Below are 461373 nucleotides of genomic sequence, written 5' to 3'. Positions count from 1 at the left end.
CATCATAGCCTGTATCCTCTACAGAACCAAGCTGATGCAGCCAGTCTATCCTGTGCTGACTGTCTGCCAAGTAGCCATCCATGGTGATACAGCCGTAAAAATATACTGCCATTCTTGTAGTTACCTTTCTAGTTCTACACTTTTGCTTTCAAATAAATCACCTGTGTCTGTTTGACAAAGCCAATTTTTTCATACAAACGTTTGGCACCTACATTACTATCTTCCACGGCAATCTGAAATTCCTTATCATTTTGCTCAATTAGTTGGTTGACAAGGGATTTTGCTAAATAGCTTCCATAGCCTTTGCCACGTTCAAGTTCTGATATTGCTAAACCGTAGAAGTAATTCGTATTAGTCGATAAATCTACCGTGCAAGTCCCAATAACCTGACCGTCTTTTAATAAAATATATAGGCGACTTTCTGAATCCTTCAGAGCTTCAGCGACATATCTATCCACAACTTCTCTCGATTCATGTTCCTCTGAAAATGCCTGAAATTTTAACTGGCTAATTTGCTCCTGATACGAACTATCTGCTAACAAAACTTCAAGATTAGAAACAGTTACTAACTGATAAGGTCTTCTATTCTTACCTAACCAAGTTTCTGTCTCTTTATCCTCGATTAGTCCCCAGTTACTGGCAAATTCAGGATGATTCTCTAAAAAAATACGTTCTGTCTGAAAAGTAACTGAACGAATAGGGAAAGAAGCCGTTTCTTTCTCAAAACTCGTAAACAAAGCACGCGCAATTCCCTGACGGCGATGATTTGGATGAACCAGTATCGTCACTTCCACATCTTGGTCATCAGCATAGACAGTTAATAGACCAACAAGTTCGCCTTTTTCATAATAAAGGAAAAAGGCGGGCATGTTTGGGTCAAAATTAAGCATGTTAGAAAGATAGGGATCACGATAAGTTCCATCATAGGCTTGGCTACAGTTAATTAGTTTTTTCGCCTCAGATAACTCCTCTTGGCTTAACTTGTTTCTTGCTTGAATCATATAGCTATCCTCTACAAACCAGACGATCTGTGACTGGCTTCTCTAGCCTGCTCTAGTTTATTGACGTAATACTCACGTTTTTCTTCAACTTCGTGGATCGTTGGTTCATCCTTCTGTCCATGAACTCGGACGATCTTAGCTGGGATTCCGACAACCGTCACATCACTAGGTACATCTGCCACAACAACTGCTGCTGCACCGACTTTGGCATTTTCACCGATTTCTACCGGTCCAATGACTTGGGCATGAGCTGATATGAGAGCTCCTTTTCGCACAGTCGGATGGCGTTTGCCAACATCCTTACCAGTCCCGCCAAGAGTCACTCCGTGGTAGAGAAGAACGCCTTTTTCAACAATCGCCGTCTCTCCAATCACCAGGCCTGAACCATGGTCGATAAAAACACCTGAGTCAATCTGGGCACCCGGATGGATCTCAATCTGAGTCCAAAAGCGCCAAAACTGACTGTGCATACGAGCCAAGAGTTTAAAGCCATGCTTCCAGAGAAAATGCGAGAGACGGTGGGCAGCCAAGGCCTTGACACCTGGATAGGTCAGTAAAACCTCCAAAGTGGTGCGCGCCGCTGGATCATTTTCTTTTACAATATCAATGGTTTCGCGCCACCATCCCATACATTTCTCCTTTCTTATTCTGAGTCTTTTGGTTTGTGTGCAAATTCTTTCTTCGGTTTGTGGTCCTTGTGATGACGTGGACGGTGAGGTCGCTCAGACTTTTCGCCTTTTTCATCATGCTCAGGTTTTGGCGGACGAGGAAGAAGAACTTTCATAGAGGCATCGATACGGCCTTTTTCATCAATCTTGATAACCTTAACATCGACTTCATCACCGATAGCTACCAAGTCCTCAACACGGTTGGTACGAGTCCAAGCCATTTCAGAAATGTGCACAAGTGCATCTGTCTTATCAAAGAGGTTGACAAAGGCACCAAATTTCTCGATACGAACAACCTTAGCATGGTAAACTTCATCCACTTTCGCTTCACGAACCAAGCCAGCGATGATTTCTTTGGTTCGGTTAATGGCATCTTGGTCGCTAGAGTAGATAGAAACATTACCTTCTTCGTCGATATCAATCTTAACGCCTGTTTCAGCGATAATTTTGTCGATGGTTTCTCCACCTTTACCGATGACAATCTTGATCTTATCAACATCAATCTTGATGGTATCAATTTTCGGTGCAGTTGGAGCCAATTCTGGACGAACTTCTGGAATGGTTGCTTCAATCACATCAAGGATTTCAAAACGCGCTTTCTTGGCTTGAGCAAGAGCTTCTGTCAAGATTTCTGCAGTAATCCCTTGGATCTTAATATCCATTTGAAGGGCTGTAATCCCCTCACGAGTACCTGCTACCTTAAAGTCCATGTCTCCAAAGTGGTCTTCCAAACCTTGGATATCTGTCAATACAGTGTAGTTATTTCCATCAGAGATGAGACCCATGGCAATACCAGCTACTGGCGCCTTGATTGGCACACCACCAGCCATAAGGGCAAGAGTGCCCGCACAGATAGAAGCTTGAGAAGAAGAACCATTTGATTCTAAGACTTCTGCTACCAAGCGGATCGCGTATGGGAATTCTTCCAAACTAGGCAAGACTTGAGCAAGAGCACGCTCACCAAGAGCACCGTGACCAATTTCACGACGACCAGGCGCACCGTAACGACCAGTTTCCCCTACAGAGTATTGAGGGAAGTTATAGTGGTGCATAAAGCGTTTCTTGTACTCTGGATCCAAACCATCGATGATTTGCGTTTCGCCCATCGGAGCCAAGGTCAAGACTGAAAGGGCTTGAGTTTGGCCACGAGTAAAGAGACCTGAACCGTGCACACGAGGAAGAAAGTCAACAACCGCATCCAAAGGACGGATTTCATCAACCTTACGACCGTCAGGACGCACCTTGTCTTCCGTAATCAAACGGCGCACTTCAGCGTGTTCCATTTGTTCCAAGATTTCAGCCACATCACGCATGATACGGTCAAATTCTTCATGGTCTGCATATTTTTCTTCGTAAACCGCTGTTACTTGGTCTTTAACTGCTTGAGTTGCAGCTTCACGAGCTAATTTTTCTTCTACTTGGACCGCTTTTTGGAGGTCGCTGTTGTAAGCTGCAATGATTTCAGCTTGCAAGTCAGCGTCTACATGAAGCAATTCCACTTCTGCTTTTTCTTTACCGACTGCCGCAACGATTTCTTCTTGGAAGGCAATCAATTCTTTGACTGCTTCGTGCCCTTTCAGAAGGGCTTCCAACATGATTTCTTCTGACAATTCTTTGGCACCAGACTCAACCATGTTGATAGCGTGTTTGGTCCCAGCTACTGTCAATTCAAGAAGCGATTGCTCTGCCTGTTCTTGAGTAGGGTTGATGATGATTTGGCCATCGACATAACCCACTTGTACCCCAGCGATTGGACCGTCAAACGGAATGTCTGAGATAGAAAGTGCCAAGGATGAACCAAACATAGCTGCCATTGGAGCAGAGGCATTTTCATCGTAAGAAAGAACCGTATTGATGACTTGCACTTCGTTACGGAAACCTTCCGCAAACATAGGACGGATTGGACGGTCAATCAAACGCGCTGTCAAAGTTGCATCTGTCGAAGGACGCCCTTCACGTTTCATAAAACCACCAGGAAACTTCCCAGCCGCATACATTTTTTCTTCGTAGTTGACTTGAAGTGGGAAGAAATCCCCAGTTGCCATTTTCTTAGACATAACGGCAGCAGTCAAGACAGTTGACTCACCGTAACGGACGACAACAGAGCCATTTGCTTGCTTAGCAACCTGACCAGTCTCTACGATTAACTCACGACCCGCAAAAGTCGTTTGAAACACTTGTTTTGTCATTTTAATCCCCTTTGGATTGATGAAATTATACGCCTTGCCTACAAAGATCAAGATACCAAGGACGTCAAAAGCAAAGTAAAAATAGGAAACTGGCGAAGTCTTCGATGAAGACAAGACAGATTATCTTTTTTACACAGCTTTTCGGCCGAGTTCAATTACTCATGATAGCATAAATTGACGCAGTGTGCGATGCACACCAGGAAATCTATCTTTTTCACTAGGGATTTAGCCCGTGTTCAACTATCTAGCTACAAATCATTAGAAAGGTTTGATGCTAAAGCATCTAATCCTTTCACGCTAATTGCTATTAGACGATTAGCTAAATGCTTTACTAACTCTCTCGTCAAATAACATCGATTTGACTCGTTCGTGTCGCTCAAACTAAATACTGAAAAGAACAAATTATGAAAAAATTTCTATCATAAAATTGAGAATCGACAAAGCCTTTAAAACTTTTATACCCTCATCTTTGTATCAAGTACGTACAGAGTCTATTTTATCATATTTTTCTTAAAAAGTGCGGGCTTTTCTATTAAAAAGGAACCATTCCCCTCACCTGAGAAGAATGGTTTGCTTTTTATTATCCTAAAGACTGATGGTTAAACAAGGCATGGGTTGCTTGGTGGATGTATTTTGCTGTTTCAGCATTGTTCATGGTGTAAAGATGCACACCTGCGACATCCTGAGTGACCAAGTCCACGATCTGGTCCACTGCATAGGCAAGTCCTGCTGCTCTGAGCGACTCAGGGTCATGCTCATACTTGTCTAAGATAGCCTTAAATTTGCGTGGAAGATGGATATTCTCACAAGTCTTCAAGAGACGAAGCGCTTGATTACGGTTAAGAATAGGCATGATACCCGCATGAATAGGAACATCAATCCCTGCCAAGGTACACTTGTCTTGGAAATCGTAGAAGCGCTCATTGTCAAAGAAAAGTTGCGTTACAAGGCTTGAACAGCCTGCATCCACTTTCTTCTTGAGATTTTGAATATCTGAGATCTGGTTTGGCGAGTCAGGATGCCCTTCAGGATAACAAGCGCCAATAATATCAAAGTGAGAGGCTTGTTCCTTGATGAACTCGATCAAATCCGTTGCGTAGCGGAAATCCTTTTGTGGTTCCACATCAGGGATAATGTCCCCACGCAAGGCCAAGATTTTCTGTACCCCAACCTTATCCAAGTCTGCAATGGTTTCAGCAACCTTTTCCTTAGTCAGATAGATGGCTGGCAAGTGGGCAATGGTTGGAATCGCCAAGTCATTCTGGATAAAGTCAGCCAAACGAACCGTTGTTTCCTTGATATTAAATTTATTATTGCTGGCAGTCACACTGATAAAGTGCGGTGTTAGCTCCCGCATATCCTGCAAAGCTGAAATAATTTTATCATTACACACAGCTGGGTTTGGAGGGAACACTTCAAATGAAAGTGACGGTGTTTGGCGTGACATATATATTAACCTTTTCTAGTTGATTTCTTACTGATCAACCGTGTAGGGAGAAATGGGTTCTTACAATTTCTCACGCGCAGCTTTTGCTGCTTCGACAAGGCGGATCAAGCTTTCTTTTGTTTCTGGAATACCACGTGTTTTCAAACCACAGTCAGGGTTGATCCAAACTTTCTTGCTTGGTACTTTGGCAAGAATAGCATCAATTGTGTGGTCGATTTCGCCTTCATTTGGCACACGAGGAGAGTGGATATCGTAAACCCCAGGTCCCACTTCTGTTTGGAAGTTTTTTGCTTTGAGTTCGTCCAAGATTTCAAGATTTGAACGGCTTGCTTCAAAGGAAATAACGTCCGCATCCATGTTGTCGATGGCTGGGATGATATCTGTAAATTCTGAGTAACACATGTGAGTGTGGATTTGAGTATCTGGCGCTACTGTAGAGTGTACCAAGCGGAAGGCTGGAATAGCCCAGTCAAGGTAGTCTTCGTACCAGTCGCTACGACGGAGTGGCAATTTCTCACGAAGAGCAGCCTCGTCGATTTGGATGATTTTCACACCAGCAGCTTCAAGGTCAAGAACTTCATCCTTGATAGCAAGGGCGATTTGAAGAGTTGAGTCCTTGATAGAGATGTCTTCACGTGGGAATGACCAGTTGAGGATGGTAACCGGTCCAGTCAACATACCTTTGACAGGTTTGTCTGTACGGCTTTGAGCATAGCTAGACCATTTGACAGTGATTGGGTTAAGACGAGTGACGTCACCCCAGATGATTGGCGGTTTCACCCCACGCATACCGTAAGATTGTACCCAACCATTCTTAGAGAAGAGGTAACCTGACAAGTTTTGACCGAAGTACTCAACCATGTCGTTACGCTCGAACTCACCGTGTACAAGCACGTCAAATCCAACTTCTTCTTGCCATTTGATCCATTCGTCGATAGTTTCAGCAAGGAAGGCGTCGTACTCTTCTTGTGACAATTCACCCTTACGGAAGGCCAAACGTTTGGCACGAACTTCCTTAGTTTGAGGGAATGAACCGATGGTTGTTGTTGGAAGTGCTGGAAGTTTGAAAGCTTCTTCTTGGATAGCTTCACGTTCAGCAAAAGCTGGCAAACGAGTGTAGTCTGCGTCAGTCAATCCAGCGATACGCGCACGAAGTTCCGCATTTGCTCCGACACGTTCAGTCGCAAAGAGTTCTTTGTTAGCTGCAAGAGCTTCTGCACCTTGACCGTTGCGGATAGCATCCAAGTCACGGATTTCATCCAATTTTTCAACTGCAAAGGCAAAGTGGTTCAAGATAGCTGGTTCAAATTCTTCATTAGCAGTTGTAAATGGCACATGAAGAAGTGAGCATGAGCTTGTCAATACGATGTTTTCAGCTGGGATTTGCTCAAGAACAGCCAAGCTCTTTTCATAGTTGTTACGCCAAATGTTCTTACCATTGACAATACCTGCATAGAGAGTCTTGTCAGCTGGGAAGCCACCTTTAACAAGTTCAAGAGTTTTCTTACCTTCAACGAAGTCAAGACCGATCGCATCTACTGGCAATTTCACAAGGTCAGCATAAACGTCACGAACGTCTCCGAAGTAAGTTTGAAGCAAGACTTCAAGACCTTTCTTGTCAGCCAAGAGTTTGTTGTAGAGGTTCAAGAAGAGAGCTTTTTCTTCAGCTGTCAAGTCTTTGACAAGAGCCGCTTCGTCGAGTTGGATGCGAGTCGCACCAAGTTCAGCCAATTTAGCAAAAACTTCTTGGTAAGCAGCTACTAAGCTGTCTACGAAGTCTTCTGCTTTCACGCCTTCTTCAAAGTCTGACAATTGAAGGAAAGTGAATGGACCTACAAGAACAGGACGAGTGTTCAATCCAAGTTCTTTGGCTTCTTGAAACTCATCAAAGATCTTGTGACCTGCCAATTTTACTTGAGTATCTTTTTCAAATTTAGGCACGATGTAGTGGTAGTTGGTGTTGAACCATTTCTTCATCGGAAGGGCACGCACGTCCCCTTTTTCACCTTGGTAACCACGACCCAAAGCAAAGTAGCGCTCAAGGTCAGACAAGTCCAAGTTTTGAACTGAAGCAGGCACCACATTGAAAAGGAAAGCTGCATCTAGGAAGTTGTCATAGTGAGAAAAGTCATTTGATGGGATTTCAGTGATTCCTTTTTCTTTGACAATGTTCCAGTGTTTCGCACGCAATTCTTTAGCTGCTGCCAAGAGTTCTTCTTCTGAGATTTCTTTTCTAAAGTATTTTTCAGTTGTAAATTTCAATTCGCGGAATTCACCCAAACGAGGGAAACCGATGATCGTAGTTGACATGATGTGTCCTCCAAAATTTGTTGTTGAAACTATCTTAACAGAAAAGAAACTGTCTGTATAATTGTAAATAATTAGGCTTTGATATAGTTTGAAACTATATCGCTTTTTCGAACAAAAGAAAAAGACTTGAGACCAGTGTCTCAAATCCTTTGTATTGCTTGTTTTATTGCTGTATTTTAGTTGAAATGCTCAAACGAGCTATTGACGATTCTCATCAGTGACTATGGCTTGTTATTAGAAAAGACTATAGGTTGGTTTTCTTTTCTAATTCTGATATTTCCCTGAAAAAGTGCGGACGGGAGGTAAAATTATCCAGTGGATGATTTTAGCCAACCAAGTAATCTCATCTCTATCAATTTTTTTCCTGTTCAAGTGGGACGACTGCTAGTGTCTTTCCTAAACTGGCTAAGACTTTTAAGACCGTATCCAACTGAGGACTAGTCTTTCCTGTCTCCATCCTAGCTATGACAGGCTGGCTCACTCCACTGAGTTCCTCTAGCTTTTTCTGACTGATACCTTGCTCGTGTCTGGCTTCAATCAACTCACTCATGATAGCCACTCGCATATCACTTTCAAGGATTTCCTCCTTGGTGAAGAGTTCAGAGCGGACATCTTTCCAATTACTCCCAATAGCACTATTCTTCATCACTTAACCCTCTTTCTTTTAAGTCCTTCAGTTCACGCTTGGCTTTATCAATCTCTCTCCTAGGAGTTTTCTGAGTCTTTTTGACAAAATGATGTAAGAGAACAAAACTCCCATCAAGCCACGCTACAAATAAAATCCTATCCCTCAGAGGTCTTAGTTCCCAAATCTCATCTTCCAAATGTTTGATATAGAGTTCACCAGCTCTAGTCCCATGCTGACTAAGCAACTCGATATAGTCGTTTAGTTTATTGAGTTTGATGCGACTATCCTTACTCTTCTTTCTAGCCAATTCTCTCATATAATCTAAGACTGGCTCATTTCCATTTTTGTCCTTATAGAAGTAAATTGTATGCACCAAGCAACCTCTTTCTAATTCAATTATAACTTAAAAGTTATTAAAAGTAAATCCTAATACTCATAAAAAGAAGACCTTAGAATCATTCTAAAGGTCTCATTTTTATTATTCGAAAAAATTACGAGAAGAGTTATAATGTGGAGCTATTCCTGACTCTTACACCAACTCAATGCCTTTCTCTCGGAGATTAGCCAGACATTCCTCATAGTATCCTGCATCATGCTCACTATAGATGGGCTTGCCTAGCTTCTCCTCTGCTAAATCTTGATAAGGAGGGCAAGTCTTACCACGGTAGTTCTTGTCTAGCCATTCTGGACTGACATTATAGTCACGGTTAGCCATCTCCTCCATGATCAAGCGATGATAGGCATAGAGACGATAGGGCGAGTGAGTAAAGACATAATCAACCGTCGCATGCTTTTTGCCCCAGCCATTACCACGCAGGGCGCAACACTCTCTATGTTGCCCCAAAAGTTGCGGACGGGGAAGTTGTGAAATCAAAGCCTCATGCCAAAGTCTCATGGGTGTCTCCTTTCAGTAAAGTCGAATGTTGCAAGTAGGTATTGGGATAGCGATCAAGTAACTCTCGAGTCTTAGCAATCAAATCTTGCTTAGAAGCTTGACCAAAGCGGTAGCGATCCAGCAAGAGCATATAGTCTTTGCGCTCAACATCTGTCGCTTTCTTTTTGAAATAACCCCAAATATGCTGAAAGGCATTGCAAACCTGACCCCTATGCTCAGGGATTTGACAGGCACGGTCGATCAGTTCCTGAACATGACTTACCTCCACCTGTTCATTCTTGAGATATTGGCGAATTTCATTATAAATATTGCTGGAATGGCTCAAAACGAGGTATTTGTTCCTAGCCCAGAGTTGCTGACACTGGGATTTTTGGTTAATTTGTTCCATGTTTCTCCTTGTTATCTATCAGTTTCCAGGAAATATGGAAACAAAGTTGTATCTAAAAAATGAGCGAATTATGAGCTTCACATGACTGACTGTATGAATCTTTTTTCTTCTTCTAAAGTTTCCTGACACTTAGGAAACAAAGTAATAATTTTCTTTTAGTTCTCTGAAACGGTCAAAACCTAGAATACCCTCATTTTGTAATCTGCCTAAAACAACGCTCGGATGAATATCTATCTCCTCAGAAAAGCGAAGAATATCAGACTTCGCAAAGTTTCCTTTTTTGACAAAAGCTTGATAGTCTCCTGGTCTAATCAATAGATCTTTTGCAAACTGGTCTGCCTGTTCCTCAGAACGAAGATAGGACTCACTGTTTCCTTCATCAGATGAAAAATCATTCTCCAGAATGTGTCCAATCTCATGAAATAGTGAGAACCAGAAAATGTCTGACGCTTTGTTTCGATCCGTGAGTAAAAGCAAGGCACTACCATTACTGAATTTTTTAGTCGCTCCATTCAGATTAGCATTTGGTAACGCAGGTAGACCAACTAAAACAATACCACAGTCTAACAAGATATCGTACAAGCGTTGAGGAAAGGCTTCTGGGTCCTGTCTGGTCAACTCTCTCAAGGCAGGCAAGCTTCTCTCTAGCTTTCTACGATTGAGCTTGGTAGTTGTTGTATCACGTGCTTTTTTAGATGCCAACTCCAGCATGATATTAGAGTTTACTATACTTTTAGTTGTAAACTCACGCGTATTCCGATAGCTGACTAAATGGTTAAAAGTTATAAGGTTTTCTAAACTTGCCACACCTAAAATCTTGCGAAGCTCAATAATCTTTTCCTTCAAGCTATAGCGTTTGTCTGGAACGTAGCCTTCTTCCTTAAAATACTTGAAATCTATCATCTCACAGATTTCTTTCTCGCTACCTTCTTCTAGCTCTTTCTGTTCTACAATCTCTGCAACTTTTACATCATAAGCATTTTGAAGATTGAGCCAAGTCTGCATAGAAACTCCGCTTAGCTTGGCTAACTTATGAGCCGTTTCCTTACTAATGGACTCCTCTGCATTGACCAGCTTGCTGATAGTCTTTGCGGAAACTCCTAGACGCTCCGCAAATTCTTTCTGCGTTACGTTATAATCTTCAATCAACTCTTCAACATACTGACCTGGATGAAAAGCAATCAGGTCTTTGTATTCAATAATTTTATTACTCATAGTGATTGCTGACCTCCTCTATTTTTAGGATTTCGATTTCAACAGAACTAGGAAATACCTTTTCTAGATCCTCTTCCCGAAAACCCACAATCAACCGATAGGAACTCCTTCGACCATCTATATCTAAAGCAAACTGTCCCTGTCTCTTTCCCTTAAGTTGGTGAAAGTGATATTTAGGAAAAGCTGTCACACTAGCCAAAGAATTCGCCGCTTCCAAAAAGTTGATCAACCGATGCAACTTTACAGCAATCTTATCCGAAAAATCCTTCTTCGCCTGCCTCAGCTCTGTGCACTGCTTTTTAACAGTTTTGTTTGTATAGATAAGCTTCATATGTCCCTTTCCGTTATATTAAATTACCTTTTAGGTAATTTAATTATACCATATTTAGAAAATAAAAACCAGCCAAAAGTTGATTTGGCTGGGATATATGCTAGTATTTAGTAAATATAAACATCATGTTTTTTTAACAACTTACAAATATTCAGAATTTAAATAGGCTTATTGATTCAAAAACGTTGAATAAAGAAATCAACTATATTCTTATAAAATTCACAATGAGTGTACAAACATGGATGTAAATAAACAAATAATATAGAAAAAGCAACTAAAACTGTGATTAAGTTTACAATTTTATGGCTCCATTTTTCGACCTGTATTAAATCATCCATTTTTTCTTTATAATCTTGCTTTAACTTATTAAAATAATCTTCTTCAACATTATAAAAAATACTATACATGTTATCTATTTTCTTATATTCTAATTCAATAGATTTGGATTCAAAATGCCATCCTTTTAAACAGTTAATTCTTATAATAAGAATCAAATACAATAATCCAACAATAAGGGTTAATAGCATCGCTATTCTAGTAGAAAAATTTTTAAGAATAAAAGTTGTTAAAACTGTTGCTATCAAAACTAAAATTTGTTGCAATAATGAATTTGATACAATTTTTATACTATCAGAAGTTTTCCTTTGCAGATTTGTAAAGTCTTCTGTAATTTTTTTCTTATCATCAATATATTTTTTTAACTTATCTTTTATAAATAAATTGTAATTAATTTTTAATTTTTTCCAGGTTATCCCTATGTCTTTATCATCTATTTTTAATTTATTATTTACTAAATCTGAAAAGAGTCCTCTAAAAATAATTAACTTCTCATAGTAGGTTTTATCATCACTAAAAATAAAGTCAAAAATATTTTCAAAATTTTTAAAAAATTTTTCTGTTACACTAACATCATCTAATTTTAAGATTGCATTTTTTTCAAAACTAATTACAAATTCAGTATTTTCTCCGTTATCAGAAATCATTCGTTCAGATAGCAAATCCAATAAATTAATTAATGATACTTTTTTACAATCTTCGTAGTTAATATTAGTAATTACATTTGGTAAAGCACATATTTTAACATGATTAAATTCTGATTTAGAAAGAAGAATTTTAGGAATCAGTAATTCTTCGTTTTTTTGAGAGAATATCGGAGAAATAATTTCGATACCTTTTTCAAAAACATCCACTTTAATTTTACTTTCTCTATTTTTAAAATCTTTAATTGCAATTTTTTTTAAAAACTCTTTTTCGAATTCAAGAAAATCTTTTTCTGAATAAAAAAATAACTTTTTATTTTTTTCAGGAACTAAGTTTTGTTCGATAGTAAGAATAATATTATTTTCACTTTCAGGGTCTTGAAATTGATCTAGAGTATAAGAGTTACATCCAACAAATATATTCTGCGGTAAGGATAATGAAAAATCATGTTTAAATTTTTCAACTTCTTCTTGATAAACTATAAACTTGATATTATATTTAAATGTATTCTTCTTTTCAAAAATATTAAACCAACTCTCTTGCTCATGATAATTTTGAATCCAAGAGAAAATTTGACTATACATAACAATCACCTCTTTGCTATAGTGATCCTATTTGTATTTATCTTCATTATTGAAAAATTACCTTCCTGATCCCACACAACATCTCCCTGTTCCAATAAACTATCGAAAACTCTAATCTCTAATTCTTTATTATTATTCTTAGAAACATACACTGTTCTTGGTGGGGTCTTTAGCTCGGCTGTAAAAGTAAATACAACTGTATTATTTCTTTTTTTAGCATTTTGATATGCTTCTTTAGCTAGTTTTTCAGAATCCATATTGATTCCTGTTTTCGTAAAATCAAGTAAAGTACTGATTTCTCCAATTAAGCCATCAAAAGATGTATCACGTTTTTGAGACAAAAAGCTTTGCAATCTTTCTTTGACATCATTTGATGATTTATCGTCCTTTAAATATGGCTTTGAAACAATTTCTACTGCTTCTATAGCTGCTTTAGCTGCTGAATCGGGATCATCAATGACATTTGTACTTTCCAAAAACTCTTTAAAGAAGTAACGAGAAATATTATCATCAGTCCTATCTAATACCCTTGAATGAATATTCTCTCTTTCTGTGTTGCTTGCTTCTCTTCCTTCTTTAAACGAAATAGTTCTATCTTTGAATATTACAGTAGCTTTCTGAAGCCTAGATTTTTTATCAGGTAAAATTCTATCAAGTGTTTTTAAAGTATTTTCGTTCGTAACTTGTATAGCAGTTCCTGTCTCCATTTTTACTATAAAAAGCACCTCACTATTATTTAGCATAGTGGTTAGTACTACTAGATAGAAATCATTCTGGAATTGTTTACCTATTGCATCCTTAAACTTACTTGCAATATCATCTGAATTTGACTTAAATTTATCACGACTATCAAACATCTCAGAAATATTTGTAACCATTTGAGATGTTCTTCGATTAAATCTAAAATTTTTTGCAAATTTATCATCCATACATTTTTCAACTCGTGTGTCTAAATCAGCAATAATTTTATCGAATTCTTCTTTAAAATCAATTAAGCTTGATTCGAAGATTCTCCCTGATACTACATTAACATTTTCATTTTCTCTTGAAAAATGAAACAATCTTAATCTTTTTTCCATCTCATTATCTCCTGAATTTTATACCTTCACCTGCCCATTCATCAGCATTGGCAAGAGCCAATCACGAAGTTGGGTGAGTTCTTGGTTTTGTCCTTGTAAACATTTGATTTGTGCAAAATAAAGCTCTGTTATTTTGTGAAAATTATTTTTGATTTCATTTCTTGGTAGAATGATTCTAATTCCTGAAAAATCTTCTTTATTCATATTAGCAAAAGTATTTCCAGTCTTTGCACTCGCATTAGCATTTTCAAAATAATTTTTCAACGCAAAATAAAGATAATATCTATTCGTTTCATCCTCAAAAACAATTGAATTTATTTGTTGATTTGTATGAGACCATTCAGTAGTAAATCCAATTTCACCCACTGTCGCAATACAAGAAACACATAAGCTACCCTCAGGTAAATACTTATTCTGTTGTACGCTTGCTCCTAAATCAGTCAATGTTTCTGAAGTGCTATAAATAAAAGTATTTCCTCGTATATCTCCAATTGTTATAAAAGGAACTTCACCTCCAAAATTATCACTATTTGCTCTAGAAGGTGTTTTTCCAGTAATAATTTTCGACTCAAAGTCTTTAAGAGTCTCCACTTCCCATCCCTCTGGGATTTCGCGTTTAAGTTCTGGGTTATAGACCATTTTTCCGCCTGATGATTTGTAGGGTTTTCCATTCTGGTCTGGGAAATCAAACTGCACAAACCAGTAGTCATAGAGGGTTTTAGCCATGGCTTCCAACTCTTGGTTGATTTGGTTGTTGGTTTGGATTTTTTTATCTAAAGTACCCAAAATATCTGTTATTTGATTTTGTTGTTGGATTGAAGGAACATTTGATATCTTAGTATCTCTTAAATTATCGTTATATAATCTTTTTATGGTACTTCCATTTGTGGTAATAAAAGGATTTGTTTGTAAAAAATAATACAGAAACTGATTTGTTACCTTTGATTCATCATTTTCTATCCATACTATATTGGAATCCTGAAAATAAGAATCTTCTCCATCAAATATTACTGTTTTTCCAATTGTTCCTGCAGCAGAAATTAAAATATCACCTTTTTTAGGATATGAATATTTTTCTTTGTATTCACGATAAACCTTTTCATCAATATATACTGTCGGAGTACCACCAAACGTTGAGATTTTATAAAAAGGGATACCTGAAAATTCATTTGTCTGAGATTTCAATATTCTCTTACACATTGAGATTTTTCCAATCTCCCCTAGTCTTATACTACTCATACTTAACCCTCTTCATCTGCTCTTCAATCTCCTGCTCCAATGCATGCGATTGCTGGAAAAGGTCTGAGAGCTTGTTTTGAAAGGCGGTCATCTTGGCTTCAAACTCTTCTGCTGTGATATCCACATAGTCTATCTTGATGTCAAAGTATTGTCCTGCGCTGAGAGAGTAGTTTTTCTCCTTGATATCCTCATAAGAGACAGTGACTGAAAAGTCCTCGACGGCTTCTTTCTTGATAAAGGTCTCGACGATCTTCTGCTCTTCTTCAGGAGAGAGCACGGTCTTTTGGTTCTTGCCTTCCTTGACCTTGGTTCCGAGATTTGAGGCATCGATGAGGACGACATCACCCTTATTTTTCTTATCGATAAAGAGGATAGAGACGTTGGTACCTGTCGTCGCAAAGATATTAGACGGCATGGAAACGACACCAGCCAGCATTTGATTGTCCACCAAGTGTTGACGGATGGCCTTATCAATCCCTGACTGGGCAGTGATAAATCCTGTCGGCAAGACAACGGCTGCTTGACCGTCTGACTTCAAGGAGTAGATGATATGCTGTACAAAGAGCTCGTAAATCGCCATCTTGTCCTTAGACTTGGCTGGAACCTTTGGCACTCCTGCAAAGAAACGCTCACTGGCTTCTGGCAATGTCTCTACTTGGTCACGCCACTCTGAAAAGTCCAGCTTAAAAGGAGGGTTGGAAACGATATAGTCCATTTTTTCAGGATGACGGTTGGCGATGATGGTATTTCCCTGTACGATATTATGGATGGAATGTTGCAGTCCATTCAAAATTAGATTAAGACGGAGAAGATTAGATGATTTTTGCGAGATATCCTGACTATAGACAGTGGTCTTGTCCACACCGATACGACTAGCCAGATTCATTAGCAAGGTTCCCGAACCAGCTGACGGGTCATAGATCCGCACGTTTGATGGTTGGTCGTTTCCCACAAGGATATCAGCGATAATCTTTGCCACAGAGTGAGGTGTGTAGTACTCAGCGTACTTACCACCGCCATCTTTGTTGTAGTCCTTGATCATGTACTCAAAGAGGGTAGAGAAAAAGTCGAAACCTTGTGAAAAGATAGTCTCATCGAACTTCACTCGAGTAAGGAGATTAATGATGGCTTTTGCGACTTCATTACGCTTACTGCTATCTGATATGTTATCGGTAATCAGACGCTCGTCAAAGAGACGAATAGCCGTATCTCCGTCTGTATGAACAGAGAAGATATCGTTATTATCAATGGCGATCTGGTTGAGGGTATTTTCAAAAGTCTCGTAGAAAGTCGCTTCATTTTGCTGACGGTGAAGCGTTTCAATCAACTGGTCTGGCTTGAGCCAAGCCGTGCTGGTACCGATAAATTTTAGAAGCCAAGAATAATCTTCTTCACTCATATCAATTAGTTTTTCATAACTATTAGAAGCATCAATAGCTTTTGCCTGATATAAAAATTTGTCGTTTAAAAACTTATAGAGGAAAGATTGGGTAAGAAGTTTATATTCAGCTGCTTCTCCACCTAATCCAACATGCGTAAAAACAGCCTTCAAATCATCTACTAAGTCTTTAATTTGAGATTTAAATGTTTCACTCATAAAAGTTAATACTCCCGTTCATATTCTTCAAACAATGATTCAACCACACGATCAACATCTTGCATTGATAATCTTTTATCAGGTTGACTATCCAAGACTCCATGTGTGATTTCTTCTTCAATCAATCTTTTTAAATATCCTTCATTTTCTAATATTCCTTGGTTTTGACCTATTTTATGATCTAGTCTGACTTTAGAATCTTTGATGACATAGTAAATTGCAAGAAACTCACTGACCGTCGTTGAGTTGGTCACGTGCTTGTAGGAACGAGCTGCCATTTCATCTCCGTTAAAGTTCATGGTCAAGCGTCTCATACGAGTATGATAGTTTTCCACGGACTTAAAGAGTTCCTCATAGTCTTTTTGTGTTTCCTTGATATTTTCCATCGTATAACCTTCTTGGCTATAGATAAAATGTTTTTGCATGATACGTTGGAATTCTTCGTAGAGAGAAACCCACTCAGGATCCTTTTCATCACGCTGTTTTTTAATCTTACCAGCTACCCGACGTCTCCAATCCTCCAGGTCATTAGCTGCTAGACGAAGTTCTTCCTCTGCAATCTTGACAAAACTAAAACTGGTCTCAGACATCGCTAAATTTAAGAGCGTTTGACTAGAAAAGTCAGCTGGTTTATCAATCAAGGACAGTGTCAGCATCCGTCTTGAGAGGATATTGAGCAAGATTGCGACCTGAGCAATGTCAATCTGCTCGATCAATTGATGGTAACCAAGGAGACGAGCAATATTGTAATACTGCTTGATAGACTCCAAAGCTTTTCGTAGATCGATTAACTGCTTTCTATCCTTGATATCATTGATAGCTTGGGAAAAGTATTCCAGATTATCTGTTGGATAGTCAAGCAAGATTAGCTCAGTCTTGCTTAATTCATGAGAAATCTCGTCTGCAGGGACAAAGAGCGAGCCAAAAACATCCTCTCCATTTTCCCCTGTCAAGGCTGTATCATACTCTTGATTGAGTTCTTCCAGATAGGCACGATTGGTCCTGTCAAACTCTTTCGAAATATCCGCAAAGTCGATGACATAGCCAAAGAGATAGTCCTTGTATGGACGATTGACACGGGTTAGAGTCTGTAAAAGGTTATGAGCCTTGATTTTACGCCCTAGGTAGAGACGTTTGAGACGCGGGGCATCAAAACCTGTCAAGAGCATGGAGTAGACGATGATAAGGTCAATTTTGCCTTCTTTGTAAGCATCTACCTTGTCTTTCTTTTCTTCCTTATCTCCCTCATCATGGAGAATCAATGCGGATGTCAAGTTGATTGTTCCAGCTTTACGACGTTTTTCCAATTGCTTTTCAAGCTCACGCGCCTGCTTTGACGAGTCACAGACGATCATGCCACCAATCGTCTGATCATCAAAAATTACATCACGTGCACGATTAAAGTCCTCGATGATAAAGTCTAACATAGGTTCTACATAACGAGGGTGAGCAAAGATATCCTCCTTGGATAAGCCTCCACGTTGGATCTCTTCATTGATGGATCTGAGATTGTCTTTATAAGAAGTCTCGATATCTTCTCGCATCAAACGTAGGGTAAAGCCATCATCGATAGACTGGTTGTAGTAGTATTTGTGGATATAGTCCCCAAAAATATCACGTGTGGTCGCATGATTTTCCTTGGTCTTGCCATCTTTCTTATAGGTGATCAATGGGGTCCCAGTCAAAGCAATCTTGATTGCATTGGTATCTGCCTGATAGAGATTTGGTAGGTAGGAACCGCGTTCATTATAAGAGCGATGGGCTTCATCGATAAAATAGATATTTTGACGATGGAGGTCATAACCAGAGCGGTCAGTCAAGTCTGAATTATCCTTGAACTTCTGGATATTGACCACAGCAACATCATAGCCATCTTGTTTTTGATTGAGCTCTTGAGGGCTGTTGATTCGCTTAACTTTGAGCCCTCGTTTGGTAAATTCTTTAAAGGCTTGGTCTGCCAGATCCAAACGATCCACAACAAAGTAAAACTGAGGGACGATTCCCTGTTTTGAGAAATAATTGGTTAGATAGCGGATATTGAAGAAAGCCAAGGCTGTCTTCCCTGAACCTTGTGTATGCCAGATAATGCCCTTCTTAACACCTCTTGCAATTGTTTCTTCAATGGCACGCGTCGCAAAATACTGAGGGTAGCGCATGACGTGCTTCTGCAGTTGCATCTGACCATCCTTGCTCTCTTCCTCTACATAGACAAGTCCAAAACGAAGCATAAAGAGCAGGCGTTCTTTATGATACAAGGAGGACAGAAAGGCATTACAAGGTGTGTCAGGATTTAGGTTTGTTTTGAATTCTGGCTGGGACTTGAGGGCAAAGTGGTTCATGTCATCTAAAACGAAGTCGATTTGATCCTCTGTTAAGGTTGCCAAGGAATGAAGAAAATCTTCTTCTCTTTCTTCCTTGAAAGCATTAAACTTAGTTTTTGAATAGGCATTTGAACCGTAGTAAGAGCCCTGTTTCTGTTGACCTTGCCCACTGATATAGGGCAAGTTATCAGACAGAGCTATCAACTGGGTGATATTGTTAAAGCGGCGGAACTTGCGATTTTCAAAGCGTTGTCTAGTTCGGTCTTGCTCCGACTGAATTCCTGTTTTCCCATCTCGAATCGCATTTGGCTGTTTCACTTCGATATAAGAAAGAGGCAGACCATTGATAAATACGACAATGTCAGGACGGAATTCATCCTGGCCATTTTTACAAGTGACTTCAAGCGCTAGATGAAAAGTATTGGCTTCAGGGTTTTCCCAGTCAATATAAACGGTATCTTCTTGACCTTGCAGGCGTCTAAAGAAAGAACGTCCCAAGTCATTTTGATCTAGTTCCAACTTGATATTGGCCAATTCTCTCTCAAAGTCTTCCTCTGTCAGGTAGTTGTTAAATTTTAAAAATTGCTCCTTAAAAACAGATACGAGGATATTGGTATCTGGATCTCGTTCTGCAATCTCCTTCCCATTACGGGGAAGATAGGTATAGCCCAGTCTCATAAGGTGTAGAGCTGCTGGAATTTGTACCCTGGTTAATTCAGAAAAATCTTTTTTCTTTGCCATCAAAAAACCTTTCTTATGCTTTTAAAGAATAGTTTATTCTAAAACCTTCATTCTATTCAACTGTTTCAACTATTAAAAATTTATTTTCTCTATTATTATATCATGTTTCAGATGGATTTTCCCATACGCTCCTACTCCAACTGACTTTTAACCTTCTTCTTAGTCAAGGTACGGTCATTTTTATTGGAGAGAGCTTTGATACGAGCTTCGAGAAGAATTTTCCGCCCGGCCTCTGTTCGTGTATAGACGAGGTGATAACGTCCAATAGTTGGCCTCAGAAAGTCGAGGAATTTCTGTGCTTCTTCCTTGCGCTTGTCAAAAAGACTAGGCACGGCATAGTAAGGTGACTGACCTTGTCGGACTTTCTCTGCCTTCAAGAGATAGCGCTGGTTATCCACTGGAGCAAAGAACTCTCCCACAGTCTGCGCAAACAGCTCCTTGTCCCTCATGCTTCCTCCCTTGAGATAGGCAAAGACCATGTAGTTTTCCTTGTCCTCCTCTACCTGAACACGGGATTGATCGTCCGTTAGATGCCCCGAATCTAGCAGAGCCTTTCGGATCTGCTCACCCAGAGACTGCAAACGTTTATAAGGACTCTTATAGCGGAGGTAGCGCCAAGATGCAAAGGCCAAAAATAGGAGACAGGCTGTCGTAAGCCACCAAACACCGATTAGTCTCAGTCTAAATAGCAAAACCAACAAATCCACTGCCAACAAGAGCAATGACATGCGAACCCATTTTAATGCATCAAGCAAGAGCATGACTGGGATCTTCTGTTTTTGGGTTGCGACTTCTGTAACTATCTCAAATTGATCCGCTACAACAAGAGCTTCCTGCCATTTTTTTCTCAAGCCTGCTCGATCCTTGGAGAGACTCTTAACTCGCTCATTGTACTCACTAATTTGCTTTTTCTTAAAAGGGGGCTTTGGAAAATCCAAACGATCTAAACCGGTCTCAATACTCTCCTGATTATAAGCCAATCCAAGAAAATGCTCCATCCGTCGCGACAAGGTCTGCAGATCCTGATTGCTCTCTGGTCTAGGCTCCTCACCAGGAAGAGTGATAAGTGCTTGCGCTTGAACGGCTACCAGATGCCAGATGTTGCTGGTCTTTTCTGGATGCCCCGGCCAGATACGAATGGCACGCCCGCGCATCTGGTTACTTAGCATAAAGCTCCCCACAAAGCTTCCGAGTATTAGGGAATTAATACAAGGAGCATCCCAACCCTCTCCGAGGAGGGATTTGGTTCCGACTAGGACTTGAATCTGCCCTCGTTGAAAAAGCTCCGTCACTGCCGCTACGATTCCCTTAGCTGAGCTAGGAAAACCAACCTGCACATAATCTTTTGGATCCAAGTGACCAATAGATGAGAAACTAAGAGGAACCTGAGGCAAGAGTTCCTTCAACTCTGCTACCACATCGGTAGGCAAAATAACGACACTACCTGACAAGACAGCCAAAGATATAGGGATCTCTTGCTCCTGAGCTTTTCGACGAATGCTTTCAAAATAAGGGAGAACCCCCAACTGAGAAATGGTTGCCTGATTATCTCCCAGATAGGTAGCAAAATCCTTGCGAATATAGTCAGCTAGTACTAACTGTCTCAGTTCCTGACCTAGACTCTCATACTCCGTCAAAAAGATATCGACAATGGCAGACAACTTCCCCAGAGATTGGGTTAAAAGCTGGTCAGAAGCCTTGGACTTAAGTAGATAAACCTGACGTTTTTCCACCAAGCCACGCGCCTTCAAGTCAGCCTCTAACTTTTTCCTATATCCATCTGGATCCTCATACCAATCTGGTGTCTGATAGAGTATGCTCTGCAACAGCGTCTCCAGCCAGTAGGAGGTCAATGCTGGAAGCTTATGGGTTCCCAGTAAATTTTGCAAAGAGGGAGGAATCGTTAACCCCTGAGAATGCATATAAATCAATATAGCGGACAAGTACTTGGGATCTTCTAAGAGCAAATCAGATGAAATATCCCCTTTGAGAACCTTAGACCCTGCTACAAATGTTTGAAAATCAGAATCGACTATAAGGTGATGAATATAGTCCCACTTAGTCTCCTCAAACCGTTTGAGACGTTCCGCCTCTTCAGCTGTTGGTGAACACATATAGACAAAATCCTGATGAGGGCAAAGAGTGTCTTCCTTTACTAGTTCAGGTACTGTTATTTCTTGATCGATCTCCCCACACATACGGATATAGCGTTCCCAGAGTTCAGGCTCGCTGTCATAAGGTGGTGTCGCTGTCAGGGAGATGAGTTTCAGCGGTTCATACTGCTTGCGAAAGGCTTCCAGACTTTTCCACCATTCATTGCGCAGGTGGTGGCATTCGTCCAAGCAAAGAGTCGCAACTTTCTGAGTTCTTAGACTTGCAAGCAAATCAAATCCCACAAAATCCTCTGCTTCACCATCTTCTTGTGATTGCAGTTGGTTCATGGCACTATGAAAAGCCTGATAGGTCACAATCGTTAATGCTTTCATCTCCTTTAAGTTTTGGGAAACGAGATCTGAAATCTTCTGTTCGTTCTCTAAAAAGGCTGTTTGAATCCTGTCCACCCATTGTTCACGAATGGTGACAGTTGGAACCAAGACAAGGGCTGGATTGCCAAAACGAGCGATTAGCTCGATACCAATGGTTGTCTTTCCAGACCCTGGAGCAGCCACTAGATGAACATGACCGTCTGCTTGATAGTCCTGAAAACGATCCAAGACCTGTTTTTGATATTGGCGCCAGCTTCCTTTAAAGTTTAAACCTAACATGATACCCCTCATTCTATACCGTCATTTTCTTATTCTCATTTTACCACACTTATTTCTCCAGTCAGATAATCTAGATAGTTTTTCTCTATAAAATATGGTATAGTAGAATCATACTATCTATGAGGAGTTTACATGTCAAAGGATAAGCAAATGAAAGCTGTTTCTCCCCTTCTACAGCAAGTCATCAATATCTCATCTATCGTCGGGGGAGTCGGCACCTTGATTTTCTGTATTTGGGCCTATCAGGCAGGAGTGTTACAGTCCAAGGAAACCCTATCGGCCTTTATCCAGCAAGCTGGGGTTTGGGGGCCACCACTCTTTATCTTTTTACAGATCCTACAAACCGTTGTTCCGATCATTCCGGGAGCTTTGACCTCAGTGGCTGGGGTATTTATTTACGGCCACATCATCGGAACCATCTATAACTATATCGGCATCGTGATTGGTTGTGCCATTATCTTTTACCTCGTCCGTCTCTATGGAGCTGCCTTTGTCCAGTCCGTCGTCAGCAAGCGCACCTATGACAAGTACATCGGTTGGCTAGATAAGGGCAATCGTTTCGAGCGTTTCTTTATCTTTATGATGATCTGGCCAGTTAGCCCAGCTGACTTTCTCTGTATGCTGGCTGCCCTTACCAAGATGACCTTTAAGCGCTATATGATTATCATCGTTTTGACCAAGCCCTTTACCCTAGTGGTTTATACTTATGGTTTGACCTATATTATTGATTTCTTCTGGCAGATGTTTTGAGAATAGAAAAATCCGTTTGGTTTCCCAAGCGGATGTTTTCTTTGTTTTATTTTGCGACACTCTTAGCGAGGACAAAGTTCCCAAGTGTGGCAGAACCATTGCCTGCAACTGCTGGAGTGACAATGTAGTCACGCACGTCTGGTACTGGTAGGTAACCATTTAGAAGAGCTGTGAATTTCTCACGTACACGGTCCAGCATGTGTTGTTGGGCCATAACCCCGCCACCAAAGACGATCACATCTGGACGGAACGTCACGGTAGCATTGACCGCAGCTTGAGCGATATAGTAGGCTTGGACGTCCCAAACAGAACTGTTGAGTTCGATGTTTTCACCACGAACACCTGTACGAGCTTCGAGACTTGGACCAGCCGCAAATCCTTCCAAACAGCCCTTGTGGAAAGGACAAACGCCGTTAAATTCTTTTTCTACATCCATTGGGTGTTTAGCCACATAGTAGTGCCCCATCTCAGGGTGACCGACACCACCGATAAACTCACCACGTTGGATAACACCTGCACCGATCCCTGTACCGATCGTGTAGTAAACCAAGTTTTCGATACGGCCACCAGCATTGTTACGAGCAACTACTTCACCATAGGCAGAGCTATTTACGTCTGTTGTGAAATACATGGGTACGTTGAGGGCACGACGAAGGGCACCAAGTAGGTCTACATTTGCCCAGTGAGGTTTTGGAGTCGTTGTGATAAAGCCATAGGTTTTTGAGTTTTTATCGATATCGATAGGACCAAAGGATCCGATGGCAAGACCTGCAAGATTATCGAATTTTGAAAAGAATTCGATGGTTTTATCGATAGTTTCGATTGGAGTTGTTGTAGGAAATTGTGTTTTTTCTACAATATTAAAATTTTCATCTCCGACAGCACAGACAAACTTTGTACCGCCCGCTTCTAAGCTTCCATATAATTTTGTCATGATAAACCTCTTATCTTTGTTTTCTCTATTATAGCACATTTTAAAGGGCTAGATTTCTCAATATTTTAGATTTTCCTCTGTAAATCTTACCATCCAAGTAAAAACGAACAAACATAATATTTGTTCGTTTTGTTTTTAGATTTGATTTTCGAAGAGGATTAGGCTTTCACTTCGATGATCACGTCACCCTTGACAACAGAACCACTTGCGACTGGTGTCACAGAAGCGTAGTCTGCTGTATTAGTCACGATAACCATTGTTGTGTCGTCAAGACCTGCAGCAGTGATTTTGTTTGAGTCAAAGGTTCCGAGAACGTCACCAGCTTTGACCTTGTCGCCTTGAGAAACTTTTTGTTCAAAGCCTTCACCGTTCATAGTCACCGTATCGATACCAACGTGGATCAAAATTTCAGCTCCATTTGCTGTCTTCAAACCGTAAGCATGTCCTGTAGCAAAAGCAATCGATACTTCTGCATCAGCTGGTGCGTAAACCACGCCTTGGCTTGGTTTTACAGCGATCCCTTGTCCCATTGCACCACTTGAAAAGACTGGGTCATTCACATCAGCAAGCGCTACGACATCACCAACGATAGGAGTTTGGATTGTTTCGTTTTGAGGAGCTACTGGAATGTTACCAGTTGTTTCTTCTTGGACCAAACGTTCTGTCGCTACTTCAGAAGCAACTTCTTTTTCATCCTCGTAACCAAACATGTAAGTAAGGGCAAAACCAAGAACGAATGATACAGCTACCATAAGAAGGTATTGGAACAATTGACCATTCCCAAGGTACAACATTGTACCAGGGATGATGGTGATACCATTACCAGTACCAGCGAGTCCAAGGATAGAAGCCAATCCACCACCGATAGCACCAGCGATCAATGAAAGGAAGAATGGTTTACGGAAGCGCAAGTTTACCCCGAAGATAGCAGGCTCTGTAATACCGAGGAAGGCAGAAAGAGCAGCTGGGAAAGCAAGTGTTTTCAGTTTAGGATTCTTCGTTTTAACACCAACGGCAACAGTTGCAGCCCCTTGAGCTGTCATCGCTGCAGTAATGATAGCGTTGAATGGGTTGGCATGGTCCGCAGCAAGCAATTGTACTTCAAGCAAGTTGAAGATGTGGTGCACACCTGATACAACAATCAATTGGTGAACCCCACCGATGACCAAACCACCAAGACCAAATGGCAAGGCAAGAATTGCTTTTGTTCCGAGAAGGATGTAGTTTTCAACAACGTGGAAGACTGGTCCGATGACAAAGAGTCCAAGGATAGACATGACCAAAAGTGTCACGAACGGTGTCACCAAGAGATCCAAGACATCTGGAACCACCTTGCGGAGAGCTTTTTCAAACTTGGCTCCGACCACCCCAATGATGAAGGCTGGAAGAACAGAACCTTGCAAACCAACAACAGGAATGAAGCCAAAGAAGTTCATAGCTGTTACTTCACCACCTGAAGCTACAGCCCAAGCGTTTGGAAGCGAACCAGAAACCAGCATCATACCAAGGACGATACCAACAGCTGGGTTACCACCGAATACGCGGAAGGTTGACCATACAACCAAACCTGGCAAGATGATGAAGGCTGTATCTGTAAGGATTTCTGAGTAAATCTTCACATCATCTGGAAGTGTCATTCCAAGAGCGTTCATGAGTCCACGAAGACCCATGAAGAGACCAGTCGCTACGATAACTGGGATGATTGGCACAAAAACGTCACCGAAAGTACGGATAGCACGTTGGAACCAGTTTCCTTGTTTAGCAGCTTCTGCTTTCATGTCTTCTTTTGAAGATGTTGGCAAACCAAGTGCAACGACTTCGTCGTACATCTTGTTTACTGTACCAGTACCAAAGATGATTTGGTATTGACCTGAGTTAAAGAAAGCTCCTTGAACTTTATCCAAGTTCTCAATCACTTCCTTATTGATTTTCCCTTCATCTTTGACCATGACACGTAGACGAGTCGCACAGTGGGCTACACTGTTGACATTTTCACGTCCGCCAAGGGCTTCGATGACCTTTTTTGCAATATCCTGATTGTTCATTTGCAAAAATCTCCTTATAAAATTTTGTTCTTGTTTGAAAGCGATTTTATTCGCCCTACGACTATTATTTTATCATGTTTCTAAAATATGTCAAGCGTTTTGCAGAAATTTTTATTCCCTTTCTTTTTTCTCTGATTATTTCTGCGCGTTTTTGAGGGATATTCTCTTTTTCCTCAAAAAAATATCTTTATACTTGAGGAATCAAGGCTTTTATTTACATTTTCTTTCATTTTTTCGTGAAAATTTGCCAGATTTCCTTTACTCGATTTCTGGCAATCGTTTGACATATTTTTCTCTTTTTTAACATAAAAGACTTGCTTTTTTTGTCGAAAACGTTTACTATTAATAATAGAATAGAACTTATGGAGGAAAGATAAAATGGAATGGACAACCGAGCGCCGTTACAGACGCTATGAAGACTGGTCTAATGATGAAATCAAACAAATCAAGGAAACGATGGCACAATCTCCTTGGCATACTCGTTACCATGTCGAGCCTAAAATGGGGCTTCTCAATGACCCAAATGGCTTTTCTTATTTCGATGGCAAATGGATTCTCTTTTACCAAAACTTCCCCTTCGGTGCAGCCCATGGGTTGAAGTCTTGGGTGCAGCTTGAAAGTGATGATTTAGTGCACTTTACAGAAACTGGAGTCAAAATTTTGCCAGATACTCCATTGGATAGCCACGGTGCCTACTCTGGTTCTGCCATGCAGTTCGGCAATCAGTTGTTCCTATTTTATACTGGAAATGTCCGTGATGAAAATTGGATCCGTCACCCTTACCAGATTGGCGCTTTGATGGATAAGGATGGCAAGATTACAAAGATTGACAAGGTCTTGATTGACCAGCCATCAGACTCTACTGACCACTTCCGTGACCCACAAATTTTCAACTTTAAGGGGCAATATTATGCCATCGTGGGTGGTCAAGACTTGGAGAAAAAAGGCTTCGTCCGTCTCTACAAGGCTATAGATAATGACTACACCAACTGGCAAGAGGTTGGTGACCTAGACTTCGCTAACAATCGCACTGCCTACATGATGGAATGTCCAAATCTGGTCTTTGTAGGGGAGCAACCTGTCCTTCTCTACTGTCCACAAGGATTGGATAAGGCTGTTCTAGACTATGACAATATCTATCCAAACATGTACAAAATCGGGGCTTCCTTTGATCCTGAAAATGCCAAAATGGTAGATGTCTCTCCATTGCAAAATCTAGACTATGGTTTTGAAGCCTATGCAACGCAAGCTTTCAACGCTCCAGATGGACGTGCTCTAGCAGTTAGCTGGCTTGGATTACCAGATGTTTCTTACCCATCTGACCGCTTTGACCACCAAGGAACCTTCTCATTGGTCAAAGAACTCACTATCAAAGATGGCAAACTCTACCAATATCCGGTCGCAGCCGTCAAAGAACTTCGTGCTTCTGAAGAGGTCTTCTCAAATCGTACTCAAACCAATAACACCTATGAACTGGAGCTCAACTTGGAGGCCAATAGCCAAAGCGAGATTGTCTTGCTTGCTGACAAAGAAGGCAAGGGGCTTTCCATCAACTTTGACCTTGTCAATGGACGGGTGACAGTGGATCGTAGTCAGGCTGGTGAACAGTACGCCCAAGAATTTGGTACGATACGTTCTTGCCCTATCTATAACCAAGCTACTACTGCCACTATCTTCATCGACAAGTCAGTCTTTGAAATTTTCATCAATAAAGGAGAAAAAGTATTTTCTGGTCGTGTTTTCCCACATGCAGACCAAAATGGTATCCTGATCAAGTCTGGAAACCCAACTGGAACTTACTATGAATTAGATTATGGTCGCAAAACTAACTGATGTCGCAAAACTTGCAGGCGTCAGCCCTACTACCGTCTCAAGGGTCATCAATAAAAAGGGTTATCTATCTGAGAAAACCATTCAAAAGGTTAATGAAGCCATGCGAGAATTGGGCTATAAACCCAATAATCTGGCTCGAAGTCTCCAAGGAAAATCTGCCAAGTTGATTGGACTTATTTTTCCAAACATCAGTCATGTCTTTTATGCGGAGTTGATTGACAAGTTGGAACACCAACTCTTCAAGAATGGCTACAAGACCATCATCTGTAACAGCGAACATGACTCTGAAAAAGAACGGGAGTACATTGAAATGCTGGAGGCCAACCAGGTCGATGGTATCATTTCTGGAAGTCACAACTTGGGAATCGAAGACTACAATCGTGTGACGGCACCGATCATTTCCTTTGACCGAAATCTATCACCTGACATCCCTGTCGTCTCCTCTGATAACTACGGTGGCGGAGTCCTCGCCGCTCAAACTTTGGTCAAGACTGGCGCCCAGTCTATCATCATGATTACAGGAAATGATAACTCGAATTCACCGACTGGACTGCGCCATGCTGGATTTGCCTCTGTTCTCCCAAAAGCGCCTATTATCAATGTTTCGAGTGACTTTTCTCCCGTCAGAAAAGAAATGGAAATCAAGAATATCTTGACCCATCAGAAACCAGATGCGATTTTTGCTTCGGATGATTTGACAGCTATCCTGGTGATCAAAATCGCTCAAGAGCTGGGAATTTCTGTTCCTGAAGAGCTCAAGGTCATCGGCTATGATGGGACTTACTTTATCGAGAACTACTATCCTCATTTGACAACGATTAAGCAACCTATGAAAGAGATTGCCCACCTCACTGTCGATCTTCTCTTGCAGAAGATTGAAGGCAAGGAAGTCGCGACAACTGGTTACTTCTTACCAGTCACCCTATTACCAGGAAAAAGTATCTAAGTACTAAGAATCTGGGACAAAAGTCTAACCTTGAATATAAAAAGCGAACAAAACGAGCTATCTGACACTCAGAATTCTGTTTTGTTCGCTTTTTTCTAATCTATCGATTTTAAAAATTTAGAATAAAGAATTTCTAAAATCTAAATCTTTTTATCCCAATCTCTTTATAGTCAATGTGAATGATATTACATCTCGTTCCGTATGATACAGTTCACAGATGAGGAGTTTTACCCTAAAATCTTCACTGAATTATTTTCTCTCACAGTTTTCATCAAAAGCACCTGATTTTTGTTTATTCCTTATATACTTAAATAATTCAGTACCACTTTCGTTCAAACCTCTCCATAAAGTAGCCTCTAAAGAATTAATCCCAAGCACTTCTTCCTCATCACGAATTAAATCATCTAACTCTATCTTTAACCTTTCGTTGTATAAGCTACTGTTTTTTACACAGCGACAGAAACTTCTCTCCTTCCTAGAAAATTCTATTTTAGCTTGCTCTGCATAAAATTTTAATAGATTTGTATCTTTAAATTGATTTTTCAATCTATTAAATTTATCTTCATCCCAAGAAGGTGGTTTTACTAATTCAAAGCGAAAATTAATATCCTCATTATCAAAGTCAGCATAGCACTTCATATAATGGACATCATCAATTTCTTCAAAATAATAATTAATATAAAGTTTAGTTGAATTTAATTTATCATGATTACAATCACTACAGGATGGTATTAAATTTGCATCTGATATAGAAAGAGATGGATATTTCGTTTTAGGTAAAAAATGGTCTAAATTTCTTACCTCACGCTTTAAACAATATGGACAAATATTGTTAGGAGAAATTAACTTAATTTCATCATAGTATTCTCGAACTTTATATTTCTTATTACTAAATTTATCGTTGTATAATTTAACCATTTTTTGTTTAAATATTTCAAATTCATCCTTTTCTTTTATGGATTCTTGGAATAAATTATATTTTTGATCGCTAGCACAGGAAATAAATTCATTATTTTGTAACAGACAGTATTCTTTTTTTTGCCTTAAATATTTTGCAGTATCTTCCTGGTAACTTTCTATAGCCACATCAAAAACCTGAGAATAATCAAAGTCTTTTCTTTCTAATCTCTTATTCATCATTATTCCTTTGCTTATCATACATCATCTGTCTAGCTAAAGCCCTAGCTTCATATCCAAGTTGACCGCGAAAATAACTAAATACATCTGCTATATTTTCATTAGCTTGCACTTGCTCTTCGATATCATGTACAAAACTTGATTTTTCATATTCTAGTCTAAATATTTCATGTGTCAACTTTCCTATGTTTTCTCCATAAGTCTCTATAATCGGATTCTCTATCTTAATCGATTTTCCTGCTCTAAACATCAGATGAACCGCTGATTTTGGAGATTCCTGAACAAATACTGGTGAATGAGTCGAGATAATTGAAACTCCATTTCTATTTTGCATTAAATATCCTAACGCTTTATTAAAAGCAGCCATCAAGGGTGGATGTAAATGTAATTCTGGTTCATCAAGGATAACCAAAGTCTTTTCTTCTACAACTTCAACCAGTTTTGTCAATGTTAGTAAAACAATTTTATTTCCCGAGCTAAGTCCTTGTTTATAAAATTTTTCAATGATTTCTTTTGCTTCCGGATTATTTCCTCCATCAATGCGTTTCCAATTTTCTTGCATTCTGGAAACTATTCTTACTTCTTTTTTAAAAATAGGATCAGAATCAAGATAAGAAATAACTTTTTCCCACCTCTCTATAATATTCTTAGCCTTTATAGTGCACAAACTAACATAAAAATCACTTGACAAATCGTCCAAAGTTTTTGTAATAATCCCAGCTTCTTCATCATAGGATTTCACTCCAACATAATTAAATAAAATATCATCATTTTTATTTAACTGCTTGTAATTAATAAAATCATCAAAAACACTAAAAGATACTAATGTAACTCCTGAAAAAGGAATATTATTTTCGCCCGATTCATTTTGAAATTGGTAAAATTTATAATCTTCTTTATCATCATCTAAAATAACGCTTCTTATCATTCTATCTAAAATATAACTTTTTCCAACCCCATTACGTCCAATCAAAACATGTGAATTTGTTTGTGGTTTCTCATATGGTTTTACTTCAAAAGCTATTTTACCAATTTCATCCAGTCCTTCCTGCTTTGACTTTTTATACGTAAAATAGAAATTATATGGAGTTATTTCAACTCCTCCACGAGAAATTCGATTAAACTGATTTTTAACAGTAGAAGCAGATACTTCTCTCAGCAAAGAATGAATCATAATGTTTTCATTTCGATGTTCGCTAAGAAGATCTAAATCAAAAGCTATATCTCTAACTTTTGAAAAATATTCATTTGCTATTGTTTCACCTAAGGAAAATATATTTTGGTAGTATTCCGGCGATTGTCCCAGAGAAAAAATTTTTTGTCCTAGTTCCCGATACTATCCATTATTAACAATCGTTCTAAAATCACCTTCATCTACAGAACCAATCCCAGAATATCCAAATTTTACTTGCCCTAGATATGTAACTTCTTTTCCTTTACAAAAATTTACATTATATAATGTTTTATATCTAAATTTATCATTCCAACTAATTCTTTCAAATCGAAAGTACTCTTCTGGCTTTTCTTCTAACTCAATCGGATTAGGTAGAGTAGGATTATTGGGCGCATCATATGCATAAAAGAAAAAATACATTATTATCTCCTTTTAAAAAAACTAAAATTACAAAATATAATATTTTTTGTAAACATAACAAAAGAAATTGAGTTATTACACAATCCTATATCTAATTAGAATAATACTAAATTCTCACATTCTAGAAATTCCTATATATAATTATATCAATTTTATAACACTCAAGCAAATCTTGTATAAAGGAACATAGCTCATTAGAATTTTCTATACAATTCTATGTTTTTTCAAATAAAATAGACAAACACTAAATGATATTTGTCTACATTTCTATTCTTTCTAATTTTTGAGATTGATATCTATATAGTTTGTTTAAATTCCCCATCACTCTAAAAATAGATCGTCTGAGTTTTTTATGATCTTAAGTTTTCGAGATAGCGCTGGGCTGTCTCTAGGTTAAAGGTTTTATCTGCGATGAGGCGCTCAACTAGTGGAGCTACCTCGGATTCACTAGCACCTGCTAGAAGAGCTAAGGATTTAGCCTGCAATTTCATGTGGCCTTGCTGAATGCCTGTGCTGACCAATGCTTTGAGGGCCGCAAAGTTTTGGGCAAGCCCGATAGACACGATAATCTGGGCTAATTCTTTGGCAGAAGGATTTCCCAGTAGTTCATGACTAAGGGCTACACGAGGGTTGAGGCCGATAGAGCCACCCTTGGTCGCCACAGGCATGGGCAGGGTCATCTCACCAACCAATTCTTCCCTTTCAAGGTCCAGCGTCCATCGACTAAGACCTTGATAGTGTCCATCTCGACTAGCAAAGGCATGCGCCCCTGCCTCAATAGCACGCCAGTCATTACCAGTGGCAATTAAAATGGCATCTATACCATTAAAAATCCCTTTATTATGAGTAGCAGCTCGGTAAGGATCAGCTTGTGCAAACTGACTAGCCAAAGCGATTTTCTCTGCAATTTCTCGTCCTTGCTCCTTTTGACGGTTCAAGTAACGAAAGGCAATGCGACAGCTTGCAGTCACCAGAGAATCGGTCGCGTAGTTAGACAGGATTCCCATGAGACTTTGTCCCTGACTAAGTTCTTCCAAGACTGGTTTCAAAGCTTCTAGCATGGTGTTGAGCATATTAGCACCCATAGCTTCTTGGGTATCGACATGGAGATAAACAACGAGAAAGTCTGTTTCACCTTTGATCTGATCTACATGCAAATCACGCGCCCCACCTCCACGTTTAACGATAGAAGGATAGGCTTGATTGGCAAGTTCCAAGAGTTCAGTCTTTTTGTTTGCAATCTTCTCTTTCGCTTGTTCAGGATTAGCAACTTGATAAAGGGCTACCTGTCCAATCATCTGACGCTCATGCACTTGAGCAGTAAAGCCGCCTGCTCGCTTGATGATTTTACTGGCATAGCTGGCCGCAGCAACCACTGAGGGTTCTTCTGTCACATAGGGAACTGTGTATTCCTGACCATTGACAAGAACCTCTGGAACCAGCGAATAAGGCAGAGAAAAAGTTCCTACCACGTTTTCACTCAGCTGATCTGCAACTGCCAAGCTGACTTGTTCATCCTGCTCGAGACTCGTTTGCTTTTCAGGACTAAGGAGTGCCTGAGCTTTCAGCAACTCCAGGCGCTCATGGTATGTTTTTTTAGAAAATCCATTCCAACTTATCTTCATTATTTTTCAACCTTGCTATAACGGCGTTGGTGGTCGACAATCTCCACCAAGGCATAGTCTTGATGTTCATAGCCTGCAAATTGGGCTGAACCAGATTCATCCAACTGTACCTCTTCGAAGAAGACTTTTTCATAGTCTGTAACAGATAAGACTGTACGCTGCTGGAGTTTGCTCAAGCGATCCTTATCAAGGTAAGCCTCATAACCTTCGATCAATTCACCACTAAAGAACTCTGAAACCGCTCCGCTTCCGTAACTGTAGAGGGCAATTTTATCGCCAGCCTTCAAAGTCTCTGCATTTTCCAAAAGGGAGAGGAGTCCGAGGAAGAGGGAACCTGTATAGATATTCCCAATCATCTGACTGTAGAGAATGGATTTTTCAAAGTTTTCTTGCAAACTATCCTGCTTCTCCTGAGATAGAGTCTTGTCCATCATCTTGAGCAAGCCTTTTAGGGCCAGCTTAGGATAAGGCAAGTGGAAACAGATGGCCGCAAAATCACCCATGGTCCAATCGTAGCGCTTCTTGTATTCATCCCAAGTTGTCATGAGACTGTCCAGATATTGCTGGGTTGAATAAACACCATTGACATAAGGAGTCGTTGAATAGTTTGGACGCCAGAAATCCATGATGTCACGAGTTTGAGCAACATTATCATTGTTAAAGGTCATGATGCGTGGATTTTGCGTGATTAGCATGGCCACACTTCCAGCACCCTGGGTTGGCTCACCCGGAGTTGCCACACCATACTTGGCAATATCACTGGCAATGACCAAGACCTTGGATTCTGGAGAATTTTCCACATGTAACTTGGCATAATGAAGGGCAGCTGTCGCTCCATAGCAGGCTTCTTTGATTTCAAAGCTACGGGCGAAAGGCTGAATGCCTAACAGACCATGAACAAAGACTGCTGCCGCCTTACTCTGGTCAATTCCTGACTCGGTCGCCACGATGACCATGTCGATTTCTTCTTTTTCTTTATCTGTGAGGATAGAGTTGCTTGCACTAGCTGCCAAGGTAACAATGTCCTCAGTCAGTGACGCAATACTAATTTCATTTAACAAGAGGCCCTTGCTAAATTTTTCGGGGTCAACTCCCCTCGCTTCTGCTAAGTCTTGTAATTTCAAGACATATTGACTGGTCGCAAAACCAATCTTATCAATACCGATTGTCATATTTACCTCTGTTTTTTCATTCATTGTAAAAAATCGTTTCATTCTATTTTATCACAAATAGGGACAAAAGAGAGAAAAAAGACTTGATTCAACAAATCAAGTCTTTGCTTTGATTGTATTAGGAAGAGATTCCTCGTTGTTTTCGGATGTAGTAATAAAGCTTTAGAATTACCGTTCCACTTGCCATTCCAATAGAAATAACAAGAGCTAACATAACCACCAAAGTCGCACTGGCAATAGCATGGCTGTAATCGCCTGTCACAAAGAAAGCTGTCGTTCGATAGGATAAATAACCTGGCACCAAGGGGGCAAGAATGGCCAAGACAAAGACCACTGCTGGCGTCTTATAGAGAATACTTAAAATCTGACTGATGCAAGAGCCAATTACTGCTGCGATAAAGGTCGCAATAATAACATTGGTTGGTTCTTTGAGCACGAGATAGAGGAGCCAAACGCCCATCCCCAATACCCCACCAGGTAGGAGCATGGAGCGTTGGACATTCAATACGATCAAAAAGGTGATAATGGCGAGTAAACTCGCCACCGCTTGGAGTAAAATACTTGTTAGAGTCATCTTATGTCATCAAAACCAGGGCGACCGAAGTGCCGGCCCCTAAAGCGAGGGTAATGAGCAGAGATTCAAACATCTTGCTCATACCAGAGTTGATATGGTTGGTCATGATATCCCGAACCGCATTTGTCAGAGCGATTCCTGGAACAAAGGGCATGACTGCTCCTGCTATGATCAGGTCTGCTGTCGAAGGAAATCCAGTGTAGCGAGCCCAGAACTGGGCAATCAAGCCAAAAACAAAGGCTCCCGCAAAGGCTGTTACAAAAGGAATTCGGATAAACTTCTCGACATAGAGAGAGAAGGCAAACCCAAACAAGGTCGCAATGGCAGCACCAAATGCGTCATAGACATTTCCCCCAAACATAATCGAGAAGAAGGGGGCACTAAGGGTCGCTGCGATGGTCACTTGGAACTTGCTATAAGGAAGGAGTTGATTACCGATCTCTTTGAGCTTTGTAAAGGCTGTAGAAAGATCAATCTGTCCACCCACAAGTTCACGAGATACTTGGTTGACATCACAAACTTTTTCGATGTTATAGGAGGATGATGTCACCCGCTTCATTCGAGAAATATTAGTGTTTTCAATAGAAAAGAAAATAGCAGCGGGCATGGCGAGCACATTGCAATCCATAATCCCTTGTGAATGGGCAATACGAATCATGGTATCCTCAACCCGATGAATCTCCGAACCACTTTTCAAGAGAATGGTTCCAGCTAACATAATGACATCAATGACGGCATTCAACTCTCTCGATTCGTCCATTTTCTCCTCCTTTTTTCTACTCCCTATATTTTATCACAAAATCTTGTTAAAAAAAATCTTTGTCATGATTTCATGACAAAGATTCGTTTAATCTCGAGAACTTTCGCGGTTTCCTTCATTGTTTGGTTGATTCGTTGGAGGATTATTCCCTTGTTGATTTCCTTGCTGGTTCCCTTGATTTGGTGTTGTTGTAGAACCCTGGTTCCCTCGTTGAGCAGGGTTAGAGGATGAAGTTGACGGTGGTGTTTTCGGTTTGTAAATCGAAATCTTGATACGTGTGCTAGCAAGATCAACCTTTTCACCAGCTTTTGGTGTTTGATCTACAACCGTACCCTCTGCTGTTCCTTCAGAAGCAGTCGATACTTCAATAACCTCAATATTAGCCTCTTTTACTCCGACAATCTGAGTCAGATTATTCTTAGTAAATTCGAGACTTGAGCCGATGTAGCTAGGCATGCTGACACTGGTCACCTTCTTGGCAACTGTTAAGGTAATCGTGGTGGCTTTTGAAAGGTCATAAGTCGAACCCGAAGCGGGGGTTTGTCTGAGGATAGTTCCTGGTTCGCTTTCGCTGGATTCTTCCTCTTCCATCTTGATTAGATTTTCAGGAACCTTCTTCTCCTTGAGTTCAGCTACAACATCCGTATACTTGCGTCCGACGTAATTGCTCAATTGGAAGGATTGCTTACCAGAAGAAACAATCAAATTGACCTTGGTTCCTTCTTTTCGGCCGCTACCAGCTTCTGGATCCGTTCGAATAACACGTCCTTCTGCTACGGTATCGCTGGCTTCTGACTTTTCTTCACCAGCTTCAAACTTGGATTTTTTAAGAGCTTCCTTAGCCTCTGCAACGGTTTGTCCAGCTACGTTAGGAATAGCAATCGTTGCTGGTGTTCTTGACAAAATCCAGACCAGAGAGGCTGCAACCAATAGAAGACTGGCCAAAAGAATCATATAGCGAGCCTTAAACTTCCGTTTCTTAGCTGGCTTTGGCGCTGGAGCCGGCTCTGCGACCGGTTGAGTTGGTTTCTTTGGCTGAGGGCGTTCTTCTTGCGCCGGAGCTTTAGGAATAGATGTCAGTGTACTTTGTGGAACTTTAGGCAAAGTCTTCGTGTCTGCCTTACTCGCATCGTCAAAGACCAGTTTCGGTTCATTGCGACGATTATAAGACAAACTAGTTGACAAGTCCACATACATTTCTGAAACAGACTGATAACGATCTGACAGCTTCTTAGCAGTTGCCTTAATGACAACATTTTCTAAAGCCTGAGGGACAGATGGATTTTCAGCTATGACGGACGGAAGTGGTTTCTGGAAATGCTGGAGGGCAATCGTAACCGCACTATCCCCATCATAAGGGATATGTCCCGTAAGCATTTCATAGAAGATAATCCCCATTGCATAGATATCACTCTGGAAGGTCGCTTTAGAACCACGCGCTTGCTCAGGTGACAAATAATGAACAGAGCCTAACATTGAGTTTGTCTGGGTCAGACTAGTCTCCGCAAAGGCTACAGCAATCCCAAAGTCCGTGACCTTAGCTGTGCCGTCAGGTGTCAAGAGGATATTTTGAGGTTTCAAATCGCGGTGAACAATGCCTCGAGTATGGGCTAAGCGCATGGCCAAGAGGATTTGCCCCATGATCCGAACTGCTTCTTCGTTTGAAAGAGGATAGTGTTCTTTAATATAACGCTTGAGGTCAAGACCTGCTACGTATTCCATAGCTAGGTACTGTTGACCGTCTTCCTCACCAATATCTGTTATCCGAACGATATGAGGATGGTCCAGATCCGCCATGGCCCTCGCTTCGCGCTGGAAACGTGCCACAGCAATCGGGTCCGTCTGGTAGTTGGTCCTCAGGACCTTCACTGCCACTTCTTCCCCGTCTAGGATCAAATCCTTGGCCAAGTAAACATCTGCCATGCCTCCTCGACCAATCTGCTTGACAATCCGATACCGCCCGGCAAAAATCTTGCCGATTTGGATCATTCTGCCGCCTCCTCATTCATGTAAACAAGGGCAACCGTAATGTTGTCTAAACCTCCTGCATTGTTAGCAAAACGAATGAGGGTTGCCGCCTTGTCTGCTAGGGAAATATCACTGGTTACGATATCATAAATCTCGCTTGCCGAAATCATATTGGTCAAACCATCACTATTGAGCAAGAGATAATCTCCTGACTCCAGTGTAATCATCCCAAAATCTGGCTGGATTTCATCTTTTTGTCCGATAGACTGGGTGATGATATTCTTTTGAGGGTGAGTTTCTGCTTCTTCTGGAGTCAATTGACCAGCCTTGAGCAATTCATTGACCAAAGAATGGTCACTTGTCAACTGGTGGTATTCTTCTCCACGAATCAAACCGATACGAGAATCTCCAATATGAGCATAGATGGCTTGGTTGTCAATAAACGCAACAGCTTCTAGCGTTGTTCCCATGCCTCTGTAGGCTTCGTCCTGACCTAGTTGATGAATTTTTTGATTTTCAATCTCCAGGTAGTGGGCAAACCACTCACGAACTTCATTGACTGAGTCAATTTGGGTATCCACCCAAGCCACACCGAGGTCTGTTACCGCCATCTCACTAGCGATATTTCCTGCACGGTGTCCTCCCATCCCGTCAGCCAAGATGATCATAGTGCGTCCTGCTCGGTTGACAAAGTGATTGACATAGTCCTGATTATTTGTCCGTTTCTGACCAACATCTGTTAATAATGCTATTTCCATTGTGTCAGTTCCTTCCTATTCTGATATCTTGCGAAATTGGCTGATAAAGAATCCATCACTTCCATACAATTCAGGAGTGATCAGGATGCAGCCATCTTTCAGGATATCTTTACATTCGTGTTCTAGTTTAACCTGCTCGAACTCGGGATGACTTTCTAAAAACGCCTCAACGACTTGAAAGTTCTCCTCAGAGACAATAGTACAGGTACTATAAGTTATTATACCACCTTTTCGTAGCGTTTGACAAACACTACCTAATATTTCCAGCTGAATTTCCTGTAAGGATGTGAAATCCGCTGTTTCTTTATTGTATTTGATGTCTGGTTTGCGACGTAAAAGTCCAATCCCAGAACAGGGAGCATCTACCAAAATCTTATCAAAAGAGTCCCGACCGAAAAACTCATGCACCTTTCTGGCATCCAATTTTTGTGTTTGCACTCGATCTGCCACACCTAAACGCTCCGCATTTTCTTGGATCAAGTCCAACTTATGGTCATACAAGTCCAGAGCAGTAATCTGACCTGTCCTGAGATACGAAGCCATATGAGCTGTTTTCCCACCTGGAGCGGCACAGGCATCCAGGACCTGTTCATCACCTTGTAGATCAAGAGTCGGAGCAACCAGTTGACTGGACTCGTCTTGGATGGTTATAGCCCCTTCTGCGAACAAATCATGTCCTGCAAAGTGGCCTTGCTCCTTGACCAGACCAGTGGCAGCCAAAGGGGAATCGGTCGCATCTAACACAGCTTTGATTTCCTCTTTTCGGCTCAAATCAGCTACACGGATACTGGCTTTGTTGCGCACCAAGAGACTTTTAAAGATGGCTTGGGCTCGCTCTTCCCCGTACTCTTCCTTAAGTTTAGACACTAGCCAAACTGGGAGAGAATAGGCAATGGAATCACGCTTATTTTTTCGCTTAATGCTGTCAATATCTGGCCAGCCTTCTCGTAAGATACGACGCAGGACGGCGTTGACCAATTTCTCACTGCCTTTTTTACGGGCTTTGGCTAGTTCCACTGCTTCATTAACAACAGCGTGATTAGGAATCTTATCCAGATACCGAAGTTGGTAAGCGCTCAGAAGGAGCAGGATATAGAGCCAGTTATCTAGCTTATCCCGGTCTTGAATAAAGTGGGACAGATACCATTCCAGAGTCAGTTTTCGGGCTACCGTACCGTAGACAATCTCTGTCACCAAGCCCTTATCTGCTACTGAGAGTTGACTCCCCTTAAGGTGTTTGTTTAAGGCAATATTGGAGTATGCTTGGTTGATAAAGACATCCTCTAGCACTGCCAAAGCTAGACTTCTAGCCGTTTCTACTTTAGTCACCAAATCGTTCTCCTACAGTCAATGTACGTCCCACTCCGTTGAGGAAGGAAGAAATGTCCATCTTAGGCTTTCCAGCTGGCTGGACTTGCTTAAGAGACAGAGCTCCTTCAGCCGCTGCCACGATTAATTCCTTTTTACCAATAGAGAGGATCTCCCCTGGATTTCCCTGACCTTCTACTGGTAGGGCTTCATAGATTTTAAAGCGGTCGCCTTTGAGAAAAGTATGGGCAACAGGCCATGGATTCATCCCTCTGATTTGGTTGAAGAGTTGACGGTTAGTCTTATTCCAGTCCAACTTTTCTTCCTCTGGTTTGATATTTGGCGAGAAAGTGACCTGGCTAGGATCTTGTGGTTCAGGTTGGATTTCTCCTGCTAGGTAGCCAGGTAGCGTATCCAAAAGCAAATCGCGACCAACGATTGCCAATTTTTCAAACAAGGTTCCGACATTGTCCTCATCTGTGATGGGAATGCTACGACGAGAAATCATATCTCCTGCATCCATTTCCTTAACCATCTCCATAATGGTCACACCAGCTTCCTCATCCCCTTGAATCAAGGCATAATGAATGGGTGCACCACCACGGTGTTTTGGAAGGAGGGAAGCGTGAACGTTGACCGCAAAGTTCATGCTATCAAGAAGTTTACTTGGGAGGAACTGCCCAAAAGCAGCGGTCACAATCCCATCCGCCCCTAGCTTCATAATGGCTTCCATCTCTGGGCTTCCAGATAATTTTTCAGGTTGGTAGATGGGAAGGCCTGCTTCTTTGGCAGCCTGCTTGACTGGGGTTTCTTGGATTACTTTTTTACGACCGACAGCGCGATCTGGCTGGGTCACAACAGCTAGAATCTCGTAACGGTCATCTGATAACAACCCCTTCAAAACTGTCGCTGAAAATTCAGGTGTCCCCATAAAGATTAGTTTTGTCATTTCTTCTCCTTCTTATAAAAATTGCTGCGGCTCATGGTCAATACTGAGACGAAGCTCGCTATTTTCCCGTTCTTGAGTCAAAGACAAGACCTGGTTGAGAGTCTGCCCCAGCTCATCTTCTAAACGGTATTTAATCAAAATCTGGTAATGATAAAGGTTGTGGGTACGGGCGATGGGTTTTGGCGTTGGCCCAAGGATTTTACTAGTTTCCGATAAACCTGAGCGCAAAATTCCCATGACTTCATAGGCACGTTTGACAACCTCTTCTTCTTTCTTGTGAGAGAGGGTAATCCCAATCGTGAAATAATAAGGCGGATAGCCGAGTTGGCGTCTGATACTCATTTCATAAGTGTAAAAGCCTTCGTAGTCTTGGTCTTTGGCAAATCGAATGGCATAGTGTTCCGGATTGTATGACTGGATCAAGACCTGCCCAGCCTTTTCCGCTCGACCTGCACGGCCTGCCACCTGGGTTAAGAGCTGGAAGGTTCTCTCAGAAGAACGGAAATCAGGCAGATTCAAGGCCGTATCCGCATTGAGAACTCCGACCAAAGTCACATTTGGAAAATCCAAGCCCTTGGCAATCATCTGAGTTCCCAACAAGATATCTGCTTCCCCTCGGCCAAACTGGTCAAGAAGAGCTTGGTGACTGCCTTTCTTACGGGTCGTATCCACATCCATCCGCAGAATGCGAGCCTGAGGAAAGAGCTCTGCCAGCTCATCGTAAGCTTTCTGAGTCCCTGTACCGTAGTAGCGAATGCTGCGACTCTGACAGTTGGGACAGACATGAGGAATTCCCTTCGAAAAGCCACAGTAATGGCAGTTCATGGTCTTGGTATCCATATGGAGAGTCAGAGAAATGTCACAGTTGGGGCAGCTATCTACCGTCCCACACTCCCGACACATAACAAAGCTAGAATAACCCCGACGGTTGAGCATGAGGACTACCTGCTCTTTTTTATCCAAACGGTCTTGGATGGCCTCTAGCAAAGGAGGCGTAAAGTTTGATGTCTCATTCTGCCCGATATAGTCCCGAAAGTCAATCACTTGAACCTCAGGAATGGTGGCTAAAGGATTGGCTCGTTGGGTCAGGCGTAAGTGTTGATAGACACCTTTGCCAGCCCGCGCACGGCTTTCTAAGCTCGGTGTCGCCGAACCAAGGACCAGGGCTGCTTGATTGTACTGGGCCCGTAAAATGGCGACCTCTCTGGCATGATATCGAGGATTGCTGTCTTGTTTGTAGCTAGCTTCATGCTCTTCGTCGATAATCATGACACCTAGATTTTTCAGAGGAGCAAAGATGGCTGATCTGGCACCAACAACAACTTGAGCATCTCCACGCTCAACCTTGCGCCATTCATCGTACTTTTCACCATTGGACAGGCCTGAGTGAAGAATGGCCACTTTCTCGCCGAAACGAGCAATGAACCGCTCCGTCATCTGTTGCGTCAGAGAAATCTCAGGTACCAGTAAAATAGCTGTCTTACCCTTATCCAAGGCCCCTTGGATAATCTGCAAGTAAACCTCTGTTTTCCCACTCCCTGTAATTCCTTGAAGGAGGAAAGGAGGCTGTTGACTGCCAATAGCACTGACAACGGCATCACGCGCCTGTCTTTGTTCAGGATTCAATTCCAAAGGTTGGCTGGCTTCAATACCATCGAAATAAGCAGCTGAGCGTTGTACTTCCTTTTGGACTATGGACACAGCACCTTGTTCCACAAAGAAGTTGACTTGCTCGCGTGAGTAGGATTCTAACAAGCTAGCCAGAGGAGCACTCTCAGGATGAGACAGCAAATAGTCTCTCAGCTCTGACTTTTTCTTGGCACGCGCAGAAATCTCAATCTGCTCTAGTCGAGTAGCATCAACCTCATACCAAGACTGGGTCTTGACCTTCTTTTGATCGACTGCCTGGTATTCTAAGCGGAGCAGTCCTTTTCTCGTCAAACGCATCATTTCTGCCTGCTTGGCTAAATCTAGAGAAGAAAAGGCTAGCGATTCTTCTGAACCAAACAAGCGCTCTTTGTCTGCCTGACTTAGGCCTTCTAAAGGATAGAGAATCTTGTCATAGCTAGAGTTTAAAAATCCCGGCAACATGGCTTTTAGGATGGAGATTTTGTAAGAAAAGACTGACTTGCGTAGCTCCTCAGCCAGCCAGAGTTGCTCTTGAGTCAAGACTGGAGAAAAGTCCAGCACCTCCGCAATCTCTTTCAAGTCCTGATCAGCCACCTCTTCATCCGACTGGGACTCCAGGCCAAGCACAATACCTTGGATCAAACGATTGCCCTTACCGAAGGGGACATGGACCCGCATACCGACCTCCAGCATGTCTACAAATTCCTCAGGGACCTTGTAACTGTATGGCTGGTCCGTCTGCATTAGGGGAACATCCACGATTATCTTTGCAATAGCCATCTTCTCACCTCCTTCTTGTCAGTACATTCTTGCAATAGAAAAAATAAGATTGAGTCCCCCCAACCTTAAATTTTTTCACCATCTTCTTTTTCTTTAGCAATTTGCTCTTTGATTTTCTTTTCTTCTTCTTCTCTGCGGCGTTTTTCTTCTTCGATACGGAGACGAACCGCTTCACGTTTTCCTTCTGGATCTGGGTGAATCGTAACGTTTCCAGACTCGATTTCTTCTAAAGCACGAAGAGTTGATTTTTCAGACTTAAACTCTTGAGTTGCTGGCGCGCCTGCTTCTAGTTCGTGGGCACGTTTTGCTTCCAAGATTACGAGTGAATATTTTGATGGTACCTTGTCCAGCAAGGTATCAATAGAGGGTTTTAACATCATTTGCTTGTACCTGTTTCCTATAGTTTATCGAGTAGTTGGAGATTTTGGCAACATCTCCTGATAGTGACCAATGACACGGTCCACACGGAAGTGTTCTGCTTCGATCACACGCTTGACACGTTCAGCAGCGAGGGGCACCTGATCGTTGACAATGGCATAATCATACTCACGCATGAGAGCAATTTCTTCCTTGGCTTTTTCGATTCGTTGGGCAATCACTTCTGCACTATCTGTTCCACGACCCACCAAACGATCTTGCAATTCATCCAAATCTGGTGGTGTTAGAAAGATAAAGACAGCGTCTGGAACCTTTTTCTTAACCTGAAGAGCTCCCTGGACTTCAATCTCAAGAAAGACATCAATTCCCTTGTCCAGAGTTTCGTTGACATAGGTCAGAGGAGTTCCATAATAGTTACCGACATATTCTGCATATTCCAACATCTGACCTTGACGAATCAGCTCTTCAAACTCTTCACGAGTACGGAAGAAATAGTCCACTCCGTCCACTTCACCAGGACGTTGCGCACGCGTCGTCATCGATACAGAGTATTGAAATTGATTCTCAGAACTCTCAAAAATCTCTCTTCTAACCGTCCCTTTCCCAACTCCTGAAGGACCAGAAAAAACGATTAGCAAGCCTCGGTCTGCCATTATGTCTCCTTTAGTTAGTCTGTGAAATAAAGTAAAATTTCTCTCGGATACTGATGATAGCGTCAGTTATCCTTCTACAGTCTTTCTATCTAGTGTAACAAAAAAGCAGTAATTTTTCAACTGCTCTTTCTTATTTATTTAGCATAATCTACTGCACGAAGTTCGCGAATCACGGTTACCTTGATATTTCCTGGGTAATCGAGATTATTTTCAATTTTCTCACGAACTTTGTGAGCTAAGATTGTGACTTTGTCGTCCTTGATTTGTCCTGGATTAACCATGATACGGATTTCACGTCCTGCTTGAAGAGCAAAGCTATTTTGCACTCCTTCAAAGCCATTGGCAATTTCTTCCAAATCATGGAGACGCTTGATATAGCTTTCAAGAGACTCGCTACGAGCACCTGGACGCGCTGCACTCAAGGCATCTGCTGCAGCAACAATCACTGCAATGACGCTTTCAGCTTCGACATCACCGTGGTGGCTAGCAATGGTATTCACCACAACTGGGTGTTCCTTGTACTTACGAGCCAACTCCGTACCAATCTCAACGTGGCTACCTTCAACCTCGCGGTCAATAGCTTTCCCGATGTCATGAAGGAATCCAGCACGACGGGCAAGAGCTGCATTTTCACCAAGTTCACTGGCGATGATACCAGATAACTTAGCAACCTCAATCGAATGACGCAAGACATTTTGTCCATAAGAAGTACGGAACTGCAAACGTCCCATAATCTTCATCAAGTCTGGATGAAGGTTTGGCGCACCAATCTCATAGGCAGCAGCCTCACCATATTCACGGATTTTATTGTCAATCTCTTGACGGTTTTTCTCCACCAACTCCTCGATACGAGCTGGGTGGATACGGCCATCCTTGAGCAACATTTCCATGGTCATACGAGCAATTTCACGACGAATCGGATCAAATCCTGACAAGGTTACCACTTCTGGCGTGTCGTCGATGATGACATCTACCCCTGTCAAACTTTCAAAGGTACGAATATTGCGTCCTTCACGACCGATAATGCGTCCCTTCATGGTATCGTCTGGTAGGTGAACTGTCGAGTTTGTTGACTCTGCTACATACTCACCAGCGATACGCTGCATAGCCTGAACCAAGATATCTTTCGCAATCTTGTCTGAACGTTCCTTGACTTCTTGCTCAGCCTCACGAATGCGGCTAGCAATTTCCTTGGTCAAGTTTTCCTCTGTCTGAGCCAAGATAATATCTCGAGCCTCAGTTTGGGAAAGGGAACTGATACGTTCAAGTTCAGCTTCTTTTTGTCTTTCGACTTCCTCTAATTGCTCTTCACGTGCATCAAGGTTTTTTGCTCTATCAGAAATACTTTGTTCTTTTTGTTCAAGTGTTTTTTCTTTGTTCGTCAAATTGTCGTCCTTACGGTCAAGGCTCGTAGCTCTCTCCGTCAAACGACTTTCAATTTGCTTGAGCTCCTGACGTTCTGACTTAAATTCAGCGTCCACTTCTTCACGGTATTTTCTGGCTTCCTCTTTGGCCTCCAATAGTGCTTCTTTTTTAAGAGACTTGCTTTCGCTCTTGGCTTCATTTAGCAATAAATCCGCTTCGCGCTCAGCTTGTCCTCGTAAATTAGTTGCTTCTTGTTCAGCATTTAGAAGCATCAACTCTGCAGCCTCTTGAGATGATTTCATCTTAGCTGAGATGCTGACATATCCAATGACTAAACCAATGATGACGGCAAAAACAGCAATCGCAAGTGTCATGATTTCCATGTTTTTACCTCATAAAATTTGTTTATCGAATGACATACATTCCTTAATATTCTATCACAAAAAACCGATTTTCACAAACCCAAATTGAAGAGTTTTGTGTGAATTTTAGAAGAAAGTTCTAAAATCCCCAAACAAACTTTCTAACACTTAAAAATGACATTTTCATTAAAACATACAATAAAAAGCCTACCTTTCAGTAGACTTAGTTTGATTCTATTCTAATGGGCACTCTGCCGAAATTCTGCTCTGCGATGCTTGGGTATCCTAGTTGGTAAATCTGGTCTGCCTTTTGAGTCATAGCATCCCAAGGTTCTTTGCCAATTCGGCTGACTAGATGGACCTGCTCTTTTAGAGACTTGAGATGTTGTCTGCCTTTTTCTGTAAATCCAAGGACATGGATGCCCTCTGGCAAGTCACTTTCTCTTGTCTGCACCAGGATATAGGTCAAGAGGCGTCTGACACGAGCCTTGGTGTAGCGCTTAGTAGCAACAACTTCCACCAAGTCTTCTACAGACTGGACTTTTTTGATAGCATCCTTGATACGCACAGCCATTTCTTGATTGACCTGATAGATGGTCGTTAGGTCTGGATTTGACAAAATTTGATAGCGGAGCAAGGGAAAATAATCATCCCAGCTCACCTTACTGGCCTGCTCAAAGAGGGCAAGAGAAGGCATAAAGCGTTCTAAGAAATCTTGGTCTGATTGATGCTGACGCAGAGCTGTCGCCGAGGCAAAGTCCACTTCCTTGTCTACAGAATGATAACCCGCTCCCTGACGCTGAATCGGATGCAGTTTGATGTTGCGTCCTGCAACTGCCTTGACATAGGCGAGAGCAAGGACATGATTAGGCGTCTTGCCTGAAAAATCAAGACCAGCAAATTCCTGCCACATGGCTTGGGTTTTCTGAGGATAAGAGAGGGAATCAGGCAGATTTTCCACAAATTTCTCCATCTCAGCACCTCGTTCTGTGTATAAGTCAGCAACTTTCTGATAATCCAGAACTTCCTCTGTCCCGAAAGCTAGAGTATCAATCCCCAAGCGAGCCAAGATATCCACAGCTCCTTGGCCAAAGAAATCTGCCGCCTGAACACTGACTAAAAAGGGCAATTCCACTACCAGATCCGCTCCATTTTCCAGCGCCATCTGGGTCCGTGTCCACTTGTCCACGATAGCCGGCTCTCCTCGTTGCATGAAATTTCCAGACATGGCAACGATTTTCAGTCCCTCCGCCTGCTCAAGTAAGTATTTGTGCCCATTATGAAAAGGATTAAACTCCGCGATAATACCTGTGATGGTCATGGTAATCTCCTACTACTAGACTTTACTTCTTATTATATTTATTAGATTCAACTATTTTAAAATCTCTATCTAATCGAGAAATTGTATTAAACAATTCCATAACATTAGTAATATATTGATCTGAACAATTTATCTCTTTAATAATAAACCTCAATTTTTTTATTTTATCCTTTTCTTTTGAACTAACAGCCAAATCTTGAAGTTGTTTCACAAGAATACTAACGCTATCAATATCATCAATGGAATCATTTTGAGCAATATTTCTTGTTTTTGTTCTCAAAATATTTTCTATAATTCTGATAAATTTAGGCCGTTCAAAATCTTCTAGTACCAAAATTGCAAGTGACAAATAAAGTAACTCTATATTTCCTTTCAAAGAATATATTACTTTGTATTCTCGTAGATACTTCTGAATCTTCTCTCTAATAAAACGCGTACGTTTCAAATTGTAATTTTCACTTTCATATATCACCTGAACAATCGAAATTAAAGATAACCCTATAGCTAAATAGAATTGAAATGCCGTATTACTGGAATCAGGCGAAATATCATTTACATTTCCTGTAAAAGCTATTCGAGCAATATACCAATTTAAAACAATTGAAGCTATCGCTATTATTAAAATAAATAAGTGATTCACTAATTTTCGACGACCTAATATCAAAATTATCAGATAGATAACTATCCAAAAAACTAAACTTATCGTCCATAAATAGTTATATGAAACATGACATGTTTTAAAAGCAGAATTCAAAAACAAAGAACAAACATAGCCTAGGATAGAAAAAAATGGCGAAATAAATATCCAAAAGATTATGCTGTTCGTACTTATTTTACCACCACTAGAAGAAGAAAAAAATCTCGTACTAAATCCTTGATATTCTTTCAAATTCATTGAAAAAAAGCTCTTAAGCATAATACACTCTAATATGACCACAACAACAATCAAAAAGAATTCTAACATTATTACCTCAATTTATTTTGCCAAATCATTCAGCCATCCTACTTCTGCGCGACAAAAAACCAACGGGTGCTGGTTTCTGTCGGCTCCTTGTCCTCAAAGTCCGCAAAGAGTTTGAAGGACTTGAAACCAGCCTGCTCCAGCAAAATATCATAGGTCAAAACCTCATAAGTCCGCTCCTCATGCACTTCATCGTGACGACTAAAGGAACCGTCAGCCTCCTTGATAAAGAAAGTCAACTCATGCACGATGGAGTGAGGAGCTTCGTCCTCATAGGTGTCCCAAAGCATGGCAAAATCTTCCGCATTTTCATGGTAGGAATAGCCTGGAAAAACTTCATCTGTCTGGTAGGTCGAATGCACATCAAAGATAAAAACGCCGTCTTCATTGAGGGCATTATACACTTCCTTAAAGACAGCTCCTACCTCAACCTCATCCTGCATGTAGCAGATAGAGTCCGAATAACACGTGACAAAATCATATTTACCTGCTTTGGATAAATCCAGCATATTGCCTTCAATAAAATCAATCTTTTGCTTGGCTGAAGTAGCTCTTTTCTCCGCAATCTTCAGCATATCAGCACTCAAGTCAAGCCCCGTCACATCAAAGCCAGCTTGAGAAAAGCGCACAGACTGGATACCTGTTCCACAAGCCAATTCTAAGAGTTTCTTTCTCTCCTTGGTCTTAGGCAAATGACGCAGAGAAAAATCCGTCCATTTATCATATAAACTATCATCCATCACAGCATCGTAAACAGCCGCAAAGGTTTCATAAGTCGCCATATTCATGATACCAAGTCCGCCCGTAATCGGAATGAAAATTAGGAGCTTGACGATGGAGTCGAGCTCCAAGGAAGGCTATCTATTTTCCGACGATTACAGGACGGGTTCAAATCCTTTCTAAGATACAAAGAGCGTTAAAAGCAAGGAGAAAATAGGAAACTTTCTGCTGTATCGTCAGATACAAAGGAAGTTACTCTTTTTCTCGCAGCTTTTAGCTCGTGTTCAGTTTCAAGATGAACAAAACACGACGCCCTTTACCTTTCTATCAATTTTTCTAAAATAAGCAAATAAACCCAGTTGACTGCAACTGAGTTCATCTACTAGGCCAAGACTTCTGAAATATCTACAGAATCCGCCTCATGCCATAGCTTCTCTAGGTTATAGTGGGCACGTATTTCTTCTGAGAAGATATGCACAACGACACCACCGAGGTCTAGCAAAACCCAGCCTCCCGCTGCATCGCCTTCAACATGGCTACCTTTAAAGCCAGCTTCAGCTACTTTTTCACGGATATTGTCAGCGATAGCGTCCAACTGACGGCTATTCATCGAGCTCGTGATAACAAAGTAGTCTGTCACGCTGGTCAAATTCTGTACATCAAGTGCGAGAATATCCTCCGCACGTTTCTCATCAGCCGCTTTCACGACTAGTTCTAATAATTCTTTTTCGTTCATTTAGTCCTCTTTCTAGAAAATATGTTTGTAATCCAGGACATCTGCAAAGCGCCCCTCCCAAATGTCCTCATAAAATTCATTTATCGTTTCTGCTGGAATGTCATTCCCATCAAACGTTGTGCAAGTTCCTTCTGGAATAATAAGCTGATAGCCATATTCAAAGGCAACCTTGACAGAGGTATCCACACAATATTCTGTCTGCATACCACATAAAACTAATTTTTCAATTCCCTGTTTATCCAAGTATTCTTTTAAACCAGTTTCTTTGAAAATACTGTTATACTTCTTCTGAAAGACCTTTTCATTAGGTTTTCGATTTAAAAACTCAGATAACTGCCAATCTTCTGATGTTTGAGCTTCAGGGTCCTCAATATGTTGAACATAGATAATTTCGATATTCTTGCTTCTAGCCTGGTTTTGTAAATAAGAAATTTTTTCCAATAGACTATTTGTCTGAAAACCGGTTTCCACTAAAATATTCTGAACATCAATGATTATAAAAGCCGTCCTCATTTAGTCCTCTTTCAAATAGTGCACAAATGCGTTATAGGTGTCAAGGGTTTGGGGATAGATGGGGAATCCCTGATGAGCTAGATGCTCCACGGTACGAGCTGTTTCGTAGGCCACTGCCTTATTGAGAGATAGCTCAGCAATTTCACGTGCCTCGTCCACTCCAGGAAAGGCACGATTGTGCTCGATATAATCTGCGACGTAGATGACTTTATCTAGATCGGTCATCTGACCAGCACCGACTGTATGGATTTCAATAGCTCGCAGGATTTCTGGATCATGCAAATCCAAGTCTTCCTGAATCTTGTAGATGCCAACCATCCCATGCCAGACATTATTGCCCCAGTTTTTGAGGTCAGGGTCTAGCTGATGACGGTCAATCAAGTCTAGAAATTCCTGATCTGACAGCTTTTTAGCATAATCATGAAGAAGGCCTGCTAGACCAGCTTTCTCAACATCGACTCCAAATCTCTCAGCTAATTCTATGGCTGCACGCTCCACACCCAAGCAATGAGTTAAGCGTTTTGCAGGTAGAAGCTCTGCCATTTTTTCCAACAAAGCCTCACGGGAACAGTTGATATAGTCTTGATAGACCATTAGTAGAGCCCCTCCTTCTCGATGTAGTCTAGCACTGGCTGAGGTAGGAGAAAGTTGGGTTTCCGACCTTGGGCAATGAAGTCACGCACCATGCTGGACGAGATGTCCATGAGAGGCACATCCACCCAGATAACTGGATAGGAAGTCCCTGCCTTGTAGCGCGGGCGCTGAACTCCAACAAACTGAACCATGTCGACCAGCTCATCAATTCGATACCATTTAGGCAGATAGTCCACCATATCAGCCCCGATAATGAAGTAATAATCCGTATCTGGATGTTGCTCTGTCAAAATCTTCATAGTGTCGTAGGTGTAGGAAATTCCCTTGCGCTCTAACTCAATGGTTTCAATGTCCAGGCCTTCAATCCCCTCAATAGCCAACTCAAGCATCTTGAGACGATGGTGCTCAGGGATGGTTTCTTTTTTGTCCACATGAGGTGGTTGGTATTCGGGCATAAGCAGGACCTGGTCCAGTCCTAACTGTTGTCGTACTTGGTCTGCCACAACAAGATGAGCATTGTGAACAGGGTTAAAATTTCCCCCTAAAATCCCGACTTGTTTGCGTTTTTTCTCCTTGATTTCTGGCTCCAACTCTACCTTGGTAAAGGGAGTCAATAATTCGATTGCCATAGGCTCGTCTTCCTTTAATTCTCTGTAAAAACAGTTGTTTGGAGTAGGTGTTTAGATTTCTCTGACTTTTTTGGAAATCTTGCGATTTTCTTTCTTGCTGGATTGTTTAAACAAGATCAAGATGCGTCCGATTTTTTGGACAGTATCCACACCGATTTCTTCTTCCAAGATTTCAGCTACTTCGTGGATGTTTTCATCTGTATTTTGCAAGAGCGTAACTTTAATCAATTCGCGGGCGTCAAGGGCTTGACGGACGCTGGTTTTGATTTGGTCGTTGAGTCCATTTTTCCCGATTTGGATGATGGGTTTGAGGGTGTGTGCCTGGCTGTTGAGGAAGGCACGTTGTTTTGATGTTAATGACATAATTTCTTTAAAAGAGTTTCTTTTTATACTTTTCTGAAGTGGTGACGGACGTCAGCAAAGTCCTTCGGACTTTCATGACTAAAATTTGAGCCTAAGGTCTCAAATTTTCCGCAGTTGGTACAACTCCTTGTACCAACTGACACCACGGCGAAAAGTATTCGTTATGGGCTCGCAGAGCTCGCCCGAATCCAGACAACTCTTTCCTTTCTGTGTTTAAATGATTGCTTTTCGTGTGACGACGGCGACGCCTTCTGGTGCCCAGACGGCGACTTTGGCAGTGCCTGTTACGCGGATCCAGCCTAGGCCTGAGATGACCAGGTCAGTCTTGTCCTTAATGGTAAAGACATGCTGGACTAGTTTTGGAAAATCTTCTTTTTCCTTGCTATTTGGTGGTGTCAGAAGGGTTCCGAGGTGCTTGCCGTAGAAAGCAATAGCCCCTTCACGTTTGGTACGGTGGAGTTTGAGTTCATTATCAAAGAAGGCTGTAAATCCTTGCTTTTCTCCTGCAATGAAGTCAAATCGGCCCAAACCACCTAAAAATAGAGTTTGCTCAGGGTTAAGCTGATAGGTTTTGGGCTTGATTTCCTTTTTAGGGCTGACATACTTGAGGTTTTTAGCCGTCAAGTAGTGGGCCATCTGGTGGCGGTGGATAATCCCTGGTGTATCGTAAATATAAGATCCGTCGTCAAGCGGAATCTCAATCTTGTCTAAGGTTGTCCCTGGAAAGCGTGAAGTCGTGATGACATTCTGGTCACCCGTGATTTCTTGGATAATAGCATTGATAAGGGTTGACTTTCCAACGTTGGTCACACCGACCACGTATACATCACGGCCCTTACGGTAGTGTTCAATCTTGTCAATGACTTCCTTAATGGCATGCTTGTTTTGGGCTGAAGTCAGAACGACATCTACTGGACGAAGTCCTTCTTCGTGGGCACGTTCCATGAGCCACTGGCTAATCTTGCTCGGTTTAACAGACTTGGGCAGAATATCTTTTTTATTTCCGACCAAGAGGACATCATTACCCGATACAAAGCGTGGCAAGCCTGGGATGACAGAACCATTAAAGTCAAAAATATCAATGACATTGACCACCAAGGCATCACTATCTCCCACTTCGTGCAAGAGTTTGAGGAAATCATCGTCTGTCAACTGGACATCTGTGATTTCATTGTAATGACGGAGACGGAAACAGCGTTGGCAATAAACTTCGCCTGTCTCCAAACCTTTTTCGAGTGCCGACTGGGGAGTAAATCCAAGACCAGCCTTGTCTGTCGTCTGAATGGTTGCTCCACAACCAATACAGAGAATTTCTTCCATAGTTAGATTCCTTTTTTATATGTAATCGGTCCGTACTTTTCAGTGATTTGCTTCATGACACGGCGCTCGCGAGCTCGGTTGATCTGCGTTTTGATAGAGTCATGTTGGACCAAGGGTTTGACCAAAATTGATCGAATTCCTGCACGATGGGCTGCCCGAATATCCGTCATGAGCTGGTCACCAACCATGACCACTTCATTTTTCTCATAGTGAAATTCCTTCATGGCACGGTCAATCCCAAATGTGAAAGGCTTCAAGGCCCAATAAACGTAATCAATTCCAAATTGCTCAACTGCTCGTTGAACCCGATTTTTGGTGTTATTTGAGACTACGATGATGCGAATGCCCGCGTCACGGAGATCATGTAGCCATTGCTTCATCTCTGGCGTCCCATCAGGGTTGTTCCAAGCAATGAGGGTATTATCCAAATCGACCAAAACAGCCTTGATCCCCTGCGCCTGCAGGCTTGGGACTGTCAGATCATAGACTGCTTCCACAGCAAAATCTGGCATATAGTTTTCAATTGCCATTCTGGCTCCTTTTCTTTTTAATTTCTAGCAATATTCTTTAAACATTGGGCTAAGACTACCCATAAAATGAGACTAGCTAGCAAAATATAAATCCAAGCATTTGGTTCATCTGCAAGCGGTAAAGGAACATTCATTCCGAAGAATCCTGTAATAACTGCAAGGATAGCTAGCAAGACTGAGATAATTGTCAAAGTTGTCAAATTATCATTTAGATTATTATTTAGGATGTTGTTGTAAGAGGCTGAGAGTTGTTGCAAAACTTGAGAAATCAAGTCTGTCATCGAAACCAACTGGTGCGCTTCAATCATGGCATCGTCAAACTGCTCTCTTTCTACCTCATTAAAATTGCGATAAAGAGCATGCCCTTGGATGTGTTCCAAGAGGAGACGATTTTGTTTGGCAGCAGCTGTCAGGTAAACCATACCAGTTTCCAAGTCAGAGAGGGCAAAAAGATTTTTTTTAGTTGTTTTTTGACGAAGAAGTGCACTGATTTCATCCTTACTTTTATCCATTTCTTCAATAACCGGATAGTAAGCATTGCTTATAATCTCTAAACTGGCAAAAAGAAATTTGTAGATTGAAACAACTTCATGGCTTTCAAGGTAGGTTGCCATACGTTTAATCACATAACTATTCTTGTGATTGCTAATTGTGATCAGCCGTTGTTTTTCAACAATAAAGGTCATCGGAATCGCTTCATAATATTCTTTGTCTTTTTCTAAGTCAAGAACATTATAAATGAAGGTGACCGTTCCCGTTTCACGGTGATAGTCCATGTGGGCACGCTCATTTCTATCCAGAGCATACTCGATAGTTTCCTTGTCCAATCCATAGACATCCGAAAGGTCTTCCATGTTTTTAATCTTGTCTACATCAAGATCTATCCATGTACAATCGTGACCTAATTTTTTCTCTACAAATAGCATACTCTCTCCTTTACCAAACTCCTTCTATTGTACCACAAATCTGCTAAAATAGCCGGCCTATTCAGTACGAGATAGATTGCTGACGACGGTGATATTACGATTGGGAACAAAGTGAAGGGCTTGATCGTCACCTCGCAGTTGCGTTGTACGGATCCCTACGCTAACGACCTTTCCAGAAACGGTAATCGGTCCATTTGTGAGAACCACTTCATCACCCACATCAAGTTGGCGTTCAAAAAGGATGAAGAAGCCGTTAATGACATCGGATAGAAAGCCTTGCGCCCCCATACCAATGGCCACCCCAGCAATCCCCGCACCGGCAAGGAGGCTCGAAACTGGCAAACCTAAAATAGACAGGATACAGTAGAGCAAAAAGAAATAAAGAATGTAGTTAAAGACATTCTCTAGCAAACGCGAGATGGTTTTTTGTCTTCCTGCATCTCGATTTGAAAATTTAAGTGAGGGTTTGACAATCTTTCGTACAGTCGCATGAAGCATCTTTTTAGCTATATAAAATAGTAAAAACAAAATCAAAAGAGAAATCACCTTGGTCAAGAGATTCTCTAACATGGTTGTTAAATCAAGTTTATCAAAATAGCGTTGAAAAAAATCTTGCATATAAAACTCCTTTTTCCTATTATACCATAAAATCTCCCTTCTCTTTTCTTTCATAATTATTCAATTATTGTTCCTATTTTCAAAATATCACTTGCCTCTATAGCATATTTATACTATAATTATAAACAATACATTTGAAGGAGACTGCTATGAAACGAATCATTAGAGCCTGGATCAAGGCAAGCCTCATCAAACGAATCCTCATTGGTATGCTTTTGGGCGCTTCATTAGGAATCTTCTTTCCTAGTTTGACAGGAATTGGTCTGCTTGGAGACCTCTTTGTAGGCGGACTGAAAGCCATCGCTCCTATTTTGGTTTTTGCCCTTGTTGCCAATGCCCTTTCCCAACACCAAAAGGGACAAAATACCAATATGAAGACGATTATTTTCCTATACTTGCTCGGAACCTTTGCTGCAGCGTTGGTAGCCGTTCTAGCTAGTTTCTTACTGCCTGTGCAAATCACCCTGACCAGTGCAAATACAGAAGTTGCTGCTCCTGACGGTATCGGTCAAGTCCTCAGCAACCTCTTGCTCAAACTGGTGGACAATCCTTTGAATGCCATTGTTGAAGCCAACTATATCGGGATTCTCTCTTGGGCAGTCATCTTTGGCTTGGCTATGAGAGAGGCAAGTAAACACAGTAAAGAATTACTGAGAACCATGGCGGATGTCACCTCTAAAATCGTGGAATGGATTATCAACCTAGCTCCCTTTGGGATTTTAGGCTTGGTGTTTAAGACCATCTCTGACAAGGGCATTGCCAGTCTGGCTAACTACGGTGTCCTCCTAGGACTTTTGATTGCTACCATGGCCTTTGTTGCTCTCATCGTCAACCCACTCATCGCTTTTCTCTTTATGAGGAAAAATCCCTATCCCCTTGTTTTGAAATGCCTACGTGTCAGTGGTATTACAGCCTTTTTCACTCGTAGCTCTGCCGCCAATATCCCTGTCAATATGAAACTCTGTCAAGACCTGGGACTGAATCCTGACACCTACTCTGTCTCCATCCCGCTTGGTTCAACCATCAATATGGCTGGCGCTGCTGTTACCATAAATGTCCTGACTCTAGCTGCCGTCAATACACTCGGAATCTCGGTAGACTTTGGGACAGCATTTGTGCTCAGTGTCGTGGCTGCCATTTCTGCCTGCGGGGCCTCTGGAATCGCTGGGGGATCCCTTCTCCTCATTCCTGTAGCTTGTAGCCTCTTTGGGATTTCCAACGACTTGGCTATGCAGGTTGTCGGAGTCGGTTTTGTGATCGGAGTCGTGCAAGACTCCTGCGAAACAGCCCTGAACTCTTCAACAGACGTCCTCTTTACAGCGGTTGCCGAGTATGCTACAAACCGAAAACTTCGTCCCTAGTCTCTAACTCCTCGTTAAACACTTGATTCTATTAGTTTAGGAAATTCTCATGTCCCTCACTCAACGTACGACCAAACTGGTCTTAGCGACCTGTCTCGCTTGTTTTCTCGCTTATTTTTTAGATTTATCATCAGCAGTTTCAGCTGGAATTATCGCCCTCTTAAGCCTCTCCGACACGCGCAGAAGCACGCTGAAATTAGCACGCAACCGCCTCTTTTCCATGCTCCTAGCGCTCGCTATCGGTGTTCTAGCCTTTCAGCTGACAGGCTTTCACATCTGGAGCCTGGGCCTCTATCTGGCTCTCTATGTGCCTCTTGCTTACAAAATGGGCTGGGAAATCGGCATCACCCCTAGCAGTGTCTTGGTCGGTCATCTCTTGGTACAGGAGTCTACTTCCCCAGAGCTCTTGCTTAATGAAGTACTCCTCTTTCTCATCGGGACAAGCTTTGCTCTATTGGTCAACCTTTATATGCCCTCTCGTGAGAAAGCCATCCAAAGCTACCACCTTCAGGTCGAGGAAAAGTTAAAAAACATCCTGCTTCGCTTTAAATACTATCTGTCAAGAGGAGACGGACGCAATCAAGCCCAACTCGTTGACCAATTAGATAAGCTCCTCGATGAAGCTCTCAAACTGGTTTATTTGGATCACTCGGACCATCTCTTTCACCAGACGGACTACCACATCCATTACTTTGAGATGAGACAGCGACAAAGTCGCATCCTGCGAAATATGGCCCAGCAGATCAATACCTGTCATCTGGCCGCAAGTGAGAGTTTGATCTTGGCCCAGCTCTTTTCTAAGATTGCTGCCCAGCTAAGTCAGACCAATCCTGCTCATGACTTACTTGATGACATCGAACGCTATCTGCAAGTCTTCCGCAATCGGAGTCTCCCGAAAACACGTGAGGAGTTTGAAACCCGTGCTACCCTCCTGCAGCTACTACGCGAAGCCGAAACCTTTATCCAGGTTAAGGTCGATTTTTACCAGAAATATGGAAACTAGAACGCAAAGAACCTCAGAGGACTTCCTCTGAGGTTCTTGTGTTTTGCATTTGGAAGGAAAGTTCATCCTCTCGTACTGTTCTCAAAAAAGAAATAGCAACTCCTAGTCGTCCATCACACCGCCTGTCAGCTGGTACATGAGGTAGATGTGCTCCAAGACTTTTACCTTATCCATGTGGTCTACATCTTTAAAGCCTCCTAATGCCAAAAGTGGAACGAAACCGAAACACTCATCGTAGGCTAATTGACCACGTTTGGCAACAGCTTTTTTATAGAGTGGGATATCAAAATAATCATCTTTGAAATCTTCATCATCAACATACTCTATGAAACGATCCATACGCTTAATCATAATATCTAAATCCTGAATATTATATTGGACAATTCCCACATAGGCACTCTCTTCCCAAGTAATAATATCTCCAAATGCTGTTACGAACATAGGAAAAGCGACATCTCCTCTAAAATAGCTATCTTGGAGAAGCTCTAGATAATCATCCGGATTAATTACCTTCAGATAACCATCAAGAAAAGTTCCTAGACCATCTTCCTGCCAAATTTGAACCAAGTCAGCTGGAACTTGATCCTGATACTTTTCAATCACTTCTTTGAGCATATCTGCCACTTTAACAAAATCTTTTAACATCTATTAATCCTCTGTCGCAATCTTCATAAAAGCCTGTTTAAAGTCTTCGTACATCTCAAAAGCAATTTTCATGACATTTTCAAAGTCATCATAATTAGCAATCACTGGATCCATGATTCTATAGTCCGGAGAGATGAGTCTCCTAGAAAACTCCATCAGTGGAGTCCCTAGTATAACTTTGTTTTGAGAGTCCCTAGTATAACTTTGTTTTGAGAGTCCCTAACACTCCATATCAATTCAACTAATCCTTTAAAGATACTAATATGGAATCCAAAAGTATAACCATTTTCTTTAATAGGTTCAATATAAAAGAATTTTTCACGCCCATCAAATTTAGCTCTATATCCTAAATCTTCGAAAACATCAAATATCAACTCGCCTGTAATAATATTTAAGTGTTTTTCTTTAGGCGTTCTATCTAAGCTAAATTTATCTGAAAGCTCCTTATAGCGCTCCACAAAATTTATAGCTTGCAAAGCCTGTTCAACTCTGCAGTCTAATTTCATCTGTCTACTCCTTTGTAAATCTTAGTTCAACTCCGTATTCTTTAGCAATTTCCTTATATTTTCAATCACTTCTTGTGGCTTATCTGCCACTTTGACAAAGTTTTCTAACATTTTATCCTCCAATTCGCATTAACAGCAATACTCAAAAATCGCATTCTTCAAAATGTAATCAAGCTTATACTACTTTTGATTATGTTCCTTCTGGAAGGCTTCCATAGCCTTGAACTGTTCTAGTTCTTTTTCATTAGCTGGTTGCTTGCCGAGGTATTTGTATTCAAATAAGTCCATTCGAGCACTTGGACCATAGCCACTTTCCAACCATGGAGCATAGTCATAGTCGACCGAAAACTTGTTGTTATCATCTAAATGGATGATACAAATGTACCAATCTGCCAAGTCATTCTCAACAAAGACTTTTTTCAATTCTTGTGACTTCTCAAATAATCGATCTGTTTGACTATAAAGTTCGAATTTATCTACACAAAAATCTCGAGGAATATATAAATAGTAGTGATACGCATTCTTATATTTGAAATAAAAATAAACTTCTCCGCTATAGGTCTTATCCATCTCGATTACAATATACAAATCATCCCACTCAACTGGAATCATATCGTTGGCTTAATGCACGATTTCGATAATTTTTTCATTAATCTGTTGTTCCATATTTTCCTCCGGTTGGTGTTTACAAATTTTATCTGTATCTCTAGTATACAATAAAGAACAGAAACCAACTTACTCTTATAAAATTTGCTCAAATAGGGCAAAATTGCCTCAATAAAACAGTAAAATAGACCAATCATATCGCTAGGTATAGCAACTTTCTAGCCTTCCCAACAAAAAAAACACGAATCGATAATATTCGTGGATTTTTCCTAGTGAAGCGTTTAGGTAAGCCGATTTTACACTACGACACGGAGTTTGGCAAATCGATTCTATTTGCCAAACGTAGTTAGTAAGGCAGTTAGCTAGTTCGCCAAATAGCGACTAGCGTCCAACAATTAGGAACTTTAGTTCCAATTGTTGGTGCTGAGTTACATCTTTTCCTCCAACTCTACGTCTGGATACTTGTCTGCAAACCAGCGGAGGGCAAAGTCATTTTCAAAGAGGAAGACTGGCTGGTCGAAGCGGTCCTTGGCCAAGATATTGCGGCTTGACGACATCCGTTCATCCAAGTCCTCAGGCTTGATCCAACGAACGGTCTTTTTACCCATTGGGCTCATGACTACTTCCGCATTGTATTCGCCTTCCATGCGGTGCTTAAAGACTTCAAACTGGAGTTGTCCGACAGCTCCTAGCATGTACTCACCAGTTTGGTAATTCTTGTAAAGCTGAATGGCTCCTTCTTGCACCAGTTGCTCAATCCCCTTATGGAAGGATTTTTGCTTCATGACGTTCTTAGCAGAAACTTTCATAAAAATCTCAGGTGTAAAGGTTGGCAGTGGTTCAAACTCAAACTTGTTTTTTCCAACCGTCAAGGTGTCTCCAACCTGATAGGTACCCGTATCGTAAACTCCGATGATATCTCCAGCCACGGCATTAGTCACATTCTCACGACTTTCCGCCATAAACTGGGTGACATTAGACAGTTTAGCCCCTTTACCAGTACGAGGCAGATTGACACTCATACCTCGCTCAAATTCACCCGATACGATACGGACAAAGGCGATACGGTCACGGTGACGAGGATCCATGTTGGCTTGAATTTTAAAGACAAATCCTGAGAAATCCTTGTCATAAGGATCCACAATTTCGCCATCTGTTTTCTTGTGTCCATGTGGTTCTGGAGCAAACTTAAGGAAGGTCTCAAGGAAGGTCTGCACTCCAAAGTTAGTCAGGGCTGAACCAAAGAAGACTGGCGTCAGTTCTCCTGCAAGAATAGCTTCTTCTGAAAATTCATTTCCTGCTTCTTGAAGGAGTTCGATATCGTCCTTAACCTGAGCGTAGAAAGGATTACTTCCAAAGAGCTTGTCCCCTTCTTCCAGACTGGCAAAACGCTCATCTCCTTTATAGAGTTCCAAGCGTTGGTTATAGAGGTCATACAAGCCTTCGAAGGCTTTCCCCATCCCGATTGGCCAGTTCATAGGATAGCTCGCAATACCTAGGACTTCTTCCAATTCTTGCAAGAGGTCCAGTGGCTCACGACCATCACGGTCCAGCTTGTTCATAAAGGTAAAGACTGGAATGCCACGGTGCTTCACAACCTCAAACAATTTCTTGGTTTGGGCCTCGATACCCTTGGCAGAGTCCACGACCATGACCGCAGCATCCACCGCCATCAAAGTACGATAGGTATCTTCTGAGAAGTCCTCGTGCCCTGGTGTGTCTAGGATATTGACGCGCTTGCCATCGTAGTCAAACTGCATAACAGATGAAGTGACCGAAATCCCACGTTGTTTCTCAATATCCATCCAGTCAGACTTGGCAAAAGTCCCTGTTTTCTTCCCTTTTACAGTACCAGCCTCACGAATCTCGCCCCCAAAGTAGAGCAACTGCTCAGTGATGGTTGTTTTCCCCGCGTCCGGGTGAGAAATAATGGCAAAAGTACGGCGTTTCTTAATTTCTTCTTGAATAGTCATAAGTTCTCTTTCTTTGATTTTCTATTTTTCTTGTTTCAATAGCTAAGAATGATTTTTACATTGGATTTTACCATTCCTTTCAACTCTCCATTATATCGGATTTTGGGGAGTTTTTCAATTGCTCATCCGATGAAAAGGCAAGCTAGAGCACAGATTGCGCCTGATTTCTCTTTTTCCACCGTTTTTTAAACAAGATATCAAAAAGAACCAGAGCCAGTGAGAGGATGACGGACACAAGAAGGTATTTTAACCACAGGGGTGCATCCGGAATAAAAGGTGTCTTGTTTAACAAACCATAATTTCCACCCGTCACCTGATTAACCCCAACTAGAAAGAGATTGAGAATAAAGGTATAGGCTACAATCATATATTTCTTGAGCAAGGTCTTGTCATAGTGATTCATCAAGTAGACCAAGGAATTCACTAGAAGGGCATAGTGCCCAATCAAAAATGAAAAACTGGTGATATGGGGGAAATCATAGGGATCAAAAACAGGGTAAACCAAAGCAAAGACCGCTCCACTAGCTCCTAAAAGAGCAAAATACTGCTTGCTCCGCCATTTATCTGGCAAGAAAACCACCGCAAACATAGCCAAACGGCAATGGTAAAATGGAAGGCTATTAGAAAATGGTATCCCAAAGCCAACATACCAGCTATATAGGGCTAGCAACTGGAGGATCTGAATCCCCTTAAACAAGCGGACAAATTTCGGATTTTTGTGATAAGCAAGTGCTCCATAAATACAAAGCACTAAAGTAAGCATCATGATCCCATACCAAAAGAGGGAAATGGGAGGAGGAACCGTCTGAGATCTGGTGATAAATTGATGGAACATATTTCTATCCTAACTTTTATTTTTTCTATTCTCTAGTTTAACCATTATAGCGAATTAAAAGCGATTTTTCAATTTCTATTTCTTTTCAGTTTGGCTCCCTTATTTATAGGAAAATATGGTAAAATAGAACAGACTAAAAATCATCATTTCACGAAAGGATGCAAGATGAAAATTACGCAAGAAGAGGTAACACACGTTGCCAATCTTTCAAAATTAAAATTCTCTGAAGAAGAAACTGCTGTCTTTGCGACAACCTTGTCTAAAATTGTTGACATGGTTGAATTGCTGGGCGAAGTCGACACAACTGGTGTCGCACCTACTACAACCATGGCTGACCGCAAGACTGTACTCCGCCCTGATGTGGCCGAAGAAGGAACAGACCGTGACCGCTTGTTTAAAAACGTACCTGAAAAAGAAAACTACTATATCAAGGTACCAGCTATCCTAGATGATGGAGGAGATGCCTAATGACTTTTAATAACAAAACGATTGAAGACTTGCACAACCTCCTTGTCTCTAAGGAAATTTCTGCAACTGAATTGACACAAGCAACGCTTGAAGATATCAAGTCTCGCGAGAAAGCTATCAATGCTTTTGTCACTATCGCTGGAGAACAAGCCCTTGCTCAAGCTAAAGCCATTGATGAAGCTGGAATTGACGCGGATAATGTCCTTTCAGGAATTCCACTGGCTGTTAAGGATAATATCTCTACTGACGGCATCCTCACAACTGCTGCCTCAAAAATGCTCTACAACTACGAACCTATCTTTGATGCAACAGCTGTTGCCAATGCCAAAGCTAAGGGCATGATTGTTGTCGGAAAAACCAACATGGACGAGTTTGCCATGGGTGGTTCAGGTGAAACTTCTTACTACGGTGCCACTAAAAATGCTTGGGACCACAGCAAGGTTCCTGGTGGTTCATCAAGCGGTTCTGCCGCAGCTGTAGCTTCTGGGCAAGTCCGCTTGTCACTTGGTTCTGATACGGGTGGTTCTATCCGCCAACCTGCTGCCTTCAACGGGATTGTTGGTCTCAAACCAACCTACGGAACGGTTTCTCGTTTCGGTCTCATTGCCTTCGGTAGCTCATTAGACCAGATTGGACCTTTTGCACCAACTGTTAAAGAAAATGCCCTCTTGCTCAATGCTATTGCCAGCGAAGATGCTAAAGACTCTACTTCTGCTCCTGTCCGCATTGCCGACTTTACTTCAAAAATTGGTCAAGACATCAAGGGAATGAAAATTGCTTTGCCTAAGGAATACCTTGGTGAAGGGATTGACCCAGAGGTTAAGGAAACCATTCTAAATGCAGCCAAACACTTTGAAAAACTTGGTGCTATCGTCGAAGAAGTCAGCCTTCCTCACTCTAAATACGGTGTTGCCGTTTACTACATTATCGCTTCATCAGAAGCCTCATCAAACTTGCAACGCTTTGACGGTATCCGTTACGGCTACCGCGCAGAGGATGCGACGAATCTTGATGAAATCTATGTAAACAGCCGTAGCCAAGGTTTCGGTGAAGAAGTAAAACGCCGTATCATGCTAGGTACTTTCAGTCTTTCATCAGGTTACTACGATGCCTACTACAAGAAGGCTGGTCAGGTCCGTACCCTCATCATCCAAGATTTCGAAAACGTCTTTGCGGATTACGATTTAATCCTAGGACCAACTGCTCCAAGCGTTGCTTATGACTTGGATTCCCTCAATCACGACCCAGTTGCCATGTACTTGGCTGACCTTTTGACCATCCCAGTTAACTTGGCTGGTCTTCCAGGAATTTCGATCCCTGCTGGATTCTCTCAAGGTCTACCTGTCGGTCTCCAATTGATCGGTCCTAAATACTCTGAGGAAACCATTTACCAAGCTGCTGCTGCCTTTGAAGCAACAACAGACTACCACAAACAACAACCCGTGATTTTTGGAGGTGACAACTAATGAACTTTGAAACAGTCATTGGACTTGAAGTCCACGTAGAGCTCAACACCAATTCAAAAATCTTCTCACCTACTTCTGCCCACTTTGGAAATGACCAAAATGCCAACACTAACGTGATTGACTGGTCCTTCCCAGGAGTTCTGCCAGTTCTCAATAAAGGGGTTGTCGATGCCGGTATCAAGGCAGCTCTTGCCCTCAATATGGATATCCACAAAAAGATGCACTTCGACCGCAAGAACTACTTCTACCCTGATAATCCAAAAGCCTATCAAATTTCTCAGTTTGATGAGCCAATCGGTTTCAACGGCTGGATTGAAGTGGAGCTAGAAGACGGTACGACTAAGAAAATCGGTATCGAACGTGCTCACCTAGAGGAAGATGCTGGTAAAAACACCCACGGTACAGATGGTTACTCTTATGTTGACCTCAACCGCCAAGGGGTGCCATTGATTGAGATTGTATCTGAGGCTGACATGCGCTCGCCAGAAGAAGCCTATGCTTATCTAACTGCCCTCAAGGAAGTCATCCAGTACGCTGGTATTTCTGACGTTAAGATGGAAGAAGGTTCGATGCGTGTGGATGCTAACATCTCCCTTCGCCCTTATGGTCAAGAAAAATTCGGTACCAAGACTGAGTTGAAAAACCTCAACTCCTTCTCTAACGTTCGCAAGGGTCTTGAATACGAAGTCCAACGCCAGGCTGAAATTCTTCGCTCAGGTGGTCAAATTCGCCAAGAAACACGGCGTTACGATGAAGCTAACAAAGCAACCATCCTCATGCGTGTCAAAGAAGGTGCTGCTGACTACCGCTACTTCCCAGAACCAGACCTACCACTCTTTGAAATCTCAGATGAGTGGATTGAGGAAATGCGAACAGAATTGCCAGAGTTTCCAAAAGAACGCCGTGCGCGCTACGTATCTGATCTTGGCTTGTCAGACTACGATGCTAGCCAGTTGACTGCCAACAAAGTCACTTCTGACTTCTTTGAAAAAGCTGTTGCCCTCGGTGGCGATGCCAAACAAGTTTCTAACTGGCTCCAAGGTGAAGTCGCTCAGTTCTTGAACGCCGAAGGCAAGACACTTGAACAAATCGAATTAACACCAGAAAACTTGGTAGAAATGATTGCCATCATCGAAGACGGCACGATCTCTTCTAAGATTGCCAAGAAAGTCTTTGTCCACCTGGCTAAAAATGGCGGTGGCGCGCGTGAATACGTGGAAAAAGCAGGCTTGGTGCAAATCTCTGATCCAGATGTTCTGATTCCAATCATCCACCAAGTCTTTGCGGATAACGAAGCTGCCGTTGCCGACTTCAAGTCAGGCAAACGCAACGCAGACAAAGCCTTCACAGGATTCCTTATGAAGGCAACCAAAGGGCAAGCCAATCCACAAGTTGCCCTTAAACTCCTTGCACAGGAATTGGCCGAGTTGAAAGAAAGTGAGTAATTTACTCTTTATACACTTTTTTCTACTTTTAAAACGAGAATGAGACAAGGAGAATAAATGAACAAATTTTTACGATTGCTATTTGTCTTAGTCATCATCGCTATGTTAGGCGCTTCTATACTACAAATTTTCTTTCCATCGTACATGGGAAGCCACTCCGGGTACGGAATATCTGCTGGTTGGCAACGAGAAATTGGAATATGGAATTTAGCTGTATTGATTATTATTCTCGCTATCAATATTAAATACGATTGGTTCTATCTACGAATCGCACTTCTTGCTCTCATTATTGGCGGAATTGGAATAGGAACAAATCACTTACTCAATTATATGGAGTATCACTCTCCTGTAAATGCTATCGGTGCTTTTGAAAATTACTTGCTAGCAATAGGATGGATTGTGGGATGGCTCATCGAACGCCATTCCATAAAGAAGCTAAATGCTAGTAAATAACGCCTAGTATATCTTAGATGATTTTTAAAGGTTATTAAATAGTTTAATAATCATTCGAATTCAGAATTCTACCTTTTCAATCATATAGTTAGGAGACACATGAAAAAGTTTTATGCTCTTTTAATGACCTGTTTATTACTTGTTTTTCTATCCGTGCCTCAAATCGTTGATGCAGGTGTCGGACATTCCAGAAGTGGAGGGAGCAGCCGCAGTAGCTCCAGAAGTAGCAGCCACTCAAGTGGAGGTGGAAGTCGTTCTGGTGGCTCATCCTACCACTACTACCGCTCTGGATACGGATCATCCTCTGACAGTTCTACTAGCTCTCCCTATCTAGGATTTATGTTCATATTAGTAGGAGGAATCATACTAGTTGTTATCGTCAAATCCTTGCAGAATAAGTCTGGAGATTCGAGTTCAACCTACACTAGTAATGATTATCAAACGCTCCATCGTCGAGTTGAACACAACACACTGGCCATTAGTCGTGTTAAAAATGGGGATCCAAACTTCGACGCTGAGGCCTTCACATCTTGGGTTAAGGAAGTCTACCTTAAATTGCAGGTTGCCTGGACTGAAAAAAATTGGAACTCTGTCCGCGCTTTGGAAAGTACCAGTCTCTACTCTCAACATAGCACCCAACTCGAAGACCATATTCGAGCTAAAACAACCAATGTTTTAGAGAAAGTTTGTATCGAAAATGTTCGCATCAAGGAGTTCATTGAAAATCCTGACGGAAACGACACCTTAGTGGTGATCCTGTCATCTACCTTGCGGGACTATGTCATTGACGATGAGACTCGCCGTGTCCTTGAAGGAGACCCTAAAAAAGATCTCTTCACCGTGTATCAATTGAACTTTATCCGTCAACACGGTAGCCAAACGCAAGCAGTCAATCCAGACGAAGTTGTGAGCGACCACTGTCCAAACTGTGGCGCACCATTGAAAATCTCCGCAGTTAGTGAGTGCGACTACTGTGGTGCCAATCTCTCTCGCAGTCCAAACCAATGGGTACTGGATACCTATGATGTTGTGGATGAAGACGAGCTTTATAATTAGGAGGAATTATGGGATTTATACGTGCAGCCTTATCAGCAGGCTTAAATAGTTTTAATGATAGTAAATTCAAGGAAGCCATTGTCCTTCCAGATAATGTCTCTGGCGACGCTTTGGCCGTCAAGGGTCAATTACTCACAAAAGACCCAGATGGACGTTCTCGTCACAGCAATCAAAATACTGGACTTTTGTCAGATGGCAGTGTGGTTATCGTTCCTCAAGGTTATACCGCTGTTTTGGTAAACAACGGTACCTTCCTTGGTGAAGTCCTCGAAGCTGGTAGCCACGAATGGCAAGCTGGTGATAACGCCTGGCTCCTTGAAAAAGGTGGTTTAAAAGGCACTTGGGAAAACTTTAAAAACCGTTTCTCTTTTGGTGGACAAGTCATCACCCAACAGGAAATTATCTTTATCCGCATGCAACCCATTGCAGGTAATAAGTTCGGCACACAAAATGCGGTCGAATACTTCAGCGAACGTTACCAACAACTGCTTAACATCCGTTTCTATGGCTTGTTTGATGTAAAAATAGCAGATCCAGTCCTCTTCTACGTGAGTTCTGTTAGCCGTCAAATTACTGACGGACAGCCATTTACTCTCCAAGATGTAGCTCAAGGAACGCTCCGTCAAAATATCGCACCGAAAATCGCGATTGCCATTGCCAAATATACCAACGAAAACAAGGTTGATATCTATAGCCTCAATGCCAACCAAGACACCTTTAACGAACTCGCTAAACAAGAGGTCAACAAGGTTTGGACAGGTCTCTACGGGATTGAAGCAACTAACATCTTGCTTGAAGACCTCAGCTACGACCAAGAAAGTCTTGATATCGTTCGTAAGCTTGATAGTGAGCTCGTTGCAATGAAGTACAACACGATTGAAATCGAAGAACGCCGTGCTCGCAACGAAGCGCTTATTGCTGCAGCTTCCAACGAAGGAAATGGCAATGGGATGAACATGTTTATGGGCATGAATCTTGGCCAAACTCTCGGTGGTCAACTAAGTCAACAAGTCCAAAATCAAGCACCGGCTCAAAATGCTGGGCAAGCTACTAGCAAGAATTTTTATATCGAAGTCGATGGAAAATACGTCCTCGTTACCAAAGACGAAGATGGAAATATCGTACCAGTCAACTAATTAAGCTCCTTTTGACATTTGAGTAATGTTGTCTTTTATGGTACAATAAAGAGTAAATTATTTTATTAAAGAGGTAAAAACATGATTGAAGCAAGTAAATTAAAGGCTGGTATGACCTTTGAAACAGCTGACGGAAAATTGATCCGCGTTTTGGAAGCTAGCCACCACAAACCAGGTAAAGGAAACACAATCATGCGTATGAAATTGCGTGATGTCCGTACTGGTTCTACATTTGACACAAGCTACCGTCCAGAGGAAAAATTTGAACAAGCTATCATCGAGACTGTCCCAGCTCAATACTTATACAAAATGGATGACACAGCCTACTTCATGAATACAGAAACTTACGACCAATACGAAATCCCTGTAGTCAACGTTGAAAACGAATTGCTTTACATCCTTGAAAACTCTGATGTGAAGATCCAATTCTACGGAACTGAAGTGATTGGTGTTACCGTTCCTACTACTGTCGAATTGACAGTTGCAGAAACTCAACCATCTATCAAAGGTGCTACTGTTACAGGTTCTGGTAAACCAGCAACGATGGAAACTGGACTTATCGTAAACGTTCCAGACTTCATCGAAGCAGGACAAAAACTCGTTATCAACACTGCAGAAGGAACTTACGTTTCTCGTGCCTAATCTCTAGAAAGAGGTCATTCTATGGGAATTGAAGAACAACTTGGCGAAATCGTTATCGCCCCACGTGTACTTGAAAAAATCATTGCTATTGCTACTGCAAAAGTAGAGGGTGTTCACTCTTTTTCAAACAAATCAGTATCTGACACCCTTTCAAAACTTTCTCTTGGCCGTGGTGTTTATCTTAAAAACGTGGACGAAGAGCTCACAGCTGATATCTATCTCTACCTTGAGTACGGAGTAAAAGTTCCTAAGGTAGCGGTTGCTATCCAGAAAGCTGTCAAAGATGCCGTTCGTAATATGGCTGATGTAGAACTCGCTGCTATCAATATTCACGTTGCAGGTATCGTTCCAGATAAAACACCAAAACCAGAATTGAAAGATCTATTTGACGAGGACTTCCTCAATGACTAGTCCACTATTAGAATCTAGACGCCAACTCCGTAAATGCGCTTTTCAAGCTCTCATGAGTCTTGAATTCGGTACGGATGTCGAAACTGCTTGTCGTTTCGCCTATACTCATGATCGTGAAGATACGGATGTGCAACTTCCAGCCTTTTTGACAGAGCTAGTTTCTGGTGTTCAGGCTAAAAAGGAAGAACTAGACAAGCAAATCACACAGCATTTAAAAGCAGGTTGGACCATCGAGCGTTTAACACTCGTGGAGAGAAACCTCCTTCGCTTGGGAGTCTTTGAAATCACTTCATTTGACACCCCTCAGTTGGTTGCTGTTAACGAAGCTATCGAGCTTGCAAAGGACTTCTCAGATCAAAAATCTGCCCGTTTTATCAACGGACTGCTCAGCCAGTTTGTAACAGAAGAACAGTAAATAGAAAAAGTGTTTGACAATTATCAAACACTTTTTTCTTTACCTACCACTATCTAAAAATCAAATAATAGATATAAAATAAGAGCGACGGAGCATAGGGAATAATATTATAGAAACTATGACAAAGAATGGTAAATCGAAGACTACCCGTAACTCGATAAGCAACTGCAAATAGAAGACCAAGAATACTATAAATTAGGAGACTGATGGGATCACGATGGGATAGAACCAAGTGACTGAGTCCAAAGATGAAAGAAGACAAGATCACATCCAAATAAAACTCCGACTTCGGAAAGAAGGTATTCATAAAATAACCCCTATAGATTGTCTCCTCGACAACAGGTACAATCGAAATGTTAAAGATTAAAAATATAAGACTTGATAGAGTCGTTTCTCTCCCGTTTAAGTAAAGTTCTGAAAGAAGGTCTTGGAAAATAAAGCTATGGTCAATCAATCGAATATTCAGCATTCTAAATCCATTTAGAAAAGAATAGATAAGAAAGCAAGCCACTAAGAAAGCGAGATAAGACCAGCGCCAACTCTTTTTCTCGAAGATAAAGAGCATCTTCTTCTTTTTCAACCACAAAACGAATAAAAAGAAAATAAGCAACACTTCTCCAACTAGGAAGATTATATAGCTGTCCATTCCTAAACCAAAGATCCTAGCTAGAGTTATAGCTCCTAATGGCGTTAAATAAATGTACAGGAACATTAAAATCATACAGATTCCTAAATGTATTGTCTTTTTCATTGTTTCTCTCCTAATGGTAAACTCTCTATTAGGGCAATATAGAGGATATACCATTGATTATTTCTTATTTATCTAGAGTATTCATATTTATCCATGCTCTATTATCAAAATAGCTAGAACAAATTGTTCTAGCTTTTAAATTTTCTTAGTATTTTCTAAAGCGTTGGTAACGTTCTTCGATAAGTTGGTCGAGTGGTAGTTCTTGCAACCTATCTAGTTCTGCACGCAATTCATTTTTAACGCAACCTAGCAGTTCTTTACTTGACAGCCCTGCTTCTGAGATTACCTTGTCTACGATTCCCATTTCTAGAAGTTCGTGTGAAGTGATTTTCATCAACTCCGCTGCTTCCATAGCACGACTTCCATCCTTCCAAAGGATAGAGGCAAATCCTTCAGGGCTAAGTACTGCGTAGATTGAGTTTTCTAACATCCAGACACGGTTAGCTACGGCTAGAGCTAGGGCCCCACCAGATCCTCCTTCACCGATAATAATCGCGATGATTGGAACCTTGAGATCACTCATTTCCATCAGGTTTCGGGCAATTGCTTCACCTTGTCCACGTTCCTCGGCACCAACACCTGGGTAAGCACCCGCCGTATTGATAAAGGTCACAACTGGACGGCCAAACTTTTCTGCCTGTTTCATCAGGCGCAAGGCCTTACGATAGCCTTCTGGATGTGGTTGCCCAAAATTTCGTTTGAGGTTATCATGAAGACTCTTCCCCTTTTGGATACCAACGACAGTTACTGCTTGGTCACCTAACCAACCAATTCCACCGATAACCGCACCATCATCACGGAAAGAGCGATCTCCATGCAATTCGATAAACTCGTCAAAAATTCCATTGGCAAAATCAAGTGCAGTCAAGCGACTCTGCTCGCGTGCCTCTCTGACTATTTTTGCTATACTCATCCGCGACTTCCTCCATGCAATCTTACTAATTTAGCAATTGTTTCAGGCAATTCTCTCCGTTTGACAATTGCATCAACAAATCCATGTTCAAGCAAAAATTCTGCCTTTTGGAAGTCATCCGGCAAGGTCTCACGAACTGTATTTTCGATAACACGACGTCCAGCAAAACCAACCAAACTCTGTGGCTCCGCTAGGATAATATCCCCTTCCATAGCAAAAGAAGCGGTCACCCCACCTGTTGTCGGATCGGTTAAAATAGTTAGGTAAAAAAGTCCTGCCTTGGAATGACGTTGAACTGCCGCAGAAATTTTAGCCATCTGCATCAAGCTCATGATTCCTTCTTGCATACGGGCTCCACCAGAAGCTGTGAAGAGAACGACTGGCAAGTTTTCTAGCGTTGCATACTCAAACAAGCACGTAATTTTTTCACCCACAACTGTTCCCATCGACGCCATGATAAAGTTGGAATCCATGATCCCAAGAGCAACTTTTTGCCCCTTGATGCTAGCTGTACCAGTCAGGACAGCTTCATCTAGTCCTGTTTTTTCACGCATGCTAGCCAGTTTTTTCTGATAACCAGGAAAGTTCAAGGGATCTTGAGTTTCAATTCCTGTAAACATCTCCACAAAGCTATCAGAATCAACTGTTAGAGCCAGGCGCTCTTGGGCTGAAATACGGAAAGTATAGCTACAATGGGGACAAATGCGCTCACTCCCAAGGTCCTTTTGATAAATGGTGTGTTTACATCCAGGACACTTTGAGAAGAGTTCATCAGGCACCTCCGGCTTGGCTTGTGGTGCCTGCCTTACGGATCGATTAGGATTGATCCGAATATACTTATCCTTTTTACTAAATAGAGCCATAAATCCCCCTTTTAGTTCTCATACTGTTTGAAAGTCTATTCTTTTTCTTGGTATTGTGGCAAGAAAGTTTCCATCAGGAAGGAAGTATCGTAGTCACCAGCGATAACCCGACGGTCTGAGATTAGATCCAGCTGGAAATCTGCATTGGTTTGTACTCCTTCAATATCAAGTTCATAAAGTGCCCGTTGCATCTTCATTAAGGCATCAAAACGATTCTCCCCATGAACAATGATTTTGGCAATCATACTATCATAGTAAGGGGGAATGGTATAACCTGGATAAACTGCCGAGTCCACGCGCAAGCCAACTCCACCACTTGGTAGATAGAGATTGGTAATTTTCCCTGGACTTGGGGCAAAGTTAAATGCTGGATTTTCTGCATTGATCCGGCACTCGATAGCATGACCTCGTAGGACAATATCTTCTTGTTTGAAAGGTAAAGGTTGCCCGGCAGCAATGCGAATCTGCTCTTTCACGATATCGACACCTGAAACAAACTCTGTGACTGGGTGTTCAACTTGCACACGAGTATTCATTTCCATGAAGTAGAAATTGCCGCTCGCTTCATCGAGAAGAAATTCAATCGTCCCTGCATTTTCATAGCCTACAGACTCTGCTGCACGAACGGCGGCAGCACCAATTTCATGACGAAGGGTTTTGCCAATTGCAATGGACGGGCTTTCTTCTAAGACCTTTTGGTTATTCCGTTGGAGTGAACAGTCCCGTTCACCAAGATGGACAACATGACCCTCTTGGTCCGCAAGAATCTGAACTTCGATATGGCGAGCTGGATAAATCACACGCTCAAGATACATAGCGCCATTTCCAAAATTAGCCTTGGCTTCACTGGATGCTGTCTCAAAGGCAGCGACCAAGTCTTCTGCCTTTTCAACCTTACGAATCCCTTTTCCACCACCACCTGCCGATGCCTTAAGCATGACTGGATAGCCAATTTTTTCTGCAACTGCAAGCGCCTCTTCAGCCGTGTGAACTTCACCATCAGATCCTGGGATAACTGGAACCCCAGCCTTGATCATTTGCTCACGCGCATTGATCTTATCTCCCATGGTATCCATTACAGCTCCAGAAGGGCCGATAAATTTAATCCCCACTTCATCACACATCGTGGCAAACTTAGAGTTTTCGCTAAGAAAACCAAAACCTGGGTGGATGGCTTCTGCTTCTGTCAAGACTGCAGCAGATAAAATAGCATTGATATTGAGATAAGATTCTGTCGCCTTACCAGGTCCGATACAGATAGCTTCATCCGCTAGGAGTGTGTGAAGAGCTTCCTTATCAGCAGTTGAATAGACTGCTACGGTTGCAATGCCCAATTCACGCGCAGCTCGAATAATGCGAACCGCAATCTCACCACGGTTGGCAATCAAAATTTTACGAAACATGGAGATCCTCCTTAGTTTCCAATTGCAAAGGTAAGAGTACCACTCGCTGCAAGCTTACCATCTACTTCAGCCTTCGCTTCAACCACAGCAATCGTACCACGACGTTTAACAAAAGTAGCCGTCATGACTAATTGGTCACCTGGTACAACTTGCTTCTTGAACTTAACCTTGTCCATGCCAGCATAGAAGACCAGTTTCCCTTTATTTTCAGGTTTGGACAATTCCAAGACACCAGCAGTCTGAGCCAAGGCCTCCATGATAAGAACACCTGGCATGACTGGGTATTGAGGAAAATGCCCATTGAAGAAAGGTTCGTTGATGGTCACATTTTTAATGGCAACAATGGTATCCTCGCTCACTTCCAAGACACGATCCACTAGGAGCATGGGGTAGCGATGGGGTAGAGCTTCTTTGATTCCTTGAATATCGATCATTTGATACGTACCAATCCTTTACCGAACTCAACCATTTCTTCATTTGAAACGAGAATTTCTGTCACCACACCATCCTTAGGTGCAGGAATTTCATTCATAACCTTCATGGCTTCGATAATCACCAAAGTCTGACCTTTTTTAACACTGTCTCCGACTGTGACAAAGGCAGGTTTATCTGGTCCAGCGGCCAGGTAAGCCACCCCTACAAGTGGACTTTCAACAACATCACCCTCTGGAGCAACCGTCGTTTTAGCTGGTGCTGGTGCTTCTTCTACTGGACTATCTACTGGAGTTGAAGGGGCAGAAACTACTGGACTTGCAGCTACTGCAGCTGGCGCTGGAACAACTTGAGTTGGTGCTTCAGAAGCCATTCTTGCTTCATTCTTACTGAACTGCAATTCGTCCGTTCCGTTTTTATAAGAAAATTCTCTCAAACTTGATTGGTCAAATTGAGCCATCAAGTCCTTGATCTCATTTAAATTCATAATTATTTATTCTCCCAACGTTTGAAAGCAAGAACCGCATTGTGTCCACCAAAACCAAAAGTGTTTGAAATAGCATAAGGGATTTCTTGCTCCAAGCCTTGTCCATAAACGACATTGGCTTCGATATAGTCTGATAACTCACTTGTTCCAGCCGTCATTGGTACATAGTTATGACGCATAGCTTCGATGGTAGCAATTGCTTCTACCGCTCCTGCAGCACCAAGTAAGTGTCCTGTAAAGGACTTGGTTGAAGATACAGGTACTTCTTTACCAAGAACAGCTACGATCGCACCACTTTCTCCTTTTTCATTTGCAGGAGTTGAAGTTCCGTGGGCATTGACGTAAGCCACTTGCGCTGGAGAAATTTCTGCTTCTTCCAAAGCCAACTTCATAGCCTTAATCGCACCTTGACCCTCTGGATGAGGTGAAGTCATATGGTAAGCATCACAGGTATTACCGTAGCCAACTACTTCAGCCAAGATAGTTGCGCCACGTTTTTCAGCATGTTCAAGACTTTCAAGAACCAACATCCCTGAACCTTCTCCCATCACAAAACCATTACGATCTTTGTCAAATGGGATAGAAGCACGAGTTGGATCCTCTGTAGTTGATAGGGCAGTCAATGCTTGGAAACCAGCGATAGCAAAAGGAGTGATAGATGATTCTGAACCACCAACTAACATGACATCTTGGAAACCAAACTTGATAGAGCGGAAGGCATCCCCAATGGCATCGTTTGATGAGGCACAGGCTGTATTGATTGATTTACAGATACCGTTTGCTCCGAAACGCATGGCAACATTTCCTGAAGCCATGTTTGGCAAAGCTTTTGGAAGTGTCATTGGTTTAACGCGTTTTGGACCTTTTTCATGAAGACGGATAACCTGATCTTCGATTTCTTTAATTCCCCCAATACCAGAAGCCACGATGACACCAAAGCGATCTTTATCAATTGCTTCTACATCAAGATTTGCATTTGTCACCGCTTCTTGAGCCGCATACAAGGCATACAAAGAATAGTTGTCAAAACGGTTGGTATCTTTTTTGACAAAGTATTTATCAAATGGAAAATCTTGAACTTCTGCCGCATTGTGCACAGCAAATTCACTGTGGTCAAACTTAGTGATTTCTCCAATTCCAATCTTCCCAGTTTGCAAACTGTTCCAAAATTCTTCTGGAGTATTTCCGATAGGAGAGGTCAATCCGTAACCTGTTACTACAACTCGATTTAGTTTCATCTGTCTTACCTATATCTTTCCTTATTTTTTACATGCTAAGTCCGCCATCAACAGCGAGAACTTGTCCAGTCAAATAATCCTGTCCAGCCAGGAACACTGTAGCATCTGCGATATGTTCTGCTTGTCCGAAATGTTTCATTGGGATTTGGGCCAATGTCGCTTCCTTGACCTTATCAGACAAAACAGCAGTCATATCAGACTCGATCATTCCTGGTGCAAGAGCATTTACGCGCACATTACGATTGGCAACTTCACGTGCAACTGACTTGGTAAAACCAATCAAACCTGCTTTAGAAGCTGCATAGTTGGCTTGTCCGATATTTCCCATCAAACCGACCACACTAGACATGTTGATGATCGCACCTTCACGTGCCTTGATCATCTGTTTCAAGACTGCTTGCGTCATGTTGAAAGCACCTGTCAAGTTGATCTTAATCACTTTTTCAAAGTCTTCTTCGGTCATCTTGAGCATAAGCGTATCTTGAGTGATCCCAGCATTGTTGACCAATACATCAACAGAACCGAGTTCTGCAATCGCTTGATCTACCATACGCTTGGCATCTGCAAAGTCTGAAACATCACCTGAAATCGGTACTACTTTGACACCATAGTTTGAAAGCTCAGCCAGCAATTCTTCTGAGATTGCTCCGCGACTATTCAAAACTACATTAGCGCCTAGTTGGGCAAATTTGTGAGCAATGGCAAGTCCGATACCACGACTTGAACCTGTTACAAAGACATTTTTGTTTGTAAGTTGCATTCTATTTCTCCTATTTCCTGTTGTATTTTGTGGGAGAAGGGATCATTAGTTTCCTAACAAAGCATCCAAGCTTGCTTGGTCTTCAACGTTAGCTAGCTGAGCTGTTTTATCGATTTTTTTGACAAAGCCTGATAGGATCTTACCAGGACCAATTTCAATAAAGTTGGTTACCCCAGCATCCTGCATCACAGCAATACTTTCATAAAAACGAACAGGTTCTTTGACCTGACGCGTCAAAAGCTCTTGGATTCGACCTTTTTCCATAACAGCAGCTTCCGTATTGCCAACTAGTGGGCAAGTGAAATCAGCGAAACTTACTCCCTCAAGAGCTCCAGCTAGTTGCTGACTGGCTGGCTCAAGTAGGGCTGTATGGAAAGGACCCGATACATTTAAAGGAATCAATCGTTTTGCTCCTGCTTCCTGCAAGAGTTCAACTGCGCGGTCAACTGCAGCCACCTCACCACCGATAACGATTTGGCTTGGGGTGTTGTAGTTGGCTGGAGTCACTACTCCAACTTTAGAGGCTGTTTCACAAGCTTCCTCAATCACTTCAACCGGAGTATTAAGAACGGCAACCATCTTCCCAGAGCCTGCAGGTGCAGCTTCTTCCATATAAGCACCACGTTTAGCAACCAAGGCAACTGCATCCTCAAAGTCCAAGGCACCACTTGCTACAAGAGCAGAATATTCCCCAAGAGACAATCCTGCTACCATATCTGGCTGGTAACCCTTTTCTTTCAATAGTCGGTAAATAGCAACCGAAGTCGCTAAAATAGCTGGCTGCGTATATCGAGTCTGGTTTAACTTGGTTTCTTCCTTATCAATCAAGTCACGAAGATCATAACCCAAAACCTGACTGGCTTGGTCAATTGTTTCCTTGACGATAGGATAGCGATCATAGAGATCACGACCCATTCCTAGATACTGAGCACCTTGACCCGCAAATAGAAAGGCTGTTTTAGTCATTTCTTACAACTCCTGCCCAACGAGAGGCTTCTTCTTGAATTTTTTTGGCTGCGCCATAGTATAGATCTTTTAGGATTTCTTCGACAGTTTCCTCTTTAGAAACCAAACCAGCGATCTGACCTGCCATGACAGATCCACCTTCTACATCTCCATGAACAACGGCTTTAGCAAGAGCACCAGCCCCCATTTGTTCAAAGATTTCTAAATCTGGATTTTCTTGTTTAAAGGCATCCTTTTCAGCCTGCTCAAAGTCACGTGTCAATTGGTTTTTAATGGCACGAACAGCATGTCCAAAGTGTTGAGCGGAAATAGTCGTATCAATATCACGCGCTTTTAAGATTTTTTCCTTGTATTTTGGATGGGCGTTAGATTCCTTAGCTACTACGAAACGCGTACCAACTTGAACGGCCTCAGCACCAAGCATAAAGCCTGCAGCGACACCTTCACCGTCCGCAATTCCTCCAGCTGCGATAACTGGAATTGAAACAGCTGCAGCAACTTGGCGAACCAAGGTCATCGTCGTTAATTTACCAATATGCCCACCGGCTTCCATTCCTTCTGCAATAACTGCATCTGCACCAATTTTTTCCATGCGTTTTGCCAAAGCAACACTTGGAACAACAGGAATAACAGTAATTCCTGCATCATGGAAACGAGTCATGTATTTACTTGGATTTCCTGCACCAGTTGTCACCACCTTGACCCCTTCTTCAATCACGAGATCAACGATGTCTTCTACAAAAGGTGACAAGAGCATGATGTTGACACCAAAAGGTTTGTCCGTAAGTGATTTGATTTTATCGATATTAGCCTTTACGACCTCTTTCGGTGCATTCCCACCACCGATGATCCCTAGACCACCAGCTTTTGATACTGCACCAGCCAAGTCACCATCAGCAACCCAGGCCATTCCTCCTTGAAAGATAGGATAATCAATGTTCAATAATTCTGTAATACGTGTTTTCATAGTGCCTCCATCATTCCTTGCTTACGTAATAGTTCGATGAGTTTATCATTTGAGTTTCAAACTATTACCTAAACAAGAGGGAGTGGGTTTCCCCTACTCCTTCTAGTAATATGTTAATTATTTTGTTTGCTCTTCAACGTAGGCAACCAAGTCACCAACTGTTTTCAAGTTATCTTCTGCTTCGATTTGGATATCGAAAGCATCTTCGATTTCAGAGATTACTTGGAACAAGTCCAATGAATCTGCATCCAAATCATCAAAAGTAGATTCAAGTGTTACTTCTGATGCGTCTTTCCCAAGTTCTTCAACGATAATTTCTTGTACTTTTTCAAATACTGCCATGATAGGACTCCTTTAAAATATAAAAAATTTATAACTATGTGTTTACCACATGATTACCTAGATTGTAAGAATGAGTGTGCCCCATGTCAAACCTCCACCGAAGCCTGATAGGAGAATCGTCTGGCTACCATCTAAACGAATCATGCCATTCTCCACACACTCTGATAGCAAAATCGGGATACTTGCTGCACTGGTATTTCCATACTCCATCATATTGGCAGGAAGCTTGTCTCGGTCTACGCCGATCTTCTTAGCCATCTTATCCAAAATGCGGATATTTGCCTGATGAAGCAAGAGATAATCCAATTCCGATGCTGCGATTGGACCATTTTCAATGGTTTCTTTGATCGACCTAGCAACATCACGATTTGCAAAATCAAAAACTGCTCGTCCATCCATCTTCAAAAAAGCAGGAACTGCTTCTTGATCTGAGAAAGGAGAAGCCAAAGCCGTTTGACCATAGGTCAAACACTCGCTCCGAGAGCCATCCGTATAGAGACTTTCCACAAGGAAGTGACGTGTTTCGCTCGCTTCCAAGAGAACCCCACCAGCACCATCCCCAAAGAGAACAGCTGTTGAACGATCTGACCAGTCAACTGCCTTGGATAAGGTCTCAGCCCCGATAACAATCCCTTTTTTGAACTGTCCAGAACTTAAAAATTTTTCTGCAGTTGAAAGAGCGAATACAAAGCCACTGCAAGCTGCTGTCAGATCAAAGGCGAAAGCTCTGTGCGCTCCGATATTTGCCTGAACTCGAGCTGCTGTGGAAGGCATCATCGAGTCTGGGGTAATCGTCGCTACAATGATAAAATCAATCTGATCCGCTGTTAAGCTCCCTTTAGCCAACAAGCTCTTAGCTACTTCTGTCGCCAAGTCACTTGTAGACTCTGTTTTTGAAATATGTCTCTGTTTAATTCCTGTCCGACTTGAAATCCACTCATCGCTTGTGTCCATGATTTGGGCTAAGTCATGATTAGTGACCACTTGCTCTGGAACATAATGAGCAACCTGGCTTATTTTTGCAAAAGCCATTATTTCAAATCCTCCAAAAATTGATAAAGATTGATTAATCCTCTACCCATAACTTCTATTTCCTCAGGACTCATGCCATCGATGATTTTTTCGACCATTGCCTTGTGAAAACGTCTATGAAGACGATGGACTAACCGACCTTTCTTGGTCAAATGCAGATAGACCACACGTCTATCCTGATCAGAACGAATACGCTCAATATAACCTTTTCTTTCCAGGTTATTCAAGCTAGTTGTAACCGTTCCAAGAGTTACCATCAGTTCCTTTGAAACCTTGCTTGGTGTTGCCTCCGGGAACTTCCCAATCACATCGATCGTGTGCATTTCTTTGATGGAGATGTCTTTGAATCGACTACCTCGTAAGCTAACCTCCTCGATCACAAGGACATTGTTAAAAATAGATGTTAGATAATCATTTACTTGTTGGTAGTCCAAATCGTTTCCCTCCTTCTAAAAAACTTTCACAATCAAAGCATTTGATAAAAGAAGTATATCAAACTTCAAAAAATTGTGCAAGTATTTTTTTACATTCCTGTAAATTTTGGTCTTCTTCTTTCAGAATGCGCTCGAACTCCTTCTTTAAAATCTTCAGTTAGAGATAACGATTCTTGTAGTTTCAATTCTAATTCAGCATAATTCTGCCAATCCTTAAATTGACTTTCCCAAACTAACTTTTTAATCGCTGCGTATGAGTTTGCTGAACCTCTTCTTAATTTTTTCAGAACTTGTTCTCTTGTTTTTTCTAATTTGTCAACTTCACAAACACGGTATACCACGCCCCATTCTAGCGCTTTTTCAGCAGTTAAGGCTTCACCTGTCATGGCAAGTTGTGCAGCTCGTGTTACCCCGATGCTACGACTCAAGAGATGAATCCCACCAGCGTCTGGCGCCAAGCCCACTCCGACAAAGGCTTGGATAAATTTTGCCTTGTCAGTCGCCAAACAAAAATCAACTGCTACCGCCATATTTGCTGCGGCACCAGCGACCGCTCCATCTACCTCCATCAAAATAGGTTTAGGAATTTGCTTGATTTTAAAAGAAATTGTATTGACTAATTCTGCAATCTTATTCAAAGATGGGATATCATCTTCGTCCACTGCGCGTTTCATCTCAACCAAGTCTCCTCCAACTGAAAAGACCTTCCCATTCGCATTAATCAAGATGAACTGCACAGCTTGATCCTGCTCCGCTAGAGTCAAAGCTTCTAAAATTTCCTCACACATTGGGATATGGAAACCATTTGCCACTTCGGGACGATTCAAAGTAATGATAGCAAGATCATCTACGATCTGATATAAGATATGATTCATAGCTTCTCCTTTTCTTTTATAAGGCAACAAAATTGTTTTATCATCAAAGTATACCTTTTTTTGGATAAAGAGGCAAGGAAAAACTAAAGGAAAGTGTCTCAGCTGATTATTAACCCATCATTTATGAGTCTGAGTAAAATTTGACACCCTTACTTTTAAACGGTTATCGCTTTTCAGAATAAGTTAGTGTTTTCTTCTATTATAATAGGAAGTTATTTTCTTCATTGAAAAATGCCCCTCTTTCTGCTATAATCGTATAAAATACTTACTTGAGGAGTCCTTATGAAGGTTGTAAAATTTGGTGGAAGCTCGCTTGCCTCTGCTGGTCAGTTAGAAAAAGTTTTAAATATCGTTAAAAGTGATAAAGAGCGCCGTTTTGTAGTCGTTTCTGCACCCGGGAAACGCAATGCTGAAGATACCAAGGTGACTGATGCCTTGATTAAATACTATCGCGACTATGTGGCTGGAAATGACATCAGTGCTAGCCAAAGCTGGATCATTGACCGTTATGCCGCTATGGTTAGTGAACTAGGGTTAAAACCTGCTGTTTTAGAAAAAATCTCTAAAAGTATTCGTGCCTTGGCAACTCTTCCTATAGAGGACAATGAATTTCTCTATGATACCTTCCTAGCGGCTGGAGAAAATAACAATGCCAAATTGATTGCAGCCTACTTTAACCAAAACGGTATCGATGCACGCTATGTTCACCCAAGAGAAGCTGGAATTGTTGTCACAAGTGAACCAGGAAACGCACGCATCATCCCATCTAGTTATGACAAGATTGAAGGCTTGGCTGATAGCAACGAAGTCCTTGTCATCCCTGGTTTCTTTGGTGTGACTAAAGAAAATCAAATCTGTACTTTTTCACGTGGAGGTTCAGATATCACAGGTTCTATCATTGCAGCAGGTGTTAAGGCTGATCTCTATGAGAACTTTACAGACGTAGATGGTATCTTTGCTGCCCATCCTGGTATTATCCACCAACCACACTCCATTCCTGAATTAACCTACCGTGAAATGCGTGAGTTGGCTTACGCTGGATTTTCAGTTCTTCATGACGAAGCCCTTCTTCCTGCCTACCGAGGAAAAATTCCTCTTGTCATCAAGAATACCAACAACCCTGACCACCCAGGAACACGCATTGTTTTAGAACACAGTAGTGATAAATTCCCAGTAGTAGGGATTGCAGGTGACTCAGGATTCGTCAGCATAAACATGTCTAAATACCTCATGAACCGCGAAGTCGGATTTGGTCGCAAGGTTCTGCAAATCCTTGAGGACCTCAATATCGGTTGGGAACACATGCCTACAGGTATCGACGATCTTTCAATCATCCTCCGATCCCGTGAATTAACTCCTATCAAAGAAGAAGAAATTCTACGTCAACTTGTTCAAAAAGCTGAAGTGGACCATGCTGAAATCGAACATGACCTCTCAATCATTATGATTGTCGGAGAAAAGATGAAGAGCCATATCGGGGTAACTGCTACTGCAACACGGGCTTTGTCTGAGAATAAAATCAACATCCAGATGATGTCCCAAGGTTCAAGTGAGGTTTCCATCATGTTTGTTGTCAATAAAGAGCAAGAAAAGGCCGCTATCAAGGCTCTCTACCATGCCTTTTTCGATGAAAGTAAGGAAGACTAATCATGGCCCAATCACTCAATCAAGTCATTGACCTCCAAACTACTGGGACATCTTACCTCTCTATCTCTGGAAAAGTTGGAAAATTTTTAGTTGGGGATCAAGCCTTAGAGTTTTATCCTGATGTCAATGTCGAACAATATATTCAAATCCCCTGGTCCAGCATTCAGCAAATCGGAGCCAACGTAAGTGGTCGCAAGATCAGCCGCCACTTTGAAGTCTTCACCGATCAAGGAAAATTCCTCTTTGCTTCAAAAGACTCTGGAGCTATCCTAAAAATCGCTCGGGAAAAATTAGGAAACGAAAAGGTTGTGAAACTTCCGACTCTACTCCAGACCATTGGAAAAAAACTTAAAAATCTATTTGCAAAAAAGTAGAAACTTTAGTATAATCATAGCAACGGATAAGTAGGTTATCTCCTTCTTTCAGAAAGTCTGCGGGTGCTGCGAGCAGATAGGAGGGATAGGTGAAATTCTACCGTTATTCACAATTAAATACAGAATCAAGTGCACACCTGTGAAGTTGGATGGAACCGTGGCCCTGCCACTCCAACACTTTGTCAGGTGTGCTTTTTTCATAAAGGAGTTCCTATGTTAGATATTAAACGTATTCGCACAGATTTTGATGCTGTCGCTGAAAAATTAGCTACACGTGGTGTAGATGCTGCTATCTTGAATGAGATGAAAAAAATCGATGCTAAACGTCGTGACATCTTGGTCAAGGTTGAAACTCTCAAAGCAGAACGTAACACTGTTTCTGCTGAGATTGCCCAAGCCAAGCGCAACAAGGAAAATGTCGATGACAAGATTGCTGCAATGCAAACCCTATCTGCTGAAGTCAAAGCCTTGGATGCTGAATTGGCAGACATCGATGCTAAATTGACAGAATTCACCACTACTCTTCCAAATATCCCTGCTGACAGTGTTCCTATCGGAGTGGATGAAGATGACAATGTGGAAGTTCGCCGTTGGGGTAGCCCACGCGAGTTTGACTTTGAACCAAAAGCTCACTGGGATCTTGGTGAAGACCTTGGTATCCTTGACTGGGAACGCGGTGGTAAGGTAACGGGCGCTCGCTTCCTCTTCTATAAAGGTCTTGGGGCTCGTTTGGAACGTGCTATCTACAACTTTATGTTGGATGAGCATGGTAAAGAGGGCTATACGGAAGTTATCACACCTTACATGGTTAACCATGATTCTATGTTTGGTACCGGAAATTATCCAAAATTTAAGGATGATACTTTTGAATTGAAAGACACTAGTTATGTCCTCATCCCTACAGCTGAAGTTCCTCTTACAAACTACTACCGTGATGAAATCCTTGACGGTAAAGACCTACCAATCTACTTTACCGCTATGAGTCCATCTTTCCGTTCTGAGGCTGGTTCAGCTGGTCGTGATACACGTGGCTTGATTCGTTTGCACCAATTCCACAAGGTTGAAATGGTCAAATTTGCCAAACCAGAAGAATCTTATGAAGAATTGGAAAAAATGACAGCCAACGCTGAAAATATTCTTCAAAAGCTCAACCTTCCATACCGTGTCGTTGCGCTCTCTACTGGAGACATGGGCTTCTCAGCTGCTAAGACTTATGACTTGGAAGTTTGGATTCCAGCCCAAAATACCTATCGTGAAATCTCAAGCTGTTCAAATACAGAAGATTTCCAAGCCCGTCGTGCCCAAATCCGTTACCGTGATGAAGCCGATGGCAAGGTTAAACTCCTTCACACCTTGAACGGTTCTGGACTTGCAGTTGGACGTACGGTTGCTGCTATTCTTGAGAACTATCAAAATGCAGATGGTTCTGTAACTATTCCAGAAGCACTTCGTCCATACATGGGTGGCGCTGAAGTTATCAAACCATAAAAATAAGGCCTAGCTATTTCTAGCTAGACCTTTTTTCGTAACCAAATCAGATAAGCACCCAAGACAAAGAATAAAATAGTGAGGCAAATAACGGTTTCAGCCAAGACCAGATAATCCAGAAATGGAAGTTTCAAAATTCCCTGAGCCATCTTGAGCGAAGTAGCTGTGATAATGGTTGGGAAGGTTAGGGCTGAGAAGGCTGGTTGAAATCCTTGTTTTAAAATATTGGGTAGGCGGGTTAAAACAAAGAAAAAGAAGGATTGAGATGCCAAAATCATGACAATCAAGAGCCAAGTCGGTAGGCTTGCTCCTCCAACTCGAACTAGAGAAGCCAAGAGTAGAGAAAAGGGAGCACAGTAGATTCCTTCCTGTCCAAGCAAGGCCACTGGGAGTGGATCTTTCTTTAAATCGCTATAAATAAGCGGATAGAGATAGAAGGTCAAGACAAAACCAAAACTCAAGGTCGCATAGGCAATCTCAATAATGCCTACCAGAGGATAGGTCAAGGCCGCTACTGCTATCCCCACATAGAGCACCGTCCAGCTTGGAGTCGCATTGACCCTCCGACCCGGACAGGTAAATTTGATGGTGAAAGTAGCAATCAACGCCAAATCCAAGAGAAAGGAAAACCACCAGATTCCTTGTGCTACTATAGGAAGAGCAGGGAATACGCGAAAGACATAGGTCGATAAAATCATCCCAGCCATGGGAAAGGTGGCCATCCCAGATAAAAGAGGGGGTCTGGTCAATTCTTGCTTGGTTTCTTCCCAATTAAAAAGATGAACAACAAGAAAGAAAATCCACAACACTAGACCAGTCAGACTCAATAAATGCGACAGAACAGGCAAAGTATCTGCAATCAGATTTCCTGCACCTGCTAAACCTAATAAACAGCCAGAGAATACTAAGGGGAGCTTTTTCATCCGAGCCTCCAATAATCATGTTATTATTAGTATAGCATAAAAGCGCTTAAAATAGCATAGAAAAATGAAGACTGGATTGCTCAGTCTTCATTTTTTCTTTCTGATTTGAACTAGGCATAAGGTTGCAATTCTGGATTAATTGGCGTATTGGCTAGGTTGTTTGCATAGTTACAAAGGCTAGCAAGACTAACACCGAGAACCACATCCAAGGCATTTTGTTGCGTGTAACCAGCTTGCAAAAATTCAGCCAAGGCTTCATCTCCTACACGCCCTTTGGTATTGATGACCGCCAAGGTAAACTTAGCTAGAGTATCTAGTTTTGGATCTGTTTCAATCGGAGTGCGGTTGCGAAGGGCTTGGAGAAGATCATCATTCATCTGGATTTGTTTGATTGAAAAGGCAGTATGTCCAGCCACGCAGAAAGCGCAACCATTGGTTACGGCTGCCGTGATTTGCACTACTTCACGCTCTACTGGTGTTAAGCTATTGCGACGGTTGATGGCTCCGACAGTTCGGTAGGCTTCAAGCGCGGTAGGAGCGTTAGCCAAGAGACCGATTAGGTTGGGAATATAGCCATTGTTATCTTTTTGTACTGTTTCAAGAACTTCTTTTACTTCTGCTGGTGCTGATTCTACTGTGTGGATGGTAAATGTTGTCATAAGAAACCTCTTTTCATTTTATTGTCATTTAGTCTATCATAGAATTTTCCACTTGGATAATATATATTTTCAATCGCCTTGATAGGAAATGTCTATGAAATGAAAAAATCACACTAAAAGTGTGATTGGGTTAGTATTTAAAATACTTTTTAGTCTCAGCAATGACGACTGGCGACAAGACCAAGAGGGCAATCAAGTTTGGCAGAGCCATCAAGGCGTTGACGATATCTGCGATAATCCAAACCATATCCAACTCGATAAATCCTCCCAACAAGACCATGACTACAAAGACTACACGGTAAAGCCAGATAAAACGAACACCAAAGAGAAACTCAAAACAGCGCTCTCCGTAGTAGTTCCATCCGAGGATCGTCGTAAAGGCAAAGAGCACAAGGAAGATGGTCAAAAGAGCAGGTCCAAAGTGTGAAAAAACTGTTGAAAAGGCTGACTGGGTCAAGGCAACTCCATTCAAATCACCACTCCAAACCCCAGTTACCAAGATTGTCAGACCTGTCAGAGTACAGATAATCAAAGTATCAATAAAGGTTCCTGTCATGGAAATCAAGCCTTGCTCGACAGGCTCATTAGTCTTAGCTGCAGCCGCTGCAATGGGAGCTGAACCAAGACCAGATTCGTTAGAAAAGACTCCTCGCGCCACACCATTCTGGATAGCCATCCGAATACTGGCACCTGCAAAACCACCTACCGCGGCTACTGGGCTAAAGGCTGAAGTAAAGATCAGTACAAGTGTGGCTGGGATTTTCTCGATATTAAAGAGAATAACTGTAAGAGTTCCTAAAATATAGACAATAGCCATAAAAGGAACCACTGCTGTCGAAACTTTTGATATGGATTTGAGGCCACCAAAGACGGCAATCCCTACAAAAACAGATAAAACGAGAGCTGTGATAGCTGGATTAATTTGAGCTGTATTTTGGATAGATTCTGTAATTGAATTGACTTGGGTAAAGGTACCAATCCCTAGAAGGGCTACCAATACACCCGCTAGGGCAAAGAAGATAGCAAGTGGACGCCACTTTTCTCCCATCCCCAAAAGGATGTAATGCATGGGTCCTCCAGCTACAGCTCCATTTGCATCCTTAGTACGGTATTTGATGGCCAGCAAGCCTTCGGCATATTTGGTCGCCATCCCAAAGAAGGCCGCCATCCACATCCAAAAGAGGGCCCCTGGTCCTCCAACCTTAATGGCTGTCGCTACCCCGATGATATTTCCCGTACCAACTGTGGCTGCTAGAGCCGTACAGAGAGCAGCAAAGCTCGACACATCGCCGTGCCCCTTGTCCTTGGTAAAGATCAACTGAAAGGCCTTTGGGAGACGAGCTATCTGCAAAAGGCCCAGTCGGATGGTCAAATAGATACCCGTTCCGACCAATAAGATCAAGAGGGGAGGCCCCCAAACGAAAGCATCAAGCGCTTTTAGCAATTCTAACATATCCTTCTCCTATCTTTCAACCCCAAAAGAAAGAGCACATGCAAGATACATGTACTCTGGAATGCTTAGATAAATGCCAAAAAGCGGTCTATCCTAGCTCTGTCCTTTTACCTGAGAGTTTGAGCAGTTGCCTGCCTTGCCCCTTCGGTGCCTTTACGGTCTCTCCAGAGTTCCGTCCATTTACAGTCATGGAAAACAAACCTTTCTCCACTTCTATTAAACTTCATTCGGTGTTGGTATTTAATTTTTTATTATTCTACAAGAAAAGTTAGCTTTTGTCAATATATTCTATGAAAATTTTTGACTTTTCACTTCTTTTTTCAGAAAGAGCGAATCCTTCTTCTCTCTATCCTTTAAAGGTCACAATAGTTGCACCACTGCCTCCAGCATTTTGTGGAGCATAGCCGAAACTCTTGACATGCTTGTTTCTTTGTAGGTATTTAGTGACGCCCTCACGGATGACTCCTGTTCCGATACCATGGATAATGTCTACCTGAGCCATATTATTAAGCAGGGCTTGGTCAATAAAGGCGTCCAGCTCATTCATGGCTTCTTCGTACCGTTTGCCTCGGAGATCCAGTCTGGCTTGTGGACCACGTCCAGATGTACGTTTGACGACATTGACTTGTTTTTTCTTGACTGGGGCTTCTTGCTGAGCCTGAACAAGGTCAAATTCTTTCTCTTCCAAGGTCATCTTGATCAAACCAACTTGGGCTTCCCAACGGCCGTCCTTGAGCTGCTTGGTCAAGGTTCCACGTTGTCCATAACTGAGAACCACTATATCATCTCCCACCTTCGGAGCTCGTTTTTTCTTAGCCTTTTGAAGGACCTTGTTTTTAGATAAGTCGACTTTTTCAGGAGCTAGTTTTTTCAGCTCTGCCTTGGCTTCAATGATTTCGTGGGGTTTGAGTTGAGACTTACTGTGGAGGTTCTTAAGAATCTGGTCACTCTCACTTAGAGCGAGTTCCACAATCTCGGCTGCTTGTTCACGCGCCTTGTTGAGCTCAGTTTCCTTTTCACGATTGAGTTCGTTGTAGAGTTTTTTGAGTGCTCGGTTCATCTTGAGGTTTTCTTGCTCGACCTCACGGATATTGTCCAAGCGTTTGCGACTTTCAAGCGTTTGCTCTTCCAATTGTTCAATGATGCGGTTGACATCATTGTCTTGGTTGACCTGCTGGCTGGCATCCCCGACAATGACATCTGACAAGCCTAGGCGTTTGGCAATTTCAAAGGCATTGCTTCGGCCAGGAACTCCCTGCATAAAGCGATAGGTCGGACGCAGACTGGCAGTATCAAACTCCATGCTGGCATTTTGCACAAAGGCTGTCTCGATACCGTAGGCCTTGAGTTCTGGATAGTGGGTTGTCGCCATGGTCTTAACCTGACGCAGACGAAGATCCTCCAAAATAGCCATAGCAAGGGCAGCACCTTCCTGCGGATCGGTACCTGCGCCAAGCTCATCTAGTAATAAAAGAGAGTCTTGGTTGACCTTGCCAAGAATATCTACGATATTGGTCATGTGGCTCGAGAAGGTAGACAAGCTTTGCTCGATAGACTGCTCATCCCCAATATCTGCGAAGATTTCTTCGAAAATACCAACACGGCTCCCCTTATCAGCTAAAATGGGCAAGCCTGACTGGGCCATGAGTTGAGTCAAACCCAAGGTTTTGAGCATGATGGTCTTCCCACCTGTATTGGGACCTGTAATGACAATGGCCGTTAATTCCTTACCAAAGTGTACATCGTTTGCCACTGCATTTTTGACCAAAGGATGGCGAACATGAAGGAGTTGAAGCTCTTGGTTCTCTGAAAGTTGAGGAACGACCGCTTGCATTTCTTGAATAAAACGCACCTTGGCACGAATCAAGTCTAGATGGCCGATAATCCAAGCGTCATTAGCAATCTCTGCAGCATGAGGACGAACGCGTTCTGAGAGTTCCTGCAGGATGCGAATCATCTCATAGCGTTCGTCAGCTCGCAGACTAGCGATTTCTTCGCTCAGCTTGACCACCTCACGTGGCTCGATGTAGACCGTGTTTCCACTGGCAGAGATGTCATGGACAACACCTGCAATCTTATTGCGATAGGTGTTCTTTACTGGTAAAACTTGACGGCCATTTCTGCTAGCGATTATTCCTTCCGTCAACATCTGCGCTTTTTGCTTGAGCAAGTCTTGCAAGACATCTCGAACTTGACTCTCGCTATCATGGATTTTCCGACGGATGCGTGCTAGCTCTTCACTGGCGAAATTTTCGATAAATCCTGCATCATTTAGAGCTTGGAGACTTCCTTGCAAGTGTGGAAACTCATGCAGTTTTTCAAACCATCTCGCCAACTGTTCCAAGCGTACATTTTCAAGATTGGCATAAAAACTTTGCAACTCTCTGCTAGCAAGCAAGACCCGTTTGAGGAGCAGGAACTCCTCAATATTGAGGTCCGCTCCCATCTCCAGACGCTTACAAACCGCTGATATCTCACGCGTCGCTAGGATGGTAAAGTGAGGTTGCTCCACAAATAGAGCTTGCATTTCCTCCATCTCTGTAAAGGCTTGATTGATCTTATCCACCTTGGCAGTTGGAGCCAAGCCTTTTAGCTCCTCTAATCCTTGCTCAGTCAGGAGATGAGGTTCAAACAAGGCCTTGATTTTATTAAATTCTAAGGTTTCTAGTATTTTTGTATTCATATTTTTTCCTTGTATGCTGGTTTACAAGATTATAGCAACTAGAGGTTTTGACCTAGTCGTCCAATCTGTAAACAAAGGGCTAGAAAAAATCCCGCCCTTTTTATCCGATTAAATTTGTCACCCAAAGTTGTTTGATAAGGTTTGTCGTAAAAGGGACACTTTGGATGATATGTTTGGCTACTATACTTTTTTCGAGTGAATTTTGAATGACTGCCAGAGGCACTGTTGCAAGGATGGTCAAAGCCATTTGCAAGACAAATAAGGTTACCAATAGAGACAAAAGGCCTGATCCGATACGCAACCATTTGACATCAAGCTTTTTAGTTGGAATCAAGTGCAGGAACAAACCGATAAAACGTCCGATAGTGTAGCAAATCCCAAAAACTAAAAGGTAGGCTAGGCCCGCATAAAAGACCTTGTCTAGGTGAAACAGCTGGTCTGAAGGGAAGAAAAAGGTGCCCTGTCCTTCCTGAGGATTGGCATAAGGGACAAGCAAGTGAAAGTGGTCACCCAGTGATTTATAAAACTGTCCCGCAACAAAGGCTGAAATCACTGCCACGAGGAAATAATAAACTTGCAGGACCAAACCTCTACGGTAGCCGATGTAAAAGCCCCAAGCCAGAACCAATAAGAGTAGGATTGAAATCATAGGGAATCCTCAATCTTGCTCTGTTCTTGTTTGACAGCAATTAACTTGTGGCGGAGTTCTAACAACTCTTGCTCCTTGTCATCAAATTCAATTTCACGATTGAGCTGTGTAGAAAGACAGTTGACCGCCAAAAGAAGCGCAATGGTCTCATCATCCGCCCCAGGCATTTGTTCTTTAATTGCTTGGTATTTTTCAGTCGCAACCTTGGCAATTTCCTCCATAAAGAGGTTGTCATGCTCGGTTGTCAAGGTTAATGTCTTTTTCCCGAATGTAAACTTATATCGATTTAGATTTGCCATAAAATTCACCTCACGATATTATACCAAATTTCGCTAACTTTGTCAGTTTTTACCAATTCTCCTACTTTTGTGGTACAATAGAGACTATGGCAAGTATCACACTCACACCAAGTGAACAGGAAATTCAGAGCTTTTTAAGTCAGTATCAGAAGGCTCTCAGTCCTAGTAAAAATCCCTATATCCGCTATTTTTTGCGCTTTCCTCAGGCAACGGTTTCCATCTATACTTCTGGAAAAGTCCTCCTGCAGGGCGAAGCTGCTGAGCAATACGCTAGTTTCTTTGGTTATCAAGTTCAACAAGAAAACAGTGGTCAAGATTTTCCTATGATTGGGACCGATGAGGTGGGAAATGGTTCCTACTTTGGTGGGTTGGCTGTCGTGGCTTCCTTCGTAACACCTGACCAGCATGACTTCTTGCGAAAACTGGGTGTGGGGGATTCTAAGACTCTGACAGACCAAAAGATTCGTCAGATTGCCCCAATCCTCAAGGAAAAAATCCAGCACCAAGCGCTCCTCCTTTCACCTAGCAAGTATAATGAAGTTATCGGTGAGCGTTACAATGCTGTTTCTGTAAAGGTTGCCCTTCACAATCAGGCTATCTTTCTTCTCCTTCAAAAAGGAGTCCAGCCAGAAAAAATCGTGATTGACGCTTTTACAAGTCCTAAAAACTATAACAAGTACTTGGCGCAAGAAGCTAACCGTTTTCCAAACAAAATTAGCTTAGAAGAAAAAGCCGAGGGAAAATACCTGGCTGTTGCAGTTAGCTCCATCATCGCTCGTGACCTCTTCCTCGAAAACTTGGAAAATCTTGGACGAGAACTAGGCTATCAACTGCCAAGCGGCGCTGGAACTGCATCTGATAAGGTTGCTAGCAAAATCCTTCAAGCCTATGGCATGAAAGGACTTCGTTTCTGTGCCAAACTGCATTTTAAAAACACTGAAAAAGCCAAAACACTTCTAGAAAGGTAAATTATGAATTCGTTTAAAACATTTCTAAAAGAATGGGGAGTTTTCTTCCTCATTATCGCACTGGTCGGTCTTAGCCGTATCTTTCTTTGGAGCAATGTCCGTGTAGAAGGACACTCTATGGACCCTACCCTAGCCGACGGAGAAGTTCTCTTCGTTGTTAAACATCTCCCAATTGACCGCTTCGACATCGTGGTTGCGCATGAGGAAGACGGAAATAAAGACATTGTCAAAAGGGTTATCGGCATGCCTGGTGATACCATCCGCTACGAAAATGACAAACTCTTTATCAACGGTGAAGAAACGAATGAACCTTACCTAGCTGAGTACCTCAACTTGTTCAAAACAGAAAAGTTGCAGAACACCTATACTGGCAAAGGATTTGAAGGCAATAAGGGAGTTTACTTTAGAGAACTTGCTCAAAAAGCACAAGCCTTTACGGTTGATGTCAATTCCAACACCAGCTTCAGCTTTACTGTCCCTCAAGGTGAGTACCTTCTCCTTGGTGACGATCGTCTAGTCTCTAGCGACAGCCGCCACGTTGGTACCTTCAAGGCCAGCGATATAAAAGGTGAAGCAAAATTCCGTTTCTGGCCACTTAACCGTATCGGAACTTTTTAAGATAAGGAAGAGGCCGAGAATGCTAAGTCTCAGTCTCTTTTTCTATTGTGAGAATAAACCTTTTAGTCATCTAGTTTTTTCAAAGTTGCTAAGAGACCAATTCTCACGAACTCATGTAAAGGAAACCTATGGAAGTTTATTTTTCAGGCACCATTGAACGGATTATTTTTGAAAATCCCAGTAATTTTTATCGCATTCTCCTCCTAGATATCGAAGATACCAATGCGGAGGACTTTGACGATTTTGAAATCATTGTTACAGGAACTATGGCGGACGTGATTGAGGGTGAAGACTACACTTTTTGGGGACAAATCGTTCAGCACTCCAAGTATGGGGAACAGCTACAGATCAGTCGTTATGAGCGGGCAAAACCCACTAGTAAGGGTCTAGTCAAGTACTTTTCTAGTAGCCATTTCAAGGGAATTGGTCTCAAAACGGCCCAAAAAATCGTTGATAGCTATGGTGACAATACCATTGATGAAATTCTGGAACATCCTGAAAAGCTAGAAGGTATCTCAGGACTCTCTGCCAAAAACCGTGAGGCTTTTGTTTCCACTCTTCGTCTTAACTACGGAACGGAGATGGTCTTAGCTAAACTAGCTAACTACGGCATTCCCAATAAACTAGCTTTTCAGATTCAAGACTTTTACAAGGAAGAAACGCTGGATATTGTCGAAAACTACCCCTACCAACTGGTCGAAGATATCAAGGGTTTGGGCTTTACCATTGCTGACCAATTGGCTGCAGAACTAGGCATCGAAAGTCAAGCTCCTGAACGCTTCCGTGCTGGTCTTGTTCATAGTCTTTTTCAGGGATGTATGGATACGGGCGATACCTATATGGAAGCCCGAGATTTGCTGGAACAAACCCTGACTCTTCTCGAATCTTCCCGTCCCGTGGAACTCGATCCCAGCCAAGTCGCTCAGGAATTATCTCATCTGATCGAAGAAGATAAGGTTCAGCAGATTGATACTAAAATCTTTGATAACAGCCTCTTTTTCGCTGAGGAAGGCATTCGCAGTCACTTGGTTAGTATCCTTGAAAAAGGAAAACAGAAGAGCCAAGATCTAGAAACCATTCACAAGCATATCGCTACTGTCGAGCAAGAACTGGGGATTCAGTACGATAGCATCCAAAAACAGGCTATCTGCGACGCTATCCAGAACAAGGTCTTTATCCTAACAGGTGGACCTGGTACTGGTAAGACGACTGTTATCAATGGGATTATCGCTGTTTATGCCCTTTTAGAAGGACTTGATCTCAGGAAAAAAAGCAATCTGCCGATCCTTCTAGCAGCTCCAACTGGTCGAGCGGCTCGGCGCATGAATGAATTAACAGGTTTGCCTAGCGCGACCATACACCGTCATTTGGGGATGACAGGAGACGATGATACCAGTCATCTGGAAGATTATCTGGATGCCGATTTTATCATTGTAGATGAGTTTTCCATGGTGGACACTTGGCTAGCCAACCAACTTTTCTCCAACATCTCTTCTAACAGTAAAATTCTCATCGTAGGTGATAGCGACCAGTTACCTTCTGTTAGTCCCGGACAAGTCCTGGCTGACCTGCTCCAGATACCCCTGATTCCTCAGACTCGCTTGGAACGAATTTACCGTCAGAGCGAAGAATCAACTATCGTTACCTTGGCGAGTCAGATTCGACAAGGCATCTTGCCAGCCGACTTTACCCAGAAAAAGGCAGACCGTTCCTACTTTGAAATCGCTAGTGGCCATATCCCAGCTACCATTGAGAAAATCCTCGGCGCTGCCCTCAGAAGTGGCATTCCGGCTCGTGATATTCAGGTGCTAGCGCCTATGTATCGAGGAACTGCTGGTATTGACGCCATCAACCAACTCATGCAAGACCTGCTCAATCCTCAGCAAAAGGGGCAAGTTAGCTTTGAAGCAACTCAGTGTCACTATCGAACAGGAGACAAGGTTATCCACCTAGTCAACGACGCTGAAGTCAATGTCTTTAACGGAGATCTAGGCTACATCACAGACCTGATTCCTGGAAAATATACCGAGTCCAAACAAGACGAGATTGTCATTGATTTTGATGGCAATGAAGTCGTCTACCCACGTAATGAATGGTACAAAATTCGACTAGCCTATGCCATGAGTATTCATAAGTCTCAGGGAAGCGAGTTTCCTGTTGTCATCCTGCCCATCACCAGTGCTAGCAAGCGCATGCTGGAGCGAAATCTCATCTACACAGCCATTACACGGGCCAAGAGCAAGCTCATCCTTCTTGGTGAATTACAGGCCTTTGACTATGCAGTCAAGCATATCGGGACTGCCCGCAAGACCTATCTGATTGAGCGTTTCAGTGATTTAATTGAAACTAATATTGAAGAAAGTAAACAAGCCTTCTCTGAAACTGCCACATCAAGTGACTCTGAACAATCCTACATCCTCACCGAGGAAAACTGGTCTAGCATCCCAGCCATGATCGGGATTACAGATGCAGACCTCAAAGAGATTTTTGGCAAATAGTGCAACAGAAAGCCCACCTAGTCAGGTGGGCTTTTTCTCTTTTAAGATTATTTTACTGTTGCAGTGCTTGTGATTAATTCAACAGCTTTTTTGATAGTGATATCGTGTTTCAACATGTCAGCTGAAAGCAAGTTTTGTACTTGTGCAACTTCCATATTGTAGTCTGCTGCCAATTGCTCGATTTCTTTTTGGATTTCTTCTTCTGAAGCGTCAAATCCTTCAGCTTTGGCAACTGCTTCGATAACAAGGTTAGTCTTCGTACGTGACTCAGCTTCTGCTTCGTATTGTTTGTGAAGGTCTTCTTGAGTAGTTCCTGTGATTTGGAAGTACATGTCAGGGTTGATCCCTTGACGTTGCAAGTTTCCGAGGAATTCATTTACTGAGCGGTGAACTTCTTCATGGATCATTTCTTCTGGAAGTTCTACGATTTCAGCGTTTTCTACAGCTTTATCGATTGCTGCGCCTTCAACGGCATCTTTGTATGCTTCTTCTTTCGCAGCAGTCAATTCTTTGCGGTATTTTTCTTTCAATTCGTCAAGAGTTTCCACTTCTTCGTCGATATCTTTTGCAAGTTCATCGTCAAGAGCTGGAACTTCTTTAGCTTTTACTTCGTGGATAGTTGTTACGAATTTAGCTTCTTTACCTGCAAGGTCTTCAGCTTGGTAGTCTTCTGGGAATGTTACGATAACATCAACAGTTTCACCAGCTGAGTGTCCAACCAATTGGTCTTCAAAACCAGGGATAAATTGACCTGATCCAAGTCCAAGTGAGAAGTTTTCACCTTTTCCACCGTCAAATTCAACACCGTCGATAGAACCAACGAAGTCAATAACAACAGTGTCGCCATTTTCAGCAGCGCCTTCTTTGATAACCAATTCAGCCAAGTTGTTGCGTTCGCGTTCGATACGTTCTTCAACGTCAGCGTCTGTCACTTCTTTTTCTACATCCACTGATACTTCAAGGTTTTTGTAGTCACCCAATTTTACTTCAGGTTTTGTCACGACTTCAGCTGTGATAACCCAGTCTTGACCTTTTTCCATTGAAGTCACGTCAATTTTTGGTTGCGCAACAACTTCAAGACCAGCTTCTTTTACTGCAGCTTCATAAGCGTTTGGCAAAAGTGCGTTCATTGCATCTTGATAAAGAGCTTCTTCACCAAATTTTTGGTCGAAGATAGGGCGTGGAAGGTGACCTTTACGGAAACCAGGAACGTTAAGAGTTTTCTTTACTGAGTTAAATACACGGTCCAATTCTGGTTTGATTTGGTCTTGAGAGATTGTGAAAGTCAAGACACCACGGTTTGTTTCTTTGTTTTCAAATGATACAGACATTCTGTCATTTCTCCTTAAAATTTTTAATACAGTCCATTATACCATATGATAGCGACTTTTTTCAAGTAATGAATGCGCTTTTCAATAGTGCTAGAGGTACTTGCTCGCTTCCTTGATACTAAGTTCAGCCATTCGTTTCTTATTTTTCTCAATATAAAGTGCTACCCATTCGGGATTGGTTTTAGAGTAGTCTCTTAGGGCCCAGCCGATAGCTTTGTTGATGAAAAATTCTGTCTGATCCAGATTGTTGACCAGGATCTTTTCCATCAGTTGGACATTTGTTTTTTCTTTTCTTAACAACTGGTGGTCAATAGCGACTCGCCTCAACCAGATATTGTCTGATAGGCTCCATTTTAAAATCACTTCTTCAAGTTCCGGATGGTTAGCCACTAAACTTCCTACTACTCGATCTAGGATATCTACCTTGTCCCACCAGGACTTGGTCACGACCAGACGCTCAAGTTTAGGCAAATCGTCCTTCGTTAGATAAGACTGCATGGCTTTCAAATAGTTGGCAGCCACATATTGGTATTCTCTAGGTTCCTTTTCCCAGCAAGTGTCTACAAAATCCCAATCGATCATCTTTGTTTTTTTCGCGCTTGGAAAATACTTTTTATAGAGGGCGTTTCTTTCAGGACCTGCAATACCTAAAAAGGGAAATTGATGGCGCATATAGGCTTCCATTGGGCCTGCTTTCTCAGGGTCTTTTGCTGCTTCTAGCTCCACAAGTAAATCTTCAAGACTCATCTAAAAGTCCTCCTGCCCGACCAAGTGGTGCTGAAAGGCATAGACCGCAGCCTGGGTGCGATCACTGACCTCAAGTTTGGCTAGGATGTTGGACACATGGGTCTTGACCGTCTTGAGAGAGATAAAGAGTTCATCTGCAATCCGCTGATTTTCGTAGCCCTTGGCGATGAGTTGAAGTACGTCTCGCTCACGCGCAGTCAGCTCCTCATGAAGCTCCATATGATTACGGTGGTATTCAACCTTCTTGCTGACCTCTTGTTCAATGGCCAGCTCGCCAGCAGCCACCTTGCGGACGGCATGAAGCAGTTCGTCTGCACTAGAAGTCTTGAGCATATAACCTTTGGCACCCGCATTCAAGACCGGCATAATTTTTTCATTGTCCAAGTAAGAAGTTATAATCAAAATCTTGGCTTCAGGCCATTCTTTCAGGATGGCTAAGGTCGCGTCAATCCCATTCATCTCAGGCATGACGATATCCATGACAATGACATCTGGACGCAATTCCAAGGCCAACTCAATACCTTGAGATCCGTTGGCAGCCTCGCCCACAACTTCCACATCGTCTTGGAGATCAAAATAGCTTTTCAAGCCCAATCGGACCATTTCATGGTCATCTACCAGTAAAATTTTCATCTCTACTCCTTTATGATTCCTTATCTAGCAGGGGAATACGGATATCAACCGCCAGTCCTTGCTTTGGAGCTGTCAAAAGTTGAACCGTTCCTGCCATATCTTCGACTCGCTCCTTGATATTTCGCAGTCCATAACTCAAGTCGTCTAAACTCCCCAACTGGAAACCAATCCCATTATCCACCACCTTCAGCTGCACTTCAACATCTGTCTGATAGAGGTAGACATCTAGACAAGAGGCCTGGGCATGGCGAAGGGTATTGCTGATCAACTCCTGCAAAATACGGAAGATATGTTCTTCAATCTTCTTGGGCAATTTAGACACATTTTGCTTGAGACTAACCTTGAGATCACTCTTGTCCTCAAGCTCTTTTAAGAGGATTTGAATCCCCTCAACCAAACTCTTCTCTTCCAACTCAACAGGTCGCAAATGTAGGAGCAAGACCCGCAAATCTTTCTGGGCTGTTTCAAGGATAGCTGCGACACTTTGCAACTGGGTCTGCATCTTTTCTCTATCCAGCTTCAAAGCCTGCTGGCTGACACCTGATAAAATCATATGGGCCGCAAACAACTCCTGACTAACTGTATCGTGAAGGTCACGTGCTATCCGCTTTCGTTCTTTCTCGATGATTGCTTCTTCCTTGACCAGGCTTTGATTTTCAGCCTTTTGAACAGCTTCTGTCAAGAGATTGAGCTTGCCAGACAAGGACTTAAAACTGGCGTCCAAGTCTGGATCTGCAAAGGCAACCACCTCTTTTCCTGCTAGCAGTCGCTTGAGATTGACTTGCATTTTTCTGCGAGAAATTTCTTCCATCACGCGCCAAAAGAGGACAAAAAAGAAGGTCATGGAAAGGCTAAAGACCAAGATCAAGAAGATGAGTTTCTCTGTTTTCTCGATATCCTGTAGCAAATAGGACCAGCCTAATTCAAAAATATCAAGTAAACTATTAGTCAAAAAGAGGATAAAGAGGAAAGAAGTCAGGCCGATTAACAGATAGGATTGCTTTTTCATCCTCTGACCACCTCCACATCACCAACCATAGTAGTTAGGAAAATCTTGACGCTCTTGTTACTCTTGAGATAGTCTCTGGTTTCCTGATGATAGTGTTCATTTCGAAGGGCTCGCTTAGGTTGATGGAGGAAAGTAAGATCTCCATAAAGACAGTTAACACTGAGGCTGATTTCCACATCTACAGGTACGATAATCCTAGTCGTTCCGATCATCTTTCTAAGGATAATGACATTGTCATGATTGGTTAGGATAACTCTTTCTAGATGAATGGTGTCCTTACCCATGAGGCGAAAGAGGTTGATATCGTCAAATTGACATGTCTGGTGACTAGAGAAATGATGGAGATTGCCAAACCAAGGATTGCGTTCATTTTTAACCGTTACCACCTCTTCAAAGACCAAATCCGTATCCTCTCTTTCTTGATTCATCATCGGATAGAGAAGAAAAAGACTATAGATAACTGCTACAAAGATGGCTAAAATCACAAAGGGATTGAGCATGACGATGAAAAAGAAAAGAATGGTCGCCACAAGGAGGAAAACGTTGTTGCCCTCTTTACCTGTATAATAACGAAGCAAAAGCAAAAAGAGGAATAGAATCAGCAAAAAACGCGAAAAATGCTCTGATACCATCAAAATCAGAGCTCCCGTCAACAGACAGGCTTCAATAAATAAAAAGATTTGAAATTTTTTCATAGATGCATCCTCTCCCTTCTATTTTATCACAATTCAAAAAAGTCACCTCGGTCTGAGGATGGAAAAAGGAGATAGGACAGAAATCGCTCCTATAAGCTAGGTTTCATCAACTCACTACAGTTGACAAAATGCTACAAAAAAGGGCGGGATTCTTGTCCCGACCTCTCTACATCTGATCTTTTGCTTCTTTTAGTTTGCCATAAAGAATATAGTCTACGTTTTGCAGATCCGCTATGGTAGCACAGTTAAGGGCACACATGATCAAACGCAGATCTTCTTTCCAGCCTTGGACAATGCCAATCACCTCTTCGACGGAGTAGGTTTCAATCAACTCTAGAACGGTACGTGACAGTCCTACAGCCTTGGCACCAAAGACCAAGCACTTAATCATATCCAGCGGATTTCGAACCCCTCCGCTAACCAAGAGTTCGACCTTGTCTTTCCAGGTTTGGGCATTGAGAAGGGCTTGTATGGTGGACTGACCCCATTGATTGAGGTAATCACGCTGGCCACTGCGACGATTTTCGATATAGGCAAAGCTAGTACCACCACGACCCGACAGGTCAACCGTTCGAACACCCAGTTCATAGGCTCTTTCGATAGTCTTCACATCCATCCCAAAGCCCACTTCCTTGAGAATAATAGGAACAGGTATTTGCTTGCTATAGTCTGCCAGATGCGATTGCCAGCTTCGAAACTTTCTTTCTCCCTCTGGCATGAGTAATTCCTGCATGACATTGACATGCACTTGCAGGAGAAGAGGATTCATCTCTTCTACAGTCTGAAGTCCTAACTCAACAGGCTTGTCCAAGCCAATATTGGTTCCAAGGAGGAGCTTTGGGTGGCTGGATTTTACAACAAAAGAGTCATCTGTTGGATCCTTGAGGGCTGCGCTATAAGATCCCGTCACAAACAAAATCCCACAGGCTTCTGCCACCTGAGCCAGCTTTTGATTGATTTCTCTCCCCTTATCGCTCCCACCTGTCATGGCATTGATATAAAAAGGAAAGTCCCATTTTCGACCTGCAAACTCTGTCGACAGATCAATCTCATCCAGGTCGTAAAGAGGCAGGGAAGAATGAATCAACTCAACCTCATCAAAGCTATTATAGGAGCTTTTTTGCTCAAGGGCATAGCGGATATGCTCATCCTTACGATTTGTCGTCATGTCCTATCCTTTCTTGGTATAAGAGCTCAATCCCCAGATCGGTCCAACGGTTTTTTAGGGTTTCAGTTGATTGCACATCAAAACTCAAGGCAATGCCACAGTCACCACCACCAGCCCCACTACTCTTGGCAACAGCCTGCAAATCTTGACTGGCTTCTTTCAGCTGTCTCAGCGAAGGTGTGTAAATATCTGGGCTCAAGCCTTCTAAGAGCTGACTGGCTGTTTCCACCTGCTCGATGATATTTTCTACTTTCCCCTGCTCCAAGGCTTCTACCAAAGTAACCACTGTTGCTTTTGAGGAACTTAAAAAGTTCTGGTCTATGTTTTGTTTGATTTGCTGAACCATGTCACTAGACACAGCTACTTCCTTGGTCCATCCCACTAGGAAATCACATTCTAGGGTTGGTTGTACGTGTGAGATAGAAAAGCCCCAGTCACGCTCCAAAACCGTCGCCAAGCTTTCTTCTTCCAACCACGCAGCTATCTTCTTTCGATCAAAAGACTGGTAGAGAACCAAATCTTCTGCCACAATACAGGCAAGGTCTCCCATAGAACCATTGTCTCCTCGCTTGAGCAAGACCGCGCTTGCCAGCTTGAACAAGAAATCCTGATCAACTGTAATATCATATAGAGCCAGCAGGGCCTTGATCACCAAGACAACGACGCTACCACTAGAACCCAGACCAAACTTTTTGCCTTCCCGTTCCATTTTGCCACGGATTTCCAAGGAAAAAGGTCTTAGCTCCTGACCTCGATAAGTCAGGAAATCTGCCACTAGAGCAATCGTTTCTTGAATCAAGCTGTAGTCAGGATTTGGTGTCAAGTCCACTGCGAAATCAAACATGTCTGAGTAGATACGATAGTTCTCAGAAAAAGCAATCTCAGCCTTCATATAGATGGGAATAGCCTTTATCAAAGCTAACTGCCCCGGTTCTAAAATAGCGTATTCCCCTGCCCAATAGAGTTTTCCGCAAGTTTTAACAGCAATCATCTTGGCTCAAATCCTTTGTTTTTGACACAATCAAGCGATAACGTTGACCGAAGATTTCTGACAAATGCTCCAAGTCTTTCTCCTGACAGAGAACCTTGACATTGGGACCAGCATCCATGGTAAAGTAGCAGGCTTCGCCTTGTTCACGAAGTTGACGGACAAAGTCCATGGCTTCATAAGTCGCATCCGTTAGATAAGAAAAGGCTGGGGATGCTGTTTTGGTCGTAGCGTGCATGGCTAGGGCATTTTTCTCCGTTAATTCCCCAACCTTGGCAAAATCATTCTCTTTGAGATAAACCAGCATATCCTGATAATCCTTCTCAGACTGGCGAACCCAATCATCAAAAGTCGTCGAGGTTTCCACACAAAGTTTCATCCCATCACGGCTAGAAATTGGTTTTTTCTTATCCTCTAGCACCAACATAATCATAGCTAGTTTCAAGTCTGTCTCTACAGGGTAGATTTCCCCGCTATCCTTATCCCAAGCACCGAGTGGTCCATAAAAACTACGAGAGGAAGAACCTGAGGCAAACTTAGCCTCCTGTGCCAACTGACTCCGATCTAAACCAAGCTGGAAATAAGCATTGCAAGCCTTGACCAAGGCGGACAAACCACTAGAACTGGATGATAAGCCAGCCGCAGTCGGCATGTTGTTTTGGGTATCGATACGGACAAATCCCTCACCTTTTGGACGGTAACGGTTGATGATTTTGCTCATCTTGGCATGCTCAGCCTCACTCTGAAGCTGACCATTGATATAAAAGGCATCAGCAGTCGCATCCGTCGGTAGAGGCGACAAAGTCGTCTCTGTGTACATATTTTCCAAAGTCAGAGAGATGCTACTAGTAGCAGGAACCATCTCTTTTTCTTTTTTCTTTCCCCAATATTTGATAATGGCAATATTTGCGTAGGAACGTACTGTTACAGGCTTTCGATCCATGTCTGAACAGCTCCTTTCTCTTCTAATCGTTTTGCTAGTTCTTGCGCTTGGTCCAGATTGGCTACCAAGGCGATAATACACCCTCCTAGTCCACCACCACTCATCTTGGCACCCAGAGCACCATGGTTAAGAGCCGTTTCAACCAGTGAGTCAGCCTCAGGGCTACTAACACCAATTTCTTTTAAATGTAAATGCGCTTGACTGAGGATTTGTCCCAGTCCCTCAGCATCCTTTTGTCTAATCGCATCTTCTGCTTGCTGGGTCAATTCTCCCAAGGCATGCAAAAACGGTAGGGCATCCTTGCCCTTGCTTTGAACCACTTGGATAGCTTCACGAGTGTGACCATACACGCCCGTATCAGCAATCACCAAATAAGCGGATAGGTTCATCTCAAGCTCTGTAAATCCAACGTTCTTGATAAAGCGAATGGGCTGGTCACTGAGACAGGTCTTGGCATCCAAACCGCTTGGATTCATATGGGCAATCATCTCAGCCCGATTGACCAAGATTTCTAGCACATCGTGAGGCAGGTCGGCTTGGTAGTAGTCAAATACCGCACGAATGGCCGCTATGCTGATAGCCGCTGACGAACCCATCCCCCGTTTTTCAGGGATAGCCGAGTCAATCACACATCGAATGCAGGCTTCTTTGATATCCAAATACTCCAGCGAGGCATACACCGCCATGGACAAGGTATCCTCCTCATAAAGACGCCACAGACTTTCAGCAGGGACCACCTTACAGGTCACCTCCACCTCTATGAGAGGCAGGGAAATGGCTGGATAACCGTAAACAACCGCATGCTCTCCTATTAAAATAATCTTACTATGTGCCTGACCGACACCAACTTTTTTTGTCATGTTTTCCTTTTGCTAGACGAAAAGACCGTCTCATTTCATACAGTAGTATTTTCTCCTATCTATTTTATTATATTTTCACAAAAAAAGCGATTGTTTCCTTCACAATCGCCTCTTTCATTATTGAACCCATTCGCCATTATAGTTGACAGAATAACCATCTACGGTTGTATTCACTGCCAAAGCACCTGAGCTGTAAGCGTAGTACCATTTGCCATTAACCTGGAACCAACCAGTCTTCATATCGCCATTACTTGTATGTAGATAATACCAAGTCGAACCTTCCTTATACCAGCCAGTCGCCATAGATCCTGATGAACGGAGGTAGTACCATTTGTTACCAAGGTATTGCCAGCCCGTTTTCATATCACCATTTTGAGCATCTAAATAATACCAAGTGGAGCCTTCCTGATACCAGCCAGTCGCCATAGATCCTGATGAACGGAGGTAGTACCATTTATTACCAAGATATTGCCAACCTGTTTGCATGATGCCAGTTGTTGGATCTAAGTAGTACCACGGAGCAGGTTTGCTTCTATCAATACCAAAAGTAACATGGAAATCTTGAGTCCAACCCTTAGCAACTTCACCAATTGGTAGTGGATTGTAAGAATCATCGCCAGAAATTCCTAGCTTATTTAAATAATACCAATTACCGTCTTCATAAGTCCAACCTGTCTTTACAGCATAATTATTATCAAAATAATAAGTTCTCTTTTCAGGAGATGGAGTATATTGTTCACCATATACTTTTCCTGTATTTTCAGACGTTTTTGCCTCTAGTACTTGTTTATCTGTTTGTTCTAGCAAAGCACCATCTGAGCTAAAATAATACCATTTTTGTTGGAGTCCGATTTCATTAACTGGTTGGTTATCTAATAAATTATCACGATAACCTGTTCCAGGAATTTCTAAGTATTGCCATCCAACTACCATTTCTCCTTTATCACCAAAATAGTAAGTTTTACCGTCTATTTTATGCCAATAGATTGCTTTATGATCATCTTTTACATAATATTTTCTATTATCCTTATCAACAAATTGGCCACCTGTTGTATCCGCAAATACAGTATTAGTAGCTAGCAAACCAAAGAAAAATGCTGTTAGTGCGACTTGCATCATTTTTTTCAAAAGCTTCATTTGTATCTCCTCCAACATTAAATCCACTCACCAGATGAAGCAAAGTTATAAACTTTACCATCGATAGTTTGGCTACCTGTAACCATTGCTCCAGAGGAATTGAGATAATACCAGTTTCCATTTACTTTTGTCCAACCTGTCTTCATATCGCCATTACTTGTTTGTAGATAATACCAAGTCGAACCTTCCTGATACCAGCCAGTTGCCATGGCTCCTGATGAACGAAGGTAGTACCACTTGTTACCAAGATATTGCCAGCCTGTTTTCATATCGCCATTTTCAGCATCTAAATAGTACCAAGTTGAGCCTTCCTGATACCAGCCAGTTGTCATAGCTCCTGATGAACGGAGGTAGTACCATTTATTGCCAATTTGCTTCCAACCAGTTTGCATGATACCAGTTTCTGGATCTAGATAGTACCAAGCTGAACCATCGTTTATCCAACCTGCACGTCTTTCACCACCAATATAGTTTTCTCCATTAATTTCCGTTTTAGCTAGATAATACCAATTAGACTGGTCATAAAGCCAACCTGTCTTTAAAGAATGATTTTGATTAAAGTAATAGTTCGTGTAAAAACTCTTCTCTTCTTTATCTTCCGGATTTGTACGTTTTTCACCATACTTTCTTCCAACACTGTCTTTAGTTTTAATCTCTAATGCTTTCCAACCAACAAACTCTTGTAGCACTCCATTTTTATCGAAGTAGTACCACTCTGGCATTGGGGAACCTTCTAATCTTATGCCATTAGGGTAAGGACCAATTGTATATCCTTTAACTGGCATTGGAATGTATTGCCAACCAACAACCATTTCACCATTATAATCAAAATAATAGGTCTTGCCATCAATCACTCGCCAGTCCGTTTCTTTGATGTCACCCTTCTTGTAGTAGGTTCTACCATTTTCTTGGACAAATTGCCAGCCTTCTGAATCAGCATCATCCGCAAAGACGGTGCTTGTCGCTAGCAAAGCAAAGAAAAAGACGGCTAGTCCAACTTGCATCATTATTTTAAATCTTTTCATTAGATCTTTCCTCCATAACTGATTGTAGCAAAGACTTTATTGTATGTCAATATATAGAAATTTCTCAAAAAAAGCAGTTACACAACTGCAACTGCTTTTCTATTCTTGCATGGTGTACCCAACACCACGCACGGTTTTAATGTAGCTTTTTTGACCTTTTACATCAAGCTTGCTACGTAGATAACGGATATAAACATCCACGATATTGGTTTCTGTTGCACTTTCGTACTTCCAAACACTTTCCAATAACTGCTCACGAGTCAAGACCTTCTTGCTTCCCATGAGAGTGGCCAAAAGGTCATACTCACGGCGCGTCAGAGCAATCATCTCCTCGCCACGATAAACGGTATGATGTTCTACATCCATACGTAGGTTGCGGTAAGACGTTGGAACCTTCATCTGACTACAGTGTTGGTCAATGAAGTCCCGACCTCGGAAAATCGCTGAAATACGAGCTACTAGATTATCAATAATCACTGGCTTATAGATGTAAGAAACGGCGAAGCGCTGGATTGTCTCAATCTGGTCTTGCAATTCTTCGCGATGGTCCAAGACCATGATCACTGAGGCCGGTTTTGTCCGACTCAGCCTCTCTGCAAAATCCTGGGCCGTCATATCCCCCAGACGAGCATTCAGTAAAATCAAGTCATAATCTGTCTGGAGAGCCATGGAGAGGGCTTTTTGCCCCTCCTCAACCAGATCAACACGGTATTGCTCTTTTTGGAGTTCCAGACTGAGAAAATGAGCGAGATTTCGTTCTTTCTCAAGTAATAAAATCCGTTTCCCCATGGCAGACCTACTTATTTTTCGTCATACCAAGAGTAGTGGAAGATTCCTTCTTTGTCTTTACGTTGGTAAGTGTGGGCACCAAAGTAGTCACGTTGCGCTTGGATCAAGTTAGCAGGAAGGTCAGCTGAACGGTAGCTATCAAAGTAAGTAATAGCTGCTGAGAAGGTTGGCACTGGTACACCAGCTTGAACAGCAAGAGCTACGATATCACGCACTGCTTGTTGGTACTTAGCAGTAACATCCAAGAAGTACTCATCCAAGAGAAGGTTTGCAAGGTCTGCATCACGGTTGTAAGCATCTGTAATCTTTTGCAAGAAACGAGAACGGATGATACAGCCATCACGCCAGATAGATGCGATGTCCGCAAACGGCAAGTTCCAGTTATTTTCTTTAGAAGCCACACGTAATTGTGCGAAACCTTGTGCGTAAGAGATAATTTTTGAGAAGTAAAGGGCTTGACGGATCTTTTCAATCAACTCAGCCTTGTCTCCTTCAAATTTGAAAGCAGCTGGTTTTGGAAGGACCTTGCTAGCATGTACACGCTCTTCTTTGTATGTAGAGATGTAACGCGCAAATACTGACTCCGTAATCAGTGACAATGGCACACCAAGGTCAAGTGCTGATTGGCTAGTCCATTTACCAGTTCCCTTGTTGCCTGCAGCATCAAGGATATAGTCTACGATTGGGCCATCTTGACCTTCATCATCTTTACGGCTCAAGATATCAGCTGTGATTTCGATCAAGTAGCTGTCCAACTCACCCTTGTTCCACTCAGTAAAGATTTCTGCCATGTCTTCTGCAGAAAGGTCAAGCAAGTGTTGCATCAAGTCATAGCTTTCTGCGATCAATTGCATGTCACCATACTCGATACCGTTGTGGACCATTTTCACATAGTGACCAGCTCCATCAGGACCGATGTAAGTCACACATGGTTTGCCATCTTCTGGTGCTTTAGCTGAGATTTCTTCGAGAACATCAGCAACCAATTCGTAGGCTTCTTTTTGTCCACCAGGCATGATAGAAGGACCTTCAAGGGCACCTTTTTCACCACCAGAAACCCCGGTACCGATAAAGTTGATACCTGAGTTTGCCAGTTCTTCATTACGACGGATGGTATCTTTGTAGAAAGTGTTTCCTCCATCGATCAAGATATCACCCTTATCAAGGTGGGGAAGAAGAGCTTGGATAGTTGCGTCTGTACCAGGTCCAGCTTGAACCATCAGCATGATACGACGAGGTTTTTCGATTGAGTTTACAAAGCTTTCCGCGTCATAGCTTGGCACAAAGTTCTTTTCAGGATGGCAAGCAATTACGTCTTCTGTTTTTTCTTTACTACGGTTGTAAATGGCAACTGTATAACCACGAGATTCGATATTTAGGGCAAGGTTACGACCCATTACGGCCATACCTACGACACCAAAGTTAGCTTTTGTCATGTGACACTCCTCTTGTTTAATATGTTTTATTTTATCATTTTTACCTATGAAAGGAAAGAATTTTGTAACGGAGTCCTAGTAGTCCAAGTCATCTGCATGACCAGAACCATTCCCTACAAAGTAACCCGTCTTACAGTTGAGGGTGAAGAGATAGGTTCCATCTGGTTTGTAGAGGTTGTAATAACCATTTCCGTTTACGATATTGACACGTTCTAGGATATATTGATTTCCAGTGATATAGCCACGAGCACGTGATGTTGCTAGGACTTGTTCCAATACACCATCCGCAAAGGTCCAAGCAGTGTTGTTGCTATCGTCTACAGCTGATTGGTTGTAAGGTACACGACTAGCACTTCTTTGAAGATTAACCCCATCGCCAGACAAACCACCATTCGTATCTCTAGCTGGTGCCGTAGTGCTGGTAGAAGGTGTCGTACTGCTTGCATTGCTTTCTGTAGCTGAACTTGAGCTTGCTTGACTCGTGCTAGAGCTTGAACTTGAGCTGGAAGCACTGGTTTGTTGGCTCTTGCCAAGACTAATGGCCTTATCCAAGAGTTTGTCTAGTTCTGTGTTCCCTGTCTTGATTTCTGTAAATTTAGCATCCGCTTTGGCTTTCGCATTGGTATCCAAGACACCGTCCGTAATAGCTGGACTTTCAAAGAGGGCATTAACATCTTGAATGGCCTTGATTTGAGTTGCTAGACTATCATATCTTGACTTAGCTAGTGTATAATCACGGCTACCTTCTAACTTATCTAGCAAGGTTTTCAGTTGGCTCAATTTATCAAACTGGCTGTTTTTCAGAGCTGTCTTATTAGCATCCGTATAGAAAGTATCATAGAGATCATTGAAGTCTTTCAAAACTGTTTGTGTTCCTTGATCATCCGAAGATGCTGCTTGAGAAGACTGGATTTCTTGGTTTGAACGAGATACTTGACGGTAGACATAATATGTTCCAGCAAGCACAAGGATTGCAGCTACTACAGAAGCAATGATGATGACAGCTTTCTTCTTAGAGCCTGTTTCAGGTTCTGTTTGAGCCGAACGTGATAGAGGTGTATAGGTCTCCTCTTCTTGTTCCTCATTTATTTGCTCGGGCTCTGTTTCTGTTAAAACGAGAGGCTCTATTTCAGCATTTTCTTCATCTTGAAGTGGTGGAACAAACTGAGTAGTCTCTTCTTCTATCTCTTCAATAGATCCCTCAGCAACCAGGTCTGAATCGTCTACCTGATCAGAAGATTCACTTGATTCACGAACTTCTTGGATCATTTCCTCTAGGTTTTGAGTAGAAGCCAGTTCTTCTTTTTTAAACTGACGAGTTTCAAACTTGTCGGCTTCGATCTCTTCACGGTGTTGTTTGATGTATTTGTCTAAGATACTGTCCTCAGGCAATACTCCTGCTTCAACCTCTTCATTCTTACGAATGACCTGACCAACAGTCAAGTCTTTTGCTTCGTCAAAGTCGAATTGTGGTTCTTGATGTCCTTTTTTATGACGATCACGTCTTTTCTTACTCATGAGTTCACCTTTCTATTTTACCTCTTGGCGTTTGACACGCTGACCAAAGTATTGATACAAATCCACTTTTAAGGTCCCGTTATAGAGTTTTCGTTTTTTATCAGCTGGACTTCCGTACTTGCTTTCAAAAGCTTCGTCACTCGTCAGGATAAACTTACTCCACGTTTTCAGTGGTGCAAAGACCTGTCCCATCTCAGCATAGAGCTTGGTAACTCCTGCATCATCAGACAAGCGTTCCCCATATGGTGGATTGGAAATGATAACGCCATTAATCTTGTCTGTGCGCAAGTCCTGTACCCGCATTTGCTTAAAGGTGATGTCACCTGCGACACCTGCTGCTTGAGCATTTGCCTTGGCAATTTCCACCATGCGAGCATCTATATCACAGCCCATAATGTCCAGCTCAAGTTCACGATCAATTTTCTTAGCCGCCTCTGTGCGAACTTCTTGGATTAACCGATCGCTGACCCAGTTCCATTCCTCAAAAGCAAAGGAACGGCGAAGTCCTGGAGCCATCTTTCTAGCAATCATAGCCGCCTCGATACAGAACGTTCCTGAACCACAGGTCGGATCAATCAAGGGCTTGTCTGGATACCAATTAGATAGTTGTAAAATGGCTGCTGCCATGTTTTCTTTGATCGGCGCTCCACCCTTTTCCGTACGATAACCACGCTTAAAGAGGCTAGAACCAGTCGTGTCAATCATGACAGTTGCCACATCTTTCAGGATAGATACCTCAATCTTAAACTCGGGACCCGTTTCCATCAAGGGAACTCCTTCTGGACGGGCATAGTGTTTTTGTAACTTCTTCACAACAGCCTTCTTAGAAATAGCCTGAACACTGGGCTCATTGTGGAGTTTAGACTTCACACATTTTGCCTTTGATATCGGGAAACGTGCTCCTAGAGGGAGATAGTTTTCCCAATCTAGAGCAAAAACTCCTTGAAAAAGCTCTTCAAAAGTCTTAGCTGGAAAACTTCCGACTACAATCTTGATGCGATCCGCCGCGCGAAGCCAAAGGTTGTTCTCAATGATTGCCTTCACATCTCCTTGGAAGCGGACACGCCCATTTTCAACCTGGCAATCATAACCAAGGTCTCGCACCTCACGTCCAACGACAGCCTCAAGACCCGCCGCAGCAGTTGCGATTAAATTAAATTGTTCTTTCATTTCTAGTCTTGCAAGACCTTTCTCTTGTTCACTTTAAAAAATGAGGTTGAGAAAGATTTCTCAGCCCCAACCTATATGCAATTTTCTATAAGCCATGTTTTGTTCCAGAAGTGACTAGGACCACTTCCTTCGATAATCATCTGTCTACCGCTAACAGCATAAATCTGCTAGCAGTCAGAGTACTACGTTCGTTTCCGTGCACTCCATGCCCCGACCAAAATTTGGGTTGCTAGCTTGAGGGGTTTACCGCGTTCCACTCTCTCTGTTTCCAGAAAGACTCCGTCACTGTGGCACTTTCAAGCCTATTCTGACCTATCCGAAGACTTAGTCATTTCGACTGCCGTAACGATTTCTCGTCCCTAGGCTTATGGATTCGCCTAGCACAAACACTACAGGCATCACAGCCTGTGCTAGCATGGACTTTCCTCATGAAAAGAGAACCTCTTCACGCGATTATCCAAAAATTGCACTCATTCCTTAGTCAATTATAAATCTTGGTTGTCTAAGATTTGCTTACCAAATACTTCTTTTTCGAGACGATTTAAGCGTTTCAAAATATCAAAGTTTGTCATTGAGGTAGAAGCTGTTACTTCAATAGAGTCTGGTTGAGTTGGCGCTACCTGTGGTTTATGAGATAATTCTTCCTTCAAATCAGCAATCTCTTGACGAAGGGATTTGACCAAAGCTGCGTAGGTTTCATAATCCTTAATCACATCATCTAGGAATTCATCTACCTCTGCTTTGCTGTATCCACGTACTTCACGTCCAAATTCTTGTTCAAAAATATCTTTCGCTGAAAATATAATACTTGCCATGTCTCTCTCCATTCTGGGTTACTAGTATTATTATATAAAAAAAGACAAGTAAAAATCAAGGTCAAAGGCTTACTTTTCAGAAAAATTTTCTACTATTTCATTCAAGTCCTCAAATGTTAATCTTCTTGTAACATAGTCCGCTTGATTTTTCATCATTTGGTAAAAATATCGTAACTTGGTTTCGTTTTCTTCGTCGTAAAAAAGGTAACAAGTATCTGTATTTTCCAGCAGAAATTTCTGATAATCGCGTAATTGTCCCTTGTGCTCATATTGTGGATAGGCGTATTTGACAAAATCAACCTGCTTGAACTCACTCAATTTAGCTTGATTTGCTTCATTCCAGTTATTACCATGGGTTTCAAAATCAAAAATGGTCGCCAACTGAAATCCATAGTCTGCTTTCATGTCTTTTGCCACCTGAAGCGCCCAGTACTCAAAGCCCAAGGTCCCTGTAAAGACAAGCCAGTTCACCCCATCCTCTGCTAGACGTTCCAGGTCTCTCCGAATGGCTGTTTTGATAATATCAACGCGAATATCCTTGTCATTAAAGAGACCAAGGTCAAAGGCTGAATAGCCTAAAATCAAGGCTGATGTCATTTTTAACCCTTTCTTTGTAAATTTATGATATAATAGAGTGATGTTATTGTACCAATAAGGAGAATTATGGTCAACTATCCACATAAAATTTCATCTCAAAAGAGACAAGCACCCCTGTCACAAACTAAAAATTTCGCAAATCGGGGAATGTCTTTTGAAAAGATGATCAATGCTACGAACGACTACTATTTGTCGCATGGGTTAGCTGTTATTCACAAGAAACCGACTCCCATCCAAATCGTACGTGTCGACTATCCCCAACGAAGTCGAGCCAAGATCGTTGAAGCCTACTTTAGACAAGCTTCAACTACTGACTATTCAGGGGTTTATGATGGATACTACATCGACTTTGAAGCAAAGGAAACCAGGCAAAAACATGCGATTCCGATGAAGAATTTTCATCTCCATCAGATCCAGCATATGGAACAAGTCCTTGCCCAGCAAGGAATCTGCTTTGTACTCCTTCACTTTTCTTCTCAGCAAGAAACCTACTTATTACCGGCTATTGATCTCATCCGTTTCTATCATCAAGATAAGGGACAGAAGTCAATGCCACTTGGATATATTCGAGAAAATGGATATAGGATTGAGCCTGGTGCTTTTCCTCAAATTCCCTACCTCGACATTATCAAAGAACATTTACTAGGTGGTAAAACAAGATGAACAAACAAACTTTTCTGCGAATAGCTAAGTATGTCAGCATCAGTCTCTTAACTGTATTTATCGCAGCTGTAATGCTTGGTGGAGGTCTCTTCCTCTACTATGTTAGCAAGGCTCCAGAACTTTCTGAAAGTAAACTAGTCGCTACAACGTCAAGTAAAATCTATGATAGCAATGACGAGCTTATCGCTGATCTTGGATCGGAACGTCGGGTCAATGCCCAAGCAAACGAAATACCGACCGATTTGGTCAACGCTATTGTTTCGATTGAGGACCATCGCTTCTTTAATCACCGAGGAATCGACACGATCCGTATCCTAGGTGCTACCCTCCGAAACCTTCGTGGTGGTGGAGGTCTGCAAGGAGCTTCAACCTTGACGCAGCAGTTGATCAAGTTAACCTATTTCTCTACGTCAACTTCTGATCAAACCCTTTCTCGTAAGGCCCAGGAAGCTTGGTTAGCCGTTCAGCTAGAACAAAAAGCGACTAAACAAGAGATCTTAACCTACTACATCAACAAGGTTTACATGTCAAACGGTAACTACGGAATGCAGACAGCTGCCCAAAGTTACTATGGCAAGGATCTCAAAGATCTAAGTATTCCTCAACTGGCTCTCCTTGCTGGTATGCCTCAGGCTCCAAACCAGTATGACCCTTACTCGCACCCAGAAGCCGCTCAAGAACGTCGTAATCTCGTCCTCTCTGAGATGAAGGGGCAAGGTTACATTTCAGCTGAGCAATATGAAAAAGCGATTAATACTCCGATTACAGATGGACTTCAAAGCCTAAAATCAGCTAACAGTTATCCTCCTTACATGGATAATTACCTCAAAGAGGTAATCGATCAAGTCGAACAAGAAACAGGCTACAATCTCTTAACGACGGGTATGGAAGTCTACACCAACGTTGATTCTAAGGTCCAACAACGACTCTGGGATGTTTATAACACCGACCAATATGTCACTTATCCTGATGATGACATGCAAGTAGCTTCGACTATTGTAGATGTATCTAATGGTAACGTTATTGCACAACTTGGTGCTCGTCATCAAGCAAGTAATGTTTCATTCGGTACCAACCAGGCCGTAGAAACCAATCGTGACTGGGGATCATCAATGAAACCCATCACTGATTATGCTCCCGCTTTAGAATATGGAGTCTATGACTCTACTGCTTCTATTGTACATGATGTTCCTTATAACTATCCTGGCACTGATACTCCACTCTACAACTGGGATAGAAGTTATTTTGGAAATATTACCATCCAATATGCGCTCCAACAATCACGGAACGTTACAGCTGTAGAAACCTTGAACAAAGTCGGTTTGGATAGAGCCAAGACCTTCCTAAATGGAATCGGCATTGACTATCCAGATATGCACTATGCCAACGCGATTTCAAGTAATACGACTGAGTCAAACAAAAAGTATGGAGCAAGTAGTGAGAAAATGGCTGCTGCTTACGCTGCTTTTGCTAACGGTGGTATCTACCATAAACCAATGTATATCAACAAAATCGTCTTTAGCGATGGTAGCTCAAAAGAATACGCTGATCCTGGTACTCGTGCCATGAAAGAGACGACCGCCTATATGATGACAGAAATGATGAAGACTGTCTTGGCATACGGAACTGGTCGTGGTGCTTATCTCCCTTGGCTACCTCAAGCTGGTAAGACTGGTACATCAAACTATACAGATGATGAAATTGAAAACTACATCAAAAATACTGGTTATGTAGCTCCAGACGAAATGTTTGTTGGTTATACTCGCAAATATTCAATGGCTGTGTGGACAGGTTACTCAAACCGCCTTACTCCTATCGTTGGTGATGGCTTCTATGTTGCAGCTAAGGTTTACCGTTCAATGATGACTTATCTGTCTGAGGATAACAACCCTGGCGACTGGACTATGCCAGAAGGCCTCTATCGAAGTGGTGAGTTCGTCTTTAAAAACGGTGCTCGTTCTGCATGGACTGCTCCTGCTCCGCAACAGGCCCCAACACCAGAAAGTTCGAGCTCGACATCAGAAAGTTCAACCTCACAGTCAAGCTCAACTACTCCAAGCACGAATAATAGTGCAAACAATAATACCAATAACCAGCAACCAAATACAACGCCTGGTCAACAAAACCAGAACCAAAATCAGAATCCTCAACCAGCACAACCATAAAATCTATTCAACCCTCTTTTGAACCTCACTCCAAAAGTTAAATTTTTCTACCTTTTGGGATGAGGTTTAAATCTAAACTTATTTAATATAACAACAGAGTAAAATATAGGCAAAAAAGTCATACCAAAATTGAATAAAACTTTTAAAAAAGGTAGGTAATAAATTTATATGTCTAGATTTGAAATCAAGAAAAAGCGATACAACAAAAAACTAATGGATAGAGTTTGAAAATTTACCTTTCACACGCTACTTATAATAGTTGCGAAAAAATACGGGACTCCTGAGAAGCCTTCTTATCTCCTCTTAAAGCAGAAATCCATTGCAAAAATCTAATAGCTGTTTAAGTAAAAAAATCAAATATAAATTATTTTTTATTCTATGTACATATTTAAAATAAGGAGAAAATATCTTGAAAAATAAGAAGAATAAACAAGATGATTTTAAGTTCTTCACTTGGCCACTTATATTATTTATTGTTTTTATATTCATTTTCCCGATTATAGTTAAGGCGGTTAGGTACTTCGTTTATTACGGTGCTACAATTCCTCCAGAGTCTTTGAAGTTAGCATTGAATGTTGTGGTTGAAAACTTTTCGTTTTATTCAACTGCACTGACTATTTCTTTCACAGTATTTGTGTTTGTCAGTAATGAAAAGAATAGATACCGTGATGATAGAAAAGAACGTGAAAAAGATAGAAAAGAACGTAAAAAAGAACGTGAAAAAGATAGAAAAGAAAAGGAAAAAGATAGAAAAGAACGTAAAAAAGAACGTGAAAAAGATAGAAAAGAAAAGGAAAAAGAATTAGAGCAATATAAAGATCATTATAGACCTAGTTTTGTGGTTGATGCTACTAAAGGTATAATCTTGATAATGCGAGAAGATACTTTATATATAGAGAATGTAAAGTATTATGATTCTAGTGATAATACGAAAAATTGTATTAGTAAAGTATCTTTAAAGTCGGGAGATATTGTTTCTAAAAAAATACCACGTTCATTTTATATTACAGCTACAACAATAATTGGTGAGGAAATTCTTTTTGGGTATCTCAATGGAGGCATAAAGATTTATAAATATTTAAAATCGAAGGGGAATGCATTACATCCTGGTATTGGAAATTATAGTGATAAATCGTCTTCTAAAGATTGGGGAGACTACAACAATATTAGTGTGCCGACTGATTCAACGTTTTCTGAAATTTTCTTTTATAACACATACGACATTAGAGAAAATGTTTTTCTGAATACAAATAAAGTTAAAGATATTGTAGAATCAAGGAATTTCAATAAACTTTTACATTCCTTATTCATGTTCTTTTCATATGAAATTGAAGCAAATACAGTGGAACTTTCCAGTGTGTATGCAGTATTGCAAGATGTGTTAGATATTTTAAAATACAACACAGATTGTTTTGATGAAATTAAAAAATTTGATTTTAATATAGAATATATATTGAATAAAGAATCCTATATAGTCTATAATTTACCTAGATCAATTGGTTATTTTGATTCATTGGATGATATTGATACTTTTTTCATGATGGATTTTATTGATTGTATGCGGAGAAATCTAAGTGTATTAAGAGATGAAAAAAATATTGACGATTCTACTGAAAAATTTGTTCTAAGGGATATTATAGCGATATTGTTAGAGGTTTTTGATAACACAAATATACCTAGTTTAGGTAATATACTTTTAATTAATTTAAAGGCAGAAATCTTTAATAATATTCACTTTAAAAACTACTGATAAAGTATTTTTGAGTAGTTGTCAGAATTTTTTGTAATAAAATAGACAGGAAGAAAAATCATGATTCAGAATACGGGGATAAAATTTGTAAGTTATCTTGAGTCTTAAAAAGTTAAATAATGTATATGTGAACATTTATTGAATTTAAAAAATTATTTTCTGTAAAAAGACTATTAAAATAAAATACTCTGGGTGATTTTTTCATAGCACTATTGCATTTATGTGCTTAACAAAAGCCTGAGAAGATGTCTTCTCAGGCTTTTTTTGTACTATAAACCTCATTGGGAAAGGTAGGAAACGGATTTCGTAATCTTGTTAAGAGGTTTTACTAAATACTAGTCTTTCTTTGTTTTTGCTACAAAGAGAGCAGATAGGGCTAGGCTAACACCTGCTAGGAAGAGGGCTGTGTCAGATTGACTCTCACCTGTTGCTGGCAAGCTTTGTTCAGCTGTTTCTCGCTTCGTCACTTCTTGTTTTAGTTCCGGTGCCTTACCTTCATCTGAAGCAAGTGAGCTAAGTTTAAACTCAGGTTTCTCTACTGTTGGAGCAGCTTGGTCTCCTACTGTCGATAATGGACCTGTGTATTCTGGCAATTCATGCACTAGAGCCATCACTGCATTGACACCGCCCTTGAACTCAGGTTTCTCTACTGTCGGAGCAGCTTGGTCTCCTACTGTCGCTACTGGGCCTGTGTACTCTGGAAGCTCATGTACCAAGGCTTCAACTGCATTGACACCGCCCTTGAACTCAGGTTTCTCTACTGTCGGAGCATCTTGGTCTCCTACTGTCGCTACTGGGCCTGTGTACTCTGGAAGTTCATGTACTAGGGCTTCAACTGCATTGACACCACCTGTGAATTCAGGAACCTCAAGAACGGGTGCTGGTTCTTCTCCCTTGCTTGATTGGAGCGGTTCTTCTGTTAATTCTTGATGGAAGCTTGCCAATTCATAAAATTCTGCCTTGCCACCTTCCCAGACTAATTTGACATCTAGAAGAGAGCCACCATTTCGGATAGCGAAGGTTTGGAGACTAGATGTAATGGCACCGAGGTCTGTCCAGCTGTCTTGACCATCCTTGAGTGTTCTAGCAAGAATACGTGCCTTAGCTCCTTCAGGAAGACTGGAAACGAGACGAAGGTGGTTGGCATTGGTTGGCTCAGATAAGTGATACACCAATTCGCCCTTGTCTTTTTCAGACTTGTAGCTGGTCAAGACTTTGCCGTCTACAAGATTATTATAAAGGTTGCCCTGACTTTCTCCACTGCTTCCTTCTACTGTTGGATCATTGATTGGTTTGACAAACTCACCATCGTTGATGACCAATTCTGTAAAGCCTACAAAACGGGCATCATAATCCGCTGTATAGAGGACACGGAGATAGTTGGCTTTGACTGGTGTCGTCAATTCACCCTCGATATAGCGATTTCCTGGCATCTTAGAATCATGTGTCCAACCATCTGTCAATGAATCATCGTGTGTGCTATTGGCCACACCATCTCCTACTGTCACGACATCAGTCCAAGTTTTACCGTCTTGGCTGACTTGAATCTTACCATCACGAAGATAGTTTTGAGTTCCGTCTTGGATGTAAGCTCTAATCTTCTTGATGGTGCGTTCGCTACCAAGTTTCAAGGTCACATGACCATCTTTACGAGCATAGTCTGAAAACTCAACGAAGTTGTTGTACACACCATCAAATAATTGATCTAGGTTGTTCAGTTTACGAACATCATTGCTTCCGTATGTTGGATGAATGCCCATAGTTGTAGATTCTAGTTTGGTTGGTTGTACTTCTTTGGTTGTCACAAGGAGAGAAGTGGCTGTCACAGCTTGTTCCTGATCTGTTTTATTGACCAGACGAACATAACGAACCAAGTGGGTTGCGACAGTTCTGTCTGTCAATTGGCTAGCTGGCATCCATTCTTGAGCATTTGCAGAGTACTCAAGGCTAAGAGCTGGGTTGGCTTGGCCTTGGAGCTGGATGCTCTTGACCTGATGGATACGGTCAAGTTTCATACCTAGATAGCTATTTGCAGGAAGTTTAGTTCCAGCTGGAATTTGAAGTTCATAATGTCCCAAGCTATCCACTACCGGCGTTTCCTTCAAGGCATCAACGTTGGTGTCCGTTAACTCACTGTTTCCAGAGCGTGTCTCAACAGAGAAATCTTGGATACGCCACCAGAGGTCGAGTGCCTTGGTATTGCGGACTCGGATATAGCGAGCATTTATAGCTCTGGTCACTTCCTTGGTTTGTTCTCCTGATAGGCGATCCAACTCTTGCCATGCAGTTCCATCTGTAGAGTACTCAAGTACACCTGTGGCAAGCTTATCACCCGTTCCTTGGCGAAGTCGTACTTTAGTGACTGACTTGACTTCACCGAGGTCAAGTTGTGCCCAAGCATCTACTGGTGTCGTATTGCTACCGTCAGCGTTTGCCATCATGGCTTCTGTATTGTCCTTGCCATCAGTGATTTGACGAGCTGAGGTATTTAGTTTGTAAACTAAGTTTGAGCTTAGACTAACTGTCGTTGCTTGTTGGCTACGAGCTTTTTCAACTGGACGGTTGACTGCAATTTCCTGAACTGCAAACCAAGTGTTCTCGCGGTCTGCTGTCGCAATCATGCGAACTGCTTTGGCCTTGATGTTGAGATTCTCAAACTTAAGCAGGGATTCATTTCCGACATAGCTTGGCTCTTTCAAGGTTACCCAGTTGTCATTTTCATCTAGATACTGCACTTCTGCCTTACTAAAGGTATCACGTGGATTTGCCTGCGTTCCCATAGCAAAGGTCAAGGTTTGAATCGCTACTGGCTTGTTAAACTTCATACCAATATAATCACCTGTCTTGATGCTATTTGGTGATTTAATAATCGCATGAGTTGCCAAATCGCCATCCGTTACTTCTGCTAAACCACCTTCTACACCTGTTCGATTGGTGATAAAGGTACTGATGATTTGGTCTGGATGCAAGACTTTTTGAACTTCAGATGCTAGAACTTCTTTCAAGGATAGGATAAATGGACGAATATGTTGAACACCCAATTCAGCCTTTTCCATATGGTCTACATAATGGAAGGTGTGAGTTTGAGACTGTTCGTACAATTTCAAACCTTTATAGTAGCTATCCCAAAGTTTGGCTGCATCGTTTGTAGCCATGGCTTCAGTTCCTGTAAGGAAGGCATCAAGGGCATTCATTTGATCGATTGCATTATCCAACCAATAGTGGATTTGCGCAACCATCTTTTGGTCGCCCGATGCTTTGTAAAGTTCGGCTGCTTCTTTAATCTTGGCAAATTCAGCTCGCAAGGCTGCACGTTCTGCAGTCACATCCTGACCTGCTTTGAGCTTGGTCATGAAGTCTGTCAATTTTGGAGCCAAGTCTACAGATTCTTCTAGTTTAACGACACGACCATCCATGTTTTGGTTGATCATGTGCTTACCAAGTTCACGGAAGGCTGCTGATACCTTGCTATCTTCAAAATGACCATTTTCTACAAAGTTGAAGGCAATGTCATTGATTTTCTTAGCTTCTTCTTCTGATTTCCACTGTTTCCATGAGTATTGAGCTCCTGAAAAGAGGGCAATCTTAGATGGCTCAGACTGTTGCATTGGGTTCAACATGATACCAGATAGCAAGCTTGGATCCACATTTGGATGAAGGAATTTCTCACCACCACCTAGAATCAAGTGTTGTTTAGAGTTATCTGTTACAGGCCAGTTAATCCAAAGTGAAACTGGGCGATAGGTCTTGCCACCTGCGGATAGATTGTTCTTGAGAGTTGAAAGGAAGCTTTCAGAGACTTCACCCCAAATCTTACCACCCGTCAAGGTCATGGATGTTGAACTTGGGAGATTTTCATTGAGGGATTTCAACTCATCCTCACGTCCATTACCCCAATACTGTCCAGGAACAAAGATCATTTCTTTGCGAAGACCGCTGTAAGTTCCCTGCATTTCAGTCAACCACCTGGTCATATCTTGCATCAAGCGGTTGTAGCTATTGTAGCCTCCGACTGGACTTGGAGCATCATCTGCTAGGATACCAAATTCGCGGACACCCACTTTCATCAACTGGGTAAATTTGGCTTTGATGGTAGCCAGGTCTTCTTGGTAGTCCGCTTCATTGCCAAAGCGGATGCGGTTGTTCATGAATGGATGGATGGTCCAGACATAGCGTGTTTTACTTTGATTTCCGACACGAGCAAGTTCACGGATTTCAGCTAGTTTTTCTTCCGGATAGAGTTCACGCCATTTCTTGTTGTGGTATGGATCATCTTTTGGTGCAAAGAAGTATTGGTTCAATTTCAAATCGCCACCAAAACGCATGAGTTCTGCACGATCTGCATTCGACCATGGGTTTCCATAGTAACCTTCGATAAAACCACGGTTCTTGAGCTCTGCGTAATCTTCTACTGTCACATTGCGAAGGACTGGTACTTGGCTTTCCTTGAGCATATGTTTCAAGGTTGTCAAACCATAGAAGACCGCATCTGTGTCTTTTCCGACGATGGAAATCGAGTTATCCTTGATGCTCAAGACATAGGCGTCAATCTTGTCAAAGAGACCTGCTGAAACATTGGACAAGTTTTGCTCTGCTTGTGAGCCTTGTCCATGCACCCCAAGATAGATATTGGTTGCGCCAGCGATTGCTGCCTTACCAGTTGTATAAGATACTTGATTGTCCTGCAAGACACTCTTCAAGCGATTGCGAGTATAGATATCGAGTTGATCGCCCATGACCAGATTGACTTGCTTACGAAGGGCTGTGACTCCTTCTCCATAAGTCACTTTTTGTGGAGTTGGGAAGACCTTGTACTCTTTCTTGAGATAGTCTGCGCTCTTGCTAGCAGCTGCAATGCTGTCTTCGCTAGCTGGTTTACTTGCAGTGAATTGATCTGCCAATTCAACTGTTCCATCACCGGTTTGGTCTACTTTTGGTTTTTCTGGTGTAGTTGGTTTTTCTGGTTGACTTGGTGCAGGCGTTTCTTGCTCTTCTTTGACAGGTTTCAATAGATGAACTTCAGCTGCACTTGCAAAACCACCAACGCCTTCCAATACTTTCAACTCAATCTTGTTGGTATCTACCGCCGCAAAGTTGACTGTTTTTTCTTGGGCGTTGTTGTCCCAGCTTCCTTCTGAAACCTTGACCATTTGGCCATCTTTTTGTGCGTAGACTTCGTAGCGTGTCACGACACCATTTCCACCACCTGGACGTGGGAGATAGGTCAAGCCATTGACTTTTTCTGCTTCTTTCAAGGTCATAGTAAGGGTGTATGGCGCAGTGTCACCAGTCCACTTAGTATGCCAGAAGGTATTTGGATCATTATCAAAGGCCTTTTCAACAGCGCCTTCAGTCGCGTTTCCTGGAAGTTGCTGACTACTTGCGGTTGCCGTAATCTTATCATTTGAAATCAAACGAGGATTTACAAATGGTTTGTCTGACAACTCTGCGCTATGCAAGATTCCTTTGAAACCACCGATGCTTTCAAGCGGTAGCACCAAGCTATTGTGGGCAAATCGAGGGTGAGCTGGATTTGCGATACGCTCAATCTTTTCACCATCTACATAGACTTCTGTAGATTGTGGTTTGGTCACAATAGAGATTTGATAACGTTTGTTCTTTTCAAGTTTTTTCTTGAATTGGATATGGAACTGTTCAAATTGATAAGCAAGATAGCCGTCTTTATCAGCTAGATAGATACGGTTGTCCCCACTTGTTGAGAAGGTTTGTTCCCCGTCTCCAGTGACAGTTACATCAAACTTCAAGACGTGACTTGGACCAACATCACCAGCCAAGCCTTCGATACTGCTGTCTTTCTCAAAAGCCAATCCCTGTTCGCTTGCCTTCACTTTCTTACTTGCATAGTTCTTGACTGTTTCAGAATTGATGGTAAACAAGTCGCTTTGATCAATCTCTTTAGCAGGATTTGACTGTGGCGCATAAGGGCTCGTTGGTAGGGTGCGTTCTGCAAAGGTCGCAGCTGCACGGTCAGATCCCCAGGTGCGTTCTGCAGTGGTTTGCATGCTCTTGAAGAAGCGTTTAAAGATATCATAAGAGGTCAAACCGGTCTCATGAAGGTCGATATTATCATTCCAAACTGCGTGACCACCACCAAGGATACTTGGATGAGAAGCTGGTAGAAGTGGACCTCCACCTGTTCTAAAATCATTCGGTGTCCAGCTATTGTACTGACGTTCGTAGTTAGCATAGTCCCCGTAAGCTGCTTGACTATTGCTTCCACTTGGCACACTATAGGTAGGCACATCCGTGATGTTGATAATCTTAGCACCCTGAGCAATGGCTTCATTTGGTCGTTGCCAATGAATGCTCCAAATATCAACTTCTACTCCGTTCCAATCAACAGGAGTGTTCCCACGTTTCGCACTGAGTGAGCCCCAGATACGAGGGGTGTAACCTTTTCCTTTAATGTATTTGATAAGGTCATTGACATAGCGACGATAGCTTTCTCTGCTACCATAGTATTCATCCGTTCCGATATGAACCGTTGATACCCCATGAAGTGGTGCATCTGGACCATCGAGGAGTTTGTCATAGACGGATTTGACAAATTTAAGAGTTTCCTCATACTTAGTATCCAAGTCTAGCATGGCAACTCGTTCGACATTGTGCTTGCCTGCATAATCGCTCAGACTACCTTGATACATGAGGTCTGGACGAACTTTAACAAATGAAAGTGCATGACCTGGTGTGTCAATTTCTGGTACTAGGTTTATATGCAAGGCCTTGGCAAGTTTGATCAGATTTTGCATTTCTTCCTTGGTATAATGCTCATCTGATGTCAATTTTTGACCATTCTTACCGACAATGTCTGTCTCCACACGGAAACCCGTCTTAGCATGTTCAAGGACATACTTGAGTTGTTCTTCTGGACTTAAATTCTTACCTGCCAAGTGTTCCTTAAGGAAGATATAGTTATCATTAAGGTGCAACTGCAAGTCGTTCATCTTGTAGTAAGCCATGTTGAGCATGATGTCTACAAGGGTGTCATAAGGGATAAATTTACGACCTGTATCTAGCATAAAGCCACGGTGGCTGAAACTTGGGAAGTCACGAATTTCGCCATTTTGTAGGTCTGTTTCTCCCATTTGAAGAAGAGTACGAGTTGCGTAAAAGGCTCCTGTATTTGTGGCAGCTTCGATGGTAATCACATCATCTTGGATAGTGATACCGTAGCCTTCCTTACCATAACCTTTGTTTTCAACCTTTTTAAATTCGATTCGTTTTTGAGCCTGTTTGTCACCTGTTGCAAGTTCCAATCCACGGCTTGCAAGGTCTGACTGGTAGAAGGTTGCAGCCTGATCAAATCCTGAATCTCCTGTCGCAAGAACTGTATCTGAAGTGATAGAAGATTGACCTTCTTTCCCATACCATTGTTGAACAGCTGGTGCTACTTTTGGTTTGACACCTACACCCTCGTCCTGATGTAGACCCTTGATGACTACTTCAAACTCCTTAGTGAAAGTATGGCTGTCTTTGATTTGTTGCACCATGACCTTGACGCGTTGGTCTGTCAAAGGCTTATAGATGTGATTTTGAAGATCAATCACACCTTGCTTGTTGCTTCCGATGAGGCTGACTTTTCCTGGTAAAGTTGGTAAGACAAGAGACTGTCCATCTTCTGCTACTGTTAGTTCGGTTACTTGGCGGATATCCGTTACCTTACTATGGTCCGGAACGTTTGAATAAGCTCGAATTTCTTGGATTCCAACATTTCTCCAGTTCATTGTTCCCGCTTGGTAATCATTGACCTCAAGTTTGAGGTACTTAGCTTTGATACTTTCAGCTAGATCTACTTTCTCATCTAAAACAGGATCTCCAGTCTTGGTATGAGCGAGTTTCCATTGTTTTTCTCCATTAGCTCCCACATCTTCTTGGCCTGCGTAATAGAGACTCCAAGATTTGATATTAGGGTCATTTTGCCCATTACGAAGACGACGATCCCAGTCAATTTCTACATGTTTGATCAAGGTAGTCTTTGGCAGAGTTAGTTCAAAAGTTGGTTTTGGTACATCTTTGTCTGTAGCCCAACGAGTATTGTCATCTCCATCGATAGCTTTATCCGCAGTAAAGTTGGTACCAGTCTCATGGTTGCTCGCCTGAGCAGTAGCACCTTCAAGATGGTTGACATCTTCTCTATCTTCAATTTGCTTTTCAGCTGGTTTTGGTGCGGGCGTAGCAGTTTCAGCTGGTTTAGCAGCAGGGGTGTTTGTTTCTGATGGTTTAGCTTCTTCTTTAGGCGTTTCTGCTGGCTTTGGAACTACAGGACTTGTCTCAGGTTTTGTCTCTTCACTTGATGGAGGATTGGTTCCCTTATCAGTCGCTGGAGCCTCCTCATGACTTGCTTCTGTTGCAGCTTCTGCATCTGCCTTTTCAAGCGCAGCGGCTAAATCATCTGGTAACTTATCCAGGGCTTGAACATGAGTGATACTTCCCTCTGTCTCTGAAGGCGCTGCTGTTTCTGCCGCCTGAACCATATTGGCTCCAAAGATACTAGCACCAATCATAACGGAGGCTGCACCGATTGCAAATTTTCTTATACTATAGTGACAGCGTTTCTCAAAAAAATGTCTATCCATCTTTCTCCTATTCCTTTCATCCGCATACATGAGTAAGCGGTATCATTTCTCCTTTGAAAAAGGAGAGAACCAAGAGGTCCTCTCCGGCTGTTTGTTCCTTTTTGATTCGAGTTGCTTTGAACTGCTAAAATCAAATCTCATTAATCTTCTTTACGTTTTGTCGCAAGAACCGCAGCAGATAAAGCGATGCTCACACTTGCTAAGAAGAGGGCTGCTTCTGAACCATGTTCTCCTGTAGCAGGAAGTTGCTCTTCTTTATCTTCCAGAGTTTTGGCATCAGCTACTGGGCTTGGAGTGAGCGGGTACTCAGGTTTTTCAACTGTTGGAGCTGCTTGATCTCCAGCAGTAGCCAATACACCTGTGTAGGCTGGTTTCTCGTTTACCAAGGCTTGGACCGCATTGACGCCACCCTTAAACTCAGGGACTTCATTTGCAGCCGCTAGGACCGCATTGGCTCCACCTTTGTATTCTGGTAATTCGTGAACCAAGGCTTCAACCGCATTAACGCCGCCCTTGAACTCAGGAACCTCATGTACAGCTGCTTCTGTTGCATTGACGCCGCCTTTGAACTCAGGTACATCAAGAACTGGTGGTTGCTCTTCACCCTTGCTACTTGTTGGAGCGTCTGGTTTCGTAGCAGAATCTTTTAATTGGTTGAGATAATCTGCGAAGTAGGCAACCATTCTTTCCGTCAAGAGGTGGTTATCCGTCGCATATTTCATGCTCGCCTGAACGCTAGCTACTTCCTCTTGATTGTCTTTGTCTGTTAATTTCTGCGCCTTAGCCAAAGCTGCTTCATAGCCTGACAAGTCAAGAGGTGTTTCTGCTACTTGTGGACGGGTAAAGATGAGTTCCGCTGCCGATTGGTATTTATCGCCACCATCTCCGTAAGTCTTGGTACCAGTAAGGACAATTTTCTTAGCCTTGATTGTCTTGCCAAAGTCAATGTCTTTTGGCTTGTTGTTATTTGGCCAATCTGTCACTGTGAAGGTATGTTCTTTACCAGACTCATCTGTGACAACCAGTTTCACATCTCGCAAGTTTCCATTTGAATCAGAGGCACGTGGAACATAACGAAGTCCTGTGATTTCAGTTGGTTCTTTCAAGACCATGGTGGCAGGCTTACCTACATCTCCACCACTCCAAGATGTATGCCATAGGCTAGATACATTGCCATCAAAGGCATTCTCTAGGCCTTCACCTGGTTGGGCAGGCGCATCCAAACTTTCAAAGTCTTCTGCTACCAAGGCTGTTTTCTTCTGAACCAAAGCATTCTTCAAGGCTTCAATCTTGGCAATCTCTGCACGCGCTTCTTCTACACTAATGTCATCATCTGCTTGGCTGAGGTTAAATACCGCCTCTTTCAAAGCATCCATAGACTCTTTCGTGTAGTTGGTCATGGCTACAGTTGGCAAGTAGTTCTTCAGAGCATTTTCTGTCAACATCTTACCTGTTAGGGTAATTTCCTCGATGTGGAGATTATCCATCATGAAATCATTGTAACCACGGAAGTTAGCATTCCCACCAGAATCACCACGAGTATTGCTTGCATTTCCAGTTGAGTAGATACCTACCCAAGTATCGCCTGTTTCTGCACCTGTCACGAGGAAGGTTGCCTTCTTGGCTTTCTTAGAATCCGTCCAAGTATTTGGCAATTCATGCATTTCCAAGTTGCTTGCTTGAGTACCACGACGACCTGACTGGAATTCTCCCTTACCGACTACAAAAGCATAGGTATTGTCTGATCCTGCTTCGTATTCAAAGGTTACACGGTAGGTCTTACCAGCTTCAAAGCGGAAGTTTTGTGGGATGGTTTGGTAAACCAAGTTACGACGGCTAACCAGTCCATTGGTCTTGAGTGACCAATTTCCATCGATAACATCATCAACTTTCTTACCGTTCCAACCACGTTGTGTATATGGATCATGCTTTTCAGACAAGTGAGTGCGGTTGTCTTCAACACCTTCGACACCACCCACTACGAATGGGAAGATACCCTGAGCAACATTTTCAAAGTCTTGTTTGAAGGTGCCTTTACCTGTATCATGGTTTTCTCCGTACATGCTTGAATTATTTTCAAAGGTACGAATTTCATCAAAGTAAGTTGCTTCATCACCAGCTTCGCGACTCAAAGTAAGAGTAACATTTGAGACATCTGATCCAGTTGTAAAGAAGGCATACATGTTTTGGAAGTAACTTGTATTGTCAACTGTAGCATTGTCACGACGATTGTTATGAGCATATGCTTTGATATAGTTGAGAGCAAGTGACTTATTGGTATAAGTAGTCACTTCTTTTTCACCAGTATTCACAGTGATACTTGCCTTAGCATTACTACGGTTATCGACACCTACATAAACAGCATACTTGGTATTTGGTTTCAAGCCAGTCAGTTTCTGAGTAAGACTGACTTTTTCTTTGTTTCCTTGAATACGAAGCATATCGTTTGCCCCTTGAGACTTAACGATTTCTGCCTTAGATGCATCTCCTGAAATAGTCCAGTGTTTCAAGGTTCCACTGTTAAATCCTTGGTCATAGATATGCATACCTTCGCTCCATGACATTTCAGGATTGGTTTGTTTTGAACGGTAGAGAACGTATGGTTGATTTGCGAGAAGGTCTAGGGTAATCTTGCCATCTTTTACAGTTAGTTCTTGCTCTTCTGTCTTACCTTGGTCAGTTAGCTTGTAAAGGTAAACCTTGCTATTTGCCCAATCGCTCGGAAGGGTCCAAGTTGTTGCACCAGCTTGCGTATTGAAGTAGTACATTTTTTCCTTATCAGTAGGAAGTTTCTTACCATTCGCATCCCAGTTCCAAGGAGTCAAGTAAGCTGAACCATCCTGGATCACACGTCCGTTGAGAGTTACTGTACGTTCACGGTATTGTGGGCTATTGACATCATTTGACTTACGAGTCACAACAACCTTGTTACCTGCTGCATCGACTAGCTCAACCTTCATTTCTGGAGTCCATTTATAGGTGCTACCGTTATCGGTCATGGTAACTGGTGTACCATTTTCCCACTTACTTACTGTGAAGTGTTGGAAGTACTTAGTCATGACGTCATGGGCAAAGAGGTTAGTCACGTAGCCATTGTAGTCGCTTCGTCCTTGCCAGCCTTCAAAGTCTTTCATGCTATAGCCACCTAGAAGTGGGTAGTTGGCTGCACCACCGTAACTTCTGTAGTCCCCAACCCATGAATCTTTTTGGTGGTTGCGGATAAAGCGCGTGATAGCACTGTTGATACCTTTATTAGTATAGCCACCATAGGTCAAATCAGCTGCCCAGTGTTGGAAGGTAGAATCGTATTCACCACCATGGCCCCACTCGATCGCAAAGCGCCAGCCTTGTTTGTTAATTTCTTTAGCAAGAACGTGGGTAGCCCAGGCACCGTTATCACCTGATTGGCCATTGCCCCAAACGTCCACATAGATAAAGTCGAGACCTTCACCAAGTTTTTTCTTCAAGTCTTCCCAGCGAGCCAAGCGTCCATGTGCTAGGTCATAAGCAGCATCAATGTTGATACCTTGATCTAGCCAGTTCCAACCATAGCTGTAGCTGCCATCTGGATTCTTACGAAGAATATTTTCATTAAAGTATTTAGACTCAGGATAAGTCTCAGAAGCGTTAACGTGGATACCTAGATGAGCTCCATATTTCTTCGCTTTTTCAATCAAAGCCTTGAAGTCTTCAACACCACCAATACGTTTACCAATATCAGCATAGTTCAAGTGACCAGAGTCGTGACCTTCACTACCATATCCTTTAAGGAGAACACCTTGTCCAAGACCATCTGTGTGGAGATTGATTTTCTTGATACCATCCAAGGTCATAAGGAATGGGTTTTGTGCTTGTGAACCAAAGTTCATCGCGATACGGTAAGCTGTGATATCCTTAACTTTTTCCCAACCTTGAGGGTTGTTCATAATGCTACGATAAGCAATGGCACCATCTTGCCAGTCGACTTTATTATCCGCATTAGCATCCTCAGTAATGACAACTTTAGCACTTGGAAGTTCCTTAGTGTACTCTGGATATACAATCCCTTTATAAGCTTTTTCCCATTGCCATTCAGAACTTTGGATTCCCACATAGTTTGTATTTCCTACAGTTTGTTTGAAGGCTGTCAAACGAGTCCAGTCATTCGAACCACCACCGTAGCTGTTTTGAGAGTTACTCCAAACACCTGCAGCAAGCTTATCTGTAGAAACAAAACCATACATGTAACCCTTAGCCAAATCTTTCATTGGATTGGTTACATCGATATGTTCATCTCCACTGATATGAGTGTTGTTTGACATGGTTGCCCCGTCAAACTTAGCTCCAGTTTGGTCGCTTGAAACTGACACAAGTGAGTTTCCTAAGAAATTGATAGAGGAGAGAAGTTTTCTTTCATCATCAATCTTCTGACCTGGAGTAACTTGATTGTGGTTGACAATCTTGGTCACATCAAAATGCAACTGATTGTCCACAACTTGCAAGCGTACTGTCATATCTGCATTGATGAAATTCTTCTCGTCGCGAAGTTTCATCAAGTACTCTGCAGTAGTATCATTAATCTTCTTATAAGTGACTTCAGGTGTAATTTCGCGATTGTTTACCAAGATTTTCTTAAGTTGTTGAATTTGTCCTGGCAAAGTATGCCCATTCAAAGTATATTCTTTCACGCGTGGAAAGGCTTGGTCAATCACTGCCTTGAGGACCTTAGACTGGATCGTATCATAAGTCACCTTGCTATCATCAACAGCCGGACCTGTTTCTTTCTGGGCAGGAGTATCATCCGCTTTTACGCCTTCTTGATTGTCTGTTTTAACGCTGACAACCGTACGGTCATTGCCATAAGTTCCTGCTTTAAGAAGGATCTTCTTCTCATTTTTAAGATTCTCATTGACCGCCCCCGGTAAAGTCACTGTGTCAAAGAGATTGACATCGTTATTGCTAGCATTAAGCTGGCCATCTGACTTAAGAGTGATAGAAAGACGGTTTACAGAACCCGTTTCTGGTGCTGCTACACGGTTGCCTTTATACCATGTGCTATTACCTGGAGTTTTGTATTCCCAGAACCAGCCACCTTGGTCATATCCAACAAAAACATTGTTCTTGGTATCTTTAAATTTCAAGAAGACACCAAAGCGTGATTTGCCCTTTTCAGAATCATCTTTGAAGGTTAAATCAACCGTCGCATTTCCGTTAGCATCGACAGTCAATCCTTGTTTTTCAAACAAGGCTGGTTTATCGCCATTGTCGTTCTGTGCAGTTGAAGACAATTGATTGTAGCGAACACCCTTTTCTTCGCGAATAGTGACGGTTCCTTGTTGCTCTTTATTCGCTACTGTTTGCCATTCAGGGGTTACTGTCTTAGGTGCTTCAGGTTTAGCAGCTACAGGTTTATCCTCTTTTGGTTTTTCTTCAGCCGGTTTCTCTTTCTCTTCCAAGTCGGCTGGTTTCACACTTGAAATTCCCTGTATGTGGTCTTGGATCCATTTTAGTTGAGCTGGTGAGAAGAGAATGCCTCCACTACGTTTTCCAACTACACCATTTTGGTGAACACCGACAAGTTTGCCTTCTGTATCAAAGATACCACCGCCACTAGCACCAGGTTTTCCTCCTTGGTAACCAATCCCTTGGACACCTTCTCCGTATGGTTCCGCAAAATCAACTGTAGTATTGACAATCGGATTCAATTTCCCTTCTGGATAACCAAAGACATGGAGCTTATCTCCGATTTTCTTAACTACTGGTTTTTTAGTTACTTCAACAGGCGTATTTTCCAGAACTGTACGCAATCTCACAAGGGCTAAATCATTTTTGAAGCCCTTTAGGTAGCCTTCACGATCCCAATGAATGATATCTTTCTTGCTAAACTTGACATCTGGCAATCCTGGATATGAGATGCTATAGATATCTCCATCCCCCTGATCATTGTCCACAACCTTACGGATATTGCCGTCTTGGCTATCCTTGATAAAGTTGTGAGAAACCGTCAAGACAAGGTCTTTAGCAACGACAATACCGCTACCTTCTCCTGATGGCGTCTTAATCTTAACAGTCGCGCCGTAGTTTAATTCCCCATTGGTAGTCTTAGCCACATCTTCTGGGACGAGCTTCCCAGTATCTTGGGCCAACTGATCCTTGTCAACTTCGCGCCCATTGTCTTCAGCTTTCTCCAACTTATCTTCTAATTCTTTTGGCAGATTGCTTGGCTTTTCAGACTTTTCTTTTTCTTGAGCCAACAACTCTTCTTCTGTTTGAGGCCCTTCAGTAGTCTCAGCTGAACCAGGATTCTGAGCGGCAGCTTCCTTGTCAAAATCGTGCCCCTCATCACTAGCCTTCTTATCCAAATCAGCTAGTTCACTCGGCAAATTATCTGTTGAACCAACTCTTGCTTGATCAGCCAATACTGGGCTAGCTACGAAGAAAGTCGCTCCAATCATCACCGAAGCTACTCCAAGCGTAAACTTACGAATACTGAACTTACAGCGTTTTTCAAAAAATCGTTTATCCATGAACTCCTAAATCCTTTCATTTTCCAGTAAGCGTTTACATTTCTTTTTTAAAAAATACTCCTTTCTCTGAAAGTGATATGCTTAACTGTTATAAATAAAAAATAATTGTACTTTTAATATAACAAATAAAAAGGCAGAAAGCAATAGAAAATAGCTAAAATTCACTAAAATTTTCTCTTTTCTGAACAGTTCTAACGCTCAGAATTTTAAGAATCGCTTTACAGCTATAAAAAGCTCTATCTCAAAGAATCTAATAAACAGTTTCATTTCAAAAACTGATTCTTATCGGATAGAAACCAGCAAAACAAGGACAGAAAATCAGATTTTTTATCATTTTTTTGCTATGATTAGATAGAAGAAAAGTTAAGGAGGATACAATGATATTAATTACAGGTTCAAATGGTCAACTCGGTACCGAACTACGTTATTTACTAGATGAACGAAATGTGGACTATGTTGCAGTGGATGTGGCCGAAATGGATATCACTAATGCTGAAATGGTTGAGAAAGTCTTTGCCGAGGTTAATCCAACTCTGGTCTATCATTGTGCAGCTTATACTGCTGTTGATGCGGCAGAAGATGAGGGAAAAGAACTGGATTTTGCCATCAACGTAACTGGAACTGAAAATGTAGCCAAGGCCTCTGAGAAATACGGAGCTACTCTGGTCTATATCTCAACAGACTACGTCTTTGATGGGAAGAAACCCGTCGGACAAGAATGGGAAGTCGATGACCTACCTGATCCGCAAACAGAGTACGGACGTACCAAGAGAATGGGTGAGGAACTTGTTGAAAACCTTACGTCACAGCATTATATCATCCGTACTGCTTGGGTCTTTGGAAATTATGGCAAAAACTTTGTCTTTACCATGCAAAATCTTGCCAAAACCCATAAAACTCTCACTGTTGTCAACGACCAACACGGCCGCCCAACTTGGACACATACCTTGGCTGAGTTTATGACCTACCTGACTGATAATCAAAAAGAGTATGGCTACTACCACTTATCAAATGACTCCACTGAAGATACCACTTGGTATGACTTCGCTGTCGAGATTCTTAAAGACAGTGATGTTGAAGTAGTTCCAGTAGACTCCAGCAAGTTTCCTGCCAAGGCTAAACGCCCCCTCAACTCAACCATGAGTTTAGCCAAAGCGAAGGCGACAGGTTTCGTTATTCCAACCTGGCAAGATGCCCTTAAAGAGTTTTATAAACAAGAAGTAAGAAAATAACAGATTACGACATACATAAAAAGCAAGAGAACTCAAAGTCTCTTGCTTTTTAGTATCTGATTAGTTAATTACTTGTTGCGTCTTGGCATAGTTAGCCTCGACTGCTTCTTTTTCAGATTTCCACCATTCTTGGTTGTCTGTATACCACTTAATGGTCTCTTTGAGACCTGCTTCAAAGTTGGTAAACTCAGGCTTCCACCCTAGTTCATCACGAAGCTTGCTAGCATCAATAGCATAGCGAAGGTCGTGACCCGCACGGTCTGTCACATGATCATAAGCATCAGCTGGCTGTCCCATTTCCTTGAGGATGAGTTCCAGGACTTCCTTATTGTTCTTTTCACCATCCGCACCAATCAAGTAAGTTTCACCAATTTGACCTTTGGTCAGAATCGTCCAAACACCTGATGAATGATCATTGGTGTGAATCCAGTCACGGACATTCTTACCTTCACTATAGAGTTTTGGCTTGATACCACTCAGGATATTGGTAATTTGGCGCGGAATGAACTTCTCGATATGTTGGTAAGGACCATAGTTGTTTGAACAGTTAGAAATAGTCGCTTTAACACCAAATGAGCGCACCCAAGCTTTGACAATCAAGTCTGAAGCCGCCTTGGTTGATGAGTAAGGCGAGCTGGGATTGTACTTGGTTTCAGCCGTAAATTTCTCACCTGGACCTTCTCCATGACCTGGCAAATCTTCACGCAGAGGTAGGTCCCCATAGACTTCGTCAGTTGACACATGGTGGAAACGAAGGTCGTATTTACGTGCTGCTTCCAAAAGAGTGTAGGTCCCGATGAAGTTGGTATGGATAAAGGGACTCGGATCATTGAGCGAGTTGTCATTGTGGCTTTCTGCCGCATAATGAACGATAGCATCCGCTTCAGCTGCCAGCTTGTCTACCAAGACTGCATCTGCAATATCTCCAACAACCAACTCAACACGGTCACCTAAAATTTCTTCAATATTGGCACGATTACCCGCATAAGTCAGCTTGTCCAGCACTGTCACATGGACATCTGGAAAGTTATTATAAACATAATGAACAAAGTTAGAACCGATAAAACCAGCCCCACCTGTCACGATGATATTTTTGTATTCAGTCATTTTTATTCCCTAATTTTTTACAAATCTTCTTTTCTTAGTGGTTTGACATCCTTTAGCAGTGGATGATGTTTATCTGCTTCCGAAACTTCTGCTTCTACTAGGTTTTCCCACTGGATTCCCAAAGCTGGGTCTGCATAGTTGACAAAGGCATATTTAGGCTTGAGCTCAAGTGCCCAGTAGTCATTGACCAGATAGCTATAAGCAACTGTATCCGAGAGTACTTGGAAACCATTGGCTACGCCACGAGGGACAAAGATTCCCTTACTTGCATCAATCTCTGTCTGATAAACATTTCCAAAAGTCTCACCTTCACGTAGGTCAACCCAAGAACCCAGAACTTTCCCATCATCTGCTACTGAGATATACTTGTCCCAAGGTTCGGCATGGAGACCTCGAAGAACATTTTTACGAGAAAAGCTGACATTGTTTTGCAGTTTCCCTTCAGCAAAGAAGCTTTCAGGAAAACCAAGCGGTATCATCTTTTCCTTCTGGAAATTTTCCTTAAACCAGCCACGATTGTCTCCATGAACTGGAATGTCAAACTCTAACATACCTGGAATGGCATCAATCTTACGCACTGCAAGTGTTTTGCCGAAAAAATTATCTGTCATCTAGATTTCTCCAATTAAACGAAGCAAGTATTGCCCGTATTCATTCTTCTTGAGAGGTTGCGCCAACTTCAGCACATCTTCGCGGCTGATATAACCCATTCGGTAGGCAATTTCTTCTAGGTTGGCAACCTGAACATTTTGCATCCTTTGAACCGTTTCGATATATTGGGAAGCCTCTAACAGACTCTCATGCGTCCCTGTATCCAACCAGGCAAAACCACGCCCCATAACTTCAACTGACAAATCCCCACGCTTCAAATAAGCATTGTTAACATCTGTGATTTCCAACTCGCCACGAGCACTCGGTTTGATCTGTTTGGCAATCTCCACAACGTCATTGTCATAGAAATAAAGACCTGTCACTGCATAGTTAGAGCGAGGATTCTCCGGTTTTTCTTCTATGGAAATAGCATTCATGTCTGTATCAAACTCGACCACACCAAAACGCTCTGGATCCTTCACTTGGTAGCCAAAAACAGTCGCGCCCTTCTCTTTCTTGGCTGCCTTTTGAAGCATTCTGCTCAAACCAGGTCCATGATAGATATTATCGCCTAAAATCAAGGCAACACTATCGTCACCGATAAATTCTTCACCAATAAGAAAAGCCTGAGCAAGTCCGTCGGGACTAGGCTGTTCCGCATAGGAAAGCTTGATCCCAAATTCGGAACCATCCAAGAGCAGATCCTTAAAACGGGGCAAATCCTGTGGTGTTGAGATGATCAAAATGTCCTTAATCCCTGCCAACATCAAGGTTGACAAAGGATAGTAAATCATGGGTTTATCATAAACCGGCATCAGCTGTTTTGACGCAGCTCGAGTAAGTGGGTACAAGCGCGTTCCCGAACCACCCGCAAGAATAATACCTTTCATAATAGATTTCCTTTCTGGCTAATTACCTATCCTATATTATATTTCATTTTGTCCCAAATTCTCTAAGGAATTTACTTCAATTTGGATAAGGCAGCTTTTAAATAGGCTCCATCTCGAAGAGCAGCTCCAACTTTCCTAGCTTGTTCTGAAAGTTCCTTGTAGTCTTGAAGTGTCAAATCATCTAGTACTTTTTGGAGGTCGTGTAGAGAATCAACTGCTAGACCACACTGTTTATCCAGAACAAAATGTGCGAGAGCCGACTCTTTCCAGACTATTAGGGGAAAACCTGAAGCTAAGTAGAGAGAGGCCTTGTGCGAGTTGTTAAAGCGTAGGTAGTTTCCGTAAGAACCTTGGCAGGTTTCTGAGCTGTCTCCGTCCCAGACCAAACCAAAACTACCTTCAAGAGCAACTGGGAGGTCATCCGGCATAAAGGAACCAAAGTAGGTGGTGTTTTTCAATGCACGACTTTCATCATAGCCCACTCCATACAAGTTATAGGCTGGTTGTTCTGGTAAATTATAAAGATAACCTGACTTTGCAGGGTTCAAATTTCCAGCTACGATAATAGGTTGGTCTTTTTGAGGAAGAGCTTGTACCTCAAAGTTTGGAATCAGATAGTCAAAAATCTCCAAGCTAACCATTTTATCTGCTGGCACTCCTTGACCTACCAGAACTTTCTTCATGATATCGTTATGAACGATAATGCCATCCACTGACATCAAAGCTTTCTTTTCCTGGAAGTAATTTCGCACTTTATGACGGAATTTCACTTCTGAACCTGCTGCATGACGCAAGGTTTCAATATCATGGATCAACAGATAGAATTTTGCTCCTCTTTTTTTCGCCTGCTTGATGAGTTGTGAGATGAAAAATGTATGGTGGATAATAGGGAACTGAATCACCAATTCATCTCCAGCTCCCAACTGATCAAACACAGACTTGGTCGCACGATATTTGTGTTGTTGAGCTTTAAAGAAATTCATCTTATACCAATTCTCAACCTTGAGCTCCAACCCCTCATAACCCTCTAAGACTAGAATAGCTTCCACGTCATTTCGCGCCTTACTCCCTGCATTCTTTTCATGTGCATTATGCAGAAATGAATCTTTCAGATAATATTTCACCTTTTCTCCCCTTTATCTGTGATGTTTTTAGATACTCCCTAGTTCTACTTCTACCACATCCAATGCGCGTTCAACAGTCACATGCATATCATAGTATTTATAATCTGCCAAGCGACCACAGAAGATAACGTGGCCATTTTTCTCAGCTTCTGCTAGATACTGCTCATAAATTGCATTGTTTTTAGCATCATTGATTGGATAGTAGGGTTCATCTCCTCTCTTCCAATCCGCTGGATATTCACGAGTAATAACGGTCTTGGCCTGAGTCCCAAACTCAAAATGTTTGTGCTCGATGATACGCGTATAAGGTATATCACGTTCAGTATAGTTGACTACAGCATTTCCTTGATAGTTTTCTTGCTCTAGAACCTCATGTTCAAAACGGAGACTGCGATACTCTAGCTCACCAAATTTATAGTCAAAGAACTGATCGATCATCCCTGTGAAGACAATCTTAATTGCTGAAGCCTCCAAGTTCTCCCGATCTGCAAAGAAATCTGTATTGAGCTCTACTTCGATTCCTTCCAACAACTTTTCAATGATGACGTTATAGCCACCGATTGGAATACCTTGGTAACGGTCGTTGAAATAATTGTTATCATAGGTCAACCGAACTGGCAAGCGCTTGATGATAAAGGGTGGCAGCTCAGTAGCAGAACGCCCCCATTGCTTTTCCGTGTAGCCCTTGATCAGCTTTTCATAGACATCCGTACCAATCAACTTAATGGCTTGTTCCTCTAGGTTTTTTGGTTCAATATCTTGCATGTGAGTCGTCTGCTCAGCAATCTTGTCCTTGACTTCTTGGGGTGTCTTTATTCCCCACAAGGCGTAGAAAGTGTTCATATTGAAAGGAAGATTATAAAGATGCCCTTGATAGTTGGCGATAGGGGAATTGATGTAATTGTTAAACTCTGCAAACTGATTGACATAGTCCCAGACCTTTTTATTGGATGTATGGAAGATATGAGCCCCATACTTGTGGACATTGATTCCTTCAACAGATTGGCAATAAATATTTCCACCGATGTGGTCACGTTTATCAATCACCTTCACCTTCTTGCCACGTTTGTTAGCTTCGTGGGCAAAGATTGCTCCTGACAAGCCAGCACCAACGATAAGATAATCGTACATAAAATCTCCTTATTTCTTTAAAACACTTTTTAGTTCTTGAAAATCCAAGACACGTAAGACCAAAACCAAGCCACCGTAGACTAGGAAGCCAAGGGCAGCATAAATCAAGACATTCACAACAGATGAGAAGTGCATGAAAGCTTGTGCAGAATACAGGGCGCCGTACATTAGTAGTGCTGCTAGAAGTATTTTTAGCATGGATGGTAGAATCTTGACCTCTTTTAGATACGAACGTGTAAAGTAGAGTTGGATCAGCCAGACCAAACCTTCAGTCGCAACAGATACAATTGAAGCTCCAATATAGCCCAGAGGTGGGATCAAGAGGAGATTCAAGCCTACACTGAAAATAGCTGGAATAGTTGTTGACAGCATAAATTCACGATTCTTATTGTGAGGAATCAAGATTTGAATTCCCATGATATTAGTCCAGCCAATAAAGAACATTCTAAAGACCATGATGGCAATCGCATAGCGAGCATCTTGGAAGTCTTGTCCTAAGAAAAAATTGACAAAATCTTTGTTAACAATCAAAATCCCCGCAATCATCGGGAAGATGACTAAATTATACACTAAGAAAGACATTTCATGTAACTTGTTAACCGCCTTTTGATTGCCTAATGAGAGAAGATTGGAGACCCGAGGCAACATAACACTACCAAGCGACGTTACCAAGGTTAACAAAATATTCAATAATTTCAAGGCTTGATCATAGATCCCAACATCCTTAGTCGAAGACAAGGCACCTAGCATCGTGCGATCTAGCGTGATGTAGAGTGAAATGGCAATCTGTGGCAGAAACAAGAGAATGACTGGTTTGATATGCTCTTTGGCATAGGCTATATCCAGATGCGGCTTGCGAATGTGTTCCCGAGCAGGAAGCCACATACTCAACTGACCTAGTAGATCATAGGCAACCAAGAGGATGATATACAAGTACAAGTCAGATGGTTTCTTAACAAATAGGAATATCGATACAACACCTAGAAGTTTGACCATTGTGTTACGAGCTGTGATTTTTTTGAAATCTTCTAACCCTTGAAAAAGCCAAGAAATATCAAAACCACGAGACAGCAAACTAAAGCCAAGTATATAGGCAATTGGATTGTTCATTGACGGTACAAGCAAACAAACACTTATATAAAGTATAACCGCTAAACAGGTTGAAAGGACTTGTAAACTGTAAATACCCCAGAAGGTCTTTTCAACTTCCTTACGATGGCCAGAAATTTCCTTGGTCCCATAATTGGCCACCCCAAGTGTCGCTAAGAGTATAAAGTAAGTTACTATTGAGTTGTAGTACCCATAGGAACCTAAGTCATTGGATGAGAAAACCCGAGTAATATAGGGTGTAGTAATGACTGGTAAAACGATTACTAACAGCTGATAAGAAAGATTATATAAATAATTTTTTAATACTTTCACAAGGAGTTCCTCGTTGTAGATTTCTTCGATTCAAATTCATTAACTGGCAAGGTTGCAAATAGAGTAAACATAAAAATATTATAAGACGGGCGAACCCAGAAGGCCTCAAACATACAGTTGACTGCTATTAAGGATAAGGCCGTCAATAGCAAATAATTCTTTTTGCGATAAAATGACCAAGACCTAACTATGTATAACACGACCAATAAGAGAACTGGAATCATCCCATAGGTAAAGAGCATCTGAACGTAGGAAGAGTCTACATAGTCGTAGCTCAAAACGGATTCTGTACGCCCCCCATAACCGACAAATGATATGCCCCGAATCCCAAACCACTGCACTGCATATTTTTTTAGTGCCTCATGTCCTAGGTGTAATCTCATACTAAAAAAATTGTTTAGAGCCACATACATTGGATGAGACCAGGTAAATTTAGAAGAGAGATAAATCATTACTGAAGACGCTATACCAGCCGATAAAGGAAGTAAAGCAAAAAGCCGTCGCTGTTTATCATTTCGGAAATAAAAGTATAGAAAAATGAGCGCCATTACAGTAATAGAAGCGGCATTAAGCCTCGCATCGCAATATCGAATAATGAAATAAGCCAGACCAAATCCTAAGGCAGTCCGTAAAATAATGAATTTCTTTCTAAAGATATACGATATAGCTGTATATAGATAAAAACAGTGAGAAGCAAAATCAGTTGGATAAATAAAGCCAAATGAATTTCGAACAACGACTCCCGCAGATCGTGATTGGACAAATTGCAAGTTTGGAATAGCACCAATCACGGCCAAGAACACTATCAATACAATAAAAAACAAGGCTACAACAGAGTATATTTTAAGTACACTTTCCATCTCAGCCTTGTAAAGAAAGACAAGCAGAAACATATACATCAATGCATTAATGTTCCCAGTCTTATAGTAAACCATGCCCCCAGCAAAAAGAAGAATTGGTGCAAAGATGAGATAGCTTATAGAGTAGTGATGAATATAAGCAAATCGCATAGCAAGTAACAGGACCGCAAAAAAAGGAACTACATTAGGAATATTAGGTAAAACAGGAGCTAACATAGACGTATTGATCATATCTATGGAGACAACCACTATTAAAACTGCTGCAATTAGCAATTTATCACGTTCTAACTTTAACATTTTCTTTTTCCTTTTCTTCTTTCATCCCTAACTCTTACTTAGGATTTTTTTAACTTTTTAAATTGATAATAGAACCGCGGATACTTAGTAATTAAAACATAGAGGATCCTACGTTTCTTGCTAACTCTAGCATTCTTCAAGACAAGAGGCAAATAGGGTCTCGTCTTCTCCTGAAGACGCTTAAACTCTGCTGGATTTCCATCCTGAATCATCGTAAAAATCAGAAGACTTCCTATAAAGAAGCGTGAAATGATAGCTTCTTGGAGTTCTGAACTCTCAGGATAGGTTGCATTCACAACCTCTTTTAAATGATCAATTGCTTCGTAAAACTCGTATTGTTTTGGCGTGAAAGCCGAGGCAGTAATGCTACCAGGTCTATGGTAATAATGGTAAATCGGAAGATGATACAAGGCCACGGATTGGGCTTGGTTGAGATGCTCACTGATAACATAGAGGTCTTCGTAGATGCGCCCTTTGGGGAAGGGAGCTTTCTCAAGAAGTTCTTTCCGATAGAGTTTCCCACAAGCAGAGACCGTCACAAGGTCTCCATAAAGCATCTCAGTCAGAGCCTTTGCCTTATCATAGACCTTAACTTGGTCTAAATCAAGCTGATCCAAGTGAAAATTTTGAAAACGATGATAGTGAGCTGTTGGCTCTACTTTGCCACTCACCATATCTGCTTGGGTACGACTTTGTAGCTCTGCTAGCAGTTCCAAGGCGCAGGGTTCCAGATAGTCGTCTGGATCTAGGAAAGTAATCCAGTCACCCTTGGCTTTCAAGACCCCATAGTTCCGAGCATCAGACAAGCCACCGTTGACCTTATGGTAGCTAGTCACCCAATCATATTGCTGGGCATACTGGTCACACAAGTGTCCTGAGCCATCACTCGAACCGTCATCAATCAAGAGGACTTCCATATACTTGTAAGTCTGATGTTCCAAACTCTCCATGGCATAATGAAGGTAGTCCTCCACATTATAAACAGGCACAATTACCGAAATCATATTTTCTTTTCTTTCTCTTACTTAGTTTTACAGTTTAAATCTCAAATGAACTTCTATCTGGAAGCAGTTGATCCATAGCCTTAATAAAGTCTGTCATCACCTGCTCCTCGTCTTGAATGTTAAATCCATCATTGATACACATAATTTGGTATTTGCCAGAATTTAGTATCTTCCAAAAATCTGGTCCGGCATTATCCAAAGAAAAGAGTCCTCCCAACTTAGGATTTCCGATAGCGTATTTACCACTGGCAATCTGCCAATACTTAAAGAGCCAAACATTGGTATCAGAAGGATTTCTAAAGCGACTAGCCGAGGTTCTTTCCAAGACAGCTTTTTCCTTTTCCCATACCAAGTTCATCGTTGATCTTAGTAGAGGATAGGGCAGATGACTCTCCCAGAAACCACAGATAAACTGACTATTTCTGTATAGTAGCGACTTAACGATACTTTTTAATCCCTGCTTTGGATCAAAGAATTGGCCATTCTTCAAAATTTCATTTCGACTGAAATAGCTAGTGACAATCTCCATGTCATTTATCTGAAAATTCCCCGTTCCATATCGCTCAGGAATAATCGGTGAAAGAGCCGTATTATATTTGGGTAAACCATCCTCTGAGAAAAAATCTGTCGGCTCGACTGGAGCTGTCAAATACATATCGTCATTAAAAAAAACAAAATGCTCTGAGAGACCAGGGATTCGATGGATGTTACTTTCGATAGGATTGGCAGAAAAAACTGGCAGGTAGTCATTACAGATAATCTCTGTATGATCTACCAACACCAATTTTTCACTATTTATATCTAACCAGCTTGGCTTTTGCTGGTCGGTCACGAGGTAGACCTTATTAACCCAAGGAGCAAATTTTTCAACTCCTCTAAACCAATATTTAAAGGTCCCCCATTCTCGGTAAGCCTTGACTGAATTCATACTCTGTTTAGAAGTATTAACCGAGCCATCATAGCTTGATTTTTTTTCTTGCCACACAGGATCATTCCCATCAACCCAAGTAACAACAAAATCTATTTTATTCATAACTAATCTTTCCTATCTGTTTTATACAGCTCCGAGAAGTTCTTAATGTAACTCTCCAAAGAAAACAGCTCTTTTTGTCTCTGATATCCTACTCGCCCAAATTTTTCTCTTTTTTCAGAACTATCTAGTAAGAGAGAAATGGCATTAGAAAGTTCTTGAGGACGATTTGGTTTGACTAAGCAACCACTTTTGTTATCTACTACCATTTCAGCTATTCCCCCATTGTTATAACCAACAACTGGTTTTGAACAAGCCATGGCTTCTAGGACTACTGTAGGTAGGGAATCAGGTTTTATACTTGGTAAGACAAAGATATCAAACATATTATAAAGTTCAGAAGTCTTATCGTAGTAATCAATACGATGAATTTGTGACACAACAGATGAAGAAGCTATTCTCTTATCTAGTTCTTCTAAGCGCCATTCTTCACCAGGAAAAACACCTCCAGCTAGGAAAGCCACCGCTTGCTCATTCTTTTCCAAAAGTGGCTCGACTGCTTCTATGAAATCATTTTGTCCTTTGATAGCATTGACCCGACCAATCATGCCAATCACAAGTGCATCTTGCGCAATGTCAAATTTTTCACGAATAGAAGACGCATCCATTGGATAATAGACAGCATTATCGACACCGTTATAAATCACTTCCACTTGGCTATCTTTGATAAAGGGAGATTGCTTGATATGATTAGCGACCGCTTGGGACACCGTCACAATCTTGTCTGCATATCGTCCCATGAGCATATTGATAAAGTCAGAAATAGCTTTGGGTTTGACGATAATCTCATGAACATGCCAAATCAAAGGCAGCTTGAGCTTGCGTTTCAAATAGATGCCCTCCAAAACAGCCGCTGTATTATTGTGAACCATATCTATACTGTGTTCTCGAGCATAGAGAGCGATTTGCTTAGCATAGAAATTATAAGAGCGAATATAGTCGGCAATGCCTTTAGGATTAAAATACTTCCTTCGTAAAATCGGATAATCCAACACACTGACCTGAGCCCCAACTTGGCGCAAGGCCTCGACTAAAACACCGTCATTTGGCAAGATGACATGAGCTTCAAATTCTTTGGAATCCAATCCTTTGATCAATTCCAATAAAACCTTATCTGCTCCATACATTTCTGCACCAGCATGCAAGTATAAAATCCGTTTCATTCCCTATCCTTTAAACACTTCTTCATAATCTGACACAATCTTTTCCCATGTGAAAGCCGAGAGGATTCTTTGACTTGACTTGAAATCCAAGTCAGTTATTGCTACCTGATCAAATCCTTCTACTTCCTCAATGACACGAGCCAACTCATCTTTTTTCCAATAAATGGCCCCGTCTTCACCAACCTCACGGTTAAAGCCAACATCTAGCAACAAATTTAGTTTTGTGGATGCTAAAGCTTCCAGTAGAGAAGGGTTGGTTCCTCCAACCTCATGCCCATGGAAATAGGCAAAGGCATTTTCACGGATGTACTTGAGCAACTCTTGGTCATAGACAGTACCGACAAATTTGACCCTAGGATCTTTGTCAAGACCAGTATCCCGTAACAACTGGTCGTAAAATTTATTCTGCTCCACATTTGTGATGAGAACAAAGTCCTTTTTGGACTTGGACTTTATAAATTCACGAATCATGGCTTCGTAGTTGTTTTCAGGAACGAATCGTCCCACTACTAGATAATAGCCATTTTCGCTAACTCCTTTTTCCTGATACCAGTTCCGAACTTTGGTATCTTCTGCCTTCAGGATTGAAGGGGCTGTATCTGTCCCATAGGAAATATAGGTGGTCTTTGGTTGATACTGCTTATAATCCTCTTGGATATATTGTTCGATATTTTTACTGTCACAGACCAGTAAATCTGCATGTTTGACCATGAGCTGCTCTGAAAATTTCCAGTACTTACGAACTGGCAGGCTCCACTTTGCTCGCAGCCATTCATGGCCATCAGGATTTACCAGCAAAGAGCCACCGATCGCACGAATTTTTTTCTTAAGTCCAGAAATAAAAGGACCGATGCGACAAGCTAGAATGTAAAAAATGGGAGCCTCGTCCTTGTTTTCCTTAGCCAATTCAATAGCCTTATTGACTGCTGCAATATCGTAAGCGATGGCGCGGGCCGGTCCGATATTGGGTACATCGATGTTGAAGCAAATGGCTCCATTGTGCTCAAACTGGTCTTCCGTAATACCAGACTTGGCTGAATTTTCACGCATACAAGCAACATAGTATTGTATGTTGCTGTCTTTTTGATATTCGGTTAATTTTTCAACAAAGGTTTCAAATCCTCCATACTTGGCAGGAATCCCCTTTGAACCAATGATATAAACTGACTTTTTCATCTCTCTCCTAACAGGACTGAAGGGCAGAAATTACTTTGCCCCATCTCTCATAAATACAACTTTAACGGTCTTTAACAATATTTCAATATCTTTCCAAATAGTCCAATCATCAATATAGGCCACATCTAATTTGACAACTTCATTGAAATCCTTGATCTCACTTCGCCCGCTGACTTGCCACAAGCCTGTTATCCCAGGTTTAAAACTCAATCGACGTTTTTGCTCAGGTGTATATTTTTCATACTCATCCACTGTTGGGGGACGGGTCCCAACCAGACTCATATCTCCCATGAGAACATTCCAAAACTGTGGCAACTCATCTAGGCTGGTCTTACGAATAAAGCGACCAATTGGTGTGATACGAGGATCATCATCAACCTTAAACATACCACCTTGCATGGTATTTTGAGCCAAAAGTTCTTGTTTCCTCTGCTCAGCATTCACGCACATGGATCTAAATTTATAGAAAGTGAAATGTCGACCATTTTTTCCAATACGCGTTTGAGAAAAAATCGCTGGCCCACCATCTTGTCGAATCATTGGAACCAAAACAATGCTCACCAAACCACAAATAATTAATCCAACAATCGAACCGACAATATCAATGATCCGTTTAGCGACCACATGACTCGTCTTATAAAATTTTGTTGAAAAAGTTACGACATTCAAACCTGCCATTTCACGAATTTTTTTATCACTACCTAAATTATCGTTAAAAGCATTGAGATTAACTGTCACGTCAATTCCCATTGTCTCAAAAAGTGAGATAAACTCCCCGATGTCGTACTCTTCACTTGGTAGATTGATAAAGACCTCATCAACAACTTCATGAGTAGCAAAGTCTAAGATGTTCTCAGCAGGTACAACTGTTAAGGATTGATGCTGAAAATCAGGCTGGTCTAAAACACTGACCGCCACCAAATTCCAAAAAATTTCTCCCGACTCTATCAACCTATCGATGACTTTTTCAACCCTAGAGGTAGCTGTTATCAAGAATATCTTCTTACTCCCCTTGAGACTTGGAAAGATGCGTTTTCTATAGCGTTTAATGCACAGATTCAACAAATACAACAGAATAGAGTGTATTGTCAAAAAATAAATCATCCCTCGTCTAGAGATACTAAAACGATCTTCTAAGAAAAAATTCGAAATACTGATAGCTAAAGCAAAGAACACGATATACTTTGTAGTGTTGATAAACTCTGCTAAATAGCCTCTTTTAAAAAAATCATGCCCATAATCACTGATATAAAACACAAAAAAATGAAGAATGAACAAGATAATAACAGAAGTATTTACAATCTCTGTTTCCTTTACAAAACTAAGTAAATATGCTAATAAAATGACAAGAAAACTCTGGATTGCCACCAAAGTAATCTTCAATCCCTTTTCTTCCATAATATCTTCCCTAAACTATTTATTATTTTTTGCCATAATTCCCATAGTTTCCATATGCTCCATAGGAGCCATATTTTTCAACTGAAGTATTGAGTTTATTAAGCACAATTCCTAAGAATGGTTTTCCTGTTTGTTCGAGTTGTTCTTTAGCTTTTTGGACATCACGACGATTTGTTTCACCAGTAGCAGTTACCAAAACAGAAGCATCACATTTTTGAGTGACGATAGCTGCATCGATGACAACTCCGATTGGCGCTGTATCCACAATGATGTAATCAAAGTACTTACGCAAGGTATCAAGCATGGTTGCAAAATTTTCACTTTGTAGCAAGGCTGTTGGGTTGGGTGATATAGAACCCGCTTGAATAACAAACAAGTTTTCAACATTGGTATCACATAGGCCTTGTGATAGGTCTGTCGTCCCAGATAAGAACTCTGTTAGTCCAGTAATCTTCTCGCGTGATTTAAAAACACCTGACATGACAGAATTACGAATATCGGCATCGATTAACAGCGTCTTATAGCCCGCACGCGCGAAAGCCCAAGCAATATTTGTAGAAGTAGTTGACTTCCCTTCACTCGGTTTCACAGACGTGATCGAAATAACTTTCAAGTTATTCCCACTCAACTGTATATTGGTACGAAGCGCATTATAATACTCTTCAGCTTTTCTTGCCAAATCTAATTTTTTTTGTACAATCTCTAATGTTGGCATCTCTCTCTCCTATTTCAATTTATCCAAATTTGGAACTACTCCCAATAGCGCAATTTGCATCACATCTTCGATATCTTCTGGACGTTTCACTCGTGTATCTAAGAGCTCAACTAGGAGAACCGTAACAACCATTACAACTGCGCCAGCAAGAAATCCAAGCATGGTATTGCGACGGACATTTGGAGACGATGGGGATGTTGCAGGACGAGCTTCTTCAAGCGTTGTCACATCTGAAACTCGCGTGACACTGATGATTTTTTGAGCAGCAACCTCTCTCAAAGAGTTAGCGATGCGGCTCGCTTCTTCAGGCAAACGATCTGTCACAGAGATAGAAACAATACGCGTATCCACTGGAACTGTTACCTTAATTTTACTAGCTAGACCTTTTGGAGGGAGATCTAGTTTCAAATCAGTCGCAACTTTTTCTAAAACGTCTTGCGAGAGAATGATTTCACGATAGTCTTTTACCAAGTAAGATCCAGCTTGCAAGTCTTGGTTGGTCAAACCTGGCTTATCTCCCTGATTACGGTTGACCACATAAATGCGAGTAGTACTGGTAAACTCTGGTTTCACAATAAAACTACTGTAAGCAAATGCTACTGCCCCTGTCACGAATGCTACCAAGACAATCAGCAATTTTCGTTTCCATAAAATTTTTAACAAGTGGAATACATCAATTTCCATCATATTTTGTTCTTTCATTTTTTCTCCTAAATTAGTTGATCCATTATGATTTTTCTTGGGTTCTCTTTAAAGAGTTCCTTGGCCTTGTTTTCACCGTATTTTTTGGCAATGATATCATAGGCTTCTTCCATATGAGGAGGTCTATGATCCAAGTTGTGCATATCACTAGCGATTACATGAACGAGGTCACGCTCTAAGAAATACTGAGCTCTCTTTTTCATGAATTTATAAGTTTCTCCGAAGAGTTTAGGTTTCAAGACATGAGAACTATTGACTTGAGTATAACATCCCATGTCAATCAGCTCTTGCACGCGCTTTTCATTATTTTCTAAAGCATCATAGCGTTCAATGTGGGCAATGACAGGCGTAATACCCAGCATTAGAATATTACTCAGCCCCTTATGCATGTCCCGATAGGCTGTATTCATGCTAAATTCAATCAAAGCATAGCGACTATCGTTGAGCGTGGGGATTAATTTCTTTTCCAACTTCTCAACGACATCCGGAGTATAGTAGATTTCAGCCCCATAGGCAATAATCAGGTCATCAGCAACTTCCTTAGCCATTTCTCGCACCTTCAAAAAGTTAGTTGCGATTTTTTCTTCAGGAGTTTCGAACATCCCTTTTCGTCTATGCGAAGTTGAAACGATTGTTCTCACTCCTTGACTATAGGCCTCTCTAAGAAGTTTTTTACTTTCCTCTATTGACTTTGGACCATCATCCACATCGAAAACGATGTGCGAATGGATATCTATCATGCTACTTCCCCTCCATCACATCATTGATAGCAGCTTTCGCAGCAGCCAAACTACTATCGTCGATTTCCATCATGTAGAGGTTACTATCTGGCATGGCATAAGAAGGAAGGTCCATACGACCAGTTCCCTTCAAGTCTTGAGAGTTGACTTTGTAATTTCCTCCACTCTCTAACTGAGTATTGACTAGATCCATCATGGTTTCCAAAGGCATATTGGTTTGAAGAGAATCTTGTAATCCTTGAATAATATTGTCATAGTTCTTCAAAGCTTCAGTTGATGTTAATTTCTGAATCACAGCTACAATAACCTTTTGTTGGTTTCGTCCACGGTCACGATCTCCATCTGCTAGAGAGTAGCGCTCACGAACAAATCCCAGAGCCTGCTCAGAATCTAAGTGGACATTCCCAACTGGGAAATGGAACTTCCCGTGTAAAGATGTGAAATCTTGGTCATTATAAACATCTACGCCACCTAAAAGGTCAATCAACTTCAAGAAAGAAGTGAAGTTCAAACGGACGTAGTAATTGATATCCACACCATATAGGTTTTCCAGGGTATGAATCGACGAGTCTACTCCATAAATCCCTGCATGGGTCAATTTGTCCTTTTGATTGTTTCCTCCATCCGCAATCGGAACATAGGAATCACGAGGAGTTGTAGTGAGAAGGATTTTTTTGGTATCACGGTTCACCGTCATCAAAATATTTACATCTGAACGCGAAACTGAGCTGATTGGACCGTAGGTATCAATACCACTCACATAAATATTGAAAGCTTTATTCTTCGATACCTTAGGCGCAGCAACTTCTTTAATCAAATTTTTAGTGTATATTTTCTTGATTTTAGAAGCATAGTCAGGATACTCTGCTTCAATAATATTTTCAAAGACACTATTTAAGACGATTGCTTTCGTTTCACCAGAAAGCAGACTCTTATAAGCTGCTAGGTAAGAAGTCGCTTTCTCAACTGTCAAGTCCTTACTTTGGCTGGTCTTAATATCTGCTAACAACTTTTGAATATTGTCATTGTCTGTCTCTGTTGGCCCCGTAACCGTATCCAGTTGAGTCACATTATTGATCTCACTATCTTTCAAAACGACCACACTAATCGAATACTCTGAGTAATTTGACGTCGAATTGATATGATTGGTAAAACCGACAAACTGTTGCAAAGCATAGAGAGAAACTGAACTAACTAAGATGGCAAGCGTCAAAAAGAAGACCGTAAACTTCTCAGCTTTTTTATAAACAATCAGCAGTAGTCCTACTAAAGCAGCTAATAAAACGAGAACTGCAGAAATAATATTCAGGTATCTAAAGGCTAAAATGTTGTGTCTAAAAATCAAGAACAGCAAAAAACCACCCAACAGTAGATAAATGGTTAATAAGACTATGTTAATATTTCGTTTCATGTTGCCAGAACGAGTTCTCTTTGAACGTCTATTCATGTTAATCCCCTATACGTTAATAATTAGGATTATTATATCACATTTATGAAAGAAATTCCATTTATTCCCGTCATTCTCAGCGTTTTCATTCACTTCTGTGTTCTTTATTTGCTTTAAAATTATACTAACTTCATTTTTCAATGACAAATTAAAAAGACAAGGGCAATTTATAGTGCCAGCTTGTCTTTCTTTTTTTATTTTACGTGGTTTTCAAACTCTTTTTGGCTCTTTTCGATAGCTTTTTTACTTTCTGCTTCCCACTTAGCCTTAGCTTCGTCAAATTGTTTCTTGGTAACAGGGTCTTTTTGTAATCTCATGTACTTATAATTATTTCCGTCACCCTTGATTCCCACTAGGGAGTAGGCACGTGTAAACGGAGTTACTTTGGTTACAGAGGCTGTACCACCATTTGACATAGCAGACATGACTAGAGAATTGTCAATCATCCAAGCTTGAGCTTCAGCGTATTTTTCATAACGCTTAGCAACATCTTCGTTCTCAACATCTGCTTCTTTTAGAAGTTTCGTATAGATATCGAGCCCCAAACTCTTAATGAGTTCTTGGTCTTCCTTGGCATCAAGACCAAAAATTTTGAGATAGAAACCAGTTTCAGCATTGAAGGGGTCTAGATAAGTTGATGGATCCTGGTAATCACCAACCCAACCATCAAAGTTTAGGTCGTAGTCACGAGCTGCTGGATTTGGTGCTAGGAAAGCAACATTTCCAAAGTCATCTGTTGAAAGCTGTTGAACATCAATGACGATATTGTCAGAACCTAGTACTGTTTCAAGGGTTTGTTTAACCGAGTTCATACCAGAAACCGCATTTTTATTCGTCTGATCAACAGGGACATCCAAATGGATTGGGAAAGTCACGCCTTGGGCTTCTAATTCCTTTTTAGCTTCCGCAAATTTTGCTTGGGCCTTTTCCTTGTTAAAGTATGCATCTTGAGCATCTGCCAAATTGATACCGGACCACTCAGTTCCGTAGTTCACAAGCTTAGAAGCTGTTACTTCTCCAAAGGTCTTATCTCCCACCTGGACAAATGTTGGAGGAACCAGAGTATTACGAAGGGTTTTGCTCGCTGCTTCTTCACCGTTAGATTGAGCAGAGTAGGCTGTTCGATCAATACCAAAGTTGATAGCTTGACGGAAATTTTTATTTAAGATAGCTGTTTGAGCTGATTTCTTTTGTTCGTCCGTTGTTTTAGCGGTATGATTATAGGTTTTACGGTTGACGTTAAAGCTAAAATACCAAGATGTCTTGTCTTGTAAGCTATAGACGATATTGTCCTGGTATTTTTCTTTTGTCTTAGCATAGTTCGAACTATTTGGATAGACTCCTGCAATCGAGTAAGCACCACTTTCAAAGTTTCGAATGGTCATCTCCTGATCTGACCCATCAAAGTAAGCTAACTTAACTTTTTCAATGGTTACTTTATCATGGTCATAATAGTGTGGATTCTTCACATATTCGATCGAAGATTTTGATGTGAAATCTTTTAACAGATATGGACCATTATAAAGGATACTGTCTGGTGTCAAGGTACCAAAATCTTTATCCTTTGATTTCAAGAACTCTTCGTTGACTGGGAAAAGAATACTATTGGTTGTCTTTGAATTCCAATATGGTTCTGGTCGAGTCAAAGTGTACTCGACTGTGTAATCATCCAAGGCTTTGACACCGACAGTTGAAAAGTCATTGGTCACACCCGTCACATAGTCATTCAATCCCTTGATTGAATTTTGGATCAGATCCATGGCTTGCCCCTTGTTGTCCGCGGCATATTTGATCCCAGTGACAAAATCCTGAGCTTTAACTGAAGCATATTCCTCACCGTCAGCTGTATACCACTTGGCATCTTTTCTAAGCTTGTAGGTATAGGTCAAACCATCTGATGAAACAGACCAATCCTCCGCAAGAGCAGGTACGAGGTTCCCATAGCTGTCATTTTCTAACAAACCATCTACGAGATTGGTAATAACGGCAGTGTTATCTGCATAATAATCTAGAAGATAGTTAAAAGTTGTTGGATTCGCACTAAATGTTGATGAATAAGTGCTAGTATCTGTGTTGGACTGTCCACATGCAGAGAGCAAAATCCCTGTCGCTAAGACAAGACCTGTCCCGATTAGTCTTTTTTTCATTTTGATCATCATTCACTCCTTTATGTCACTTTTTATAACATAACCATATTTTATCAAATTTATTCAAAAATGTAAAGTTACTGCTTTTATGACAACTGGTGTCTCAAAACACAAAAGGAAGCACAGTTTCCTGCAACTTCCTTTTCTATTTATAGATTACTTGACGTGTTTTTCAAGTTCTTTTTGGTATTTGGCATTTGTCTCGATTTTTTCTTGTTGCCATTTCTTGAAGGCTTCTTCGTATTCTTTTGCAGTCACAACATCATTTTGCAATTCCAAACCTTTGAACACAAATGGGTCTCCCTTGATTCCGACTTGAGAGTATGCTTTTGTGAATGGTACAGTACGGCTAACCGTTGGAGAACCACCTGAAGAAGCAACTGGGATCAAAAGCGAACTATCAGATACCCAAGCTTGCGCTTTAGCGTATTTTTCGTAACGCTTATTGAGGTCGCTTGTTTCAGCTGCGGCATCATCCAAGAGTTTCTTGTATTCGTCTAGACCGACTTGAGCCATCACTTCTGGATCTTTTCCACGAGTGATCCCCAAGTGTTTAAGGGCAGAACCCTTCTTAGCATCAAGGATGTTGAGGTAGGTAGCTGGGTCTTGATAGTCTGGTCCCCAACCAGTTCCGTTCAAGTCATAGTCTTTTTGGGATGGAACCTTGGCTTGAGACGTAATGCTTATTTTCTCATTATCGGTCATTTGAAGGACATCAACAATGACATTTTCAGTACCAAGTGATGATTCGATAGACTGCTTGAGTGAGTTAGTTTGTTGAACCGCGATTACATCTGTTTGTTCAACGGGGATATCCAAATGGATTGGGAAGGTAACACCCTTGGCTTGCAATTCTTCCTTGGCTTTAGCAAAGGCTGCCTTAGCTTTTTCAGGACTGTAAATCGTATCCTTGCCATCTGTAAGGGCTACATCTTTCCACTGGTCTCCATATGAAACGAGCTCTGCCTGTGCCAACTCTCCAAAGGTTTTTTCACCCACTTGAACGTAGTCATGCGGCACTAGGCTGTTACGGATAATCTTGTTCGCACCTTCTTCACCATTCAACTGAGCAGTATAAGAATGACGATCAAGGGCAAAGTTCAGCGCCTGACGGAAGTTCTTGTTGAGAAGAGCTTCTTTCGTTGATGTTTTTTGAGCTTCGTCTGTTTTAGCTGTTTTATTATAAGATTGGCGGTTTACGTTAACAGTGAGGTAGTAGCTTGTCGCTTCTTGTGGACTGTAAACAATCTTATCGCCGTACTCTTGTTTAGTCGACTCAAAGTTTGAGCTTGTTGGGAAGAGACGGGCTGTTGTATAAGCTCCTTGTGTAAAGCTACGAATCAAAGATTCTTGGTCTGATCCATCGTAGAAAGTTAGTTTAATATTGTCAATCTTGACATTGTCCTTATCCCAGTAGTTTGGATTCTTTTCATACTCGATGACTGATTTTGAAGTCAATGATTTCAAGAAATAAGGACCATTATATAGGATACCCGATGGAGTTGGTGCACCGTAGTCGCTCCCTTTAGAATTCAAAAATTCTTCATTAACCGGAAGCATGGTTGCCGTTGTGACCTTAGAGTTCCAGAAACTTTCTGGTTTGTTGAGCGTGTATTCTACCGTATAATCATCAACAGCCTTAACTCCTACGGTAGAGAAATCATTGCTCTCACCACTAATATACTCTGCCAAACCTTTGATAGAATCCTGAATCAAAGAAAGACCATCTGATTTTCCGTCAGCGGCATGTTTAAGCCCAGTAACAAAGTCTTTAGCTTTAACTTCAGCGTATTCTTCTCCATCAGAAGTATACCATTTTACACCCTTACGAAGTTTGTAGGTGTAAGTCAAACCATCCTTTGAAACAGACCAGTCTTCTGCAAGTGATGGAATTAAGTTCCCATACTTATCATTTTCCAAAAGACCATCAACAACGTTTGCTATAACGTCAGAAGTTGAGCTCTTGCTCGTCACACTATAGTCCAAAGAAGATGGATCCATAGCGTAGACATAAGAGAATGTCTTGGGAGCATCCGCTTTCTTTTCACTTTGCCCACAAGCAGTTAACAGTAGGGCTGCACTCAAAACAGCACCTGCTCCTAAGAGCCACTTTTTCGATTTCATAAGTAATCTCCTTAAAGATAGTGTTTTCACCATTATACCCTATTTTTTCATAAAAGCAAGAACTTTCGCCAGATTTTTTAGAAAATTCTAACAAATATTTTTTAAAGGGTTTTCTATATATTTTTTAGTAAAAGAACCCCAAGCATCAAAGGCTTGAGGTTCACTTATTTTAATCCGTTAGTTCCACACAGAAAGCATCCCAGGGCTCTAAGGTCTGTTTTTCAACTGCTTCTTTAGCAGTAGTGTTCTCAATCAAGACAGATTTGACTTTTCCTCCTACCGAAAAATCTTGTTTTTCATTGGACAAGTTAGCCACAACTAGGAAGCGGCGCTCACCGTCCTTACGGATATAAGCAAAAACCTTATCAGCCGTATCAAGCAATTCAAAGTCAGCGCGAATCAGCCAACTGTTTTCCTTACGGATTTGAACGAGTTTTTGATAAGTATAGAAAATAGAATCTGGATTTGCCAGTGCTTCTTGAACGTTGATTTTTTCGTAGTTTGGATTAACTGCCAACCAAGGTTGACCTGTTGAGAAACCAGCGTTTTTGCTCTCATCCCACTGCATCGGAGTACGGGCATTGTCACGACCAATGACACGGATACTGTCCATGATTTCTTCTATCGGAACGCCTTTTTCAAGAGCTTCACGCGCATAGTTGAGGGATTCAATATCTTCTACTTGATCCAGTGTTTCAAATGGATAGTTGGTCATCCCAATCTCCTCACCTTGGTAGATATAGGGTGTCCCTCTCATAAGATGAAGCAAGATTGCAAAGGCTTTGGCAGATTTCTCACGGTATTCTTGGTCATTACCCCAGATAGAGACGATACGAGGAAGGTCATGATTGTTCCAAAAGAGGGAATTCCAGCCGTCTTCAACTCCCAGCTCTGTCTGCCATTTGTTAAAAATCTCTTTTAATTTCCCTACATTTAACTCTTTTTGGTAATGCCACTTAGGTTGCCCTTCCTGATATTGAAGACAGATGTGTTCAAACTGGAAGACCATTGACAATTCTTGTCCCTTTGGATCCGAGTAGAGCTTGGCAATCTCTGGCGTTGCTCCCCAGGTCTCTCCTACTGTCAGGAGATTCTTATCTCCAAAGGTGGCTTGATTCATTTGCTTGAGATAGGGATGGAGCATAGGACCATTATTGACTACTTTCTCATCAGGAATTTTCCCAATCATGTCAATAACATCCATACGGAAACCACCAATACCTTTATCAATCCAGAAGTTCATCATCTCGTAAATTTTCTGGCGCAGTTTTTCATTCTCCCAGTTGAGATCAGGCTGTTTCTTACTGAAAAAGTGGAGATAATATTGACCTGACTTTTCATCGTATTCCCAAGCAGACCCACTAAAGATAGACTCCAAATCACTGGGCTCATCACGCCAGATATAGTAGTCACGCTCAGGGCTATCAGGATTTTCACAAGCCTCGACAAACCAGGCGTGTTCATCTGAGGTATGATTGACCACCAAGTCCATGATAATTCGAATATCACGCTTCTTAGCTTCTGCGATGAGTTGGTCCATATCCTCCATAGTCCCAAAAATAGCTGCAATCGCTTGGTAATCAGCAATATCATAACCATTATCGTCCATAGGGCTGTCATAAACAGGAGAAAGCCAAATAGCTGTGATTCCTAACTTAGCTAGATAGTCTAACTTACTGGTAATTCCTGGCAAATCACCAATGCCATCTCCATTGCTATCCATAAAACTCTTGGGATAGACTTGATAGACTACGGCATTGTGCCACCATTTTTCTTGCATCTTCTTACCTCATTATTTTAATAATCTATAGTCTATGATAGCGCTTTTTTAAACTTAGTGCAAGCGTTTGCCTAATCTTTTTGATTTCTTTTTTGACTCCGTAGTTTCCTAACTTCCAATTTTTTATTATAATAGAGGTCAGAGGTAAAAAAATGAAAAAACAAGCTTTTAGTTCTGAACAATATTTGAATCTACAGCGCGACCACATTTTGGAGCGCATTAACCAATTTGACGGCAAGCTCTACTTGGAGTTTGGTGGCAAAATGTTGGAAGATTTCCACGCTGCCCGAGTCCTTCCTGGTTATGAGCCTGACAATAAAATCAAGCTCTTGCAAGAATTGAAAGAGCAAGTTGAAGTTGTGATTGCCATTAACGCTAGCAATATCGAGCATTCCAAAGCGCGTGGTGACTTGGGCATTTCTTATGACCAAGAAGTTCTTCGTTTGATTGACAAATTCAATGAGCTGGGAATTTTTGTTGGCTCCGTTGTCATTACACAGTACGCTGGCCAACCCGCTGCAGATGCCTTCCGCAACCAGTTAGATAAAAACGGGATTGATTCTTATCTTCATTATCCGATCAAAGGGTATCCGACCGATATGGACCACATCATTTCTCCTGAAGGTATGGGGAAAAACGACTACATCAAAACCAGTCGCAACTTGATTGTCGTAACCGCTCCTGGACCTGGTTCTGGAAAATTGGCCACTTGTATGTCCAATATGTACCATGACCAACTCAATGGCATCAAGTCTGGTTACGCTAAGTTTGAAACCTTCCCAGTTTGGAACCTACCCCTTCATCATCCAGTCAACTTGGCCTACGAGGCTGCAACTGCGGACCTTGATGATGTCAATATGATTGACCCCTTCCATCTCCAAACCTACGGAGAAACCACTGTCAACTACAACCGTGATATCGAAATCTTCCCAGTGCTCAAACGTATGTTGGAACGTATCCTAGGTGAATCTCCATACGCTTCACCAACAGACATGGGTGTCAACATGGTTGGTTTCGCTATTACAGATGATGAAGCTGCTGTCGAAGCTTCTAAACAAGAAATCATCCGTCGCTACTATCAAACTGTTCTTGATTTTAAAGCTGAAAAAGTCGGAGAAACTGCTGTCAAGAAGATTGAACTTCTCATGAACGACCTCGGTATCACACCTGCAGACCGTAAGGTTGCTGTCGCTGCACGCCAAAAAGCAGAAGAAACTGGTGGCCCTGCCCTAGCCCTTGAATTGCCAAATGGGGAAATCGTGACTGGTAAAAACTCTGAACTCTTTGGTCCTACAGCTGCTGCCTTGATCAATGCCATCAAAAAATCAGCTAACATCGCTAAGGAAGTAAAATTAATCGAGCCTGAAGTCGTCAAACCAATTCAAGGTCTTAAAATCAATCATCTCGGTAGCCGCAATCCTCGCCTCCACTCAAATGAAATTTTGATTGCACTTGCAATCACAGCCATGGAAAATTCTGATGCTGCGCGTGCCATGGAAGAACTTGGGAATCTCAAAGGAAGCGAAGCCCACTCAACCATCATCCTGACCGATGAAGACAAGAATGTCCTACGAAAATTGGGTATCAACATAACCTTTGACCCATTCTACCAATACGATCGCTTGTATCGGAAATAAAAACTCAAACCTCTCCTTTCTTGGAGAGGTTTTCTCTCTGTTTCAAGAGCAGTCTTTATGATATAATGAAAGAAGAAAACTGAAAGGAACTACCATGTCAAAAGAAGTTATTGTTGAAAGTTTTGAACTTGACCACACCATTGTTAAAGCACCTTATGTTCGCTTGATTGGGGAAGAAACGGGGCCAAAGGGAGACATCATCTCCAACTTTGATATTCGCTTGGTACAGCCAAATGAAGACTCTATCCCTACTGCTGGGCTTCACACTATCGAACACCTCTTGGCCAAACTCATCCGTACCCGAATTGACGGCATGATTGACTGTTCACCATTTGGTTGCCGTACAGGCTTCCACATGATTATGTGGGGACGCCATACTAGCGCTGAAATCGCTACTGTCATCAAGGATTCACTAAAGGAAATCGCTGAAACTACTACTTGGGAAGATGTCCCAGGAACAACTATCGAATCTTGCGGAAACTACAAGGACCACAGCCTCTTTTCTGCTAAAGAATGGGCGAAACTCATCCTAGAACAAGGAATTTCAGATGATGCCTTTGAGCGCCATGTCATCTAAACACAAAAAGGAACCAGCTTTTAGCTAGTTCCTTCTTTTTTTATTCTCAAAATCTTAAGTTAGGCTTTTTCACGAATGACCAAAACGCCATCTTCCATATCTGCTTCCAGATGTTTGGCATCTAGATGATCCAAGTGGAAATCTGTTACCTTATCACGAATTTGTTGTTCAACCACACGACGGAGAGGACGAACACCCATGACTTCGTCATAGCCTTCTTCTGTGATAAAGTCCTTTGCCGCTTGGCTGACTTCCAAATCAATGTCTTTCTTAGCCAAGGTTTGGTTAACTTCAGACAACATCAAGTCCACAATCTTAGAAAGGTCTTCCTTATTCAAGTGTGAGAACTCGATAACTGCATTAAAGCGGTTAAGGAATTCTGGACGGAAGAATGGTTTCAAACGCTCCATCAATTCTGGTTTATCCGCATCTTCTGTCAAGTTGGCTTCATAGCCAAATCCAGCATTTGATGTCGCGATAATGACTGTGTTCTTGAAGTTCACTGTATTTCCTTGACCATCAGTCAAACGACCATCATCCAAGACTTGAAGGAGAAGGGTGATTACTTGAGGATCAGCCTTTTCAATTTCGTCCAAGAGAATGATAGAGTATGGATTGCGACGAACACGTTCTGTCAAGGTATTGCTATTGTCATCATAACCCACATAACCTGCTGTTGTACCGATCAATTTAGATACGGCTGTGCGGTCACTGTATTCAGACATATCTAAGCGGATGATCGCATCCTTAGTTCCAAACATATCCAGTGCCAATTGCTTAGCGAGCTCGGTCTTACCAACCCCAGTTGGACCTACAAAGAGGAAGCTACCGATTGGGCGATTGCCTTCATCAAAACCAGCACGGTTACGACGAATAGCACGAGCCACTGCTTCTACTGCCTTATCTTGGCCGATAACCTTGTGTTCCAAACGATGAGCCATATCTTTTAGGCGTTCGATATCAGATGCCCCCATTTGAGAAACTGGGATACCAGTCATACGCTCTACGGACTCGGCCACATCATTGACAGTGGCAGTCACTTTCATGTCTTCTGTGTGGTTTTCGACTTTTTTCTCTAATTCTGCAATGCGAGTTTTAGCATTGAGAGCTGCTTCAAAGTCTTCTGCTTCAACTGCTTTTTCTTGCTTGTCTTTTTCTGCCTCAATCTCCCGTTCAACAGCATGAACATCTGTTACAGGATGTTGAGCTGCCAAGTGAGCTGCCGTTACATCGACAAGGTCGATAGCCTTATCTGGCAAGCTGCGTTGAGGAATGTATTGGATAGAATAATCCACTGCTGCTTTCAAGACTTCGTCTGGCAAGATGACATTGTGGTGTTGTTGATAGAGGTCACGAATTCCTTGAAGAATTTTAAAGGTATCCTCTGCTGAAGGAGCATTGACCTTCACTTCGTTGAAACGACGAGCAAGAGCTGCATTCTTCAAGATAGTGTTACGGTATTCGTCTTGAGTCGTTGCCCCAATAACAGTCAACTCACCACGGGAGAGAGCTGGTTTGAGAATATCCGCAAGACCTTTAGAACCACTTTCACCTCCGATTGAGCCAGCGCCAAGGATTTGGTGAATTTCATCAAAGAAGAGGATAATATTTCCTGCTTCTTTCACCTCGTTGACTAGGTTTTGAACGTTTTCTTCAAAGCTACCACGGTATTGAGTACCAGCCTCAAGACCTGAGATATCAATAGAAATGATTTCCTTGTTCTTGATGGCAGCTGGAACACCTCCATTCACAATAGCTTGTGCCAAGCCTTCGACAACAGCTGTCTTACCAACACCTGCATCTCCGACCAGAACAGGATTATTTTTCGTACGACGTGAGAGGATTTCAGATGTTTCTTGAATTTCCTTGTTTCGTCCGATAACAGGATCCAACTTGCCCTCACGAGCTTCTGCGGTCAAGTTACGACCTAGTTTAGCAAGGACACCGTCTTGTTTCATACCTGAAGCCTGTTGTTGCATTTGCGCATCAGATTCTGCATTTCCTGGTAATTTCCCAGTTGCACGATAGTGAGCAAATTCCTCAGGTGTCACTTCACGTCCATTAATCAAGTAGCGACGGTTTTCAGAACTATATCCTCGCATACCACCCATCAATTGGTTAAATAAATCATCCATGTTGTTAAAGTTATTAAAGTTGTTGTTCATATTCTTTACCTCGTTTATTCTTAATTATATGCGATCTCTGATATTGACTATCTTTGACCTTTGTTTTAAAAATTTTAGACTAGCTAACTAGCTACCCTACGTATAATTTCTGGTTTTTCTTTCTTAAATAAGCCTTTTATCATCTTCTTTTCAAAATCTGTTAGATTTAACATAGGCCTCACCCCTTTCTAGGGTATCTATCATACATTTTCAAGAAATAGGATCATTGAAAATGAAGTTTTCTAAGGAATTCATTTTCCTTATGTTTCTACTATACCACTTTAGTCAGTAAAAGTCAATAACTTTTTGACCAAATTTGACTATTTTTTTAAAAAATTTTTTGAAGTACAAAAAAAGCCCCTAGAAAACGAATTTTCTAGAGACTTTCTCTATCAAGTTTAAGAGAGAAGTATAATTCTCACTTACCAAGTTTTATGTTTCTTCTACGAAAGCTTAAGCTTTACGTTTTACGAAGAATACCAATCCACTCAATGCCAATACTACAAATCCAATTGCTGAGAAGATAGATGTTGCTTCACCTGTGTTTGGAAGTTCAGCTTTACCTTTATTCTCAGTAGCTGGAGGTGCTGGTGTTGGATCTGGTGTTGGTGCTGGATCTGGCGTTGGCGCTGGATCTGGTGTTGGTGCTGGATCCGGTGTTGGTGCTGGATCTGGCGTTGGTGCTGGATCTGGCGTTGGTGCTGGATCTGGCGTTGGTGCTGGATCTGGCGTTGGGTTTGGATCCGGTGTTGGGTTTGGAACAGTGTATTTATTTGTAAATACAACTGCTTTACCATCTGCATATGAGACAGTCGCAGTCAAGAGACCTTGACCATCCGCAACTACAGTGACTGTTACAGTATGCTCAGTCTTATCGTATTCAATACCCTCTTCAGTACCAACTTTTTCAACCAAGGTATAAGTGTGAGTACCTGCTTCTTCGAATGAACGAACAAAGGCTACTTTCCCTTCGGCAGTGTTCTTAGCTTCCGCTACAACTGCACCATTTTCTTTCAATTCGAAAGTATAAGCATCAGTCGCAAGCTCTTTACCTTCAAGTTTCTTAGTTGCTTCAATCGTAGCTTCTACCGCTGGTGCTTTAAAGCTATTCGTGAAGACACTACCTGCTGGGTATTCAACAGTTGCCTTCAAGGCATTTGTTGCTGCATCTTTGGTTACTTTTACCACTGCAGTCTTTTCTGTATCGTAAGTAATACCAGTTGCTCCAGCATTCACTTCTTTTACAGTATAAGTATACTCACCTTCTGCATCATAGTTGATTGCATTAAATGTTACTTTTCCAGCTTGGTTTGTTTTTGTATCAAGTAGTTTTGTACCTTCATACAATTCAAATTGGAATTCACCATCAACCAAAGTACGACCAGTCAATTCTTTCGTAAACTCAAGTGTTGCTGATGTAGCTGTTGGAGCTGGTTCTTTATAAGTGTTAGTGAAGACACGTTCTGCATTCGGATTTTCTACAGTCGCAACCAATTGACCTTGACCGTTATCTGCTACAGTTACTTTAACTGTGTAAGATTCTGTTGAGTATGTCACACCTGCTTCTGTTCCTGATTTCTCAGTAATAGTGTAAGTGTGCTCTCCTGCTTCTGTGTAGTTGACGTTGAAGACAACTTCACCTGAAGCAGCGTTCTTAGCTTCTGCTACAACTGCATCTTTTTCTTTCAATTCGAAAGTATAAGCATCAGCCGCAAGCTCTTTACCATTCAAGACTTTCTTAGCTTTGATTGTCGCGCTTGTTGAAGCTGCTTTATAAGTGTTAGTGAAGACACGTTCTGCAGTCGGATTTTCCACAGTCGCAACCAATTGACCTTGACCGTTATCTGCTACAGTTACTTTAACTGTGTAAGATTCTGTTGAGTAGGTCACACCTGCTTCTGTTCCTGATTTCTCAGTAATAGTGTAAGTGTGCTCTCCTGCTTCTGTGTAGTTGACGTTGAAGACAACTTCGCCTGAAGCAGCGTTCTTAGCTTCTGCTACAACTGCGTCTTTTTCTTTCAATTCGAAAGTATAAGCATCAGCCGCAAGCTCTTTACCATTCAAGACTTTCTTAGCTTTGATTGTCGCGCTTGTTGAAGCTGCTTTATAAGTGTTAGTGAAGACACGTTCTGCATTCGGATTTTCTACAGTCGCAACCAATTGACCTTGACCGTTATCTGCTACAGTTACTTTAACTGTGTAAGATTCTGTTGAGTATGTCACACCTGCTTCTGTTCCTGATTTCTCAGTAATAGTGTAAGTGTGCTCTCCTGCTTCTGTGTAGTTGACGTTGAAGACAACTTCGCCTGAAGCAGCGTTCTTAGCTTCTGCTACAACTGCATCTTTTTCTTTCAATTCGAAAGTATAAGCATCAGCCACAAGCTCTTTACCATTCAAGACTTTCTTAGCTTTGATTGTCGCACTTGTTGAAGCTGCTTTATAAGTGTTAGTGAAGACACGTTCTGCATTCGGATTTTCTACAGTCGCAACCAATTGACCTTGACCGTTATCTGCTACAGTTACTTTAACTGTGTAAGATTCTGTTGAGTATGTCACACCTGCTTCTGTTCCTGATTTCTCAGTAATAGTGTAAGTGTGCTCTCCTGCTTCTGTGTAGTTGACGTTGAAGACAACTTCGCCTGAAGCAGCGTTCTTAGCTTCTGCTACAACTGCATCTTTTTCTTTCAATTCGAAAGTATAAGCATCAGCCACAAGCTCTTTACCATTCAAGACTTTCTTAGCTTTGATTGTCGCACTTGTTGAAGCTGCTTTATAAGTGTTAGTGAAGACACGTTCTGCAGTCGGATTTTCCACAGTCGCAACCAATTGACCTTGACCGTTATCTGCTACAGTTACTTTAACTGTGTAAGATTCTGTTGAGTATGTCACACCTGCTTCTGTTCCTGATTTCTCAGTAATAGTGTAAGTGTGCTCTCCTGCTTCTGTGTAGTTGACGTTGAAGACAACTTCACCTGAAGCAGCGTTCTTAGCTTCTGCTACAACTGCATCTTTTTCTTTCAATTCGAAAGTATAAGCATCAGCCACAAGCTCTTTACCATTCAAGACTTTCTTAGCCTTGATTGTCGCGCTTGTTGAAGCTGCTTTATAAGTGTTAGTGAAGACACGTTCTGCATTCGGATTTTCTACAGTCGCAACCAATTGACCTTGACCGTTATCTGCTACAGTTACTTTAACTGTGTAAGATTCTGTTGAGTATGTCACACCTGCTTCTGTTCCTGATTTCTCAGTAATAGTGTAAGTGTGCTCTCCTGCTTCTGTGTAGTTGACGTTGAAGACAACTTCGCCTGAAGCAGCGTTCTTAGCTTCTGCTACAACTGCATCTTTTTCTTTCAATTCGAAAGTATAAGCATCAGCCACAAGCTCTTTACCATTCAAGACTTTCTTAGCTTTGATTGTCGCACTTGTTGAAGCTGCTTTATAAGTGTTAGTGAAGACACGTTCTGCAGTCGGATTTTCCACAGTCGCAACCAATTGACCTTGACCGTTATCTGCTACAGTTACTTTAACTGTGTAAGATTCTGTTGAGTATGTCACACCTGCTTCTGTTCCTGATTTCTCAGTAATAGTGTAAGTGTGCTCTCCTGCTTCTGTGTAGTTGACGTTGAAGACAACTTCACCTGAAGCAGCGTTCTTAGCTTCTGCTACAACTGCATCTTTTTCTTTCAATTCGAAAGTATAAGCATCAGCCACAAGCTCTTTACCATTCAAGACTTTCTTAGCTTTGATTGTCGCACTTGTTGAAGCTGCTTTATAAGTGTTAGTGAAAGTTGGTTCTGCTGAAGTAACAGAAGCTGTCAATACTCCACCTTGGAATGTTGCTGTTACAGTAACTTCCTTACCTGCTTCATCAAAAGTGATACCATTGATTGCTGCTGAAGTATCTTCTTTGATGACGTAGTGGTAAGTTCCCGCACCTTTTACTTCAATGTTCTCGAAGGTAATCGTTCCATCAGCTTTTGATTTCGCTGTGGCTACTGGAGTCTTCAAGTTCTCTGCTGTATATAGGTTAAAGGTAAACTCATCCGCTTTTGGAAGTTTATCTGTACGACCTTCTACCACTTTCTTAGCTGTTACATTGAACACAGCTGGAACAGGCTCGTCCTTAAGGTTGATCGTAGAACCTGCTGCTCCGAGTTTGACTGTATACTCTTTTTCATCTAGCTTATAGCCAGCTGGAGCAGTCTTCTCTTTGATCTTGAACGTTTTACCTTCCCATTTCTGATCATAAGTTTTAGTAAGCGCTACTCCTTTTTCATTCGTAGTCACTTCTGTTGTTTCACTTGCATCATCTGCTGCTGTCACAGTATAAACTGCTCCTTGAACAGGTGTAAGAGTGAACGCGTCTGTCTTATTAATCTTAATTTGGTAAGCTGTAGATGCTACAATTGTACCAGAAATCAAAGATGTTGCTTCCGCTTTCATGCTAAGCGCACCTGGGCGACTTGTATTTTGTGCAAGTTTTGTTCCGTCCGCAAGAGACAAAGCTATGATATTTGCTACTTTCGTACCATCATTTGGAGTGGTAGTACTATATGTAACGAAGTAAGAAGTCGTTCCATCTTTGATTGTAACATCAAATGATGTATAGTTTGAGTTCCAAGCAACTGTATAGTCAGTGCCTTCTACCATGAGTTCTGCTCCTGGAGGAACAGCAGAAGTACCGCCGTTAATATCAGCCTTGTAAATCTTCAAGCTTTCTGGAATGTATTGAGCTGGTGTGTAGGATGTGTCATCATTTGGAATTGTGTCATGAAGCACAATGTTTTGTCCAAAATCTTGTTTTTCTGTGTTCACACGTACACGCCAGTTTGATTGCTCATTACCTGAGCTTACTGATCCGATAGCTGCTAGTTTTGGAGAGTTCCAGCTTTCACGGGAAGCTTGTCCACCAGCTTTCGCATAGTTCTCAGTACCAACTTTAGGACCTGTGATTGTCTTAGCAGTATACGTATGGTTTACTTCTTGCTTCATAGAAGAAGAATTAAAGCTAATTGGTGTCTTGTTCTGGTCTGTTAGGAAGCGGAATGAAGCCGCAAAGTTACCAGATACATCCTTAACTTTATCTCCACCGGTTGCAGCTAGGTACTTGTCCAAGTTTTTCAAGGTAATTTTTGCTTTACCACCCTTGTCATTACCACTTGATGTTACAACTGCTTCCCCAATCGTTACTTGCGTAGCTGGGTCAACCAACTGTTGAGTGCCGTTGTAGACTGTCATTGGTGCAGGAATGTCGAAAGTGAAATAATCACCATTGTTCAAGTTCTCATTGTATTGTTTGAGATCAAACGTTACACGAAGCTTGTAGGCATTCCCTGTACGAACTGCATAATCTCCCTCAGATGTTACATTCTGTTTCGTATCTGAAGCATCCAACAACTCAACACCTGTAATAACTTGCGTTAATTCCTTTGGCGTTGGGTCATCAGCTTTAACAGTATTTGTTGAAACAGATGTAAGTGTCAAGACAGAAAGAGCTGCAGCTGAAAGTTTTGAAAGCAATTTCAGCATTTTGCTTTTTGCCATGTTTCCCCTCTTTTCTATATTTTATTTTCAATGTTCTTAATCCCTCTCCTGAGAAACGAAGAAGAAATCACAGATTATTTGATATTTAGTAGTTAAAGTCCTCCAAACACTTTAAGTATTAAACATAAATAACCACATACATTCTAGCATTATACTTGTCATTCTGTCAAGTAAAACAAACTCAATTTTAACTATTTTACGAATAAAATAATTTGTGTTAAAAAATAATTTTAATTTTCTAGTTTGATTTCTTGACTCAAACTACTTGATTTGTTAAAATAAAAAGGTTGCAATATATTTTTATATATTATTATAGTTATTTGTAGGAGAAACTAAATATAAATTATTATGAATAATTGCGGCCAAACTACTTAATATATACATTATAAAGGGAATTATAATTTTATGAAAAAGTTACGTAAAGTAAAGAAGCACTGGGTTGCTGTTTCAATCGGAATTGTTACATCAGCCTTATTAGTCAATAACGTAGCCGCTAATGAAGTTGGGGGAGACACTTCAGAAATGCTACGACCGACTACAGTTACATCTTCAACGATTGAAAAAACCAATGAAGACGGAAATACTCCAAATTCTGCTGAGAATGCTAATAATCCTAGTTCAGTGACTGAACAGTCTACTACTCCTTCTTCCAATGTATCCGATAGTGCTAGCACTGTAGCTGAAACTCCTACGAAGCCAGCAGATAGTAAACAAATAGGACGAAGTGGCTTCCGAAGTGTAAGCGCATCCACATCTGCGGAAAAAAATAAAAGTCAGCCAAAAGACTCTATACCGACTGAGCCCGCTGAATCTATCGAATCCGCTCTAAAACCAGAAGTAAAAGCTGACGAGGAAGCAATCAAAGCAAAAGCCATTCCTGAAATACCAAAAGAAAACCAATCAAAGAAAATTCAAGATGCCATCACAGAAGATGTAAGAACCGTTGTTTCAAAACCAACTGTTGAAGGTATTGAGTATGATGTTCACTATGATCATAAAAACAAATGGTACTATGTCAATGCTACTGATTTTGGTTTGAATGTAGCTGATAACCAAGATGATACTCTCGCTGTTAATAAAGCACTAAAAGCAGCAAATGAAATTGTAATGGCTGATCCAGATGGTACACAACATACTGGTGTTGCCGTCAAACTTTCTGGAATTGTCAATGTGGCTCGTGATAAAGGCGAAATTGATCACTATAAAATTTTAACATACGGATCAGGTGTTCCTATGCCTATACAAAAAGGACGAATTGATGGTGTTCAGAATCTTTCGCATGTTACGAAAGAAGAATATGAAAATCTTCGTGTAGACTCGGATGGACTTGTTCGTTATGTTAGTTCTAACGGAGAAAACCTTACAGGAATAGCACTGCCTATCTATCGCAAAAGCGAAAGTGGCTCCTTTGATCAAATTAAAATCGGTTCAGAGCACTCAAATGTAACCGGTCTCTTTGGAGACGGTCCAGGAACAACCGTATTAAAAACAAATTTAGTTCAGCTAGGAAATCCTTGGGATAGCAACGAGAATGATACTGACAATCGCGACCATGCTGTTTTGCTAGTTGAAAATCAAAATGGATTCCTTGTGAAAGATTTATCTGTTTCTATCCAAAACTTAAAAGAAGCTTTTGGAGAACAACATGATGGCTTCTACGTCAAAGGAATGCCCTACTATGGAAAAGTCGATGGCGTCCTTATCAATGATTCTGATAATGTAACTGTTGAGAACGTTGAAGCGAGTGGAGCTAACAAAGCTGGTATCCGCTTCGGGTCGTCATATAACAGTGTCTCAAATATCTCTCTTCCTGGTTGGGGCCGTCCTCGCTCTGTGAGTAATTTGATTGCTGGAAAAGCTCCTGGTTATACTTTCAGTAGTCTAAACTTAGGTGAAAACAATAAAGTATTAAACAGTAATACTCACAATAACCGAGTGGCTGGAGTTCAATTCTCTTACCAAACCAATATCCTTATTGAAGGAACAACCACTTCTGAAAATGGACACAAATTAAACGGAAGTACAGGTTATGGTTTCGCTTCAGAGGCTGGATCCTACAATAATGGAATAGTTTTCCGAAACAATACGAGTACCTATAACTATCGTAAAGGTTTAGATATTCACGACGGTGACCGAATTTTAATCGAAAACAACATTTCATACGGAGATCGCTTGTTAGGTATCTCTGTATACAACCGAAACTTTAAAATGGAAAATGTTGTCATTCGAAACAACGTTGTCACACAAGATAAAACAAATCGTCTAGTACGAGATGACTTGAAAGTTGACGGAAAATTTACACATGGTCATGATTACCTCCAGTATGAAGCGATTCATTTGCAAACGAATGAAAAATCTCAGGACTTGAGTGCAGACGGAGCCGTAGGTTATTTTGAAATTAGTAATAACCGCATTCAAGATTTGGATTCATCAGGTAGAACCGCTACAAACCAAGACTACAATACAAATGCTATCTTGGTTCGTATGCAAGAGCCTTATCTAAACTATGTACTGAATATAAAAAACAATCAAATCACTGGACACTCAGCAAACGATTTGATTAAGATGATTAACTCTTCTAATGACAATATTAGGGGAACCGCTACATTATCTGATACAAGTAAATTTGCAAACGGATTGGGATATGGTTCTGGTTCCATCAACATTAGTAATAATAAAGTCGAGCTTGAAGAACTTTACGGTGATCCAAATAAAGATTTATCTGCTATTACAATCGCTGAATCGACTAGTAATTTTAATGTCGCAGATAAAACAATTCGATCTAACCAAGATAAGTTCCGTGGGTCTGTTGTTTTCCAAAACAATGACATTAAAGTCAAAAAAACTTTCATGAGTACTAGACCTGGCATCATCGGAAAACAAAAGACAATGCCTATCATTTCTATTACAACAAATGCAGAGGGCGTTCTTTTTAAAGACAATAATCTTGACTTTGGGGAAATCACACAATCTTTAGCTAAGAATGCTGCAACACAAACGCCGTTAATTAGTTTAAATGGAAATAATGGTACTTTGGTGCAACCTGGACTTGGCTTTGGTATTAATACAACTCGAACTCCAAGCAACCTTCCAAATACACTTAGTCGAACTCAACCATTAGCTTTTATTGGAAACGATATTAAAATTTCTAATATTAGTTATGCTAACAATGTTGATTTGCCAATCCGTGTATTAGAAACCAATCACCTAGTTCGATATACTGAAAACAATACCTTCACTTCCGAATCAGAAATCACAGCTTCTACTACCGATACGAAAACCGATCCACTTGGCAATGCGATCTATAAGCCTGCAACCGAACGCCTTATTCCTAACAAGGAAAAGAATAGCACTCAATTCAATATGGGAGTTAGTCGTTTTTCAACAAGTTCCCCTAGTTTAATCAACAGTTCAGAAGAGACTGTTCCATATGAGACAATCTACGTGAACGATAAAACTATTGCAGCTGGAACTAGCATTGAGAAAACTCCTGGTGTAGCTGGAACGAAAACTGTAAATACCTATGCGACTGGTGTCGATAACTCTGCTTATGAGAAATCAAGTGGAACCGATATCCTAAACTATGGTCTCAGATACTTCTATGCAACAACAAATATTCGAGAAGCTACTGATAATGATCGCATTCCTGGCTTGCTTCGAGCAGACTATACAACCACAGATGGCAAAATTATGACAGCCACTAAAACGTATAGTTACACTGACACTAAAAACCAAACTCAAACAACTGAGATGGCCTATCGCTATGAAAATCTTCCAATTGGTTTGAAGAACGATACGCAATATACATTTACTGATGAAAATGTAACTACGGCACCGCAAAATCGTATTGTCCATGTAGGTACACGAACTTCCAAAGCTATTGGAGCATTTGATCAGTTTGATGTCGATTTCGAAACAGAATATGTAAACGATGATACTATTCTAGTTGGTGATTCTGTCATCAAAACTCCTGGTGTCAAAGGAATCCGTACTGTTTCTTATCGAGAAATCCGTGATAATGATACAAATGATCTAATTTCAAGAGAACAAGTTTCTGATAGTATCACTACTAAACCTATTAAGCAAATCGTACTTGTGGGAACAAAACCACTTACTAGAACTGCTCAAAGAACTGAGAAACAGGATATTGACTTTGATATCGTTAAAGTGCCTTCTGACAAGCTATTTGTTGGAGAAGAAGAAATTCAGATTCCTGGTGTTAAAGGTACTAGAACTATTGTTCACGAAGATACTATTGACAACCGAAACAATACTGTGATCTCGTCTCGTGTTATCTCTGACGAACAAACCGAACCTGTCAAACAGATCGTACTTGTGGGAACAAAACCACTTACTGTAACTGCTCAAAGAACTGAGAAACAGGATATTGACTTTGATATCGTTAAAGTTCCTTCTGATAAGCTATTTGTTGGGGAAGAAGAGATTCAAACCCCTGGTGTTAAAGGTACTAGAACTATTGTTCACGAAGATACTATTGACAACCGAAACAATACTGTGATCTCGTCTCGCGTCATCTCTGATGAACAAACTGAGCCTGTCAAACAGATCGTACTTGTGGGAACAAAACCACTCACTGTAACCGCTCAAAGAACTGAGAAACAGGATATTGACTTTGATATCGTTAAAGTTCCTTCTGATAAGCTATTTGTTGGGGAAGAAGAGATTCAAACCCCTGGTGTTAAAGGTACTAGAACTATTGTTCACGAAGATACTATTGACAACCGAAACAATACTGTGATCTCGTCTCGCGTCATCTCTGATGAACAAACTGAGCCTGTCAAACAGATCGTACTTGTGGGAACAAAACCACTCACTGTAACCGCTCAAAGAACTGAGACACAAGATATTGACTTTGATATCGTTAAAGTGCCTTCTGACAAGCTATTCGTTGGAGAAGAAGAGATTCAAACCCCTGGTGTTAAAGGTACTAGAACTATTGTTCACGAAGATACTATTGACAACCGAAACAATACTGTGATCTCGTCTCGCGTCATCTCTGATGAACAAACTGAGCCTGTCAAACAGATCGTACTTGTGGGAACAAAACCACTCACTGTAACCGCTCAAAGAACTGAGAAACAGGATATTGACTTTGATATCGTTAAAGTTCCTTCTGATAAGCTATTTGTTGGGGAAGAAGAGATTCAAACCCCTGGTGTTAAAGGTACTAGAACTATTGTTCACGAAGATACTATTGACAACCGAAACAATACTGTGATCTCGTCTCGCGTCATCTCTGATGAACAAACTGAGCCTGTCAAACAGATCGTACTTGTGGGAACAAAACCACTCACTGTAACCGCTCAAAGAACTGAGACACAAGATATTGACTTTGATATCGTTAAAGTGCCTTCTGACAAGCTATTCGTTGGAGAAGAAGAGATTCAAACCCCTGGTGTTAAAGGTACTAGAACTATTGTTCACGAAGATACTATTGACAACCGAAACAATACTGTGATCTCGTCTCGTGTTGTCTCTGACAAACAAACTGAGCCTGTCAAACAGATTGTACTTGTGGGAACAAAACCACTTACTAGAACTGTTCAGAGAACTATTGAACTTTCTATTCCTTATGGTATTCAATCCATTTATGATGATAAATTGCCTAGTGGAACACAAATGATTGTTGCCCCAGGTAAAGCTGGCCTTCGTACAATCATTATCGAAGAAGTTTTTGATGATAAAGGGCAGATTATTTCTAGCAACATTCTGTCTTCTACAGTTACAATTACACCTACTGATGAAATTGTAAGAATAGGAACAGCTGCTACTACTGCAACCACTCCAAATAATACTGACCAATTAAGTCAAGATAGTCAACAAAACCATGCAAATACTGAGCAATCTACTGTTGATAATACCAAAGTATTACCAAATACAGGAACAGAAAACAATCACTCTGCAGCAGTGACTGGTGCTCTAGCTCTATTTGCAGCCTTAGGTCTTACACTATTCAAACGTAAAGAAGATAACGACTAAAGTATATGTCATTTACTCTTCAAGCTAGATAGTATATTTTAAAAAAGGATTGAAGTCTATATTTTGTAGAATTCAATCCTTTTTAGTCAATTCTATGACACCTGCAGTAAGGCAGAAAAAGCCATATTTTATATAGAAGTAATTTGTCTCTTCTCTCTGAGAGTATAAACTATAATATTCCTTGATTTAAAATTATCAAAACCTCAGTAACAAAAAAACTAGCCTTAAGGCTAGTTTTCTTTATATTATCTTAGCTCAATGCGTCATCCATTGAAAGAACTTCGTGGAAGACACGTTGTGTCAATTCAGTCTTTTGTTCTGGAGTGAGGTATTTAGTGTTTACACAGTATCCAGAGATACGTACGATAACGTCTTCACCTGACATGATCTTTTCGTAAACATCGTTCAAGTCCATAACGTTCAAGTTAACGTGTTGTCCACCGTTTTCGAAGTAACCATCAAGGATTGTTACCAAGTTATCCACTTGTTCGTCACGAGTCTTACCAAGAGCACGTGGAGAAACTTGAGTTGTCAATGAGATACCGTCAGCTGCGTAACCAAAGTCTAGGCTAGCAAGTGAGTTCAAGTTTTGCAACCATCCACCTTTAGCTTTGTTAGATGGGTTAGCACCTGGTGAGAAGAATTCAAGTTTAGACAAGTTCACAGAACCATCTTCGTTGAGGTATACACCTTTGTGGACTGGTGAGTTACCAGTTTGTTTAGAGTAAGCAACGTTAGATGTGATAGTCAAAAGTGATACAGTAGCTTCTGCGTCTTTGTAAAGTTTGTGGCTACGTAGACGAGTTGTGTAAGCTTCGATCAACCATTCTGCCAATTCGTTTGAACGTGGGTCATCTTCACCCCAACGTGGGTATTCACCGATTGTTTCGTAATCGTAGATGTAGCCATTTTCATCACGGATTGGTTTAACTGTAGCGTACTTGATAGCTGACAATGTATCAACAGTGTTAGCAAATCCACAGATACCGAATCCCATGTTGGCACGTTGTTTAGTTGGCAAGAATGCCATTTGAACAGCTTCGTAGTTGTATTTGTCAGTCATGTAGTGGATGATGTTCAAAGCATCTACGTAAGTGTCAGTCAACCAGTCAAGAGATTTTTCAAAGTTGGCTTTAACTGATTCGAATTCAAGAACTTCGTCACGGATAGGATCGATGTCAAATACTTTGTAGTCTTTGTGAACATCGTCGTAACCACCGTTCAAACCAGTAAGAAGGGCTTTAAGAACGTTTACACGAGCACCGAAGTACTGGATATTGTGGCGTTGATCTTCGTTTTCTGGGTCAAGTGGTGACACACAGCATGAGATACAGCTCATTTCTCCGTATCCGTCTTTAGCCATTGTTGTTACACCTTCGTATTGGATAGAAGAGTGTTTGTGGCTCATATGCATACAGTAGCGACGGAAGTTGTATGGCAATTTGTCAGTCCAAAGAACTGTCAAGTTTGGCTCTGGAGAGTTACCGATATTGTCAAGAGTGTTCAAGAAACGGTAGTCCATCTTAGTAACACGGTGACGACCGTCGTTACCCATACCAGCCATAGAAGTTGTGATGAAGGTTGGGTCACCTGAGTACAATTGGTCATAAGCTTTTGTGCGAGCAAATTTAACTGTACGAAGTTTCATAACGAAATCATCAACGAACTCTTGGATTTCTGATTCAGTAAATGTACCACGAGCAAGGTCACGTTCTGCAAAGATATCCAATACGATTGGCACACGTCCTAGAGATGTAGCAGCACCGTTGATAACACGGCAGACAGCCATGAAGGCGATGTTAACCCATTGGATGGCTTCTTTCGTGTTCATCGCTGGTTTGCGGACATCAACTCCGTAAAGGTCACCCAAGCGAACAACTTGTTGCAATGCTTGGTATTGAAGGTTTACTTCTTCACGAAGACGGATTGTTTCTTCATCGATTTCTTTAATCGCATTCCAGTCGTTTACTTTTTCTTGCATCAAGTAGTCAGCACCGTAAAGAGCAAGACGTGCGTAAACACCGATGATACGTCCACGTGAGTAGGCATCTGGAAGACCAGTTACAGTGTGAGCGTGACGAGCGCGACGGATATTTGAAGTATAGGCACGGAAGATACCGTCGTTAACTGTTGTTACGTATTTAGTGAAGATTTCGTGAACAGCTGGATCTGGTTCGTATCCATTTTCTTTCAAAGTAGTTTCAGCCATACGGATACCACCTTTTGGCATGAAGTTCAATTTGAAGAGTTCATCGTTTTGGATACCGAAGATAACTTCATTTTCTTTGTCGATAAATCCAGCAGGAATATCAGCAATAGATGTTGGACGAGTGTCCATTGGGAAACGAGTTTCTTCGTAGTGTGCTTTTGTTTCTTCTACGATTTTTTTGATGTGAAGTGAACGTTCTGTTGGTCCAGCAAGGAAACTTTCATCTCCATCGTAAGGTGTGTAGTTAGCTTGAACGAAGCGAGAAATACTTGCTTTTTCTTTCCAATCTACGCCTTTGAAGCCTTCCCAAGCTTTATCAAAAATATCTTGTGCTTCAACAACTGTCTTAACAACCATGTTAATGTCCTCTTTTTTCTAGTAACAGTCATCTGTTACATTCTTGAGTCAAGTATACCATACAGTAACCGATTTCAACAAGAGAAAATCGGCATTTTAGACGCTTTCTTTTCTAATACAGTCTGTTTTCAGATACAATCTGTATTATATTTTTGAAAGCAGGATTACTCTTTTCCATTTTTTCAGAAAAAAAGGTATAATGAATAGAAAATGACACTAGAAAGGAGCAGAAATGCTCATATTTCCATTGATTAATGATCTGTCAAGAAAAATCATCCACATCGACATGGATGCCTTTTTTGCTGCGGTGGAAATCAGAGATAATCCCAAGTTAAAGGGCAAACCTGTTATCATTGGGAGCGACCCTAGGCAAACAGGTGGGCGTGGTGTCGTTTCTACCTGTAGCTATGAGGCACGAGCTTTTGGTGTTCATTCAGCCATGAGTTCTAAAGAAGCTTATGAGCGCTGTCCCCAAGCTGTCTTTATCTCTGGAAATTATGAAAAGTATAAGACTGTGGGACTTGAGATTCGTGCTATTTTTAAACGCTACACTGATTTGATTGAACCTATGAGTATCGACGAGGCATACTTAGATGTGACGGAAAATAAACTCGGTATCAAGTCTGCAGTCAAAATAGCCCGCCTCATCCAACAAGATATCTGGCAGGAGCTACACCTGACTGCTTCTGCGGGTGTTTCCTATAACAAATTCTTAGCTAAAATGGCTAGTGACTATCAAAAACCGCATGGTTTAGCAGTTATCCTCCCAGATCAAGCCCAAGACTTCCTCAAACAAATGGACATTGCTAAATTTCATGGCGTGGGCAAAAAAACAGTTGAACGTCTTCATGAAATGGGCATTTATACTGGTGCAGACTTATTGGATGTCTCAGAAGTCACTTTAATCGATCGGTTCGGCAGACTCGGTTATGAACTTTATCGAAAGGCCAGGGGTATTCATAACTCACCGGTCAAACCCGACCGCATTCGTAAGTCCATTGGCAAGGAAAAAACCTATGGAAAGATTCTACAAGTAGAAGAAGACATTAAAAAAGAGCTGTCTCTTCTCTCCGAAAAGGTAGCTCACAATCTCAGCAAGCAGGACAAAGCTGGAAAAATCATTATCCTAAAAATACGATACGCTGACTTCTCCACTCTGACTAGACGAAAAAGCCTCCCACAAGCAACACAGGACGTTAGTCAGATTTCTCAAACTGCCCTTCAACTCTACGAAGAACTAGCTGACAAAGAAAAAGGTATCCGTTTACTAGGAATTACAGTGACAGGATTTTAAATCCTTGAGGGGACTCATTGGTTTAAATCAAATGAGGTTGGAACAAAAGTGTTTCAGCCTCATTCTGTTTAAAAATAATTCTTAGATCGTGATAGCTAACCACTAAAACAGTCTGAGGTACTATCTTAAATTGCTGACCAGCATTCGGCAGGCTGTATTAGTATGATTCCCCTTTTAGACTCTAATAATTCCTAATTCAAGAAAGCCTCTTCCTCTTATCCCCTCTCTCTTTTATTAGAGAACTGAATGCTTTTGAGAAATATAGTTTAGTTTGATGTCCTACTGCATTTGTACTAGGATATGTGCTATAATTTTCAAGGTACATTCCCACGCATATACTTGGACTACAATATTTTTTGACAGTTTATTGATGAAAAGGGGCAGTTGGTTTTAATTAAGTATTATTTCCAGCACTTAAAACTAAAAATGTGAGATAGATTTCAAATAGTTCCTAGTAAAAAACTTTTTCTCATAAGTGGTAGGTGTTGACACCTTCATTTTTATTTGTTAAACTAGAAAAAATAAAAATACCGTCTGGTCGGTTTTTAAAAGAAAGGACTTAACATAAAAAAAACTATGCTAGAAAAAACAATCGATTATATTGCAAAACAAAATCAACGAGTACGTCAACAACAAATACGCCATCACGAAGTCATTCAAAAGCAAAAAAAGCTACAAAAAGAACAGTTTTACCGATTAACACAAGGAGAGAGCGGTATCCGACATTCTCGTTTGGGAGTGAAATGTGGATATGCTACACTTACTGGTGGGCTCATCACTACTTTGTTTAGTCCTTGGAATGGTTTAGGAATAATGACCATTGGTGGGATTACAGTTCTCTCAAACTTGTATCACATCAAACGTATAGAAGCAAAATTAAAAAAGTAGAGTGGTTTTCTTAAGAAGGAGGCTTGTTAGACGCTCAAATATTACCTTTTCTTCTTTTTTTGATAAAATAAATCTATTATAACAGAGAGAAGGAACCCAATGGTAGCAAAAACAGAAAAATCTCAAGCAATGATTGAAAAAATTTTATCAACAGCTTCACAGCTTTTTATTCTCAACGGCTATGAAAAAACAAGTGTACAAAACATAGCGCAAACAGCTAGCATTTCAAAAGGAGCCATTTATCACCATTTTCAATCAAAAGATGAAATTTTTTTTGCAGTTTTAAAACAGCGTTATCAATTGATGGAAAAGGAATTGCTAGACTGGCTTGAATCCACCAGTCATTTAACTGGAAGAGAGCAGCTCAAAGAAACCTTTCAGTTTAGTTTAAAAAGTCAGAAAACTAACTACGAGATGTTTAATCACGCGCCTCTTGATGCGGAGTTCATGCTGACTATTATCCGTTACAATCTGCGTATAGGAACTCCCCTTATTGCTGATATTATAAAAAAAGGAATAGAAGATCAGTCCATCCAACCTATCCCCTTCCCTAATGAAGCAGCCGAGACAATCTTGCTTTTGACTAACTTTTGGGTAGAAGGGAGTATTTTTGAAAATTCTTCCGAAAAAATAGTTGATCGTATCTATTTTTTACAATTTATGCTTCAATCCATCGGACTAGATATTTTTGATGAATCTTTGATCCAAGAAATTTTAAATCAATCAAATTAAATACAATCTTTTCGTTTACTTTTAAAGCCGTGGATAAATGTAGGACAAGGCGATATAATGATGTAATAAAAAATAAACTAAACGATTATAAAAAAATAGGATAGTTCCCCAAATGTTTTTTTGGCGAACTATCCTATTTTATTTTTAACTTATACAAATAAACGCACAAAACTATAAAGCAACAAGACGCTACCGAGTACAATACGGTATTTACCAAAGAGTGTAAAGTCGTGCTTCTTCACATAGCTGGTCAAGAAACGAATGGCAACCATGCTGACCGCAAAGGCAACACCCATAGCAACCAAGAGTAAGAACAGTTGTCCAAAACTCAAGAGTTGACCTGCTTTGATAAATTTGAAAATCTTTAAAGCACTAGCTCCGAACATAACAGGAATTCCGAGATAGAAGGTAAACTCTGTTACGACTGAGCGGCTTGTTCCATTCAACAAACCACCAACGATAGTCGCACCTGAACGGCTTGTTCCTGGAAAGAGGGCGAGGACTTGGAAGAGTCCAATGTAAAGGGCTGTTTTATAAGGCAACTTGTCTAGCTCTGTTACTGTTGGTTCAATGGCTTGCGCCTTATTTCGTTTTTCAAGATAGATAAAGGCAACACCATAGATAATCAACATGATCGCAACTGAAACCATGTTATGGAAGTTAGCATCAAACCAATCATCTAGTTTAAAAACCAATAGCAAAGGCAAGGTCGCAACGAAGACTTTTGACCATAATTGCCAAGTTCTACGAACTTCGACCTTAGTTTTACCAGGTTTGAAAGGGTTAAGCTTGTTAAAGTAAATGACCATAACTGCTAAAATGGCACCAAGCTGGATGACAACATTAAACATGGACATGAAGGCTTCATTTTGGTCCTTGTATTGTACAAATTCTTCTACCAAGATCAAATGGCCAGTACTTGAAATGGGCAACCATTCTGTAATTCCTTCAACAATCCCAAAAAAGATTGACTTCAAAATTTCAATAAAATACATACATTACTCCTTTTTCTGTCCTCTATTATAGCATAATTTCGGATGTTGCGATAGGTTTTTTAGAAGGCGCCGATGCTACCACCGCCACCTCCTCCTGAGAATCCTCCACCTGAACTTCCACTTCCAGAAGATACAGAGTAATTGCTAGCTGTATTTGCGACAGCAGTATATTGCTTGATTTGTGCAGTTGAGGTGTAGAACTGTGAGTGCCAACCATAGGCTACATAAAGATTCAAATCTGGATTTTCAAGCTGAATATGGCGGACTTTCATTAACTTGCTCACCTTCTTGGCATAACCAAAGAGAGTCGCATAGACCAGTAGACGGTTCCAAAGGACGATGCTCTCTAGCTCGGCCTGATCCAGATGAGCGATATCCCGAAGCATATTTTCAAAACTCGTCCAGAGATAGAAGATCTCCGCTCCCTCCTCTGTTAGAACTCCATCGCGATAGGCTCCTCGCGTGGCAAGATAAACCCAGAAACTAGCCCCTAATCCTGTCAATCCTAAGAGTAGAAATGGGATTGAAAAGAAGCCATGTGTTTTCCAGCTATAGTAAAAGAAAAGCAGTCCACCTAGAGCTGTTATGGCTGAACAGACCCGCATCCCAAGAGCAAGGCGACGTTCCTCACTTGTCAAGGGACGATAGTAGCTTGGGATACGAAGTACATGGACCTTATCCTTGACACAAGACTGAATGCGTTGAAGTCTTCCTTCAAAGGAGCGTTTGAGACGCGAGCCTGTTTCTCGGATATGTTTTTCATCTGACTCTTTGGCACCACGGTAAAGGGAAGATGAAACTTGGTAATCAGGGAAGAGCTCTGAAATAGCCAATTCTTTCTTATTTGACAAAGTCATGCGCAGGCATTCCTTCTCAAAATTGGACAAACCCTTTTCACTGATAATGCGCACATAAGGTTCCTCATCCCTTTGAAAAATAGATAAATGACCTCGATCGACTAAATCCAACAAGGTTGCCTGAATCAAACGTTCAAAAGTAAATTTACCAAACCCTGATTTGTTTAGGGGATTGACTTCCTCTAAGGAAGTTGAATACACAGCTTCTGCTAAAACCATTGGAGGCAAATCCATCGGTGGTTCGTAGAGTCGATGATCTTTTGGAAAGACCTTTTTAATGCTTGTACTCTGACAAAACTTCCTATAGAAGAGAGGAACTAGAAGTAAGAGACTCATAAAAATGACGGGAAATACCCATTTCATCATTATCTCACTTTGCGCTTTTTCTGTCGCTATATTGCTTTCAATCCGGTTAAAATCCGTTAAACGTTCTTCCTCTAATCCTTGATCTGGAGCTCCTGCAAAAGCACTTCTCGGCCAGTATGCGTGTAATTCGATCTGTCGCTTTCTAGGAAGGTCTTTCATTTTGACATGATAGAGATTATTTGCTTTTTCAACACTAGAGTCCCTTAGGAGTTGGCCTGCATGAAAATAGAGTTTCTCTGCTGGAGTATCAGAGCTAACCTTAAACTCAATCTCTTTGATGTCTCCAGTACTATCGGTCAAGGGTTGCCAATTCAGCTCTGCGATATCCTTATATAAGAAGAGAAGGTTTGTTAGTTTCCAGGTAACCGTTACACGAACAGTATCTCCAGCATATCCAGCATTGTAAATTTTTACCTTGTAGCCGTCCTCTTCCTCCATAGTATAGAAGGAAGCATTTTGAACAATTCTTCCATTTTTAGAAACCTGAACGGTCGGATCGGGATCAATGTCAAATCCTTCTGGCATTTTCCCAGCTTTCCCGAGTCCAACTAACTGACCATTATAATCATCTCCAAAGCGGTAGGTAATTGTTTCCTTAAAAATTGCAGTATTATCTGCATGAATATTCAAATCACCCTGATAGGATAAGATATCAAAGTCTACTGCAAAAACCAGGTTCGGTATAAATAATAAATAAGTAAATACCAAAGCCAACAGCCATCTTTTTTTCATAATCGGTTCCCTTTCAATCTTTTTACCATTATATCATTTTTTATAAGTAAAGGCTTACTTGTATTGAAAATCTCACTATTTTTAGATACAATAGAGAGAGTCATTTTTAGACTAGAAATAGGAGAAAACATGAAAAAATTATGCTTATCTATCCTTGCTAGCCTAGCCCTTACCTTAGGACTAGTTAGCCAAGTCCAAGCCGACGAATATTTACGCATCGGGATGGAGGCAGCTTACGCTCCCTTCAACTGGACCCAAGACGACGATAGTAACGGCGCCGTCAAAATCGACGGTACCAACCAATATGCCAACGGCTACGATGTTCAAATCGCTAAAAAGATTGCCAAAGACCTTGGCAAGGAACCTTTGGTCGTGAAAACCAAATGGGAAGGACTTGTTCCAGCCCTTACTTCTGGCAAAATTGATATGATCATTGCCGGTATGAGCCCAACCGCTGAACGCAAACAAGAAATTGCTTTTTCAAGCAGTTACTATACTAGCGAACCGGTTCTATTGGTAAAAAAGGACTCTGCCTACGCGAATGCCAAATCTTTAGAGGATTTTAGCGGAGCAAAAATCACGTCTCAACAAGGTGTTTACCTCTATGATTTGATTTCCCAAATTCCAGGTTCCAAAAAAGAAACAGCTATGGGTGACTTCGCTCAGATGCGTCAAGCTCTGGAGGCCGGTGTTATTGATGCCTATGTTTCTGAACGACCTGAAGCAATGACCGCTGAGTCTGCTAACGCTAAGTTCAAAATGATCCAACCTCAACCAGGTTTCAAAACTGGCGAAGAAGATACAGCTATTGCTATTGGACTTCGTAAAGATGACAGCCGTATCAGCCAAATCAATGCGAGTATCGAAACCATCTCAAAGGATGAGCAAGTAGCCCTCATGGATCGTATGATCAAAGAGCAACCTGTGGAGTCTACAACAACGGAGGAAGAAAGTAGTTTCTTTAGCCAAGTCGCTAAGATCCTTTCTGAAAACTGGCAACAACTCTTGCGTGGTGCTGGTATCACACTCTTAATCTCCATTATCGGAACCATCACAGGTCTCCTTATCGGACTTGCGATTGGGGTCTTCCGTACCGCTCCACTATCTGAGAACAAGGCAATGTACGCCCTACAGAAACTAGTCGGTTGGATTCTCAATGTCTATATCGAGATCTTCCGTGGTACACCAATGATTGTTCAATCCATGGTTATCTACTATGGAACTGCCCAAGCTTTCGGTATTAACCTTGACCGCACACTAGCCGCTATCTTCATCGTCTCAATCAACACGGGTGCCTACATGACAGAGATCGTTCGTGGTGGTATTCTAGCAGTTGACAAGGGACAATTTGAAGCCGCAACTGCTCTTGGTATGACCCACAATCAAACCATGCGTAAGATTGTCCTACCTCAGGTTGTCCGTAATATTCTACCTGCTACTGGTAATGAGTTTGTCATCAATATCAAAGATACCTCTGTATTGAACGTTATTTCAGTTGTTGAGCTTTATTTCTCAGGAAATACTGTAGCAACACAAACCTATCAATACTTCCAGACCTTTACCATTATCGCCGTGATTTACTTTGTCCTCACCTTCACTGTGACCCGTATCCTACGCTTCATCGAGCGTCGTATGGACATGGATACTTACACTACAGGTGCTAACCAAATGCAAACGGAGGATTTGAAAAAATGACACAACCAATTCTTGAAATCAAACACCTCAAAAAATCATATGGGCAAAACGAAGTGCTAAAAGACATTTCTCTCACCGTCCATAAAGGAGAGGTTATTTCCATCATCGGTAGCTCAGGAAGTGGAAAATCAACCTTCCTTCGTTCAATTAATTTACTAGAAGCACCTACAGAAGGAGAGATTCTCTATCGAGGAGAAAATGTCTTAGAAAAAGGCTATAACCTCACCCATTATCGTGAAAAACTCGGTATGGTTTTCCAATCTTTCAATCTCTTTGAAAATCTAAATGTCCTTGAAAATACTATCGTTGCCCAAACGACTGTACTCAAACGTGACCACTCTGAAGCTGAAAAAATCGCCAAAGAGAATCTCGAAAAAGTTGGTATGGGAGAACGTTACTGGCAAGCCAAACCGAAGCAACTCTCAGGAGGTCAAAAACAACGCGTGGCTATCGCCCGCGCACTCTCCATGAATCCTGATGCCATTCTCTTCGACGAACCAACATCTGCCCTTGACCCTGAAATGGTCGGAGAAGTCCTCAAAATTATGCAGGATTTGGCTCAAGAAGGCTTGACCATGATCGTCGTAACCCACGAAATGGAATTCGCTCGTGATGTCTCTCACCGTGTCATCTTTATGGATAAGGGCGTCATTGCTGAAGAAGGCAAACCAGAAGAACTCTTCACGAACCCTAAAGAAGAACGGACAAAAGAGTTTCTTCAACGTTATCTCAGCTAATAAACAAAGACTGCATAAAGAATGCAGTCTTTTTAGTTTGTAATTGTAAAGAAAAGGCAGACTCTACTCAGGAATCTGCCTGTGACCACAGTTTAATCTTCAAATTTTTCATGATTTTTTTCATAGAAATCGATTAAACCAAGAGCTGTTTCAAATGAAATATTTTTAACTTTTGCGCGTCCTTGTGCTAGAGCAATGATAGACATTTCACGCGCATTCGTTTCTTTAGAGATACGGTAGCCTGTGATTTTCTTATCACGAACCCAGCCAACAACTGCTTCTACTTTTTCAAAGTTCGACTTAGCCATGTTCTTCTCCTAAATTATTCTTTACAATACTTAATTGTATACGTTTTTATTTCATTTGTCAATAAAAAAACATATATTCGTCGTAACTATATTATTCTGCATATTTTTATTTGGCTTTCAAAGCCGATAATATATGTGTTCTTATGTCTTCAACTCCATTAGGATTTGCTGGTAGGAAGATTGTATTATTACCCTCTTTATCTGCAAAATTATTCAACGTATCTAAATACTGGTTCGTTAATAGGATAGACATGATTTGTTCTTCAGTTAGCTCAACATTGGCTCCCTTTAACTCTTGGATAGAATCGGCTAGTCCGTCAACAATTGCTTTACGCTGCTCTGCAATCCCTACACCATGTAGGCGATCTTTTTCTGCTTCTGCTTCTGCTGCGGTCACGATTTTAATCTTATCTGCTTCAGCAAGCTCTTGCGCCGCAACTCTCTTACGTTGAGCCGCGTTAATTTCATTCATTGATTGTTTTACTTCAGCATCAGGTTCAACCTTAGTAATCAGCGTTTTGACAATGATATACCCATACGTAGACATTTCTTCAGCCACTTGTTTTTGAACTTCTAAGGCGATTTCATCCTTCTTCTCAAACAACTCATCTAGGGTTAGCTTTGGTACAGATGAACGCAAAGCATCTTCAATATAGGATTTAATTTGGGCTTCTGGACGCATCAATTTATAATAGGCATCTGTGACGTTGTTTTCATTTACTCGATACTGAGTTGCCACATTCATCGTTACAAATACATTATCTTGCGTCTTTGTCTCTACAACAATCTCACTTTGCAACAAGCGTAGTTGAACTCTTGCCGCAATCCTATCAATTCCAAAAGGAGCTCGTAAATGAATACCACTATTGCTCAACTTTTGGTATTTACCAAAGCGTTCTATGATAGCGACCGATTGTTGTCGAACCACATACACAGAACTAATCATAATCACTGATGCAATCACCACTAAAAACAATAAAATAAGTAAAATTTGTAAAACCATGGGAATCTCCCCCTTTCGTCACCCTCATTATAGCACCATCAACATCATTACGCAAATAATATGATAATAATTTTATTTTAGCTTAAACTAGCATATTATACAACGTTTCGTTCCCATTCAAATTAATATAAGATGGGTCAAACTTTTCCATTCGATGAATCAATCCAGCATAATCATGCTTATTGGCAAGAGCTACCCCAATCAATACAGGGCCTGTCCCCTTGCTTGCTCGTTTGATATATTCAAAACGAGTGATGTCATCATTTGGCCCCAAAATGTCATTTACAAACTCTCGGAGAGCTCCTGGACGCTGTGGGAAATTCACTACAAAGTAATGCTTGATTCCATCGTAAATCAAGGCACGTTCTTCCATCTCTGGCATGCGGTTGATATCGTTATTGCCCCCAGAAATAATACAACAAATCGTCTTGCCTTTGATATAGTCTGATAAAACTTCCAAGGCTGCAACGCTGGCAGCTCCGGCTGGTTCTGCTACAATTCCTTGTTTGGAATAAAGATCAATCAAGGTTTCAGAAATCAATCCCTCGTCCACCCCAATCAGCGTTTCAACATTCTTACGAGTCGCTTCATAGGTTAATTGTCCAACCTTTTGTACGGCTATCCCATCAGCAAACTTATCAATTTCTTTGAGCTTAACTGGTCCCCCAGCTTCAAAGGCTGCTTTCATAGAGCGAGCACCATTAGCTTCTACTCCGATCACTTCAATGGTCGGGTTGGTTTCCTTGATGTAAGTTGAAACACCGGCAATCAATCCGCCACCACCTACTGGTACAAGTACTGTATCAAAATCAATAGACTCTTTACGGGCTTCTTCAAGAATCTCATAGGCTACAGTCCCTTGACCAGCCTGAACATGCGCATCATCAAAAGGATCGATGAAGGTGCGGTTTTCTGTCAATGTAAATTCTTGTGCTGCCTTAGCAGAAGCATCAAATGTATCCCCAACCAACTTGATTGTCACGAACTCTCCACCGAAAAAGCGAACCTGCCCAATCTTTTGTTGCGGTGTTGTAATAGGCATAAAAATTGTTGCAGGAATCTTCATCTCATTACAAGTATAGGCGACACCTTGAGCGTGATTTCCCGCAGAGGCACAGACTACACCACGTTCACGTTCTTCTTTTGATAGTTGAGAAATGGCATAATAGGCTCCACGAATTTTAAAAGAGCGAACTCGTTGCGCATTCTCCTTTTTGAGATAAATCTTTGCTTGATATTTTTCTGATAAATAATGATCATATTCTAGTGGTGTATCAACTACTACACCACTCAAAACTTTGTGGGCTTTCACCACATCTTTTGCACTTAGCATTGTCTCCTCCTCAAGTACTTTTCAAGATAAAAAACGAGTTAGGTACCCCCAACTCGCCTTCTGTCTCTCTTTACAAGAATTAATTGTAGATTTTGAATGCGTCGTCGTCGTTTTTACCAACGAAAGGCATTGCTTTACGCAATTCTGCACCAACTTTTTCAATTTCAAGGTTAGCTGCTTGTTCACGGTAAGCAGTTAATTTTGGACGACCAGCCTTGTAGTCATTTACAAAGTCATTTGCAAATTTACCATTTTGGATATCAGCCAAAACAGCTTTCATGTTTTCTTTCACTTGCTCAGTAATCACACGTGGACCTGATACATAGTCACCGTATTCAGCAGTGTTTGAAATAGATTGACGCATTTTCTTGAATCCACCTTCATAGATCAAGTCAACGATCAATTTCATTTCATGAAGAACTTCAAAGTAAGCCAATTCTGGGGCATAGCCTGCTTCTGTCAAGACTTCAAAACCTGCTTCGATAAGGGCAGTCAAACCACCACAAAGTACGGCTTGTTCACCAAAGAGATCTTCTTCAGTTTCTTCTTTGTAAGTTGTTTCAAGCAAACCAACACGAGCTGAACCCACACCTTTACACCAGTCCATAGCAATGTTTTTAGCATTTCCTGTAGCGTCTTGGTAGACTGCATAAAGAGCTGGCACACCAAATCCTTCTTCGTAAGTACGACGTACCAAGTGTCCTGGTCCTTTAGGAGCACACATGAAGACATCTACATCTGCAGGAACTTTGATAAATTCAAAGTGGATATTGAAACCATGAGCAAATCCAACTGCATTTCCAGCTTCCAAGTTTGGAGCGATTTCTGCTTCGTACAATTCTTGTTGGATTTCGTCTGGTGCCAAGATCATGATAACGTCAGCCAATTTAGTTGCTTCTGCTACTGTGTAAGTGTCAAAACCATCTTCTTTTGCTTTGTCAAAAGATTTACCTGGACGCACACCGATGATGACATCACGACCTGAGTCACGCAAGTTTTGCGCATGCGCATGTCCTTGTGAACCATAACCGATTACGGCGATTTTTTTACCGTCAAGCGCTGCTACTTTAACATCTTTTTCGTATTCCATTTGAACTGCCATAGTTTTTCTCTCTTTTCTATTTTTATTGCCTTATAGGCTGGTTTAACAAATTTATGCTGGATTTTATACTCAATGAAAATCAAAGAGTATTAGTCACGGGTAAATCCAGTTGCACCCGTACGAGCGATATTTTTAATACCATATGGTCGAATCACTCGCAATAAAGCTTCACTCTTTTCAGCATTTCCCGTCATCTGGATGGTGATTGAGCTTGGAGCCACATCTACTACCGTTGCACGGAAAGGTTGGATAATGGCCAAGATTTCTGCACGCTTCTCAGCAGGAGCAGATACCTTCACCAAGATAACTTCTCTTTCCAAGTGTGGTTTATCTGTGATATCACGAATGCGAATCACATCAATTTGACGATTGAGCTGTTTAATGATTTGCTCTACTTCATCATGAGATGCTACATCAATAATGATGGTGATACGAGATACATTGGGGTTCTCTGTCGCACCAACTGAGATACTCTCAATATTGACTTGACGACGAGAAAGGACACCTGTAAAACGATTCAAAACTCCTGAACGGTTTTGCAATCTAGCTGTTAACATTCTACGCATGGAACTTCACCCCCAACATCTCATGATTGCTCTTACCAGCTGGTACCATCGGTAAGACCTGTTCCTTACGAGAAATATCCACCTCGATAAACATGGGCACATCCTCCAGAATGACTTCTAGATCCTTCTCTATCGTCTCTGGATTATCAAACTTATAGTTTTTAATGCCGTAGGCCTGTGCCATCAACTGGAAGTCAGGAAGGGTATCAAAGACTGACTCTGAAGTTCTACCCTCATAGAAGGATTCCTGCCACTGACGAACCATTCCTAGTGAGTGGTTATTCAACATGACAACCTTAATCGGCACCTTGTAGATGTTTAGGATTGCTAGCTCTTGGTTGGTCATTTGGAAACCACCATCACCGACAAAAAGGATGACTTCTTTTTCTGGATTGGCAATCTTGGCTCCAATAGCTGCAGGAACTCCGAAGCCCATGGTACCCAAACCACCAGAAGTGACTAACTGACGCTCATTTTGGTAAGGATAATACTGAGCTGTCCACATTTGGTGTTGCCCTACGTCTGTGACAACAATGGCATCCCCATTCGTCAACTCACCGATGCGTTCAATAACGGCCTGAGGCTGAACCACACGTTCTTTCTTATCATAAGAACGAACTCGATTCTTGTCCTTGGTGACTTTTTCAATCCACTTTTCAGTATTGTTATGAACAGTTGGTTCTGCCAGTAGCATCTGCAAGGCTTTCTTTGCGTCCCCAACCACTGGAATATCTGCACTGATAATCTTACCAATCTCAGCTGGATCTATATCGATATGAGCAACCTTGGCATTCTTAGCAAAGGTCTTAGGATTGCCAGTCAGGCGGTCATCGAAACGGCAACCAATACTAATCATAAAGTCTGCCTCGGTCATGGCAATATTAGCTGCGAAAGAACCGTGCATGCCTCCCATCCCTAGGAAGAGTGGATGGCTTGTTGCAATGGTTCCTTGCCCCAAAAGACTAGTGACTACTGGAATTTGGTAACGTTCAGCAAATTCATTGAGCTCCTTAGAAGCTTCCGCATAGCTGATACCACCGCCTGCTAACAAAACAGGTTTCTTGGCTTTTGACAATTGCTTCAAGATTTTCTTGATTTGCATGTCATTCGGATCAAGCGTCGGTTGGTAACTTGGTAAATTAACTTCTGGCGAATAGATGAAATCTGTCTCTAGAGCTGATACATCCTTGGGCAAGTCAATCACAACAGGACCTGGACGACCAGTCGTTGCGATATGGACAGCTTCCGTAATGATACGAGGAATATCTGCTGTCTCACGAACTTGGTAATTGTATTTGGTAATGGGCATGGTAATCCCCACGATGTCTGCTTCCTGAAAGGCATCTTTCCCAATCCCAGCTCGCGCAACCTGACCTGTAAAGACCAAAAGGGGAACGCTATCGCTCATGGCATCTGCAATCCCTGTAATGGCATTTGTTGCTCCCGGCCCACTCGTGACGACGGCAACGCCCAACTTTCCAGTTGATTTGGCATATCCTTCAGCTTCGTGCAAACAACCTTGCTCATGGCGTCCTAAGATGTGGCGAATACCTTTAAAATTGTATATCGCATCATACAAAGGTAAGACTGCACCACCAGGATAACCAAAAATGGTATCAATCCCTAAGTCCCGAAGTGTTTCCAAAACTAGGTCCGACCCCGTCTTAGGAGATTCTAAACTGATTTTCTCCATTGTTCCCCTTTCTCTTCTCTTAAAAAAATAGCTTGTTACTATCATACCATTTTTTCAAAAATTTTCAAGGCAAAAGAGTCAATTTTCTGAATTTTCTATCTAAAAGTGTATTTATGAATCTTGTCCTCATTTTTATTAACTTTTCTACGGAATTAGGAAGCTTTATTTACTTTAATTTATCAAATTAGTATATTTTCTTTCTGAATAAAATTAGTATTTTTCTCACTTAGCGATTAAATTCGTATACTATATTCAGCAAAAATGAATAGTTAAAGACGAAAAAAGGAAGCCACTAAGTGACTTCCTTCTAGAGTGAGGACTGATTAGTCTTCACCTTTGTTTTTCTTAATGATTTCTTCTTGTACTGACTTAGGTACATCTTCGTAGTGGTCAAATACCATCATGAACGTACCACGTCCTTGAGATGCAGAACGAAGAACTGTTGCGTAACCGAACATTTCAGCAAGTGGAACGTAAGCACGAACGATTTGGCTGTTACCGTGTGCTTCCATACCATCTACACGTCCACGACGAGCAGTTACGTGACCCATAACATCACCAAGGTTTTCTTCTGGAACAGTGATTGTTACAAGCATCATTGGCTCAAGGATAGCTGGTTGTGCTGACTTAGCAGCTTCTTTAAGGGCAAGTGAAGCCGCAATCTTGAAGGCAGTTTCAGATGAGTCGACATCGTGGTATGAACCATCGTAAAGCTTAGCTTTAACGTCAACCATTGGGTAACCTGCAAGAACACCGTTAGCCATAGATTCTACCAAACCTTTTTCAACCGCTGGGATAAATTCACGAGGAACCACACCACCGACGATTGCGTTTTCGAATTCGAATCCTTTACCTTCTTCGTTTGGAGTAAATTCAATCCATACATCACCGAATTGACCTTTACCACCAGACTGACGTTTGAAGAATCCACGTGCTTGAGTAGAAGCGCGGAATGTTTCACGGTAAGATACTTGAGGAGCACCTACGTTCGCTTCCACTTTGAACTCACGACGCATACGGTCAACAAGGACATCAAGGTGAAGCTCACCCATACCAGAGATAACTGTTTCACCAGTTTCAACGTTTGTTTCAACGCGGAATGTTGGATCTTCTTCAGCCAATTTTTGAAGGGCGATACCCATCTTGTCTTGGTCAGCTTTAGATTTTGGCTCAACCATCAATTGGATAACTGGTTCTGGAACGTTGATTGACTCAAGGATGATTTTAGCTTTTTCATCTGTCAATGAGTCACCAGTTGTAGTATCTTTCAAACCAACGGCAGCAGCGATATCACCTGAGTAAACAGTGTCAATTTCTTGACGGCTGTTAGCGTGCATTTGAAGGATACGTCCGATACGTTCACGTTTACCTTTAGATGTGTTCAATACGTAAGAACCTGATTGGAGAACACCTGAGTATACACGGAAGAATGTCAAACGACCTACGAATGGGTCAGTCATGATCTTGAAGGCAAGAGCTGCAAATGGCTCTTCGTCAGATGCTGGACGAGTTTCTTCTTCATCTGTATCTGGGTTGATACCTTTGATTGCTGGGATATCAAGTGGGCTTGGAAGGTAGTCAATAACCGCATCAAGCATCAATTGAACACCTTTGTTCTTGAAGGCAGAACCACACAATACTGGGAAGAATTCAACGTTGATAGTTGCTTTACGGATAGCAGCTTTCAATTCTTCGTTAGTGATTTCTTCACCTTCAAGGTATTTCATCATCAAGTCTTCATCAGTTTCAGCGACTGCTTCAACCAATTTTTCACGGTATTCTTGAGCTTGGTCAAGGTATTCAGCTGGAATATCTTCTTCAAGGATATCTGTACCAAGGTCGTTAGTATAGATTTCAGCTTTCATCTTGATCAAGTCGATGATACCGCGGAAGTCATCTTCAGCACCGATTGGCAATTGGATTGGGTGTGCGTTTGCTTGAAGACGGTCGTGAAGTGTGCTTACTGAGTAAAGGAAGTCAGCACCGATTTTGTCCATTTTGTTGGCAAATACGATACGTGGAACTCCGTACTCAGTTGCTTGACGCCAAACTGTTTCAGTTTGAGGCTCAACACCTGATTGTGAGTCAAGAACAGTAACCGCACCGTCCAATACACGAAGAGAACGTTGTACTTCGATTGTGAAGTCCACGTGTCCTGGTGTGTCGATGATGTTTACGCGGTGGTTGTTCCATTGAGCTGTTGTCGCAGCAGATGTGATAGTGATACCACGTTCTTGCTCTTGCTCCATCCAGTCCATTTGTGACGCACCTTCGTGAGTTTCACCGATTTTGTGGATTTTACCAGTGTAGTAAAGAATACGCTCAGTAGTTGTTGTTTTACCGGCATCGACGTGAGCCATGATACCGATATTACGAGTTTTTTCAAGTGAAAATTCGCGTGCCATGAGGTTTGTTTCTCCTATTTATTTTAATTTCTATTCTATTATAACACGATTTTAATAAAAACGGATAGGCAGGACCTACCCGTTCTCAATGTTTATCTTGTTTTTGTTGGTTTCAACTTGTAGACAAGTTGAATTGAACTCGGGCTAAAAGCTCAAGTTAACTGATTTGAACCCAATTGAACTCGGGCTAAAAGCTCGGAAAATAGATAAGCTTTCCTAGAATCTTTGATTCTACGTCAAGCTTCCTAATTTTCAGTCGCTTTTTTAACGCCCTTAGTATCTTATTCTTACCAACGGAAGTGTGCGAAGGCACGGTTAGCTTCAGCCATACGGTGAGTGTCTTCACGTTTCTTAACTGCTGCACCAGTGTTGTTAGCAGCATCCAAGATTTCTTTTGCAAGACGGTCTTGCATTGTGTGTTCACCACGAAGGCGAGCGATGGTTACCAACCAACGAAGTCCAAGTGTTGTACGGCGTTCTGGACGAACTTCAACTGGGACTTGGTAGTTAGATCCACCAACACGACGTGCACGTACTTCAAGTACAGGCATGATGTTTTCCATAGCTGTTTCAAATACTTCAAGTGCATCGTTACCAGTAGCTTCTTTGATTTGCTCAAAAGCACCGTAAACGATTGAAGCAGCTGTACCACGTTTACCGTCAAGCATAACGCGGTTGATAAGACGAGTAACTAGTTGTGAATTGTAAAGCGGATCTGGCAATACGTCACGTTTTGGAGCTCTATTTTTACGACTCATTTCTCTTTATCCCCTTTCCTTATGCTTTTGGACGTTTAGTACCGTATTTAGAACGGCCTTGTTTACGATCGTTAACACCTGCAGTATCAAGTGCACCACGGACGATATGGTAACGTACCCCTGGAAGGTCTTTTACACGTCCACCACGAAGAAGCACCACGCTGTGCTCTTGCAAGTTGTGTCCGATACCTGGGATGTAGGCAGTAACTTCGATAAGGTTGCTCAAACGTACACGAGCGAATTTACGAAGGGCAGAGTTAGGTTTTTTAGGTGTCATTGTTCCCACACGAGTTGCAACACCACGTTTTTGTGGTGAAGAAACGTTTGTTTGAACTTTTTTATGACTGTTGTAACCAACGTTCAAAGCTGGTGATTTAGATTTTTCTACTTTTGATTTACGCGGTTTGCGAACCAATTGGTTAATTGTAGGCATCTACATTCTCCTGTGTTTTTTTATTTTTGGTGATGATACACTTGGTGACAGCTACCATCTGTGTGTACTTTTGCAACATTTGTCAGCACGTCCCTGTACACTTTTGAGAGACCAAAAGTAAAAAGTACCGTCTATTATTGTAACACAATTTTTCCTTCATTGTCAAGATATTTTTCATTTTTATTCTGATCTTTTAACTCTTTGACACTAGCTTTCACCGCTTTTCTAAACCAGAAAAGGAGACAATTTGCCTCCTCCTTTCTAGTATGGATTTCCTTCGATTCAAGTTATCGTTTCGGAATTTTTTAACCCTTCTTATCAAAGCCAACCAGATTCTTTTGCAATGTTGGCTGCCTCTGTTCGATTACCAGCATCTAGTTTTGAAAGAATATTGGTGACATAGTTTCGGACGGTTCCATTTGATAGATAAAGCTGATCTGCGATTTCTTGATTAGACAAGCCCTGAGCAATTCCCTTTAAAACAGCGATTTCTTGCTCTGTTAACGGATTGGGGTGCGTCATCACCACTTCCATCAATTCAGGCGAATATTCCTTGCGTCCTTCGAGAACCGTGTGCAAGGTTTGCATGAGGTCTGCAATGCTTCTTTCTTTCAAGACATAAGCATCCACTCCAGCCTTGACCGCACGTTCAAAATAGCCAGGGCGCTTGAAGGTCGTCACCACAACCACCTTTGTTTCTAACTTTTCTGCTCGTATCCACTCCAAGACTTCGAGGCCTGTCTTAACAGGCATTTCTACGTCAAGAATGGCGATATCTACGGGCTCCTTTTCTAAGAGTTGGATTGCTTCTTGGCCATCCTTGGCTTGTAGGACAGACTCTACATCTGGTTGAAAGGTAAGCAACTGGCACATAGCATCTCGCAACATACTTTGATCTTCTGCAACAAGTAGTTTCATCTTAGTTTCTCTCCTTATAAGGTAGCCGAACCTGCACTTCAGTCGGCTGTTTCTGACTGATCACTGTTACTTCTCCTGAAAAAGGAAGGACACGGTCCCGAACGGTATGGAGTTCATCTCCTTTTAGTGAAGCAAAGCCACAGCCATCATCTCTCACTGTTAGGATGAGTTCTTTCTCAGTTCGTTCTAATTTCAAGTAAGCTTTCGATGCTTTAGCATGCTTGATGATGTTGGTCACTAACTCAAGCAAAATCATGGAGGCCGTTGATTCTAATTTCTGAGTTAGGCTAGCTGTATCTAGTTGGTGATTGATTTCCGTTTCAATTCCTGCAATTTCCAGCATTTTTTTAACAGTCGCAAACTCGGAAGCAAGGGTTCTTGTTTTAAGATTTTCGATAATTGTACGGACTTCATTCATGGATTCTTTACTGATTTGATGAATTTCTTTTAATTCTTTTTCCACTTGAGGATAGGCCTGCATTTGAAGAAGCTGGAGGGCAAGGTCCGTCTTCACACTCAACATGGCAAAGGTATGACCTAGGCTGTCATGGAGATCCTGACCGATACGACTGCGTTCGTTTTCAGCCAAGAAAAGATTGAGCTTGGCATTTTGTTTCATCTTTTCTTCTTTTATGTCCTCCGACAATCGAATTCGATAAAGACCAAAGGTCATTGCATCGGAAAAGATAAAGGTCACCAAGAAAAAGAGTAGCTGCCAGGGACTAACATGATTGACCATATAGATTCCGGTCAGAATAAATGGTTGCAGGACAATAAAACTGACAAAACGCCAAGAGTGAAAAGAAATCTCATCCAGCTCATAAATAAGGAGATTGGATAAATAAAAGATAAACCATGTGAAACCTGAACTTAGCCAAACAGATGTATAAAAAATGTAGACAAGCATGGACCACCATGCTAGCCACTGCACGGTGCGATTCTGACTGATTAAAACCGAATAGAAGGCAAGTACAAATAGTAGGGTCCATAGCAAGGTTAAAAGCGGGTAATCTCCAACGATGACACCCGCTATAGGAAAGATGATAAACACAATTGAAATATGAAACATATAATGAATGTTTTTAAATTTTTCCAACATAGATTTATTTTACCTCAATCCTTTTTTTCAGCTGGATTACCAGTACACCAAAGAAAACTGTATAGCCTAGCACAACCAAGGCAGAAAGAATATTAAATTCATGGTGTTCCAAATAAGTAGAGACGACCTGCATCAGTTGATAGGTTGGAGTCAGCTTTCCAATAGATTGGAGCCATTCTGGGAAGGAATCCAAGGGGAACCACAGTCCACCTAGAACAGCCAAAGCAATATAGGCAATATTTCCAACAACCGTCATCAGTTGAGCACTGGGTAGCAAGCTCACCAAGACCCCCATGCTGATAAAGACCACGCTTCCGATCAGCAACATAACTCCAATTACCATCCAGTCAAGCCAAGGCAGAGTCACTCCACGGACAAAATGACCAACTGAAAAGACAACTGTAATTGATAACAAGAAAGTCAGTAGGGTACTGAACAGTTTTGATACATAATATTCTACCATAGATACGGGAGAATGTTGAATCAATTTTTGCCAGTTGTTTGTCTTATCAGACTCGAGTGTGCTTGGGATACTGAAAAAAGCACTTGACATGATACTAAAGAGCGTCATGGCAAAAAGATAGGCTTGAAGAGCAATTTCTGGAATATCTGACCCTGACATCATACCAGAAAAGATAAGGTAAAACACACTTGGAAGTCCGATGGATAGTAAGTAGTAGACTGCTTGCCGTTTCATCAGAATGATTTCCACTTTCATGAGACTTGTCATATTTTTCATCGTCAATCTCCTTTAGTCTTGAGTCGTTTCGAAGATACTGTCTAAGAGAGTTCGATTGCGAACTTCAATTTCTTCGATCATGCAGCCCTGTTCTTGCAAGACTTTCCATACCTGGCTGGCTTCTTTGGTTGTGAAGGAAAGAGCATTTTGCTTGATTTCAATCTCTTGAACTTGGTCTAAAGTTCTGATAACTTCCTGATAAGTTAGAGGTACCGTAAAATGTTTTTCTTGTTCTTCACCACGCATGGCATAAGGTGTCGTATCCCGGATCAATTCACCCTTGTGGAGGACCAAAATGCGGTCAGCCGTATGTTCTACCTCTTCGATATAGTGAGAAGAGTAGACAATGGTGACACCATTTTTCTTTAACTGATTGACAATTTCCCAAAAATGCTGACGTGTCGAGGTATCCATGGCAGCAGTTGGTTCGTCCAAAAATAGAATTTTCGGACGACCTATTAGTGCCAACACGAAAGAGAACAAACGTTTTTGCCCACCAGACAACTTGCCCGCTAGCTGATTTTTCTGTTTGTCCGAAAATCTCAGCAAGTCATCAATTTCTTGATTGGAGAGACTGTTTGGATAGATTGATTGAAAGAAGGATAAGAGTTCTTTCACTTTCAAGTCTTGAACCACCGTATTTTCTTGAGGTAAGATAGAAATAAGCTGCTTTAATCGAGGATCTGTTGGTGCAAAGCCTTGAATAGCTATCTGACCTGAGCTCACGAACTTGTCGCCCAAGAGGCAATCAATCAAGGTTGTCTTCCCTGCTCCGTTAGGTCCGATCAAGGCGACACATTCACCATCGTTGATTTCAAAGGAGATGTTCCGCAAGATCTCCTTGTCTTTTATTTTCTTACTCAATTTCTCAACTTTAATCACAGTCATGAGATTCTCCTTTCAACCACTTCATTCCCATAGGGAAAACGACGAAAATCATAAACCCAAAACCCCAAGCACCACGAATAAATTGGCGAAGCACGGTTTGGTCAAACCAACCAGTAAACATTTCCACTAACCATACCAAGAGTGACAGGCCGATAAAGAGATAGATGATTGCTTTTTTCATTCCTCAAACTCCTTTTTCACATCTCTGACCAATTTCAAACCTTCTCTGACAAGCCAAGACATCATTCCAAAGCCAGCAAAGAGCTCCCAAGGGAAATGGTAGAAACCCTCGTCCAATCCTGAAAACATGAGATAGGTCATAACTCCTGCTGCTACTAAACTCACTGCGACAATCATTTTATTTTTCATTTCTTCTTCCTCCGTTTCATACTTCAATTATAGTCTTTTGAAGTTAGCGGAGCTAGATGCTTCTGTCACTAGGAAATATGACAAATGTCATAAAAAAAGAAAGTTGAACAATCAACTTTCTTTTTTTATTTATCTTTAAATCCTCCCATTTTCAAACCAGCAATTAGAGTGTTTGGCCTTTTAAAATCATCTGCATTCTCTGCTATAAATTTAAAAAAGTTCATATGTTTAACCCTATCAATATTTGCTTTCTCAAGATCAAGCTCCATAACCACTCTCATTTTCTTATCATTGGTGACAAAATATTCAACTGAGATTCCTGGTTCATTCTCGACTTCTAGGTAATCTGTATTAGTAGCCATATTTTCACGAATCATCGCTTGCAATTCTTCAGGGCTAACTTCATCAGGAACATCCTCTTCAATTTCGCCTAGCATCTCCATTGTAAAATGTTTGACAACATCTGTGTAAACTAAAGTCAGAGTAACATCGGAGTTATCAATTCTTCCTTTTAGAACTTTGGTCGTTTCAGCTACAGGCTCCTTTTCTTGACGACTGGATGTTTCTGTTACTTCCTCACTTGTTTGGCTAGTAGTTGCTTCACTAGCTGTACTACTTGATTCTGTTGTTGCAATGTTGGTTTGACCACAGCCAGAAAGAACAAGTAACGATGCAAAAACTAATCCTAAAACTTTCTTCATTCAAAGTCTCCTATTCCACACTGAAAAGATATGGATATACGGGCTGTTGACCTTGGTGAATCTCTACTTCAACATCTTCAAATTCTTCTGCGATTTCTTGGGCAATTTCATTGGCAAGTTCTTCGCTTCCGTCTTCACCAACATAGAAAGTCACGATTTCACTGTCTTCGTCCAACATATGTTTCAAAGTTTCAGTCAAGGTTTGGTGCATGTCAGGATTTGACACGAGAATTTTCCCATCTACCATACCAAGATTGTCATTTTCATGAATTGCTAATCCATCGATAGTTGTATCACGAACGGCTGTTGTTACACTACCGCTGATGACATCACCAAGGGCTGCAGTCATGCGTTCTTTGTTTTCTTCGATTGATTTACTTGGATCAAAGGCAAGAAGGCTGGTCAAACCTTGAGGAATTGTACGTGCTTCTACCACAACAGCAGGTTGTTCAAGCACTTCAGCCGCAGACTGAGCTGCCATAAAGATATTTTTGTTGTTTGGCAAGAAGATAATGTTGCGAGCATTGACCTGTTCAACAGCCTTGATAAAGTCTTCTGTTGAAGGGTTCATTGTCTGACCACCTTCGATGACATAATCCACACCTTGGGCACGGAAGATATCTGCTAAACCTTGACCAGCTACTACTGCGATAAGGGCATACTCTTTTGTTTCAGCAGGCTTGTTACCTTGAGTTGCTTCTTTTTCAACTTGCGCCTCGTGTTGGTTACGCATGTTGTCCACTTTTACCTTGATCAAGCTACCATATTTGAGACCTTCTTGCATGACAAGACCTGGATCTTCTGTATGGACGTGAACTTTGACGATTTCATCATCATTGACAACAAGTAGAGAGTCGCCTAAGTCATTCAAGTAGTTACGGAATTCATCGTAGTCAAAGTCCTTAGAATAAGTTGGACCTTGTTTGAGGGCTACCATGATCTCCGTACAGTAACCGAAGGTAATATCCTCAGTTGCCACATGCCCTGCTACAGACTTGTGGTGCTCTGCATTGATCATTTCACTCATGTTGGCAGGAGTCGCTACAAAGTCTTCAGAAGCACTGTATTCACCAGTAAGGGCAGATAGGAAGCCTTCATAGATGAAGACCAAACCTTGACCACCTGAGTCTACCACACCAACTTCCTTAAGGACTGGAAGCATTTCTGGTGTCTTAGCCAAAGCTGCTTTCGCACCTTCCAAGGCTGCACGCATGACCTCAACAGCATCATCTGTCTCCTCGGCTTTTTTCTTAGCCCCAATGGCTGCACCACGAGAAACAGTCAAAATTGTTCCTTCAACTGGTTTCATAACCGCTTTATAAGCTACTTCGACACCGGATTGGAAGGCAAGAGCCAAGTCTTGACCTGTTAATTCATCTTTTTCCTTGATAGCCTGAGAGAAGCCACGGAAGAGCTGAGAAGTGATAACCCCTGAGTTCCCACGCGCGCCCATCAAAAGACCTTTAGCAAGAATGCTCGCTACTTCTCCAACTGTAGAAGCAGGCTTGTCTGCTACTTCTTTGGCACCATTTTCAATGGTCATTCCCATGTTTGTCCCAGTATCTCCATCTGGAACTGGAAAGACGTTCAATGAATTGACATATTCTGCTTGCTTATTCAAACGAGTTGATGCAGCCTGCACCATCTCTTGGAATAAACTGGTAGTAATTTTTGACACGATTATTCTCCTACAACTTTGATATTTTGAATGTAGACATTCACAGTCTGAGCAGTAATTCCTAGTTGATTTTCTAAACTAAAACGAACACGCTCTTGAATGTTTTTTGACACTTCGCTTATCTTTACTCCGTAGCTCAATACGGTATAAACATCAACTGCTATGCTACCATCTTCGGCTGCTTTTATAACAACACCCTTAGAATAATTTTCCTTACCAAGAAGGGCTTGGAAATTGTCTTTGAGGGCATTTTTACTAGCCATACCGACCACACCAAAAATCTCAGTTGCGGCACCACCTACTACGGTTGCAATCACTTCATCTGTCAGCTCGATTTGACCATCTTTTGTATTAATTTTTACAGTCATTTTTTTTACCTCAACTAGTTGATACTCTATTTTATCATATTTCAGCCCAAGTGTAAAAGCAGAATGCTGTATCGGCGGATATTTATACTCAATGAAAATCAAAAAGCAAACTAGGAAGCTAGCCACAGACAGTACTTGAGTACGGCAAGGCGAAGCTGACGTAGTTTGAATTTGATTTTTGAAGAGTATTACTCTATTTTTCAAATGATTTTATCCTTAGAGCAAAAGAAAAAGACCTAAGCGGTCTTTTCATTTTTATTAAACGCGTTCAACTTTACCTGATTTCAAAGCACGAGCTGAAGCCCAAACTTTTTTAGGTTTACCATCGATAAGAACAGTAACTTTTTGAAGGTTTGGTTTTACGGCACGTTTTGTTTGGTTCATCGCGTGTGAACGGTTGTTTCCTGATACAGTCTTACGACCTGTAAAGTAACATACTTTAGCCATTGTGTTTTCCTCCTATTAGATCTAATATAGCGGATGTGCTAGCACCACATACCGTACTATGTTATCACACTTTCTCGAATTTATCAAGGGCCTAAACTATTTTTTTATTTAACGTAAACAACTCCAAGTTTACCAAAAGCGACTTCCCCACGGATAATCAAGGTTTTGTTTGTTGGCGCTACAGGAGCATCTGCCTTAGCTGCACCAAAGGAGGTTTCTACTTTCAAATCGACACGCCAGTGTTGTGGAACATAGACAATTGCATTCCCGAAGGCCACTTCAATATTTAAAGTCGCAAAATCACCTAACATCTCTGCATTATCATAGTAGATTTTAGCATCCCCAAAAGCGACTTCCACTTGGTCATCTACGAGATCTTGATCTTGCTTATAGAAGGTCCCGCTACCAAAAGCGACTTCCTTATCCGTGACGACTGTTTTTTTGCCATCGTACCACCATTTTTTTTCATTCCAGAACTTACTTGAATGCGTCAGATAACCAACACCTAGAACTGCTAAGATACTAGCCCAAAACAAAGACTGGTTTGGAATAGGAAAAATGTTATAAAAATGATTCGCAATCATTAAGGCTACTAGAGCGGTAAAAACTGCTGAAGTTAGATGGCGTCTGAGAATGGATTCAACTGACTTGTAGGCAAAAAAGACGATACCAATCAAAGGCCATATTTTGCCATCCAAAGAAGGAATTCCAAAATTCCCTTGCAGCAAGATCCAAGCTGCTAAAACCAATAAAACAATACCAAATGCTTTCTTTTTCATGTTTTTTACCTCATGTTTCTTAGATTTTCTTTTAGGAGGGATTGGTAATGCCGTGAGACATGAACCTCCTTGTGCGTCTGATAAAAGGAAATGGTGCCTGTTCCTGAAAAGGACTTGTCCACTGAGTAAATCTGACGGATGTTTGCGATCGTTGACTTGGACACTCGACTAAAATAGCGAGGTAAGATGGACTCCAACTCATAAAGTTTGAGACGAACTTCATAGGCTTCCTTCTGGTTATGAGCATAAATCTTGCTCCCTTCTGTTTCAAAGAAGAGAATTTCTGACAGGTCTAGATAATATTCACCTGTCCCCTTGTAAAAAGTCAACCTCGGAGCCTTTGACTCTTGCAAAAGTCGTTGCAAATCTGCAATTTCATCTGTCAAAGTGGGGGTCTTGATGACAATTTCAGTCTCATCTAAATTGCCGTCAATCTCAATTCGTAACTTCATCACATCTCCTTTCTGACTCTACTATATCAAAGCTAAGTTAGGAATACAAGGGCAAAAAAGCAAGTGGTCAATTTGAAGCAGTAAGTGGTTGTAGGACTAGCTTAACTTACATGTCAGAATAGGAAGAAAAGGAAGCCCCACACCATACCACAAGCATAGCCAGCGATGACATCCTTGGGATAATGAACACCCCCTAAAACCCTCACCAAGCCCAGCAAAGCTGAAAAGAGCAAGCATGCTAAGCCAACAGGTAGACTAGCATGCAGACAGGCCATGGAAATAATGGTTGCTGAAAAGACATGGCGACTGGGCATAGACTGTCCCGAGCTATCCTTGTCAAGCAGGGGACAGATATCCCAAGTTTCATAAGGTCGCGGGTGGTTGATTTTCTTACGAAAAAGAGACAAAATCACAAAACCTGATGCAGGAATAAGCACATAAACCCCAACTTGCTGAGCCAGTCCTAGTTTCAGGTAAGTGGTGACTAGCAAAATCAGATAGACCAAGGGCATGGCGACCGTCATCAAGCGATTAAAACTGCGTAACAGAAATAGAAGGGTGGGATGGCTGGTGAGCCTGGAGCTGATATTTCGATACCATTCTTGATAATTTTTCATTAAATTTCTCATTCATTACCTTGTTTTCGTCTACAGGTGAGACGTTTGTCTTCTAGTATAGTGCAGAAAAAGAAGGCCGTCAAGCCTTCTTTTGATTTATTCTTCTGCTTCGTCTTCTGTAAATTGACTATTGTACAAGTCAGCGTAGAAGCCACCTTGTGCCATCAGTTCCTCATGGTTTCCTTGTTCAATGATATTGCCATCTTTCATGACAAGAATCAAATCGGCATTACGAATAGTTGACAAGCGGTGGGCGATGACAAAGGATGTGCGTCCCTCCATCAAACGGTCCATGGCTTTCTGAATCAACTCCTCTGTACGTGTGTCGACTGAGGATGTCGCTTCATCCAGAATTAGGAGTGGCGCATCTTTTAGCAAAGCACGAGCAATGGTCAAGAGCTGTTTTTGTCCGACAGACAAGGTCAAGGTGTCGTCCAAAACAGTATCGTAGCCATCTGGCAAGGTCATGATAAAGTGGTGGATTCCCACAGCCTTGCTGGCTTCCATCATTCGTTCATCACTGATGTCTGTCTGATTATAGATCAGGTTCTCTCGAATCGTTCCTTCAAAGAGCCAAGTGTCCTGCAAGACTATTGAAAAGGCATCGTGTACTTCTGAGCGTTTCATGTCCTTGGTATCGACACCATCGATACGGATACTTCCCTTATCTATCTCATAGAACTTCATCAAAAGATTGACAATGGTTGTCTTCCCAGCCCCAGTCGGTCCAACGATAGCAACCTTCTGACCTGCATGAGCTGTCGCAGAAAAGTCATGGATAATGGTGCGCTCTGGTGTATATCCAAAGGACACATGATCAAAGACTACTTCCCCTTTCATGTTGCTCAATTTTCTGTCCTTATGAGATTCATCCTGCATCTCTGCTTCAGCTAGAAACTCTAATACACGAGTCATGGCTGCACTCGCTTGTTGCAAGCTCGTAATCCCTTGGGCAATCTGTGACAGAGGTTGAGAGAAGGTCCGTACGTAAACCATAAAGGCTACAATAATCCCTATCGTAATATGTCCTTCTAACGCCAGCGCGGCCCCAACGATGATGACTAAGACATAACTAAAGTTTCCAACAAAGAACATGGCTGGCATCATGATACCAGAGATAAATTGAGATTTCCAGATACTGTCATGCAAGTCTTGGTTTAAACCTGCAAATCTCGCTTTGGAGGTGTCCACTGCGTTGTAGCTGGTCACTACATTATGGCCAGAGTACATCTCTTCCACATAACCATTGACGGCTGCTAGATTATTTTGTTGGGCTTTGAAATACCCCTGTGACTTGGCCATGATTACGGAAACCGCCGCAAAACCAACAAGGGTTGATACAACTGTTACCAATGCCAAAATCCAGTTCATCCCAAACATGGTCACCAAGACAGCAATCAACAAGAAACTAGCTGAAAGAACTGTCCCTAGACTTTGGTTGAGAGATTGCGCTGCTATATCCACATCATTGGTCACGCGCGAAAGGGTATCTCCTTGTGAATGACGGTCAAAATAGCCAAGTGGCAAACGATTAATCTTTTCAGCGATAGCCGTCCGCAAGCGTTTTGAAAAATGTTGGATACTCGTTGAAAAGATATAGGCCTGTGTATAGTTAAGAATGGCGCCAAATACATAGAGAATCACTAAAAAGCTAGCAATGTTTGACACAGCTACCAGGTCGATTTCTGTAGCCAAACCATCTGAAATCAAGTTAGTAATTTCTTTAATCTTAGTTGGACCATAAACGGTAATGATACTTGAAATGACTGCAGCCACAACTGCTATTAGGAGAGGGAGTTGGAGGCCTGCCATATAAGGTTTGCACTGTTTCCAGACCGAAACTTTTTTATTTTCCATGTTCCAATTCCTCCTTCGATAGTTGTGAGTAGGCAATTTCTTGGTAGACTTCGTTGGTTGCAAGAAGTTCCTTGTGGGTGCCTTGTCCCACGACTTTTCCTTGATCCAAAACTAAGATCAGGTCGGCGTCCATAATAGTAGAAATCCGTTGCGCTACGATGAGCTTGGTCATGGATTTTGTTTTCTCAGCTAGTTCTTGGCGTAGGACACGATCTGTCTTGTAGTCCAAGGCTGAGAAGGAATCATCAAAGATAAGAATCTCTGGTTTACGAGCCAAGGCACGCGCAATGGCCAAACGCTGTCTTTGACCTCCTGAGAAGTTGGTTCCACCTTGGGCCACTTCTGATTCAAGTCCTGCTTCCTTTTCCTCGATAAAGCTTTTAGACTGGGCCAATTCCAAGGCTTGCCACATAGCAGCTTCGCTTAGAGGAGTTTCTTTGCTCTTACCAAAGTCCAAGTTCCCCTTGACATCTCCAGAAAAGAGTACAGCTTTTTGTGGAATATAACCGACCTTATTGCGCAAATCTTCCAAGTCATAATCTTGCACATTGACACCATCCACTAGGATTTCTCCATCAGAAACGTCGTAAAAACGTGGCAAGAGGTTGACAAGCGTGGACTTACCTGATCCAGTCGATCCGATGAAGGCTACGGTTTGACCCGCTTCTGCTTTGAAAGTGACCTGTTCCACGACTGCTTCTGAGTTTTTAGAGTAGCGGAAAGTCACATCACGAAATTCCACTTGTCCTTGAACTGAAGGATCCGCTGTCTGTGCATGATTAGGATTTTCAATAGAAGAATGCAAATCCAATACTTGATTGATACGTCCTGCCGAAACCAAGGTACGGGGAAGAACGATAAAGAGTGCTCCCATGAGCAGGAAGCCCATCACGACCTGCATAGCATAGGACATGAAGACCACCATATCACTAAAGAGTGGCAAACGTTCTGCCAAACTTGCGTCGTTGATGATATAGGCACCAATCCAGTAAATAGCTAAGGTCAAACCACTGGAAATTGCCATCATAATCGGGTTCATAATAGCCATCAATCGATTGACAAAGAGATTGAGACGCGTCACTTCATCATTGGCTGCTTCAAATTTCTCATCTTGGTAATCTTCCGCATTGTATGCACGAACAACCCGAATCCCTGTCAAGCTTTCACGAGTGATGCTATTGAGTTTATCTGTCAATTTTTGGATGACCGATTGTTTTGGAAAAGCCAGAGTCATGAGAACGGTGGTCATCAAGACATTCACAATAACAGCCACAACCACTGCCCAGAGCCAGTATTCTGATTTCCCAAGTATTTTTCCAATCGCCCAGATAGCCATAATTGGACCACGAGTAACCACTTGCAAGCCCATGGTAAAGAGCATCTGTACCTGTGTGATATCATTAGTCGTCCGAGTCAAAAGACTGGGGATTGAAAAACGTTTAATCTCTGTCTGTGAAAAATCCAGTACTCGATTAAAAATATCGCTTCTCAAGTGAGTCGTGTAAGACGCTGCAACACGGGAGGCGAAAAATCCAACTGCTACTGACGACATAAAGGCAAGGAGAGATAATCCCATCATCTTCGCAGCTGGTAACCAGAGTTCACCCAACTGCGTTCCAGACGTTCCCAGTAATTCTGTAATTTGCGAAATATAAGTCGGTACCTCTAACTCGAGATAGACCGAGAAACAAGTGAACAGAATCGTAAGGACGATCATTCCCCACTCTTTTCCTGTAATACGTTTAGCGAGTTTCTTCATTCTCTCCTCCTATCTTCTCAACATTTTCTTGCAATTGCCCGAGTACCTTTTCAAAGATTGCCAAGTCTGACTTTGAAACCCCCTCTAGCAGACTCTGATCAATCCGATCAAAAAAAGCTTTAACTTTTTGCATCTGCGAACGCGATTTCTCCGTCAGGCGAACAAATTTTGCCCGCTTATCGCTCGGGCTCGCCTCTAGCTCGACCAAACCATTTTGTACCATGCGCTTGACCAAATTACTCGCCACAGATTTGGTAATATTGAGTTCCTGCTCGATATCCTTAATCAAGACCAGTTCCTCTTTTTGTTCACAATGATCTAAAAAACGCAGAACCTGCCCTTGCGGTCCACCCATAAATTCAATGCCACATCGCTTGGCTTCTTTCTGTACCATCAGATGAACCTGGTGTCCAAAGCGTTTAAACATCAACATTGGCTTGTCCATGATTGCTCCTTTCTCACGATTGAATATAGTTCTCTGAAGAACTAATTAAGTTTCCATGAGAACTATTTTACCATTTTCAGAAAAGATGTCAAGAAAAAAGTTTCTATGAGAACTATCTTGGTTTAAATTGACATTAGGCAATATTTTTTCTATAATAAGCACTAACTACTGTGGATAGAAATCCATTCACTCGATGAAGGGAGAAAACTTTCAAATGAAACCAGAAGAACAACGAGTTTTAGGAATCTTAGCAACCATTTTTGGAGCCATCGCACTTTTAGGGTCCTGGATTCCATTTATTAACTATCTATCATTTTTCATCGCCATCGTCGCATTTATCTTGGGGATTATCGGCCTTATCGTCAACCTCAAAAAACGAAAAACAATGGCCATTATCGGAACATCCCTGGCAGTTGCCTCTGTTGTACTTTTCTTTACGACTCAGGTACTGTACGCTAATGTCTACAAAGAGTTTGTCAAGGAGTTTAACCGTTCCTACAGCGAGGCGAGTGCCTCAATGGAACGCGAAGAAGAAAGCGACTTGACAGATGATAGCGCCTATTCCATCCCTGAGGAGGAAGAAGACGACACCTTCACCTGGACCCAAGAACAGTTCGACGCCTTAATCGAAGGTGACCTTGACAACAAAGGAAAAGGTGGTACCAACTACAAGGATATTATCAAAAAACACGGACTACCAGACTCCGAATTTGACTCCACTATCGGAGGTTATAATACGAGAAAAATCACCTATATCTCCATTGGAGACAAGATCAAGACCGTTACCTTAACTTTTGCAAAAGATGACAATGGGCAACTCTTGCTCGTCCAAAAACATGCAGTCGGTCTAGGTCTAGAAAAAAGCAAGAAACAAAACGATTCTGAAACCAGAGTTTAAGTTCAAATATCAAAAAAACGAACAGCTAGTAAAACTGTTCGTTTTTCTATTAGAATCCGTCTACGTTTGTGTAGATCTTTTGTACATCTTCGTCGTCCTCAAGAACGCTGTAAAGTTTTTCAAAGGTTTCAAGATCTTCACCTGACAATTCCACTTCAGACTGAGGAATCATTTCCAATTCAGTCACTTGGAATTCTTCGATACCAGACTCACGAAGGGCAACGATAGCCTTGTGAAGGTCTGTTGGAGCTGTATAAACCGTGATTGTTCCTTCTTCTGCTTCTACATCGTCCACATCCACATCTGCTTCGAGCAATTGCTCAAAGACTGCATCAGCGTCCTCACCTGCAAATACGATCACACCCTTGTTGTCGAAGAGGTATGAAACTGAACCTGAAGCACCCATGTTTCCGCCGTTTTTCCCAAAGGCAGCACGGACATTGGCTGCGGTACGGTTGACGTTTGACGTCAAGGTGTCCACGATCAACATGGATCCATTTGGTCCAAATCCTTCGTAACGTCCTTCTGTAAAGGTTTCGTCTGTGTTTCCTTTTGCTTTATCAATCGCTTTATCGATAACGTGTTTTGGCACTTGGGCTTGTTTAGCACGGTCGATAACGAATTTTAAAGCAGTGTTTGATTCTGGGTCTGGATCCCCTTTTTTAGCTGCTACATAGATTTCTACACCAAATTTTGCATATACTTTAGAGTTAGCTCCATCTTTAGCCGTTTTCTTGGCTACGATATTGGCCCATTTACGTCCCATTAGGAATCTCCTTTTTTCACATTTTAATCTTTCTTATTATAACACAAGTCCATCTGATTTTCACTAGAGGAAATGGATTTTCTTTCGTAAATCCAGCTAGGATTGTTCCCTAGCTGCCAAGATTTCCTTACCTTCTTTTATCAAGGGGTGACGGAAAAGAGAGAAGTAAAGTTGGATAGTCATGGCAACCCAGATAAGAGGTTCACAGAGGATGACTCCCCTATAGCCTGCCCAAGGGATAATCAAGACCACAAAAACGATTTTGCCGATTAGTTCGATAAAACTAGATACCAGAGGCAGGATTTTTTGGCCCAAGCCCTGCAAGCAATTGCGATAAATCAACAAGAGACTCAAAATCGGATAAAAAACTGAACTGATCTGCAAGTAGAGGCTACCATTTTCAATCAAGTAACCATCCGTTGAACTGGCCAAGAAGGAAATCAAGGTCGGACTAGCAAAAAAGAGAAAGATACAGACAAAGCCTGCCCAGGACATGCTCAGGCGACTGCCGATTCGAAGACCTTGAACAATGCGGTCTGGCCGCTTAGCACCGAGATTCTGAGAGGCAAAGGTCGTCATGGCAGAAGAAACAGCCGTCATCGGAAGCAAAGCAAAGGCCATAATGCGGCGCGCCGCTGTTTGCGCACTTATAATCACGGCTCCAAAAGTATTGACAGAAGACTGTAAAATCACACTACCGATAGACACAATCGAACTCATCAAGCCCATAGCCAAACCTTGCTCCAAGAGATCCGCGTACAAGCTCTTGTTCCATTTGAAATGCTTAAACTGTGGCAAGAGTTCTGGAACGCTCTTGCGGATATAATAAAAGCAAAGAACCGCTGATAACCCTTGTGAGATAATGGTAGCAAGTCCCGCAGATTGAACTCCCAGTTGCAGTTGCGTAATAAAATACAAATCTAGGACCACATTAACCAAAGCAGAAAAAATCAGGAAGCCAAGAGCCGCGAGACTGTCTCCAATAGACCGCAAGAGCCCTGCAAAGAGATTATAGGCAAAGCTGACGCCTACACAGGTCACAATCATAGAAATATATTGATAGGATTGGGGAAGGATTTCTGCAGGGGTATCTAAATATTGCAAGAGTGGATATAGACCGACAAAACCCATCAGCATAACTATAATACTTAGAAGTCCTCCTAAAATCCAGGTTGCAGCAACCGCTTCCTTGATTTTGGTGAAATTACGAGCCCCATAATAGCGGGCAATGACGATCCCCATGCCATTTCCAACACCAAGCGTAAAGCCTATAATCAAGTCAAAAATGGCCGTTGTTGCTCCTACTGCTGCCAAGGATTCTTGGCCAAGAAATCGCCCAACAATCAAGACGTCAGCTGTATTATAAAGCTGTTGAAAGATATTAGACAGCAAGATGGGAAAGGCAAAGCTTAAAAGCGAAGGAAGGATTGGGCCATTGACCAAATCCACTTTTCTTTTCTTATTCATAAACCTATTATATCAGCTTTCTAGAGGAGCGACAAGGATTGCTTGAAATCAATTGCCTACCGAGAGACAATTTGCTATAATCAAGAAAAGGAGGTCATTTATGAGTTTGACCAGTCAATTAATAACCGATGCATTTCCGCATCTTGAAAAAGTTGAAAAATTAAATACTGAAGCCTTCCCCGAAGAGGAACGCGTGCCTTTATCCGAATTTTTACGCTACCAGAACCGAGATGACGCCCACTTCTTTGCCTTTTATAACCAAGAAGAGTTTGTTGGTTTTGCTTTTGCCATCTCCAATCAAAAAGCCTTTTATATCAGCTTTTTTGCCATCATGCCCCACCTGAGAAGCCATGGGTACGGAAAGGAAATTATCGAAAAGCTGATTGAGTTTTACCAGCGAACCATGTTGCTTGAAGTCGAGCGATTAGATGAAGAATGCGATAACTTGGAGCAAAGGAAGGCTAGAATGGACTTCTATCGACAAAATAGCTTTAAAACAGCCAACGCTTTCCTTGAGTACGATGGTTTGAGTTTTGAAATCCTCTATCGTGGCGATCACTTTGACGAAGAAGCCTATCGTGACATCTTCCAGAAGTTGCAAGATGAACATTACTTTGACTTTCATATCGAATACAGACGCTTTAGTGATCATTAGTTCGTTTGAGTTAGATAAAAAAGTAGCAGATTTTCTGCTACTTTTATTTTTATTCTTCAATTTCAATTCCAAGATCATCGCCAAGGTCAAGTGTTACTTCTTGGTTAGAAGTCGCCTCCGCTACTGGACTATGATCAGAAGCTTCTTCATCTTCAATCAAGCCATATTGAACACGGACTTGGTGGTCAATGGCATCAAAAATTTCCGGATGATCTGCCAAGTATTTCTTAGCATTTTCAGATCCTTGTCCGATTTTTTCACCCTTGTAAGAGTACCATGCTCCCGCTTTTTGGATAATATCGAGATCACTTGCGATCTTCAAGAGCTCACCAGTCTTAGAAATCCCTTCTCCGTACATGATTTCAACAAAGGCTTCCTTAAATGGTGGAGCTACCTTGTTTTTCACGACCTTGATCTTAGTTTCCTTACCGACATTGGTATCTTTTTGGTCACCAGTTCCCTTGATTTGCGTGCTTCCACGAACATCCAAACGGACTGAAGCGTAGAATTTCAAAGCACGTCCACCAGGAGTTGTTTCAGGATTTCCAAACATGACCCCAACTTTTTCACGCAATTGGTTGATAAAGATAGCAATTGTTTTGGTCTTATTGATTGAAGCACCAAGTTTACGCATGGCCTGACTCATCATACGAGCCTGCAAACCAACGTGGCTGTCTCCAATGTCCCCATCGATTTCTGCACGAGGCACAAGGGCCGCAACTGAGTCGATAACGACTAGGTCAACTGCACCTGAGTCAATCAATTTCCCTGCAATTTCAAGACCTTGCTCACCTGAGTCTGGTTGTGATAAGAGCAATTCGTCAATATTCACACCAAGGGCTGCTGCATAGGCTGGATCAAGGGCATGTTCCGCGTCGATAAAGGCAGCGATACCGCCTTCTTTTTGAGCTTGCGCAACAGCGTGAAGGGCAACTGTTGTTTTACCAGATGATTCTGGTCCATAGATTTCGATGATACGTCCCTTAGGATAACCACCTGAACCAAGAGCAATGTCTAGAGCCAAGGAGCCTGAGCTCATCACTTGAACTTTTTGCTCTGCACGCTCCCCCAAACGCATGATTGAGCCTTTACCGAAATCTTTCTCAATCAATTTAAGCGCATCGTTCAAGGCTTTTTCACGATCAGCTCCAAATTTTTTTCCGATTTCATCTAATTTTTTTGTTGGTTTTTTCGCCATTTTGTTCTCCTATATTCTACTGGTCCTTAGACCTATCTTTTATTATACCAAAATTTAGTCACTTAATAAAGCCTTGCGAACTAGGTTAAAGGCATGCATTACCGCAATATGACGAACATCTGCACGGCTCCGTCCTGCGATATTCGCCTTGATAACTTCTGTTCCTTTTGCATGTGCCAAGCCGATAAAGACGGTTCCAGCTGGATGCCCCTCTATGCTATCTGGTCCTGCCACACCCGTCAAACTAACTCCGTAGTCAGACTGAGTCTTGAACCGTGCCTGCTCTGCCATTTTTCGAGCGGTAAACTCTGAAACGACCCCGTGTTCTTTCAGTTCTTGCTCGGAAATATCCAGCATCTTGGACTTTTCCTCTAGGCTGTAGGTGACAAACCCTCCATTAAAGACAGCTGAAACACCTGAAAAGTCTGCTAAAGTAGCCTGAAAGAGGCCTGCCGTCAAACTCTCTGCTGCAGTAATGCTTTTCTGTCTCTTCTTAAGTTCTTCTACAACGACACTTGCTAGGCTGGTTTCTTCTCCATATCCATAACAGATATCTCTCAGTGAATGTCCCTCGAAAGTCTGGCGATTCAAAATTTGGTTCTCCAAGATGTCCAAGGCTTGATCAGCCTTTTCTTGACTGACTGCTTTTGTAGACAAGCGCAAGGTCACCTCTCCCGTTTTGGCATAAGGAGCCAAGGTCGGATCCGTTTGCTGGTCAATCAAGTCCGCCAAAATAGTCACCAACTGGCTCTCCCCAATCCCAAAGAAACGAAGCACTCGTGAATAGAGCTTAGCACCAGTCATTAACTTGGGTAAGAGTTGGTTTAAGACCATGGGTTTCAATTCATTAGGTGGTCCTGGGAGGACCACGTAGGTCACACCATCCACTTCTGACACCCCTCCTACTGCTAAGCCTGTCTCATTTGGCAATGGAGTTGCCCCTTCCACAATTTGGGCTTGGCGCTCATTATTCGGTGTACGAGCATAGTCAGGTCTATGAGCAAAGAAAATATCCAATTTCTCTTGTGCTTGAGGATCAAACACTAGATTTTTTCCCAAAAATTTTGCCAACGTTTGTTTGGTCAAATCATCCTCAGTTGGTCCCAAGCCTCCTGTCAAAATGACTAAACTGCTACGCAAACTCGCAATCTCAAGCAAGGACAAAAGACGAGCTTCATTATCCCCAACAGCTGTTTGGAAGTAGACGTCTACCCCGATTTCGGCTAGTTTCTCTGATAAAAACTGAGCATTGGTATTGACAATCTGCCCTGTCAAAATTTCCGTTCCTACAGCAATAATTTCTGCTTTCATTTTTCCTCCTACCTATCTATTCGGATTCTTTTTGAAAAAATCGCAGGAAGTTTCCTACGATTTAATCTTTTTTATTCTGTTTCTTCGCTTGAAGCACTAGTACTTGATGAAGGTGCAGGTCGACCAAATGCCGTCTCGTAAAGAACAACATTGGTTTCCAACTCAGTCACTTCCTCTTTACCTAGTGAACGACGTAAAAGATTTTGCATTTCGAGCATATGTTCTGAGGTAACGATTTGATAAGAAATCCCCTGCAACTCAGCATCTTCCCCACGCAATTGATGCGTTTCAATATTCTTGAAGGAATCTTGATAGCCGAGCAATTGTGGAATGCTCTTGGCTGAAAGATCGACGTTGGTCTGCATATTGTTGCTCAAAGCTTTGAGAATGCCTTGATAGTGGCTCACACTGTTTAGGCTCAAAACCTTCTCAACGATCTTTTGAATAACTTCCCGTTGACGTTTTTGACGACCATAGTCTCCTTCTGGGTCTTGGTAACGCATCCGTGAATACACCAGGGCTTCCTCACCATTCAAGGTTTGTTCTCCAACACCAATGGAAATCTTATTAAACTCTTCTTGGTCAGCAATCGAAATCGGGAAACCAAGTGTATTGTTGACGGTGATTCCCCCAACTGCATCCACTAATTGTTGAAGACCTTGCATATTGACCATGACATAGCGGTCTATATGGATATTCATCATCTTTTGAATAGTAGAAATCGCCAGTTCCGCACCGCCATTGGCATAGGCAGCATTGAGTTTGGCTTCCTGAACTTGGCCGTCTCCAAGGTCAATCTTGGTTAAAATATCCCGTTCCAAACTCATCATAGTGGTTTTCTTGGTCTTCGGATTAACGGTCAGGAGAATCATGGAATCACTATTCCCCACCCATGGATCTGTACGTTCCACATTTCCCGTATCTACCCCCATCAAGAGGATGGTCAGAGGCTCAGTCGCCTCGATAACATTGGTTTCTTCACCAATCTTTTTATAAGTCTTTTCACTCAAGGTTGCTGTTCCTTGTTGGAAAATGGTGTAACCATAAACCGCTACACCTACAACTGTTACTGCTAGAAAGGCTAGCACCATTCCAATTAATTTTTTGATCATCTCGTTATTCATCTATCAGTCTGCCCATAAGGCAAACATCTAAAAATGTCCCTTCTGCTAAATAGGCTCCTCTTTCTTGCAAGCCTTCTGTGATAAATCCCATTTTTGAATAGAGGTGGATAGCGGCCTCATTTCGTTTTTGCACACTAAGTTGTAAGCGACGCAAAACAGCACTGGCTTTAGCCCACTCAATACCTTCTTCTAGAAGTATGGTAGCCAAACCTTGGTTCCAAAATTTCTTTTGAATCGCCAAAAAAACATCTCCAATATGCCGAACCCTTACACGCTGATCAGCAGTGATATTCAAAACACCTGCAATCTCATTATTCAGTAAGGCGAGAAGAGTAATTTGATTTTCTGAAGAAGCTTGTTTTTCGATAAAAAGAGCCATTTCAGACGCAGTCATCCCTATGCCATGTTCATCCAAGCTAGTGTAGTCTGTCTCTCGACCGACTTGATTTAAAAATGCAACCAAAGCTGAAGCATCTTGGATCTCAGCCTCACGAATACACAACTCATACTCCATCTTGAAGCTCCTTGATGAGTTGTTCAGCCCGAGAACCATGAGCTATAAATTGAAGGCAACGGCCATCGGCTTCTTTCAAAATTTCCAACTCCAAGTAGGAATCTGGTAAATCCTCACCCAAAAGATGCCCCCACTCGATAACAGTCACACCACCACCAAAGAGAAACTCATCCAAGTCAATAGAATCAGCATCACCTTCGATACGGTAGACATCCAAGTGGTAAAGTGGCAAACGCCCTTCGTACTCTCTGACAATGGTATAGGTCGGACTTTTAATCATCTGACGGATATCCAAGCCCTTGGCAAGGCCCTTTGTAAAGGTTGTTTTACCCGCACCCAACTCTCCAGTCAAGATTAGAACATCGTCTTTTTGGAGTAAATGGCCTAATCTTTCTCCGAGAGCTAGAAGCTCTTCTTCATTTTTTGTGTGCATGCTACTATTATACCAAAAAGTTTTCTTTTGTGTGAATTTTCTTTATGGACTTACTATAACAATTTTGAAAAATTCTTCTCTACTTAAAAGAATACAACTATTGAAAAAACAAACAGGATATCCCGAATCAGGTGCCCATAAAAGGAGATTTCCCTTTGAATACATTTTGGAAAAAGGAAACGTGCGCATAGAAAACCAACACTGACATAAAGGAGAATCGAGGAAATCACTAAGGGATTCCTCAAGAAAACCATCGTAGCTAGAACGGAAATGACGACTGTTTTCTTTTTATTTAGGTGATTTTCTATATCGCGAAAAATTTTATCAAAAGGTAAGAAAATCAATAGATCTACTCCTAGCAAGAAAAAGAAGGAGGGTAAAAAGAGGTCAACCAATTCTTGTTGCAATTTGCTAGTAGTTTGGATGCTTTCTGAGAGAACCAGACAGGTTGCCAAAAGATTGACTACTAAAAGGAGGCAATAAACCAGACTCACTTTCTTTTGAACATGTAAAATACTGTGCCTAGACTGGTCTGCTGTATGGAAATAATTTATCCCAGCACAAAGAACAGAAAATCCTACTATCAAAATCAAAAAATAAGCATTGGTCTGTTTTAAAGATAAAAAGGTTTCTTTCCATAATAGACAACTAGAAAAACTAATCTGGACGACTGCAATCAACAACAATAGGCGAATTGATTTTACCATTTCTTTTCCCTCCCTATATGGGATTATACCTTGTGAGGAGTTTGAAATGATCGTTACCGCCTCAAGTGTCCTTTTTTTGTGCTCAACTGACCAAAAAACAGCTCTGTTGTGCACAGAACTGTTCTTTTACCAGTCTAATCCTTAAACCAGAGAGCAATTTCACGTTTTGCAGAAGCTTCCGAATCGGATCCATGAACTACATTTTGAATGGCTTGATTGTCTCCTGCAGCCTTGGCAAAATCTCCTCGGATAGTTCCTGGCAGAGCTTCTTCTGGTCGAGTAGCACCCATCATACTACGCCAGGTTTCAATCACTTTCGGACCTGATAGAATGCCCACCACTACTGGTCCTGAAGTCATAAACTGACGGATAGGAGGGTAAAAACTTTTTCCAACCAAGTCTTGATAGTGTTGGTCAATCAAATCTTTTGAAACTTTTGAAAGCAACTCTAATTTTTCGATTTTGAAACCTCGTTGCTCCATTCTTTGCAGAATTTCGCCAACCAGCCCTCTTTTCACACCATCTGGCTTAATGATAAAGAATGTTTGTTCCATACGGACACCTCCTTGGCATTTTAGTTCTTCTATTCTACCATACTTTATGAAAAAGTGGGAAAATTTTCTGAAATAAAGCAAAGAGAACCCAAAGGTTCTCTTGTTTGCTTTTATTCTACTGTTTCTTCAACTTGGATTTCCACAACTTCCTCTACAGGAGCAAGTTCTGCCTCTTCTTGTTCTGGAGCCAGATATTCTGCTTCATTGATAGCTTGTGGTTCAAGGTTCCGGTAGCGAGCCATACCAGTACCAGCTGGGATGATCTTACCGATGATAACATTTTCCTTGAGTCCAAGGAGATGATCTTTCTTACCACGGATGGCTGCATCTGTAAGGACACGAGTTGTTTCCTGGAAGGAAGCCGCTGACAAGAAACTATTGGTTTCAAGTGAGGCTTTGGTGATTCCCATAAGAACTGGGCGACCAGTCGCTGGAACTCCACCTGCGATAAGAACATCCTTGTTGGCATCTGTAAAGTCGTTGATGTCCATGAGAGTACCCATAAGAAGATCTGTGTCACCTGGATCCATGACACGAACTTTACGGATCATTTGACGAACCATTACCTCGATGTGTTTGTCACCGATTTCTACCCCTTGGCTACGGTAAACTTTTTGTACTTCACCAAGAAGGTAAGTTTCAACTGACAAGACATCACGAACAGCAAGGAGACGTTTTGGTTGGATAGAACCTTCTGTCAATGCTGCACCGCGAGAGACTTGGTCTCCAACTTCGACACGCATACGGGCTGTAAATGGAACCACGTACTCACCTTCGCCAGTTTCACCCTTAACAAAGACTTTCTTGGTACGAGTTGACGCGTCTTCTTCGATAGCTGTAACTTGTCCTTTGACCTCTGTGATGACCGCTTCCCCTTTCGGATTGCGGGCTTCAAAGATTTCTTGGACACGAGGAAGACCCTGAGTGATATCGGTATTTGAGGCAACCCCACCCGTGTGGAAGGTACGCATTGTAAGCTGTGTACCAGGTTCCCCGATAGATTGGGCAGCGATTGTACCAACTGCTTCACCAACTTCAACCGCATCACCAGTCGCCAAGTTGATACCGTAACAGTGACGGCAGACACCATGACGAGTGTTACATGTAAATACGGAACGGATAGTCACTTCTTCCACACCAGCATTGACAATTTCACGCGCCTTGTCTTCTGTAATCAACTCATTTGGACCAATGATCACTGCGCCAGTTTCTGGGTGTTTAACAGTTTTCTTAGTATAACGACCATTGAGACGTTCTTCGAGTGACTCGATCATCTCTTTTCCTTCTGCGATAGAACGAATCAAGAGACCACGGTCTGTTCCACAGTCGTCCTCACGGATGATAACGTCTTGGGCAACGTCAACCAAACGACGAGTCAAGTAACCTGAGTCGGCTGTCTTAAGGGCCGTATCGGTCATACCCTTACGGGCACCGTGAGTTGAGAAGAACATTTCGAGTACTGACAAACCTTCGCGGAAGTTTGAAAGGATTGGCAATTCCATGATACGTCCGTTCGGAGCGGCCATCAGACCACGCATACCGGCAAGCTGTGAGAAGTTTGAGATGTTACCACGGGCTCCAGAGTCCATCATCATAACGATTGGGTTCTTAGGATCTTGGTTGGCAACCAAACGTTTTTCCAATTTTTCACGGGCTGCACGCCATTCAGCTGTAACAGCGTTGTAGCGCTCGTCGTCTGTGATCATACCACGACGGAATTGTTTGGTGATTTGTTCTACACGTTTGTGTGATTCTTCGATGATTTCAGCCTTGTCTTCAACGACTGGGATATCGGCAATACCCACTGTCAAACCTGCAAGAGTTGAGTGGTGGTAACCGAGGTTCTTCATGCGGTCAAGTAGGGCAGAAGTTTCTGTCGTACGGAAACGTTTGAAGATTTCAGCGATGATATTCCCAAGATTTTTCTTCTTGAATGGAGGGTTGAGTTCAAGATTGCTGATAGCTTCCTTGATATCTCCACCTAGTGGCAAGAAGTATTTAGCTGGAACACCTTCTGTTAAGTTAGCATTTGTTGGTTCTTGCAAGTAAGGCAGACCCTCTGGCATGATGTCGTTGAAGAGGATTTTACCAACTGTTGTCAGCAAGACCTTGTGTTTTTGCTCTTCTGTCCATGGTTTGTTGAGGCTATCTGTCGCGATACCAACACGTGAATGGAGGTGAACATAACCATTGCGGTAAGCCATAACCGCTTCGTCACGGTCTTTGAAGACCATTCCTTCACCTTCACGACCAGCTTCTTCCATGGTCAAGTAGTAGTTACCCAAAACCATGTCCTGAGAAGGAGTAACAACTGGTTTACCATCTTTCGGATTCAAGATATGCTCAGCAGCCAACATCAAGATACGAGCTTCTGCTTGAGCTTCTTCTGAAAGCGGTACGTGGATGGCCATTTGGTCCCCGTCAAAGTCGGCATTGTAGGCTTCACAGACAAGCGGGTGCAAGCGAAGGGCCTTACCATCAATCAAGACTGGCTCGAAAGCTTGGATACCCAAACGGTGAAGGGTCGGTGCGCGGTTCAAAAGAACTGGGTGTTCTTTGATTACTTCTTCAAGAATATCCCAGATACGTTCATCTCCACGTTCCACCAAGCGTTTAGCCGCTTTGACGTTCTGCACGATGTCACGAGCAACGATTTCACGCATCACAAATGGTTTAAAGAGCTCGATGGCCATTTCACGTGGCACACCACATTGGTACATCTTAAGAGTTGGACCAACGGCGATAACGGAACGTCCTGAGAAGTCAACACGTTTACCGAGCAAGTTTTGACGGAAGCGTCCTTGTTTCCCTTTAAGCATGTGGCTCAATGATTTCAGTGGACGGCTACCTGGTCCTGTGATTGGACGACCACGACGACCGTTGTCAATCAAAGCGTCAACCGCTTCTTGAAGCATACGCTTCTCATTTTGAACGATGATACCTGGTGCATTCAACTCAAGCAAACGAGCCAAACGGTTGTTACGGTTGATAACACGGCGGTAAAGGTCGTTCAAGTCAGATGAGGCAAAACGGCCACCATCCAACTGCAACATTGGACGAAGATCTGGTGGAATAACCGGAAGGATGTTGAGAATCATCCATTCAGGTTTGTTCCCAGACTTGTAAAAGGCATCCAAAACATCCAAACGACGGATAGCTTTGACACGTTTTTGTCCAGTAGCTGTTTTCAACTCTTCTTTGAGTTCAGCAATTTCTTTTTCAAGATCTACTTGTTTCAAGAGGTCTTGGATGGCTTCGGCACCCATCTTGGCAACGAATGATCCATAACCATACTCACGCAAGCGTTCACGGTATTCACGCTCTGTCATGATTGACTTGTGCTCAAGCGGTGTATCCTTAGGATCAATGACCACGTAAGCCGCAAAGTAGATAACTTCCTCGAGGGCACGAGGGCTCATATCAAGGGTCAAGCCCATACGGCTTGGAATCCCCTTGAAGTACCAGATGTGAGATACAGGAGCTTTCAACTCGATGTGTCCCATACGCTCACGACGAACTTTCGTACGCGTTACTTCAACCCCACAGCGGTCACAAACAATCCCTCTGTAACGAATGCGTTTGTACTTACCACAAGCACATTCCCAGTCTTTTGTAGGACCAAAGATGACTTCATCAAAGAGTCCTTCACGTTCTGGTTTCAACGTACGGTAATTGATTGTTTCAGGTTTTTTGACTTCTCCATAAGACCATGAACGGACTTTGCTTGGAGAAGCTAGGGTGATTTGCATACTTTTAAAACGATTTACATCAACCACTATTTCTTCCCTTTCTATTCTAAGTGAACTGCTTATTCTTGTTCAGCAGCTTCTTCTGTTGCTTCCGCTTTTGTTGCTTTCTCAGCTTCTTCAGCTTCAAAGGCTGCTTTCGCCTCTTGGGCTGCTTTTTCGCGGGCTTTTTCAAGGTCATCTACGTGGATGACATCTTCGTCCATTCCTTCATCCAAGTCGCGAAGTTCCACTTCTTGGTCATCTTCATCAAGGACACGCATGTCAAGACCAAGAGATTGCAATTCTTTCACAAGAACTCGGAAGGATTCTGGAACACCTGGTTTTGGAATTGGTTTTCCTTTTGTAATGGCTTCATAAGCTTTCAAACGTCCGTTGATATCGTCAGACTTGTAGGTCAAGATTTCTTGAAGGACATTTGACGCACCGTAGGCTTCAAGAGCCCAAACCTCCATCTCACCGAAACGTTGTCCACCAAACTGAGCTTTACCTCCGAGTGGTTGTTGGGTAACGGTTGAGTATGGTCCGACTGAACGAGCGTGCAATTTATCATCAACCATGTGGTGGAGTTTGATCATGTACATAACACCAACTGATACACGGTTGTCAAATGGCTCACCAGTACGTCCATCGTAAAGGATTGTCTTAGCATCGCTGTCCATACCTGCTTCTTTAACAGTTGACCAAAGGTCTTCCGAACTTGCTCCGTCAAAGACTGGTGTTGCGATGTGGATACCAAGAGTACGGGCTGCCATACCAAGGTGGAGTTCCATAACCTGACCGATATTCATACGTGATGGCACCCCAAGTGGGTTCAACATGATATCGACTGGAGTTCCGTCTGGAAGGTAAGGCATGTCTTCTACAGGAACGATACGAGAGACAACCCCTTTGTTTCCGTGACGTCCGGCCATCTTATCTCCGACCTTGATCTTACGTTTTTGAGCGATGTAGACGCGAACCAGCATGTTAACACCTGATTGCAACTCATCACCATTTGCACGTGTAAAGATCTTAACATCACGAACGACACCATCGGCACCGTGAGGTACACGAAGAGAAGTGTCACGCACTTCACGAGACTTATCTCCGAAGATAGCGTGCAAGAGACGTTCTTCAGCTGAAAGGTCTTTCTCACCCTTAGGTGTGACTTTACCTACAAGGATATCTCCTTCTTTAACCTCAGCACCGATACGGATAATACCCATTTCGTCAAGGTCTTTAAGAGCATCTTCCCCAACGTTTGGAATTTCACGAGTAATTTCTTCAGGCCCAAGCTTTGTATCGCGCGTTTCTGATTCATATTCTTCGAGGTGGACAGATGTGTAGACATCGTCTTTGACCAAGCGTTCGCTCATGATAACGGCATCCTCGAAGTTGTAACCTTCCCATGTCATGTAGGCAACGATTGGGTTTTGTCCAAGCGCCATTTCCCCTTTTTCCATAGAAGGTCCGTCAGCGATAAAGTCGCCTTTTTCGACGACATCGCCAACTTTAACAAGCGTGCGTTGGTTGTAAGCAGTACCTGAGTTTGAACGACGGAATTTTTGGATGTGGTAAACGTCCAATGAACCATCTTCGCGGCGTACTTCTACCTTGTCAGCATCTGCGTATGTAACTTTACCATCATACTGAGCAATAACAGCAGCACCAGAGTCATGAGCTGCTTGGTATTCCATACCAGTACCAACGTAAGGTGCTTTTGGATCAATCAAAGGCACAGCCTGACGTTGCATGTTGGCACCCATGAGAGCACGGTTGGAGTCATCGTTTTCCAAGAAAGGAATACATGCAGTCGCAACGGCAACTACCTGTTTTGGTGACACGTCCATGTAGTCAACCACTTCTGCTGGATATTCTTGGTTGACCCCTTGGTGACGTCCCATGACAACTTTCTCAGCAAAAGTACCGTCCTCGTTAAGACGAGAGTTAGCCTGCGCTACAGTAAATTCATCTTCTTCATCGGCTGTCAACCAAACGATTTCATTGGTCACAACACCTGTTTCACGGTCAACCTTACGGTATGGTGTTTGAACAAATCCATACTTATTCAAGTGCCCGTAAGATGACAAGTTATTAATCAAACCGATGTTAGGTCCTTCAGGTGTCTCGATTGGACACATACGACCATAGTGAGTGTAGTGCACGTCACGAACTTCATATCCAGCACGGTCACGAGTCAAACCACCAGGTCCCAAGGCTGACAAACGGCGTTTGTGAGACAACTCAGAAAGCGGGTTGTGTTGGTCCATGAACTGTGACAACTGTGATGAACCAAAGAATTCTTTAACCGCAGCTGTTACAGGACGGATGTTGATGATTTGTTGTGGTGTTAAAACTTCATTGTCCTGAACAGACATACGTTCACGGACATTACGTTCCATACGAGAAAGTCCAAGACGTACTTGGTTAGCAAGCAATTCACCAACCGCACGAATACGACGGTTTCCAAGGTGGTCGATATCATCCACACGTCCGATACCTTCAGCCAAGTTGAGGAAGTAGCTCATCTCTGCAAGGATATCCGCAGGAGTTACAACACGAACCTTGTCGTCTGGATTGGCATTTCCGATGATGGTTACAACACGGTCTGGGTCTGTTGGGGCAACAACCTTGAATTTTTGAAGCACAACTGGTTCTGTCAGAACAGCTGCATCGTTTGGAATATAAACAATCTTGTTCAAGTCGCCATCCAAGTGACTCTCGATACTTTCAATCACGCTACGAGTCATAACGGTACCAGCTTCTACCAAGATTTCACCAGTTTCAGGGTCTACCAATGGCTCCGCAATGGTTTGGTTGAGCAAGCGTGTTTTAACATTGAGTTTTTTATTGATCTTGTAACGACCAACTGCTGCCAAGTCATAGCGACGTGGGTCAAAGAAACGAGCTACAAGCAAGCTACGTGAGCTTTCAGCAGTCTTGGGCTCACCTGGACGAAGGCGTTCGTAGATTTCTTTCAAAGCTTCGTCTGTACGAGAGTCCATTGGATTCTTGTGAATATCTTTTTCAACGGTGTTGCGAACCAATTCGCTATCACCAAAGATATCAAAGATTTCGTCATCACCTGAGAAACCAAGCGCACGAACCAAGGTCGTAAATGGAATCTTACGAGTACGGTCGATACGAGTATAAGCGATGTCTTTTGAGTCGCTTTCAAGTTCCAACCAAGCTCCACGGTTAGGGATAACAGTAGAACCGTAGCCAACTTTACCGTTCTTGTCTACTTTGTCATTAAAGTAAACACCCGGAGAACGGACCAACTGAGAAACGATAATACGTTCACCACCATTGATGATGAAAGTACCCATTTCGGTCATGATTGGGAAATCACCAAAGAAGACTTCTTGGGTCTTGATTTCGCCTGTTTCTTTATTGATCAAGCGGAAGGTCACAAAAATTGGTGCTGAGTAGCTAGCATCGTGGATACGAGCTTCTTCTAGCGTGTATTTTGGTTCCTTGATTTCATAGCCAACAAATTCCAACTCCATTGTGTCTGTGAAGTTTGAAATTGGCAATACATCTTCAAATACTTCCTTCAGACCGTGATCTAGGAAATCTTTGAATGAATCCGTTTGAATTTCAATCAAATTTGGTAAGTCAAGAACTTCTTTGATTCTTGAAAAACTACGACGGGTACGATGTTTCCCGTATTGAACGTCATGTCCTGCCAAGATGATTCTCCTTTGTAAATAAATTCCAAGCCTTGTCAATCAGGCTTTTCTAATCGTCATATGGTTGTAAAACCCCTATCACCGTGTCCCTTTGATGAATTTTCAGAATCTTTAAATCTTTGTTACAAGAACTCAAAAACCTGAAAAAAAGCACAAAAAGAGCAGCTAAATCTGACTTTTTCAGAAGATTTAACTGCTGTGAGCCCTGTCTGGACAATATTTCAGACAAAACCTACGACAAATGATTACTCATATTATACCTTATTGGCCAAGATTTTTCAAGGTTTTTTTACCATTTTTCAAACAATCTTTTCCTATATATTATTTTAAAATTTCAAGAGAATGAAGCATTATATTTTCTCTTAAAAGTTAGGAAAACGCTTGCACTAATGTTTACCTCGTGCTATACTGATAGGGAACAACTACACAAGGAGAATTGTGATGAAAAAGATCCCATCTCAAACTGAGAAAAAAATGATTTACGGTATCCGTTCCTTGAAGAACGGAACTGGTTCTGTCCTTATTGGTGCCAGCATTATCCTGCTTTCTGCTGCAATGCCAACTATTTCGGCTAACGAAAACCTGCCTCAAACTCAGGAAAATACCAGCGCTGTGACCAAGGCCCCTACTGATACTGAAACGAGTCAAACTCAAACGGAAACGCCTATTTCTGAACAAAAGAATGCAAACGCTTCCCTTGATTCTAAAAAAGAAGCTCCAGCTAGGGAAACTACTACAGCGCCAGAAACACCCAAAACAGAAGATGCTACTACAAGCCAGGCTAACAGCAAGGAAGAGAAAGTAGATAACAGCACTGCAACGCCAACTTCAGAACAAAAACCACAAGCTGACACATCCTCTGAAGAACCCATCGCAGACAACCACTTCCGCATCCATGTAAAAAAACTCCCTGAAGAAAACAAAGATTCTCAAGGTCTTTGGACTTGGGACGATGTTGAAAAGCCGTCTGAAAACTGGCCCAATGGAGCCAAGTCCTTCAAGGATGCCAAGCAAGATGACTACGGCTATTACCTAGATGTCAAACTCAAAAATGAGCAAGCCAAGAAAGTCAGCTTCCTCATCAACAATACCAAGGGGGATAACCTGACAGGGGACCGTTCTGTAGAGCGCCTCTCTCCAAAAATGAATGAGGCCTGGCTAGATGAAAACTACAAGGTACACAACTACCGCCCTCAACCAGCAGGAACTGTCCGTGTCAACTATTACCGCACAGATGGCAACTATGACAAAAAATCTCTTTGGTATTGGGGCGATGTCAAAAACCCAAGCAGTGGAGAATGGCCTGACGGTACTGACTTTACCGCAACTGGAAAATATGGACGCTACATTGATATCCCACTCAATGAAGCTGCAAGAGAATTTGGATTTTTATTACTAGACGAAAGCAAGAAAGGCGATGATGTGAAAATCAGAAAAGAAGATTATAAATTCACTGATCTAAAAAATCACAGTCAGATTTTCCTCAAAGATGATGACGAAACCATCTACACCAACCCCTACTATGTACACGATATCCGCATGACTGGTGCCCAACACGTGGCTAAATCTCGTATCGAAAGCAGTTTTTCTACCCTCGTTGGAGCTAAGAAAGACGATATCCTCAAACACTCCAGCATCACTGATTACCAAGGGAATAAAGTAACTATCACAGACGTGGAAGTGGATGAGGCAGGTAAAAAAGTGACCTACATCGGCAACTTCTCTGACACCCAACACCCGTACACTGTCAGCTACAATTCAGACCGCTTTACCACACGTTCAAGCTGGCGCCTCAAGGATGAGTCCTACAGTTACGATGGTCCACTCGGCGCAACTCTAAAAGAAGATGGCAAGCGTGTTGACCTCACCCTCTGGTCTCCAAGTGCTGATAAGGTTTCCGTTGTTATCTATGACAAGAAAGATCCTGAAAAAGTAGTTGGAACTGTCGCCCTTGAAAAAGGAGAAAAAGGAACCTGGAAACAAACTCTGGATGCAAACTCTGGTCTCGGTATCAGCAACTACACTGGCTACTACTACCACTACCAAATCGAGCGCCAAGGTAAAACTGTCCTCGTTCTTGACCCTTATGCCAAATCATTAGCGGCTTGGAACAGTGACCTAGCAAAAACAGATGCCGCTCATAAGGTCGCTAAAGCTGCCTTTGTCGATCCAGCGAAGTTAGGTCCGCAAGACTTGACCTATGGAAAGATTCGTAACTTCAAATCACGTGAAGATGCCGTTATCTATGAAGCTCATGTACGTGACTTCACTTCGGATCCTGCCATCGCAAAAGACTTGACCAAGCCATTTGGTACCTTTGAAGCCTTTATCGAAAAACTGGACTATCTCAAAGACTTGGGTGTGACCCACATCCAGCTTCTTCCAGTCTTGTCTTACTACTTTGTCAATGAATTGAAAAACCATGAACGTTTGTCTGCCTACGCTTCAAGCAACAGCAACTACAACTGGGGATATGACCCTCAAAACTACTTCTCCTTGACTGGTATGTACTCAAGCGATCCTAAGGATCCAGAAAAACGTATCGCAGAATTCAAAAATCTCATCAACGAAATCCACAAACGTGGCATGGGGGCTATCCTGGACGTGGTCTACAACCATACTGCAAATGTTGATATTTTTGAAGATATTGAGCCAAACTACTATCACTTTATGGATGCAGACGGAACTCCACGTACTAGCTTCGGAGGCGGCCGTTTGGGAACTACCCACTACATGTCTAAACGTGTCTTGGTAGACTCCATCAAGTATCTGGTTGAAACCTACAAAGTAGATGGTTTCCGCTTTGATATGATGGGTGACCACGATGCGGCTTCAATCGAAGAAGCTTACAAGGCTGCACGCGCCCTCAATCCAAATCTTATCATGCTAGGTGAAGGCTGGAGAACCTATACTGGTGATGAAAATACGCCTGTACAACCTGCTGACCAAGATTGGATGAAGAAAACAGATACTGTCGCTGTCTTTTCAGACGACATCCGTAACAACCTCAAGTCTGGCTATCCAAACGAAGGTCAACCTGCCTTTATCACAGGTGGCAAACGCGATATCAATACCATCTTTAAAAATCTGATTGCCCAACCAACTAACTTTGAGGCTGACAATCCTGGAGATGTTATCCAGTATATCGCAGCCCATGATAACTTGACCCTCTTTGACATCATTGCCCAGTCTATCAAAAAAGATCCAAGCAAGGCTGAGAACTATGCTGAAATCCATCGTCGTTTGCGACTTGGAAACCTCATGGTCTTGACCGCTCAAGGAACTCCCTTTATCCACTCTGGTCAGGAATATGGACGTACCAAACAATTCCTTGATCCAGCCTATAAGACTCCTGTTCCTGAAGATAAGGTTCCAAACAAGTCTCACTTGTTGCGCGACAAGGACGGCAAGCCATTTGTCTATCCTTACTTTATCCATGACTCTTACGACTCTAGTGATGCTGTCAACAAGTTTGATTGGACCAAAGCTACAGATGGCAAAGCTTATCCTGAAAATGTCAAGAGCCGTAACTACATGAAAGGATTGATCGCCCTTCGTCAATCGACAGATGCCTTCCGACTCAAGAGTCTGCAAGACATCAAAGAGCGCGTCCACCTCATTACTGTCCCAGGCCAAAACGGTGTTGAAAAAGAAGACGTGGTCATCGGCTACCAAATCACTGCTCCAAATGGAGATATCTACGCAGTCTTTGTCAATGCAGATGATAAGGCTCGTGAATTTACTCTAGGAACTGCTTTTGCTCACTTGAGAAAGGCTGAAGTCCTCGCAGATGAAAATCAAGCCGGACCAGTAGGAATCGCTAAACCTCAAGGCCTCGAATGGACTGAAAAAGGCTTAAAATTGAACGCTCTCACTGCTGTCGTTCTCCGCTTATCTCAAGGTGGTGCCATTGTCGCTCCAGCTGTGGAAGAAAAACCAGAATTTGATCTTTCTAGCTTGGAAGTTGAATCAGAACAAGACCAAGCCCAAAACCTAGTAGCAAATCCTGACTCTCAAGAAACTGCTACAGAGACTCTTTCTCAGAAGGTCCTTCCAAACACAGGTACTGAGAACAAATCCCTTCTTGCCCTTGCTGGATTCAGCATCCTTGCCCTTCTCGGACTTGGATGGTTGATAAAAAACAAGAAAGAGAACTGATACTCAATGAAAATCAAAGAGTAAACTAGAAAGCTAGCCACAGGCTGCTCAAAGTACAGCTTTGAGGTTGTAGATAAGGCGAAGCTGACCTAGTTTGAAGAGATTTTCGAAGAGTATAACCTAGCCCTCCTATAGAGAAAACACCCCATGGTCAGAAGAATCTTCTAGTCATGGGGTGTTGTTTTTATGATATACTTAGCTATCAAATCATATATTCTACACTATAGGTGGCATCTGATAAGATACGAGCCAGGAACTGCTTGGTTCGTTCTTCTTGTGGACGACTAAAGAAATCGTGGGGATTGTTCTCCTCTACGATACGGCCTCCATCCATGAAAACAACGTGGTTAGCGACATCCCTAGCAAATCCCATTTCATGCGTGACGACCACCATGGTCACACCTTCTCCCGCCAACTGTTTCAGAACATCCAAAACATCTCCAACTAACTCAGGGTCTAGTGCCGATGTTGGTTCATCTAGCAAAATGACCTCGGGCTTGACGGCAATGGCACGCGCAATTCCTATTCGTTGTTGTTGTCCTCCAGATAGTTGTGAAGGGTAGTAGTCTTTGTAGGCTAGTAAACCAACTTTTTCCAAGGCAGATTCTGCACGTTTGAGCGCTTCTTCCTTGGGAACTTTACGAGCGACGATTAGACCTTCTAGAATATTTTCCAGAGCAGTTTTATTTGCAAAAAGATTGTAGTGTTGGAAAACAAAGGCTGTTTTTTGGCGAATTTCTAGAATGTCTTTCTTGCTTAATTTGGCCAAGTCATAAGTTTTTCCAGCCAAGGTCAAACGGCCACTGTCAGCTTTTTCTAAGTGGTTGAGACAACGGAGAAAGGTCGTTTTCCCCGAACCTGATGGTCCTAAGATAACGACGACATCCCCTTGGTTAACCTGAAGATTGACATCCTCCAGCACCTGCCTCTCTCCAAATGTTTTTGCGATATGTTCTACTTGTAACATCCTGTCCTCCTATACAAAACGCGCGCTAGATGCTTTTGCACTTTTTTCTTTTTTCACATAGCCTTTTTCCAATAGGGAGAAGCCCCACTGAATCAAACCACAGATCAAAATATACTGCAAAAAGATCACAAAATAAGACTCAAAATACTGGTAACCGTAGGACGCTTCTACACGAGCAATAGCGGTGATGTCCTTGATGGTCATGACAAAGACCAGGGAGGTCCCTTTGACGATATTGATCACCAGATTGGCTAAGTTAGGCAAGGCTGAGCGCAAGGCTTGAGGAAAAACAATCCTTAGATAGGCCTGGGGCGTAGTCAAGCCAATCGCATGCGCTGCCTCTAGTTGTCCCTTGTCCACCGTCAAGATAGCTGAACGCAAAATCTCCGACAAACTCCCGACTGTCATCAAACTATAAATGATAAAGGCATAATAGAGAGGATCAAGTTTGAAAATATCAAAGTCACTTCCTATGCTTTTGAGAAATTGATTCAGCAGGCTTGGAAACAAACTATAAAAGAAGAGAATCAATAAAATCGGAGGAGTCGCTCGGATAAACGCCAGATAGACCAAGGAAAAACTCCTAACCCCTCGAACCTTGTAAATCTGCCCCAAGGCTAAAAATAGAGCCGGTAAAAAACTTAAGACCATAGCCACAATCATGATAATCAAGGTGATTGGCACACCCTTCAAGGTCTCCAGAAAGGTCTTTACAATATAGTCTATATCCATTTCTTACCTCCCTTTTGTTTCCAAAGACTTCTCAAGCAAACGACTCAAGCCAGAAATAACCAGGGCAATCCCCCAGTAAAGAAGTGCGACTGCCGTATAGGTTTCCAGAGAGTAGTTCCCTAAATTGCGACTGATCAAGAGATTCCCCGCTCCCATAACATCAACGAAACCAATCGTATAAGCCAAGGCAGCATCTCGCATGAGATTGAGAATAGCGGTTGTTATATTGGGAAGAGCAACTTGAAAAGCTTGGGGAAAAATGATTCTCCAAAAAGTCTGACTTGGAGTCAAACCAATACTAAGTCCGGCCTCTGTCTGCCCCTTTGGAATAGCTTGATAGGCCGCCTTGAAAACCTCGGCAACAATAGCGGCAAACAAGAGAATCATCGTCAGGAGAACAAAAATAGTTTTAGACCAGTTGTTGATATCTAAACCAAGCCACCATTTCAGAAATTCTGGCAAGCCATAAAAGACTAGAAAAAGTAAGACAATCGGCGGTGTACAACGAAGGGTAAAGATATAGCCTTTGGAAATCGCTGCAAAACTCTTGTCTTCTCCTACTTGCGCCCAGGCCAAGAGACCTCCAAAAAGGGAACCAAGAAGAGTGGTAAAAAAGAGAATGGACAAGGTCATAGGAAGTGCCTGCCATAAGGTCGGTAAAAACTGAAAGACCTTGGAAAAATCATAAGAAACCATGCAAAACCCTTTCTAGTCTTGGAATTTCTGGTCTAGTCTTTGTCTACGTAACTAAAGACATCTTCTTTGAAGTATTGCTGAGATAGCTTAGCAAGCGTGCCATCTTCTTTCAACTCTTTGATTGTTTTTTCGTATTCTTTAGCGAATTTCTCACCCTTTTCATCACGGTGAATCAAGGGATAAGTTGGAATGCCCTTGTATGGGAACCAGCTGAGTTTATCCGCATATTGGTGGTAAGGTCCATCTTCTGCAGTAACTGCTTTTTCAAAGGACAGTTTGATATCAAAGAAGGCGTCATAACGTCCTTCTAAGACCCAGGCATAGGCATCTGCCACTTTAAAGGATTCAGCTGCTGTTAGCTCAATCGGTGCATCCTGATGTTTTTCATTGTAGCTGGTGATGACATTCCATTGAGCATTCTGTGGAGAGATGGGAACCAATTTCCCTTTATTCTTAGCAAAGTCATCAATGGTTTTGTATTTCTGTTCATCTTCTTTTCTGACAGTAAATCCGATGATGCTCGCTCCGACTGGTTCAGATGGAATGACAAACTTTTTAGCTCGTTCATCTGTGTACCAAGCTCCCTTGGTTCCGATGTCATACTTGCCTGATTCCAGACCAATCAAGAGGTCGTCATCACTGGTGCCCGTATATTCAAATTTATAGTTTGCCAACTTCTCATCAACAGCCTTCAAAACAGCTACCTCATAACCATCTGATTCCCCTTTTTCATTGACAAAGTCATAAGGTACATAGTTTTGTGTATGGGCAACCTTCAAGGTTATAACTTCAGCAGAAGAAGCCGTTTCTCCATCCTTGGCTGGAGCACCAGCTAAACTTCTTCCGATAATTGTTGCCCCAATTACCGCAACAACTGCTACACCACCGATAATCCATGCTTTTTTACTCATCTTTTTCTCCTTTAGTTTTCAAGCGCTTCTCTCACCCACTGGATACGTTCAACTGCGATATCACTTGGAATGGTACAATCTGCCCCAAGTACCAAGCCCTGTTCCCCAGCTTCTGCAACTAGTTTCTTTGCCTCAGCCTGAATGGCGTCCTTGCTACCAGTATACAGCAAGCCTGTTTTGCCATTTTCAAATCCTCCAAGAACCGTACGTCCCTTGAAAATCTCACGACCTTCCTTGAGAGTGACTCCCTCTGGTCCTACAGCCCAGTTAAAGACTTGGGCTGGATAGTCTGCAAAAAGGTGAATATCATTTCGCGCTCCCTCGTATCCACAGATATGAAGAACTGTGACGCCACCAACAGCACTAGCTGCTTCCAGAACCGTTATTTCGCTAGGGGCAATGACGGCTTGATAACCTGCTGCCGACACTCGTTGATCTTGGATACTCTGCACGCTGAGGTAGATTCCATCTGCACCGGCCTCTTCGATGACAGCTCGACTGAGACTCGCAATATCTTCTGCAATCACATCCAACACCTTTTTAAGGGCTTCAGGATCTTCCACCAGAAAGTCCGCAATGAGGTCATCGCCACCAGACACTTCCCCCAGTAGCCACTTGAGATAGGTCACAGGAGCAAAAATATTGTAAATCGCAACGATATCTTCTGTAAATTCTTGCTTGATTTTCTTAACCAAGTCCACCTGCTCTTTTATCCAAGCGTGCTCTGGTCCGAGTGGTTGAATGGTTGCCAATTCTTGAAGTGATTTGCCTTTGGCAATCGCTGGATTTGGATAAGCAAAGTAGCCATCACTCATGAGTTTGATAAAGTCTGGCTGAACTTCTCGGATAAAGCGCTTATGTCCCTCAATATTCTTCTCGATAATGACTGGATTTGAGAAACCGTGCAGCCATTCGTCTTCGGATGTGAAATGGTGCCAAAAACCAACTGGCACACGATCAACCTTTTCACCTCTAAATACTTTTAAAACCCATTCTTTTTTTTCTGACATTCTTATTCTCCATTTCTTACTTTTTCAACTAATAAACTGCTTGCGATATCATTCGAGCGTAGAAAGGGGAGACTGGACTTAGAAAAATCCTGAACTCCATGACATCTCTCTCCATTTTTGCAGTGCTGATTTTTTACGACGCTTATGGCAACCAAAGCCAGCAAACCGATAACTGCAATGAAGATACCCCATCTTTTACTTTTCATAGCTCCTCCTTTTAGAGAACAGCAGCCTGTCGAATCCAGTCCAACCTCTCTAAGTCAAAGTCATCTGGAACAGTACAGTCAGCTCCCAGAAGAACGCCTTTACTACCCGCTTCAGCCAGCAACCGTCTTGTTTCATTTTGCAATTCCGCTTTGGAACCTTGATAAAGCAAGCTTTTCTTGCCATTTTCGAATCCACCTAAAACGGCCTTATCTCGGAATAACTCTTGACCCTGTGTCAAACTAACATCCTCATGATGAGTCGCCCAGTTGACCACTTGAGCTGGATAGTCCTTAAATATCGTCACATCATTGCTCGCACCTTCAAAACCACAGATATGGAGGATATTGATCCCATCAACCTGATTGGCTGCTTCCAAGATCGCTATATTGCTCGGTTCGATATAGGTTTGGTAGAGTGCTGGTGTGATGCGCTCATCTTGAATTTCCTGAGTGCTGAGGTAAATCCCGTCAACACCTCCTTGCTGGATGATTTTCTGAGTTAGGATAGCAATATCTCCTGCAATCACATCTAGAATAGCTTTGAATTGCTCAGGATTTTCAAGCAATAGGTCAGCCACTTCCCTATCTCCTCGAGAAGTTTCTGTACGGAACCAGCGCTTGAGGTAGGAGATTGGTGAAAAGATATTGTAGAAAGAAGCAATCTCTTCGGTAAAGGTCTCTCGAATCGCTTGTACCACTTGCACCTGTTGCTGAATCCATGGGTGTTCCTCACCAATCGACTCAATAAAAGTCAGCTCCTGAATGCTTGCGATCTTAGGACTATAGACATTACTTGGATAAAGGAAAAAACCGTCGCTCATAATTTTGACAAAATCAGGGCGAATCCTTTCCACATAACTACGATGTCCGTCAACACTTTTTTGAAAGATACGTGGATTGTTTAATCCCTGCCCCTTTTCTTCGAGTGTTACAAAATGAAACCAAAATCCCACAGGAACTCTTTCCACTTCATCGCCTCGAATCGCTCTAAAGACTAAATCTCTTTTACTTGCCATACCTTTCTCCTTCCATTTGGATTGAAACCATCTTACCACTCCTTTTCCCCTTTTCCCAATATATATTGACTATTAACTCGATTGGAAATTTTTATATCGATAAAGAAAAAAATCCCTGAAAAGCTTGATTTTACTAGCCTTTCAAAGATTCACTTTATTTTCATCTATTTTTCAAAAAAGTGTTGATATAGATTTTCTATCAAGCCGATTGAATTTTTTTATATCCCCTCTTTCATGGCAAAGTAAGCACGTATTTTGGGCGCCACTTGTGTGCCGAAGAGTTCAATAGCTCTCAGAACCTGATCATGTGGCATAGAACCAAGCGGTAGATGGAGCATGAAACGGTCCAAGTCTAAATCCTCAATCATGCGAATCAATTTTTCTGCTACCTGATCTGGACTTCCCACAAACATGGCACCATTTGGACCAACTTGCTCCAAATATTGCTCATAGGTCAACTCCTGCCAGTGTGGGCGGTCCTTGGAAATCGCATCCACCACTTGCTTAGTCGGATGGAAATAATCTTTTACAGCCTGTTCGCCATCCTCAGTAATCCAGCCCCAAGAATGAGCTCCCACTTTTAGGTCTTTATTCGCATGACCGGCATCCCTTCCAATCTCACGATAAGCTTGAATCAGCTTTTTAAAATAACGCGGATTACCACCAATAATGGCATAGACAATCGGCAGCCCTGCCCGAGCAATCTTCACTGTTGATTCGACATGGCCACCTGTCGCTATCCACAAGGGCAATTTGTCCTGAACTGGACGAGGATAAACTTCTTTACCAGAGATTGTTTGGGTCAATCGACCTTTCCAGTCTAGCTTGGTCTTTTCATTGACTAACTGAAGCAAGTCTAATTTCTCATCAAAAAGAGCTTCGTAGTCTTTCAAATCATAGCCAAACAGAGGGAAGGATTCCGTGAAAGAGCCCCTTCCAGCCATAATCTCCGCTCGTCCATTTGACAAAGCATCGATAGTGGCATACTGTTGGAACAACCGAATCGGGCCCATGCTCGAGAGTATGCTGACTGCACTGGTCAAACGGATGTTCTTGGTATTGACTGCCCCGGCGGCCAGAATAATCTCTGGGGCTGATACTGCAAAGTCCTCTCGATGGTGCTCACCAATCCCATACACGTCCAAACCAACCTTATCAGCCAGCTCAATCTCCGCCACCAACTGACGAATGCGTTCGGCATGACTATAAGTTTGCCCAGTTCCTTCAAGCTCCGTTGTTTCCCCAAAAGTTGAAATTCCCAATTCTACCATGGTGTCTCCTCGCTATCTCTTTTAGTTTTAGGGTATTCTATCACTAATTATTTTTACTTTCAATAAATTTGCTCATTAGAAAAAAGCCTAGATAACTAGACTTTTTTAGATTATTCTACCGTTACTGACTTAGCAAGGTTACGTGGTTTGTCCACATCGAGACCACGGTGTAGAGTTGCAAAGTAAGCGACCAATTGCGTTGGTACGACCATTGAGATTGGTGAAAGGTATGGGTGTACAGTCGTAAGGACGATATCGTCTGTGTCTTTAGCAACATTTTCTTCTGCGATAGTAAGAACCTTGGCACCACGGGCTGCGACCTCTTGGATATTTCCACGAGTGTGGTTAGCAAGGACTGGATCTGACAAGAGGGCCAAGACAGGCGTTCCTTCTTCAATCAAGGCAATGGTTCCGTGCTTGAGTTCTCCTGCCGCAAAGCCTTCACACTGGATGTAAGAAATCTCTTTGAGTTTGAGACTGGCTTCCATGGCTACATAGTAGTCTTGACCACGTCCGATGTAAAAGGCGTTGCGAGTTGTTTCAAGAAGGTCACGAACCTTGGCATCAATGGTTTCTTTCTCAGAAAGAGTTGATTCGATAGACTGAGCTACGATAGACAACTCATGAACCAGGTCAAAGGCTTGTGCTTTGGCATTGCCATTTGCTTCTCCGACAGCTTTTGCAAGGAAGGCAAGTGCTGCGATTTGCGCTGTGTAGGCCTTGGTTGAAGCTACGGCAATTTCAGGACCTGCATGAAGCAACATAGTATGGTTAGCTTCACGAGAAAGAGTTGAACCTGGCACATTTGTCACTGTCAAGCTTGGGATACCCATTTCGTTGGCTTTGACCAAAACCTGACGGCTATCCGCTGTTTCACCAGACTGACTGATAAAGATGAAAAGTGGTTTCTTGCTAAGAAGTGGCATGCCATAGCCCCACTCAGAAGAGATTCCAAGTTCAACTGGCGTATCCGTCAATTCTTCTAACATCTTCTTAGAAGCAAATCCTGCGTGGTAAGATGTCCCAGCTGCAAGAATGTAGATGCGGTCTGCATCTTGAACAGCCTTGATGATTGCTGGGTCAACCACTACTTGACCGGCCTCATCTGTGTAGGCTTGGATGAGTTTACGCATCACCGTTGGTTGCTCGTCGATTTCCTTGAGCATGTAGTAAGGATAAGTCCCCTTACCAATATCTGACAGGTCAAGTTCGGCAGTGTAGCTAGCACGCTCACGACTGTTACCATCATAGTCTTGAACTTCGACGCTATCAGCCTTGACGATTACCAACTCTTGGTCATGGATTTCCATGTATTGGTTGGTCTCACGAATCATGGCCATAGCATCTGAGCAGACCATGTTATAACCTTCCCCAAGACCAATCAAAAGTGGAGATTTGTTCTTAGCGACATAGATGACATCTGAATTTTCAGAGTCAATCAAGGCAAAGGCATAAGAACCACGAATGATGTGAAGGGCTTTTTTGAAGGCTTCAAGAACTGAAAGACCAGCTTCTTCAACAAATTTCCCAATCAAGTGAACAGCGATTTCCGTATCGGTTTGCCCCTTGAAGTGGTGACCTGCAAGGTATTCTTCCTTGATTTCAAGGTAGTTTTCAATCACTCCATTGTGCACCAAGACAAAACGTCCTGTCTCAGAGCGGTGTGGGTGAGCATTATCTTCCGTTGGTTTCCCATGAGTCGCCCAACGCGTATGTCCGATACCAGTTGTTCCCTCAACGCCAGCTGTCTTAGAAGACAATTCTGCGATACGACCGACAGCCTTAACTAGATGATTTTCAGCACCACCTAGGACAAAAATCCCCGCAGAATCATAGCCACGGTATTCGAGTTTTTCAAGCCCTTGAATCAAAATATCAGTTGCATTTGTGTTTCCAACAACACCAACAATTCCACACATAGTATATACGACACAGACCAGCTGTGCTTTCTCCTTAAATTGGTATAGTCTAATTCTCGCTTTACGGAATCAGCAAAAACAGTATATACTTGTTTTTATCACTTGTCAAGAATAAAAATTGGTATAGTTTTTCTATCTGGTATTTTATCAAGATTTCACTTGATACCTGGCAAGTCAGCATCAATTACTTATAATGAATAGAGGAGGTATTTGCCATGTGGTTTTTCTTGGCACTTGTATCTTCTCTTCCCATCTTGTCTGATTTTCCTCATGGGCACCTCCCAACTCTGCTACTACAAGGCCTTGCGGATGGGAATGCGACCGAGGTAGCTGCTGTCGATAACTTTAGTCTCGTCATAACCCTTGTTTCAGGATTTTTTCTACAAGACATCCTAACTACTAAAATAGTCGGTGATTGTAGCCTAATTACGATTGGAAGCTTGGTGAAGATCTTATAATAAAAAGTGAGATGAAGATCATCTCACTTTTTATTCTTAAAATCCATTATTGTCACTTAATTCCTTGAACCAGTGCCCTGATTTCTTCAGGCGACGTTCCTGTGTTTCCAAATCAAGCTCAACTAGACCGTAGCGGTTTTTATAGCTATTGAGCCATGACCAGCAATCAATAAAGGTCCAGATTAAGTATCCTTGACAGTTTGCTCCATCTTCAATCGCACGATGAAGTTCACGCAGATGTCCTTTGACAAAGTCAATACGATAGTCGTCCTGAATCATGCCATTCTCACGGAACTTGTCTTCCCCTTCAACACCCATGCCGTTTTCGGTCAGCAACCACTCAATATTACCATAATTTTCCTTGATATTTTGAGCGATATCATAAATCCCCTGCTCGTAGATTTCCCAACCGCGGTGAGGATTGATTTTACGGCCCGGCATGACGTAAGGTTCGTAGAAATGCTCTGGCAAAAGCGGGCTATCAGGATGTTTAGCAAAACGTGGCGCCATGACACGCAAAGGTTGGTAGTAGTTGACCCCAAGGAAGTCCACAGTATGCTCCCGAATAAGGTCCAACTCCTCAGCTGTAGAATTCGGTAACAAATCATACTCAGCTAAAATCTCTACTAACTCTTCTGGATAAGCTCCCAAGACAGACGGGTCTAGGAAAGATTGGGCTTGGAAGAGGTCGGCAATGCGAGCAGCCTTGACATCCGCGGGATGCTGGCTACGTGGGTAAGCTGGTGTCAAGTTAAGGACAATCCCAATCTTGGAATCAGGCAAAATCTCATGACAGGCCTTAACCGCAAGACTGCTAGCCAGTTGTGTATGATAGGCAACCTTAACCGCCGCATTGGCATCTACCTTGTGAGGATAATGGGCATCATAGAAATAGCCAAACTCAACAGGTACGATGGGCTCGTTAAAGGTAATCCATTGGTCCACCAAGTCACCGTAAGTCTCAAAACAAAAACGAGCATAGTCTTCATAAGCCTTGACAGTTGCCTTATTTTCCCAACCATCGCCGTCTTCTTGGAGGGCAAAAGGCAGGTCGAAGTGATAGAGATTGACTAAGAGACGAATCCCTTTGGCCTTAATAGCTTCAAAAACCTGAAGGTAGAAAGCCACCCCTTGCGGATTGACCTCTCCACGGCCTTGCGGGAAAATACGAGACCACTGAATAGAAGTTCGGAAGGCTGTATGGCCAGTCTCTACCAAAAGCTCAATATCCTTTTCCCAGTTTTCATAGAAAGTCGATGTTTTGTCTGGTCCAATCCCATTGTAGTAGCGATTGGGTTCCACCTGATACCAATAATCCCAGAGATTATCTCCTTTACCATCACCTGGCACTCGTCCTTCTGTCTGTGGTCCAGAAGTCGAGGAACCCCAGACAAAATCCTTTGGAAATTTTAGCATAGCTTTACCTCTTCGTTTACTCATTTTCCCCATTATATAGAAAAAACAAGGTAAAAACTAGTTACATTTTTGCCTTGTTTTTCTTCTGATTATAGTTTTTATTTCTTGCTTAGGATTTCAAGGGTTTCGAGCAAGTTGTCTGCGTGAACTTCGATGGTGTCACCAGTCGCCTTGATCTTGACTTCTACGATACCATCTGCCGCTTTCTTCCCAACAGTGATACGGATTGGCAACCCAATCAAGTCGCTATCGCTAAACTTCACTCCGACACGTTCGTTACGGTCATCCGTCAAGACTTCGTAACCAGCTCCTATCAAGTTGGCTTCCAGTTTATCTGTCAAGGCTTGCGCTTCTTCGTCTTTGACATTGACAGTGATCAGGTGCACATCAAATGGTGCCAATTCTTTAGGGAAGTTAACTCCCCAAGCGTAACGGTATTCCCCTTTTGGCGTTTTGTTAACAAAGAGGCGGGCGTGTTGCTCCATAACCGCAGAAAGGAGACGGCTAACACCGATACCGTAACATCCCATGATAATTGGCACAGCACGACCATTTTCATCCAAAACATCTGCACCCATGCTTGCTGAGTAGCGAGTTCCGAGTTTGAAAATATGACCGATCTCAATACCACGGGCAAAGTTAAGAACACCTTGTCCGTCAGGTGAAATTTCACCCTCACGAACTTCGCGGATATCTACATATTCTGCAGTAAAATCACGACCTGGGTTCACACCCGTCAAGTGGTAGCCATCTTCATTAGCCCCCACAACAGCATTGCGAACATCTTGCACCTTACGGTCTGCAATGATTTTCACATTTTCTGGCAAAGTAACTGGGCCAAGCGAACCAAAGCCAGCTGAGATAACATTTGCTACTTCTTCTTCGCTCGCAACATCAAAGAAATCTGCACCCAAGTGGTTTTTCAACTTGACTTCATTGAGTTGGTCATTTCCAACTAGAAGGGCTGCAACAAGCTCACCATCTGCCATGTAGAAGAGGGTTTTAATCGTTTGTTCTTCTGGGACATTTAGGAAGGCTGCCACTTCATCGATGGATTTAACACCTGGAGTTTCCACTCGAGTCACTTCTTCTTCCGCAACAACACGGTTGCTTGATTTGTACTCGTTTGTTGCCATTTCTAAGTTAGCTGCATAGCTAGACTCAGTTGAGTAGGCAATGGTGTCTTCACCAGAAACCATCCATTTGAGCAATTCCGCCTTGATTTCTTCTTGTACTTCTACAGGAATTTCATCAAATGAGGCAACTGACTTATCTAAGACAACCCAGCGGTCGAGGTCTGTACGAGCAGGTGTGATGGCCATAAATTCTTGGCTATCCTTACCACCCATGGCGCCACCATCACCGATGATGGCCTTGAAGTCCAAGCCACTACGAGTAAAAATACGTTCATAGGCTGCCTTGTACTCGTCATAAGTCACATCCAAACTATCGTAATTAGCATGGAAACTATAGCCGTCTTTCATGATAAATTCACGCGTACGGAGAAGTCCGTTACGTGGGCGTTTTTCATCACGGTACTTCGGTTGGATTTGGTAAAGGTTGAGTGGCAATTGCTTGTAAGATTTCACAGAGTCACGAACAATAGCTGTAAAAGTCTCTTCGTGTGTCGGACCTAGGATAAAGTCTGACTTTTCACGGTTTTTCAGTTTATAAAGGTCTTCACCATAGGTTTCATAACGACCTGATTCACGCCAAAGATCAGCACTGAGAAGGGCAGGAGCCAACATCTCTACCGCACCAATCTTATCAAACTCTTGGCGCATGATATTCTTAGCCTTTTCAATCACACGGTTAGCGAGTGGTAGGTAAGAATAAACACCAGCAGAAACTTGACGAACATAACCAGCACGCAACATAAGGGCGTGGCTGATAACTTGAGCATCGCTTGGCATTTCGCGAAGCGTTGGGATTAGCATTTTACTTTGTTTCATAATATTCCTCGATTATCTAAAAGAAGAGTCGCATAATGTCATTCCAGGTCACAGCTAGCATCAAGACAACCATGATAACTACACCAGCCATGGTGACATAGGTTTCAATTTCTTGTTTAAGGGGTTTCCGGCGGATAGCCTCTAGGATATTGAGTACAATCTTTCCACCATCCAAAGCCGGGATCGGAATCAAATTAAAAATTCCGATATTGATGGAAATCATAGCTAGGAAATAGAGGACATTCTCAATTCCATTTTTAGCAGCATCGCTACTTGCCTTAAAAATAGCAACGGGACCACCGAGTTTGTTCAAATCTGGATGGAAAATCAAGTTTTTCAGAGCCGAAAGGATACGGAGCCCTGAATCAGCAGCGGTTGTAAATCCACCAACAAACATGGATAGAAAGTCTGACTTGACTCCCGGTTGAACCCCAAGAATATAGCGTCCTTGATTTTCTTCTGGTGTCACAGTAACTTGCTTTTCGCTACCATTTTCAGAAATGGTCACATCCAAGGTCGGGGCAGTCTTGTCCTTGGTATCTGCTTCCACAGCCTGGGTCAAGTCTTGCCAATTCTTAACCTCATGCGAGCCGACCTTGGTGATTTGAGCTGTCTCAGCTACACCTACCTTAGCCAAAGCTCCCTCTGGCATGACATGAAAGAGATTTGTCTGAGTATCTCTAACACCGCCCTGCAAAAAGATCAAGATCCAAAAAACAACAACACCTAAGATAAAGTTATTCATAGGACCTGCAAAGTTGGTGATGAGCTTGCCCCAGATAGAAGCATTTTGATACTGTACATCCAAAGGAGCGATGCGCACTTCGGTTCCGTCTTCTTCAACAACCGTTGCATCGTGATCTACTGCAAAAATCTTTTCTTCTTCCAAGACCAAACCCTTGATAAAGAGCTTGTCTTCAAAGTCAAACTGGGTTACCTGCATAGGAAAAGCCGTTTGATCCAGTTTCTTCCCTGAGAGGTTGATCCGTTTGACCTTACCATCATCAGCAAGTGTTAAACTGACTGGAGTTCCTGTCTTGATTTCTGTCGCATCATCACCCCAGCCTGCCATACGAACATAGCCTCCTAGAGGAAGGATTCGAATGGTATAAGCAGTGCCATCCTTACCGATATGGGAAAAAATCTTGGGCCCCATACCAATGGCAAATTCACGAACTAGAATGCCTGATTTCTTGGCAAAATAAAAATGTCCAAACTCATGCACCACCACAATAATCCCAAAAACGAGGATAAAGGTTAGCAATCCAATCATTCAATATTCCTTTCTTTAAAACAGGCCAAATAAGTGCATCATTGGAAACACAATCAGCATGCTGTCAAAGCGATCCAACACACCGCCATGTCCAGGGATAAATTTGCCAGAATCCTTGACACCGAAATGGCGTTTCATGGCACTTTCAATCAAGTCACCAAACTGACCGGCCACACTGAAGAAGGCAGCAAAGAGACTCATTCTATAAATCCCATAAGGAAGAGCAACTGTGCTGTCCACTAACATGAAAATCACTGTTATCAGTACCGCACCTAGAATACCACCGACAAAGCCCTCAATACTCTTATTAGGAGAAACTCTCGGAGCCAACTTATGTTTACCAAAATTCATCCCTGTCAGGTAGGCTGCGCTATCTGTCGCCCAAACGATAAAAAGGGCCAAAAGTACCTTGTCAAAACCTGCCACCCGAGCATCTAGTAAGGCATTGAAGCCAAAACCAACATAAAAACTCACAGCAATTGGAAAAGCGGCATCTTCAATCGTATAGTTTTTACTGAAAACGGTCGTCCCTAGCATTATGGTAATCAGAACACTATAGGCAACCACATTTCCATCAACAGGCAAAAAAGTTAGGTAATTTTCTAAAGGAACTGTGAGAGCGAAGGTCGCAAAAAGAGTCAAAGCACCCTCAATGGTCATAGTCTTTAGTCCCTTCATATGCAAGAGTTCATGGACGCCTAGCATCGCTAACAAGCCAATCCCTATCTGCAACAAGAGCCCTCCCGCAAACAAGACTGGAAGGAAAATCGCCAGGGCCAATACCGCAAACAATGTTCTCTTTTGTAAATCCTTGGTCATATCTTCTCCTAAACTCCTCCAAAACGGCGATTGCGATGGTTAAAAGCAGCAATAGCTTCCTGCAAGGCGGCTTCATCAAAATCAGGCCACAAGGTATCCGTAAAATAAAGCTCGCTATATGCTGCTTGCCATGGCAAGAAATTACTCAAACGCAACTCACCACTCGTGCGGATAATCAAGTCCGGATCTCGCAAATCCTTTGGCAGGTGTTGCGTGAAAAGATAGTCTCCAATCATATCTTCTGTGATGTCACCAGGGTTGATTTTAGCATCTAGAACATCTTGAGCCAAGCCCTTAAGAGCCTGCGTAATTTCAGCACGGCCACCATAGTTAAGCGCAAAATTGAGAATCAAGCCCGTATTGTTCTTGGTCAATTCCTCTGCTTTTTTCAAAGCTTCAAAAGTCGGCTTAGGCAAACGGTCTGTCTCCCCAATCATCTGAATCTTAACGTTATTTGCATGCAATTCAGGGACGTAGTTATCATAAAATTCGACTGGCAAGTTCATGATAAACTTGACTTCTTGATCTGGGCGTGTCCAATTTTCCGTTGAAAAGGCATAAACCGTGATGACCTTAACTCCCATCTTGTTAGCTGCCTTGGTCACTTTTTGGAGGGCTTCCATCCCCGCCTTATGACCAAAAACCCGTGGTTGCATCCGTTTTTTAGCCCAGCGGCCATTCCCATCCATGATGATGCCAATATGAGCAGGAACCTGTGTTGGAACCTCGACTTCTACAGCTTTATCTTTCTTAAAAAATCCAAACATGTTCTTATTCCTATTCAAAAATCTATCGTTTCATTATACCATATTTCCCTATTTTCTTCTATTGCTAAGTTACTGCCCCTGCTTGCAGGCAAACAAAAAATAAGCCGCCTGATTGGGCGACTTTATTTTATAGGGAGATTATTATGAAAAAGTTTTAGGAGTTTAAGTTAAGTTCCTCTTAACTTATGAACCTAGTATACCGCCCCTAACTTAAATTTTTCTTAAGTTTTTTGAGAAAGTGAGATTTTTCCATTTTTCTTGCCAATTTTTCTTGGACAATCGCTCTTGATAGAGTTTCATTCGGTCTTCATTATCTAAAAAATGAGGAGTCGGGGAAACTTGAAACTTTAAAATATCCTCTAAACCATAGGGGGCAAAGAGTTCTAAAGTGGAATCTTCATTCAAGCAAAGACCTACCGCCGTGCAGCGCTCGGGATACTTACTCATAGCATCACGGGAACTGGTATAGGGTGCAGTGTGAGAACTGTGCAGATGCATGTAGACCTGATTTTTCAACTCCCACTGATACTGGGGGAAGTCCTCTCTCAGCTTGTTCTCTAGGGATACTGTTTCCTCATAAGAAACATCTGGATCAAAGAAAATGACGTCCACATCCGTTTCACGGTCAAAAGGCGATTTGTCTGACAAGAGATTCCAGATAAAATTCCTGACAGAACCTGCAGTCAACCAAGAATCTTTCAGACCAAGGTTACGGATGATGGTCAGAATAGCCATCATATCAGGATTTTCTCTAACACTATCTAGGACTTCTTGCTCATTTTTCACTGTATTCATAGCCCAAATGTTCATAAGCCTTGGCTGTCGCCACCCGTCCAGACCGTGTCCGCATGATAAAACCTTTTTGGATGAGGTAGGGCTCATACATGTCCTCCACCGTCTCACGCTCCTCGGCAATATTAACAGAAAGAGTTCCTAGACCGACAGGACCCCCACCGTACATCTCAATCATGGTACGAAGGATTTTTTGGTCCACATAGTCCAACCCTTCACGGTCTACATCCAGCATAGTCAAGGCCTTATCCGTAATGACATCATCGATTAATCCATCCCCCATAATCTGGGCAAAGTCGCGCACGCGCTTGAGGAGACGATTGGCGATACGAGGAGTTCCTCGACTGCGCAAGGCCAGCTCAGCAGCTGCCTCATGAGTGATTTCCATCTCAAAAATATCTGCCGTTCGTTCAACAATTTCCGTCAAGTCAGCGTGGGCATAGTATTCCATATGACCTGTAATCCCAAAACGTGCCCGCAGAGGATTTGAAAGCATCCCTGCTCGTGTCGTCGCCCCAATCAAGGTAAAAGGTGGCAAATCTAGATGGACACTGCGACTGCCTTCACCAGCCCCAATCATGATATCAATGTAGAAGTCCTCCATTGCACTGTAAAGCACCTCTTCCACCGACATGGGCAAGCGATGAATCTCGTCGATAAAGAGGACATCTCCCGGCTCCAAATCATTTAAAATCGCTACCAAGTCACCCGCCTTTTCAATGACAGGACCAGACGTTTGCTTGAGGTTGACTCCCAGTTCATTGGCAATGACAAAAGCCATGGTTGTTTTCCCAAGTCCTGGAGGGCCAAACAAAAGAACATGATCCAGCGCCTCATCCCGCATTTTTGCGGCTTCGATAAATATTTGTAGCTGATCCTTGACCTTGTCCTGACCTATATATTCACGTAAATATTGGGGACGGAGGGTACGTTCTACCAACTCCTCATCACCCATGATTTCATTATCTAAAATTCTACTCATGTTCCTATTATAGCAAAAATCCAGCCTACAAACAAAAAAGCCACCTGATTGGGTGGCTTCTTTAGGGAGATTATTATGAAAAAGAAAAGTTTAGGATTTCATTAAATAAAGTTAGGAGGTCTTTATTTAACGATTATATAATACAAGATGAATCTTAAAGCTAACTTAACTTTTCTCTGATTTATTATTTTTTTAAATTTTTTTCCAAATGAAATTTTCTTTTTCAAGCAACAAAAAAGCCACCTGATCGGGCGGCTTCTTTAGGAGATTATGATGAAAAAGAAAAGTTTGAGATTTCATTAAATAAAGGGTACTCAATGAAAATCGAAATCAGACTAGGCAGATAGACTCAAGCATAACGATAGATAGCTAAGTCGACTCTAACGAAGGTTGATGAGATTTTCGAAGAGTATTAGGAGGTCTTTATCTAATAACTATATAATACACGAGGAGACTTAAACTTTACTTAAGAAAAAATATTTTTTTATCTTTTTCTATCCACCAAAATCATTCCTGTACAATCATAAGTAGATAAGGTTTCAAATCCCAGAGAACGATAGAATCCCAAGTTTTTTTCTGTCTGATCGGTCACTAGTTGGACTTGATAGGCATCTTTGTAATCACCTAAAGCCTCTTTCATTAAGGCACTGCCAATCCCTTGGCGCTGATAGCTCGGCAAAACGATCAAATCCTGGACAAAAATCGATGAAAAACCATCTCCGACCAAACGGACCAAGCCCACTACGGCATCGCCATCAAGTGCTAGATAAATCGCTAATGAGTGAGACAAGGCTTTCTTCAACATCTGAGGTTGATGTGTATATTTTGTCCATCCAACTGCCTGATAGAGATGCAAAACATCCTCTAGCTTGACAATTTCTTGCCTTCTAATAGTCATCATCTCAATACCTCTCAGAATTCTCTTAAGCTCTTGTACTGCCGTCCATTTTTATCAAAATTTTCAGGAGCCAACCATGTTTCTAAACGAGCTTTGACTTGAGGCCAGTCCTTATCAATCATAGACAACCAATCCGTATCTCTCGTACGCCCCTTATAAACGACTGCCTGACGGAAGGTTCCTTCATAGACAAAGCCCAAACGCTCCGCGGCTCGTCTTGATGGGATATTTAGAGAATCACATTTCCACTCATAGCGACGATAGTTAAGCTCCTCAAAAACATAGCGAGCTAGGAGATATTGACCCTCTGTCCCTATACGTGTTCCCCTGAGTTCTGGAGAAAAAGTGACAGCTCCCACTTCTATCACTCGGTTATTCTGATCAATGCGCATGAGAGAAAAAGTTCCCAAGGCCTTACCAGTTGCCTTGTCTACAATCGCATAGTAAAAGCGATCCTTACGAGCCAACATCTGATTTAAAAGGCTAACCAACTCCTCCATATCTGCCACTGGTTCCTGAAAGAGATAGGTCCACATCTCCCGAGGAGTATCCGGACCATAAACAGCTAGCAAATCCTCCGCATGCTTTTCCACTGAAAGAGCCTCTATCCGAGCATAACGCCCTTCTAAGAAATCAATAGAAGGCAATTCACCAGATGTATAACCTTCCATTGACTCGCCAATCATCTGACCATATTCGTTTACTGGCATTGTTTTCTCCTTGATTCACTTTTCAAACTTTATAATTGCACATAGTATATCATACTTTCATGAAAAAATTCAAAAAATCCTCCAGATTCTACTCTGAAGGATTCCTATCTTATTTCACAACAATATTAACGAGTTTATTAGGTACCGCAATCACCTTCACGATTTCCTTGCTGTCAATTTCTGCTTTAACTTTTTCGTCAGCGAGAGCAATTTCTTGCAATTCTTCACGTGATAGGTCTTTAGCGACCATGAGTTTGGCACGGACTTTTCCTTTGATTTGAACCACGATTTCGATTTCGTCTTCAACCAATTTGCTTTCGTCCCAAGTTGGCCAAGCCACGTAAGAGATGGACTCACCTGTTGCTGTAACTGTTTGCCAGAGTTCTTCTGCCAAGTGAGGTGCAAATGGGGCAATCAATTGGATAAAGCCTTTGGCATAGTCCACATAGAGTTCGTCTTCCTTGTTGGCAGCGTTGACAAAGACCATAAGTTGGGCAATGGCTGTGTTGAATTTCATGGACTCGATTTGCTCAGTGACAGCTTTGACTGTTTCATTGTAAACCTTGTCAAGAGCACCATTATTTTCCGCAACGATTTCTTTACTTGTAATCAAACGGTATACACGGTCTAGGAACTTACGGCTTCCTTCCAGACCTTCTTCTGACCAAGCGATGGAAGCATCGAGTGGCCCCATGAACATTTCATAGACGCGAAGGGTATCGGCACCGTATTGTTCCACCACATCGTCTGGATTGACAACGTTCTTGAGCGATTTAGACATCTTGGCTGGTGCTTGCTCCAGTTCTTCTCCTGTTTCCACATGGAAGAAAGAACCGTCACGTTTTTCAACCTTGTCAGTCGCTACAAGAGCTCCACGGTGGTCACGGTAGCTTGTTCCCAAAATCATCCCTTGGTTAAAGAGTTTTTGGAATGGTTCCTTAGTCGGAACAACACCGAGGTCATAGAGGAATTTGTGCCAGAAACGAGCGTAGAGCAAATGAAGTACAGCATGCTCTGCACCACCCACGTAGATATCCACTGGCAACCATTGTTTGAGGAGATCCTCGTCGGCCAATTTTTCTGTGTTGTGTGGGTCGATATAGCGGAGGTAGTACCAGCTTGAACCTGCCCATTGTGGCATAGTGTTTGTTTCACGACGACCTTTGACGCCATCTTCACGCGTCACTTCCAACCAGTCAGTCAAGTTAGCCAACGGGCTTTCACCAGTACCTGAAGGGCGAATATCCTTGGTTACTGGCAAGACAAGTGGTAATTCACTTTCTGGAACAGCTGTTGAAGTCCCATCTTCCCAATGAATGATTGGAATTGGCTCACCCCAGTAACGTTGACGACTAAAGAGCCAGTCGCGGAGACGATAGGTGACCTTCTCTTGTCCACAACCTTTTTCTTCCAGCCAAGCCACAATCTTAGCAATAGCATCTTCTTTGTTAAGGCCATCTAGGAAGTCTGAATTGACATGAAGACCGTCTTCTGTGTAGGCAGCTTCTGCTACATTACCACCTTCAAGTACTTCTACGATTGGAAGGTCAAATTGTTTGGCAAATTCCCAGTCACGTTGGTCGTGGGCTGGCACAGCCATAACGGCACCTGTTCCATAGCTAGCAAGAACATAGTCGGCAATCCAGATTGGAATTTCCTTGCCATTGACAGGGTTGATGGCATAAGCGCCCGTCCAAACCCCTGTTTTTTCCTTGGCTAGATCGGTACGAGCCAAGTCAGACTTGAGACTAGCTTGGTGTTTGTAGTCTGCAACTGCATCAGCTTGCTCTGGACTTGTGATAGCGTCAACCAAGTCATGCTCAGGAGCCAAGACTGTGAAGGTCGCACCGAAAAGAGTATCAGGACGAGTGGTAAAGACGGTGAATTCCTTGTCAGTCCCTTTCACTTTGAAAGTTACATTGGCACCAGTTGATTTCCCAATCCAGTTGCGTTGCATATCCTTGATAGATTCTGGCCAATCCAACTCATCCAAGTCATTAAGCAATCGCTCTGCATAGGCCGTGATTTTAAGCATCCATTGACGCATCGGTTTGCGGACAACGGGATAGCCCCCACGTTCAGAAGTTCCGTCAGGAAGTACTTCTTCATTAGCGATGGCTGTTCCCAACTCTTCAACCCAGTTTACTGGCACTTCCGCTTCATAAGCTAAGCCTTTTTCGTAAAGCTTGGTGAAGATCCACTGCGTCCACTTGTAGTAGTTTGGATCTGTTGTGTTGACTTCACGATCCCAGTCGTAAGAGAAGCCAAGCGCATTGATTTGACGTTTGAAGTTGGCAATGTTTTCCGCTGTGAATTCTGCTGGGTCATTCCCCGTATCCATAGCGTATTGCTCTGCAGGCAAACCAAAAGCATCCCATCCCATTGGGTGAAGGACATTGTAGCCTTGCGCACGTTTGTAACGGCTGAGGATATCGGTTGCTGTATAACCTTCTGGGTGTCCTACATGCAATCCAGCTCCTGAAGGATATGGGAACATATCGAGAGCATAAAACTTCGGTTTTGATGCATCTGTTCCTGTCTTAAATGTATGATGTTCTGCCCAGTAGCCCTGCCACTTAGGTTCAATTTCCTTATGATTGTAAAAACTCATGCTATTTCTCCAATTTTATGATGTTACTATTATACCATTTTTGGGGGAATTTGAAAGTCGAGAAATGTTCTTTTAGACTTGGATAACAAGAAATACTGAGTCGCAAATCCAACTAATTTAACAGGAAAAAAAGTTAGCTCCTAATCGGAGCTAACTTCTATTGATTATTTGTCTCTTCCATCTTCTCACGTCCCAGTTCTCGGTAACTACGGTCACCAACAACTTCTACGCTAAACTGGCCGTCCTCATATTCAAGAATCGTCACGCTACCATTATCTAGACCATGTGGATGCATACCATTGATCAGATACACAATAGTCCCAATGGTCATTCCATGGCTGACGACGAGAGCATTGCCCCCACCTTGTTCTTCCATTTCTTTGGCAATCGTTTCAAAACCTTCTTTGATTCGACCACTGAGTTTTTCCCAGCCTTCTGCCCAACCAGCAGTATCAACCTCTACCAAACCTTCTGCTAGTTCTGCATAGGACAACTGATGAACATGGTCCACATTAAAAATACGAGGAATCAACCCCATAAAGAGGTCCCCATCATAGGCCCCATCAAAACTACCAAAGCACCACTCACGGATTCGCTTGTCCATGCGGTAAGGGATTTTCCCCTGCAGGCCAAGTTCTTCTAGGATAATTCCCATGGTTTGAATAGTGCGACCTGAATCACTGGAATAAGCGCGGTCAAACTGCAAGCCAGACTCTCTCAAGCCAATTCCCAGTTCATGGATTCCCAACTCACCTTCTGCAGTCAGAGGTGTATCACTCCATCCTTGAGCACGTCCAATGGTGTTAAACATCGTTTTCCCATGACGGACCAAATACAATCTTACTTTAGACATTTTCTATCCTCCATTTTCTTCTATTATATCATGGATCAAAGAAATATTTGACTTTCAAAAACAAAGCTCCTTTTCCTAATTTTGCCACAAGAAAAGCTACCCTCACGGTAGCTTCCCTAGGAGATTATTATGAAAAAGTTTAGGATTTCTATTAAATAAAGTTAGGAGGTCTTTATTTAATGATTATAGTATACACAGTCATCCTTAAACTCAACTTAAATCCTCTCGCTTTTTTATTAATTTTTAAAACTATGGATTGGAGCTGGGATTTGCCCACCGCGAGAGATGAAATCAACAGACGAAGCCCTGTTGACCTTCATCACTGGAGCTGTCCCTAGCAAGCCTCCAAACTCAATCATATCGCCTTCTTTGCCCTTTGGAATAATACGGACAGCCGTTGTTTTCATGTTAATAACACCGATTGCCGCCTCATCCGCAATCATAGCCGCAATGGTTTCAGCAGGCGTATCTTCCGGAATGGCAATCATATCCAGCCCAACAGAACAGATAGCCGTCATAGCTTCTAGCTTCTCTAAATTTAGGGAGCCATTTTGCACCGCAGCAATCATCCCCTCATCTTCAGAAACGGGGATAAAGGCACCTGACAAGCCACCGACTTGGTTACAAGCCATCACTCCGCCCTTCTTAACTTGGTCATTCAAAAGAGCGAGGGCAGCCGTCGTCCCATGCGTACCAACTGTTTCTAGACCCATTTCCTCAAGGACACGTGCCACAGAATCACCAACTGCAGGAGTTGGCGCCAAGCTTAGGTCAACAATTCCAAAGTCAACACCAAGGCGTTCACTCGCCATTTGCCCAACTAACTGACCAATACGAGTAATCTTAAAGGCTGTTTTCTTGACCGTCTCAGCTACTACATCAAAGCTCTGTCCACGAACTTTTTCCAAGGCACGCTTGACCACACCAGGACCCGAAACCCCGACATTAATGATAACATCTGCTTCCCCAACACCATGGAAAGCCCCTGCCATAAAAGGATTGTCCTCAACAGCATTAGCAAATACGACCAATTTGGCAGCACCCATATCTGATAAGTTCGCTGTTTCCTTGATGATACGTCCCATATCAGCGACCGCAGTCATGTTGATACCTGACTTAGTTGAGCCAATGTTAACAGACGAACAAACCTTGTCTGTCTCAGCTAGAGCACGGGGGATAGAATTGATGAGAATTTCATCTCCTTTTTGGTAGCCTTTTTGTACCAAGGCAGAGAATCCACCGATAAAGTCAACACCAATCTCCTTGGCAGCCTTGTCAAGTGCCTTTGCCAAAACAACATAGTCTGTCGCATCAGTCGCAGCACCAATTAAAGAAATCGGAGTCACCGATACCCGTTTATTAACAATAGGAATCCCAAGTTCTGCAGCAATTTCATCTCCTACAGCCACTAGATTTGCAGCTTTAGTAGTGATTTTTTGGTAAATCTTTTCAGCAGCACATTCGATGTCTGGATCAATACAGTCCAAAAGGGAGATGCCCATGGTGATGGTTCTGATATCGAAGTTCTGCTCCTCGATCATAGCAATGGTTTCAGTAACTTGTCTAATATCCATGATGACCTCCTAGATATTATACATGGCGTCAAAAATCGCTGCACTTTGAATATTGATTTTAACATTCAAGCTCTGACCAAAAGTTTCAAATTCATTTCGCAGATAAGTGAAATCCTGTTTTTCGTCACTAGAAACGACCGCCATCATAGTAAAGTATTCATCCAACACTGTCTGAGAAATATCGTCAATATTCAAACCCAATTCTGCAATTTTAGTAGACACGCCTGCAACAATACCAGCCTTGTCCTTGCCAACCACTGTAATAATAGCCTTCATTTTTAGACTCCCATTCTACGATTTTTAGAAAACCTGAACGTTTTTGATTTTCTTTTTCCTTAGTATAGCACATTTCCGAAAAAAATACTAAAAAACGCCTGCTTACGAAGTTGTTCTTAAACAAAAAACAATTTCGTAAACAAGCGTCTACCCTATCAAATGATGATGAGTGTTCCCGCTAGGACCGAAGTCCCAGCGGTAGACCAGAGCTAGACTAAGAGCACAAGACTCCATCATCATAACACTCAACAAAATTGATGATTTTATACTAATTCGATGATCGCCATTGGCGCAGCATCACCACGACGTGGTTCAGTTTTAAGGATACGAGTGTATCCACCGTTACGTTCAGCATAACGAGGTGCGATTTCTGAGAACAATTTTTGAAGTGCTGTAGTAGAAGTGTACTTATCAGTTGCTTCATCATAGTTTTCAGATGCGATTTCATTACGTACGAAAGCAGCTGCTTGACGACGTGCATGCAAATCACCACGTTTACCTAGAGTAATCATTTTTTCAACAGTTTTACGGATTTCTTTAGCACGAGCTTCAGTTGTCACGATTGATTCGTTGATCAAAAGGTCAGTTGTCAAATCGCGAAGCATTGCTTTACGTTGTGAGCTAGTGCGTCCTAGTTTACGGTAAGCCATGTATTCCTCCTTTATTTATCTTTTAATCCAAGACCCAAATCAATGAGTTTGAGTTTCACTTCTTCCAAACTCTTGCGTCCAAGATTTCGTACTTTCATCATCTCTGCTTCAGATTTTTCTGTCAAATCATGCACAGTGTTGATACCGGCACGTTTCAAACAGTTGTATGAACGCACAGACAAGTCCAGTTCCTCAATCGTACGATCCAAAATACGATCGTCAGATTCAGTATCAGCTTCTTTCATCACTTCAGTTGACTTAGCAATCTCAGTAAGATTTGTAAACAAATCAAGATGTTCTGTCAAGATACGTGCTGAAAGCCCTAAAGCATCTTCTGGAATAATTGTTCCATTAGTCAAGATTTCAAGGGTTAATTTGTCAAATCCATCATTGCTACCTACACGAGCAGGCTCTACTTGATAGTTGACTTTTGTAACTGGTGTATAAATAGAATCTACAGCAAGTGTTCCAACTGGTGCATTATCTTTTTTGTTTTCATCAGCAGGTACATATCCACGACCACTGTTAACAGTCATTGTCGCTTTTAGAGAAGAACCTTCACCGATTGTAAAGAGATAATGATCTGGATTTACAATTTCAATATCACTGTCAGTCAAAATGTCTCCAGCTGTAATTTCAGCAGGACCTTCAACGTCCAGTTCAATGATTTTTTCGTCTTCAACGTATGATTTCACTGCAATCCCTTTAATGTTCAGAATGATTTGCATCACGTCTTCACGAACACCTGGAACTGTGTCGAACTCATGCAAGACACCTTCAATGTTGATAGATGTCACTGCTGCTCCTGGTAGAGAAGCTAGTAGTACACGACGAAGAGAGTTACCAAGAGTTGTACCGTAGCCACGTTCAAGTGGTTCGATTACAAACTTGCCATAATCTTTATTTTCATCAATTTTTGTTATATTTGGTTTTTCAAACTCAATCATTTAGTTACTCCCTCTTAAACGAAAAGCAGTGTAATGCGATGATTATACACGGCGACGTTTTGGAGGACGAGCACCATTGTGTGGCACTGGAGTCACATCACGAATTGCTGTTACTTCAAGACCAGCGGCAGCAAGCGCACGAATAGCTGACTCACGACCAGAACCTGGACCTTTTACAGTAACTTCAACTGATTTAAGACCGTGTTCTTGTGCAGATTTAGCAGCAGCTTCAGAAGCCATTTGAGCAGCGAATGGTGTAGATTTACGAGAACCTTTGAAACCAAGAGCACCAGCTGATGACCAAGCAATTGCATTACCATGCACATCAGTAATCATAACAATAGTGTTATTAAATGTAGCGTGAATATGAGCAATACCAGATTCGATATTCTTTTTCACACGACGTTTACGTGTTGGTTTAGCCAAGACTTTTACCTCCTATATTATTTTTTCTTACCAGCAATCGCAACAGCTTTACCTTTACGAGTGCGAGCGTTGTTTTTAGTGTTTTGTCCACGGACAGGAAGTCCACGACGGTGACGAATACCACGGTAAGAACCGATTTCCATCAAACGTTTGATGTTCAAGTTTACTTCACGACGAAGGTCACCTTCAACTTTGATTGCATCCACTTCACGACGGATAGCATCCTCTTGATCTGATGTAAGGTCACGTACACGAACATCTTCTGAGATTCCAGCAGCAGCCAAAATTTTCTTAGATGTTGCAAGTCCGATACCATAAACGTAAGTCAATGAGATTACTACGCGTTTGTCATTTGGAATGTCAACTCCAGCAATACGAGCCATTTTTTCTCCTTTCTATCTTATCCTTGACGTTGTTTGTGTTTTGGATTTGCTGGGCAAATTACCATAACACGACCATTACGACGAATTACTTTACAGTATTCGCAAATTGGTTTGACCGATGGTCTTACTTTCATTTCTTATCCCTCCAAGTTTTTCGATTATTTAAAGCGGTAAGTGATACGTCCACGTGTCAAGTCATATGGACTCATCTCGACAGTAACACGATCTCCCGCTAAAATACGAATATAGTTTTTACGAATTTTACCAGAAACTGTTGCTAAAATCTGATGTCCATTTTCAAGTTCAACCGTAAACATTGCGTTAGGCATTGTATCGACTACTTTGCCTTCAACTTCAATCACATCGTCTTTTGCCACGCAAAAGCACCTCCATAAATTTCGATTCGATGCCTCTGAAAACAGAGACAACAATTATAAGTCAGACTATCTCAGTATAACATTTGTAGCGATTTTTTGCAAGTGTGAAAAACGCTTTATTTCAAATTTGTCAATACTTTTTCGATGTCTTTGAACACATCATTGATATCTTGATTTCCTTCGATATCGTGGACCAACCCTTTGGCACGGTAGTGAGCAATGATTGGTTCACCTTGGGCGATATTGACATCCAAACGACGCTTCACTGTCTCAGGTTTGTCATCTTCACGTTGGTAATAATCTTCTTCTTTGTAGTCAACTGGTGGGTTGAAAACTTTGTGGAAGGTTTCACCTGTTTCGCGGTGGATGATACGGCCACTCAAACGTTCCAAGAGGCAATCTGGGTTCACTTCGATGTTGATCACACCTTCCAGTTCGATACCAAGTTCTGCCAATGTTTTGTCCAAGGCATGGGCTTGTTCAATCGTACGTGGGTAACCATCCAACAAGAAACCTGTTTCCTTGATGTCGTCCTGTGAAAGACGTTCTTTAACAATTCCATTTGTAACTTCATCTGGAACCAACTCACCTTTGTCAATGTATGACTTGGCAAGTACACCCATTTCAGTTTGATTTGCCATAGCAGCACGGAACATATCGCCAGTTGAAATGTGTGCCACGTGGAATTGCTCCACAATTTTAGCTGCTTGTGTTCCCTTACCTGCTCCAGGTAAGCCCATAATCAAAAGATTCATGATAGGATCTCCTTATTTTGTATTTAAATAGAAGCAGAAATTCGTTTCAACTCCTATTTAAAAACAAAATATAAGAGGGGAGACGAAAATCTCTCTGATAGATAGACCTTCATACTCCACTCTCTAAGCAAAAGTAATCTTGCTTTTATTCTGTTTTGTCCATGAAACCAACATACTTACGTTTCAATAGGTAACCTTCTAGCTGTTTGATTCCTTCAATACCAGTTGAGATAATGATCAAAAGACTAGTTCCCCCAAAAGCAACAGCTTCTGAAAGACCAAAGACATCTTTTGCCACAATCGGCAAGATTGAAATCACACCAAGGAAGATTGATCCGACAGTCGCAAGGCGACGAAGAAGTTTCGACATGAACTCTTCAGTACCCTTACCAGGACGGACACCATGAATGTAGGCTCCACTCTTTTGCAAGTTTTCTGCTGCTTTCTCTGGATTGATCTGTACAAATGTATAGAAGAATGTAAAGAGAATGATCAACAAGGCATACATAGCAACACCTGTCGGAGATGTTGTAGATAACATTTCCTGTGCTGTACGTACCCAAGCCCAATCATGACCTGTAGCACTCAAAAATTGAAGAATGGCTGCAGGTGCTGCTGTGATGGAACTTGCAAAGATAACTGGGATAACCCCCGCTGGGTTCACCTTCAATGGAAGGTATGAGCTTGATGGGGCTCCTTGAGCAACTTTTGTATATTGGATTGGAATTTTATATTCTGCCTGTTGAACAAAGGTTGTAAAGTAAACAATCAACAAGACAGCGATAATCAAAATAACGACAAAGATAATAGATGAAGTCAAACGGCTACTTGGAATATTGACGAAGTAGTCAACATAGATACCCTTAATCATCTCAGGAATTGAAGCAACAATACCTGCAAAGATAATCATAGAAACACCATTTCCGTATCCCTTATCTGTAATTTGTTCCCCAAGCCAAGTTACAATCATACTACCTGCTGTGAGGATAATACCAATAGTAACAAAAACTTGTGGAGTTAAAGCTGTCGTTAATAATTTCGCTCCAGATAGAGTATTAAATCCTGCTGTAATCCCGATAGATTGAACAAATGCAAGTACAAGTGCAATGTAACGAGTAGCCTGGTTTAGTTTTCTCCGTCCTACTTCCCCTTGTTTGCCCCATTCTACAAACTTCGGTAAAATATCCATTTGTAGCAATTGAACAACGATTGAAGCAGTGATATACGGACTTACTCCGAGTGCAAAAACGGAGAAGTTCTTCATGGCATTCCCTGAAACAAGACTAAGCATGTTCAAGAAAGATAAACCACTGAGAGCTTCCAAACTTTTTGCATTCACACCTGGAACAGTGATACTTGTCCCAATACGGAAAACAAGAATGATAAAAATCGTAAAGAGAATTTTTGATCGAACTTGTTTAACCTTGAGCGCTTCTTTTAGTAATTTAAAAAACATGGGTCACCTCTCTTAGATGACTTCTACAGAACCACCTTTAGCAGTGATAGCTTCCTCAGCTGATTTAGAGAATTTAGCTGCTTTCACAGTCAATTTCTTAGTCAACTCACCGTTACCAAGAATTTTAACTCCTGATTTTTCAGCTTTCACAATTCCTGCTTCGATAAGTACAACTGGAGTTACTTCTGCACCGTCTTCAAAGACGTTCAATTGGTCAAGGTTTACAATTGCGTATTCTTTAGCGTTGATGTTAGTGAATCCACGTTTTGGAAGACGACGGAACAATGGAGTTTGTCCACCTTCAAAACCAAGGCGAACTCCGCCACCGCTACGAGCTTTTTGACCTTTTTGACCGCGACCAGATGTTTTACCGTTACCTGATGAAGTACCACGACCAACACGGTTACGTACTTTACGAGAACCTTCTGCAGGTTTCAATTCATGAAGTTTCATTATTATTTTCTCCTCTTTTGTAAAATGCTAGCGCCGATAAGAGAGAAAAGGTTGTCTCCCTTATCAACTCGCCTATACATGGTCATCTTAGATGACTATACCTAGTTTTAGGGGATGAGTATTGCCACATCCCCTAAAAATTCATTAGATTACTTCTTCAACTGTTACCAAGTGAGATACTGCAGTGATCATACCACGGATAGCAGCGTTGTCTTCTTTGATAACAGAGCTGTTCAATTTGCCAAGTCCAAGTGCTACAACAGTTTTACGTTGTGATGGAATGCGTCCGATTGGAGACTTAGTCAAAGTAATTTTAATTTGAGCCATTTTATCCCCTTTCTTATGCCAAATCAGAAACTGAAATACCACGAAGGGCAGCAACTTCTTCAGCGCGTTTCAATTGTTTCAAACCTTCAACAGTTGCGCGAACAATGTTGATTGGAGTGTTAGAACCAAGTGATTTAGATGTAATATCTGCCACACCTGCCAATTCCACAACGGCACGAACTGCACCACCAGCGGCAACTCCAGAACCTTCTACAGCAGGTTTCAACAATACTTTAGCTCCACCGAATTCTGAAAGAACTTCGTGTGGGATTGTTGTCCCAACCATAGGAACTTCAATCAAGTTTTTCTTAGCATCTTCTACTGCTTTGCGGATTGCTTCTGGAACTTCTTGAGCTTTACCAGTACCAAATCCTACGCGACCATTGTGGTCACCAACAACAACAAGAGCTGCGAAACGAAGACGACGTCCACCTTTAACAACTTTTGTAACACGGTTGACAGCAACTACGCGTTCTTCTAATTCAACTGCATTGTCTTTAAATGCCATTTTCTAGTGTCCTCCTATTAGAATTTCAATCCGTTTTCACGAGCTGCATCAGCCAAAGCTTTCACACGTCCGTGATATAGATATCCACCGCGGTCGAACACCACTTCTGAAATACCTTTAGCGTTTGCACGTTCTGCAACGAGTTTACCGACAGCAACGGCTTGTTCAGTTTTAGTTCCTTTTGAAACTTCTTTGTCAAGAGTTGAAGCACTTGCGAGCGTTACACCCGCTACGTCATCAATCACTTGAGCGTAGATGCCTGTATTAGAACGGAATACGTTCAAACGTGGGCGATCAGCAGTTCCAGAGAGTTTTCCGCGAACGCGACGGTGGCGTTTTTGGCGGAGTTTGTTTTTATCTGGTTTAGAAATCACAGTTTTCACCTCTTTAGTTTTAAATCGTGTGCTATGCACTAAGTTGGAAAATAGGTTGGTGGTTAAAAATCAACCACTCAACATTATTTACCTGTTTTACCTTCTTTACGGCGAACGAATTCACCAACGTAACGGATACCTTTACCTTTATATGGTTCTGGTGAACGAAGGCTACGTACGTAAGCAGCTGTTTGACCAACTACTTCTTTTGAAATTCCGCTAACAACGATTGTTGTTGGGTTTGGAAGTTCAAAAGTAATTCCTTCTGGAGCTTCAACTTCGTCTGGATGAGATTTACCAACAGCCAAAACAAGTTTAGATCCTTGAAGTTGTGCACGGTAACCAACCCCGCGCATTTCAAGTTCTTTCTTGAATCCTTCTGATACACCAACAACCATGTTGTTCAAAAGGGCACGAGTAGTTCCGTGGATTGTTTTCATTTCTTTTGAATCGTTTGGACGGTGAAGAGTTACTTCAGTACCTTCCACACGAATTTCAATATCTTTTGAGAACTCACGAGTAAGTTCTCCTTTAGGTCCTTTTACAGTTACAACGTTGTCATTGTTAGTGATTTCAACACCAGCAGGCAACACGATAACTTTATTACCAATACGTGACATATTTATTTTCTCCTGTTAAATTGTCAGGCCAGAACGGCCAGTTTTCACGGGGGTTAAATCGATTTCTCGATTTAAAGGAACATTCAGGTTTCAATTTCAAAGTGAATCTAGCCATCGTCTCGCAGGCATAACTTTGGGTTAGGTAAGAGACGATAACGAAGAGTCACAAAGAAATTGGAAGCTAAATATTACCAAACGTAAGCGATAACTTCTCCACCAACGTTCTTTTGGCGAGCTTCTTTATCAGTAAGCAAACCTTCAGAAGTTGAAAGAATAGCAATTCCAAGTCCGTTAAGAACTTTTGGAAGATCTTCACGTTTTTTGTAGACACGAAGCCCTGGTTTAGAAACACGTTTCAAGTTAGTGATAACTTTTTCACCGTTTGGTCCGTATTTAAGGAATACACGGATGATGCCTTGTTTGTCATCTTCGATGATTTCTACGTTCTTAACAAAACCTTCGCGTTTAAGGATTTCAGCAATCCCTTTTTTGATATTTGATGCAGGTACTTCAAGTACTTCGTGTTTCGCTTGGTTAGCGTTACGAATACGAGTTAGGAAGTCTGCGATTGGGTCAGTCATAACCATTTTGTTTTTCTCCTCTTACTAGTAGTTTGCAAGTTGCACTTGCTAGTTAATACATGATACAAAGAGCGTAACAGCAAGAGCAAAAATAGGCAATTTGATGCAGGAGCGATGCTCCAAAGAAAATTGGTCTTTTTCGCCAAAGCTGTAGCTCGTGTTCAAATTGGCGAGCCCAACTGAACTCTGGCTAAACCCTGTGTGAAAAAGATAAACTTTCCTAGAAACTTCAGTTTCTTCGTCATGTTTCCTATTTTCACTTAGAGTTTTGACGCCCTTGATATCTTAAATTACCAAGATGCTTTTGTTACACCAGGAATTTGTCCTTTGTAAGCTAATTCACGGAAGCAAACACGGCAAAGTTTAAATTTGCGGTAAACTGAATGTGGACGACCACATTTTTCACAACGAGTATAAGCTTGAGTAGAGAACTTCGCTGGACGTTTGTTCTTAGCAATCATTGATTTTTTAGCCATTAGATTTACCTCCTATATTATTTTGCAAAAGGCATTCCAAGGCCTGTAAGCAATGCACGTGACTCTTCGTCAGTGTTAGCAGTTGTTACGATAACGATGTCAAGACCACGAGTTTTGTCAACGTCATCGAAGTTGATTTCTGGGAAGATCAATTGTTCTTTCACACCAAGAGTGTAGTTTCCGCGTCCATCAAATGATTTTGTTGGAACACCGTGGAAGTCACGCACACGTGGAAGTGAAACTGAAACCAATTTGTCCAAGAATTCGTACATACGTTCACCACGAAGGGTAACTTTTGCACCGATCGCTACACCTTCACGAAGACGGAAGCCGGCGATTGATTTTTTAGCTTTAGTGATAAGTGGTTTTTGACCTGAGATAAGTGCCAATTCTTCAGCAGCTTTTTCAAGACTTTTAGCGTTTGATACAGCTTCACCAACACCCATGTTCAAAACGATCTTATCTACTTTAGGCACAGCCATCACTGATGAGTAGTTGAATTGTTCTGTCAAAGCAGGAACTACTTCATTAAGATATTTTTCTTTTAAACGATTTGCCATTATACTTCTCCTTTCCTTCGTGATTAATCAAGCACTTCGCCTGATTTTTTGTTGTAGCGAACTTTTTTACCGTCTACAAATTTGTAACCAACACGACCAGCTACACCATTTTTGTCCAATACTTGAACGTTTGATACGTGGATAGCTGCTTCTTTCTCGATGATACCACCTTGAGGAAGTTCGTTAGTTGGACGTTGGTGTTTCTTAACGATGTTGACACCTTCAACGATAACTTTGTTTACTTTTGGAAGGGCAGTAAGGACAACAGCTTCTGTTCCCTTATCTTTACCAGCGATTACGCGAACTTTGTCGCCTTTTTTTACAAACATTAGGTTTCTCCTTGATTTTTCTTACACCCATAAGGGCACCCTAGCTTGAAGCTAGGGGACTAGTTTGTTTCTAAAAATTAAAGTACTTCTGGAGCAAGTGACACGATCTTCATGAAGCCACCTTCACGCAATTCGCGTGCAACTGGGCCAAAGATACGTGTTCCGCGAGGAGTTTTGTCTTCACGGATGATAACTGCTGCGTTTTCGTCAAATTTGATGTATGAACCATCAGCACGACGAGCACCTGATTTAGTACGAACGATAACAGCTTTTACAACGTCACCTTTTTTAACCGCACCACCAGGAGTAGCTTGTTTTACAGATGCCACAATAACATCACCGATGTTTGCAAATTTACGTCCTGAACCACCAAGAACTTTGATAGTCAAGATTTCGCGAGCACCGCTGTTGTCTGCGACTTTCAAACGAGTTTCTGTTTGAATCATTTCAGTTTTCTCCTTTCAGGTTTGATTAGATGATGACCGCTTCTTCAACAACTTCTACAAGACGGAAACGTTTTGTAGCTGAAAGCGGACGAGTTTCCATGATACGTACGATATCGCCTTCTTTGGCAACATTGTTTTCATCATGTGCTTTGTATTTTTTAGAGTAGTTAATACGTTTACCATAGACTGGGTGGTTACGTTTTGTTTCAACTACAACTGTGATTGTCTTGTCCATTTTGTCAGATACAACACGTCCAACAAGAACTTTACGATTATTGCGTTCCATTGAAATTTCTCCTTCCCTAGTCTATTATTTCGCTTCAGATTGAACTGTTTTGATACGAGCGATTTGTTTTTTAACTTCTTTCAAGCGAGCTGTTTGTTCCAATTGACCAGTAGCAGCTTGGAAACGAAGTTCAAACAATTCTTTTTTCAATTCGTTTTCGCGCTTCGCGAGTTCTTCTTGAGAAAGACCACGAAGTTCTTTAACAAATTCTTTTACTTCATTAAGTTTCATGCCTTCTCCTTATTCTGCTTCACGTTTTACGAATTTACATTTAACTGGCAATTTGTGGCTTGCAAGACGAAGCGCTTCGCGAGCGATCTCTTCAGATACACCAGCAACTTCAAACATCACTTTACCACGTTTAACTGGTGCTACCCAACCTTCAGGCGCCCCTTTACCAGATCCCATACGCACACCGATAGCTTTAGCAGTGTATGATTTGTGTGGGAAGATTTTAATCCAAACTTTACCACCACGTTTCATGTAACGAGTCATGGCGATACGAGCAGCTTCGATTTGGCGGTTAGTGATCCAGTGGCTAGTTGTAGCTTGAAGACCGTATTCACCGAATGCTACTTCTTTTCCACCTTTTGCTTCACCGCGCATTTTTCCACGGAATTCACGACGGTGTTTAACACGTTTAGGTACTAACATCGGTTATTTACCTCCTTTAGTGTTTTTACGAGCTGGAAGAACTTCACCACGGTAGATCCATACTTTAACACCAAGTTTACCGTATGTAGTATCTGCTTCTTCCCAAGCGTAATCGATATCTGCACGAAGTGTGTGAAGTGGAACAGTTCCTTCAGAGTATCCTTCAGCACGGGCGATATCTGCACCGTTCAAACGACCTGATACTTGAGTTTTGATTCCTTTAGCTCCAGCACGCATTGCACGTTGGATTGCTTGTTTTTGTGCACGACGGAAAGCGACACGTTGCTCCAATTGACGAGCAATTCCTTCACCTACAAGGTGAGCATCCAAATCAGGTTGTTTGATTTCGATGATGTTGATGTGTACTTGTTTTCCAGTCAATTTGTTAAGTTTTGCACGGAGTGCATCAACGTTAGCACCACCTTTACCGATAACCATACCTGGTTTAGCAGTGTGAAGTGAAACGTTAACTTTGTTTACTGCGCGTTCAATTTCGATAGTTGAAACTGCTGCGTCAGCAAGTTCTTTTTGAACGAATTTACGGATTGCAAGATCTTCATGAAGGTAATCCGCGTATTCTTTTTCAGCATACCATTTGGCATCCCAATCACGGATGATGCCGACACGCATACCAATTGGATGTACTTTTTGACCCACGATGTTACCTCCTTATTTTTCTGCAACAGCCACAGTGATGTGAGCTGTACGTTTGTTGATTGGTGAAGCTGAACCTTTCGCACGTGGACGGAAACGTTTCATAGTTGGTCCTTCGTTTGCGAATGCTTCAGATACTACCAAGTTAGCTTTGTCCAAACCAAAGTTGTTTTCAGCGTTAGCTACAGCTGAGTTCAAAACTTTCAAGATGATTTCAGCAGCTTTGTTTGGTGTGAATGTCAAGATTGCAATAGCATCGGCTACGCTTTTACCACGGATGTTGTCAAGAACAAGACGTGATTTACGAGGTGAAACACGTACTGTACGAGCCATTGCTTTAGCTGAAGTAATTTCTGCCATTTATGTTCTCCTTATTTTCTACGTGTTTTCTTGTCGTCTGCAGCGTGACCTTTGTAAGTACGAGTTGGTGCAAATTCACCAAGTTTGTGACCTACCATGTCTTCTTGGATGTAAACAGGTACGTGTTTACGTCCGTCATAAACTGCAATAGTGTAACCAATGAAACTTGGGAAGATCGTTGAACGACGTGACCAAGTTTTGATAACTTTTTTCTTTTCGTCGTTAGCTTGAGCTTCAACTTTTTTCATCAAATGCTCATCGACGAAAGGTCCTTTTTTAAGACTGCGTCCCATTTTTATTTTTTCTCCTTTAAATGTTGTACCACAGCGGCTTGCGCTCACATGGAGCGCTACCGAGCTGGCGGATTTCCTAGTTGCTTAGGCGACTAGTTTATGATTATTTCTCGTTGCGACGACGAACGATAAGTTTGTCAGATTTCGCTTTCTTGTTACGAGTTTTAAGACCAAGAGCAGGTTTGCCCCATGGAGTAGATGGCGCTTTACGACCAACTGGTGCTTTACCTTCACCACCACCGTGTGGGTGATCGTTAGGGTTCATTACAGAACCACGAACTGTTGGGCGGATACCTTTCCAACGGCTACGTCCTGCTTTACCAAGGTTTACAAGTCCATGTTGTTCGTTTCCGACAACACCAACTGTAGCACGACAAGTTCCAAGAATCATACGAACTTCGCCAGATTGAAGACGAACAAGAACGTATTTACCTTCTTGACCCAATACTTGGGCAGAAGCACCAGCAGCACGTACCAATTCTCCACCACGACCTGGTTTCAATTCGATGTTGTGGATCAAAGTACCAACTGGGATGTTAGCCAGTGGAAGAGCGTTTCCGACTTTGATATCTGCTTCAGGACCTGAAACGATACGTTGACCAACTTCAAGACCTTTTGGAGCGATGATGTATGCTTTCACACCGTCAGTGTAGTGTACAAGAGCGATGTTTGCAGAACGGTTTGGATCGTACTCGATAGTTTTAACAACTGCTTCAACGTTGTCTTTGTTACGTTTGAAGTCAACCAAACGGTAGAAACGTTTGTGTCCACCACCTTGGTGACGAACAGTGATACGACCGTTGTTGTTACGACCAGCCTTGCTCTTCAAAGCAACAAGCAATGATTTTTCAGGAGTGCTTGTTGTGATTTCAGCGAAATCCAAAGAAGTCATATTACGGCGACCGTTTGTTGTTGGTTTATAAACACGAATTCCCACGATATTTCCTCCTTAGATTATTCAGCTTCAGCAGCGAACAACTCGATTGCTTTTGAATCAGCTGTAAGTGTGATGATAGCTTTTTTAGTTTTGTTAGTAAAACCAGTGTAACGTCCAACACGCTTCGCTTTAGGTTTTACGTTGATTGTGTTAACGTTGGCAACTTTAACACCTTCGAAAGCAGCTTCAACAGCTTGCTTGATTAAAAGTTTGTGTGCACGAGTGTCAACTTCAAATACATATTTTCCTGCTTCAAGTTGAGCCATTGAGCTTTCAGTGATAACAGGTTTTTTGATAACATCATACAAATTCATTATGCAAGAACCTCCTCGATTTTAGAGATAGCTGCTTGTGTGACAAGAAGTTTGTCGCTATTTGCGATGTCAAGAACACTTGCAGTTGTAGCAGTTGCAACTTTCACGTTTGGAAGGTTACGAGCTGAAAGAGCTGCGAATTCATTTCCTTCTTCAAGGATAACAAGAACTTTAGAATCGATGCTCAATGCTGCAAGAACTTTTGCAAATTCAGCAGTTTTTGGAGCTGTAAATGAAAGAGCGTCTACAGCTACGAATTTGTTTTCAGCAACTTTTTCAGAGTAAACTGATTTAAGAGCTAGGCGACGAACTTTTTGTGGAAGTTTGTAGCCGTATGAACGTGGAGTTGGTCCGAAGACAACACCACCACCACGCCATTGTGGTGAGCGGATAGAACCTTGACGAGCACGTCCAGTTCCTTTTTGACGCCATGGTTTGCGTCCACCACCTGATACTGCAGAGCGGTTTTTAACAGCGTGTGTTCCTTGACGAAGGCTTGCGCGTTGGCTGATGATCACATCAAACACAACTGATTCATTTGGTTCAATACCAAATACTGCATCGTTAAGAACAACTTGGCCAGCTTCTTTACCAGTTTGGTCAAATAATGTTACGTTTGCCATTGTGACTGATTTCCCCTTTCTTTATTATTTACCAGCTTTAACTGCTGATTTGATAGTGATAAGAGATTTCTTAGCACCTGGTACGTTACCTTTGATAAGGATAACGTTCTTTTCTGGAACAACTTGTACCACTTCAAGGTTTTGAATCGTTACGCGGTCGCCACCCATACGTCCTGCAAGGTTTTTACCTTTGAATACGCGGTTAGGTGCTACAGGTCCCATAGAACCTGGACGACGGTGGTAACGAGAACCGTGAGCCATTGGTCCACGTGATTGTCCGTGGCGTTTGATAACACCTTGGAAACCTTTACCTTTAGAAGTACCAGTTACGTCAACAACGTCTCCAGCTGCGAATGTTTCAACTGTGATTTCAGCACCAACTTCCAAGCCTTCAACGTTTTTGAATTCACGAATGAAGCGCTTAGGAGCCGTGTTAGCTTTCGCTACATGTCCTTTAGCAGGTTTGTTGCTCAATACTTCGCGTTTGTCATCGAAACCAACTTGGATAGCGTTGTATCCGTCTGTTTCAACAGTTTTAACTTGAAGAACAACGTTTGGAGTTGCTTCAATAACTGTTACAGGGATCAATTCGCCAGCTTCAGTGAAGATTTGAGTCATTCCCACTTTTTTCCCTAAGATTCCTTTTGTCATGAGAAAATAGTTCCTTTTCTATATTTTTTATTCAAAAAGTTTTTAACGAGCGTTTTTTATGCTCAAGGTATCAAGCTTTAGATTAAAGTTTGATTTCTACGTTTACACCACTTGGAAGATCCAATTTCATCAAGGCATCAACTGTTTTTTGAGTTGGGTTAACGATATCGATCAAACGTTTGTGTGTACGCATTTCAAATTGTTCGCGAGAGTCTTTGTATTTGTGAGTCGCACGAATAATTGTGTAGAGGCTACGCTCAGTTGGAAGTGGGATTGGACCCGCAACTTGTGCACCTGTACGAGTAGCTGATTCTACGATTTTTGCAGCCGCTGTATCAAGCGTACGGTGTTCGTAAGCTTTCAAACGGATACGGATTTTTTTGTTTGCCATCTTTTTCTCCTTTTCGTCTATTTAAGATAATAGGCTAGCTCCACAAGAAAACCGACGCGCGTTGCGTGGCAATGCAACCGAGCGTGTCGCAACCTCTTGCATCAAAGCTAAGGCTGTAATTTACAGCACCATAATAGAATAACACAAAGTCCCTGCGATTGCAAGGGATTTGTGAGCTTTTTTTTCTTTTTTTTAGGACGAAACTGTTTTCTCTTTTCATCTTTCCAAGATTACGGATTTATATCTAAAAAAACTGTCTTTTCTTCTATATAACGTGTGTCATTTTGACCTTGAATTTATCTTCTGATTGATCTACTAGAATGTCCGCTTTAGACTCATTTTCTCTATAGTATCGCAGATACTGCTCCCGTCTCATCTGATGGCTAGCTAATACAAAAGATGCATCGCGATTTCTCATAGTCGTATCTCGAGCTAAGCGCCTCTTTAATTCGGTCTCCTCATCCGTGTAGAAACAGATGGTTTTGTCAAAGAGTTCCTTGGGTAGAAAACCCACAGACATCCCTTCAACAATAAGAATTGGCTTTGCTCCAGACAAGACCTCGCTAGCCTTCCAAGGTTCATCAATCGTCAAGATGTCCATGCCTGCCTGCAAGGCGAGAATATCTCTCTGTAAACTTGCTAGTTCATGCGCCACTGGCAGACAAGCCGTCACCTTTTGATCTGGCGCTTGCTTTGGTACTACCAGGTGACGTTCTGAGGTGATATAAGGATCTGTTTCTAGTAAATTTACTGTAGTAGAATCTAGAGCTTGATGTAATTCCTGAGCGAAGGTTGACTTGCCCGAAGCCCCATGACCGTAGATCCCTAGCGTCCTAATTCTTCCCGTTTCGATCTCTGAAACCAGTTGTTCTATCAGGTCTTTTTTCTTCATTCTCTCTTCACCTGTTCATAGCTTTCTTTTCCGTCATTAAGCTTGTCCCAAATCACCACTTGCCCACTTTTGAGGGATTTTTGCACATCGATAATCCGTTGATTGGACGAACCTCGAAACTGGAGCATAAGATTGCGCTTGCTTTTATCATACCGTCCATCAACAAGGATGTCAATCAATGATAAGAGTTCCAGTTTATCTGGAGTCTCCAGCATCATTTCTTCCCAAGTATAACCCGTCCAGGACCAGATGTCTTTTTCTGGTAATTCCTTTCGAATGCGCTTAACGAGAGGCAAGAGAATGCCCGTATTAAGAAAGGGTTCTCCTCCTAGCAAGGTCAAACCTTGAACATAGGGTTGGGCAAGGTCTTCCATGATTTGTTCTTCTAATTCTGCCGTATAGGGAATGCCTGCGTTGAAAGACCAAGTCGCAACATTATAGCATCCCTCGCAGTGAAACATGCAACCTGATACATAGAGAGAGTTTCGCACACCTTCTCCATCGACAAAATTAAAAGCCTTGTAATCAATGATTCGCCCTTTACTAAGCTCCTCACTTTTCCATTCACCTGGTTTTGGTGTATTCCATGTCATCCTTTTACTCCAAATCTATCCAGTAACGTTCTACACCATTGCGAACATCCTCAAACACCCCACCATTTGCCACAATCACCGCCCTACTAGCAGGATTTTCCGTACTACAGGTCACAAGTGCTTTTTTGATGTTCTTTTCCTTGGCAACTTGCAGGCCTTGTCTGAGGGCTTCTTTGGCATAACCTTTGCCTCTTTCAGAGGGGCGGATGGAGTAGCCAATATGGCCAGCATGATTCAGCAAGCCCTCATTTAGTTTCAATCGCAGATTCAAAAATCCTAGAGCACGACCTACATCATCAAATGATACAAATTGAATAGAAGGAACACGATTTTCAGGCAAGTTTATTCCCATCTCTTTTTGCATATTTGTTTCCAACCACTCTTCATAAGAAAAAGCCTCTGTCTCCCAAAACCCACCATCATGAGGGGACTGTGCTTGTTCAAACTCTACCATCATCTCTAAAACTGTTTCTTTATCTGCCAATGTTGGTCTGCGTAGTATCATTTTTACCTCCAATTAAGAGAAAAGTGAGAGCAGACTCTCACTTTTATTTTTTCTTATTCTTGTTTAAAAACTGTTCTCTGAGGTTGAGCAAGCGTTCTTTTTTACCTGTTCCACCTTTCGAGTGTTTCTCGTGATAACGGGTCACTTGTGCGCGTCCCTTATCGTCTAATTGGTATTTCCCCATTCCATTTCCTTCTAATTTGTTACTTCATGTCCAGCTGTTTTGATAGTAGAGCCATTCATGTGTTTGACACGCGCAGCGATTTCCTTGTGGCGTCCATTAACCATCGGACGCGCTTGAGGATTGCCCAGATAACCACACGTACGTTTGACCACGTCTACTGTTTTAGGGTCACTATTGCCACAGTTTGGACAAGCAAATCCTCGCTCAGTCGGTTCAAAATCCCCTTCAAAATCACACTTGTAGCAACGATCAATCGGAGTATTGGTCCCTAGATAGCCGACACGGTCATAGGCATAGTCCCAGACAGCTTCCAGGGCTTTAGGATTTTGTTGAAGAACTGGATACTCACAATAATGGATGAAACCACCTGACGCACCTGCTTCTGGATAGACTTTTTCAAAGTCCAATTTTTCAAACGGTGTTGGATTTTTACGAACATCATAGTGGAAAGAGTTGGTGTAGTATTCCTTGTCTGTAATATCAGGAATAGAGCCGAACTTCTCTGTATCCAAGCGACAGAAGCGGTCTGTCAAGCTTTCAGACGGTGTTGAGTAGATTGAGAAATGGTAATCATATTGATCTGACCACTCTTCTACACGTCGTTTCATATCACGAATGATGTCAAGCGTAAATTCCTTGGCTTCTGGATTGCTTTCCCAGTTATTGCCAAAGAAGACAGTAGCCACTTCGTACAAACCGATGTAGCCCAGCGAAACTGTCGCGCGGCGATTCTTAAAGAGTTGGTCAACGCTTTCTTCTTTTCCGAGACGGCGGCCGAAGGCTCCGTACTGATAGAGGATAGGGGCATTCGCTGGTGTTGCTTCCTTGGTTCGTTCGACACGATAAACCAGAGCATCTTCTGCGATATTCATCCGCTCGTTGAAGATTTCCCAAAACTTATTCAGATCTCCTTCAGACTCGAGGGCGATACGAGGCAAATTGACCGTCACAACACCTAGATTCATCCGACCTGAATTGACCTCAACACCATTTTCATCTTTCCAGCCTTGGAGGAAAGAACGGCATCCCATAGGAACCTTGAAAGAACCTGTCAGTTCGATAATCTTATCATAGGACAAGACATCTGGGTACATCCGCTTAGTTGCACACTCGAGGGCCAACTGTTTGATGTCGTAGTTAGGCGAACCTTCCTCTAAGTTGAGTCCTCTTTTTAGCGTAAAGATGAGTTTAGGGAAGATGGCTGTTCGATGTTCTGAACCAAGCCCCTTGATTCGGATGTTCAAGATAGCTTTTTGAATTTCCCGCTCAAAACGACTAGTTCCTAAACCAAAACCGAGCGAAGTAAAAGGTGTTTGGCCATTTGAAGTGAAGAGGGTGTTGATTTCATACTCAAGAGATTGCATAGCATCGTAGATGTCCTTTTGGGTTTTCTTCCAAGCGTAATCTTCCCATTTTTCAGGCAGGACCCATTCTTCCGCATCCTTGAGGTGCTTTTGATAATTCTTCTCCGCATAAGGCGCCAAGACTTCATCGATACGGTCAGCTGAACAGCCCCCGTACTGGCTAGAAGCAACGTTAGCAATGATTTGTGAAATCTGAGCTGTCGCAGTCTGGATAGACTTGGGACTCTCTACCTCTGCATTTCCAATCTTAAAACCATTTTCCAGCATGCCTTTAAAATCAATCAAACAGCAGTTGGTCATCGGAGTGTAGGGGCTGTAGTCCAAGTCATGATAGTGGATATCCCCTTTTTGGTGAGCATTAGCTACGTGCTTAGGAAGCATTTGCAGCCCGATCGACTTCCCAACAATCCCTGCTGTCAAATCACGCTGGGTGTTGAAGACATCGCTGTCTTTATTGGCATTTTCATTGACAACTGCTTGATCTTTATTGAGAAGTTTATGGATACTAAAGTTTATATCTGTCGCTTTTGAGCGCTCAAAATCCCTTTGTGTCCGATAAGTGATATACTCCTCAGCCAGCGCATATTCTTTGGCTTCAAGGAGTTCATGTTCTACGACATTTTGAATTTCGTAAATCTTGACACCTTGAGGGAAGCGGCTGTGAATTTCCGTCACGATTCTTCCAACTAGACCATTTAGGCGTTTTTCTACTAGAGGCGTAACGTCCATAACCTTTTCCGCCGCCTTGTGGAGAGCCTTGTCAATCTTGTCTACATCAAACACCACTCGTCTACCATCTCGTTTTTCAACGAACAAGGTGGGAACGGTTGCAAGCTTTTCTTCTAATACAATCATATCCATGCTCTTTTCTAAAATATTGTTGAATTGTTTATATTCAGTATTATACCACTCTAAAAATAAAAATCAATATCTTGTGTTAAAAATCCCAAAAATTTTAAAATTCCACAAGATATTGATTTTTTGTTATTTTGATTTATAAAGTTTGAACTCGCTAGTATCTGTCTGAACAAGCTCATAGTTTTCACTGAGCCAGCTCTCTACATCTGACCACAAGGCAACTTTTTGATTGACCACAATCATCTTCGGTTGATTCTCTTTCAGATCATTCATCAGTTTGGTTTTATTTTCATCGCTTGCAGTATAGAGTGTTGGAATTGATAGAGAAGTCGGCGCCAAGCGTTCACTTGCACGGTAGAAATCAGGACGATCATCCCAAGCATAGACACGATCCTCAGAACTCGTTTGTTGTTTGACCACGCTAGCAAGACGGTCTCTCTCCTGATAAGTCGCTGGGTGCGAAAGGTAGCGACTCACAATAGGAAGAACAATGAGATAGGCAAGGGCAATCAGTGGTAGATAGAAATTTCCTTTAAGGAAAGAAGTTTGTTTCTCACGTCTTCTTCTACGACGACTCCCTCCATCTGAAACATCTTCCTTGATTCCTGTCAGAAGGAGCAAGACCAAGAAAGGAATTAGCACCACAAGACGAGTACCGTTGATAGGTTCTTTGGAGAGAATCAAGATTCCCAAAGAAACCAACAATCCCAAGCTAGCAGCAATTGAGAGGGCATATTGCTTGGCTGGTTTTGACTGGAACAAGCCTGCAAAGAGCAAACCAAGGGAACCTAACCCAATAGCAAGCAAGCCATAGAAGGCTGCATTTTCAAGCAAATGCGAATTTGAAAAGAGGCTAAGTGTACTTACTGGATACAAGGTCTGGCTAATGGCATCTCCAAAATTACCTGTCCACACTGTATAGTAGCCTAAAGGATAGAATAAGAGTGAAAATCCTAGGGCTGACGCAAAGAACTGATATAGGCCATGAACAAAGTGACCTTTAGCTAGATTAAAGCCGATAATCCCCAAAGCCAGTACAGCCGCAAACAAGGCGGTTGGGATTGGCGCAAGGAAGAAAGCAAGAGCAAGGCACATCCCCACTCGTACAAATCCTTTGTCATCCTTTGGAAAAGCGAGATAATTTGTAACGATACTCAATGAATAAAATAGGAAAGGCAGGGCTAGCAAGAGAGCATAACCGCCACCAAAAGCGAGGCCCGCTACAAGCAAGTATAGAATAAAGACAACTCGCTTCGCTTCATTTTCTTGGCCGACAAGAGTATCCGCAGCCTTAAAAAGAAAAACACCTGCTCCAAACAAGGCCAACCACTCAACCAAAGCAATCAGAATACTGCCTTGAAAAAGATAGTTTAGCACATAATAGAGCAATCCCTCCGTCCCAAAATAATCTGTATACATTTGACCATTTTGATGCAAGGCCCAACCGGTATAAAGATCCTGAGTTTGTTGCGGACTGACTAAACCAAAAATAAAAGGCAGGGCAACCGAAATGGCTGTGGCTACTAAACTCCAAAGCAAAATACTAAAAAAGGGAATGGGAGCTCCTTCTCGTTTCTCTGGCACTGACCAGTCTTGGTAATGAGATTCTTCTTGTTTCTCATCTATTTTCCCGTATACGTTCATTCAATTTCTCCTCTAAGTTTATCTGTTTTAGTATATCAAAATCTTACAAGAATGTCAGCTTGGGATTGATATTTGCTGAATTTCTTATCCAATAGCGCAAAGCGTTCGATTTCACGAAAACGGTGAAACCGACTATTTCTATACTCTCTGATGAAATCATCATCTTCTAAATTAAGCATGGTTTTCTCCTTTACTTATCTATTCGTAAGAAGACAAAAAAGACCCAGCATTGGCTAGATCTTGATGGATAGTTAGAGCATAGGGGCAAACAACTGGACAATTTCCTTGATCAGGCTTTGATACCAGCTGGTTTTAATGGTGTGGGAATAGATTTCTTGAGAAACTTTAAAAATCTCTTCGAAGTCCCTTTCAATATCAATGATAGATTGCGTTCTATAAAGTAAGACGGCATTTTCATAGTGATGAAGCAAGCTCCGATAGTCAAAATTGATGGTCCCCACAGTAGCTGCCTCTCCATCGACAAGCATTTGCTTGCTATGAAGGAATCCCGGACTGTACTCATAAATACGAACCCCTGCAGATAACAAGTCTGGATAAGCTCCTCGAGTAACTAACTGAATAACCTTCTTATCTGGGATACACGGCGTCACAATTCGCACATCTACCCCTCTCAGAGCTGCATTTTTGATACTTTCAGTTAGATCGTAGTCAGCAATAAGATAGGGAGTCGTGATGTAGACGTAATCTGTAGCTTGATTGATAAGATTTTGATAGACCGTTTTTCCTACCTGAGCTCGGTAGATGGGTTTTGGCCCACTACTATAGGGAATACAGAGACCCATCCCTTCTTTGGGCTGATTTTCGAGATGGTATTGGTCAAAGTCACTAATCTCTCCACGGTTGATATACCATGCAGATAAAAAGAGTCTGGTAAAAGCCTTAACTGCTGGTCCATCCAGACGAATACTGCTATCCTTCCAATAACCAAAGCGTTCGATATGGTTGATATACTCATCTGCCAGATTGACACCACCTGTATAGGCAATTTGACCATCGATAATCATGATTTTACGGTGATCACGGTTGTTATAAGCAACGGTCAAACGTGGAATCACCTTGTTAAATTTGTGGGCTTCAATCCCTCGACCACGGAGCTGGATGGTGTAGTCTCCAGGCAAGGTTGCCATACAACCAATATCATCATAGAGAAGCTTCACCTCTACTCCTTGAGCTGCCTTTTCTTCCAAAATCTCCAAAATACTATTCCACATCAAACCTTCTTCGATGATATAGTATTCGAGAAAGATAAACTTCTCAGCTTTCTTGAGATCCTCTAGCATCTGATGCCACATACTTTCACCAGAGGCAAAAAAATGTGTATCCGTTCGATCATAGACATCGGCATTCGTGTCCATGCTGAGGAGTGATTTGATAACTCCGTAAGCTGACTTGTCCTGCTCTTTTAACTCCAAACGGAGAGCTCTGCTATTGTCCTCTCTATCAACCATTGATTGGAGCTGCTTTAGCTGCTTCATTTCCTTTTTAGATAAACGACGCTCTCCAAACATGATATAGAGCAATGGTCCAAACACTGGCACAAAGGCTACTAACAGCCATGTTACCTTACTCTCAGGATTCATAGACCGATTGACAATCGATACAATAGTCGCTAAGCTCACTAAAATGACTAGGATAACCCAGACAATTGGAGCCATTTGCCCTAGATAGAGAAATAAACCAAAGACGATAAACAACTCTGCCAACATGATGGTAATACTGAAACCATATTTGGACATGAGTAGCTGCATTTTTCTAGCTGTCATAAATCCCCTTCCTTTTCTAACATTCTCCTTAACTGCTTAATAAACTACTGTTTCTACTAGTATACCTCAGTTCAGGGGTAGATGGCAACCGTTTACCTTTTTCTATGCAAACTACTCCAAGATCTGCAAGATTCTTAAACTACTTCTTCACTATATGACGTGCTATCCCTTTTTATATTTTTAACTAGGGTATTAAGAGGCTTAAAAAGAACTACCAAAATGATAGTTCTTTCCAATATTATTTATATTTTTCAATATCGCACAAATCCTATGACAGTTACTTTTGAAGTTGTAGAAGGTAAAGCTGAAACCTTAATTCCAAACTTCTATTTAGATTTGAGATCCTATTTTGTTAAGACCACTCGGTCAGATGGCTCTCGGTCCATATCATCGACAATCAATTGATTACCATTAACCGTATAAATTTTGACATCATCACCGATAATGACACGTTGATTTTCTGGCTCAAAGCTGACTTGCTTGATTTCCTTATCTCCATCTGGCTCGACCTCAGTCCATGTACCAGTTTTACCTGTTACAACAAGAGTGATTTGATCATTCTCATCTTTTCCAGTATAGGTACCATCGATGTTCGTAGGTTGAGCTACAGTAGCGTCCTGACTTGAGGATGCCTGTGGTTGGCTAGCACTTGTCGCAGCGCTAGAAGATGATTCTTGTTGAGAAGATGATTGCTGAGCCGATTGCTGGGTAGGGGCTTGTGCCTTAGGTCCACAAGCTGCTAAAAGACTAAGAATTGCTAGGGAAGCAATAGAAAGTGTGAATGTTTTCGTTTTCATAGCGATTTCCTTTCTTTTGTGCCAATGTTTTGCTGGAATCGTTTCCAGATATACCTCCTACCTACAGTATAGCAACATAAACCTATAAGGTCAACTAATCTCGTCGCTTCCTACCAAACTTGCTCGGACTTCCGAGATAAAGTAGAGGGATCCCGTCACGAAAAGCAAGTCCTGGCCATTGGCCTTATCTTCAAATTCTCTGATAAAGTCCCCATAGGAAGGAATCAAATCGTAACCCGCCACATCCTTTTCATCCAGAGAGCCTTGATAGTCAAAGCCTGTTACCTTAAGTTCCACCTCAGGCAACTGCTTAGATAGATAGCCTAACATCCCCTGATAATCCTTGCGTTTAAGTGCTCCAAAAAGGATATGAACCTGGTAACCTTGCTGGATTTTCCCCTGGATAAACTCTACTAGACGACTTAAAGCTGGCAGATTGTGAGCCCCATCTAGGTAGATTTGCGGGCGAATCTGTTCCAATCGCCCTGCCCAATGTGTCTCCTTCAAAGCCCGTCTGACAAGCACTTCTTCGACCCTTTCACCTCTTGATGCCATAAACAGAAGAAAAGTTTGTAAAGCCAAGGCGGCATTTTCTTGCTGATAAACACCTTCCAAACTAATTTCAAGTTGTGAAAAATTCGCTAGGCTGCTTGAAAAATCCCCAGCATTCAAGGAGAAGTCTAGCCCAGCTTGATAGAGATCCACACCTAACTCTCTTGCTGTATTTTGACAGACAAGTTTAGCTTCTGGAGCGAGCTTAGCAATGACTGCCTGCTTGCCGGCCTTGAAAATACCAGCTTTCTGCTCGGCTATTTCCTCTAGACTATCGCCCAAGGTCTCCTGATGATCTAGCCCAATGGAAGTAATAACTGCAATCTCTCCTGTTACGACATTAGTCGTGTCAAGCAAACCACCAATCCCCACCTCTAGCAGGACTAGATCCACTCCCTGCTCTTTAAAGTAAAGCAAGGCAATCAAGGTCAACAATTCAAAGAAAGACAATTGATCGTGTGTCTCTAAAAGAGTTTTCTCCATCTCCTTGACTTGGTTAGCTATACGTACAAAGTCTTCATCTGCGATTGGTTCCCCATTGATACAGATTCGATCATGGATGCTGATGATATGAGGAGAGGTGAAAGTACCAACTTTTTTACCATGAGCAACAAACAACTCCCTCATGAAGGCAATCGTTGACCCTTTACCGTTAGTACCTGTTACGTGGATAATAGGATAAGTCCTCTCAGGATTCCCCAGCAAATCCACCGCTCGTTGCATTCTTCCAAGTCCAGATCTAAAATTTAAACCAATCCGACTATGAAGCCATTCTTCTACTTCAAACATACATGTCTCCTTAACAAAAGTCCAATCAACTACCACATCAAAGTATGATTACAAATAAAAAGCGAGGTCGGGACTAAAATCCCGACCTCTTACCTGGTTAGCTAATCACTAGCTACTATGAATTTCAACGTAGGCTAAAAACGGCCCCTGGACTTACCAGTTCTCTCTTATTTCAAGGAACTGGGGTAAAAATATCCACTGGACTTACTGACGGTTTTTATCTTTAGCGTCAGGGTAAAAATGTTCACTGAACAAACCAGTTCTCTCTTATTTTAAGGAACTGGGCTAAAAACGTTCCCCGAACGTTCCTGCGTTTCTAATTTCTGGCGCAGGGCTAAAAACATCCACTGGATGTTTTTACTCCTCCATAAAGCTGTTGAAGACTTCTTCAATCATGTTCCATTCGTCTTCTGAGTCTTCTGGGATTGGTTGCAATTCGCCTTCTGTTCCATCTTCATTTTCGATGAATGAGTAAGCTTGGATTTCAACTTCACCATTTTCATCTTCTTCTGCATTAACTGGCACTAGCAGAACATAGTTTTTACCAAATTCTTCTTTTCCGTCGATGGTCAAAAGAATTTCAAACAAGGTTTCATTTCCTTGCTCATCTACTAGTGTAATCAATTCACGTTCTTCGTGGTCATGGTTGTGATCGTGTGACATAGTTTCTCCTCTGTCTTAAAATTTTCTATCTAAATAATTTTGCAAAATCAGCTGAGCAGCCAGCTTATCAATAACTTTCTTGCGTTTGTTACGGCTGATATCTGCTTGTTCAATCAACATACGTTCCGCAGCGACCGTTGTCAAACGCTCATCCTGATAGTCTACTGGCAAACCAAAGAGTTCTTCTAGCTTGGCACCATAGACTTGACTGGCTTCTACTCGCGGACCGCTGGTATTGTTCATGTTTTTAGGCAGACCTACTACAAAGCGTTCCACCTTATAGCTGTCAACCAATTCCTTGATACGATCAAAACCAAACTGGCCCTGATCCTCATTAATCTGGATGATTTCAAGTCCCTGAGCGGTGAAGCCTAGTGGATCGCTAATAGCCACCCCTACTGTTTTTGAACCAACGTCCAATCCCATAATTCTCATAGATTATAGATCGACTCCTTGTCCCTTAAGGTAGTAGCGTACCAGTTCTTCAACAATTTCATCACGCTCATACTTACGGATTTGATTTCGTGCATTGTTGTAACGAGGAACGTAGGCAGGGTCACCACTCAATACATAACCGACGATTTGGTTAATCGGATTGTAGCCCTTGTCATTCAAAGAAGCATAAACATCTGTCAATGTTTCGCTAATTTCTTTCTTATTGGAATCATCCAATTTAAACCGTACAGTTTCTTCAGTAAATCCCATTCTAACACCCTCTTTCCTTAGAATATTACTATTATAGCATATTTCCTTACGTTCTACAAATAAATCAGTTTGTTTATTTGGATTTTCTTACTGTTCTACCGCACCATTTGCCACTCTATCTGCAATATATTGGCTAGGTTCGTTTTTTAAGAGATTTTCAAGGCCGATATTTTTTAAATATTCCAGCTGAGATGCCTTTTTGACATCCAATACTTGAAAATCATAAGTCGTTGTAGTCTGGATTTCTGTCTCGCTGAGTAGCTTTGTTTCCAGTTTGAATCCTGCTAGTTTGCGTGCCTCTTGGATGGTCTCATCCTTTTCTTCCGCTTCTAGAAGCGCTTTTTGCGTCTCCTCTAGGCCATTTTCAGAGATAAAGGTCTTGAGTTCATCCCCGACAGGTCGTTTTTGCTGAATGGTCAAGGTCAAAAACTGATTACCTTTATAGGTAATGGTTTGAATCTGTTGCGTTCCATTTTCTAACTTCGGCATCAACAGGGTCTTGGTAACAACCGTATTCTTTTCGGCATTGTCCAAAACGGGAAGGTTTGATTGAAGAGGTTCAGATGCTGTTGTGGTAGCAGCAGGAGTTTCCTTTTTTTGCCCACATCCCGCAAGCAAAAAGAGGAGAGCAAAACTAGCAATTAGTAACTTTTTCATAATTCCTCACATGATTTTAAAACAAAAGAGCAAACAAGGCCAGGAGTCACTCCCAGCCTTGATGTTTTATAGAGCTGCACGTAGACGTGCTTCTGCATTTTCTACATTACGGACAGAGCGTGGCAAGAAGGCACGGATATCATCTTCTTTATAGCCGACTTGCAGGCGCTTCTCATCAACGAGAATCGGACTCTTTAAGATCCGTGGTGTTTCCATGATTAAGTTGAGCACTTCATTGACACTCAAATCCTCGATGTCAACTCCAAGTGCCTTAGCGTAGCGGTTTTTTGACGAAACGATACTGGCAATTCCATTATCTGTTTTCGTGAGAATATCTAATAACTCTTCTCTTGTAATTCCTTCTTTACCGAGATTTTGTTCTTTATAACTTAACTGGTGGGCATTGAGCCAGGTTTTCGCTTTTTTACAGCTAGTACAACTTGAGACTGTATAAATTTTGATCATGTACCTACCCCTTTCGCTACATGTTACTATCAGTTTAGTCTATTATACCATAAAAAACATCCGACTTGCGACCTATTTTTAAAAAAAATTAACTTTTTTCGCGATTTTCGTACTTTTTTCTTGACAAAATCAATTTATAACCAACTTTTAAATTTTTTGATATACAATCGTTTTACAACTGTAACACTTATCATATAGAGAACGATAATCAAAAGCAAAAAGAGGAAATAAATTGGTTCCAAAGGGGTTAAATGAAGCAGGCTAGCAATTGAAGAGTAGGGAAGGAAGGTCACAAAACTAGCTGCTAGCAAGGTTGTTCCAAGAACAAACCATGATGGACGACTTTGTAAGAAAGGAAGTTTTGCTGAACGAAGCATATGGATAACCATGGTTTGGGACCACATGGATTCAATGAACCAACCTGTCTGGAACAAAATGATAAAGCCCGTTGCCGACTCTGCTCCGTGAGCATAAGCTTGACCTGTCGCCATTGGGACAATGACAAAATAGAGCAAGATAAAGGTCAAAATATCAAAGGCAGAAGAAATCGGACCCATCCAAATCATAAAACGAGTAATAGACTTGGCTTCCCACTTATGAGGATGCTTCAAAAAGTCTTCATCCACATTATCAAATGGCAAGGCAATACAAGAAAGGTCGTAGACGAGGTTTAACACAATCAAGTGAATCGGAGCCATAGGAAGGAAAGGTAAAAAGATACCAGACACTAGCAGAGAGAAAATGTTCCCGAAATTAGAGCTGACCGTCATCTTGATATATTTGGTCATATTAGCATAGACTTTGCGTCCTTCAACCAGCCCTTTTTCAAGCACCATCAAATCCTTATCTAACAAAATGACATCAGCCGTTTCTTTGGCAATATCTACTGCTGTATCAACAGAAATCCCCACATCTGCCACTTTCATAGAAGGGGCATCATTGATCCCATCTCCCATATAGCCGACACAATGTCCATTCGATTTGATTTGTAAAATGATTCGTGCTTTTTGATCCGGAGAGAGTTTGGCAAAGACAGTCACTTTCTCAACTGCTTGGGCCAATTCTTCGTCCGTCATAGCGTCAATATCAGAACCCAACAAGATTTGATCAACGTCTAAACCAACTTTTTCGCATACTGCTTGGGTTACCTTCTCATTGTCTCCCGTCAAGATCTTTGTTTGAACACCGTGTTCTAACAAAGCTTGGATAGCAGGTGCTGCTGATGGTTTTGGTGGATCTAGAAAGGCAAGATATCCGGTTAGAATCATCTCTTTTTCATCTTCAACGGAGTAAGCAAAACCTTCTTTTAGGCCTGTTTTATAGGCGACTCCCAAGACTCGCAATCCCTGTTGATTAAGTTGATCTACTTCTTTTAAGATTTCCACTCGGATATCATCCGTCAGAGGGCTAATCTGACCTTGATATTCCACATGGGTTGAAATCGCAAGCATTTCCTCTAGGGCACCCTTGGTTACCAAACTAACAACTTCGTTCTCATCCTTGACGATGACACTCATCCGTCTGCGTTCAAAATCAAAAGGTAATTCATCTATTTTTTGGAAGCTAGTATCCAAATTTTGTAGAATAGCGTGTTCTTTAGCTTCTTTTTCAGTTCTACTGATAATGGCACGGTCCATCAAGTTTTTCAAACCGGTTTGAAAATAGGAATTGAGGTAGGCCCGTCTCAACACAGACAAATCCAAATCTCCATGTATATCCAAAGGATATTCAAGGACAATTTCATCTTGGGTAAGGGTTCCGGTTTTATCCGTGCATAGGATATCAATAGCACCTAGGTCCTGTATGGCATTGAGTTTTTTGATGACGACTTTTTCCTTGGCCATGATAATGGAGCCTTTTGCTAGACTGGCCGTGATGATCATAGGAAGCATCTCAGGTGTCAATCCAACACCAACACTCAGTGCAAACACACCTGCTTCCAGCCAGTCGCCATCTGTCAAGCCATTGGAGAGAAACACGATGGGAACCATGACCAACATCAAACGGATCAAGAGCCAAGAGATGCTGTTCATCTCCCGTTCAAAAGAGGTCGGTTCGTCATAGGTATTGAGAGTTTGCTCGATTTCTCCCATCATAGTGTCATCGCCGACCGCTAGGATCAAAGCCTTGGCACTCCCTGATATCACATTGGTTCCCATAAAGGCGAGTGCTTCTGCTTCTAGCAGACTATCAAAGTTTGACTGACTCATTTTTGACAAGGCTAGTTTTTCAACCGAGTCACTTTCACCTGTCAAACCAGACTGTTGAACAAAGAAATCGCGTGATTCAATTAAAATGAGGTCTGCTGGAATCATATCCCCAGCACTTAATTTGACTATATCTCCAACGACCAAATCTTCAATTGCGACCTCTAAACTCTGGTCTTCGCGAATAACTGTGGCAGTGTTCACAATCATTTTTGATAGATTGGTCGCAGCCTTGTCACTTCGCAGTTCTTGGACAAAGCGTATGCCACCAGAGATTAGAACGAGAACGACGATGATGATAGAGGTCGTCGGATCTTCTTGTCCAGGCTTCGCCAACCAGACATTGGTCACCATGGAAATCATAGCGATGACAAGAAGGATGATTGTAAATGGATTGATAATCGATTCGTAAATCTTTTTGAGGATACTGTCTTCTTGACCCTTGGTGATGGTGTTTTCGCCATATAGGTCACGATTTTTCTCCACCTGCTCCTCAGTCAAGCCTGTTAGACTTGTCTTATAAAAAGATAAAGTTTCGTTTAGAGGTGTGTGAATAGCTGTTGCTAATCTTTCTTTTGTAGTTTTCATTGGTTTCTCCTATCTGTATGAATGATGTGTTTCATACACAGAGACCAATCACTTTATAAGGGCAGAACGACACAAATCAGCGATTGGCTGTGTATGTGCGGTTCTGGGTGGTCGTCAATTTGCATCGTTTGTCTCCTTTCTTTTTCTTAAAACAGCAGAAAATCCTGCCATAAAATGGCAGGATTAAAAAACTAATTATCTGTTTTTTCGTTCAAGCTTTAACTCCATAGGGCGATGTAATGAGCTTAGTCTTGGCCTTCGCGACCAAGACTGTTGACCAACGAGTAGTGTCTCCACTGCTTTGCGGTAGTCATCCGTATCCCTATGGTAGCCTCACCTACCGTTTTCGTCTATCAGTATAAACCTTTAAAATATAAAAGTCAACGATTTATCATAATTTTCTTAAATAACAATTAATTCTTTCGGAGCAAGAGTCAATAATTCGCAACCTGTATCTGTAATGAGAATATCATCTTCGATACGGACGCCGTATTTTCCTTCGATATAGATGCCCGGTTCATCTGTCAAGGTCATTCCTGCCTTGATTGTATCCGTCGAGGTTTGGCTAAAGTATGGTTCTTCGTGAATATCAAGTCCGATACCATGCCCGATACCGTGTGTAAAGTATTCTCCATAGCCTGCTTCAACAATGATATCACGAGGGATTTTGTCAAAGTCACGGAAACCTAAACCAGCCTTAGCTTGGTCAATCAGAGCTTGGTTAGCCTTCAAAACGGTGTTGTAGATTTCTGCTTGCTCGTCACTGACATGGCCTAGATAGATGGTCCGTGTCATATCACTCACATAATGCTCGTAAAGGCAGCCGAAGTCCATGGTAATAGCTTCTCCCGCTTCAACCGGTTTGTGCATTGGATGGGCATGGGGCTTAGAAGAGTTGATGCCACTTGCTAAAATAGTATCAAAAGACAAGCCTGCCGCTCCCAACTCACGCATGCGGAAATCAAGGAAGTTGGCAATTTCAATCTCTGTCTTTCCAGGCTTGATAAAGTCAAGTGCATCGCGGAAAGCTTGGTCTGAGATAGAGCAAGCCTTGCGAATAGTCGCAATCTCTTTCTCATCTTTAATCATACGAAGACCCTCAACAAACTGCGTTTGAGGAAGCAATTCCAAACCTTCAAACGCTGCCTGCATACGATGATAGTAAGAGACAGAAATCTCGTCCTCAAAACCGGTGCGAGACAAGCCCATATCCTTGACAATTCCTGCAATGACAGCCAATTCATCACGGTCAGCCACAATCTCAAAACCTGTCACTTCTTGCTTAGCAGCAATGATATAGCGAGAGTCTGTCACCAAGACCTGACGATCACGGCTGATAAAGACGGTTCCGTTTGAACCCCAAAAACCAGTCAGGTAATAGACATTTTTAAGGTTGTTGATGATGATGCCATCTAGTTCTTTTTCTTGCATTTTAGCTAAAAATGCTTGCACACGTTTATTCATGATGTAACTTTCCTTTCAAATAGTGTCCTGTGTAGCTGGCTTCATTGGCCGCTACTTCTTCTGGAGTTCCTGTTGCGATGATGGTTCCACCACCAACACCACCTTCAGGTCCCAAGTCGATGATATGGTCTGCTGTTTTAATAACATCCAGATTGTGCTCAATGACGAGGACAGTATTGCCATCGTCAACAAAGCGAGCCAAGACTTTAAGCAAGCGAGCGATGTCCTCAGTATGAAGTCCTGTCGTCGGCTCATCCAGAATGTAGAAGGACTTACCTGTCGAGCGCTTGTGGAGTTCACTAGCCAGCTTCATACGCTGGGCTTCTCCTCCAGAAAGGGTCGTAGCTGGTTGTCCTAAGGTCACATAGCCCAGCCCCACATCCTTGATGGTCTGGAGTTTGCGTTGAATCTTGGGAATGTGTTGGAAGAATTCCACCGCATCGTTGACGGTCATATCTAAAACTTGCGAGATATTCTTTTCCTTGTAGTGAACTTCTAAGGTTTCACTGTTGTAGCGAGTCCCGTGGCAGACTTCACAAGCAACGTAAACATCTGGCAAGAAGTGCATCTCGATCTTGATAATCCCGTCACCTGAGCAGGCTTCGCAACGACCACCCTTGACGTTGAAACTGAAACGGCCCTTCTTGTAGCCTCGAATCTTGGCTTCATTTGTCTGAGCAAAGAGGTCTCGTATATCGTCAAAAACTCCCGTATAGGTAGCTGGGTTGGACCTCGGCGTTCGTCCGATTGGGCTCTGGTCAATATCGATCAAGCGGTCTACATGCTCAATCCCTGTAATCGTCTTAAACTTACCAGGTTTGTCTGAATTGCGATTGAGCTTCTGGGCAATGGCTTTTTTGAGAATGCTGTTGATTAAGGTCGACTTACCTGAACCCGATACACCTGTCACTGCGATGAATTTTCCTAGCGGAAAGCGAGCAGTGATATTTTGCAAGTTGTTCTCACGCGCACCCGTCACCTCGATAAAACGACCATTTCCGGCACGACGCTCTTCTGGTACTGGAATGGCACGTTTTCCTGATAGATACTGTCCTGTAATGGATTTGCTGTTGCGAGCCACCTGCTTAGGCGTACCTGCAGCGACAATTTCCCCACCAAATGCTCCCGCACCCGGACCAACGTCAATCAGATAATCCGCCTCGCGCATGGTATCTTCATCGTGTTCCACCACGATGAGAGTATTGCCCAAGTCACGCATCTTCTTCAGACTGGCAATCAGGCGGTCATTATCCCTCTGGTGAAGACCAATGGACGGCTCATCCAGGATATAGAGGACACCTGATAGGTTGGACCCAATCTGGGTTGCCAAGCGAATACGCTGACTCTCACCGCCTGAAAGGGTTCCTGCCGAACGTGACAGAGTCAAATAGTTAAGACCTACGTTATTGAGGAAGGTCAAGCGATCCTTGATTTCCTTGAGAATGGGACGGGCGATGATGGCTTCATTTTCAGACAAGGTCAGCTGACTCACTAATTCCAAATGGTCTGCGATAGACAGGTCTGAGATTTCTCCGATATGTGGCCCTTGCTCCCCACCCACACGAACAGACAAGGCCTGGTCATTGAGACGGTAGCCGTGGCAAGTTCCGCAGGTCAGCTCATTCATGTAGAGGCGCATCTGGGTACGGGTGTAATCACTGTTAGTCTCATGGTAACGACGCTTGATATTATTGACAACCCCCTCAAAAGGAATGTCAATATCGCGCACTCCACCAAATTCATTTTCATAGTGGAAATGGAATTCCTTGCCATCAGACCCATAGAGAATCAAGTTTTTATCTTCTTCTGACAAGTCCTCAAAAGGCTTATCCATATCCACCCCAAAGGCTGTCATGGCCTGCTCTAGCATGTTTGGATAGTAGTTAGATGAGATAGGATTCCATGGTGCAAGTGCACCTTCACGTAGGGTCTTGCTGGTATCTGGCACCACTAGGTCGATATCCACCTCCAGCTTGATCCCCAAACCATCACACTCGCTACATGAGCCAAAAGGCGCATTGAAAGAGAAGAGTCGAGGCTCCAACTCGGGTACAGTAAAGCCACAGACCGGACAGGCATAGTGCTCAGAAAAGAGCAACTCAGAATCGTCCATAGTGTCGATAATGACATAACCTTCTGCGATACGAAGGGCAGCCTCGATTGAGTCAAAGAGACGACTACGGATGCCCTCCTTGATGACAATACGGTCGACCACAACATCGATATTGTGTTGCTTACTCTTAGACAGTTCAGGCACTTCGGTAACATCATAGACTTCCCCATCCACTCGGACACGGACATAACCGTCTTTCTGAACCTTTTCAATGACACTCTTATGTTGCCCTTTTTTCTTACGAATGACAGGAGCTAAAATTTGCAGACGTTGGCGTTCTGGCAATTCCAAGACCTTATCCACGATTTGTTCTACAGAAGAAGCCTTGATAGCCCCATGCCCGTTAATACAGTAAGGCGTCCCCACACGTGCGTAGAGGAGACGCAGATAATCATTGATTTCAGTCGTCGTTCCCACGGTCGAACGAGGGTTTTTGCTGGTGGTTTTCTGGTCAATGGAAATAGCTGGGCTGAGACCATCAATGGCATCCACATCTGGTTTTTCCATATTGCCCAAAAACTGGCGAGCATAGGCTGATAGACTCTCTACATAGCGACGTTGGCCCTCAGCATAGAGGGTATCAAAGGCCAGACTGGATTTCCCAGAACCTGACAAACCAGTCACAACAACCAGCTTGTCTCTTGGAATCTCCACATCTATATTTTTTAAGTTATGGGCACGCGCCCCATGAATCACAATTTTATCTTGCATCTTTGTTCTTTCTAGTCCATTATTGCTTTCCATTATACCAAAAAATGTGAAATTCTATTACCCAAAAAGCTGTTTTTATAGTATAATAGTACGGTGCAAAAAATGAATCACTGAATAGTAGGAAAGGATAGGGGATATGAAACAAGTTTTTCTCTCAACAACAACTGAATTTAAAGAGATCGACACGCTTGAACCGGGTACTTGGATCAACCTCGTCAATCCTACACAAAATGAATCGTTGGAAATCGCTAACGCCTTCGACATTGACATTGCCGACCTTCGAGCACCACTCGACGCGGAAGAAATGTCCCGTATTACCATCGAAGATGAGTACACTTTGATTATCGTGGACGTTCCCATCACAGAAGAAAGAAACAATCGTACCTACTACGTTACGATTCCGCTGGGGATTATCATCACAGAGGAAACCATTATCACCACCTGCTTGGAACCCCTCCCCGTTCTCGATGTCTTTATCAACCGTAGACTGCGCAACTTTTACACCTTCATGCGTTCACGCTTTATCTTCCAGATTCTCTACCGCAACGCCGAACTTTACCTTACGGCCCTCCGTTCGATTGACCGTAAGAGTGAACAAATCGAAAGTCAACTTCACAAGTCTACTCGAAACGAAGAGCTGATCGAGCTCATGGAATTGGAAAAGACCATCGTCTATTTCAAGGCCTCACTGAAGACGAACGAGCGCGTGATTAAGAAATTGACTAGCGCAACTAGCAATATCAAGAAATACCTAGAAGACGAAGACCTACTCGAAGACACCCTGATTGAAACCCAACAGGCCATCGAGATGGCAGATATCTATGGAAACGTCCTTCACTCTATGACAGAGACCTTTGCCTCTATCATTTCCAACAACCAGAACAACATCATGAAAACTCTGGCTCTCGTGACCATCGTCATGTCTGTCCCAACCATGATCTTCTCAGCCTATGGGATGAACTTCAAGGATAATGAAATCCCTTTGAACGGTGAACCACACGCCTTCTGGTTAATCGTCTTTATCGCCTTTGCTATGAGTGTTTCGCTCACTCTCTATCTCATCCATAAAAAATGGTTCTAAGAGGAATCCCTATGTCTCAGATTGATTTACAAAAATTAACTAAGAAAAACCAAGAGTTTATCCACATCGCTACCCAACAATTTATCAAAGATGGTAAAACAGATGCTGAAATCAAGGCTATCTTTGAGGAAGTCATTCCTCAAATCCTTGAAGAGCAAGCCAAAGGAACGACTGCTCGTTCCCTCTATGGCGCTCCAACCCACTGGGCTCATAGCTTCACTGTCAAGGAGCAATATGAAAAAGAGCATCCAAAAGAAAATGACGATCCAAAACTCATGATTATGGACTCAGCCCTTTTTATCACCAGTCTCTTTGCATTGGTTAGCGCTCTGACTACCTTCTTCTCTACAGATCAGGCTATTGGCTATGGGTTGATTACCCTCTTGTTGGTTGGACTTGTAGGAGGACTTGCCTTCTACTTGATGTACTACTTTGTCTACCAGTACTATGGACCAGACACAGATCGTAGCCAGCGCCCTCCTTTCTGGAAATCAATCCTCGTCATCCTCGCTGCTATGCTTCTCTGGTTGGCTGTCTTCTTCGCAACAAGCTTCCTTCCAGCAGCTCTCAATCCAATCCTTGCTCCACTGCCTTTGGCTGTCCTAGGAGCAGCCCTTCTCGCCCTTCGCTTCTATCTCAAGAAACGCTTCAATATCCGAAGCGCAAGCGCAGGCCCATCCCGTTATTAAGAAAAGTGAAACGCTATGGCATATAGTCAATCCTTAGCACAGCAGATTCGAAAAATTCTAGCACTCAAACTTCCTCCCCAAATTTTCGAAGAAGAGCTAGAAGAAAAGAAACTGTTTGGTGGCCTGGCCTTTATGATTCGTGGGAAAATGGTTCTTACAGTCAGTTCCAGAAAGGACGAGCTGGTTATGGTGAGAATTGGCAAAGAAATGGAAAAGCAAGTTCTACCCCGAACAGGAGCTCGTACTACATTGATGAGAGGGCGACCTTATCATGGCTATATAGACCTAGATATTGAAGGTCAAAAAGAACTTCCTTACTGGATTGATTTAGCCCTCTCCTATAATCAAGAGTTAACCAAGTAACTCATATCTAGTGAGATTACAGATTAGTAAAACGATAAGCAACTGCACTAGCGGTTGCTTTTTTCTTGCTTTCTTGATATCCAATAGAACTTCTACCCCCAATCCCTATAGTTTTCTCCCATCTTTTATGATAAAATAGGCTCAATCAATTTCTAGGAGGATGAGATATGGTTTCTACTATTGGTATCGTGAGTTTGTCTAGTGGTGTTATCGGAGAGGATTTTGTCAAACACGAAGTCGATTTGGGTATTCAACGTCTCAAGGATTTGGGACTCAATCCTGTCTTTCTGCCCCATTCGCTAAAAGGGTTAGACTTTATCAAGGACCATCCGGAGGCACGTGCAGAGGATTTGATGCAGGCCTTTTCTGATGATAGCATCGACATGATCCTATGCGCCATCGGTGGGGATGATACCTATCGCTTGCTACCCTACCTTTTTGAAAACGACCAGCTCCAAAAGGTTATCCAACAAAAGATTTTTCTTGGCTTCTCGGATACAACCATGAACCACCTTATGTTGCACAAACTAGGGATCAAGACTTTTTATGGGCAATCCTTTCTAGCAGACATTTGTGAATTGGACAAGGAGATGTTGCCCTATAGTCTCCACTACTTTAAAGAATTGATCGAGACGGGAAGAATCTCAGAAATCCGCCCTAGCGACCTTTGGTATGAGGAACGGACTGATTTTAGTCCCAAGGCTCTGGGAACAGCTCGTATCAGTCATGTAAATACAGGCTTTGATTTGTTGCAAGGAAATGCTCAGTTTGAGGGAGAAATTCTCGGTGGTTGCCTTGAGTCCCTCTATGATATCTTTGACAATTCTCGATACGCAGACAGCACGGACCTCTGCCAAGAGTACCGACTCTTCCCTGACTTATGTGACTGGGAAGGAAAGATTCTCTTGCTAGAAACAAGCGAAGAAAAGCCTGAACCTGATGATTTCAAAAAAATGTTGCGGACTTTAAAGGACACGGGGATATTTGGGGTTATCAGTGGACTCTTGGTCGGAAAGCCAATGGATGAAACCTTCTATGACGACTATAAGGAAGCACTATTGGATATCATTGATAACAATATCCCGATTGTCTATAATCTGAATGTCGGTCACGCAACTCCAAGAGCCATTGTGCCCTTTGGCGTTCACGCTTATGTGGATACACAGAAGCAAGTCATTCGCTTTGACTATAACAAAAAATAAACAATTTCTCCATTTTTGTGCTTTGGTATTGATTTTCGTTACAATTTGTGTCTGAATTTATTGCATTTTGCTTATTTCTATGATATCTTTTTAAAGGAGGTGTATATGACTAAACAAAAAATAAATCAAATTGTCGGTTCAATCGGGGCCTTTATCGGGATTATTGTATTTATCGCCTACATCCCACAAATTTTTGCCAATTTACAAGGCAACAAAGCTCAACCATTCCAGCCTTTATCCGCAGCAGTATCTTGTTTAATTTGGGTTATTTACGGGTGGACAAAAGAACCTAAGAAGGATTGGATACTAATTATTCCAAACTCAGCTGGCGTTGTCTTAGGTGGACTGACATTTCTTACTGCACTATAAAAGTTACTAGCATATAATCAAAAAGCTGAGAAACTCTTCTCAGCTTTTTCTATATTCTCAGATAATTAGACGCCTGCACTCACTAATTTCCGTTTTTCCACTCACAATCATTCTCATGATCATCTATCAGACCTGCTGCTTGTAGAAAAGCTAAAACTGCGACTGGACCTGTGAATTTGAAACCACGTTTTTTGAGATCTTGAGATAACTTTTCAGATAAGGCTGTTTTAGCAGGTGCTAGGTGATAGTCAGGAACATCATTTACAATCGTTTTCCCCTCAACAAAGGACCAGAGATAAGCGTCAAAAGAGCCGTAGGTTTTCTGGACTTGCAAAAATGCTTGGGCGTTGGCACGTGTCGCAAAGAGCTTGGAACGATTTCGGATGATGGCTGGATTCTCTAACAAGGCTTCCAACTCGCCATCTGTCATTTCCGCGACACGTTGAACTTGGTAGTTGTAAAAGACTTCTCGGAATCCTTGGCGTTTGTTTAGTACCGTTTCCCAAGATAGACCCGACTGGTAAGTTTCCAAACACAACAACTCAAAAAGAGCACGGTCATCATGAAGGGGTTGACCCCACTCTTCATCATGATAGGCCACATATAAAGGATTGTTCATTTTAACCCAACCACAGCGTTTTGTCATATTATTCTCCTATTTTACCAACATCTTAAGGGCCGATTTGATATAGTTCTCAGCTGTATCTGTCGTTCCTTCAAAGAATTTCTTGATTTTCTTGAGCTCAGTCGCCTTGTAACCCAGTGCCAACATGGCTTCCATGGCTTCTTCCAGTTCTTGGTTTTCAGCGCTGGTTTGCACTGCCACCTTGGCAGGAAGGTCATCGCTAGCCACAACTACCTTACCTTCCAAGTCTAGCACCATCTGCTGGGCTGTTTTCTTGCCAATTTTAGGGAACTTAGTCAAGTAGGTGATGTTCTTAGTTTCAATCGCCTGAACCAAGCCAGCATTGTCATCAGCTGCGATGATAGCAAGAGCTGATACCGGACCAATCCCTGATACCGAAATCAGACTAAGAAAGAGTTTCTTCTCATCTTCTGATCGAAAACCATAGAGCAGATGGGCGTCCTCACGGACAACTTGGTGCACATAAATTTGAGTTTCTTGATTGACCTGACCTGAGTAAGCATAGGGATTGGCTACATGCAAAATATAACCTATACCATTTGCCTCAAGGACGATATATTTAGCAGTGATTTTGGTAATGATTCCTTTAAGATATTCGTACATTATTTTCACTTTCTATAATTGATTTGCAATTCCGTGTAAATGCGCTGCTCTGATGATAAGAAGCAGCCCAAGTACTGCACACACAATAAAAACGAGCCAAACACCTACAGCACCTGTTGTAGCGCTGATAGAAATCATCGCCCCCGCTAAAATAGACGCTAAAGGCTGCGCCATATTAAGGAAACCTGAGTAGGTTCCGAGCTTATTCTCATTCATCATTTCCGCCCGCAAAACTTGGCTTGGCGGCATGCAGATGAGTTCCCCCATAGTATAGAGAATGGCTAGCAAAAACAGAGCCCAGAAACTCCTGAAGACAATGGTGAAAAGCATACCCAAGTCGAAGATAATACTTCCCAATAAAAACTGCGGTATGATCTTCATTTCCTTGGTCAAACGATTGGCAGTCGTTATGAAGCAAACAATAATCAGGGTATTGATAAAAACCATGATACTGAGCATCTTAGCTCCTGAAATATGAATACCGAAAACACTACTCGCGATGAATGACTCTTTCAAATGAACGGGTATATAATTGTCAATTTGCAACCAGATAACACCATTAAATACAGTCCCTAACGTATAAAGTAGGAAAATTTTGTCCTGAAAAACAGAAGCATAATTTTTCACAGTTGCCAAAGGACTGCTACCATGCTCAAAGACCAGATTAGCTGGCTTGCTTTCTGAAAAATATTTCCAAGCGAGGAAAAAATTCAAGAAGCTAATCACCGTCAAAACCAGAAGCAACTCAAAAAAATGGTGGTCGTAAAAGAAACCTGCAAGCCCTGCTCCTAACATAACGGATACATTGACAAACCAATAACTAATCGTATAAACGAAACGGCGATTTTGCTCGTCGGTCAAATCAATAATCATCGCATCAATAGCCGGCCAAGAGAAAGTTCCTGCGGTCTCTGCCAGCAACATTCCGACAAAAGTCAAAAAGGGAAAAATATGATTAGGCATATTTGCCAGCAGCACAAGAAAGTAGCCACTCGCAAGACCAAAGTTTCCCCAGTCAATGACTTTCTTACGTCCCCAAAGATCCGCCAAATGTCCACCATACAGTCCAGCTAAAAAACCAATGAGTTTGGTTGTGATCATCAATAACCCCGCCCAAAAGGCTCCAAAATATTGAACATAGTACATGGCCATAAAAGGAGTAATGGCACTCTCTAAAATCCGTGCTACAAAGCTCATCCATTCCCGCATTTGAATTTGCTTGGGGAGGGCAAAAAATTCTTTCATCTTTCATTCCTTTTTCATAATTTCTTCGCTTTTTCTTACCTAGTATATCATATTTTTTTGCTGAAAACTGCAAACACAAGTGCAACCTCTGGTTGACAAATAGTACAAGAGATTGTATTCTCATTATAAGTAAAAATTGTTAGGATAGAGGTAGAAAAAGGAGGATAGAATCATGAAACTCACAGAAAAACTATTTGAGCTCCGAAAGGAAAAAGGTTGGTCCCAGGAAAAGCTAGCTGAACAAATCAATGTTTCTCGGCAAAGCATCTCAAAATGGGAGTCTGGACAAGTCTTTCCTGAAATCGAAAAAATCATTGAATTAAGCAAGATTTTTCAAGTGACAACTGACTATCTGCTACTGGATGAAAACTCTGAAAAAGATTCCACAGCAGTAATTTTTGAGGAAGACAAGGACAAATACTATAAGGAGGTTAAATCCTTTGGTCTTTGGCAAGTGATTTATATTTTCGTCTTAGCTCTGGCTATCTATCTCTTTTTAGCTGGTTCTAGTTTTCCAGCCGAGTTCACCGCCTGGATTTGGCTGACCTTCGTTCTTTTGATTGCTTCAGCGATTGCTATCAGCAAGACTCTCAAAACCAAACAACGTTATCTTGATAAAGTGATTGGTCTTGAGAATCCCTCAAACCAAGACGACTCTATGAAACCTTGAGTCAATTGAATCATATTTCTCATTACTTTTTCTTGTCAAGCAAGTGTAAACCTCATGGCAAGTTGCCATGTCCATTCAAAATTCCCACCATAGAAAAGCTAAAAAGCCTTGTTTGGAAAAAACAAAGGCTTTTTGTGTTCTTAATATTTCCCCAACTCACGGAGGCTAGTATGATTCTCCTGAATTCGTCGGAACATTTTTTCCATATCCGACTTGGTAAAATGCACCAAAACAGGACGTCCGTGGGGACAGTTGTAAGGATTGTCACATTGAGAAAGCTGATAAAGGAGTTGTCTGGCTGAGTGGTCATCGATGCGATGGTTGGCCTTGATAGACCGTTTGCAGGACATCATGATAGCCAGCTCTGCTCGGTATTTCTTGATCGAAACTTCCTTGGTCAAAAGGAGCATATCACACATTTCATAGATGCCTGACTCAATCTCCTCTTCTGCCATCCAAATAGGATGTTCACGCAGGATAAATTGATTTTCTCCGTACTCTGCTAGAAAGACACCCACTTCCTCTAAAAGAGGCATTCTTTCCTTGAGACGAAGCGCATCATCCGCAGGAAATTCAAAGATGTAGGGCACTAGGAGTTGCTGCTGGCTCTGGTCAACATTGCCGATGCTTTCACGGTATTCCTCGTACTTGACTCGTTCCTGAGCCGCGTGCTGGTCTATGATGTAGAGTCCATCTCGCCCTTGGGCAAAAAGATAAGTCCCGTGCATCTGTCCGAAGAACTCCAACTCTGGGAAACTCGATGCTTCTTCTCGCTCCAGCTTATCATAAGCCTTATCGAGGCTAGCAAGATCTAACTCTGGATGGTCTAATTGGCCATAGTTAGCAGGCTTTCTCTCTGCAAAATGCAGTTTTGCGGGCTTGGTTAGCTGGTCCAAGGTTTCCTTGGCAAACAGAGTTAGGTCCCTACCCTCCTCAGTTAATTCAACCTGGTGATCAGCCACCTCAACTTGACTAGGTTTTGAGAGTTCTGTTTTTTCATAGTAGAGCGTATTTTCTTTGAGTGGGAGAATGGTCTGCTCTACCTTTTGACGATTGCGCACGGTCGACTTGGCAAGATTTTCTAAAGCATCAGGAATCAAGGCTTGTTCCTTGAGACTATTTGAAATAGCTTCTGAAACCAGCGCCATCAGTTCTCTTTCCTTAGAAATCCGCACTTCTTGCTTAGTTGGATGGACATTGACATCAGCTAGATAGGGGTCAATATGGATGTGAATGACAGCCAGTGGAAAACGCCCTACCATGAGTTTGCTTCCATAACCATCAAGAATAGCGCGATTGAGCAAGAAGTTCTTGATATAGCGGCCATTGATGAAGAGGCTGATATAGTTACGATTTGCTCGAGTTAACTCAGGCAGAGACACAAAACCTGTAATTTCAAAATCTAAGTCAGAGTTCTCAATTTCAATCATCTTCTTAGCACTCGCCAAACCATAAATCCCTGCGATGGCTTGACGCAGTTGACCAGTCCCTGCTGTCCGCGTCATTTCCTTGCCATCACTAATCAAACTGAAGGAAATCTCAGGATGAGCTAATCCCAGACGGTTGACAATATCAATGATATGAGACAGCTCCGCTTGCTGGCTCTTCATATACTTGAGACGGGCAGGTGTGTTGAAAAAGAGGTCTTCCACACAAACTTTGGTTCCTACAGGGCTAGTCGCTGGGATGACTTCCTCAACTTGACCTCCACGCGCGACTAACTTAGTCCCATGACTCGCACCATCCACCGCCGTCAACAGAGTCAGCACACTGACAGAAGCGATAGAAGGCAGGGCTTCACCACGAAAACCAAGCGTCCGAATCCGAAAGAGGTCTGCCTGATTTTTTATCTTACTGGTCGCATGGCGACGCAAGGCCAACTCCACCTCATCGTGGGCAATTCCATGACCATTATCGGTGATTTGAATTTTCTTGAGACCAGCTTCCTCAATCTCAATGATAATCTGGCTAGAACCCGCGTCAATGGCATTTTCTACCAACTCTTTGACCACACTGGCAGGACGTTCGATAACCTCCCCTGCCGCGATCTGGTTTGCTAACACTTCTGGCAATTCAATAATATGAGACATCTTTCAGCCCCTTTCTGTATCTATTTTCCTAGAAATTGATTAGTGCTATTATACCATATTTCAAATGCTATCAGAAAAAGCAAATACCACATAGACTCCAAATCTCTCCACATAGACAAAAGCTCTTGCCATGGGTCGTAAAATAGTGTTTAATAAAGGTGTACAAGAAGTGATCACAATTTTGTATGAAATATAAGGAGAGAAATTTATGAAAGTAGAACTACAGATTAAAGAGACTTACGAGGAGGAAAAGTTGATTGTCCAAACTCCTCAGCCGACCGAAAAAGTCCAGAAAGTCATCGAGTTCGCTGAAAATCTTGACCAAAAAGAAACAATCAAAGGAAAGATTGATGATCAGGTCTATCTAGTTAAGATTGGTAAGATACAACGCTTCTATATCGAGAATCGCAAGGTTCTAGCAGAAACGTCGAGTCAGACCTACAGCATTGATTTGCGACTCTATCAAGTTCTTGAAATTCTACCGACCACTTTTATCCAAATTTCCCAATCTGAAATCGTCAATATCGACTCCATCTCTCATCTCAAGCTCACGCCCAACGGTCTGGTTGAAATTTTCTTAAAAAACGAAAGCTTCACCTACTCTTCACGCCGCTACCTAAAAACCATCAAGGAGAAATTAGAACTATGAAAAAACAAATCTTTCACGATGCAGCCACTGGTGTACTTATCGGCCTCATCCTCTCTATCCTTTTTTCACTCATTTATGCACCAAATACCTATGCCCCACTGAGTCCCGAGTCTCTTATCGGCCAAGTGATGGTTCAACATCAGGTTCATGGTGCCCTGGTCTTGCTCTACTGCACGATTATCTGGTCAGCTATCGGCGTTCTCTTTAGCTTTGGCAGCCGCTTATTCAATCGTGACTGGAGCCTGCTCCGTGCCACACTTTCCCATTTCTTCCTCATGCTGGCTGGCTTTGTTCCACTAGCAACTCTGGCTGGTTGGTTCCCCTTCCACTGGACCTTCTATCTCCAGCTCATTCCAGAGTTTGCGATCGTCTACCTCATCATCTGGGTTATTCTCTATAAAAGAGAAGCAAAAAAAGTGGACCACATCAATCAACTTTTGGCCCATAAAAAGTAATAGAGAAAATCCCACTCACAAATGCATGAGTGGGATTCTTTTTATAACTTTTGTTTGAGCTCGACCAAGACATTCATAGCCTGCATAGGTGTCATATTGTAAACATCCAGTTTAACTAATTCTGCTAGGATAGGATGCTCTGCAGGCGCGTCAAAAAGTGACATCTGTTCAGTAACATCACTTGTTTCTCTCATCGGAGCAGGACTTTCCGTCCCTTGATTCTCCAGTTGAGTCAATATCTTATCCGCCCTTGCTAAAAGTTCTGCTGGCAAGCCAGCAATCTTAGCAACGTGAATACCATAGGATTTGTCAGCTGGTCCTGGCTCGATCTTGTGAAGGAAGGTGACCTGCCCATTCTGCTCCAAGGTTGCCACGTGGACATTGACCAAGTGTTCCAAGCTAGACTCCAGACTGGTCAGCTCATGGTAGTGGGTAGCAAAGAGGGTTTTGGCTCCGATATGTTCATGGATGTATTCGATGATGGATTGAGCAAGAGCCATCCCGTCATAAGTTGCAGTTCCGCGTCCCAATTCATCAAAGAGAATCAAGGAATCCTTGGTCGCATGCGAAATGGCATTGTTGGCCTCCATCATCTCCACCATGAAGGTTGATTGACCTGAAACCAAGTCATCTGCTGCTCCGATACGGGTAAAGATGGCATCGAAGATCGGCAAATGGGCGCTTTCTGCCGGCACATAAGAACCCAGCTGGGCCATAACCGCAGTCATGGCTAACTGGCGCATGTAGGTTGACTTCCCACTCATGTTGGGCCCTGTAATTAGCTGAATACTCGTATCTTCTGCCATCTGGATACTATTTGGAATATAGGTCTGAGCTCCCATGACCTTTTCGACGACAGCATGGCGCCCTTTCTGGATATCAATTTGTGAATCGTCTCCAAACTCAGGTCGGATCAAATGCTGGGTTTCAGCCACAACTGCTAGACTTTGCAAGACATCAACCGTTGCAATTCCTTGGGCTAGAGCCTGCAAACGCTGGATGTACTTGCTGACTTCCTCACGGATACGCATAAAGATTTCATATTCTAGGTTGGCTGACTTCTCGCGCGCCTCCAGCATATCTCCCTCGATACGGGCTAATTCCTCGGTACCAAAGCGTTCCGAATTTTTCAACGTCGCCTTGCGGAAAAAGTGGGCTGGCACATTTCCCAGTTGCGAATTAGTCACATGGAAATAGTAGCCATCCTTTTTATTGTAGTCAATCTTAAGCGTGCTGATACCAGAGTTTTCTCGCTCCTTAGCCTCAATCTCAGCAATCCAACTGGTCCCTTCTCTGAGCACTCGACGGTATTTATCCAAGGTTTCATCAAATCCAGTCCGGATAATACCACCTTCCGTAATCACATGAGGAGCTTCAGGAGCAATCGCTGCACTAATCAAGCTCTCCAACTCAGGAATGGCATCCAACTGTTCGATGAGATAGGCTAGAGCAGGTTGCTCCATTCCCTCTAAAATCGCACGAATCCGTGGCACACTAGACAAGGTGGTCGCTAACTGTAAGAGATCCTTGGGATTGGTCTTGCCAAAAGAAACCCGACTAGCCAAGCGTTCGATGTCATAAACACCCTTGAGGCTATCCGTTAAATCACTACGCTCAAAGAAATGGTCAAGAAAGACCTGCACCACCTCTTGACGTTGGACGATTCGCTCCTTATCAATCAAAGGACGATGAATCCAAGAACGCAAGAGCCGCATGCCCATAGCTGTTTTGGTTTCATCCAAAAGCCAGAAAAGACTCCCTTGCTTCTTACCTGAACGGGCATTCTCAACCAAATCCAGACTAGCCTTGGTCGCAAAGTCCATCTGTAAGAAATCTTTGATTTCATAGCGGATAACTGGTTTGAGATGGTTCAATTCCCGCATCTGGGTCCGGTGAACATACTGGAGCAGCTTACTAGCTGCCGCTTGCTCCACAGCTGCCAAACGTGAATCTAGTAAATGAATATCCTCAAAGCCTTCCTTCTCATAAGAAAGCACCAGATTCATCTGACGGCTGAGGATTTGTTCTTCTTCCTCAGACAAGTTATAACCCAGCACCACTTCTCGCGCCTTGAGGTTACGGACTTCCCCACAAACCAACGTGAAATCCAATAGCCCCGTCACATAAAAGTCACCCGTCACCAAATCCATATAAGCCAGACCAAATTGATTGCCATCACAATCTAAGGAAACCAAGAAATTATTCTGACTATCCGGCTTACTGCTATCAACGACCGTTCCAGGTGTGATGACCTGGACCACCTCTCGCTTGACAACACCAACTGCTTGTTTGGGATCTTCCATCTGCTCGGCTATGGCTACCTTATAGCCCTGCTCAATCAGAACATCGATATACTGTTGGGCAGAATGATAGGGGACGCCCGCCATAGGTATCGGATTTTCTGCATTTTTATTCCGACTCGTTAAGGAAATTTCTAAAATCTGTGCTGCATTAATTGCATCTTCATAGAACAACTCGTAAAAATCACCCATTCGAAAAAGCAAAAAAGCATCTGGGTATTGTTTCTTAATATCCACATACTGTTGCATGCCGGGTGATAGCTTTTCTGTTGCCATTTTCCGTCTCTCCTTGCTAAAAATAAGTCTTGAGAGCACCTCCCAAGACCTTATTTATCTTTCATCAAATCTAGCAAACGATCTTCCATCAGCTTGGCAACGTGCTGGTCTCGACAAATAACCAATAAGGTATTAGCACCAGCAACCGTTCCTAAAATCCATTCATCCTTGTTTGCATCTACAATGTTTGCTAAGACTGCAGCTTCCCCAAGTTTGGTATGAAGTACCAAGGTGAACTCTGCTCTTGCAACTCCTTCTAAATGATGAGACAAAAACTCAACTAAATCAATCTTATCTGTCTCATTTGCTAGTACATAATACACCATATCATTTTTCTTAACCTTGGTCAAGCCGATTTCACGCAAATCACGCGACAAAGTCGTTTGTGTCACGTAAACATTACGAGCTTCTAAACGATCTTGAATCTCTTTTTGTGTCCCAAGTTTTTCTTCGGTGATCATCTTTTTAATCAACTGATGCCGTTCTCTTTTTCTCATATTATCCTCTTAAGTGAATATTTATAACAAGTTTTACATTTATTTTATAACTACATTATACCAAAAAAACTAGATAATTCAAAAAAATTCTTTTCTTTCTCAAAAAATGTAGTAAATTGTGTTAAAATAGTAAAAAAGCCCAAAAGGAGCCCTTATGAATACAAAAGAATTGATTGCTAGCGAGTTGGCTAGCGTCATTGATAGCCTGGACCAAGAGGCTATTTTAAATTTACTGGAAACACCTAAAAACTCAGAAATGGGAGATATCGCCTTCCCTGCCTTTTCTCTAGCAAAGGTCGAGCGTAAAGCTCCTCAAATGATTGCAGCAGATATTGCTGAAAAAATCAATAGTCAAGCCTTTGAAAAGGTTGTTGCTACTGGACCTTACGTCAACTTTTTCCTTGATAAATCGGCTATTTCGGCTCAGGTATTACAGGATGTTATCACTGAAAAAGAGCACTATGCTGACCAAACCATTGGCAAGCAAGAAAATATCGTTATCGATATGTCTAGTCCCAATATCGCAAAACCATTCTCTATTGGGCACTTGCGTTCAACAGTTATCGGAGATAGCTTATCACATATTTTTCAAAAAATCGGTTATCAAACGGTCAAGGTCAACCACCTAGGAGACTGGGGCAAACAGTTTGGAATGTTGATCGTTGCCTACAAGAAATGGGGAAATGAGGAAGCCGTTAAAGCGCATCCAATCGATGAACTTCTTAAACTCTACGTTCGCATCAATGCTGAAGCTGAAAAAGACCCTAGCTTGGATGAAGAAGCACGCGAATGGTTCCGCAAACTGGAAAATGGAGATGAGGAAGCCCTCGCTCTCTGGCAATGGTTCCGTGATGAAAGTTTAGTGGAATTCAACCGCCTTTACAATGAATTACAAGTTGAATTTGACAGCTACAACGGAGAAGCCTTCTACAACGATAAGATGGATGCTGTTGTAGATATTCTCGCTGAAAAAGGACTTCTTGTTGAGTCAGAAGGGGCTCAAGTTGTCAATCTTGAGAAATATGGAATTGAACATCCAGCCCTTATCAAAAAATCTGATGGTGCAACTCTCTATATCACACGTGACTTGGCTGCAGCCCTCTACCGTAAAAAGGAATACCAATTTGCAAAATCCATCTATGTTGTTGGTCAAGAGCAATCTGCCCACTTCAAACAACTCAAGGCAGTATTACAAGAGATGGGCTACGATTGGTTCCAAGACATTGTCCATGTTCCGTTTGGATTGGTAACAAAAGAAGGGAAAAAACTCTCTACTCGTAAAGGAAATGTCATCTTGCTAGAGCCTACTATTGCAGAGGCTGTTAGTCGTGCCAAGGCCCAAATCGAAGCGAAAAATCCTGAGTTAGAAAATAAAGACCAGGTTGCCCACGCTGTTGGAGTTGGGGCTATCAAGTTCTATGATCTTAAGACCGACCGTACAAATGGATATGACTTCGACCTTGAAGCTATGGTATCCTTTGAAGGAGAAACTGGACCTTACGTTCAATACGCCTACGCTCGTATCCAATCTATCTTGCGCAAAGCCGATTTCAAACCAGATACCGCTGGCAACTACAGCCTGAACGATGCTGAAAGCTGGGAAATCATTAAACTACTCCAAGACTTTCCACGTATTATCAATCGTGCAGCAGATAACTTTGAACCTTCTATCATTGCGAAATTTGCGATTAGTTTGGCTCAAGCTTTCAACAAGTACTATGCACATACACGTATCCTAGATGAAAGTCCTGAGCGCGACAGCCGTCTAGCCCTCAGCTACGCAACCGCAGTGGTCCTCAAAGAAGCTCTTCGTTTGCTCGGAGTAGAAGCGCCGGAGAAGATGTAAATCGCCAAAGTTACTTGATTGCGAAGCAATCTAAGTAACTAACACCAAATCCTATTCGGACTTTGGCTAGGCGCCTCACTAGTAAAGAAACATAAATATTGTCGATTTATGTTTCTTTACGTCGTAACCAGTACGAGTTGCCCAAACGCTTCACTAATTCACCTAACCAAATAATATCGATTCGGTTAGGCTCATGTCGTAATCTTTTAAATTACTTGAAAGCGATCTGAAAGATTGATGCAAGATAACATTTATATTTTGTTCGGCATTGTAGCATTTCAATGAAACAATTTATTCACTTTTACTATTTATCACACTGGGAGATTCCTTATGAGCCAATATGCTTATATCCTCGTTGTACTTAGCTTGGTTTTCCTTTTTCTGCTCAATAAGTACGAGAAGGAAAGACTTCAAAGACTCTACCAAGAGCAACTCTTGAAGGACGAGACATTTAGGTCTGACATCAAAGAAAAAATTCACATGACTGAAAATATCAATGATGTCATTGCACATATCAATAAAACTTACCATCTGGGAATGTTGCTCTCAAAAGACGTCACAGATCAATTGAAATAACCGAAATCCGAGAAGCTTTCTTCTCGGATTTTTTAGGCTTACCATATTCCCCTTGGAGAAATTTCATTAATGCATGTAAAATTTTTCTGTAATTTTCTATATTTTTTCAAAATGGCCTTGCATTTCTTTTAAGTTTTTTGTAGAATAGTAGCTATCTATTCAGATTATTCTGAAAATTCAAAAATAGGAGCGTTTATTATGTCACAAGTTACGTTATCAAACCAGTCAACCTGGGCAAGCAAACTAAAGGCAATGGGGCCAGGAATCCTGATGGCTTCTGCTGCCGTTGGAGGTTCTCACATTGTATCCTCTACTCAAGCTGGTGGTTCTTATGGTTGGTCACTACTCCTATTGGTTATCTTGGCCAATGTTTTTAAATATCCATTTTTCCGTTTTGGTGCAGAATATACTGCTGATACTGGTAAAACCTTGGTCGAAGGCTACGCTGAAAAAGGCAAGTTCTATCTCTGGATTTTCTTTGTCCTCAATGTCTTCTCTGCTATGGTCAATACAGCTGGAGTCGCTATCCTTTGCTCAGCCATCATCGCTAGCGCCTTCCCAATGATTGGACTTAGCATCACTCAATGGTCCCTTATCCTTGTTGCAGTCATTTGGGCCATGCTACTCTTTGGTGGCTACAAACTATTGGATGGTATGGCAAAATGGATCATGTCCGCTTTGACCATTGCAACAGTTCTTGCAGTTATCATTGCAGCAATTAAGCATCCAGAATATAGCTCTGATTTTGTCGAAAAGACACCTTGGCAAATGGCGGCCCTCCCTTTCATCGTTTCCCTCTTAGGATGGATGCCTGCTCCTATTGAAATTTCAGCCATCAATTCACTCTGGTCTGCTGAAAAGAAAAAGACTGTCAACTTTAATACAGAGGACGCCCTTTTCGACTTTAACGTTGGTTACATTGGAACTGCTATCCTAGCTGTATTCTTCGTGGCACTAGGAGCGCTTATTCAGTATCCTACAGGACAAGCAGTTGAAGCCGCTTCAGCCAAGTACATTTCTCAGTTTGTGGGTATGTATGCCTCTGTTCTTGGAGAATGGTCTCGTTATTTGATTACCTTTATCGCCTTTCTCTGTATCTTTGGAACGGTCATCACCGTTATCGATGGCTACTCTCGTGTCAATCAGGAATCGCTACGACTCTTGATTCGTCAAAAAGAGGATACTCGCAAATCTTTGAACATCTGGATGACCATTACCGCTATCATTGGTATCGTAATTATTAAATTCTTTGCTGGACAAGTTTCAACCATGCTTCGCTTTGCCATGATCGGTTCTTTCCTGACAACACCATTCTTCGCTCTTTTGAACTATGTATTGGTGACACGTGAGAATAAAAATCTTCCTTCCTGGCTAAAACTCCTCGCTATCGCAGGATTGATTTTCCTCTTTGGCTTTGCTATTTTCTTTATCTATGCACTTGCCATCGGAAAAGCAGGATAGTATATAAAATGGCACCCTTACGGGGGTGCTTTTTGCATACTCAAAAGCAGTTGAAAATCTCAACTGCCCCTCAGTACTACTTTATTTTTCTGTTTCTAACTCATACAAGTCCGCGATAATCGCTGCGACTTTTTTAATATCTCCCAGCATACCACGCATTTCAAAGTCTGCTAGGACCGGGAAGCCAAAGCGCTGGCTATACTGCTTGGCTGTCAGGCAGTATTGATTGTTAAAATTGCGATTGCCAGATCCCACTACCCCAAAACACTTACTAGCATTGTCTCCATAAGCGATAAAGTCGCCCACTGGAGTCGTTAGAATCTCAACATCGCCGTTATCGACACCATTTCCACCTTCCAGATAGGTCGGCAAGAAAGCGACATAGGGATGTTCCATTTCAAAGAAATCTTTCCCTTCCTTGACCAAATCCTTGATATGGATTTTTTGGACCTCAATTCCCTCATACTGAGACAAGAGATAGTCCTTGAGTCGGGTTACAAAACTCTCTGTATTCCCACTCAGACTGATATACACTAGGGATATTTTTTTCATGTTGACCTCGATTTTTTGTTTACGATTTAAAAAAGAACTACCAAGATTGTAACTTGATAGTTCTTTTTTGTCAATACTTAGGCAACTTCTTCTGCTTCGACTTCTTCGGTCAAATCCTTTTGCTGGCGCCACATCTTGTAAAAGACTAAGGCTAAAAAGAGAACATTGATAATGATGAACAAAATATTCGTTCCTTGTGCTAATGCTCCCATTCCTAGGCCGAGGGTAGAATCTTTGATTAATTGAACCGCATCTTGAACGTTCATATAGCTATAAACCAAACCAACAATCGCTAGTAGAACATAGCCAATATAAGCATAGTTTGCGAATTGCACATTTTTACGTAGGAGAAATACAAAAGCTACTACAACTAAAATTGCAGATAAAACAATCAACAACATATTAAAAATAGAGTGCGATGACGCTGTTACTTGGTAAGTATAGTTGACTGCGTCTTCTAATTGCTGAGCAGTAAGCGTCCCGCTATTCGCCAGGCTAGCACGAAGCACATCTTTACTTGGCAATGGACTCAAGATTCCAAATAATGACATAGATGAAATGAGGGCTGATAGGACTAACAAGACCCAAAGATAAATAGGATTCTTTTTCATGTTTTCCTCCATAAGATATTTTGAACATTATAGCATTTTTTGTACAGGAATACAACTTTTACAAGCTGGTTTCAACTTGTTTCCGATAAGCTTTCGGTGATTTTCCGCACAATTTACGGAAAACCTTGTAGAAATATCCAACATTACTATAGCCAACTGCATAGCAAATATCTTCGATGCTATCACTGGTCGAAAGTAAGAGTTGCTGCGCTGCCTTAATTCGCTGTTTATTGAGCAATTCCGCAAAGGTTGAGTTGGTTTCCCTCTTGATCAGCTGACCGAGATAGACAGGATTGATAAAGAGATCCTTGCTAATATCCTTAAGCGAGAGCTCTTTCTGATAATCACGCCCAATCACCTCCAGAACGCTCACCACATTTTCATTCATGCGGTACTGGCCAAAGAACTTGGTCAAGGTTTCTTTGATATAGGCAACCAATTCTTCAAAGGTGTTAATGGCATGGATAGCTTTGACAATCTCGGTCATATCATCTGCTTTTAGGTGTTCAAATAAATGAAAGACATCCATGACAAACTGAGTGAAGAGCTGCTTTGTGATGGCCACGCGCGGGGTATTCTTCAAAACAACCTTCTCTAGCAGGGTTAATTCTTCGATGATTTGATTGATATTCCCTTGGATAATCACCCGATAAATCGGCTCATAATAAGAAAACAAACTCTCGGATTTTTCTAGATTAACTGAACCGTAGAAGAGGGCTTTTTCAGCGTTGATCTTCCAATTCTCAAAGGACTGCTGGTAAGGTGCTTCAAATGGTGTCACAACGATGCCATCTAGTGGTTGATCAGATATGAAAATCTGCCAGTCTTGCCCCAAAACATAGTAAGGAATGGTAAAAGAGCCCCGCTTTTCCTTTGAAAGTCCTATCCACCAGCTGTCTTTACCTGACAGGTAGTTAGTAAATCCTGTCTCATCCAATTCTTGACTGAGGGTCTGACTTTGTTCCACCTTTTCCTGAAGCTGTTGCGCAATCTTTTCTAATAAATTGCCCAACTCCACCTTGTCTACTGGCTTAACCAGATAATCCACGACACTAAGGTTCATGGCTTTTTTAACGTACTCAAACTCCTGATAACCAGACAGCAAGATATAATAGGTATCTGGAAGTAGCTCTTTCATTTCCCTAATCATCTCAAGTCCGGTCTTATCTGGCATGTTGACATCGGAAATGACCACATCTACTGGATTTTTCTTAATATAGTCCAAAGCATCATCTGCGTGATTAGCTGTTGCGACGACTTGCATATCCCATTTTTCAAAGGGGATTAATCGCTTGAGCCCCTCTGTCACCATGTACTCATCGTCTACTAATAAAACTTTATACATTTCTACCCTTTCTATTCATCCTGGATAATGATATGGTAACGAACACCTTCTTGCTCAGCTGACTCTACACTGATTTGGTAGCGATCCCCAAAGTAGAGAACAAAGCGTTCGTGTACATTTACTATTCCAATTGATTGCCGCTCCCCACTATAGCTTGCCTCGTGTTCAAAACTTCTCTGAGCTAATTTTTCTTGCAAGCTAGCTAGTTTCTCAGCGGACATTCCCCGACCATTGTCTTCCACTAGGATTTCAACAAAGCCTTGGCCCTTCAAGACTTTGATACTGATGACATTATCCGTTCTGCGATGGTCAACACCATGGGCAAAGTAGTTTTCTACTAATGGTTGGAGTGTAAATTTTGGAATCCTCATTTCTTCCAATTCTGGTTCAATCTTGAAACCATAAGCAATGGATTTAGGATAACGTACCATACAGAGATAGCTATATTTTCGGCAAAATTCCAACTCCTGCTTCAAGGTCGTTTCCCGCTCGTCAGAGATATTGTTGCGTAACAAGCTGCTAAATTCATAGATAATATCTGCCAGTTCATCCTGACTTTGCATGACGGCATACATCCGTAAAAACTCTAGAGTATTGTACATAAAGTGAGGATTGATTTGAGCTTGCAGAGCTCGCATATTGGCATCTTTTTGACTGAGCTCTAGCTGATAGATATCATGGATATTTTTTTCCAAGCGATCCAACATATCATTGGTTGTTTCTGCAATGAGAAGCAACTCTTGGTCTTTTTCAGAGGTATCGATTCGAAGGCCTTCTTCTCCTTGAGCAATCACCTCGATCGAATCTACTAGGTCTACGACCTGCTTTTGGTAATTTGAAAAAGTCTGTCTAAGAGTCACGTACAAAATGATGATAAAGAGAATACTTAGCCCAATAATGACAGCTGAACTCGTCAAAGTTCCTGTAAGAACAAAATTTTTAGGAACAGCAACTCGAACCTGATAACCGTGAGAGGTGACACCTACAAACCAGTTTTCTCGCTCGGCTGAGACCTTCTCCCCAATATGGAACATCTCAGTCTCAAAAGGCGAAGTTACTGTTACAGCCATTGGGATATGACCCCGAGTATTGTCAATAGCGCCATGTAAAACATCTGGGGATAGGGAGATATAAATCACTCCTAAATCCTTGTCAGACACAGGATCGGAAACAGGAATGGCAAAACTATTGGCTGTCGGCTTAAAATCCTCCGCAGGAATTTTCTCTCCACTGCGTTTTTCTCTAGTCGAAACATAGACTTCCTTGTAGTCCTGAAGAACAATAGCCACTCCAGTCACAAAATCATTTCGAACATAGAGGTCATCAATATTTTCATACAGGGAAACCGAGATATAAGGTGAAGTTTTACGCTCTAATTGCCAGTAGAAATAGTCTGGTGTGCTGAGACTGAAATACTTGTAAATCCCTTCGATGCGGGCCTGATTTTCAACCAAAGACTGAGCAAGTTGTGTTGACTCTCTGTGATAGTATTCCACTTCACTCACTGTCCGAGTGGTCACACGTTCTGCAACCCGTTGGGCCTCTTTCTCACGTGAGTCCCAGTCAGCATACGATAGCATAATCGCAAAACTAGCAATGACCACGATCATAACCAAACTATAAATCCTTAAGAGAGAGTGAAGCCAGAACTGCTTCATTCTATTTTGTCGCCAATTTTTCATGGATACTTTCATAAATAGGTTCCAACATATCACTGATAAAGAAATGCCACATTCCAATTCCTACAAAAAAGAGCAAGGCAGGCATATAATAACCAACTCCTACAAGGAGAGCGGACCCGAGTAAAACCTTGGCAATCGCAGGTAAGCTCATAAAAATCCCGATAAGGGACAGTTTTAAGGTGTTTTGGTAGGATAAATCAAAGTACACCTGCAGTTTCAAGGAAACAGTATAGGCTAGAAAGACAAGAGCGACTACAAGGACATTGAGAAAGGTCGCCAAGAGGTGGAAAATCGTCTGGTGGGGCAATTGAACTAGAAGGTATAAACCATAAACTAGGACAAGATCCACAAACACAAAACTATAGAAAGCCAGATTGCTCTTGACAAAGTTACTCTTATATAGTTCCCAAGCTTCTTTCAAATGGTAGGCTCGATAAGTATACCCATGCTCCGCATACAAACTCATCAGGGTAGCACTAGCTGGGGCCAAACCAAAGATCACTCCTCCTGCTAGTGTTAATAGCCAGAAATAAGCCGTCGCAATCATTCCCAAAAAGATACGATTAAAGACGAATTCTAGAAATTTTCCCATGCTACTCTCCTTAAACTAACGATGTAACTATTATATCATATTTCAAACGTTTTCAAAAATATAGAACTCCCATTTACAATCCTCAAAAAGCGTGATACAATTGGTTTTGTTAATTCGCATCAAGGAGATTCTCATGAAGAAAAATATCTTAACCACCCTCTTAGCTGTCGTCCTTTATTTCCTCTGTCTAGGGATTGGAGTCTTCCTAGGACACCTGGTCGACCAAACAGGCAATATGTTCTACGCACCTGCCTTTTCTGCCCTTGTCGGTGGCAGTGTCTATATGCTTCTTTTGGCGAAGGTCCCTCGTTTTGGTGCTATCACCACTCTAGGATTTTTTATGGCACTTTTCTTCCTAGCTAGCAAACACGGCGCTGGAGCCTTTCTACCAGCTATCGCCTGCGGTCTTGCAGCAGATGCCATCGCTCGTCTCGGAAACTACAAAGACCGAATCAAAAACACCCTCTCCTTCCTCGTCTTTGCTTTTAGCACAAGTGGTCCTATCTTCCTCATGTGGATCCGTCCCAAAGCTTACGTGGCTACCTTACTTGCGCGTGGGAAATCCCAAGAATACATTGACCGTATCATGGTCGCTCCAGAGTTGGACAAAATCCTTCTCTTTGTTTCAAGCATCCTCCTAGGTGCCTTGATTGGGGCTGTGGTTGGGCAATTTCTAAGTCAAAAAATAGCTGATAAACTATAAGGTAAAAGCCCTGAAGACTAGCAATGCATAGTTCCAGGGCCTTTTTGTATATAGTCTTAAAATTCACTATAGATAAATTCTTGAATATTCGAAAAATCGGTCACAAAACAATAAATCACGATGCTCAAGATAACCGTATAGAAAAATAGTGTCCACAAGATTAAACGATGTGTGTTAGTTAGCTTGGTTTGCAAATTTGTAAAGTTCTTTTTCAACTTCCATCCATCCTTTCACTCCAACGTGCATCACGTCAAATAAAAAGTAATCATCATACTCTCTGTTTCCATAGTTTAATACGGTTGCACCATGGCTTTTTGCAACATCTTCTATTTTTTTATAAGTTTTTTCTCGCATCTCTCTTGAGACTCCTGTGTAGTCGTTCCATTTCCCGTTTACTGGGAAAATAATAACCTCAACTTCAATTCCCAATTCTTTGGCAACTGTCAAGAAAAGTTCCATATCAGAATACTCTGGTGATTCTAGATAGCTCAAATCTTTATTAGAATCTTTCAGCGATGCATAGCGATCTTTTAAGTAAGTATTGTAGTAGTTATTATCAACAGCATAGTCATTATTGTCTGTTTTCTTTTTGACCTCTTCCACAAACTGATCCGTCATCTTCTGCCAATCATAGTCTGGGGTTTTGTCTCCTAGCGAAGGATAATCTGATTTGGCATGTTTTTGATAAAAAGTCTGTTTGAGCTTAAAGGAATACATCGCGTTCTCAAACTCTAATATTTTTTTATCAACAATGGTTCCTTTTCCATCTATGAAATAACTTTTGTATTTTTTGTAGATGTCATTTTGTTGCTTGTTCCCCTTGGTAATCTCGATAATGCGATTGATTAGTTTTTCTTTCGTTTCTTTACTAATCTTGTCATTATCTAGCATGTGGAAAATATGTTCCTGAGAAGCCTTGTTCAAAAAGGCATCTTGATGGGTCCCATCTTTTTCAAACCACTGAACAGACTCTACTATAGCTACTTTTCGCTTACTCATAGATCCTTCAATAGAAGCTAAAGTAGAGGCCTGAATGATGTTTTGAGAATAACTAGTCCCAATCTGCATGATATTAAAATCGTTGTAGTTAAAAATTTTATTTGGATGATAGTCTTCATTTATCGTTGCAACCAACTCTGAGGAACCCATTAGAACCAGTGTATTGGGGGTGATATTGCTTGTTAGAATATCTCTACTTTTATACTTTTCATATGAAGTGCTGTAACGAATACTGTTATCCTTGACTTTATAATAATCATCAATCTTCTTGACATACGTCACATTTAAAAGGGCAAGCGTCGCAATTACGAGCACAAGCGATAGTAAAAATGCTTTTAATTTAATCATCTCGTTTTATCCTATCCCTTCGATCTGTCCGATTTCTTCTCAATCTCTTATCTCTTTAAAGTCGTCAGTAAGATTTTATAGGGTTCACCTGAAAAGATAAAGAAACCAATCATAACCAAATTCATGGTCACAAACCAACTTAGTAGCTTATACCAGTTTTTGTTTTTATTTTTCTTATAAAAATTGCTTTTCTTTTGATACACTTCAAATCCAGCCATCAAGACACCATGGTAAAAACCATAGACAATGTAACTAACACTAAGACCATGCCAAAAACCCATGACCAACATATTGACCATATAGGCATAGGTTGCATTGTGTAGTCTATTTTTAAACCATTTTTTCCTGATAACCTGCATCAATACTCTTGAAAATACAAAATCTCTCAACCAGGTCGACAAGGTGATATGCCATCTGGTCCAGAAATCTTTGATATCAACACTCAAGAAAGGTTTGTTAAAGTTCATCGGTGTCTGAATACCTAGAATGTTACTACTTCCAACGGCCATTAGACTGTAGCCGGCAAAGTCAAAGAACAGATACAAGGTATAGAGGTACATATACTTGATTGAATAAACGACTATGTCCGTATTATTTAGAGCGAGTAACATCTGGTAAACATAGGTTGATAAAACAATCTTGTAAAGGAGGCCTAGAACGATACGATACACACCGTCCCCTGCTAATTCTAGATACTCTTTTCGTGGCATGACCTCGTTCATCTCTTTTAAAAATCTCCTACTCCGATCAATTGGACCAGCACTAACTGTTGGGAAAAAGAGCAAAAACTGTAGATAATCTTTTGCACTGATTTTTTCTTTGATTAAGCCATCCGATATCTCTAGCATGATCTGAATGGTCTTAAAGGACATGTAAGAAATTCCAATAAAGGCCAACAAATGCAGAGAAGTCAGGGCAAAGACTTTATTGATTACCAAAGGAAGAATGGAAAGGAAAACCAGTGATTTCAGCCACTTTGCCTCTATCCGCTGTGCTAGAAAAACCAGAAAATACTGGTAAACAATAAAGACGAGCAAATAGACAATCATCGCTCGACTCTTACCATAGATAGCTCCTGCAAATAAGAGGGAGAGCGCCAAAATATAGTAGTCCTTACGTTTTTCAAAAAAGTTTACCACAAAACCAATCAGTAAAACTACAAATAAGAGAAGGAAAAACTCATTCCCCTCAAAATAATTCATACCAGCCAAACTCCTTTACATTATCATCCCTTCTACAGCAAAGTTTCTGATTTGCTAATTGGGGACCTTTGTTTATTATAGCATATTTCTAAAAAGAAGCTTTATCCTTCTTGCAGTTCGGTGAGAAAACAAAAAGGAGTCCCGTTGAACTCCTTCCATTATTTATGACTTAGTTTCTTGGTCAAGAAATCTCCCAAGAACTGGATTGTAAAGATAATCAAAATGATAATAATGGTTGCCAAGATAGTCACATCGTGATTGTAACGGTTGAATCCATAGGCAATGGCTACGTTACCAATACCACCAGCACCAACTGCTCCCGCCATGGCTGTTTCCCCAACAAGGGAAATCAAGGTCACTGTCGTCACACGAATCAAATCTGGAAGACCTTCTGATAGGTAAACACCCACGATATCCCAGAAGGTCGCTCCGCTCGCTTGAGCTGCCTCAATGACACCGCCATCCAGCTCAGCCAAGACAACCTGCACCTGACGGGCAAAGAAGGCAAAGACCGCAAAAGAAAGGGGGACAAGGGCTGCATTTGGCCCGATACTAGTCTTAACGATCAAGTGAGAAAGTGGCGACATGATTGCCAAGAGGATGATAAATGGTACCGCGCGGAAAATAGAGGTAATCTTGTCTAAAATCCAGAAGATAACCTTATTTTCCAAGACACCGCCTGGCGCTGTCAAGACGAGGAAAAGACCTGCTACCAACCCCAAGAACCCTCCGATGATGAAAGAAAGAACTGTCATATAAAGAGTTAGGTAGATGGCTGTTCCCCAGCCTGCCTGACCAGCCCAGCCCATCTTATAGACATTTGGTAGATAAGTTTGAATCAATGATTCCATCTTACTGTCCTCCCTTCAATACTTTTAGCTGGACGCCAGCCTGACGGATGGCATCTTGAGCACCTACTAGCGCTGCTTTTTCCCCTGACAAGACCACAACCAATTCTCCAACGGGAGTGCCATCGAGAATTTCGATATTTCCATAGAGGATATTGGCCGTTACTTGGTAATGTTTGTACAATTCATTTAAAAGTGGTTCGTCTGTCGAAGCCCCCGCATACTTGAGCTGCACTAAAATACTGTTCTCAGACAAGTGCTCTACGATTTCTTGCTTCTCAATCTTGACCATGGCTTCATCAATACCTGTGGCAGTTGAGATAAAGTCCTGTGTCAAAGGTTGTTTAGGGTCTGAGAAGATTTCAAGGACACTGCCTTCTTCAATCAAACGACCATCCTGCATAACTGCCACACGATTAGCAATGTCTTTGACAATCTGCATTTCATGCGTAATCAAAACAACCGTCAAACCTAATTTTTGGTTCAAATCTTGCAACAAGGCCAAAATCTGCTTGGTTGTCTTAGGATCAAGGGCAGACGTTGACTCATCTGAAATCAAGATTTTCGGATCATTTGCCAAGGCACGTGCAATGGCTACACGCTGTTTTTGCCCTCCAGATAGTTGTGAAGGGTAGTTTTCAGCACGATCTGCCAAGCCAACCAAGTTCAACAACTTAGCTACCTTAGCTTTCTTTTCTTCCTTGCTGAGTCCAGAATGTTTAAGGGCAAAGGCCACATTCTCCTCGGCCGTTTTCTGGCTCATCAGATTAAAGTGTTGGAAAATCATCCCGATATCTTGACGTTTCCGACGTAACTGCTCCGCCGTCAAAGTGACCTTACCATCAAAAATCACATCGTCGTCAATGGTAATTTTCCCTGCAGATGGTTTTTGCAAGAGGTTAATCACCCGTACAAGGGTTGATTTCCCTGCTCCAGAATATCCAACGATTCCGTAGATATCCCCTTCTTGGATGTGAATGGTCACATCCTTGACCGCTGTGATGGTTCTCTTCTTTTGGTGAAAAGTCACATCAATCTGATCTAACTTGATAATATCTCTACTCATAGCTTCTAATCAGCTCCTCTACTAATTCAATATGGGTGTAGTAATCGGCGATTCGCACGTTTTCATCTCCACCATGGTCTCGGCTATTGGCATTTCCTAGACCGAAGGCCACCATTGGTACCTCTAGGGCATCAAAGACCGTATGCATAGGCCCTGTCCCCGCTGTGGTCGGCAAGACTGAAACGCCCTGTGGATAGAATTTCTTGGCCAACTCGATCACATTGAGAATGGCTGGTGCGCTCATATCGCTTCGATAGCTCATCTCTCCCAAGGTATAGTATAATTCTACCTTATCAAAGCCATTTTTGTCTAGCTGTTTCCGAATTTTTTCCAGAACATCATGCGGTTCTAGGCCAGGAACCAAACGAACTTCTAACTTGGCACTGGCTTCTGCTGGCAAAATCGTTTTAACCCCTTGCCCTTGATAACCTGACTGAATCCCTTCGATATTAAGGGCTGGCTCGAAAAAGAAACGTTTTAGAAAGGCTACACGATCCTCTTGTAAGAGAGGCAATTCCAAACCATAAATGCGACTGATTTCCTCAGGATTGCGTTGGGCGTAGGCATCTACCAAGGCTAGTTCTCGTTCATTTGGCTCTTGAACATCCTCATACAAGCCTTCTACCAAGATACGTCCATCAGCAGCTCGCAGGCTACTTAAGGCCTGGATAAGGTACCACGACGCCGACTCCACAACACCACCATAACTCGAGTGGATATCCACATCAGCACTTTTTACCTTGGCATCAAAGGTCACAATTCCCTTGTTTCCACCAGAAATTTCTAACTGCTCCAAGGCATTTTTGGTCCCTTGTTCCCAAACTAACAAATCTGCCCCACGGAGTTTGTCTGCGTGTTTCTCTAAATACTTATCTAGATCCATGGAAGCAGACTCCTCTGCCCCTTCCATGATAAAGCTGATATTGACAGGCAGATCATCATGGTGCTGCATGTACTTTCTCAGAGCACTCAAACGAGCCGTGATGTGGCCCTTGTCATCGTCAACCCCACGTCCATACATAAAGCCATTTCGCACAGAAAGGGTAAAAGGAGCCTCTGTCCACACCTGGTCGCCATCCGCTGGCACGGTGTCATAGTGATTATAGAAGATCAAGGTCTTGGCATCCGGACGCGAACTCTTGAAATGCGCCATGACAAAGGGAGCCGTATAAGTCTCATCAATCTCCACTTCAGCCCCCACACGCTTGAAAATCTCACCCAGATAGTTTGCGACTTCCTTGAGTCCAACCTGCTGGGCAAAGACTGATTTCTTGGAAATCAAGGTGCGCAAGACTTCAAAATAATGTTGGGCCACATGATCCTTTTCAAATTTTTCAATCTGCTCTTGTTCGCTAGGAAAAACCATTTTCTCTCTCTTTCTACTACGTACTTGTGTCCTCAGAACAACCACAAGCGCCTCTTTAAAATCAACTCTCTATACAAAAGCAAGAGGTGGAAACTCTCTCCCACCTCCCTGTGTCTTATTACCAAACTGGTTGGTCCAAACCGTCTGATGTTTCTTCGATAACTTTTTTCACTTCATCAGTGTGGTAAGCTGCGATAATTTTCTTGATGGCATCAGCCTTAGGTGATGATTCCCAATCTTTTTTCGCAACAATGATGTTGTACCATTGTTTTGAGTTTTCATCAGCTTGTTCTTTGAAGAGTGCTTTCTTGTAGTCCAATTTTGCTTCTGTAACGAAGGTATTGTTTACAACGGCAGCATCAACTGATGACAATGAACGAGCTGTTTGGCTAGCGTCCAATTCAGTAATCTTCAAGTTCTTTGGATTTTCTGTGATGTTAGCAACTGTTGCAAGTGCAGTTCCAGAAACATCCAATTTGATCAAACCAGCTGATTGAAGCAAGTAAAGCGCACGGCTTTCGTTTGTTGCATCGTTTGGTACGGCGATTTCACCGTTATCTGGGATTTCTTCCACTTTAGTGTACTTGTTTTCTTCCCCATTTTTACCTGAGTAAAGGCGGATTGGTGAGATATATGTATCTGCAATCGCTACAAGGTCTTTCCCGTTTTCTTTGTTCCAGTTGTTCAAGAAGTTGTAGTGTTGGAAGGCGTTCAAGTCTACCTCGCCATCAGCAGTTGCCTTGTTTGGTTGTGAATAGTCTGTGAACTCTGTGAATTCCAATTTAATTCCATCTTTTTCAACCAATTCTTGGATTTTATCCCAACGTGCTTCTTCAGAACCGCTACGGTTAACTGTTGCAATTTTGACAACTGTTTCGTTGTCTGCTTTCTTTTCTGAATTTCCGCAAGCTGCAAGAGTCAAACCTGCGACTGTAGCAAGAGCTGCTACACCGAGCCATTTTTTAATTTTCATGATTCTATCTCCTTTAAAAATAATACCGTAATAGTATCTCATACTTTATTTGATTTAGCAAATTGTTATTAGATAGGCAGACATATAGTTTGAAACTATATACCTAAAAATTGAGAAATCATCCGCCTTTCTCAGACTGGATGATTTCATACGACTATTTGATATCAGCTTCTGCTGGGAGGTAAGTGTCCCCGAAGAACTGTTTAGACAATTTTTCAAGAGTTCCGTCTTTGTAGAGTTCTTGGATACGTTTGTCTACAAATGATTTCAACTCATCTTGACCTTTAGCAAGAAGTGGGTAAACGTAAGGTTGTTGGTCGCTTGGAAGTTCAATGACTTTCAAGTTGTCCAAACCTTGGTTCTTGATAACTGTTTCAACACCGATTTTATCAAAAATCTTGTAGTCAAACTGACCATCGCTCAAACGAGACATGATTTGTTGGAAGTCCGCTTTAGTGTAGTTAAGAACAGTTGGATTATCTGCGTGTTGTTTGTTATAATCTTCTAGCTGTTTAGCTGATGTTGTACCTTGAACAACCTCAGTAGACTTGCCTCCGATATCATCAAGTGATTTGATGCTGTCGTCGTCTTTCTTCACTACAAGAACGTTAGGGTTTTTAGCAGTTGGAGCTGCATAAAGGTACTTTTCAGCACGTTCTTTGGTATAGCTGATATTGTTCACAGCCATTTGATAACGGTCGCTATCAAGACCTGCAAAGACACCTGACCACTCTGTCTTTTCAAACTTGACATCGTATTTGTCAGAGTCTTTAAAGATAGCACGGACTACTTCAATCTCATAACCAGTCAACTCGCCATTTTCTTCGTAGTTAAATGGTTTTGGTGAAGCATTGGTTGCAACGATAATTTCTTTCTTACCAGATGCTGCTTCGCTAGTTGCAGTATCTTTCTTATCTCCGCCTGAGCAAGCTGCTAGTACACCTGCGGCAACAAGTCCTAGAGCAGCAAGAGATGAATATTTGACGATTTTTTTCATGTCATTTCCTCCAAAATAGAATACTTTACTATCTTAACAGAAAATATTTTTTTTCGCCATTATATGATACTTATCTCGGTGATAGGTTTTTTTTATGGCTGACTAAAAGACCAGACGCAAGACTGCAATCAAGACTACCCCAAAAAGAACTGTCCCCACTAGATTGCGGTAGCGAAAGGCTACCCAAGCCGTTGGAAAGACTGCTAAAAAGTCCAGCCATTTGATCTGAGGAAGGCTCCCAACCTTGCCAGTCACTACGCTTGAAAGGATCAAGGCAAAAATAATGGAAACAGGCAAGAACTTCAAAAACCGCTCAACGATAGCAGGCAAGCCCTTATACTTGATCAAGATGAAGGGAATCATGCGGGGAATCCAAGTCACTAGGCCTGAAAAGATAACAGCTAACAAAAGATACTTACTGACCATCTAAGACCACCCCCATAGTACAACCTAGCAAGGTCGCAAACAGAACAGCTAGCGACTGAGACACCACTGTCAAGAGCAAAAAGAAGGACACCGCAACAACGGCTAGGATCAGCAGCAGATTCCGTACAGGAACCCGTCTTTGCATAATCTGAAATTGCGAAGTAAAAATCCCGATAAACATCCCAACAAGGGCAAAGTCCAAGCCAAAGACTTCAGGATTTGGAAGAAGCCCACCTAAAGCTGTCCCCGCAACTGTCCCAATAAACCAGGCTACATAACTATTGAGATTGTTCCCGTGCATCCACATAGGATGGACCTTGTCTGTATGGGCTAATTCTCCCATCAAAACCCCGTAGGTCTCATCTGTCAGGAGACTGGACATGCCAATATTTTGCCAGAGACTAGTATGACGGAAATAGGTCGATGCATGCAAGCTCAGCAAAAAGAGTCGCAAGTTGATCAAAAAGACCGTCATAGCAATAGCTGCCACAGGCGCTTGTACCGCAATCAGTGCCAACATGGCAAACTGGGCGCTCCCAGCATAAACAAAGAGGCTCATCAAGCCCATCTCAACAGGTGTCACATAGGGCGCTCCAATAATCCCACAAGCCAGTCCAATGCTGACATAGCCAAGGGCAGTCGGCATGGCCGCCTGTACACCTTCCCAAAATCCTTTTTCTTTCATCCTTCTCCTCATATTCTCTCCAATTGCGACTGTTTGTCATCACAGCCACAGCACGGACTATTATAACATATTCAAAGAAGAGAAAAAAGTTTCGGATTCGAAACCTATTGCCAGCAAAAAGTGCTGAAGAGGAAGCATCATGGATACATAAGAAATTGATCCACTCGGATAGTATACTTATCGGTTTCTGTGTCTGTAGCATATTTATTTTCTGTTGGATAGACATCAACCCAGAGCTCCCACTGTTGTCCCTTCAACTTGACCTTGTAGCGATAACCGTCATCATAGAGACCTACTGTATCAGTTGTCATGGACTGGTAATCTGGGAGTTCTTCAAGTTCTTTTTTTACAGTCTGGGATAAGTTATTGATCAATGCTTCCTGCTCAGCTTTTGAGGTAACGGGAAAATAAGCCGCTACTGTTTCCAAGTGATGCGATTTTGAAAATGTAAAGGTCGCTCGGCCTGGATAGCCTTTCAAAGTAATCTGCTCATAGTGATAGAAAAGGCGGCCTGTTTTATAGAAATACGGGTCTTCTGCACGCCAAGTATCACGATAGGCCATTTCCTCTTCTTCCTCCACCTCGCTAGCCTTTCCCAATACTTCTTCAACAGATTTAGGAGACATACCGAACGAAAGGGATTCAAACAAGACCAGTTGTGCCTTTTTGATATTCTGGCAAGCTGATAAAAGCATGAGTAAAGCTCCAAGAGAAAGCAAACTACTGACTATTTTTTTAAACTTCATATTTCTACTATACAAGAAAAGACTCAGACTGACAAACTTTGAATTTTCCGATTACATTTTGAGATTTGTTCTCTAAATTTTGAGGAAACAAAGGATTGATCAAAAACTAGTAACAGACAGTCGAAATAAAAAAGACTGAAAAATGAACTGCACCCCAAAAGTTAGACAGAAAAAATCTAACTTTTGGGGTGCAGTTCAAACCTCTAAATTTTCGACTGTTAATTTTCTGCCATTTCCCTGACCAAATCATAACAATAAAAGCAAGCAGAACTACAAGAAAATGCAACATCATATCTGACAAATAATAAGCAAAGTCAGATAGACCAGTAGCAAGGTCGCTATGTAAAAGCAAACGAATGAAGAACTGATCAGCAATGACAAGTAAAATGGCTATAATAAGGTAGTAGCGTGAGACTATCTTTTTCATTCTATTTTCTCCTATACTATGAAATAAAGAAAGTATAACACGAAAACTGCTCTAACTCAAACTTGGATAGCTGAGATGCTGTCAGTCCATCACAAGCTACATCTGACTGCTTGAGTTTTCTAGCCAATCGCAATTCCTTGTAAAATTCTCCCAATGCCATCTTTTCAATCATGACCAAACTCCTGTCCAAAACCCTCTTTACTATTCCATTCGTAAATACTTTTCTTTTTTAATATATTATAAAATATTGGAACTATATACCAGTTTACACTAGACACAAGATATAGTGCTTACGAGAATATCAAAAAGGCAACTTACAAACGGAAATCGTCTTTTAATAATGTCTAAATTCTTCGCAGGATTTCAAAATTTTGATATAATAGAAGTAACAAAAATAAAGGAAATTAAGTATTATGAACGCAATCACAGCTCACAGCTCACAGCTCACAGCTCACAGCTCACAGCTCACAGCTCACAGCTCACAGCTCACAGCTCACAGCTCACAGCTCACGCTGATTATGTAATCGGACGTGTTTTTTGTCAAGCATTAAAACAGGCATTTTCACATTTTTGTGAGAAGGCTTTTTATGTTGAGTTTTCTGAGTTATCTTTAGAGAGAAATGGAGAGCTACAATATGCCTAACCATTTCTCAAACGAAGTTGATGGACAACTAAAGTTTTATCAAGATTATCTACCTCTTGTTGATAATACTTTGAAAACAGATGATATTTTAACAGACTATACAGATGGTATTGTAAATGGAAATCTGATTGAATTTAAAGTTGTTATCAATGATATTAACTCTGTTCTATTCCAAGCCATCAAATATCTATCTGCTCGGAGAATCAAAGGGAAAGAAATCCCTAAAAACATTCTGCTTGTATCGCTAACGAATGAAAAAATCTACGTTTTTGATAGTCAGGAATATTTAACACATATCGAAAAAGTATATTTTGGTGGTGCAAGTGTTAAAACAGCTGGTTTTTCTTCTGATGCTCCTCTTGAGGTTTTAGAATACGGTCAAAGCCAACTAGATGAAAGTCGTCTCATTACTTTACTACGTTCAAAGCAATACACAAAAATTAACATTGACGAAAACTGTATTGTTGGTTGGGCGGAACGTTTTTATAGTGAAAACAAAGGAGCTAAAAAGTCTGATTTTATCGGTGACCAAACTGGTAAAGTTAAAATTATTGGTGAAATTCGGAAACCTGAGAAACTAAAAGAATTTATCAATCCCTATATCGGTGAAACTAATGCACAATTTCACTATTTGATGGATAAACTCAATGATACTTTACAAAAGAAAAACTTAGGAGCTTTCTACACTCCTGAATCTTATGTTGAAAAGTCATTGGAGCTAGTCCGACAAGCTATTAAGCGTGTTCCAGAAGGAAATGATTATATTATTTTGGATAGATGTGCTGGGACTGGAAACCTCGAGAAATTGATGAGCGACGAGGAACTAAGTCACTGCGTCCTTTCTACTATTGAATACTATGAATATAAAGTTCTTGTTGAGTTGCTAGGTGACAAGGTTCGCCACATTATCCCACCAACTGAGAAAGAAGATACGTTTAATATGGGACTAGTCCGAGGAGCTGACGCTCTTAGCAAGGAATACATTAACAATGAAATTATTGAACGCTATATCAACGACCCAAAAGTGACAATTATCATGTACGAGAATCCCCCTTATGCAGAGACTACTTCTATTGAACACCAAAAAGCTGGGACTAGTAAGAAATCATCTGCTTGGAAAAAGAGCTTTTTAGTGACGGAGATGAAAAAAGAGGTTAAAGGACAGGCGACAAACGAACTCGGAAATATCTTTATCTGGTCTGCTTTCAAATATTATTTACGCCAACCAACAGATTCTTATATTGTCTATAGTCCTGTAAAGTATTGGAAAGCTCAGCATCTCATCAATCAAAAATTTTTAGGTGGTTTTGCTTTTAATCGCAAACACTTTCACACTAATATTCATGCGATGATTATGTGTGCTCTTTGGAGTAAAGAAGAAGTTGCACTAGAGTCACTAAAATTAGAAGCCTATGATATTGATAAGGATGGAAATTTACTTCCTGAAAATAATATCATTATTAAAAGGATACATAGCACGTATAGCCAAAAGTACTTTGATAAAAGAAAGTTCATAAATGATGAAAATAATGGACTTTATCTAGGATTAAATGGTAAAGAGTATGAAGGTAAAACTAAGAGTGTTATTCCTTTATTTAATTCAAACATTCTGGGCTATATGGCAGTATATAGTTCTGGATTTGATAACCCAGATTTACACGCTACCTTAATAATGGCAGGTAGATATGATGGACATGGCTTTTTCCTTCGCTCTGACAACTTCCTAGAGAAACTCCCAATGTTTGCCGCCAGTCGCTACATTACTTATAATCGTCACTGGACACAGCGTGCTAATATTATGAAATCTGCCGATGGCGCTGAACGTTTTAATAAAGCTGTATCAAGTAACAAGATTGAACAAGACTTATTGAAAATTCTGCTCTTCACAACACTTGAAACGCAAAATCACATGAGAAGTTTATATGGTTCTGATGGACGATTCTACCGAAATGAGTTGTCATTGGATAACACTAATGGAGATACACTAGCAACAGTTAACTTAGCAAAATTGAAACAAGGTTCTAAAGAAACTGATTTATTTGAACAATGGGAAAAAGTCCTAACAGAAGCTAAGAAAACGAAAAATTATAATTCTAAATTAACGTATTCAGTTTATCAGATTATTGATGAGCTTAACACATCTGAAAAAGATGAAAATGATAAAACAATCTATAACTATCCCGAATTAAACGGACACTTGAATACATTGAAAACAATGGTAAAAGAGTATTATAATTCTGAAATTGTGCCATTCCTATTTGAGTATGAATTTTTGAAATAAGCATGAAAAAGACGATTTCCTCTTGGAAGTCGCCTTTTTGATATTCTTGTAAGCACTATATATTGTGTCTAGTGTAAACTGATATATAGTTACCTAAAATATTTTAGCAAAAAAGCCAGCTTCAAGCTGACTCTTTATTCCATGGTATCAAAGGCAAGGCTTGGTTTGGCATTGAGGTCCAAACCTGCGAAGTTTTCTTTGTTCCACTCGCTGACACTGGCATAGGCAATCATACCTGCATTGTCTCCACAGAGACGCAGGGGTGGAATGATGACTTTGACATCTGTGATTTCGTCTGCCAAGCGTTCTCTGAGGCCTTTATTGGCTGCCACGCCACCTGCGACAACAAGGGTTTTAACAGGGTATTTATCTAGGGCTTTCTTGGTTTTTGCCATGAGAATGTCCATAACTGCTGCTTGGAAGGAAGCACACAAATCCTCTGTAGACAAGCTTTCTCCCTTTTGCTCGGCATTGTGGTGAAGATTGATAAAGGCAGACTTCAAACCTGAGAATGAAAACTCCAGATTATCTTCCTTGATCATGGCACGAGGGAAGTCATACACATCCTGTCCTTGATGGGCCAACTCGTCAATCTCACGACCTGCTGGATAAGTCAAGCTCATGACACGACCGATCTTGTCATAAGCCTCCCCAACTGCATCGTCTCGTGTCTCCCCAACAATCTTGTAATCCCCAGCCTCTGACACATAGACCAACTCGGTGTGTCCTCCGCTGACCAAGAGTGCCAACAAAGGAAACTCCAAAGGCTCCACACTCTGAGCTGCCATGAGGTGCCCAGCCATGTGATTAACAGGGATAAGCGGAAGGCCGTGAGCCCAAGCAAAGGCCTTGGCAGCTGACAAACCAACTAGTAGAGCTCCAACTAATCCTGGTCCATAGGTGACCGCCACAGCTGTCACGTCCTCTTCGGTAATTCCTGCTTCTGCCAGTGCTTCCTCGATACAGGGTGTAATAACCTCGACATGGTGACGGCTAGCCACTTCTGGCACTACGCCCCCAAAACGTTTGTGGCTCTCGATTTGACTAGCAATGACATTGGACAAGAGCTGGTCGTCATTTTTTAAGACAGCAACACTGGTCTCATCACAGGATGTTTCAAATGCTAAAATATATCTATCCTTCATCTACTTCTCTCTTCATGATAATGGCGTCCTCAACTGGGTCATGGTAATAGGCCTTTCTCTCAGCGATGACTGCCATCTTTTCTTTCTTGTAAAATGCTTGCGCTCGGTGATTAGATTTTCTGACTTCGAGGAAAATCTCCTTGTCCGTCGGCAACGTTGCAAACAAGGCTGACGCAATTCCCTGACCCTGATAGGCGTTCTTTACAGCGATTTGCAGGACTTCTGCTTCAAAGAGATTCTCCTGAACAGCTAGAAAGCCAATCACTTCTGCCACATCATAAGCCAGAGCATACCAAGTCTGATCTTGGGACAGGTCTGCTTGGATTTGTTTCAGCGTCCACGGGCTGACTGGGTAAACAGCTGCCATGACAGCATAGATGGGTTGAGCTAGTTCAGGCTGTTTTTGGATTCGTTTGATCTCTATCATAGGCGTTTAATGTAGGACTCGCCAGACTCGGTGTGGTTCTTGAGCCAGTTTTCCTCAGCTTCGACACGTTTGAGGTAATTTGGCACAAAGTCGTGCAAGGAGGCTGCTTCCTTATCCCAGGCCCAAAGAGCTAGATTAGCTGCATTTGGCAAGGTTTCTTGGTAGCTAGCTTGTGGCAGATGCTCTTGGATTTGTTCCACAAAGGCTCCAACTTCTCCAACAAAGGTTACCTGTTCAGCATCCTTGACCTGCTCTAGCACTTCCGCAAAAGACAAGTGTGCTTCTGGAAAAACAGCCTTGGCATTTTCATAAAATCCTGCATAGACATTGTTACGGCGTGCATCCATGATAGGAACCACCAAGCCTTCTTGCTGACTTGGCACCAGAGCCAAGAGGCTGGACATGCCAACCAACTCGATGTTCAAAGTATGAGCCAAGGTTTTGGCTGTCGCTACCGCAATTCTCAGACCTGTGTAGCTGCCCGGTCCCTCTGCCACCACGATGCGATCCAAATCCTTGGGTGTCAGGTCCAGACTCGACATCAAAAAATCAATGGCAGGCATAAGGGTGATACTGTGATTTTTCTTGATATTGATCATAGTCTCAGCAAGAACCTGCTTGTCCTCTAAAATGGCTAGAGAAAGAGCCTTGCTGGACGTATCAAAAGCTAATACTTTCATAACATATTCCTATCTTTTTGTCTGTTTACTATTATACTACAAAAGCTAGCGCATGGGAATTTTCTTTGTTTTGAAACAAAAGAGGCCTGCCACTTAGACAAGCAATTCTACACAAAAAATTTAAAAAAGTTATATCTTTTTTGAATAGAAAAGTGAACAAGGAAATTGAAAGGTTCTTTGTAAAAAATTTGGATCATGCATTTATGTTTCAACTCGATTTTCGATGTGAGAAATCATCGTCATAACAATAAAGATAGCACCTAAAAATAGAAAAAGTCCATCCCATCTATCAAGACGAGGTGGATTTTCTGTATATTTAGATGAATAATTGACTTTAGGCATTTAAACCAAAGTAGAAAACGAACCAGACAACATAGGTGACCAGGAGAAGAAAAATTGAATAGAGCGTCACAAAAGCAAGCTTCCAAAGGAACTTTGTTTTGCGGTGTTCCAGATGCACAAACAGGGCATTCCCCCCATAGACACAAGCTACAAAGACTACAAACATCAAGAGGCGAACTCCTACTGCAAATTCAAACAAACTAAACATTCTTAATCCTCCTTCTGGTATTCCTTTTTTATTTAAACTGTTGACAATGTTGGTCTATCAATGTTAAAATGTAATTCAACATTGGTAGGAAAATCAGGTTGAGTCGTTGACTCTTCGGGTTGCAGTGCTATCCCTGAAACTTTGGTTTCTAAAGAACTGAAATTGCGATTGAACAATTCGCCCCCAGTGTTAGATGGCTCTTGACTTCGGTCAGGAGCTTTTTGATGCTTTTAAAGTTGATTCCCTCAGTAAGTTATAGTAAAATATAAATATTGAGAGGATAACGTAGGGCGACTGGTAACAGAGCGTTCAAAGGTACCAACTTCTGGTACGGGTGTGGGACTGCCCTCAGCTTTGAACTGTAAAGACCCCTGACTACCATTGGTCCTCTCTTTTTGCTTACTCTTAAATTAAGTGCTTGTCTTTACCTTTTAGTAAGCGCTCCACTCCATGCTATGTCTACATCGTTATACTTATAGATTGACTTCTTAGCCTCATAGATGATAGAATTAAGTAAAGGCTGAGATCGAGTTTGATTTGGTGACAAGTCATTCAAAGGTTGCGATGCATTCGCTTCAGGTAGAGGTGCTGCCATCTGGACTGCTCCAGGAAAATCCCCGAGTTTTGTCTCAGCCTTTTTATTTGCTCTTGAGATTTCTCAAGAGCTTTTTCTTTTTTCAAAGATATCATTCTGCCCCAACCATCTACACCAACGATTAATGAAACTAGAACTGTATTCTTCCTCAAACCTACTATCTCCATAGATTCCCCCTTTAATTATAACACCTAAGCGCTCTCCGACCAAATCCTACCTGTCTTTTTGCTTCCTCTTTCCCTCCCGACTTTCTCCATTTCCGTCTTTTACTAATTTTTCATTTTGTGGTATAATTGAAATAATTGTAACGAATCAAGGTCAATCTAGACACAAAATGGAATGAAATTAAGCAAATCTCTGCTAAAAGTTTGGAATAAGCTGACCTGTAAATAGAAAGGAACTATATGATTTACAAAGTTTTTTATCAAGAAACAAAAGAACGTAGCCCACGTCGTGAAACAACACGCTCACTTTACCTAGACATCGATGCCAACTCAGAACTTGAGGGCCGTATCGCTGCTCGCCAACTTGTCGAAGAAAACCGCCCAGAGTACAACATCGAATTTATCGAACTCTTGTCTGACAAATTGCTAGATTACGAAAAAGAAACTGGCGCTTTCGAGATTACGGAGTTCTAATATGGCCTACACTCTTAAACCTGAAGAAGTCGGCGTTTTTGCCATCGGTGGTCTGGGAGAAATCGGGAAAAACACTTACGGAATTGAATACCAAGACGAAATTATCATCGTCGATGCTGGGATTAAATTCCCGGAAGATGACTTGCTGGGTATCGACTATGTCATTCCTGATTACTCTTACATCGTGGACAATATCGACCGCGTCAAGGCTGTTTTGATTACCCACGGACACGAGGACCACATTGGTGGGATTCCCTTCCTGCTCAAGCAAGCAAATGTCCCTATCTACGCTGGACCGCTTGCCTTAGCTTTGATCCGTGGAAAACTCGAAGAACACGGCCTCTTGCGCAACGCCAAACTTTACGAAATCAATCACAACACTGAGTTGACCTTTAAAAATCTCAAGGCAACTTTCTTTAGAACGACTCACTCTATTCCAGAGCCTTTGGGGATTGTTATTCATACTCCTCAAGGAAAAATCGTTTGTACGGGTGACTTCAAGTTCGACTTCACTCCAGTTGGAGAACCGGCGGACTTGCACCGGATGGCAGCCCTTGGTGAAGAAGGCGTACTCTGTCTCCTGTCTGACTCGACAAACGCAGAAGTGCCAACCTTTACCAACTCTGAAAAAGTCGTTGGCCAATCCATCATGAAGATTATCCAAGGCATTGAAGGACGCATCATCTTTGCATCCTTTGCCTCAAATATCTTCCGTCTCCAGCAAGCAACGGATGCCGCTGTTAAGACTGGACGCAAGATTGCAGTCTTTGGACGTTCGATGGAAAAAGCCATTGTCAACGGTATCGAGCTTGGCTACATCAAAGCTCCTAAGGGAACCTTTATCGAGCCAAATGAAATCAAAGACTATCCTGCAGGCGAGGTTCTGATCCTCTGTACAGGTAGTCAAGGTGAGCCGATGGCAGCCCTCTCTCGTATCGCTAACGGAACCCACCGTCAGGTGCAACTCCAACCCGGCGATACTGTTATCTTCTCTTCTAGCCCAATCCCTGGAAACACCACTAGCGTCAACAAGCTGATTAACATCATTTCTGAAGCTGGTGTCGAAGTCATCCACGGAAAGATTAACAATATCCACACCTCTGGACACGGTGGTCAGCAAGAGCAAAAACTCATGCTCCGTTTGATCAAGCCCAAATACTTCATGCCTGTCCATGGTGAATACCGCATGCAGAAAGTCCATGCTGGACTAGCGGTGGATACGGGTGTCGAGAAGGACAATATCTTTATCATGAGTAATGGTGATGTGCTTGCTCTTACTGCTAACTCAGCCCGTATCGCAGGTCACTTCAATGCCCAAGACATCTATGTTGATGGAAATCGTATCGGTGAAATCGGCGCGGCTGTCCTCAAAGACCGCAGAGATTTATCTGAAGACGGTGTCGTTCTAGCAGTCGCAACTGTTGACTTCAAGTCTAAAATGATCTTGTCTGGTCCTGACATCCTTAGCCGAGGCTTTGTCTACATGAGAGAGTCTGGCGACTTGATTCGCCAAAGCCAGCGCATCCTCTTCAATGCAATTCGTATCGCATTAAAAAACAAGGATGCTAGTATCCAATCTGTCAATGGTGCTATTGTCAACGCCATTCGTCCTTTCCTCTATGAAAATACAGAACGTGAACCGATTATCATCCCGATGATCCTCACACCAGATGAAGAAGAATAAATCAACAAAACAGCCCCGTCTTCGGAGCTGTTTTTTCTATGCTTTCTTTTCTAAATTTTTTGAAATGCTTCGATTTTTACCTTCCAGATACACCATCAGAATGGAGATATCTGCTGGATTTACCCCAGAGATACGGCTGGCTTGGCCAATGGTTTCTGGATTGATCAGTTTGAACTTCTGACGGGCTTCAGTTGCAATAGAATCAATATCATCCCAGTCAATATTGGCTGGAATACGTTTTTCTTCCATGCGTTTCATCTTAGCAACCTGATCCATGGCTTTTGAAATATAACCTTCGTACTTGATTTCTGTTTCAATCAATTCGATAATCTTGTCATCCAAGTCCTCTGCTGCAGGTCCGATGAAAGCCACCACATCCTGGTAAGAAACTTCTGGTCGGCGAAGGAATTCCTTGGCTGTCACCGCATCAGTCAACGGCTTGAAGCCCATTTCCTCAACCTTAGCATTGGTTTCTTTGACTGGCTTGAGTTTGATACTGTCTAGGCGCTTCATCTCATTGTCAAATTGATTTTTCTTGATTTCAAAGCGGGCCCAACGTTCATCGTCCACAAGTCCAATCTCGCGCCCCATCTCTGTCAAACGCATATCGGCATTGTCATGGCGAAGGATGAGACGGTATTCAGCACGGCTAGTCAAGAGACGATAGGGTTCAATAGTTCCCTTGGTCACCAAGTCATCAATCATGACCCCAATATAACCGTCACTGCGCTTCAAAATCAATTCAGGCTTGCCTTGGATTTTTAGAGCCGCATTGATACCTGCGATAATCCCTTGACCAGCAGCTTCTTCGTAACCTGACGTTCCATTTGTCTGACCAGCAGTAAAGAGTCCTGAGATTTTCTTGGTTTCCAGAGTCGCACGTAACTGATGCGGCAAGACCATGTCATACTCAATGGCATAACCTGTTCGCATCATCTCAGCATTTTCTAAACCTTTGATGGAATGAACCAGCTCGCGTTGTACATCCTCAGGCAGACTGGTTGAAAGCCCTTGAACATAAACTTCCTCTGTATTGCGCCCTTCTGGCTCAAGGAAAAGTTGGTGGCGTTCCTTGTCCGCAAAGCGCACAATCTTGTCCTCAATTGACGGACAGTAACGAGGTCCCACTCCCTTGACCACACCTGTAAACATAGGCGCACGATGGAGGTTATTTTGGATAATTTCATGACTGGTACCATTGGTATAGGTCAACCAGCATGGCACTTGATCCTTGACATAGTCCTCATCACGTGAAGTATATGAGAAGTGATTTGGTGCTTCATCTCCTGGCTGAATCTCTGTCACATCGTAGTTGATAGAGGAAGCCTTGACACGTGGAGGGGTTCCTGTCTTGAAACGACCGATTTCGAGGCCCAATTCCTTGAGATTATCAGCTAGGTTAATAGAAGCAAGACTGTGATTAGGACCTGATGAGTACTTGAGGTCTCCGATGATGATTTCCCCACGGAGGGCTGTTCCTGTGGTTACAATAACCGCTTTTGCTCCATACTCTTGATGGGTCGCTGTACGCACACCGACAACCTTGCCATCTTCCACCAAAATTTCATCAATCATGGTTTGACGAAGCGTTAGATTTTCTTGATTTTCAACTGTCTTGCGCATTTCTTTAGAGTAAAGCTCCTTGTCAGCCTGCGCACGAAGAGCACGGACAGCAGGGCCTTTCCCTGTGTTGAGCATCTTCATCTGGATGTAAGTCTTGTCAATGGTTTTAGCCATCTCGCCACCAAGTGCATCGACTTCACGTACGACAATCCCCTTGGCAGAACCACCGATCGAAGGGTTACAAGGCATAAAAGCCAGCATTTCAATGTTGATGGTCGCAAGCAAGACCTTGCAGCCCATACGGCTAGCAGCTAGAGATGCCTCCACCCCAGCGTGCCCCGCACCGATTACAATAATATCGTATTCTTCCGTAAAATTATAAGTCATTTTCTCTCCTATTCCTCAAGATGAATGTGTCTTAGTTGGCCGTCCCAATCTGGTAGAGCTGTTTTCAAAAAGGCTGGAACTAGCTGGAACTCCTCAAGTTTATCCAAGTCAATCCACTCACAAGGCTGCATTTTTTCGTCTTCCTGCATGGTCAATGGAGCTTCTTCAAGCAAATCCACCAGGTAATGAAACTCAATGTTGTGATAGGAAACACCGTCTTGTTCAAAACGATTTTCAACCACGAAAGCTAGCTGCCCAGCTTGAGCTTTGACACCTAGTTCTTCCTTCACTTCACGGACTACCGCGTCTTCCGTGCTTTCATTGACTTGAATCGCACCGCCGATAGTGTAATATTTACCCTTGTCTTTAGTAACTAGGAGCTTGCCATTTTGGAGAATCAAGGCTACCGCCCGAACACCAAAGACCGTGTCTCCCACTGTTGTCCGAAAGTCTTGTTGAGTCATTTTTGTCCTTTCCCTTAAACGACACAAAAACAGTCAAAACTCCAAAGAAGTGCAGGACAAAAAAGCCTGCAACATCCATGAGCTTTGACCATCATTTCTATTGCTTTTATTATTGTAGCAAATTGAGAAAATTTGTCAATCTAAATGTACTATGATTGGCGAATCGCTTCAAAAGCTCCTTTGTCAATCTCGACTGGGTCAGAGAAGGCATCCAGAACAATCCCTCTCACCGGAAACTCCCCTATCTCTTCCGCAACAGATAAACAGTCCGTAAGAGGTAATTGCAACCAGGAAAAACGGTCATAATAGTCCTTAGGAATATCTTGTTCAGTTAAGAAACAAGGATAGAAGTAGTCGTCTCCCTTTCGCAGAATATCCGGTTTTAGTCGTACCCCTTCTTGTTCATCACTCTCATCTAGAAGATTCGGATTGAAGGGGACCCAGACTTTAGCTTGTTTCAATTCCTTGAACAAGGCTTCAATCGACTCTGTCGTTTTCTCTCTCAAATACTCTTTCTTATAGTCAGAGAGGCTCATTGTTTGCTCTTTTTTAGCCGTTTTTTTCTTAAAAAACTGAAACATTCTCTTTCCTCTTAGAAAATCTTAAATGTACTGACAAACCTGTCCATTGCGGTAGGCATTGTCAATCAAACCGCCACCTAGACACTCTTCGCCATCGTAAAAGACAACTGCCTGTCCTGGTGTAATCGCGCGCTGTGGTTCCGCAAAGATGACTTCTGCCTTGTCTCCTTTGACATGTACTGTCACCTTAGAATCAGGCTGACGGTAGCGGAATTTAGCTGTACATTCTAGCGTAAATTCCTCTGGCATCTCACGAGTAAAGTGAACTTGACTGGCCTCTAGGCTTGTTGACATGAGCGAGTCATGGTAGAAACCTTGGCCGACATAGAGGATATTCTTGCTCAGATCTTTTCCGACAACGAACCACGGTGCATTGTCACCGCCGTGTTGGCCTCCAATACCGAGACCGCCACGCTGACCAATCGTATAATACATCAGACCTGCATGCTCACCCATATCGCGACCATCCACAGTCATCATGCGACCAGGCTGAGCTGGCAGGTAATTGCTGAGAAAGTTTTTAAAGTTCTTTTCTCCGATAAAGCAAATCCCTGTCGAATCTTTCTTCTTGGCAGTTGCAAGTCCAGCTTCTTCTGCTAGTCTGCGAACTTCAGGCTTTTCCAAATGCCCCAGTGGGAACATAGTTTTTTGGAGTTGTTCTTGCGAAAGTTGACTGAGGAAATAGGTCTGGTCCTTCCCATTGTCCACGCCACGAAGCATGTGAACGATGCCATCCTCATCACGCGCCACTCGAGCATAATGCCCAGTCGCTACATAGTCTGCACCCAAGGTCATAGCATAGTCCAAAAAGGCCTTGAACTTGATTTCCTTGTTGCACATAACATCTGGATTTGGCGTGCGCCCTGCACGGTATTCCGCTAGGAAATACTCAAAAACGCGGTCCCAGTACTCTTTTTCAAAATTGACAGAGTAGTAAGGAATGCCGATCTGGTCTGCCACCGCAGCCACATCCTTATAATCTTCGGTCGCCGTACAGACGCCGTTTTCATCTGTGTCATCCCAGTTCTTCATGAAGATACCGATCACATCGTAACCCTGCTCTTTAAGCAAGAGAGCCGTCACCGACGAATCAACACCACCACTCATCCCCACAACAACACGTGTTTTAGAGTTATCACTCATGGTAAGTCTCCCATCTATTCGTTTATTCATACCCTCAAAATTCTATTTACTAAGACTTTCAATAGAATTTCTTCGAGTATAGTCTTTTCGTTTGCTTTTAGGAGTAAAATGGTCTGGGAGACCATTTTAGCCTATCATCTTAAAATGAAAATATGATAGGCAACGAGTCGCAGGCATAACTCGAGTTCGCTCAATCAGTCTGGGAGACTGATTGAGGTTATAAATCAGACAAGCTCAGCTTGCATCTCATTGCGAGTTAACGACGTAATAAAAGATAAACGAAATGACTAGTTCACGATTGAAGGTCGTGTGTGCTTCAACGATTGAAGGTCGCTTGAGCAGTATTCATTATAACACGCTTGGTTAGAGAAGACAAGAAAGAGGCTGATAAATCATCTCAACCTCTCTTTCTTCCTTTGCAAACGAATCAATTTTCACCTTTAAGTTCTTTCTTCGCTTGTTCTATCTGGTATTTCACTTGCTCAAAGCCGGTTCCTCCTAAGGAATTCCGTCTCTGAACAGCGGTTTCTGGGCGCAAGTAGATATAAATATCCTCTTCAATCAAGGGATGGTAGACTTGCAACTCCTCCAAATCCCAATCTTGGATGTTTTTACCATGCTTGATAGAGTCTAAAACCAATTTCCCTACAATTTCATGCGCTTCTCTAAAAGGGAGGCCTTTTTCAGCCAAATAATCTGCCAGTTCGGTCGCATTCGAAAAATCATTCTCTGTGGATTGCTGCATTTTGGCCTTATTAACCTGCATGCTCGATAGCATACCTGCCAACACATCCAGAGAATTTAAAATCGTTTCTACTGTATCAAACATGCCTTCCTTGTCCTCTTGCAAATCCTTATTATAGGCCAGAGGCAAAGATTTCATGACGGTCAATAGTCCAAGCAAGTGCCCGTAAACCCGTCCTGTCTTCCCTCGAATCAATTCGGCCATATCAGGATTTTTCTTCTGCGGCATGATAGATGAACCCGTTGAAAAGCTATCAGACAAGCTAATGTACTGATACTCAAAACTGCACCAATTGATGATTTCTTCACAAAAACGGCTCATATGCATCATCAACATGCTGGCATTTGATAGAAATTCCAAGATAAAATCACGGTCACTCACTGCGTCCAAGGAATTGGTATAGGGTTGTTGGAAGCCCAATAAATCACTCGATAATTGACGATTGATTGGAAAAGTTGTCCCCGCCAAGGCAGCCGCACCCAGGGGAGATAGGTCCGTATGTTTCAAGTTAAATGCAAAGCGTTCGCTGTCCCTTTGAAACATATTGTAATAAGCCATGAGATGGTGGGCAAAACTAATCGGTTGGGCGTGTTGCAAATGGGTATAGCCTGGCATGATGGTTTCTACATGTTTTTCAGCTAAATCCAGCAAAACACTGTTCAGATTCGCCAACTTATCCAAGACATGGCCAAGCTGCTCCTTTAGATATAAGTGCATATCCGTTGCGACTTGGTCATTCCGAGAACGAGCCGTGTGTAGTTTCCCAGCCAGAGGACCGATTTTCTCTGTCAGCAACACTTCCATATTCATATGAATATCTTCATTTGCAATATCAAAATGAAGCTCTCCCGCCTCTAAATCTCGCAACGAAGCTTTCAGACCATCTTGGATCTGCTCTGCCTCTTCCAAGCTTAAAATGCCAGTCTGTCCTAGCATTTGAACATGAGCTAGGGAACCCATCAAATCAAATTTTGCCAGCTGGTGGTCAAAGGAAATACTCGCACCGAACTGTTCTACCCACTCTTCCACAGTGCCTTCAAATCGACCACCCCATAATTTTGTATTTTTCGACATATCCTGTCGTCCCTTTCTATCGCGTCACTACTCAACATTTTTCTGAACTTCTGAATAAACCTTAGTCGGAAGCCCCCAAAGCTTGATAAATCCAACAGCCGCATCTTGGTCAAAAGTATCCGCACTGGTATAAGTCGCCAAATTTTCATCGTAAAGAGAATTTGGTGATTTCCGAGCCACTACCTGGGCATTTCCCTTATAGAGTTTAACTTTTGCAGTTCCATTGACAACTTTCTGTGTCTCCTTGATATAGGCAATCAAAGCCTGAGTTGCTGGGCTAAACCACAAGGCATTATAGATGAGATTGGACAACTCATTTTCGATAATAGGTTTGAAATGAGCCACTTCTCTCACAAGAGTCAAGTCTTCAATCTCCTTATGAGCTGCCAATAAGGTCACAGCACCTGGGCACTCATAAATCTCTCTTGACTTAATACCGACTAGACGATTTTCCACATGGTCAATACGACCGACACCGTGTTTACCCGCAATTTCATTTAGCTTTTGAATCAAAGCCGCCACTTTCATCTTCTCACCATTGAGGGAGATGGGCACCCCGCAGCTAAACTCAATGTCAATAAATTCTGGACTGTCTGGTGCCTCTTCTGGAGAAGATGTGATTCCAAATGCTTCTTCTGGTGCTTAGTTCCAAGGGTTTTCCAAAACACCACATTCATTTGCACGTCCCCAAAGATTTTGATCGACAGAGTAAGGATTGTCAAGGTCAGCAGGAACTGGGACGCCGTTTTCTTTGGCATATTGGATTTCTTCTTCACGAGACCATTTCCACTCACGAACAGGCGCAACTACCTTTAAATTGGGATCCAAAGCTCCAATAGAGACTTCAAACCGAACTTGGTCGTTTCCCTTGCCTGTACAACCATGGGCAATTGTGGTTGCCCCCGTCTGATGAGCTATTTCAACGAGCTTTTTTGAAATAAGAGGGCGACTCAGAGCAGATACCAAGGGATACTTCTGTTCGTAGTAAGCATGTGCCTGAAGAGCCACTAAAACATAGTCATTAGCAAATTCTTCCTTAACATCAATGACATAAGACTCTACAGCCCCAACCTTGAGAGCTTTATCATGGATGAACTCCAAATCTTTTCCTTCACCCACATCCATACAAACAGCGATTACATCATAGTCTTTTTTTAACCATGTAATAGCAACCGATGTATCCAATCCACCTGAATAGGCTAAAATGACTTTTTCCTTACTCATTTCTCTTCCTTCTTTCTATTTTTCGATAGAGACTTTAAAAGCATCGTCAATCAATTTGTCCAACTCCCCAGAATCCTTCAACTTCTGGATGGTTTTGTCAACCGCCTCTTTTAATTCTTTACTGTCTTTTTTCATCGCAACAGCGTAGGAATCTTCTTTGTCATTGTCAAAATCAAACTCAGCGATGGCTAGGTCTGGGTTATTCTCTACAAAACCTTTCGCCACTGGCTCCTCAAAGATAACCGCATCCAGTTGCCCTGATTTCAAATCTGTTATCAAATTTCCATTTTTAGGAAGTGAAACGAGAGAAGAATCCTGCAAGGTTTCTTTAGCCAGAGTTTCCTGGATAGAACCTTTCTGCGCTCCAACCTTTTTCTGAGCCAAATCCTTGACTGATTGGTAATTCGTTAATTCAGATTTTCTTACGATAACCTTATTTTTCGAAGTGTAGTAGGGAATTGAAAAATCGTAAACTTGACTTCTCTCCTCCGTCTTAGAAACTCCTGATATGGCAAGATCGGCCTTGCCCGAATCAAGACTAGCCAGTACATTGTCAAAACTCATTGGAGAGAATTCCACTTCCACACCTAGTTCCTTTGCGATGGCTTTAGCTAGCTCAACATCTGAACCTACAATCTGATTTTTCCCATCAACCAATTTCTGGTATTCAAATGGAGCAAACTCTGGATTTAGGGCCACCACCAATTTTCCTTTAGCCTTAATGGCTTCAACACCTTGGGATTGAGTGTTACTACAAGCAAATAATAAGGGAAACATAAGCAAACCAAACATCGTCATCAACACCTTCTTCACTTTATTCATAGAAGAGCCTCCTTTTATTTTTATACTTTATTATTGTATAAATAATACTCTTCTCATTTTCGTTTGTCAAGAAAAAACTGTATTTTATTTCATTTAAATCAAGAAAAAGCTTATTATATGATATATTTTTACATATAATAAGCTTATTTATACTATTTGAGTTTTTAAAAATACAATTGTCCAATTACAGGTAAGATGAAGAGATCAACGAACTCTCCACATTCTCTTTCACAATTCAATGACTCGATGGCATTGTTGAGCTACATAGGCATCGTGGGTAACGATAATGACCGTTTTCCCTTCCTTGTTCATATCTAAGAGAAAGTTTAAAACCAAATCTCGATTTTCAGGGTCTAGAGAGCCGGTTGGTTCATCTGCTAACAGGAGCTGACTCGGTTTTAAAATGGCTCTAGCAACTGCGATTCGTTGCTGTTCCCCTCCAGATAACTCTGAAACCTTCTGATGTAGGGTTGATGACAATCCCACTCTCTCTAAAATTTCTTCTATCTTTTTGACTTTGTCCTTCTTGGATAATTTTACATACTTTAGAGCGAGCATGAGATTATACTCTACTGTTTCATTATCAATCAGAGCAAAGTTTTGAAACAGATAGGAGATATGTTCGCGGATAATCGCTTGCGACTTAACAGAATTGACAGGTACATTTTGCTGACCGAAAATTTCATAATGTCCACTGTAATCGCCATCTATCAAACCCAAGAGATTTAACAAGGTTGACTTGCCACTGCCACTTTTTCCAACAATGGCAACTAAATCTCCTTGGTTAATTTTTAGAGATAAGTTCTCCAAAATAACTTTTTCCCCAATGGTTTTCGTAACATTTTCCAACTTTATCATAAGTGATCCCCTTTCAATAACTGCACTACATTTCGTTTTTCCATCTTAGAACCCAAGAAAAGCACAAACAGGATATCTAAGCCTGTAAATCCTGCAAAAAGTAGGAGCGGGAAAAGTGCCTGTGTAAAGAATAGCAGGGCTACAAAAGGAAGGCTATAGACAGCTAATAGAAGACCCAGCAAGGAACGATACCGATCTATCAATTTCCACCCCATAAACTTCTTGGTAATAATATCTGTTCGCTTCAATAAGAAAGTTGTTACTAGTAAGAAGTAGGAAATCATCATACTAAGAAGACCAACCAAAGCAAAGAGTATGTTGAAATTCCGAACAGCATCTCGATAAGAATCTACTTTCTCTTGTTGAATGGCTTGAATAGATGAAAATTTTAAATAATTCCCATCTGATAATTTCTCAACTAACGCTGTCACCTCTTTTTGATGTTGAGCTGTATTTTCGATTTTAATGGGATTATTTAAACCTGTTGTTGACAGGGAAGCTTTTTCATCCCACATCATATCAGAATCATTGACCAAGCTAATAATTGGATTGTAGAGATTTTCCTTTCGCTTCTCGTTATAAGGGAAAAATGACCAATCTCCTTCATAATAGGCAATCTCGACATCCACCTCCTCTATCCTTCGTTTTTGCTGCTCTTCATACTTCATTGATTGATAGGTAATCAACTTCCCCAAGAGCTGGTTTTTCTCTTCTTCACCTTTCGTACTTGCTGGCATCAAAATAACTTTTTTAGTGCCGGTATCGGGTAACTTGAATCCCTTGCTCTTTAGAAAATTGCGATTAGCATAGTACACATCCACCGTATCTGTTAACTGATATTGCTGAATCTGTTCTGATTTGACAAAATTTTTTACAGGAAGACTGCTACTTTGCACATAGCCCGCCTGCGTTTTTTCTACCAAATCCAGATAAAATCGATAGAAATAATCCACTGCTTGCCCTGAGCCTGCCAACTGCTCTTGCCACAGGTTATCATTGAGTTGGAAAGTTTCTAAGGTCAGATAATTTCCTTGACTGATCCACTGTTTCTGGTAATCCAACTCTTTGTTTTCTTGCTCCAAACTTTTCCCCACCCCAACTAGCAAGACTGTCAGTAAAATGGTGGTTCCAATTTTCATCAAATAATTAAAGAGTAAACCAAATTTGAAAGATGAAAAACCTTTCAGCAGAGAGCTGATTGTCATTTTTTGGATTAAGAGATAAGTCAACCAACTGATAAAGAGATAAAGCTGCAAAAGCAAAAAATGAGACAACCACAGCATAGGGAACAAATCTTTCGGCTTATAATCAAGCAAGAAACACACTCCTAGATTGATCACAAGCGCCCCACCTAGGAGGAGGTAGAGGTTGCCTTTCACAACATCAGCTAAAACAGCCCGATCTTGAAAACCAAGTAATTTTTGTACCCCAACTCTTTTCATCTCCATCATCGGCTGATACACTGTTACTAAGACAAGAAGCAAAATAGCCAAGACAAAAATAATAGCAGATAAGAGCAAATCTCGATTTAAGACTTCCACTGCACTTTTATAGTTTGGCTCTAGCAAGGTAGCCTGGTCAGTCTTGAAAAAATCACTCCACTTCTGTAAAATCTGATCTCTATCCATCTCTTGAGCCGAACTAATCGTGTAGCGACCATTTAAACTACGAGATGTATCCTTGATGTAGGCTTGAAAAGTCATAAGCTGAATAGGCTTGGCTTTTAGAAAGGTCGGAATCGTACCAAGTTTATTGGAAATTTCTTTATTACTGTAGACTCCTTCACCATCTGTGGTAAAACCAAGGGAAGAAATCCCAAACTCTTGGTAGGGGAAGGTATCTTTATCAAAAACACCAGACTTGATCACCTCATCACCACTGTCTGTTTTGATGATGGAGACTTTGTACTCCTTTGATACATCCTCAAAAAATCGAAGAACAGATTCTGCAGGTTCATTGACATCTTTCAAGTATACATCCAAAGAACTCGCTGTCTTTCCCATTTCCTGAATCCGAACCACTTCTCGTGTGTAGTTTACATTAAAAACAAAAAAAGTAGTACAGAGAAGCAGGAGTAACATACAGAAATTACTGATTTTTTTCATAAAGATACCTCCAATAAAGTTCTCCCTCTCCTAACAGGAGAGGGAAAATTTCACTTAAAATCCATAGAAATATTCTAATCCTGTTGGCGGAATTTTAGTAAGGGAAGCTTGAGCCCAAACCCCGGGAGTTTCACGATCCCTAGAGATTCTACCTCCATGTCGGACAGTTGCTGTATGAGAGCGAGTAGAATGTAAATAATCAGAATATCCAAAAGTTCCTGTCCAACCTACTCCATAGTTCCATTGACCACCACCTACCCATACTGCCAAAACATTTGTAGTAGCAAGCAAACCACATGCCATTACGGTTGCTACACCAATTTTTACTAATTTTTTCATGATATTTTCCTCACATCTTATATCTTGAACTGTTTCACAGAAACAGATGAATTGATTCATTTGTAAACATCGAAGTCCATTGGACTCACCTTCCTTTCTTTTACTTAATCAAAATTTTATAAGAGCCATCCCCAAGGGAAGAAAATAGCCAGCCATAATATAAATAACAACAGATGATATACTTTTTTATACATTTGGTACCCCCTTAGTACTTCATCATCTTGATTATAAAATACAATATACCTTGTCGTAAAATTTGTTAACCTTTTTCACAAATTTATTTTAGATTTCTTTTTTACTTTTTATATTACTATGATACAATATTTTTAATCAGTTTCAATTTATTGTTAACTTTTTTCACAAATAAGGAGGGAATCATGCGCTACGATTTTGGAAATGTTTATAAAGAAATCCGTGAGTCAAAAGGATTGACTCAAGAAGAGGTCTGTGGGGGTGTTCTCTCAAGAACCAGCCTATCAAAAATAGAAAGTGGCAAGACAACTCCAAAATATGAGAATATGGAATTTCTTCTCCAGCAAATTAATATGAGTTTTGAAGAGTTTGAATATATTTGCCATCTCTACCACCCAAGTGAACGATCAACTATCATGCAGACTTTTCTAAAAATGGCTTCTATTAGTGGTACGAGCGACTTAAGTAAATTACTCAAAAAATGCCAACATTATCTAAAAACACATCATGATTTTCCCATCCAGCAGTTGCAAGATATGCTCGAAATCGTTATCTACATCCGTGAAAATGGGATAGAAAAATTGTCAAGTAAGGTTGACAACATTGTAAACAGATTATGGGATAAGATTGAGAAACAAGATACTTGGTATGAGAGTGACCTCAAAGTCCTTAATACCATTCTCTTTGCTTTTCCTATGGAGTATATTCATCAGATTACCGAAAAAATTCTCGAACGACTAGAGGTTTATAAACACTATAGTCCTGTCTTTCAGCTTCGTATGATGTTGCTTCTGAATCTCTCAACTCTTTATCTTTACAATGGTGATAAGTTGCTTTGCAAACAGCTTTGCTACACTCTCTTAGAGGAGGCAAAAGCAAGCAAACAGTACGATACACTTGCGTTTTCCTATATTCGTATCGGCATTTGTGCTAATGATGCTCAGTTGATACAGAATGGACTCTCCTTAGCTAAACTAGTAGAAGATGAACACTTACTAACAGAGCTAGAGCGAGAAGTTAACATCTTTGTAAACAAAAAAGAGCCCTAAAGGACTCTTGTATTCTTAATACCAACCGTTGTTAAGCCAGAAGTTCTTGGCAGCTGTCCATGAACCGTAACGTCCTGCAACGTAGGCATCTGCAACACGTTCTTGGTTTTCAGCTGAGTAGTCACCGTTCAAGTATGAATCTGTCAATTGGTAACGTCCGATGTAACGTCCGTTTGTAGCTGTGTAGCTACCACCTGATTCTTTTTGAGCGATCCATTCTTTGGCTTCTGCTTCAGAACCGCTTACAGTAGAAGCTGATGCAGTGTTGCTTTCTGCTGCTGGAGCTGCTGGTGCAGCTGGTGCTTCATAAGTTGTTGTTGCTGGAGCTTCTTCAACTGTTTCTGTAGCTACTGGAGCTGTTTCTTCCGTTGTTGCTGCTGGAGCTGCAGTAGAAGCTGTTCCTTCAATAACCAAAACTTGGTCAACATAGATAAGATGAATATCTTTGATGTTGTTTTTTGCCGCCAATTTTTCAACAGTTGTGTTGTACTTCTCAGCGATTTCTGAAAGAGTATCACCTGATTTAACTGTGTAAGTTACAGTTTCTTGGGCAGATGCAAGTGATGGAGCAAAGAAAGCAAGCAAAGCTGCTACTCCTGCGATAGTTGTTTTAATTTTTTTAGTTGTTAATGACATATCTAAAAATTCTCCTTTTTATCTATGATACTATTCTACTCCTCGAATGTTACCGTTGTTTAACGGTTTTATGTAGAAATATTACAAAAATGTTTTATATTTACCGTTTTATGGAGGTTTTTGTCACAAAAGACCTTATTTTATACTATCTTTAATCATTTTAAGCTTTTGATAAGGGAAATAAGCGCAGAGGTCCATTCTTTGATATAATAGATATAAGAATCTTTGTAAGGGGAAACAGATGCACTCACTTCGTTTTCAATCTGTCTTTGATATTATCGGACCAGTTATGATTGGCCCATCAAGTAGCCATACTGCTGGTGCTGTTCGTATTGGGAAAATCGTCTCTTCCATCTTTGATGATACGCCGACAGAAGTCGAATTCCAATTATTTAATTCATTTGCCAAAACCTACCGTGGTCATGGAACCGACCTTGCTCTCGTCGCTGGTATATTAGGTATGGATACGGACGATCCCGACATTCCAAATAGCCTAGAGATTGCCCATAAACGCGGTATCAAGATTGTCTGGACCATTCAGAAGGACAGCAATGCCCCTCATCCTAATACCACTAAAATTACTGTGAAGAATGAACACAAGTCCATCAGTGTGACAGGAATTTCCATCGGTGGAGGAAATATCCAGGTTACGGAACTTAACGGCTTTGCTGTCTCTCTCAACATGAACACACCAACCATTATCATCGTGCATCAGGATGTTCCAGGTATGATTGCTCATGTTACTGAAGCCCTCTCTCGTTTCGATATCAACATCGCTCAGATGAATGTGACTCGAGAAAAAGCTGGAGAAAAAGCCATCATGATTATCGAAGTCGATAGTCGAAGTTGCGAAGAGGCGATTGAAGAAATCCGAAAAATCCCTCATCTCCACAATGTCAATTTCTTTAAGTAGGAGGAAACATGTTTTATTCTATCAAAGAATTGGTCGAGCAAGCAGATCTAGACTTCCAAGGAAATGTCGCAGAACTCATGATTGCGACAGAATATCAACTAACCGGTCGGGAACGCCCAGAAGTTCTCCTCCTCATGGAACGCAATCTAGAAGTCATGAAAGCCTCTGTCGAGCTCGGCCTCAGTGAAAATAAATCCCGTAGTGGCTTAACGGGTGGAGACGCGGCCAAACTAGACCGTCATCTCAAAAGTGGCAAGGCCTTGTCGGACTTTACCATCCTATCAGCAGCCCGTAATGCCATCGCGGTCAATGAACACAATGCGAAGATGGGCTTGGTCTGCGCCACCCCAACCGCAGGAAGTGCCGGCTGTCTGCCAGCCGTTCTCACTGCTGCTATCCAAAAATTAGACCTTACCCACGAAGAACAGCTAGATTTCCTCTTTGCTGCGGGTGCCTTTGGACTAGTTATCGCAAACAATGCCTCTATCTCAGGTGCTGAAGGTGGCTGTCAGGCCGAAGTCGGCTCTGCCTCTGCCATGAGTGCCGCAGCCTTGACCTTGGCTGCAGGTGGAAGCCCCTATCAGGCTAGCCAAGCCATTGCCTTTGTCATTAAAAATATGCTGGGCCTCATCTGTGACCCTGTTGCCGGTTTGGTTGAAGTTCCGTGTGTCAAACGAAATGCCATGGGAGCTAGCTTTGCCTTTATCGCAGCAGACATGGCCTTGGCAGGTATCGAGTCTAAGATCCCTGTTGACGAAGTCATCGATGCTATGTACCAAGTCGGATCAAGTCTTCCAACTGCCTTTCGTGAAACGGCCGAGGGTGGACTCGCCGCTACACCTACTGGTCGCCGCCTACAAAAAGAAATCTTCGGAGAATAAGCTTATCTATATCTATTAGGAGAAACTATGCCCTCTATCTCAGCAATCTTTTTTGATCTAGACGGAACCCTGGTTGACAGTTCCATCGGGATCCACAATGCCTTTACCCATACCTTTAAAGAGCTAGGAGTTCCAAGCCCTGATGCCAAAACCATTCGTGGTTTTATGGGACCGCCCCTTGAAAGTAGTTTTGCAACATGTCTTCCCAAGGAGCAAATCTCAGAAGCTGTGCAAATCTACCGCTCTTACTACAAGGAAAGAGGGATCCACGAAGCAGAGCTTTTCCCCCGAATAACGGAATTGCTTCAAGAACTTTCACAAAACTACCCTCTCTATATCACTACAACAAAGAATACTCCTACTGCTCATGATATGACTAAAAATCTGGGAATCCATCATTTCTTTGAGGGCATTTACGGTTCTAGTCCTGAAACGCCACACAAGGCGGATGTCATCCGTTACGCCTTGCAAACACATCAACTCCCTGCAGACCAAGTCCTCATCATTGGGGATACCAAGTTTGACATGATCGGAGCCCAAGAAACTGGCATTAAAAAGTTCGCTGTTACTTGGGGATTTGGAGAAGAGGCTGATTTGCTCAGCTATCAACCTGACTGGATTGCCCATACCATTGATGATATCATTAGCCAGCTCTAACCATACAAAAATACTCCTAACACTAGTAAACTAGGTTGAGGAGTATTTTTTTATATCTTGTTACTATCAGAAGGAATCAACTCCATGCTTAAGCAGTAATTTGATCCTGTTCTTCAGTATCTGTATCTTCATCCTTCTTACTTGGCCAAGCAAGCATCACAATAAGAGCAATCGCTCCAACGATAGGAACCAAATCAATGAAGATAAAGGCTCAGTGGAAACCAGCATCCCGTAAGCTGCGAAGCGACTCAGACGTTTTTAAATAGAGTAGAAATATCTTAATATTTTCGTACCATTTCTTCAAACCGAGAGTCTTCCGTATTCTCTTTATCTTTTTCACTATTCTCTATCACTTTTTCTCCAAATCGTTGACTTGGCATAGCGAGCATAACGAGCAGTGTTATTGCACCCAAAGGAACAAATACAATAAAAATATAGGCCCAATGGATACCCACATCTCGTAAGCGACGTACTATCAGTGCTAGTAGAGGAACAAACTCTACTATAAACAAAATAATACACATACTGAAGACCGCAATATTCCTGATGGCTTTATCAGATTCTACTCCAGTAAAAAGTGAGTAGTAGGCGGGCAAGAAAATCACCATATTTAGTAGCCAAATCCACCAAAATTCTGGACGTGTGGAACGACCAGAAAAATTTGCATAGCCTTTGAAAAAACTCCTAATAGCACTCAGCATACAAAAATCTCCTTTTGATTTTAATATTTATTTCGCAAAATTATATTACTAGCTAAAAATAGAGGTAGTTTTTAGATTGTCTGAAATCATTCTCCTGATAGATCACATAACATCGTACCTTGAATAGTTGCGCTTATTAAACCTTTGAAAGAGACGATGTTCTCTACTCTCTATTTATAAAAACCAGCTTTCTGATTCCCTCAGAAAACTGGCGATAGTTGTTTCATTATGAAGGTAGATGGACACTCTTACTCAGCATGAGTTGTCTCATTTGCAAAGGAAATGATGGCTTCTTTGAGCTCATCTCCACTGAGTGAACGGAACTCTTCAATCTTTTGATCAATAGCTTCTAGCGGCATGACATTTACCTTACCAACGAAAATTTTGTCCATGACTTGGTTATCAACCAACTCGGTCGAAACTAAGAGTTCTTCATAGAGTTTTTCACCTGGTCGGATACCGACCTCAACGATTGGAATTTCACTTTCCGTGTGCCCACTTAGAAGGACCATTTTCTTAGCCAAGTCATAGATCTTAACTGGTTTGCCCATATCGAGGATAAAGACTTCTCCGTCCTTAGCATAAGCGCCAGCATGGATTACTAAACGGCTAGCCTCTGGAATGGTCATGAAGTAACGTGTCATACGGAAGTCTGTCACCGTTACAGGACCGCCTTCAGCAATCTGATGTTCAAAGACAGGAATCACGCTACCACGACTACCGAGAACATTCCCAAAACGAACTGCACAGTAGGTTGATTTACTACGTTGGTTAAAGCCAGTGACAATCAATTCTGCCACGCGCTTAGTCGCACCCATAACATTCGGTGGATTGACCGCCTTGTCAGTCGAAATCATGACCATCTTAGGTACTTTGGCTTCATCAACAGCCTTGGCAACATTGTAGGTACCGAGGATATTGTTCTTGAAGGCTTCTTTTGGATTGCGCTCCATCATCGGAACGTGTTTGTGGGCTGCAGCATGGTAAACGATAGCTGGTTTGTACTGCTCAAACACCTGCAAGAGACGGTCATAGTCCTGAATATCTGCAATAACAGGAACATAATCAATCCCTTGGAATGTACGGATCAATTCATGATAAACGAGATAGATTGAGTTTTCACCATGTCCAAGTAAGACAATACGCTCGGGATTAAAGCGACTAACCTGGCGACAAATCTCCGAACCAATCGAACCACCAGCCCCTGTCACCAAGATAGTCTTTCCAGTAATTTCTGTACCCAGACGCGATTCGTCAAGACGAATTTCCTGACGGCCCAAAAGGTCTGTGATATCAATTTTCTGGAAACCACTACCTGGTTGATGGAGTCCTTGAACGACTGTCTCAACCTTAGGCATCTTGTAACATTTGACGCCTAGCTTATTACACATCTGTAAGATGCGTTCGTACTCTGATGGGTCAAGCGAAGGGATCGCTACGATAACACGCTCGATTTGGTGACGTTTAGCCAATTCAGGTAGATTATCATAAGAGCCCAGAACTGGGATCCCACCTAGTTTTTGTCCCTTTTTCTTTTCATCGTTATCCAAAATCCCCACTAGCTCAAGGTCGCTAGTTGGATGTTGGTAGCTGTTCATAAAGAGGGCGCCACCATCACCAGCACCAATCAAGAAGGTACGGCGATGCTCTCCATCTCCACTACCTTTTTTACGTTTAGAATAAATCAACTGCCAAGTGATACGAGGAAGCAAGATGAGGAAGGTACTCAACAAAATGAAGAGTACGATGAAACGGATAGAAAACAATGGAAGAAAGGCATAGCAGATCCCATAAGAAAGAACACTGCTGAGCATCACTCCGAAAAAGATTTTCATGAAATCCGTAATCTTGCTATAACGACTAATACTAGCATTTAGCCCCCAAAACGCAATCATGATTTGATAGAGGAGGAAGGCTAAAAGAGTGTAGATTACATAATCCACAGGCGCAGGATTTATAAGGCCATAAAACAAGATATAAGATACGATGATAGAAACCACCATACTCAGAATATCGAATATCCCCCAAAACACTTGTTTTTGCTGTTTATTTAAAATTTCAACCAGATCAATCACATAATCTGTTAGTTTTTTATTCATAGGAATTTACTCCCCCTTAAAAGAGTCAGATGATACTGTTGTTATGATAGCCTAAATCATTCAGTCTATCGGGGCTTACTTTCTCTTTCTTAAAAGTTTGACGAAGATAAACTGACGTACAAAGCCTGGACAAAGTGCAACAATTGCCTGAATGGCTACACTTTTAGCATATTCCATGTAAGAAATTTGCCCTCGCTCAAGCATCCTTTGGCGAGCCTGACGATAGAGTTTAAGGTAACGCAAGCCACCTCGACGCTCAAACATCCCTGCACCGACACGAACCTTACACAAGATTTGATCTAGGTTCCCAGTCTTGGCACCTGCAGCAATCATATTGAGCCAAAGGAGGTCATCCTCCATGTAAAGGCCATCTTCATAGTTGCCCGCTTTGAGGATCATGTCCTTTTTGAACATCACGGTCATATGGTTAAAGGCGCTTCTCATTCTCTGATAAGCCACAATGTCTGCATGCTGAGTTGGAACACGACGATAAGACACAATCTCATCTGGATTGTCAATGAACTCTGCGATATGTCCGCCTAAGAGATCGAGATCTTCTTTCTCCATTAGCTGAAGCTGTTTCTCAAAACGATCCGGAACGGCTAAATCATCCGTATCCATGCGGGCAATAATGTCATACTGGCACTGTAAAACACCGTATCGAAGAGCCAAGCCTAAACCTTGGTTTTGTTCTAAGGGGCACCGTTTCACTGGAATGTCTGACTGAGCTTCCACTTCATCTAGCACCTGATAGAGTTCGGGTGTGAGCGGCCCGTCCTCAACAAGAACAAGTTCGCTCGGTTTCAAGGTCTGGTTTTGAACACTTTTGATAGCATCTCTTAAAAACGTCGGATTTTCCTTTACATAGACCGACATCAAGACGCTGATTTTTTGCTTTTCAGGCACAGTTTTTCTCCAATGTATAGATTTCCTTCCACTATTTTATCACAAATTCTCCTAGTTTCCTATTTTTATATCAAATCAAGGAAAATTCTAGTAAAGAAATCTGTCTCTTTTCACTTTATTTTCACTTCCATTGATTGAACTGTCTTGGCTGTCATTACTTGACATTATAAGGAAAAAACCTTAAAATAAGCTGTTATTAAAATCATCCTATCGAGGTTTTTATGAAAAAACAATCACTCTTTTTTGTTCTAGGAATTGTCTTAATCGGGACTGTTTTACGCTCTCCTTTTACTGCTCTTCCAACCATTTTAGGAGATATCGCTCAGGGACTAGGAGTGGAGGTTAGCTCTCTTGGGATTTTAACCAGTCTCCCTCTCTTGATGTTTGCTCTTTTCTCTGCTTTTGCAAGCCGCTTGGCACAAAAAATCGGACTAGAACATCTCTTTACTTACTGTCTCCTCCTCTTAACTGTTGGCTCTGTCATTCGGATTCTCAATCTTCCCCTTCTCTATCTAGGAACCCTAATTGTCGGAGCGAGCATTGCGATCTTCAATGTACTCCTCCCAAGTATGATCCAGGCAAATCAGCCTCAAAAGATTAGTTTCCTAACAACGCTCTATGTCACTGCCATGGGAATTTCGACAGCCATCGCTTCTTATCTTTCGGTCCCTATCACCCAAGCTAGTTCTTGGAAGGGACTCATCCTCGTTCTCAGCTTTCTCTGTCTGGTCACTCTGCTAGTCTGGTTACCAAATCATCACCACAACCACCACCTAGAAAGCCAAAAAGAAAAGCAAGTCAAAGAGAATATTCTAAAAAGTAAAGATGTCTGGGCTATCATTATCTTTGGCGGGCTTCAGTCATTGCTCTTTTATACAAGTATGACCTGGTTGCCAACTATGGCTGTTAGTGCTGGTATTTCTAATAGTGATGCGGCTCTCCTTGCTTCTATTTTCTCACTGATCAGCATTCCTTTTTCCATGACCATCCCAAGTCTAACAACTCGTTTGTCAGATGGTCACCGTCGAATCATGCTGGCAATTATCTCTATCGCTGGTATGACAGGAATTGCCATGCTCTTGTATCCAAGCGACAACTTCCTCTACTGGCTAGTCGCTCACCTCTTGATTGGGACAGCATGTAGCGCCCTCTTTCCTTATCTCATGGTTTGTTTCTCGCTTAAGACCAGCTCGCCTGAAAAGACTGCGCAACTATCAGGTCTGGCGCAAACAGGGGGTTACATCTTAGCGGCCTTTGGTCCTACCTTGTTTGGTTACAGCTTTGACCTTTTCCAATCTTGGGTTCCAGCTGTCCTTGCCCTTCTAGCCGTTGATATCATCATGACCATCTCACTCTTTATGGTCGATCGGGCGGATAAAATCCTCTAAACTTCTAGTTTTTACTAGAAGTTTTTTATATATAAAATTTTTACACATATTTCTTGACAGGGCTTTCAACTTGAGATACAATATATTTGAAAAGAGTATATATAAAATTTTTATATAATATAAAGGAGGTTTCCCATGTACTTCCCAACATCCTCTGCCTTGATCGAATTTCTCATCTTGGCTGTACTGGAGCAGGGGGATTCTTATGGTTATGAGATTAGCCAAACCATTAAACTCATCGCCAATATCAAAGAATCTACGCTCTACCCCATTCTCAAAAAATTGGAAGCCAGTGGCTTTCTGACCACCTACTCTAGAGAGTTTCAGGGGCGTATGCGCAAATACTACTCCTTGACCAATCGGGGCGTAGAGCAGCTCGTTACTCTAAAGGAAGAGTGGACGCTCTATACCGACACCGTCAACGGCATTATAGAAGGGAGTATCCGCCATGACAAGAACTGACTATCTGACTCAGTTAGAAACCTATCTCAATAAACTGCCTGAAGCTGACCGCATCGAAGCCATGGACTACTTTAAGGAACTATTTGACGATGCAGGTTCAGAGGGCGAAGAGGAACTCATCGCCAGTCTAGGAACACCAAAAGAAGCAGCTCATGATATCCTCTCTGATCTTCTCGATAAAAAAGTCAATGAGGCACCTGCTCAAAAGAATGATCGCCAACTGCTACACATTGCCCTCCTGGCCCTGCTAGTAGCTCCTATCGGAATTCCGGTCGGGATCGGCATCCTCATGGCCATCATCGGTATTTTTATCGCGGCTGTCTCCGTCATTCTAGCCTTTTTCACTGTTTCGGTGACGGGTATCCTACTGGGCGGACTCTTTATCATAGAGAGCTTTAGCGTCCTAGTCGAAGCCAAATCTGCCTTTATCTTGATTTTTGGGGCCGGTTTGCTTTCTATCGGTGCTTCTTCTCTTGTTCTACTGGGTATCTCCTATGTAGCTCGTTTCTTTGGCCTCCTAATCGTCCGCTTGGCACAATGGATTCTTAAAAAAGGAAAGAGAGGTGATAGACATGCGTAAATTGACAAAAGGATTTCTCATCTTTGGTGTGGTTTCTACAATCCTTGGTTTTATCATGATCATTGTAGGTGCCCAGTCCAATGGTATTCAAAGTTTGCTTGCCATGTCAAAAGATCCCGTCTATGACAATCGTATCGAAGAAGTGACCTTTGGAAATGAAGTGGAAAAACTTGATTTAGCCCTTGAGGAACATAGCCTAACCATCACAGAGTCTGTAGATGACAAGATCCATATCACCTATCATCCGTCCGTGTCTGGTCGTCATGATCTGACTACTGGCATGAGTGACAAAACACTGAGCGTCACTGACAAACAAGCCTCCCAACATCGTTTTCTCGGTTCAGGAATCGAAGGCCTACTTCGTATTGCTAGCAGTTATTCTAGTCGTTTTGACGAAGTCATACTCTCCCTCCCTAAAGGAAGAAGACTACAAGCTATCACCGTCTCAGCCAATCGTGGACAAACTAATATTCGCCAAGCCAATCTTGAAAATGCGACAATCAAAACAAAAGGCTATCTCTTAAGACTAACAGAAAGTTCTATCAAAAACAGCACACTAACGACACCTCATATCATCAATATCTTTGATACTGAATTGACAGATAGCCAGGTCAAGACGGAGGAGGGGCACATCTATGCTGAAAATATCAAGATCCGCGGTAAGGTAGAGCTAGACTCTCATCACGACTTAAGACTCTTTCTTTCTAAGACAGAATTCGATCGTATCAATCTAGATCTTTCTTCTCAGCATGGTGGTATCTATTATAAACCCAAAGAAGAACATCGTGGACAAAAAGAGAATGAACTTGCCAACCCATACAAGACAGACAAAGCAGATGTCAAGGACCTGCTCATTGCAAAAGCCAACCAGGATATCTACCTACCCAAGGAAGAAGAATACTCTGCTCCACCTAGAAATCATTGACAAAAACGCTTTCATCTGCTAGTCTAAAGATAGAAAACGACCATAAAAAAGGAGGTTCCACCATGACACAAGAATGGTTTGAAAGCGCCGATCTTGAGAAGAAATCAGCTCAGATGAAATCGGAAATTCAGCCCGACCAACCAGAGACTTCGGAAACTGTGGAGACCGAACCACAAGCAAGCCAAGAAACTCCTATCTCACCTAAAGAGTCGGAAACGCATGAGGAGGAAGCTCCCGAAATGATTGAGGAAACCCAAACCGAGGAAGAGGGAGAAGGGAAAGCTGAAGAGGAACACAAGCAAGAAAACCCTACAAAAGAGAAAAGTATCCTCAGCAAGGCTTTAGAAAGCCCCTATATCCCAGATATTGACCCTCGTAAAACAGCCAGATTCAAAGAAGAAATCGCACTATTTTGGACTTGGCTGCTGGATGCTATCCAAGAACCAACTGCCAGCAAGACTACGGACCAAAAGCATCGTTACAGTGTCTTTGCCCTACTCACCTTGCTGTCTTCGATTAACCTTTTCTTTAGTATCTATCATATCAAGCACCTCTACTATGGCTATATGGCCTCTATTGCCAATAGTTTACCTAACCAGCTCCCTCCTTTAAATCTCTTTGCTGGCCTTTCTATCTTGGTCGCTAGCGCTCTATTTTACTTTTCCATCATTTTGGGAGGCTTTACTGTCCGACGTGTGCTGGATCAGGAGAGTGACTTCACATTCCAAGAAGCCTTTGATCGGTATAGCCGACTCTTTGCTATCCCGCTTGTCTTAACAGCTCTAGCAAGTTTCTTTGCACTCTTTGGTGGCTTACGATTTGCTGGCATCCTCACTCTTCTAAGCATGGCCATCTTTGCCCTTGGAAATCTCTTTGTGATTAGCAAGCCAAGTAAGACCAGTAGCCTTGATCCATTTTATCGTTTCTTGCTAGCTGTCTTACTTGATGGAGCTATTCTCTTACCCTTCTTCATTGCAGAGCTCGCGCTGACAGTTGACTACCTTCGCATCTTGACCTTCTTTTAACCAAAATCCCTGCCATTTGTTAATGACAGGGATTTTTATGCTTACTCTTTTTTGAACAATGTCTACTCGATACTTGCCAATCCTTCAAAATCTTGTCCTAGGATGGCTTGTACTTCTAATTGATTAGCATCTAGTTGGTGGTAAAATGCTTTTGGTAATGACTCTAGGAATCTTGCATAATCCAAGCGAGCGATGGCTTCATAGTCTTCTGCTTTTGAGCCATCACCAGAAATCGTCACTAGGTCAATCTCCCAAATAAGCTCCTTGCCTGCCAGCTGCTCGGTATAAGGAGCTGGTACAAAGGGTTCCTTTGGTAAAATCGTTTTGACTCCCTGGGCTAGGTGATAGATACCGTGCACCTTGCCTTGGGCGTCTAGGTAAAATCTCACACTGGCAAGGTAGGCATCAGATCCTTGAACCTTCTTGACTAGATCTTCAAAACGTGCCAATCCATCCTCAGCCAAAAAGCTCTCGAGGTATTCCTTGTTGAGATAGATAGGGGACAAGAGTCCTTGGCAGTATACCAGACGAGCCGCCCTATCCGCTAGATAATTCTTGACTGTTTGTCGGAAATAAGCTTCAAAGTCAAATCCTTCTAGCCCTTCTACTGCCTCACCCAACTTGCTTGATAGGGCTTGGAGGAGAGCTTCTACAATCTCCCAGTCCGCTCTGGTAAGGAAGTCTGGAATCACCACTTGATAGCCTTTTCGGCTATCCGCATAGTTCACCTTGAAGAGAAATTGCGACTGACCTACAATCCCACACTCGATATACTCGAGACGATTGAGTGGCTGACGGAGATAGACTGCATCATAACTATGCGACTCCAAGCCCTCCACCAAGGCCAAGATGGACTTGGCAGTCAAGACCTCCTGTTGTCCTAGAATGCTTTCTTTATTTGGGATAAAAAATGTTTTCGCCATAACCGGCCTCCTTTGAAATCGTTTACACATAGTATACCCTATTTTCCTGAAAGATACAGAAACAAACTTTAGATTTTTAGATAAAAAGCATAGAAAAACAGCCCCTGAAGGCTGTTTACTTTATACTGTAGCAACTTGATCCAAGCTTTCACCGATAGCAGCTAGGCGCTCGATTACTTCTGCTTGTGTCAATTCATTTTCTGAAACATAGCGGTTGCGAGGGTGAACACGGCACTCGTGTGAGCATCCACGGAGGTACTTGTCTTCATTTTCTTCTGATGTTAGGATACGACGGTTACAGAAGGGGTTGCCACAGTTGACATAGCGTTCACATGGTGTTCCATCAAACCAGTCTTTCCCCACGATGGTTGGGTTAACATGGTTAACATCAACGGCGATACGCTCGTCAAAGACGTACATTTTCCCATCCCAAAGCTCACCTTGGACTTCTGGGTCTTTACCGTAAGTTGCGATTCCTCCGTGCAATTGACCAACATCTTTGTAGCCTTCACGCACCATCCAGCCTGAGAATTTCTCACAGCGAACGCCGCCTGTACAGTAAACCACGACACGCTTGTCCATGAATTTTTCCTTGTTGTCACGGACCCATTGTGGCAACTCACGGAAGTTGCGGATGTCTGGGCGGATAGCCCCACGGAAGTGTCCTAGGTCGTACTCATAATCGTTACGTGTGTCAAGGACCACTGTATCTTCGTCAAGAAGAGCCTCTTTGAACTCTTTTGGAGACAAGTAAGCACCTGTTGTTTCAAGTGGGTTGATGTCGTTGTCAAAGTCGTTGTCTTCCAAACCAAGGTGGACAATCTCTTTCTTGTAGCGAACAAACATCTTCTTGAAGGCTTGTTCATTTTCTTCGTCAATCTTGAACCAGAGGTCTTCCATGCCTGGTAGGCTGTGAACGTAGTCCATGTATTTTTGAGTTGTTTCGTAGTCACCTGAAACTGTTCCGTTGATTCCCTCATCAGCGACCAGGATACGGCCTTTGAGACCGATTGATTTACAGAAAGCCAAGTGATCTGCCGCAAATTGCTCTGCGTTTTCAATTGGAGTATAAAGGTAGTAAAGTAAGACACGAATATCTTTTGCCATAAGATTTGTTCTCTTTTCTATTCTTAAATTTTCAGAATTTTTCATTCAACTATACTAGTATACCCACTTGAGAAAACGAATGCAATTTATTTGACCGGAAATTGTAGAAAGAGTCCTACCCCTGCACTTTATCAGTAACCATAGCGAATCGCAGATAATTCTCTCAATTTTTTGATTTGCTTAGCTTGACTTTCTGACAAACACAACTTGTTGTCAATTAATACACGTGAGATGGCGACGTTCATTTGGCTCAGAATAAATGGAGTAGAGGTTCCATCATCCTCTAATCGTTTTTGATAAATCACTAACTGATTTTTCAAGGGAGTAAGTTGAGGCGCAGCCTTTATATCTTCCAATAGATAATCTATGATGGTCATGGCTTCACTACGTCTTTCGCTTCCTCCAGCAAACCATTTTAATGGTGTCATACTCATTTTCCTCCTAAAATATTTGAAAAGCTATCATTCCTAGCTCTCATGCTAATATTTTATCCAAATACCCTATGTAAAAAAGTCAGCAAAAATGGTAATGTTGCGAAAATATTATTGATCACATGCACCGCATAGGAAGGATAAATGCTCTTGGTATAGCGGGTCAAACTAGCAAAAATGATTCCAGATGTTGCAAAGACGAAGATATCTAACAGACTAGGCAGGCTTGAAAAATGAGGGAGAGCAAATAAAATAGAAGGAAGAAGCAAATCAAGAGCAAATCTCGAATCTTTAAAAAAGGCATGTTGCAGTAATCCTCTATAGATTAACTCTTCCATCAGTGGAACCAGAAAGAACAGGGCTATATAAATACCTAGCTCTGCAAAGTTAGTCCCACTATAACCAATCAATACAGCCCAACCTTCAGCAGTTGACTGAACATGTTTAGCTGTCTGAACGTTAAAAGAGATCTGGAGCACTACCACTAATACTGTCAAAATCGAATACCAAAGCCATTTTTTTCTTGGAATACGAAAGAGATAACCGTGCCCTGTCTTAACCAGAATCCAAATCATGACTCCACTAAATAGCAAACTCAGGATATTTTGAATCCAGAAGAAATTGCCTATCTGGGAAGAAAATTGCCAATAGTTTTGGACAATAAGCGTCAGCTGGGAAAGGCCAAATACGAAAAATAGGTAAGAGAAGACAGCACTCATTTTGAAAAGAAGGCGATATTTTTTCATAATAAATCCTCTATAGATGTATGTGTATCACACCGCATAAACCCTCAGAACCACTCTTTTCATGTTTACATCCTAAAAATCACTACCTCCCCTAGAGAACTAAGGAAGGCAGTGATCACATTTTTAGGAATTAGGAATGAATACACGAAATCAATCGTTCTTATGATTTTTTGTTTTTCAAGAATTCGTCGTATTGTTTTTGCATTTCGTTCAATACTTTTTCGTAGGCACCTTCAGATTTCAATTTTTCCATCAATTCTGGAATAGCTTTATCTGGGTCTACAGTACCAGTGTTGATAGCTGTATCGAATTGTTGCATTGTGTTAGAAATTGCTGAGATTTCAGATTTCACATTGTCAGTGTTAAAGATGAATCCAAGTGCTGGAGATTCTTTAGCTTCTGCCAATTGTTTCTTAGAATCTTCGATTTGTTGGTCTGTAACGTTTTCGTTGATGTAAAGAATCCAGTTGTTACCAGTGTTCCATCCACCCATGTGAGTATTTCCTTTGTAGCCATCAAGGACGCGTACACGGTTTTCTTTACCTTCAATTTTTTCCCAGTTCTTGCCTTCTGGACCGTAAACAAGACCGTTCAAGAGTTCTGGGTTCGTGTTCAAGAGGTTCAACACTTCCATTGATTTTTCTTTGTTCTTAGAGTTGTTTGAGATAACAAAGTTGGCAACTTGTGTTGTTTGGTTTTTCTTAATAAAGTTAGTGATTGGTTTGATTTGGATATCTTTGTTCGCAACACGTGAAAGCAAGCTGTTACCGTAGTCAGCTGGTCCTACTGTTTCTTCACGAACGAACCAAGTATCTTGTTGAAGGTCAAATGAAGTGTCGCTTGTTGCTACGTCTTTTGGAATGTATCCTTCTTCATAGAATTTGTGAAGAGTCTTCAAGTGTTCTTTGAAACGAGGTACTTCGTAACGGTTTACGATCTTAGTAGTGTCTCCTTCAAGGTCAATAACAAATGGAAGTCCATTTGGTACTGGGTAGTCAAAGTTATCAGATGGGATAAAGTTCTTCGTAACCGCAAATGGTACTACATCTGGAGCTTTTTCTTTGATTTGTTTCAAGACTGGCTCAAGTGTTTCGTATGAAGTTACACCTGAAATATCGATACCGTATTTAGCAAGAAGTGTTCCGTTGAAGGCAAAGTTTTGAGATGATGCAACGTTAGCTGCAACTGGTACTGCATAGATCTTACCGTTTACAGTGTTCCCTTTGATGTAAGCTGGGTCAAGTGCTTTGTAAAGCTCTGCTCCTTCTTTTTTATACAATTCTGTTAAGTCAGCATAGGCACCTTTTTGAGCATTTACGACATAGTTAGATGCAAATGCGATATCATAGTTTTCACCAGATGATGTGATAACAGACATTTTCTTATCATAGTCACCCCATCCGAGGTATTGGATATCCAATTTGGCACCAACTTTTTCACCGATGATTTTGTTAGCATTTTCTAGCAATTCATCCAAGTTATCTGGTTTGTCACCAATTTGGTACATTTTGATAACAGTTTTTTCACCTGAAGCTGAGTCCGCAGCTTTTTTGTTATTACCTGTAAGGTTTCCACAAGCAGCGAGACCAGCAGCCAAAGCGACTACGCTAGCAGATGCAAAAGCATATTTTTTCCAGTTTTTCATGATAAAAACTCCTTTTTTTATTTTTAAACTTATAAACGATTTAATAATTTTTAACTTCAATCGCTATGATGAAGTTGAGAAGGGAGAAACGGTGTTTCTCAGTAAGTGCTATTCTTTCACACCACCGATTGTCAAACCTTTAACAAAGTAGCGTTGGAAGAATGGATACAGAATCGCGATTGGAAGGGTTGCAACTACAACCATGGCCATACGACCTGTTTCTTTTGGAAGAGCGACTCCCAGTTGGCCAGATAGGCCGACTGCTTTTGCAATGTAGTCCATATTTTGCTGGATTTGCATAAGCAAATATTGCAATGGATACAAGTTATCACTCTTGATGTAAAGAAGGGCGTTGAACCAGTCGTTCCAGAAACCAAGAGCTGTCAAAAGCGTAATGGTTGCGATACCTGGAAGTGACAATGGCAAACAAATCTGGAAGAAGATCCGAGCTTCACTGGCACCATCGATACGAGCAGATTCGAGAATGGCTTCTGGAATGGTCTTCTTGAAGAAGGAACGCATCAAGATGATGTTGAATGGTGAGAGAAGCATTGGAACAATCAAGGCCCAAACGGTATCACCAAGTTGCAGCAGGCGAGTGACCACGATATAGCCTGGTACCAAACCAGCATTGAACAACATACTGAGAAGAGCGAAAATCGTGAAGAATCTGCGGTACTTAAAGGTTGTACGTGAGATGGCGTAGGCATAAGTGGTTGTAATGAAGACGTTGGTCACTGTTCCGACTACGGTTACAAAAACTGAGATAAAGAGCGCTTGGAGGATCTTATCTTTAAACTGAGCTAGGAACTGGAATCCATCTACACCAAATTTCGAAGGGAAAAAGCTATATCCATACTGGAGGATGCTCTTTTCATCTGTCACCGAAATGATGATAACGAAGATAAAGGGCAAGATACAAGAAAGAGCGATCAAACCAGAGATGATACTAAAGAAGATATCTGCTTTCTTACTGAAGGAGTGAATGCCGACATTATCGATTTTTTCTTTTTTAATTTTCTTTTCTGCCATATTCTCCTCCTTTCTAGAACAAAGCTGAGTTTGGATCGACTCGTCTTGCAAGCAAGTTTGATAGGATAACCAGAATCAAACCGACAACGGATTGGTAAAGACCGGCTGCTGAAGCCATACCGATATCTGCTGTCTGAGTCAAACCATTAAAGACATATACGTCCAAAACGTTGGTTACATTGTAAAGCTGACCAGCATTGTGTGGGATTTGATAGAAGAGACCAAAGTCTGCACGGAAGATATTTCCGACTGCAAGGATAGTCAAAACTGTCACAAGTGGAGTCAACTGAGGAATGGTTACGTTGCGAATACGTTGCCACTTGCTCGCCCCGTCCACTGTTGCTGCTTCGTAGTAGGTTGGGTCAATTCCCATGATCGTCGCATAGTACATGACACTGCTATATCCAAAGCCTTTCCAAATACCTAGGAAAAGGAGAAGGTATGGCCAAATGCCTAAGTCAGCGTAGAAGTTGACTTCCTTCATGCCAATGGATGTTAGGAAATGGTTGAAGACCCCTTTGTCAATGTTTAGGAAGGCATCTGTAAAGAAACTGATAATAACCCATGACAGGAAGTAAGGGAACAACATAGACGTTTGGAAAATCTTAACCATTCTCTTAGAGCGAAGCTCGCTGAGGATGATGGCAATCCCTACTGATACAATCAAACCGATAAAGATAAAGCCGAGATTGTAGAGAACGGTATTACGAGTGATGATAAAGGCATCTTTTGAACTGAACAAGAATCTGAAATTATCTAACCCGACCCATTTACTATTCACGATACTATCTATGAAACCATTACTGGTCATATGGTAGTCTTTAAAGGCGACCACATTCCCAAATACTGGAATGTAAAAGAATAGAATCAACCAGAGTGCCCCTGGTAAAACCATCAAGAGAAAGATCCAGTTATCTCTCAAGGTCTTTGAAAACTTTTTCATAATTTCCTCCCTTTTTATTCCTAAAAACTGATTTCATCGAATTTTTAGGTTTGATAACGATTACATTATTAGTATACTCCTATTTGAAGGCTAGGTTAAACTACTAATTATAGAAAAAACTCCACAAATTATTTTTTGTGGAGAAGTTTTTTATAAGAAATAGGTTTCACGAGAAACACTCTGACTCGGAAAAAATGCCTAAGTCGTATAAATCGTCGAAGCTGTCGCAATAGTATGCCAATGGTTGGCCGTAGTTGCTGCGAAATCCTTGTCTGCGTAGAAATCAGTAAATGGTAGGATTTCAACTTCTAGCTCGTCGATGCGGTCAATCTGATCAGACAGATAGGCTTCGATACGGCTTTCTGCTCGCTTGATGCGTTGCAAGAGTCCGCCCATACGGATATCAACCGTATCCAAACCAAAGACCTTGTTTTCTTTCAACCATTGGTGGCTAAAGAGGGCATGGAAGTTTTCAATCTCGCTTCTAAGTTTTGGTAATTCTTGTCTTGCGATTTCTCTCAGACTTTCTTTATCGTTTACTTGGTAGGCCTGACGAATGCGTCGTCCCACATCCACTTTACTGCTTAAAATCTGGTTCAACTGGGCCTGAGTTTCAAAGAGATAAGCATAGTTCCCAGCTTTTTCTTTAATGTCAGAGAGAATCTCAGCTGCCTGAGCGAAGTGTGGTTTGTCCTGTTCAGGTGTCATGTGTCTGTCAAGAATCGGACAGAGAACATCCTGATAAAAGACATAGCGGTTGGGATTGATACCACTGAGATTATCTGGCAGGTCTGGCAAGAGGTTGGCTAGGTCGATCTGCATGAATTCCTCAACTGATAGACCTGTATTGGTCTTGAAGTGAGCAGACAAACGGTCTAGGTCATTGCGGTAGCTGAGTTCTGCCCAGATTTGCAGACTTGGTAGAATAGAGAGCTGAGCAGTTTCTCCACCATTGTCCCCCCAACCCGTCACAATCACTTCTTTGATATCATTGGCGCGGCAGGCTTTGTTGGCTTCTACAGCGATGAGACGGCTGAAATGGTTGTTGGGCGTAAAACCGATCCACTTCCAAGCACCACCTGCAAAGGCAATATCTTGGCTAATCTTGTGGTGATTGCGGAAATTGCGGTTGTATTTTTCCTCGCTGTCCTGATAATAATCCCAGTAAACCAAGGTTACGCGGTCTTTGAGACGATCTAGGTAGACACGAGTTTCTTCTGGAATCTCCACGTCACGATCGTACTGGCCATCTGCTGACATGAGTTTGAAGAACATGTCACTCCACATTTGGCAGTGGAAACCATACTTATCGGCAATATCCAGCACGCGCTCCAAGTGTTGACACATGAGGAGACTACGGTCTACAACACCGTTCAAGATGAGGTAGCGCCCCAAGCCAACCAAGTGAGCTTCGTCCATCCCAATATTGACCTTGCGTGTCTGCAGTTTAGACAGAGTGGCAAACATCCCGTCAATCAAATCATAAACTTTTTCTTCACCGATAAGGAGAATGTCCTCCACATCACGGAGTTCTTGCACTTCCTTAACACCCCATTTGACAAAGGCTGACAAGTGGGCCAAGGTCTGGATGCAAGGCACAAAGGTCATGTCAAACTGCTGAGCGTAGGCTTCGATTTCCTGTAACTCTTCAGCTGAATAGGCGCCACGGAAATAGCCAAAATAAGGTTGCCCCTCAATCTGGTAGGTATCTTCCATGTAGAGCTCGAAGGTTGAGTAACCCATGAGAGCCAAGACTTCAATCATCTGTTTGGCAGAAGCCACATTCAAAACTGCATTGCGAGAACAGTCTGCCATGTAGGCTAAATCTTCATAAGCCGCCTGCTCCTCAATCGCTACCTTATCACCTTCTACGAGAGCTGTTGCTAGCACTGACAAGGCGCGGTAGAGTTGGTGAGGTTTGCGATAGGTTAGTTGATAGTGTCCACCTTGACCTATAATCGAGATAGACGTTTGGTCAGACTGAGCGACTGCAACTTCCACATCTGGTAAAGAGATATGTTTTGTCAGCAAGTCGATTGCCTGAGTTTGTTTGAGACTAAGTCCTGTAAATGTTACCACTGATTTTCCTCCTGTAGCCAGTTGACAAGGGCACCATAGAGATTGGCATCTGCATGATAGGTGCAAGCTTGGATAACTGGTGCGACCGTGTATTCTTCGTAGGTTTCGACAAAGTTATCGACAGCCTTCTTGACACCTTGGATGAAGTCTGGATTTTGGCTGATAGACCCACCCAGGCTAATGACATCCGTGTCGATGAGATACTGAATATTGAGCAAACCTTGAGCCAGATTACGATTCATGCGCTCAATCGCTTCTTGACAAAGAGCATTTCCTGCTGCAGCTTCTTGGTAAATCTTGCGACCATCCCAGTCAGTCTGACCAGATTTTTCAATTACGTAGCGAACCATGTTTCCTGTGGATGCTAGTAGCGACCAGTTGTTGAGTTTTTCAGCTGGTTCAATGGTTGTCATATAGCCAAACTCACCACCTAAGCCGTGGCGACCACGGTGAAGTTTGCCATTGATAATCATAGCTCCGCCAATTCCTGTCCCAATCACGACACAGGCTGCATTTTCAATCTCTGGGTGAGCCAACAGTTCACTAAGTCCAACACAGTTGGCATCATTTTCTAGATGGACAGATAGCTTGTGATGAGCAAGAGCTTCATACCAAGAAAAACCGTGAATATAAGGCACGGCACTGATTCCCTCAATCACACCTGTTTCTTGTTTGACCGCGCCTGGAACGCTCATGGCGATCCCACTATAATCTTGTTCTGCCAAGCGTTGGTCTAGCCATGCCAGTAAATCTTCTAGGGTTTCTGGCGTCGGAGTACTTGTCTTATCTAGTATTTTTCCATCAGGAGTTAGACTGGCAAACTTAATCCCAGTTCCTCCAATATCAATGGTTGCAATGATCATATTTTCACCAAAAAAGGGGCGAATCAGCAATTAATCCTTACTCTTTCGCCCCTCCTTTCTATCTCATAGTATTAGTTATCAAACACTTCAAAACTGTTAAATGTCTTCTTTTTTGATCAATTCTGTGCGAATTTCTTGTGGCGCTAATAGTCCTGAATGAACTGGATATGGTCGCTCAAGTAAGTCCAAAATGGTTTGTTGGTGTTCTGATATGCGAACATTTTCTTGACTCATATTGTAGTAACGGAGGACATATCCTTCTTCATTTTCCGCCACTTTAAAGGCTGTTGGGCAAACTTGTGGTAAGCTGAGTGCCGCATGACTCAAGAGGCTACCAGTCGCTGCCACACTTCCTTCTTGTTTAGCAACTTGAAGACTAGTGAATGGTGTTTGGAAGGCTTTGGCACGACGGAAAGCGGAGAAGCGTTCCCCTGCTTGGTGGCATTCAAGAGCAAACTCGACTTCAAACTCACGCAAGCACTGAGCCTCTGGTGTCGGAAAGTAACCCCAGTCACCTAGCTCACCTGAGGCACGAAGGATGGTCACTGCAATGGTATCGTCGCCAAGGATTTCATACTCGTGCAGTCCTTTATTGGCCACCGTCACTCCTTTTTCATCATCATAAAGGCTGACAAAGGCTTGTTGGTGTTGTGGATTTTCAGGATTTTCCCAAGAAGCAGCTGGTTTGTTTGGTCGTGTCACCACCTCATAGATGCTTTCAGAGTCATTGCTTGGACGTGTGTTATGAGTCTTAACCAAGAGACGGATACGGTGGTCCTTGGCTGTGTTAGTAAAGCGAGTCTTGAAACGAATTTGTGGATTATCAACAAAGACGGTCATCTCTGTTTCAAGAGGAAGAATTGTCAATTCTTCTGAGCGACCAGCTTCGCGCGTCATAAACTCGATGATTCCTCTTTGTTCCGCATCCAGTTTTTCGTCTGCACTTACTGGAATTGTCAATTCATGCTTGAGCAAGATCTTGGCAAAACGAGCTGTATTTTCCAAGACTTCACAGCCTTTGAGTTCTGCGTAGATAGGCTCTGTTCCTTTTGGTTGGAAATAGATGTACTCATTTCCGATGTCACCACGGTCTTCAAAACGAAGAACATCCTCATAAGCTTCATGAGTTGTCTTGTCGTAGACTGTGATATTTTCATCCACACTGACCGTTACAAATGGCGTATCAATCACTCCATTTTGGTAAATACCGTCACGGTGTTCTTGTTCTCCTTCGAGCAATTGGAAGGTTGTCCAGGAAAGTGGTGCTAGATGAACAGGCACTGTCACGCGCACTTGACGAGCGATACGAGCCTGGCGGAACTTGTCTTTTGGTAAATCATACTCAAAATTAGCTCCCAGATCTTCGATTTTCGCTTCTACAGCATGCCCTTCCAAGTCTTCGACACGGTAGCTTGGCAAGGTCAAGGCTGCCATCTTCTTATAGCCTTCTGTTGGGTGCAATTCTTTGAAATCACAAGTCGCTACATCAATCACGGTGCTGACTGTATCAACCTTGTCATGCAAGCCTGTGTTAATGACGGTAAAGAGATAGTCGCTTTGGGCTTCATGAGTTGCGATTTTGCCCTTCCACTCGTTGAGAAGATTGGTCTTAACGAAGTTTCCAACTTGGTTAACCTTAGCAAAACGTGTTTCCATCTCACGATGAACCTCGTCCACACTACAGCCACAGATACTGTCATGTGGCGCATTTTGTAGAAGGACTTTCCAAGCATAGGTCAACTGGTCCTTATGGTTGTGGCCACCAGTGATGACAGTCAATGGCTCCACTACTTGTTCTAGGAGGTTGCTATTTTCTTGGAAGGCTTGTTTAAGGTAAATGCGTGATGAAGAAGTGTTGGCAAGTGTGTACCAACCATCTGTTTCCTGACTTGTCAACTCACCTGTAACCGTTGATAACTGCTCTGGTAGAGCACTTTCTACTGCGTGGACATAGTCATCAAAGGAACTATGAACAAAAGTCACATCTGGGAAGAGTTCATTTGCCACACGAATGGCTTCACTCAGATTTCGCTGTACAGGCTGGTGGTCACAGCCGTTCATCATCAACCATTGATTGGTCGAAGCATAGTCACGCACGTCTGACAATTTTTGTTTCCAGAAGGCCAGGGCCTCATCCTTATCAACTGGGATTTCATTCCCATTACTATACCAGTTGGCAAAGAGGATACCGAGAACACGACTTCCGTCCGCGCCCTGCCAGTACATTTCTGAAAACTGGGATGTAAACTGCTCATCTTCGAGGACTTGGTTGTCAAATCCAATCGGCTTGACACCACGACCAAAGGCTGCCACGTGAATGCCTGATTTTTGAAGGATTTGAGGCGCTTGTCCCATATTTCCAAAGGTATCTGGGAAGTAACCAATCTGGGTTGATTTGCCCCATTTTGCACATTCTGCTTGACCAATCAAGGTGTTGCGGACATTGGCTTCGCTAGAAATCAAGTAATCATCCTGCAAGATGTAAAAGGGACCAATTTTGAGTTTGCCTTGGTCGATGTAACCTTGGACTTTGTCGCGATTTTCAGGGCGAATTTCCAAGTAGTCATCTAGGACAATGGTTTGTCCATCCAAGTGGAAGCTCTTGAACTCAGGGTCATTTTCAAAAAGATCAAAAAGATTGTCAAATAATTCCACCAACTGCATACGGTGGCTTTCAAAAGGTAAGTACCACTCACGGTCCCAGTGACTGTGTGAGATAATATGTACAACAACATTTTCCATGAGTAAAACCTCATTCTAAATTTAAATTTTAACGTTTTAAATGTAAAGGTGTGATTCTGACACGAATCGGTGAAACTAAAGCGCGCTCCTTATACTCAATGAAAATCAAAGAGCAAACTAGGAAGCTAGCCGCAGTCTGCTCAAAGCACTGCTTTGAGGTTGTGGATAGAACTGATGAAGTCAGTAACCATACCTACGGCAAGGCGAAGCTGACGTGGTTTGAAGAGATTTTCGAAGAGTATTAGCGAATATCCAGGTAATCCAAGACCAATTCACAGAACATCATGTTGGCCCAAGAGAACCATTCACGAGAGTAAAGCGTTGGGTCGTCCACGTGGAAGCTTTCGTGCATAACACCTGTACCACCATCGCAAGCAACCAGCTGATCGAGCAAGAATTTTTTCTCTGCCTTATCTCTTGTTGTCAAGCCTTGGATAGAAAGGGCAATGGGCCAGATATAGCGATAGAAGGTATGAGAACTTCCGAGACCGCTAGCGTATTTCCCTTGGTAGAAATATGGATTTTCAGGGCTCAGAATAGTGCGGCGTGTAGCTTGATACACTTCGTCTTCAATGTCGCAATAGCCCAGATAAGGCGCAGCCAGCAAACTTGGTACATTTGGATCGTCCATGATGCTGGCATTTCCTAAACCATCCACTTCAAAGGCGTAAATCTTTTCACCCTTGCTGTTGGTGGTGTAAGCGTAGTTTTCGATTCCTTCTTGGATTTCAGACTGGAGACGCTTAGCATCTGCAATGACACTCTCGCTATCAGCTAGGTCTAGTTCTGCAAAGATTTCTTGGACATAACCCAAGACTACTACTACAAACATATTGGACGGAATCAAGTAGCTATACTGGCAGCAGTCATCACTCGGGCGAAAGGCTGACCAGGTCATACCAGTCACTGCAAAATCAGGTCCAAAGCCATCATTTACCAGAGTATCTTCCTTGCGGTCTGTATCTCGAACAAAACGATAAGGAGAGTTCTTGTGGTCTTGTTCCACCGTCCACAGATGAAGAATTTCCTTGGTCGCTGCGACAAAAGTCTCATCAAACTGACTAGTCTCACCAGTCTCTTTCCAGAGGAGATAAGCCAACTGCAAAGGATAGCAAAGAGAGTCCACCTCATACTTGCGTTCCCAAATCCAACCATTCAGGTCTGTGTGATCGGTCTCGTGGTGTCCCTTCCAGTTTTCCTCAATGTTAAAAGAGTTGGCATAAGGATCCTTGAGCACCAAGGTCATCTGACGCTTGACCAAACCAGCAATGGTCTGACGCAGGAGGGCATCTCTTTTAGCCACATGAAGATAGGGTCTGAGTTGGGCTGTCGAATCCCGAAGCCACATCGCAGGAATATCCCCTGTCAATACAAAAGTTGAGCCATCTTCTAGGATTTCAACCGTATTGTCCAAGGTGTCTGTGTAGCAACGCTCGAAAACATCTACCCACTCTGGATGGTCCTTAGCCCGCTCTGCTACTTCATCCAGCCATTCTCTAACAATTTCTTTCGAATAAACCATAAACTATTTTGCCTCTTTCAAACAGATTTTCATTTTCAGTATATAGTTTTTGAGACAGAAAATACATACACAAATGATAGTCATTTTTCTACAAAATTGCTTACTTTCGAACGCCATATCTAAAGGCACTCTTTTTCTGATATAATGTAGGAAAACAGCTAAAGGAAAGACTATGAAACCACTACTTGAAACCATTGATACCCGCTTTGGGACTGCTAGCAAGCATGCCTTTTCTCGGGGGAATACCCTGCCTTACACGGGCGTGCCTTTTGGGATGAATTATTTTGTGCCCCAGACCAGTGACCAGGAGGGAGCTTGGTTTTTCGAACCACATCTGCCCATCTTTCAAGGGATTCGATTGACCCACCAGCCCAGTCCTTGGATTGGCGACTATTCTTGGCTGCTTCTGACACCTGTCACCGGTCAACTGGGCGGAGATAGTCTCTTTCACCGCCAGTCTTCTTATGATATAGATAAAGCTTGCTTCCAGCCTCACTATTTGAAACTCTTTTCTCTGCGCTATCAGATTGAAAGCCAGCTTACTCCGACTTGCTACGGTGCTTCTATTCGTTTGGAGCAAAAGCAAGGTAAAGCCCTCTCCCTCTACCTTCACGCAGCAGATGAACTGAATGTAGAGCAAGTAGATAATCGAACTCTTGCCCTGCGACAAGAAGGTAAAACTGAGACCAACAAAAATCCACTGATACTGTTCACAGTCCTGCAAATAAATACGGATATTCTTGCTGTCAGCCAAGAAGGTGAAGACTGGCGAATTGACTTAGCAAGCAGTCAAGCAGAGATTCAACTAGCAACTTCTTTCATATCGCCTTCTCAAGCTCTGCTTAATCTATCTCAAAAGGACTTTGACAGCTGTAAAGTAAATGCGAAAGCGGACTGGGAAAATCTCCTCCATCGTTTTGATGTGCTAGAAACAGGAGAAGCTGACCGAACCTTCTTTGACCACTGCCTCTACAGAATCTTCCTCTTCCCGCAGACTTTTTATGAAGTGAACGAGTCAGGGCAAGCCATCCACATGGATCTGGCTACTGGTACTGTCAAGCCCGGCGTCCTCTTTAGCAACAATGGCTTCTGGGATACCTTCCGCACCACCTTCCCCCTCTTTGCGCTTGTCATACCGGAACACTATCACCGCTTTCTAGAAGGTTTCCTCAATAGCTACCGCGATACTGGTTTCCTGCCAAAATGGCTGGCCCCAGATGAACGTGGCATGATGCCTGGTACCCTGCTAGATGGCATTATCGCAGATAGCGCCTGCAAGGACATGGCCCCCGACCTAGAAGAAGAACTCCTCCAGGCTATGCTTGAAACAGCCAGCAAGTCCGACCCTCTCGGCATCAATGGCCGCCACGGACTAGCCCAATACCAAGAACTGGGCTACCTCTCTACCGACCACCACGAAAGTGTCAGTCACACCCTTGACTACGCCTATAGCGATTTTTGTATCGCCAGCTGTGCCGAAAAACTTGATCAGAATGACATCGCCCAGACTTATAAGGCTTCGTCACAAAATTACAAGCATCTATTTGACGCTGAGACAGGTTACATGCGTGCGCGAGACAGCCAAGGCAACTTCCGTCCTGACTTCTCCCCTTATAGTTGGGGACGCGACTACGCCGAATGCTCTGCCATTCAAGCGACTTTAGGCGTCCTCCACGACATCCCAGGCTTAATCCAGCTTATGGGTGGAAAAGAAGCCTTCAGCAATTATCTATTGAAAGCCTGTCAGGACGCTCCTCTCTTTGAAACCACCGGCTATGGTTACGAGATTCACGAGATGAGCGAGATGGCTACCGCTCCTTTTGGGCAAATCGCCATTTCCAACCAACCGAGCTTCCACATCCCTTATCTCTTTCGCTACAGCGACTACCCTGACTACACTGCTCTACTCATCAAAACCTTGCGTCAGAAAGCCTTTCACCCAAGCTGGGAAGCCTATCCTGGCGATGAGGACAATGGCAGTCTCTCTGCTTGGTATATCTGGTCAGCTCTTGGATTCTACCCGACCTGTCCAGGCAAACCAAGTTACGATCTCGGAATTCCTCTCTTTGACCATCTCCGTATCTACCTAGCTAAGAAAAATAAATGGCTGGATATCCATGCCGAGCAAAACCACAGCCATTTCAACTTTGTCAAAGAATGCCGATTGGACAAGACCATAGTATCTAGCATTCAACACCAAGACCTCTTGAAAGCTGAGCAACTAACCTTTACACTTAGCTGGTTGCCAAATCACTCATAACCAAAAGAACCTTTGCATCGCGCAAAGGTTCTTCTTTTATGAAACTTGGACCTGAAGCTGGTCAACCAGCTGACCATCTACTGTCAAATTCAGATAAAAATCTAAGCTTTTATCTCCTGCAAAATACAAGGTTGGTAGCGTTAGCCTTTTTTCAGTCTCACCAGCTTGAAACGTAAGGACTTGAATCTCGTCCCGATAGGCGACACCATGCACACCTGTCCCTGGTTGAATCGAAATCTTAGCTTCTAAAGGACTGCTAAATTCTATGCGCTTCACTGTAAAGTGGACATTTTCTCCCTTGGTCACAGCCAGACTTTTTTCTGAAAACTCTAGTTGCTGAACAGCTTCTTTTTTCGACAAGGTAGGTGTTTTATAGAGTGAAATCTTGGTTAACAAAGGCAAAGCCTGTGCCTCTGTAATGGTCACACGTATCTTCTGCGCCTCAACGACTGATCCTCGTAAGAGACGTTTGTAGCCAACAGTATAACCAGAACCAAACTCCTGCCAGACACCATCCAACTCTACCTGAACATGAAAAGCAGCGATGCGTTGCCCCAACTTCAAATCTTCTCTTAACTCAATCACATCAAAAGTTTTAAGTGCCCCTAAATCGAGCTCTAATTGGATTGGCAACTCTGCATCACTTGCCCAAGAACTAGCCTCCAGCCCATCTGTCAGATGATGACAGGCATAGTCTGGTGATAGAGCAGGACCAGATACCTTGGCTCCCAAAGCCAAATCCTCTTTATAGAGCTCGTCACGGTAGGCAGCAAATTCATAGAGACGCTGGATATCCTTTTCGTCAAAGAGTCCATCTTGGTTTGGCGGAATATTGAGTAAGAGAGGTGTACCCCGACCCACCGAGTGAAAGTAGATTTCGACCAATTCCTCGAGAGACTTGGGGTCCTGATCCTCATGGTAAAACCAGCCCGGCCGAAGAGAAACATCTGCCTCACCGATTGAAAATAGCGTCCCAAAGGGGTCTCCGTGCTGTAGATAATCTAATTCCGCCTCTGTCCCCAACTGGTCTGGCTTGACCTTTTGCCACAAGGGATTCCCTGCATAGCCTCGTTCATTCCCAATCCAGCGAATACTAGTTCCTTCAGTTGAGAAAATCAAACAATCGCCCTGCAAGTCACGAATGGTTTCAAACCAATTCTCAAACTCATAGTTGACCTGCTGGGCCCCTTCCCCTCGAGCACCATCCATCCAAACCTCAGCGAACTTACCAGCATTCCCATAGTCAGGATTTGATAAGATTTCCTTCAACTGAGCCAGATAATAGGCATTGTAGTCTGCTTCTCGGTCCACATGATAGAAGGGACTATGGACATCCCAAGGAGATAAATAAACCCCCATATCCATGTCAAACTCAGTTGCAGCCTGGGAAACTTCAAGGAGCAAGTCCCCCTTTCCATCCCTCCAAGGGCTAGCCTTGACCGAATAATCTGTATGTGCTGTCGGATAGAGCACAAAACCATCGTGGTGCTTAACTACCAAAATCAGCTTTTTAAAACCCGTTTCTTTAAGCACTCGAACCCATTCACGCGCATCCAACTTGGTCGGGTTAAAACGCTTGGGATCCTCTTGCCCACTTCCCCATTCTTGGTCATAAAAGGTATTGGGACCAAAATGGATAAAGGCAGCTAGTTTATCCTCTAAATAAACTAGCTGGGCCTGACTTGGTAATGCTCCATGTGGTTTTATGTTCGTCATCATCTCGTATCTCTTTCTCTTGTTCACAAAGTTATCCACAACTTGTGGATAAGAAAACATACCTAAAAACTAGTTTTTTCAGTCTCTAGCTCACCTGTCACCCTAAACAGCCCTTTGTCAAATAGCTCTGTACTAAGGTTTATACTAGCTTTCCAGAAATTCACTAACATACGGAACTATTTTCAGGATACTTCAACACCCTGAGTTGTATGTCATTTTCCCCTAGACTTATCCACAGACTGTGAATAAACTATTGTTCCAGACCGCTCTCTCTTTGACTATAACAAAAAGCGATAGCAGCGTCAATATGACTAAGCTCCCTTCCTAAATCCCCTGAAAAGATTCTATAATTTGTACAATCGTAGCTTTTGCATTCGCCAGCTAGTGAGAATCAGCCAGTAGAAAATGACCTTTTTATCACATTGTGAACAGCACAACTGTGGTACTATAATACCTAACAACCTAATCATTTCCAGTAAAAAATCCCGCAGATTTGCGGGATTCTCTCTTGCATCAATGCGCCAACATTTCTTGGGCGATTTCTTGGCCAGATAGGTTATCTGGGTAGTAGGTTGGCCAGTTATCCATCTCTTCAAAGAGGGCTTCTTGGCTAGTACCTCCAAAGAAGATATGGAAATGTTCTGCCTTGACTGGGGCGATATTGTGGTCACTAAACTGAACGTACTTGAACTGTCCAGCGTCCGCATCTGTTGCTTCAAAGAGGAAGCGCACGCCACGATTGCCTTTCTTATAAGTCAAGATTTTCTTGCCGACATACTTATAGGTGAATTTCTTGCTTTGGCCACCTTGAACAAATTCCATAGTGTTGTCCGTGATGTTGATTTTGGTCACATCTGTCTGATAGCCTTTTCTATAGTAGGCCTTGTACTCATCCTTGGTCATCTTGCCAGTCAACTTAGCCTTGTAGTCAAAGACTTGATCAAAAGTTCCATCCTCAAGGAAAGGATAGACCGACTGCCAGTTGCCAACATAGTCACTCAAGGTACGATCTTTGACATCTGCATCCTCAAAGTAACCATTGTGAACTGTCTTGGTGTTTTCTTCCTTCTCTGGCTCGATTTCTGGTCCTTCTTGGTCCGTTGTTTGTTTCAAAGCCTTGAGGTTTTTCTCCATCACGGAGATATAGTCCTCACCAGCCTTGGTTGCTTCTTCTGTCAGACTTTCTAGCGGATTGAGCACATCTAGTTTGACACCTGTTTCTTTTGAAAGTGTATTGGCGAGGGCTTGTGAGGCATTTTCTTCAAAGTAGATATAAGAAATCTTGTTTTTCTTGATATACTCGGTCAATTCTGCCAAACGTGCTGCTGATGGTTCTGCATCTGGTGAGAGACCTGAGATGGATACTTGCTTGAGACCGTAGTCCAAGGCAAGGTAGTTAAAGGCAGCGTGCTGGGTCACAAAGCTCTTTTGTTTGGCTTGAGACAAGCCATCTGTGTAGGCCTTATCCAATGCTTGCAATTTTTCAATATAGGCAGCTGCATTCTTCTCAAAAGTCTCTTTTTTATCAGGATAATCTGCTGACAAGCTGTCACGGATATGCTCTACCAGTTTGATGGCGCGTGCTGGTGAAAGCCAAACATGGGGATCGTAGTCGTGATGGTGACCCTCACCGTCATGATCATGCCCTTCCTCTTCTTCCTCACCACCTGGCAAGAGGAGCATATCACCTGTCGCCTTGATGATTTTCACCTTTTTCTTATCCAAGGATTCTAGCAATTTAGGAACCCATGTTTCCATATTTTCATTTTCATAGACAAAGGTATCTGCGTCTTGGATTTTGGCAACTGCCTTGGCAGACGGTTCGTATTCATGAGGTTCTGTACCAGCACCGATGAGGAGTTCTACATTAGCAGTATCTCCTGCGACTTGCTTGGTAAATTCGTAGACAGGGTAAAAGGTTGTCACGATATTTAGCTTCCCATCTGCCTGTTTTTGATTGGAACAAGCCACTAAAAACAAGGCACATAGACTAGCTAGTAGTAAGCTCAGTTTTTTCATTTCATTCTCCTATTTGATAAAACGTTTCAATAGACTGACTAACAAAAAGACAGCTACAAAGATAATGGTGATACTAGCGCTGGCAGGTGTTTCCGCATAGTAGGAAATATAAAGTCCTGCCACCATTCCCAAAAAACCAATAGCGCTGGCTAGTAACATAACGGATTTAAAGTTTTTCCCCAGACGAAGGGCAATACTAGCCGGCAAGACCATAATAGTCGACACCAGAAGAGCTCCTGCTGCAGGAATCATAAGGGCAATCGCCACCCCTGTCACCATGTTAAAGAGGATAGACATGGTACGAACTGGCAAGCCATCCACAAAGGCCGTGTCCTCATCAAAAGTCAGGATGTACATGGGACGTAAGAATAAGAAAGTCAAGAGCAAAACGACCGCAGCAATGGCAAAGAGGAATATCACCTGCTCCTGGCTAATGGTCACAATCGAACCAAAGAGGTATTGATCCAGACTCATGGAACTCGAACTTTTCCCCTTACTCATCACGATAAGGGAGACTGCAAGCCCTGTCGACATGAGGATGGCAGTCCCGATTTCCATAAAGTTCTTGTAAACCGTACGGAGATACTCCAGAAAAACCGCTGCAATCAAGACAATAGCAATGGTTGAAATCGTTGGAGAAATTCCTAAAACCAGACCAAAGGCTACCCCTGATAGAGAAACGTGACTGAGGGTGTCGCTCATGAGACTCTGACGACGTAAGATAAGGAAGGTCCCAAGAACTGGAGAAAAGAGACTCATGGCAATGACAGCCAAAAAGGCTCGCTGCATAAAGTCATAGGATAACAAACTAAGCATGCTCCACCTCCTGGTCGCTTTCGTGAACGTTGAAACAACGCCATGGCGAATCTTGGTTACGAACTAGATGAATATTGCGATCCGCATAGTCCTTGACTTCCTCAGGGTCATGGGTAATCATCAAAACAGCCTTGCCATGGTGATGAGCACTGTGGTGCATGAGTTCGTAAAATTCATTTTTGCTCCCTGCATCCATCCCTGTTGTCGGCTCATCCAAGACAAAGATATCTGGGTCAGAAGCAAACATCCGAGCAATCACTGCTCGTTGCTTTTGCCCACCAGAGAGGGAACCAATCCGTTTATCACGGTGTTCCCACATACCAACTGAGTCTAGACTAGCCTTGATATGCTCCTCATCGTGGGCATTCAAACGACGGAACCAGCCCTTTCGCGGATAGCGACCCGACTTGACAAATTCATAAACCGTACTTGGAAAGCCAGCATTAAAACTGGCTATCTGCTGGGGAAGATAGGCTATCCTAAGCTTTTTCCCATGAGTATTTGTCTTTGAGATGGTTACCTTGCCAAATCTCGGCTGCAAGATGCCTAGACTCGCCTTGATAAGAGTCGTCTTGGCAGCCCCATTTTCACCAGTCAGGGTGACAAACTCCCCACTATCAACACTGTAGTTGATATGCTCGAGGACAGGTTCCTTGTCATAATAGAAAGACAAGTCCTCTACTGTAATATACCGCATTATTTGATTTCTCCTACTAAAGCAGTTAAAAACCGCTGGATAACTTCTTGTTCATTTGGAGTAAACTGACTTGCCACTTGTTCATAGGCTGAGAGCGTGTGTTCATGATGATGGTGGTGTTCTGCCGCTACTGGTCGAGCTAGTTCTGTCAGTTGGTAAAAGATCACACGCGCATCTTTTGGGTCTCTCGATGTCTCTAACATGCCCTCTTTGACCAAAGACTTGATAGCCTTGGTCACTGCTGCCTGACTGACATTAAGGCGACGAGCTAGCTCCGAGTTAGTTAGGGATTCTTCCGACAAGAGCATGAGGATGTGTTCCTGAGTGTTGGTCAAGGCTACGTCACTCGTGCAATGCCCGATTAGAATTTCATGCTGGTTCTCAGATCTCAAGATCACCTCGTTTAAAAAGTTATCGATTTCCTGTGCAAGCTGTCTCATGTGTTACTCCTTCCCAAGCTATCTTTTCGTAAAAAACATAGATAGCCGCCGATTCTTTACTGGTTAATTATATCATAAACCAAAAAAGAGTCAAGGGAAAAAGGCGTAAAAACGTTTCCCTAGACTCTTCTAGATGTGAAATTTAACCTATTTTAGCTTTGGTTTTCGGCTCGATAAGATACCTGCCAAACCAGCTACCATTCCCATCAAGAGCAAGAAGATGGATTGTTCACTTCCTGTATTTGGGAGAGCTTTTTCTGAGACAACTGCCTTCTTGCTAAATTGACCTGCCACCTCATAAGTCAATGGCACATTTGTAGTCGCATCGTTAGCAGGCGCATTCGTTTGAGGCGTTTCTACTGGTAGACTAAAGTTTTTAGAATCCACAGAAATCGTCCGTGAGTTCGGATTGATCTTTTCATACTGGGTCAAATCAGCGGTTTTCAGATACTCTTCAAAGGCTGCATCCATAGAAGGACCTTCTTCTCGCGCACCACCTAACATCGTATAGCCATCGCCACCTGCAGCTAGGAAATCATTGGTTGCAAGATAGTAGGTTTTTGCGAGGTCTAGAAGATCATAACGACCAGTCGTGCGGTTTTTGACCTGGATGGCCAAGACACGTTTGCCTGATGGTAGGTTGGTATCATAGTAGACCTTCACACCTGAAACTTGCAAGAAACCACCACTTGGCTCCAACAATGGTTGCCCGTTCTCATCCAAGACCTTCTTGCCATCCTTATCGACCTGCAAGATAGATCCGAGTGATTTTTCAAACATATCCAAAACTTGTTGCCCCGTCACTTGGATTTGTGAGATGGTATTTCCAAATGGAAGAACGGCAATGACATTTCCTTTAGTGATCGGTTTGCCTTTTGCAATAGTTTCACGCAAGCCACCGCCATTTGTCACAGCGATGTCAGTCGGATGGCTAAATCCTGTTTGACCATACTGATAGAGAGAGTCCGCTACGACGTTTCCGAGGTTAGTTTCACGAACCCGAACATTTTCACGATCTCCGTTGAGTTCTACAGGGCTGTTTGAGACAATCTCAACCGCATTTTCAGCATCGTATTTTTGTTTAATGTCTTTGACTAGTTTTTCAACTGTTGGATTGGCTGGTAATTTTTTAGCATCTGCAGCCGGAATCTGAGTTGGATTGCCCAAAAGCTGACGTGATTTGTAGGTGATTTTCCCTACATTATGAAGGTAGCTTCCTGTCTGGTTATAGGTAACATTGTCGCCATAAGTCGTTGATTCTACTGTATGAGAGTGACCGTCGATTACTGTTACGCGTTTCCCTTTCAAACGAGGATTTTTAGACAAGGCTTCTGCCAAGGTTGAACCACGCCACTCAACTGGGGTTGTGGTATCCACACCCAAGTGAGCCAACACAACATAGTGTTTGTAGTCCTTACCTTCTGCACGAGCCTTGGCTTGAACTTCTTCGATGACCTTATTGACTTCAGAGATTGGATCTGTAAAAGTTACCCCTTTGACATTTTTAGGGTGAGTTTTGGTTGCTGTTTCAGGTGTTGTCACCCCGATTACAACAAACTCATCACCTTCCACAGTCTTATCTTTATCAACGATTGTAGAAGCTTCAAAGAGACGAGCACCATTGACGTAGGTATTTGAACTAAGTAATGGGAATTTCAAGATTTCCTTGTATTTCTTAGCTTCGTCCAAACCAAAGTCAAACTCATGGTTTCCTACTGCCATGGCATCATACTGCATCTGATTGAGAATTTCAGCGCGTGCTTCACCCTTTGTAGAGTTGGAAATCGGTAAACCTTGAAAAGCGTCTCCCGCATCAACAACCAGAGTATTTTGATTTGATTTCGCACGTTCCTGCTCAATAACTGTCGCTAACTTGGCATCTCCAATTACTCCCTTTTCCTCTACAATACGACCATGGACATCATTGGTGTGTAAGATAACGGTGTCCTTTTCTTCGCTTTTAGTAGATTCAGCAGGAGCTGACGGAGCTTCTGTAGGTGCAACTGCTTCTGAAGTCGCCGAAGTTTCCGGTACCGCAGGGTTCTCAACAGGAGCTGGAGTCGCCGACGTAGCAGGAGTCGCTACAACAGCTGAACTTTCTGCAGGAGTCGTTGCTTCTTCAGCATAGACTTGTCCAGCTAAGAAGGCTGGAGCTAACAGGGCTGTCGATAAGACAGGTAACAAAGAACGTTTGTTCATTTTAAAATCCCTTTCTTTTCTTTTTCTCTTTTATATTATACGCTATTTCTAAAAATTTTGAAACTTTTGACCCATTTGTATCTTAAATATTCGCCATTTAAACAAAAAAGCTTGGGTTCAAATCCCAAACTTTTAGCTCGTTTTATTGGAAATCTTTGATGTTCCCATCATAGGTCGCCCAGTCCTTGCTAAAGAAGCGGTCATTCATCTTGTAGTCTGGAGCTGGTTTCGGATCCGTCAAGAAAGGATTGACAACCTTATCAAAAGCCAGCCAACCTAACCATCCTAGATGAATGGTGTCCTTAACAAAATAAGGGTCCCCTCCATTTTTTGAAAAATCAGCAATATTGGTAAAACCCTGACTTTCTAATTGGTAACGAATTTTCTCCACTGCATGTTGGTACATTTCCTCGCTGAGCCCTGTGTACTCCATCCACTTCTTGTTAACCGGCTGAATGACAAAGAGCACATTGACATTCGACTTAGCAAATTGATTGAGGACCAGCTGCAAATCATTGTATTCAGAGGACTTGAGGAAGTTGTAATTTTTTTGATATCCTTCCCATTTTTTTAAATCCTTTTGAATCTCTCTCGTATAGAAATGATTTTCCATCCCCATATCGTTATTGGTCGTATTTGCTTCTGCGTCCTTACGAACAATTTTTTCTAACTCATCATAAGAAAATTGATCCGGAAGATCTTTTAAATAGTTCTCCACGTGTTCCTTGTACTTGAGTTGTCCTCGAATGGAGAATTGTCCAAAGAGAGCGGATTGTTTTTCGTTGAACCGCGCAAAAATATCAATAGCAACCTGATCAACATCTGATAATTCTTCACCCTTTGACAATTTTTGAACAATGCCTTTTAACGCAACATTAGGATTCTGCTTTAACAATCGAATAGCCGCATGCTTTGCAGCAATGTCACCAGATTGATTTCCCAAAAAAGCTGTCAATTGGTCACTGTTAAAAAATCTCTGAAACGCTGCGGGTTCATAATCTGTCTCCGTAAACCACTGAGGCGAAATCACAAATACAGCCTGCTTATTCTCTATTTCTGGCAAAATTTGCTGTAGACCAAAATATTGATTGAGAGAGGCTGCTCCTGCTTGACCTAGAAAGTAAGGACGATAGGGACGATGGTATTTTTCCGCTAAAACAGCTGGATGGACACTATCAAATCGAATCCATTCACTGGACCCTAGAAAAGGAATAAAACGCATATTTGGATCCGTAAGAGCCCTTACTTTTTGGCTTCTCTCTTTAAAACTCTCTGCACTAACAGAAGCCGCCGAGTATTTCTCCTCCGTCAGATTATGGCTTGTTGTACTTGGATAAAAAAAGATGAGCAGAAGAACCAAAAATCCAGCAATGAAGATAGGCCCGAAGATCAGCCACAAGCGTTTAAGCATTCTTCAACTCCGTAATACCTTCTACGATTTTATTAGCCGTATTCCAGTCATCACGACCGAACTCCGTCACTGGAACACGAATGTCAAAACGGTTTTCAATCTCAACAATCAATTCAACCGTTCCCATGCTATCCAAGACACCGGCATCAAAAAGATCTTCATCCATCATGTCAGAAACATCTTCCATAAACAACTCATCAATAATTTCAATAACTTCTGATTTGATATCCATTTTTTATATCCTTTTATTTTTTAAACCATAAATCATTCAAAAATCCAGAAAAGATTAAGAATGAAACCATCACGACATGGAAGGTGACAACCATGCCAAGCAACTGAATCCAGCGATTCTCAGGTAAGGAACCCTTTCCAGCTTTTTTCCGTTCTTTATTGAGTGCTTTTTTCTTACGAACCCAAGCGTCATTGATGACCAATCCAATCCCATGAAAAAGTCCATAGGCGATGTAGTACCAGGTCACACCATGCCAAAATCCCATAATCAGCATATTGAGAATATAGGCTACACTTGAGGTCACATTGCGATTTTTAAAAACCTTCTTTCTGGTCAACACCATGACCATCCGCATAAAGACAAAGTCACGGAACCAGAAAGACAGACTCATGTGCCAGCGATTCCAAAACTCTTTTAAATCCCTTGACAAAAAGGGCTTGTTAAAGTTGATAGGACTATGAATACCCATCAAGTTTGAAATAGCTAAGGCAAACATAGAGTAGCCCGCAAAGTCAAAGAAGAGCTCCAGACCAAAGGTGTACATGACCGCTAAAGCGTAGAGGTTAAAGAAACCACCTGTCTGCAAGGCCAAATTTTTCAACGGAGGCAATAATGTCTCTCCTAAAATGTGAGCCAAGATAAACTTGTAGAGGAAGCCAAGCATGATATATTTGACAGCCTCTTCTAGCATATCCATCAGCTCATCCCGCTCAGGAATGGTCTCGTAATTTTCATTGAAGCGTTTAAAACGATCAATGGGACCACTTGAGAAAGTCGGCATAAAAAGAAGAAAACGTAAGAATTGCCAGATCGTTAATTCCTTGATGACACCGTCTCTCAACTCAACGATAACCCCAACTGCACGAAAGGTCAAGTAAGAAATCCCTAAAAATCCAAACAAAGATTGAGGTCCATGAATAGCAGGAGATACTTTCACAAAGACGATTGGCAATAGGGATAGAAAGCTAACCAGGTAAAATATCCATTTACTATCCCGTTGTTTCCTGTACCTTTTGTAGAAAGATACAAGCAGCACTTGCCAGATAACATAAAGGATCAAAGCGCTTATTTGATTCGTCTTTCCACCGACCAACATGGTGACGATAAAGAAGAGACTAACGAGCACCTCATATAAGGCAAAACGTTTCTTGAAAAAAAGACCGATAAAGATAGGTAAAGTCGCAGCAATTACGTATAAAAAGTACTGAAGATCACCATAAGGTTCCAAATGAGGTAGCTGTTTATAAAGCTCCATCATCTACTGTTTACCTCGTTAATCAAGCCCTTGATATCAATTTTACCATTAGGCGTTAGCGGCAAACTGTCTCGATAAAGAAACTTAGACGGCATCATATAAGACATCATGATATCTGCTAGGTCTTCTTTGATAGCCTTGGTAATATCGATATCACGCTCAAACTGCTGACGGACACCGTCCTTTAGGATGACATAGGCCAGTAGATTTTGTACCTTGTGGTCCTTGTTATAACGTGGGACAGCAACAGCCGACTCGATAAAGCGAGACTTGTTGAGGTTTTGAGAGACATCTTCAAGCTCAATGCGATAACCATTAAACTTAATCTGGAAATCCATTCGTCCACCATAGAGAAGCAAGCCCTCATCTGTCATAGTTCCTACATCCCCTGTGTGGTAGGCTGGCAGACCTTCAAACTCAAAGAAAGCTTCTGCCGTTTTTTCAGGATTATTCATATAGCCTTTTGAAACAGCTGGCCCTGAAACGATAATTTCTCCCTGTTCACCATTTGGAACTTTCTTACCTTCCTCATCAATGACAAAGGTCGGAGAATCCGCCTTGGTATAGCCGATTGGCAGGCGTTTGAGAGTCTTCAACATCTCGTCTGTCACGGCAACTGCTGACAGGGCTACTGTCGCTTCTGTTGGACCGTAGGCATTGATAATACGAGCATTTGGGAATCGCTCACGTAGTTTTTGAGCTGTTTTGACCGTCAATTCTTCACCATCAAAGTAGAAATGCGTGATTCCTGGCATTTTCTCACTATTAAAGTCTTCTGACAACATGGCCATATCTGCAAAGGACGGCGTTGAGGTCCAGATAGCAATTGGCAAGGAAAAAATTGTCGCAAAGAGTTTTTTGAAGTCCTGAGTAATAGCTGAAGGAAGAGCGAAAAGCGTGCCACCCAGTGCCAAGGTTGGCGCCCAATACATGACAGATAGGTCAAAAGAATAAGGCGGCTGAGCCAGCATTTGCGGACGACTTGGCGTCGCAAATTCCTTATCTGTAATCATCCAGTTGGTAAAGCTGAGGAGATTATCATGGGAGATCTGCACTCCCTTAGGCTTACCAGTCGTACCAGAAGTAAAGATAATGTAGTAGTTGTCATCCCCCTTGACTGGATGGGTCATCTCGTAGCTAGAAGCTTGAGTAAAAGCTTCATGGACTTGCTCTAAATTCAGCATTGGTGTGCTAGTTTGCTCTAATGGAAAATCTGAGATAGCAATAATCAAGCTTGGCTCTGCAACTTCTACGATAGCAGAAACTCGTTCCAAGGCTGAATGGCTATCAATTGGAATGTAGGCATGACCTGACTTAGTTAGCGCTACAAAGGTAGCCAACATCTCATATTCCTGACCACCAAAAACGACGACTGGAGATTTCTCAGGCAAGCCTAGTTGGTCGATAGCTGCAGCCAAACTATCCGAATCAGCCTTCAGTTCACCATAAGTATGTTCTTGACCTAAAACATTGTAGACAGGATATGTTGGTTTCGTTTGAGCAAAGTGCTCAATCGTTTCAATCATATCTTTTATCGGTTTATTAGACACTGTTCCTCTTCTCCTTTAAACTAGAACTCATTATAAATAAAGGTGCCTTGGCTCTGACCAAGGTAACTAAAAAAATAAAGCAAACCAAGCAAGATTACAAAATATAGAGCCGTCCGGCCTAAAAATACATGTAAATTCCGTTGTTTTTTCATAAGCTATCCATTAATATATTATTTCTATTAACTATCAGTATGTATTGTTAGCATCTTATCTTCCTAACATTTTACCACTTTATCAACCTTTTTTTCAACTGTTTACCATAACTTAAAAATTGGTTTTAGCTTATTTTAAGATAAGTTAAAATATTAAGGTTTTGCCCATCAAAAAAGAGCCTGAGATTTCCATCTCAAACTCTGTTGCCAATCACTCTTTTATCTTAGAAAAGTGAAAATACGAGAACTGCTAGGGCCGCACCAACAATAGGTCCTACAACAGGAATCCAAGCATAAGACCAGTCCCCGTCTCCCTTGTTTGGAATTGGCAAGATGCTGTGCATGATACGAGGTCCAAGGTCACGAGCTGGGTTCAAGGCATAACCCGTTGTCCCACCTAGTGAAAGACCGATACCGACAATCAACGTTCCCACTGCAAAGGTCCCTAAACCGGCTTGAAGGTCATAGAGTCCCAAGGCAAAGATTGTCAAGAGCAAAACAAAGGTTCCAAGGATTTCGCTAACCAAGTTGGATACTGTGTTCTTGATTGCTGGTCCAGTACTAAAGGTCGCTAGGATATTGCCTGCATTTTCTTCTGCCTCATAATGCGGTTTGAATTGCAACCAAACCAAAATCTGAGCCACCATCGCTCCTGCGAATTGGGCTAGGATATAAGGGAAAACAGAAGCCCAAGAGAGCGTTCCTTTTAAGGCCATCGCAAACGTCACAGCTGGATTTAGGTGGGCTGGACTGAGCGTGCCAGATACAAAGGCCGCAACGGCTACAGCAATTCCCCATCCCATAGTAATCACGATCCATCCTGAATTGTTGCTCTTGGTTTTGGGAAGAACCACACCTGCAACAACACCATTTCCTAGGAGGATCAGGATTAAGGTCCCCAAAAATTCTCCAAATAATTCTTTCATCATATCTTTGTCTCCATTTAAATGAAGGGGCTGGCGACAAGGAATGCTGCCCTCCCCTCTCTTCTAGTTTTTCTTAATTTTTTAGTTCTGCCAAATCGTTTTGAGCAAGAGCTGCTTCGACATCCGCACGGTAGGCTGCTTTTTCTTCTTCGGTCCAATCATAGAATCGTCCCATTTCATCCAGAACTGGCTCAACGATGCTATCTAAACTATCACGCATAAAGAGCATGTGGTTGGTACGACGAAGAAGAAAGTCAACTGGGCTAAGAGCCAACTCATTGCGCATTGCATAGTGAAGGGACAAGGTATCTGCCAAGCTGAGTCCTGGCGCTTGTTCCAAGCTGTGAGCAAGTGCAAAGACTTTCGGTGCATTTGAACCGTAAAGATTTGCGAGATACTGGGCTTCCTTGCTATCCAAGCCACGTGAAACTCCAAGTTGAGCAAAGGCTTCAATTTCTGAGTCCACATTTGCTGGGTTCAATTCTCCACCTGAAACAGGGTAAGTCTTAGAGTTGATGAGTTTAAAGCTACGGTCAAATTCGGCTTTGAGGATGTCAACCACACGCTCCATAGCTCCTTCAGCCATCTTACGGTAGTCTGTGATTTTACCACCAGCAAGAGTCAACAGGCCATTGTCATCACGGTCCAAGCTCGAACCACGAGAAACTGCAGATGGGTCCAAATGTTTCTCAGATGTGCTGCTTTCAAGCTTGCTGACAGCAGATTCAACATCTTCACGCGTTTTTTCTTTCGAGAGATAAGCTTCGACAGTCGCAATCAAGCTATTGAAGCTCTCATCACTAATGGTTCCGTTATTCCCTCCATTGTAGTCAGAAGCGCTATTGCCTGCAATCAATGGACGAAGACCAGCCCAGCTGCTTTCGATATCATCAATGGTAATATTTGCTTCTGGGAAGCGGTTGTTGACAATGCCAAGTAGATAATCTACATCTTCCTGCGTCACTTTTGGATGTTCCAAATCGCCTGTGTAGTCTGTATCCGTTGTACCAAAGTAAGTCTTGTTTTCACGTGGGAGGACAAAGACCATCCGGCCGTCTCCCAAACCTGTATCAAAGTAAACTGGCTGTGAAACCTTGATCTTGCTTGAATCCACTACCAAGTGAACTCCCTTAGTTGGGCGCATTTGTGAGAATTGGGTTCCCTTATTGGACAAATTACGTACCTTATCGCTCCAAGGTCCAGTTGTGTTAATAACTAGGCGAGCCTTGATTTCAAAGACTTGGTCTGTCAACAAATCACGAGCTACAACACCTGTAATCTTGCCACTTTCATCAAAGAGGAAGCCTTCTGCCTTAACGTGGTTGGCAATGAGGGCACCGTCTTGGTTGGCACGTTTAATGTTTTCAATCACGAGACGCGCATCGTTGTTACGGAAGTCAAGATAAACTCCACCTCCTACCAAGCCTTCTTTCTTCAAGTTTGGCTGGCGTTCCAAGACTTCTTCCTTACTCAAGACCTTGTTAGCAGCTGGCGTGTTGCTAACACCTGCCAAAAGGTCGTACAAGTCCATGGCTACTTTGAGACGGAAAAGGCTAAAGGTCGCTCCATCTTCATCGTAAACTGGCAAGAGCATTGGATCTGGTTTTGGAATGTGTGGAGCGATTTGTTGAACCACCGCACGTTCAGAAACTGTATCTGAGACTACTTCCACGTCAAATTGTTTGAGGTAACGCAGACCTCCGTGGACCAATTTTGTTGAACGGCTAGATGTTCCTTCTGCGAAGTCCTGCATTTCAATCAATCCAGTGTCAAGTCCACTAGCTGCCGCTTGCAAGGCTACCCCAGCACCGGTAATCCCACCACCAATAATCAGGAGGTCCAGGGTGCGTTCCTGCATTTTTTTAATTGATAATTCTCGTGTTTTCTTTGAAAATTCCATATTTACACACTTTCTAACTGAGTCACTTTATTCTTTCAGTATTAGTCATCGATTTCCGCAAAGACTTGCGTTGCTTTCACAGCCTTCTTCCAGCCCTTGTAGAGTTGTTCCTTGCGAGATTCGTTCATCGATGGCTCAAAGAGTTCTCCAGTCTCATTCAAGAGCTTCAACTCATCCAAGTCCTTCCAGTAGCCTACTGACAAACCTGCTAGGAAGGCTGCTCCTAGAGCAGTTGTTTCCAAGTTTTTGGCGCGTGCGATGTCGATTCCCAAGATGTCAGCCTGGAACTGCATCAGGAAGTTGTTCATAGCTGCACCGCCATCTACCTTCAAGACTTGGATAGCTGTCTGAGCATCTACTTGCATGGTGTCGATGATGTCACGTACTTGATAAGCGATAGATTGCAAGGTTGCCTTGATAAAGTCTTCTTTGCTTGTTCCACGAGTTAAGCCAAAGACCGAACCACGAGCATTTTGGTTCCAATATGGAGCACCTAGACCTGTAAAGGCAGGTACTACATAAACTTCGTCATTGTTGTGAGAATTGAGAGCATATTTTTCAGACTCTGGTGAATTTTCAACCATGCGAAGTCCATCACGAAGCCACTGAATGGCACTTCCTGCGATGAAGATAGAACCTTCCAAGGCATAGTAAACCTTGCCGTTGATTCCATAACCAATCGTTGTCAAAAGGTTGTTTTCAGACAACTGCATCTCTTCACCAGTGTTCATAATGATGAAAGAACCTGTTCCATAAGTATTCTTGACCATACCTGGTTCAAAGGCCAACTGACCGAAGAGGGCTGCCTGTTGGTCCCCAGCCATACCTGAAATTGGTACTTCTCCACCGTAGAAATGGAATGGAGCAGTCTTGCCGTAGATTTCAGAGTTAGAACGAACTTCTGGAAGCATAGCCTTAGGAATGTTGAGGATTTCTAAAATCTCATCATCCCATTTGAGTTCTTTAATGTTATAGAGCATGGTACGAGCCGCATTTGAGTAGTCCGTCACATGAGCCGCACCGTCAGTCAATTTCCAAACCAACCAAGTATCAATGGTACCAAAGAGCAATTCTCCTTTTTCAGCTCGCTCTTGAGCACCTTCTACATGGTCCAGAATCCAGCGAACCTTAGTCGCTGAGAAGTAAGCATCGATGATCAAACCAGTCTTTTCATGGAATTTTTCCACATAACCTTGGCTTTTTAGTTGTTCAGCTAAAGGTGCTGTCTGGCGTGATTGCCAAACGATAGCATTGTAGATAGGGAGCCCTGTTTTCTTATCCCAGACGACAGTTGTTTCACGCTGGTTGGTAATCCCGATGGCTTCGATTTGACTTGGTTTCACACCACTTTCGATGAAAGCACCCGCGATAACTGACTGAACAGAGTTCCAAATTTCATTGGCATTGTGCTCAACCCAACCTGCTTGAGGGAAAATCTGAGTAAACTCTTTTTGACTAGAGCTGACCTTTTCTCCTTTTTTGTTAAAAATGATGGCACGAGAACTGGTCGTTCCTTGGTCAATAGCCATGATGTATTTTTCTTGTGACATGTGCTGTCCTCCTGATAAAATCTTGAGGGGGTTCCCTCTTTACAGTAACTAGTATACAAAATAAAGCGCTTTCTTGTTCCTCAATTTTTTTTAAATTTTAAAAAAATGTGAGGAGATTGTGCGAATTTCACAAAAAAGACCTGAAAATTCAGGCCTTTTAGGCAAAGAGCATCTGACGAATCTTCGCCAAATCTTCCATATCCAAATCATTTTTTAAATAATAGATCGGAGTCTGTTCTTTCTTATAAATAGGGTTGTTGGTAATCAACAAATCATAATGTCGACTGGGATCATAGGCTTCAATAGTAATAAAACGATTGTATTCCAAATACCGTTTCAAAATGGCAGCCATCCTAGAAAAGACAAGGAAACCAGATGTCAAATCCAGACCAATCCTCATATGTTGACCACCATTTTCAGCCATATATTCTATCAACTGGAGCCATTCCCAGAGAATTTTCTTATCCAAATCCGTCCCCTGCTGAAAGGCAGGTATAGCATGAAAAATTCTCTCTGCAGTCCCTCTAAAATCATGTTCCATCAGCAAATAGGGATGACGATTCTCTGTCTGGTATCTGTACTGATCTTGCAAGATATAGCCCTTGTAGAGATAAACTTGACCACAAAGCTGACTGAGTTCATAGGTGACATGGTCCTCTGTGTAGTCCCCCAGTAGCTCCTCTTTCTTCATCTCTTGAATCAATTGCGTAAGCAAATCGGCTAATTGCCCTCCAAAACCAAGAATATACTCCATAGTATGAAGAGGAAGAATACGATGGGAAAGGAGAAATGAAAAGAATACCATCATCTCACCATCCTCAGTTCCTAGAGGGATATGTTGCCCAGCAAAAAAGGACGGAGCCTTTCGAAGCAAACGAAGGTAGAAAATATTGTCAAAATACCCCCGCATTTTTTCTTCTATGACTTGAAACTGACAGGCATTGACCCGAAGACGCTGTTGACTGATGTGAGCCCAGAGAACCAAGTCCAATTTCTGACCTGAAGACAAGCTAGCACCGCAGATTTCTTCTAGGGTAGCAATCTCTTGTTTTCTCTCAGCTTTCTGCATGTGACCTTCCCACTCCTGACTGGACCAAATCTTGCGAAAAAGGCAGAAATAGAAATAGCGAATCTGATGCTCTGGACCTCGCCAACGGCCATTTTGGATGGATAAGTCAAACTCTGACAAAATCTGATTTAGACTAGCTAAGTGGCGACCAAGCGTGGCCTCGCTAATCATCAATTCTTGAGCCAGTTGATGGGCTAGGAACTGTTGGTGATAGAGAAGGTAAACCAAAATTTGGTACTTAATGGCATTGTCTAAAAACAAGCTCCGAATCTCTCTTCCCTTGGTATCTGCACTAATCGACAAACGCAGATTTTCATCTTCCAAGTGAATGGTCAGCTCTAGCCCTCTTTCCAAGGCATTTTCGTTAATCAGAGAAATGTACTTGGTTAAGGTCGCCTTTGAAAAACCTGTTTCTTCCATGGCTTTCTTGACTGTTGTCTGCGAATCTTGTAATAGAAAGGAAAGGACTAAAAATTGACCAGATTCTGCTTTTTCCATCAAATCGCCTAAATACATTTGTTACCCCTTTCATTCTCTCCTACAAGCATAGCATAAATCTTTCAAATGCTGAAATAATCTGTTTCTCATTTTATTTTAAGGTTGATTTCCTCGTCATTATTCCACAGAAACAGCAAACACACAACTCCCCCTTTGGGCATTTTTATGCTAAAATAGTAGCTATGGATAAAATTATTAAAACAATATCAGAAAGCGGAGCCTTTCGTGCTTTTGTCCTTGATAGCACTGAAACCGTCCGCACTGCTCAAGAAAAACATCAAACTCAAGCCAGTTCAACTGTCGCACTTGGTCGCACCCTTATCGCTAGCCAAATTCTCGCAGCCAATGAAAAAGGAAATACCAAACTAACAGTTAAAGTTCTTGGAACAAGCTCTCTCGGTGCCATCATCACGGTCGCAGATACCAAGGGAAACGTCAAAGGCTACGTTCAAAATCCAGGTGTTGACATCAAAAAGACTGCAACGGGTGAAGTCCTTGTTGGACCTTTTGTTGGAAACGGTCAATTCCTCGTTATCACAGACTATGGTACTGGAAATCCCTACAACTCCATGACTCCCCTCATCTCTGGGGAAATCGGTGAAGACTTAGCCTACTACCTGACTGAAAGTCAACAAACCCCTTCAGCAGTCGGCCTCAATGTTCTTTTGGATAAAGACGACAAGGTCAAAGTTGCCGGAGGTTTCCTTCTCCAAGTATTGCCAGGAGCCAAGGAAGAAGAGATTGCCCGCTTTGAAAAACGCATCCAAGAAATGCCAGCCATCTCAACCCTTCTAGAAAGCGATGACCATATCGAAGCCCTCCTCAAGGCCATCTATGGTGACGAATCCTACAAACGTCTATCTGAAGAAGAAATCCGTTTCCAATGTGACTGCAGCAAAGACCGTTTTATGAACGCTCTTGCCAGCCTTCCAAATTCAGACCTTGAGGAAATGAAAGAGGAAGACCACGGGGCAGAAATCACTTGTCAATTCTGCCAAACTACTTATAACTTTGATGAAAACGACCTGGAGGAACTCATTCGTGACAAATCTTAATACACCCTTTATGATTGGCAATGTTGAGATTCCCAATCGTACTGTTTTAGCACCCATGGCTGGCGTGACAAACTCAGCCTTTCGTACCATCGCAAAAGAGCTCGGAGCGGGGCTCGTTGTGATGGAAATGGTCTCTGACAAGGGAATCCAATACAACAATGAAAAAACCCTGCATATGCTTCATATCGATGAAGGAGAGAACCCTGTTTCTATCCAACTTTTTGGTAGCGATGAAGATAGCCTAGCACGCGCAGCAGAATTCATCCAAGAAAATACTAAGACCGATATCGTCGATATCAACATGGGCTGCCCAGTTAACAAAATCGTGAAAAACGAAGCTGGCGCTATGTGGCTCAAGGACCCAGATAAGATCTACTCTATTATCAACAAGGTCCAATCTGTCCTTGATATCCCCCTCACCGTCAAAATGCGCACTGGCTGGTCTGACCCATCCCTAGCCGTGGAGAATGCTCTCGCAGCTGAGGCAGCCGGTGTCTCTGCCCTCGCCATGCATGGCCGTACACGTGAGCAAATGTATACTGGTCATGCCGACCTTGAGACCCTTCACAAGGTTGCTCAAGCTTTGACCAAGATTCCCTTCATCGCAAACGGTGATATCCGTACTGTCCAAGAAGCCAAGCAACGCATAGAAGAAGTCGGTGCTGACGCAGTCATGATTGGCCGTGCTGCCATGGGAAATCCTTACCTCTTCAACCAAATCAACCATTACTTTGAAACAGGAGAAATTCTCCCTGATTTGACCTTTGAAGACAAGATGAAAATTGCCTACGAACACTTGAAACGCTTGATTAACCTCAAAGGAGAAAACGTCGCAGTTCGTGAATTCCGTGGCCTCGCTCCTCATTACCTCCGGGGAACATCTGGCGCTGCCAAACTCCGTGGAGCCATTTCGCAAGCTAGCACCCTAGCAGAGATTGAAGCCCTCTTGCAATTAGACAAAGCATAATAGAAAAAACCGTAACTCGCTTGGAGTTTACGGTTTTTTAGATTCTAGGAAAACCTAGAGACTATTATTGAATCAAGGCAACGCTTGAAACTTTACCATCCGCACCTGTTGTAATTTGGATGATTTTTCCTCCACCGATTTTGGCATTATACTTGCCATCATCAAGGGTGTAAGAGTAGCCTCTGATAGAATAGTTTTCTTTCTTTCCATCTGCAGTTTCTACTGTAAATTGGCCTCCTGATGAAACTGTAATAGTTTCGCCATTCGCTCCCTTCCAGTTGCCTGCAGCTGCTGAGAAGTCACCATCGACCATGGTTAAAACACCCTTGTAGCGTTTGTTGTGTTCTGCTTGCTTGTCTTGAAGTTTGCGGTCAGTTGTTGGATCATAGCCTGACTGGTTAGACTGGGCTTGAGAGTCTTGCTGAGTTAAAGGTGCCTGAGAAGGGGCTTGTTGACTAGGAGCTGCTTGTTCTTGTCTTGATTCAGGTGCTGGTTTCGCTTGTGACTGATCTGCCGTTGTAGAAGACTGACCAGAAGATGCCTGAGCCTTTTCAGATGAAGCTGAGCTTGAAGATTTTTGTGTCTTACTTTCTTTGCTAGAAGAAGCTGCTTTAGAACTTGATGATTGACTTGTCTTGGCAGAGCTACTGGTTTGAGTGGTTTCGTTTTTATTTCCACAAGCTCCTAGTAGCAAGGTAGAAGCCAATACAGTCGCTGCCATCAATTTGATATAGGTTTTCTTTTTCATTTTTCTACTCCTTTGTAACATTTTTGAAATGTTAAGAAATCTTTTTGTAACACAATTGTAACATTGGACCTTGAATCTGTCAACTATTTAGAGAAACTATTTTAAAAAATTTCTCTCTACTATCTCTATTCGTAATTGAAACAAAAAAATAGAAAATTTTTTAGATAAGAGTCCTATTTTTTACATCATCTTTGTGTAATCGCTTGCATTGCATTAGATAAAGGAATATAATAACATTGAAATAGAATATAAGAGGTGCACTCTTATGCTAAATAAGTATTACAAGTATCTTCCTTGGTTGATTTTGGGAGCTATTGGCTCTTATCAATCAGCCACTTACTATGCGCGAACTGCATTTGATGTCTTCTATCTGACTGCAATCTTTTTGATTGTTTATATCGCTTTGTTATTTTTGCACGAGAACTATCTCAAGTATCGATATAAAGACTTCTTTACTCACATGTTGAGTAATCCTAAGAAAGATAGCCATTCATAAAAAATGATGATAAATAAAAAGGTCGGGAAAAGTTCCCGGCCTCGTTTTTTATTTCAATCGATAGGTTTTTCTTGGTTTCTTTTTGGGCACTCGTTTGAGTCCGACTTCTTCTACATATTCGCCATATTTTACGAGAAAGTTATTGCTAACGATTGGGCGACCTGGGTTGATGAGATTGACCAGTTCAGTTCCTTCGTAAACAGTGAACTCTTCCTCCAGCAGATAAAGGAAGGTCGGATTCCAATCGAGACGGCCTTGGATTCGTTTGATGGATTCTTGGATTATGGCATAATGGTCAAAGGCGAAGGCTCTCTCCTCCAACTCTACTCCCTCTAGGAAGCACTTGCCCGTCTGAAAATCGACATCTACAAAAACCACATCCTTAGCATCATCTCCAGCCTGAACGAGATCTAAGGCACGACTAGGTAGGTACACCAAGTGGGCAATGGTCACCGTCCAGCCACGTGGATCACGACCAGGAGTCGATACGGTCATCAATTGCTCGATTTTTTCCAAAGGTAGATCGAGATTGACTTCTTCTCTCACTTCGCGTTGACAGGCATGCGCAGCATCCTCTCCCTTATCCATAAAGCCTCCAACCAGAGCCAAACAGTTTTGATAAGGGTGAGCCTTGCGACGGATCAGCAAGAGTTTGATCTTTCCTTCAACAAAGCAGTAGGCTACCATATCTACTGTCACACTTGGTTTTTCATATTGAGGGAGTTCCTGTCTGTAGTACCAATCCAAAAACTCCTCCTGACTGGCATGGATTTCAAAATATTCTTTTTCCGTCATCCCTGTTGGAATCTTCGTATCTACCATTTTAAACCTCCTTTCGAACTGCCTTGGTCCATTGGTACCATCCCACTAGACTATTGAGCGTGTAAACCCAGTACATCCCTTGGATGTGGATATTTTCACCCCACCAGAGGTAGATACTAAAGAGATTGGTTGCAATCCAGAAAATCCATTGCTCGCGGTAAAGACGTGTCATCAAGAGCTGACCAACACCATTGGTCGCATCGGTTACACTATCACGGAAAGGTCGAGCACTATTGATACTTTGATAAGCCAAGCCCATGCCAATCCAGATAATGGCAGTCAAGACCAAGTACTTGAGCCAGTCAAGAACAGATAATTTCTTAGCTTCAAAGTGAGATTCTTCTGGTTTTCCTTGGTCATTGATACGATTGGACAACCAAGCATAGAGACCAATCGGCTGCATGACAAAGAAGTAAACGGTCGTCAAGACTTCGCCATAAAAAGTCGCATTCATGGCCAAAATCAAATAGATAGCCGAGTTAATAGCCCCAAAGAGATAATTGCTTGCACGACCTTCTGCTACCAAAATAACACAGACAATCCCAGTCCAGGATGCAAATAAGCTAAGCCAGTCATGGCTTTCCGTATTTTGTGTAAACTCCAAGATCAAGGGGACACTTGACAGGGCGATGAGATACAACCACTGGAAAAGGCTACGGCCGACAAAGAGATCTTTCCAGAGCAGGTGCATGATCCCTGCAAAACCGATCTTGCGGGCTTCAGCATGGACATTTTTAAAGTTTTCGATAAATTGTGTGATTTTTTTAGTTAGTTTTTTCATATTTTTCTCCTAATCTGCTTGGTAAATGGCATCAATAGCCACTTTTGCTGCTTCATAATTGCCTAGATAATCCTCTGCTAGATAAACTAAAGGAATAGTCGTTAAGTATCGCTCCCTCATCTGGTCCAAATGCTGGGAAAAACTGTAGCGAATGTGGTCTTCTGCCATGGTCATATCTCTAAATCCGTCATTGACATAGGAACCGACAGGTTGCACGAAGAGAATCAAGTCCCATTTTTCCTTAGCCAAGATTGAAACAAAGAGATTGTCAAAGGTCTCTCCTGATAAGTCCCCTTGATCCTCAGTCTCCATGTAATAGTCATAGTAGCCCTTGGTTACCAAGGAGTTGGTATCGGCTATCACTAGGCCTCGATTGGCATTGCTGTCGATTAACTTGGAGGTCTGGTCATACTGTCCCAACAGGAGATAATAATAATCCTTTGGAGTCAATTCATCGTCGCGGACATTGTTTTTGATCTGGTACTCACGCGCGTATTCCAGACTAACGGGTGCATCGTAATACCTTGCCAAATCCTTGGCCAGAGTGGTCTTCCCATTGCTAGCACTTCCCATAATCAAGACTTTCTGGGTAAACTGACGACGGAAGGGTTGAGCGATGTATTTCCAATATTTGCTTGGATTTTCTCTAATCATAGTCGCTGAGATACCAAACTTTCTTTCTTGCAAGACAGTGCCAAATCCACGTTTAGCTAGCTCCTGTTGGTATTCTTCTTCTCCTACAAAGAAAGTCAGTCCTTGCTGGTTTTCATCATAGGAAATCTCCGCAAACATCTGGTCCAACCACTCCTGCCAGCCCAAAGGGTAACGGGGAAGGTTGGTCTCATCCAGCTTGCAGACAGAGGTCAATTCGTCATCACGAAAAGCCTCTCGGATATAGCGAAATCGTTTTTGAAGACTTAAACCTACCTGCTCACCTCGGTCTCCCTCATAGCCTGACACGACTACCCAGACCTGGTCACACTGACGCTTCGCTCGCTGGATCAGATCGATATGCCCTTGATGGAGAGGGGCAAAGGTCCCAAATACCACTGCTGTTTTCTTTTTCATAAACGTTTTATCTTTTTATAGTTTTTGATATTTTTATTTTCTATGTTTTTATTATACACTATATTTTTGTTTTGTCAATAGTTTTTTATCATTTTTTATAAAAAGGTAGCAAAAAAGAATCAGGAGGAATCCTGATTCTCTATTTTTAAGCAATATCAAATTTCAATTGTCCAGCTTTGACACCAATCTTAAGTGTCTTACCTGCCACCAATTCTCCCTTGAGAAGAAGTTCTGCCAACTTGTCTTCCACTTCTGTTTGCAGGGTTCTGCGAAGTGGGCGAGCTCCCATTTCTGGATTGTAACCGTGACTAGCTAGCAACTTCAGTGCCGAAGCTTGCAGTTTCAAGTCGATACCTTTCTCTGCCAGGCTAGCAATCAATGGTTTCACCATGATCTTAACAATTTCTTGCATGTGTTTGCTATCTAAGCTATGGAAGACCACCTTTTCATCAATACGGTTGATAAACTCTGGTCGATAAGTTTTTTTCAACTCTTCGAAGATGCGTTTTTCCATATTTTCCTGGTCAAAACGAATGTCTTTCGCGCCAAAGCCAACAGTCTTGTCATCACGAAGAGCCGTCGCACCAAGGTTTGACGTCATGATGATAATGGTATTTGAAAAATCAACCTTGCGCCCCTTGCTATCTGTCAAGACACCGTCGTCCAAAACCTGCAAGAGGACATTAAAGATGTCTGGATGGGCCTTTTCTACCTCGTCAAAGAGAAGCACTGAGTAAGGTTTGTTGCGAACCTTCTCAGTCAACTCCCCACCTTCCTCGTAGCCCACATAGCCAGGAGGTGCTCCATTGAGACGGCTAGCCGCAAATTTCTCCATATACTCACTCATATCAAAGCGGATAAGGGCTGATTCGTCATCAAAGAGGACTTCTGCCAGAGCCTTTGCCAATTCGGTCTTACCGACTCCTGTCGGCCCTAGGAACATAAAGGAACCAATCGGACGCTTGTGACTACGAATACCTGACTGATTGCGGCGAATGGCACGGCTAATACTTGAAACAGCTTGATCTTGGCCAATGACACGTTTGTGTAGTTCAGCCTCCAAATTCAGGTATTTCTTGGCATCCGTTTGAGTCAGTTTTTGGACTGGGATACCCGACAAGCGACTCAAGGTGGTCAAAATATCAGATTCTGTTACCAAGTCTTTATAGACAGGAACTTCCTCTTCTTTTGCGATTAGCTGGGCAGCTTGTTCCCACTTGCCATCCATCAGGGCCTTGTCAGCTGGAGTCAAGTCGGATTCGTCTGCTTTCACATGCTTGGATTTGTTTTGCACTGTTGCTGCCGCCTCATCTAAGAGGTCGATAGCAGAGTCTGGCAAGTGACGACTGGTCAAGTAACGATGCGCCATCTTAACAGCTGTTTCAACAGCTTCATCTGTGATTTGCACACGGTGGTGTTTCTCATAGGTGGCCTTCAAACCTTGCAAAATGGTCATACTGTCAGCTAGACTTGGCTCTTCAATCGTCACTTTGGCAAACCGACGAGAAAGGGCAGCATCTTTTTCGATGTGTTTCTGGTATTCTTCCTGAGTGGTGGCACCAACCGTTCTCAAAGTTCCACGAGCCAAGGCTGGCTTCAAGATATTGGCCGCATCTAGAGTCGAGTCAATACCACTCCCAGAACCAATGATGGTGTGGAGTTCATCGATAAAGAGGATCACTTTGCCGTCTTCCTCGATGTCCTTGATGATATTGTTCATGCGCTCTTCAAAATCTCCACGGAAACGTGTCCCTGCAACGACATTCATCAAATCAAGCTCCAAAACGCGCATCTTGGCCATTTCAGCTGGTACGTCCCCACTAGCAATACGCTGGGCAAGCCCAAGTGCTAAAGCTGTTTTCCCGACACCCGCATCTCCAACCAAGACCGGATTGTTCTTGGTCTTCCGGCTCAAGATTTGAATCATACGTGAGATTTCCTTGTCTCGACCGATAACTGGCTCTAACTTGCCAGAACGCGCTTGCTCCGTCAGGTCATGCGTGTAGTCCTCTAGACCACCACTTTGAGCTTGAGGCATGCCCATCATATTGGCCATGGAATTTTGCTTGTCAGATACTGTGCGATGGCGTTGACGCAAAGCCTTGAGGTCTTCACGAGTCCAGCCAGCACGCTCTTCTAGGTTGCGACGAAGAGCAGCAATTCTGACCTGATCTTTCTGGTCTTCATAAGAAAAGCCTGCTCTCTCCAAGATGCGAGTTGCCAAGGCATTACCATCATGCAAGATCGCATAGAGAACATGCTCTGTCCCTAGCACCTTTGCGTGGACCACTGAGGCCACATACTCTGCTTCTGCAAAGAGAACTTCCAAACGATGGGAAAAGGGCAATTCCGTAAAGGTTTCGTCTTGGCTATAGTCCGTTTCAGTCAGTTCCAACGCAACCTCTTCTAAACGGTCCATCTCGTATGGATAATCATTTAGAGTTGTACCTGCCACACTATAACTGTGATTGGACATGGCAATCAATAAATGCCAAGACTCTAGATAACGAGCTCCAAAATGGCCAGCAACCATGTAGGCACTTTCGATACATTCATTCAATGCTTTTGAATAGTTCATCTTACTTCTCTTTTCTATCTACCTCTTGTAATAGCTGTCGGAGCATATTGGCACGGACAACTGAGGATTCTTCCCCTAGGACACGATCTGTTGCTACTGAAGTCAGCAAGGTCATCTCCTGTTTGGTCATCAAGTCCTGCTCCACCAAAAGCTGGAGAATATCCTCATAGATCTCCTGACTAACTCGCTCACCAACCGAGTAAAGCAAATCGCGGAGCATCTCATGATGATTGGAAAACTCAATCCGGCCTATTCGAATGTAGCCTCCACCACCACGCTTGCTCTCAACCAAGTAACCTCTGCTTTCCGTAAAGCGGGTCTTGATGACATAGTTGATCTGACTCGGTACAACCTGGAAGGTATCTGCTAACTGGCTCCGTTGCAATTCCACGATACCAGATTGGTCTAAAATAGCCTTGATATAGGCTTCGATATGATCTGATGTATTTTTAAATCTCATAGTAAATCAAACTCCTTCTTTGAACCTTGACTATCTTTGACTATACTATCATTTAACACTCTATAAGTCAAATTTTTAGGGCTAAGCCCTTGGAAATACTGACTTTCTTCAAAAACAATTAGGCATTAAATCGCCTTAGTTTTTCTTGAAAGTTCCTAAAAAAGTGCACAAAAAAGAGCCCTAAAATGGGCGTAATATTGACGAGTTCAGCAGGCAAGAAACTAGCACGGTCAAACGTGCTTTTTTTATTACCTGCTAATATTATAGCATATCCTCTCAAACTTATATATAACCCGAATCCCGCAAAAGAAAAAGATAAAAGCATAGAGGATAGGGCGAAAGCCTCTCGCACTTTTATTTTATCAAATAGCAATATGAGAAGCAAGGATAAAAAGCCCTCAGAAATAAATCTAAGGACTTAAATAACGATGTGTTGGTTCGCTCACTTAATTAGTATACTTAATACTATTCAATTATAGTTTACTTTGAAATGTTCTTAATCCTTTCTGTAAATTTTTGAATCGCATTCAGTTCTGCAGGTCTTAAATGAGGGTACGCCTTAGTCCTCCCCCCATTTCGTTTAATATGTCCAAATTCAAGTAAATGAGTAAGAGATCCGTATTTAAAACTATATACGACCCAAACTCCATTTCTCACTCTTTTCTTACGCCATCCTTTTGAATATTTACCTGTTCTTTTAGGGCTAGTTTCCTTTAATTCTTTAACTGTTTCTTTAGCGACTTGCTCCGCAATTTTATCAACTTCTTCATTAACCTCTTCGCAATATTCTGCTAAAATATTTGCTAATTGTGCTGCTAAATCCATTTTCTAAAAACTCCTTCTATTTTTTTTAAATATCAACTTTTTACCCCCTTTTTGGTTGACAGCTTCCGACTTGGAAAAAGTTACCGCTCCCGGTACCTAAAATCAACGAAAATGCTTTACAAAGTGGGGGGGGGAGTGTCAATATCCTTTCAGTTCTATAAATCTTTTAGCGATTACCTTTCTACGGCTATTTATATAACGAGTAGTTTTATTTAGTTTCTCTGCCACGTCTTCCCAAGTCGCACCAGCTTCTAAATATCTCATTTTAAAAATTACTAGATCACTTTCAATTAAGTTTTCCATCAAGGTATCTACAACTAGTTTGAAACCTTCTAAATATCTTAGTGTTTGGTCTTCTTCAATTCTAATGATTGTCGCTTCAGTAGGACTAGATACTGTCTTTCCTTTCCCACCAGTATAATCTTCAGTGCTATGTTTCTTATTATGTATCAGTTCCTGTCTTCTCAAATAAATTTTATTAGCAAGCGTTCTATATCGCCCTAACTCAATATCTATCCCGTCCAGGTCTCTGTTACTCAACTCGTACATAGGCAAGTACCTCCACTTAAATTTAAAAATTTTTTTATCTTGCAATTTGTCAAATTGTAAATTCTGTCAAACTGACAAAAAGCGCTAAAAGCCTTCCAACACTCCACTTACCAGGTATCATTGTTTTAAGTTTGACAACTCTTCGGTATGACAAGTTCAAGGGAAATTTCTTTAGTTTATCCCCTCAGTTTCTCATATCTTACATTCTGTGAAACTCACTCCATTCTGTAACCCCCTGATATACCTTGCTTTCAAGCTATTACTTCTTTTCAGTTTATGCTTACTTTGTTATGTGAAATTTAGTAAAGCATAAAAGTAGGACTAGCGATATCTCTTCTGTTTCAGCCATATATCACTAGCCTTACTTAATTTGTTCCCTATTTTTCTAAATACACTTTGATGTCCCGATATTCCTTAGAAAAATCCATCCACCCGCTAATATCAGGGTTTAAGAATGGTAGGACAGTAAGCGGACTTACTTCTGTTCGATACGTCGATAGAGAATGTTTCTGACTTATTTCCCTGACTACACCTGTATGGATTTCTTCTACATCCTTCTTTAGTTCTTGAATTTCATCATATGCGTCCAGAATTCGTCTAAGTTTCTTTCGGTATTGTTTATAGATCTTCTTAGTTTCCATCCGTTGCTTAGTTTCTTTAAAAATGTATTCAAAGATGACTGCTTTAGCTTCTGAAAAATCACTATTATATTTTTCCTGAAGAGAATTAATAGCTTTTTCCATCTTTTCAAGCTGTTCCAAAGACTCTAAGTTGTTAGATAAAAAATTATCTATATTCTCAAATGAAACTGTTTGATTGCCTAAAAGACTCTTCCTTTTTTCGCTTAACTGTTCTCGTGCTGAATTAATCTTACTTTTTTTATTATCTAGATCATCCAGTGTTTCAAATACTTGATTAATATCCATTTCTTTCTCCTAGTTCCATTGAATAAAGTAACCACAATCTTCTTCAATTTTTTTTACATCAAATCGGGTATGTAAAATCAACCGTTTCCCAAAATAGTCATTCGCATTCACCCAACTAAGTGTATCTTTCTTTCGATCAAACAAAGTAACAAAGTTTTCTAGATCTCCGATAAAGCCTTTTTTATCACCTTTATTCCCTAATGTTGTATCATCTACAATTAAAAAGTTATCTACAAAGAATGTTTCACTTGTCCCTGTCTCTTTATCAACCTTAAGAAGATAATTTCCTGAAGTGTCTTTCATTTTTTCTAAGACACTAAATAGTGATTGACTAACAACCATAGATACATTGCGCTCTGGATTGATTAAAGAAACAATAGATTTCAAGTCGTCGATACTTGTAGCAGTCTGCACTTTCGCAGTTTGGAGAATTTTCCCAATCTCTTTATTTCGTGTTCTACGTTTTAATTTAATAATCTTCTTACCAAGAAAATCCGTTAAATTATATTGACCATCGTCTAATTGTTCCTGTGAAAAATCAAGTTTTCCACTGAATAATTTAACTAAGTAATCAACGCTGATAGTTTTCTTTTTATCTGCTTCTGTTCTCTCAACCGAATTTTCGCTAACTTCTTGTAATGAATCAGATTCAAAGTCAGTTACTTCATACTTCCCACCACGGGTACGAGTCTCAATAACATTTACTAGATCAACCAGTTCTTTACGTTGATGTTCATTTTCGTAACTATCAAGGATTGGTTTTTCAATGAGTACATGATTATTTTCTACGTTCATCCCTCTAGTGTTATAACCCGTACTTCGGATATAAGCTTCTAGATTTTCTTTTTGTTTAGCTAAGTTAGTTGTCATTTTTTTGCTCCTTCATCTTTTAATATCTGATTTTTGTTTATAATTTTTTCTAAAATTCTTTGCTTTTAGCTTTTCTTTTAGAACTCTCCGAGCCTTTAGAATCATCTTTTCTAGATTTTGATTTGTCTTGTTTGTTAGCATATTTTTCTAGTATTTCTTGTTTCCGTTGTTCTAAGCTATCATCTTCTTTTTTACACTGAGAAAAGATTTTCTGTCTTTTATCTGGATCCATAGAAAACTTATTGGCTACTACATACCCTAAAGAAGTATCTCCTGACATCTTCCTCACCCCCTTTCTATGCAAACAAAAAGGGACATACCACTAGCATTATATGCTTACGGTATGTCCCTGAGTTGTTCTCAATAGACCTATTTTTTAGTTTCTTTTTTGACTAGATGGGTAAATTTCCCATCTGAGTAGAATAAAGTTATCTCTCCAAACCTTGGAACTTTTTCTATCTCTATTATACCACATTTTTCGTAGACAACAAAGCCTTTTTCTGTTGCAAATCGCATTTTATCATCATTCATTGAAATTCTCCCCTCACTGTGTTTATAGTGTATCTCTTGTCTTTGATCGTAAAAGCCTTGAAAGTGTTCCCTTCTAAACCTTTCAAAATTCTACTTGAATTTCTAGCATTGTAAACAGTCCGCAGTTCGCTACTATCTAGGTTCGTGTTGAAAATCGTAGTTTCTCGATTGTTGATAATATCAAACAAGAAATCCTGTTCCCAGTCACTCTTAGGTGTTACCGTCCCATTTTTTGCCCCCAGGTCATCGATGATTAGAAAATCTACATCAACAAGCTTTTTAACCGCCTCATACTCTGTTAAGTTTGCATTTCTTCCATAAGCCCAGCCTTCTTTTATCTGCTTGATAATCTCGGTTAAGCTGACAAACAAGACACTCTTAGGCTCGTGCTTCTCCCTAAAACTCTCATTGATTTCTTTAGCCAAGGCAAGAGATAAATGACTTTTTCCTATTCCTGTGCTACCACTGATTAAAGTATTTCCCGTCATACCTGCAAGGTACTTCTGGACTTGCCCCTTTACAAACTCTAACATCTGACGCTCTTCTGTCGTCTTAACAAAGAAATTATCAAACGTTGCTCCTTTCAACTCGTTAGGGATCGTACTATCACGCATTAAGACATCATAAGTTTTAAAGTAAGCCTGTCTGTCCTCGAACTGCTGTAATAGGTCTTGTTCTTTTTGTTTAATCTCTCCCTTTACACACTCCGGGCAAAATGCTTGTACTTTTCTTTCTGAACTCCCTAACACTGGTACAGAAATTTCCCAATAATTTACCTGGTGAATATCGCAAACTTTATCCGATATTTTTCTGTTATTAAATTCTTTAAATTGTTCCTTCATCTTTGCAACTCCTAAAATGGTAGATCTGGAAAGTTGCCTTCGGACTTCCCTTTTATGGTTTTAGGCTTTTGATTCAAATAACCGTCAAACTTAGTTCCGAAAAGTGTTTCTGGTCTCAGATATTTAGAAAACTCAGGACTATCCTTCCATTCTGCCGTTTTAATATCTATCACCTGTTTAAAATCTTCAAGTGTATAGCCTTCTTTGAATCGTGCCATTATCGGCTTCAAGTTTTTGTCCAAATATTTATAATTTTTCCCAACTGTATGATTCAGATAAGCTAGAGGGATTCTTATTAAATACTTCTCAGGATGTCCTTTAGTTATTTCCTCAATCATTCTCGGAGTTAACCAATTTGGGAAAGTAAAGTCAGGTTTACCTGACAATATATATTCTTTATATAACTCTTTATCTGACTCTTTATCTATCTCTATATCTGTTGGACATGAGTTGGAAATAGTCTTTTTATTTTGGACATTCTCCAATTTTGGTATATCTTGACTATTTTTTCTTTGGTCTCGCTTATATTTCGCCCAGTTTGTTTCACTCTCAACCATGGCTTTTGCTTGCGATAATGTAGCATGGCCATCATCGTCTATCTGAATCAGTCCGCATTTTGTAAAATATGCAACTGTCATATTTATATCATCCTCGGACACATCCAATTTTAAGGCTAGCTCCTGTACCAAATTATCAAAATACCCCTCATAGTACAAAATACAATCATCTTCTAAACTTTCCAACATAAGACGGATATAAATCACTGTCATAGTGTAGCCACCAGGCATATTTTTAAGTCGTTTAATAAAAAGATTATCAAAAAACTTCTTATCAACTTTTAACCAAAAATATATTTTAGTCTTTGCCATCATCTACCCCCAAAAACTTTAAAACGTCTGAGATTTTATAATACGCTTTTCTAGTATCTTCAATAGGCGGTATATACTGCGGTAGTCCTGCACCTTCCCATTTTATCAAGGTTTTATCTCCTATGCCCAGTTCTTCCTTTAGTTCCACCTTACTGATCAAATCTAATCTTTTTTGAGGTACTTTCTCATGGCTTTTTAAATACCGTTCCACTGCTTCCAAAATCTTAGACTTTAAATCTTCAATCATTTTTTCAAACATATTAGTACCCCCATGGCTTAACCGCTGCAAGCTGAATATATCGCCCATAATCAGGGCTTAAATCCTCGCTAGTTGTTTCTATCGTCTGTGTACTTTCTCGCTCGATTTGGGCGCTTTTTTTGCGGTCTCGGCGGTTTAGATAAAGTAGTAGGCCAAGCAGTAGCAAAGTAAAGACAATAGACTGCGTATTGCTTAATTCTAGTTCATTCATGCTATGCCCTCGCTTTGTAATTCTTGATATAATTTACTTGATAGCTTCGCTCCATCTTCAGAAAGTCGTACACCTCTTCTGGAGTTACTTTATCATCTAAAAAGTCAATGATGAACTGAAAGAGGTTCGGATTTCTATCCTTGATTTCAGTAATTCGGTTGTCAAATTCTGATTGTGTCATGTTATCTAGATCTAGAGTCATATTTTTCTCCATTAGCCTTTCCTTGTCCTTTTTCTTGCCTGTTTTCTATATGGTATGCTTCACCACTCCAAACGCTGGGCGATTGCCCCAAGTTGGCGAACGCTTGTAGCGGTGTTTCGTGAGTAATTACCCATCTTTCAGCTAAACAAGGTCTTAGAATCACCCTGTCAGCACTTGATTTTCAAAACCTTTTCTAATTGCTTGCCTGCTCTTCGGTTTTTTTAGGTATTTGATAGAATAGATATTTTTTGCTATAATCAGAGCATAGAAAAAATTTCTATATCCTTAATCTTGTCGCTTGCTCGCCTCGTCTAAAATTTGAGCAAGTGATTTTTTTATTTTCTTTTTGCATGATTACTACCTGACTTTGGTTTATAAAGCAAGTCTTTACTTTCGATAAGATCTAGAATCCAACTGATTCCCTGTTCTACTGTTTCAAGAAATGCGCCCAGGTCTTCACTGTCCAAGTTCTCGTAGTTCATACAAATATATTCGGCTAGTGATCTGTCTTTCTCAACTAGCTTTTTAAAATCATTGGAATACTTAGGAATTTCTAACCCTTTGGCATTTGTAACTGTCTTAAATTCATTTTCCATTTTCTATACTCCTATGCTTTAAAAATTAATTCCTTAATTTCTGAATACCCCCTATTCAAGTTGATCATAGCTATTGCCATATCTTCCAAGCGCTGATAGCTTATCAGTTCTACACTTGTCAAGCCATCGATACCGTTCTTACTTTCTCGCTCCTTCATGAGTTGCGCTTTATGCTTCCCTGTCACTCCCTTTAGTAGTAAGTTTGTAAGTGTACTATAGGCATGCTTGGGGGCTTTCTCCCATGTTTGAATAGCTTCAGTTAAACTTTTACGCTTCGGCTTTTCCAGTTCTCTTTGAAGGTAGCGTTTAGAAAGTTCGTCACGCATCTCAAAGAATGCTTTGACTAGGTTTGTTTTGAAGTTGGCCACTTGCTCGGTATTTTTTAAAAATGTAACTAACAAGGTCGCTTGTTGCTCATTCAAAATATAGTCCTTGGTATTCTGGCCACTTTCCATAGCTTGGATTTTAAATCCGACCTTTCCGAACCGTTCAAACCTTTCTTGATGTTTGCGGATCGTCTTGGTTATTGTATGATGTTGCAATCCTGTACACTCTGCAACGATACTGCTCAGCGTATACGGTTCTTTCTTACCGTCCATATAAACCAGTTCCATTGGTTCGCTCCTTTCTTCTTGTAGATAGTGCTTGCCACCTAAAACAGTACCAAGGTAAATCATTGAGGTAGGGAAAAATTAGGAGAGAATGAACCCCTACAAACCCTTGATACTGCCATAGGTAGCAAGCAGAAATATTCTTGATTCTGTCTTATGCTCCTTTCTAGTAATCTTTAGCAAGCCATTCCATTACGCTAGCATAAATTCTTTTAGGAGCTTTATAATCACCTTTCAGAATTTTAGGAACTGTTTTAGGTGAAACTCCAATTTCAAAAGCTAACTCATAATTTTTTAATTGTAAATCGGCTTTTTTTCTTCGTAACGCTTTCGCTTGCGATTGTGTAATAATCATTTTTTCTCTCTCCTTTCTATGTTTTATTCTCATTTTGAGAATAATTTAAGTATATACTCTTTTTTTGAGAGTGTCAAGTGGTTTTATTCTTTTTTTGAGAATTTTTATAGAAAAAAATTCTTTGCTATGATATAATCAACTTAAAACAATTAAAGTAGGTTATACGCTGTGGAAATAAAGCTCAAAGAATTTAGAGAAAAAGAAAATTTATCTTTGAATAAACTTAGAAGAATTTTAAAAGAAAAATACAATATTACCGTTTCTGATAGTCAATTAATGTATTATGAAAATGGAACTCGAAAACCAAGAAACAATAAAGTATGGGAGAGTTTAGCAGATTACTTTGGGGTTAGTGTTGCAACTCTTTTAGGCCATGATGAAATATCTCCTGAAGAGATGACTACTAAATTACAAGATTTTTTCGAAAATCTTGATATGAATGAATTAAATAACATTAAACCAAATTATGATTTGCTAAAAAAGGTTCAATCAGCATATGAAAACGTTGAAGAACATATAAACAATCCAAAAAAATACGAGAATTTTGGCAAAGGTTTAGCTGATTTTAATCAAAGCTACATGCTAACTATCGAAAAGTTAATAGTTAATGATATAGAAATGGGGACGAATTTTGCAGATATTTTAATCAACTATATTTCTTTAAATGACTATGATAAAAAAATAGCTTTTGATTTAGTTCAAAAACTATCTGAGAGAGACAACGAAAAGGAGTAACCCCCATGGGATTTTTTGATACTGTAAAACAAGAAGGTAGTTTTTCTACCGCATCTGGAGTAAATGGACTACACTATGTTGTCCTTCAGGTAACTTTAAAAGAAAAGTTTTTCGGTACTGGATCAGGAAACCTTACAGAATTAGAAGATGTTATCAATAAACAAGCTTCAAAAGGTTATCGCCTGCATACAATCACAACCGCCAATGGTGGAAGCAAAGGACTAGGCGGTGGTGACCGTATCCAGGCTACAATGGTATTTGAGAAGATTATATAAACCAAACTACTAACCCTAAAAGGGGAATGGATTCTATCGGAAATTTTAAAAATTTTTTAACTAAAATACTTGACAAGATATAAAAAAGCCCTTATAATTAACGTAATCGATGAATAGATGCGCTTAGCATCACACCAAAAGGGCTTCACTTTGTGAGGCCCTTTTGCGTTGTAGAAAGAGGAATTGATGAAACCTTTTGCAGACGAAACAAAACAAATAGATATCTTAAAATCTAGAAATCTACTTTTTCTAGATGAAGACAAAGCAAAAAGAGTATTGATGAACTACGGTTACTACGAAGTAGTAAATGGATACAAAATGTTCTTGTTAGAAGACAGTAGTACGAGAGAACAGTATAAGCCAGGTGCTACTTTTGAACACTTGACTGCTCTATATGAACTCGATAAAAGTATTCGAAATGGTGTTATTCAAGCTTCACTAGAGATAGAATTATCACTCAGAACCGCCATAGCTTATACACTTGCTGAGGACTTCGGTGTAGAACAACGTCAGTATTTATATTATAAAAATTTTCGACAAGGAGATACTATTTGGAGCGACAGCCAGCCAACTAATGAACGAGCTATACTTCTTAACAAATTATTTCATCTTGAGAACAGAAATATAGAGCCTTTAAATCATTATAGAACTAACCACGGCCATATTCCGCCTTGGATTTTATTAAAGGAAAGCACCTTCGGAAACCTAAAATATATCTTCAAACTCCTGAAAGGCCCTCAAAAGGATAAAGTTATTTCAATTTGCTACGGCATTGATATTTCAGATGTAACAGACAATTTGAGATCCCTTTTTAAAGATACTCTTGATGTTGTAAATAGTTTCAGAAATAGAGCTGCTCATAGCGGAAGAATATTTAATTTTAAGTCAACTATCTATAAGATACGCTATAACAACACCTTTCACAATAAAGTAGAGATAACACCTGCTCAGTATCGTATAGGTTTGGGGCAAAGCGACCTTTATACATTATCAAAAATATTAGATTATTTTGACAATAAAAAGGCTAAAATAAATCTAGATGTTTATATCTCATATTCTATAAAAAAACATTGTGAAAATTATAAAGAGGATTTAGAGTTATTAGCAAATGAAATGAACTATCCTTTAGATGAATTAAAGCAAGAACTAAAGGAATAACAAGACATATCAATGTGTTTCAAACTTTTTTTAGAAACACTTGTAAAAATTTCTAAAAAGTGATATCATATTTTCCAATCGTAAAAGAAACCCTATGGGTTACACTGCTCTATACCTGTATCTCTATATAGGTCAGGGTTACAACAAGAAAATAAGTGTATCAGCTTTTTAGTTGGTACACTTTTTTCTATCTTTTCAAACCCCATATTCACCTCGTTTTCTATTCTGGTATAATTTTACCGTCCGTCCTCTTAAAATCGAAAATAGAGGGGTTCTCGTAGCTCCTCGCATGGTATAAACTCAAAACCTTTTCTAATTGCTTGCCTGCTGATGAAAAAGGAGTTAAAACCATGAAAATTACACAACACACGAAAAAAGACGGATCAGCAGTCTACCGCTCTAGTATCTATCTTGGCATTGATTCTGTAACTGGTAAGAAGGTCAAGACTACCATATCAGCACGAACAAAGAAAGAACTCAGAAATAAGGCCACTCAGGTCAAGGTAGAATTTGAGAAAAACGGCTCTACCCGGAAACAACGCTCACATATAACAACCTATAGCGAACTTGTGGACTTGTTTTGGCAAACCTACCAGCATACCGTAAAGACTAATACGCAGATTAAGATAAAAGGTTGCTTAAATAACTACCTCTTGCCCTCATTTGGTACTTACAAACTAGATAAACTTACTCCTGTTATTATCCAAACTCAGGTAAATAAGTGGGCGGATGAGTACAATCAAGACGGAACGGGGTATAAAGAATACAATCACCTTCACGCCTTAAATAAACGTATTCTACAGTATGGGGTTTCTATCCAAGCATTGGACAATAACCCTGCTCGTGATGTTGTCATTCCTAGAAAGATAACAAGAGATAAACAAGAAATTAAATACTTTCAAGATCAGGAACTTAAAAGCTTCCTCTCCTATCTCGATAACCTGGAGAATACCTTTGTCAATTTCTATGATACTGTGCTTTATAAAACGCTCCTAGCTACTGGACTGCGCATCCGTGAATGTCTGGCCCTGGAATGGTCTGATATTGATCTGCAGAACGGAACGATTGATATTAACAAAACACTCAACATTTTAAACCAGGTAAACGGTCCTAAGACAAAATCAAGCTATAGAGTTCTAGATATCGATCATAAAACAGTGCTCATGCTTCGCCTCTACCGAGCAAGACAAGCAGAAAACGGTAGAAACATTGGCTTAACCTATGAGAAAGTATTCTCTGATAGCTTTGACAACTATGTCAATACTCGAAAGGTTGATTATCGCCTACATAAGCACTTAAAAAACGCTAACTGTACTGATTTAGGCTTTCATGCTTTCCGCCACACTCACGCTAGTATCTTGCTTAATGCTGGCCTGCCATACAAGGAGATACAGACACGGCTTGGCCATGCAAAAATATCTGTAACTATGGACACTTACAGCCATTTATCAAAAGAGAACCAAAAAAGAGCAGTCTCATTCTTTGAAACTGCTCTCGAAAAAATAAAAAGTTCTTAAAAAAGTCCACAAAATAAAAAAGCGATACATAAAACCCTTATGTATCAACGATTATAGAATGATTTCGGTATAATTGACTATTATACCGAAATTTTTAATTTTTTTAAAGGAAAAGGGAACGAGTTGCGAAGATTATTATAAACTATCCAAAACAAAAAGATGGGACCGTAAAACGGTCACCATCATTTTGCTTTATTCAAAGTTAAGATTAGTCAACTTTTTTAGTACGGTATACAAGTCCTGCCAAAGCTGCAAGAACTAGACCAAGAATAGTAGAGAATGCTGTAAAGTCTGCTCCACCAGTGTTTGGCAAATCTCCCTTAGGCTGTTCACCCTTAGGATCTTCCTTAGGTTCTTCTTTTTTCGGTTCAGTATATGTGTTAGTGATTGTTGGGTTGTTACCTGTAACTGTTGCTACAAGTTGACCTGCACCATTATCAACGACTTCAACTGTCACTTCGTAAGAATTTTCATCATATTTGATATTCTCATCGTTACCTTTTACTTCAGTAATAGTGTAAGTGTGCTTACCTGCTGTTGCGTACTTAATAGCTTTGAAAGTAACAGTACCGTCTGCAGCGTTTGTAGCTGTTTCGATTACTTCGTTACCTTCTTTAAGTTCAAACTTAAACTGACCTGCTGCAAGTTCTTTTTTACCATTCAAGACTTTCTTAGCTGTGAAAGTTACTTGTGTTGAAGATGCAACATAAGTGTTTGTGAAGGTTGGGTTGTTGTCAGTTACAGTCGCAACAAGTTTGCCTTGACCATTATCTGTAACTTTTACTGTTACATTGTGAGTAGATTTATCATATGTCACACCTGCTTCGTTACCTGCTTTTTCAGAGATAGTGTAAGTGTGCTCACCAGCTTCTTTGTACTCGATACCTGCGAAAGCAACTGTACCGTCTGCAGCGTTTGTTGCTGTTCCGATTACTTTGTCACCTTCTTTAAGTTCAAACTCATATTTGCCTGCTTCAAGGGCTTTACCATTCAAGACTTTCTTAGCGGTAATATTTACAGTTGTTGAAGCTACTTTATAAGTGTTAGTGAAAGTTGGGTTGTTACCTATAACAGTTGCAACAAGTTTTCCTTCCCCGTTATCTTTAACGTTCACCTTAACTTCGTGTTTGGCAGTATCGTATGTCACACCTGCTTCACTACCTACTTTTTCTGAGATAGTGTAAGTGTGGTCGCCTGCTTCATTGAACTCAATGTCTTTGAAAGTCACAGTTCCGTCTGCAGCGTTTTTAGCTGTCGCAACGACTTTGTCACCTTCTTTAAGCTCGAATTCGTATTTATCAGCTTCAAGAGCTTTACCATCTAAGACTTTAGTAGCTGTGATCGTTGCACTTGTTGAAGCTGCTTTATAAGTGTTGGTGAAGGTTGGGTTGTTATCAGTTGCAGTTGCAACAAGTTTGCCTGCACCGTTGTCTGTAACTTTTACTGTTACAGTGTGAATAGTTTTATCGTACTTTACACCTGCTTCGCTACCTACTTTTTCTGAGATAGTGTAAGTATAGTCACCTGCTTCGTTGTACTCAATTTCTTTGAAAGTAACAGTTCCGTCTGCAGCGTTTGTAGCTGTCGCAACGACTTCTTCACCTTTTTTAAGTTCAAACTCATATTTACCAGCTTCAAGGGCTTTACCGTTCAAGACTTTCTTAGCTGTGATCGTTGCACTTGTTTTAGCTGCTTTATATGTGTTGGTGAAGGTTGGGTTGTTATCTGTAACAGCTGCAACAAGTTCACCTTGTCCATTATCTGTAACGTTTACTGTTACTTTATGAGTAGATTCATCGTATGTCACACCTGCTTCGCTACCTGCTTTTTCTGAGATAGTGTAAGTGTGGTCGCCTGCTTCATTGTATTCGATTTCTTTGAAAGTAACAGTACCGTCTGCAGCGTTTTTAGCTGTCGCAACGACTTTGTCACCTTCTTTAAGCTCGAATTCGTATTTATCAGCTTCAAGAGCTTTACCTTCCAAGACTTTCTTAGCGGTAATATTTACAGTTGTTGAAGCAGCTTTATAAGTGTTAGTGAAGGTTGGGTTGTTACCTGTAACAGTTGCAACAAGTTTTCCTTCCCCGTTATCTTTAACGTTCACCTTAACTTTGTGTTTGGCAGTATCGTATGTCACACCTTTTTCACTACCTGCTTTTTCAGTGATAGTGTAAGTGTAATCACCTGCTGTTTCGAACTCGATTTCTTTGAAAGTAACGGTGCCGTCTGCAGCGTTTTTAGCTGTCGCAACGACTTCTTCACCTTTTTTAAGTTCGAATTCGTATTTATCAGCTTCAAGCTCTTTACCGTTCAAGACTTTCTTAGCCTTGATTGTCGCGCTTGTTGAAGCGGCTTTATAAGTGTTAGTGAAAGTAAGATTATCAGCACCTGTTGCAGTTGCAACAAGTTGACCTTGGCCGTTATCTTTAACGACTACTGTTACTTCATAAGCATTTGGATCGTATTCAACTCCGGCTACATCACCAGCTTTTTCAGAAATAGTGAATGTACGAGTTTTCTCTTTTGTGAACGTAAGTTCTGGGAATTGAATCTTACCGTTTGCATCATTTGAAACAGTATGGAGAACTGTTCCGTTTTCTTTCAACTCAAATTCAAATTTGCCAGCCTCAAGAGCTTTACCCTTTAAGACTTTCTTAGCTTCAAGTTGCAGTTTTGCTTCTTTAGCAGCGTATGAGTTTGTAAATTCTTTCTTAGAATCTTCAAATTTGACGCTCGCTAATTTTTCACCCAAAACATCTTTTACTGTTACAGTCGCTTTAAGGACGTTCGCATCATAAGTGTATCCAGGTTTGTTATCATTAACTTCTTTAATGGTATAGTTAAAAGTTCCTGCTTCTTTGTATTTGATTGCCTCGAACTTCACTTTACCATTCTCGTCATTTTTGACAGTTTGTAAAACATTACCCTGATCATCTAGAAGTTGGAAGCTAAATGCATCTTTTTCAAGAGTTTTACCATTAAGTTTCTTAGTCACTTCTAGAGCAACCTCATCCGATTTGGCACCTACACCAATACCGTCAGTAGTTGTAATTGGTGCAAAACCTTCAAATTCTATTGGTTGGGCTTCCTCGTTTGTAGTGACAGTTACATTGTTCAATACACGTTTAGTAACTGGATTGACTGGTTTAGTCAAACGAGTACGATACATGATATAAAGCCCTTTATGATCTAAGGTTCCATTACCATTAGGTGTAATTGAGAAATGGTTCTTATCTGTTACTTGAACATGAGCCTTATCAAGTGATGATCGTCCGTAACCATTTTCCCAATCTGGGAAGTAGTAACCAGTAATATCACTCGCAAGAACTTGCCCATCAGGAATAGTATCTTGGATATTTACACCAGTGTATGATTTTGCATAACGGTTAACACGGATACGCCAGTTTACATAGTTAGGGTCGTCTGAATCTTGAACTCCCCATTTAGTAAATCCAGTTGGATCAACGTCTGGAACGATACGAGTCAAATGATAAACTCCTGCACCAGGAATGTTGATTTCATATTCCTTATTCTTTTCAACATGGTCCGCCCACACTACAGTAAATGATGCAACAATTTGTTTGTTCTCATTAAACTTCTTAAAGTACTCTTCGTTTGTTACTGTAATCTTAGCAGTATTCGTTGCCTTCTCTGTTGTCAGTGTTGCAATCGTTTCACCGTTCGGAGCTTTCAAATCTGTAGTAGAATCTACTTCGATTTTAAACTCATTTGGAACGTGATAAACCATGAAATCACCGTTTTTCAGAGTTACATTGTCTGGGAATGCGTAAGTTGTTTTAAGATAGAACTTACCTTCACCATATTTGGCATGATCGACTAATCGGTTCGTATTAATCGTCGGCTCTGTAGTCAAAGTGTACTCTGATTCAGTTTTTTCGGCAGCACTAACTACTCCATTAAGTCTTAGTGCAGGCAAAAAGACCGACACAACCAGTAGCAAGGCCATCAAGCCATGAAAGAGTTTTTTATTTCTCTTCGTCACCACATTATCCTCCTTATTGTCTATAATGGTTCAATTATATTATACAGAACCTTGACAGAATGTCAATTAAAATGATTCGGTTTTTATATTAACTTATCAGGTAGATGGATAAATCAGCCAATTCCGTTTCTGCATAAGCTTTGACACAATTAAATCCAAGCAAGATTCTTACTTGGATTTAATATATAATATTGTTCTAAGGATCTAAGTATTTAATCCCAATTCCGCTAAGATTTGACGTTTATAGGCAATTTTTTGGACTTCCTTGTCTTCACTCTGAGACCAATCTAGTTTAACCTCAGAAACAATCTGCCCAGGGCGATTTTTTAAGATATAGATACGGTCACTGAGATTGAGGGCCTCCTCGATACTATGCGTGATGATCAAGGTCGTCAGCTGTAGCTGTTTGTGAATCTCAAGGTACCAAGCGTGGAGTTCCATCTTTGTCATCTCGTCCAGGGCGCTAAAAGCCTCGTCAAGAAGAAAGAGCTTGTGGCCAAAAAGATAGGTCCGCAGCAAGGCCACACGCTGACGCATCCCCCCACTAAGTTCGTGAGGATACTTGTCCCGTACAGCTGTCAACTGGAAGGTCGCAAGGATGTCATCTGCTCGGGCAATGGCTTCTGCCTTATCCACCTTTTGAATCAAGAGGGGCAGGATGATATTGCCAAGCACCGTCTTGTGTTCCAAGAGTAAATCCTTTTGCAACATATAACTCACGCGTCCCTTGGGATTTTCCTCGCCATCAAGGACAATTCGCCCAGACTGGACTTCTAAAATCCCAGCGATTAGGTTAAAGAGGGTGGTCTTTCCTACACCACTTGGACCTAGAATAGAGACCACCTCACCTGACGTCACCTGCAGGTTGATATCCTCTAAAATTTTTTCATCGCCATAGGCATAGCTTACGTGTTCTAGTCTAATTTCTGTCATTATTTTACAAATTCATTAGTGAAACCTTTGTCTGTCAAGTCTTCTTTAAGGATACCATTTTCTTTATCCCATTTGTAGAAGGCATTCCAACGAGCAGCATCAAATTGTCCCCATTTTTCCTTATCGCTTGCGTATTCTTTTGACAAGTATTTTTGAGATTCGATGACAAAGTCGCGTTTTTCCTTGAGTTCAGGTGCATTTTTTATGAGGATATCTGCAGCTTCTTCTGGATGTTCCATGGCATATTGGTAACCTTTTTTGATAGCTTGGATAACTTTACGAGCTTCTTCTTTGTTGTCTTTGAGATAGTCGTTGTTAGCGATGATAACTGGTGAGTAGTAGTCAAACTCCTTGACATAATCTTTCAAATACATGAAGTTAGCATCTACGCCTTGCGATTTGGCAAGGATACCGTCCCAACCGTAGTAGATCCAAGCAGTATCAAAGACGCCATTAGCAATCGGTGTGATGGAGTTTGAGTCGTTGTTTGGTACTTTTTCGACCTTCTCAAAGTCTCCACCTTGAGATTCTACCAAGGTTTTCAACATAGCAAGCTCCGTTGGGTCATTCCAGGTTCCGTATTTCTTCCCAACTAAGTCCTTTGGACTGCTGACATTGTCAGATTTACGTGAGATGATTCCAGATGTATTGTGCTCAACGATAGCGGCAACGGCAGTGATTCCTGCCCCTTTTTCCAATTTCTTAGCCATGTAGTCTTGGAAATAGATAGCAAATGGCGCTTTGCCATTAATCACCAAGTCAGACGAGCTTTCTTCTGGTGGCAATTTCAAATCAACATCCACTCCAGCTTCTTTGAAATAACCTTTTTCCTTGGCAACATATAGCCCTGTGTGGTTAGTATTTGGCGTCCAGTCTAGGATAAAGTCAATCTTCTTGAGTTCTGCTTCTTTATTGTCCTTAGAAGCAGTCCCTTGACCACAAGCCACCAGCACGACAGCTACAAGAGCTGTCACAAGCGTTAAAAACACTTTCCATGTTTTCTTCATCTTCATTTCCTCTTTTCTTTTTCTAAAACATCCTTATCTTAGGGACGTTTCCATTTAATCACATATTTTTCACTAATATCGACCAACTTCATACCGAGAAGGCTGATAATCGACACCAGAATAATAATGGCAAACATGGTGTCATACTGAAACAGTTTCTTTGACTGAATCATGTAGACACCTAGTCCTTCAAAGCCTCCCAACCACTCAGATACCACTGTTGTGATAAAGGCATAGGAGACACTGACCCTCAGACCTGCATAAAAGTAAGGCAGACTGACTGGGATTTTAAAATGCCACAGGATTTGCCAAGGGTTTGCTCGCATCAGACTAAACAAGGTCAGCATATCCTTGTCACAGTGCCTAAAACCGTCCAAAATACTGACGATGATAGGGAAGGTTGTCGTCAAGATTATCAAGACAATCTTGGGCAAAATCCCATAACCTAGCCACAAGACCAAGATAGGGGCTATGGCAATAGTCGGAATGGTCTGAACAACCACCATCATAGGGTAAATCAGGTCATTGAGCCAAGTTAGACTGTCCATAAGCACAGCCATGATACAGGCAATCAAGACACCCAGCACTAGACCGAGTAAAGCCACTCTCAAGGTTGCCCAGCTATGGTGCCAGAGAAATTCTCTGTCACGAACAAAGGACTGGAGAATCTCAAGAGGAGTTGGCAGGATAAACTTGGGTAAAAGTTTGAATATTCCCGCTAACTGCCAGACCGACAAGACTCCGAGAAATCCCAAAAGACTAATCTGTTGTCTCATCATACTTTTCAAGTTTCTCATCAATGCTTAGAATCTCTCCTACATTTATTTTGACATTGGCAAAGACATTATCTGCCTCCTGCCCGGCCACTTCTAGCGCGTCTTTGAGAATGCGCATGAGCTCATCAAACTCCCCTTCCAAGACCGTTTCAAATGGTGTCACCACCATGGTCACGGACTGAGCTTGCAGATAAGCAATCACTTGATCGATAATAGCAATTCGATCAACCCCCTGTGATAGGGGCAAGACCTGCAAGGCAATGCTTGCTTTCATAAAAACCTCCTCTTCTCTGTTTTTCTTTTTGACAAAAAGAAAAACCTTTCCCATATATACGGAAAAGGTGCAGAATTCGACTAAGTATCCTTCCCTACGCTGGCATTACCCAGATCAGGTGCGGTCGAAGTTTAACACTTCCTCTCAGACTGTACACAGACTCCCGTATCTTATATGGACATATAGTAACGCAAACACAAGGAAAAGTCAAGGAAACTGCTTACAGAAAATCATGAAAAAGAGTTTGAAGACAAATGCTTCAAACTCCATCATAGTTTTCTTATTTAGCCTCGTACCAGGTTGCCCCTTCATTCTCATCAGCAATGAGTGGGACACTGAGCTGGATGGCTTCTTCCATGGTTTGTCTCACTAGAGTTTTGACGGCTTCTAGTTCTGATTTTGGAACCTCAAGGACAATTTCATCGTGCACTTGCAAGAGCATCTTGGTCTGATAGCCACCTTCAACTAGAGCTTTGTCTAGCTGAATCATAGCAATCTTAAGAATATCTGCTGCTGAACCCTGGATAGGAGAGTTAATGGCAGTTCGCTCTGCAAAACCACGAATGTTGAAGTTACGCGAATTGATATCTGGCAGCTCTCGACGACGCTTGAAAAGGGTCTCTACATAGCCCTTATCACGCGCCTCACGAACGACTTCATCCATGTAATTTTTAATACCTGGGAAGCGTTCAAAGTAAGTGTCGATGTAGGCTTTTGCTTCCTTACGGCTGATACCCAGATTATTAGACAAACCAAAATCTGAAATCCCATAAACCACTCCAAAGTTTACCGCCTTGGCATTACGACGGTCGTTTGGAGTCACATCTTCAGGACGTTCAATGCCAAAGACCCGCATGGCCGTTGAAGTATGGATGTCAGCTCCTTCTTGGAAAGCCTTAATTAAGTGCTCATCTTTAGAAATATGAGCCAAAACGCGCAATTCAATCTGTGAATAGTCCGAACTAAGCAGGACACTATTCTCCCACTCAGGCACAAAAGCCTTACGAATGAGACGACCTTGTTCCAAACGAACAGGGATATTTTGCAAGTTGGGATCCACACTAGACAGACGCCCAGTCTGGGTCAAATCCTGCACATAGCGCGTATGAATCTTGCCATCCGCCAAAATCCAGTCCTGCAAACCAATCACATAAGTAGACTGAATCTTAGCAATCTGACGGTAGTCGAGAATTTTCTTAACGATCGGAGCAATAGGAGCCAGACGCTCCAAAACATCTACCGCTGTCGAGTATCCAGTCTTGGTTTTCTTAGTGTATTCTAGTGGAAGGCCGAGCTTTTCAAAGAGAAGCACGCCCAACTGTTTAGGCGAGTTGATATTAAACTCCTCACCAGCCAGTTCATAAATCTCTTGAGTGAGTTGCTCAATGACGACCTCATTTTCAGCCTGCATTTCAAGTAGGGTTTCTTTTTTGACCTTGATACCAGCGATTTCCATCTTGGCAAGGACAAAGGCCAGAGGTTGCTCCATGTCATAGAGGAGATCTAACTGTCCATGTTCACCGAGTTTTTCAAGTAAAACAGGTTCGGTCTCAACCAATACAGCAACCTTGCGAGCTAGGTGTTCCAAGAATTTTTCTCGTTCAGGAATTGCCTTCTTGACACCCTTACCATAGAAATTCTCATCATCAACCAAATAAGTCTGACCATAGAGATTCGCAATGGTTGAAATTTCATTGTTCTCGACTGTTGAGAGTAAGTATTTTGCCAAGCGACTGTCAAAAGCAGGTGCTTGGAGATTCAAGCCCAAGCGATTTAAAAGAACCTTAGCTTTTTTAAAGTCATACACTTTCAGAGCTATTTTTTCTAGAAATTCCTTGAGAATTGGCTCCTGCAAGAGCTCAAGTTTATCTGTAGCGTAAAGTTTATCCCCACAGGACCAAGCAAAACCAACCAAGTCATCTGTATGGTAGTTTTCCCCAAAGAGTTCAAAGTGGAAGATAGAGTCTGTGCTCAGCATGTCTTGGCTGACGTGGTCAACGATAGTGAAATCCAAACTTTCAGGCGCATCCGTTGACGAAACATTCAAAGCTTGCTTGAGCTGTTTAAAGCCCATCTCATCGTAGAATTCTCCAAGATTTTCCACATCTGGACCACTATAGACCAAATCATCAAGGCCAATCTCAATTGGTGCCTGAGTCTCAATAGTCGCCAAAGTTTTAGACAGGAAGGCTTGTTCCTTGTCATTGATGAGATTTTCTTTCATCTTCGAAGCCTTTATGCCATCGATATTTTCATAAATACCTTCGAGCGAGCCGTGTTCTAGCAAGAGCTTGATACCCGTCTTTTCACCGATTTTCGTGACACCAGGGATATTATCAGACTTATCCCCCATAAGAGCCTTAAGATCAATAAACTGAGCTGGTGTGAGGCCCATCTTTTTCATGAGATAGTCCGGCGTAAAGGCCTCAAACTCAGCCACACCTTTCTTGGAAATCTCGACCACCGTATGCTCATCCGTCAACTGGATCAAATCCTTATCTCCGCTAACAATTGTCACATCAAAAGAATCCTTCTCAGCCAAACGGCCCAGAGTCCCGATGATATCATCTGCCTCATACTGGGGCAACTCGTAGTGTCGAATCCCAAGGTGGTCTAACAACTCACGAATGAAGGGAAATTGCTCACGAAACTCATCTGGAGTTTTAGCACGGCCACCCTTGTAGTCTGCATACATCTCTGTTCGGAAAGTCGTCTTGCCTGCATCAAAAGCTACCAAAACATGACTAGGCTCAACCCGCTCTAAGACATGATTCAACATGAGTTGAAAGCCATAGATTGCATTGGTATGAAGGCCATTAGCATTTTTAAAACGATCCAACTGCTGATAGAGCGCAAAAAAAGCTCGAAAGGCAACAGAAGATCCATCAATCAATAATAATTTTTTCTTGTCCATACATCCATTATAAAGGAAAGCGAGGAAAAATACCATCGGAAAGAGCTGAAAAACTTGGACTTATCACTATTTCACCATAAAAAAGAAAAGGACTATTCAAATCCTTTTCTTTTATTGATTTCATGCGATTTATTTATTCAATTTTCTCTTTGCAAATGGTAGCAAACCAAGAAGGAGACCAACAAATCCTAGCGATGCGACTGCTGAAGCATCTTGGCTTCCTGTATTTGGAAGGAATTGTTCATCCGTTGCTGCAGGCGCTTTGTAGGTACGATCTTGTTCAGTTCCGAGAGTAGGGCTTGTAGCCAAAGGAGCTACACTGCCAGTGTATTCTGGAACTTCATTTACTGCAGGTTCAATCTTTTCAGCATAGGCTGGAATAGTAGTCACTGCCGGAGCACCACTTTCTGCATAAACTGGAACATTTGCTACAGCTGGGGCGCCACTTTCTGCATAAGGCAGAGTGTTGTTTACTACTGGTGTACCACTTTCTCCGTAAGTTGGAACATTTGCTACGGCTGGGGCGCCACTTTCTGCATAGGCTGGAACACTCGCTACTGCCGGAGCACCGCTTTCTCCATAAACTGGAACATTCGCTACGGCTGGAGCGCCACTTTCGCCATAGGCTGGGAGTTCATTTACAGCAGCTTCTACCGCATTTACACCTTTGTTGTATTCTGGCAATTCTGCAGTCGCAGCTTCCACTGCGTTCACTCCACCTTTAAAGTCTTCAATTTCAAGAACAGCTGACATGACACTACTTAGAGTCTTAATAGCATCCTCATAGTCTGCTAAAGCTTGTTGCAATTCTTTTACTTGATCATTTTCAACACCATTTATTTTTGAAATAGAGATTTGTTCTTTAATTTTAATAACTTTTTTCTCTAATTTCAAAAGTTCTTGTTTCTTAGTATTTGTTTCTGGTCGCTTAGCTTCTTCTGCCTTCTTAGCCTCCTCGGCCTTCTTAGCTTCTTCTGCCTTCCTAGCTTCCTCTGCCTTCTTAGCTTCTTCTGCCTTCTTAGCTTCCTCTGCCTTCTTAGCTTCTTCTGCCTTCTTAGCTTCCTCTGCCTTCTTAGCTTCTTCGGCCTTCCTAGCTTCTTCTGCCTTCCTAGCTTCCTCTGCCTTCTTAGCTTCTTCCTCTTTCTTAGCTTCCTCGGCTGCTTCCTTGTCCGCTGCAGCGAGTGTAGCTTGGTCTTGGCTAGAAAGTTGAGATTGAGTCTTCGCTTCAGCTGGGGTTACCTGATCGCTCTCTTCTGCCAAGAAGTCAGCTAGCAAGTCTGAGGCGTCTAGCTCACCCTCTTCGATGGCTTTCAAGATAGCATCCTTGCCAATCACTTCTTTAGCTGCCTTAATGGCTGCTTCCTTATCAGTAATAGAGGCGTCTTTGTTGATGTCGTCGATGGTCGATTTTTCAATACCTTCAAGCGTTGAAAGCAATTCTGTTCGAACTTTTGCTGCTTCTTCCGCTGCTTCCTTGTCGGCTGTAGCGAGTTTAGATTGGTCTTGGCTTGAAAGTTGAGATTGAGTTTTTGCTTCGGCTCGTGTTACCTGATCGCTGTCTTCTGCCAAGAAATCTGCCAGTAAGTCGGACGCTTCGATATCTCCATCTTCGATAGCTTTCAAGATAGCATCCTTGCCAATCACTTCTTTAGCTGCCTTGATGGCTGCTTCCTTATCAGTGATAGTGGCATCCTTGTTGATATCATCGATGGTTGATTTTTCGATGCCTTCAAGAGTTGAAAGTAATTCGCTGTGAGCTTTGTCTTCCGCAGCTTGCTTAGCTTCTTCCTCTTTCTTGGCTTCCTCAGCTGCTTCCTTGTCCGCTGTAGCCAGTTTAGCTTGGTCTTGGCTTGAAAGCTGTGATTGAGTCTTCGATTCAGCTGGGCTTACCTGATCACTATCCTCTGCCAAGAAGTCTGCTAACAAGTCTGAGGCGTCTAGCTCACCCTCTTCGATGGCTTTCAAGATAGCGTCCTTGCCAATCACTTCTTTAGCCGCCTTGATTGCTGCTTCCTTATCAGTGATAGTGGCATCTTTGTTGATGTCGTCGATTGTCTCTCTTTCAATTTTTTCTAGGGTAGCGATTAAATCTGAGCGAACTTTAGCTGCATCAACCTGAGCCTCTTTATCAGCTTCGTCTAACTTAGCTTGGTCTTCATCTGTGAATTCTGATACAGGTTCAACTACTGTTTTGTGCTCGCTCGTATCTGCTGGCCAGTCTACAATAACATCACCAATCTCCAAATCCTCATCTGCGATAGCCTTCAAAAGGTCTTCTTTACCGATCTCTTCTTTGGCTTCTTTGATGGCCGTTTCTTTATCGGTGATTGAAGCGTCTTTTTTAATATCTTCAATTACAGCATTTTCAAGAGATTCTAGGGCTTGAACTAGAGCATCCGTCGCTTGAGACACTTGTTCTTTAGCATCTTTTTCAGCCTGGTCTAGTAGAGCCTTCTCCTCAGTAGATAATTTTTTATTAGTTTGAGCTTCAGGACCTGTTACCACAGCCTTATCTTCTGCACCTTCTGGCAATTCAGCGATGATATTATCTAGGCTGAGCTCTCCAGACTCAAGAGTGTCTGAAATATACATCTTACCGATATATTCCTTCACAGCTTCAGTTGCAGCCTCTTTGTCCTCAATTGCTTCCTTATCCTCAATATCACTAATAGCCTGTTCCTCAAGTTCATCCAAAGCCTTCATCAACTCTTCTTTGGTCATCTTAGCTGGATTTGTCGCACCAGGATTAGCTGGACTAGCGTTTTCTGATCCCTTTTCAGTTTGAGCACCGCTCTCCCCTTCTGTTCCAGCTTGTGGTTGTGCAGGAGCAACTGCCTGCTCTTCTGCTTTCCCTTCATCTGCCTTAACTACTGAAGGCTGTGAAACGAGTACACTAGCACCCAATACAGCTGCACTTGCTAAACTTGTTAAAATAACTTTCTTCTTGTCCATTAGATGATGCCCCTTTTTAGTTTTCGATGTTATTATATTATACTATATAAATAACGTCAACTAATTCGATATCCATTTTAAAATTTTATGAACAAGAAGAAAGCTTGTATGATGTTTAAGAAACACTTCCTATCCTTACCCCATCACTGTCTAGTCTGTAGCCATCAATAATCGTATTAACAGCTAAGGCTCCCGAAGCATCAACATAGTAATGTTTACCCGAGACTTGGAACCATTGACTAGCTTTCATCCGGCCAGATTCCTCTAAGTAATACCAAGTTCCCTTGTCTTTAAGCCATCCCGTCTGCATCTCACCCGAAGCCTTTAGATAATACCAGTGAGAGCCATCCTTAACCCAGCCAGTTGACATGGCCCCATTTTCTTTTAAATGATACCAATTGCCATTAACTTTTTTCCATCCTGTTGCTAGCTTACCATTCTCTCGGTAATACCAACTCCCTCCTTCTTTTTTCCAGCCTTTCTCTGTATTGCTTAACTTTGTATACTGCACATATCTTCTAGCACCACTGTAGGATAGATAACCGAGCCACTTATAACCATCCTTTTCAAGAACTTGATCATAACTCACACTCTCACCAGCATAATAGTAGTCAATAACCTGTCCTGTACTTGACGGTTGGTCCATAATCGGCGATTTCTCCGTGAATACTATTGTCCCACTAGACGGAAGCTCTGAGCTATGAGCATTCTCACCCGCACTATGGCTAGCAGATAAATCCCTAAAATGAATAAAACCTGTCATCGAATTAGCCTTGACTTTTCGACGGTTATACTTTTCTCGAACCCCGTAATTATACTCTTCGATCTCAATCGTATCTCCCGATACATTTGATACCCAGGCCACGTGCCCATAATAACCTTCTGTCGACCAAGCAATAGCCCCAACTTCTGGCTTAGTATCCACACGGTAGCCTTCTCGCCTTGCACGATGTCCCCATTCATTCGCATTTCCGTAGGCAGGAGGAATCTCAAAGCCATTTACACTACTCAAACGAAAGGCTGCAAAAGACGTACACTGGCGAGAATACATCCGCCACTGATCGATTTCAACACTACCATTTTTGTAGTGAAGCGGATAGTCATCTCCACGCGCTACACTGTCAGCCTGAACCGATTCCCCACCAAACAAAAAGGTACCCGTAACGAACAAAGTAGCCAGCCCTACACCCAACTGAGTACATTTACTCTTCTTAACTCCTGATTTAAAAAACGTCATTCATTCTCCTTAATAATATAAATTTCCGAGGTTACCCTCGTTTATACTATTCGGGAGAAAAAGAAAAAAGTGAGCAAAGCTCACTTCATTTTATGATTCTTGGTCTAGATAGCGAATCAAGTTCTTTTCTGTCAAGATATCTGAGTAGGTGAAGGATTCAACATAGACATTAGCTTGTTTATCTCCTTCAACATCCCCAAATTCAACGATAAATAGGGATGGATAAACCTCAATTAGCTTACCCAATCGATTTTTTTGGCGCTTACGGCCATTCTCCAAAGTCATTTCAACGACTTGTCCCTCATGTGCCTTGATCTCTTCTTTTATTTTTTTCATCTTGGCTACATCTGTAAATGCATCTGACATCTTATGCCTCCCTCTTTGAGATACTTGAAAATTTATTGTATTCTTTTTGGAAAATCAATTCCACCGTTCCACGAGCTCCACTACGGTTTTTCTCGATGATAACCTCAACCTTGTTATTTGGAATTCCTTCCTCTTCTTCACCAGCACGATCGTAGTAGTCGTCACGGTATAGAAAAGCTACGATATCCGCATCCTGCTCGATAGAACCCGATTCACGAATATCAGACAAGACTGGTCTCTTATCCTGACGCTGTTCCACTCCACGAGATAACTGACTGAGAGCAATGACTGGAACTTTCAATTCCTTAGCTAGAATTTTCAACTGACGAGAAATTTCAGAGACTTCTTGTTGGCGGTTTTCACGACCAGTTCCTGTGATAAGCTGTAGGTAGTCAATCAAAATCAAACCAAGATTTCCAGTTTCTTGAGCCAGTTTGCGTGAGCGCGAACGAATTTCCGTGATCCGAATCCCTGGTGTATCATCGATATAGATACTCGCGTTGGCTAGATTCCCTTGAGCAATGGTATACTTTTGCCACTCCTCATCAGTCAATTGACCCGTACGAATAGAATGAGACTCCACCAAACCTTCTGCTGCCAACATACGGTCTACTAGGCTTTCTGCACCCATTTCCAGTGAAAAAATAGCTACAGTCTTATCCAACTTGGTCCCGATGTTCTGAGCAATATTTAAGGCAAAGGCTGTCTTACCAACCGCTGGACGTGCCGCTAGGATAATCAACTCCTCCTCGTGGAGACCTGTTGTCATATGGTCCAACTCTCGATAACCCGTTGCAATACCTGTGATGTCCGTTGTTTGTTGTGACCGAACTTCTAGGTTTCCAAAGTTGATATTTAGAATATCTCGGATGTTCTTGAACCCACTACGATTGGCGTTTTCGCTAACATCAATGAGTCCCTTTTCTGCTTGAGCGATGATTTCATCTGCAGGCTTAGAAGCTTCATAGGCTTGGTTGACAGACTCTGTCAACTTGGAAATCAAGCGACGAAGCATAGCCTTTTCGGCTACAATTTTAGCATAATATTCCGCATTCGCTGAAGTTGGTACCGAGTTGACAATTTCAACAAGATAAGACAAGCCACCAATATTTTGGAGATCCCCTTGGCTATCCAAAATCGTTCGAACTGTCGTCGCATCAATTGCTTCCCCACGATCCGACAAATCTACCATCGCTTGGAAAATCAACCGATGAGCATACTTAAAGAAGTCACGAGAATCAATGTATTCTCGGACAAAAACGAGCTTACTCTCATCTATAAAAATAGCCCCCAGAACAGATTGTTCTGCTAAAATATCCTGAGGTTGAACTCGCAGTTCCTCTACTTCTGCCATCCGACTTTCCTTCCTTTTACAATCTTGTAAAGAAGTTATAAACTTAACCTTCTTTTACACGAAGATTGATGACACTGGTAACATCTTGGTAGATCTTCACTGGTACATCAATCAAACCTACTGCTCGAATTGGTGCTTGCACTTGAATATTGCGTTTGTCAATCTTGATACCAAATTGCTTTTGCAATTCTTCTGCAATCTTCTTGTTGGTGATGGATCCAAATGTACGACCATCTGGTCCAACCTTTTCAACAAACTCTACAACCGTTTCTTCTGCTTCTAGCTTAGCCTTGATGGCTTTTGCTTCAGCAATCATTTCAGCATGAGCCTTTTCTTCTGATTTTTGTTTTCCACGCAACTCACCCACTGCTTGAGCAGTCGCTTCCTTGGCCAAATTCTTTTTAATCAGGAAGTTTTGAGCGTAGCCAGTTGGCACTTCCTTAATTTCGCCTTTTTTTCCTTTTCCTTTAACATCTGCTAAAAAGATTACTTTCATTCTTCTTTCTCCTTTTCCTTTGCTTCTTCCAAGATTAGTTGAGTCAATTTTTCTCCTGCTTCTGTTAGACTCATATTCTCGATTTGTGCGGCAGCTAGATTAAAGTGACCACCGCCACCCAACTCTTCCATAATGCGTTGCACATTGATTTTACTACGACTTCGAGCCGAGATAGAGATAAATCCTTGTGTATTTTTTGCCAGAACGAAACTAGCCTCAATACCAGACATGGCTAGCATAGCATCGGCAGCCTTACTGATAACGACTGTGTCATAAGACATTGAGTCCTTAGCTTGGGCGATCAAGATATCTGAACCTAACTTACGACCTTGTAAAATGAGTTCATTTACCTCACGGTACTCTTCAAAATCTGTCGCAGCAATCTCCTGGATAGCAATACTGTCACTTCCCCGTGTTCTCAGATAGCTAGCCACATCAAAGGTTCGGCTCGTCACGCGAGATGTGAAATTCTTGGTATCCAGCATCATACCAGCCATCAAAACACTGGCCTGCATACGACTCAAACGATTCTTCTTAGAATTTTGGAACTGAATCAACTCTGTGACCAACTCACTGGCACTACTTGCCCCACTTTCAATATAGGTGATGACTGCATTCTCAGGGAAATCCTGATCACGTCTATGATGGTCAATAACAATAGTTTGCGTGAACAAATCATAAAAATCTTTTGACAAAGTCAAAGCCGTCTTGGAATGATCCACCAGAATCAATAATGAACGGTTTGTAACTAACTTCATCGCATCTGTAAGAGATAAAAGTTTCGTGACATCTTCCTTCTTCAAGAACTGAATAGCACGTTCGATATCTGCTGGCATATGGTCTGCATCATAGACAGCATAACTGTTCTCAATAATATTACTTGCAAACAACTGCATACCAACAGCAGAGCCCAAAGCATCCATATCTAGATTTTTATGACCGACTACAAAAACTTGGTCAACACTTCGAATCTTATCAGAAATGGCTGTCATCATGGCTCTGGTACGTGTACGAGTACGTTTGATAGATGCAGCAGTTCCTCCACCAAAGTAGACAGGATTCTTGGTTTCGTTATTTTCCTTGACCACCACCTGGTCACCACCGCGAACTTCTGCTAAGTTCAAGTTGAGCAAGGCAATTTTCCCTATCTCTTCATGGTTTCCATCACCATAAGAAAATCCCATACTTAAAGTTAGGGCTAGCTGCCTCTGTTTTGATTCTTCTCGGAAAGTATCAATAACAGAGAATTTATCATTCATCAATTCCTCTAGTACCGTGTAATCTGTGAATACATAAAAACGATCCATCCCCACACGGCGAGAAAACATAGCATACTTACTAGCAAATTCTGAAACAAAATTGGCTACAAAACTATTGATATGACTGATATCGGAGTCAGATGTCGCATCCTCCAAATCATCATAGTTATCTACTGAGATGACTCCAATGACTGGACGGCTAGTTACCAATTCAACAGTTGCTTCGTACTCCCCAGAAACATCAAAGAAATACAAAACACCCGAAGCCTTGTCCATATGGACAGCATACCGTGTTTCGCCCAAGGTAGCATACGAACCTGGATTCCCAACAGAAGCCTTGATGATGGTTTGAATTAACTCAACATCAATTTCCCCTTCTTCAGTCGTCAAAATCAGCTCAGCATAGGGATTAAACCATTCTACTTCTCCACTTGATAAGTCTAATTTCAGGACTCCCACCGGCATTTGATCAAGCAAAGTACTCAAGCTATTTTCAGCTTGGTGATTTACATATTGGATTTGTTCAATTTCGCTCTTTTCATACTGTTTTTTTTGCCATACAAATAAAAGCAAATAAAGCAGTACAAATAAAAACAAAACAATAATTGTTACAGCAAGATTATGTGAAAAAATAATCAGCAAAGTTAAGATTCCGAAAGTTGCAAGTCCTAGCCAGACCGCAGAAAACGGGATTAAATTATTTTTTTTCATTCTAAACCTCTTGCGCATTATTATATCACAAAAACCCTTAAAAAGCGACCTTTTAAAAGATGCAAGCCCTTCTTTCATGATTGATTTCTTCTAACCTCAGACACAAAAAGAGGAGGGAATCATCACCCTCCTACCCACGCGCTCAGTTCACTAACACCTAACGTTCCACGATAAGGGCTGTTCCCATCCCTCCTCCGATACAGAGAGTTGCTAACCCAGTTTTAGCATCACGTTTCATCATCTCATGTACCAGAGTCACTAAGATTCGGCAACCGGAGGCTCCAATTGGGTGACCAAGAGCAATGGCGCCACCATTGACATTGACAATATCTGTGTTAAAGCCAAGTGTTTTCCCAACTGTACAAGCCTGAGCAGCAAAGGCTTCATTTGACTCAATCAAGTCAAGATCTTCAACTGTCAAATTGCCTTTTTCAAGAGCCTTGCGAGTCGCATAAATTGGTCCACACCCCATCCTCTTAGGATCCAAACCTGCACTTGCATACGAACGAATGTGGGCAATCACTGAAAGTCCCAATTCTTCCGCTTTTTCAGCACTCATGACCAAGACAGCCGCTGCCCCGTCATTGATACCTGAAGCATTTCCCGCTGTGACAGAACCGTCTTTTTTGAAAACAGGACGCAGCTTAGACAGACTCTCCAAACTTGCATCTTTTCTAGGATATTCATCTGTATCAAAAACGATAGAATCGCCTTTGCGTTGAGGAATGACAACTGGCACAATCTCTTCTTTAAAGCGGCCAGATTCTATAGCCATAACTGCTCGTTTTTGTGACTCTAAAGCAAGAGCATCTTGTTCTTCTCGACTGACACCATATTCTTCGGCCACATTCTCAGCTGTAATCCCCATATGGTATTCGTTAAAGGCATCAGACAAACCGTCCTTGATCATAGTATCTACCACTTTTGAATCTCCCATACGGCCACCCCAACGGAAACTTGGCAAAACGTATGGAGCCTGACTCATGTTTTCTGCACCACCAGCTACGATAATATCTGCATCGCCACATCGAATCGCTTGAGCAGCCAACTGCACTGCCTTCAAACCTGAACCACAAACCTTATTGATGGTAAAGGCTGGTGTAAACTCAGAAAGTCCAGCACGAATGCTCATTTGACGAGCTACATTTTGACCTAAACCTGCTCCTAGGACATTCCCCATAATCACTTCATCTACCTGCTCTGGTTTGACATTGGCTTTTTCCAAAGCACTCTTTATAACCAAAGCTCCCAAATCAACAGCTGAAACATTCTTCAAACTTCCTCCAAAGGAGCCTATTGGAGTTCGCACTGCCGAAACAATCACCACGTCTTTCATAACTGTCCCCATTTATACCTTTTATAATGATGCAATACAAAAGTGGTTTACACCAGTGTAAACCACTTTGAAAATTCTATTTTATGATTCTTTCACTTCTAACAAGCCGACTTCACCATCTTCACGGCGATACAAAACATTTGTTGTTTGATCTTCTACATCTACATAGATAAAGAAATCATGTCCCAACAAATCCATTTGAAGAAGGGCTTCTTCTAAATCCATTGGCTTCAAATCAATTTGTTTTGAACGAACGACTTTTGGTTGCACAACATTTGCATCTTCAACTAGAGCATCTGTAAAGAGTTGACTTGTCGCAACTTTATTTTTATTCTTACGTTCGATTTTAGTTTTATTTTTACGAATCTGACGTTCAATTTTATCTGTCACAAGATCGATAGAACCATACATATCTTGAGAAATATCTTCAGCACGAAGAGTAATAGATCCAAGCGGAATTGTTACTTCAACCTTTGCTGTTTTTTCACGATAAACTTTCAAGTTCACACGTGCATCCAACTCCTGATCAGGTTGAAAATACTTTTCGATCTTTTCGAGTTTAGAAACTACATAATCACGAATTGCTTCTGTTACTTCTAGGTTTTCACCACGGATACTATATTTAATCATATAAGTACCTTCTTTCTAAACATTTTTATTTTTCTAACTATATTATAACGCTTTCATTTTCATTTTGCAAATTTTTCCCTCATCTTACAAGGGAAAAAGTTTTAACATCCAAAGCACCTGATTCTTCCAAAAGTCGTTTCACACGATTCACAGTTGCCCCTGTAGTATAGATGTCATCAATCAGCAAAATCTTCTTAGGAAGTGAGATACCATCTTTAATAAAAAATGGAATTTCAGTAGCTAACCTTTCTAAACGGCTTTTAGAAGAACTAGCACTCTCTTCTCTTTTTCCTAATATATCTTTAAAAGAAAAGCCTGCTACTTCAACCAAACCCTCGACTTGGTTAAACCCCCTCTCAAGCAATCTTTCAGGACTTAGAGGAATGACAACAAATTGATAACCTCTATACTTTTTCAGCTCCTCAGCAAGAACGGAAGCAAACACTTTTCTAAGCAAAAAATCGCCATCAAACTTATATTGACTGAAAAAGTCTTTCATAGCTTGATTATAGGTAAAGATTGCCTTATGATCAACCTGAACTCCTTCTTTACACCAAAGTTTACAATCTTGACATTGAGTTGACACCCCTGTTTTCATACAGTTTGGACAATATTTCTCACCAATCTTCTCAAAACTAGAAGCACAAGCTGAGCAAAGATAACTGCTCTCATTCTTCAAAAGGAAGAGACTACCAAAAGTTAACTCACTCTTTGTAGTCTGGCCACATAATAAACAGTTCATAACCCTGCCTCCTTATTCATCTGCTTGATTTCCTTGATTGCCTTTTTGATGGAAGCATTTAATCCATCATGAAAGAAGAGCAACTCACCAGTTGGTCTATCCATACTGCGTCCAACTCGCCCTCCAATCTGAATTAAACTAGACTTGGTAAAGAGACGATGATTAGCTTCTACTACGAAAACATCCACACAAGGGAAGGTAACCCCGCGTTCCAAGATTGTCGTACTGATCAGTATTGTTAGTTCTCCATCTCGAAAAGCTTGCACCTGCTCTAATCGGTCTTCTGTCACAGAAGACACAAAGCCAATGCTCTCATTCGGGAAATGCACATTTAGTATTTCTTTTAGTCCCTCACCTTTCTTAATCTCTGATGCAAAAATCAGCAATGGATAACCTGTTCTTCTCTGTTTCTCAATATAGGTCTTTAACTTGGTTGATAACTGGCTTTTCTCTAAACAGCGATTAAAATCCGATAACCAGACTGGTTTAGGAATAATCAAAGGATTTCCATGAAACCGTCTCGGCAAGCTTAATCGTTTTAATTCTCCTGTGCGAACCTTCCTATCTAACTCATCTGTAGAAGTTGCTGTAAGGAATATCCTCAATCCATCCTCCTTTACACTATTCTTTACAGCATAGTAAAGCATAGTGTTGTCGACATAAGGAAAGGCATCTACTTCATCCACTATCAACAAATCAAAAGCATGATAAAATTTTAATAACTGATGAGTTGTTGCAACTACTAAGGGTGTTCGAAAATAGGGCTCTGATTCGCCATGGAGTAGTGCTATCTCACAAGCAAAGTCATTCTGCAGTCGCTTATACAGTTCCAAACACACATCAATTCGAGGACTTGCCAAACAAACTGCACCACCATCATCAATCACTTTGGCAACAACTTGATAAATCATCTCTGTCTTTCCAGCTCCTGTGACAGCGTGAACTAAAGTCGGTTCTTTCTTTTCAACTGCTCGAATCAACCCCTCTGATACCTTTTCCTGAAAATAGGTTAACTGACCACACCATTTGAGGACATCTTGCTTAGGAAAATCTTCTTGCGGAAAATAGTATAAGGCTTGATCACTCCTGACTCGCTTCATCAGTAAGCACTCCCTACAATAGTATGCGCCAATAGGCAAATACCATTCTTCTAGAATCGAACTATTACAACGTTGACAAAACAGTTTCCCCTTCTCTTTTCTCATTGCTGGCAGTCTCACTGCTACCTGTCGTTCTTCTTCCGTTAATTCTTTCTCAGTAAACAAGCGACCGAGGTAATTTGGATTTACTTTCATACTTTAATATTCGTAAAAATCTAGCACTTTAGATATTTTTTTAGTACAATTGAATCATGGAATTTAGAACAATTAAAGAGGATGGGCAGGTCCAAGAAGAAATCAAAAAATCCCGATTTATCTGTCATGTCAAGCGTGTTTATAGCGAAGAAGAGGCTCGTGACTTCATCACTACCATCAAAAAAGAACACTATAAAGCCACCCATAACTGCTCTGCTTTTATTATAGGGGAACGCAGTGAGATCAAGCGTACGAGTGATGATGGGGAACCTAGTGGTACTGCTGGAGTCCCTATGCTGGGTGTCTTAGAAAATCATAATTTAACCAATCTCTGTGTGGTAGTGACACGCTACTTTGGTGGCATCAAACTAGGTGCTGGTGGTTTGATTCGTGCTTATGCAGGTAGTGTGGCCTTGGCTGTCAAAGAAATAGGCATTATTGAAATCAAAGAGCAAGCTGGCATAGCCATTCAGATGTCTTACGCTCAATACCAAGAGTATGGTAATTTCCTTAAAGAACATCATCTCATGGAACTCGAGACAAACTTTACAGATCAAATCGATACCATAATTTATGTTGATAAGGAAGAGAAAGAAAATATCAAGTCTGCTCTTGTAGAGTTTTTTAATGGAAAGGTTACTTTAACAAATCAAGGTTTACGAGAAGTTGAAGTTCCTGTAAACTTAGTGTAAACAAAGGAGAAATACATGGCGTTTGGAAAATTTATTCAAGGACTTGCTGGTAACTTCAGCGAGGAAAACAAAAAGACCCTTATCAAAGAATATGGACAATATCTACTAGAGAATGAAGAGATCCAAAGTGGATATAAGCTCATTCGTGACGCAATCATCTTTACAAATATTCGTATCATCTTTACAGATAAGCAAGGCGCTACTGGTCGCAAGATATCTGTTAAGTCACTCTTTTTGATGAACATTGTCAACGTTGAAATGGAGACTGCAGGAGCAGGTATAGATGATAGTGAGATTACGATCACTTATTTAGAGAATGTCTTTCTAAAAGCACATAATGAGCATTTTAGTTACCACAAATTTGAATTCCCTAAAAAAACGGACATCCTTCCGCTTTACACCTATTTATTAGAATTGGCTTATCACAATCGATTAAAAATTAATGGCTTAGACCTTTGATATAAAAAAATCCTATCACTTTGATAGTATTTCTATATTTTACAAATAGCCTTAAGCGCGTTATACTAGTATCATCTTATACAAAGAGGTATATCTATGGCTATTTATAACAATATCACTGAACTTATTGGACAAACACCGATTGTTAAACTTAACAACATTGTTCCAGAAGGTGCTGCAGATGTCTATGTTAAACTAGAAGCTTTTAACCCTGGATCGTCAGTAAAAGACCGCATTGCCCTTAGCATGATTGAAAAAGCGGAACAAGATGGTATTCTAAAACCGGGTGCTACCATTGTTGAAGCAACGAGTGGAAACACTGGTATCGGTCTTTCATGGGTCGGTGCTGCTAAAGGATATAAAGTTGTTATCGTCATGCCTGAAACGATGAGTGTGGAACGACGTAAGATTATCCAAGCCTATGGTGCTGAACTCGTCCTTACTCCTGGTAGCGAAGGAATGAAAGGGGCTATTGCCAAAGCTCAGGAAATCGCCGCTGAACGTGACGGCTTCCTTCCACTCCAATTTAATAATCCAGCTAACCCAGAAGTACACGAAAGAACAACAGGAGCTGAAATACTGGCTGCTTTCGGTTCTGATGGTTTAGATGCTTTTGTGGGTGGTGTTGGCACCGGTGGAACTATCTCAGGTGTTTCTCACGCTCTTAAAGCAGCAAATCCAAACATTCAAGTTTATGCAGTTGAGGCAGACGAGTCAGCTATCTTGTCTGGTGAAAAGCCAGGACCTCACAAAATTCAAGGCATCTCAGCTGGATTTATTCCTGAAACACTTGATACAAAGGCCTATGATGGTATCGTCCGCGTGACGTCAGATGATGCTCTAGCACTTGGCCGTGAAATTGGTGGAAAAGAAGGCTTCCTTGTTGGGATTTCTTCAGCTGCAGCGATTTACGGGGCAATTGAAGTTGCCAAGAAATTAGGTACAGGTAAGAAAGTCCTTGCTTTAGCACCAGATAACGGCGAACGTTATTTGTCTACAGCACTCTATGAATTTGAAGTGTAGCCTCCTAAATGCACTTAGCCCTTATTAAAGGGCTTTTTGTTTACTCATATAGAGCCTACTCTCTAGACCAAAAGAAAAAGGAAGCAATTTGCTTCCTTTTCTATTAGTTATTCAAGGCTGCTGCCATTGTAGCTGCAACTTCTGCTTCAAAGTCGTTTGCAGCTTTCTCGATACCTTCACCAACTTCAAAGCGAGCGAACTCAACTACTGAAGCATTTACTGATTCAAGGTAAGCTTCAACTGTCTTGCTGTCATCCATGATGTATACTTGTGCAAGAAGTGTGTATGCTTGGTCAACTTTAGTGTTGTCAAGCATGAAGCGGTCCATTTTACCTGGGATGATTTTGTCCCAGATTTTTTCTGGTTTGCCTTCTGCAGCCAACTCAGCTTTGATATCAGCTTCAGCTTGAGCAATCACTTCATCAGTCAATTGTGCTTTTGATCCATACTTCAAGTGTGGAAGAGCTGGTTTACCAACCATTGCACGGCTTTCGTTATCTTGATCGATTACGTGGTTCAATTGTGCCAACTCATCTTTAACGAACTGCTCATCCAATTCTTTGTAAGAAAGAACTGTTGGTTTCATCGCAGCAATGTGCATTGAGATTTGTTTAGCAAGCGCTTCGTCTCCACCTTCAATAACAGAGATAACACCGATACGACCACCATTGTGTTGGTATGCTCCGAAGTGTTGTGCATCTGTTTTTTCAAGCAAAGCAAAACGACGGAATGAGATTTTTTCACCGATTGTAGCTGTTGCAGATACATATGCAGCTTCAAGAGTTTCACCTGAAGGCATTGTCAAAGCAAGAGCTTCTTCGTTGTTCGCTGGTTTTCCTTCAGCAATTACTTTAGCTGTTGCGTTTACCAAGTCAACAAATTGAGCGTTTTTCGCAACGAAGTCAGTTTCAGCATTTACCTCGACTACTGCTGCAACGTTACCGTTAACAAATACACCAGTCAAACCTTCTGCAGCAACGCGGTCAGCTTTCTTAGCTGCCTTCGCCATACCTTTTTCGCGAAGCAATTCGATCGCTTTTTCGATATCACCGTCTGTTTCTACAAGCGCTTTTTTAGCGTCCATAACACCGGCACCAGATTTTTCACGCAACTCTTTTACAAGTTTAGCTGTAATTTCTGCCATTTTGATTCTCCTATATTTTTTAAAAATAGGAGAGCTGGGCTAGGCCCCGCCCTCCTAGGTAATTACTATTTATATGAATTAAGCGTTGTCGCCTTCTACAACTTCAACGATTTCTTCGATTGAGTCAGCTTGAGCTTCTGAAGCTGCAAATTCAGCCTCAACTGCTGCTGCATCTTCACCTTGACGTCCTTCGATGATAGCGTCAGCCAATTTAGCTGTGATCAATTTAACAGCGCGGATAGCGTCATCGTTAGCTGGGATGATTACATCGATATCGTCTGGGTCAGTGTTTGTGTCAACCATCGCTACAACTGGGATACCCAATTTTTTAGCTTCTTTAACAGCGATTTGTTCTTTATGTGGGTCAACTACGTACATTACATCTGGGATACGAGGCATGTCTTCGATACCACCCAAGAATTTTTCAAGACGTGCACGTTGTTTGTTAAGAAGTGCAACTTCTTTCTTAGGAAGAACATCGAAGATTCCTTCTTCTTCCATACGTTTGATTTCTTTCAAACGAGCGATACGTTTTTGGATAGTTCCCCAGTTAGTAAGAGTTCCACCCAACCAACGGTGGTTGATGTAGTATTGACCTGAACGTTCTGCTTCTTCTTTAACAGCGTCAGCAGCTTGTTTTTTAGTACCAACAAACAATACAACTGCATCGTTAGCTGCTGCATCACGCATAAAGTCGTATGCTTGGTCAGCGTATTTTACAGTTTGTTGCAAGTCGATAACGTGGATTCCGTTACGCTCAGTAAAGATGTACTTAGCCATCTTAGGGTTCCAGCGACGAGTTTGGTGACCAAAGTGTACACCAGCCTCAAGAAGTTGTTTCATTGAAATTACTGCCATGAGTATTTCTCCTTTTTGTTTTTTTCCTCTCCTCGACTTCAACTTGCAAAACGACCCAAGGGCAACAGTTTCACAATTCATCAAGAATGAGTATTATCGTTTACACGACAAGTTTTATTTTATCATAATTGGAGCTTTATTTCAAGTGATTTTATGATACTAAATTACTAGTTAAAAGCTCTAAATTTAAAACATCTCAACATATACTGCTGAGATGTTCTGATAGCTAATTTTTTTAAATTTAATGTAGTGACAAAATAATTAGTTTATGCTATCTACTTCGAAGTTTCTTACGAATCTTATAAGCTAAATTAAACAAGAAATATAATGAACTAATTGGATAGTTAAACTCACCAGCAAATTCTTCAATAGTGGGATTAAACTTAGACTTAAAATTAAATAACCCACCTTCTAAGTTGTTTTCAATTCCACCCATATTATGAGTATCTGCCCCACGTTCAAATGAATATTGAGCAGTCTCAAACCATGTTGGAATAGCAGGTTGATAATGCCTAAATTCCTCATTCATTCCAGCATATAAGTTTTCAGAAGTTTTCCCAAATTCGATGGTTAAAGTGCCAGACAACGGGACAATACTATCCCCTCTATCAATATAACTCTTAAGGAAAGAAATTTCTTCCTCTAATCGTTTTCTCTCTTGCTGATTATCTCTTATTTTACTTTCCTTCGTTTTATCTGTGAACTTCTGCGCTATTTTAAGATTCTTTTCGAGTTGCTGCTCAACTTCTTTCAGTCTATTAGGTAAGTCTAAATAGCTCAGTGTGATGAAGGAGTGATCAGGATAAGTATTCAGTAACTTCTGATAATAATCTTTACCTCGTAAACTGATATTCTTACGAGACTCTGTTTTCTTCATTAAAAATGAAAATTCATCTAATAAATCAAGGCCACCAAATTTCACTTCCAATCCTTTATTTCTTGCAGTTCGGATTGTCTGTTTAGTAGACTTGGATAGTTGATCTAGCGAGAAGTTTTCTTTATGAATATTAGCTTGAAAACGAGGTTGTATGTTTTCGGCCATATCCTTTGTCAAACCTGTCCAATGAACTTTGTTTTTTTGCAATTCCTCAATAATTTCAAAAGTTTTAGAATTTTGGATAGTTTCTTGATCGATAAGACTTAGGCTGATGAAAAGACTTGGATCAAATTTAACCATTATTGCATGGCTTTTTTTAGCAAGTTTTTTCAATGTTAAAAGCACAAATTTCAAAAGTTCTTTATCTTCATAATTAATAACTGGACCTCTTGGAATATAGAACATGGAAAATCCTAATGGAAGAGGCTGGATTAATATATTCGCTACTCCAACTAGTTGATTTTCTTTATAAAATCCAACTCTCTCATTCCCCCAAGTATCCTTTATCTTGGCCCAATCACTACTCTGCAATAAATTTCCTTGAGGATGATTTTGTAAAAATAAATCCCACTCATGAACATCAACATTCATTTTATAAGTAAACATAATTCCAGTACCAACTCTCTTAAAACCTTGTTATTCTTTCGTTAGATAAACATACTTATTCTAGCTATATATCTGATAATTTTCATCCAATCTTTAATTCCATAATGATAAAAACGTTCTGATGAAAATTTTTTATTAATACTATACAAAGGGTGAGATTAATAAAACCTCACCCTAAATTTTTTAATAATAATTAATATGTTAGTTTGGGTAAATATATCTTACTGTACCACGTGATGCTGTGGGATTAAACCATCCACGATAATTTCCGATTGGTTGAGTTCCGCTACCATCATAGTTACATTCTGAAACTTGAATGCGAGTTGGGGACTCAACAGCCGTAACAACTGCTACATGTCCGTATCCTCCATCATCCCATGAAGCAATTGCACCAACTTGTGGGGTAGAACCTGTACGGAATCCAGCTGCCGCTGCACTAGCTGCCCACTGACCGCCATTACCCCAATAATCACCGGCCCATGGAGCCAAGGTCTTAGCACCCCATGTACATTGACCTACAGGATAACTTGAAGCATTTGTACTGTATGTTGGACGCTGTCTAGTTGGAGTTGGAGCAGGTGCCGGAGTGTAGCTTGAATCATCATCTGATGAAGAGCTTGAAGTTGCTTGCACTTGATCTGAAAGTGTTGTATTTCCAGAAGCAACAACTGATTGTTGTTGGCTTGTTTGACGTGCTTTATAAGCTGCTTCTGCTTCAGCTGCTGCTTTTGCTTCTGCCTCTGCTGCTGCTTTTTGTTCCAATAAAGTAGCTTTATCACTTTCTGCAGTAGCTTTCTCTGCAGCAAGGTTTAACTCAGCAACTTTCAACTCTGCTTGTTTTGTTGTCAATGCTTGTGCATCGTCAGCAAGAGTTTGTTGGTTGGCAATTACGGTATTGATAGCTTCGTTATTCGTAACTTGTTTTTCAGCAATTGATTTTTTATCAGCCTTTTGTTGTTCCAACATTTTGTTGTTAGCTGATACAATCTCGCTCATGGCTGCAACACGTGAAATAGCTTCAGTAATTGATTTTGAGTTTACAATTGTGTTGATGTAGCTAGTTGCAGCACCGTTTGTTTGTGCGCTACGTGCTTGTTTTTCCAATGAGTCATTACGAGCAACAATGTTCTTAGAAAGCTCTGTAATTTCTCCTTCAAGTTTCTTAGACTCAGCTTGAAGTGTTTCATTTTCAGCTTGCAAGCTTGCTTGTTGTGTTTGAATAGCTGTAACTTGCGTTTGGATTTCATCTACTTGTTTTTGAGCTTCTTTTTGTTTAGCTGACAAGTCACTGATTTTACTATCTTGAGCAGCAATTTTTTCATCAGTTGTTTCAGCATGAACAGTTGTTAATACCGCCGCTTGTGAAACCAATACTGTACTTAACAAAAGTGACGCTAAGATTTTTTTCTTCATATTGTGTGAATACTCCTTCTATTTAAGACATTACTAGTATACCAAAAAAAGACATAATAAATATTACGCCTTTGTTACATTTATATTTCTTTCTCATAGATAATATTTTTCAAAAATGTATTGGAAAATCACCATCCATAAGAAGTTTAGAATCATTGATGGGACAAGACTATAGACAATGAAGACTGGCATAGAATCTACCGTCAATCCCACAGCCAAAGCAAGAAGATAACTCCCCATATCAAACAGAAAACTGATTACAATAATGGTCAACATCCTTGTCCAACGATTCGTCAATATCACGCTGTTAAACTTATGGAGCGAAGCACCAATCAAGATAAACAAAAGCGTGGCAATTCCAATTAAGTGGAAAAAATAAATATCGTAAACCAAACCCACTATACAACAATAGGCTAGATAGAGATACTCTGACACCTCGATTGTCTCAAATAAGAGAAACAAGAATAGAAAATGACTGGCTAAATGAAAGTGGGGGAAGAAGGATCCCGCTAATTGTCCAATATGTGCATCAATTAGTACGACAAAAGGGAGTAAAAAGAAAATACCAATTTGTTTTAACAGTCTCATTGCTAATTCCCCACTAACTCAACCACATGAAGATTTTTGGTGTCAGCACTTAACTTTACTGTTACTTCCTTTGTTAGATAATCACTGCTGTGTGTTGTAGCAACAACCTCTCCAACAGGGATATCCTTAACATTAAAGTTTCCGAGCCCCCCTGTAGTCACCTTGTCTCCTGCGCTAATGTCACTGTTACTATTTAATTGGCTAATTTTAAGCAGTTCTGACTCCTTATCATAACCAACGATAATCCCGTAAATTTCAGTAGAGCCATGCAGGATTTTAACAGAAATTTTGTCTGAATTTTCGGTGTTTGTCAATAGATTGACCGTTGTTGAATGATCCTCCACCTTTGAAACACTACCAATCAAGCCCCCGTTTGCAATGGCCAACATATTTTCAGAAGCTCCTTTTGAACTTCCCGCATCAATTGTTAACTCTTGTTTCCAAGATACTGGAGCTCGCATAATCACATCTGCTGCAATGGTTTTTGTAGCCTGCAATTTTGACTTCATATCCAGCAACTGACGTAATTGTTCATTTTCATTTTTTAAACTTTCTGATTGATTAGACTCCACCTCTAGTTGATAAAGCTGTTTTTTTAGACTTTCGTTTTCATTGTAAGTCTGCGTCAAATGTCCCAAATCTGATTTGAAAGTATCAAACCACTGAAAGGGTTTTTGAACAATTCTATCTACCAAGGAAATCCCATCTCCTAGTTTCGTCACAATAGCGCTTGAATAGGTTGTCACTAATAGTACAGAAACTGCCAGAACTGTGACAAAAACGATGATTAGATATTTTGATTTTTTAAAACGGTTCATATTCCTACCTTTATACTAAAAACCTGCTACTTTGAGCTTCTTATCAATCCTACAAACCTGCTAAGATTTTAAGAAAAATAAGAAACATCCCAGTACCAAAATCACAAGAATTGCCAGTGTATCCTTTTGACTCCATCTCAACTGTCTATACTGACTTCTACCCTTTCCTCCCTGATAACCACGCGCTTCCATTGCTATTGCCAATGAATCTGCACGCTTTAAGCTCGTCGCAAAAAGAGGAATTAAAATTGGAATCATAGCCTTTACTTTTTGAACGATGCTACCTTCGCCAAAGTCAACTCCACGAGCTTTTTGAGCATTCATAATTCTCGTTGTGTCATCCATCAAGGTTGGAACAAAACGCAAACTCATTGATAACATAAGACCAATTTCATGAACGGGAACTTTCACACGTTTCAGCGGTGCTAAAAGAGCTTCAACTGCGGCTGCCAGACTCAAAGGCATGGTCGTTAATGTTAGCAAGGTTGAAAAGAAAATAATCAACACAAAACGACAGAAAATGATTCCTGCTTGTTGCAAAGCATAATCCGTTATTTTTATAAAAGAAAACTCAAATAGGATATTTCCACTTGAAATGAAAAAGAGCTGAAAAAGAGTTGTAAAAGCAATCAAGAAGAACATGGATTTTAATCCCTGAACAAAAAATGAGAGGGAAACGCCTGACAAAGCGATAAATATACCTGTCGCTACAAACAGAATGAGATTGGTGAGGGGATTATTGGCCCAAAATACAATCAAAATCAGCAGAATCATGGCAAGCAATTTGCTACGGGGATCCAAGCGATGAATGATGGAATCCCCCGGTATATAACGCCCTAAAATCATACTATCCATTTAGCGACTCCTTAAACTCCTCTATCTTGATTGGCAATTTTTTAAAAGCTACACCTCTATCTGCCAAACGTTTACAAAAGGCTGTGATTTTAGGCACACCTAACTGTACTTTTCCCATAGAGGCTACATCTTGGAAAACTTCGCTCGGTTTGCCACTTTTGACCAAACGTCCCTTTTCCATAACATAGACCTGATCAGCATATGCAGCTACATCATCCATCAAATGCGTTACCAGAACGATTGTCATTCCAGAAAGGTGGAGTTTTTTAAACAAGATCATCAATTCTTTTCTGCCCAGAGGATCTAGTCCAGCTGTAGGCTCATCCAAAACTAAGACAGTTGGCTCCATGGCTAGCATACCTGCTATAGCCACACGTCTCATTTGGCCACCCGAAAGTTCAAAAGGACTGCGCTCAAAGAGTGACTCATCGATGCCCACCAAGGCTAACTTTTCACGCGCAATTTTCTTGGCCTCTTCCTCAGAAACTCCAAAATTTTGCGGTCCAAATGCAACATCTTTCAAAACAGTCTCTTCAAAAATCTGATTTTCAGCAAATTGAAACACTAGACCGACTTGCTTTCGAATCCGACGAATTTCTTTATTGGTTGATGTAGGGGTAATGACGGTATCGAAAACTCGAACAAAACCCTTACTTGGTACCAATAGGCCATTTAAAAGCTGTAAAATCGTTGATTTCCCACTACCTGTGTGCCCTACTAAAGCTGTATAGGAGCCATCCTCAATCGTCAAAGAAACATCAGTCAAGGCTGATGAAGATAGGGGAGTCCCCTCTTGATAGGTAAAGCTCACATTTTCTAGAGTAATTCCCATAACTTGTCCTCTAGCTCTCCTTCTGTCAAATAGTCATCCGGCAACTGATAACCAGTCTCTCTCAAAGATTCTCTCAATTGATTAGCAAAAGGTTCATCTAACCCTATCTGGTCAAGGTCATTCCGAGAAAAAAGTTCTCTTGGGCTGCTGGTTGACTCCACTTGGCCTTTTTTCATGACCAATACACGGTCACTCATCGCAACTTCCTCTAAATCATGTGTAATGGAGACGACTGTCATCTGGTGGTCTTTTCGTATCTCTTGAACTGTCTGAATCAGTTCTCTGCGTCCTTCAGGATCCAACATACTTGTAGCCTCGTCCAAAATCAAAATAGCTGGCCTCAAGGCAATAACTCCTGCAATAGCCACCCGTTGTTTTTGTCCACCAGATAAACGAGCTGGTTCTCTCTTCTTAAAGTCCAGCATACCTACCAACTCCAAAGATTCAGCCACTCTCTTCTTCATTTCTTCTCGAGGAAGTCCCTGATTTTCTAATCCAAAGGCGACATCATCTTCAACAGTTGCCCCCACAAATTGGTTATCTGGATTTTGAAAAACCATACCAATTTGACGGCGTAAGTCCCAAACATTCTCAGAGGACAGCAATTGCCCATCGATCCAGATTTCCCCAGACTCTGCTTCAAGTAATCCATCAATCAAACGGATAGTTGTCGATTTTCCACTTCCATTATGACCTACAATCGAAAGCCATTCTCCCCGTTTCACGTGAAACGAGACATTATTAACGTCATAATGATCCTGGTCTTCCTTATAACGAAAAGACAGATTTTTTACTTCAATAATCGATTTCATTTCGAACCAAATGTCCCTTTGAATACATGAGCGCTACCCTTGAAATAATCATAGCCAGAGTAGATAGTGAAAAACAAAGCTATATAAAGCAACAGTTGACCAATTAAATTCCAATGTAAGAGCAAAAAAATAATGGCAAACATCTGACTAAAGGTCTTGATTTTCCCTGGCATCGCTGCTGCTAGAACTGTCCCTCCCGTCTCAACAAGCAACAAACGCAAGCCTGTCACCGCAAGTTCACGACAGATGATAATAGCAACAACCCAAGCCGGAGCCATGCCTAACTCAATCAACATGATAAAAGCTGACATAACCAACAGCTTATCGGCCATCGGATCAGCAAATTTTCCAAAGTTGCTGACTACATTCCATTTGCGAGCAAGGTAACCATCAAAATAATCCGTTATACTAGCAACTGCAAAGATGATCGCTGCCAGCAAATGACTGCCTTGTGAATGGCCCAAAGTCAAAATAAGAATAAAGAGAGGTATAAAGAGAATTCTACCAATAGTTAATACATTAGGAATTTGTTCTTTTTTCATTGATTTTTCCTTAATCTGTAGTAAATGTAAGTGTTACAGTTCCAGTCTGAGTTGTCAGCTTCGAAGTATCAATCATTTGATTGTCCACAGTCACAGTAACTCCCTTCACTACACCTAAAGTAATGGTAACGGGATTCTTAGTTGAAACTGTTGTTTTTGCATTCTTATTGTCTGCGGATAGTGTCACACCACCCTCCAGCTCACTTCCTGAAACACTTACCCAACTAGTTGCATCTGAAACTGCCAGTTGAATCGTAGCCGTTTCCTTACTCGTTTTATACCGAGCTTCAATGCGGTTTCCTTCACCTGACACTGTAATAGTTGATTCCGTAGTAGAAGACGAGCTAGACGTCTGACTACTAGAAGATGAACTAGATGAGGTTGTTGAACTAGTCGAGTTCACAACACTATAATTAGCTGAAGAAGGACTTGGCTGAGTTTGGATGTAGTTCCAGACATAGTAAGTCACAAAAATTAAAATCGACAAAGCAAATAGAACGAAATAAAACAAGGGGAGATAAGACGTTTTTTTCTTATTTGATCGTCTGCGACCAGACAAGTCTTCTTCATCGACATCTACCTCTTCGTAGGTAATCATACTGCCTGAATCATATGCATCCAAAACAATACTTTCATCTAACTCTACTGCCCAGGCATATTTTCTTAAAAAAGAACGAGCATAGAAGGTACTAGGAAGTTGATCAAAATCATCTGCCTCCATAGCTTCTAGAAAATGCAACTGAATTTCAGTTTTTTCCTGCAATTCTTCTAAACTCAATCCCTGGTTAATTCTAGCTAAACGTAGAACCTCGCCAATTGTTTTTTTTCTCATACGTACCATTCCTTCTTTCTAGTATTAGTCATCTTTTAAGCTGGAAAGATTGTAAAATCAACTAGATCACCATTATCAATCAAACGATGTCCAGCTTCTAGAACATCCTCCAAAGTAATTTCCTGTAAAATTTTCGGAAAATCAAAAATTGTTTCTCCGCGATCCATCGGATCGTATTGAGTTGCAATAAATTCCAAGGAGTTCATGCTACTGAAAAATTCCCCAAACATCTCACTCTTAACAAGATCTAAATGTTCCTCTGTAATATCCGTATCACTACTAAACTGACGAATCGCTTTCCGAAATTGATGCGACAGAGAAACAGGCTCTTTGGTATCCATCGTCAATATCACAAAATGAAAGCGACTGTTGACTTCAACCTCAAGTGACAATGACGCATCTAACTTCCCAGTCTCATATAACTTTTGAAAACGATCAGAGGTCCAACCAAACATCATCGTAAATAGTAATTTCAATAAAATATTGTAACGATAAGACTCAGCTTCTGTTATTTGCCCATTACCTCTAATCGCAACAGCAAGTTTGGGTGAAGAAACTTCCATCCGAAGACTATCTGTTTGCCTCACAGACTGCAAGGGTAGTTTCTCTTTTGAAACGGTAAACTGTTCTAAAGTCTTCTTTTCCTTTTTCGAAAAGTATTCCTCAACAACTTTTACATCAATATTTCCAACTAAAAACAGTGACATGTTGACAGGTTTGTAAAAGTCAGTAAAGTTCTCTTTTAAATTTGAAACTTGAATATCAGAAATTGATTTTTCACTTCCAACTATATCTGTTGCTAAAGGAGTATCAGGATAAAGGTTGGCTAATGTTGCAAAAAACAAGCGTGAATCTGGATCATCTTGGTACATTTCTCGTTCTTGCTGGATAATATCCTGTTCCCTTAAAACTGATTCTTCTGTAAAATGAACATCTCCGACTAACTCATCTAGCAAATCTAAATTCTCTAATAGATGGTCAATTGTTGAAAAAAGATAGCTGGTCTTAGTAAAGCTTGTAAAGGCATTACTATCTGCACCTAATCGAGTAAAAGCAGCCATTATATCCTCAGAATTTTCTCTTTCAAACAATTTATGTTCAAGAAAATGTGCAATTCCTGCTGGATGATGACGTAAACCTTTTTCCAAGCTTGTATAAGTTGCATCTACAGAACCAAATTGAACTGTTACAATCCCATAAACCTCATTGAAATCTTGTTTAGGGAGTAAAGAAACTGTCAATCCATTTGACAATTGTGTTTTGTAGACTGTTTCCTTTACAGCAGGATAGTATTTTTCTTCAAAAGTAACCTTTGTCATTCTACTCCTTCCATAAAGTAAATCGCTTGTAACTTCAAACTGTTGGCAACTTTACATACAGCTTCTTTATCAACACTCTCTAATTTTGCCACCAATCGATCAATATCAAAGCTTGATTTCCCCAATAGAGCATTCAAATAGACTCTTTCAACTAAGGTCTGTTGATTATCTTGAGCCATCAACAAAGATCGTCGAATCATCTCCTTGGTTTGTTCAAGCTCAAAATCTGTAAAGTTACCCTTTTTCAGATCTAGCAATTGATGATTCATCATTTTTCTAGCCTGATTTCGATTTTCTCTATCAATACCCGCATACATCCTTAACAGACCACTAAACAAATCCAATTGACTAGAGACTGTGTAGGCTATTCCAGCATTTTCACGAACGTTTGTAAAAAGTTTCGAATGTGCAAATTCACCCAACAAACCATTCATCACAAGCATGGGCAAATGCTCATCATCGCCATATTTTATAGGAGAATGATACCCTAATTCCAAAATTGATTGCCCAACATTCCTCTGAATCATTCCCTCTCGTAGAACATTCGAATAAGACTGATAATATTGGATAGGAACACAGTTCTCTCTAGCTGTAAGGGATAATGACTTCAGTGATTCTGTGATTTCTACTTCATTAAAATCACCTAAGAAAAAGAAATCAATACGATCATTCTTCAGAGCATTCTGAAAGCACGTGTAGCTACTTTCTGGAGACTCATTTGAAATGCTATTTCGTAAATCACTGTATCTCAATTGAAGACGCTCATCATGGAAGAACAAGCTATCCAACTCCTTATGAGCAAAATAAAATGAATCATCCATATCAGTAGCTAAACTAGCCAATAACTGTTTTCTTTCAATTTCAAATAAGGCTGACTCAAAAGCACCATCTTGAACTAAGGGAGCAAATAAAGTCTGTTCTACCAATTCCAAAATTCGAGAAGTCAAGACATTTTTTTTACTCAAAAACTCATCCCGCACGTAGGTAAATGTTAAGTCAAGAATATGTGCTTGCCCTCTACGATAAGCACTTGTGGAAATATCTGTTCCATATAAACTTGCCAAGTATCTGCGAAATGCTTGTGATGTGGGATAAGCTTGATTTGCCGTCTCCAACATACTTGCACTTAACATGCGTCCTGCTATTGTCTCAAGAGATAAGGGAGCAGTAAAACGAATAGTGATTTTATTTGTTTTAAACTTTTTGGATTGAACAAAATGTGCTGAAATTCCAGGCACTAATTCCATACCTTACCTCCTTACATATAGAGTTCTATTATACCACGAAAATCAAAAATTTTCTTGTTCTCTTCATAGCTTTAAAGAGTAAAACCGTTTTCATTTCAGCTAACTTTCCTTCAGCTATTTCAAGGAAAATATGGTATAATACCAAAGATTGAGGTGAATTATGGAATACAAATTATTTGAAGAATTTATTACGCTCCAAGCCCTCCTAAAAGAACTTGGAATTATACAAAGCGGTGGTGCTATCAAATCCTTTTTAATAGATCATCAAGTTTACTTTAATGGCGAGTTAGAAAGTAGACGTGGGAAAAAAATCCGTATTGGAGATACGATTGACATTCCTGATTTAAAGATTGACATCACCTTGACACAACCAAGTTTAAAAGAGCAAGAAGAGTATCAAGCAGATAAGATTGAGAAAGAGCGAATTGCTAAACTTGTTAAAGAGATGAATAAAGGTGTCAAGAAAGAAAAACAAAAAACTTCTTCATCGCCTAAAACCAAACAAGTTCCACGTTTTCCAGGAAGATAACCATGTGGCTCCAACATTTAACAATTAAAACCTTTCGAAACTACAAAGAGGCAAAAATTGATTTCAATCCAAAATTAAATGTCTTTCTAGGTCAAAATGCACAAGGAAAAACCAATATTCTAGAAGCAATCTATTTCTTAGCCTTGACACGTAGTCATCGGACTCGTACAGATAAAAATCTCATTCATTTTGATAACGAGCAACTCCATCTTTCTGGCTTGCTACAGAAAAAAACAAGCTCTATCCCTCTAGAAATTGATTTAACGCCAAAAGGGCGTGTGACTAAGGTCAATCACTTAAAACAAGCTCGCCTATCAGACTACATCGGTCATATGAATGTTGTCCTCTTCGCACCTGAAGATCTCCAGCTAATTAAAGGATCACCTTCTGTCCGTCGAAAATTTATCGACATCGAACTGGGACAAATTAAACCAATCTACTTGTCAGACTTGTCAAACTATAATCACATACTCAAACAGAGAAATACCTACCTAAAATCCAGCCAGAAGATTGACGATACATTTCTGTCAGTCTTAGACGATCAGCTAGTAGAGTATGGGTGTCGTGTTATAAAGCATCGGATAAAATTCATTAAAGACTTAGAGAAATTTGGTCAAAAAAAACACTTAGAAATTTCAAATGAATTAGAAGAGCTGTCAATATCTTATCAATCATCTGTCAACTTCACCAATGAAGAACAGCTAACAAATTCTTTTAAAATTGCTTTGGAGAAAAGCCGATCCAGAGACTTATTTAAAAAGAATACTGGAGTTGGTCCTCATCGAGATGACATTGCTTTTTATATCAATGGAATGGATGCTAGTTTTGGAAGCCAAGGGCAACATCGTAGTCTTGTACTTTCTATCAAACTAGCAGAGATTGAACTAATGGAAAGCATTACTAACGAGTCTCCAATACTCTTGCTTGATGATGTTATGAGCGAACTTGACAACACACGACAATTAAAATTACTAGAAACTATTTCACAATCTATCCAAACCTTCATCACAACAACAAGTTTAGACCACTTACAAAACTTGCCAGAAAATCTTAGTATTTTCAACATCCAAAACGGTAAAATATCTGTAAATTAAAATTGACATCTTTGTAAATAAAAAAGAACTCCTGAAATTCAGGAGTTCTTTTTTACTTCTTACATAGAGTAGTTTGGCGCCTCATTAGTGATTTGTACATCATGAGGATGGCTTTCTTTGAGACCAGCACCTGACATTTCGATAAATTGAGCATTGTCGTGCAATTCTTTAAGATTAGCTGCACCACAGTAACCCATACCAGAGCGAATACCACCAAGCATTTGGAAGACAATGTCAGCTGCTGCGCCTTTATAGGCAACACGACCTTCAATTCCTTCTGGAACGAGTTTGTTTGCTTCATTGACAGAACCTTGGAAGTATCGGTCACTTGATCCTTTTTTCATTGCAGCGATTGATCCCATACCACGGTAAGTCTTAAACTTACGCCCTTGGAAAATTTCAGTTTCACCTGGTGCTTCATCTGTTCCAGCAAACATTGATCCAAGCATAACTGCATTTCCACCTGCAGCAAGGGCTTTTACAATATCTCCAGAATATTTGATTCCACCATCAGCAATAATCGTTTTTCCATATTCACGCGCAACTGCTGCCGCATCATAAATTGCTGTCACTTGTGGGACACCTACACCTGCAATCACACGAGTAGTACAGATAGAACCTGGTCCAATCCCGACTTTGACAACATCCACACCCGCATCATAAAGAGCACGCGCACCTTCAGCAGTTGCAATATTACCAGCAATCAAAGTGCGATCTGGGAAGTGAGCACGAATTTCAGCAATTTTACGTAGAACCCCAGCAGAGTGACCATGGGCAGTATCAATAACAATTGCGTCAGCTCCTGCTTCAAAAAGAGCCTCTGCACGTTCAAATGTATCTGAAGTAACACCTACTGCACCGGCAACTAGAAGACGACCAAACTCATCTTTTGCTGCGTTAGGAAATTCAATTACTTTTTCAATATCTTTAATAGTAATCAAGCCAGAAAGACGACCTTCTTCATCAACCAAAGGAAGTTTTTCAATACGGTGTTCTTGAAGAATATGTTCAGCTGTTGCAAGGTCTGTACCAACAGGAGCAGTGACAAGATTTTCACTGGTCATATGGTTTGAGATTGGCTGATTGTAATCTGAAATAAAGCGAAGATCTCGGTTTGTTAGAATACCAACCAATTTACGATTTTCAAGTGTCTCCACAACTGGAACACCACTGATACGGTAACGTCCCATAAGTTCATCTGCTTCAGCAATCGTGTGTTCTGGAGTCAAGAAGAATGGATCAATAATAACACCATTTTCAGAACGTTTTACCTTGCGAACTTCATCTGCCTGTTGCGCAATAGACATATTTTTATGGATTACTCCAAGACCACCTGCACGCGCAATGGCAATAGCCATTTGACTTTCTGTGACTGTATCCATGGCGGCTGTTATAATTGGGATATTTAAAGTCAGATTATCTGCCAATTTTGTTGTTAAATCTGCATCATTAGGCAACACATGACTTTCTGCTGGAATGAGCAATACATCATCAAAGGTAAAACCTTTTTTTAAAAATTTAGTATCCCAATTAGACATTGAAGTTTCCTCTTTTCTTTCTTTTTGAGCTTGACTCTTTTTGTATTGTATCTATCATACCATTCTATGAAAATTTGTCAATTATATTTATGGTAGAAATCATAAAAAAACTATCCCTGTGATCCTATGGAAGAGATAGTTTTACGATTCATATTTTATCTATTATTTAAAATAATTTAGTCCCATTGCTCCCTTAACTTCAGATAGAGTTTGACCTGCAACCTCACGTGCTTTTTCACTACCTTTTTGAAGCATATTGTACACTTCTCCCATATCCTTAGCAAAGTCAATACGGCGCTCACGAATAGGACCAAGTTCGCGTTCTAATATTTCAAGTAGATAACGTTTCGTCTTTACATCACCAAGACCACCACGTTGATAATGTTCTTTCATATCTGCAATGTCTTGAGCATCTTCTGGACGACCAAACACATCTAGATAATGGAAAACCATATTTCCTTCAATCTTACCTGGATCCTCAACCCGAATATGGTCTGGATCAGTATACATGCTCATGACTTTTTTACGCAAAGTATCAGCATCATCAGCTAGATAAATACCATTATTAAGGGATTTAGACATTTTAGCATTTCCATCTAAACCAGGCAAACGTCCTGCTCTCTCATTTTCTGGGTAAATACCTTCCGGCTCCACCAAGACCTCACAATTATAAGCATGATTAAAGGAACGAACAATCTCACGAGTTTGCTCAATCATTGGTTTCTGATCTGTCCCAACAGGAACATAATTAGCCTTGAAGGCAGTAATATCTGCTGCTTGCGCAATCGGATAAACCAAAAATCCTGTCGGAATACTTTCTCCAAACCCTTTTTGAGCAATCTCTGTTTTTACTGTCGGATTCCGTTCCAAACGAGCTAGTGACACCAAATTCATATAGTACATAGACAGCTCAGCCAACTCTGGAATCTGGCTTTGAATAAAGATGGTTGATTTACTTGGATCCAATCCAACTGCTAGGTAATCCAAGGCAACATTCCCAATCGATTCTAAAATCGTTTGAGGGTCTTTAGCGTGATCTGTCAATGCTTGTTGGTCCGCCAAAAAAACAAACATCTCATACTTGTCTTCTTCCTGCAGTAATACTCTATTTTTAAGACTCCCAACATAATGTCCAATATGCAGTTTTCCTGTTGGGCGATCTCCTGTTAAAATAATGGGTTTCGTCATTTTTTTCTCCTTCGAAATGGTCTCTTCAATTATAGCATTTTTTTGTTAAAATAACAGAAAATTATTTAAATCAAAAAACTAACTCATTGTAAATAAACCTGTAAACTTAATTGACACAAAATTGACAAACAAAAATTTGAATATTTCTCTCTTTTCTAGTAGAATAAATGTATTACATATTATAGGAGAAAAACATTGCTTACAGTATCTGATGTTTCACTACGTTTTAGTGATCGCAAACTTTTTGATGATGTCAATATCAAATTTACAGAAGGAAATACATATGGATTAATTGGTGCTAATGGTGCTGGGAAGTCTACATTCTTAAAAATCTTAGCTGGTGATATCGAGCCAACAACTGGTCACATCTCTCTTGGTCCAGATGAACGTCTCTCTGTTCTCCGTCAAAATCATTTTGACTATGAAGATGAGCGAGTTATTGATGTCGTCATTATGGGAAATGAAAAACTTTACAACATCATGAAAGAAAAAGATGCCATTTACATGAAGGAAGATTTTTCCGATGAAGATGGTGTTCGTGCAGCCGAACTCGAAGGTGAATTTGCTGAACTTGGAGGTTGGGAAGCAGAAAGTGAAGCGTCTCAACTACTTCAAAACCTAAACATTCCAGAAGAATTGCACTATCAAAACATGAGCGAATTGGCCAATGGTGAAAAAGTGAAGGTTCTCCTTGCTAAAGCACTTTTTGGTAAACCAGACGTTCTTCTCTTGGACGAGCCGACCAACGGGTTGGACATCCAATCTATTACTTGGCTAGAAGACTTCTTGATTGACTTTGATAACACCGTTATCGTAGTATCCCACGACCGTCACTTCTTAAACAAAGTATGTACACACATGGCCGACCTTGACTTTGGAAAAATCAAACTATATGTCGGAAACTATGACTTCTGGAAGGAATCTTCTGAACTCGCTGCTAAATTGCTAGCAGACCGTAATGCCAAGGCAGAAGAAAAAATTAAGCAATTGCAAGAATTCGTTGCTCGCTTCTCTGCCAACGCTTCTAAGTCAAGACAAGCAACGTCTCGTAAAAAAATGCTTGACAAGATTGAATTAGAAGAGATTGTTCCTTCTAGTCGTAAATACCCATTTATCAACTTTAAAGCAGAACGTGAGATTGGTAATGATCTCTTGACAGTAGAAAATTTAACTGTAAAGATTGATGGCGAAACTATCCTAGACAATATTAGTTTCATCTTGCGTCCAGGTGATAAAACAGCTCTTATTGGACAAAACGACATCCAAACAACTGCATTAATTCGTGCAATTATGGGTGACATCGACTATGAAGGAACTGTCAAGTGGGGAGTTACTACTAGCCGTTCTTACTTGCCAAAAGACAACTCGGCTGATTTTGCAGGAGGAGAGTCAATCCTTGACTGGTTGCGTCAATTTGCAAGTAAAGAAGAAGATGACAATACCTTCCTACGTGGTTTCCTTGGTCGTATGCTCTTCTCTGGTGATGAGGTTAACAAACCTGTAAACGTCTTGTCAGGGGGAGAAAAAGTACGTGTCATGCTTTCAAAACTCATGCTCTTGAAATCAAATGTCCTTGTACTTGATGATCCAACAAATCACTTGGACTTGGAATCTATCTCAAGCTTGAACGATGGATTGAAAAACTTTAAAGAATCAATCATCTTTGCCAGTCATGACCACGAGTTTATCCAAACTTTGGCAAACCATATCATTGTTTTGTCTAAGAATGGCGTCATTGATCGTATTGATGAAACCTACGATGAATTCCTAGAAAATGCAGAAGTGCAAGCAAAAGTTAAAGAACTTTGGAAAGATTAAATAAGACTTCAAAACTCAGTTGGGGTAACCAACTGAGTTTTCTATCATTCTACGAGGTAACATGAAATCATTTTTTAAAACATATTGGACCTATTTTGTTTCTTTCATCATTCCTTTAGTAATTATGACTGGAGTATACCTAACTCAAGGTATCTACTGGAATAGCGATACATCTCCACTATTAGGAGACGGTTTCCATCAATACGTTATTTTTGATGTGGCTTTACGAAATATTTTACATGGAAATGGTAGTTTGTTTTACACCTTTACAAGTGGCCTCGGACTGAATTTCTATGCTCTATCTAGTTATTACTTGGGTAGTTTTCTCTCACCTCTGGTTTACTTTTTTAATCTGTCGAATATGCCAGATGCTGTTTATCTGACCACTCTCTTAAAATTTGGATTGATTGGTCTGTCAACCTTCTTTAGTTTGACTAGATTATTTAAAGATATCCCAAAATTTTTAAAACTTGCCTTATCTACTTCCTATGCTTTAATGAGCTTCACTGTCAGTCAGTTAGAGATTAAAACCTGGCTAGATGTTTTTATCTTGATTCCTTTAATTATAACTGGTTTACTCCTACTTATAACACAAAAGAAGCGCTTACTATACTTTACAAGTTTATCAATCTTATTTATTCAAAATTATTATTTTGGGTATATGACAGCATTGTTTCTTATTTTCTGGTATCTCTGCCAAATTTCTTGGGACTTTAAAACTCGAAAATCATCTTTTCTTGATTTTGTTGTTACCTCCTTTTTAGCTGGAATGGCTAGTTTGATTATGACTCTTCCTACACTGTTTGATTTACAAACTCATGGAGAGAAGTTGACTGCCATCACAAAATTAAAGACAGATAGTAGCTGGTATTTGGATATTTTTGCAAAACAATTCATTGGATCTTTTGATACAACTAAATATGGATCTATACCAATGATTTTTGTTGGATTGCTTCCTTTTATTTTGACTATTCTATTTTTCACAATAAAATCCATAAGGTTTCACGTGAAACTTACCTATGCAATTTTCTTTACTTTTTTAATAACAAGCTTTTACATAGAAGCACTTGATTTATTTTGGCAAGGGATGCATACCCCAAATATGTTTTTGCATCGCTATGCTTGGATTTTTTCCACTCTGTTAATTTATACTTCAGCAGAAGTCTTAAATCGTCTGAAAGAACTGAAGCTATGGAATCTATTTGTCTCACTTTTTCTTGTACTAACAGGATTTTTGGCCACTGTCTATTTTAAATCACACTATTCTTTTTTAACAGATTTGAATATCCTACTCACTCTTGAATTTCTCCTGGTTTATGCTCCTTTACTCCTTGCAGTCATCAGAAAATTTATCTCTGTAAATCTATTTGCAATTCTTTTATCTTTATTTATAACAGTTGAGATAAGCCTAAATGCTTCAGCTCAAATGGAAGGAATAGCTAAAGAATGGGCTTTTGCTTCTCGCAGCGTCTATAATAGAGATGTCACTGCTATGGAATCTATTCTAAACCAAATTGACGATTCATTTACACGTACTGAAAAACTGCAAATTCAGACGGGAAATGACAGTATGAAATTTAATTACAATGGAATCTCTCAATTCTCGTCTGTACGAAATCGCTCAGCTAGCACTATTTTAGATAAACTGGGATTCAAATCCTCTGGAACTAACCTCAATCTTCGTTATACAAATAATAGTATTTTAGCAGACAGTTTATTTGGAATCCAATACAATATTTCAGAAACTCTCCTTGATAAATATGGATTTCAAGAGATTTATCAAAAGGATCATTTAACCTTATATAAAAATCAACTTTCCCTCCCCATTGCTTTTGCTACTCAATCTATTTATACCGATGTAAACTTTAATAATCACACTCTAGATAATCAAGCTTTATTTATAAACCAGCTTACTAATCTCAACTTGGATTACTTCTCCCAAATAGCATATGATAAAACAGATACTTCAGATGGTTTAACCAGCATCACAGGTTCTGCGAATGAAGATGCAAAGATTGATTATCAAATTGAGGTTCCTCAAAATAGTCAAGTCTATCTCTCTTTTTCAAATCTTCATTTTACAAACGATAAGCAAAAGAAAGTTGACATCATTGTCAATGGAGAAAAAAAGACTTTTACAACTGACAATGCATTTAATTTCTTTAATTTGGGTTATACTGAAGAACAAAAAACTTTCAATATCAGTGTTAGTTTCCCTGGAAATTCTCAGGTGTCCTTTGAATCTCCAACCTTCTATCGTTTAGATACTCAGGCTCTTACTGAGGCAATTCAAAAGATTAAAGAACAACCTGTAGAAGTATCCACCTCTAAAAATAAAGTCTTTGCTACATATGAAGTAAAACAAGATACCTCTATTTTCTTCACTATTCCTTATGACAAAGGTTGGTCTGCATACCAGGATGGGAAAAAACTTGAAATCAAGCAGGCTCAAACTGGTTTTATGAAAGTTGATGTTCCAAAAGGAAAAGGCACCATTACACTTTCCTTTATTCCCAATGGTTTTGTTATTGGAGCAGCCTGCTCACTAACTGCCCTTCTTCTTTTTGGGATCTATAATCACAGACGAAATTTATCTAAGACAGAAAAAGATTGGCCAATTCCTTGGTCAATCTTTTTAATCTTCTTCCATTTTCTTAGGTTGATAAGCTAGCATACCTAAAGCAGTAAAGAAAGCTAGTGTTATAATAAGGAAAATCACTTGGTGATGAATATTTCCTGTCATAGAGATTGTTTGTCGTAAACCTGATACAGAGTAACTCATTGGTAACCATGGACTGATACCTTTAAAGAAATCATTTGTCAATGCAAGGGGATAGGTCCCCGCACTTGATGCTAACTGTAATAATAGTAAAATAAGAGAGAAGAAGGCTCCTATACGGCTATTCCAAGTTGTTAATGCAGTTACCATAGACATAAATGTTAAGCTTGCGATAATAATTAAGAACAAGGTTCTCATTTCATGATTTGCTGTTAGACCAATAAGATGAACGCCACCATAGACTAAGACAGCGGCTAAAACAGCTATAACTCCATTTATCTCAAAGCGAGATTTGAACCAAGCCCAGCGAGTTTCAGGATGACGACCTGAAGGTAATTTAGCAAAAATCATATTTGTTGATAATGCAGCGACAAAGAGAGCGACTGATATCATATAAGGAGCCATAGCAATCCCATTTACAGGGACTTGGTCATTGTCTGTTTTTGAGAGAACTAGAGGTTCAGATAATGTTTCTGCATTTTTTGACTCTGTTGATGCTGATTTTAGTTGATTGCTAGCACTTCTTAAGCCTTGTCCTAGATTAGTAGTTCCTACTTGTAAACTTTCAATACCAGCAGTTAAAGTTGCTCCACCTTCAGCTAATTTTCCAGCACCATCTGCTATCTTCATAGCGCCACTTCCTAGTTGGGATGCTGCAGAAAGTAATTGTGTTGATTTATCTGTTAATTGATCAGAGCCAAATTGTAATTTAGTAAGACCTGCTATTAACTCTGGACTCTTATTGTTCAATTGAGCAGAACCAGATGATAGTTTTTCAATACCTGTTACTAATTCTGGAGTTTTCCCAGCTAGAGTATCCAAACCAGTTGTCAATTTTGAAGAGTTTTCTGTCAACTTGGTTGAGGCAGAAACCAATTGATCCAAACTTGTTGTTAAAGTTGTATTCTTTTCACTTAGTTGATTTACACCTAAAGAAATAGTATCCAATCCCTTAGTATACGCATTAACTCCATTTTCAATTGATTGACTTCCGGGAACTAACTGATTATCTACAGCATTTTGCAACTGTGTAAATCCACTTGACATAGATATCAAGGAACTAGACGCTATAGGTAAAAGTTGATTTGCTTTAGTCTGTAAAGTAGAAAGATTAGAGACTGGTTGGTTTATACTTCCTAAATTTTCTTTTAAATCTCCTGCCGTCGTTAAAATTGCTTTTGCTGACTCTATCGTAGAATTAGAATTATTTGAAACAGCTTCAGTCAATTCTTTTTTCTGAGTTTCAGTGAGAGATTGATAAGTTGCTGTTGCTTGAAGATTTGTAAGAATTTTCTCTTGCTCTGCTTGACTATTAGTCACAATAGTTTGAGCAAGAGTCGTTATATTTGTTAAGTCATTAGATATTGTATTTTTAAGATCAGTATTATCTGAAACTGTAACTGATTGGAGAGACTTATTCAACTCATCTAAACTGCTTGCTAACTGTGTTATATCCTCTTTCTGTTGAGATGAAGTATTTAATTGTGTGGATATTTCTTTGATTCCTTTATTTAATTGAGTAATACCGTCTCTCAATGTATCTGGTTGACTTGATAGTTGGTTTGTACCAACAGATAATTTGTCAACTCCGCTTGTATAGGCATTGACACCAACCGAAAATTGACTGAGACCTGAATTGAGTTGTGAAACTCCACCAGCATATGACTTCATCCCTGTATTTAACTGGTTGACACCTGCAACTAATTCTGGAGTTTTCGAAGATAATTGATTAAGTCCTGTGTCAACCTGTGAAACCGCACTTGTATAGTTCTGTAAACCATCATTAAATGTTCCTAAGCCACTATTCAGTTGCTTTACTCCTGTGACATACGTTGTCAACCCTTTTGTAAATTGATCTGTTCCATCCGAAAAGGTTAAACTTGAGCTAGCTAAAGTAGCAAGATTTGAAGACAATGTCTGACTTCCTACAGCTAACTGACTGGCCCCGTTAGCCAATTGTTCACTTCCATCGGCTGCCTTCGTTAAACCGGATTTTAAATCACCCATCTTTTGAAATAAAGCTTTCGTATAGGATTCGGTTACATTAGCAGAAACATTCTGTTTTAACTGTGTCATGGCAGAATCACTCATTTTACTTGCAATGAAGCTATGCCCGCTAGAAGTTTGATAGTTAATGGTCATTTGTTCTGGATGATCTGATAGAATAGAAGCAGCTTTTTCAGATAAGTCACTTGGTAAAGTCACTACCATGTAGTAGTCACCATCTTCTAGTCCTTTTTCCCCTTCCTCTTCATTAACAAAGTGAAAATCTAAAGCCTTATTTTCTTTTAAATTAGACACCATGTCTTCACCAATTCTCATTGTCTGTCCATTATAAAAAGCTTCCTTATCTTTATTGACAACTGCCACAGGTAACTCCGATACTTGACCATATGGATCCCACATGGACGATAAAAATATAATGTTGTATAAAGCTGGAATGAGAGAAATCCCTATCATTACAATGATAAAGGTCGGTTTTTTAAATATTGCTTTCCATTCTTTAAACATGTTTCCTCCTTTTTTACACATATTGTCTAAAATTTTGATATAATAGATTATACATAAAAAAATCTAAATTACAAGGTAAAAAATATTTTTTTAGACACATAGTCTATTTTTGTTTACAAGGAGGAATTATGAAAGAAAGTAACAAACGTTTAAAAACAAAACGAATTATCGAAAATGCCATGGTTCAATTATTGATGGACCAGCCCTTTGATCAAATTTCTACTGTCAAGTTAGCAGAAAAAGCCGGAATTAGTCGTTCCAGCTTTTACACTCACTACAAGGATAAGTATGATATGATTGAACTCTACCAAAGTAAGCTATTTCATACCTTTGAGTATATTTTCCAAAAACATGCTCATCACAAAAGAGATGCTATTTTAGAAGTATTTGAATATTTAGAGTCTGAGCCACTCTTGGCTGCACTCTTGTCTGAAAATGGAACAAAAGAAATCCAAAATTTCTTGAGAAATAAGCTTCACATTATGCTTAGCACCGACCTTCAGAAACGCTTTATGAAACTACAACTCACTCCAATAGAATTAGAATACAGCAGTATTTATCTAACAAATGCCCTATTTGGTGTTTGCCAGACTTGGATTGCTCACGGAAAAAAAGAAAGTCCGCAAGAAATGACAGACTTCCTTATGAAAATGTTAGGTGATGTCAGATAAAAAAAGAACACCAATGGTGTTCTTTTTTTATCTGACTCCGCCAGTAGGACTCGAACCTACGACATCATGATTAACAGTCATGCGCTACTACCAACTGAGCTATGGCGGATAAAATAGTCCGTACGGGATTCGAACCCGTGTTACCGCCGTGAAAAGGCGGTGTCTTAACCCCTTGACCAACGGACCATCTATCTGTAGCAGATATAACCATTATATCAATTTCTTACTAATTGTCAATCACTTTTTAGATTTTTTCTCTAGAATATCTTTTAGTTTACGAACTTTCAAACGGGTAATGGGACAACGATGATCTTCATAAAAGACAACTTCTAAATTCTTTCGATCAATTTCTCTCACATTTCCTACATTGACAAGGAAAGATTTATGGGAGCAATAAAATCGCTGGGTATGTTTGTCCTTTTCCTGAATATCTGTCATAGTTCCATAGAATTCTTTAGCAAAATTCTTACCAATAATCCGAAGTTTATGAGAAACTCCTGTGGTTTCGATATACAAAATGTCATGGTAAGGAATTTTCAAATCATTTCCTTTATAGTTGTAATCAAAATAGTCTACAACATCTTCGTTTTCAAGCAGCATACTCTTAGTGTAAAAAATACTCTGCTCGATGCGTTTTTTGAACAATTCATCATTGATATCTTTATCAACAAAATCTAGGGCTGATACCTGGTATTTATACGTTAAGGTAGCAAATTCAGATCGACTGGTAATAAAGACAATAATAGCATAAGGATTGTGATGACGGATAAACTGAGCCACTTCAAAGCCTTTTTTCTCGATTCCATGAATATCAATATCTAGGAAATAAAGCTGGTTTACTTCATCATTTTCGATATATTCCTTAAATTCACGAACTTTTCCTGTTGTCTTATATGAAATAGGAATATTCGATTCTTCCGAGATTTCATTTAATATTCTCTCTAGTCTCACTTGATGTTCAATAACATCTTCTAAAATTAATACTTTCATTCGAATTCCCTCTTAAATCTAATAATTTGTCTAAATGTGTTGTCTTCCATCTCAGTTTCTAAGATAATGTTGTCATACTTATCTAAGATCTCTTTGACATTATTAAGCCCTAGACCTCTATTTCTTCCCTTGGTAGAGAAACCTAAGGCAAATAGATCCTCTGAAGGCGTCATAGTGATTTTGCATGAATTCTGGATAACTATAACTGTTTCAAAATCCATTTTAATGACTGCAACTTCCATTTGTTTCAAATAACTATCTGCAGCACCTTCAACGGCATTGTTTAATAAAATGCTCATGATACGAACCAGATCAAGTAAATCTATTGACAGTCTAGTAATGATATCCTTTACTTCCAATGTAAACTCTACATCATTTTTTCGTGCATAGACAATCGATTGAGCAATTAAACTCCGTAAAGCAGAGTCTTCTATATTATTTAAATCAAAGTAAGTATATTTTTCTGACCTCAATTTCTGATTTGCTTTTACTAGGACTTCATTGTAAACCCTGTTAATTTCTTGTAAATCTCCACTGTCAATCGCCATTTGCATGCTAACAAGCATCCCTGCATAGTCATGACGAAAACCTCGAATTTCATTATACAACTCCACAATTTCATCAGTATAAGTCTGTAAATGTTTTTGTTCAAATTTCTTTTGTTTTAGAGCAATCTCTTTTTCAATTTGAACCTTGTGAGAATTCATTGCAAAGAAAATCAATAACAAGCAAATAAAAACAATGGTTGATAAAATACTTCCGAAGCTATTTAAATGATGAGTTGTACTTACTATATCTGAAATAAACAATAAGATATGCAAACCAAAGAAAGCAACTATTACTTTTTTTAAAAAAGGGTACAGATAATCTTTATCAAAATAAGTAAGTTCTAAATGGAAATAAGTAATAATTTTTTTAATAATTAAATATGTTAGTAATAGTACTCCTAAATAAAACATCACTTCATGTTCTATCACAAAAGCATCACCTGTTATAGAGGATAGGGTTACTGATAAAAAAGTATGTGTACTGTGATATAATAAAGACAATAGTAAACTGATAAACATTCCTTTATGCTTATCATATTTCTTTAAAACTACTATAGAAGTATATAGAATAAAAGGAAATATAAACTTTTCAATCCCTAACCCACCTAATGAAATAAAGTCAAAGAAAAATTCAGCTACAGACTGATATACAAATATACAAGCTATAAATAAATATCTTTCTTTTTTAGTTACTTTACAAATTAATTCATAGCTTATTGTTAAAATAAAAATATGAAGAATAACTATCCCAAATCCTAATAAACTCATCCTATCACCCTATAATATTACTACTTTGTCCTATTTGAAAAAAGATGTTTAAAAAAGTAAGGTAGTCTTTTATCTCCACCTCGAATCTCCTGCAATTCTGCCTCTGTTACTTCTTTAAATTGTTCCAACTTTACTGTATTTTTCATAATGAAATCTCCTGTATTATTTTTTCTTGTAAGTTAGCTTACACACCTATTATACAAAATGAAGACCATGTAAGAAAAAATTCTTCCCAACTGTACATTTTTGCACCTGAAACGCACTTTTTTAAGAAAAAAGCTGGGATTTACCCCAGCTTCGCATCTAAAATTGATCCCAGCAGGATTCGAACCTGCGACCGTTCGCTTAGAAGGCGAATGCTCTATCCAGCTGAGCTATGAGACCTAACATGACCATTCTATCAAAAAACAAGAGCTAAGTCAATCTTCTATTTGTGGTAAGGAGAACCCTGTTGAATTGTAAAAGCACGGTAAATTTGTTCAACTAAAACCAATCTCATTAACTGATGTGGTAATGTCAGATGGCCAAAACTGACAGAAAGATTGGCCCTATTTTTTACAACAGGAGCTAGACCCAAACTTCCTCCAATGATAAAAGTAAGTGTTGAATATCCTTTGATAGAAGCTTGCTCTAGTTGCTTACTAAATTCCTCTGAGGAGAGTGTTTTTCCTTCAATGGCTAGTACAACGACAAAGTCTCTTTCTCCAACCTTAGAAAGAATTCTTTCACCTTCTGTTTCCAAGATTTTTTGATTTTCTAATTCACTGGCTTTGTCAGGTGTCTTCTCATCAGTGAGCTCAATCATTTCTAATTTGGCGAAACGTGAAATTCGTTTGGTATATTCAGCAATACCATCTTTAAGGTATTTTTCTTTTAATTTTCCCACTGTTACAATTTTTATTTTCATTCTTCTATTCTATCATATCCACACTTCATTTCACATCTTATACACACAAAAATCATTCAAAAATACTAGTGAATTCACAGAATAAAGTGAGTTATCCACAACTTGTGTAAAACTTTAAGCTTTTAAGTTTGGATTAAGTTAATAGGTTTATAATCTGAGTAAATAAATAACAAACGGAGGCGTATATGAAACACTTACAAAAATTTTACAAAAAAGGAGTTAAAATTCTCGTAATCATTCTAATCGGATTTTTAAGCGGTGCCTTAGGAAGTTTCGTAACATTACAACTTTATCAAAAACAAGGAAATCAAGCTACAAATAATAATTCTGGCACTGTCACTCAAACATCCTATAAGAATGAAAATTCAACCACTCAAGCAGTAAATAAAGTTAAGGATGCTGTTGTCTCAATCATTACTTATTCTTCTTCTAGCAGTAGACAAAGTAGTGTATTTAATGCTGATGAAACTAATTCTGATTCAGACAATCAACAAATCGCAAGTGAGGGATCAGGTGTTATCTATAAAAAGGATGATAAAGATGCCTATCTTGTAACCAATACTCACGTTATCAATGGAGCTTCAAAAGTTGATATCCGCTTAGCAGATGGTACCAAGGTTCCTGGTGAAATTGTCGGATCTGATACCTTCTCTGATATTGCTGTCGTTAAAATTTCTTCAGAAAAAGTTACAACAGTGGCAGAATTTGGGGATTCAAGTCAACTTAGTGTTGGAGAAACAGCGATTGCTATCGGTAGTCCTCTAGGTTCAGAATATGCTAATACAGTTACACAGGGGATTGTTTCAAGTCTTAATCGAAATGTTTCTCTAAAATCTGAAGATGGTCAAGCTATTTCAACAAAAGCCATTCAAACAGATACGGCCATTAACCCTGGTAACTCTGGTGGTCCACTTGTAAATATTCAAGGACAAGTAATTGGTATTACATCAAGTAAAATTGCAAGTAATGGTGGAACATCTGTAGAAGGTCTTGGTTTTGCAATTCCTTCAAACGATGCACAAAATATCATTAAACAGCTTGAAAGTGATGGTAAAGTGACTCGTCCTGCTCTTGGAATTCAAATGGTCAATCTGTCAAATGTTGGAGCTAGTGATCTTAGAAAACTTAACATTCCAAGTGGCCTCACTTCAGGTGTAGTTGTTCGATCTGTTCAAAACAATATGCCAGCAAATGGACATCTTCAAAAATACGATGTCATTACCAAAGTTGACGACAAAGAGATTGCCTCATCAACAGACCTACAACATGCTCTTTACAATCATGCTATTGGAGATACTATCAAAATAACCTACTACCGTAACGGTAAGGAGGAAACAACTTCAATTAAACTAGATAAGAATTCTGGTGATTTAGAGTCTTAATTGACATCAGTGTAAAGAAAACTTTACAGAAAGTAAAAGATATGTTAGTGTAGAATCATGGAAAAATTTGAAATGATTTCTATCTCTGAAATACAAAAGAATCCTTACCAACCTCGAAAAGAATTTGATACAGATAAACTAAAGGAATTAGCTCAGTCAATCAAAGAAAATGGGCTCATCCAACCAATCATCGTTCGTCAATCTCCTGTAATTGGTTATGAAATCCTTGCAGGAGAGAGACGATATCGGGCTTCTCTCTTGGCTGGTCTGACCTCTATTCCAGCCGTTGTAAAGCACCTCTCAGATCAGGAAATGATGATCCAGTCAATCATTGAGAATTTGCAGAGAGAAAATTTAAATCCTGTTGAAGAAGCACGCGCCTACGAATCTTTAGTAGAAAAAGGATTTACTCACACTGAGATAGCGGATAAAATGGGGAAATCTCGTCCTTATATCACTAATTTTATTCGTTTACTTTCCCTACCAGAATATATCTTAGTTGAAGTAGAAAATGGAAAAATTTCTCAAGCGCATGCACGTTCTCTAGTTGGTTTAGACAAAGAGCAGCAAGACTATTTCTTCCAACTAATCAAAAATGAAGATATTTCTGTGAGAAAGTTAGAAGCACTTCTTACAGAGAAAAAACAAAAGAAGCAAAAAAAAAGTGATTCTTTCATCAAAGACGAAGAAGATAAATTAAAAAAACTACTCGGTTTAAGTGTAGAAATTAAACTTTCAAAAAAAGATACTGGAAAGATTATTATCTCCTTTTCAAGTCAAGAAGAATACGATAGAATTATTAACAGCCTGAAATAAGGCTGTTCTTTTATTTTCTCAACCCACAAATTTATCCACCAATTTTTTTATCAATAACCCTATTAAATCAAGGATTTTCCTATTTATCCCCAACCTGTGGATAAATACTACTAACATTGTGGATTCTTTTCCCCAATCTGTGGAAAAATCCTACTATCTATGGTAAAATAAGTCTAGCACTAAACTACTAAAATCATAGTAAAGGAGGAAAATTAGTTGAAAGAAAAGCAATTTTGGAATCGTATTTTAGAATTTGCTCAAGAAAGATTGACACGATCTATGTATGATTTCTATGCTACACCTGCTGAACTCATCAAAGTAGAAGAAAACACAGCTACTATATTTCTACCGAGATCAGAGATGGAAATGGTGTGGGAAAAGCAATTAAAAGATATTATTATTGCTGCTGGTTTTGAAATTTATGATTCTGAAATCAAACCTCACTATATTTTCACTAAACCTCAGAGCACAGAATCTCCTCAAGTAAATGATACGAATAGTGTCTCTACTTACGATTACACACCTGCACTACCAACGATTCCCTATTCCGAAACAGGGTTAAAAGAAAAATATACCTTTGATAACTTTATTCAAGGTGATGGGAATGTTTGGGCAGTGTCTGCTGCACTAGCTGTATCTGAAGATTTAGCTCTGACTTATAATCCTCTTTTTATCTATGGAGGACCTGGTCTTGGAAAGACTCACTTGCTCAATGCGATTGGAAATGAGATTTTGAAAAATATTCCTGATGCGCGTGTCAAGTACATTCCTGCCGAAAGCTTTATCAATGACTTTCTTGAACACTTGCGACTTGGGGAAATGGAAAATTTCAAAAAGACTTACCGTAGCCTTGATCTCTTATTGATCGATGATATCCAATCTCTCAGTGGCAAAAAAGTCGCGACCCAGGAAGAATTTTTCAATACCTTCAATGCTCTTCATGATAAGCAGAAACAGATTGTCCTAACCAGTGATCGAAGTCCTAAACACCTAGAAGGACTTGAAGAGAGACTTGTTACACGCTTTAGCTGGGGATTGACGCAAAATATCACTCCTCCTGACTTTGAGACACGTATCGCCATTCTTCAAAGTAAAACAGAGCACTTAGATTACCATTTCCAAAGTGATACTCTAGAATACTTGGCTGGCCAATTTGATTCAAATGTTAGAGAATTGGAAGGAGCAATCAACGATATCACTTTAATTGCCAGAGTGAAGAAGATTAAGGATATTACTATTGATATTGCTGCGGAAGCTATTAGAGCACGTAAGCAAGACGCCCGCCAGATACTTGTTATTCCAATTGAGAAAATCCAAACTGAAGTTGGTAATTTTTATGGAGTGAGTGTTAAAGAAATGAAAGGTACGAGACGAGTTCAGAACATCGTTTTAGCACGTCAGGTTGCTATGTATCTAGCTAGAGAACTGACAGATAACAGTCTTCCAAAAATTGGAAAAGAATTTGGCGGAAAGGATCACACCACCGTTATTCATGCCCATGCTAAAATCAAATCATTGATTGACGAAGACGATAATTTACGTTTAGAAATAGAAGCAATCAAAAAGAAAATTAAGTAG

Annotated in this window: 420 protein-coding genes, 3 tRNA genes, 1 other RNA gene, 4 pseudogenes and 2 riboswitches (1 of these 430 only partly in view); of the genes and pseudogenes, 80 read left to right on the top strand and 348 right to left on the bottom strand. The window is 41.4% G+C overall.

The features are described from left to right. From BWR56_RS02180 to BWR56_RS02095, 18 genes are all read right to left on the bottom strand, one after another. A protein-coding gene (locus tag BWR56_RS02180) for a dihydrofolate reductase family protein (RefSeq protein ID WP_076984370.1) crosses the window boundary here: on the bottom strand, nt 1-112 show its 5' portion. 410 nt of this gene lie to the left of the window's left edge; the window shows 112 of its 522 coding nt (coding positions 1-112); its start codon is at nt 110-112; its stop codon lies off the left edge, out of view. Between the two features lie 22 nt (nt 113-134). Further along, nucleotides 135-1001 (bottom strand): GNAT family N-acetyltransferase, encoded by an 867-nt coding sequence (locus BWR56_RS02175; RefSeq protein WP_076984369.1) that lies wholly within the window; start codon nt 999-1001, stop codon nt 135-137. Between the two features lie 11 nt (nt 1002-1012). Further along, nucleotides 1013-1630 carry a serine O-acetyltransferase gene (cysE, locus tag BWR56_RS02170; RefSeq protein ID WP_049552181.1) on the bottom strand — a complete coding sequence of 206 codons (618 nt, stop codon included), beginning with the start codon at nt 1628-1630 and terminating at the stop codon, nt 1013-1015. A 14-nt stretch (nt 1631-1644) separates the two neighbouring features. Further along, nucleotides 1645-3858, bottom strand: coding sequence for a polyribonucleotide nucleotidyltransferase (gene pnp / locus BWR56_RS02165; RefSeq protein ID WP_076984368.1), 2214 nt, complete (start codon nt 3856-3858; stop codon nt 1645-1647). Nucleotides 3859-4438: 580 nt separating this feature from the next. After that, complete coding sequence (gene metF, locus BWR56_RS02160; protein WP_049504734.1) at nt 4439-5305, bottom strand: methylenetetrahydrofolate reductase [NAD(P)H]; 867 nt, start codon at nt 5303-5305, stop codon at nt 4439-4441. A 60-nt stretch (nt 5306-5365) separates the two neighbouring features. Further along, on the bottom strand, nt 5366-7615 hold the full coding sequence (gene metE / locus BWR56_RS02155) for a 5-methyltetrahydropteroyltriglutamate--homocysteine S-methyltransferase (RefSeq protein WP_076984367.1): 2250 nt from the start codon (nt 7613-7615) through the stop codon (nt 5366-5368). A 352-nt stretch (nt 7616-7967) separates the two neighbouring features. Continuing rightward, nucleotides 7968-8261 carry a helix-turn-helix domain-containing protein gene (locus BWR56_RS02150; protein WP_076984366.1) on the bottom strand — a complete coding sequence of 98 codons (294 nt, stop codon included), beginning with the start codon at nt 8259-8261 and terminating at the stop codon, nt 7968-7970. Next, nucleotides 8251-8616: a type II toxin-antitoxin system RelE/ParE family toxin gene (locus BWR56_RS02145; RefSeq protein ID WP_076984365.1), complete on the bottom strand. Its 366-nt coding sequence runs from the start codon at nt 8614-8616 to the stop codon at nt 8251-8253. The genes BWR56_RS02150 and BWR56_RS02145 overlap by 11 nt, the downstream gene beginning before the upstream one ends. 156 nt (nt 8617-8772) lie before the next feature. After that, nucleotides 8773-9138 carry a TIGR02328 family protein gene (locus BWR56_RS02140; RefSeq protein WP_076984364.1) on the bottom strand — a complete coding sequence of 122 codons (366 nt, stop codon included), beginning with the start codon at nt 9136-9138 and terminating at the stop codon, nt 8773-8775. Then, a complete protein-coding gene (locus BWR56_RS02135; RefSeq protein WP_076984363.1) occupies nt 9122-9526 on the bottom strand; it encodes a YbgA family protein in 405 nt (134 codons plus the stop codon). Before BWR56_RS02135 ends, BWR56_RS02140 begins: the two co-directional genes overlap by 17 nt. A 129-nt stretch (nt 9527-9655) precedes the next feature. Further along, nucleotides 9656-10741 (bottom strand): HigA family addiction module antitoxin, encoded by a 1086-nt coding sequence (locus tag BWR56_RS02130; RefSeq protein ID WP_076984362.1) that lies wholly within the window; start codon nt 10739-10741, stop codon nt 9656-9658. After that, a complete protein-coding gene (locus BWR56_RS02125; protein ID WP_076984361.1) occupies nt 10734-11072 on the bottom strand; it encodes a type II toxin-antitoxin system RelE/ParE family toxin in 339 nt (112 codons plus the stop codon). The genes BWR56_RS02130 and BWR56_RS02125 overlap by 8 nt, the downstream gene beginning before the upstream one ends. 176 nt (nt 11073-11248) lie before the next feature. After that, entirely contained in the window at nt 11249-12637 is a 1389-nt protein-coding gene (locus BWR56_RS02120) for a hypothetical protein (RefSeq protein ID WP_076984360.1), read from the bottom strand. 5 nt (nt 12638-12642) lie between these two features. Continuing rightward, nucleotides 12643-13716: a hypothetical protein gene (locus BWR56_RS02115; RefSeq protein ID WP_076984359.1), complete on the bottom strand. Its 1074-nt coding sequence runs from the start codon at nt 13714-13716 to the stop codon at nt 12643-12645. An 18-nt stretch (nt 13717-13734) separates the two neighbouring features. After that, on the bottom strand, nt 13735-14955 hold the full coding sequence (locus BWR56_RS02110; RefSeq protein ID WP_076984358.1) for a restriction endonuclease subunit S: 1221 nt from the start codon (nt 14953-14955) through the stop codon (nt 13735-13737). Continuing rightward, the gene (locus BWR56_RS02105; RefSeq protein ID WP_076984357.1) at nt 14948-16552 is read right to left on the bottom strand and encodes an HsdM family class I SAM-dependent methyltransferase; all 1605 of its coding nucleotides are present in this window, start codon (nt 16550-16552) and stop codon (nt 14948-14950) included. Before BWR56_RS02105 ends, BWR56_RS02110 begins: the two co-directional genes overlap by 8 nt. A 5-nt stretch (nt 16553-16557) precedes the next feature. Then, nucleotides 16558-19614, bottom strand: a complete 3057-nt coding sequence (locus BWR56_RS02100; protein WP_076984356.1) for a type I restriction endonuclease — start codon at nt 19612-19614, stop codon at nt 16558-16560. Between the two features lie 131 nt (nt 19615-19745). Then, the gene (locus tag BWR56_RS02095) at nt 19746-22379 is read right to left on the bottom strand and encodes a DEAD/DEAH box helicase family protein (RefSeq protein ID WP_076984355.1); all 2634 of its coding nucleotides are present in this window, start codon (nt 22377-22379) and stop codon (nt 19746-19748) included. Nucleotides 22380-22511: 132 nt separating this feature from the next. Here BWR56_RS02095 and BWR56_RS02090 point away from each other — a divergent pair, with 132 nt between their 5' ends. Beyond that, the gene (locus BWR56_RS02090) at nt 22512-23129 is read left to right on the top strand and encodes a TVP38/TMEM64 family protein (RefSeq protein ID WP_076984354.1); all 618 of its coding nucleotides are present in this window, start codon (nt 22512-22514) and stop codon (nt 23127-23129) included. Nucleotides 23130-23175: 46 nt separating this feature from the next. Here BWR56_RS02090 and scrK read toward each other — a convergent pair whose 3' ends face one another. Both scrK and BWR56_RS02080 read right to left on the bottom strand, forming a co-directional pair. Further along, a complete protein-coding gene (gene scrK / locus BWR56_RS02085) occupies nt 23176-24063 on the bottom strand; it encodes a fructokinase ScrK (protein WP_009729856.1) in 888 nt (295 codons plus the stop codon). A gap of 158 nt (nt 24064-24221) precedes the next feature. Then, nucleotides 24222-26108: a sucrose-specific PTS transporter subunit IIBC gene (locus tag BWR56_RS02080; protein WP_076984353.1), complete on the bottom strand. Its 1887-nt coding sequence runs from the start codon at nt 26106-26108 to the stop codon at nt 24222-24224. A gap of 378 nt (nt 26109-26486) precedes the next feature. Here BWR56_RS02080 and BWR56_RS02075 point away from each other — a divergent pair, with 378 nt between their 5' ends. Both BWR56_RS02075 and BWR56_RS02070 read left to right on the top strand, forming a co-directional pair. Then, entirely contained in the window at nt 26487-27941 is a 1455-nt protein-coding gene (locus tag BWR56_RS02075; RefSeq protein ID WP_076984352.1) for a sucrose-6-phosphate hydrolase, read from the top strand. Next, on the top strand, nt 27922-28887 hold the full coding sequence (locus BWR56_RS02070) for a LacI family DNA-binding transcriptional regulator (protein ID WP_033606002.1): 966 nt from the start codon (nt 27922-27924) through the stop codon (nt 28885-28887). Before BWR56_RS02075 ends, BWR56_RS02070 begins: the two co-directional genes overlap by 20 nt. Before the next feature lie 249 nt (nt 28888-29136). Here the strand turns inward: BWR56_RS02070 and BWR56_RS02065 are convergent, their stop codons facing one another. The 27 genes from BWR56_RS02065 to BWR56_RS01930 form a co-directional block, all read right to left on the bottom strand. Beyond that, entirely contained in the window at nt 29137-30024 is an 888-nt protein-coding gene (locus tag BWR56_RS02065; RefSeq protein ID WP_076984351.1) for an HNH endonuclease, read from the bottom strand. Beyond that, nucleotides 30017-31198 (bottom strand): AAA family ATPase, encoded by a 1182-nt coding sequence (locus tag BWR56_RS02060; protein ID WP_076984350.1) that lies wholly within the window; start codon nt 31196-31198, stop codon nt 30017-30019. Before BWR56_RS02060 ends, BWR56_RS02065 begins: the two co-directional genes overlap by 8 nt. Before the next feature lie 162 nt (nt 31199-31360). After that, nucleotides 31361-31618, bottom strand: a complete 258-nt coding sequence (locus tag BWR56_RS02055; RefSeq protein ID WP_076984349.1) for a hypothetical protein — start codon at nt 31616-31618, stop codon at nt 31361-31363. A 350-nt stretch (nt 31619-31968) separates the two neighbouring features. Further along, a complete protein-coding gene (locus BWR56_RS02050) occupies nt 31969-33243 on the bottom strand; it encodes a hydroxymethylglutaryl-CoA reductase, degradative (protein ID WP_076984348.1) in 1275 nt (424 codons plus the stop codon). Continuing rightward, nucleotides 33243-34415 (bottom strand): hydroxymethylglutaryl-CoA synthase, encoded by a 1173-nt coding sequence (locus tag BWR56_RS02045; protein WP_081390685.1) that lies wholly within the window; start codon nt 34413-34415, stop codon nt 33243-33245. Before BWR56_RS02045 ends, BWR56_RS02050 begins: the two co-directional genes overlap by 1 nt. A 118-nt stretch (nt 34416-34533) precedes the next feature. Next, on the bottom strand, nt 34534-34989 hold the full coding sequence (locus BWR56_RS02040) for a threonine/serine exporter family protein (protein ID WP_076984346.1): 456 nt from the start codon (nt 34987-34989) through the stop codon (nt 34534-34536). Between the two features lies 1 nt (nt 34990). Beyond that, on the bottom strand, nt 34991-35749 hold the full coding sequence (locus BWR56_RS02035; protein WP_076984345.1) for a threonine/serine exporter family protein: 759 nt from the start codon (nt 35747-35749) through the stop codon (nt 34991-34993). Nucleotides 35750-35836: 87 nt separating this feature from the next. Next, the gene (gene pknB, locus BWR56_RS02030) at nt 35837-37738 is read right to left on the bottom strand and encodes a Stk1 family PASTA domain-containing Ser/Thr kinase (RefSeq protein WP_076984344.1); all 1902 of its coding nucleotides are present in this window, start codon (nt 37736-37738) and stop codon (nt 35837-35839) included. Further along, entirely contained in the window at nt 37735-38475 is a 741-nt protein-coding gene (locus tag BWR56_RS02025) for a Stp1/IreP family PP2C-type Ser/Thr phosphatase (RefSeq protein ID WP_000401527.1), read from the bottom strand. Before BWR56_RS02025 ends, pknB begins: the two co-directional genes overlap by 4 nt. A gap of 15 nt (nt 38476-38490) precedes the next feature. After that, nucleotides 38491-39804 (bottom strand): 16S rRNA (cytosine(967)-C(5))-methyltransferase RsmB, encoded by a 1314-nt coding sequence (rsmB, locus tag BWR56_RS02020; RefSeq protein ID WP_196769367.1) that lies wholly within the window; start codon nt 39802-39804, stop codon nt 38491-38493. Next, entirely contained in the window at nt 39797-40732 is a 936-nt protein-coding gene (gene fmt, locus BWR56_RS02015; RefSeq protein ID WP_076984342.1) for a methionyl-tRNA formyltransferase, read from the bottom strand. The genes rsmB and fmt overlap by 8 nt, the downstream gene beginning before the upstream one ends. Before the next feature lie 12 nt (nt 40733-40744). Beyond that, nucleotides 40745-43141 (bottom strand): primosomal protein N', encoded by a 2397-nt coding sequence (locus BWR56_RS02010; protein WP_076984341.1) that lies wholly within the window; start codon nt 43139-43141, stop codon nt 40745-40747. Between the two features lie 65 nt (nt 43142-43206). After that, nucleotides 43207-43521, bottom strand: a complete 315-nt coding sequence (gene rpoZ, locus BWR56_RS02005; protein ID WP_002875802.1) for a DNA-directed RNA polymerase subunit omega — start codon at nt 43519-43521, stop codon at nt 43207-43209. A gap of 24 nt (nt 43522-43545) precedes the next feature. Next, nucleotides 43546-44172: a guanylate kinase gene (gene gmk / locus BWR56_RS02000; protein ID WP_000775041.1), complete on the bottom strand. Its 627-nt coding sequence runs from the start codon at nt 44170-44172 to the stop codon at nt 43546-43548. A 134-nt stretch (nt 44173-44306) separates the two neighbouring features. Next, a complete protein-coding gene (locus BWR56_RS01995) occupies nt 44307-45920 on the bottom strand; it encodes a ribonuclease Y (RefSeq protein WP_000404963.1) in 1614 nt (537 codons plus the stop codon). Between the two features lie 202 nt (nt 45921-46122). After that, nucleotides 46123-47220: a nucleotidyltransferase gene (locus BWR56_RS01990; protein WP_049504768.1), complete on the bottom strand. Its 1098-nt coding sequence runs from the start codon at nt 47218-47220 to the stop codon at nt 46123-46125. Nucleotides 47221-47242: 22 nt separating this feature from the next. After that, complete coding sequence (locus BWR56_RS01985) at nt 47243-48184, bottom strand: hypothetical protein (protein ID WP_049504769.1); 942 nt, start codon at nt 48182-48184, stop codon at nt 47243-47245. A 38-nt stretch (nt 48185-48222) separates the two neighbouring features. Next, a complete protein-coding gene (locus BWR56_RS01980) occupies nt 48223-48963 on the bottom strand; it encodes a class I SAM-dependent DNA methyltransferase (RefSeq protein WP_049504903.1) in 741 nt (246 codons plus the stop codon). Nucleotides 48964-49283: 320 nt separating this feature from the next. After that, nucleotides 49284-49637 (bottom strand): ribosome silencing factor, encoded by a 354-nt coding sequence (rsfS, locus tag BWR56_RS01970; RefSeq protein ID WP_049504771.1) that lies wholly within the window; start codon nt 49635-49637, stop codon nt 49284-49286. A gap of 12 nt (nt 49638-49649) precedes the next feature. Beyond that, the gene (locus BWR56_RS01965; protein ID WP_049504772.1) at nt 49650-50150 is read right to left on the bottom strand and encodes a cysteine hydrolase family protein; all 501 of its coding nucleotides are present in this window, start codon (nt 50148-50150) and stop codon (nt 49650-49652) included. Then, complete coding sequence (yqeK, locus tag BWR56_RS01960; RefSeq protein ID WP_076984340.1) at nt 50151-50744, bottom strand: bis(5'-nucleosyl)-tetraphosphatase (symmetrical) YqeK; 594 nt, start codon at nt 50742-50744, stop codon at nt 50151-50153. Beyond that, the gene (locus BWR56_RS01955; RefSeq protein WP_000963715.1) at nt 50744-51373 is read right to left on the bottom strand and encodes a nicotinate-nucleotide adenylyltransferase; all 630 of its coding nucleotides are present in this window, start codon (nt 51371-51373) and stop codon (nt 50744-50746) included. Before BWR56_RS01955 ends, yqeK begins: the two co-directional genes overlap by 1 nt. Before the next feature lie 51 nt (nt 51374-51424). Next, nucleotides 51425-51736 carry a ribosome assembly RNA-binding protein YhbY gene (gene yhbY, locus BWR56_RS01950; RefSeq protein WP_049504777.1) on the bottom strand — a complete coding sequence of 104 codons (312 nt, stop codon included), beginning with the start codon at nt 51734-51736 and terminating at the stop codon, nt 51425-51427. 213 nt (nt 51737-51949) lie between these two features. Continuing rightward, nucleotides 51950-53056, bottom strand: a complete 1107-nt coding sequence (yqeH, locus tag BWR56_RS01945; protein ID WP_049504779.1) for a ribosome biogenesis GTPase YqeH — start codon at nt 53054-53056, stop codon at nt 51950-51952. A gap of 2 nt (nt 53057-53058) precedes the next feature. Continuing rightward, nucleotides 53059-53586 carry a YqeG family HAD IIIA-type phosphatase gene (locus BWR56_RS01940; protein WP_049504780.1) on the bottom strand — a complete coding sequence of 176 codons (528 nt, stop codon included), beginning with the start codon at nt 53584-53586 and terminating at the stop codon, nt 53059-53061. A gap of 17 nt (nt 53587-53603) precedes the next feature. Then, complete coding sequence (locus BWR56_RS01935; RefSeq protein ID WP_076984339.1) at nt 53604-54512, bottom strand: magnesium transporter CorA family protein; 909 nt, start codon at nt 54510-54512, stop codon at nt 53604-53606. A gap of 57 nt (nt 54513-54569) precedes the next feature. After that, a complete protein-coding gene (locus BWR56_RS01930) occupies nt 54570-55130 on the bottom strand; it encodes a mechanosensitive ion channel family protein (protein ID WP_001150572.1) in 561 nt (186 codons plus the stop codon). A 149-nt stretch (nt 55131-55279) separates the two neighbouring features. Between BWR56_RS01930 and sstT the strand changes: the two genes are divergently transcribed. Then, on the top strand, nt 55280-56491 hold the full coding sequence (gene sstT, locus BWR56_RS01925; RefSeq protein ID WP_049504787.1) for a serine/threonine transporter SstT: 1212 nt from the start codon (nt 55280-55282) through the stop codon (nt 56489-56491). A 49-nt stretch (nt 56492-56540) separates the two neighbouring features. Further along, a complete protein-coding gene (locus BWR56_RS01920; RefSeq protein ID WP_049504789.1) occupies nt 56541-57494 on the top strand; it encodes an aromatic acid exporter family protein in 954 nt (317 codons plus the stop codon). Nucleotides 57495-57596: 102 nt separating this feature from the next. Here BWR56_RS01920 and BWR56_RS01915 read toward each other — a convergent pair whose 3' ends face one another. The 5 genes from BWR56_RS01915 to BWR56_RS01895 all read right to left on the bottom strand — a co-directional run bounded on the left by BWR56_RS01915 (nt 57597) and on the right by BWR56_RS01895 (nt 62059). Then, on the bottom strand, nt 57597-58139 hold the full coding sequence (locus BWR56_RS01915; protein ID WP_049504790.1) for a T6SS immunity protein Tdi1 domain-containing protein: 543 nt from the start codon (nt 58137-58139) through the stop codon (nt 57597-57599). Nucleotides 58140-58306: 167 nt separating this feature from the next. After that, complete coding sequence (locus BWR56_RS01910; protein ID WP_307770168.1) at nt 58307-58645, bottom strand: hypothetical protein; 339 nt, start codon at nt 58643-58645, stop codon at nt 58307-58309. Nucleotides 58646-58825: 180 nt separating this feature from the next. Beyond that, nucleotides 58826-59257 (bottom strand): immunity protein YezG family protein, encoded by a 432-nt coding sequence (locus BWR56_RS01905; protein ID WP_231110164.1) that lies wholly within the window; start codon nt 59255-59257, stop codon nt 58826-58828. A 422-nt stretch (nt 59258-59679) separates the two neighbouring features. Then, nucleotides 59680-61224, bottom strand: coding sequence for a peptide chain release factor 3 (locus BWR56_RS01900; protein WP_000155103.1), 1545 nt, complete (start codon nt 61222-61224; stop codon nt 59680-59682). 142 nt (nt 61225-61366) lie between these two features. Continuing rightward, on the bottom strand, nt 61367-62059 hold the full coding sequence (locus BWR56_RS01895) for a YwaF family protein (protein ID WP_049504795.1): 693 nt from the start codon (nt 62057-62059) through the stop codon (nt 61367-61369). A gap of 165 nt (nt 62060-62224) precedes the next feature. Between BWR56_RS01895 and gatC the strand changes: the two genes are divergently transcribed. The 9 genes from gatC (at nt 62225) to nusB (ending at nt 69551) form a co-directional block, all read left to right on the top strand. Beyond that, nucleotides 62225-62527: an Asp-tRNA(Asn)/Glu-tRNA(Gln) amidotransferase subunit GatC gene (gene gatC, locus BWR56_RS01890; RefSeq protein ID WP_049504797.1), complete on the top strand. Its 303-nt coding sequence runs from the start codon at nt 62225-62227 to the stop codon at nt 62525-62527. Continuing rightward, nucleotides 62527-63993 (top strand): Asp-tRNA(Asn)/Glu-tRNA(Gln) amidotransferase subunit GatA, encoded by a 1467-nt coding sequence (gatA, locus tag BWR56_RS01885; RefSeq protein WP_049504799.1) that lies wholly within the window; start codon nt 62527-62529, stop codon nt 63991-63993. The genes gatC and gatA overlap by 1 nt, the downstream gene beginning before the upstream one ends. Further along, the gene (gene gatB, locus BWR56_RS01880) at nt 63993-65438 is read left to right on the top strand and encodes an Asp-tRNA(Asn)/Glu-tRNA(Gln) amidotransferase subunit GatB (RefSeq protein WP_049504801.1); all 1446 of its coding nucleotides are present in this window, start codon (nt 63993-63995) and stop codon (nt 65436-65438) included. Before gatA ends, gatB begins: the two co-directional genes overlap by 1 nt. A 57-nt stretch (nt 65439-65495) precedes the next feature. Further along, entirely contained in the window at nt 65496-65891 is a 396-nt protein-coding gene (locus BWR56_RS01875) for a hypothetical protein (RefSeq protein WP_001031998.1), read from the top strand. Nucleotides 65892-65990: 99 nt separating this feature from the next. After that, entirely contained in the window at nt 65991-66947 is a 957-nt protein-coding gene (locus tag BWR56_RS01870) for a zinc-ribbon domain-containing transport protein (protein WP_049504803.1), read from the top strand. Nucleotides 66948-66955: 8 nt separating this feature from the next. Next, nucleotides 66956-68083, top strand: coding sequence for an SPFH domain-containing protein (locus BWR56_RS01865; RefSeq protein ID WP_071851548.1), 1128 nt, complete (start codon nt 66956-66958; stop codon nt 68081-68083). 81 nt (nt 68084-68164) lie between these two features. Beyond that, on the top strand, nt 68165-68725 hold the full coding sequence (efp, locus tag BWR56_RS01860) for an elongation factor P (RefSeq protein ID WP_076984338.1): 561 nt from the start codon (nt 68165-68167) through the stop codon (nt 68723-68725). Between the two features lie 21 nt (nt 68726-68746). Continuing rightward, nucleotides 68747-69136 (top strand): Asp23/Gls24 family envelope stress response protein, encoded by a 390-nt coding sequence (locus BWR56_RS01855; RefSeq protein WP_000510584.1) that lies wholly within the window; start codon nt 68747-68749, stop codon nt 69134-69136. Then, the gene (gene nusB / locus BWR56_RS01850; protein WP_000203659.1) at nt 69129-69551 is read left to right on the top strand and encodes a transcription antitermination factor NusB; all 423 of its coding nucleotides are present in this window, start codon (nt 69129-69131) and stop codon (nt 69549-69551) included. Before BWR56_RS01855 ends, nusB begins: the two co-directional genes overlap by 8 nt. Nucleotides 69552-69600: 49 nt before the next feature. Here nusB and BWR56_RS01845 read toward each other — a convergent pair whose 3' ends face one another. The 14 genes from BWR56_RS01845 to BWR56_RS01780 form a co-directional block, all read right to left on the bottom strand. Then, a complete protein-coding gene (locus tag BWR56_RS01845; protein ID WP_076984337.1) occupies nt 69601-70302 on the bottom strand; it encodes a CPBP family intramembrane glutamic endopeptidase in 702 nt (233 codons plus the stop codon). A 145-nt stretch (nt 70303-70447) separates the two neighbouring features. Further along, nucleotides 70448-71215, bottom strand: a complete 768-nt coding sequence (locus BWR56_RS01840; RefSeq protein ID WP_049504811.1) for an acetyl-CoA carboxylase carboxyl transferase subunit alpha — start codon at nt 71213-71215, stop codon at nt 70448-70450. After that, entirely contained in the window at nt 71212-72078 is an 867-nt protein-coding gene (accD, locus tag BWR56_RS01835; protein ID WP_049504813.1) for an acetyl-CoA carboxylase, carboxyltransferase subunit beta, read from the bottom strand. The genes BWR56_RS01840 and accD overlap by 4 nt, the downstream gene beginning before the upstream one ends. 35 nt (nt 72079-72113) lie before the next feature. Then, the gene (accC, locus tag BWR56_RS01830; protein WP_071851550.1) at nt 72114-73481 is read right to left on the bottom strand and encodes an acetyl-CoA carboxylase biotin carboxylase subunit; all 1368 of its coding nucleotides are present in this window, start codon (nt 73479-73481) and stop codon (nt 72114-72116) included. Nucleotides 73482-73492: 11 nt separating this feature from the next. Then, on the bottom strand, nt 73493-73915 hold the full coding sequence (gene fabZ / locus BWR56_RS01825) for a 3-hydroxyacyl-ACP dehydratase FabZ (RefSeq protein WP_000565515.1): 423 nt from the start codon (nt 73913-73915) through the stop codon (nt 73493-73495). Beyond that, complete coding sequence (gene accB / locus BWR56_RS01820) at nt 73912-74400, bottom strand: acetyl-CoA carboxylase biotin carboxyl carrier protein (RefSeq protein WP_071851552.1); 489 nt, start codon at nt 74398-74400, stop codon at nt 73912-73914. The genes fabZ and accB overlap by 4 nt, the downstream gene beginning before the upstream one ends. Before the next feature lie 2 nt (nt 74401-74402). Continuing rightward, a complete protein-coding gene (gene fabF / locus BWR56_RS01815; protein ID WP_076984336.1) occupies nt 74403-75638 on the bottom strand; it encodes a beta-ketoacyl-ACP synthase II in 1236 nt (411 codons plus the stop codon). Between the two features lie 28 nt (nt 75639-75666). Continuing rightward, nucleotides 75667-76398 (bottom strand): 3-oxoacyl-[acyl-carrier-protein] reductase, encoded by a 732-nt coding sequence (gene fabG / locus BWR56_RS01810; protein WP_049504818.1) that lies wholly within the window; start codon nt 76396-76398, stop codon nt 75667-75669. A gap of 45 nt (nt 76399-76443) precedes the next feature. Then, the gene (gene fabD / locus BWR56_RS01805; protein ID WP_071851556.1) at nt 76444-77364 is read right to left on the bottom strand and encodes an ACP S-malonyltransferase; all 921 of its coding nucleotides are present in this window, start codon (nt 77362-77364) and stop codon (nt 76444-76446) included. Beyond that, nucleotides 77357-78331: an enoyl-[acyl-carrier-protein] reductase FabK gene (gene fabK / locus BWR56_RS01800; RefSeq protein ID WP_000857452.1), complete on the bottom strand. Its 975-nt coding sequence runs from the start codon at nt 78329-78331 to the stop codon at nt 77357-77359. The genes fabD and fabK overlap by 8 nt, the downstream gene beginning before the upstream one ends. Before the next feature lie 117 nt (nt 78332-78448). Next, a complete protein-coding gene (locus tag BWR56_RS01795; protein WP_000257840.1) occupies nt 78449-78673 on the bottom strand; it encodes an acyl carrier protein in 225 nt (74 codons plus the stop codon). 57 nt (nt 78674-78730) lie between these two features. Further along, nucleotides 78731-79705, bottom strand: coding sequence for a beta-ketoacyl-ACP synthase III (locus tag BWR56_RS01790; RefSeq protein ID WP_000852970.1), 975 nt, complete (start codon nt 79703-79705; stop codon nt 78731-78733). Further along, nucleotides 79705-80139, bottom strand: coding sequence for a fatty acid biosynthesis transcriptional regulator FabT (fabT, locus tag BWR56_RS01785; protein WP_033630318.1), 435 nt, complete (start codon nt 80137-80139; stop codon nt 79705-79707). The genes BWR56_RS01790 and fabT overlap by 1 nt, the downstream gene beginning before the upstream one ends. A gap of 89 nt (nt 80140-80228) precedes the next feature. Next, nucleotides 80229-81014 carry an enoyl-CoA hydratase gene (locus tag BWR56_RS01780; RefSeq protein ID WP_049504826.1) on the bottom strand — a complete coding sequence of 262 codons (786 nt, stop codon included), beginning with the start codon at nt 81012-81014 and terminating at the stop codon, nt 80229-80231. A 282-nt stretch (nt 81015-81296) separates the two neighbouring features. On the opposite strand from BWR56_RS01780, the gene BWR56_RS01775 reads away from it, so the two are divergent. The 3 genes from BWR56_RS01775 to serS all read left to right on the top strand — a co-directional run bounded on the left by BWR56_RS01775 (nt 81297) and on the right by serS (nt 84523). Beyond that, nucleotides 81297-82661, top strand: a complete 1365-nt coding sequence (locus tag BWR56_RS01775; protein ID WP_000869633.1) for an aspartate kinase — start codon at nt 81297-81299, stop codon at nt 82659-82661. 2 nt (nt 82662-82663) lie between these two features. Continuing rightward, complete coding sequence (locus tag BWR56_RS01770; protein ID WP_049504829.1) at nt 82664-83035, top strand: DUF956 family protein; 372 nt, start codon at nt 82664-82666, stop codon at nt 83033-83035. A 213-nt stretch (nt 83036-83248) separates the two neighbouring features. After that, nucleotides 83249-84523, top strand: coding sequence for a serine--tRNA ligase (gene serS, locus BWR56_RS01765; protein ID WP_049504830.1), 1275 nt, complete (start codon nt 83249-83251; stop codon nt 84521-84523). A 23-nt stretch (nt 84524-84546) separates the two neighbouring features. Here the strand turns inward: serS and BWR56_RS01760 are convergent, their stop codons facing one another. From BWR56_RS01760 to zapA, 6 genes are all read right to left on the bottom strand, one after another. After that, entirely contained in the window at nt 84547-85446 is a 900-nt protein-coding gene (locus tag BWR56_RS01760; RefSeq protein WP_000735934.1) for a TDT family transporter, read from the bottom strand. 110 nt (nt 85447-85556) lie between these two features. Then, entirely contained in the window at nt 85557-86105 is a 549-nt protein-coding gene (locus tag BWR56_RS01755) for a carboxymuconolactone decarboxylase family protein (RefSeq protein ID WP_000206775.1), read from the bottom strand. 130 nt (nt 86106-86235) lie between these two features. Next, nucleotides 86236-87558: an alanine/glycine:cation symporter family protein gene (locus tag BWR56_RS01750; protein ID WP_076984335.1), complete on the bottom strand. Its 1323-nt coding sequence runs from the start codon at nt 87556-87558 to the stop codon at nt 86236-86238. Between the two features lie 89 nt (nt 87559-87647). Continuing rightward, nucleotides 87648-87736, bottom strand: a riboswitch (glycine riboswitch). Nucleotides 87737-87904: 168 nt separating this feature from the next. Further along, nucleotides 87905-90241: an endonuclease MutS2 gene (locus tag BWR56_RS01745; RefSeq protein ID WP_076984334.1), complete on the bottom strand. Its 2337-nt coding sequence runs from the start codon at nt 90239-90241 to the stop codon at nt 87905-87907. 100 nt (nt 90242-90341) lie between these two features. Next, a complete protein-coding gene (locus BWR56_RS01740) occupies nt 90342-90890 on the bottom strand; it encodes a CvpA family protein (RefSeq protein WP_000623539.1) in 549 nt (182 codons plus the stop codon). After that, the gene (gene zapA, locus BWR56_RS01735) at nt 90887-91189 is read right to left on the bottom strand and encodes a cell division protein ZapA (RefSeq protein ID WP_000002028.1); all 303 of its coding nucleotides are present in this window, start codon (nt 91187-91189) and stop codon (nt 90887-90889) included. The genes BWR56_RS01740 and zapA overlap by 4 nt, the downstream gene beginning before the upstream one ends. 86 nt (nt 91190-91275) lie before the next feature. Here zapA and rnhC point away from each other — a divergent pair, with 86 nt between their 5' ends. The 3 genes from rnhC (at nt 91276) to recD2 (ending at nt 95273) form a co-directional block, all read left to right on the top strand. Further along, the gene (gene rnhC, locus BWR56_RS01730) at nt 91276-92157 is read left to right on the top strand and encodes a ribonuclease HIII (RefSeq protein WP_049504837.1); all 882 of its coding nucleotides are present in this window, start codon (nt 91276-91278) and stop codon (nt 92155-92157) included. Between the two features lie 3 nt (nt 92158-92160). Then, a complete protein-coding gene (gene lepB / locus BWR56_RS01725) occupies nt 92161-92775 on the top strand; it encodes a signal peptidase I (RefSeq protein WP_001083992.1) in 615 nt (204 codons plus the stop codon). Between the two features lie 128 nt (nt 92776-92903). After that, nucleotides 92904-95273, top strand: a complete 2370-nt coding sequence (gene recD2 / locus BWR56_RS01720; RefSeq protein WP_049504839.1) for an SF1B family DNA helicase RecD2 — start codon at nt 92904-92906, stop codon at nt 95271-95273. Nucleotides 95274-95320: 47 nt separating this feature from the next. Here the strand turns inward: recD2 and tig are convergent, their stop codons facing one another. From tig to BWR56_RS01630, 18 genes are all read right to left on the bottom strand, one after another. Further along, nucleotides 95321-96604 carry a trigger factor gene (gene tig, locus BWR56_RS01715; RefSeq protein ID WP_000116504.1) on the bottom strand — a complete coding sequence of 428 codons (1284 nt, stop codon included), beginning with the start codon at nt 96602-96604 and terminating at the stop codon, nt 95321-95323. 90 nt (nt 96605-96694) lie between these two features. Continuing rightward, complete coding sequence (locus BWR56_RS01710) at nt 96695-97351, bottom strand: DNA alkylation repair protein (RefSeq protein WP_049504841.1); 657 nt, start codon at nt 97349-97351, stop codon at nt 96695-96697. Next, a complete protein-coding gene (locus tag BWR56_RS01705; RefSeq protein ID WP_049504843.1) occupies nt 97352-97984 on the bottom strand; it encodes a response regulator transcription factor in 633 nt (210 codons plus the stop codon). A 10-nt stretch (nt 97985-97994) separates the two neighbouring features. Further along, nucleotides 97995-98993, bottom strand: coding sequence for an envelope stress sensor histidine kinase LiaS (locus BWR56_RS01700; RefSeq protein ID WP_049504845.1), 999 nt, complete (start codon nt 98991-98993; stop codon nt 97995-97997). After that, the gene (gene liaF / locus BWR56_RS01695; protein ID WP_076984333.1) at nt 98990-99688 is read right to left on the bottom strand and encodes a cell wall-active antibiotics response protein LiaF; all 699 of its coding nucleotides are present in this window, start codon (nt 99686-99688) and stop codon (nt 98990-98992) included. The genes BWR56_RS01700 and liaF overlap by 4 nt, the downstream gene beginning before the upstream one ends. Before the next feature lie 166 nt (nt 99689-99854). Further along, on the bottom strand, nt 99855-100856 hold the full coding sequence (gene fni, locus BWR56_RS01690) for a type 2 isopentenyl-diphosphate Delta-isomerase (protein WP_076984332.1): 1002 nt from the start codon (nt 100854-100856) through the stop codon (nt 99855-99857). Beyond that, on the bottom strand, nt 100840-101847 hold the full coding sequence (locus BWR56_RS01685) for a phosphomevalonate kinase (protein ID WP_061421377.1): 1008 nt from the start codon (nt 101845-101847) through the stop codon (nt 100840-100842). Before BWR56_RS01685 ends, fni begins: the two co-directional genes overlap by 17 nt. After that, nucleotides 101834-102787, bottom strand: coding sequence for a diphosphomevalonate decarboxylase (gene mvaD, locus BWR56_RS01680; RefSeq protein WP_076984331.1), 954 nt, complete (start codon nt 102785-102787; stop codon nt 101834-101836). The genes BWR56_RS01685 and mvaD overlap by 14 nt, the downstream gene beginning before the upstream one ends. Continuing rightward, nucleotides 102769-103647 (bottom strand): mevalonate kinase, encoded by an 879-nt coding sequence (mvk, locus tag BWR56_RS01675; protein WP_076984330.1) that lies wholly within the window; start codon nt 103645-103647, stop codon nt 102769-102771. Before mvk ends, mvaD begins: the two co-directional genes overlap by 19 nt. A gap of 117 nt (nt 103648-103764) precedes the next feature. Continuing rightward, nucleotides 103765-104784 carry a choline-binding protein CbpC gene (cbpC, locus tag BWR56_RS01670; RefSeq protein WP_076984329.1) on the bottom strand — a complete coding sequence of 340 codons (1020 nt, stop codon included), beginning with the start codon at nt 104782-104784 and terminating at the stop codon, nt 103765-103767. Between the two features lie 17 nt (nt 104785-104801). After that, entirely contained in the window at nt 104802-105809 is a 1008-nt protein-coding gene (cbpJ, locus tag BWR56_RS01665; protein WP_076984328.1) for a choline-binding protein CbpJ, read from the bottom strand. A gap of 99 nt (nt 105810-105908) precedes the next feature. Then, complete coding sequence (locus BWR56_RS01660; RefSeq protein ID WP_007520625.1) at nt 105909-106598, bottom strand: response regulator transcription factor; 690 nt, start codon at nt 106596-106598, stop codon at nt 105909-105911. Between the two features lie 11 nt (nt 106599-106609). Then, nucleotides 106610-108034: an NADP-dependent phosphogluconate dehydrogenase gene (gene gndA, locus BWR56_RS01655; RefSeq protein WP_076984327.1), complete on the bottom strand. Its 1425-nt coding sequence runs from the start codon at nt 108032-108034 to the stop codon at nt 106610-106612. A gap of 75 nt (nt 108035-108109) precedes the next feature. Next, on the bottom strand, nt 108110-109552 hold the full coding sequence (gene mapZ, locus BWR56_RS01650) for a cell division site-positioning protein MapZ (RefSeq protein ID WP_076984326.1): 1443 nt from the start codon (nt 109550-109552) through the stop codon (nt 108110-108112). 12 nt (nt 109553-109564) lie between these two features. Beyond that, a complete protein-coding gene (locus BWR56_RS01645) occupies nt 109565-110722 on the bottom strand; it encodes a THUMP domain-containing class I SAM-dependent RNA methyltransferase (RefSeq protein WP_000662902.1) in 1158 nt (385 codons plus the stop codon). Between the two features lie 83 nt (nt 110723-110805). Continuing rightward, an RNA gene (gene rnpB / locus BWR56_RS01640) (RNase P RNA component class B) lies at nt 110806-111187 on the bottom strand. A 20-nt stretch (nt 111188-111207) separates the two neighbouring features. After that, a complete protein-coding gene (gpsB, locus tag BWR56_RS01635; RefSeq protein WP_000146523.1) occupies nt 111208-111537 on the bottom strand; it encodes a cell division regulator GpsB in 330 nt (109 codons plus the stop codon). A 69-nt stretch (nt 111538-111606) separates the two neighbouring features. Next, nucleotides 111607-112134 (bottom strand): SLOG family protein, encoded by a 528-nt coding sequence (locus BWR56_RS01630; RefSeq protein ID WP_076984325.1) that lies wholly within the window; start codon nt 112132-112134, stop codon nt 111607-111609. A gap of 66 nt (nt 112135-112200) precedes the next feature. Here BWR56_RS01630 and recU point away from each other — a divergent pair, with 66 nt between their 5' ends. The 3 genes from recU to BWR56_RS01615 all read left to right on the top strand — a co-directional run bounded on the left by recU (nt 112201) and on the right by BWR56_RS01615 (nt 116712). Then, nucleotides 112201-112797 (top strand): Holliday junction resolvase RecU, encoded by a 597-nt coding sequence (gene recU / locus BWR56_RS01625; RefSeq protein WP_000248756.1) that lies wholly within the window; start codon nt 112201-112203, stop codon nt 112795-112797. Then, nucleotides 112794-114962: a penicillin-binding protein PBP1A gene (gene pbp1a / locus BWR56_RS01620; RefSeq protein WP_076984324.1), complete on the top strand. Its 2169-nt coding sequence runs from the start codon at nt 112794-112796 to the stop codon at nt 114960-114962. Before recU ends, pbp1a begins: the two co-directional genes overlap by 4 nt. Before the next feature lie 409 nt (nt 114963-115371). Next, on the top strand, nt 115372-116712 hold the full coding sequence (locus tag BWR56_RS01615; RefSeq protein ID WP_076984323.1) for a hypothetical protein: 1341 nt from the start codon (nt 115372-115374) through the stop codon (nt 116710-116712). 335 nt (nt 116713-117047) lie between these two features. On the opposite strand, the gene BWR56_RS01610 is transcribed toward BWR56_RS01615, so the two are convergent. Next, a complete protein-coding gene (locus BWR56_RS01610; RefSeq protein ID WP_076984322.1) occupies nt 117048-125309 on the bottom strand; it encodes an SIALI-17 repeat-containing surface protein in 8262 nt (2753 codons plus the stop codon). A gap of 140 nt (nt 125310-125449) precedes the next feature. Continuing rightward, a complete protein-coding gene (locus BWR56_RS01605; protein WP_076984321.1) occupies nt 125450-131815 on the bottom strand; it encodes a SpGH101 family endo-alpha-N-acetylgalactosaminidase in 6366 nt (2121 codons plus the stop codon). Nucleotides 131816-132192: 377 nt separating this feature from the next. Between BWR56_RS01605 and rfbD the strand changes: the two genes are divergently transcribed. After that, nucleotides 132193-133047 (top strand): dTDP-4-dehydrorhamnose reductase, encoded by an 855-nt coding sequence (gene rfbD / locus BWR56_RS01600; protein WP_076984320.1) that lies wholly within the window; start codon nt 132193-132195, stop codon nt 133045-133047. Nucleotides 133048-133107: 60 nt separating this feature from the next. Here the strand turns inward: rfbD and rfbB are convergent, their stop codons facing one another. The 19 genes from rfbB to BWR56_RS01505 all read right to left on the bottom strand — a co-directional run bounded on the left by rfbB (nt 133108) and on the right by BWR56_RS01505 (nt 155895). Continuing rightward, entirely contained in the window at nt 133108-134154 is a 1047-nt protein-coding gene (gene rfbB / locus BWR56_RS01595; RefSeq protein ID WP_076984319.1) for a dTDP-glucose 4,6-dehydratase, read from the bottom strand. 17 nt (nt 134155-134171) lie between these two features. Further along, the gene (locus tag BWR56_RS01590) at nt 134172-134765 is read right to left on the bottom strand and encodes a dTDP-4-dehydrorhamnose 3,5-epimerase family protein (RefSeq protein WP_076984318.1); all 594 of its coding nucleotides are present in this window, start codon (nt 134763-134765) and stop codon (nt 134172-134174) included. Further along, entirely contained in the window at nt 134766-135635 is an 870-nt protein-coding gene (gene rfbA / locus BWR56_RS01585; protein ID WP_049519434.1) for a glucose-1-phosphate thymidylyltransferase RfbA, read from the bottom strand. Nucleotides 135636-135706: 71 nt separating this feature from the next. Continuing rightward, on the bottom strand, nt 135707-136759 hold the full coding sequence (locus tag BWR56_RS01580; RefSeq protein WP_076984317.1) for a glycosyltransferase: 1053 nt from the start codon (nt 136757-136759) through the stop codon (nt 135707-135709). Between the two features lie 27 nt (nt 136760-136786). Then, the gene (gene glf / locus BWR56_RS01575; RefSeq protein ID WP_076984316.1) at nt 136787-137890 is read right to left on the bottom strand and encodes a UDP-galactopyranose mutase; all 1104 of its coding nucleotides are present in this window, start codon (nt 137888-137890) and stop codon (nt 136787-136789) included. 9 nt (nt 137891-137899) lie between these two features. After that, nucleotides 137900-139312, bottom strand: a complete 1413-nt coding sequence (locus tag BWR56_RS01570) for a flippase (protein ID WP_076984315.1) — start codon at nt 139310-139312, stop codon at nt 137900-137902. Further along, a complete protein-coding gene (locus tag BWR56_RS01565; RefSeq protein ID WP_049504875.1) occupies nt 139309-140469 on the bottom strand; it encodes a hypothetical protein in 1161 nt (386 codons plus the stop codon). Before BWR56_RS01565 ends, BWR56_RS01570 begins: the two co-directional genes overlap by 4 nt. 38 nt (nt 140470-140507) lie before the next feature. Continuing rightward, complete coding sequence (locus tag BWR56_RS01560) at nt 140508-141473, bottom strand: glycosyltransferase family 2 protein (RefSeq protein ID WP_049504876.1); 966 nt, start codon at nt 141471-141473, stop codon at nt 140508-140510. A gap of 34 nt (nt 141474-141507) precedes the next feature. After that, complete coding sequence (locus BWR56_RS01555) at nt 141508-142506, bottom strand: Stealth CR1 domain-containing protein (protein ID WP_001033091.1); 999 nt, start codon at nt 142504-142506, stop codon at nt 141508-141510. Between the two features lie 2 nt (nt 142507-142508). Then, complete coding sequence (locus BWR56_RS01550) at nt 142509-143666, bottom strand: glycosyltransferase family 4 protein (RefSeq protein WP_049504877.1); 1158 nt, start codon at nt 143664-143666, stop codon at nt 142509-142511. 3 nt (nt 143667-143669) lie between these two features. Then, on the bottom strand, nt 143670-144842 hold the full coding sequence (cps2T, locus tag BWR56_RS01545) for a beta 1-4 rhamnosyltransferase Cps2T (RefSeq protein WP_049504878.1): 1173 nt from the start codon (nt 144840-144842) through the stop codon (nt 143670-143672). Between the two features lie 30 nt (nt 144843-144872). Continuing rightward, the gene (locus tag BWR56_RS01540) at nt 144873-146240 is read right to left on the bottom strand and encodes a sugar transferase (RefSeq protein ID WP_076984314.1); all 1368 of its coding nucleotides are present in this window, start codon (nt 146238-146240) and stop codon (nt 144873-144875) included. A 22-nt stretch (nt 146241-146262) separates the two neighbouring features. Then, nucleotides 146263-146955 carry a tyrosine-protein kinase gene (locus BWR56_RS01535; protein WP_076984313.1) on the bottom strand — a complete coding sequence of 231 codons (693 nt, stop codon included), beginning with the start codon at nt 146953-146955 and terminating at the stop codon, nt 146263-146265. Nucleotides 146956-146964: 9 nt separating this feature from the next. Beyond that, a complete protein-coding gene (gene cpsC, locus BWR56_RS01530; protein WP_061421400.1) occupies nt 146965-147657 on the bottom strand; it encodes a capsular polysaccharide biosynthesis protein CpsC in 693 nt (230 codons plus the stop codon). Between the two features lie 8 nt (nt 147658-147665). Then, complete coding sequence (cps4B, locus tag BWR56_RS01525) at nt 147666-148397, bottom strand: capsular polysaccharide biosynthesis protein Cps4B (protein ID WP_076984312.1); 732 nt, start codon at nt 148395-148397, stop codon at nt 147666-147668. A 1-nt stretch (nt 148398) separates the two neighbouring features. Continuing rightward, entirely contained in the window at nt 148399-149844 is a 1446-nt protein-coding gene (gene cpsA / locus BWR56_RS01520; protein WP_049504887.1) for an LCP family glycopolymer transferase CpsA, read from the bottom strand. 194 nt (nt 149845-150038) lie between these two features. Beyond that, nucleotides 150039-152000 (bottom strand): peptide ABC transporter substrate-binding protein, encoded by a 1962-nt coding sequence (locus BWR56_RS01515; RefSeq protein WP_076984311.1) that lies wholly within the window; start codon nt 151998-152000, stop codon nt 150039-150041. Nucleotides 152001-152147: 147 nt separating this feature from the next. Beyond that, nucleotides 152148-154115: a peptide ABC transporter substrate-binding protein gene (locus BWR56_RS01510; RefSeq protein WP_053091803.1), complete on the bottom strand. Its 1968-nt coding sequence runs from the start codon at nt 154113-154115 to the stop codon at nt 152148-152150. A 169-nt stretch (nt 154116-154284) separates the two neighbouring features. Continuing rightward, nucleotides 154285-155895 (bottom strand): glycoside hydrolase family 13 protein, encoded by a 1611-nt coding sequence (locus BWR56_RS01505; RefSeq protein WP_076984310.1) that lies wholly within the window; start codon nt 155893-155895, stop codon nt 154285-154287. A 152-nt stretch (nt 155896-156047) separates the two neighbouring features. Here BWR56_RS01505 and BWR56_RS01500 point away from each other — a divergent pair, with 152 nt between their 5' ends. Beyond that, nucleotides 156048-157532 carry a DUF1846 domain-containing protein gene (locus BWR56_RS01500; RefSeq protein ID WP_076984309.1) on the top strand — a complete coding sequence of 495 codons (1485 nt, stop codon included), beginning with the start codon at nt 156048-156050 and terminating at the stop codon, nt 157530-157532. 94 nt (nt 157533-157626) lie between these two features. Further along, a complete protein-coding gene (locus BWR56_RS01495; protein ID WP_000032545.1) occupies nt 157627-158109 on the top strand; it encodes an S-ribosylhomocysteine lyase in 483 nt (160 codons plus the stop codon). A 59-nt stretch (nt 158110-158168) separates the two neighbouring features. On the opposite strand, the gene BWR56_RS01490 is transcribed toward BWR56_RS01495, so the two are convergent. Both BWR56_RS01490 and BWR56_RS01485 read right to left on the bottom strand, forming a co-directional pair. Next, entirely contained in the window at nt 158169-160274 is a 2106-nt protein-coding gene (locus BWR56_RS01490; protein ID WP_049504893.1) for an AAA family ATPase, read from the bottom strand. A gap of 453 nt (nt 160275-160727) precedes the next feature. Next, nucleotides 160728-165818, bottom strand: coding sequence for a Spy0128 family protein (locus BWR56_RS01485; RefSeq protein ID WP_076984308.1), 5091 nt, complete (start codon nt 165816-165818; stop codon nt 160728-160730). 405 nt (nt 165819-166223) lie between these two features. Here BWR56_RS01485 and BWR56_RS01480 point away from each other — a divergent pair, with 405 nt between their 5' ends. After that, the gene (locus tag BWR56_RS01480; protein WP_076984307.1) at nt 166224-171818 is read left to right on the top strand and encodes a G5 domain-containing protein; all 5595 of its coding nucleotides are present in this window, start codon (nt 166224-166226) and stop codon (nt 171816-171818) included. Nucleotides 171819-172068: 250 nt separating this feature from the next. Here the strand turns inward: BWR56_RS01480 and pflB are convergent, their stop codons facing one another. After that, the gene (pflB, locus tag BWR56_RS01475; protein WP_000260621.1) at nt 172069-174384 is read right to left on the bottom strand and encodes a formate C-acetyltransferase; all 2316 of its coding nucleotides are present in this window, start codon (nt 174382-174384) and stop codon (nt 172069-172071) included. Nucleotides 174385-174616: 232 nt separating this feature from the next. On the opposite strand from pflB, the gene dinB reads away from it, so the two are divergent. The 3 genes from dinB (at nt 174617) to BWR56_RS01460 (ending at nt 177298) form a co-directional block, all read left to right on the top strand. Next, nucleotides 174617-175678, top strand: a complete 1062-nt coding sequence (gene dinB / locus BWR56_RS01470) for a DNA polymerase IV (RefSeq protein WP_061421408.1) — start codon at nt 174617-174619, stop codon at nt 175676-175678. A gap of 576 nt (nt 175679-176254) precedes the next feature. Then, a complete protein-coding gene (locus BWR56_RS01465; RefSeq protein ID WP_231110163.1) occupies nt 176255-176566 on the top strand; it encodes a hypothetical protein in 312 nt (103 codons plus the stop codon). A 99-nt stretch (nt 176567-176665) separates the two neighbouring features. After that, entirely contained in the window at nt 176666-177298 is a 633-nt protein-coding gene (locus tag BWR56_RS01460; protein ID WP_071851607.1) for a TetR/AcrR family transcriptional regulator, read from the top strand. 149 nt (nt 177299-177447) lie between these two features. Here the strand turns inward: BWR56_RS01460 and BWR56_RS01455 are convergent, their stop codons facing one another. Then, on the bottom strand, nt 177448-178293 hold the full coding sequence (locus BWR56_RS01455; protein ID WP_000273567.1) for an undecaprenyl-diphosphate phosphatase: 846 nt from the start codon (nt 178291-178293) through the stop codon (nt 177448-177450). A 59-nt stretch (nt 178294-178352) separates the two neighbouring features. Beyond that, entirely contained in the window at nt 178353-180248 is a 1896-nt protein-coding gene (locus tag BWR56_RS01450) for a DUF2207 domain-containing protein (protein ID WP_076984306.1), read from the bottom strand. 129 nt (nt 180249-180377) lie between these two features. On the opposite strand from BWR56_RS01450, the gene BWR56_RS01445 reads away from it, so the two are divergent. Then, nucleotides 180378-181943 carry an ABC transporter substrate-binding protein/permease gene (locus BWR56_RS01445; protein ID WP_076984305.1) on the top strand — a complete coding sequence of 522 codons (1566 nt, stop codon included), beginning with the start codon at nt 180378-180380 and terminating at the stop codon, nt 181941-181943. Further along, the gene (locus BWR56_RS01440) at nt 181940-182680 is read left to right on the top strand and encodes an amino acid ABC transporter ATP-binding protein (RefSeq protein ID WP_076984304.1); all 741 of its coding nucleotides are present in this window, start codon (nt 181940-181942) and stop codon (nt 182678-182680) included. The genes BWR56_RS01445 and BWR56_RS01440 overlap by 4 nt, the downstream gene beginning before the upstream one ends. A gap of 92 nt (nt 182681-182772) precedes the next feature. Here the strand turns inward: BWR56_RS01440 and BWR56_RS01435 are convergent, their stop codons facing one another. The 25 genes from BWR56_RS01435 to BWR56_RS01305 all read right to left on the bottom strand — a co-directional run bounded on the left by BWR56_RS01435 (nt 182773) and on the right by BWR56_RS01305 (nt 205397). After that, nucleotides 182773-182988, bottom strand: coding sequence for a capsule biosynthesis transcriptional regulator (locus tag BWR56_RS01435; protein ID WP_001130031.1), 216 nt, complete (start codon nt 182986-182988; stop codon nt 182773-182775). Between the two features lie 106 nt (nt 182989-183094). Then, nucleotides 183095-183991: an SPFH domain-containing protein gene (locus tag BWR56_RS01430; protein ID WP_000244061.1), complete on the bottom strand. Its 897-nt coding sequence runs from the start codon at nt 183989-183991 to the stop codon at nt 183095-183097. An 82-nt stretch (nt 183992-184073) separates the two neighbouring features. Further along, the gene (gene ilvA / locus BWR56_RS01425) at nt 184074-185324 is read right to left on the bottom strand and encodes a threonine ammonia-lyase IlvA (RefSeq protein ID WP_000947300.1); all 1251 of its coding nucleotides are present in this window, start codon (nt 185322-185324) and stop codon (nt 184074-184076) included. 79 nt (nt 185325-185403) lie between these two features. Then, the gene (gene ilvC, locus BWR56_RS01420; RefSeq protein WP_076984303.1) at nt 185404-186426 is read right to left on the bottom strand and encodes a ketol-acid reductoisomerase; all 1023 of its coding nucleotides are present in this window, start codon (nt 186424-186426) and stop codon (nt 185404-185406) included. Nucleotides 186427-186515: 89 nt separating this feature from the next. Next, nucleotides 186516-186992: an acetolactate synthase small subunit gene (ilvN, locus tag BWR56_RS01415; protein ID WP_001253813.1), complete on the bottom strand. Its 477-nt coding sequence runs from the start codon at nt 186990-186992 to the stop codon at nt 186516-186518. After that, on the bottom strand, nt 186985-188685 hold the full coding sequence (locus tag BWR56_RS01410) for an acetolactate synthase large subunit (protein WP_000411743.1): 1701 nt from the start codon (nt 188683-188685) through the stop codon (nt 186985-186987). Before BWR56_RS01410 ends, ilvN begins: the two co-directional genes overlap by 8 nt. A 323-nt stretch (nt 188686-189008) precedes the next feature. Then, nucleotides 189009-191090, bottom strand: coding sequence for an elongation factor G (gene fusA / locus BWR56_RS01405; RefSeq protein WP_000090339.1), 2082 nt, complete (start codon nt 191088-191090; stop codon nt 189009-189011). A gap of 287 nt (nt 191091-191377) precedes the next feature. After that, nucleotides 191378-191848 (bottom strand): 30S ribosomal protein S7, encoded by a 471-nt coding sequence (gene rpsG / locus BWR56_RS01400; protein ID WP_000087873.1) that lies wholly within the window; start codon nt 191846-191848, stop codon nt 191378-191380. Nucleotides 191849-191867: 19 nt separating this feature from the next. Further along, nucleotides 191868-192281, bottom strand: coding sequence for a 30S ribosomal protein S12 (gene rpsL / locus BWR56_RS01395; protein ID WP_001142332.1), 414 nt, complete (start codon nt 192279-192281; stop codon nt 191868-191870). A 318-nt stretch (nt 192282-192599) separates the two neighbouring features. Further along, nucleotides 192600-193199, bottom strand: a complete 600-nt coding sequence (locus tag BWR56_RS01380) for a response regulator transcription factor (RefSeq protein WP_000772063.1) — start codon at nt 193197-193199, stop codon at nt 192600-192602. A gap of 1 nt (nt 193200) precedes the next feature. Further along, nucleotides 193201-194298, bottom strand: coding sequence for a sensor histidine kinase (locus BWR56_RS01375; RefSeq protein ID WP_049505401.1), 1098 nt, complete (start codon nt 194296-194298; stop codon nt 193201-193203). Nucleotides 194299-194302: 4 nt separating this feature from the next. Then, the gene (locus tag BWR56_RS01370) at nt 194303-195037 is read right to left on the bottom strand and encodes an ABC transporter permease (RefSeq protein WP_076984302.1); all 735 of its coding nucleotides are present in this window, start codon (nt 195035-195037) and stop codon (nt 194303-194305) included. Nucleotides 195038-195049: 12 nt separating this feature from the next. Beyond that, the gene (locus BWR56_RS01365) at nt 195050-195925 is read right to left on the bottom strand and encodes an ABC transporter ATP-binding protein (RefSeq protein ID WP_076984301.1); all 876 of its coding nucleotides are present in this window, start codon (nt 195923-195925) and stop codon (nt 195050-195052) included. Continuing rightward, nucleotides 195912-196106, bottom strand: coding sequence for a hypothetical protein (locus tag BWR56_RS01360; protein ID WP_076984300.1), 195 nt, complete (start codon nt 196104-196106; stop codon nt 195912-195914). The genes BWR56_RS01365 and BWR56_RS01360 overlap by 14 nt, the downstream gene beginning before the upstream one ends. Next, nucleotides 196103-196294 carry a hypothetical protein gene (locus BWR56_RS01355; RefSeq protein ID WP_000791806.1) on the bottom strand — a complete coding sequence of 64 codons (192 nt, stop codon included), beginning with the start codon at nt 196292-196294 and terminating at the stop codon, nt 196103-196105. Before BWR56_RS01355 ends, BWR56_RS01360 begins: the two co-directional genes overlap by 4 nt. Before the next feature lie 125 nt (nt 196295-196419). Then, on the bottom strand, nt 196420-196995 hold the full coding sequence (locus BWR56_RS01350) for an SP0191 family lipoprotein (protein ID WP_049505405.1): 576 nt from the start codon (nt 196993-196995) through the stop codon (nt 196420-196422). Between the two features lie 10 nt (nt 196996-197005). Beyond that, the gene (locus BWR56_RS01345) at nt 197006-198673 is read right to left on the bottom strand and encodes a DAK2 domain-containing protein (protein WP_049478837.1); all 1668 of its coding nucleotides are present in this window, start codon (nt 198671-198673) and stop codon (nt 197006-197008) included. Between the two features lie 2 nt (nt 198674-198675). After that, nucleotides 198676-199041 (bottom strand): Asp23/Gls24 family envelope stress response protein, encoded by a 366-nt coding sequence (locus tag BWR56_RS01340; RefSeq protein ID WP_000216434.1) that lies wholly within the window; start codon nt 199039-199041, stop codon nt 198676-198678. 258 nt (nt 199042-199299) lie between these two features. Then, entirely contained in the window at nt 199300-199488 is a 189-nt protein-coding gene (gene rpmB, locus BWR56_RS01335; RefSeq protein ID WP_001140948.1) for a 50S ribosomal protein L28, read from the bottom strand. A 104-nt stretch (nt 199489-199592) separates the two neighbouring features. Next, a complete protein-coding gene (locus BWR56_RS01330; protein ID WP_049505406.1) occupies nt 199593-200267 on the bottom strand; it encodes a LiaF transmembrane domain-containing protein in 675 nt (224 codons plus the stop codon). A gap of 5 nt (nt 200268-200272) precedes the next feature. Next, complete coding sequence (locus tag BWR56_RS01325) at nt 200273-200719, bottom strand: LytTR family DNA-binding domain-containing protein (RefSeq protein WP_049505407.1); 447 nt, start codon at nt 200717-200719, stop codon at nt 200273-200275. 113 nt (nt 200720-200832) lie between these two features. Further along, nucleotides 200833-201336: a phosphatase PAP2 family protein gene (locus tag BWR56_RS01320; protein WP_049505408.1), complete on the bottom strand. Its 504-nt coding sequence runs from the start codon at nt 201334-201336 to the stop codon at nt 200833-200835. 96 nt (nt 201337-201432) lie between these two features. After that, nucleotides 201433-203193 (bottom strand): ABC transporter ATP-binding protein, encoded by a 1761-nt coding sequence (locus BWR56_RS01315; protein WP_049505409.1) that lies wholly within the window; start codon nt 203191-203193, stop codon nt 201433-201435. Next, nucleotides 203183-204952, bottom strand: a complete 1770-nt coding sequence (locus BWR56_RS01310; protein WP_076984299.1) for an ABC transporter ATP-binding protein — start codon at nt 204950-204952, stop codon at nt 203183-203185. Before BWR56_RS01310 ends, BWR56_RS01315 begins: the two co-directional genes overlap by 11 nt. Then, nucleotides 204936-205397, bottom strand: a complete 462-nt coding sequence (locus tag BWR56_RS01305; protein ID WP_000360526.1) for a MarR family winged helix-turn-helix transcriptional regulator — start codon at nt 205395-205397, stop codon at nt 204936-204938. Before BWR56_RS01305 ends, BWR56_RS01310 begins: the two co-directional genes overlap by 17 nt. 193 nt (nt 205398-205590) lie before the next feature. On the opposite strand from BWR56_RS01305, the gene BWR56_RS01300 reads away from it, so the two are divergent. Then, nucleotides 205591-206295 carry a CD20-like domain-containing protein gene (locus BWR56_RS01300; RefSeq protein WP_076984298.1) on the top strand — a complete coding sequence of 235 codons (705 nt, stop codon included), beginning with the start codon at nt 205591-205593 and terminating at the stop codon, nt 206293-206295. Nucleotides 206296-206344: 49 nt separating this feature from the next. Here BWR56_RS01300 and BWR56_RS01295 read toward each other — a convergent pair whose 3' ends face one another. Together BWR56_RS01295 and BWR56_RS01290 are read right to left on the bottom strand one after the other, a co-directional pair. Continuing rightward, complete coding sequence (locus BWR56_RS01295; RefSeq protein ID WP_000532894.1) at nt 206345-207061, bottom strand: YebC/PmpR family DNA-binding transcriptional regulator; 717 nt, start codon at nt 207059-207061, stop codon at nt 206345-206347. A gap of 96 nt (nt 207062-207157) precedes the next feature. Then, nucleotides 207158-208528 (bottom strand): MATE family efflux transporter, encoded by a 1371-nt coding sequence (locus BWR56_RS01290; protein ID WP_049505413.1) that lies wholly within the window; start codon nt 208526-208528, stop codon nt 207158-207160. Between the two features lie 100 nt (nt 208529-208628). Between BWR56_RS01290 and BWR56_RS01285 the strand changes: the two genes are divergently transcribed. Continuing rightward, a complete protein-coding gene (locus BWR56_RS01285) occupies nt 208629-209183 on the top strand; it encodes a GNAT family N-acetyltransferase (RefSeq protein ID WP_049505414.1) in 555 nt (184 codons plus the stop codon). A 49-nt stretch (nt 209184-209232) separates the two neighbouring features. On the opposite strand, the gene recA is transcribed toward BWR56_RS01285, so the two are convergent. The 9 genes from recA to rpoB all read right to left on the bottom strand — a co-directional run bounded on the left by recA (nt 209233) and on the right by rpoB (nt 222444). Next, the gene (recA, locus tag BWR56_RS01280) at nt 209233-210381 is read right to left on the bottom strand and encodes a recombinase RecA (protein ID WP_001085515.1); all 1149 of its coding nucleotides are present in this window, start codon (nt 210379-210381) and stop codon (nt 209233-209235) included. Nucleotides 210382-210435: 54 nt separating this feature from the next. Beyond that, the gene (locus BWR56_RS01275; protein ID WP_049505415.1) at nt 210436-211692 is read right to left on the bottom strand and encodes a competence/damage-inducible protein A; all 1257 of its coding nucleotides are present in this window, start codon (nt 211690-211692) and stop codon (nt 210436-210438) included. Nucleotides 211693-211763: 71 nt separating this feature from the next. Then, a complete protein-coding gene (lytR, locus tag BWR56_RS01270; RefSeq protein WP_049505416.1) occupies nt 211764-212804 on the bottom strand; it encodes a glycopolymer--peptidoglycan transferase LytR in 1041 nt (346 codons plus the stop codon). A 4-nt stretch (nt 212805-212808) separates the two neighbouring features. Then, nucleotides 212809-213330: a GNAT family N-acetyltransferase gene (locus BWR56_RS01265; RefSeq protein WP_049505417.1), complete on the bottom strand. Its 522-nt coding sequence runs from the start codon at nt 213328-213330 to the stop codon at nt 212809-212811. After that, nucleotides 213320-213763 carry a tRNA (adenosine(37)-N6)-threonylcarbamoyltransferase complex ATPase subunit type 1 TsaE gene (tsaE, locus tag BWR56_RS01260; RefSeq protein WP_049505418.1) on the bottom strand — a complete coding sequence of 148 codons (444 nt, stop codon included), beginning with the start codon at nt 213761-213763 and terminating at the stop codon, nt 213320-213322. Before tsaE ends, BWR56_RS01265 begins: the two co-directional genes overlap by 11 nt. A gap of 83 nt (nt 213764-213846) precedes the next feature. Continuing rightward, a complete protein-coding gene (locus BWR56_RS01255) occupies nt 213847-214470 on the bottom strand; it encodes a hypothetical protein (RefSeq protein WP_076984885.1) in 624 nt (207 codons plus the stop codon). 134 nt (nt 214471-214604) lie between these two features. After that, the gene (gene ndk / locus BWR56_RS01250; RefSeq protein ID WP_076984297.1) at nt 214605-215024 is read right to left on the bottom strand and encodes a nucleoside-diphosphate kinase; all 420 of its coding nucleotides are present in this window, start codon (nt 215022-215024) and stop codon (nt 214605-214607) included. 110 nt (nt 215025-215134) lie between these two features. Continuing rightward, nucleotides 215135-218800 carry a DNA-directed RNA polymerase subunit beta' gene (rpoC, locus tag BWR56_RS01245; RefSeq protein WP_000228753.1) on the bottom strand — a complete coding sequence of 1222 codons (3666 nt, stop codon included), beginning with the start codon at nt 218798-218800 and terminating at the stop codon, nt 215135-215137. A 32-nt stretch (nt 218801-218832) separates the two neighbouring features. Next, nucleotides 218833-222444: a DNA-directed RNA polymerase subunit beta gene (gene rpoB / locus BWR56_RS01240; RefSeq protein WP_049505421.1), complete on the bottom strand. Its 3612-nt coding sequence runs from the start codon at nt 222442-222444 to the stop codon at nt 218833-218835. A gap of 441 nt (nt 222445-222885) precedes the next feature. Here rpoB and BWR56_RS01235 point away from each other — a divergent pair, with 441 nt between their 5' ends. Beyond that, nucleotides 222886-226602 (top strand): pullulanase, encoded by a 3717-nt coding sequence (locus tag BWR56_RS01235; RefSeq protein ID WP_049505422.1) that lies wholly within the window; start codon nt 222886-222888, stop codon nt 226600-226602. A gap of 202 nt (nt 226603-226804) precedes the next feature. Here BWR56_RS01235 and BWR56_RS01225 read toward each other — a convergent pair whose 3' ends face one another. The 9 genes from BWR56_RS01225 to glmS form a co-directional block, all read right to left on the bottom strand. Then, nucleotides 226805-227569, bottom strand: coding sequence for an amino acid ABC transporter ATP-binding protein (locus BWR56_RS01225; protein WP_049505423.1), 765 nt, complete (start codon nt 227567-227569; stop codon nt 226805-226807). 9 nt (nt 227570-227578) lie between these two features. Then, nucleotides 227579-228301 carry an amino acid ABC transporter permease gene (locus tag BWR56_RS01220; RefSeq protein ID WP_000350561.1) on the bottom strand — a complete coding sequence of 241 codons (723 nt, stop codon included), beginning with the start codon at nt 228299-228301 and terminating at the stop codon, nt 227579-227581. Nucleotides 228302-228304: 3 nt separating this feature from the next. Continuing rightward, nucleotides 228305-228997, bottom strand: a complete 693-nt coding sequence (locus BWR56_RS01215) for an amino acid ABC transporter permease (protein ID WP_076984296.1) — start codon at nt 228995-228997, stop codon at nt 228305-228307. A 32-nt stretch (nt 228998-229029) separates the two neighbouring features. Then, nucleotides 229030-229908: a transporter substrate-binding domain-containing protein gene (locus tag BWR56_RS01210; protein ID WP_076984295.1), complete on the bottom strand. Its 879-nt coding sequence runs from the start codon at nt 229906-229908 to the stop codon at nt 229030-229032. An 11-nt stretch (nt 229909-229919) separates the two neighbouring features. After that, nucleotides 229920-230918, bottom strand: a complete 999-nt coding sequence (locus tag BWR56_RS01205) for a uroporphyrinogen decarboxylase family protein (RefSeq protein WP_076984294.1) — start codon at nt 230916-230918, stop codon at nt 229920-229922. A 2-nt stretch (nt 230919-230920) separates the two neighbouring features. Beyond that, entirely contained in the window at nt 230921-231124 is a 204-nt protein-coding gene (locus BWR56_RS01200) for a hypothetical protein (RefSeq protein ID WP_000837732.1), read from the bottom strand. 11 nt (nt 231125-231135) lie between these two features. Continuing rightward, nucleotides 231136-232140, bottom strand: a complete 1005-nt coding sequence (locus BWR56_RS01195) for a uroporphyrinogen decarboxylase family protein (protein ID WP_076984293.1) — start codon at nt 232138-232140, stop codon at nt 231136-231138. 218 nt (nt 232141-232358) lie between these two features. Then, nucleotides 232359-233411 (bottom strand): LLM class flavin-dependent oxidoreductase, encoded by a 1053-nt coding sequence (locus tag BWR56_RS01190; protein WP_076984292.1) that lies wholly within the window; start codon nt 233409-233411, stop codon nt 232359-232361. A gap of 110 nt (nt 233412-233521) precedes the next feature. Next, nucleotides 233522-235330, bottom strand: a complete 1809-nt coding sequence (gene glmS / locus BWR56_RS01185; RefSeq protein WP_076984291.1) for a glutamine--fructose-6-phosphate transaminase (isomerizing) — start codon at nt 235328-235330, stop codon at nt 233522-233524. 215 nt (nt 235331-235545) lie between these two features. Between glmS and BWR56_RS01180 the strand changes: the two genes are divergently transcribed. Beyond that, nucleotides 235546-235788: a hypothetical protein gene (locus BWR56_RS01180; RefSeq protein ID WP_231110162.1), complete on the top strand. Its 243-nt coding sequence runs from the start codon at nt 235546-235548 to the stop codon at nt 235786-235788. Nucleotides 235789-235824: 36 nt separating this feature from the next. Here the strand turns inward: BWR56_RS01180 and BWR56_RS01175 are convergent, their stop codons facing one another. The 60 genes from BWR56_RS01175 to uvrA form a co-directional block, all read right to left on the bottom strand. Beyond that, nucleotides 235825-237204, bottom strand: a complete 1380-nt coding sequence (locus tag BWR56_RS01175; RefSeq protein WP_076984290.1) for a glycoside hydrolase family 1 protein — start codon at nt 237202-237204, stop codon at nt 235825-235827. Between the two features lie 98 nt (nt 237205-237302). Beyond that, the gene (locus BWR56_RS01170; protein ID WP_076984289.1) at nt 237303-239156 is read right to left on the bottom strand and encodes a proline--tRNA ligase; all 1854 of its coding nucleotides are present in this window, start codon (nt 239154-239156) and stop codon (nt 237303-237305) included. Nucleotides 239157-239172: 16 nt separating this feature from the next. Beyond that, nucleotides 239173-240429: an RIP metalloprotease RseP gene (rseP, locus tag BWR56_RS01165; protein WP_076984288.1), complete on the bottom strand. Its 1257-nt coding sequence runs from the start codon at nt 240427-240429 to the stop codon at nt 239173-239175. A gap of 15 nt (nt 240430-240444) precedes the next feature. After that, on the bottom strand, nt 240445-241248 hold the full coding sequence (locus BWR56_RS01160) for a phosphatidate cytidylyltransferase (protein ID WP_000159119.1): 804 nt from the start codon (nt 241246-241248) through the stop codon (nt 240445-240447). An 8-nt stretch (nt 241249-241256) separates the two neighbouring features. Further along, on the bottom strand, nt 241257-242015 hold the full coding sequence (locus BWR56_RS01155; protein WP_000466705.1) for an isoprenyl transferase: 759 nt from the start codon (nt 242013-242015) through the stop codon (nt 241257-241259). A gap of 210 nt (nt 242016-242225) precedes the next feature. Further along, nucleotides 242226-242810, bottom strand: coding sequence for a nucleotidyltransferase family protein (locus BWR56_RS01150; RefSeq protein ID WP_076984287.1), 585 nt, complete (start codon nt 242808-242810; stop codon nt 242226-242228). Further along, on the bottom strand, nt 242791-243789 hold the full coding sequence (gene ruvB, locus BWR56_RS01145; RefSeq protein WP_000086801.1) for a Holliday junction branch migration DNA helicase RuvB: 999 nt from the start codon (nt 243787-243789) through the stop codon (nt 242791-242793). Before ruvB ends, BWR56_RS01150 begins: the two co-directional genes overlap by 20 nt. 484 nt (nt 243790-244273) lie before the next feature. Continuing rightward, entirely contained in the window at nt 244274-244690 is a 417-nt protein-coding gene (locus tag BWR56_RS01140; RefSeq protein ID WP_049505480.1) for a GNAT family N-acetyltransferase, read from the bottom strand. An 11-nt stretch (nt 244691-244701) separates the two neighbouring features. Then, on the bottom strand, nt 244702-245397 hold the full coding sequence (locus tag BWR56_RS01135; RefSeq protein ID WP_049505481.1) for a GNAT family N-acetyltransferase: 696 nt from the start codon (nt 245395-245397) through the stop codon (nt 244702-244704). Nucleotides 245398-245506: 109 nt separating this feature from the next. Then, nucleotides 245507-248008 carry a leucine--tRNA ligase gene (leuS, locus tag BWR56_RS01130; RefSeq protein ID WP_076984286.1) on the bottom strand — a complete coding sequence of 834 codons (2502 nt, stop codon included), beginning with the start codon at nt 248006-248008 and terminating at the stop codon, nt 245507-245509. Between the two features lie 157 nt (nt 248009-248165). Beyond that, a complete protein-coding gene (locus BWR56_RS01125; RefSeq protein ID WP_076984285.1) occupies nt 248166-248861 on the bottom strand; it encodes a histidine phosphatase family protein in 696 nt (231 codons plus the stop codon). Between the two features lie 236 nt (nt 248862-249097). Then, nucleotides 249098-250435, bottom strand: coding sequence for a PFL family protein (locus tag BWR56_RS01120; RefSeq protein WP_076984284.1), 1338 nt, complete (start codon nt 250433-250435; stop codon nt 249098-249100). 9 nt (nt 250436-250444) lie between these two features. Further along, nucleotides 250445-250711, bottom strand: coding sequence for an ACT domain-containing protein (locus tag BWR56_RS01115; protein WP_007519010.1), 267 nt, complete (start codon nt 250709-250711; stop codon nt 250445-250447). Between the two features lie 263 nt (nt 250712-250974). Beyond that, entirely contained in the window at nt 250975-251361 is a 387-nt protein-coding gene (rplQ, locus tag BWR56_RS01110) for a 50S ribosomal protein L17 (protein WP_000331493.1), read from the bottom strand. Nucleotides 251362-251372: 11 nt separating this feature from the next. Further along, nucleotides 251373-252308, bottom strand: a complete 936-nt coding sequence (locus tag BWR56_RS01105) for a DNA-directed RNA polymerase subunit alpha (RefSeq protein ID WP_000568993.1) — start codon at nt 252306-252308, stop codon at nt 251373-251375. 42 nt (nt 252309-252350) lie between these two features. Further along, nucleotides 252351-252734: a 30S ribosomal protein S11 gene (gene rpsK / locus BWR56_RS01100; protein WP_001118385.1), complete on the bottom strand. Its 384-nt coding sequence runs from the start codon at nt 252732-252734 to the stop codon at nt 252351-252353. A gap of 17 nt (nt 252735-252751) precedes the next feature. Then, the gene (gene rpsM / locus BWR56_RS01095; RefSeq protein ID WP_000090781.1) at nt 252752-253117 is read right to left on the bottom strand and encodes a 30S ribosomal protein S13; all 366 of its coding nucleotides are present in this window, start codon (nt 253115-253117) and stop codon (nt 252752-252754) included. Between the two features lie 17 nt (nt 253118-253134). Next, nucleotides 253135-253251 (bottom strand): 50S ribosomal protein L36, encoded by a 117-nt coding sequence (rpmJ, locus tag BWR56_RS01090; RefSeq protein ID WP_001808836.1) that lies wholly within the window; start codon nt 253249-253251, stop codon nt 253135-253137. A gap of 24 nt (nt 253252-253275) precedes the next feature. Then, nucleotides 253276-253494 (bottom strand): translation initiation factor IF-1, encoded by a 219-nt coding sequence (gene infA / locus BWR56_RS01085; protein ID WP_001029883.1) that lies wholly within the window; start codon nt 253492-253494, stop codon nt 253276-253278. 116 nt (nt 253495-253610) lie between these two features. Continuing rightward, nucleotides 253611-254249 (bottom strand): adenylate kinase, encoded by a 639-nt coding sequence (locus BWR56_RS01080; RefSeq protein ID WP_001050433.1) that lies wholly within the window; start codon nt 254247-254249, stop codon nt 253611-253613. Between the two features lie 145 nt (nt 254250-254394). Continuing rightward, a complete protein-coding gene (gene secY, locus BWR56_RS01075; protein WP_000465385.1) occupies nt 254395-255705 on the bottom strand; it encodes a preprotein translocase subunit SecY in 1311 nt (436 codons plus the stop codon). A 12-nt stretch (nt 255706-255717) separates the two neighbouring features. Continuing rightward, nucleotides 255718-256158, bottom strand: a complete 441-nt coding sequence (gene rplO / locus BWR56_RS01070) for a 50S ribosomal protein L15 (RefSeq protein WP_000766089.1) — start codon at nt 256156-256158, stop codon at nt 255718-255720. A gap of 144 nt (nt 256159-256302) precedes the next feature. Continuing rightward, nucleotides 256303-256485: a 50S ribosomal protein L30 gene (gene rpmD, locus BWR56_RS01065; RefSeq protein ID WP_049484736.1), complete on the bottom strand. Its 183-nt coding sequence runs from the start codon at nt 256483-256485 to the stop codon at nt 256303-256305. Between the two features lie 13 nt (nt 256486-256498). Beyond that, nucleotides 256499-256993 (bottom strand): 30S ribosomal protein S5, encoded by a 495-nt coding sequence (gene rpsE / locus BWR56_RS01060; RefSeq protein ID WP_000874204.1) that lies wholly within the window; start codon nt 256991-256993, stop codon nt 256499-256501. 17 nt (nt 256994-257010) lie between these two features. Further along, the gene (gene rplR / locus BWR56_RS01055) at nt 257011-257367 is read right to left on the bottom strand and encodes a 50S ribosomal protein L18 (protein WP_000624044.1); all 357 of its coding nucleotides are present in this window, start codon (nt 257365-257367) and stop codon (nt 257011-257013) included. Nucleotides 257368-257450: 83 nt separating this feature from the next. Then, nucleotides 257451-257987 carry a 50S ribosomal protein L6 gene (rplF, locus tag BWR56_RS01050; protein ID WP_000086626.1) on the bottom strand — a complete coding sequence of 179 codons (537 nt, stop codon included), beginning with the start codon at nt 257985-257987 and terminating at the stop codon, nt 257451-257453. A gap of 188 nt (nt 257988-258175) precedes the next feature. Next, a complete protein-coding gene (gene rpsH / locus BWR56_RS01045; protein ID WP_000245504.1) occupies nt 258176-258574 on the bottom strand; it encodes a 30S ribosomal protein S8 in 399 nt (132 codons plus the stop codon). Nucleotides 258575-258858: 284 nt separating this feature from the next. Beyond that, entirely contained in the window at nt 258859-259044 is a 186-nt protein-coding gene (locus BWR56_RS01040; RefSeq protein WP_001085697.1) for a type Z 30S ribosomal protein S14, read from the bottom strand. A 17-nt stretch (nt 259045-259061) separates the two neighbouring features. Continuing rightward, nucleotides 259062-259604 carry a 50S ribosomal protein L5 gene (gene rplE / locus BWR56_RS01035; protein ID WP_000013542.1) on the bottom strand — a complete coding sequence of 181 codons (543 nt, stop codon included), beginning with the start codon at nt 259602-259604 and terminating at the stop codon, nt 259062-259064. Nucleotides 259605-259627: 23 nt separating this feature from the next. After that, on the bottom strand, nt 259628-259933 hold the full coding sequence (gene rplX / locus BWR56_RS01030) for a 50S ribosomal protein L24 (protein ID WP_000497691.1): 306 nt from the start codon (nt 259931-259933) through the stop codon (nt 259628-259630). 77 nt (nt 259934-260010) lie between these two features. Further along, nucleotides 260011-260379 (bottom strand): 50S ribosomal protein L14, encoded by a 369-nt coding sequence (gene rplN, locus BWR56_RS01025; protein WP_000616545.1) that lies wholly within the window; start codon nt 260377-260379, stop codon nt 260011-260013. A gap of 25 nt (nt 260380-260404) precedes the next feature. Then, nucleotides 260405-260665: a 30S ribosomal protein S17 gene (gene rpsQ, locus BWR56_RS01020; RefSeq protein WP_000440801.1), complete on the bottom strand. Its 261-nt coding sequence runs from the start codon at nt 260663-260665 to the stop codon at nt 260405-260407. Nucleotides 260666-260689: 24 nt separating this feature from the next. Next, nucleotides 260690-260896, bottom strand: a complete 207-nt coding sequence (rpmC, locus tag BWR56_RS01015; RefSeq protein WP_000772918.1) for a 50S ribosomal protein L29 — start codon at nt 260894-260896, stop codon at nt 260690-260692. A 9-nt stretch (nt 260897-260905) separates the two neighbouring features. Beyond that, the gene (gene rplP / locus BWR56_RS01010) at nt 260906-261319 is read right to left on the bottom strand and encodes a 50S ribosomal protein L16 (protein WP_000960948.1); all 414 of its coding nucleotides are present in this window, start codon (nt 261317-261319) and stop codon (nt 260906-260908) included. A gap of 3 nt (nt 261320-261322) precedes the next feature. After that, complete coding sequence (rpsC, locus tag BWR56_RS01005; protein WP_000529936.1) at nt 261323-261976, bottom strand: 30S ribosomal protein S3; 654 nt, start codon at nt 261974-261976, stop codon at nt 261323-261325. 12 nt (nt 261977-261988) lie between these two features. Continuing rightward, nucleotides 261989-262333 carry a 50S ribosomal protein L22 gene (gene rplV / locus BWR56_RS01000; protein ID WP_000818137.1) on the bottom strand — a complete coding sequence of 115 codons (345 nt, stop codon included), beginning with the start codon at nt 262331-262333 and terminating at the stop codon, nt 261989-261991. An 11-nt stretch (nt 262334-262344) separates the two neighbouring features. Beyond that, the gene (gene rpsS, locus BWR56_RS00995; protein ID WP_000533766.1) at nt 262345-262626 is read right to left on the bottom strand and encodes a 30S ribosomal protein S19; all 282 of its coding nucleotides are present in this window, start codon (nt 262624-262626) and stop codon (nt 262345-262347) included. Nucleotides 262627-262729: 103 nt separating this feature from the next. Further along, the gene (rplB, locus tag BWR56_RS00990) at nt 262730-263563 is read right to left on the bottom strand and encodes a 50S ribosomal protein L2 (protein ID WP_000512910.1); all 834 of its coding nucleotides are present in this window, start codon (nt 263561-263563) and stop codon (nt 262730-262732) included. Between the two features lie 17 nt (nt 263564-263580). Further along, nucleotides 263581-263877 carry a 50S ribosomal protein L23 gene (locus tag BWR56_RS00985; RefSeq protein WP_001055347.1) on the bottom strand — a complete coding sequence of 99 codons (297 nt, stop codon included), beginning with the start codon at nt 263875-263877 and terminating at the stop codon, nt 263581-263583. Beyond that, nucleotides 263877-264500 carry a 50S ribosomal protein L4 gene (rplD, locus tag BWR56_RS00980; protein ID WP_000024537.1) on the bottom strand — a complete coding sequence of 208 codons (624 nt, stop codon included), beginning with the start codon at nt 264498-264500 and terminating at the stop codon, nt 263877-263879. The genes BWR56_RS00985 and rplD overlap by 1 nt, the downstream gene beginning before the upstream one ends. A 24-nt stretch (nt 264501-264524) precedes the next feature. Beyond that, complete coding sequence (gene rplC, locus BWR56_RS00975; protein ID WP_000160197.1) at nt 264525-265151, bottom strand: 50S ribosomal protein L3; 627 nt, start codon at nt 265149-265151, stop codon at nt 264525-264527. Nucleotides 265152-265233: 82 nt separating this feature from the next. Then, entirely contained in the window at nt 265234-265542 is a 309-nt protein-coding gene (rpsJ, locus tag BWR56_RS00970; RefSeq protein ID WP_001284513.1) for a 30S ribosomal protein S10, read from the bottom strand. A gap of 265 nt (nt 265543-265807) precedes the next feature. Further along, nucleotides 265808-266434 (bottom strand): uridine kinase family protein, encoded by a 627-nt coding sequence (locus BWR56_RS00965; RefSeq protein ID WP_049505485.1) that lies wholly within the window; start codon nt 266432-266434, stop codon nt 265808-265810. Next, entirely contained in the window at nt 266431-267027 is a 597-nt protein-coding gene (gene nrdG, locus BWR56_RS00960; protein WP_049484733.1) for an anaerobic ribonucleoside-triphosphate reductase activating protein, read from the bottom strand. The genes BWR56_RS00965 and nrdG overlap by 4 nt, the downstream gene beginning before the upstream one ends. Before the next feature lie 4 nt (nt 267028-267031). After that, the gene (locus tag BWR56_RS00955) at nt 267032-267532 is read right to left on the bottom strand and encodes a GNAT family N-acetyltransferase (protein WP_049505486.1); all 501 of its coding nucleotides are present in this window, start codon (nt 267530-267532) and stop codon (nt 267032-267034) included. A 43-nt stretch (nt 267533-267575) separates the two neighbouring features. Then, nucleotides 267576-267716: a hypothetical protein gene (locus BWR56_RS00950; RefSeq protein WP_000521625.1), complete on the bottom strand. Its 141-nt coding sequence runs from the start codon at nt 267714-267716 to the stop codon at nt 267576-267578. 11 nt (nt 267717-267727) lie between these two features. Next, entirely contained in the window at nt 267728-269935 is a 2208-nt protein-coding gene (gene nrdD, locus BWR56_RS00945) for an anaerobic ribonucleoside-triphosphate reductase (protein WP_196769366.1), read from the bottom strand. 129 nt (nt 269936-270064) lie between these two features. Then, a complete protein-coding gene (locus tag BWR56_RS00940) occupies nt 270065-271582 on the bottom strand; it encodes a damage-inducible protein CinA (RefSeq protein ID WP_076984282.1) in 1518 nt (505 codons plus the stop codon). Between the two features lie 35 nt (nt 271583-271617). After that, the gene (locus BWR56_RS09925; RefSeq protein ID WP_196755680.1) at nt 271618-271761 is read right to left on the bottom strand and encodes a hypothetical protein; all 144 of its coding nucleotides are present in this window, start codon (nt 271759-271761) and stop codon (nt 271618-271620) included. 72 nt (nt 271762-271833) lie between these two features. Next, complete coding sequence (gene cls / locus BWR56_RS00935) at nt 271834-273366, bottom strand: cardiolipin synthase (RefSeq protein ID WP_076984281.1); 1533 nt, start codon at nt 273364-273366, stop codon at nt 271834-271836. Between the two features lie 344 nt (nt 273367-273710). Further along, nucleotides 273711-274163 (bottom strand): SP_0198 family lipoprotein, encoded by a 453-nt coding sequence (locus BWR56_RS00930; protein ID WP_076984280.1) that lies wholly within the window; start codon nt 274161-274163, stop codon nt 273711-273713. 90 nt (nt 274164-274253) lie between these two features. Continuing rightward, nucleotides 274254-275504 (bottom strand): bifunctional folylpolyglutamate synthase/dihydrofolate synthase, encoded by a 1251-nt coding sequence (locus BWR56_RS00925; protein WP_076984279.1) that lies wholly within the window; start codon nt 275502-275504, stop codon nt 274254-274256. 357 nt (nt 275505-275861) lie between these two features. Further along, nucleotides 275862-276167 carry a DUF1292 domain-containing protein gene (locus BWR56_RS00920; RefSeq protein WP_000017624.1) on the bottom strand — a complete coding sequence of 102 codons (306 nt, stop codon included), beginning with the start codon at nt 276165-276167 and terminating at the stop codon, nt 275862-275864. 15 nt (nt 276168-276182) lie between these two features. Continuing rightward, nucleotides 276183-276602 (bottom strand): Holliday junction resolvase RuvX, encoded by a 420-nt coding sequence (ruvX, locus tag BWR56_RS00915; RefSeq protein WP_061421469.1) that lies wholly within the window; start codon nt 276600-276602, stop codon nt 276183-276185. Nucleotides 276603-276605: 3 nt separating this feature from the next. Continuing rightward, nucleotides 276606-276872 carry an IreB family regulatory phosphoprotein gene (locus tag BWR56_RS00910; protein WP_000507059.1) on the bottom strand — a complete coding sequence of 89 codons (267 nt, stop codon included), beginning with the start codon at nt 276870-276872 and terminating at the stop codon, nt 276606-276608. 87 nt (nt 276873-276959) lie between these two features. Next, nucleotides 276960-277529: an SP0191 family lipoprotein gene (locus BWR56_RS00905; RefSeq protein WP_076984278.1), complete on the bottom strand. Its 570-nt coding sequence runs from the start codon at nt 277527-277529 to the stop codon at nt 276960-276962. 66 nt (nt 277530-277595) lie between these two features. Continuing rightward, a complete protein-coding gene (spx, locus tag BWR56_RS00900) occupies nt 277596-277994 on the bottom strand; it encodes a transcriptional regulator Spx (RefSeq protein WP_000591165.1) in 399 nt (132 codons plus the stop codon). A 134-nt stretch (nt 277995-278128) separates the two neighbouring features. Continuing rightward, nucleotides 278129-280789: a magnesium-translocating P-type ATPase gene (mgtA, locus tag BWR56_RS00895; RefSeq protein ID WP_076984277.1), complete on the bottom strand. Its 2661-nt coding sequence runs from the start codon at nt 280787-280789 to the stop codon at nt 278129-278131. 195 nt (nt 280790-280984) lie between these two features. Beyond that, nucleotides 280985-281136, bottom strand: a riboswitch (M-box (ykoK) riboswitch). Between the two features lie 55 nt (nt 281137-281191). Then, entirely contained in the window at nt 281192-282253 is a 1062-nt protein-coding gene (locus BWR56_RS00890; protein ID WP_076984276.1) for a M24 family metallopeptidase, read from the bottom strand. Then, nucleotides 282246-285077: an excinuclease ABC subunit UvrA gene (gene uvrA / locus BWR56_RS00885; protein ID WP_076984275.1), complete on the bottom strand. Its 2832-nt coding sequence runs from the start codon at nt 285075-285077 to the stop codon at nt 282246-282248. The genes BWR56_RS00890 and uvrA overlap by 8 nt, the downstream gene beginning before the upstream one ends. 136 nt (nt 285078-285213) lie before the next feature. Between uvrA and BWR56_RS00880 the strand changes: the two genes are divergently transcribed. The 5 genes from BWR56_RS00880 to BWR56_RS00860 all read left to right on the top strand — a co-directional run bounded on the left by BWR56_RS00880 (nt 285214) and on the right by BWR56_RS00860 (nt 288781). Then, on the top strand, nt 285214-286158 hold the full coding sequence (locus tag BWR56_RS00880; protein WP_000815617.1) for a magnesium transporter CorA family protein: 945 nt from the start codon (nt 285214-285216) through the stop codon (nt 286156-286158). Between the two features lie 11 nt (nt 286159-286169). Then, nucleotides 286170-286847 (top strand): DUF1129 domain-containing protein, encoded by a 678-nt coding sequence (locus BWR56_RS00875; protein ID WP_076984274.1) that lies wholly within the window; start codon nt 286170-286172, stop codon nt 286845-286847. A 15-nt stretch (nt 286848-286862) separates the two neighbouring features. Continuing rightward, entirely contained in the window at nt 286863-287210 is a 348-nt protein-coding gene (locus tag BWR56_RS00870) for a TfoX/Sxy family protein (RefSeq protein ID WP_007520826.1), read from the top strand. A 167-nt stretch (nt 287211-287377) separates the two neighbouring features. After that, nucleotides 287378-288412 (top strand): S66 family peptidase, encoded by a 1035-nt coding sequence (locus BWR56_RS00865; RefSeq protein WP_000255130.1) that lies wholly within the window; start codon nt 287378-287380, stop codon nt 288410-288412. Nucleotides 288413-288517: 105 nt separating this feature from the next. Beyond that, nucleotides 288518-288781 carry a SemiSWEET family transporter gene (locus tag BWR56_RS00860; RefSeq protein WP_000166112.1) on the top strand — a complete coding sequence of 88 codons (264 nt, stop codon included), beginning with the start codon at nt 288518-288520 and terminating at the stop codon, nt 288779-288781. Between the two features lie 82 nt (nt 288782-288863). Here the strand turns inward: BWR56_RS00860 and BWR56_RS00855 are convergent, their stop codons facing one another. From BWR56_RS00855 to BWR56_RS00845, 3 genes are read right to left on the bottom strand one after another with little or no spacing between them, the layout of a single operon-like run. Continuing rightward, the gene (locus tag BWR56_RS00855; protein WP_007520829.1) at nt 288864-289427 is read right to left on the bottom strand and encodes a DNA-3-methyladenine glycosylase I; all 564 of its coding nucleotides are present in this window, start codon (nt 289425-289427) and stop codon (nt 288864-288866) included. A gap of 9 nt (nt 289428-289436) precedes the next feature. After that, nucleotides 289437-290030: a Holliday junction branch migration protein RuvA gene (gene ruvA / locus BWR56_RS00850; protein WP_000273410.1), complete on the bottom strand. Its 594-nt coding sequence runs from the start codon at nt 290028-290030 to the stop codon at nt 289437-289439. A gap of 12 nt (nt 290031-290042) precedes the next feature. After that, entirely contained in the window at nt 290043-291275 is a 1233-nt protein-coding gene (locus tag BWR56_RS00845) for an MDR family MFS transporter (RefSeq protein ID WP_007520831.1), read from the bottom strand. A 172-nt stretch (nt 291276-291447) separates the two neighbouring features. Between BWR56_RS00845 and BWR56_RS00840 the strand changes: the two genes are divergently transcribed. Next, nucleotides 291448-291945: a helix-turn-helix domain-containing protein gene (locus BWR56_RS00840; protein WP_065371520.1), complete on the top strand. Its 498-nt coding sequence runs from the start codon at nt 291448-291450 to the stop codon at nt 291943-291945. Nucleotides 291946-292085: 140 nt separating this feature from the next. On the opposite strand, the gene mutL is transcribed toward BWR56_RS00840, so the two are convergent. Further along, nucleotides 292086-294035 carry a DNA mismatch repair endonuclease MutL gene (gene mutL / locus BWR56_RS00835; RefSeq protein WP_065371519.1) on the bottom strand — a complete coding sequence of 650 codons (1950 nt, stop codon included), beginning with the start codon at nt 294033-294035 and terminating at the stop codon, nt 292086-292088. Nucleotides 294036-294243: 208 nt separating this feature from the next. Between mutL and BWR56_RS00825 the strand changes: the two genes are divergently transcribed. Together BWR56_RS00825 and BWR56_RS00820 are read left to right on the top strand one after the other, a co-directional pair. Then, nucleotides 294244-294684: a LytTR family DNA-binding domain-containing protein gene (locus tag BWR56_RS00825; RefSeq protein WP_076984272.1), complete on the top strand. Its 441-nt coding sequence runs from the start codon at nt 294244-294246 to the stop codon at nt 294682-294684. Then, nucleotides 294681-295139: a DUF3021 domain-containing protein gene (locus tag BWR56_RS00820; RefSeq protein WP_070695986.1), complete on the top strand. Its 459-nt coding sequence runs from the start codon at nt 294681-294683 to the stop codon at nt 295137-295139. The genes BWR56_RS00825 and BWR56_RS00820 overlap by 4 nt, the downstream gene beginning before the upstream one ends. 41 nt (nt 295140-295180) lie before the next feature. Here BWR56_RS00820 and mutS read toward each other — a convergent pair whose 3' ends face one another. Continuing rightward, nucleotides 295181-297715 (bottom strand): DNA mismatch repair protein MutS, encoded by a 2535-nt coding sequence (gene mutS, locus BWR56_RS00815; protein ID WP_076984271.1) that lies wholly within the window; start codon nt 297713-297715, stop codon nt 295181-295183. 50 nt (nt 297716-297765) lie between these two features. Continuing rightward, nucleotides 297766-298212 (bottom strand): arginine repressor, encoded by a 447-nt coding sequence (argR, locus tag BWR56_RS00810; protein ID WP_001231483.1) that lies wholly within the window; start codon nt 298210-298212, stop codon nt 297766-297768. Nucleotides 298213-298366: 154 nt separating this feature from the next. Between argR and argS the strand changes: the two genes are divergently transcribed. From argS to BWR56_RS00795, 3 genes are all read left to right on the top strand, one after another. After that, nucleotides 298367-300058 carry an arginine--tRNA ligase gene (argS, locus tag BWR56_RS00805; RefSeq protein WP_049478944.1) on the top strand — a complete coding sequence of 564 codons (1692 nt, stop codon included), beginning with the start codon at nt 298367-298369 and terminating at the stop codon, nt 300056-300058. 330 nt (nt 300059-300388) lie between these two features. Next, nucleotides 300389-300634, top strand: a complete 246-nt coding sequence (locus BWR56_RS00800; protein WP_076984270.1) for a MarR family transcriptional regulator — start codon at nt 300389-300391, stop codon at nt 300632-300634. Nucleotides 300635-300832: 198 nt separating this feature from the next. Continuing rightward, nucleotides 300833-302095 (top strand): NRAMP family divalent metal transporter, encoded by a 1263-nt coding sequence (locus BWR56_RS00795; RefSeq protein WP_076984269.1) that lies wholly within the window; start codon nt 300833-300835, stop codon nt 302093-302095. A gap of 81 nt (nt 302096-302176) precedes the next feature. Here the strand turns inward: BWR56_RS00795 and nrdI are convergent, their stop codons facing one another. The 5 genes from nrdI to BWR56_RS00770 all read right to left on the bottom strand — a co-directional run bounded on the left by nrdI (nt 302177) and on the right by BWR56_RS00770 (nt 306877). Then, complete coding sequence (nrdI, locus tag BWR56_RS00790) at nt 302177-302647, bottom strand: class Ib ribonucleoside-diphosphate reductase assembly flavoprotein NrdI (RefSeq protein ID WP_070837149.1); 471 nt, start codon at nt 302645-302647, stop codon at nt 302177-302179. Nucleotides 302648-302724: 77 nt separating this feature from the next. Further along, complete coding sequence (locus BWR56_RS00785) at nt 302725-303258, bottom strand: ABC transporter permease (protein WP_070569410.1); 534 nt, start codon at nt 303256-303258, stop codon at nt 302725-302727. Nucleotides 303259-303316: 58 nt separating this feature from the next. Further along, the gene (locus BWR56_RS00780; RefSeq protein ID WP_076984268.1) at nt 303317-304603 is read right to left on the bottom strand and encodes a response regulator transcription factor; all 1287 of its coding nucleotides are present in this window, start codon (nt 304601-304603) and stop codon (nt 303317-303319) included. A gap of 11 nt (nt 304604-304614) precedes the next feature. After that, nucleotides 304615-306285 carry a sensor histidine kinase gene (locus BWR56_RS00775; RefSeq protein ID WP_081390683.1) on the bottom strand — a complete coding sequence of 557 codons (1671 nt, stop codon included), beginning with the start codon at nt 306283-306285 and terminating at the stop codon, nt 304615-304617. Then, complete coding sequence (locus tag BWR56_RS00770) at nt 306263-306877, bottom strand: YesL family protein (protein WP_076984266.1); 615 nt, start codon at nt 306875-306877, stop codon at nt 306263-306265. Before BWR56_RS00770 ends, BWR56_RS00775 begins: the two co-directional genes overlap by 23 nt. Before the next feature lie 133 nt (nt 306878-307010). Here BWR56_RS00770 and BWR56_RS00765 point away from each other — a divergent pair, with 133 nt between their 5' ends. Further along, nucleotides 307011-307580 carry an MptD family putative ECF transporter S component gene (locus tag BWR56_RS00765; protein WP_076984265.1) on the top strand — a complete coding sequence of 190 codons (570 nt, stop codon included), beginning with the start codon at nt 307011-307013 and terminating at the stop codon, nt 307578-307580. 174 nt (nt 307581-307754) lie between these two features. Here BWR56_RS00765 and dltD (BWR56_RS00760) read toward each other — a convergent pair whose 3' ends face one another. From dltD (BWR56_RS00760) to BWR56_RS00705, 12 genes and pseudogenes are all read right to left on the bottom strand, one after another. Continuing rightward, complete coding sequence (gene dltD / locus BWR56_RS00760; protein WP_076984264.1) at nt 307755-308927, bottom strand: D-alanyl-lipoteichoic acid biosynthesis protein DltD; 1173 nt, start codon at nt 308925-308927, stop codon at nt 307755-307757. Between the two features lie 47 nt (nt 308928-308974). Then, nucleotides 308975-310129, bottom strand: a complete 1155-nt coding sequence (gene dltB / locus BWR56_RS00755; RefSeq protein WP_049504643.1) for a D-alanyl-lipoteichoic acid biosynthesis protein DltB — start codon at nt 310127-310129, stop codon at nt 308975-308977. 158 nt (nt 310130-310287) lie between these two features. Continuing rightward, a complete protein-coding gene (locus tag BWR56_RS00750; RefSeq protein WP_000444640.1) occupies nt 310288-310980 on the bottom strand; it encodes a methionine ABC transporter permease in 693 nt (230 codons plus the stop codon). Between the two features lies 1 nt (nt 310981). Beyond that, the gene (locus tag BWR56_RS00745; protein ID WP_049504642.1) at nt 310982-312043 is read right to left on the bottom strand and encodes a methionine ABC transporter ATP-binding protein; all 1062 of its coding nucleotides are present in this window, start codon (nt 312041-312043) and stop codon (nt 310982-310984) included. Beyond that, nucleotides 312036-313409: a M20 family metallopeptidase gene (locus BWR56_RS00740; protein WP_049504641.1), complete on the bottom strand. Its 1374-nt coding sequence runs from the start codon at nt 313407-313409 to the stop codon at nt 312036-312038. The genes BWR56_RS00745 and BWR56_RS00740 overlap by 8 nt, the downstream gene beginning before the upstream one ends. A gap of 118 nt (nt 313410-313527) precedes the next feature. Beyond that, nucleotides 313528-314382: a MetQ/NlpA family ABC transporter substrate-binding protein gene (locus BWR56_RS00735; protein ID WP_000694533.1), complete on the bottom strand. Its 855-nt coding sequence runs from the start codon at nt 314380-314382 to the stop codon at nt 313528-313530. Between the two features lie 154 nt (nt 314383-314536). Further along, nucleotides 314537-315379 (bottom strand): amino acid ABC transporter substrate-binding protein, encoded by an 843-nt coding sequence (locus BWR56_RS00730; protein ID WP_000724967.1) that lies wholly within the window; start codon nt 315377-315379, stop codon nt 314537-314539. A 102-nt stretch (nt 315380-315481) separates the two neighbouring features. Further along, nucleotides 315482-315805, bottom strand: a complete 324-nt coding sequence (locus BWR56_RS00725) for an AzlD domain-containing protein (protein WP_076984263.1) — start codon at nt 315803-315805, stop codon at nt 315482-315484. Next, nucleotides 315795-316490, bottom strand: coding sequence for an AzlC family ABC transporter permease (locus BWR56_RS00720; RefSeq protein ID WP_000659752.1), 696 nt, complete (start codon nt 316488-316490; stop codon nt 315795-315797). Before BWR56_RS00720 ends, BWR56_RS00725 begins: the two co-directional genes overlap by 11 nt. Nucleotides 316491-316627: 137 nt before the next feature. Next, on the bottom strand, nt 316628-317236 hold the full coding sequence (locus BWR56_RS00715; protein ID WP_076984262.1) for a hypothetical protein: 609 nt from the start codon (nt 317234-317236) through the stop codon (nt 316628-316630). A 199-nt stretch (nt 317237-317435) separates the two neighbouring features. Next, nucleotides 317436-317663, bottom strand: a pseudogene (locus BWR56_RS00710) (CPBP family intramembrane glutamic endopeptidase); the annotation flags it as partial. 46 nt (nt 317664-317709) lie between these two features. Further along, nucleotides 317710-317835 (bottom strand): annotated as a pseudogene (locus BWR56_RS00705) (MutR family transcriptional regulator); the annotation flags it as partial. A 168-nt stretch (nt 317836-318003) separates the two neighbouring features. Here BWR56_RS00705 and BWR56_RS00700 point away from each other — a divergent pair. Both BWR56_RS00700 and BWR56_RS00695 read left to right on the top strand, forming a co-directional pair. Beyond that, nucleotides 318004-318306 (top strand): hypothetical protein, encoded by a 303-nt coding sequence (locus BWR56_RS00700; RefSeq protein WP_076984259.1) that lies wholly within the window; start codon nt 318004-318006, stop codon nt 318304-318306. 70 nt (nt 318307-318376) lie between these two features. Next, the gene (locus BWR56_RS00695; RefSeq protein WP_231110161.1) at nt 318377-320587 is read left to right on the top strand and encodes a hypothetical protein; all 2211 of its coding nucleotides are present in this window, start codon (nt 318377-318379) and stop codon (nt 320585-320587) included. Nucleotides 320588-320721: 134 nt separating this feature from the next. Here the strand turns inward: BWR56_RS00695 and tsaD are convergent, their stop codons facing one another. The 5 genes from tsaD to BWR56_RS00665 all read right to left on the bottom strand — a co-directional run bounded on the left by tsaD (nt 320722) and on the right by BWR56_RS00665 (nt 324151). Next, nucleotides 320722-321732, bottom strand: coding sequence for a tRNA (adenosine(37)-N6)-threonylcarbamoyltransferase complex transferase subunit TsaD (gene tsaD, locus BWR56_RS00690; RefSeq protein ID WP_049504632.1), 1011 nt, complete (start codon nt 321730-321732; stop codon nt 320722-320724). After that, a complete protein-coding gene (rimI, locus tag BWR56_RS00685; RefSeq protein ID WP_049504631.1) occupies nt 321722-322159 on the bottom strand; it encodes a ribosomal protein S18-alanine N-acetyltransferase in 438 nt (145 codons plus the stop codon). The genes tsaD and rimI overlap by 11 nt, the downstream gene beginning before the upstream one ends. Further along, nucleotides 322156-322839: a tRNA (adenosine(37)-N6)-threonylcarbamoyltransferase complex dimerization subunit type 1 TsaB gene (tsaB, locus tag BWR56_RS00680; protein ID WP_049504628.1), complete on the bottom strand. Its 684-nt coding sequence runs from the start codon at nt 322837-322839 to the stop codon at nt 322156-322158. Before tsaB ends, rimI begins: the two co-directional genes overlap by 4 nt. Before the next feature lie 334 nt (nt 322840-323173). Continuing rightward, the gene (locus tag BWR56_RS00670) at nt 323174-323389 is read right to left on the bottom strand and encodes a hypothetical protein (protein ID WP_000492028.1); all 216 of its coding nucleotides are present in this window, start codon (nt 323387-323389) and stop codon (nt 323174-323176) included. A gap of 552 nt (nt 323390-323941) precedes the next feature. After that, entirely contained in the window at nt 323942-324151 is a 210-nt protein-coding gene (locus BWR56_RS00665) for a hypothetical protein (protein WP_000407020.1), read from the bottom strand. Between the two features lie 237 nt (nt 324152-324388). Between BWR56_RS00665 and BWR56_RS00660 the strand changes: the two genes are divergently transcribed. Together BWR56_RS00660 and rnjA are read left to right on the top strand one after the other, a co-directional pair. Next, on the top strand, nt 324389-324622 hold the full coding sequence (locus BWR56_RS00660) for a DNA-dependent RNA polymerase subunit epsilon (RefSeq protein WP_000639581.1): 234 nt from the start codon (nt 324389-324391) through the stop codon (nt 324620-324622). 1 nt (nt 324623) lies between these two features. Next, nucleotides 324624-326306 (top strand): ribonuclease J1, encoded by a 1683-nt coding sequence (rnjA, locus tag BWR56_RS00655; RefSeq protein WP_000331969.1) that lies wholly within the window; start codon nt 324624-324626, stop codon nt 326304-326306. A gap of 36 nt (nt 326307-326342) precedes the next feature. Here rnjA and mnmG read toward each other — a convergent pair whose 3' ends face one another. The 10 genes and pseudogenes from mnmG to BWR56_RS00605 all read right to left on the bottom strand — a co-directional run bounded on the left by mnmG (nt 326343) and on the right by BWR56_RS00605 (nt 337611). Beyond that, the gene (gene mnmG, locus BWR56_RS00650) at nt 326343-328256 is read right to left on the bottom strand and encodes a tRNA uridine-5-carboxymethylaminomethyl(34) synthesis enzyme MnmG (protein ID WP_076984257.1); all 1914 of its coding nucleotides are present in this window, start codon (nt 328254-328256) and stop codon (nt 326343-326345) included. 8 nt (nt 328257-328264) lie between these two features. Continuing rightward, nucleotides 328265-328720, bottom strand: a complete 456-nt coding sequence (locus BWR56_RS00645; protein WP_196769365.1) for an NUDIX hydrolase — start codon at nt 328718-328720, stop codon at nt 328265-328267. A 149-nt stretch (nt 328721-328869) separates the two neighbouring features. Beyond that, on the bottom strand, nt 328870-329301 hold the full coding sequence (locus tag BWR56_RS00640; protein WP_076984255.1) for an SseB family protein: 432 nt from the start codon (nt 329299-329301) through the stop codon (nt 328870-328872). 21 nt (nt 329302-329322) lie between these two features. Next, complete coding sequence (mnmA, locus tag BWR56_RS00635; protein ID WP_076984254.1) at nt 329323-330444, bottom strand: tRNA 2-thiouridine(34) synthase MnmA; 1122 nt, start codon at nt 330442-330444, stop codon at nt 329323-329325. 427 nt (nt 330445-330871) lie between these two features. Then, a complete protein-coding gene (gene argH, locus BWR56_RS00630) occupies nt 330872-332263 on the bottom strand; it encodes an argininosuccinate lyase (RefSeq protein ID WP_000042247.1) in 1392 nt (463 codons plus the stop codon). Nucleotides 332264-332290: 27 nt separating this feature from the next. Further along, a pseudogene (locus BWR56_RS00625) lies at nt 332291-333487 on the bottom strand (argininosuccinate synthase). 15 nt (nt 333488-333502) lie between these two features. After that, nucleotides 333503-334309 carry an ABC transporter substrate-binding protein gene (locus BWR56_RS00620; protein WP_001045251.1) on the bottom strand — a complete coding sequence of 269 codons (807 nt, stop codon included), beginning with the start codon at nt 334307-334309 and terminating at the stop codon, nt 333503-333505. Between the two features lie 228 nt (nt 334310-334537). Continuing rightward, entirely contained in the window at nt 334538-335167 is a 630-nt protein-coding gene (locus BWR56_RS00615; protein WP_000593109.1) for an ABC transporter ATP-binding protein, read from the bottom strand. Then, a complete protein-coding gene (locus tag BWR56_RS00610) occupies nt 335164-337272 on the bottom strand; it encodes a bacteriocin-associated integral membrane family protein (protein WP_076984253.1) in 2109 nt (702 codons plus the stop codon). The genes BWR56_RS00615 and BWR56_RS00610 overlap by 4 nt, the downstream gene beginning before the upstream one ends. Nucleotides 337273-337326: 54 nt before the next feature. Next, nucleotides 337327-337611, bottom strand: a complete 285-nt coding sequence (locus BWR56_RS00605; protein WP_000737528.1) for a lactococcin 972 family bacteriocin — start codon at nt 337609-337611, stop codon at nt 337327-337329. A gap of 377 nt (nt 337612-337988) precedes the next feature. Here BWR56_RS00605 and BWR56_RS00600 point away from each other — a divergent pair, with 377 nt between their 5' ends. Then, a complete protein-coding gene (locus tag BWR56_RS00600) occupies nt 337989-338852 on the top strand; it encodes a helix-turn-helix domain-containing protein (RefSeq protein ID WP_001268190.1) in 864 nt (287 codons plus the stop codon). Between the two features lie 15 nt (nt 338853-338867). On the opposite strand, the gene apf is transcribed toward BWR56_RS00600, so the two are convergent. Next, nucleotides 338868-339488 (bottom strand): aggregation-promoting factor, encoded by a 621-nt coding sequence (gene apf, locus BWR56_RS00595; RefSeq protein WP_061421502.1) that lies wholly within the window; start codon nt 339486-339488, stop codon nt 338868-338870. A 241-nt stretch (nt 339489-339729) separates the two neighbouring features. Here apf and sdaAB point away from each other — a divergent pair, with 241 nt between their 5' ends. The 3 genes from sdaAB to BWR56_RS00580 are packed head-to-tail and all read left to right on the top strand — an operon-like array spanning nt 339730 to nt 341939. After that, on the top strand, nt 339730-340401 hold the full coding sequence (sdaAB, locus tag BWR56_RS00590) for an L-serine ammonia-lyase, iron-sulfur-dependent subunit beta (protein WP_000555868.1): 672 nt from the start codon (nt 339730-339732) through the stop codon (nt 340399-340401). A gap of 8 nt (nt 340402-340409) precedes the next feature. Continuing rightward, nucleotides 340410-341282, top strand: a complete 873-nt coding sequence (gene sdaAA, locus BWR56_RS00585) for an L-serine ammonia-lyase, iron-sulfur-dependent, subunit alpha (protein ID WP_076984252.1) — start codon at nt 340410-340412, stop codon at nt 341280-341282. Nucleotides 341283-341309: 27 nt separating this feature from the next. Further along, a complete protein-coding gene (locus BWR56_RS00580) occupies nt 341310-341939 on the top strand; it encodes an HAD-IA family hydrolase (RefSeq protein ID WP_076984251.1) in 630 nt (209 codons plus the stop codon). A gap of 278 nt (nt 341940-342217) precedes the next feature. On the opposite strand, the gene BWR56_RS00570 is transcribed toward BWR56_RS00580, so the two are convergent. The 3 genes from BWR56_RS00570 to BWR56_RS00560 all read right to left on the bottom strand — a co-directional run bounded on the left by BWR56_RS00570 (nt 342218) and on the right by BWR56_RS00560 (nt 345645). Then, nucleotides 342218-342640 carry a DUF805 domain-containing protein gene (locus BWR56_RS00570; RefSeq protein WP_076984250.1) on the bottom strand — a complete coding sequence of 141 codons (423 nt, stop codon included), beginning with the start codon at nt 342638-342640 and terminating at the stop codon, nt 342218-342220. 248 nt (nt 342641-342888) lie between these two features. Further along, nucleotides 342889-344739 carry a nucleoside-diphosphate sugar epimerase/dehydratase gene (locus BWR56_RS00565; RefSeq protein WP_076984249.1) on the bottom strand — a complete coding sequence of 617 codons (1851 nt, stop codon included), beginning with the start codon at nt 344737-344739 and terminating at the stop codon, nt 342889-342891. 75 nt (nt 344740-344814) lie between these two features. Beyond that, a complete protein-coding gene (locus tag BWR56_RS00560; RefSeq protein ID WP_076984248.1) occupies nt 344815-345645 on the bottom strand; it encodes a glycosyltransferase in 831 nt (276 codons plus the stop codon). Between the two features lie 221 nt (nt 345646-345866). Here BWR56_RS00560 and BWR56_RS00555 point away from each other — a divergent pair, with 221 nt between their 5' ends. The 5 genes from BWR56_RS00555 (at nt 345867) to BWR56_RS00535 (ending at nt 350025) form a co-directional block, all read left to right on the top strand. Further along, nucleotides 345867-347033 carry a CynX/NimT family MFS transporter gene (locus BWR56_RS00555; RefSeq protein WP_076984247.1) on the top strand — a complete coding sequence of 389 codons (1167 nt, stop codon included), beginning with the start codon at nt 345867-345869 and terminating at the stop codon, nt 347031-347033. A 135-nt stretch (nt 347034-347168) separates the two neighbouring features. Further along, a complete protein-coding gene (locus tag BWR56_RS00550; RefSeq protein WP_000273860.1) occupies nt 347169-347495 on the top strand; it encodes a PadR family transcriptional regulator in 327 nt (108 codons plus the stop codon). Beyond that, complete coding sequence (locus tag BWR56_RS00545; protein ID WP_065371496.1) at nt 347482-348075, top strand: DUF1700 domain-containing protein; 594 nt, start codon at nt 347482-347484, stop codon at nt 348073-348075. The genes BWR56_RS00550 and BWR56_RS00545 overlap by 14 nt, the downstream gene beginning before the upstream one ends. Further along, on the top strand, nt 348068-349000 hold the full coding sequence (locus BWR56_RS00540) for a DUF4097 family beta strand repeat-containing protein (protein WP_076984246.1): 933 nt from the start codon (nt 348068-348070) through the stop codon (nt 348998-349000). Before BWR56_RS00545 ends, BWR56_RS00540 begins: the two co-directional genes overlap by 8 nt. Before the next feature lie 62 nt (nt 349001-349062). Next, nucleotides 349063-350025: a DUF6574 domain-containing protein gene (locus BWR56_RS00535; protein ID WP_076984245.1), complete on the top strand. Its 963-nt coding sequence runs from the start codon at nt 349063-349065 to the stop codon at nt 350023-350025. A 62-nt stretch (nt 350026-350087) separates the two neighbouring features. Here the strand turns inward: BWR56_RS00535 and BWR56_RS00530 are convergent, their stop codons facing one another. From BWR56_RS00530 to BWR56_RS00475, 11 genes are all read right to left on the bottom strand, one after another. Continuing rightward, complete coding sequence (locus BWR56_RS00530; protein WP_076984244.1) at nt 350088-350948, bottom strand: DUF4299 family protein; 861 nt, start codon at nt 350946-350948, stop codon at nt 350088-350090. Between the two features lie 120 nt (nt 350949-351068). Beyond that, nucleotides 351069-352055: an oxygen-dependent tRNA uridine(34) hydroxylase TrhO gene (gene trhO / locus BWR56_RS00525; RefSeq protein ID WP_001030012.1), complete on the bottom strand. Its 987-nt coding sequence runs from the start codon at nt 352053-352055 to the stop codon at nt 351069-351071. Nucleotides 352056-352186: 131 nt separating this feature from the next. Then, nucleotides 352187-352483, bottom strand: a complete 297-nt coding sequence (locus BWR56_RS00520; RefSeq protein WP_196769364.1) for a bacteriocin immunity protein — start codon at nt 352481-352483, stop codon at nt 352187-352189. Nucleotides 352484-352542: 59 nt separating this feature from the next. Beyond that, entirely contained in the window at nt 352543-353232 is a 690-nt protein-coding gene (locus BWR56_RS00515) for a CPBP family intramembrane glutamic endopeptidase (RefSeq protein WP_076984242.1), read from the bottom strand. Between the two features lie 160 nt (nt 353233-353392). Continuing rightward, nucleotides 353393-354877, bottom strand: a complete 1485-nt coding sequence (locus BWR56_RS00510) for an ABC transporter substrate-binding protein (protein ID WP_044021556.1) — start codon at nt 354875-354877, stop codon at nt 353393-353395. Between the two features lie 108 nt (nt 354878-354985). Beyond that, entirely contained in the window at nt 354986-355909 is a 924-nt protein-coding gene (locus BWR56_RS00505; protein WP_000818344.1) for a carbohydrate ABC transporter permease, read from the bottom strand. 13 nt (nt 355910-355922) lie between these two features. Then, nucleotides 355923-356852: an ABC transporter permease gene (locus BWR56_RS00500; protein ID WP_000714584.1), complete on the bottom strand. Its 930-nt coding sequence runs from the start codon at nt 356850-356852 to the stop codon at nt 355923-355925. A gap of 198 nt (nt 356853-357050) precedes the next feature. Beyond that, nucleotides 357051-358931 carry a beta-N-acetylhexosaminidase gene (locus BWR56_RS00495; protein ID WP_076984241.1) on the bottom strand — a complete coding sequence of 627 codons (1881 nt, stop codon included), beginning with the start codon at nt 358929-358931 and terminating at the stop codon, nt 357051-357053. Next, nucleotides 358925-359794 carry an ROK family protein gene (locus BWR56_RS00490; RefSeq protein WP_076984883.1) on the bottom strand — a complete coding sequence of 290 codons (870 nt, stop codon included), beginning with the start codon at nt 359792-359794 and terminating at the stop codon, nt 358925-358927. Before BWR56_RS00490 ends, BWR56_RS00495 begins: the two co-directional genes overlap by 7 nt. A 96-nt stretch (nt 359795-359890) precedes the next feature. After that, nucleotides 359891-362536 carry an alpha-mannosidase gene (locus BWR56_RS00485; RefSeq protein ID WP_076984240.1) on the bottom strand — a complete coding sequence of 882 codons (2646 nt, stop codon included), beginning with the start codon at nt 362534-362536 and terminating at the stop codon, nt 359891-359893. A gap of 241 nt (nt 362537-362777) precedes the next feature. After that, complete coding sequence (locus BWR56_RS00475) at nt 362778-364058, bottom strand: glycoside hydrolase family 125 protein (protein ID WP_076984239.1); 1281 nt, start codon at nt 364056-364058, stop codon at nt 362778-362780. A 172-nt stretch (nt 364059-364230) separates the two neighbouring features. Here BWR56_RS00475 and BWR56_RS00470 point away from each other — a divergent pair, with 172 nt between their 5' ends. Continuing rightward, nucleotides 364231-366318, top strand: coding sequence for a GH92 family glycosyl hydrolase (locus BWR56_RS00470; protein WP_076984238.1), 2088 nt, complete (start codon nt 364231-364233; stop codon nt 366316-366318). 36 nt (nt 366319-366354) lie between these two features. Here BWR56_RS00470 and BWR56_RS00465 read toward each other — a convergent pair whose 3' ends face one another. The 15 genes from BWR56_RS00465 to BWR56_RS00395 form a co-directional block, all read right to left on the bottom strand. Further along, nucleotides 366355-368034, bottom strand: coding sequence for an alpha-L-fucosidase (locus BWR56_RS00465; protein WP_049504680.1), 1680 nt, complete (start codon nt 368032-368034; stop codon nt 366355-366357). Between the two features lie 513 nt (nt 368035-368547). Then, nucleotides 368548-370053, bottom strand: a complete 1506-nt coding sequence (locus BWR56_RS00460) for a zinc ABC transporter substrate-binding protein AdcA (protein WP_049504568.1) — start codon at nt 370051-370053, stop codon at nt 368548-368550. A 9-nt stretch (nt 370054-370062) separates the two neighbouring features. After that, nucleotides 370063-370869 carry a metal ABC transporter permease gene (locus tag BWR56_RS00455; protein ID WP_000950023.1) on the bottom strand — a complete coding sequence of 269 codons (807 nt, stop codon included), beginning with the start codon at nt 370867-370869 and terminating at the stop codon, nt 370063-370065. Further along, the gene (locus tag BWR56_RS00450; protein WP_001269483.1) at nt 370862-371566 is read right to left on the bottom strand and encodes a metal ABC transporter ATP-binding protein; all 705 of its coding nucleotides are present in this window, start codon (nt 371564-371566) and stop codon (nt 370862-370864) included. Before BWR56_RS00450 ends, BWR56_RS00455 begins: the two co-directional genes overlap by 8 nt. Beyond that, the gene (adcR, locus tag BWR56_RS00445; RefSeq protein WP_076984236.1) at nt 371566-372006 is read right to left on the bottom strand and encodes a zinc-dependent transcriptional regulator AdcR; all 441 of its coding nucleotides are present in this window, start codon (nt 372004-372006) and stop codon (nt 371566-371568) included. The genes BWR56_RS00450 and adcR overlap by 1 nt, the downstream gene beginning before the upstream one ends. Nucleotides 372007-372153: 147 nt before the next feature. After that, the gene (nt5e, locus tag BWR56_RS00440) at nt 372154-374205 is read right to left on the bottom strand and encodes a cell surface ecto-5'-nucleotidase Nt5e (RefSeq protein ID WP_076984235.1); all 2052 of its coding nucleotides are present in this window, start codon (nt 374203-374205) and stop codon (nt 372154-372156) included. 142 nt (nt 374206-374347) lie between these two features. Further along, a complete protein-coding gene (dltD, locus tag BWR56_RS00435) occupies nt 374348-375616 on the bottom strand; it encodes a D-alanyl-lipoteichoic acid biosynthesis protein DltD (RefSeq protein WP_049504563.1) in 1269 nt (422 codons plus the stop codon). After that, the gene (dltC, locus tag BWR56_RS00430) at nt 375609-375848 is read right to left on the bottom strand and encodes a D-alanine--poly(phosphoribitol) ligase subunit DltC (RefSeq protein WP_000351972.1); all 240 of its coding nucleotides are present in this window, start codon (nt 375846-375848) and stop codon (nt 375609-375611) included. Before dltC ends, dltD (BWR56_RS00435) begins: the two co-directional genes overlap by 8 nt. A gap of 13 nt (nt 375849-375861) precedes the next feature. Then, entirely contained in the window at nt 375862-377106 is a 1245-nt protein-coding gene (dltB, locus tag BWR56_RS00425) for a D-alanyl-lipoteichoic acid biosynthesis protein DltB (protein WP_076984234.1), read from the bottom strand. Beyond that, on the bottom strand, nt 377103-378653 hold the full coding sequence (gene dltA, locus BWR56_RS00420; protein WP_076984233.1) for a D-alanine--poly(phosphoribitol) ligase subunit DltA: 1551 nt from the start codon (nt 378651-378653) through the stop codon (nt 377103-377105). The genes dltB (BWR56_RS00425) and dltA overlap by 4 nt, the downstream gene beginning before the upstream one ends. A 20-nt stretch (nt 378654-378673) precedes the next feature. Further along, nucleotides 378674-378805 carry a teichoic acid D-Ala incorporation-associated protein DltX gene (locus tag BWR56_RS00415; protein ID WP_008276434.1) on the bottom strand — a complete coding sequence of 44 codons (132 nt, stop codon included), beginning with the start codon at nt 378803-378805 and terminating at the stop codon, nt 378674-378676. 224 nt (nt 378806-379029) lie between these two features. After that, on the bottom strand, nt 379030-379734 hold the full coding sequence (locus BWR56_RS00410; protein ID WP_049490531.1) for an MIP/aquaporin family protein: 705 nt from the start codon (nt 379732-379734) through the stop codon (nt 379030-379032). 70 nt (nt 379735-379804) lie between these two features. After that, on the bottom strand, nt 379805-381631 hold the full coding sequence (glpO, locus tag BWR56_RS00405) for a type 1 glycerol-3-phosphate oxidase (protein WP_061421528.1): 1827 nt from the start codon (nt 381629-381631) through the stop codon (nt 379805-379807). A 41-nt stretch (nt 381632-381672) separates the two neighbouring features. After that, complete coding sequence (gene glpK, locus BWR56_RS00400; protein WP_076984232.1) at nt 381673-383181, bottom strand: glycerol kinase GlpK; 1509 nt, start codon at nt 383179-383181, stop codon at nt 381673-381675. 157 nt (nt 383182-383338) lie between these two features. After that, a complete protein-coding gene (locus tag BWR56_RS00395; protein ID WP_076984231.1) occupies nt 383339-384766 on the bottom strand; it encodes a helix-turn-helix domain-containing protein in 1428 nt (475 codons plus the stop codon). A gap of 164 nt (nt 384767-384930) precedes the next feature. On the opposite strand from BWR56_RS00395, the gene hslO reads away from it, so the two are divergent. Beyond that, complete coding sequence (gene hslO, locus BWR56_RS00390) at nt 384931-385803, top strand: Hsp33 family molecular chaperone HslO (RefSeq protein ID WP_049518848.1); 873 nt, start codon at nt 384931-384933, stop codon at nt 385801-385803. Continuing rightward, on the top strand, nt 385790-386770 hold the full coding sequence (gene dusB / locus BWR56_RS00385) for a tRNA dihydrouridine synthase DusB (RefSeq protein ID WP_000183317.1): 981 nt from the start codon (nt 385790-385792) through the stop codon (nt 386768-386770). The genes hslO and dusB overlap by 14 nt, the downstream gene beginning before the upstream one ends. 64 nt (nt 386771-386834) lie before the next feature. On the opposite strand, the gene BWR56_RS00380 is transcribed toward dusB, so the two are convergent. Continuing rightward, entirely contained in the window at nt 386835-387518 is a 684-nt protein-coding gene (locus BWR56_RS00380; protein ID WP_049504551.1) for a hypothetical protein, read from the bottom strand. 265 nt (nt 387519-387783) lie between these two features. Between BWR56_RS00380 and BWR56_RS00375 the strand changes: the two genes are divergently transcribed. After that, the gene (locus BWR56_RS00375) at nt 387784-388014 is read left to right on the top strand and encodes a hypothetical protein (protein WP_049504550.1); all 231 of its coding nucleotides are present in this window, start codon (nt 387784-387786) and stop codon (nt 388012-388014) included. A 48-nt stretch (nt 388015-388062) separates the two neighbouring features. Here BWR56_RS00375 and BWR56_RS00370 read toward each other — a convergent pair whose 3' ends face one another. From BWR56_RS00370 to BWR56_RS00275, 19 genes are all read right to left on the bottom strand, one after another. Continuing rightward, complete coding sequence (locus tag BWR56_RS00370) at nt 388063-388836, bottom strand: NUDIX domain-containing protein (protein ID WP_049504549.1); 774 nt, start codon at nt 388834-388836, stop codon at nt 388063-388065. Between the two features lies 1 nt (nt 388837). Continuing rightward, nucleotides 388838-389617 carry a nicotinamide riboside transporter PnuC gene (gene pnuC / locus BWR56_RS00365; protein WP_076984229.1) on the bottom strand — a complete coding sequence of 260 codons (780 nt, stop codon included), beginning with the start codon at nt 389615-389617 and terminating at the stop codon, nt 388838-388840. Nucleotides 389618-389626: 9 nt separating this feature from the next. Continuing rightward, nucleotides 389627-390685 (bottom strand): AAA family ATPase, encoded by a 1059-nt coding sequence (locus BWR56_RS00360; RefSeq protein WP_076984228.1) that lies wholly within the window; start codon nt 390683-390685, stop codon nt 389627-389629. 145 nt (nt 390686-390830) lie between these two features. After that, entirely contained in the window at nt 390831-393263 is a 2433-nt protein-coding gene (locus BWR56_RS00355) for an ATP-dependent Clp protease ATP-binding subunit (RefSeq protein WP_076984227.1), read from the bottom strand. 1 nt (nt 393264) lies between these two features. Further along, nucleotides 393265-393723: a CtsR family transcriptional regulator gene (locus tag BWR56_RS00350; protein ID WP_061421536.1), complete on the bottom strand. Its 459-nt coding sequence runs from the start codon at nt 393721-393723 to the stop codon at nt 393265-393267. A 480-nt stretch (nt 393724-394203) separates the two neighbouring features. Continuing rightward, complete coding sequence (locus BWR56_RS00340; RefSeq protein WP_004261968.1) at nt 394204-394548, bottom strand: HK97 gp10 family phage protein; 345 nt, start codon at nt 394546-394548, stop codon at nt 394204-394206. Nucleotides 394549-394686: 138 nt separating this feature from the next. Further along, on the bottom strand, nt 394687-395097 hold the full coding sequence (locus BWR56_RS00335) for a DUF722 domain-containing protein (RefSeq protein WP_076984226.1): 411 nt from the start codon (nt 395095-395097) through the stop codon (nt 394687-394689). A 377-nt stretch (nt 395098-395474) separates the two neighbouring features. After that, nucleotides 395475-396023, bottom strand: coding sequence for a hypothetical protein (locus tag BWR56_RS00330; RefSeq protein ID WP_049539442.1), 549 nt, complete (start codon nt 396021-396023; stop codon nt 395475-395477). A 9-nt stretch (nt 396024-396032) separates the two neighbouring features. After that, nucleotides 396033-396893 carry a phage major capsid protein gene (locus BWR56_RS00325; RefSeq protein ID WP_076984225.1) on the bottom strand — a complete coding sequence of 287 codons (861 nt, stop codon included), beginning with the start codon at nt 396891-396893 and terminating at the stop codon, nt 396033-396035. Nucleotides 396894-396942: 49 nt separating this feature from the next. Next, nucleotides 396943-397173, bottom strand: coding sequence for a hypothetical protein (locus BWR56_RS00320; RefSeq protein WP_049490549.1), 231 nt, complete (start codon nt 397171-397173; stop codon nt 396943-396945). An 89-nt stretch (nt 397174-397262) separates the two neighbouring features. Next, nucleotides 397263-397424, bottom strand: a complete 162-nt coding sequence (locus BWR56_RS09920; protein WP_192831374.1) for a hypothetical protein — start codon at nt 397422-397424, stop codon at nt 397263-397265. Further along, a complete protein-coding gene (locus BWR56_RS00315) occupies nt 397421-398266 on the bottom strand; it encodes an ATP-binding protein (RefSeq protein ID WP_049490551.1) in 846 nt (281 codons plus the stop codon). The genes BWR56_RS09920 and BWR56_RS00315 overlap by 4 nt, the downstream gene beginning before the upstream one ends. 11 nt (nt 398267-398277) lie before the next feature. Beyond that, entirely contained in the window at nt 398278-399135 is an 858-nt protein-coding gene (locus BWR56_RS00310) for a conserved phage C-terminal domain-containing protein (protein ID WP_049490552.1), read from the bottom strand. After that, the gene (locus tag BWR56_RS00305; protein WP_049490554.1) at nt 399122-399394 is read right to left on the bottom strand and encodes a hypothetical protein; all 273 of its coding nucleotides are present in this window, start codon (nt 399392-399394) and stop codon (nt 399122-399124) included. The genes BWR56_RS00310 and BWR56_RS00305 overlap by 14 nt, the downstream gene beginning before the upstream one ends. Before the next feature lies 1 nt (nt 399395). Then, nucleotides 399396-399605: a hypothetical protein gene (locus tag BWR56_RS09955; RefSeq protein ID WP_049490556.1), complete on the bottom strand. Its 210-nt coding sequence runs from the start codon at nt 399603-399605 to the stop codon at nt 399396-399398. A gap of 1 nt (nt 399606) precedes the next feature. Then, nucleotides 399607-399807, bottom strand: coding sequence for a hypothetical protein (locus BWR56_RS00295; protein ID WP_049490570.1), 201 nt, complete (start codon nt 399805-399807; stop codon nt 399607-399609). 335 nt (nt 399808-400142) lie between these two features. Beyond that, nucleotides 400143-400403 carry a hypothetical protein gene (locus tag BWR56_RS00285; protein ID WP_049490558.1) on the bottom strand — a complete coding sequence of 87 codons (261 nt, stop codon included), beginning with the start codon at nt 400401-400403 and terminating at the stop codon, nt 400143-400145. Nucleotides 400404-400414: 11 nt separating this feature from the next. Further along, the gene (locus BWR56_RS00280) at nt 400415-401017 is read right to left on the bottom strand and encodes a Rha family transcriptional regulator (protein WP_049490560.1); all 603 of its coding nucleotides are present in this window, start codon (nt 401015-401017) and stop codon (nt 400415-400417) included. A 163-nt stretch (nt 401018-401180) separates the two neighbouring features. Further along, nucleotides 401181-401369 carry a hypothetical protein gene (locus BWR56_RS00275; protein ID WP_049490562.1) on the bottom strand — a complete coding sequence of 63 codons (189 nt, stop codon included), beginning with the start codon at nt 401367-401369 and terminating at the stop codon, nt 401181-401183. A 168-nt stretch (nt 401370-401537) separates the two neighbouring features. On the opposite strand from BWR56_RS00275, the gene BWR56_RS00270 reads away from it, so the two are divergent. The 4 genes from BWR56_RS00270 (at nt 401538) to BWR56_RS00255 (ending at nt 405054) form a co-directional block, all read left to right on the top strand. Further along, complete coding sequence (locus BWR56_RS00270; RefSeq protein WP_049490564.1) at nt 401538-402104, top strand: helix-turn-helix domain-containing protein; 567 nt, start codon at nt 401538-401540, stop codon at nt 402102-402104. 5 nt (nt 402105-402109) lie between these two features. Further along, a complete protein-coding gene (locus BWR56_RS00265; protein ID WP_004261908.1) occupies nt 402110-402379 on the top strand; it encodes a DUF4177 domain-containing protein in 270 nt (89 codons plus the stop codon). Nucleotides 402380-402565: 186 nt separating this feature from the next. Further along, nucleotides 402566-403537 carry an Abi family protein gene (locus BWR56_RS00260; protein WP_049540312.1) on the top strand — a complete coding sequence of 324 codons (972 nt, stop codon included), beginning with the start codon at nt 402566-402568 and terminating at the stop codon, nt 403535-403537. Nucleotides 403538-403887: 350 nt separating this feature from the next. Further along, a complete protein-coding gene (locus BWR56_RS00255) occupies nt 403888-405054 on the top strand; it encodes a tyrosine-type recombinase/integrase (RefSeq protein ID WP_076984224.1) in 1167 nt (388 codons plus the stop codon). Nucleotides 405055-405262: 208 nt separating this feature from the next. Here the strand turns inward: BWR56_RS00255 and BWR56_RS00250 are convergent, their stop codons facing one another. The 16 genes from BWR56_RS00250 to BWR56_RS00175 form a co-directional block, all read right to left on the bottom strand. Further along, complete coding sequence (locus BWR56_RS00250) at nt 405263-409057, bottom strand: Spy0128 family protein (protein ID WP_269466338.1); 3795 nt, start codon at nt 409055-409057, stop codon at nt 405263-405265. 204 nt (nt 409058-409261) lie between these two features. After that, the gene (locus tag BWR56_RS00245) at nt 409262-409990 is read right to left on the bottom strand and encodes an ABC transporter ATP-binding protein (protein WP_049504541.1); all 729 of its coding nucleotides are present in this window, start codon (nt 409988-409990) and stop codon (nt 409262-409264) included. Beyond that, the gene (locus BWR56_RS00240; protein WP_000754537.1) at nt 409990-410997 is read right to left on the bottom strand and encodes an ABC transporter substrate-binding protein; all 1008 of its coding nucleotides are present in this window, start codon (nt 410995-410997) and stop codon (nt 409990-409992) included. The genes BWR56_RS00245 and BWR56_RS00240 overlap by 1 nt, the downstream gene beginning before the upstream one ends. Nucleotides 410998-411035: 38 nt before the next feature. Continuing rightward, nucleotides 411036-411794, bottom strand: a complete 759-nt coding sequence (locus tag BWR56_RS00235; protein WP_196769363.1) for an ABC transporter permease — start codon at nt 411792-411794, stop codon at nt 411036-411038. After that, nucleotides 411757-412047, bottom strand: a complete 291-nt coding sequence (locus BWR56_RS00230; RefSeq protein ID WP_049504536.1) for a thiamine-binding protein — start codon at nt 412045-412047, stop codon at nt 411757-411759. The genes BWR56_RS00235 and BWR56_RS00230 overlap by 38 nt, the downstream gene beginning before the upstream one ends. 280 nt (nt 412048-412327) lie before the next feature. Then, on the bottom strand, nt 412328-414961 hold the full coding sequence (gene polA / locus BWR56_RS00225; RefSeq protein WP_076984222.1) for a DNA polymerase I: 2634 nt from the start codon (nt 414959-414961) through the stop codon (nt 412328-412330). A gap of 129 nt (nt 414962-415090) precedes the next feature. After that, complete coding sequence (locus tag BWR56_RS00220) at nt 415091-417913, bottom strand: SIALI-17 repeat-containing surface protein (RefSeq protein WP_076984221.1); 2823 nt, start codon at nt 417911-417913, stop codon at nt 415091-415093. Nucleotides 417914-418028: 115 nt separating this feature from the next. Continuing rightward, complete coding sequence (locus tag BWR56_RS00215; RefSeq protein ID WP_076984220.1) at nt 418029-419150, bottom strand: SH3 domain-containing protein; 1122 nt, start codon at nt 419148-419150, stop codon at nt 418029-418031. Between the two features lie 90 nt (nt 419151-419240). Continuing rightward, on the bottom strand, nt 419241-419516 hold the full coding sequence (locus tag BWR56_RS00210) for a Veg family protein (protein WP_001278166.1): 276 nt from the start codon (nt 419514-419516) through the stop codon (nt 419241-419243). A gap of 1 nt (nt 419517) precedes the next feature. Further along, nucleotides 419518-420870, bottom strand: a complete 1353-nt coding sequence (gene dnaB, locus BWR56_RS00205; protein WP_076984219.1) for a replicative DNA helicase — start codon at nt 420868-420870, stop codon at nt 419518-419520. A 43-nt stretch (nt 420871-420913) separates the two neighbouring features. Beyond that, nucleotides 420914-421366 carry a 50S ribosomal protein L9 gene (gene rplI, locus BWR56_RS00200; protein ID WP_000864211.1) on the bottom strand — a complete coding sequence of 151 codons (453 nt, stop codon included), beginning with the start codon at nt 421364-421366 and terminating at the stop codon, nt 420914-420916. Then, nucleotides 421363-423336: a DHH family phosphoesterase gene (locus tag BWR56_RS00195; protein ID WP_076984218.1), complete on the bottom strand. Its 1974-nt coding sequence runs from the start codon at nt 423334-423336 to the stop codon at nt 421363-421365. Before BWR56_RS00195 ends, rplI begins: the two co-directional genes overlap by 4 nt. A gap of 157 nt (nt 423337-423493) precedes the next feature. Next, entirely contained in the window at nt 423494-424672 is a 1179-nt protein-coding gene (locus tag BWR56_RS00190; RefSeq protein ID WP_076984217.1) for an acetyl-CoA C-acetyltransferase, read from the bottom strand. 81 nt (nt 424673-424753) lie between these two features. Beyond that, entirely contained in the window at nt 424754-425302 is a 549-nt protein-coding gene (hpf, locus tag BWR56_RS00185; protein WP_000599103.1) for a ribosome hibernation-promoting factor, HPF/YfiA family, read from the bottom strand. 79 nt (nt 425303-425381) lie between these two features. Next, nucleotides 425382-426044 carry a ComF family protein gene (locus BWR56_RS00180; protein WP_076984216.1) on the bottom strand — a complete coding sequence of 221 codons (663 nt, stop codon included), beginning with the start codon at nt 426042-426044 and terminating at the stop codon, nt 425382-425384. Continuing rightward, a complete protein-coding gene (locus tag BWR56_RS00175) occupies nt 426041-427339 on the bottom strand; it encodes an ATP-dependent helicase ComFA (RefSeq protein ID WP_061421558.1) in 1299 nt (432 codons plus the stop codon). The genes BWR56_RS00180 and BWR56_RS00175 overlap by 4 nt, the downstream gene beginning before the upstream one ends. Before the next feature lie 56 nt (nt 427340-427395). Between BWR56_RS00175 and BWR56_RS00170 the strand changes: the two genes are divergently transcribed. From BWR56_RS00170 to cysK, 3 genes are all read left to right on the top strand, one after another. Continuing rightward, nucleotides 427396-428031, top strand: coding sequence for a YigZ family protein (locus BWR56_RS00170; RefSeq protein WP_061421559.1), 636 nt, complete (start codon nt 427396-427398; stop codon nt 428029-428031). Between the two features lie 15 nt (nt 428032-428046). Next, nucleotides 428047-428490: a PH domain-containing protein gene (locus BWR56_RS00165; RefSeq protein ID WP_061421560.1), complete on the top strand. Its 444-nt coding sequence runs from the start codon at nt 428047-428049 to the stop codon at nt 428488-428490. Nucleotides 428491-428586: 96 nt separating this feature from the next. Further along, complete coding sequence (cysK, locus tag BWR56_RS00160) at nt 428587-429513, top strand: cysteine synthase A (protein ID WP_061421561.1); 927 nt, start codon at nt 428587-428589, stop codon at nt 429511-429513. Nucleotides 429514-429616: 103 nt separating this feature from the next. On the opposite strand, the gene tsf is transcribed toward cysK, so the two are convergent. From tsf to yfmF, 13 genes are all read right to left on the bottom strand, one after another. Beyond that, nucleotides 429617-430657 (bottom strand): translation elongation factor Ts, encoded by a 1041-nt coding sequence (tsf, locus tag BWR56_RS00155; RefSeq protein WP_000808059.1) that lies wholly within the window; start codon nt 430655-430657, stop codon nt 429617-429619. A 78-nt stretch (nt 430658-430735) separates the two neighbouring features. Next, the gene (gene rpsB, locus BWR56_RS00150) at nt 430736-431515 is read right to left on the bottom strand and encodes a 30S ribosomal protein S2 (RefSeq protein ID WP_000268475.1); all 780 of its coding nucleotides are present in this window, start codon (nt 431513-431515) and stop codon (nt 430736-430738) included. A gap of 271 nt (nt 431516-431786) precedes the next feature. Further along, a complete protein-coding gene (locus BWR56_RS00145; RefSeq protein ID WP_049505044.1) occupies nt 431787-432998 on the bottom strand; it encodes an aminoacyltransferase in 1212 nt (403 codons plus the stop codon). A 201-nt stretch (nt 432999-433199) separates the two neighbouring features. Further along, complete coding sequence (pcsB, locus tag BWR56_RS00140) at nt 433200-434411, bottom strand: peptidoglycan hydrolase PcsB (RefSeq protein WP_071851775.1); 1212 nt, start codon at nt 434409-434411, stop codon at nt 433200-433202. Nucleotides 434412-434504: 93 nt separating this feature from the next. Beyond that, complete coding sequence (gene mreD / locus BWR56_RS00135) at nt 434505-434999, bottom strand: rod shape-determining protein MreD (protein ID WP_049505040.1); 495 nt, start codon at nt 434997-434999, stop codon at nt 434505-434507. A 2-nt stretch (nt 435000-435001) separates the two neighbouring features. Continuing rightward, nucleotides 435002-435817: a rod shape-determining protein MreC gene (gene mreC / locus BWR56_RS00130; protein ID WP_001078971.1), complete on the bottom strand. Its 816-nt coding sequence runs from the start codon at nt 435815-435817 to the stop codon at nt 435002-435004. A 60-nt stretch (nt 435818-435877) separates the two neighbouring features. Then, complete coding sequence (locus BWR56_RS00125) at nt 435878-436672, bottom strand: energy-coupling factor transporter transmembrane component T family protein (protein WP_049505039.1); 795 nt, start codon at nt 436670-436672, stop codon at nt 435878-435880. Further along, nucleotides 436665-437504 (bottom strand): energy-coupling factor transporter ATPase, encoded by an 840-nt coding sequence (locus BWR56_RS00120; protein ID WP_049505038.1) that lies wholly within the window; start codon nt 437502-437504, stop codon nt 436665-436667. Before BWR56_RS00120 ends, BWR56_RS00125 begins: the two co-directional genes overlap by 8 nt. After that, nucleotides 437489-438316, bottom strand: a complete 828-nt coding sequence (locus tag BWR56_RS00115; RefSeq protein WP_049505037.1) for an energy-coupling factor ABC transporter ATP-binding protein — start codon at nt 438314-438316, stop codon at nt 437489-437491. The genes BWR56_RS00120 and BWR56_RS00115 overlap by 16 nt, the downstream gene beginning before the upstream one ends. Then, complete coding sequence (gene pgsA / locus BWR56_RS00110; protein WP_049505035.1) at nt 438313-438858, bottom strand: CDP-diacylglycerol--glycerol-3-phosphate 3-phosphatidyltransferase; 546 nt, start codon at nt 438856-438858, stop codon at nt 438313-438315. Before pgsA ends, BWR56_RS00115 begins: the two co-directional genes overlap by 4 nt. 10 nt (nt 438859-438868) lie before the next feature. Further along, on the bottom strand, nt 438869-439690 hold the full coding sequence (rodZ, locus tag BWR56_RS00105; RefSeq protein WP_049505033.1) for a cytoskeleton protein RodZ: 822 nt from the start codon (nt 439688-439690) through the stop codon (nt 438869-438871). Between the two features lie 35 nt (nt 439691-439725). After that, the gene (gene yfmH / locus BWR56_RS00100; RefSeq protein ID WP_049505032.1) at nt 439726-441009 is read right to left on the bottom strand and encodes an EF-P 5-aminopentanol modification-associated protein YfmH; all 1284 of its coding nucleotides are present in this window, start codon (nt 441007-441009) and stop codon (nt 439726-439728) included. Next, nucleotides 441006-442256 carry an EF-P 5-aminopentanol modification-associated protein YfmF gene (yfmF, locus tag BWR56_RS00095; RefSeq protein ID WP_049505029.1) on the bottom strand — a complete coding sequence of 417 codons (1251 nt, stop codon included), beginning with the start codon at nt 442254-442256 and terminating at the stop codon, nt 441006-441008. The genes yfmH and yfmF overlap by 4 nt, the downstream gene beginning before the upstream one ends. Before the next feature lie 160 nt (nt 442257-442416). Here yfmF and yaaA point away from each other — a divergent pair, with 160 nt between their 5' ends. Further along, a complete protein-coding gene (gene yaaA / locus BWR56_RS00090; RefSeq protein WP_049505027.1) occupies nt 442417-442785 on the top strand; it encodes a S4 domain-containing protein YaaA in 369 nt (122 codons plus the stop codon). A gap of 2 nt (nt 442786-442787) precedes the next feature. Next, nucleotides 442788-443879: a DNA replication/repair protein RecF gene (gene recF / locus BWR56_RS00085; protein ID WP_049505026.1), complete on the top strand. Its 1092-nt coding sequence runs from the start codon at nt 442788-442790 to the stop codon at nt 443877-443879. Between the two features lie 59 nt (nt 443880-443938). On the opposite strand, the gene guaB is transcribed toward recF, so the two are convergent. Continuing rightward, nucleotides 443939-445417 carry an IMP dehydrogenase gene (guaB, locus tag BWR56_RS00080; protein WP_000073406.1) on the bottom strand — a complete coding sequence of 493 codons (1479 nt, stop codon included), beginning with the start codon at nt 445415-445417 and terminating at the stop codon, nt 443939-443941. Between the two features lie 162 nt (nt 445418-445579). Continuing rightward, a complete protein-coding gene (gene trpS, locus BWR56_RS00075; RefSeq protein WP_049505024.1) occupies nt 445580-446605 on the bottom strand; it encodes a tryptophan--tRNA ligase in 1026 nt (341 codons plus the stop codon). A gap of 195 nt (nt 446606-446800) precedes the next feature. On the opposite strand from trpS, the gene BWR56_RS00070 reads away from it, so the two are divergent. Beyond that, entirely contained in the window at nt 446801-448423 is a 1623-nt protein-coding gene (locus BWR56_RS00070; protein WP_000958793.1) for an ATP-binding cassette domain-containing protein, read from the top strand. Nucleotides 448424-448484: 61 nt separating this feature from the next. Next, nucleotides 448485-451022, top strand: a pseudogene (locus BWR56_RS00065) (YfhO family protein); the annotation flags it as partial. Nucleotides 451023-451058: 36 nt separating this feature from the next. On the opposite strand, the gene BWR56_RS00060 reads toward BWR56_RS00065, so the two are convergent. Continuing rightward, entirely contained in the window at nt 451059-453713 is a 2655-nt protein-coding gene (locus BWR56_RS00060; protein WP_076984213.1) for a YhgE/Pip domain-containing protein, read from the bottom strand. A 128-nt stretch (nt 453714-453841) separates the two neighbouring features. On the opposite strand from BWR56_RS00060, the gene BWR56_RS00055 reads away from it, so the two are divergent. Continuing rightward, on the top strand, nt 453842-454384 hold the full coding sequence (locus BWR56_RS00055) for a TetR/AcrR family transcriptional regulator (RefSeq protein ID WP_049477913.1): 543 nt from the start codon (nt 453842-453844) through the stop codon (nt 454382-454384). 35 nt (nt 454385-454419) lie between these two features. On the opposite strand, the gene BWR56_RS00050 is transcribed toward BWR56_RS00055, so the two are convergent. From BWR56_RS00050 to rlmH, 7 genes are all read right to left on the bottom strand, one after another. Next, nucleotides 454420-454493: transfer RNA gene (locus BWR56_RS00050), tRNA-Asn, on the bottom strand. A gap of 5 nt (nt 454494-454498) precedes the next feature. Further along, a tRNA-Glu gene (locus tag BWR56_RS00045) sits at nt 454499-454570 on the bottom strand. A gap of 51 nt (nt 454571-454621) precedes the next feature. After that, nucleotides 454622-455374, bottom strand: coding sequence for a competence system response regulator transcription factor ComE (comE, locus tag BWR56_RS00040; protein WP_000866079.1), 753 nt, complete (start codon nt 455372-455374; stop codon nt 454622-454624). Then, a complete protein-coding gene (gene comD / locus BWR56_RS00035) occupies nt 455371-456690 on the bottom strand; it encodes a competence system sensor histidine kinase ComD (protein WP_049505018.1) in 1320 nt (439 codons plus the stop codon). The genes comE and comD overlap by 4 nt, the downstream gene beginning before the upstream one ends. Nucleotides 456691-456710: 20 nt before the next feature. Beyond that, nucleotides 456711-456836 (bottom strand): competence-stimulating peptide ComC, encoded by a 126-nt coding sequence (comC, locus tag BWR56_RS00030; RefSeq protein ID WP_008282505.1) that lies wholly within the window; start codon nt 456834-456836, stop codon nt 456711-456713. A 164-nt stretch (nt 456837-457000) separates the two neighbouring features. Next, nucleotides 457001-457074: transfer RNA gene (locus BWR56_RS00025), tRNA-Arg, on the bottom strand. Nucleotides 457075-457117: 43 nt separating this feature from the next. After that, entirely contained in the window at nt 457118-457597 is a 480-nt protein-coding gene (gene rlmH, locus BWR56_RS00020) for a 23S rRNA (pseudouridine(1915)-N(3))-methyltransferase RlmH (protein WP_049505015.1), read from the bottom strand. A gap of 185 nt (nt 457598-457782) precedes the next feature. Here rlmH and BWR56_RS00015 point away from each other — a divergent pair, with 185 nt between their 5' ends. The 3 genes from BWR56_RS00015 (at nt 457783) to dnaA (ending at nt 461373) form a co-directional block, all read left to right on the top strand. Next, nucleotides 457783-458979, top strand: a complete 1197-nt coding sequence (locus BWR56_RS00015) for a serine protease HtrA (protein WP_049505014.1) — start codon at nt 457783-457785, stop codon at nt 458977-458979. Nucleotides 458980-459036: 57 nt separating this feature from the next. Next, nucleotides 459037-459795: a ParB/RepB/Spo0J family partition protein gene (locus BWR56_RS00010; protein WP_049505012.1), complete on the top strand. Its 759-nt coding sequence runs from the start codon at nt 459037-459039 to the stop codon at nt 459793-459795. Between the two features lie 216 nt (nt 459796-460011). Then, nucleotides 460012-461373, top strand: coding sequence for a chromosomal replication initiator protein DnaA (dnaA, locus tag BWR56_RS00005; RefSeq protein ID WP_061421574.1), 1362 nt, complete (start codon nt 460012-460014; stop codon nt 461371-461373).

This window comes from Streptococcus oralis (assembly GCF_001983955.1).
GTDB lineage: Bacteria > Bacillota > Bacilli > Lactobacillales > Streptococcaceae > Streptococcus > Streptococcus jiangnanensis.
Note: the sequence above shows the minus strand (reverse complement) of the source record. Positions and strands in the feature narration are given on the sequence as shown.

Coding starts and splice junctions, on each gene's coding strand:
- BWR56_RS02175 (WP_076984369.1), bottom strand. CDS start 1,001: ATGATTCAAGCAAGAAACAAGTTAAGCCAAGAGGAGTTATCTGAGGCG.
- cysE (WP_049552181.1), bottom strand. CDS start 1,630: ATGGGATGGTGGCGCGAAACCATTGATATTGTAAAAGAAAATGATCCA.
- pnp (WP_076984368.1), bottom strand. CDS start 3,858: ATGACAAAACAAGTGTTTCAAACGACTTTTGCGGGTCGTGAGTTAATC.
- metF (WP_049504734.1), bottom strand. CDS start 5,305: ATGTCACGCCAAACACCGTCACTTTCATTTGAAGTGTTCCCTCCAAAC.
- metE (WP_076984367.1), bottom strand. CDS start 7,615: ATGTCAACTACGATCATCGGTTTCCCTCGTTTGGGTGAATTCCGCGAA.
- BWR56_RS02150 (WP_076984366.1), bottom strand. CDS start 8,261: ATGAAGAATAGTGCTATTGGGAGTAATTGGAAAGATGTCCGCTCTGAA.
- BWR56_RS02140 (WP_076984364.1), bottom strand. CDS start 9,138: ATGAGACTTTGGCATGAGGCTTTGATTTCACAACTTCCCCGTCCGCAA.
- BWR56_RS02135 (WP_076984363.1), bottom strand. CDS start 9,526: ATGGAACAAATTAACCAAAAATCCCAGTGTCAGCAACTCTGGGCTAGG.
- BWR56_RS02130 (WP_076984362.1), bottom strand. CDS start 10,741: ATGAGTAATAAAATTATTGAATACAAAGACCTGATTGCTTTTCATCCA.
- BWR56_RS02125 (WP_076984361.1), bottom strand. CDS start 11,072: ATGAAGCTTATCTATACAAACAAAACTGTTAAAAAGCAGTGCACAGAG.
- BWR56_RS02120 (WP_076984360.1), bottom strand. CDS start 12,637: ATGTATAGTCAAATTTTCTCTTGGATTCAAAATTATCATGAGCAAGAG.
- BWR56_RS02115 (WP_076984359.1), bottom strand. CDS start 13,716: ATGGAAAAAAGATTAAGATTGTTTCATTTTTCAAGAGAAAATGAAAAT.
- BWR56_RS02110 (WP_076984358.1), bottom strand. CDS start 14,955: ATGAGTAGTATAAGACTAGGGGAGATTGGAAAAATCTCAATGTGTAAG.
- BWR56_RS02105 (WP_076984357.1), bottom strand. CDS start 16,552: ATGAGTGAAACATTTAAATCTCAAATTAAAGACTTAGTAGATGATTTG.
- BWR56_RS02100 (WP_076984356.1), bottom strand. CDS start 19,614: ATGGCAAAGAAAAAAGATTTTTCTGAATTAACCAGGGTACAAATTCCA.
- BWR56_RS02095 (WP_076984355.1), bottom strand. CDS start 22,379: ATGTTAGGTTTAAACTTTAAAGGAAGCTGGCGCCAATATCAAAAACAG.
- BWR56_RS02090 (WP_076984354.1), top strand. CDS start 22,512: ATGTCAAAGGATAAGCAAATGAAAGCTGTTTCTCCCCTTCTACAGCAA.
- scrK (WP_009729856.1), bottom strand. CDS start 24,063: ATGACAAAATTATATGGAAGCTTAGAAGCGGGCGGTACAAAGTTTGTC.
- BWR56_RS02080 (WP_076984353.1), bottom strand. CDS start 26,108: ATGAACAATCAGGATATTGCAAAAAAGGTCATCGAAGCCCTTGGCGGA.
- BWR56_RS02075 (WP_076984352.1), top strand. CDS start 26,487: ATGGAATGGACAACCGAGCGCCGTTACAGACGCTATGAAGACTGGTCT.
- BWR56_RS02070 (WP_033606002.1), top strand. CDS start 27,922: ATGGTCGCAAAACTAACTGATGTCGCAAAACTTGCAGGCGTCAGCCCT.
- BWR56_RS02065 (WP_076984351.1), bottom strand. CDS start 30,024: ATGAATAAGAGATTAGAAAGAAAAGACTTTGATTATTCTCAGGTTTTT.
- BWR56_RS02060 (WP_076984350.1), bottom strand. CDS start 31,198: ATGATTCATTCTTTGCTGAGAGAAGTATCTGCTTCTACTGTTAAAAAT.
- BWR56_RS02055 (WP_076984349.1), bottom strand. CDS start 31,618: ATGTATTTTTTCTTTTATGCATATGATGCGCCCAATAATCCTACTCTA.
- BWR56_RS02050 (WP_076984348.1), bottom strand. CDS start 33,243: ATGAAGATAAGTTGGAATGGATTTTCTAAAAAAACATACCATGAGCGC.
- BWR56_RS02045 (WP_081390685.1), bottom strand. CDS start 34,415: ATGACAATCGGTATTGATAAGATTGGTTTTGCGACCAGTCAATATGTC.
- BWR56_RS02040 (WP_076984346.1), bottom strand. CDS start 34,989: ATGACTCTAACAAGTATTTTACTCCAAGCGGTGGCGAGTTTACTCGCC.
- BWR56_RS02035 (WP_076984345.1), bottom strand. CDS start 35,749: ATGGACGAATCGAGAGAGTTGAATGCCGTCATTGATGTCATTATGTTA.
- pknB (WP_076984344.1), bottom strand. CDS start 37,738: ATGATCCAAATCGGCAAGATTTTTGCCGGGCGGTATCGGATTGTCAAG.
- BWR56_RS02025 (WP_000401527.1), bottom strand. CDS start 38,475: ATGGAAATAGCATTATTAACAGATGTTGGTCAGAAACGGACAAATAAT.
- fmt (WP_076984342.1), bottom strand. CDS start 40,732: ATGACAAAACTAATCTTTATGGGGACACCTGAATTTTCAGCGACAGTT.
- BWR56_RS02010 (WP_076984341.1), bottom strand. CDS start 43,141: ATGGCTATTGCAAAGATAATCGTGGATGTTCCCCTAATGCAGACGGAC.
- rpoZ (WP_002875802.1), bottom strand. CDS start 43,521: ATGATGTTAAAACCCTCTATTGATACCTTGCTGGACAAGGTACCATCA.
- gmk (WP_000775041.1), bottom strand. CDS start 44,172: ATGGCAGACCGAGGCTTGCTAATCGTTTTTTCTGGTCCTTCAGGAGTT.
- BWR56_RS01995 (WP_000404963.1), bottom strand. CDS start 45,920: ATGGAAATCATGACACTTGCGATTGCTGTTTTTGCCGTCATCATTGGT.
- BWR56_RS01990 (WP_049504768.1), bottom strand. CDS start 47,220: ATGACCATCACAGGTATTATCGCGGAGTTTAATCCTTTTCATAATGGG.
- BWR56_RS01985 (WP_049504769.1), bottom strand. CDS start 48,184: ATGTTAGAATTCTTTTTGATTGTTGTTGTGGTCATATTAGAGTGTATT.
- BWR56_RS01980 (WP_049504903.1), bottom strand. CDS start 48,963: ATGGCGACTTATGAAACCTTTGCGGCTGTTTACGATGCTGTGATGGAT.
- rsfS (WP_049504771.1), bottom strand. CDS start 49,637: ATGAACGAAAAAGAATTATTAGAACTAGTCGTGAAAGCGGCTGATGAG.
- BWR56_RS01965 (WP_049504772.1), bottom strand. CDS start 50,150: ATGAGGACGGCTTTTATAATCATTGATGTTCAGAATATTTTAGTGGAA.
- yqeK (WP_076984340.1), bottom strand. CDS start 50,744: ATGGTCTATCAAGACTATATCAACTGTTCCCGTGAGGCTTTGTTGGAA.
- BWR56_RS01955 (WP_000963715.1), bottom strand. CDS start 51,373: ATGGCAATCGAATTATTGACTCCCTTTACCAAGGTAGAGTTGGAGCCA.
- yhbY (WP_049504777.1), bottom strand. CDS start 51,736: ATGTCATTAACATCAAAACAACGTGCCTTCCTCAACAGCCAGGCACAC.
- yqeH (WP_049504779.1), bottom strand. CDS start 53,056: ATGGAAGAAATTCTCTGTATTGGTTGTGGAGCAACCATTCAGACGACA.
- BWR56_RS01940 (WP_049504780.1), bottom strand. CDS start 53,586: ATGGCAATTGAAAACTATATGCCAGATTTTGCTGTGGAAGCAGTCTAT.
- BWR56_RS01935 (WP_076984339.1), bottom strand. CDS start 54,512: ATGCTATTTGTAGAGAAAAAATTAGGTCACGATTGTACATGGATAGAT.
- BWR56_RS01930 (WP_001150572.1), bottom strand. CDS start 55,130: ATGCAAGATTTTTTTCAACGCTATTTTGATAAACTTGATTTAACAACC.
- sstT (WP_049504787.1), top strand. CDS start 55,280: ATGAAACGAATCATTAGAGCCTGGATCAAGGCAAGCCTCATCAAACGA.
- BWR56_RS01920 (WP_049504789.1), top strand. CDS start 56,541: ATGTCCCTCACTCAACGTACGACCAAACTGGTCTTAGCGACCTGTCTC.
- BWR56_RS01915 (WP_049504790.1), bottom strand. CDS start 58,139: ATGTTAAAAGATTTTGTTAAAGTGGCAGATATGCTCAAAGAAGTGATT.
- BWR56_RS01910 (WP_307770168.1), bottom strand. CDS start 58,645: ATGAAATTAGACTGCAGAGTTGAACAGGCTTTGCAAGCTATAAATTTT.
- BWR56_RS01905 (WP_231110164.1), bottom strand. CDS start 59,257: ATGATTCCAGTTGAGTGGGATGATTTGTATATTGTAATCGAGATGGAT.
- BWR56_RS01900 (WP_000155103.1), bottom strand. CDS start 61,224: ATGACTATTCAAGAAGAAATTAAGAAACGCCGTACTTTTGCCATTATT.
- BWR56_RS01895 (WP_049504795.1), bottom strand. CDS start 62,059: ATGTTCCATCAATTTATCACCAGATCTCAGACGGTTCCTCCTCCCATT.
- gatC (WP_049504797.1), top strand. CDS start 62,225: ATGAAAATTACGCAAGAAGAGGTAACACACGTTGCCAATCTTTCAAAA.
- gatA (WP_049504799.1), top strand. CDS start 62,527: ATGACTTTTAATAACAAAACGATTGAAGACTTGCACAACCTCCTTGTC.
- gatB (WP_049504801.1), top strand. CDS start 63,993: ATGAACTTTGAAACAGTCATTGGACTTGAAGTCCACGTAGAGCTCAAC.
- BWR56_RS01875 (WP_001031998.1), top strand. CDS start 65,496: ATGAACAAATTTTTACGATTGCTATTTGTCTTAGTCATCATCGCTATG.
- BWR56_RS01870 (WP_049504803.1), top strand. CDS start 65,991: ATGAAAAAGTTTTATGCTCTTTTAATGACCTGTTTATTACTTGTTTTT.
- BWR56_RS01865 (WP_071851548.1), top strand. CDS start 66,956: ATGGGATTTATACGTGCAGCCTTATCAGCAGGCTTAAATAGTTTTAAT.
- efp (WP_076984338.1), top strand. CDS start 68,165: ATGATTGAAGCAAGTAAATTAAAGGCTGGTATGACCTTTGAAACAGCT.
- BWR56_RS01855 (WP_000510584.1), top strand. CDS start 68,747: ATGGGAATTGAAGAACAACTTGGCGAAATCGTTATCGCCCCACGTGTA.
- nusB (WP_000203659.1), top strand. CDS start 69,129: ATGACTAGTCCACTATTAGAATCTAGACGCCAACTCCGTAAATGCGCT.
- BWR56_RS01845 (WP_076984337.1), bottom strand. CDS start 70,302: ATGAAAAAGACAATACATTTAGGAATCTGTATGATTTTAATGTTCCTG.
- BWR56_RS01840 (WP_049504811.1), bottom strand. CDS start 71,215: ATGAGTATAGCAAAAATAGTCAGAGAGGCACGCGAGCAGAGTCGCTTG.
- accD (WP_049504813.1), bottom strand. CDS start 72,078: ATGGCTCTATTTAGTAAAAAGGATAAGTATATTCGGATCAATCCTAAT.
- accC (WP_071851550.1), bottom strand. CDS start 73,481: ATGTTTCGTAAAATTTTGATTGCCAACCGTGGTGAGATTGCGGTTCGC.
- fabZ (WP_000565515.1), bottom strand. CDS start 73,915: ATGATCGATATTCAAGGAATCAAAGAAGCTCTACCCCATCGCTACCCC.
- accB (WP_071851552.1), bottom strand. CDS start 74,400: ATGAATTTAAATGAGATCAAGGACTTGATGGCTCAATTTGACCAATCA.
- fabF (WP_076984336.1), bottom strand. CDS start 75,638: ATGAAACTAAATCGAGTTGTAGTAACAGGTTACGGATTGACCTCTCCT.
- fabG (WP_049504818.1), bottom strand. CDS start 76,398: ATGCAACTTACAAACAAAAATGTCTTTGTAACAGGTTCAAGTCGTGGT.
- fabD (WP_071851556.1), bottom strand. CDS start 77,364: ATGACTAAAACAGCCTTTCTATTTGCGGGTCAAGGTGCTCAGTATCTA.
- fabK (WP_000857452.1), bottom strand. CDS start 78,331: ATGAAAACACGTATTACAGAATTATTGAACATTGATTATCCTATCTTT.
- BWR56_RS01795 (WP_000257840.1), bottom strand. CDS start 78,673: ATGGCAGTATTTGAAAAAGTACAAGAAATTATCGTTGAAGAACTTGGG.
- BWR56_RS01790 (WP_000852970.1), bottom strand. CDS start 79,705: ATGGCTTTTGCAAAAATAAGCCAGGTTGCTCATTATGTTCCAGAGCAA.
- BWR56_RS01780 (WP_049504826.1), bottom strand. CDS start 81,014: ATGAATCATATCTTATATCAGATCGTAGATGATCTTGCTATCATTACT.
- BWR56_RS01775 (WP_000869633.1), top strand. CDS start 81,297: ATGAAGGTTGTAAAATTTGGTGGAAGCTCGCTTGCCTCTGCTGGTCAG.
- BWR56_RS01770 (WP_049504829.1), top strand. CDS start 82,664: ATGGCCCAATCACTCAATCAAGTCATTGACCTCCAAACTACTGGGACA.
- serS (WP_049504830.1), top strand. CDS start 83,249: ATGTTAGATATTAAACGTATTCGCACAGATTTTGATGCTGTCGCTGAA.
- BWR56_RS01760 (WP_000735934.1), bottom strand. CDS start 85,446: ATGAAAAAGCTCCCCTTAGTATTCTCTGGCTGTTTATTAGGTTTAGCA.
- BWR56_RS01755 (WP_000206775.1), bottom strand. CDS start 86,105: ATGACAACATTTACCATCCACACAGTAGAATCAGCACCAGCAGAAGTA.
- BWR56_RS01750 (WP_076984335.1), bottom strand. CDS start 87,558: ATGTTAGAATTGCTAAAAGCGCTTGATGCTTTCGTTTGGGGGCCTCCC.
- BWR56_RS01745 (WP_076984334.1), bottom strand. CDS start 90,241: ATGAATACAAAAATACTAGAAACCTTAGAATTTAATAAAATCAAGGCC.
- BWR56_RS01740 (WP_000623539.1), bottom strand. CDS start 90,890: ATGATTTCAATCCTACTCTTATTGGTTCTGGCTTGGGGCTTTTACATC.
- zapA (WP_000002028.1), bottom strand. CDS start 91,189: ATGGCAAATCTAAATCGATATAAGTTTACATTCGGGAAAAAGACATTA.
- rnhC (WP_049504837.1), top strand. CDS start 91,276: ATGGCAAGTATCACACTCACACCAAGTGAACAGGAAATTCAGAGCTTT.
- lepB (WP_001083992.1), top strand. CDS start 92,161: ATGAATTCGTTTAAAACATTTCTAAAAGAATGGGGAGTTTTCTTCCTC.
- recD2 (WP_049504839.1), top strand. CDS start 92,904: ATGGAAGTTTATTTTTCAGGCACCATTGAACGGATTATTTTTGAAAAT.
- tig (WP_000116504.1), bottom strand. CDS start 96,604: ATGTCTGTATCATTTGAAAACAAAGAAACAAACCGTGGTGTCTTGACT.
- BWR56_RS01710 (WP_049504841.1), bottom strand. CDS start 97,351: ATGAGTCTTGAAGATTTACTTGTGGAGCTAGAAGCAGCAAAAGACCCT.
- BWR56_RS01705 (WP_049504843.1), bottom strand. CDS start 97,984: ATGAAAATTTTACTGGTAGATGACCATGAAATGGTCCGATTGGGCTTG.
- BWR56_RS01700 (WP_049504845.1), bottom strand. CDS start 98,993: ATGAAAAAGCAATCCTATCTGTTAATCGGCCTGACTTCTTTCCTCTTT.
- liaF (WP_076984333.1), bottom strand. CDS start 99,688: ATGAAAAAATTTCAAATCTTTTTATTTATTGAAGCCTGTCTGTTGACG.
- fni (WP_076984332.1), bottom strand. CDS start 100,856: ATGACGACAAATCGTAAGGATGAGCATATCCGCTATGCCCTTGAGCAA.
- BWR56_RS01685 (WP_061421377.1), bottom strand. CDS start 101,847: ATGATTGCTGTTAAAACTTGCGGAAAACTCTATTGGGCAGGGGAATAC.
- mvaD (WP_076984331.1), bottom strand. CDS start 102,787: ATGGATCGAAAGCCTGTAACAGTACGTTCCTACGCAAATATTGCCATT.
- mvk (WP_076984330.1), bottom strand. CDS start 103,647: ATGACAAAAAAAGTTGGTGTCGGTCAGGCACATAGTAAGATTATTTTA.
- cbpC (WP_076984329.1), bottom strand. CDS start 104,784: ATGAAGCTTTTGAAAAAAATGATGCAAGTCGCACTAACAGCATTTTTC.
- cbpJ (WP_076984328.1), bottom strand. CDS start 105,809: ATGAAAAGATTTAAAATAATGATGCAAGTTGGACTAGCCGTCTTTTTC.
- BWR56_RS01660 (WP_007520625.1), bottom strand. CDS start 106,598: ATGGGGAAACGGATTTTATTACTTGAGAAAGAACGAAATCTCGCTCAT.
- gndA (WP_076984327.1), bottom strand. CDS start 108,034: ATGACAAAAGCTAACTTTGGTGTCGTAGGTATGGCCGTAATGGGTCGT.
- mapZ (WP_076984326.1), bottom strand. CDS start 109,552: ATGAGTAAGAAAAGACGTGATCGTCATAAAAAAGGACATCAAGAACCA.
- BWR56_RS01645 (WP_000662902.1), bottom strand. CDS start 110,722: ATGAAAGAACAATTTAATTTAATCGCAACTGCTGCGGCGGGTCTTGAG.
- gpsB (WP_000146523.1), bottom strand. CDS start 111,537: ATGGCAAGTATTATATTTTCAGCGAAAGATATTTTTGAACAAGAATTT.
- BWR56_RS01630 (WP_076984325.1), bottom strand. CDS start 112,134: ATGACATCAGCCTTGATTTTAGGCTATTCAGCCTTTGACCTTGGTCTC.
- recU (WP_000248756.1), top strand. CDS start 112,201: ATGGTCAACTATCCACATAAAATTTCATCTCAAAAGAGACAAGCACCC.
- pbp1a (WP_076984324.1), top strand. CDS start 112,794: ATGAACAAACAAACTTTTCTGCGAATAGCTAAGTATGTCAGCATCAGT.
- BWR56_RS01610 (WP_076984322.1), bottom strand. CDS start 125,309: ATGGATAGACATTTTTTTGAGAAACGCTGTCACTATAGTATAAGAAAA.
- BWR56_RS01605 (WP_076984321.1), bottom strand. CDS start 131,815: ATGGATAAACGATTTTTTGAAAAACGCTGTAAGTTCAGTATTCGTAAG.
- rfbD (WP_076984320.1), top strand. CDS start 132,193: ATGATATTAATTACAGGTTCAAATGGTCAACTCGGTACCGAACTACGT.
- rfbB (WP_076984319.1), bottom strand. CDS start 134,154: ATGACTGAATACAAAAATATCATCGTGACAGGTGGGGCTGGTTTTATC.
- BWR56_RS01590 (WP_076984318.1), bottom strand. CDS start 134,765: ATGACAGATAATTTTTTCGGCAAAACACTTGCAGTGCGTAAGATTGAT.
- rfbA (WP_049519434.1), bottom strand. CDS start 135,635: ATGAAAGGTATTATTCTTGCGGGTGGTTCGGGAACGCGCTTGTACCCA.
- glf (WP_076984316.1), bottom strand. CDS start 137,890: ATGTACGATTATCTTATCGTTGGTGCTGGCTTGTCAGGAGCAATCTTT.
- BWR56_RS01565 (WP_049504875.1), bottom strand. CDS start 140,469: ATGTTAAAGTTAGAACGTGATAAATTGCTAATTGCAGCAGTTTTAATA.
- BWR56_RS01560 (WP_049504876.1), bottom strand. CDS start 141,473: ATGATTTCGGTAATTGTGCCTGTTTATAATGTGGAGGACTACCTTCAT.
- BWR56_RS01555 (WP_001033091.1), bottom strand. CDS start 142,506: ATGAATAAAATAGATTTTGTTGTTACTTGGGTTGATGGGAATGATCCT.
- BWR56_RS01550 (WP_049504877.1), bottom strand. CDS start 143,666: ATGAAACGGATTTTATACTTGCATGCTGGTGCAGAAATGTATGGAGCA.
- cps2T (WP_049504878.1), bottom strand. CDS start 144,842: ATGAAAAAGTCAGTTTATATCATTGGTTCAAAGGGGATTCCTGCCAAG.
- BWR56_RS01540 (WP_076984314.1), bottom strand. CDS start 146,240: ATGGAAGAAAAGGGATTGAAGATTACTTTGGTGGCAATCCAGAGTTTT.
- BWR56_RS01535 (WP_076984313.1), bottom strand. CDS start 146,955: ATGCCAACATTAGAGATTGTACAAAAAAAATTAGATTTGGCAAGAAAA.
- cpsC (WP_061421400.1), bottom strand. CDS start 147,657: ATGAAAGAACAAAATATGATGGAAATTGATGTATTCCACTTGTTAAAA.
- cps4B (WP_076984312.1), bottom strand. CDS start 148,397: ATGATAGATATCCATTCGCACATCGTTTTCGATGTGGATGATGGTCCA.
- cpsA (WP_049504887.1), bottom strand. CDS start 149,844: ATGAATAGACGTTCAAAGAGAACTCGTTCTGGCAACATGAAACGAAAT.
- BWR56_RS01515 (WP_076984311.1), bottom strand. CDS start 152,000: ATGATCAAAATGAAAAAAAGACTAATCGGGACAGGTCTTGTCTTAGCG.
- BWR56_RS01510 (WP_053091803.1), bottom strand. CDS start 154,115: ATGAAATCGAAAAAGTGGCTCTTAGGAGCAGGTGCTGTTTTGAGTGCA.
- BWR56_RS01505 (WP_076984310.1), bottom strand. CDS start 155,895: ATGCAAGAAAAATGGTGGCACAATGCCGTAGTCTATCAAGTCTATCCC.
- BWR56_RS01500 (WP_076984309.1), top strand. CDS start 156,048: ATGAAAAAACAAGCTTTTAGTTCTGAACAATATTTGAATCTACAGCGC.
- BWR56_RS01495 (WP_000032545.1), top strand. CDS start 157,627: ATGTCAAAAGAAGTTATTGTTGAAAGTTTTGAACTTGACCACACCATT.
- BWR56_RS01490 (WP_049504893.1), bottom strand. CDS start 160,274: ATGAACAACAACTTTAATAACTTTAACAACATGGATGATTTATTTAAC.
- BWR56_RS01485 (WP_076984308.1), bottom strand. CDS start 165,818: ATGGCAAAAAGCAAAATGCTGAAATTGCTTTCAAAACTTTCAGCTGCA.
- BWR56_RS01480 (WP_076984307.1), top strand. CDS start 166,224: ATGAAAAAGTTACGTAAAGTAAAGAAGCACTGGGTTGCTGTTTCAATC.
- pflB (WP_000260621.1), bottom strand. CDS start 174,384: ATGGTTGTTAAGACAGTTGTTGAAGCACAAGATATTTTTGATAAAGCT.
- dinB (WP_061421408.1), top strand. CDS start 174,617: ATGCTCATATTTCCATTGATTAATGATCTGTCAAGAAAAATCATCCAC.
- BWR56_RS01465 (WP_231110163.1), top strand. CDS start 176,255: ATGCTAGAAAAAACAATCGATTATATTGCAAAACAAAATCAACGAGTA.
- BWR56_RS01460 (WP_071851607.1), top strand. CDS start 176,666: ATGGTAGCAAAAACAGAAAAATCTCAAGCAATGATTGAAAAAATTTTA.
- BWR56_RS01455 (WP_000273567.1), bottom strand. CDS start 178,293: ATGTATTTTATTGAAATTTTGAAGTCAATCTTTTTTGGGATTGTTGAA.
- BWR56_RS01450 (WP_076984306.1), bottom strand. CDS start 180,248: ATGAAAAAAAGATGGCTGTTGGCTTTGGTATTTACTTATTTATTATTT.
- BWR56_RS01445 (WP_076984305.1), top strand. CDS start 180,378: ATGAAAAAATTATGCTTATCTATCCTTGCTAGCCTAGCCCTTACCTTA.
- BWR56_RS01440 (WP_076984304.1), top strand. CDS start 181,940: ATGACACAACCAATTCTTGAAATCAAACACCTCAAAAAATCATATGGG.
- BWR56_RS01435 (WP_001130031.1), bottom strand. CDS start 182,988: ATGGCTAAGTCGAACTTTGAAAAAGTAGAAGCAGTTGTTGGCTGGGTT.
- BWR56_RS01430 (WP_000244061.1), bottom strand. CDS start 183,991: ATGGTTTTACAAATTTTACTTATTTTATTGTTTTTAGTGGTGATTGCA.
- ilvA (WP_000947300.1), bottom strand. CDS start 185,324: ATGCTAAGTGCAAAAGATGTGGTGAAAGCCCACAAAGTTTTGAGTGGT.
- ilvC (WP_076984303.1), bottom strand. CDS start 186,426: ATGGCAGTTCAAATGGAATACGAAAAAGATGTTAAAGTAGCAGCGCTT.
- ilvN (WP_001253813.1), bottom strand. CDS start 186,992: ATGCGTAGAATGTTAACAGCTAGATTGCAAAACCGTTCAGGAGTTTTG.
- BWR56_RS01410 (WP_000411743.1), bottom strand. CDS start 188,685: ATGGAGAAAATCAGTTTAGAATCTCCTAAGACGGGGTCGGACCTAGTT.
- fusA (WP_000090339.1), bottom strand. CDS start 191,090: ATGGCACGCGAATTTTCACTTGAAAAAACTCGTAATATCGGTATCATG.
- rpsG (WP_000087873.1), bottom strand. CDS start 191,848: ATGAGTCGTAAAAATAGAGCTCCAAAACGTGACGTATTGCCAGATCCG.
- rpsL (WP_001142332.1), bottom strand. CDS start 192,281: ATGCCTACAATTAACCAATTGGTTCGCAAACCGCGTAAATCAAAAGTA.
- BWR56_RS01380 (WP_000772063.1), bottom strand. CDS start 193,199: ATGAAACTACTTGTTGCAGAAGATCAAAGTATGTTGCGAGATGCTATG.
- BWR56_RS01375 (WP_049505401.1), bottom strand. CDS start 194,298: ATGTTGGAAAAATTTAAAAACATTCATTATATGTTTCATATTTCAATT.
- BWR56_RS01370 (WP_076984302.1), bottom strand. CDS start 195,037: ATGAAAAATATGACAAGTCTCATGAAAGTGGAAATCATTCTGATGAAA.
- BWR56_RS01365 (WP_076984301.1), bottom strand. CDS start 195,925: ATGACTGTGATTAAAGTTGAGAAATTGAGTAAGAAAATAAAAGACAAG.
- BWR56_RS01360 (WP_076984300.1), bottom strand. CDS start 196,106: ATGAAAAAAGCAATCATCTATCTCTTTATCGGCCTGTCACTCTTGGTA.
- BWR56_RS01355 (WP_000791806.1), bottom strand. CDS start 196,294: ATGAAAAATAAAATGATTGTCGCAGTGAGTTTAGTAGCAGCAGGAGTT.
- BWR56_RS01350 (WP_049505405.1), bottom strand. CDS start 196,995: ATGAAGAAAGTTTTAGGATTAGTTTTTGCATCGTTACTTGTTCTTTCT.
- BWR56_RS01340 (WP_000216434.1), bottom strand. CDS start 199,041: ATGACTGTAAAAATTAATACAAAAGATGGTCAAATCGAGCTGACAGAT.
- rpmB (WP_001140948.1), bottom strand. CDS start 199,488: ATGGCTAAAGTATGTTACTTTACAGGTCGTAAGACTGTATCAGGAAAC.
- BWR56_RS01330 (WP_049505406.1), bottom strand. CDS start 200,267: ATGAAAAAGAAAGCATTTGGTATTGTTTTATTGGTTTTAGCAGCTTGG.
- BWR56_RS01325 (WP_049505407.1), bottom strand. CDS start 200,719: ATGAAGTTACGAATTGAGATTGACGGCAATTTAGATGAGACTGAAATT.
- BWR56_RS01320 (WP_049505408.1), bottom strand. CDS start 201,336: ATGAAAAATTATCAAGAATGGTATCGAAATATCAGCTCCAGGCTCACC.
- BWR56_RS01315 (WP_049505409.1), bottom strand. CDS start 203,193: ATGGAAAATAAAAAAGTTTCGGTCTGGAAACAGTGCAAACCTTATATG.
- BWR56_RS01310 (WP_076984299.1), bottom strand. CDS start 204,952: ATGAAGAAACTCGCTAAACGTATTACAGGAAAAGAGTGGGGAATGATC.
- BWR56_RS01305 (WP_000360526.1), bottom strand. CDS start 205,397: ATGGACAAGCCAATGTTGATGTTTAAACGCTTTGGACACCAGGTTCAT.
- BWR56_RS01300 (WP_076984298.1), top strand. CDS start 205,591: ATGAAGGGAGAAAACTTTCAAATGAAACCAGAAGAACAACGAGTTTTA.
- BWR56_RS01295 (WP_000532894.1), bottom strand. CDS start 207,061: ATGGGACGTAAATGGGCCAATATCGTAGCCAAGAAAACGGCTAAAGAT.
- BWR56_RS01290 (WP_049505413.1), bottom strand. CDS start 208,528: ATGAATAAGAAAAGAAAAGTGGATTTGGTCAATGGCCCAATCCTTCCT.
- BWR56_RS01285 (WP_049505414.1), top strand. CDS start 208,629: ATGAGTTTGACCAGTCAATTAATAACCGATGCATTTCCGCATCTTGAA.
- recA (WP_001085515.1), bottom strand. CDS start 210,381: ATGGCGAAAAAACCAACAAAAAAATTAGATGAAATCGGAAAAAAATTT.
- BWR56_RS01275 (WP_049505415.1), bottom strand. CDS start 211,692: ATGAAAGCAGAAATTATTGCTGTAGGAACGGAAATTTTGACAGGGCAG.
- lytR (WP_049505416.1), bottom strand. CDS start 212,804: ATGATCAAAAAATTAATTGGAATGGTGCTAGCCTTTCTAGCAGTAACA.
- BWR56_RS01265 (WP_049505417.1), bottom strand. CDS start 213,330: ATGGAGTATGAGTTGTGTATTCGTGAGGCTGAGATCCAAGATGCTTCA.
- tsaE (WP_049505418.1), bottom strand. CDS start 213,763: ATGCACACAAAAAATGAAGAAGAGCTTCTAGCTCTCGGAGAAAGATTA.
- BWR56_RS01255 (WP_076984885.1), bottom strand. CDS start 214,470: ATGGTAAAATCAATTCGCCTATTGTTGTTGATTGCAGTCGTCCAGATT.
- ndk (WP_076984297.1), bottom strand. CDS start 215,024: ATGGAACAAACATTCTTTATCATTAAGCCAGATGGTGTGAAAAGAGGG.
- BWR56_RS01235 (WP_049505422.1), top strand. CDS start 222,886: ATGAAAAAGATCCCATCTCAAACTGAGAAAAAAATGATTTACGGTATC.
- BWR56_RS01225 (WP_049505423.1), bottom strand. CDS start 227,569: ATGTTACAAGTAGAACATATCGCAAAAACATTTGGAGAGAGGCAGGTG.
- BWR56_RS01220 (WP_000350561.1), bottom strand. CDS start 228,301: ATGGATATAGACTATATTGTAAAGACCTTTCTGGAGACCTTGAAGGGT.
- BWR56_RS01215 (WP_076984296.1), bottom strand. CDS start 228,997: ATGGTTTCTTATGATTTTTCCAAGGTCTTTCAGTTTTTACCGACCTTA.
- BWR56_RS01210 (WP_076984295.1), bottom strand. CDS start 229,908: ATGAGTAAAAAAGCATGGATTATCGGTGGTGTAGCAGTTGTTGCGGTA.
- BWR56_RS01205 (WP_076984294.1), bottom strand. CDS start 230,918: ATGTCAGAAAAAAAAGAATGGGTTTTAAAAGTATTTAGAGGTGAAAAG.
- BWR56_RS01200 (WP_000837732.1), bottom strand. CDS start 231,124: ATGAAAAGTAAAAGATGGGGTATCTTCATTGCAGTTATCGGTTTGCTG.
- BWR56_RS01195 (WP_076984293.1), bottom strand. CDS start 232,140: ATGGCAAGTAAAAGAGATTTAGTCTTTAGAGCGATTCGAGGCGATGAA.
- BWR56_RS01190 (WP_076984292.1), bottom strand. CDS start 233,411: ATGGTAGAATTGGGAATTTCAACTTTTGGGGAAACAACGGAGCTTGAA.
- glmS (WP_076984291.1), bottom strand. CDS start 235,330: ATGTGTGGAATTGTTGGTGTTGTTGGAAACACAAATGCAACTGATATT.
- BWR56_RS01180 (WP_231110162.1), top strand. CDS start 235,546: ATGTGGTTTTTCTTGGCACTTGTATCTTCTCTTCCCATCTTGTCTGAT.
- BWR56_RS01175 (WP_076984290.1), bottom strand. CDS start 237,204: ATGCTAAAATTTCCAAAGGATTTTGTCTGGGGTTCCTCGACTTCTGGA.
- BWR56_RS01170 (WP_076984289.1), bottom strand. CDS start 239,156: ATGAAACAAAGTAAAATGCTAATCCCAACGCTTCGCGAAATGCCAAGC.
- rseP (WP_076984288.1), bottom strand. CDS start 240,429: ATGATTGGATTGCTAACCTTTATCCTCGTTTTTGGGATTATTGTGGTG.
- BWR56_RS01160 (WP_000159119.1), bottom strand. CDS start 241,248: ATGACCAAGGATTTACAAAAGAGAACATTGTTTGCGGTATTGGCCCTG.
- BWR56_RS01155 (WP_000466705.1), bottom strand. CDS start 242,015: ATGTTTGGATTTTTTAAGAAAGATAAAGCTGTAGAAGTCGAGGTTCCA.
- BWR56_RS01150 (WP_076984287.1), bottom strand. CDS start 242,810: ATGAATACAGTGAAAAATGAGCAAGAAGTCCTAGATAGTGTTAGAGAA.
- ruvB (WP_000086801.1), bottom strand. CDS start 243,789: ATGAGTAGAATTTTAGATAATGAAATCATGGGTGATGAGGAGTTGGTA.
- BWR56_RS01140 (WP_049505480.1), bottom strand. CDS start 244,690: ATGATGACTATTAGAAGGCAAGAAATTGTCAAGCTAGAGGATGTTTTG.
- BWR56_RS01135 (WP_049505481.1), bottom strand. CDS start 245,397: ATGCCAGTAAACGAATATGGTCAGATGATTGGCGAGTCAATGGAAGGT.
- leuS (WP_076984286.1), bottom strand. CDS start 248,008: ATGAGTTTTTACAATCATAAGGAAATTGAACCTAAGTGGCAGGGCTAC.
- BWR56_RS01125 (WP_076984285.1), bottom strand. CDS start 248,861: ATGTCTAAAGTAAGATTGTATTTGGTCCGTCATGGGAAAACGATGTTT.
- BWR56_RS01120 (WP_076984284.1), bottom strand. CDS start 250,435: ATGGATATTAGACAAGTTACTGAAACCATTGCTATGATCGAGGAGCAG.
- BWR56_RS01115 (WP_007519010.1), bottom strand. CDS start 250,711: ATGAAGGCTATTATTACAGTGGTTGGCAAGGACAAGGCTGGTATTGTT.
- rplQ (WP_000331493.1), bottom strand. CDS start 251,361: ATGGCTTACCGTAAACTAGGACGCACTAGCTCACAACGTAAAGCAATG.
- BWR56_RS01105 (WP_000568993.1), bottom strand. CDS start 252,308: ATGATTGAGTTTGAAAAACCAAATATAACAAAAATTGATGAAAATAAA.
- rpsM (WP_000090781.1), bottom strand. CDS start 253,117: ATGGCTCGTATTGCTGGAGTTGACATTCCAAATGACAAACGCGTAGTA.
- rpmJ (WP_001808836.1), bottom strand. CDS start 253,251: ATGAAAGTAAGACCATCGGTCAAACCAATTTGCGAATACTGTAAAGTA.
- BWR56_RS01080 (WP_001050433.1), bottom strand. CDS start 254,249: ATGAATCTTTTGATTATGGGCTTACCTGGAGCAGGTAAGGGAACACAA.
- secY (WP_000465385.1), bottom strand. CDS start 255,705: ATGTTTTTTAAATTACTAAAAGAAGCGCTCAAGGTTAAACAAGTTCGA.
- rplO (WP_000766089.1), bottom strand. CDS start 256,158: ATGAAACTTCATGAATTGAAACCTGCAGAAGGTTCTCGTAAAGTACGT.
- rpmD (WP_049484736.1), bottom strand. CDS start 256,485: ATGGCTCAAATTAAAATTACTTTGACTAAGTCTCCAATCGGACGCATT.
- rpsE (WP_000874204.1), bottom strand. CDS start 256,993: ATGGCATTTAAAGACAATGCAGTTGAATTAGAAGAACGCGTAGTTGCT.
- rplF (WP_000086626.1), bottom strand. CDS start 257,987: ATGTCACGTATTGGTAATAAAGTTATCGTGTTGCCTGCTGGTGTTGAA.
- rpsH (WP_000245504.1), bottom strand. CDS start 258,574: ATGGTTATGACTGACCCAATCGCAGACTTCCTAACTCGTATTCGTAAC.
- BWR56_RS01040 (WP_001085697.1), bottom strand. CDS start 259,044: ATGGCTAAAAAATCAATGATTGCTAAGAACAAACGTCCAGCGAAGTTC.
- rplE (WP_000013542.1), bottom strand. CDS start 259,604: ATGGCAAATCGTTTAAAAGAAAAATATCTTAATGAAGTAGTTCCTGCT.
- rplX (WP_000497691.1), bottom strand. CDS start 259,933: ATGTTTGTAAAAAAAGGCGACAAAGTTCGCGTAATCGCTGGTAAAGAT.
- rplN (WP_000616545.1), bottom strand. CDS start 260,379: ATGATTCAAACAGAAACTCGTTTGAAAGTCGCAGACAACAGCGGTGCT.
- rpsQ (WP_000440801.1), bottom strand. CDS start 260,665: ATGGAACGCAATAATCGTAAAGTTCTTGTTGGACGTGTTGTATCTGAC.
- rpmC (WP_000772918.1), bottom strand. CDS start 260,896: ATGAAACTTAATGAAGTAAAAGAATTTGTTAAAGAACTTCGTGGTCTT.
- rplP (WP_000960948.1), bottom strand. CDS start 261,319: ATGTTAGTACCTAAACGTGTTAAACACCGTCGTGAATTCCGTGGAAAA.
- rplV (WP_000818137.1), bottom strand. CDS start 262,333: ATGGCAGAAATTACTTCAGCTAAAGCAATGGCTCGTACAGTACGTGTT.
- rpsS (WP_000533766.1), bottom strand. CDS start 262,626: ATGGGACGCAGTCTTAAAAAAGGACCTTTCGTCGATGAGCATTTGATG.
- BWR56_RS00985 (WP_001055347.1), bottom strand. CDS start 263,877: ATGAATTTGTATGATGTTATCAAAAAACCTGTTATCACTGAAAGCTCA.
- rplD (WP_000024537.1), bottom strand. CDS start 264,500: ATGGCAAACGTAACATTATTTGACCAAACTGGTAAAGAAGCTGGCCAA.
- rplC (WP_000160197.1), bottom strand. CDS start 265,151: ATGACAAAAGGAATCTTAGGGAAAAAAGTGGGAATGACTCAAATCTTC.
- rpsJ (WP_001284513.1), bottom strand. CDS start 265,542: ATGGCAAACAAAAAAATCCGTATCCGTTTGAAAGCTTACGAACACCGT.
- BWR56_RS00965 (WP_049505485.1), bottom strand. CDS start 266,434: ATGAAGAAAAAAGACCTGATAGAACAACTGGTTTCAGAGATCGAAACG.
- nrdG (WP_049484733.1), bottom strand. CDS start 267,027: ATGACATGGAATACACCAAAACCAGGTGAATGGAAAAGTGAGGAGCTT.
- BWR56_RS00955 (WP_049505486.1), bottom strand. CDS start 267,532: ATGATACTACGCAGACCAACATTGGCAGATAAAGAAACAGTTTTAGAG.
- BWR56_RS00950 (WP_000521625.1), bottom strand. CDS start 267,716: ATGGGGAAATACCAATTAGACGATAAGGGACGCGCACAAGTGACCCGT.
- nrdD (WP_196769366.1), bottom strand. CDS start 269,935: ATGATTGTATTAGAAGAAAAGCTTGCAACCGTTCCCACCTTGTTCGTT.
- BWR56_RS00940 (WP_076984282.1), bottom strand. CDS start 271,582: ATGAACGTATACGGGAAAATAGATGAGAAACAAGAAGAATCTCATTAC.
- BWR56_RS09925 (WP_196755680.1), bottom strand. CDS start 271,761: ATGCTTAATTTAGAAGATGATGATTTCATCAGAGAGTATAGAAATAGT.
- cls (WP_076984281.1), bottom strand. CDS start 273,366: ATGACAGCTAGAAAAATGCAGCTACTCATGTCCAAATATGGTTTCAGT.
- BWR56_RS00930 (WP_076984280.1), bottom strand. CDS start 274,163: ATGAAAACGAAAACATTCACACTTTCTATTGCTTCCCTAGCAATTCTT.
- BWR56_RS00925 (WP_076984279.1), bottom strand. CDS start 275,504: ATGTTTGAAGTAGAAGAATGGCTTCATAGTCGGATTGGTTTAAATTTT.
- BWR56_RS00920 (WP_000017624.1), bottom strand. CDS start 276,167: ATGTCACACGATCACAACCATGACCACGAAGAACGTGAATTGATTACA.
- ruvX (WP_061421469.1), bottom strand. CDS start 276,602: ATGAGAATTATGGGATTGGACGTTGGTTCAAAAACAGTAGGGGTGGCT.
- BWR56_RS00910 (WP_000507059.1), bottom strand. CDS start 276,872: ATGGGATTTACTGAAGAAACTGTACGGTTTAAATTGGATGATTCCAAT.
- BWR56_RS00905 (WP_076984278.1), bottom strand. CDS start 277,529: ATGAAAAAGTTACTAATTGCTAGTTTTGCTCTCCTCTTTTTGCTTGCG.
- spx (WP_000591165.1), bottom strand. CDS start 277,994: ATGATCAAAATTTATACAGTCTCAAGTTGTACTAGCTGTAAAAAAGCG.
- mgtA (WP_076984277.1), bottom strand. CDS start 280,789: ATGAAAACTACAAAAGAAAGATTAGCAACAGCTATTCACACACCTCTA.
- BWR56_RS00890 (WP_076984276.1), bottom strand. CDS start 282,253: ATGAATAAACGTGTGCAAGCATTTTTAGCTAAAATGCAAGAAAAAGAA.
- uvrA (WP_076984275.1), bottom strand. CDS start 285,077: ATGCAAGATAAAATTGTGATTCATGGGGCGCGTGCCCATAACTTAAAA.
- BWR56_RS00880 (WP_000815617.1), top strand. CDS start 285,214: ATGAAACAAGTTTTTCTCTCAACAACAACTGAATTTAAAGAGATCGAC.
- BWR56_RS00875 (WP_076984274.1), top strand. CDS start 286,170: ATGTCTCAGATTGATTTACAAAAATTAACTAAGAAAAACCAAGAGTTT.
- BWR56_RS00870 (WP_007520826.1), top strand. CDS start 286,863: ATGGCATATAGTCAATCCTTAGCACAGCAGATTCGAAAAATTCTAGCA.
- BWR56_RS00865 (WP_000255130.1), top strand. CDS start 287,378: ATGGTTTCTACTATTGGTATCGTGAGTTTGTCTAGTGGTGTTATCGGA.
- BWR56_RS00860 (WP_000166112.1), top strand. CDS start 288,518: ATGACTAAACAAAAAATAAATCAAATTGTCGGTTCAATCGGGGCCTTT.
- BWR56_RS00855 (WP_007520829.1), bottom strand. CDS start 289,427: ATGACAAAACGCTGTGGTTGGGTTAAAATGAACAATCCTTTATATGTG.
- ruvA (WP_000273410.1), bottom strand. CDS start 290,030: ATGTACGAATATCTTAAAGGAATCATTACCAAAATCACTGCTAAATAT.
- BWR56_RS00845 (WP_007520831.1), bottom strand. CDS start 291,275: ATGAAAGAATTTTTTGCCCTCCCCAAGCAAATTCAAATGCGGGAATGG.
- BWR56_RS00840 (WP_065371520.1), top strand. CDS start 291,448: ATGAAACTCACAGAAAAACTATTTGAGCTCCGAAAGGAAAAAGGTTGG.
- mutL (WP_065371519.1), bottom strand. CDS start 294,035: ATGTCTCATATTATTGAATTGCCAGAAGTGTTAGCAAACCAGATCGCG.
- BWR56_RS00825 (WP_076984272.1), top strand. CDS start 294,244: ATGAAAGTAGAACTACAGATTAAAGAGACTTACGAGGAGGAAAAGTTG.
- BWR56_RS00820 (WP_070695986.1), top strand. CDS start 294,681: ATGAAAAAACAAATCTTTCACGATGCAGCCACTGGTGTACTTATCGGC.
- mutS (WP_076984271.1), bottom strand. CDS start 297,715: ATGGCAACAGAAAAGCTATCACCCGGCATGCAACAGTATGTGGATATT.
- argR (WP_001231483.1), bottom strand. CDS start 298,212: ATGAGAAAAAGAGAACGGCATCAGTTGATTAAAAAGATGATCACCGAA.
- argS (WP_049478944.1), top strand. CDS start 298,367: ATGAATACAAAAGAATTGATTGCTAGCGAGTTGGCTAGCGTCATTGAT.
- BWR56_RS00800 (WP_076984270.1), top strand. CDS start 300,389: ATGAGCCAATATGCTTATATCCTCGTTGTACTTAGCTTGGTTTTCCTT.
- BWR56_RS00795 (WP_076984269.1), top strand. CDS start 300,833: ATGTCACAAGTTACGTTATCAAACCAGTCAACCTGGGCAAGCAAACTA.
- nrdI (WP_070837149.1), bottom strand. CDS start 302,647: ATGAAAAAAATATCCCTAGTGTATATCAGTCTGAGTGGGAATACAGAG.
- BWR56_RS00785 (WP_070569410.1), bottom strand. CDS start 303,258: ATGAAAAAGAATCCTATTTATCTTTGGGTCTTGTTAGTCCTATCAGCC.
- BWR56_RS00780 (WP_076984268.1), bottom strand. CDS start 304,603: ATGTATAAAGTTTTATTAGTAGACGATGAGTACATGGTGACAGAGGGG.
- BWR56_RS00775 (WP_081390683.1), bottom strand. CDS start 306,285: ATGAAAAATTGGCGACAAAATAGAATGAAGCAGTTCTGGCTTCACTCT.
- BWR56_RS00770 (WP_076984266.1), bottom strand. CDS start 306,877: ATGGGAAAATTTCTAGAATTCGTCTTTAATCGTATCTTTTTGGGAATG.
- BWR56_RS00765 (WP_076984265.1), top strand. CDS start 307,011: ATGAAGAAAAATATCTTAACCACCCTCTTAGCTGTCGTCCTTTATTTC.
- dltD (WP_076984264.1), bottom strand. CDS start 308,927: ATGATTAAATTAAAAGCATTTTTACTATCGCTTGTGCTCGTAATTGCG.
- dltB (WP_049504643.1), bottom strand. CDS start 310,129: ATGAATTATTTTGAGGGGAATGAGTTTTTCCTTCTCTTATTTGTAGTT.
- BWR56_RS00750 (WP_000444640.1), bottom strand. CDS start 310,980: ATGGAATCATTGATTCAAACTTATCTACCAAATGTCTATAAGATGGGC.
- BWR56_RS00745 (WP_049504642.1), bottom strand. CDS start 312,043: ATGAGTAGAGATATTATCAAGTTAGATCAGATTGATGTGACTTTTCAC.
- BWR56_RS00740 (WP_049504641.1), bottom strand. CDS start 313,409: ATGGTTTTTCCTAGCGAACAAGAGCAGATTGAAAAATTTGAAAAGGAT.
- BWR56_RS00735 (WP_000694533.1), bottom strand. CDS start 314,382: ATGAAAATTAAAAAATGGCTCGGTGTAGCAGCTCTTGCTACAGTCGCA.
- BWR56_RS00730 (WP_000724967.1), bottom strand. CDS start 315,379: ATGAAAAAAATCGTCAAATATTCATCTCTTGCTGCTCTAGGACTTGTT.
- BWR56_RS00725 (WP_076984263.1), bottom strand. CDS start 315,805: ATGGTCAGTAAGTATCTTTTGTTAGCTGTTATCTTTTCAGGCCTAGTG.
- BWR56_RS00720 (WP_000659752.1), bottom strand. CDS start 316,490: ATGAAAGAAAAAGGATTTTGGGAAGGTGTACAGGCGGCCATGCCGACT.
- BWR56_RS00715 (WP_076984262.1), bottom strand. CDS start 317,236: ATGAAGTTTAAAAAAATAGTCAGTAGTTTGCTTTCTCTTGGAGCTTTA.
- BWR56_RS00700 (WP_076984259.1), top strand. CDS start 318,004: ATGTCTAAATTCTTCGCAGGATTTCAAAATTTTGATATAATAGAAGTA.
- tsaD (WP_049504632.1), bottom strand. CDS start 321,732: ATGAAGGATAGATATATTTTAGCATTTGAAACATCCTGTGATGAGACC.
- rimI (WP_049504631.1), bottom strand. CDS start 322,159: ATGATAGAGATCAAACGAATCCAAAAACAGCCTGAACTAGCTCAACCC.
- tsaB (WP_049504628.1), bottom strand. CDS start 322,839: ATGAAAGTATTAGCTTTTGATACGTCCAGCAAGGCTCTTTCTCTAGCC.
- BWR56_RS00670 (WP_000492028.1), bottom strand. CDS start 323,389: ATGTTTAGTTTGTTTGAATTTGCAGTAGGAGTTCGCCTCTTGATGTTT.
- BWR56_RS00665 (WP_000407020.1), bottom strand. CDS start 324,151: ATGGAGATAGTAGGTTTGAGGAAGAATACAGTTCTAGTTTCATTAATC.
- BWR56_RS00660 (WP_000639581.1), top strand. CDS start 324,389: ATGATTTACAAAGTTTTTTATCAAGAAACAAAAGAACGTAGCCCACGT.
- rnjA (WP_000331969.1), top strand. CDS start 324,624: ATGGCCTACACTCTTAAACCTGAAGAAGTCGGCGTTTTTGCCATCGGT.
- mnmG (WP_076984257.1), bottom strand. CDS start 328,256: ATGACTTATAATTTTACGGAAGAATACGATATTATTGTAATCGGTGCG.
- BWR56_RS00645 (WP_196769365.1), bottom strand. CDS start 328,720: ATGACTCAACAAGACTTTCGGACAACAGTGGGAGACACGGTCTTTGGT.
- BWR56_RS00640 (WP_076984255.1), bottom strand. CDS start 329,301: ATGTTTCAGTTTTTTAAGAAAAAAACGGCTAAAAAAGAGCAAACAATG.
- mnmA (WP_076984254.1), bottom strand. CDS start 330,444: ATGAGTGATAACTCTAAAACACGTGTTGTTGTGGGGATGAGTGGTGGT.
- argH (WP_000042247.1), bottom strand. CDS start 332,263: ATGTCGAAAAATACAAAATTATGGGGTGGTCGATTTGAAGGCACTGTG.
- BWR56_RS00620 (WP_001045251.1), bottom strand. CDS start 334,309: ATGAATAAAGTGAAGAAGGTGTTGATGACGATGTTTGGTTTGCTTATG.
- BWR56_RS00615 (WP_000593109.1), bottom strand. CDS start 335,167: ATGATAAAGTTGGAAAATGTTACGAAAACCATTGGGGAAAAAGTTATT.
- BWR56_RS00610 (WP_076984253.1), bottom strand. CDS start 337,272: ATGAAAAAAATCAGTAATTTCTGTATGTTACTCCTGCTTCTCTGTACT.
- BWR56_RS00605 (WP_000737528.1), bottom strand. CDS start 337,611: ATGAAAAAATTAGTAAAAATTGGTGTAGCAACCGTAATGGCATGTGGT.
- BWR56_RS00600 (WP_001268190.1), top strand. CDS start 337,989: ATGCGCTACGATTTTGGAAATGTTTATAAAGAAATCCGTGAGTCAAAA.
- apf (WP_061421502.1), bottom strand. CDS start 339,488: ATGTCATTAACAACTAAAAAAATTAAAACAACTATCGCAGGAGTAGCA.
- sdaAB (WP_000555868.1), top strand. CDS start 339,730: ATGCACTCACTTCGTTTTCAATCTGTCTTTGATATTATCGGACCAGTT.
- sdaAA (WP_076984252.1), top strand. CDS start 340,410: ATGTTTTATTCTATCAAAGAATTGGTCGAGCAAGCAGATCTAGACTTC.
- BWR56_RS00580 (WP_076984251.1), top strand. CDS start 341,310: ATGCCCTCTATCTCAGCAATCTTTTTTGATCTAGACGGAACCCTGGTT.
- BWR56_RS00570 (WP_076984250.1), bottom strand. CDS start 342,640: ATGCTGAGTGCTATTAGGAGTTTTTTCAAAGGCTATGCAAATTTTTCT.
- BWR56_RS00565 (WP_076984249.1), bottom strand. CDS start 344,739: ATGAATAAAAAACTAACAGATTATGTGATTGATCTGGTTGAAATTTTA.
- BWR56_RS00555 (WP_076984247.1), top strand. CDS start 345,867: ATGAAAAAACAATCACTCTTTTTTGTTCTAGGAATTGTCTTAATCGGG.
- BWR56_RS00550 (WP_000273860.1), top strand. CDS start 347,169: ATGTACTTCCCAACATCCTCTGCCTTGATCGAATTTCTCATCTTGGCT.
- BWR56_RS00545 (WP_065371496.1), top strand. CDS start 347,482: ATGACAAGAACTGACTATCTGACTCAGTTAGAAACCTATCTCAATAAA.
- BWR56_RS00540 (WP_076984246.1), top strand. CDS start 348,068: ATGCGTAAATTGACAAAAGGATTTCTCATCTTTGGTGTGGTTTCTACA.
- BWR56_RS00535 (WP_076984245.1), top strand. CDS start 349,063: ATGACACAAGAATGGTTTGAAAGCGCCGATCTTGAGAAGAAATCAGCT.
- BWR56_RS00530 (WP_076984244.1), bottom strand. CDS start 350,948: ATGGCGAAAACATTTTTTATCCCAAATAAAGAAAGCATTCTAGGACAA.
- trhO (WP_001030012.1), bottom strand. CDS start 352,055: ATGGCAAAAGATATTCGTGTCTTACTTTACTACCTTTATACTCCAATT.
- BWR56_RS00520 (WP_196769364.1), bottom strand. CDS start 352,483: ATGACACCATTAAAATGGTTTGCTGGAGGAAGCGAAAGACGTAGTGAA.
- BWR56_RS00515 (WP_076984242.1), bottom strand. CDS start 353,232: ATGAAAAAATATCGCCTTCTTTTCAAAATGAGTGCTGTCTTCTCTTAC.
- BWR56_RS00510 (WP_044021556.1), bottom strand. CDS start 354,877: ATGAAAAACTGGAAAAAATATGCTTTTGCATCTGCTAGCGTAGTCGCT.
- BWR56_RS00505 (WP_000818344.1), bottom strand. CDS start 355,909: ATGGCAGAAAAGAAAATTAAAAAAGAAAAAATCGATAATGTCGGCATT.
- BWR56_RS00500 (WP_000714584.1), bottom strand. CDS start 356,852: ATGAAAAAGTTTTCAAAGACCTTGAGAGATAACTGGATCTTTCTCTTG.
- BWR56_RS00490 (WP_076984883.1), bottom strand. CDS start 359,794: ATGATCATTGCAACCATTGATATTGGAGGAACTGGGATTAAGTTTGCC.
- BWR56_RS00485 (WP_076984240.1), bottom strand. CDS start 362,536: ATGGAAAATGTTGTTGTACATATTATCTCACACAGTCACTGGGACCGT.
- BWR56_RS00475 (WP_076984239.1), bottom strand. CDS start 364,058: ATGGTTTATTCGAAAGAAATTGTTAGAGAATGGCTGGATGAAGTAGCA.
- BWR56_RS00470 (WP_076984238.1), top strand. CDS start 364,231: ATGAAACCACTACTTGAAACCATTGATACCCGCTTTGGGACTGCTAGC.
- BWR56_RS00465 (WP_049504680.1), bottom strand. CDS start 368,034: ATGACGAACATAAAACCACATGGAGCATTACCAAGTCAGGCCCAGCTA.
- BWR56_RS00460 (WP_049504568.1), bottom strand. CDS start 370,053: ATGAAAAAACTGAGCTTACTACTAGCTAGTCTATGTGCCTTGTTTTTA.
- BWR56_RS00455 (WP_000950023.1), bottom strand. CDS start 370,869: ATGCTTAGTTTGTTATCCTATGACTTTATGCAGCGAGCCTTTTTGGCT.
- BWR56_RS00450 (WP_001269483.1), bottom strand. CDS start 371,566: ATGCGGTATATTACAGTAGAGGACTTGTCTTTCTATTATGACAAGGAA.
- adcR (WP_076984236.1), bottom strand. CDS start 372,006: ATGAGACAGCTTGCACAGGAAATCGATAACTTTTTAAACGAGGTGATC.
- nt5e (WP_076984235.1), bottom strand. CDS start 374,205: ATGAACAAACGTTCTTTGTTACCTGTCTTATCGACAGCCCTGTTAGCT.
- dltD (WP_049504563.1), bottom strand. CDS start 375,616: ATGCTTAAACGCTTGTGGCTGATCTTCGGGCCTATCTTCATTGCTGGA.
- dltC (WP_000351972.1), bottom strand. CDS start 375,848: ATGGATATCAAATCAGAAGTTATTGAAATTATTGATGAGTTGTTTATG.
- dltB (WP_076984234.1), bottom strand. CDS start 377,106: ATGATGGAGCTTTATAAACAGCTACCTCATTTGGAACCTTATGGTGAT.
- BWR56_RS00415 (WP_008276434.1), bottom strand. CDS start 378,805: ATGAAAAAACAACGGAATTTACATGTATTTTTAGGCCGGACGGCTCTA.
- BWR56_RS00410 (WP_049490531.1), bottom strand. CDS start 379,734: ATGATGAAAGAATTATTTGGAGAATTTTTGGGGACCTTAATCCTGATC.
- glpO (WP_061421528.1), bottom strand. CDS start 381,631: ATGGAATTTTCAAAGAAAACACGAGAATTATCAATTAAAAAAATGCAG.
- glpK (WP_076984232.1), bottom strand. CDS start 383,181: ATGTCACAAGAAAAATACATCATGGCTATTGACCAAGGAACGACCAGT.
- BWR56_RS00395 (WP_076984231.1), bottom strand. CDS start 384,766: ATGTATTTAGGCGATTTGATGGAAAAAGCAGAATCTGGTCAATTTTTA.
- hslO (WP_049518848.1), top strand. CDS start 384,931: ATGGATAAAATTATTAAAACAATATCAGAAAGCGGAGCCTTTCGTGCT.
- BWR56_RS00380 (WP_049504551.1), bottom strand. CDS start 387,518: ATGAAAAAGAAAACCTATATCAAATTGATGGCAGCGACTGTATTGGCT.
- BWR56_RS00375 (WP_049504550.1), top strand. CDS start 387,784: ATGCTAAATAAGTATTACAAGTATCTTCCTTGGTTGATTTTGGGAGCT.
- BWR56_RS00370 (WP_049504549.1), bottom strand. CDS start 388,836: ATGGTAGATACGAAGATTCCAACAGGGATGACGGAAAAAGAATATTTT.
- pnuC (WP_076984229.1), bottom strand. CDS start 389,617: ATGAAAAAACTAACTAAAAAAATCACACAATTTATCGAAAACTTTAAA.
- BWR56_RS00360 (WP_076984228.1), bottom strand. CDS start 390,685: ATGAAAAAGAAAACAGCAGTGGTATTTGGGACCTTTGCCCCTCTCCAT.
- BWR56_RS00355 (WP_076984227.1), bottom strand. CDS start 393,263: ATGAACTATTCAAAAGCATTGAATGAATGTATCGAAAGTGCCTACATG.
- BWR56_RS00350 (WP_061421536.1), bottom strand. CDS start 393,723: ATGAGATTTAAAAATACATCAGATCATATCGAAGCCTATATCAAGGCT.
- BWR56_RS00340 (WP_004261968.1), bottom strand. CDS start 394,548: ATGGATTTAGCAGCACAATTAGCAAATATTTTAGCAGAATATTGCGAA.
- BWR56_RS00335 (WP_076984226.1), bottom strand. CDS start 395,097: ATGTACGAGTTGAGTAACAGAGACCTGGACGGGATAGATATTGAGTTA.
- BWR56_RS00330 (WP_049539442.1), bottom strand. CDS start 396,023: ATGGATATTAATCAAGTATTTGAAACACTGGATGATCTAGATAATAAA.
- BWR56_RS00325 (WP_076984225.1), bottom strand. CDS start 396,893: ATGACAACTAACTTAGCTAAACAAAAAGAAAATCTAGAAGCTTATATC.
- BWR56_RS00320 (WP_049490549.1), bottom strand. CDS start 397,173: ATGTCAGGAGATACTTCTTTAGGGTATGTAGTAGCCAATAAGTTTTCT.
- BWR56_RS09920 (WP_192831374.1), bottom strand. CDS start 397,424: ATGAATGATGATAAAATGCGATTTGCAACAGAAAAAGGCTTTGTTGTC.
- BWR56_RS00315 (WP_049490551.1), bottom strand. CDS start 398,266: ATGAAGGAACAATTTAAAGAATTTAATAACAGAAAAATATCGGATAAA.
- BWR56_RS00310 (WP_049490552.1), bottom strand. CDS start 399,135: ATGGCAAAGACTAAAATATATTTTTGGTTAAAAGTTGATAAGAAGTTT.
- BWR56_RS00305 (WP_049490554.1), bottom strand. CDS start 399,394: ATGTTTGAAAAAATGATTGAAGATTTAAAGTCTAAGATTTTGGAAGCA.
- BWR56_RS09955 (WP_049490556.1), bottom strand. CDS start 399,605: ATGAATGAACTAGAATTAAGCAATACGCAGTCTATTGTCTTTACTTTG.
- BWR56_RS00295 (WP_049490570.1), bottom strand. CDS start 399,807: ATGACTCTAGATCTAGATAACATGACACAATCAGAATTTGACAACCGA.
- BWR56_RS00285 (WP_049490558.1), bottom strand. CDS start 400,403: ATGGAAAATGAATTTAAGACAGTTACAAATGCCAAAGGGTTAGAAATT.
- BWR56_RS00280 (WP_049490560.1), bottom strand. CDS start 401,017: ATGGAACTGGTTTATATGGACGGTAAGAAAGAACCGTATACGCTGAGC.
- BWR56_RS00275 (WP_049490562.1), bottom strand. CDS start 401,369: ATGATTATTACACAATCGCAAGCGAAAGCGTTACGAAGAAAAAAAGCC.
- BWR56_RS00265 (WP_004261908.1), top strand. CDS start 402,110: ATGGGATTTTTTGATACTGTAAAACAAGAAGGTAGTTTTTCTACCGCA.
- BWR56_RS00260 (WP_049540312.1), top strand. CDS start 402,566: ATGAAACCTTTTGCAGACGAAACAAAACAAATAGATATCTTAAAATCT.
- BWR56_RS00255 (WP_076984224.1), top strand. CDS start 403,888: ATGAAAATTACACAACACACGAAAAAAGACGGATCAGCAGTCTACCGC.
- BWR56_RS00245 (WP_049504541.1), bottom strand. CDS start 409,990: ATGACAGAAATTAGACTAGAACACGTAAGCTATGCCTATGGCGATGAA.
- BWR56_RS00240 (WP_000754537.1), bottom strand. CDS start 410,997: ATGAAGAAAACATGGAAAGTGTTTTTAACGCTTGTGACAGCTCTTGTA.
- BWR56_RS00235 (WP_196769363.1), bottom strand. CDS start 411,794: ATGAGAAACTTGAAAAGTATGATGAGACAACAGATTAGTCTTTTGGGA.
- BWR56_RS00230 (WP_049504536.1), bottom strand. CDS start 412,047: ATGAAAGCAAGCATTGCCTTGCAGGTCTTGCCCCTATCACAGGGGGTT.
- polA (WP_076984222.1), bottom strand. CDS start 414,961: ATGGACAAGAAAAAATTATTATTGATTGATGGATCTTCTGTTGCCTTT.
- BWR56_RS00220 (WP_076984221.1), bottom strand. CDS start 417,913: ATGGACAAGAAGAAAGTTATTTTAACAAGTTTAGCAAGTGCAGCTGTA.
- BWR56_RS00215 (WP_076984220.1), bottom strand. CDS start 419,150: ATGACGTTTTTTAAATCAGGAGTTAAGAAGAGTAAATGTACTCAGTTG.
- BWR56_RS00210 (WP_001278166.1), bottom strand. CDS start 419,516: ATGTCAGATGCATTTACAGATGTAGCCAAGATGAAAAAAATAAAAGAA.
- dnaB (WP_076984219.1), bottom strand. CDS start 420,870: ATGGCAGAAGTAGAGGAACTGCGAGTTCAACCTCAGGATATTTTAGCA.
- rplI (WP_000864211.1), bottom strand. CDS start 421,366: ATGAAAGTAATCTTTTTAGCAGATGTTAAAGGAAAAGGAAAAAAAGGC.
- BWR56_RS00195 (WP_076984218.1), bottom strand. CDS start 423,336: ATGAAAAAAAATAATTTAATCCCGTTTTCTGCGGTCTGGCTAGGACTT.
- BWR56_RS00190 (WP_076984217.1), bottom strand. CDS start 424,672: ATGAAAGACGTGGTGATTGTTTCGGCAGTGCGAACTCCAATAGGCTCC.
- hpf (WP_000599103.1), bottom strand. CDS start 425,302: ATGATTAAATATAGTATCCGTGGTGAAAACCTAGAAGTAACAGAAGCA.
- BWR56_RS00180 (WP_076984216.1), bottom strand. CDS start 426,044: ATGAACTGTTTATTATGTGGCCAGACTACAAAGAGTGAGTTAACTTTT.
- BWR56_RS00175 (WP_061421558.1), bottom strand. CDS start 427,339: ATGAAAGTAAATCCAAATTACCTCGGTCGCTTGTTTACTGAGAAAGAA.
- BWR56_RS00170 (WP_061421559.1), top strand. CDS start 427,396: ATGGAATTTAGAACAATTAAAGAGGATGGGCAGGTCCAAGAAGAAATC.
- BWR56_RS00165 (WP_061421560.1), top strand. CDS start 428,047: ATGGCGTTTGGAAAATTTATTCAAGGACTTGCTGGTAACTTCAGCGAG.
- cysK (WP_061421561.1), top strand. CDS start 428,587: ATGGCTATTTATAACAATATCACTGAACTTATTGGACAAACACCGATT.
- tsf (WP_000808059.1), bottom strand. CDS start 430,657: ATGGCAGAAATTACAGCTAAACTTGTAAAAGAGTTGCGTGAAAAATCT.
- rpsB (WP_000268475.1), bottom strand. CDS start 431,515: ATGGCAGTAATTTCAATGAAACAACTTCTTGAGGCTGGTGTACACTTT.
- BWR56_RS00145 (WP_049505044.1), bottom strand. CDS start 432,998: ATGTTTACTTATAAAATGAATGTTGATGTTCATGAGTGGGATTTATTT.
- pcsB (WP_071851775.1), bottom strand. CDS start 434,411: ATGAAGAAAAAAATCTTAGCGTCACTTTTGTTAAGTACAGTATTGGTT.
- mreD (WP_049505040.1), bottom strand. CDS start 434,999: ATGAGACTGTTAAAACAAATTGGTATTTTCTTTTTACTCCCTTTTGTC.
- mreC (WP_001078971.1), bottom strand. CDS start 435,817: ATGAACCGTTTTAAAAAATCAAAATATCTAATCATCGTTTTTGTCACA.
- BWR56_RS00125 (WP_049505039.1), bottom strand. CDS start 436,672: ATGGATAGTATGATTTTAGGGCGTTATATACCGGGGGATTCCATCATT.
- BWR56_RS00120 (WP_049505038.1), bottom strand. CDS start 437,504: ATGGGAATTACTCTAGAAAATGTGAGCTTTACCTATCAAGAGGGGACT.
- BWR56_RS00115 (WP_049505037.1), bottom strand. CDS start 438,316: ATGAAATCGATTATTGAAGTAAAAAATCTGTCTTTTCGTTATAAGGAA.
- pgsA (WP_049505035.1), bottom strand. CDS start 438,858: ATGAAAAAAGAACAAATTCCTAATGTATTAACTATTGGTAGAATTCTC.
- rodZ (WP_049505033.1), bottom strand. CDS start 439,690: ATGAGAAAAAAAACAATTGGCGAGGTTCTACGTTTAGCTAGAATTAAC.
- yfmH (WP_049505032.1), bottom strand. CDS start 441,009: ATGACAAAGGTTACTTTTGAAGAAAAATACTATCCTGCTGTAAAGGAA.
- yfmF (WP_049505029.1), bottom strand. CDS start 442,256: ATGGAATTAGTGCCTGGAATTTCAGCACATTTTGTTCAATCCAAAAAG.
- yaaA (WP_049505027.1), top strand. CDS start 442,417: ATGGAATACAAATTATTTGAAGAATTTATTACGCTCCAAGCCCTCCTA.
- recF (WP_049505026.1), top strand. CDS start 442,788: ATGTGGCTCCAACATTTAACAATTAAAACCTTTCGAAACTACAAAGAG.
- guaB (WP_000073406.1), bottom strand. CDS start 445,417: ATGTCTAATTGGGATACTAAATTTTTAAAAAAAGGTTTTACCTTTGAT.
- trpS (WP_049505024.1), bottom strand. CDS start 446,605: ATGACGAAACCCATTATTTTAACAGGAGATCGCCCAACAGGAAAACTG.
- BWR56_RS00060 (WP_076984213.1), bottom strand. CDS start 453,713: ATGTTTAAAGAATGGAAAGCAATATTTAAAAAACCGACCTTTATCATT.
- BWR56_RS00055 (WP_049477913.1), top strand. CDS start 453,842: ATGAAAGAAAGTAACAAACGTTTAAAAACAAAACGAATTATCGAAAAT.
- comE (WP_000866079.1), bottom strand. CDS start 455,374: ATGAAAGTATTAATTTTAGAAGATGTTATTGAACATCAAGTGAGACTA.
- comD (WP_049505018.1), bottom strand. CDS start 456,690: ATGAGTTTATTAGGATTTGGGATAGTTATTCTTCATATTTTTATTTTA.
- comC (WP_008282505.1), bottom strand. CDS start 456,836: ATGAAAAATACAGTAAAGTTGGAACAATTTAAAGAAGTAACAGAGGCA.
- rlmH (WP_049505015.1), bottom strand. CDS start 457,597: ATGAAAATAAAAATTGTAACAGTGGGAAAATTAAAAGAAAAATACCTT.
- BWR56_RS00015 (WP_049505014.1), top strand. CDS start 457,783: ATGAAACACTTACAAAAATTTTACAAAAAAGGAGTTAAAATTCTCGTA.
- BWR56_RS00010 (WP_049505012.1), top strand. CDS start 459,037: ATGGAAAAATTTGAAATGATTTCTATCTCTGAAATACAAAAGAATCCT.